Below are 461373 nucleotides of genomic sequence, written 5' to 3'. Positions count from 1 at the left end.
ATTTGAACAAGCAATACCAGCAATGAAACAAGGGTTTAAACCAAACTCAATTAGTACGGATCTGCATACAGGAAGTATGAATGGTGGAATGAAGGATATTGTAAACATAATGTCCAAATTTCTTAATATGAACATGCCTATTGATGAGGTAATTGCTTCGGTTACCTGGAATCCGGCCAATATTATTAAACGCCCAGATTTGGGTCATTTATCGGTTGGTGCTGTGGCCGATTTGACTGTTCTTAAATTAAGAAAAGGTGAATTTGGTTTTATTGATACTCGAGGGAAAAAGATGAAAGGTGACAAGAAATTGGAATGTGAGTTGACCATAAGAGAAGGGAAGGTCGTTTACGATTTAAATGGGATATCTGCCCCAGTGTGGAATGAATAACGATATTATACTTAGCAAACAAATAAAGATGAAATCTTATATTTTAAAAATATGAAAGGACCTTATAAAACATTGTTGATTGTTTCAGTAATTTGTCTTATAGCTGCAATTGCAATGTACTTAGTGGATTACGGAAGTCAAGTAGGCCCTCTACTTGTCTTCTTTTTTCTTTTTTTGGCGTTGGCTGTCAGGGGCCATAAAACATTTAAGGGATTCTCGTTTACAATATTGATTTTTGCCGCGGTAACGATAGCCATGTTTTACCCGTCTTATTTACAAAAGGTTGGAGACTTTCAATTAAAATCACTTATAGTTCCATTGCTCCAGATTATTATGTTTGGAATGGGAACAGCGATGAGTGCTAAAGACTTTCTTGGCGTGGTTAAAATGCCCAAGGGGGTATTGGTAGGATTAACTTGCCAGTTTACTATAATGCCGGTTTTAGGGTTTGCAATTGCCACTATGTTCAATTTTCCAGCAGAGATTGCGGCCGGAGTGGTTTTGATAGGCTCTTCACCAAGTGGATTAGCATCTAATGTTATGGCCTATTTGGCGAAGGCAAATTTGGCATTATCTGTTACTTTAACTGCTGTGTCAACTCTTTTAGCACCTCTGATGACTCCGTTGCTAATGGAGTTATTTGCTGGAGAGTTTGTGCCTATAGACTTCTTGGGAATGATGTTCAGCATTGTTAAAATCGTTATCTTACCTATAATAGTAGGGTTGGCATTCAATTATTTTTTTCATGGCAAAGCCAAATGGTTGGATAAAGCTATGCCCATAGTTTCAATGGCGGGTATAGCATTTATAATAATGATAATTACCGCAGCCGGAAGAGATAGTTTGCTTTCGATTGGTATATTTCTGATTATTGCCGCAATAATCCACAATGCAGCCGGCTATTTTTTGGGGTATTGGGGATGTAGGATATTAAAGATGAACGAACAGGATTGTAGGACTATAGCCTTGGAAGTTGGCATGCAAAATGGAGGACTGGCTTCAGGAATTGCCTTGGAAATGGGCAAAGTATCTACTATTGGATTGGCACCAGCAGTTTTTGGTCCTTGGATGAATATTTCAGGTTCTTCTTTAGCAACTTGGTGGAGAGACAGGGACCCAAATAAAAAAGCAAAATCTTCCCCAAAAGAAATTGAAAATAATAATTAAATGTAATTCAATGAAGATATTAAAACTTGTAATTATACTGATTTTAGCTTGTGACTTTGCTACCGCTCAAACCACACCAAAGGAACAGATAATATTTCTTACCTCACAATGGGAGGGTGAAAGATTTGCTGATGGGAGACCTAAGGTAGCCGACGATATTTTATTGAGAATGAAAGAAGTTTCTATTGAAGAAGCATGGGGAGTTTTACGAAATGAAGGATACCATAACCAGTTTGAAGGAGGTTGGAAGCCATTGCATGACGATGTCCCAGTAGTAGGACGAGCACTTACGGTTCAGTATATGCCCAATCGTCCTGATGTATCAGCGCAAATAAAGAAAAGGGGTATGCAAGAAGGTCAAATTGGGAACACCAATTCATGGCCAATAGATATGCTCCAAGAAAATGATGTTTATGTCGCTGATGGTTTTGGAAAAATAGTGGATGGTACATTAATAGGTGATAATTTGGGTAACTCTATTTACGCTAAATCAAAAACAGGTGTGGTGTTCAATGCTTCTAGTAGAGATATGGCCGGACTTTCCAAGATTAAGGGGTTCAATGCATTTGTAAGAGGGTGGCATCCATCTTTTTTAACTGAGGTTATGTTACTTAGCATAAATGACCCCATTCGCATTGGGGCGGCCACAGTTTTACCTGGAGATATTATCCTAGGAAAGAAAGAAGGGGTGGTTTTTATCCCTGCACATCTTGCAGAAAAAGTTGTTGTTACTTCCGAAGTGGTAAAACTGCGTGATTTATTCGGTATTGGAAGATTGAAGGAAGGTAAATACACTCCTGGGCAAATAGATAATAAATGGACAGACGAAATTGAGAAAGACTTCTCAAAATGGCTTACAAAACATATCGATGTATTACCAGTTCCGAAAGAACAGATACAGGAATTATTAAAAAAACGAACATGGTAAGAAAGTAAATATAAATCTGTTATTAAAATTTAAAGTAAATGGAAAGTACAACAACTAGAAGGGCAACCTTCAAAAAAATTGGAATGGGACTAGCTGCACTTTTTGGTGTTGGATCAGTAAATGGTATGAATACTAAATCTAAAGTCAAAAAAGAAGTAGTTGGCGAAATAACTAACGATCAAAACATACCTCTTTTTTCTGGTGCCGTAAAACATGGTAACACTCTTTATATTGCTGGAAAAGGTGCTCATGTTGAGCCTTATGAGATTAAGGCGCATACGGAGATAGTATTGCAGGAGCTACAAAAAGAACTTGAAAGAAATGGGTCATCTATGGAGCAGGTGTTAAAGGTAAATGTGTATTTGGCCGATTTAGCAGATTATCATGGAATGAACGAAGTCTTCAGAGGTCGTTTTGGTAAAAACCCACCTGTACGTACCACTGTTGCTACCTATGGTGGTGTGCCAGGAAAATCACTAGTTGAAATGGACTGTATTGCGGCAGTGGACTAATTAACTCAATAAAACAAAAATCATGAGCAGTAGAAGAAAAGCACTAAAAACATTATCGACACTCCCACTAGTTAGTGGAATTATGGCCCCAAGTTTGTTATCTGCGAAAGCCATTGAAAAATCTTCTTCAATACCTTTGGCAAGAGATTTTTTTAAGGAATTGGGATTACGAACATTTATTAATGCTGCAGGTACATATACTTCTATGACTGGGTCTCTGATGCATAAAGAAGTTACCTCTGCCATTACTTATGGTGCAACGGAATATGTAAATCTAGATGAACTTCATGACAAAGTGGGCGAGCGTATTGCGCAACTTTTAAATTGTGAATATGCAACGGTTTCCTCAGGGGCATTTGGAGCCATGACAATTGGATTAGCAGGAATAATGTGTGGTAAGGATGAGAAGAAAGTAGCTCAACTTCCGGATACCACGGGACTTAAAAATGAGGTCATCGTGCAAAAAGCACATGATATAGGATACACCCATGCTTTAACAAATACGGGAGCTAAGATTGTCCAGGTGACCACAGCAAAAGAATTAGAGAAGGCCATAAATAAGAAAACAGCGCTGCTTTGGTTTTTGAACGCCAACACTGAACAGGGTGAAATAAAATGGGAGGAATTTATAGCATTGGCTAAGAAACATGGTATACCTACATTTATTGATTGTGCTGCCGACGTTCCACCAGTTGAGAATCTATTCAAATTCACCAAATTGGGTTTTGACTTGGTAGCATTTTCAGGTGGCAAGGGTATTCGAGGACCACAAAGTGCAGGGTTGTTGTTGGGTAATCGCAATTTCATAGAGGCAGCTCGTTTACATACACCACCAAGAGGAACAACTATTGCGAGAGGAATGAAAGTTAATAAAGAGGAGGTATTGGGGATGATGGTGGCATTGGAGCTTTATTTAGCACGTGATCATGAAAAGGAATGGAAACTTTGGGAAAGCCAAATAAAATTGATTAGCGACAGTGCCCGTTCTGTCAAAGGCGTCGAGACTGAGATTCATGTACCCCCACATGCAAATCATGTTCCAAGTCTTCGAATTCGTTGGAATGAGGATATCGTTAAAATATCGAAAGATGACATGCGTAAAGAACTTCGCGAAGGTCACCCCTCAATTGAAACTGTGGGGAATAAAGAAACAGTAGGAATAACTACCTGGATGATGGAACCAGGTCAGGAAAGAATTGTAGCCCAAAGGGTTAAAGAGATTTTAGCCAGCGCATAATTAATACATAAATTAAGAATTCATGGGAAAGATATTTTTAGGATTTATTTTTTTGGTTTTAATGTCCTGTAACTTTGAACAAGAAAAGAAACATGACATTGATACGGAAGAAGACCTTATTGAAAGGGCAGAAGCAAGTTATAACCCGGAAGCTAAATTACAGGAATTGGGATTAGAATTAAGTACCCCCTCCGCTCCTGTGGCCAACTATGTAAATGCTGTACGAACAGGGAACCTTATTTTTTTGGCAGGGAAAGGACCCCGCAAAGTAGACGGGCAAAATATTACTGGAAAATTGGGAGCGGATTTAACCATAGAACAGGGATATGAAGCGGCTAGGTTAACTGGGGTAAATCAACTATCTGTACTTAAAGCTGAGCTCGGAAACCTTAACAAGGTCAAGCGTATTGTCAAAGTAAAAGGCATGGTAAATTCCATTCCTGATTTTAAAGATCACCCTAAAGTGGTCAATGGGTATTCTGATTTAATGGTAGAAGTTTTTGGTGAGCGAGGAAAACATGCACGTGCTGCTGTAGGTATGGGGTCTTTGCCCAGTAATATTGCGGTTGAAATAGAAATGATTGTTGAAATTTTTGAGGACTAATTTTTTATGAGAAATATTATTCTGATGTTGGTGTACGTTTTTTTAAGCGCAATACCTTCATTAGCACAAAGTGACTATCAATTTGACGAAAACTTAGCATACTACAGTCAAGAGGTTCAAGAGAAGGATGCTTATTTAAAAGACCGCTGTAAACTTGATGTGTATTTTCCTAAGGACACTTTAAATGTGTCTACAGTTGTTTGGTTTCATGGCGGAGGGTTAGAGTTTGGATCCAAAAATATTCCTGAAGGTCTGAAGGAGAAAGGAGTTATTGTAGTTTCTGTCAATTATAGATTACACCCCAAGGTAAAGAACCCTGTCTATATTGAAGACGCCGCCGCCGCCGTGGCATGGACGATTAATAATATTTCAAACTATAATGGCGACCCAAACAAAGTTTTTGTTAGTGGTCACTCAGCAGGAGGCTATTTGGCAAGTATGTTGACAATGGATAAAAGTTATTTGGGAAAATATGGCGTTGATGCCGATAGTATTGCTGGTTCTATTCCATTTAGTGGACACACTATTACTCATTTCACGGTGCGTAAAGAGCGTGGAATAGATGGAAAACAACCAATTATTGATGAATATGCCCCATTATTTCATGTTCGAAAAGATTCTCCACCTATGTTATTAATTACTGGTAATCGAAAAAAGGAACTTTTAGGCAGGTATGAGGAGAACGCCTATTTCTATAGAATGATGAAGGTAGTACAACACCCAGATATTGAACTAATGGAATTGGATGGGTATGGTCACAATATGGTATATCCGGCTATTCCACTTTTGTTGGATTTTATTAAGAGAAAATCCAATAAAATATAAGCTCACCATTTTTTCACATTGGCTAAAAAACCATATTTTTGTTTTCTTTTTATCGAAGGAAAATTGGCCCCGTAGTTCAATGGATAGAATAGAAGTTTCCTAAACTTTAGATGCAAGTTCGATTCTTGCCGGGGTCACAAACTATCTCTTTCGAAAATTACTTTTAGCGTTTTGTTTTCGGATTGATATTGCTTCAAAACGGAGTCGTTCACTTTTGTATTCCATAGGTAAATCGTCTTCAAGCGAGTCATTTTCGAAACAATGTCAAATACCTTTTCTGAAACTTGAGTATTATACAAGTTTAAGGATTCAAGGTTTATTAATTTGGAAAGGTGCTCAATTCCATTATCTGATATAGCATTTCTGCTGAGGTCAAGCTTTACAAGATTCTCAAGTTCCCCTATTTTTTGCAGGTGGGCATCTTTTAGATTTACATTACTTAAATTCAACCATACCAATTGATCCTTTAGTTGAAGAAGCGAATCAATAATTGAATTTGAAATTGCATTTTCACTTAGACTAAAGTTGGCCTCTAAATAGTGGTTGTCTCTCATGAGTCGATTAAAAACAAAACCACTTTGTTTTAGAGAATCCAACAATTCTTTTTTTGGAGGAAGAACCACTTTATTAAATATATTGTTCTTGTCTAGACCCAAATAACTATTAATGGTAGCTAAAGTTTCTTTTTCAGGGTTCAGTTGAGTCACTATGCCATTTGATAGTGCGCCATGCTCAATCCACCATTCCAAAAGCTCTACCTCGGTTTCTGATAATGGTCTTTTGCCTTCTGTAGGCATAAACTCTTTATGTTCTTCAGGCAATGTGATTCTTCTAAAAAGTTCGCTTGATTCTGTATTGCCAGGAATAACAATATCTCCATTTTCACCACCTTTTATAATTAATTGATGAGATGTTAATAGCAGGTCACCTTTCTTCTTACTATCATTATGACAGCTAACGCATTTTTTGTCTAGAATTGGTTGGACAATGTCAAGAAAAACATCTGCAGAATCTAATGTGGTAACCTTTTTTCGTGGTATTGCCTTTGGAGGGAGACCAGCCAATTCTCTTACAGGGTTTGGCGCATATTCAAGCAAATAGGTGGACCCATGTGTAAGATTACCACCTAAATGTCCCGTATAAGTCAACGTCCCAAATAGAAATACAACAAGCCCAGAAAGGATTATTTTATTAAAGTTTTCGTATTTCTTTGAAAGAAAGAACATCAATAACGAAGTTATTAGAACTACAACTCCACTCCATTTATGTAAAAACAAAGTTTCTTCATCGTAATCTCCACTAAGCGATAACATATAGCCAAAAACCACTGCTAGAAGAGCACTTAACGCTCCCAAACCCCATAAATGTGAAACAAAGGCTTTAAGAGGGCTGAACTTTGGCCATTTGGTAGAAAACTGAGCTAAAATCGCAAGTAGCAGAAAGCCAATGGGAAGATGAACTACAATTGGATGGAATCTGCCAAAAAAAGTGATAATATCAGGAAGATTTTCACCCATTCCGCTGTTTATAAGAAAACTCATTTTTGTACTAGTTTATTTCAACGGTTTTCCTTTAACAGGTTTTCCACTAGTAGTTAATATTTGAAAATGATGAGCATTGTTTCCCTCATATTTCCATATTACATTTTTTGTTCTATCAACCTCAATTAGTTTTATTCCATTTCTTGCGCCATAACTGGCAATCACAGTATTCCCATTTGGTAACCTTTGGGCTCCGCAGGGATCCACTAATGGGTTGCCTTTAAAATCTTCATTGGAAATTTTCCAAACTATATTTCCAGCGGCATCCATTTCTACAACTTTGTTTCCATGGGTCAATGTGATCAAGGTGTTTCCATTTTTTAGTCGAATTGCAGTAAAAGGCCAGTTTTCAGCTTCCCTGCCACCTAAACTAGAAACATCTGTTTTGAACTCTTGAATGACTTTTCCTTGTGGGGTATATTCTTTAACGGTAAAAGCCAATAAATGGGGAACAAGGTAATTTCCATTTTTAAGTTTACGAGCCATTCGTGTCTGCATATGAACATTATCTGTTTCTGGTAAGAGAGGCACTGTTTCAACTATAACACCTTTCTTATTTACTTCGATGATTCTTGGATTGTTCCCAGATTCCGTTATCATCGTATTGCCATTTCGAAGCCGGATAGCCGTGCCCAATTCCATTGATTCTTCTTTTCGATGATAGTTGAAGATTACTTTTTTATTTGAATCATATTCGCGGACTTCGTCGGCCCAACAAATTAGAACGTTACCATTTTTAAGTACATAGCCATCCCTAGCTCCGGGTTTTTGAGAATCCCATATTACTTGGTTCTCTTCACCTATGACACCGGTAAATTGTGGTCCTGCAATAAAAAAGGAATGTTTAGTGTCCTGTTGGCTTTTTTGACCGAAAAGCGCTAGTGGTAACATTAATAATAAAAGAGCTTTTGAAAATAGTTTCATAAAGTGCATGTGTTGAATTAAGCTAAAATATCTTTTATAATATGGCCGTGTACATCTGTCAAGCGCATATCCCTACCGCCAAATCGGAAGGTAAGTTGTTCGTGGTTTATACCCAATAAATGTAGTATTGTGGCATGAAGGTCGTGTACTGTCACTTCGTTTTCTATAACGCGATATCCATAATCATCTGTTCTTCCAAATATGGTTCCTCCTTTGATCCCGGCTCCTGCCAGCCACATGCTGAATGCTGAAGGGTTGTGGTCCCGACCGTCAGAACCTTGCGCAAAAGGTGTTCTTCCAAATTCGCCGGTCCATACCACCAGAGTTTCTTCTAACAAACCTCTAGATTTAAGATCTTTTAAAAGCCCTGCTATGGGTTGGTCAACAGCATGGGCATTTGCTTCATGGCCACTTTTAAGGTTACTATGCTGATCCCATCTATCTGCTCCAACATTGGGACAGGTAAGTTCTATAAACCGAACTCCACGCTCTACCAATCTTCTGGCAAGCAAACACTGCGCAGCATAACCTCTAGTGTGGGGGTCGTCAGAATCCATGCCGTATAATTTTTTTGTTGCTTTCGATTCTTCTTTAAACTCAGTTAATTCGGGAATTGAGGATTGCATTTTATAGGCGAGTTCATAGTTAGAAATTGCCGATTCTACGGCATCTACTTCTCCCATTTTGCCAATAAGGGTTTCATCCAATTGCTTAATGAACCCTAATTTTTCCTCTTGAAGATTTTGAATGGTCTCCCGAGGCTTAATATTGGCCACGGGTTCAGCACCTGCCTTTAAAATAGATGCTTGATAAGAAGCTGGTAAAAATCCATTTTTAAAGTTATCTAGCCCACCCGGTGGAATAAGCCCACCATCGAGCACTACATATCCGGGTATATTTTTGTTTTCACTTCCAAGACCATAGGTCAGCCAAGAACCCATACTTGGTCTTCCTTGAATTCCGCTTCCTGTGTGAAGAAAATAATTTGCATTCGTATGTTCTGGAAAATTTGACACCATTGATCTAATCAAGGCAATATCGTCTGCACACGAAGCAATATGCGGAAAGAGGTCACTAACCGGCATGCCACATTCTCCGTACTGCTCAAATTCCCATGGACTTTTCAAAATTTTGCCCACATTATCAAATTGTGTGGCATCAACTTTGAACTTGGCGCGGGGATCCTCACCATTCTCTTTTGCCAGTCTTGGTTTGGGGTCAAAAGAATCTACCTGCGAGACTCCACCATCCATATAAAGAAAGATGACGTTTTTTGCTTTTGGCAAATAATGTGGCCCTAAATATAGTGTTGAGTCAGATGCAAGGTTTTTAGGTCGCTCACAACCAAAGGGCAGAGCACCAAACAGACCCATAAATGCTAAAGAGCCAAACCCCCCTTTACATATTCCCAACATTTCGCGACGTGAAAGTGGTCGTCGCATAAAATTGTGATACTTGCTCATTATATCAGGTATATAAATTCTTTTAAATTGAATAGGCTATGACAAAATTCTTTCCAAATCAAAACTTCATCATCTAATTCGGTATCGGATTTTATTTGCCTTAAGGTTATTATAAACTCATTTGCCTTGGTTACTTCGGTCTTTGATGGTAATCTAGAAAATGTACGCATATAGATCCATTCAATTTTTTGTTCAAATGAGAAATCTTTTTGAGCAAGTAGTTTTGTTGCCAGGACTTCTGCCTGTTGAGCGACAAAAGGGTCGTTCATGATAATCAAAGATTGTGAAGGAACATTGGAAACATTGCGTTTTCCAAAAGTACTAAAGGGAATAGGGCGATCAAATGTTGTCATCATTGGTTCCAAAAAGTTTCGCCTAACTTCCATATATATACTTCTTCGGCCATTTCCATCTAAAGGTCCTGATGTTTTGGGTCTTCCTCTTCCCTGCATGAAATCTGTAAGATAAGTTGCCACGGGCGGGCCAAAATGTGTTGAATCCAGGCTTTGAGTAACTGCTAGCATTCCGTCACGAATTGCTTCAGCTTCAAGTCGCCGAATTGGAAATGACGCCAAATAAATATTTTCGGGATCTTGATCAATCAATAAATTATCTCGTTGTGTAGTTCTTTTAAAGGTTTCTGAAGTAACGATATAGCGTATTATGTTTTTGATCGACCAACCTTCGTTTTGAAATTTGACCGCCAAATGATCCAATAGTTTAGGGTGGGAAGGGAGCTTGCCTTGTAATCCAAAATTATCAACTGTCTCAACCAAACCTCGACCGAAAAGGTGATGCCAAATACGATTTACCATAACCCTAGAAGTAAGAGGGTTTTTATTGTTCGCAATGGCATCTGCTAGTTCTAACCTTCCACTTCCGCTGGATTTAAAGGCTTTGTCTCCAAAGGGTAAAGCAGATAAGAAACTTCTTGGAATACTATCTTCCGAAGGTTCTTGATAACTCCCTCGATTAAAAATAGGGGAGTTTACACCAATACCATCAACGACACCATAATAGAATGTACTGTCTTTTAATTTTTTTGTCAATAATTGAATACTATCTAAAGAGGAAATCAATTCAGGAAATAGTGACGTTAAACCCCCAGTTCTTAAAAGGGTATTTATGCCACTAATTTGTGTTTCTGGATTTTGATTTTTTATATCATTTGGCCATGTATCATTATAAGCAATAGCGTATTGTGCCTCGACAAAAGCACCTTTGGGAAGTTTATAATTATGAGAGCCATAACCTCCTGGTACAATTTCGATATAAGCCTTATGACCTTTCCAAGGCGAAATGTCAAATACGTAATTATCCCAATTGTTGTTGTTTATATTTTTTGATAGGTTCCCATAAATGGGGTTTTGGATCAATTGAAAATTGTCAATGATAATGCGAATTGTACTTTCCTTACCTTTCGCTCTAACCCCTATGAAATTTTGGTCTAGTATGAAATTTTTAGACCTAAGTATTCCGAAAATTTCTGTGTCATAGAATTTGCTGGAGGCTTTGCCTTCTTCAAGACCAATTAATTTTCCTGTTCTGTTAAGGGCAGGTTTTCCTAATGTTGATTTTCCCCCAAAGGCGACCCCGTTTGATATCCATTCATCTAAATCAGAGTTTCTGAAATCCCCAATTACATTGTACTCAAGAGATGTGGGCTCAGTTTTTGGAGACGTTTTTTTGGCTTCTTGAAAAACTGATTTTCCCCATTTGTCAGAAATGATATTTTGCATATATTTCTCAATGCCCTCAATTTCCTTAATAGTCTGAATTTTGTTTAAAGAGTGTTCCCCGGACAAAGGTGAAAACCTGGTACTTTCCATAATGCCATAAAGACCATAATAATCTTCTGCCAAAATGGGGTCGAACTTGTGATCATGGCATTTTGCGCAGGAGACAGTTAGCCCTTGAAAAGTTTTTGTCGTAACATCAATAATATTATCTATTCTATCTGCTTCATCCTGTTTTATATCTACAGGACTATGAGTACCTTCTCCCATTGTATAAAATACAGTGCCCAATTGTGATTCTGATATCCCTGTTTCTTTTTGATAACGTTGCGTTTTTAGTAAATCGCCAGCGAGATGTTCTTTTACCAATTGGTCATAAGGTAAATCATCATTAAAAGCCCTAATTAGGTAGTCACGGTATTTCCAGGCACCTGTGATGGTATAATCAAATTCATGCCCTTTGGTTTCTGCATAACGAACAAGATCCATCCAATGTCTGGCCCAGCGCTCACCAAATTCTGGGGAATTTAGGTAATGATCAACTAACTTCTCATAGGCATCTTCAGAATCGTCAGAAAGGAATTCCTCAATTTTTTTGGGAGTAGGAGGAAGTCCCGTAAGAAGAAATGAGGCTCTTCTTATAAGGGAATTCTTATTTGCCTCGGGTACCTTTTCAAGGCTTTTCTCGATAAGACGCTGATCGATCCAAGCATCTAAATTATTGTTTTCAGTATTGGGTTTTGATTCTATAGGGGTGATAAAAGCCCAGTGTTTTTTCCATTCTGCCCCTTGGTCAATCCATTTTTCTAAAAGTGCCTTTTCACGACCAGTAAGTTTATGATTGGTTTCTGGTGGAGGCATTATTTGGTCCTCCTCCTTATGGTTTACACGATAGATTAATTGACTTTTTGAGGGTTTTCCAGGTATTATTGCATAACCGCCATCTTTCAACTTTGCTGTAGCCCCTTCGTATGTATCAAGCCTTAATTCAGCTTTTCTACTGCTTGGATCTGGACCATGACATAAATAGCAATTCTGCACCAAAATAGGTCGAATGTGGAAATTGAAATCAACGGTTCTAGGAAGTGGTTCTGAGTATTGGTTAGAATCTCCACATGAAAGGAATGTAATTGATATAGCAAAAAATGCAATGTACACTATCCTTTTTTGGAAAAACGGCATGGACTTACTGTTAGGTTTTTCTAAATATAAGGTTTCTCTAAATAGTAAAGCTCTCTTTTTAGACCAATGACAATACTGAAATAATCAGGAATGACGGTTTAATTGTATTTTTTATTTGGAAGATCTTCGCATCCAAATCTCGTACATAGGCTCGCCCTTACTATTATTGCCTTGGTGATGCCAATCATTTTCTTTTACCTCAAAATCAAATTTAAGCTGAGCACCGACCCTTGAATTGTCACGAGAAAAATACTCTATGTTTTCTTGGTAAACACCATCTTTGGAAGTGAAGGAACCACCTCCCGTACCGGAGAATTTCATGGTTTCGGTATGATATGCTATCCATTGAAATTTTCCATTTTGAAGAAATTTCAAAGTCTTTCTAGGTTTGCTATCGCCTCTTCTTTCTTGGCCCTTGTCTGGTCCACGAGTACCGAACAACCATTGCCCGTCTAAATCTTGACTTCTTTCTTCTATGGGTTTGAACTCAAGTTTCGAATTCAATTCAAGAATCAAATTAGAACCGTTTATTTTGAAAGGTATTATCAATTGCCTCACAGAGTCCTTTGCAAAATTGGAATTAAACTCCAACTGAACATTTAAATGGTTTCCTTCAACTTTAAAAAATCCGCCAAGGGTTTTTATAAACTTTGCTGGATTTTCCTCATACATCGTATGAATTATATAATTACCAGTCAGTTTAAGCTCGTGCTTAATAACCCTCCCGTCTTTTTCTAGTTCAGAATGATAAACATTAGATGGTATCTGGGCGTAAGAAGTATAACCTGCCAAAAAAAGCAGAGCTAAATATAAATAACGAAATTGTAAAATTTTTTTCATTAGTGTTGTTTGTTGGTACAGAATATTAAAAAATAATCTGGAAACTTTATATTCTATTGGTCGTTTGATTCTTCCGAGACAAAACAACTTCGTCCTTTGGTACTACAATGTGAAGGGGATACCAAACCATTATCGGGACCCACACCACCTGAGGAAGTGATACACCAGCAAATAGTATTAGCATCGTCCAATAAAAGCCATGGGTGATCTCCTCCTTCCATCATCCCATAGGGATTTCGGGCACGAAGAAATTTGCAGATATTATTTTTGTCCGGTTTTTTTTGTCCCATCTCTATGAATTTTCTAAAATAGCTTGTTTAATAATTGACTTGAACATAGGCACTTTATAACCATTTTTGGAAAGTGGGCGTGCTATCGACATAGCTGCTTTAGCCGCAGATTGGGCATTCTCATTATTAATGGCCTTATTCTCAATTGCCTCTTGCGCCAGAATGGAACGATACGGTGTTGGAGCGGCAGCTCCTAGGACAATACTCGCCGACCGGCATGTATTCCCGGAAACTTCCATTACCACAGCGACATCTCCGAGGGACCAATCATGAGATTCACGGGCTACTTGTTTTATATAGGAACTTTTTGTGTTTTTTCTAGGTGCTGGAACAATGATTTCTGTTATGATCTCCTTGGATTGAAGAATGGTTTCTTTGGAAACATCCTTACCTGTTGTAACGAAGAAGTCATCCATCGGCACTTCTTTCTTTTCACCTTCATCATTTACTATAACAACACTGGCATTAAATGCCATAAGGGCAGTTGCTATTGAAGAAGCATGAATACTTACACAAGAGCCATTATCAATTATGGCATGATTTTCATTTTCACCGGTTTCAGAGTGCTGTGCAAAACATAGATAGCCTCCTTTACGGAAACAGTCATGATCGGTAGAACGAAAATACCAACAACGGTTTCGTTGGGCCAAATTGCCTCCCAAAGTCGACATATTCCGTAGCTGCGGAGTGGCGGCATGATGTACAGCTTCGTGAAGTGCTAAATAATGACTTTTGATTTCTGTATTTGAGCCTATTTCGGCCAGGCTAACATTGGATCCTATACTCAACCCTTTCTTTTTATCATAGGTAATCTTATCAAGGCCAGGTATATTCCTGATATTTATAATTTTTTCGGGTTTAAGTAAACCCTCTTTTATCCAATCAAAAACATCAATACCACCTGATTTGAATATCACTGGTTTATCGGTAGACTTATACAGGGCTTCGGATACTGTTGAATTCACTTGTTGAAGTGCATCTTCGACTGATTTGGCTTCGTGCCAACTAAATTTATTCATGTCTTTCGAATTTAGGGACTTTATTTAGTGCTTTAAGAATGCTTGATGGGGTAATGGGTATTTCATGGATCCGTACCCCAATGGCATTATAGACAGCATTGGCCACCGCTGCCGCAGTTGCAATATTCGCTGGTTCTCCGATACCATATGCATCCGTTGAGGATCGCGCTGAATATTCTTCAACGACTATGGTTTCGATTTCAGGGATTTCCATAGAAAACGGTGTCTTGTACTGATCGACGTTCGCATTTATCATATGTCCCGTTTTTTTATCCATCACTCTGTTTTCATATAGCGCATACGAAACACCTTGAATGACCCCTCCATTGATTTGACTTTCCAATTGACCGATGTTAAGTGGCCTACCGCAACTGTGCGCAGCTACTATTTTGTCTACTTTCACAAATCCGGTTTCGGTATTTACACTTACTTCGGCAAATTGCACAGATCCCAAATCCCCATAGGCCAAGCCCCAGGGTTGTTGAAAGCCACCATAATCGTCTGAACGACTTTCAGTTTTACTAATTTGACTTGTTCGCATCAATTTTGTCGCTTCCTTAAATGACATTTTCAACTTGGCATCCTTTTTACTACCAACCTGACCATCAGCTATAAATAATACTGATGAATCGGTTTCCCATTTTTTGGCAACCAATTTCAATAACGCTTTTTTGGCCTCAAAAGCCGCATTACGAGTTGGGGGGGTAATGGATCCTGTTACTACACTTCCCCCAGAACCTGGTCCGACAGGGAAAAAGGTATCTCCGATATTGACCTTAATATCTTTTACCTGTAGTCCCAGTTCCTCTGCAACTACTTGGGCAAGTATTGTTTTTGTACCTGTTCCTATATCCTGGACACTAGACCGTATCTCAACCCCGCCATCATTATGTATTTTGACTTCCACAGAGGAATCAAGGGTTACAAATCGTGGCCAAGTAGATTGACCCACACCTAACCCTTTCTTTACAATGCCTTTATCACTACCGGCAGGCTTACGCCTCGACCAATCGAAGAGTTTTGCTCCGCGCTGGCGTTCTACCTTTCTTACTTCACTTTCATCAATAAGATCTCTGTACTTTAATGGATCCTTATCTAATTTTTCCGCAAGTTCATCGATTGCTTGTTCCAATCCGAACGCTCCTTGAACATTTCCTGGTGCCCGCCAAGCGGCTCCAGGCCCGGCATTGGTCAAAACATCATATTGTTCGGTGGCAAAATTTGGACAAGGATAAAGTACTTGGGCAATTCGACCTACACCAGCACCTAGTCCAACTCCTGCTGTGCCATGGGAGCGCTGTTGTATACCTGTCAAAGTACCATCCTTCTTAGCCCCGATTTTTAGGTATTGTATTGAACTGGGTCTGTTCCCCTCGGCTATGTGTTCTTCTTGACGGTCTAACATTAGCCATACCGGACGTCCTGTTTTTTTAGCAAGATTTGCAGCCATAGGTCCAAAGCTCCCAGCGCTGTGTTTAGCGCCAAATCCACCACCCATGAAATCGCAAACAACCCTTACCTTACTTTTTGGTAACCCAAATATGCTTGCCATTTCATTTCTGACACCTGCAGTGTTTTGTGTAGATGCATAAACCATCATTACATCTGCTCGCCAATCGACCACGACACCATGCGTCTCTAATGGCATATGTGTATGAACTTGTGTGCGATACGTTTTTTCCACAACTACGTCCGCTTCTTCAAAACCTTTTGCAAGATCACCTCTAGGCCCACCAAAAAAACTACTTGTAGATGGCCCCCTTACATTGCCCTTTCCTTTACTACCGTCATGTACTTCGCCAACATCTCCACCATCTGCCTGTTGTTCAATGGGTACATCAAAAACAATGGGGGCATCAATTTCCATCGCCTTTTCAATATCAATAACAAAAGGTTTTCTTTCATAGTTCACATTGATTAAGGAGATAGCATCTTTTGCTATGGCCAAACTTTCTGCGGCAACACCCCCCAGAGGTTGGCCTACGTATTTTACCACGGGGTATTTACCCAAGCTACTTTCTTCCCCCTCTTTAGAGTTGTTTTGCAATAGATGAATAGCATGCACCCCAGGGAGTCTTTCTGCATTACTTATATCGATGGATTTGATAACCGCATGAGGGTAGTTTGACCGTAACATTTTGGCATACAGCATACCCGGCAATTTCATGTCTGAAGTATACTTGGCCTTTCCGGTAACTTTATCAAGGGCATCGATTCTCTTCACCCTTTTTCCAATTATTTTCAATTTATCGTTTATGGGCCATGCTGGTGGCTCTTCATTGGGAATCTCCCTTTCAATTTGGCTGAGATTATGCCCAGGAATACCATGCGGAAATTTTTCTTTTCTAGTATCCATATTATATCGTTTTTTTTGCTGCTGCTAAGGTGGCCTTAAAGACATGAGGTTGGGTTCCACATCGGCAAAGGTTACCCCGTGTGGCTTTTTTTACATCTTCCAAAGAAGGGTTGGCATTGTTTTCCAATAAATGCACACAGGACATGACCATTCCCGGTGTACAATAGCCACATTGTGTGGCATCATGCTCGATAAAAGCTTCCTGTACAGGATGTAATTCACCATTTTTTGCAATACCTTCTACGGTTGTGATTTCCTTGTCGCCAACATCGAAAACCGACATCATACAGGAATTTACAGGTTTTCCATCTAAATAAACGGTACAGGCAGAACAAGAGCCCCTATCACAAACCACTTTTGTTCCCGTGAGCTCCAAGTCATTCCTTAAGGCTTCTGCTAAAGTTGTTCTTGGTTCTGCACTAAGTGACATGGTCTTGCCGTTGACCTTTATTTGAATAGTGGTAGCCTCCGGTCCAAAGGCTTTGCCAGTGGTAACTTTTTCTTCAATTCCAAATGCAAGTGCATTGGTAGTTAGTAATACGCTTCCTGCGGTTGACAGTCCTGCGCCCCTTATAAAACTTCGTCGACTTATTCCTTTTGCAGGGTCGGATTCAGGCCCTTGTTTTTTTTCTTCCATACAATTATATTATGGGTTTAGGATATTTTAAAAAAAGCCTTAGGAAGTTACTAAAATGTTCGATAAAAAGCTAGTATAACATGTGCTAAAAAGAGGGAATAATGTTAAATATTATGATACTGGCATATTAGTTACCATATACCAATTGAGCGAACATTAAAAAAAGAAATATTGAGGTAATTCTTCTAAGCTTATCGCGATAGATTGTTCAACATCTCTATCGTGGTTTTTTCCAAATCAAATTCTGATTGCCAACCCCAGTCCTTTTTTGCTCTTGAATCATCAATGCTACTGGGCCATGAATCGGCAATATCCTGTCTAAAGTCAGAAGCATAACTAATCTTGAATTCCGGTATTTGTTTTTGAATTTTGGATGCAATTTCATTGGGTGTGAAACTCATTGCTGCTAAGTTGTATGAGGATCTTATCTTAACATTCCCTGAATCACTTTCCATTAACATGGTTGTGGCTTTAATCGCATCGTCCATAAACATCATGGGCAACCTAGTGTCTTTCTTTAGAAAACAGGTATAGGATTTATTTGAGAGTGCTTCATGATATATTTCTACGGCGTAATCAGTTGTTCCACCCCCGGGCATAGTTTTCCAGCTAATAAGCCCTGGGTAACGAATACTACGAACATCTACCCCAAATTTATTATGATAATAATCACACCAACGTTCACCCGATTGCTTGCTAATACCATAAACTGTTGAAGGCTCCATGATGGTGCTTTGTGGAGTGCTGTTCTTAGGAGTATTGGGGCCGAAAACCGCAATACTAGAAGGCCAAAAAATCTTATCTATTTTCTTATCCTTGGCCAAGTTCAATACATTGAAAAGCGAATTCATGTTCAAATCCCAAGCTCGCATTGGAAACTTTTCGGCTGTTGCACTTAGCATGGCGGCCATCAAATAAACCTCACTGATTTCATAGTAAGCGATGATTTCTTCCAGGGCGTTGTAATCGGTAGCATCCAAAAGCTCAAAAGGGCCAGAATCCATTAATTCATTATTACCCTCCCTGATGTCACTTGCAATGACCATATCATTGCCGTGTTTCATGCGCAGGGCATAGGTTAGTTCAGTACCTATTTGTCCGCATGCCCCAATTATCAATATCGATTTTTGCATTAAAATGAAGTTAAATGAATTAAGTGGTAAATATAGCTTTTATTAAAATTTGTACATTCGTCCTATGCGTAAATTATTAATTGCCGGAGTATTATTGTTTATGGCTGTTTCTTGTAACGAAAAGGTTCAGGAGCAGTCCACTGAAGACCCCTCTGGATACGAATTGTCTACTGAAAAGTGGCCAAATAAGCGTAATGTTAATTCCGAAGTAGAGGCTATATTGAATGAGTGGCCCGAGTATATTGCGATGGAAGTTAGTTTTGATGCCATCTACAATGCTGTGAATAGAGAAGACTTGAGTTTGACCGTTGAAAATATTATCGAAGAACAGAAACTTCTCGAAGCATCAAGTTACCCTAAAGAATTTGACAAGCCCCAAATTAAGAGTCGCCAGAAAGTATTCAAGACCTATGTGCTTAAAGTCAAGGGAGATCTAATTTATCGTTTGGATCCAGAAAAATCGGTGATTGAAATGATCGACGCTTATAACGCTCAACGAAAACAGTTCAGCATTGTTTTGAACAATGTATTGGATACTAAGTTGATTTTGGAAGAAGAATAATTTTTCAATTTGGACTTAGTTTTTCAATTTGCTATTCAAAAAATCATCAATACAGATTCTTTCATTTTATCTATTGGAGTATTTTGGGAATACAACATTAAAAATTATACCTTACCAGCTACAATTTCATCAAAATGCATTTTTGACTGCGAAAATTTGAGTAAATGGATATTATTAAAGAGAAGCAGATTTCATTTATTCATTTAGTCCTCCCTATTGTTTTTTTACTTTCTTTGATTGTATATGGATTGATTTTACAACCTCGAGTTTTTGGACAACCTGCTTTTCCTCTTGAAATTGTTTTTCTGTTAGCCACAGTTTTTTCAACCGCTCACCTATTACTCCTTGGTTTTAAATGGGTTGTGATTCAGAATGCCATTGTTGACAAGTTATCCAAAGGCTTTCCCGCAATTCTTATATTATTCGCAATTGGTCTAATTATCGGGACTTGGATTGTTAGCGGTACAATTCCATTACTTATCTATTATGGGATTAAGCTGATAAACCCTGACTATATGTATATTCTTGCCTTTGTGATTCCGATAATATTTTCAATGTTAACGGGGACTTCATGGGGCTCAGTAGGCACAATTGGGACCGTTATTATTGGTGTTGCAGCTTCTGTGAATGCCCATTTAGGAATTACTGCAGGGGCCATTATTGGGGGTGCTTATTTTGGCGATAAAATGTCTCCATTGTCAGATACAACAAACCTCGCGGCTTTAGCAGTTGATATAGATTTGTATGATCATATACGATCTATGATGTATACAACCTTTCCATCGGCTTTGATTGCATCAGTACTATTTTTCGTTTTGGGATTCGTTTATCCTCCTGTTGCCAATAATACGACCGGCACTCAAATCTCTGACACGCTTTTGGCTATAGAATCTATGTTTAATCTTAACGTCTTTCTATTGATTCCTCCTCTAATAGTATTATATGGTTCAATTAAGCGTATGGCAACTTTACCAACCTTATTGGCTTCATCTATAGTTGCTAGCATATTGGCCCTTATTTTTCAAGATTTTGGAATTACTGGTGTGATGACGACTTTAAAAAATGGTTTTGATACCTCAATGGCTGTTTGGGTTGCTGTGATTCCAGAAAATTTGAGCGTACTCTTCAATAGAGGTGGACTTTTTGAACTAAATGAGGTGATAGTTTTCAGTTTAATGGCTTTGACCTTTATAGGCACGCTTGATGTTACAAATGCAATGCCTAAGATAGTTAATAGAGTATTTTCGTTTACCAAAACTAGGGCAGCGGTGATATTGTCATCATTGATCGCTACAGCATTTACAAATTCGATGACTTCAAATCAAAGCGCAACAAGTTTTATCGTTGGTGATGCGTTCAAAAGTAGATATGACCAGTTTAAGATTTCAAGACGCGTATTATCCCGCTCAATAGAAGATTATGGAACAATGGTAGAGAGCATTATTCCATGGCATGCAACTTCATTGTTTATGGTAGCAACTTTGGGGGTGGCTTTCGAAGATTATTGGCATTGGCAGCTATTGTCATTAATTAATATAGCCATGGCACCTTTATTGGCCATATTGGGAATAGGATGTTTTTATAAAAAAGAGAAGAAAAATAAATAAAATAACATTTAGATAAAATGAGCAAGAAACGAAAACTGGATACTCTAATGATGCATCATGCAGAGGATAGGGCAGCCTATCATGGAGCAATCGTACCACCAATTTTTCAAAACTCATTATTTAGTTTTAAGGATTGGGAAGCTATAGACAAAGCATTTGATAATAGATCTGAACATTTTATTTATTCTAGAGGGAAAAACCCAACGGTTAAACTGGTTGAAGAAAAAATTGCTTTATTGGCCAATGGTGAAAAAGCTCAACTTTTTCCTTCAGGAATGGCCGCTATTACAGCCTCTTGTTTGCATTTTCTTCGGCCGAATGACCATGTTGTCGCCATTAAGAATTTATATGGTCCGGCGAGTAATTTGTTAAAGAGTTATTTATCAAAAAAGATGAATATTGAAACAACCTTTGTTTCTGGTGAGCATATTGAAGATTTTGAAGATGCAATAAGGGAGAATACTGCACTCATCTATCTTGAGAGTCCATCGACGGCCGTTTTTAGTCTACAGGACATTGAAGCAATTGCTAATTTGGCCAGATCAAAAGGGATAAAGACGATGATTGATAATACCTTGGCAACTCCAATTTTTCAGAAACCCTTGGATATGGGGATAGACTTAGAAGTACATTCCTTTACAAAATACCTTGGAGGTCATAGTGATTTAATTGGGGGTGTAGTAATAGGAGCGCAAAAAGAAGTTGATTCCATTTTTCACAATGAATACGAATTGTTAGGTGCGAAAACCGCTCCGATGGAAGCTTGGTTATTGTTACGTAGTTTAAGAACACTGACTATGCGTGTAAAAAGGCATCAATCAAATGCAATGGCAATTGCTGAATTCTTAGAAGGACATTCCCAGATTGAATTTGTTAGATACCCTGGACTTAACAGTTTTCCGCAAGGTGAGCTATACAAGAAACAAATGACTGGTAGCACTGGCCTAATGTCTTTCAATTTAAAAACTGAAAATCTTGTGGAGATAAAATCTTTCGTTAATAGATTAAGTGTTTTTCAAATTGGGGTTAGTTGGGGAGGACATGAAAGTCTGGTATTTGTTCCTGCTATTAGTTATTTGAAGGAATTAGATGAAAAACAATTCAAGAACATGGGGATTTCATTAGGTGATATAAGAATTTCAGTTGGATTAGAACATGTTGATGATTTAATTACTGACCTTAAAGATTCTTTGGATCTAATAAAGTGATTAATTGGATTTCATTTGATTGGTTCTGTTTTTTTAACGACCAATTGGCTATTTAAAATCAATTATTACGTTATGGCTAAATCCCTTTTGTTTATTCCTGACATTTCTGGCTTTACTGAGTTTGTACAGACCACCGAGGTTGAACATAGTCAGCATGTGATTGCAGAATTACTTGAGGTGTTAATAAGTGCTAATACCCAAGATTTACAGCTTGCTGAAGTTGAGGGTGATGCCCTATTCTTTTACAAAGAAGAAGAGCTTACCTCCCAAGAACGTTTATTGGCACAAATGGATGCGATGTTCACCGCCTTCTATGGGCATCTTAAGTTATTGGAAAAGAACCGAATCTGTCCTTGTAATGCGTGTGCTACTGCCCATAAATTGGATTTGAAGATTGTTGCGCATTCTGGCGAGTTACAGTTTATTCATGTTCAAGGAAATAGAAAACCATTTGGTCAGCAGGTCATAGAAGCACATAGATTGCTTAAAAATTCTATAGATAGTGATAATTACGCCTTAATAAGTAAAGAACTTGCCAAGGATATAGGGCTGCCAATTTATTATTATAGTAAGGCTTATAGGTTCAAAGAAGGTGAGGACACTTATGACGGGCGGAAAGTTGAATATATCTATTCGTTCATTGATAGTGAAAAATTGAATTTAAGTTCATTCACTCAAGCCAAAAAGGTAACTCTGGATAGTCCGCCCAAGATAGAAATGGAACGGAAATTTCCAATTTCGGCGGCTGGGTTATTGGAGTTTTTAACCAACTATAAATATCGACATTATTGGACCGAAGGGGTAGATGAATTTAAGTACAATGAAAATGAAGTTACACGTCTGGGTTCTGAACATGTATGTGTAATCAATGGGAAGCAACTTGATTTTGTTGCAGTTACAAAGGATGTCGAGCCCGGTAAATTGGTATATGGTGAATTAACTGGTAGTGCACCTCTGATAAAAGAAGTATATCAATTTTACAATATCACTCCATTATCCGGAAATGAATGTATGCTGAAAGTAGAAGTGTATTGGAACGCTAATTCTTGGTTCAAAGAACTGGTTTATACCTTGGTAATTAGCAAAATATTTAAAAAGAATACTTTAAAGGCAGTCAATGGCCTCTATAAGTTTGTCTCGGAAAAAAATAATTGAGATTATTCGTTTTTTTCTGCCTCAGGTTGTGCTTTCCTATTTTCCAGTGCCTGTCTGCTTAAACTTGCGAGATTAAAACTGGGGTCAATCTTCAAAGCTTCATTGATGAGTCCTATTGCATCATCGATTTTTGTCTTATCCTGATTAAAAATCGCCAGTGCCTTTAAATGCGTAAAAGCAGCCTTTAAAGCAGCCTGGTAAGGTTGTTGTCTTTCATAGAAGGCATACTTCATTTCATCAGTTGCGTTGGCAATGCCATATTCTATGTTTGTCATTGCTCCGGCATTGTCACCAGTCTGGATTTTTAAATCTGCTAGCTCGTAGGCCAAATATGCATTTGGAGTTCTTTTGTTCAATATTTCAAATTGTTCAATGGCTCTCTTTGGCTGGCTGATTGCTTTTAAAGAAATAGCCTTTACCTGTACCGCTAAATCAGAATCTGATTCGTTTTTGTCAACACCTATTGTGTTCAAGGCTTGCATATGCTTGTTGCTTTCAGCATAGATATAGGCAAGGGTATCTTTTCTAGCGTCTGAAGGTGAAAGAACATTTAAATGAGTTATTGCGTTGATCATTCCATCAACATCGGCCTGTAATCTCATTTGATTGTAAAAAGCTTCATAGTGCTTAATTAATTCAGCATTAGACTGCGCGCTTACTACATAACTAAGCGAAAAAAGGACTACAAATACAAACTTTCTCATTTTACTTTTTATTAATTACTATTTTGGTGCGCTAATCTATAAATTATATTTTTAGAAAGCTGTTAATGAAAACCTTAAATGCAAATAAAAAAAGGGCTGCCCATGGCAGCCCTTTTTTGATAGTAGTGGTATTGAACTTATGCCACTGTCAGTGTAACGTCTTTTTGTGTAAACGTTCTTAACAGACTTGCATAGAATCCAAGGCTTTTAGTATCCTTTTCGATACAGGATTTTAAGAAATCCTTTAAATTTTTGAAGATTAAATTGGCATGTAACGTTGGGATGTACGTATTTACCTTTTTTGGGTCATACTCAGTATCATCCATTACAATATCCATTTCAACTCTTTTCCTATGATAGTCTATTGAAACATCGGCTGCATTGTAGTACTTTTTCAAAAGTGCTACATGAAGGCTCTTAAATTTGTCGGTCGCTTGTTGGTTGGCACAACTCTTGGAAATTAAACTTTCAATTTCCGAGGTGATTTTCATTTTTAATGTTGAATTTTCCATGGCAATCGATTTTTAATGTTTAAATAAAGTTATGTATTTCATCGATAAGGTGTTTATAATCAAGGATATAATTAACAAAAATCAGGGGCTTTTGTTGTGAAAACTAAGGATGCTGTTGTGAAGTAACTTCAAATAGTAGTCTTAAAAACGTACTTTTTAACATGTATTAACCTATTTGATATGATTTCTTTTCCAAATTTTGTGACGTTTCGTTCAAATTCAGGGGAAATCAACCCTCTTTTGGAGCTCTCTTTTAAATAATAATCGATTTTTGAACTGTATAATGGGTAAACAGCATTGAAAAGTTCTCCCCACCAACCTTTTTTAATAGTGGAAACCATAATTTCAATGCAATCATCTAAATGGACTAAATTAACCGGATAATTCCCGTTTTTTAAACCTTTTCTGCCAGCAAGCGTATTAATGGGGTGCCTATTGGGGCCAATCAATCCTCCAAACCTGATAATAGTTGTTTTAAATCTAGTGCTTGATTTAAACAAATTTTCTGAAGCCAACAATTGTCTTCCAGATTCGGTAATCGGTTGCGGGACTGTATCTTCGGTAACTTCACCTGAAACTTCACCATAGACGGAAGTGCTACTCACAAAAATGACTTTGGTCACGGCCGACTTATAAAGAACTTCAAGAACCAATTCCATTTTTGACACATAATTTTCAACATGTTCTCCACGTAATTTTGGTGGTATATTGATTATTAGCACACCGACATTGGTTAGAAATTGACTTATAGGCCCTTTGATGATGTTTTCTGAAAGGTCTATTACAAAAGGTTTGATACCTGTTTTTGAAAGCTTGTCGATTTTACTCTCTGATGTAGTTGAACCATGTACCAAATAACCTTCATCAACCAACCGTTTGCCCAGGGGAAGTCCCAGCCAACCACAACCCATAACGGCTATGGCCTTATTCAAAAGTCAATGTTTTGGTGGTCAATATTGCATCGTTTAACACAAAAGGCATCGGTATATTGTCTTCAGGTCTTTCAGGAACAGAAAATTGTGGGTTGCTTAAAAGGTCATTGGAGGCCTCATAAATGGTCAACTTCAATTTAACATCTTTTGGGAAAACGAGATTTAATTCAGTGAAATCATTGTTGCTTACATAGTGGGTAATCAATTTACCTCTTCTTCTATTTTTAAGGTAGTGCTCTGAAAGTTGAATTCCATTTACGCTTGCTTTGCCCATCTTAATATCATTGGTAAACACCTCAAGTCTATTTACATTTCTTTGTGGACTAATGCAGATTTCCAAATGTCGCTGATTTCCAATAATAGTATCCCGAGAAGTATCAATTTTTGGAGGTAATATTTCTTTTAAAGGAGCTTTAGTGACATATGTAAACCCTGAAGAATATTTGCTGCTGATGGTTTTATCTGAAAGTCTTTGAGGTTTGGTACGGTCGGGACCAATATATTGAGCCGTCCAATTAGAAACTACGTGCTCATAAGTTGCCCATTGCGCTGTTTGCTCATTTACATCCAACACATAAAGCAAACTATTTGGTTTTGCATTTTCTTTGTCGAAGTCTGACTTAAAGTGGGCAGAAATCATAAACCCAAAAAATAGGGCAAACCCAAGAAAAGCCAATCTCTGTTTGTTTTTATAATACCCAAATATTGGGAGAAGTAATAAAAATGTTAATGATGTCAATAGGGTAGCGGCTACCATCATTTTTAAACCTAAGCCAATCGGGAACATTTTTATGAAAGGGGAATAAATCCATAGCGCCGGTATCGCCAATAGAAATAGTAAATACGCACTCGGTTCTTTCTGGTTAATAACCACCATGAATGAGGCGAGTAGGGCAAACACAGGAACAATGAAAAAACTTGCGCCTTGTAAATAGTATGATACCAAACCACAGATTACCAACCATAAAAAAATAGGAGCCACCAACAAATTGGGAGTATCTACTTTATTGAATTTATGATACGACCAAAAACAGGTGGCAACCGCAAACACAACAAATACCAATATATACATATGCCCATTATATGTAAAACCATGAAGAATATCTTTGTATTCGGGATAGACCCATTTTAAGACAGACCAACTATAATATCCTACAACTCCATTAATGACTAAGGCGATGAGCGGGGGAATAAACCCTTTAGCAATATCTTTTGACTTCAAAATGTTCTTTTTAAACCCAATCGCTATTAAAACAATGAAAAAGAGTACGGCAAGACCGAACATAGGCCAGATCCATTCAAAAGGATACGAGACTAGTTTAAAGAACGGCACATTGAAGTAGATAGAATCATCCAAGCTTTTTAAACTATTCAAGTCTGAATTGGCAAAATAGGATAGCGTAGACATCAAATAACTACCTTGATGTGCTAATGTATTTTGATTTAATCTTTCGTAACTATCCCGAACGGTATGATAATCATAATGGTCATCAATAAAGGCGAAATTAAACCCTTCTATATCACCGTCCTCCCTAAAAACCGTAAGATCGGTATCATTCGGGAGCATTTTGTAAATACTGTATACCAATGAATTGGCAACTGGGAATTCAGGATTTGCTTTTGTGAATTCCTCAATGAGCTTGCCATTACCGCGGTTCGTTTCAACCAGCATGTAACTTGGGCCACCGCTTCCGCGAGCTTCAAAGTTCAATGTGAGCCCAACTTCCTCTGCCCAAGGATGTTTGTTTACAAAAAGATCTGCTCCATTCAACCCAAGTTCCTCTGCATCGGTTATGAGGATAATAATATCGTTTTTGGGTTGTTTGTTTTCTGATAGAAATGCTCTTATGCCTTCCAAAATTGTGGCAACTCCACTCCCTGCATCACTGGCGCCTAAAGATGAATGTGGACTACTATCATAATGCGAAAGCAATAACAAGGCCTTACCTTTTTCAGAACCTTTTATTCGAGCAAGAATATTGATTACCTTACTCAAATTACCCCAATCACCCGCCGTATATCCTTCTTGAAGCGAGGTTTCCAACCCCATAGATTCTAATTGGGAAATAATGTATGACCTAACCTCAGCATGAGCAGGGAATCCTACGCCATGGGGTTTTTGAGACATGGTTTTTACATGACTTAAGGCCCTATCGGTAGAGAACTCATTCTCGGGACTGTTTTTACCTGATTCATAGGTTGGCATTGATGCCTGAAAACTCCAATAAATGGCAAGAATTATAAGAAGTAAAGTGGTGATTTTTGTAAATCGTTTCATAGAAATTGCTTGTGCCTTAAAAGTATAAAATTCTTATATGACATGGCGTTACATCGAGTATTTTATGAATTTCGATTAATTTTTCTATCTTTAGTAATCAACCTAAATTCAAATTATATGGGAATCAAAAGTTTTCAAGGTTTCAGAAAGGCAGCAAAGAAGGAGTTTGATGCGCCGATTTTAGTATCTGATTATATGAGCACCAAATTGGTGACTTTTGCCCCCGAACAATCAATTTTGGAGGTAATGGAGCAGTTTGCCAAGCATCATATTTCCGGTGGTCCGGTATTGGATGACAATGGGTTCTTGGTTGGAATTATTTCTGAGGCGGATTGTATGAAACAGATTTCTGAAAGCCGCTATTTCAATCAACCTATATTGGACAAAAGTGTTGAAAAATACATGACCAAAGGAGTTGAGACCATTCCCCATGATATTTCGATTTTTGATGCGGCCGGAATCTTTGACAAACATAACAGAAGAAGATTGCCTGTGATGAAAGATGGACTTTTAGTTGGCCAAATAAGTCGAAAAGATGTTGTTATTGCTGCGCTAAAACTCAGCGGGCAGAATTGGAAATAAAATGCCTTACTCGCGCTTTACAATCATATAATAATCATTGTCCAAAGGCAAATAACCTAAATCATAAACAAAATAATAGGTGGTTCCCTTTTTAGTGGTGTAGAGGTTGGTTATAAATTCAAAATCGAAACCTTTATTCATTAAACGTGTTCTCGTTGTTTTCGTTTTTCCTTCTTTTAGAGGAAAACTATCCAATACTCTATAATTCTTTCGTAAACGATTGTTGATGTTTCTTATTAGGTTTTTACTGTCTTTATTTACTTTGTTGTTATAAGCGTTTCTACAATGGTCTGAGCAGTATTTTTTATCAACACGCCCTCTTATTTCTGCACCACATTCCAGACACTTTCTTTCCATTTTACTCAACTCTTTTATAATTGAATTTCGCTTCTTCAGATGTCCCATCTTCATGGCCAATGACCACGTACATGTTAATTTCGTTGGCACTTATTTTTTCAACCGTAAAACCTTCAAAGTAAGCTCTATTGTCTTCTATTTTTACTAGTTTAAAATCGACTGTGTCATCTTTCTCTTCCCAACCCTTTAATGAACCATGAAAATGTTTTAGTTGTAATATTAAGGTTCGTTCTGTTTGTTGAATATGACCAATTTCATAGAATTGAACCTTGCCATCTGCTACTAACTTAAAAACAAACATCATAGAATCTCCCAGTGGCGGACTCCATATTTCTTCAGCTATTCCTCCAAAGGCTTCGCCTTTCCAATGGCCGGAAATCCATGAGACATCCTCCAAAGTAGCTTTTGGAGATTCCTCTCCCTTAGCAAGTTTTAAGGTGTTTTGGGCATTACAACTAATTGAAAAACAGAAAAGTAAAATAAAAATTGATTTCATATAAATGCGGATTGATGAAAGCAAGATACGAATTATCCGATTGTAAACGGTTAATGCTTTAGTTTGATATATTCAAATCATATTTACCCAAAAGACCCAAAATGTTGTCTTTTGAAAACTTGGCTTTTTTGAGCCTATTTTGTTCCGGGTCAATCTGAAAATTATATGAAGTCTCGAAATCAGTTTTTTCCAAGATTGAAAGATTAAATATGGCCTTGCCTAAATCACAGGAGTCAAATACGGCGTCAGTTAAATCAGATTCTGTAAAATCTACTTCAATGAGTTTACAATCAGAAAACCGAATGCCCTTCAATTTCAATTGATAAAATGACGAAAAGTTAAGCACACAATCTATAAAGCTGAAGGCCATTAGAAAATCATTGCATTCTTCAAATTTCAATCCCATTATTTTACAATGAGAGAAGGTTACCTCGTTAAAAATAGAGTGTGCAGTATTAGTATTGCTGAGGTTACAATCAACAAAGTCACACTCTATAAAATTTTGATTGTCAAGAAAGCCATTGGAAAAATCACAACCTTCAAAAATGCAATTTTCATACTCGCCTTTTTGGAGACGGTCTTTTGTGAAATCTTGACCTTTGAAGGTTTGATCCGCGATAAAGGGCTTGTTCATTTAATTAACTATTGTTTCCTTTTGTTACAACCATGATTTTTGGGTTTATCTTCTTTAATTCTTCAATAAATTCATGTTTTAATTTGGGTGAAATAATCACACTTCTTTTACTGTCGAGTTTTATTTCTAACCTATCCAATGAGGCAGCCGGGGCACTAATCGGGTTATTGGTTTCGGAAATTTTGATAATCCTATTTATTTCGAATGATTTGTTTACTATAAAACCACTTTTAACCTTAAGCGTTTTTCCATCAATGACATAATAAGTCTGTAGAAATAAATAGATTACAAAAAGGGCAACTAGTACATTTATAGCCAATCCGAGCCATAAACCATCTTTGAACATTTGGTAAGCTCCAAGGCCTAAAACAAGGCCTATGAAAATCGATATTCCGACACCAATTTTTGATTTGTATACTTTCATACTTCAATGTTCTTTTAAGACACCCTTTTCGGTTTATCCCTACTCGTCCAAAATTATTGCTGGCAACTCCAATTCTCTGAATAGTTGATTATAGTCGTTCATTTCTTTATCAACTATTGCATCTCTCTCTGTTTCGTAAACTCCCCAATCAGCCATTAAGTCTGCCAATCTTTCTTTAGCGCCTTTGGTGACTTTTGGTTCTGCGGCATCAACATAACTTTTGAGTTCCATGAATTCTGCATTCAATTGATTGTTGAAGTTGATTACATCTTGAAAAGTTTTTTGATTGGGTTGAATAAGGTTCTGTTCCCAAGTATCAATTCGTTTGGTAAGCTCTTTGCCTTGCTCTAATAACATCTTGGCCTTTTCATTGCCTTTAAGCAATTTGGCATAACCCTTTAATTGTGATTTTGCAGAACGCATAGCTGATACAGATTCATGAATACCCTTTATGGCCCCTTCAATCTGTCCCAAAATCTGTTGTTGTTCAGTATATTCGACTGAGTTACTTTCAACTTTTGGATTTGGCAACACGGTCGCTTCGGTTTCAGATGTCAGTCCGTCCAAAGTCAATCGTAATGTGTAGTTTCCAGGACCAACTCTTGAACCTGCATAGTTACCATAAACAAAAACCTTATCAACGGCCGGTAAAGTTTCTTTTCTAAAGTTCCATGTAAAACGGTTATATCCTTTTTTGGAAGGAAGAACCTGTGGTTTAGACGGTCCTCCGGGCCACGATTTAAAATCTTTAGGCTTTTCATTGGTAATGGTACGAATCAATTTACCATTATGCATAACCTCTAGTTCAAGGTCTAAACTATCGGCATCCTTATCTAAATAGTAATCAAAAGTCACCCCTGATTTCGGGTTTTGACCTAATCCCGGAACTGGCTTACTGCTGCTACCTCCAAAAATTAAATAAGTGTCTTTTGGTTTGAAAATTTTCACGGGCTGTTTAGGTGCTTTAATATTCTGAATGGCAGCCACATCATCCAATATCCAAAATGACCGACCAGCAGTTGCCGCTACGAGGTCATTATCTTGAATATATAGGTCATTGATTGGTACAACAGGCAAATTCAGTTGAAATGGTTGCCAGTTTTGCCCATCGTTTGTTGAGATGAACAAGCCGGTTTCGGTACCTGCGTACAATAATCCCTGTTGTTTTTTGTCTTCACGAACCACGCGGACAAAAGTGTGATCGCCAACAATACCATTGGTTATTTTAGACCACGTTTTTCCATAGTCCGATGTTTTGTAAACGTATGGCATCAAATCCATTGTTTTATATCGCATAACAGCAACATAGGCTGTTGCCGCCTCATGCGGAGAAACTTCTATACTATTAACTATGCCTTCTTGAAGGCTTGGGGGGGTAATGTTTTCCCAATTCTGACCACCATCTTTTGTAATGTGAATAAGCCCATCATCGCTACCCGCCCAGAGGACACCTTGTTCATGTGGGGATTCAACTAAGTACATTATGGTATTGTAGTTTTCACCACCTGCCGCTTCGTTGGTATATGGGCCAGCTCCAGGCCCTTGTTTCGATTTATCGTTGCGAGTAAGGTCCGGACTTACTACTTCCCAGCTATTTCCACTATCGGTTGATTTAAAGACCACATTACCTGCATGGTATATTGTATTTCTGTCGTGTGGCGAACTTATAATTGGAGCATTCCAATTAAAACGGAACTTAAAATCTTCAGGAGCATTTCCCAAGGCTAATTCTGGGTATTCTTTGATTGATTTACCTTCCCTTGAAGCACGTGCCCACTTTTCGATGATACCTTGGTAACAACCACCAAAAACCACCTCAGGGTTATCAGGGTCAAAAGCCAAGTATGCACTCTCACAGCCAGCCACAGAATACCAATCTTTCCAATCAATACCACCATCATTGGTTCTACTTACAATAGCAATTGCTGAATTATCCTGTTGACCGCCATAAACGTTATAAGGTACTAAGTTGTCTGTAATTACCCTATAAAATTGTGAGGTTGGTTGGTATTGTTGGGAACTCCAACTTTTTCCTCCGTTATTTGAAACATTGGCGCCACCATCATTGGAATTGATCATTTTGGAGTTGTCATTCGGATTTATCCAAAGGTCATGGTTGTCGCCATGTGGTGTAGGTAATGGTTTAAAGCTTTTACCACCATCTATTGATTTGGTTACAGGTGCGTTTAAAACATACACCAGATTTTCATCCTGTGGATCAGCGAATATTTCCATATAATACCAGGAACGGGCAATATTAATCCGGTCCTTGTTCACCTGTGTCCATTTTTTACCAGCATCATCGGAACGATAAACCCCTCCTTTTTTACCTTCTGCTTCAATCACGGCAAAAACCCGTTCTGGATTTGCCCGAGAAACTGAAATTCCTGCTTTACCAAATTCCTTTGGTAAACCTTCCTTCATTTTATCCCAAGTTGCACCACCATCGGTAGATTTATACAATGCAGATCCTTTACCGCCGGATTCCATTGTCCAGGGAAAACGCTGATGTTCCCACATAGCGGCGTAAAGAATCAATGGATTTTTCATATCCATTGATAGGGAAGAGGCTCCCGTTTTATTGTTTACAAACAACACCTTTTCCCAGTTTTCCCCTCCATTAATAGATTTATAAATACCCCGATCTGTTGAGGGGCCGTATTGTGCACCTTGTGCTGCTACAAATAGAATATCTGGATTGGTTGGATGTATAATTACATCTGAAATATGTCTAGTAAAATCCAACCCAATATGGTTCCATGTTTTTCCAGCATCCGTTGATTTGTATACACCATCTCCCATTGATGTCATTACCCCACGGGCAGCATGTTCACCCATACCCACAACAACAATGTTCGGGTTGCTTTCAGATACGGCAATATCACCAACTGTTCCTGTCTTCAAAAAACCATCAGAAATATTTTTCCAAGTAATACCGTCGTCTACGGTTTTCCAAATACCGCCACCGGTATTTCCCATATAGTATGTCATAGGTTGGCCCATAACACCGCTCGATGCGACACTTCGACCTCCTCTGAACGGACCGATATTCCGCCATTTTAAACCATGAAATATAGAATCTTGAATGACTTCTATTGTGGTTTTTGATTTCTTTTTTCGTTTTTGGGATTGCATTGAAAATGGTAGCACAAACAATGCGACTAGGAGAAGATGTAAAGGTTTCATATGGTTGGTTTTAATTTTGTTCTAAATATACTTTTTTGATCATGTTTACATGATGTAATTCGTGGCCAAGTATGTGATAGCCTAAGGCTCGAACACTGGTTTGGTTTGTATTGGCCAAACCTATACGCAATAAGGAATCTTTTGAGAACCCATTGAAGAGTGTAATGGTAGATTCGCGAACGGCAATGTATTCATTCATTATGTTGGTAATACTTCTTTCTGAGGCATTTGAATGGTTGGCATAATCATCTTGCTCAAAACCTGGCAGTTCTGTTTTGTCATTTCTTGCAAAGGCCAGTGCCCTGTACCCATAAATTCTTTCATCATCAATTATGTGCACCAACAATTCTTTGATAGACCATTTGTTGGGAGCATATCTAAGATTTAGTTGCTGCTCACTCAATGAATCGACCAGTCTAATGGTCTCTTTCATGGCTTCTTCAAGTTGATGCAGTAGCGTATTGTCTTTTTTGACCCATTGCATGTACATTTCGGCATATGCGGGGTATTCTTCTTTAGAAGGAAAATCTATTTTTTGGTACTTCACTTTCATTATTTGACAATCAAGAAATCCTGGTAAGAAAGATACTAAAGCTTTCAGAATACCCAATAAGAAAAGACCTTAAAACTAACAATGAAATAATAAAATGATGGCTGATGAATTAGTATTCCACTTTCTTAAATTTAGCGTTCTTAAGTTCAAATTGAGAACTGGGGAGGTCTGGATATTTTTTCCTTAGGCCTTCATATTCTGGGTTTACGGCATGTTTTCCCCAAATGCCCAACATTAATTTTAGGTTTTCCTCATCTTCTGGGTATTGCCCTTTGTCATCTGTTTTTGCAATCCAATCTTTTAAAACCCCGGAATACTCTTTCAATGTATTGGCATGGGCTTCACTAGTTGCAAGATTATTCAATTCGTAAGGGTCTTTTCTAAGGTCATAAAGTTCTTCAGAAGGTCTTTCATCAGATAAGAATCGACTTTGAATCGAATCCAGCTTTCCTTCTTCATACAATTGTTTCATGGTCTTGACAAATTCGACTTCACCAACATCCATATAAGTGGGTTGCAAATATGGGCGGTCGGTCATGAAATTCCGTATATATTTAAAATCTTTTGAGCGTACCGAGCGAATACGGTCAATTGTAAAATCACAGCGGTCCCTTGCAGAGATAACATATTCTCTTGGCTCTTTACTGCTGTCAAATATGTTCCTGCCTTCCATATAATCTGGAATAGGAATATTGGCTAAGGCTAATGAACTTGTGCCAAAATCCAATCCATTTATCAAATCATGGTTTTGGGAACCACCATCCTGTTTCCGATAATCTGCAATAATAAGGGGTACTTTTAATCCTCCATCATATAAAAATTGCTTATGTCGTGTTAAACGCATGCCATGATCTGAAAAGAAAAAAACAATGGTATTCTCCAACAATCCATTTTCATCAAGTTCTTTGATAATCTTTCCAACTTTTTCGTCTGTAATTTTAATGGCATCAATATGATTGGCATATTCTTCTATTATAATAGGGTGGTGAGGTAAATAAGGTGGGAGTTCAATTTTTGAACGATCAACGGGAGATTTGACTCTTTCCTTAAACGTAGAAGAAAAAATTTCTTTGCCCCCAGACATTTGAATTTGACCAAAGAAAGGGGCGTTGGTTTTTAATTCTTCGAGCGGAACGTTCACACCTTTCTTTCCATAGAGAGGGTGTTGCATGTATTCTTGGTCATAAAGATCTTTGCGGTTATAGATAAAATTGTAGTCATCCTTACCATTATTGAAAGTGAAATACCCAGCATTTTTAAATACCTCAGGAACTGTTTTATAACCCTCGGGAAGATGAATGGCCGACTCTGGAGTTCTTGAACTATGATGGTTATGTAAACCTAAAGTAGTTGACATTGAGCCAGTGATAATACTGGAACGTATGGCAGAACAAACCGGGGCTGGCATAATGGCGTTTGTGTATAACACACCCTTGTCAGCCAATTTATCAATATTTGGGGTACTAACCAATGTGCTACCATAACTACTTAGAATAGGGGAGGTGTCCTCAAGATAAATCCATAGAATGTTGGGTCTATCAATTTCTTCCTTGGTTTCTTGACATGAACTTAGCCATAAAAGGCCTATCATACTCAAAATTGAAATCAGAGCTTTTATATTTTTCATAGGAGTTGGTTTTATTTTATTAATTGGTCTACGTCTGCTGGGCTAATTGCTTTGTACAACAATTTATCACATATAGATTTATTTTTCCTTGTTATGGAAATATTTTTTTGAACCTCTTGGGAAATTCAGATTTTATTAGAAGTTTTTCATTGGTATAAGGGTGGTTAAATTCTATTGAATAGGCATGTAAGTACAATCCTTTTCCCTTTAGAATTAAATCTTTTGTTCCATAGTCTGAATCTCCCAAAATTGGATTTCCAATTCCGGACATATGAATTCGTAATTGATGTCTTCTACCTGTTATGGGAGTTAATTTCACCAAGTTCAGTTGGCCAAATCTTTCGGAGGGTACGGTTTCTTCTACGACATATTTTGATTGCGCATTTTTATTATCGATTTTCAAAGTGACTTCCCCTCGGATTTCCATTTTTCCCATGGTTATCGCATAGTAGGTTTTCTTGATTTCCTTACGTTCGAACATTCCATTTAATGCACGAATAACACTGCTGGTTTTACCAATCAATAGAATTCCTGTGGTTGCATAATCCAATCTATGTACAGGTTGGGGCAATGTCGAATCGGGAAGATTACTTGGCTCTAAATTTTGGGATAAAGCATGGGTAATGGTCTTAAAACTGTTCCCGCTTACCAAAATACCGGAAGGTTTATGAATCGCGGCCAAGTGCTCATCTTCATATAACATTTTTAAAGGAAAGAGAAGTGTTTTCTTAGAGCTGGTTTTCTTAGGAAAAGATAGCTTAATAGTTTCCCCACCGTGGATAAAAGTTGCTGTTGTGCCAATTACATTATTTACGGTAATGTACTGTTTCTTCAACGCTTTTTTTAAAGCCGATTTAGTTAGGGCCATATTAAAAATACCCACGCCATATTCTTGAAGCCGAATTGGTTTTGAAAGTTTTGGAACAATATGAATTTCGTTAGGGTTGATGATGTTTTCTAAGCCATTAATTAATATAGATGCCTCTACGTAAATTGGATTTGACATAAAGGTACTCATATATTTTAATTGTCAAATCTATATAATTACCTGATATAGAGCTTAAAAAAAGTTTACAAACGACAACAAACATTTACAAACGAAAGTAAGTGCTTTACAACCGAGTAAAATTTCAAAGGCGCAATATGTTTGCCCTGTCGAATCAAGGAGGTTCGGTAGTATTAACTGTTTAACACGTAAAACAAATAATTATGAACGCACTTAGAAACAAAGTACAGTTGATTGGAAACTTAGGGAATGACCCTGAAATAGTAAACTTGGATGGTGGAAATAAACTTGCCAAGTTTTCAATTGCCACAAATGAGTCTTACAAAAATGCCCAAGGCGAAAAAGTTACAGATACCCAATGGCATAATGTAGTTGCATGGGGTAAAACAGCTGAGATTGTAGAGAACTATTTAAACAAAGGAAATGAGGTTGCCATTGAAGGGAAATTAACCCATCGCTCTTATGAAACCAAAGAAGGTGAAAAAAGATATATAACTGAGGTTAGGTGCAATGAACTGCTCATGTTAGGGAAGTAATATGATGAAAAAGCCTCGATTTTTTATTCGAGGCTTTTTGTTTGCATTTATGTATTATAAAAAAGCAGTAATGATTTTAGATATAGAGGTGATACTGATTATGTTTTTCTACAAAGAAATTTAGCAGTTCTCAGGCCTAGTTCTTTATAGGCCGTCGTAATTTTTTCGAAAACGTCTCCATTGGTAAAACCATGAATTTCAAAAGATTCGGAGGCAAAAAGAATTGTCTTTGGGGTGCTATTTTCTATAATCTTAATTGAGGCTTCAAGTCTTGCAGCCTGATCCCAAAGGAGACGTTCATAACCTGGATTTATTGCACTGATTTTGACCACTATTGTATACTTGGTTTTTGAATAGTTTCTAGATACAGTTATATGCCTGCGCTTTAGTCTAAAATTATTAAAAGTAGTAATGAAAGTTGGTTCATATCTATTTGTTCTGTTCTCAACCCATAAATTTTGATATTCCCCACCTGAAACATGATTGGGAACTTCTAGATTTTTTGGATACTCAAAAACAACTTTGTATTGATTAATACCCGTCAAATTTTTGATATTCCCACGACTAATTTCAACCCTCTGACCAAATGAGCTAAGTGCGATGAAAAATACTAAACAATTGAAAAGGCGATTTGCCATTTTAATTTAAAATTGGGATACGAAATATAATCAATTATACTTTTATTCATAAGGTAATTTAGGTTAAAATTCAATCATCAACAGCGGCACCAACCATTTGTCTAAATTTCCATGCTGTTTGATCATCAACACGTCCTTGGGTTTGTTTCATAAGAACTCCAATGATTTTTTCTTTTGGATCGGCAAAATATTGGGTATTGAAATAACCACCCCAGTCAAAGGTTCCCTTACTGCCTTCTCCTCCAGCTGCCTGTCCAACTTTGGTAACAACGGCAAAGGCAAGGCCGTAATGTTTGTTGCCACCGGCCCAAATGTCCCCAATCTGATTACCCATTATGCTTTGCACCGTTGTTCGACTTAAAATACGTTTACCATTGAACTCGCCATTGTTCAAATACATTTGTAAAAAAGTGGCATAGTCTTTTGCCGTACTGGACAGTCCCGCTCCACCAGAGAAAAAACGCATTGCTCCAGTTTTAGGATAATCGGTATCATAAAAAGTGATTGGATATTTTTTCCATTTGCCCTCAACTTTTTGTTGAACGGATACGAGGCGATCATGTTTGTTTTTTGGTAGATAGAAGCAAGTATCTTTCATTTCCAAAGGGTCGAAAATCTTCGTTTTCAAGAATTTGTCAAAAGGCATTCCCGATACTACTTCAATAAAATACCCTAGAACATCCAAACCTTCACTATAAGTGAATTTCTCCCCCGGATTATGGTGCAAGGGCAATTTAGCAAGTTTTTTTACGCTCTCGGCAATACTAATATTCTCAGTGGTAAATAAGTCTGTAATGCCAGCCTTGGCATAGATTTTTTTGAAACGTGCATCACCGTCAATTACCCCATACCCTATTCCAGAAGTATGGGTAATCAGATCTCGAATCGTTATTTGATCTTCAGCAGGTTTGGTGGTATAGGTAGAGTCTTGTTCGCTGAAAGTGTCCAATATTTGAGCTTCCCCAAATTCAGGAACGTATTTTGAAATGGGATCGTCCAATCTAAACTTTCCTTCTTCCCATAGGATCATCACAGCAGTAGAGGTGATTGCTTTGGTCTGAGAGGCAATTCTGAAAATCGCATCTTTTTCCATTTTCGTTTTGGATGCATTATCTGCCATTCCGTATGAATTATGAAAAACGATTTTACCATTTCTGGCAACCAAGGCTACAATACCTGGTAGGTCTGAATTCGAAACTGCTTTGTTCAGCATATTATCAATCCGAGCTAAACGTTCGGAAGATATTCCAACACTTTCCGGTGTTGCTTCTGTAAGTGGGGGAGAGAATTTTACCGATGTGGTTTGTGCAAAAGTTGAACAATAGAATAGGAACCCAACTAAAAAAAGGAAATGTTTCATGATATTAAAGTATTACCACATTGCAACAACAATGTGATTTGCATATAGAAAGATAGTGATTTCTTAGCGCAATCTTTTTCCTAGAGTTAATTGATGTGCGGGCAAATAGTATTTATGCCCCTGAAGGTGGGGCAGCTGCACTATTGGCAGTAATTTGTTGCACATCCCTATCAAAAAGATATAACCCACCTTTGTCATTTCCGATGAGGTTAATTTTATCCAATATAGTGCGCGCCAATGCTTCTTCCTCGATTTGTTCAGCCACATACCACTGTAAGAAATTATGAGTGGCATAATCTTTTTCCTGAAGGGTAATATGTACCAATTCATTGATACTGTTGGAAACAAATATCTCATGCTCCAAAAGTTCCTGGAACATTTTTTGAAACGTCCCGAAATCGGATTTGGGAGCTTCCAAAGTAGCAACCTTTGCATGACCTCCGCGCTCGTTCACGAATTTTATCAATTTAAGCATATGCATACGTTCTTCATCTGATTGGTCGTACATGAAAGTAGCGATACCTTCCAATCCTTTGACTTCGGCCCAAGAGGCCATAGAAAGATATACTTGCGATGATTCCGCTTCAATTTGTATTTGTGTATTTAAGGCCTTTTCTAATTTCTTGGATAACATGATTTTTTCTTTATGGACTATAAATTTACATAAAACTAAGGCAAAAATGAAAGGGCGAATATGTTGTTTTTAAAAGGTGCCTATAATACCAAATCGACCAGGTCCAAGGCTTAGGCTCCATTGAACTTGTTTTGAACCTTGGTTGTATTTAGTATGGTACCTATTATCCAAATAACGATCAATAGCTTCTACTGTAAAAATACTGATGGCAATGCTAACGGCAACATCGCTCAGCCAATGTTGGCCATCCCAGACCCTCGATATACCTGGAACTAAACCAATTGTGTAGATACCTCCTTTTACCCAAGGGTTTTTAAATTGTTTACCAATGGCATACGCATTGGTAAAAGCCATCATAGCATGGCCCGATGGGAACGAATGGTAATTTCTACTTTTGTTGAAAGGATCAAAAGTGGCTTTGGAGTGGTCACTCAATGGGCGGGCCCTGCCCACTACAGATTTCATTATTTGTTGTAAGAACCCAGTTGCAGAAGCTGAAGAAACCAGTAGGACACCTGTTCTTCTTAATTTCTCATTTTTAGTGATCAAACCACTAAAATATACTCCAGCTGTCATAATATAATTATTCTCAGGATTACCTATAAATTCACCATATTCACGAATGAACTGTGGCACATTGTCTTTTCGCTCCCTTAAAAAATCAGAGGTTTCATAATCAACTAAAAATAAACCTCCGGCCCCTGCCGAAACTAGTGCAGCATTTCCCCATTGCTGACGTTTCCAATGAAAAGGGCGACTATATGCATAACCGACACCCTTGAACATATTACCAGTATCATATTTTAGCATTTTCCAAGTGGATGGGGTGTCAATGTTCAATGAATCTTGTCCTTGCAGGCCCGGGAATGAAAATAGAATAGAAAGAATAAGGATATTTCTCATACAATCTTATGAATGTCTTAAAAATATGAAAATTGAAACTAATCGAATGTTTCTAAGTATGAAGTTTTAGTTGGATGCGCTTTCTAGGCACATCAATGTCAAGTACTTTAACGATAATCTGTTGATGCAAGCTTACATGTTCGTTCACATCTTTCACAAAAGCATCAGCAAGGTTTGAAACGTGAATTAGTCCACTTTCTTTAATTCCTATGTCTACAAAACACCCAAAGTTGGTGATATTGTTCACGATTCCTGGGAGTAGTTGTCCTTCATGAAGGTCAGCAATCGATTTTATATTTTGATTAAAAGTAAAGACCTTAGCTTTCTCACGGGTGTCTAAACCGGGTTTTTCTAGTTCCTGAATAATATCTTTTAAGGTGAAAAGGCCAACATTTTCGGTACAATAGTTGTTCAAATCAATTCCTTGCAGCAGTTGTTTGTTCCCAATCAATTCTGAAACACCCTTGCCAAGGTCTTTGGCCATTTTTTCAACAATATTGTAACTTTCTGGATGAACCGCTGAATCATCTAAAGGATTCTTAGGTTGCTTAATTCGTAAAAATGCCGCTCCTTGCTCAAAAGCTTTCCCGCCCAAACGTGGAACTTTCGTAATATCTTTTCTATTTTCAAACGCCCCATTTTCATTTCTATAGGAAAGGATATTCTCAGCAAGCTTGGGGCCTATGCCCGAAACATAACTTAATAAAGGAACACTGGCTGTATTTATATTTACACCAACCGAATTAACACAACTTTCAACAACCGTATCCAAAGATGTTTTGAGTTTGTTCTGATCCACATCATGTTGGTATTGGCCTACCCCGATTGATTTTGGATCAATTTTAACTAGTTCTGCAAGGGGATCAGCCAACCTTCTGCCAATTGATACTGCCCCACGAACGGTGACATCGTAATTTGGAAACTCTTCGCGAGCTATTTTTGAGGCAGAATATATTGATGCACCAGCTTCACTTACGACAAAAACCTCAATGGGCTTTCTGAACTGAATTCGTTTTATAAGATGCTCAGTTTCTCGGGAAGCCGTACCATTACCAATGGCAATAGCCTCTATTTTATAGGAATCTGTAAGCGAGCTTATTTTTTTAATGGCACCTTTACTATCATTCTTTGGAGCATGCGGATATATGGTTTCATTATGTTCCAAATCGCCCTGAGCGCTTAAACAAACAACTTTGCAACCTGTTCTAAATCCTGGGTCAATGGCCAAGATCCGCTTTTCCCCTAAAGGAGATCCTAATAATAGTTGTTTTAAGTTTTTCGAGAATACTTGAATGGCCTGATCATCAGCCTTTTCTTTGGTCTTTTTTAGGTTTTCGTTGGAGAGGGATGGAAACAAAAGACGTTTATACGCATCCTGAACAGCAAGCTTTATTTGGGTAGAACAAGCATTGTTGCTTTTAATGATACGGTCTTCTATTTTCTGAATCGCTCGATCTTTATCAATTTCGATTTTAACACGAATGAAGCTTTCGTTTTCAGCCCTAAGAATAGCCAATAAACGATGTGATGGGCATCTACTCAACGATTCATTCCAGTCAAAATAGTCCCTATATTTTTGGGCTTTTTCCTCCTCTTTTTTTGTTGAGATTACTTTAGTCGTGAGTTGTGCAAACCGCTCCAATTGGTAACGTATTTGATTGCGAACATCAGCTCGTTCATTGATCCATTCGGCGATAATATGCCGGGCTCCTTCAAGGGCATCATCTTCATTAGGAACTGCATCGTTTAAATATTTTGAAGCCTCATATTCAATCTCATCATTACGTTGTGCCATAATGATTTTTGCCAAGGGCTCCAGTCCATTTTTTCGAGCGGTTTCAGCTTTCGTCTTTTTACTCTTTTTGTAAGGGAGATAAAGATCTTCAAGAACAGTCAAATCTCCTGTCCTATTTATCTTTTCACGAAGCTCATTGGTTATGACCTCTTGCTCTTCCAAAGCCTTGATTATGGCTTTTTTTCTTTTTTCGAGAGCTTCGAACTGATTCTTGAAGGTCACAATGCTTCCAATTTGAACTTCATCCAGATTACCAGTCCGCTCTTTACGATAACGGGAAATGAACGGTACTGTACAATCTTCGTTAAGAAGTTCCACCGTGTTTTTAACTCCTTTTTCGGGAAGTTGGGTGTGTTCTATTAAATAGGGGATGAGTTGCAATATCGACTAATTTATAGTGCCTCCATTATCAACACTCTCTTCATCAGGATTAACAAAGACTAATTTGCCTTCGGCATTCTCGGTCATTAGGATCATCCCTTCACTTTCAACACCACGCAGTGCCCTAGGCGCCAAATTTACAAGAACAGTCACTTTTTTACCCACGATTTCCTCTGGCGCAAAACTTTCGGCAATACCTGATACAATGGTTCGAGTATCAAGTCCTGTGTCTACTTTTAATACCAATAGCTTTTTGGCCTTTGCCATTTTTTCAGCTTCGACAATGGTACCTACGCGCATATCCAATTTGGAGAAATCGTCAAATGTAATGGTGTCTTTTTGTGGCTCAACGGCTTTGTTCATTTGTTCATTTGTTTTTTTGGTAGCTTCCAATTTATCTAATTGTGCCTGTATTTCTATATCCTCAACCTTTCTGAACAATAATTCTGCCTTACCAATTTGATGACCGGCTGGAAGTAGGGCTTCTTTTGAAGAAACATCCGTCCAACTGTTCTCGATACGATTCTCCGAAGTCGAATCACTCGAACTGACATTTAAGATGCGTTTCAGTTTGTCCGAAGTAAATGGTAAAAAAGGCTCACACAAAACAGAAAGCCCTGTTGCTATCTGAAGTGCCACGTACATAATAGTTTGTACCCTTTCAGCATCTTCCTTGATTACTTTCCAAGGTTCTTCATCAGCTAAATACTTATTACCCAAGCGAGCTAAATTCATCAATTCCTGACTGGCTTCACGAAAACGGTATCGTTCGATAGAACCTGAGATTATTTCTGGATATCTTTTTAGTTCTGCTAAAGTTTCTTCATCAACCTTACTAAAATTTGATGGTTCAGGAACCACCCCATCATAATACTTATTGGTCAAAACAACCACCCGGTTAATGAAGTTACCTAGTATAGCTACTAGTTCATTGTTGTTTCGTGCTTGAAAATCTTTCCAAGTAAAGTCGTTGTCTTTGGTTTCTGGCGCGTTTGCAGTCAATGTATACCGCAAAACATCCTGCATATCAGGAAATTCTTCCAAATACTCGTGTAACCAAACTGCCCAATTTTTTGAGGTTGATAACTTATTACCTTCTAAATTCAAAAATTCATTGGCGGGCACATTTTCAGGTAAAATATAATCGCCCTGTGCTTTTAAGATACTTGGGAAGATAATACAATGAAAAACAATGTTGTCCTTGCCAATAAAATGCAGCAATTTGGTATCCTTATCTTTCCAATAAGGTTCCCAATCTTTCCCTTCTCGTTCTGCCCATTCTTTAGTGGAAGAAATATAACCTATGGGAGCATCAAACCATACATAAAGTACTTTTCCTTCACCGCCTTTTACAGGAACAGGAATACCCCAATCTAAATCTCGCGTAACCGCTCTTGGTTTCAATCCGTCATCTATCCATGACTTACATTGGCCATAAACATTGGGTTTCCAGTCCTTTTTATGCCCTTTAAGAATCCATTCCTTTAAAAAATCTTCGTAGCGATCAAGTGGTAAAAACCAATGTTTGGTTTCTTTGAGCGTTGGGATAGCTCCCGTAATGGTTGACTTCGGATTTATTAAATCGGTTGCATTCAACGAAGATCCGCAATTCTCACATTGATCACCGTAAGCTTCTTCATTTCCACATTTTGGGCAAGTTCCTATAACAAAACGATCCGCTAAAAACTGTTGGGCTTCTTCATCATACAATTGTGCCGTGGTTTCTTCAATAAAATCACCTTGTTCATGTAGTTTAACAAAGAAATCAGAAGCGGTTTTATGATGTATTTTTGCCGAGGTTCTCGAATAATTATCAAATGTAATTCCAAAATCAACAAAAGATTTCTTGATGATTGCATGGTATTTATCAATTACATCTTTGGGAGTAATGCCTTCTTTTTTGGCCTTCATTGAAATAGCCACGCCATGTTCATCACTTCCGCAAACAAATGCAACGTCTTTACCTATTAATCTTTGGTATCTGGCATAAATATCTGCAGGTACATAAACCCCTGCTAAATGACCAATATGAATAGGGCCGTTCGTATAGGGTAATGCTGCGGTAATCGTATATCTAGCTGGGCTTTTTATTTCTGTTGCCATTCATTTTGAAATTAAGCTCCAAAAATACAGATTTTGCTTGGTGCAGCCTAGATTAACTCGATAATCGAGGTTTTAAATGCTCCTTGGCTTGCCCTTAGGTAGTTTGCTAAAAAAGGAGAGCCCTCGAACTATCATTGCTGATACTGTCGAGGGCTCTTCCAGAAAGTGGGGGTCGTTTAAGCAACCATTACTGATTTACTCATTTTCTGGTTCTGAACATTAATACGATAAATATATTTTCCGGTGGACAAGTGATTTGGCATTTGCTCACGGATGTTTATTTCGGTAGAACCTTCAAACATCATTTCGTTGAAGACCGTACCCACATTTTGCCCAAGAATATTGTACAGTTGAATATCTACGTGGGCGCTAAAAGGCATTTCCAAATAAATATGTGGCGTACTATCTGTAGGATAAAATGGTTTATGTACAACAGCATCCAACAATGCAGGGTCGAACGGCGTGGGTTCCGTTGGTCCGGTTGTTGGTAAAGTAGGTTCACCATCACTATAAACTATATCTGGAAAATCAACACCACTACAGTTGAATCCTAGGTTTACAGGTGCATAAGGGTGGTCTAATAAATGTTGTTCAACTAAAGGTATATCAACGCATAACCATTCGGCAAGAACGGTGGCGTATAAATCTCTAAAGTCCATCGTAAATTCTAGGTTTCCTCGGCCGTCAGGATTGTCCAATGTTGGGTGTTCCCCGACAAATGCACTTCCGTTAAGACCTGATCCAAAGAACAGAGTAGGCGCAGCTTTACCATGATCGGTACCGTTAGAACCATTTTCAAAAATTCTTCTTCCGAATTCTGAAAAGGTCATACTCAATACTTTATCATCTTGTTGGGTAAAGGCGATGTCTTCATAAAAATTGTTGACGGCAACCGAAAGATTTGTCATTAAGCGCTCATGGGCCAAGGGCTGATTACCATGTGTGTCAAACCCTCCCATAGAAATCATATATACCTTAGTGCCTAAGTTACCTTTTATCAATCTGGCCAATACTGCTAATTGTCTGGCAAAACTGTTGTCTTGGTATTCTACTTGGTTTGAACCTCTTTCGTAGGCCTCATGAATTGTTCCGGCATATTCGTTGGTTACGTTTGAAACACCTCTTAAAAACCTAAGTTGGTCACCATACATACAATTATCAAATAATGCCTGGTCAACGGAATACTGTAATCCTGTTTCCGCAATCTCTTCCAATTGGTCAATATTAGAGGTGACAAAAGCATAGTTGGTTTCTTCACCTTGGAAGACCAAGTTACCAAAGTTACCAACCTGTATTGCAGCAGGACCATCAACTGGTCTACTTCCTGGAAAATCGGAAAGATAATCAGGATACAAATGCTCAAAATGTCTTCCCATCCAACCCGTATTAAGACGTCTAAGTCCAGGAGGATTCAATTCGGTATTTGCATAAATATCAGAACCTGTAAAATGCGAAAGGCTTTGGTTTTGGTATCCAACGCCATGAACAGCTTTAAACTGCCCATCACCCCACATTGGTTCTAATGAACCCATATACGACGGAACGCCAAATTCATCAGTTAACTTTAGAACTTTACTTTCGGGAATGTATATGTTTGGACGCGCATTGGCATAGGAATCATATTGTTCCATAGGTATTACGGTACTAAGTCCGTCATTCCCTCCAGACAAGCGAATTAAAATCAAAATGTTATCAGTTTCCGCAGCAGCTATTGCCGCGTTCAATGGAGATGGAGCCGATGCAGTTAGCATATTGCTTCCCAGCATCATTGAGCCGGTACCGGCAATGCCCATGGCCTGTAAAAAGGAGCGTCTGCTCCAAGCTTTATGTTCGTGGTCGTGACCTTCATGTTCAAGACCTTTATATGGTGTTTTATCGTGAGTATCGCACATAATCGTAGGTTTTATTTTAGTTGAAATTCAGGTTCTCTTGCCAAATATTGAAGTAATATGTACACTTGAAAAGGTGCTTGGTTCCACATGGCCAATGTCCATGTTTCTTCATTTCCTCCTTCGTAATAGGTCTCTTCTACATCACTTCTGAAAATTGCAAAGGCCCTTTGATAATCTGACTCCGTAAGTAAACCTTTTGGAAGTACGTGGTCAATAATAGGTCTGGAAATGAGATCTGGATTATTGGTGGTCATACCAATTCCACCTACGATAGACATCGCAAAATCTCTAAATTGCTCATTATCGTCTTGATAGAATCCTTCAATAACTGATTCCATTGTCAGCCAACGGCCTATCATGAAATTGGTATTGATCCAACTTCTATCTCTTTGCCAACCAGCAACATCAAATGGATCGAACAATCGCTGAGAGAGAAGACCACTATAATTAATCAACTCACTCACATTAGTGTTGTTGTATGTGAATCCAGTTTCCTTGACAAAGTTGAAGTACATGTCAAAAGGACTTTTGATAATTACACCAATAGCCTCATCATCGAAAAAATGCTGACTCTTGAACAACTGCGACAGCACAGGTGCAATTTCAAAATTATTTGAAACAAAAGTAGCTGCTAAACCATCTATTATAGTCTGTGCGTTACCAGTTTCATCTTCAGAATCTGGATGCACAAAAAATTCATAAAGTCTTCTGCAGATGAATTCTGCAATCTCATTTGCACGTTCTTGGAAAAGAATATTGATAACATCATCATATCCCCAATTACCTGTTTGACCAAAAATCGTTTTACTCCCCGCATCGAAGTTTGATGCATCAAAAGTCACTGCTTCGCAACCTATTTCTCCTCGTTCCACATAACCTGTTAGGGCTTTAGCAGTTTCGATAATATCATCCTCAGTATATGCATTGCCTTCACCTAGGGTGAATAGTTCATATAGTTCACGAGCGTAATTCTCGTTGGGATTATTACCATTGTTATATACGCCATCCAGATAGTAAAGCATAGCACTGGTTAAACCTATTTCACTTACGAAGGTTCTGAAATTCCCAATCGAATTTCGTTGTAGACAGTTTATATAATAGTAAAGGAAAGAGTTACAATCGTATATATCTATTTCAGTAACAAAGTGGTTGCTCCAGAAAAAACTCAATCGATCCCTTAGGTTGTTATTGAGCATGCCGTTGGCATAGGTCAACCTCCATTCGTCCAATTGTGCCCGCCGTAGTTGGCCGGCTGCATCATCGTCCGCAGGGTAGTTGCTATTATTCCAATCTGCCCAAGTAGGTGCAGGTGTTGGGGCCATATTTACGGCCTGATTTATTAAATTATCGACTAAAGCACCGGCAGATAATCCGACTGCTTGGTCAATAGTCTCGACGGAGGCACTAAACCCCAATCTTCGGTACAAATGCGCTGCCCTGGTTCTATCCAAGGGAGTTGTGTACGGCGCTAATGTAGAGGTGTTACAATTAACGAAGTATTCCATAGTAATTTTAGGCTTTAAGAACGTTCATGTGCGTAGGGGGCAAATTCTTAACGTCTAAACAATTTGGATATTATGTAATTCCAAGTATTTTCGTTGACATGCCATCTAATTTACGTTCATCTGTTTGAATAAGACGTTTAAGCGCTTATTTTTTCGATGAAATACATGATTTTTGAAAAATTTATAAATAATGTATGGGGAAACATAACGAATTTGGAAAGGAAGGAGAGCAAATCGCGGTTGATTTTTTGATTAAAAATGGTTACCATATTCTGTGTAAAAATTACAGATACCTCAAAGCGGAAATTGATATCATAGCTCAAAACAATGACACGCTTGCCATAGTCGAAGTTCGCTCTAGAAGTACCGATTTTATCGAAAATATTGCAGAGACTATCACTAGAAAGAAAATAAGCCTGCTTACAATGGGTGCAGACCATTATGTTACTGAAAAGGACCTCGATGTTGAAGTTAGATTTGATGTGATTACCATTCTGAAAAATAAAAAAGTCTTTAAAATCGAACATTTGAAGGATGCATTTTATCATTTTTGAACAATAAATACAATTTGTTTTATTTATAACAGTTTGTTATATTTGCTTCAAATCAATCAGTTATGAAGACTATATCATCTGTTGTAGAGCAATACATCAAGAAAAAACCATTCTTGCAAAGTGCTTTGGCCCAGGGAATCATCAACCTTACTTCGCTTTCCAGAATTGTTAAGCCCGAGATAGAAGATCAATTGGGAAAGGACATTCGAAATGGTGCTATTGTAATGGCCTTAAAACGATTGTCCGATGATCTTGAATTTAGGGCCACTCACAAGATTATCAAAGTTTTAAAGAATATTGGCGAGATAACAGTACGTTCTTCATTGACTGATTATACTTTTTTGGCATCAGATACCATTCTTTCGCAACAAGCAAAACTACTAGAGGCCATTAATGCCAATCAAGATGTGTTTTATACCTCTTCAAGAGGGGTAAATGAGATAAATATTGTCATCAGTAATATCATGGATAGTACTGTAGAAGATTTGTTCAAAGCTGAAAGATCTACGCAAAAAGCAGAAAATCTATCTTCAATCACTGTTAAATTGCCGGCAGAAAACGTTTCTGTACCCGGAATCTATTATTTTATTTTTCAGCGTTTGGCCTGGGAAGGAATTGTGCTTTATGAGGTGATTTCAACCACGAACGAATTCACTATTATTGTAAACGATGACCAGGTAGATATTGCGTTCAAGACCATCAAAGATTTAAAAACATTATAATTTTTAGTTAGTTGTTGGCTATAAATTCAATAACATCCTTATTATCTTCAGGTTTGGCAATAATGCGTTTTTCACTATCCAATATGAAATAAGTAGGTGTTTGGTTAACGGCATATAGTGCGGCATACTCGCTATCCCATTTGCCAAGTGCTATTACATGTTCAAATTGATTGAGCTTTTTTATTTCTCTCTTCCAATTCAGTTCATCCTCCTCAAGACCAACGGCTATTACTTTCACCTTTTCATTTGAGGCAAACTCTTCATGTAAAGAAGGTAATTCGCGCAAACAATGACCACAAGTGCTACTCCAAAAAACCAAAACATAGTTATCTGCTCCATTAAGTTCGCTCAGTGTTTTTTTTTCGTTCTCTTTGTGCCATTCTAAGTTGGGGGCGATGGCACCAGGCCGTAAACGATTATGAACGTCAATATTTGAAATAATCTCTTCATTATTTTGGGATGATGCCAATTCTTTCAGATATTCTGTATAAATGAAATCAGAGACATTGTTTTTTCCACTTGCAGCTGCCTGAGACCACAATGAATAAAACAAGTGTAATTTGTATTTATCATCTACGGTTTGCAATTTGGAATCTACAGACCTGACATTTTCCATTATCACATCTTCTGTTTCCTGTGGGGTCATAGTTTTCAAAGGCAAGGCAGTAAAGACGTAATTGGCTAGCTTATTGGTTAAAAAACCTGAAGCCTGTAACATTGGATTGGTTACATCCATTCCATTAAAATAATTGTCTTTTTTACCCTTTACATAATCATAAACACTATCGTCTATCTGGGGAATAAATACATGATTTGAGGTTATGAATTTGTTGGCCATAAGCCCCATGGTTTTTTCCTCATAGGATTTTTGTACCTCATTGATTTTTAAGGAAGCATTTTTGAGATTATTCCTGTTCTGACTTCCCTGAGTATAGTAATCAACAATTTGTTGTTCAAGGTCGTTGATTTCCTTAAAGTACATATTGAAAAGAATGTTTTCTTTAGAGGTTAGGAATGAAACCCCGGTATGTTGGCTAAAAGCAACTTCTATATCTTCTTTGCCATTATAAATAACATCAAAATAAAACTCATCTTGCGGAACGGCATAAACAATCCTATATGTTCCAGGTTCTGAGTTTGCGGGAAGGTCCAATTTAAAAGCACCTTCTTTAACCTCGCTCTGGGCCACATAAACCTGTGTGCCCGGTTTTAACCGGTAAGCAATCAACCATTTATATTCATTGGCAGGCGATAACGAGCCTGAAATGCTATGCTGTCCGTATAGCGTTATTCCAATGAAAAGCGAAATAATAAAAAACAATTTTTTCATAGCTCATTTAAAATCAAAAACCAGACCAATAATCTATACTCACTGAAGGTTGAGTAAAACGTAGATTAATTCTTTATAATCTTTTCTTCAGTATTCAATAATGGTGGTTGACAACAATCATCCTCATTTCCTATTTGAATTGATGAAGAACCATGTATTTTAATTGTTGATTTAATGAAATCCTCTTCGTTCGCCTTGTAAATATTGTCAACATATTTTTGAGGGTTTCGGTCAATGTATGGGAACCAAGTACTATGAATTTGAATCATTATTCGATGACCTTTCTTAAAGGTGTGCAATACATCCTGCAATCTAAAATTGACGTTGGTTGGTTCTTCAGGGGTGAAGGGTTCCGGTTTTTCAAAGCCATTTCTAAACCTTCCCCTAAAAACCTCGGAACGTACTAATTGTTGATATCCACCCATTACAATATTTTCTGGATTATGCTCATAATTGGGATGATTATCAGGATAAACATCTATTAACTTAACAATAAAGTCGGCATCGCTCCCTGTCATAGAGACCTTTAATTTGGAAACTATTTCTCCGGCCAAAACAATATTATCAGCTAGTATTTCAGATTCGAAGGTCAAAACATCAGGTCTCCTTGATGCATGGCGTTGGTCATCTGACATGAAAAGTCTCGGTGTAAAAGTAAGTCCCTCGGTCTGCGATCTATAAGGCACAGGCTTGTTAGGATCACTTACATAGTCAAAAGTTGTTTTCTCATCAGTTGGTTCGTTTATTGCCAAACGGCCATTCTTACCAAAATGTAAGGTCACTGGTTCTATTTCTTTGGGTGGCCATTCGTCAAAGGTTTCCCATTTTTTAACACCAGTGTCGAACATATAGGCTTCTGGCAAAGGATTTGATTTTTTACCTTTTAAATGATGTGCGAAGAACTTTTGTTCTATTTCTTTCTGATAAAAAGTTGAAATACTATCACCAAAATAAATATGATTATGGGTGGTCTTGCCCTTTTCCCTAGCCCAGCCACCATGATCCCATGGTCCCATGACAATGGTATTTTGAGCCTTAGGGCTAGAGGCCTCAATTGCTTTATAAATCGATAAAGGACCGTAAAGATCTTCAGCATCGAACCAACCGCCAACGGTCATAACAGCATGGTTTACATCTTTCAAGTGGGGAAGAATACTTCGTATCTGCCAAAATTCATCATAGTTGGGATGGTCAACAATCTGTTTCCAGAAAAAATTGTCATGGTGATATTTTTCTGTAATATTCTTTAAAGGCCCTAAACGTAAATGAAAATCATAACCATCTGCTGCAGGAGCATCATAAAACCGCTTTATTTTATCTATGTACCAAGGGCTGCGCGTTAGGCTGTCTTTTTGGTAACCAAAAACCGCAAACGCTGCGGTATAACTTTGTAGATACGCACCTTGATGATGAAAATCATCAAAGAAAAAATCAGAAATAGGTGCCTGTGGAGATGATGCTTTTAGTGCAGGATGAGCATCAGGTAATGCCGCGGCTGTATAGAACCCAGGATAAGAAATACCGTACATTCCAACCTTGCCATTATTGTTTTTAATATTCTTGATCATCCAATCTATAGTGTCCCAAGTATCTGAACTTTCATCAATATCCTTTTTGTTTTTAGGGTTGTTTCCTGGAATATTGGGGCGCATATTGTCGAACGTGCCATCAGACATATATCTTCCTCGTACATCTTGAAACACGAGGATATAACCATCTCTCATGACGTATCTTGATGGGTACCTACTTACGTTGAAATCGGTATAATTAGAGGCATTGTAGCAAGTCCGATTCATAAGAATCGGAGCTTTTTTAGAAGTGTCTTTTGGAGTATATACGACTGTGAAAAGTTCAACACCATCGCGCATAGGAATACGGAACTCTTTGAGGTTGTAATTCTGGCGCATATAAAGTGAATCAGCATTTTGAGCCGATATGCCCATACTCAATGTCAGAAGTAAAAGAAGAAAGAATTTAGATTTTAACATGTTTTACGATTTTAGCAATCCAATTTGATTAGTTGTTTAAATGTTTTAAAAAGGTTAGGCTTTGAGGATAATGGTAATCATCTATTAAGAATCCCCATTCCTGTGCAGGTTTTAATAATAACTTCAACCTCTTTTTCATGGAGAAATCCGTCCGACATGGCCATTTCATCCAGTATTGAGGCCAAAGCCTTTTTTTTATCATCTGGCATTTCGTTAAGGATAAGTATAGCCTGATTGGTAGCGACGGCTCTTGCTTGCACAAGAAAATTACTATCAAAATCGAGCCGTTTCATTAAATCACTCAAAGTATTTAATTCATTTTTATGTACAATACCGTCTGCTATGATTACGGATTCCAGCACTCTAACTATGGCCAGTTTTTCTGCAAGATTAAACTCCATTCTTATGATTTATTCTTTTTTTGATTAATTGAAGAGGTGGTAAGGTAAACAAATATTGGTTATTGTCCTCCAAATCCTTTTTTTAAATTCAGCTTTTTTCAAGTGATTTTCCCAAAGGTTTTAATGCCTCTAAGGCACTATCTATCGAACCCACACTGTCAAAGGTTAAAAGTAAACGAAGTCCGTTACGGGTCTGTTTTTCTTTCATTTTGCATGCGGCAGGGTTCGCCTGTACAAATTGAAGTACTTTAGTGAATGCCTCACTCTGATAGAATTCAGATTCTTGGTCTGACACAAAATATCCAATGAGCTTGTTTTGTTTCATCACTACTTTTTCAAGACCTATGGTATTGGCAATCCATTTTATTCTAACCGAGTTCAATAAATCTACCACAGGGGTTGGTAGTTCTCCAAAACGATCAACTAACTCTAATTCAAATTTTTGTAACGCTTCTTCGTCTTTGATAGAATTGAGTTCCGTATATAGGCTCAATCTTTCAGAGATATTGTTCACATAATCATCGGGGAATAATAGCTCAAAATCAGTATCAATCTGGGTTTCTTTTACAAACACTTTCTCGTGATGCCCTTCAACTTCATCGTATAGCTCTTTAAACTCGTTTTCCTTTAATTCATCGATGGCTTCGGCCAATATTTTTTGATATGCGTCAAATCCAATCTCATTAATAAACCCGCTTTGCTCACCTCCCAAAAGGTCTCCTGCCCCACGAATTTCTAAATCTTTCATTGCTATATTGAAGCCACTTCCCAATTCTGTGAATTGTTCCAAGGCCTGAATTCTTTTTCTGGCCTCGTTGGTCATAACCTCATAAGGTGGAGTAATAAAATAACAGAAAGCCTTTTTATTGCTTCGGCCTACACGACCTCGCATTTGATGTAGGTCACTCAATCCAAAATTATTGGCATTATTAATGAAAATTGTATTGGCATTGGTAACATCAAGACCACTTTCAACGATTGTTGTCGAGACTAGTACATCAAATTCTCCATTCATAAAGGCCAACATCAGTGCTTCTAACTTTTTGCCATCCTTTTGTCCATGACCAATGCCGATTTTGGCATCAGGAACAAGTCTTTGAAGCATGCCTGCCACTTCTTTGATATTTTCAATTCGGTTATGGATAAAGAATATTTGTCCTCCTCTCTGGATTTCATATGAGACAGCATCTCTAATTATTTCTTCATTGAATCGTATCACATTACTCTCAATAGGATATCGATTTGGTGGTGGAGTGTTGATTACCGACAAGTCTCTCGCCGCCATTAAACTAAATTGCAGGGTTCTTGGAATTGGTGTTGCGGTTAAGGTCAAAACATCGACATTTTCTTTAATCGATTTGAGTTTGTCTTTGACGGAAACACCAAATTTTTGTTCTTCATCAACAATCAATAACCCTAGGTCCTTGAACTTTACATTTTTGTTGACCAGTTGATGAGTGCCGATGATGATATCTACTTTGCCGTTCTCAAGTCTTTCAAGGGTTTCACGCTTTTCTTTTGCTGTTCTAAATCTATTGAGATAGTCTACAGAAACCGGCAACTCTTTTAATCGTTCGGAGAAAGTTCTATGGTGCTGATATGCCAAAATTGTAGTGGGAACCAATATGGCAACCTGTTTTCCATTGTCCACGGCTTTGAATGCCGCACGGATAGCTACTTCGGTCTTTCCAAAACCTACATCACCACAAACGAGCCGGTCCATTGGTCGTTCACTTTCCATGTCTTTTTTGACATCTTCAGTTGCTTTTCCTTGGTCTGGGGTGTCTTCATAAATAAAAGAAGCCTCAAGTTCTAGCTGCAAATAACTGTCCGGGTCATATTGGAATCCTTTTTCCAATCTTCTTTTCGCGTAGACCTTGATAAGATCAAATGCAATTTGTTTGACTCGGGATTTTGTTTTTTGTTTTAGCTTTTTCCAAGCGGCTGAACCAAGTTTGTAAATTTTTGGGGCAGCACCATCTTTACCATTGAATTTTGATATTTTGTGTAGGGAGTGGATACTAACATATAGAATATCGCGATCGCCATACATTAATTTAATAGCCTCCTGTTTTTTGCCTTCAACATCTATTTTTTGAAGACCGCCAAATTTGCCGATTCCATGATCAATATGGGTGACATAATCCCCGACTTCCAACCTATTTAATTCCGTCAGTGTAATCGCCTGTTTTTTGGCATAACCATTTTTTAAATGGAATTTATGATAGCGGTCAAAAATCTGGTGATCTGTATAACAGGCTAGTTTTAAATCATCATCAATGAACCCTTGGAATATTGGAAAAACATGAGTCTTGTATTCAATGTCATGGTCAACTTCATCGAAAATATCATGTAGCCTTTTTGCCTGTTGGTCCGAAGCACAAAAAATGTAGTTTGTATATCCGTTTTTACAATTCTCATTCAAATTCGCCATCAACAAATCAAACTTTTTATTGAATGAAGGTTGAGGTTTTGTCTTGAATTGTATGTCTGATTGCTTTTCCCGTTGTGTCAAAATTTGACCTCCTGAAGATGATATTAGAGCAAAATCCTCAAGTTGTGATTTTAATGATTTTGAGTTTACGAATAATTCTGAAGGCTCTACATGTTTTATGTCTTCAGATAGTTTGGCGAATGACTCTTCAGCTTTTGTGAAGAATGAATCCAGTCGGTCAAATAGCATCTCCAAATTCTTGCCGTAAACCACTGTTTTGGGTGAAATGTAATTTAGAAAACTTTCCCTAGTCTCGTTCAATAGTTTGTTTTCAACATTTGGGATAATTGTAATTCGCGTTACTTTTTCGGTTGATAATTGGGTTTCAACATCAAAAGTTCTAATGCTGTCCACTTCATCACCAAAGAATTCAATTCGATAGGGTTCATCATGGGAAAAAGAAAACACATCTACTATGCCTCCACGTACTGAGAATTCACCAGGTTCGGTTACAAAATCAACCCTTTTGAATTGGTATTCGAAAAGAACTTCATTCAAAAAATCCAATGAAAGTGAATCATCTACTTTTATTTTCAAGGTGTTCTTGTCGAGTTCTTTTCTTGTTACAACCTTTTCAAACAAAGCATCTGGATAGGTGACAATTACCGCTGGTTTTTTTCTGGAGTTGATTCGGTTTAGAACTTCCGCTCTGAGAAGCACATTGGCGTTGTCGGTTTCCTCAATTTGGTAAGGCCTGCGATAACTACCAGGGTAAAAAAGCACATCTTTTTCACCAATCAAAAGTTCAAGGTCGTTCAAGTAGTAGGCTGCTTCTTCCTTGTCGTTGAAAATTAGAAGAAAAGGAAGGTCATTTTCTTTGAAAAGTGATGAAAACATAAAGGAAAGAGAGGACCCAATTAGCCCTTTTATAGCAATATTATTTTCGGTCTGGGCAATAGCATCCTGCAGTTTCCTAGTTTGGGGAGACTGTGTGAACAGTTGTTGAATTGTAGTCTGGATCAACCGTTTAATTTTTAGTAATCTTCTATTTTGATTTAACCTCGATTTTTCAGAGGTCTTTTCATTTTTTGAATTGCAAATATAAGTGCTACTCGGTCCTCGCCCAAGATATGAATTAACTTTCGCGAAAATTTGATTATTATCTTGTGACAAATAATCAATCGTAAACTAAAATATCACTTTTAAAAAAATTATATTTGTTTAAAATAAATTAAGTACATATGCCCATTTTAGATTTATACAATCATAGTGAGAAACGTAGGAATTTGGCACATTTTGCTTCGATAGCCACATTGGCTGCTGTAGATGGTGAAGTTAACCCACGGGAAATGCATCTTTTGGAAAGTTTTGCCCATAAATTGGATATTTCCGAAGCGGAGTTCAAGGAAGTAATGAAGAAAAAGAACAAATATCCTATTGACCCTCAGAATAGTTCAGAACAAAGATTGGAACGCCTTTTTGATCTTTTCAAAATTATTTTTGCTGATAATGAGGTCGAAGATGAAGAGATGGTATTATTGAAGAAATACGCAATAGGTTTAGGGTACACCAGTGAAAAAGCTGACAGAATTATTGAAAAGTCGATTGCGATTTTTACCGGAAGAATCGATTTTGAGGATTACCTTTATTTGATAAAGCGATAACGCATTTCTTAGAACATAAAAAGGCGACATGATTGGTGTCGCCCTTTTTTATGCTTGTTGGTCAATGAACTCTTCTAACTTCTCAACCATTTTATTACTTCCACAGAAAAAAGGCGCTCTTTCATGAAGCTCAGTAGGTTTTATTTCCATAATTCTTGTAGTACCATCACTTGCCCTGCCATTTGCCTGTTCAGCTAAAAAAGCCATGGGGTTACACTCATACAGTAACCGGAGTTTGCCATTTGAGGCAAGACTACTTTTGGGGTACATATAAATACCACCCTTAATCATATTCCTATGAAAATCGGAGACCAGAGAACCAATATATCTTGAGGTATAAGGTCTATCATCTTCTTCTTCCTGACAATACTTTATATAATCTTTTACGCCTTGCGGAAAATGGATGTAATTACCTTCGTTTACAGAGTAAATTTTTCCGGTTTCAGGAAACCTCATGTCTGGGTGTGAGAGGTAAAAGGTGCCTATTGCGGGGTTTAAGGTAAACCCGTTAACACCATGCCCAGTTGTATAAACCAGCATAGTAGAGGTTCCATAAACAATATATCCGGCGGCAACTTGATTTTTTCCAGGTTGAAGAAAATCTTTAAGTTTTACAGGGGTTCCCACAGGTGTCACTCTTCTATAGATTGAAAAAATAGTTCCTACTGAAACATTTACATCAATATTCGAGGAACCATCAAGAGGGTCTATCAAAACCACATACTTGTTTTGGTGTTGCTCATCATTACTGTTGATGGTAATGAAATCATCCTCTTCTTCAGAAGCGATTCCACAAACAATCTCTCTATTCTTCAAGGTCTGAATAAATATATCGTTTGCCATTACATCCAGCTTTTGTTGGTTTTCACCTTGGATATTTGTATCACCCGCAGCACCTAGAATATCAACAAGACCAGCTTTGTTTACTTCATGGTTGACAACTTTTGCGGCCAATCTTATGGCATTGATAAGTTTAGAAAGCTCTCCTGAGGAGTATTGAAAAGAAGTTTGGTTTTCAATGATAAATTCCCCCAGCGTTTTGTGTTTTTTACCAACCATTTAGATGTATGTAATTTGAGCACAAATATCGGTTAATTTGTGAAACTATAACGTTTTCGTTCTAAAATGATTTTTTAAATTTATAACTTTGTGTTTTATTTGTAACAATTATGAAAATGAATATTCGAGATGCTAAGGCTTCAGATATGAAATCTGTTCTAGAACTGATAAAGGAACTGGCCAGTTTTGAAAAAGAGCCTGGTGCAGTTGAGGTTACTGAGGACGATTTGGTACGTGACGGATTTGGAAGTAACAAATTATTTCATTGTTTCGTGGCTGAATCAGATTCAAAAATTGTGGGTATGGCGTTGGTTTATAATCGCTATTCTACATGGAAGGGTCCGATAATACACTTGGAGGATTTAGTTGTGGCCGAATCTATGCGAGGAAGTGGATTAGGGACCGCTTTATTGGATGAAGTTGTTAAATATGGTGCGGCACGAGGAGCAAAACGTATCAATTGGGAAGTGATAGATTGGAATGAACCTGCCATTGCTTTTTACGAAAAAAAAGGGGCAAAGGTATTACGCGATTGGGATGTTGTGCAGTTAGATGAGAATGGAATAAATAGTTATTTAAGGAGTATTTAGGATTAAAACTTCCCTATTTCGGGAATGACAATAAATTGAATTTATGAGAATATTCAAATTCGGAGGAGCATCTGTTAAGGATGCAGATGGCGTAAAGAACTTGGTGAAGGTTTTGACAGAGGTAGGTCATAAAAACACTTTGCTTGTGGTTTCTGCAATGGGCAAGACCACAAATGCCATGGAGAAGATCATTGATTGTTATTTTAATGATAAAGTAGGTCTAAAAGAAGCTTTTCAGGAAGTAATCGAATATCATAATGGTATTCTTTTGGATTTATTCAAGAATGACAAACATGAGGTATTTTCCAAGACCAAAACTTTGTTTGAAGAGGTAAAAGGCTTTTTGGCTTGGAACAAATCTCCTAAGTATAGTTTCGTTTATGATCAAGTTGTAGGATACGGTGAATTAGTTTCAACCACAATTTTAAGCGCCTATTTGAATGAAGTTGGAATTAAAAACAGCTGGCTCGATGTTCGTGATTTTATAAAAACTGATAATAATTATCGTGATGCCGTGGTAAATTGGGAAAAGACCCAAGAGAAAGTAACTAGTGGTATTGATGTAGACAAACTTTATATAACCCAAGGATTTTTAGGCAGCGATGATAATAATTTCACAACCACTTTAGGCCGTGAGGGATCTGATTATACCGCAGCCATTTTTGCGTATTGCCTAAACGCCAATTCCGTGACTATCTGGAAAGATGTTCCAGGGGTTTTAAATGCTGATCCACGTTATTTCGAAGAGGCACAATTGTTGAACAAAATTTCATATAGAGAGGCGATAGAGCTTGCATTTTATGGTGCTTCGGTCATACATCCAAAAACGCTGCAACCTTTGCAAAGAAAAGAAATTCCTTTGTTGGTGAAATCATTCATCAATCCCAAAGGAAAAGGTACAACCGTAGGCAAAGGGACCACATTGGAACCTAAAGTTCCTTGTTACATAATGAAAAAAGATCAAGTACTTATGCGATTGTCTTCTCTTGATTTTTCATTCATAGTTGAAAATAGCATTAGTGAACTGTTCAAAATGCTACATGACCATAAAATGAAAGTAGATTTGATCCAAAATTCCGCGATTAGTTTCTCTGTTTGTGTGGACAATAAGTTTGGGCAACTTCAGGAATTATTGAACTTATTGAAAAGTAGGTTCAATGTGGTCTGTCATGAGGGAGTATCGTTGTATACCATTCGTCATTTTGATTCGGATGCCATTTCTTCATTACAAAACGGCCATGAAATCTTGTTGGAACAGCGTGCCAATGAAACTGTTCAGTTAGTTGTAAAATAGAAATACAATTTCATTTCAACCCTGTTAAAATAACGCTTTCAACAGGGTATTTTACTATATTTACGCTTCCTAAATTATTAAGAATATGGGTTTAGTGACCGCTAAAGAGGTAGCCAAGGCAATCAACCTTCACAAATATGGTTTTTTGGGCACCTTTATGGGGTGGGTTTTAATGAAGGTCACACGAATTTCTGGAATAAATCGCTTTTATACCAAGCACAAACACCTTGAGGGGATTGAATTTCTTGATGCTATTTTGAGACACTATCAAATAGATTTTGAAATTCCAGATGAAGATTTTAAACGCTTGCCTAAAGATGGAGCCTACATTACAATTTCCAACCATCCACTAGGTGGGATTGATGGTGTTTTGCTACTAAAATTATTGGTTACGCATAGGTCCGATTTTAAGATTATTGCGAACTTTCTTCTCAATAGAATAGAACCGATGTCTCCCTATATTTTGCCCGTCAATCCTTTTGAAAACCATAAGGATGTAAAAAGTAGTATTGCTGGTTTCAAAAGTGCTATGTCTCATCTAGGAAATGGCCATCCCTTAGGAATTTTTCCGGCAGGTGAGGTCTCTACCTATAAAGACGACAGATTAATTGTTGATAAGCCCTGGGAAGAAGCGGCACTAAAACTTATTAGAAGGGCAAATGTGCCAGTAGTTCCCATATATTTCCATGCGAAGAATAGCAAATTCTTTTATCGTTTGTCAAAGATCAGCGATATTTTTAGAACTGCCAAGTTACCTTCAGAGGTATATTCGCAAAAGAATAGACCTATAAAGGTTAGAATAGGACAACCAATTTCTGTTCAAATGCAGAATGAGCAGGAAACTTTAGCAGATTTTACCGAGTTATTGCGTAAAAAAACATATTTACTTTCCAATGCCTATGAAAAGGAACGATTGATCGATCAAATACCAACTTCTTTAAAGCTTCCTAAAACGCCGAAAAAGATTGCTACTGCAGTGAGAACTGAGGTCATTGAAGGAGAAATTGAAAAATTGCGAGAGAAGGATTGCCGAATGCTTCAGAGTAAAAACTATGAGGTTTTCTTGGCAAAAGCGATAGATATGCCTTTTATTTTAAAGGAAATTGGGAGGCAGCGTGAAGTTACTTTTAGAGCCATTGGTGAGGGCACCAACAACTCAATTGATTTAGACAAGTTTGATGAGTACTATCATCATCTTTTTCTTTGGGATGACAAGGATAAAGAGATTGTAGGGGCATACAGAATGGGAATGGGTTCTGAGATTTTTAAGCACCATGGTATCGATGGGTTTTATCTCCAAGATCTTTTTAGGTTTGAACCGGAATTGTTTGGAATGATGAAGCAATCCATTGAAATGGGACGGGCGTATATCATTAAAAAATACCAACAAAAACCAATGCCGTTGTTTTTGCTTTGGAAAGGTATTGTTCATACTACCTTAAGGCACCCGGAACATAAGTATCTCATTGGGGGAGTGAGTATAAGTAACCAGTTTTCAAACTTTTCTAAATCTTTAATGATAGAGTTTATGAAAAGTAATTATTGGGACCCTTATGTGGCCCAATATATAAGCCCAAAGAAGGAGTTCAAGGTGAAATTAAAGGATGCCGATAAAGAGTTTATTTTTGATGAAACTGAAGCGGATTTGAATAAATTTGACCGAATGATCAATGAGGTTGAACCAGGGAACCTCCGGTTGCCCGTACTCATTAAAAAGTATATTAAACAAAATGCAAAGGTAGTGGCGTTTAATGTTGACCCACTCTTTAATAATTCAGTAGATGGTTTAATGTACATTAGAATAGCTGATTTACCGGAGAGCACAGTAAAACCGGTAATGGAAGAGTTTCAAGCAGAACTTGAACGTAAATTTGCTGAAAATCTGCAAAATGGTGACAAAGATTAGTTACTAAAGAATCCAAGTGAAACTATCAATTACTGTCTTTTAATCACATTGGCTAGCTTATACCTATAGTTTTGCTTCTTCGTTCAAAAAGTAGATTATCCTTCCAAACACCGTCTAATTGACCAACTTTTTCTCGCTTGCCAATATATCGAAAACCTGCTTTTTTATGTAAGGCAATACTAGCTTCGTTTTCAGGAAATATTCCTGATTGAAGGGTCCAAAAACCATCCTTTTCGCTCTGCGCTATTAAATGCATCATTAACAATTTTCCTGCACCTTTTCCGGAATGATCTTGGCCAACGTAAACGCTTACTTCGGCCACACCCCCATAAACACATCTGCTTGAAACAGTTGATAGGGCGGCCCAGCCTATGACTTTGTCATTTTCTTTGATAACTATTCTGCAAGAAGAAATATGCGCCTTGTCCCAATCCTCATATGAAGGAACTTTTTTTTCGAAGGTAGCACAGCCAGTGTTTATGCCTGCTTTATAAATTTTTGAAACCGATTCCCAATCTTTGGGAGCCATTGCGTAAATATGCATCTACCCTGGATTAACAGCAACCACCACTAGGGGTACAACAGGCCTCTTCTTGCGCTACTTTTTCTACTGGAACTCCACAAGTACTTTTTGCCTTACAATCGGTCTTTTCAAGACCCAGCTTCATAATTACCTTATCGTTTTCAATTGAAAAACCATTTACAAATAGTTGGGCTGTATGAAAATTGGGATTGCTATATTCGAACTTTACTTCGACATCTTTTTCCATGGGTTTCATGCTATCCACTTTGTTTAGAATAGATAGGGCCTTGTAGGCAGACATATAATCCCTTTTATCTTTTTCCTTTGGGCTCTCCCAAAGTTGGATTATGGTCTCTTTCCAGAAATCTGTATTGGCTCCGCAGTCTACGGCATCCACCGTAAGGTTCTTTACTTCAGTAATATGGTAATTGGCACCAACTAATTGGCCTGTTTTATATTCGAAGAGGAGGCTTTTGTTACTGTTCTCTTTTAACAGTGATAAGAATTCTTTTGTTTTCATAATATTGAATATTTAACAACAATTAAATTTAGTTTTATCAAAAAAGGAGTTCAAAAGGTCTTGAATTTCCTTCCATTTTTTAAGATTAATACAATAGCAGACTTTTTTACCACTGATTTCGCCTTCTATAAGGTTAATACTTTTGAGTTCTTTCAAATGCTGGGAAATCGTGGGTTGTGCCAAACCAATTTCCTCTACAATATCATTGCATATACATTCGCTTCGGGTGCTTATGTATTGGAGAATGGCTATCCTGGCCGGATTGGCCAAAGCTTTGAAAATGATTGCCAGCTCGTTCTGTTTTTTATCGAAAATCTGTGTTTTGGTTATCCCCATTACGTATCTATATATTGCAATATTACGATAATAAAACAAATAAAAAAAGCCAGACATAAAAATCTGGCTAATTATTGGTTAGAACCAAGGTTTTTGACCAACCTGATAAGTGTTGTAGAACTCCTCGTCAGATTTGGTTAAATACAATATGCCTTCTACTAGACCTAAAAGACCCATTAATGATGCACCGATACCACAGGTAAAAAAACCTAGCACTAGGGTTACGGCGAGCATGATTATTCCTTCTTTGGTATAGCCCAATATAAATTTATGTACTCCTAACGCACCGAGAACAATAGCTAAGATCCCTGCCAACATTTTTTTATTATCACCACCGGCACCACCAAAGGCTTCTTTGGCACTTTCGGTGAATTCTTTTGCGGTTTCTTTTGCATCATCGGCAAAATCACTTGCCTTTTCTTTAGCGTCCTCAGCAAATTCTTTGGTTGCTTCTTTTGCGTCATCGAATTTTTCACTGGCTTTTTCGCCTAAATCCTTTGCAGTTTCCTTTGCACTATCCAATGCATCTTCTGCCTTATCTCCTAAATCTTTATTTTCTTCTGACATTTTATTTGATTTTTGGTGGTTAATACGAATGTTAAATGTAGTAAATATTTTAACATCAAAGGAAGGCTTGGTCAATTGGTTCCCATAGCTCCAATTTATTGCCTTCAGGATCTAAAATCCAACCAAATTTGCCATACTCATATTCCTCAATCTCACCAACTACAGTAACACCTTCCTCCTTTAGCACTTTGAGCAATTCCACAAGGTTTTCAACCCTAAAATTCATCATGAATTGTTTTTCACTGGGGTCAAAGTATTTGGTGTCCTCATTCATGGGACTCCATTGTGTAGAACAATCATTCCCTTCTTTGTCTTTCCACCAGAATGTACAGCCGTATTGATTCGTGTTCAATCCTAAATGGTTTTTGTACCATTCCTTTACCTCGTTGGGATTCTTGGTCTTAAAGAAAAACCCTCCTAAGCCTGTTACTCTATTCTTCATAAGGTCTATGCTTTTTTGATGTTTTTCTCATATAGGGCTATCCAATCCTCAACATTCATTTTAGAACATAGCTCGCCAATAAGCTCATACGGAATGTTATTCATGTTTTTGAACCGCACGCAACTCTTGCCCATGTCTAATTTTGTTTTTACACGTTTAGGGTATTCATCTACAAACCAGTTCATTAATTCAGCACTTGCATAGATCCCGGAATGATAAAGAGAAACAAAGTGCTTTTGCGAAGCAAGATTCATAAAGGGTAGTGGTAGGTCTGGGTTACAATGGTAACCATCTGGATAAATACTATGTGGTACAACAAAACCCAACATGCCGTAACTCATCTGTTCCTCAAAACCCTTGGGTAAATTGTTAAGAATAGTCTGCCTTATCTTTGTAATGACCTTTTTACGGTCTTCTGGAAGTTCCTTGATGTATTGTTGGGGTGATGTTGCATTAGATTGCATGGTCAAAGAAATTTTAGCGTACTGCTTAAAGTTAACAAAATCTTTCTTTGATTTTATCAACAATGGTTTGTGCAAGCTTTTCTTTGCTTTCAACAGTCCAACCTGCTACGTGCGGTGTGAACAATACATTTTCTGATTTGGTCAAATATTTGAACGCCTCTGGAAGGGAATTATCATCGAACATATTTTCAAATGATGTTTTTTCATATTCGAGCACATCTAAACCTGCGCCCAATATATTCTTAGATTTAAGATTGGTTACTAAATCTTGGGTAACAACACATTTACCCCTAGCAGTGTTCAATAGCCAGAATGGTTTTTGAAAAGCCGTAATGAAATTGTTGTTAATCATACCAGTTGTTTCGGGCGTCTGGGGAACATGCAGACTTAAGACATCCGTTTTTTGTTGAAGCTCCATTATACCAACCTGTCGAGCGTTTTCATCACCAACGCCACCAACAATATCATAACACAGGACTTCTACATCAAATCCCCTTAATTTTTTGGCAAATGCCTTTCCCATATTCCCATAGCCGATGATACCCACGGTTTTGCCATCTAGTTCAACTCCTCGGTTTCCTTCCCTATCCCATTTACCATTTCTAACTTCCAAGTTTGCCTTGTTCAAATTGTTAAATAGGGATAATAACATACCCAGCGTGTGTTCGCCCACGGCATTTCGGTTTCCTTCAGGAGCAGCAGCTAAAAATATATTCTTCTTTTTGGCATAGGCGACGTCAATGTTCTCAAGTCCTGCACCCACTCGGCCAATAAACTTTAGATTTTTGGCCTTTTTGATAAATTCTTTGTCAATCGTGAACCTACTGCGTATAGTAATTCCGTCATATTCGCCTATTCTGTGTTCTATTTGTTCTTTGGATGATGAATAATCTTCATCATTTTTAAAACCAAGCACCTCAAATTGCTTTAGTAATAAAGGGTGGTTTGTATCTACATGCAATACTTTCATTGGATAAGGGGGATTAACTTGTAATTTTCCTTTGAACACATTATATTTTCGGGTATTCGGTCTTGGTTTTTTCATCTATCACTTTTCCCGTATGCGAAGTGCTTAGTTTTTCGAAAAGAAGCACATGAACTTCTTCGTTATTTTTGGTCATGGGATTATGTTCCACACCCTTGGGAACAACTATGATTTCACCTTCATTAACAACAACTGTCTTTTCTCTAAACTGCATATACAGGGTTCCTTTCAAAACCTGAAAAAGCTCGTCTTCATCTTCGTGCGAATGCCAAACAAATTCTCCTTTGATTTTAGCCAGGAGTACTTGCATATTATCCACAATAGCAATCTGATGTGGGTGCCAATGTGCTTTGAATTCGGCATGTTTTTCTTTAAGGTTGATGGGTTTCATAGAAAATTAATTTTATGGACAGGTACTAAATCCCCAATACCATTTTGGCAATCCAAAAGTAAATCAAGATACCGAAAATGTCGTTGCTCGTTGTAATAAATGGCCCAGTGGCAATTGCAGGATCTATTCCTCTTTTATCAAGAAATAATGGAATAAAGGTTCCAATAAGTCCGGCAACTATTATAACTACTATCAACGAAATTGATATTGCCAGAGCAGTTAAAAAATCTCCTTTATAGGCCCATGTAAAAAGCAAGAGTACTGCAGCTAAAATTAGACCATTCAGTGCTGCTAATAAGACTTCTTTTATTAGTCGATTGCTTACACTTCCTTTTAAATCATCATTGGCAAGACCCTGCACTATTATAGCACTTGACTGTACACCTACATTACCTGCCATGGCAGCAATTAATGGGGTAAAATAGAATAATATAGCATGTTGACTGATCAGTTCTTCAAAACGACCCATTATAGCCGCAGCCCCAACGCCACCTACCAAACCTAGGAACAACCATGGCAATCGAGCACGGGTTAAATCCCATATACTATCATCTGCTTCGACGTCTTGTGAGATACCAGCTGCCATCTGGTAATCTTTTTCAGCTTCTTCTTTAATAACATCAACAATGTCGTCAATCGTTATTCGGCCTACCAATCGCCCCATCGCATCTACTACGGGAATAGCCTCTAGATCATATTTAGACATGATTTTGGCAACTTCCTCTGAATCTTCATTTACATTTACCGAATCTACTTTGGGAATGTATATATCACTAATATGACTTTTTGTTGAAGTTGTTAGCAGGTCTTTTAAAGATAATCTACCTTTTAATTTATCCTCATCATCTACTACATAAATAGAATGAACGCGTGTAACATTTTCGGCCTGTGCGCGCATTTCCTTAACGCATGTCAGCACATTCCAGCTCTCACGTACTTTTACCAATTCTTTTGCCATAAGTCCACCAGCAGAATCCTCATCATAACGTAGGAGGTCCACAATATCCTTGGCATGCTCCTTATCCTCGATTTCGGAAATAACCTCTTGAACAATTTCATCGGGAAGTTCCCCAACAATATCAGCTGCGTCATCTGTATCTAATTCTTCGAGCTCTTCTGCAATCTCTTTAACAGAAAGATTATTTAGAATCACCTCTCTTACATCTTCATCTAGCTCAGTAAGTACATCAGAGGTTTTATCACTATCCAGTAGTTTAATGAGGTAAATGGATTCTTCCTCATTCAACTCATCTACAATTTCAGCGATATCGGCATAATGCACCTCTTCCAAAAGAGTTTCCAGCTTTGCGTTTTGCTGGTCCTCGATCAGTTGTTTAATCTCTTCAAGAAGCTCATCTGTGAGTTTAAATGGTGTCATCTGCTATCTTCTTTGCCAACTCTATAAATTCCGAAACGGTCAATTGTTCAGGGCGTTGGTCAAATATAGCATCTTCTTTGAGAATATTGGAAAGGTCAAAGCTTTTTAAACTATTTCGTAAAGTTTTTCTTCTTTGGTTGAATGCTGTTTTTACTACTCTAAAGAATAATCTTTCGTCGCATCCAAGTTCAAAATCATCCTTACGCACTAAACGCATTACTCCAGAATGTACTTTTGGCGGTGGGTCAAAGACTTCCGGTTCAACGGTGAAAAGATAATCGGCATTATAAAAGGCTTGAGTTAAAACCGAAAGAATACCGTAGGTTTTATTGCCCTCGCTTGCACAGATACGTTCTGCAACCTCTTTTTGGAACATTCCTGAAAATTCAGGCACCTGTGCTTTAAGCTCAAGCATTTTGAATACGATTTGGGTAGAAATGTTATAAGGGAAATTTCCAGTGATGGCGAAAGGTTCTGAATCAAACAATAGGCCTAAGTTGTACTTTAGGAAATCTGCTTCAACTACTTTTAAACTGCTTTTCTTGCCTAGGATTTCGGGGTGCTCGAGAGCAAAATTGTTATTGAGGTAAACTATTGATTCTGAGTCTAAATCCATCGCCACAAGGTCAATTTCGTTTTGAAGTAGATACTTTGTAAGCACTCCAGTACCTGGCCCAATTTCAATTACATTTTTATAGCCAACAAACGAAAGAGTTTCAGCTATCTGTTTGGCAATTGATTCATCTTTTAAGAAATGTTGTCCCAGATGTTTTTTAGCCTTTACCGGCCCTTTTTCGGAGTAGTGTTTTTTATTTTTCTTATAAGAACCTGAACTCTTCTTTTTTCTTTTTCCCATAAATTCAATGTTCACTAATGACTTCAAGTTCAGTTCGGAACGAAACAAATTTATTGGAAAACAATTGTTGAGCATCATTCCTCAATTTGGGGGCATCTTCTTTGTAGTATGCCAAAAGCGTTTCTTTGTCAACAGTGGTAAACTGTACTGAATATGTAACACCTCCCATATCTTCCTCAACCAAAACCTTGCACATTTTGGCCGACAGGAATTTACCGGTCGCCAATACATCTGGAATATGGGTTTCATTCATCCATTTTAACCATTGGTCGTGGGCCGATTCTTCAATATTGGTAGTAACGTTATATATGTACATGTTTTTTGGCTTCAATCTCTTTTTAGAATCTGATAATTGTTCTAACACTTAATTTATACTGTCTCCCCGCAACAACCTAAAATTCTTACGTGCTTGGGGAAAATAATAACTGTCCTGATAATTGTAGATGATTTTTTCATAGTGCTCCTTTGCCTTCTCTGGTTCATTCAAAACATTCCTGTACAACTCTCCCAAAGCAAAGTAGGCGTCATCGGCCAATATATCACTGGTATAGAATTCAATAATTTTTTGGTAATTGAATTTTGCTGCATCATAGTCTTTTATGCTAACGAGTAGCTCCCCTTGTTTGAGTAAAGCTTCATCTTCAATCTTCTCCCCCTTATGATTTTGAAGAATATCGTCCAATGCGGTGATTGCCTCTTTTGTCTTGTTTTGATACGCCAATAGGTCTGCACGGGCATATTTTTTTAATGCCGTTTGCGTTGAATCCTCCAATGAATTGTCTGAGATCAACAAACTCAATTGCATGGCATCATTGGCAATTAGCTGGGAGGTAGAACCTCGAAGAACTTTCAATTGCGTAAGTGACCAGTCAAAATCACCTTTATAAAAACTCGTTTGGGCGACTTTGAACCTGGCATTCTGACCAAGAACATCGTTTTTTAGTTTTTTTTGTATTTGCGAAAAATAAATCAAAGCCTGATTAAACTTTTTGTCGTAAACCAAAATATCTCCCAATGCTAGTTTAATGTAGGCGTTACCACGTGCATTCAAAGGCAATTCCAAACAGTTTTTAAGAATGTCAATTGCCGGCTGGGGAGTGTCTCGTCTAAAGGTTAAAAAATTGGCATAAGCAATCTGTAACTGTAAGGTCTGATTTTTATACCCATGGGTTTCGACTAAGGCCTTATATCGTTTTTCAACCTCGACCAACGTTTTTTCTTTGGCATCCATTAATTGAATATCAATCAAACTCAATTGTGCATTCAATCTTGTGACCTCATCGGCTGATTTTTCAGAGACGTACCCATAAATGGCTCTTGCGATTTCCTTTTCACTATCATCCAGGGCCAAATTCCCAAGACTAATCAAGCGCTGAATAGAACCTCCTTGCATTCTTCTAAAAATGGCTTTCTCTTGTCTAAAAGCACTATTATACTGTTTTTGTTGTACAAATAGCCAGCTTAGCAAATCGTTCCAAAGTACGTCGGGGTTTTGCTGGGCGTTTTGAAGCAATAGTTTTTTGAGTATTATATTGTTTTCGTTTTCGGGATCGGAAGAAATAAAATCATCAATACTTCTCAAAACATTTGATTTTGACGTTTTACCATTAACAAGTAAGTTCAAATACGAACCGTACATTTTATCAACATCCCCTTGTTCCCCATAGATACGGGCCAATTGATAGTTGAAATCCAGTTTCGGATTTAATTCCATGGCTCTTGAATAAGCCTTTAAAGCATATTTTAGAAGGGAATATTTCTGAAAGCGAAAGGCAATACTATAGCCGAAATTAGGATTTTCATCAATTTTGGTCAATGCTTTTTCATAATATTCGCTGGCTTTTTCAGTCTGGTTTTGAAGCGAATGGTTATGCCCAAGTTCAACAAGAAATATAGGATAAAAATTACTTTCATTTATCTTTTGAATTAAGTAATCCTCAGCTTCTTTATAACGTTCCAATTGCTGATAACAGGCAATCAAACCCTCTATATAATCAGTTCTTCTTGGGTTTGTTTCAACTAATTTTTCAAAAAACACAACTGCCTTTTCAAAATCCCCATCATTAAAATACTGTTTCGCTAAAAAATCATCTTGCGATAATACAATCTGCGAAAAGAATAAAACAAAAATGACCAAGGACAACCTCAAAAGCACGTTTTTACCAAAGATACGTAGAATGAGCAAAGCTCATGTTATGGTTTATGCAAAACCCTCTTAATTGATTATATCGAATCCACAATATGGAACCAGTACTTCCGGGATTTTTATGCCTTCTGGTGTTTGATAGTTCTCAAGGATACCAGCCAAAACCCTCGGTAATGCCAAAGAACTGCCGTTTAAAGTATGGGCCAAATTGTTTTTCCCATTTTCATCTTTGAACCTAAGTTTTAACCTATTGGCTTGGTAGGCCTCAAAATTGGAAACTGAACTAATCTCTAACCAGCGGTCTTGTGCGGTAGAGAATACTTCGAAATCATAGGTCAAGGCAGCCGTAAAACCAAGATCTCCGCCACAAAGACGCAAAATTCTGTATGGCAATTTCAACTCACGTAAAATGGTTTTGACGTGCTCAACCATTCCGTCTAAAGCTTCATAAGATTTTGAAGGATGTTCAACACGAACAATTTCTACTTTATCAAATTGATGTAAACGATTTAATCCACGAACGTGGGCGCCATAGCTACCTGCTTCTCTTCTGAAACAAGGTGTGTAACCCGTATAACAAATAGGAAAATCACTTTCATTTAAAATAACATCCCTAAAAATATTGGTTACAGGTACTTCTGCCGTAGGAATCAAGTAGAGGTCATCGGCGCCAACATGGTACATTTGACCTTCTTTGTCGGGCAATTGTCCTGTGCCATAACCTGAAGCCTCATTCACAAGAAGTGGTACTTGCATCTCAGTATAACCGGCTTCTGTGTTTTTATCTAAAAAATAAGCGATCAATGCACGTTGCAATCGCGCACCTTTACCTTTGTATACAGGAAAACCGGCACCAGTGATTTTTACACCAAGTTCAAAGTCAATAATGTCATATTTCTTTGCCAGCTCCCAATGTGGTATTGCCTCAGCCGACAAGGTAGGCACTGTCCCTTCTTTGAAAATCTCTTCATTATCATTTTCAGAGTTACCTGCAGGTACTAAATCGTGTGGAATGTTAGGTATTTGATAAAGTAAATTCTGTAACTCCTCAGCAGTAGTATTAAGTTCCTCTCCCAAACGTTTTGACTCTTCTTTTAATCCGCTGGTCTTTTCTTTAAGAACATTTGCATCTTGAGCTCTTCCGCTTTTGAAAAGTTCGCCAATTTCTTTAGACAGCCTATTGGATTCGGCTAAGGTGTTGTCTAGCTCGGATTGGGTGGCACGCCTTTTCTCATCTAATTGAACTACGTTCTCAAATATTTGGGTGGCGTCAATGTTTCTTTTTTTAAGAGCGATCTCTAATCTATCCCTATTCTCTCGAATTGCCTGTAATTGTAGCATTTGTTTTGACTTTAATCGTGCAAATTTAAGCTAATCTTGTGATTTTAGGTATATATTTATCTTAGATGTATTTAAAAGAGAATTCTCATGGTCTTCGAACATTTTGCTTTAAACGTAAATGATATCCATTTTGTAGTTAAATGGTATATTGATAATCTGGGTCTTGTAGTTGTAGACCAGCAAGAAAAACCTCCTTTTATGACCTTTCTTGCAGATTCTTCTGAGAGAGTGGTTTTGGAGCTTTATCATAGGCCCGATGAGCTTATTAGCAATTTCAAAGCCCAGCATCCATTGACATTCCACGTGGCTTTTGTTTCAGAAAAAGCTGAAGAAGATAAATGTCGTTTATTGGATAAAGGCGCTTCTTTTGTCGAAGAAGTAGTGAAAAATGATGGCAGTCTTCTAGTTATGTTGCGAGACCCTTGGGGAATGCCTTTACAACTATGTCAGCGTGCGGTGGCTTTCTAAAAAGGCCCTTTGTTCATTTCGTTTTATCAGAAGGTAAAATCCAATTATGATGTCCAAAATGACTCCATTTCTCACTAGCTAGATCTACTTTGGGGTCTATGAATGATTTGTAGGGTTTACCATTAATACTGACTTTTGAATTTAATGCGTAGACTGAGACCTCGTCTCCGTTGGTATTATGTTCATTCCTTAGGTATTGTGCAAATTGCCATATGAAATCGGGATAAGCACCAATTTTCCTCATTTGCTTTTTGGATAGATGATCTTCTAGTTTTACTATTTGGGATTCTCCAGTTATATTTTTGACCACCTTGAATTGGATTTTGCCAGTTCTACTCCTAAGCATCATACGCCAACTTAAACGATGCCCTTCTTCGGTCCATAAAACTTTATCTTCAATAAAATGGTGTCTGATGGGTAATAGCAACTGGACACAAAAATATAAACCACTAGCGTACAGAAGCAATTTCTTGTTGGAAGGAGCTTTGACATATGGTTTTGTTACGGCATTCTTCTTTTTGAAAAAAATATTCCGAATGGTGTCCGCTTCAAAAAAGAAAACTGTGAACGCAAGGGCCAAATAGGGAAAAATTCCAATTTGAAATACTATGGAGTTAAATAGGTGAAAGAAAATTGAAACCAAAAAGGCGGCTTTTCTGGTTGGTTTCCACAAAAGAGCTGGAACAATCAATGCATCGAAAGCTATTCCTGTTGTGGCGATGGTTTTATGCACCCAATTTTCTTGTAATAATTCCCCGATTATGGGATAATTTACTTTATCCTTCATAAGGAACTCTATAATGCGAAAATCTAACCAATCGCCATATAACTTTGCGACTGAGGCATAAGAGTAAACCAAAAACAATTGTAAAATCACAATCCATTTTATATATGATAACATTGTATTTTTTCGAGCTGAAGGGTTGTGTCTAGCATCAATCGAATAACCTGTATTTGCAGGAAAGAAACACATCAAAAAAGAAATCAATGCCAACAGATAGTAATGGTTGTTATAAGATGACTTTTGCATCAAATAGACTATCGCCCAAAGTATGGTGAAACTTATGACACTCAAACGATATTTGTAGCCCAGTGCAACGAATATTCCCAAGGTGCCCATTACAAAAAAGTAGTAATACATACCATAACCTGGTAACGGTTGTAGCCATTCAAAACCAATAAAGGTAAAAGTGAAATGTGGATCTATCAGGGTGTCTTTGACCCATCCAGTAACAATGGCTCCGTAACATTCCAAAGCAATCAGAATCCCAAAGAAGATTCTAAAAATCAATAATTGGGAGTTGTCAATTCTGGTAAAAAGTAAACGGTTCAGCATCTATTGGTTGAGTATTGCAAGCGAAGTGTCCTTATCTTTTGCCAATTGGTTTTTTAGGGCCTCAATAGATTCAAACTTATACTCATCGCGAATGCGGGTGATTAAATCAATTTGTAATTTTTGGCCATACAAATCTTTGTCGATATCAAAAAAGTGAATTTCAATGCTTTTTTTCTTGCCAGATACCGTAGGGTTGTATCCAATATTCATCATACCTGAGACTGTTGTGCCATCTATAACCGTTTGAACAACATAGACTCCATTTTTAGGGATGAGTTTATAGGATTCTTCAATATGTAAATTGGCGGTTGGAAATTGTATTTGACGTCCTAGTCCTTTTCCTTTTTTTACCGACCCAGTCAGCATATAAGGGTAACCCAAGTATTTATTTGCAGTTTCGATCTTTCCCTCTTCCAAAGATTTTCGGATCTTGGTTGAACTAACAGAAACTTCGTCAATTTCCTGTGCAGATATTTCATCAACTTTAAAATCCAAAGAACTTCCAAAGGCAATTAAATCATTGATATTTGCTTCTCTATTTCTTCCAAATCTATGATCATACCCAATGATAATTTTTTTGGCCTGCAAGGCATTCACCAAAATGTCGCGAACAAATTCTGTGGCGGACAAACGTGAAAATTCTTTGGTAAAGGGATGGATTATTAAGATGTCAAGGCCCAATCCCTCCAAAATTTTAATTTTCTCATCTAGGGTATTCAATAATTTTATATCAGAATCTTTTTGCAAAACCATTCGTGGATGTGGGAAGAAGGTAAGAACGGTTGACTTAAGTTTTTTGGAGTTAGCTTTCTTAATTAGTTTTTTCAGAATTTTTTGGTGGCCAATATGTACCCCATCAAAGGTGCCAATGGTTATGGCAGTAGGGTGCTTTTTGTCGTATTTGGCTATGCTTTGAACTGTTGTCACCTAAAATAAAAAATAAAAAGACCTATATTTGAAATTGAGCTAAAAACCCCTTAATGGTTTCAAAATTACGTCTAGTTTTTTCAATATCCATACTATTTCTTTCCTTTAACGGGTTTGCACAAAAGGATTATTGGAAGCAAAAATCCGCGCAACGAGGTTTAAAGAAATCTATTTCCAATCGTTTTGAGGTTGAAAAAGGAAGTATTTTTTCCTTTGAGGAGGATGTTTTTAAAAGCAAACTTAGAATTTCCTCCTTTTCCAAAAACAAGGTTTCAATTGTTCAATTTCCTGATGAAAATGGCCATTTGATATCCTTTTCTGTAAAAGAAACTCCAGTTTTATCAAAAAAATTGGCTGCTAAATATCCAGAAATAAAATCATACTCTGGCTACAGTCTTAAAAATGGAAAAGACAGAATTAGATTTAGCGTTTCGCACAAAGGTATACAGGCCACCATCATTTATGCCAATGATAAGAGTAATACTTATATTCAGAAAACTTCTGAACAGAGATATGTCATCTATAATCGGGATGACGAAACCTCAATGAATAAAGAATTTATTTGTGAAACAAAAAATTCGATTGTTGAACGAAGGTCAGGGCTTACGGCAAAACCAGTCGATGATCAACAATTAAGAAAATACAGACTTGCCGTATCGGCGACCGGGGAGTATACAAATTTTCATGGTGGTACTGTTGTAGATGCAATGGCCGCGATAAACGCCACAGTAACAAGAATTAATCAGGTATTCGAATCTGATTTGGGAGTTACATTGGAGATTGTTCCGGACAATGATAAAATCATTTATTTGGATGGAGCAACCGATCCTTATGGTTCAAATTTAAATTCCGAAGTACAAGGAATCATAACGGATAGTATAGGCGCTCAAAACTATGATGTAGGGCATTTGTTTCATAAAGTGGCCAATAGTAGTGAAAACGGTGGTAATGCCGGGTTTATTGGTGCCGTTTGCGTTGATAATAGAAAAGGAAGCGCATATTCTTCAAAAGAAAGCCCAATCGGGGATACCTTTGATTTAGATTATGTAGCCCATGAGATAGGACATCAGTTTGGGGCAAACCACACCTGGTCATTTGAATCAGAAGGGACATCGGTACAGGCTGAACCAGGTAGTGGCACAACAATTATGGGCTATGCAGGTATTACAGGTGTGAACAATGTGGCCGTAAATGGCGATGATTATTTTCACTATAATAGCATATTGCAGATTTCAGATTATTTGGAAACCACAAATTGTGCAGAAGTTATTGCTATGACCAATGTGCCGCCAGTAATTACCCCTTCTCCAGATTATATAATACCAAAATCTACAGCCTTTGCTTTGACTGGAGTAGCATCTGATAGTGATATTGATGATATATTGACTTATTCTTGGGAACAAGTTGATAACGGAATTGTTACACAGGCCACCTTTGGACCAACAAATCCAACAGGAGCAATGTTTAGGTCACAGAAACCTACCATAGATTCAATAAGATACTTTCCGAAACTTACCAGTGTTTTGTCTGGGAATCTAACAGAATCGAATCCTACCGTGAATTCTGAATGGGAAACAGTTTCTGATGTTGAACGCGAAATGAATTTTGCACTTACTGTTAGAGATAATGCGGTAGGTGGTGGTCAAGTCGTAGCAGATTTGATGAAAGTATCTGTTGTGAATAATGCGGGTCCTTTTATGGTTACTTCGCATAACACTAGCCAAGTGCATGTGGCAGGTGATGAGATGCTTATTTCGTGGGATGTTGCCAATACAAACAAAAGCCCTATTAATGCCTTGAATGTTGATATATTTCTGTCAATTGATGGAGGCCTGACCTTTCCGATAACCTTGGCTGAAGATATTATCAATGATGGGAGTCATAATATAATTGTTCCTGGAAACCCTACAAGTCAGGCCCGTTTAATGATAAAGGCCAGTGACAATGTTTTTTATGCTGTCAATGATACAAATTTCACTATTCAGGGATCCGAAATAATTTTGAACTTTGAGAATTTGGAATATGAGGTTTGCCAACCAGATGACGTAACGGTAAGTTTTGTCTATGAGACCTATGAAGGATTTAATGAAGAGACAACATTTAGTGCCACGGACGTTCCAATTGGAATGAACGTGATTTTTACACCCGCCTCAGCAACTTTGGACGGAACCATGGTCGATGCTGTTTTTTCAAATACATCAAGTGTAGCAGAAGATATTTATGAGATAGGTATCGTAGGTGCATCAGCAAGCTTGAGCAAAGCGATTACCTTGGATTTTGCTGTATATGATAACGTATTCCCTGAAGTTACCTTATTGGCCCCTGCCGATGATGTAGCTGATATGTCCACGGGACTTGAATTGGAATGGTTGCCAGATGAATCATATACCTCTTATCAAGTTCAAATAGCAACAGATGCTTCTTTTAACAATATAATTGAGGACGTAACAGTTTTGAACAATCTGTATTCTCCCCAAAATCTTTTGAATGAGGATGCATATTTTTGGAAGGTAAAACCAATCAACAGCTGCGGGGAAGGTCTATTTTCGGCCGCATATAGTTTTTCTACAATTGCGTTTAATTGTGAGAGCAATAGTGCTGAGAATTTGCCTTTGGCAATTTCTTCGATAGGTACACCTACGGTTATATCTAAGATTGCTTTCTATGAAGATTTAGCTTTGGCAGATGTAAATGTAAATATTGAATTAGACCACTCTTATTTATCCGATTTGGTGGTTAAGTTAATATCCCCTCAGGGAACTACGGTTGTTTTGTTATCTAGTTCCTGTGATGATCTACAGAATATAAATGCAACTTTTGACGATGACGCGCCTGACTTTACTTGTAATGGTGATCCGGGAATTAGTGGGATTGTAAAACCATTGGGTACTTTAGACTCGTTTAAGGGCGAATCCATTCTTGGGGAATGGACTTTGGAAGTCAATGACAATGCAGCAGCTGACGGAGGGTTTTTAAAAGCTTTCTCTTTGGATATTTGTATTGAAGGGGAATTCAGGCCAGACGAAGATAATGATGGTGTTTTTGACGACGGTGATGACCTTTGTCTAGGTACCCCAGCTGGGGCTGAGGTAGACCTTAGCGGTTGTCCCGTTTATAGGTTTGTCAATAACAACTTCTCGGTTTTACTAAATAGCGAAGCTTGCAGAGATAGCAATGATGGATCAATTAATATTACCGCACAGACATCCCTTGATTATGAAATAACCATAACAGGAAATGGTGTAAATGTATCTGACAACTTCTCAGATTCGTTCACCTTAGGCAATTTAATGTCCGGCACGTATAATGTTTGTATTGGAGGTACCGACGGCACTTTAGTGTATGAAGAGCATTGCTTTGATGTCATCATTTCTCAGCCAGATGTCCTAGGGGTGAGTTCAAAAACCTCATATGATGGAAAGTTGACGGTCTTAAATCTCCAGGGGTCCGATTTGTATAACATTGAAGTCAATGGTCAAGTAGTTCAAACAACAGAATCGGAAATAACAATCAATCTAAAAAACGGTAACAATTCGCTTAAGGTTTTTACCAATTTACCTTGTCAAGGAGTGTATGAGGAGCACATTTTTTTAAGTGATGAACCTGTTGTGTTTCCTAACCCCTTTGTATCAACTACAAATGTATTTTTGGGCGCAGATGTTGGTCAGGTGTTTGTTGAAATCTTCACTGCCGATGGTAGATTAGTATTGGCTAGAAATTTTGAAGTGAATGGTTTGGAATTGCCATTGGATATGTCAATATATCCTTCAGGGATTTATTATATAAAATTCAGCGGTGATAAAGTTAAAGGAACATCTAAAGTGATAAAGAAATGAGGACGGTAATACTATTGTTATTAGGGGTTCTTTTGATCGGGTGTAAAAAGAAAAGTAATCCCAAACCACCTGAAGCTACCAATTTGGTTTTCCCTGATAAAGATTCGGAATGTACTACAGGTCGTAATCTAAACCAGGGTACAAGCGAAATAGAGTTTAAATGGATGGTCTCTGATCATACCGAAAGTTATGAACTAAGGGTCACTAATTTAAATAGTAATATTACCCAAACTATTAATACGGCAGCACTTTCCGCTAAATTACCGATTGCTAGAGGGGAACCGTTTTCTTGGTTAGTACGTTCTAAAAACACAAAGGTAACCGAAACGGCAGTAAGTGAAACCTGGCGATTTTATAATGCCGGATTTCAATCTACATATGCTCCTTTCCCTGCAGAACCCATACAGCCAAAAAATGGGACTTCGGTTTTTAAGGATATTAATAATGAGGTAACCCTAGAGTGGTATGGTGCAGATATTGAAAATGACATTAATGAGTATGAACTATATTTTTCCACAACAACTCCGCCGGAAACATTGTTGACTTCGCTTTCATCGGGTGTAACTTTCCAAAAGGTTAGTGTTGTTCCAAATACAAGTTATTATTGGAGAGTTGTCACTAAAGATGAGGAAGGTAATAGTTCAGATTCTGGGATATTTGTATTTAAGGCACTTTGATTTTAGGTACCGTTGAATTGGTTCATGGTTATTTTTACACCTGCTAGAATAAAAGAGCTTATCAATTGGATAGATTTTTCAAGACGTTCTGTCATCGAATCTTTTTCTTTCTCATTCCACTCACCAAGTACATAGTCAACTTGTCTACCTTTTCCAAAATCGGCGCCCACGCCAAATCGAAATCTATTGTAGCTCGTCGAGTTCAAAAATAATTGAATGTCTTTTAAACCATTATGGCCTCCATCACTTCCTTTTGTCTTGAGCCGTATGGTGCCAAATTCAAGGTTTATATCATCGGTCACCACTAACAGATTTTCAATAGGAATTTTTTCCTTTTCCATCCAATACTTTAAGGCTTTTCCACTTCTGTTCATATAAGTCGAAGGCTTAAGGCAAAGAACAGTCCTACCTTTTATTTTAAAAGAACCAATAGCTCCCAATTTTGCTGTTTCAAAAACGAAGTCTTTCTCTTTTGCCAATTGATCCAATATCTTAAAACCGATATTGTGACGTGTTTCAGCATACTCACTTCCTATATTTCCCAGGCCTACTATCAAGAATTTCTTCATGGAATCGTTTTCTTCTAAAAGTGTTTTATTGTTACCAAAAAGGGACCTCAAAAATTTACACATTACAACCTAAGGATTTTCATAAAAATACAAAAGCATCCTGAATACTCAGGATGCTTTTTATCAAATGTTGGGTCCGATTTATTCGTTGCTTTCCGCAGCAGCTTCGCCAGCTGGGGCTTCCGCTCCTTCTGTTCCTTCCGCTCCTTCTTCTCCTTCAACTCCTTCTTCTTCCTCTTCCTCTTCTTCGACAGCAGCACGTGCAGTTTTCACTTGCACAACGACTGTACTATCTGGGTGTAGAATAGAAAAATCATTGCTCAATAAAGATTCTACAGAGATGTTGTCCCCAATTTTCAATGTAGAGATATCTACTTTAAAGAAATCGATAAGGTTTTCTGGAAATGCTTTTATAGTTAGCTTTCTCTTTCTAAACAATAAACGACCACCATTTCTAACTCCAGGGGAGTTTCCTTCCAATCTAACAGGAATGTTCATGGTAACCTCTTTGTCTTTGAACAACTGGTAAAAATCAATGTGAATGATTTTGTCCGTCACTGGGTGAAATTGTATGTCCTGCATTACTGCATTCACTTTATCACCATTTTCCAACTCAACCACAACTGTATGTGCGTTTGCAGTGTAAACCAAGTTTTTGAATGCTAATTCATTCGCTGAAAAGTGTAATGGCTTTTCCCCTCCGTATACCACGCAAGGAACCTTTCCAGCATTACGTAGGGCCTTCGTTGCCTTTTTGCCCACGCTTTCTCTTTCTGATCCTTTAATTGTAATTGACTTCATTGTTAAATTTAAAAATTAATAATATTCTAATTTTGACTACATCAAGAATTTTGAACTGATTGATGTATTGTGGTGAACCCTGTGCATAACGTCTGCAAATAAGGGTGCACAACTAACTACTCTAACTTTGTCACTTTTTATTTCCGCAGGAATAGAATCTGTTATGATCAATTCCTTTAATTGGGAATTCTCAATTTTTTCATAGGCGTTTCCAGATAACAAACCATGTGTGGTAATTGCCCTTACGCTTAATGCGCCTCTCTCCATCATTAAATCTGCAGCCTTGGTCAATGTTCCTGCCGTATCTACCATATCATCTACCAATACAACATTTTTTCCGCTCACATCACCAATCAACTCCATATGTGAAATAACGTTGGCCTTTGCTCTTTGCTTATAGCAAATAACTACATCGCTCCCAAGAGCTTTAGAGTATGCGTATGCTCTTTTGGAACCACCCATATCAGGTGATGCAATTGTCAAATTATCCAGATTCAACTCCTTTAAATAGGGTAAGAACAAAGTTGATGCAAATAAATGATCCACTGGTTTTTCGAAAAAGCCTTGAATTTGATCAGCATGCAAGTCCATTGTGATTATTCGCGTCGCGCCTGCAGTTTCCAACATTTTGGCAATCAATTTTGCGGCAATGGGAACTCTTGGTTTGTCTTTTCTGTCTTGTCTTGCCCATCCAAAATAAGGCATAACAGCTGTAATGTGTCTTGCAGATGCTCTCTTGGCCGCATCTAGCATCAACAACATTTCCATCAAATTTTCTGAACTTGGATTGGTTGATCCTATAATGAAAATACGTGCCCCGCGAACCGACTCTTCAAATGATGGTTGAAATTCACCATCGCTGTATCTTGAAAATTTTACTTTACCTAAATCTGTCCCATAAGCTTTAGCTATTTTTTCAGCTAATGCAGTACTCTGGGTACAGGCAAAAATCTTTGGTTCAGGAACTTGATAAGGCATGTTTAATGTATTGTTCTTCAAATTGTTAAAGTCCTTTTCGACAAAGGAGGTGCAAATTTAGAAATTTATTTGGGTTGCTAAAGGATAAATGTTGTTATTTTTTGGGAGTTAAACGAAAATATTTTATAGTTTTGCAGTCCTATTTTTAACTGCTCGAGTGGCGGAACTGGTAGACGCGCTGGATTCAAAATCCAGTTCCTTTGGAGTGCGGGTTCGATTCCCGCCTCGAGTACTGAAAGAGAAAGCTGAGATATATGTCTCAGCTTTTTTGTTTTGGGCACAACAGATAGTTTTTCCTCAATAATAATGCATCCATTTAAATGCATTCAATTATCGCTTTTTTGAATAATTTTAATTCCTATGAAGGGCCAATTAACGAAGCCACTATAAGAGACCAAAAATAGGATATCAAGACAATAAACTTTTTGATTTGTCAACATGTTTTTACAATTGGCAGGCACAAACCAAGTTAATTTAAATGCAAATAAACCTCAGAGAATTTTATATTATCTTAACATAACACGAACATAAAAGGCATTATATAATCGTGATTCTGCGCTTCTCACAATATTATACAGTTCTCAACTTAAAGCTAAGGTTCTTGATTCTTAAAGTTATGTATTCTTAATCTATATAAAAGAATTTAGCATCTCTTAAACATATTAAAATGAATGATGATATCATGAACGTTTTTTGGAATATATAATAATCAAGGCACAGATGATTACAAGGTTTTTCATTATATATTGTCCAATAATACTGAATCCAAAAGGAGGGTTGTTAAATGCTAAATCCGGAAAGAAGAAAAAGGGTAATAATGTACCTGCCATATGTAAGAACACTAAAGAAATGACTATCCTTGACCTTGATCTAAAGAGAAGGCTGATCCCAATGATCAGCTCCATGATGGCAAGACCCCATAATAATAATTGTTGGTCAATACTATGAAAAACAATGACTGAAAGTGTTTCACCGGCCAATTTTTCTGCCGGACTGAGTCCTGGGAAAAACTTTAGGGCGCCAAACCAAATATAAATTAAACCTATGGAAGACTCCAAAAGGAACATTCCATATTTATTGGTAATGTGTTGAAGCTTGTCATCAAAATGACTGGTCATTTCCTTAATGCTCATCATAATTTATTTATAGTATTATAAACACAGCATATATGCTTCCAATGCTTGCTTTTCTTCTTTGTCCAACTTGGTTTCAAGAACTAGGTTGAAAAACTCAATCGTATCGGCTAAAGTTGGTAATCTGCCATCGTGCAGATATGGTGGAGTATCTTTGATTCCTCGAAGGGGAAAAGTTTTAATTGGACCTTCAGGTCTGCCTTTATAAAATCGCTCTACCTGTAGGTCATGCATATAATCATCAACATATGCAGGACCGTAGTGGCACTGGAAACACTTTCCTTTTCCAAAGAATATTTTCTCGCCCAAAAGTTCCTGTTCGCTGGCTTTTGAGGTTATAAGTTTACCTAAAGGATTAAGTTTTGGAGCAGGAGGGTAATCTAAAATGGCATTAAAATCTCCCATTCTATTTGATACCTCCCGTTTTTGAGATCTCGGACCAATGGCTTGTTGCATACCAGGATCTCCATCAAAATACTCTTCTATTTCAGCAAAATGGTCCATACTTCGTACAGATCGTTTTGAAGCCAATTGCATTAAATTGTAATTTCCTCTCATGGTTGGAGTATCTACACGCAGTCTTGCAAGATTGGGTCTGGCGTCGGGAGCCAGCTCAAAAGCACCGTTGGTATGACCATTTACGTGGCAAGAAAAACATGATACACCAGCACTAGGTGCTTCGGTCACTCTATGTGGTGTATGGTTGAACCATGTGGTTGGAGTAGGCTTCAATAACTCTTTTAAACCTTCCATTTGTTCTGCTGTAATAAGGCCATTGAAAATTTCGAAATAATTACTTAGCGTTACTTCTCTTCCTTTGGTTATATCTCCCATTTCTTTATGGGTAGTCAAAAACATTGGAGGAGGAAATTCAGGCAGATAAGAATCTGGGAAATCATGATCAACATCTATGCGAAGATGTTCTGGGTGTGCCTTATTCCAACTATCTGGGAATACCATGTGAGCAACCGTTTGCAGTGGATGGGCCAAAGGCTTATACGGGAAAAGACCCTTTTCCTTAATTTCCTCAGGGGATATCTCAGACAGTTTTTCGTATGATCCTATACTTTTTGGCAATCTCGCTATGGGTCCGGACATAATTGGTTTTCTTCCGCCTGACATAAATGCACCAGAAATGGTTTTACCACTGAAATTGAACCTGCTGTCCATATATTTATGTACACTCTTCATAAGTTCAGGTTTCTGTTTCCTATGAAATGACAACCAATCATCAAATGGCATGGACAATTCGGGTGAACCAAAAGAACTTTTTCCTCTTCCTGCATATTCCCATATGTTAAAAGGTTGTCTTTCACCATCCTTTAAATCAGGATAAGTTTTTAAACTGTCCACATAGCCACTCCCCAACCCATAATCATTTTCTTGATAGTCATGGATAATTGCACCTGGACTTTGCAACATGTGCAATCTGCCATCGGCTAACTGAAAACCAACTATCCCAAAAAAGATAATTGAAACCAATGCCAATCCTATTTTCTTGCTTTTTTTACTCATTTTATTTAGCGATTACCTATTGATATTTATAGTAATTTTGGATGTAAAATACTAAGTTGGTAAACGTTGATTTAAGGGAAATGATGAACATGAGGTTTCGAGTGACGAAACCCAAAAACTAAATGATAAAAGCGAATGCGTTGTTTGATTGTTGATGATGATCCGTTAATATGTGACCTATTGGAACATTTTTGCTCCAAGGTGGATTTGATAACCGAGGTTACGATTTCCAACTCTGGTTTTGAATCGGTTAACCTAATTGATGGAGGCAACTTTGACTTGGTATTATTGGATTATGACCTGCCAGATATAACGGGAAGACAGATACTTTCTTTGATTAATAAAGAAACTGCTGTGATTATGATTACTTCCAACAAGGATTTTGGCCATGAATCGTATGATTACGATCAAGTTGTTGATTATTTATTGAAACCAATTGAATTTCCTCGTTTTTTTAAAGGGATACAAAAAACTTCGCAAAAAATGTCAGATAGGCCTAATCAAAACGGTCAAATATTTTTAAAAGAGGGGAATGCCATTAGAAAAGTGAAACTTAATCAAATATTATTTATAAAATCAGCGGGTAATTATCTTGAATTTGTATTTGAGGATAAAAAGATATTGACCATTATGACAATGAAGGAGATGGAAAATAAATTACCGTCAAATTTTCAGAGAATCCATCGCTCCTATATTGTAAATATCGAACGGATAGATCAAATTTTAAATGGAGAGGTCGAGATCGAGAATCATGTTATACCGATTAGTTCCACCTTTGAAAACCAGCTAATCCAGAAAATCAATCTACTGAGTTGATCAGGAGTTCATTCCTAAAATAACACTGCATAAATTTTATTTGATTCAATAGAAAATGTAGCATGTTTTGGTCCAATTCGTCAACAAGTTCCGGTAATTCATTTTTGAGTTGTGTTAATTCCAAAGCGTTGATATGGGTAGCGATTTTGTGTTTGATGGCCATCCATTCTTTCTGATTTCTTGAATTCGACACTGCTTTGAACCTTAAAAGGTATTGATCGAACTCACTAAGCAGAATTTCCAGATAGTTTATTATCTTTTGATTGTTATAATCGTATTGTTCGTAGACATTCTTAAGTTGAGGAACATCATATTCATTGGTTCCTATCACTGATATTATCTTATCTGCCAATTGGTCTAGATTTATGGGTTTTTGCAAATGGTCAATTTTCAAATCCCTATAATTTGAAGGGTCAAAAGCAGAGGTGATAATAATGGGAATGTTGTATTTTGAAAATTCATTCTTCACGTAGTCGGTGATAAGCTCGGCCTCCAACATAAGATCGGTGAGCAAGAGGTCAAAACGATTGTTGCTCAACAACTCCAATGCTTGTTTTGCCGAATTTGTCTGGACAACTGAAACGCCTATCGATTCCAGAACATTTCTTACCATGAGCTGTGATGGGGCGTCATCTTCCACATGTAAAACAACATACTTTTGATGGAACTTGGGATACGAAGCAGTGGCATCCAGTTCGGGAGTGGAAGGGGAAGGGGCATCTTTAATGGGCATGGTAAATTTAAAAATTGAACCTTTTTCCAATTCCGAAATCACACTGAGATTTCCGCCAAATAGATCGGATAGCTTTTTTACGATGGACAATCCCAATCCAAATCCATCTATTCTCAATGAATTATCATTTGCGACCCTAAAAAAACGTTCCTTGATTCGGAGCAGGTTTTCAGGGTCAATTCCCTGACCAGTATCTTGGACCTCTATTGTAAGATGTGTTCCTTTTTCTTGAAGCAGATTCGCCAGGATGTCAATTTGCCCCTTTGCAGTATATTTTATGGCATTGATAAGAAGGTTGGTTATTACTTGGTTTAATCGTAATGGATCAATAAGATAGTACCTTTCCATTAATTCATTGGAAACGTTCAAATTGAGTTTCAGCCCTTTCTGTATGGCCTCGTATCTGTAATTTAATACAGTGGCCTGTAATTGTTCGTATATGTTGGTAGGTGTTGAATTAAGGGTGATTTGTCCTTCCATAAGTTTTTGTTGTTCAAGAATATCATGCATCAATCCGTTTAGGTTATAAGTGCTCCTATGCAAAGAATTGATTATAGGAACTTGTGCCGATGACGGTTTGTTTTTTATTAGGAGTTGGGTCAATCCTAAAATAGCATTCAATGGAGTACGAAGCTCGTGACTCATGTTTTGCAAGAATTCATTCTTTTCTGCTACTGCCTTCTTTTCTCGCTTTAAGGATTCTTTGAGCTCAATAACACGGGAGTCTATTTCTTTTCTCATGCTCGAAAATGAACGCGCCAGTATGCCTATTTCATCTTTTCGCTTTTTTAGACTAAATAAACTGCTGTCCGAATCTTTTCCCCTTTCATAATCACTTATGGCCGAGGTTATATGGGTTAATCTCTTGGAAATGATATTGGTGTACATATATATTAAAACCAAAAGAAACAGGCAAAAGATTATTACGATCAAAAATGAATCACGATTGACTTTGGCGACATCAGTTAGTATGGCCTCTTTGCTGGCCGTAGTAATCAGATATATATTATGTATTCCATCAGAATAAGGGAGTTTGTCCAGATAATATAGATGTGGTACATTTTTATTGTCATGAAAGATGCCCTTGGTTTCAGTTTTATTTAAAAATTCACTGGGAATCACATCAAAATCTTTATCTAGAGTAAGATTGGTGCCAAGTTGGGTTCCGAAACTTTTATACCGTTCCTTGGAATATTTGTATTCTCCTACTTGGTTTACCAAAAGATTTTCAATGTCTTGTTTTCCGATTTGGTTCACTTCCTCAAAAAAAGCTGAAACGTCCACATTGATTACCAACAAGGCTTTAAGTAATCCTTTGTTGTTGAGTACTTTTCCAATGGCCCTTAGGGTAGGAATGTGTGGCTCACTTATTTTTCCAAATTCTTCATTTAAGTTGATTTCGGAAAAGTAAAAACCTTCTTCCGCTATTGCCATGGCCTCGCCATAGTACTTCTTGTCACCCTTGAATTGTAGGTTGTCGGATGTAACTTGTTTAATGCGGCCATTAATCTTTTCGTATTTAATGATTTCCTTGCCGTTGTTTTCCGCATCTAACAACCTAATTTGAAAATAATTGGGTTTTTCGCTCAGAACTATGGGAAAAGATTTTTCAAGTATGCCATAATTATCAGGATTGGGATCATTGACATATTCATTGATTGCCGGGTTTTTGGTGATTAGGGCAATATCATTGGAGACTTCGCTCAACATGGAATAAAATGATTTTTTGACCAGATTGGACGCATGAACGATTTGATTTTCGCTATAATTGTAAATGACCTTGGATGCTTTTTGGTTTATAAAATATCCTTGAAGAAATAGGACAAGGACAACTATAGTGGTTAAAATCAAGGCGGATTTTATGACAATCGAGTTCCAAAAAGTCACTTTTTCATTGGGCATAACCATTCTTTTAAATCATCTTCAAATATCGCTAAAAATAGCGACGTCCAATTATAAGAAGATTGGAGGAACAACTTTTTTTTGTGCAATGCTTATTTAGTGTTTCAATTATTAGACTTTTATGTTTTAGTTTTCAAACGACTTGAAATTGGGAAGGATTATAATATAATTGAGTTCCATTTCAAGTACTGAAAAAAGCTTTTCAAGCTAGAAGGCTTTTTGTTGAAAGGCTAGTTTTGTGCTATAAATAGTTAAGGATATTGTAATATTTCATTCTTTATTTGAGTATCTTAGAGTTATTAAAATGTGGGTTTCGATACCTGCAAAATCTAAACACTTTTAACCATTAAAAAATAAAATTATGGGATTATTTTCATTCATTAAAAACGCGGGAAAGAAGATTTTTGGCAAAAAAGAGGAAAAAACAGAAGTTGTTACCCCGATTAGTAAAACTGACTTGCTAAAAGCAGAAGTTGAAAAATTGGGCATCCCTGTTTCCGATTTAAATGTTGAAGTATCGGAAATGGTTACAGTTTCAGGTAGAACCGACACGAATGCCGATCGGGAAAAGATAATTTTGGCCATGGGAAATATTGATAATATTGGGGCCGTGGAGGATAATATAGCAGTAACTAACCCTGAACCAGAAGCAACTTTTCATGTGGTAAAATCAGGTGACACCTTATCCAAAATTTCAAAAGAAGTATATGGTGATCCAATGAAATACAACGTGATTTTTGAAGCAAATCGTCCTATGCTAAAACACCCAGATGAAATTTATCCAGGACAAACACTGAGAATACCTGCAATGTAGATTGCAACGGTATTTTTAAAAGTTTAAAGGCCATTCGTTAGAATGGCCTTTTTTTGGTTAAAATAATTAATAACGGTATTTTTAATATAAATCGAATGCATATGGGCTCAAGAAGGAATTTTATTAAACTTTCAACCTTAGCGGGTGCTGCTATGGTTCTACCTATCGAAGTTCTTGGTTCAAAAACTAGAGGGCTAACCATTGAAATTGGATTAATAGCGGACATTCACCAAGATGTAATGCACGATGGCGAACAACGTTTGCAAGCGTTTTTGGAAGAAGCCTATAAACGTAATCCAGATTTTATCGTTCAAATGGGCGATTTTGTTCTTCCACACGATACTAATAAGAATTTCATGTCTTTATGGGAGAATTATAATGGTGAAAAACATCATGTTTTAGGAAACCATGATATGGACCATGGGTTTACAAAAGAACAAACCATGGCCTTTTGGGGAATGCAAAAAAAATACTATTCATTCGATAAAGAAGGTTTTCACTTTATTGTGTTGGATGGTAATGATCAGAACCCACAACCTTGGTCGGGTTATAAACGTTACATTGGAAAAGAACAACAGAATTGGCTAAAAGCAGATTTGGCAAAAACCAATTTGCCAACCATAGTTTTCAGCCATCAAACATTGGAATTGGAAGATGGTGGGGTGGCCAATTTAAAAGATATTCAGAAAATTCTTGAAGAAGCCAATAAAGCTGCTGGATTTAAAAAGGTAATATGCTCGATAAGCGGGCATCATCACACCGACTTTATGACACAGATCAATGGTATTTATTATGTGCAAATCAATAGTGCCTCGTATAGATGGGTTGGAGGTGATTACAAACACCTGCGTTATAGTAAAGAGGTTGATAAGGCATACGAGTGGATAAAGTACACCATTCCTTATAAAGAGTCATTGTTCACATTTATGACCATAGAAAAAAATCAAATCACAATTGAACCAAGAAAAACAGAATTTGTAGGACCAGGTCCAGAAATGCTGGGTATGCCAACGCAGCATCCCCATGATCCAATTGTACCGACAATTTCTGAGTTTAAAATGAAAATTTAACTAACAAAAAATATAATCTATTTGCCACTTGACCCTAATAGCTTTCATGAATAATTGAAATGAGAAATCGCATGCAATGAAGTAAAGATTTTATTGTTGTTGAATGTAAAAGAAAAAAGTAGTCCACTTCAGAAATAAATCAAATGAATAAAAAACCAGATATTTTTAATGATGTCATAGGGCCTGTAATGCGAGGTCCTTCCAGCTCACATACAGCTGCTTCCTGGCGCATTGCCAATATTTGTTTGGCGTTGCTGAACGAACCACTAAAAAAGGCAATTGTTGATTTTGATAGGAATGGTGCTTGGGCTCCCAACTTTAGAGAACAAGGTACATGCCTTGGTATAGAAGGAGGTTTGTTAGGCCTGGATATGACCGACGACCGTATGAAAAATACGGCACAGATGTTAGTGGACTTGGGTGTTTCAGTTAATTATGAAATTAATTCATTCAAAACTGACCATGTAAACACAGTGCGGTTGAAATTAGAAGGAATACATGGAAATTCGATACGGGTTTTGGCAGTTTCATTAGGAGGAGGGTCTTTCGAAATTCGTAATATCGATGGATTTGATATAAGAATAAATGGAGGTTATTATGAATTACTTCTTTCCATAGAAGACAATAGCGCAAATCTTGAAAAAATTAAAGCATTGTTTTCTGAAAATTCTTTATTGTTTAAATCTACTCAAGAAAATCGCTTGTTGGTTAATTTAAAATTTTCTGATGAAATATCAGCTGATACCTTGAATAAGTTAAGGGGGTTGACAGGGTTTGAAAAACAGATTATCGTCAAGCCTGTTTTGCCTATTATTGAAGGTAATGATGTTGAGGTTCCATTTTCTTCCATTGATTCTTTATTAGAGTATGCTTCTAACGAAGATTATGATTTAGGCGAAATAGGGCTAATTTATGAAAAGTGCCTAAGTGGTCTGCCAGAAACTGATGTAATCGTCAAGATGAAGAATATTGTTGGCATCATTGAGAAAAGTATAGTAAAAGGATTAGCAGGCACTGAATATGAGGATCGCATTTTGCCCCAACAATCACATTTGGTTCAAAAGGCACAGAAAAAAGGCAAGATACTTCCAAATTCCATTATAAATCAAATTGTTGCCAATGTATCAGCGATCATGGAGTCGAAAAGTGCGATGGAAGTTGTTGTCGCCAACCCTACAGCTGGATCATGTGGTGCTGTAGGAGGTGTTTTGAGGGCTGTTGCAGATGAGATTAAGGCTTCTGATGGTGAATTGGTCAAAGCGTATTTTGCCTCTGGAATAATAGGTGCGTATTTTGCTATGGGCCCAGGGTTTTCTGCTGAAGAACATGGTTGTCAAGTAGAATGTGGAGCATCATCTGGTATGGCTGCTGCTGGAATTGTTCAGTTGTTTGGAGGTACGGCAAAACAGGCCATTGATGCAGCGTCCATGGCAATCCAAAATATGATTGGTTTAGTATGCGACCCCATAGCGGATCGTGTTGAAGCACCTTGTTTGGGAAAAAACATTAGTGCAGCTGTCAATGCACTTACTTCGGCTACGATGGCCTGTTCTGGATTTAATGCATTGATTCCTTTAAATGAGGTTATAGAAACAGTTTCGTCTGTTAGTAGCCAGATGCCAAGTTGTGTAAAGTGCACCGGAAAAGGAGGTCTTGCCATTACAAAAACTGCTTGTGATTTAAAAGAAAAACTTAAGTCAAAAAGTGCACCGGCGACTTCCTAAAACACAAATATTAATTACCCCACCTAACCTGGTTAAACTAGATATCAATCTTTACCTTTTAGAGCCGATTTGAACATCACTATAGAAGTGTAGATGACTACCACTATTACGACCCACCGGAGTGTGCCAAGTGGTAGAGACTTTACAAGAAATGCAGCAAGTAAGACCGCGATAATACCTGGAATTGCCATAGCCACGGCCGCTTTTCTATTGTAAGCTCCTACTTTTATAAATTTTGCCGATGCTGGAGGCATAAGAAAAGCACAGGAACCCATCATAATTGGAAATGCGACTATTGGGGACATACCCAAGGCATAGATAAGTGCCATGCAAGGTGCGTACAACCCTATCCCTACGGTCATGAATGCTCCAAGAATAAAATTGGCCCCGACTGCCACTGCTAATTTCCAACCACTTAGACCAATAGCCTCCCCGCCTCCCTGTATCCAGTCCATTTGTCCAGATAGCATAAAAAATGCTGTTACCAACAGAGCAAAGCCCATAGTCATCTGAATTTTCCTTACTGCTAATTTGGCAACTATTCCTGCACCAAGTACAGCACCTCCGGCCGCCGATAAAAGCATGGTCAATAAAGTAATGGGCTCTACCTCAACAATTCGAATGAATATTAGGGCCTGAATTAAAACAGGAATAGTATTGGCCACATTCAATGTTCCTGGCAATACCCTGTCTTCTGTCTGTTTTGTGAATTTTAGCATGGCAGTTTGAGGGGCGAAAGCACCAATTCCGAGTACGTCGAAAAAATTTACCACAAAACCGATCAATGCTGTTTTTACAACACTGACATTTTCTAAAACGTTAAGATGTTTGATAAAGTCCTTACCTAATACATAAATGAAAAACAAGGATAGAATAACAAGGGCAATCCAAATGGCTACGGTCATGATAGAAAGGTTTTATAAAAAACAGCTATTGACAAATTCAGTCTGCTTATTCTGAAAATATACTGTCATTCTATTGGCCCTGGGGGTAAATTCAGTTTTAAATAATTGAACATTGTCATTCGCAAATGAAGCGAAGTATTTTCTCCTTCGTTTATGCTGTGTGATCTCATGGGATAATCGATCATGGTAAAGTACTTATTTTGCTTAATCAGTTCGTTGACTAACATTTGACAGCTTTGATAGTGGCAATTATCATCTCCAGAGCCATGAATTAAAAGTAAATTTCCTTCGAGATTCTTAGCATGCGTTATAGGGCTGCCATCCCGATATCCCACCTCATTGTTTTTTGGTAGTCCCATGTAACGTTCCTGATAAATATTGTCGTATAGTTTTTGATCGCTAATGAAAGCTATTGCAATCCCTGTTTTATAGATTTCTGGATATCTGAACATACAATTTAAGGTATTTGAGCCTCCACCACTCCACCCCCAAATACCTATTCGCTCTTTGTCAACAAAATCCCACTCCATGATTTTTTGTGCGCAGGCGGCCTGGTCCTGAGGAGCAATAATCCCAATTTTTTTGTAGACACTTTTTCTCCATTCCCTACCACGAGGGGTTTTGGTTCCCCGATTATCTATACTAATCACAAGATATCCTTCTTGTGCCAATAATTCATGCCATAAATCTCCGCCCCAATTATCACGTACGGTCGCGCTGGCAGGTTCTCCATAAACATAGAACATGATCGGGTATTTTTTTTCAGGATTAAAATTGTTCGGTTTGATCATCCAAGCATCGAATTCGAGTCCTTCATCCGTTTTTATTTTAAAGAATTCTTTCTTGGAGATGGAGTATTTTGTCAACCTATCCTGTAGCTCTTTATTATCTTCCAATACCCTTAATGCCTTATGATCTGGAAGTGAGATTACCTCATAACGTCGCGGCGTCTTGTGGTTTGAAAAAGTGTGGATTGCATATTTGCTATCTGCTGAGATGATGTAAGAATGTTGCCCGGTTTGATTCTGCGGTGAAAGGCGTTCCGGTTTCCCTTTTCCACTCAACTTGCTTCTATATAAATAACGTTGTGTTGCATTTTCTGGGGACGCAATGTAGTAGGCGTACCCTTTTTTCCGATCAATGTTCAAAAGTTCTATTACTTCAAAATCTCCTGATGTAATTGGAGTCATTAGACCGTTGTCAGGAGACACCCGGTTAAGATGTAACCATCCGGTATTGTCGCTCAGCCAAGTAAATTCTTTTCCATTATTAAGCCAAGTAAGATTATCATAAACGTCAAGCCATGTTTCTACCTTCTCCGTATATACAACTTTTGATTCCCCATTGGCCGCATTGGAAAAAAATACTCTATTCGTATTCTGTTCTCGGTTAAGTTGTTGAATAATCAATTCATCCGAGGAATTCGCCCATTCCATCCGAGCTAGGTAATTATTCCTAGGATTACCTGGGATACTCATCCAAGTGATGTGCTTATCTTCCAATCGTATGGAGCCAATTTTGGCCGATGAATTGTCCGTACCTACTTTTGGGTAGGGTAGGGGGATTATTTTTGGATATATCGAATCGATATTATTGGCCAGATAAAAAGTACCCATTCCTTTCGTGTCCATTTGCCAAAAAGAGATTTGCGAGCTATCCGGACTCCATCTAAATCCATCACGGCAACTTAACTCTTCCTCATAGACCCAATCGAACGTGCCATTGATGATTTCTGTATTTCCATCAGTGGTTAGTTGGTCAACCTCTCCAGTTTCCAGAATTTGGGTATAAATATTGTTTTTGTAGACAAATCCCACCTTTTTGGCATTTGGCGAAAATTTGGCAAACATTAAACGAGCAGGTTCCATAGAATCTCCTATTTGGCTCAATTTTCCATTTTTTAAATCTAGTACCCAATAATCCCCTCTCGTATGATAACGCCAAACTTTACGAGTATTTGTAAAAATCAACAATTTGGTATTATCTTCAGACCATGAATAATCCTTAATAATAAGAGGAGCGGGTTTCCCTGAAGGAATTAATTTCCTGGCCGATACCAAAACATCTCTTTTGCCGGTTTTTGCATTATACATAACAATGTCGTTACCTCCTATGTCAGGATTAACTTCCAAAGCCGAATATCCATCATTGTTTTTTAGCCACCTTACCGTATTAATTCCCTTGGGACGAAATACATTATCTTTATATAGGTCTTCAAGTGTTAATTTCAATGGAGTCCCCTCTTGTGCTAAGTTTATACTAAAGATTCCAGATAATAGGGCAATCCCCAATGTGAGAACAAGTGACTTTTTCATATCAATAAATTCAATTGTTTAATACTAGTTAATCCAACGACGCTTTTTTCCATTTCTTGAAGGTATTTTATGGATAGTTTTAATTTAAGGGATTCACTCACAATGGTGAGTTTTGTTTTCTAATTGTACTGACATTGAGGTGACGACTCTTGTCTAAAAATAGGAAATAAAAAGAGCGAGACATTTGTATTGTCTTTATTTATTTTTATTAGTGCTTTTCGCGAGTTCTATTTTGAACAGGTGAAAGGCCAGTAGAGGGGTCAGAACGTAATTAGTACATACTGATTTGCAAAACAATTAAACCGTATTTTTAATACAAAATGAATTCATTATGGGCACACGAAGAAATTTTATTGAAAAACTTACGGTTTCAGCAGTTGGCATTCCAATATTATATGGTCCAACAAGTCTTTTTGCGGCTTGTGAAGAATCCTATGTAGGCCCAGTTTTAAGAGTGGCCATTATGGGGCTGGGCGGTTATGCCACTCGAGTGGCAAAAGCTATGATTGATTGTAATCGGGCCAAATTGGTAGGAGTAATCAGTGGAACCCCGTCAAAAGTGGTTGTTTGGCGTAAAAAGTATAATATTCCTCAAAAGAACTGTTACAATTATGAAGATTTCGATAATATAAAGAACAACTCCGATATAGATGCAGTTTATATAATTACACCAAATGGACTTCATTGCGAGCAAGCTGTGCGCATTGCCAAAGCTGGCAAACATGTAATTTGTGAAAAACCCATGGCCATCAATGCTGAGGAAGGCGAGCGCATGGTAAACGCCTGTAAAGAGGCCAATGTAAAGTTGTTTGTCGGTTACCGAATGCATTTTGAGCCAAAAACTGTTGAGGTTATCAAAATGCGGAAAGAAGGTAAATTTGGGCAACCCAAATTCTTTCAGGGGCAATCAGGTTTTGTAATTGGTAATCCTGGTCAATGGCGATTGAACAAAGAATTGGCAGGTGGTGGTGCTATGATGGATATTGGTATTTACTCCATCAATGGTGCACGTTATATACTTGGCGAAGAACCAGTTTGGGTCACTGCGCAGGAGACCAAAACTGATCCGGTCAAATTTAAAGAGGGCGTTGATGAGACCATACAGTTTCAAATGGGTTTTCCCAGTGGTGCAGTGGCATCTTGTTTGTCGACCTATGCGATGAACCATTTGGATCATTTTTATATGACGGGTACTGAAGGATGGGTAGAGATGCAACCATCAACTGGGTATGGGCCAATTAAAGGTCGAACCCATAAAGGGGAATTGAATCAACCTCATCTTACTCATCAGACATTACAAATGGATGGAATGGCTCAGCTCATTTTTGAGGGAAAAGAACCAATTGTTCCAGTGGATGGAAAAGAAGGCCTTAAAGACTTGAAAATAATCGATGCGATTTACTTGGCAGTAAAGACTGGTGAAAAAGTAATTTTATAACTAAAGCCTACTTCTTAACACTGATTAAAACTGCTTCGCAGCTTTTTAAATCAGAGTTTAGGATTATATTCTCAGAAGTTTTTCCATCAGAGATTTCAACGGAAACAGTGTTAGGGGCATATTCCCCTAAGTTATGGGCATAAAGAAAAAGGTCATTCTTTTTTGAAGGATCCAATGTTATTTCAATTGGTTTTTTTTGGTAGGTCAGTAGATGTTTTGAAATTACAGTAAGCCCATTAAGATAAATGGAAACGATATCGCCATCTTGTCTTCCATGATCCCAAATACTGACTTTTATTTTTTCCTTGTTAAATACCAACTCTTTTACATAAGTAATGTTACGACCGTCGAATTGCATTCTTTCTGGAGCTATTTCAACTTTTTTTGATGCTACTTCAACTTTATTGGGTACGGTTAGAATATTTTTGGATGTTTTTTTTACCCGTTTTGGTGTTTTGGTTTTTTTAGGCGCTTTAGTTTTGGCTGTATTGGAGTTAGTGGCATTCAATAATCTTGCTCTTTCCTTTCTAGCGTCTGACTCTTTATTTCGGATTGAAAAATATGGCGTTGCGAATTTGGCAATTTGAAATTTATCATCGGGGAACAATTCTATCCCAACAACTTGATAATTGTCGCCTGAACTAATATTCTTTGCCAAAAGAATTCCGCTGGCCCTCCCGGTATTCTTAAATGTCCCCAGTTCTTGTACTACCATGTCATCCTTGGCAAGAAAAAAACGTATTGATTTTGAATTGCCAATATTCATGGTATTCCATTCCAATTCGGCTGGATCAGGAATCGCCCAAATAGTTTTACTATCTGGTGATGTTATTCCAATAGATGATTTTAAGGGAGCCGATTCATTGAATTGTTCAATGCTTTTGAGATTACTCTTTTGAATTAGGGAATTATAGGAATTAACAAATTCATTATTTGATGATGCAAAATTAAATCCATAGGAGTGTCCTTGTGTCAATTGGCACAATATTACACAACAAAGAATAAAAATAGTTCTCATAATTAAATACAAATGCACTAACGATTGGCTCTTATTTGGTGGCAAGGACCATGCCAATCCCTATTATAACGATGATTCGAACTAAATATTTGGTAATACTCCGATTTGTTTAAGAGTTTAATATCCGTTGCTGATTTCTTTGTAAATTTAGTAATCGTAATTTTCAAAGAATAAGTGTTTATTAAAGAGGTTAAATAGTAATAAAACAACATGGCCCAAAAATTATTTTTTATTACTCTATTCCTGTCTATTATTATATTTTCCTGTAAAGAAAAGATTGCTGAAAAAGATACGAGAAGTATGATTAAACAGGTTGATTCAACACTTACATATACTTCGTACACGGAGAATCCCTATGATCGAGTTGTCTCTAGAGCAACTTATAAAAATAAATTATATGGCTTTTGGTTAGGACAATGTATTGCCAATTGGACAGGTTTGGTTACCGAGATGGATAAAATCGGAATCCCTACCAAAGATGGGAATGGAGCAGGATTTTACACACGCAAAGACTGGGGGCTGCCGGATCAACCCAATATATGGGGATCTAGTGATTTATCCCCAACGATAGATTTTTTATTTGCAGCTCAAGATAGTGTTTGGGGAGCCGATGATGATACTGATATTGAATACATCTATCAAAACCTATTATACAATAATAGAACCAGTATGCTGACAGGGGAACAAATTAGGGAAGGCTGGTTAAAACATATAAAAAAGGAGGAAGAGAATTTTCTTTGGGTTTCCAATCAAACCGCATTGAATCTTATGATTGATGGTATAGTACCACCGATGACTAGTGAACCTACAATGAATCCTGATTTTGAAATGATCGATGCGCAATTGACCACTGAAATTTTTGGTTTTTTTGCGCCTACTCGACCCGATGTGGCTTTGAAGATGGCACATTTGCCAATACAGACTGTTGCTAGGAAAAATGCAGAATGGATATCGGAATTCAATGTGATCATGTATTCCCTTGCGCCGTTGGCGGATGAGAATAAATCAACTAAGGATAATTTGTTGTGGATGGCTACTGAAGCACGTAAAAGACTTCCCAATGATTCGTATTCGGCAAAAATGTACGATTTTACCCTAGATAAATATCAGACAGGGGCAACTTGGGAAGAGGCTAGGGATGCACTCCATGAAAAATACCAAATCAATCAGGAAGATGGGTACCTGTGGGCCACCAAAGATAAAGTTTGTAACGGTTGCTTTGCAGCCGGCATCAATTTTGGGGCAAGTATCGTTAGTTTGTTATACGGTGAAGGCGATATTAAGGAAACAATTAAAATTGGAGCCTTGGCCGGTTGGGATTCTGATAATCCTACAGCAACATGGGGTGGACTTTTAGGCTTTATGCTTGGTAAAGAGGGTGTAGAAAAGGCTTTTGACAGGAAATTTGCAAATAAGTTCAACATTCATAGAACCCGTGTTAGTTTTCCTAATAATGGCATCGATACTTTCGAGAATATGGCAAAGATGGGTGTTTATGTGATTGACAGAGTGGTACAAGAACAAATGAACGGAGGGGTCAATCTTGAGAAAGATGTTTGGTATATACCCGATGTAGGTTATGATATAGTACCCGGCCAATAAGTTAATCATCCCTTTTTTTTCTTCAAAAAAATACCTTTCAACAGATTTTAATTCCCTTGAACTAATATTTGGCCCTATAACTAGGGGTTAGCATGGCCTTTGTTGTTTAAGTAATATAAAATATATTGATTATGAAGACAGCATTACTTATTAAGGAGATTTATTTAGAAGGATTTAAAAATTTAGGACATTTGATTATAAAAGGTTATTTCAAAGCTTTTGCTTGGTTCAGTTTTGTACTGTTCTTTGTTGTACTGTATGCCTTTATTTATAGGGTGTTTACTGGATTTGCTTTTGACTAAGCTAAAAAATGCTTAAAATATATATTTGGATATAATCCAAATAATAGGAAATATTCCATATATTAGCTATCCTTTTTTGGGTAGCAAATAGAATCAATAGCTATCCTAAAAGTGGGATAGCTATGAACAAAACCATACTTCATTTAGATTTAGATACTTTTTTTGTATCCGTAGAACGACTCTTGAATACAGAGCTGCAAAATCGTCCTTTGCTAGTAGGGGGCATTAGTGATCGCGGTGTGGTAGCTGCCTGTAGTTATGAGACCCGTGGTTTTGGGGTACATTCTGGTATGCCAATGAAAATGGCACGGGAATTATGCCCAGAAGCTGAGGTTATCAAAGGTAATGCGGGGACCTATAGTAAACACTCTGACCTGGTTACTGAGATCATCAAGGATCAGGTGCCACTTTTCGAAAAATCAAGTATCGATGAGTTCTATGCGGATCTTACAGGAATGGACCGTTTTTTTGGTTCCTATAAATATGCTTCAGAATTAAGGCAGCGGATAATAAAAGAGACCGGATTGCCTATTTCATTTGGACTTTCAGTCAATAAAGTGGTGTCTAAAGTAGCCACGAATGAAGCCAAGCCCAATAATCAATTAAAAATTGATTATGGTTTGGAAAAGCCTTTCTTGGCACCCTTGTCCATTAAAAAAATACCCATGGTGGGTGATAAGACCTACCAAACACTCCGTAATTTAGGTTTGCGACAGGTGCGTACAGTCCAAGAAATGCCTATGGGCGTTATGCAACGTGTACTTGGCAAGAACGGTATTGTTATCTGGAAACGGGCCAATGGAATGGATAATACCCCAGTGATTCCGTTTTGGGAACGCAAGTCCATTTCCACCGAACGTACTTTTGATAAGGATACTATTGATGTGGTAAAACTACGGGGCATTCTTTTGGCAATGACCGAGAATCTTGCCTTTCAATTACGAAAGGGCGAAAAATTGACAGCCTGTATCGCTGTTAAGATCCGGTATTCCGATTTCAATACCTATACCAAACAAATGCGCATTCCGTATACCAGCGCAGACCATATTTTGATTCCAAAAATCCTGGAACTGTTCAAAAAACTTTATAACAGGAGGCTATTGGTTCGGTTAATAGGCATTCGGTTCAGTCATTTGGTTTCCGGCAACTATCAGATTAATCTTTTTGAAGATACTGAAGAGGTGTTGAACTTATACGCGGCGATGGACCATATTAGAAATCGGTATGGTGACAAAAGCGTGGTACGGGCCTCCGCCATGGGAAAAAATACCATAGGCCGAATGCATAACCCGTTCAACGGGCAACCGCCAATTGTACTGGCGCATCGGAAACAGTAATATGGTTGTTGGGGGGTAGTTATTCGTTGTCGGTGAAGAACAAATTACTATCAACTGACAACTATCAACAAGCAACCATTTGTATTTAAACTGTCACACATATTATAGTCTTCGTTACGGAACCATTTCCGAAAATGAACTCTTGCGCTTGGCCAAGGAAAACCATGTGACCCAATTGGTGCTTACCGATATCAATAACACCTCTGCCGGGCTTAACTTTGTCAGAAGAGCTCCTGAATATGATGTGCGGCCAATATTGGGGATTGATTTTAGAAATGGCGTTGATCAATGTTATGTGGGTATTGCAAAAAACAATGAAGGGTATTTAGAGTTGAACAATTTTTTGTCAGAGCATCTTCACAAAGAAGAAGACCTGCCCGCTATTGCCCCACGGCTTCAACACACCTGTATTATTTATCCTTTTGAAAAAGTATTGCTCAATAATCAAGTCTCTTTTGCCGATAATGAATATATCGGCATTTCAATTTCCGACTTACGACGTTTGCCTTTTTCCAGATTATCAAAACTGGAGGATAAACTGGTTGTGCAACAGCCGGTCACTTTTCGTACTAAGGGCGATTTTAATGCCCATCGGTTATTGCGGGCCATTGATAAGAATATGTTGCTCAGTAAATTGGATAAGACTGAAGAGGCCAAGGAAGATGAAAAAATGTTCCCCATCCAAAATCTTGCAGCGGCTTTTTCGGAGTACTCCTTTATTTTAGAAAATACAGAGAAGTTGATGAATGCCTGTTCCATTCATTTTGATTTTTCAAAGGAGAGACAACCACAGAACCTCAAGACATATAATAAAACAAAAGAAGAAGATGAGACCATGTTGGAAGGACTTTGCCAAAAAGGCCTACCATACCGATATCCGAATGGTGGAGATGGTATAATCCAACGCTTGCAAAAAGAGTTGAAGCTCATTAAGGGGATGGGTTTTGTATCCTATTTTTTAATCAATTGGGATATTGTTTCTTATGCCCAGAAGCAGGGTTTTTTTTATGTAGGCCGGGGTAGTGGAGCCAATAGTATTGTAGCCTATCTGCTACGGATTACTGATGTGGATCCTATGGAACTGGACCTTTATTTTGAACGTTTTATAAATCTTTATCGTGCTAATCCACCCGATTTTGATATTGATTTTTCGCATAGAGATAGGCCTAAAATAACTCAATATATTTTTGATCGCTTTGAGCATGTGGCCCTTTTAGGCACTTATGTCACTTTTAAGGAAAAAGGGGTTGTGCGTGAATTGGGTAAAGTATTCGGACTTCCAAAAAGCGAGATTGATTTTTTATCAGGAGGGAGGTACGATATTTCAAGACTCGATGAGGTTTCACAACTTGTTGTGAAGTACGGCCGCCTGATCAAAAATATGCCCAATTATTTGAGCATACATGCAGGCGGAATCTTGATCAGTGAAAGACCATTGCATTATTTCTCGGCCACTCATCTACCCCCGAAAGGCTTTGCCACTACCATGTTCGATATGGTCATTGCTGAAGATGTTGGTCTCTATAAATTTGATATTCTAGGGCAAAGGGGTTTGGCAAAAATCAAAGAGACCATGGATATTTTGGAGCATACCCGCCCTGATGATTTTTCAAAAATCGACATTCATAATATCAATAAGTTCAAGGAAGACCCCAATGTCAATAACTTAATCAAGACGGCACAATGCATGGGTTGTTTTTATGTGGAATCCCCTGCCATGCGAATGTTGCTCAAAAAATTGGAGGTAGATAATTACCTTGGTCTGGTCGCGGCCAGTTCTATTATACGCCCAGGAGTTTCTAAAAGTGGAATGATGCGTGAATATATTCTTCGCCACCGAAATCCTGGTAGGGACAAAGAAAAAGGTCATCCCGTTATGCTGGATATCATGCCTGAAACCTATGGAGTAATGGTATATCAAGAAGATGTGATCAAAGTGGCTCACCATTTTGCAGGTCTTGATCTGGGTGAGGCCGATGTGCTGCGCCGTGGTATGAGCGGAAAATTTAGATCACGAGAAGAGTTTCAAAAAGTACGGGAAAAATTTATAGAGAACTGCAGAAAAAAAGGAGAGGATGATAAAATCATTTTTGAGGTATGGGGACAGATTGCCAGTTTTGCAGGTTATGCTTTTGCCAAGGGGCACTCCGCATCATATGCTGTAGAGAGTTATCAAACACTTTTTTTGCGCGCCTATTATCCGTTGGAATATATGGTGGCCGTACTTAACAATGGAGGCGGATTTTACCGTCCAGAATTTTATGTGCACGAGGCGCGTATGCTGGGGGCGACCATTCATTCACCTTGTGTCAATAGAAGCCTTAATCGCAATGTAATCTATGGGAAGGGTATTTTTCTGGGTTTTGGTTATTTAAGGGAATTGGAACATCGGGTCGCCGAACGAATTCTAAAAGATAGAAAGGTAAATGGGGCCTATGGATCTCTGGAAGATTTTCTCGATCGGGTATTTATTTCCATAGAACAAGCAAGTATTCTTATTCGAATCGATGCTTTTCGATTTACAGGAGTGAACAAGCACCAATTATTGTGGAAAGCCCATTTGTTCCTAAACAAGAACGTAAAAATTGACCACCCCAAACTGTTCCCGCCCAAGCATCAAGATTTTAAGATTCCCCAATTATATACCACAGACCTTGAAATGGCATTTACCCAGTTGGAATTGTTGGGATTTTGTCTATGCAGTCCGTTTGAGTTGTTGGTAGAACCCCCAAAAAACAATCGATGTGTTAAGGATTTAGAACGCCACCTGAATCGGCATATAGATATTTATGGTTATTTGGTCACGGTGAAGAAGACCAGTACCCATAATGGCAAGCAAATGTATTTTGCGACTTTTGTGGATCAGCAGGGCGAGGTGTTTGATACAGTGCTTTTTCCACCAGTGGCGGCCAAATATTATTTTAGGGGTAGGGGCGTGTACCGTTTCTATGGTAAGGTGGTGAGCGAGTTCGGTTTTTTGAGTATCGAGGTCATCAAAATGTTGAAACAGGATTATGTGCAAGACCCCCGCTATGCAGATATGAAGATGGCGAACAAGGTGTTTAAGGAGAAAGAAGCCAAAAAGACCAGTGCAAATTAGAGGTTAGCGAAGTATAGTTTAGTGGCTTCTTAAATAAGGTCGACCAACAGGGCGTAAATCATAGGCTTATACCAATTACTGTCTATACGGGACAGATGGTTCGAATAAAAAGCGAAAGACAGCTAATAAAGCAATAAAAGGAGATTATTTAGAGTTCAGTAATAACAAATTAGATAAAATGGGAACGAAAACTATTTTAATACTGTTACTCATATCAATATCGACAACATCTTGCTCAAAAGATAATGATGAAATCGGTGAGCAAATATCATATCCTTTGTTTGGTCCTGAAATAGATGTAAGTATTAATGGTTTAACACATGATGCCATGGAACCATTTATATCACCAGATGGCAATTATTTGTTTTTCAATAATATAAATGATGGGGTTGATACCAAATTGTTTTACGCAACCAAGATAAACGATTCAACTTTTACTTCGGTTACGGAATTGACAGGGACAACCCAAACAGCAGAATTTCATTTAGATGCGGTAGCTGATATAGATTCAAGCAGTAATTTTTATTGGACATCAACTAGAGATTATCCTGCGGAATTGGATAATCTTTTTAATGGAGTATTTGATTCAGGAAATGTTACCAATATTCAAAGGGTTCGAGGCGATTTTAATATGAATATTCCAGGTTGGTTGATTATGGATCACGGAATAAGTTTGGATGGGCAATTTCTATATTTTAACAATGCAAGATTTGATGATCAAAATTGCACAGGCCCTTGTGAAACCCAATTAGGGATTGCTAAAAAGGTCGATGCCACTACATTTAATACACTTCCAAATTCAACAACAATATTAGAGAATATAAATGATGACGACTTTGTTTATTATGCGCCCTGTATTAGTAGTGACAATTTAGAATTGTACTATACTAGATATTTAAATGGCCCTATTACTGCAAGCACGACTTTTGAGATTTGTGTTGCAGTGAGAAGTAATGCCACAGACACCTTTTCTATTCCTAAGGTTTTGTTTTCAGAAACCATTTCTGACTTAATAGAAGCCCCAACTTTAACGACTGATAAGAATATTATCTATTACCATAAAAAAATTCCTGGGTCACATAAAATAGTTATGAGATATCGCAAGTCGTGATTGCGCAATGGAAATATTGATAGCCTAAGATTACTATAACATTTTTCAACCCTAACGTGAAGTATTATACCCTATTTTTGAAGAACCAAAACCAATCAAAAATGAGTATTGAAACCAACCTTAAAAAACCAAGGATTGAAGTTGTCGATAGTCTTCGTGGCTTTGCCATTATGGCCATAATGCTAATACACAGTATTGAACATTTCAATTTTTATGTTTTTCCTGACCCTAGTACCCAACCAGCTTGGTTAAATTCCATAGATAAAGGGATTTGGGATACGCTGTTCTTACTTGTTGGCGGCAAGGGATACGCTATTTTTGCCCTATTGTTCGGTTTTACCTTTAGTCTCATGTATGCAAAACAACAGGCGAAAGAAGTAGATTTTGGACCTCGTTTTTTATGGCGGATGCTCCTATTGGTATGTTTTGCTTTGTTCAACGGCCTATTTTTTCCAGGAGAGGTATTGATGATGTACGCATTAGTGGGAGTAGTCCTGTTTTTGGTTCGAAAGTTTAACAATACATGGTTATTGGTTGCCGCTTTGTTACTCTTGTTGCAACCCATAGAATGGGCCAGGTATATTTATTACTTGTTCAACAATGATTATCTGGTGCAACCCTCTGGGCAGGGTCCCTATTGGAATCTTTTAAAAGAGGCCCAATTGGGGGATTCATTTATAAACCAAGTAAAGGCAAATACCCTATACGGGCATAAAGTGTCACTCATGTGGGCTTATGGTGTTGGTAGGTTGGTGCAAACAGCGGGCCTGTTTGTGATTGGTTATTGGTTGGGTAAAAAGAAGCTTTTTGTTGATAGTGAAAAGAGCAATAAGTTTTGGAAACGAACCTTAATTATAGGAGCCACGGTTTTTATTCCGTTGTTTCTGTTGGAGAAAAACTTTGCTGAGCTTACCGATGTCAAGATACATGCACAGACCCTGCTAAAAGTAGTTGATATGTATGGGAATTTAGCACTTACCGCGGTATTGGTGGCCTCCTTTATATTACTTTATAAAACCAATATTTTCAGAAAAATTGCAGGCGGGCTCCGTTATTGTGGACGCATGAGCCTTACTGCCTATGTGTTGCAATCAATAATCGGTGGTTTTGTGTTTTTTGGCTATGGTATGGGTCTTGGTCCTAAGTTGTTGCACACCAAAAGTCTGGCTATCGGCATTGTCTTATTCGCAGGATTATTTTATTTCTGTAAGTGGTGGATCAATACATACGGACAAGGGCCTTTGGAAAAATTGTGGCATAGACTCACATGGATTGATTTTTCAGGGAAGAACAAGGAATAGATAGGGATGTATTTATTCAGAACTGAGTCGTTCTCGTTCAATTTTATCAATATCACGTTGATTATCCTCTAGTCTGAAATTGCCAAAATTCAGGGTAAGACCAAGCCGTACATATTGCGTTTCTGGTCTTGCAAAATAATTGTTATCCTGGTTCAGGTATTTGGAGGTTATACGGCTATTGGCCTTGTTTAGAAGGTCATTTAATTGTAAACTCAATAGCGCTCTATTTTTCCAAAGAGTTTTCCTTAACCCCACGGTAAGGTTTGTGGTTTCTTCCATCTTATATGAACCTTCCAAAAAGCCTGATAAATAGGTAACCCCAAATTCTCCTTTGAAGGTACCGTCTTTGGATAGATTTAGATAATTGGTAAAATCTATATAACCACCATTAACCTTATTGGTCACATCTTGGTTATTACTTTCTAGGGCAACAAAGGTTTCGTCTTCATGAAAAATGGAAATATAACTATATAAATACCACCAATCGGTTACTGTTTTTCCATAATTGAAATCAAATCCATAGGAGGTGCTTTCCAAAACATTTTGGGTAATATCGCGCAATACAAGGTTTTCGTTATCTTGAAAGGCAAGTGTAGAAATGTAATTCCCGTTGTCCCTATAATACAGGTCAAATGACATTTCATTGTTTAGAGTATAATTTAAATTGAAGTTATGGCTAAAACTTGGAAGTAGGTTCGGGTTTCCCTCAGAAAAGTTATTCTCATTAATGTAAAACCTGAAAGGGTTAAGGTCCTCATACCTAGGTCTTGTCAATTTTCGCGAATAGTCGAATGATAGACTGTGGTTTTTATGCGGAGAATATAAAAGGTGTAAGGTCGGAAAGAGTTCAAAATAATTTAAATCGTTGATTTCTGAAAGTGAAGTGGAATAACCAGAACTTTTGGTGTGTTCAGCCCGAAGACCAGTTTTTAGGCTGAATTTTTCCCACTCCTTGGCCAAGCTAAAATAACCTGCGTATACTTCTTCATCATATAAATAATTATCGGACTGGTTAGGGATAAATATCTGTGTATTGGTTGTAGCGTCAAAATAGTCAATGCCACTATTTGATTTAATGAACGATCCCTTTAGCCCTGTTTCAAAATCAACGGTTCCAGCAGTAGAAATATCCAATTGGGCCGTATAGATATCTATATCCTGATTGGCATTTGTAAAGAACCCATAAGTTCTTAAAAATTGGGAATTACGATCGAAATAATTTGATCGTGCATCTTGGGTATTTTCAAAATCATATTTTGTGTAATGCCCATTTAATTGCAAGTTTCCTTTTGTTTTGAAATTATGTTTATAGGTAATATCTGCTGAAAAATTATTTTTATCCTCTATAAGATTACTTTGTGTAAGAAATGTAGAATCAAGAATGTATTGTGCATTTCGCATTTCAGTAAACTGCTCATTGTTAAAACTTTTATTTGGCGAAACCAATGCGGTTGTTGTCAAACTAATTTCGTTTCTACGGTCGATGATGTAGTCCATATTAAGCTGTGCCGTATGGGTTTTTGCTCGGGTTGTTTTGTTAAAATCTGTTTTCCATTTCGAAAAAATACCAGTAGAGTTAATAAAATTGGTTTCACTTGCTGTACTCTTAAAGTCTTTACGTGGACCATATGAATAAGAAGCAAAAAGATTCAATTTTTTGGTTTTGTAAAAGTGAGATGAACCTATAGTATATTTAGGAAAAACAGACTGGGTATAAGTACTGTTGATGTTGCCTTTGTAGCCCAGCGAAATATTTTTGGTTGTTACTATATTGAGGACTGGGCCTCCTTCAGCATCATACCTAGCGGGCGGGTTACCTATTACCTCGACCAATTTTATATGGTCTGCCGGATAATTTTCCAATAAATCATGTATTTCTTGTGAAGACAATTGAACCTTTCTGTCGTTTATATAAACTGTAGCAGATTGGTTTCGTACTTGAAGTTCTTCTCCTGTAGCAATTACCCCTGGGGTCCGTTTGAGCACATCCCATGAACTGCCCTGTGTAACCACTGTATTCTCAACATTGAACACCAAACGATCAGCTTTGCGTTCAATCAAAGGCTTAATGGAAGCTACTATTACCTCATCCAAACTTTCAACGTTGTGGCCAATGATGATAGTACCCATGACTATATCCTTAGAAACATCAATTGCGACAAACTTGGAGAATTTCCTTATATAACTTGCATTGATTAGATAAACCTTGGGTTCAAGATTTAGCATTGTGAAAAGACCATTTTCATCTGCTGAAACACCTTTTATCAATGTTGAGTCTGCGACTTGAAACAACGAAATAGTAGCAAAGGGAATAGGCTGGTTATCACCATCCTTAACGGTCCCAGACACCGTAAAACCTTGCGCGCTCAACGGTATTACATTGGCAAACGAAACTACCAAAAGAAGATAGACGTATTTCACTGAAAATTTGGGTTAGAGCTCTAATCTAACAAAAAAACACCGTTTTCTTAACAAACAGGATAAACTTTATTGATTCTGCAAACATGCCAAAGACCTTTATTTAGATTTTGTGCCTTAACTGGGTGTAGTTTTTCGGCCCTATATTTGCAACAATGCCTTACAAACTTAAAAACAAGAACTTAGAAATTCATATAGATCTTCCTGGAGAAGGTTATAGTTTTTCAAGATTCGATTGGACAGGAAAAATCACTCAGGTGAAGTTCCATAGTATTCCCTTATCGATTTCTGAAAGACTCGACAGGGTTAATGATACAGTTTTTGGCAAAGGCTTCTACAATGAATTCGGTATTGATTCGGCGTTGGGTTATAACGATATTGAAATAGGAGGTTGGTTTCACAAGATTGGTATTGGTTTATTACAAAAAGAAGAAGAGGGATATTTTTTCCATAAAAAGCATACAATCAAACCCGCTGCATTTGAAGTAATATCAACACGAAATACAATCAAGATCAGCTGCATATCAGAAAATGTAAATGGCTATGCGTATGTGCTAAAGAAAAATATTATACTTAATGAAAGCGGTTTTAAAATAAAATATCATTTAGAAAATAGGGGTGAAAAGGATATTCACACCAATGAATATGTCCACAATTTTATGGCCATTAACAATGAACCCATTGGGAGTGATTATAAATTGAAATTTCCTTTTCAATTAAAACCTGCACTTTTTGACGAAATGGTCAATAAAGAAAGGCAGGTTAGTCTTGGTTCTAATGATTTCAGTTTTAAGGGTACACCCAACGAACAATTCTTTTTTAAGTTTCTTTCTGGTAGTGAAGAAGTTGATGCATCATGGGAACTATTGAATCATAAGCATAAGATTGGAGTAAGTGAAAAAGGTAGTTTTAAAACCAACAAAGTGAATCTTTGGGGTTGGAAGCATGTTGTTAGTCCAGAGTTGTTTATTGATATTTTTATTAAGCCAGGCCAATCAAAAGAGTGGTCAAGAGTATTCGAAGTGTATAAACTAAATGAAGTTCATGGACTCCAATGATTATTTGTAGCAAAAAATGAGGTGAAAAAACGATGCGTGTTTTAAGAGGTTTGTCAAAAAATCATTCTCAAAAAAATAATTGAACAAACGACATGGTTTTATAACTTCTTCAAAAGAATATTACGGTACTCTACTTTCATAGGCGGCCCCACATGTAATTGTAAACCCAACAAGCCAGATTTTTTTCGGTTAATCAAGTCATTATCGGTTATGTCACTCATTAAAACACCATTGATATAATGTTGAAGTCGGTTGTTTTTGATAATAAGGTGACATTCGTTCCATTCGTAATTGATTTTTGTTCGCAATGAATCAATATTCCCTAAAGATGCTGTTACTTCACGATTTTGCCAAGCATTATTTTTCACATTGGCTCGTAAGGATTCTTCGGCATCGGTATTTTTTTGTGAGGTTATTAAGGCTTTCTCTCCACGATAAGCTAAGGTTGTGCGCTTACGTTCCTCATAATTTTGTCCTGTATATCGGTGCTTCCCATCAATATCAGCTTGGTATCCACGAAGTGCAAAGGGTATCGTGTCCACCTGTTCACTACGATAATTTATTCCACTGTTCCCACTTTCAGAAATTCGAAACTCTGTTTTCAACTCAAAATCATTCAGTTTGTTTTTGTAAATCAAAAATGTATTGGCCTTCAATAAGGTTTCCGGGGTGATTTCACCAATGATAGTGCCATTTTCGACTCGCCAGTAGGTGCGATTGCCTTCCCAATCCGATAATGAAGTGCCATTAAAAATGGCTCGGAAACCATCGGTGGTTTCTGAAACCACCTTTATTCCTTCCATTGTTTTTTCTTTTTTCTCTCTGCAAGCCTGTAGGCCAGAAATTAGTATGATAAAAAATAGGATGAGAAGGCTGTTTATTGTCGATATCGTCTTATAAATTCTCATGTTTTTTGAGTATGGTTTACAATAAAGGTTCTGATTTTAGCTAACAATTCCAAGTCAAATGTTTTAAATTTGAGAGTGACGACTTGAGATTGTCCTAGGCAAACAAGTTCACTGTCAAATAAACCAAATAAAGAAAATTATGAAAATAGCCATGTTGGGATCGGGTTTCATTGCTCGTTTTTATGCTGAATCATTGCATTCTCAGCGAAGAATGGATCGCGTAGTTACTGTGTATTCGAGAAATATGCTTAATGCCGAGCAATTTGCTGATGAATACGGCCTGTCGCATCACACCAACTCTATGGAGGAGGCGATTAATCTGCCAGATGTAGACGTGGTACTCATTTCTTTACCCAATCATCTACATGAAGCAGCAGTAATTGAATGTGTGAAGGCAAGAAAGCATGTTATTTGTACCAAGCCACTGGGCAGAACAGCTGAAGAAGCAAAACGAATGCTCGATATGGTGGAAGATGCTGGAATCTTTGGGGGGTATTTGGAAGACCTATGCTACACTCCTAAATTTTTGAAATCTCTAGAGAGTATTAAAAATGGTGACTTAGGTAGAATACTATGGGCTAAATCACGTGAAACACATCCTGGGCCCCACAGTGATTGGTTCTGGGATAAGGAAAAATCAGGAGGTGGAGCCATCATTGATTTGGGCTGTCATTGTGTTGAGATTAGTAGAAATTTTATAGGTAAAAATGTAAAACCCCTAGAAGTGATGTGCTGGGCAGATACGCAGGTACATCCTATCGAGGCAGAAGATCATGCTATTGGATTGGTCAGATATGCGAATGGCGCAATTGGACAATTTGAAGTGAGTTGGGCCTTTAGAGGAGGTATGGATCTTAGAGATGAAGTCATGGGTACTGAGGGTACCATTTGGATTAATAGTTTTTTAAGAACTGGTTTCGAAATGTTCACTACTGGCAAAGGCGATGGTTATGTTGCTGAAAAGGCTGAAGTGAATAATGGTTGGTTGTTTCCAGTAGGGGATGAGGCTCATGAACTGGGTTATTCCAATATGTTTACTGATATGTTCGCTGCAATTGAAGAAAAGCGAGAACCGCAGGAAACTTTTTATGATGGATATGTTGTGAATGCTATTCTTGATGCTGCCTATAAATCTGCCCATACCAAATTATGGGAGGCTGTAATTCTGGAAGATTGGAGAGGTGATGAGCCAGTAAGTGCTAAGAAAGAATGGGCTTCCTACGATAAAGATCATTATTTGATTAAAGAAGAGAAATTACCCACTGGGGATACTAAAGTCATCCTGAAACATAAGATTACAGGAGTATTGGTTCAAAAAACTAGAACTTAAGACTTGAGTTTTTCTATTGTTTGATCTTTGTTCGGGCCTACCCAATCAGAAGAGTTATGTTCGCCAAAGCCCAAAATGGGGGAATTCCTGATAGCCTCATTATCTACTTTTTCCAAAGGGGAATAACTTGCATGCTGTCCTTTTTTATAGGGATCATTACGCGCCGCGTTATAGCAACTAATCAATGACCATCTAGAATGATCGGAATGGTTTTGGTCCGAGCGATGAAGTATATTACAATCAAAGAACATGGCATCTCCAGGTTCCATTTCGCAATAGACCAGAGGAAATATTTTTTTGGCTGCTATAACACGCTCCATATCGGCACCAGCCTGATCTCCAGTTAAGGAATGATTTACCCTTCCTAAAGATTGTGACCCCTTTAGTACCTGCAGACAACCATTTTCTTTAGTAGCTTTGTCAACGGCAATGGTGACACTAGTCAACAAAGGTTGTAAGACCCCAAAATTATACCAATATCCATAGTCTTGGTGCCAAGTCCAGGCCCCTCCTACCTTAGCGTCTTTAAGAATCATTTTGGAATGGTAATGATAAACTTCCCCTTGCAATAGAGTTTCGGCAACATTTACTAGACGTTCGCTACGTGCGAATAGGCCATAAATATTATTGCCGGGATGGTTCCAAATGGATAAGCGTACTGTTCCTCCCTCTCCATCGTCTCGTCCGTAAGAACGCCGGTCCAATTCATTGTCTTCTTGTGCTGCTTTTTTGAGTAAACTTATTTCCTCTTGGTCAAATAGATTTTTAAGAATAAGGAAACCGTCCTTTTTATATGCTTGAATCTCAGCTGTGGTCAACATGGCAATATTATTTTATTAAATCTGTAGAAAGATGCGAATCCGCATTCCTAAAAGTAATGAATTTATGTTGGGTTTAATTGTTACTGGTTTTGTTTTTAAGCTTATTTAGAAGCACAATAAATATGTGCTCTTCGACTGTTTTGATTCGGAAGAACAATATCATAAAACCCTTTTTTATTAAATTCGTTTTATGGGAGAATCTAAAAACAAATCATGTACAGGAGCTGAAGTAAATTATGAAGAGGCATTGGCCTGTTTACATAAAGAACTGGTACACCTTCAGGAATGGGTAAGAACCCAAGGCCTGAAAGTTGTCATTATTTTTGAGGGTAGAGATGCCTCTGGTAAAGGTGGGACCATCAAAAGATTTACTGAGCCATTAAACCCTAGGGTGTGTAGGGTAGTTGCTTTAGGGGTGCCTACCGAGAAGGAAAAATCACAATGGTATTTTCAACGTTATGTGTCACACTTGCCCGCGGCTGGGGAGATTGTAATCTTTGACAGGAGCTGGTATAATAGAGCGGGTGTTGAAAAAGTAATGGGTTTCTGTACTGATGATGAGTACGACGAATTTTTACGTTCTTGCCCTGATTTTGAACGTATGCTTGTGCGTTCGGACATAATGCTCTTAAAGTATTGGTTTTCAGTGAGCGACGAGGAACAGGAGAAACGCTTTAAAAGCCGAATTAAAAACCCTTTGAAACGCTGGAAATTCAGCCCCATGGATTTGCAATCGCGCTCTCGTTGGTTGGAGTATTCCAAAGCGAAAGATGACATGTTCGCGCATACAGATACCAAACAAGTACCGTGGTATGTTGTAAATGCTGATAATAAGAAAAAGGCCAGACTTAATTGCATCAGTCATATTCTTAGTCAAATTCCATATCAAGAAATGAAATATGAGAACATAACTTTGCCTCCCTTGCCGCAACATGAAGGGTATGTTCGTCCTCCAATGCAATACCAAACTTTTGTGCCTGAGAAGTATTGAAAAACAGCTCTTTTTTAATATGTTTATTGTTTCAGAGAACTATTATTCATAGGTTTAATCCAAAAGGAATAGTTGTATTCTTTTTCTTTTAATAAGAACTCTTCCAGAAAATTGTACATAAAGGAAGAGCCTCCAAGTGCTGAGGTTTTATAATCCACGTTTAGGGTTACCAGGTCCGAATCTCTAATGTCTGATGTGTGGGCAGATTCAGTCAGATTTTCCAAACTATAATTGTGGGTTGAAATATTTAGATTGTCACCCTCAATCAATAACCCAACACCAGAATCATTACTCATTTGTACCCAATCTACATCACTCTTATTCCCGTTTTCCTGCGGGCGTATATAAGGCACATATTGGGCATTTACAGTGGACGAATATAGCCCTATTTTGGAACCTGTTTTACGATCAGGATAATTCTCAAAGGGACCTCTACCGTACCAATCTATATTTTGGGCTTCTTTAGGTAGGAGCAGTTGCATTCCCACTTTTGCCAAGGGCTTCATAGTAAAATAGTCCTTTATGCCATAACCAAAGGCTGCCAGAGAGATTAAAAGGACTAGGAATGGAATTACCATTAATAGAAACTTAACGAACTTTCGTTTCACTTTTTTGCGAATCAAAATCAATATAAGAAGCATGATTAAAATGCCAATTAGACCACCTATAAATGCCATTTTGGCCATACCTCCGAAAACTTTCGGTGGTATCAACCTGTGATTTATTTTGATAAAACCATTTCCAAATAAGGTATAGGTCGTTTCATATGCGAATGTTGTCGCGGAGCTTTTTAATTTTCCTTTTACCATAATATCAACCTCATTATCAGAAATATCTTCAATTATGTATTTGCCAACATGGGTTTGCATTTGATCCAATCCCATATTGATCCATTGGGTACCATTGGAAACCGAAAAGGGGATATTTGGATTACCCCTGTCATTATCGGTAGGAGCTCTCCATAAGTTGGGTTTAGGGCCTTGGGCAAAAATCTGTTTTCCTGATTTTTGATAGTTTTCTAACTGTCCATTTTCAGTATTGAACGTGAGACTAAAGGCATCATTTTCAAAAGCTATACCGTTATTTGATGCCGTTTGTTGAATTGGGTTGCCAACAGCTTTAAAAGCCTTTTCTTTTTTGCCTTCTGCCAACGTGAATTGCTCCCAAGCAACTTCATGACCTTTATTCGCCCAATTAAGATCATCTTTTAGGACAAGCTTGAACGTTAAATGGTAGTCCTTGTTTTTTTGGAAGGATTTGTAGTCAATAGGGATCTGTACTTGCTGTGATTCTTCGGGCTTTAAATTTGAAACAGCGATGTTTCCGGTATTTAAACTTTTACCGGAAGCCGTCAATTCCCATTTAAGTTCAGTAAAATCCAGATTTGTATGGTAATATTTGTTGGTGAGTTTAAAGGTTCCAGCCTCTAAATCCACAGGATCGAATTTTACAAACTGTTGAACCTTTTTTACTTCTTCAAGTGCTGGATGAGGCTCGCGGTTGGGAAAAATCAGTCCGTTTATACAAAAATTGGAATCTCCTATCTCGTCCCCGAAATCACCGCCATAAGCATAGTATTCATTTTCGTTTTCGTCTTTTTTTACCAACCCCTGATCCACCCAATCCCAAATAAAACCTCCCTGCATGGTTGGGTTTTTTTCAAAGATGTCCCAGAATTGTTTAAAATGACCAGTGCTATTTCCTTGGGCATGGGCGTATTCGCAAATTATATAAGGTCTAAGAGTATCGGCAAGCGCATTTTCTTGGGCCTTGTCAGGCATAGGATACATTGTAGATCCAATTTCTTGGTTTGCCGGAGCACTCATTTTCTCATAGAATTGCATACCTCCTTTGATTTTGCCTATCACATTGGCTTCTTGAAATTCATTAAGTCCAATACCAATATCCTTACTTTCATAGTGTATAGGCCTATTACTTAGGTCAAGAGCACGTATAGCCCTGCCCATAGCATCTAGGTTTGGGCCATAACCAGCCTCATTACCTAAGGACCACATCACTACAGAAGTAAAGTTTTTGTCACGTTCAGCCATAGCGATTCCTCGTGCAACAATTGCATTTTTCCATTCAGGGAATTTAACAGGACTTAGGTTGTAGTTCATCCAAAGATCATGACTTTCTAGATTCGCTTCATCCATTACATAAAGTCCGTATTCATCACAGAGTTCATACCAACGGGTTTGGTTTGGATAATGGGAGGTACGAACAGCATTGAAATTATACTGTTTCATTAATTTAATGTCCTGTATCATAGAGTTCTCATCCAAAGCACGTCCTTTGTGTGGATCAAATTCATGCCTATTGACACCTTTGAAAAGCGGGGCTACTCCATTTATCAGTACTTGCCCGTTTTTGATTTCCACTTCTCTAAATCCAATCTTTTTAGCAATGGATTCCAAAGATCCATCCTCAGCTTTCAGATTAAGGACCATGGTGTATAGATTGGGAGTTTCAGCTGTCCATTTCTTTGGGTTTGATACTGGGAAATTCAATTGAACTTCAGCTTGTTGGTATGCTGATTTTTCCTTGATTATTTCTTGACCAGCTTGATCCAACAGAATTAACCCGATTGTTCCTTTGAAAATTTTAGCGGGACTATCTAATTGAAGATGAATGGAGAGCGTTGCATTTTTATAGTCTGCATCCAAGTCAGTTACCACTTGAAAATCTTTTACATTGGTCTTGGGCTTTCTATATAAATATACATCTCTATAAATGCCGCTCAATCGCCAAAAATCCTGATTTTCCATATAACTACCATCAGACCAGCGTATAACCTGTATGGCCAAAAGGTTTTCACCTTCTTTTATAAATGAGGTAACATCAAATTCTGCTGTTGTCATACTCCCCTCACTATAACCTACTTTCATCCCGTTCACCCAGAGATAAAAAGCTGATTGTACACCGTCAAAGGCCAGAATGGTTTTGTCTTTTGACCAAGAGGAATCTAAATTGAATTTGTGTCTATAGAGTCCTGTTTCATTACCCTCATGTGGCACAGTGGGAGGATTGCTCTTAAAAGGCATGGAAATATTAGCATAAATAGGCATTCCGTGACCGTGAAGTTGCCAGTTGGAGGGTACGGGGATTGAATCCCAGGAGCTAATATCATATTCCGATGAATAAAATTCATTAGGTGTATCATCTGGATTATCTATAAAACTAAAATCCCAATAGCCATTTAAAAGTTGATATCTGTCTGACCTTGTAGCATCAAAAGAAAGAGCACTTTCCTGACTTTGAAAAGGAATAAAAAAAGCGTGAGGTTCTAATTTGTTTATTCCGAAAATTTCAGGATTTTCCCAGTCTGGTTTAATATCCTGACCAAAAATTGAACCTGATAGAGATAATATAGTCAATAATAGTCCAAGGAATTGCTTTTTCATTTAGGTTCTGTTTTGGTGATTTTCATTGAAGCTCGTGAGCTCCAATAAATTTAATGGTTTTTATGATGCTTTCAACCTTTTTAATTAGGATATATTAAATGGATTTTGTGATTTTATTGAATTCTGTTTTATCTTGGAATAACTATCTTCGAGAAGATTTAAATCAATTTAATTAAATATATGAAAATACGAATCAAAGAAAATTCAGTACGATTTAGATTAACACCCACTGAGGTGAAAAAATTCTGTGAAGAAGGTCAAATAGAAAAAATCACCAAGTTTAATTCTACTACCTTGGTATACGGTGTAAAACAAAAGGCGATTGAACATTTGCAGGTCGATTTTAATAATAATGCCATAACTCTTAATGTTCCTAAAACTTTTGCCAAGGACTGGAATAACAATGATGTTGTAGGTATTGATCATACTGAAGCACTTTCGGATGGAGATTCGTTTTTTCTTTTGCTGGAGAAGGACTTCGCTTGTTTGGATAATACCCATGAAGACCAAAACGATAAATATCCCAACCCTAAGGCTGGTCAGTGCTAGATATTTCTAAGTATAATCTTCAAAATTGTAAATGGATACTATTTTTAGGAGAAATGTTTCTGTTAGGGGCTCCGATAAGTTCACCAACATAAAACTAACAAAACCGTCACAGTATGCTGCAGGAACTTTAGGTATAAAGGTTGCATTGCAACATGGGTTTAAGGAAATGGGCATTTTTCGTTCAATGAGGGCAATGCTAAAAATGAACCAAAATGACGGATTTGAGTGTCCGAGCTGCGCCTGGCCCGATCCAGACAAACCTTCAAAAATTGGTGAATTCTGTGAGAATGGCGCCAAGGCATTGGCAGATGAATCCACTACTGAGAAAATAGGCCGCGAATTTTTTAAACAGCATTCAGTCGAGGAGATTTCGCAACTTACAGATTTTGAATTGAACAAATTTGGAAGATTAACCGAGCCTATGGTTCTTCGGCCGGGAAAAATACATTATGAGCCTATTTCTTGGCAAGAATCCTATAATCTAGTATCTGCTGAATTAAAAAAAATGGACTCTCCCAATGAGGCGATTTTTTATACCTCAGGCAGGTCTAGTAATGAGGCCGCATTCCTTTATGGTATGTTTGCTAGGGCTTTAGGCACTAACAATATGCCCGACTGTTCCAATATGTGTCACGAAAGCAGTGGCGTTGCATTGTTAGAAACATTGGGCATAGGAAAAGGTTCAATTAAATTAGAGGATTTACATGGAGCAGAGGTTGTGATTGTCGCAGGTCAAAACCCAGGAACCAATCATCCAAGAATGCTTTCTGCACTTGAAAAATGTAGAGAGAACGGTGGAAAGGTTATTAGTGTTAACCCTTTAGAGGAATCCGGTCTTGTGAACTTTAAGAATCCACAGAGCATAAAAGGAATGTTTGGTGGTGGTCAAGACTTAACGAATATTCATTTGCCGGTGCGCATTAATATGGATATTCCGTTAGTGAAGCTAATCCTTAAAAAAATGGCGGCCCTTGATTCAGTTACCGCTGATGTTTTTGATCATGACTTTTTAAATAAGTTTGTTGACGGCTATGATGATCTGATAAATGATATTGCCGGTTATGATACTCAAGAATTACTTCAAATGACCGGAGTAAATGAAGGATTGGTTGATGAGGTTGTTCAGCTTTTAGCATCCAAGTCGAAGGTTGTTGTGTGTTGGGCTATGGGGCTCACCCAACATAAAAATAGTGTTGCTACCATTCGGGAATATATTAATCTTTTGTTATTGAAGGGTGCATTGGGCAAGCCCAACGCGGGCACCTGTCCTGTTCGAGGACACAGTAATGTGCAAGGAGATCGTAGTGTGGGAATTATGCACCATGTTAATAGAGGGTTGAATGCCAAAATAGAGAAACATTTAGGGTTTACACCTCCAGATAAAGAAGGGCTTGATACTGTCGGCTCAATGAAAGCCATGTACGATGGTTTGGCCAAGGTGTTCATCTGTTTAGGTGGAAATTTTTTAATGGCCGCTTCTGATACTGAATATACTGCCGAAGCAATTATGCGTTGCGAATTGACTGTTCAAATAAGTACGAAATTGAACCGCTCACATTTGGTAACAGGAAAAACAGGACTAATACTTCCGACTTTTGGTCGCTCGGAAAAGGATATGAAAAATGGTCAATTGCGATATATTACCCTAGAGAATAGTATGGGGCGGGTAAGGCAATCTAGAGGTCTATTGAAACCTATTTCCAATCAAATAAAAAGTGAGCCAGAGCTAATTGCAGAGTTGGCAGATACGTATTTCGAAGGAGATCATACTATGGATTGGAAATCCATGGCAACGGATTATGAGCTTATCCGTCAAAAAATAGATGTGGTTATCAGCGGATTTGAAAAAACGGCCGAGAAATCAAAAGGTTCAGGGTATTATTTACCCAACAATGTTCGAGACCTTGATTTTAGTATGTTGCCAAATGGGAAAGCCCAACTGACAATTAACCAATTGCCCAATCATGTTTCGGAAGAGGATGAATTTCTTTTGATGACCATTCGTTCCCATGATCAATTCAATACGACTATTTATGGACTGGATGACCGTTATCGAGGGGTTTATAATGAAAGAAGGGTGCTTTTCATGAATGAGGAGGATATGAATGCTTTGGGATTAAAAAAGATGGACGTAGTTGATATAACAAGTAACTATGACCAAACCTTGCGGACAGCCCATAAATTTCTGATTATTCCATATAAAATCCCAAAAGGAAATTTAGCCGCATATTTTCCTGAAACTAATGTACTGATCCCTTATAACCAATATGCTGATAAGAGTAAAACACCTATTAGCAAATCGGTTAAAGTAAAGATTCAAAAAGTCCAATCTTAATTAAACTAAAAAGAGTCCGATCATTTAAGACCAGACTCTTTTACGAGAACACTATATGAAAATGAAAAAATTTATTTCGTTTTTATTACATAGTAAATGTACATAACTACCTACTACAATGAAAAGAAATGATGCGTAGCTAGGAAAAGTTGTGGTGTGTGTAGGTAATTATGATTTATGGGCAGCTCTGGGGTTTATGGCTATTCCATAAAGGGGCATTCACAGAAGTAACATACAGGTATACAAATGTCACATTTTAAAGCAGCGTTCTTTTTCATTAAATTTTTTATTTAATTTAGGAATGTATGGAAGATATAATCGGACACTGGGTATTTCAGTTTTTAGGGCGATTACATCCATTGGTAGTACATTTTCCTATAGGGTTGTTGGTTGTGGCACTTTTTATGGAATTTTTGACCGTAGGAGGTAAACGAAAGGGACTTCGGGAAGGAATTCATTGGATGGTGTATATAGGGGGGGCACTTGCCATTGTCTCGGCGATCTTAGGGTGGTTGCTTCGTACACAGGATGATTATACTGGTGAACTTGTCCAGGATCATCAAAATTTGGGAATTGCCACGGCATTCTTAGCAGGTATTACAGTAATTGTCTTGCTAAATACGCTTTCAGGAAAGCTCTCCAATTTTATTTTCTATAGATCAAGCCTATTGATTACGGTTTTGTTGTTGACCTTAACGGGACATTTAGGCGCTAATCTGACTCATGGGGAAGATTATTTCGGCGAAGTTTTACGGGGGAATAAGGATGTTTATGATAGTGGGAAAGCCTCTGAATTATTGGCTCGGCTTCAGTCAGTGGATTCATTATCTGAATTGCAGCTCGATAGCTTAAATCTTGAGGTAAGGGCCATTATGGCTCATAATTGTTACCAATGCCATAGTGAGAACAAACATAAAGGTGAATTGATTTTAGATAATAAGAGGGGCGTATTTAAAGGTGGGGATTCGGGTTCAATTCTTGTCTCCGGTAAGCCTGAGGAAAGCGAGATGTATAAAAGAATTTCACTTTCACCAAATGAGGATGGGGTTATGCCTAAAAAAGGAAAGGTGTTGAAAGACGATGAAATAGAATTGATTAAATTATGGATTAAGAAAGGGGCGCACTGGTCCGATCGAGCTTTAAAGGTTTTTCCAGAGGCCGAATTGGCTCTTTCAAAACCATCTTTGCCAGAATCCAGTACCGAAAGTCATCCTGTGGATCAATTGGTTGGCGCCTATTTTGAATCCCATAATGAAAATTGGACTGAGGTGGTCGATGATCGAACCTTCGTTAGACGAGTTTATTTGGATATCATAGGGTTGCTTCCGAAACCAGAACAAATAGCGGCATTTATACTGGACCAACAACCGAATAAGAGGGAAGTACTTATTGATGGTTTATTGGCCAATAATCATGGATATACTCAACATTGGTTGAGTTTTTGGAATGATTTACTACGTAATGACTATAGCGGCACCGGATTTATTACAGGCGGAAGAAAGCAAATTACAGGTTGGCTTTATAAAGCGCTTGAAGAAAACAAACCTTATCATGTAATGATTAAGGAACTGGTGAATCCAGTAGATGGGTCAGAGGGATTCATTAAAGGAATTCAATGGCGTGGTGTTGTCAATGCAAGTCAGCGTACTGAGATGCAAGCGGCTCAGAATATTGGGCAATCCTTAATGGGCATGAATGTAAAATGTGCCTCCTGCCACAACAGTTTCGTGAGTAATCTCACTTTAGAACAATCATATGGATTTGCTTCGATCTTCGCAGATTCCCTATTAGAATTGAATCGCTGTGACAAACCTATAGGAAAAATTGCACAGACGAATTTTCTATATCCTGAACTGGGTTCTGTTGATGCAGAAACTCTGGAAGATAGACTGGCATTACTTGCCGAAGTGATGGTGAAACCTGAAAACGGAAGAATATATCGAACCCTGACAAACCGTATCTGGAAACGTTTAATGGGTAGGGGCATTGTTGAACCTGTTGATGAAATGGATAACTCACCTTGGGATTCATCATTATTAGATTGGTTAGCGGCTGATTTTATAGAATCTGGTTATAATCTAAAACATTTGATTAAACAGATATTATCGTCAAAGGCATATCAGCTACCCACAGCTGGCTATAAGAAACAAGAAGATCTTAAGGCGAAGTACGTTTTTAAGGGGCCAGTACCTAGGCGAATGACGGCAGAACAGTTTTCTGATGCTGTAAGTCAGATCATCGCCCCGATGTATCATTCTGTGGCCTATGACCCAATCGACAAAGGGCTTAATACAAGACGCATATGGCATCGGGAGATGAAATTCGATAGAGATGTTTTGCCCAATCCTGGCAAGCGGTATTTTCGTCGACATTTGATCTTGCCCAACACCGAAATTGAAATGGCCAAAGTCTTGATTTCTGTGGACCATTCATATACACTTTATATAAATGGGAAAAGGGTATCAGAAGGAGTAGATTGGAGAAAAGTTGACAAACTGAATGTAAAGAAGATGTTGAGTGTAGGGCATAATGTAATCGCGATTGAGGGAATGAATGAAGGAAGCATCGCCAATCCTGCAGGAATCTTGTTCGCCTTACAGATTGATTTTAAGGATGGACAACAAAACATTATAAATTCTGATAAGTTATGGAAAAGCACTGCTGAAACTCCTAAAGATGAATGGGCCCAATTGGATTTTGATGACACCAGTTGGAATGTGGTACGAGACTATGGCTCGGCGCATTGGGGTAAATTAGTTGACTTCGTCTTTGGTGATGAAGGTCGAAAATTTGCTAGGGCAAGCTTAGTAAAGCAACATCCTTTTATGAAGGCCATGGGTAGACCCAGCAGGGAAAACGTTGCAACTACAAGAGATGATCAAGCCACATTGCTTCAAGCATTGGAGTTAACTAACGGGACATATTTCAATAACGTTTTGGAAGAAGGCGCAAGTCAATGGCTCGATAAGTATGGTGCTGAGAATGAGAAAATTGTTGAGACTCTTTATTCTCGTTCTTTTGGGCGAAAGCCAAGCCCTCAAGAAAGAAAGGTAATGCTTGCGGCATTGGGCGATGTACCGCAAAAGGAGGCCTTACAGGATTTATTTTGGTCTACTTTGATATTACCTGAATTTCAATTTATATACTAGAAAGAATGGAAAAGGATATGTTACATGGGGAATCACGCAGGGACTTTATAAAAAAAATGACGGCTGCCAGCTTGTCCGCGGCATCAACTTCCATTCCTCTGAGCAGTTTTTTGAGTTCTTGTAGTGTTACGCCTCAAATGGTTTCAAAAGCCGATACTGTAATATTACTTTGGATGGCTGGGGGTATGGCCCATACCGAAACTTTCGACCCTAAGGCATATGTCCCCTATGAAAAAGGTGTTGAAAGCAAAAGGGTATTGAGTACATTTCCAAAGATCCCAACTATTATTGACGGACTTGATTTCTCCAAAGGGTTGGAATCCATCGGAAGTGTTATGGACAAAGGGGCTATTATCCGCTCTTATAAATCGGCAGATTTAGGTCATATTTTGCATACACGACATCAATATCATTGGCATACCTGTTATGAGCCACCACAATCTGTACAGGCTCCACATATTGGAGCATGGATTGCTAAAGAGATGGGTCCGGTAAATCCAGTGATCCCACCTTTTATAGCCATGGGACAACGTTTTACGGTAGGAGAGGCAGAAGAGCTCAAGGCCTTTCATTCAGCAGGATTTTTGGGATCTGAATATGGCCCTTTCCTTATACCAGATCCATCCAGCGGATTGGATAGTGTTCGTCCACCGCAGGGGATGTCAATGAAACGGTTCGAGGCCCGTTATAAACTTTATAAAGAACTGGCCAATAAAAGCAAGGTCATGGAATCGGGAAGTGATTATCAACGTGAATCCTTGATGCGATCTATGGAGCAATCGTACCGTCTGTTAAATTCGCCAGAGGCCAAGGTATTTGATTTGTCAGAAGAACCCAAGGAAGTGTATGATACTTATAATACGGGTCGTTTTGGGCTAGGATGTTTATTGGCCAAAAGATTGGCCATGAACGGCGGTAGATTTATTAGTGTTTCTACAGAGTATGAACCCTTTTTAGGGTGGGACACCCATGAAAATGGTCATTTACGCGCTAAGAATATGAAAGATTTGATTGATAGACCAATAGCCCAGTTAATCAAGGATTTGGACGAATCTGGGCATTTGGATAGGACATTAATTATATTGGCCAGTGAGTTTAGTCGTGATGCCATTATGGAAGGAAGACCTGGTGCGAAAGTAAAAGACCAAGTCAACCAGCCTGATATTATTGAAGATGAAAAATTCTACGGAATGCATCGGCACTTTACAGATGGTAGCTCAGTCCTGCTATGGGGAGGAGGTATTAAAAAGGGATTGGTATATGGCAAGACTGCAGACCAACGACCCTGTTCTTCTATTGAAAATCCAGTAGTAATCGATCAAGTGCATCAATCAATCTACCATGCTTTGGGCATGCATCCAGAAACGAATTACACGATTGAGGGAAGACCGTTTTATACCACCCCAGACGGACAGGGAAAACCTATATTGGATTTGTTTGCATAAACAATGGTTTATTGAAACTCGACTTAATTTTGGGTCAATACGGATTAATTAAATTTTCTGTATTGTACTTATTTAAGGCTACCGTAGTTTAGCACTAAGCAACCAATTTCTATTTCTTCATCTTAAAATAAAAACGTTGTCATGAAAAGAGTGTTTTTGATATTGACGATTTCAGTTTTGTTTTTGTCCTGTACAAACGATAATGATGACAATCTAGACACTTCTTTAGAGGGCAAATGGACACTTACAAATGTTTCATGTTTTTGTTTTTTTGGGGATAACCCAGATTTTAGCAGACATAAAATAACCTTCGAAAAGAATAATCTAAATATTGAGAATACTGGACAGTTTGAGTTTCTTACAGATGCGGCAGGAACTTATTCCATAATGGGAAATGTAATTACCTTCAGTAATGGAAGGCAATATACTTACGTTGTGAAAACCGATATCTTGGAACTCACTTATGTAGATAACCCCCAAATTGCTGACGACGAAATCTTTTTAGAATACAAAAGGGGGTGATTACAATTTTTGAACGGATTATATCTTATTGAAATGCCGGCATTCCTGTTATATCGGCTCCAGTTATCAATAAATGAATGTCATGGGTGCCTTCATAAGTAATAACACTTTCGAGGTTCATCATGTGACGCATAATACTATAATCACCGGTGATACCCATTCCGCCTAATACTTGTCTGGCCTCTCTTGCTATTTTAATGGCCATATCAACATTGTTGCGTTTGGCCATGGATATTTGAGCGGTTGTGGCTTTGCCTTCATTCTTTAATTGGCCTAAACGGAATGCCAATAACTGGGCCTTTGTAATCTCTGTGATCATTTCAGCCAATTTCTTTTGTTGTAGTTGGGTTGCAGCAATTGGTTTACCAAATTGAATACGCTCTTTCGCATACCTAAGGGCAGTATCATAACAGTCCATTGCGGCACCAATTGCACCCCAGGCAATTCCATATCGGGCCGAGTCCAAACATCCAAGTGGTGCTCCCAATCCATTCTTTCCGGGCAATAAGTTTTCTTTTGGAACTTTTACATTGTCAAAAATGAGCTCACCTGTGGCTGATGCCCTTAGTGACCATTTTCCATGTGTTTCAGGAGTGGAAAAACCTTCCATTCCACGCTCTACTATCAAACCGTGAATACGGCCTTCTTCATTTTTGGCCCAAACAACTGCGATATCTGCGAAAGGAGAATTTGAAATCCAAAGTTTGGCGCCATTTAGTAAATAGTGGTCGCCCATATCTTTGAATTTTGTTTCCATCCCGCTTGGGTTGGACCCATGATTTGGCTCAGTAAGACCAAAGCATCCCATGAACTCTCCGGTGGCCAATTTGGGTAAATATTTTTGTTTTTGCTCTTCAGTTCCGTAAGCAAATATGGGATACATTACCAAAGAAGATTGAACAGAGGCTGTAGATCGAACACCGCTATCACCGCGTTCAATTTCCTGCATTATGAGCCCGTAACTTATTTGGTCTAGGCCTGCTCCACCGTATTCTTCGGGTATATAAGGGCCAAAGGCGCCTATTTCTGCCAATCCATTAATAATCTGTTTTGGAAATTCAGCTTTTTGCGCGTATTCCTCAATGATTGGTGAAATGTCTCTTTTTACCCATTGGCGTGCTGCATCACGGACCAAAAGATGTTCCTCCGAAAATAAATCGTCAAGGTTGTAATAATCGGGAGCTTCAAATAAGTCTGGCTTCATTCGTATGAATTTTGTTCAAAGGTAAATAAAGAAATATAACATTTCAAACCACTATTGTTATATTTTTAAACGTTCAAAAATTGAGCTAATAGTCTGTGAAAATGATGAACACCTTGTTCACGAGTTGGAGAGAATCTTCCGGCTTCATAAAATTGGGAGCGCACCCCTTTTTGTACCCCTTCAACGACCTCTTCATCTTCCATTTCGACCTTATCCAGAATGGACCCTGCGCCAACATTTAATTTGGACGAATCATAAACATAACTATAGAATGACACCTTTGTGCGATTAATTCCCAAAGGTTGCACAACATTTACTGAAAGTCCCCACGGGTAAAAGTTAAACATCATATTTGGGAAGACCCAATAATAGTAGGCGGCGATTTTTTTTCCATAATCTACATGTCCCTCCGGTAAATCGAAAATTGCATCAGTACCTTCTGCATACCCAATTTGCAAGTTAAGATGCTCATGAATAATTGTATCATAAGTACCATAATCTAATACGGCATTCAAATCATCGTGCACAAATGGAATATGAAAACCTTCCAAGAAGTTGTCACAGTAAAGCGCCCAGTGGGCATTTACTTGATAATCTTTTGACCTACTTTCATCAAGTTTAAAATCATTTAAAGGCAAGAATCCGACCCTTTGGTTCAAAGTATCGATTACTTTTTGAAACTCAAAAGAAGGATTAAGTCCTGCAAACAAAAATGGCCCCCAATGTCTTAGTTCAAATTTGTGCATATTGTCACAGTCCCTTGGAAACCCTTTGGCATTTTTAAATTCTGGCATATGTTCAAATGCACCATCAAGTTTAAAGCGTCTACCATGATAACCACAAACCAATTTTTTGGCTTTGCCCGAAGTGTTTACCACAAGGTTGCCCCTATGGGTACAGACATTACTTAAACAATGGATTTTATCTTCATCATCCCTGGTCAAAACCAAGGGTTCAGTCATGAAATTATCCAATAAAACTATTGGATGTGCATTCAGGGGATTAGCCACCAAATCCTGATGGCCTAACCAATGCCATGATCTATAAAAGATTTTGTTTTTGATTGCTTCGAAGACTTTAGAATCCCTATAAAATGAAGCAGGCAATGTTTCAGCCTTTGTTATATCTGGGTCAATAAAGAATTTAGTTGCCATAGATTATTAATTGTATATTGGGGATACTTCTAAATTACGTAATAAATTATACTCCTGTAAACATTTTTAATGAATTCAAAACCCCAAAAAATCGGATTGATTACAGCTACTTCGCTAGTAATTGGAAATATGATTGGAGCTGGGATATTCCTTGTCCCCTCATCATTGGCAGGTTTTGGTAGTATAAGTCTTGTAGCTTGGGTTTTCACAGCAATCGGTGCCTTGATTCTGGCAAAAATATTTAGCAATATGAGCAAAATATTTGTTAACCAAAATGGTGGGCCATATATCTATTCGAAAGCTGGTTTTGGTGATTTCGTTGGGTTTCTGGTGGCCTGGGGTTATTGGATATCCGTTTGGGTTAGTAACGCCGCTGTTGTTATTGCTATTATTGGTGCGTTGAGTCATTTTTTTCCTCTATTGACCACGAAACCAATTTTAGGTGTTTTTATTGGGCTGGCAATGATTTGGTTATTGACCTGGGTGAATTCGAGAGGTGTTAAGTCATCAGGAAAGATTCAAGTGATCACGACCATTTTAAAATTGGTGCCGTTGATTTTTGTCATCTTGATTGGGATTTTCTTCTTTGATATAAATAATTTCCCAGCGTTTAATTTGACCGGAGAATCAAATTGGACAGCGATTTCCAGTGCTGCCGCTATTACCTTGTATGCTTTTTTGGGCGTTGAAAGCGCATCTATACCTGCAGGAAATGTAGAAAACCCTGAAAAAACAGTTCCAAGAGCTACCATGATGGGAACTATAATAACCACCATGGTTTATTTATTGAGTTCCATAGTTTTATTCGGCATTATACCTGTAGATGAGTTAGCAAATTCTCCCAAACCTTTTGCAGATGCAGGGAAAATTATTGGAGGCGATTTTATGGGTTATTTTGTTGCTGCTGGGGCGGCCATTGCAGGTATTGGAAGCTTAAATGGTTGGATTCTTCTCTCTGGGCAGTTACCTATGGCCACTGCCCAAGATAATATGTTCCCAAAGATTTTTAAAATGGAAAACCGCTCTGGGGCACCATATGTTGGGCTGTTCATCGGAAGTGGTTTAACATCACTATTGGTGTTGATGAATCTTTCCTCTGGACTGGTGGAGACTTTTACATTTTTATTGAATATTACCGTTTTTACAGTTCTGGTCCCATATTTATTTGTTGCTGCTGCCTATATAATTGTGGTGATCCACAAGAAATTACATTTTAACAATGCGATTAAAACCTTTTTATTGGGAACATTAGGAGCAACATATTCTATATGGGCAATTTTTGGCACAGGGTCAGATACTGTTTTCTATGGATTTCTATTGTTAATGGCAGGAATTCCATTCTATGTATTGATGCAATGGAACAAACGTGAAAAATAATGGCGCATACTTCTCATTCAGAATTTTTAAAATTAAAAACTGTTTTTTTGAAATCTGTCCGTGACGGATTTATTTCGGATGAAGTCCTCATCGAACAATGGCAAGAATTAAACTATTTATCCAAACCAAAGTTTGATGAAAGCGTGAAAGAATATCAGGATTTCAAAGCGCTGCTTAAAAACAACGAAGTAGAGTTGCAATACTTTCCTGAAAATTCGAACACAAAAATTGATTCTATATATTGTCGGGATGCTTCAATAGCCACTGATTTTGGAATGATTATCTGTTCTATGGGGAAAGAAGGAAGGCGTGTAGAACCTGAAGCCCAGCACAAAATTTTCAAAAGTAACGGCATATCTGTTTTAGGCACAATTGAATCACCTGGAACGCTTGAAGGAGGAGATGTGGCATGGTTGAACCAAAAAACCTTGGCAGTAGGACACACCTATAGGACAAACATGGAGGGCATTAGGCAATTAACGGCATTGCTTTCGCCAAAAGGTATTGAGGTGATAGTCGCCGATTTACCACATTATAGAGGTGTTGAAGATGTATTTCATTTAATGTCAATTTTAAGTCCGGTCGATAAAGATTTGGCTGTGGTTTATTCGCCATTAATGCCAATTCGATTTAGAAATACTTTATTGGATATGGGCTTTGAGTTTATAGAAGTGCCCGATAATGAATTTGATAGTATGGGATGCAATGTCCTGGCTATTGGACCTCGAAGATGCGTTATGGTAGAAGGTAACCCCAAAACCAAGACAACTTTGGAAAAAGCAGGATGTGAAGTTCTTACTTATCGTGGAAATGAAATAAGTGTTAAGGGCGGAGGAGGTCCTACATGTTTGACTCGGCCATTTAAAAGAGTTGAATAAAATTACATTTTTAAATAAAACTCCTTGGTCAGTTCCATATATTCTTGGGTGTAATTATGCCTTCCAATCTCTATGGTCAATTCGTCTTCTGCACACTTTCCTTGATTGAATGAAAATTGAAGCAAACTTCTTTTGATATTTGAATTTGGATTGCCTTTTACCCTAGTGATTTTCTTAGGATAAAGACCAGAATTATTTGCTAATGCAAGAAAGAAATGCTCTTCTTTATATGGAACGATTACCGTAAATACTCCGTTTTGCGAAAGGAGTTTGGAAACACCATCAATAAGTTCATCAAATGGTAATGACTGATTCTGTCGGGCTTTGTCCCTAGCATTATTCCCGCTAGTCACATCTTCAGCGTAAAAAGGTGGATTTGATACAATCAAATCATACTTGTCCTCAATTTCATCAACAAACTCATCTAGACCTGCATGATAACAAAAGAGTCGATCTCCCCAAGGGGAGGCTTCAAAATTATCTACGCATTGTTCATATGCGCCTTCCTCAACTTCAATGGCATCAATGGTTTCCGCCTCACTTCTTTGAGCTGCCATCAAAGCAATTAATCCAGTACCCGTTCCTATATCAAGTATGCTTTCGGGTTCGTTTTGCAAAGATGTCCATGCGCCTAAAAGAACACCATCAGTACCTATCTTCATTGCGCAACGATCCTGATGAATGCTGAAATGTTTAAATTTAAATGGTTCGGGCATATTATTCTTCCATTCTTCCTGGTTCTCTGGTTTCAGAACCTTCCAATTCCAATAAAGAATCACCTAGTTTAAAGCGCATATCATTGGCAAGGACTTTTATTTCAGCCACCACCTCTGGGTTTTCTTCAGCAATATTTTTGGTTTCACTAATATCGTTCACAACATCGTATAATTCTATTTCTTCCATATCAATCATCCTATATTCCCCGGGTTGCCCATCTTTGCCAGGTTCTTGTCCGTTCATGGTACGATATCTATGTGGAAAGTACATTTTCCATTTTCCATAACGAACCCCAAAAAGTTCATTCACTCGGTAATAAAAGAAATAGGCTTTTTGCGGACTTTCAATTGATTCTCCTGAAATAATATTCCATACATTTTTACCATCTATGCTCAATTCTGGAAGTTTGGAATTAGTGAGCGAGGCTAAGGTAGGTAACAAATCTATTGCCATCATGGGAACGTCAATTACTTCTCCTGCCTTTAATTTGTTCGGATATTTCATGATAAAGGGTTCGCGTTGGCCGCCCTCCCATGCAGTTCCCTTGCCTTCTCTGAATGGAAGTGCGCTGCCTGCATGGTTGCCATAAGACAACCAAGGACCATTGTCTGATGTGAAGATTACAATTGTATTTTCTTCAAGACCGTTCTTTTTTAATGCTTCTATAATTTGACCTACAGACCAGTCAATTTCCATAATTACGTCTCCATAAAGTCCTCTATCTGATTTTCCTTTGAACTTTTCTGATACAAACAAAGGTACATGAGGTTGGGGATGAGGAACATATAAAAAGAAAGGATTATCCTTGTTTCTGTTTATAAAATCAACACTACGTTCGGTAATTTGAGTAGTTAAATTTGATTGTTCGGTTAAAGTATCAATGACAGTTTCATTTTCATAAAGTGGTAAATCTGGAAAATTGAATATTGGTCCTTGCTGCGGATGATAAGGCCACATATCATTGGAGTATGGTATACCAAAAAATTCATCAAACCCATGTTTATTGGGCATGAATTCTGGGTGATGCCCTAAATGCCATTTTCCGAAAATTGCAGTTTTATAACCATTGTTCTTCAGCATTTCTGCCATGGTGGTTTCTGAACTATTTATTCCATGGGTATTTCCTGGACCTAGAGCATTATGAATACCAATTCGATTTGGATAGCAACCTGTCAATAAACCTGCTCTCGAAGCAGAGCATACCGCTTGTGCAGAATAGTAACTTGTCAATTTAACTCCTTCTGATGCCATCCGGTCTAAATGGGGTGTTTTAATATTCGGAGACCCAAAAACACCTACATCTTGATACCCTTGGTCATCTGTAAAGATTAAAACTACATTAGGTGGAGGTGACTTTTTGGTGACTTTTTGGTCGTTGTCCTTACAGGAAAGCAGAATAAATAAAAAGCTTATAACGAATAAGAACTGAAATCTTAACTTATGAGAGAACATGTTAAATCTGTTGGTCATAGAAGTGCTTGTTAATTGGTATGAAAATACTTAATTTCATTTAAAGATTGACTAAAAGCAAAAGGCTAAATCTGTAATTTATACAAATGACCAAAGTGGATTGGTCATGAATATAGGTTTACCATTGAAAATAATCTTGTAATAATTTATTAATGCAATTATGAAAATTGAAGATAAACCAGGCAGAAGAAAATTTTTGACAAGTACGCTGACCTTGGCAGCTGGCTCCACCTTGATTGGTTCTAAGCTTTTTGGGGCACCAGCAATTCTTAAATATTATAATAAGCCAAATTCGGTTTTCAATGGCGTACAGCTTGGTGTGATAACTTATTCCTTTAGAAGTATGGAAGATCAGTCCGCAGAAGCTACCCTTAAGTATGTTTTGGATTGTGGAGTAAATGCTATTGAATTGATGGGAGATCCTGCAGAGAACTTTGCAGGTAAACCTGCAAACAGTTTGGATAGAACTGCTTTTTATAAATTGAGGCGAAAACAACGTGATGGAGAGATTACAGCAGATGAATTGAAAGAATTGATGGATTTTCAGGAACAGATAAAGGCGTACGATTTAGAAGTTGCTAAATGGCGTCAAACTGTGGATTTAGAAAAGTTTATCAATTTTAGAAAAATGTACAATGATGCAGGAGTATCAATTTATGCATTCAAGCCTAGAAACACTTTCGGAAAAGATAATTTAGATTCCGATATAGATTGGGGAATGAAAACAGCAAAGATTCTGGGGGCTAATCATGTGACTGTTGAGCACCCAAGTGATGATGCCCATACTTTGCGATTGGGGTCTTTTGCTAAAAAGCATGGAATCTATGTTGGATATCACGGCCACGAACAGCAAACGCCTACTTTATGGGATACTGCACTTGAGCAGTCAGAATACAATGCCTTAAACCTTGACCTTGGACACTATGTTGCTGCGGGAAATGAAAAACCACTTGATATCTTAAAGGCTAAAAATGACCGAATAAAAAGTATGCATTTGAAAGACCGGCAAACACCCGAGAATGGAAAGCATAATTTAAGCTGGGGAAATGGGGACACCCCAATTGCTGATGCATTACAATTAATACGTGACAATAAATATACTTTTCCAGGAACTATCGAATTGGAATATAAGATACCTGAGGGTTCCAATGCTGTTGAAGAAGTAAAAAAGTGCTTGGATTATTGTAAAAGTGCATTAACCTAAATATAAATCTATTAAGCCTTCAGGTGTGGTGACATTAATAATTTTATTGTCTCTATCTACCATGGTTATGATTTCATCATTGATTGGAATCAAGAGTTCCTTATCATCCTTTTCAATTTCAAAAAGTGATTGTGAAGTACTGTCATTAATACTTACTATGGTGCCGATATCCCCGTGTTTACTATCAATTACAGTAAAATCAATGACTTCGTGAAAATAGAATTTATTGCCCGTAAGTTTTGGAAGAAAAGAGAGAGGTAAGTATAGTTCAGATCCCATGATGCGATCTGCATCATTTTCTGTCTTTACCTCTTCAAAATCTATTCGAAGTAGATTTGATTTATGGAGCCTACATTTATCAATAAAAAATGGAACCAGATTATTTCCTAATGAAACAAATACTGATTCCATGTTTTCGTAAATCTCCGGTTCATCGGTATCAAGTTTTACAAGTACCTCCCCTTTGAAACTATATTTTGAAACGATTTTACCTAAGTAAAAACAAGATGACTTATCCATCGTTTCGAGTAAATTTTATTCTTCTTCCTTAGAAGCTTCTGGCGCAGCTTCTTTTTTAGGGGCTTCTTCAACAACTTCCGTTGGAGCAGCAACTTCTCCTTTTGCTTCCGCTACGGCAGCATCAAGAGCGGAAACCGGAGCTTCCTCAGCAGCTTCAGTAACTTCAATTTCTCCTTCAACAACTTCCGGTGCTTCAGGTAATGCAGCAGCGGCCGCCTCAGCAGCACGTTTTTCATTTATTTCTTTTTCAGCGGCAAGAGCTACAGCTTTAGCGTCAGCCTTGGCTTTGTCAAGTCCACTAACTTTCGAGGCAACGGCTTTTTCTTTCTCCACCATCCAAGCATTGAATTTTTCTTCAGCTTGTTCTTCAGTCAATGCTCCTTTACGAACACCTCCCATTAAGTGGTGCTTTAATAAAACACCTTTATATGAAAGAATAGCTCTGGCTGTATCAGTAGGTTGTGCACCATTGTTCAACCACTCTACAGAGTTGTCAACTTTAACTTCGATTGTTGCAGGATTGGTATTAGGGTTGTAGATACCTAATTTTTCCAAGAATTTACCGTCTCTTTTTGCACGTGAATCAGCGGCTACGATCCAATAGAAAGGTTTACCTTTTTTTCCGTGTCTTTGTAATCTAATCTTTACTGGCATATCACATTAATTTTGTAGGGTGCCCGACCCTCTGTTATTAATTCTTTTTAATTGTCCCTTAAAACGGGGTGCAAATATACTTCAATTCTTTAAATGCGCAATAGGTTACATAAATTACTTTATTCCCTCTCAACTAATTGATCCTTACCCCTTACTAGGTTGGAATTATGTTCCTTGACCAACCTATTTATTTGAGTAATAATTTCTGGATTGTCCTTTGCAATATCAAATTTCTCAGAGGGGTCATTATTCAGATTATATAGTATTGGAGTGTCATGTTCTTGGCGTTCACCAAATTCACCGTAAACACCTTGTGTAATATAATGGGCTTTGTATTCCCCAAGTCGAGCCGCATAAAGTTCTGTACCACGATAATATAGAATATGCTGCCGCGGACTAGCATCCCCATTTCGTAATGTTTTGCTTAGGTCATGTCCGTCAATAATTCGGTCATTAGGAATTTCAACTCCGGCCATGGTGCTAAAAGTTGTGAATAGGTCCATTGTTGATCCCATGTCAGTGACCAAGCCTTTTTTGACCAATCCAGGCCCCCAAAAAATTCCAGGTTCGCGCATTCCGCCTTCCCAGGTACTTCCTTTTCCTGCACGCAGAAGTCCGGCACTGCCACCATGGGTTTTAAAGGGTAGCCATGGTCCATTGTCCGAAGTAAAAACCACAATAGTATTTTGATCCAAACCTTCTTCCTCAAGTGCATTTAGTATTTCTCCCACTCCATGGTCTATTTCTTCCACTACATCACCATAAATCCCATTCTTACTATGCCCTTCAAATTCCTTGGATGTGAATAGTGGAATGTGGGGTAAACTATGGGCCAAATACACAAAAAACGGCTCTCTTTTATTCTCTTTTATGAACTTTATTGTTTCTTGAGTATACCTTTTTGTAATGGTGTTTTGATTAGTCGGACGTTCAATAATCTTGGTGTTTTGTAGTAATGGGACATTGTAGTTCTCTATTTTTATATCTGATGGATTATTTTGGGCAAGATTTTTATAATTGGCTTTTCCAATATAATCCATGTCATTGGAATAGGGTATGCCAAAATAGTAATCGAAACCATTGTTGGTTGGCAAGTATTGTTCTTTATGACCCAAATGCCATTTTCCGATTGCCGCTGTGCTGTATCCCGCAGTTTTTAATTGTTCTGCCAGAGTGATTTCATTGGCGGGCAGACCATTTTTAGAATTGGGAAAGAGTACCCTTGTTTTACTGCTAGCCATACCACTGCGAACGGGTAACCTTCCGGTCAATAAGGCAGCCCTGCTTGGTGTGCAAACACTTGCCCCTACATAAAAGTTGGTCCATTTTTGACCCTCATGTGCCATTCGGTCAAGATTTGGAGTGTGAATGGTTGGGTTTCCGTAGGTGCTTAAATCACCATAACCTAAATCATCTGCAAAAATGATAATGAAATTAGGAGTTTGCTGATTGGCTTTTTGTCCAAATATGTCAACATTGAAACTCAATAGAAGTAATAATGTAATTAAGATGGCTTTATTTCTTTTCATAGGTAAAGAGTTATGTTCATTGTTAGAGCTTTTGAAGATAGTGATTATTGTCTATTTATGTATATTCAACTCTTTATCATTCCACGTTGATAACTAGTGACAACTACCTTTTTAGAGCGATTGGTTTTTGGTTATTTTTATCCACTGCTTTTTAGCGAAACTCTATTTATATGTACCTGATTTTTGATACCGAAACCACGGGTCTGCCCAAACGTTGGAATGCACCCATCACCGATACTGATAATTGGCCACGCTGTATTCAGATTGCTTGGCAATTACATGATGAAATGGGGAACTTGGTTGAAAGTCAAGATTATTTGGTACAACCAGATGGGTTCAATATACCTTACGATGCAGAGCAGATACATGGAATATCAACTGAGTTGGCAGCGCAAGAAGGTGTGCCTTTGGCTGAGGTTTTGGAGAAATTCAACGTTGCTATGTCCAAAACTAAATTCATTGTTGGGCAAAATGTAGGCTTCGATGTAAATATTATGGGAGCTGAGTTTCATAGAATGGGAGTTGAAAATCCATTGCAAGAGCTTCCCGTTTTGGATACCTGTACAGAAGAGTCTGCCTTACTTTGTCAGATTCCCGGTGGCCGGGGAGGTAAATTCAAACTACCTACTTTAACAGAATTGCATGAGTACTTGTTCAATGCGCCTTTTGCCGAAGCTCATAATGCAACAGCGGATGTAGAGGCAACTACACGCTGTTTTTTAGAACTGGTTCGAAGAGGACATTATACAATTGAACAACTTGATGTTCAACCTGATTATTTCAAGAATTTCTCAGAAGTTCATCCACAGACCATTGAACTGATTGGATTAAAGCATATCAACCTTAAAAAAGCTTCCAAGAAAATTGCCGACGCACTTTGGGAAAAAGATACGGGTGGAGCTTCCCATGAGGAAATGCAAGAAAATCTGGCTTCATTGGAGTTGGCAGAATTTGCCCATCTTCACAATCATACCCAGTTTTCTATTTTACAATCCACCATAAGTGTGGCGGATCTGGTACAGGCTACTGTTAAGAACAATATGCCTGCGGTGGCCATGACCGATCATGCGAACATGATGGGGGCCTTTCATTTTGTAAATGGAGTGATAAACCATAACAAAGGTGTGATTTCTAGAAATGAGGAGAAGCAGAAGCGATACGAGGCAACTCAGAATGGTACTTTAGAGGAAGGGCAAGAACCTTTAGAAGAATTGCCTACCCTAGAGAAAGAAATAACTCCGATTGTGGGGTGTGAATTTCAGGTCTGTGAAGACCATACCGATAAAACCCAAAAAGACAACGGATATCAAATCGTGATGCTCGCCAAGAACAAGAATGGCTACCATAATTTGGCAAAAATGTCTTCTATTGCTTTTGTTGATGGTAAATATTATGTACCTAGAATTGACAAAAGAATTATTGAACAGTATAAGGAAGATGTAATTGTACTTACAGGAAACCTTTATGGCGAAGTGCCTAGCAAAGTTTTAAATGTTGGTGAAAAACAAGCGGAGGATGCGCTTATTTGGTGGAAAGAGACTTTTGGTGATGACCTATACATTGAATTAATGCGTCATAATCAAGAAGATGAAACACGGGTTAACCAAGTATTGATCCAATTTGCGAAGAAGTACAACATTAAATTAATAGCATCCAATAACACCTATTATACTGAAAAGGAAAATGCTAATGCCCACGATATTCTACTGTGCGTAAAAGATGGTGAAAAACAGGCTACCCCTATTGGTCGAGGTCGAGGTTATAGATACGGGTTGCCAAATCAAGAGTATTACTTCAAATCCTCCGAGGAGATGAAAGAACTCTTTAAGGATATTCCTGAAGCAATCACCAATATTCAAGAGGTCATAGACAAGGTTGAGACTTACACTCTGGCTCGTGATGTATTATTACCTGCTTTTGATATTCCAAAAGAATTTCAGTTTGAAGAGGATAGAGCGGATGGAGGAAAACGAGGTGAGAACAAATACCTACGTCATATCACCTATGAAGGGGCAAAAAAGCGTTACGAGGAAATAACCCCAGAGATTGATGAGCGACTTGATTTTGAGCTTAAGGTCATTGAGAATACAGGATACCCGGGGTATTTTTTGATTGTAGAGGATTTTATTCGTGCTGCACGTGATATGAATGTCTCGGTTGGCCCTGGTCGTGGTTCTGCCGCAGGTTCAGCGGTTGCATATTGCTTATGGATCACCAATTTAGACCCGATTAAGTACGACTTGCTTTTTGAGCGTTTCTTGAATCCGGATAGAATATCAATGCCAGATATTGATATTGATTTTGATGATGAGGGCCGAGGTCGAGTTATGGATTATGTGATTGACAAGTACGGATCAAATCAAGTTGCACAGATTATCACTTATGGCACCATGGCGGCAAAATCTTCGATTCGTGACACGGCAAGAGCTTTAGATCTTCCGTTGGGTGATGCTGATCGTATGGCGAAGCTGATTCCGAACATGTCAAAGCTCAAGAAGATTATTGGGGTTGATGATGCTGTTCTAAAGAGTAAATTCAACAGCGAGGAATTGCTGAAAGTCAATGAGCTTTTGAATATTGCTGAAGGGGAAGGGTTGGAATCTGAAACATTGAACCAAGCCTATGTTTTAGAAGGTTCGGTTCGTAATACGGGAATCCATGCCTGCGGGGTGATTATTACCCCAGATGATATTACAAAGTTCGTTCCAGTGGCACTGGCAAAGGATTCAGAAATGTACTGTACTCAGTTCGATAACTCGGTGGTGGAAAGTGCAGGACTTTTGAAAATGGATTTCTTGGGGCTAAAGACCTTGACCCTGATCAAGGATACAGTTAAGATTGTAAAAGCCAAACATGGTATAGAATTGGATCCGGAGAATTTCCCACTGGATGATGAGAAAACGTATGAACTTTTCCAACGTGGAGAAACCGTAGGGGTATTTCAATATGAATCTCCTGGAATGCAAAAACACATGAGGTCATTAAAGCCTACGGTATTCGCAGACTTAATTGCCATGAATGCTTTGTATCGTCCTGGGCCAATGGAATATATTCCAAGTTTCATTGCGCGTAAACACGGTACCGAGGAAATAGTTTATGACCTTGATGCCTGCGAAGAGTATTTGGCAGAAACCTATGGTATTACGGTTTACCAAGAGCAGGTGATGCTACTGTCCCAAAAATTAGCTGATTTTACCAAGGGTGAAGCCGATGTTTTGCGTAAGGCCATGGGTAAAAAGCAAAAGCATGTCCTTGATAAAATGAAGCCTAAGTTCATTGAAAAGGCTTCGGCAAAAGGTCATGCGGTAGATAAACTTGAAAAAATTTGGAAGGACTGGGAGGCATTTGCAGCTTATGCTTTTAACAAGAGTCACTCAACTTGCTACGCCTGGATTGCCTACCAAACAGCTTATTGTAAAGCTCATTACCCAGCCGAATATATGGCCGCTGTGCTTTCCAATAACATGAACGATATAAAGCAGGTTACATTCTTCATGGAGGAATGTAAGCGAATGGGCCTCGAGGTTCTTGGTCCAGACGTGAATGAATCTTACTACAAATTTGCCGTAAACCAGAATAATGCTGTTCGTTTTGGGATGGGTGCCATAAAAGGTGTTGGCCGCGGCGCTGTAGAAACTATTGTTGAGAACAGAAAAGAAGAAGGTCCTTATAAATCGGTTTTTGATATGGCCAAAAGAATAGATTTGCGCGCGTCTAACAAAAAGGCATTTGAAAGTTTGGCGGTTGCCGGTGGTTTTGATTCATTTGGAGCTACGCATAGGGCACAGTATTTCCATACCGAAGGTGACGGCGTTACTTTTTTGGAAAAAGTGATTAAATCCGGATCTAAATATCAGGAAAACAAAAATTCCTCTCAAATGGATATGTTTGGAGGAATGAGTGAAGCCCAGATTCCAGAACCCGTTGTACCACCTTGTGAGGAATGGGGAACAATGGAAAAATTGCGAAGGGAAAAAGAAGTTGTGGGCATCTATATTTCTGGGCATCCTTTGGATGATTTTAAATCAGAAATCAATGCTTTTACCAACGGAACCATCTCTTGTTTCACAGATCTTCCAAAATATGTGAATAGAGAAATATCATTTGCTGGGGTCATAACCGATGTGCAACATAGAATTGCGAAAAATGGCAAAGGATGGGCACTCTTCACACTTGAAGATTATATGGATACTTTTGAGTTTCGCATTTTTGGCGAAGAGTATTTAAAATTTCGTCATTTTTTAATGATCAATTCATTCATTTACTTAAAGGTTTTTGTGAGAGAAGGCTGGGTGAATCGTGAAACTGGAAAAAAAGGCGACCCTAGAATGCAATACAATAGCTTTATTTTACTTCAGGAAGTGATGGAGAGTTTTGCAAAAAAACTGACCATAAAGCTGAATATAGATGAGCTCAAAGAAGATAATATTGATGAATTAAAAAGTACGCTGGTGGATCACAAAGGAAGTCATCCTTTACATTTCGTGGTATATGAAATGGAAGAAGAAATAAAGGTGAATTTATCTAGTAGAAAACAAAAGGTACAGATCACAAGTGAATTGTTGCATCAATTGGAAGAAAAAGAAGTGCATTATAAACTGAACTGACCATAAATAATCTCAATATTACAATAGGTAAAACGAATCTTACGTTAGTAAGGAAACAGAAGAATAATTGACTAAATTTGCATAATATTTAAATAAACAAACATGGCATTAGAAATAACAGATGCTACTTTTGATGAAGTAGTTTTAAAAAGCGATAAACCAGTAGTAGTTGACTTTTGGGCAGCTTGGTGTGGGCCTTGTAGAATGGTAGGTCCTATCATTGATGAGGTAAGCACAGAATATGACGGTAAAGCCGTTGTAGGAAAGGTAGATGTAGATGCTAACCAAGAGTTCGCAGCAAAATATGGAGTGCGAAACATTCCTACAGTTTTGGTTTTCAAAGGTGGCGAAATCGTGAATAGACAGGTTGGGGTTTCTCCTAAGAAAGTCTATACGGATGCAATTGATGCACTATTGTAAAAAGAAAATTCTTTAGATTAAAAAAGGTTCGGCATTTGCCGAACCTTTTTGTTTTATATTAGTTGTATAGTTAAAAAATATGAACCTTCGGTCAGAATTAGATAAGGCATCCCTTTTCCAAAATTTGGAACTTTTAGCCCAACAAGTGGTCGAGGGTTTTATCAGCGGAATTCATAAAAGTCCCTTTCATGGGTTTTCCGCAGAATTTGCAGAACATAAAATCTATAACAGCGGTGAAAGTACCAAGCATATCGATTGGAAACTATTTGCAAAGACAGATAAACTTTATACCAAACGTTATGAGGAGGAAACCAATTTAAGGTGTCATATGATTTTGGATAATTCAGCATCGATGTATTATCCAGAGGTAAAGAATTTGGGAATTGATGACTTGAACAAAATTGGTTTTGGAGTTTTGGCTATTGCGGCACTTATGAATATCCTCAAAAGACAACGCGATGCGGTGGGCTTAAGTGTGTTTTCAGACTCATATAATTTTTATTCACCAGAAAAGGGGAGTGAAAGGCATCATCAAATGCTATTGTCCAAATTGAGTGAGATCAGTTTGGAAAGCAAGCCTGCAAAACAGACAGAATTATACACCTATCTACACTTAATCGCAGAAAAAATAAAACGCAGAAGCTTGGTTGTTCTGTTTACGGATATGTTCCAGACCACCAAAGAGGATGATAGAATATTTGATGCACTACGTCATTTGAAATATAATAAACATGAGGTGGTCTTATTTCATTTGTTGGATGCTGAAAAGGAATTCGATTTTGACTTTGAGAACACACCTAAACGTTTTTTAGATGTTGAGACGGGTGAACATATCGATATTTTTTCGGATACGGTAAAGGAAGGTTATCAAAACGCCGTCAAGAATTATTTTGATGAGCTCAAAATGAAATGCGCACAATACAAAATAAAATATGTTGATGTTGATGTACGAGGTGATTTTTCAAAAGTCCTGAATACTTTTATGGTTGAGCGTCAAAAATTCTTATAAGCAGCTGAATATTTTGAAGAAATTGTTTGTGGATTTCATTTAGCAATGTATATTTGCACCGCTCTAAGCACGGTCTGGTAGTTCAGTTGGTTAGAATACCTGCCTGTCACGCAGGGGGTCGCGGGTTCGAGTCCCGTCCAGACCGCAAAAGCCTTCAACGAATGTTGAGGGCTTTTTTTATGTTGTTTTTAGACTTTTATTAGGTGTAGTTCTTTAATTGGTTGGGCAAACTAGAATATTTTCTGTCCATATATTTAATGGAGATTTCTACGATAATAATTGTAAAAGGTTTTAATATATTCTAATATTATATGTTATTCAGTTAATCAGACTATAATAACTCCCAACGAGCATATGAATATAAAAAATCTTGTAGCAGCCACATATACCCCAATGCACAAAGACACTTCTTTGAATTTGGATATTATCAAGACATACGGCGATTTTCTTAAAAGAAACAAAGTGTCTGGTGCCTTTATAAATGGTACTACTGGAGATTTTGCATCATTGACCATTCAAGAGCGAAAATTGATTGTTGAAGCATGGTCTGCAAATAGGGCAGATGATTTTTTACTCATTAATCATGTGGGCCATACAAGTTTAAAAGTAGCAATGGACCTTACCTCGCATTCTGCGGACAAGGTTGATGCTATTGGGGCATTGGCACCATTTTATTTTAAGGTGAACTCGGTTGATAAGCTTGTAGAATATTGTAAAAATATTGCGTCTTGCGCTCCTGGTCTACCTTTCTATTATTACCATATACCAGATTTGTCTGGAGCACAAATCAAAATGATCGATTTTGTTAAAATCGCATCAAAGCAAATTCCAAACTTTGCCGGTTTGAAATTTACAAAAAATGATTTGATCGATTATAAATATTGCTTTGATTACGACAGTAACAAGTATAATATACTATTTGGAGTAGATGAAATGTTTATTGCCAGTTTACCACTAGGAACAAAAGGTTGGGTGGGCAGCACTTATAATCATTTGGCTCCTCTTTATTATAAAGTAAAAGAAGCCTTTGAGAATGATGATTACCAGATGGCAGCAGATTTACAGACCAAGGCCATGTTATTTGTAGATACTTTAAATAACAAGGGTGGTTACAACGGGGTGGCTAAGGGTTTTATGAAAACATTGGGCATAGATTGCGGGCCAAGTAGATTTCCTCATACAACATTAAAAGATGGTGATTATGTTGAAATAACAAAAGAACTGGATGCAATTGGTCTTACTCCTTATTTTGGTAAATAAATTGTTGTTTTTCAAATAACCCTACTTTATAGGAATGTTATTATGGTTCTTAACCTATTACAGTATAATATAGAATTCAATATTATGCATTAAATGTTAATTTAAAGCACGTTTAGCTTTTTGAAAATGATGAACGCAGAATTTTATAAGGAAGCACTATTGAATGATATTATTCCCTTTTGGGAAAAGCATTCTCTAGACTACGAAAACGGGGGGTATTTTACTTGCTTGGGTACAAAAGGAGATGTTTATGACACCGATAAATTCATTTGGTTACAAGGTAGGCAGGCATGGACTTTTTCGATGCTCTACAATAAAGTTGAAAAAAATAAAAAATGGTTGGACATCGCAAAGTCAGGTGTAGATTTTCTTGTAAACCACGGAATGGACGAAAGCGGGAATTTCTATTTTTCAACCACGAAAGAAGGAAAACCATTAATACAACCTTATAACATTTTTTCAGACTGTTTTGCTGCCATGGCTTTTAGTCAATATGCCCAGGCCTCGGGCGATGAAAAAATCAAGGAGCTGTCCAAAAGGACCTATTTCAACATTCTTGAAAGAAAGGATAACCCAAAAGGTATATATACCAAAAATACTGGGGCTAGACCTTTAAAAGGTTTTTCGTTACCAATGATACTCTCAAATTTGGTTTTGGAACTTGAAGATGTTCTAGAGCCTGAAGAAGTTGAAAGAACTGTTGATTTTAGTATCAACGAGGTTATGAATGTTTTTCTTGATCAGGACTCAGGATTAATATATGAAAATGTATTGCCCGATGGTAGTCATGATGATAGTTTTGAGGGGCGCCTTTTAAACCCCGGGCATGGGATAGAAGCCATGTGGTTTATGATCGATATTGGCGTGAGAAGAAAAGATAATAATTTAATACAAAAAGCAACTGAAACCATACTCAACATTTTAGAATACAGTTGGGATAAAGAATATGGGGGCATCTATTATTTCTTAGATGCCAAAGGCCATCCTCCCCAACAATTGGAATGGGACCAAAAACTATGGTGGGTGCATTTAGAAGCCTTAGTGGCTTTAGCAAAGGCATATCAACATAGCCGGGATGAAAGAATTGAAAATTGGTATAATAAGGTCCACGTGTATTCTTGGAATCATTTTTCGGACCCTGAACATGGGGAATGGTTTGGCTACCTAAATAGACAGGGAGAGGTTTTACTCAATCTAAAAGGGGGTAAATGGAAAGGGTGTTTTCATGTGCCAAGGGCTATGTATCAATGTTGGAAATCATTTAAAAAAATCGAATCTGAATAAACACATAAATTATGGCAAATAGAATTGCAGTATTGATTGTCCTCTTTGTATTCTCTTCGTGTGCTGCCCAAAAAGAGACTTATCACATTCCGAAAGGAGTAAGTCAAATTCATGATCTGTTCAATGCAAGTTCTAATGACAGTATAGCATGTTACCGTATACCAGCAATTGTCACAGCACCCAATGGAGATCTTGTTGCCACCATAGATGAAAGAGTGCCCTCTTGCGGAGATTTAAAATGGAGTAAGGACATCAACATAGTAATGCGACGAAGTGAGGATAATGGAAAGACATGGTCGAAGATTGAGACTATAGTGGATTTTCCTTTTGGCAAATCTGCCTCTGATCCATCAATGATCGTTGATAGGGTGACCAAAGAAATCTTTCTGTTTTATAATTATATGAATTTGGATACAGAAAAGGACATTTATTATCTACATGTAATGAAGAGTACAGATAATGGTAAAACTTGGAGCGAGCCCAAAGATATAACAGCTCAAATAGTCAAACCCGAATGGCATAAGGATTTTAAGTTCATTACTTCTGGCAGGGGAATTCAAACAAGTACGGGGAAACTTCTACATTGTATGGTGAATTTGGATAGTGGAATGCATTTATTTGGCAGTGATGATCATGGGGAAACTTGGTATTTCATTGACAATCCAGTATCACCAGCCAATGAGTCAAAAGTAGTAGAGCTGGTCGACGGTTCTTGGATGGTGAATGCAAGGTCTAATGATAAAAAAGGGGTGCGGTATGTACATACATCTTCTGATGAAGGGAAAACATGGGTCACCAAGGCAGAGCATCAATTGACAGATCCAGGTTGTAATGCTAGTATTGTGCGATACACGTCAATAAAAAATGGACACGATAAGAACCGATTGCTATTTTCGAACGCCAATTCAGATAAAGGACGCACAAATATGACGGTACGAGTGAGCTATGACGAAGGCAAAACATGGTCTGAAGGCAAAACTGTGTATGAAGGACCTTCGGCCTATTCATCATTAACAATTTTAGAAAATGGTGATATTGGCTTATTATTTGAAAAAGACAAGCACAAAGAAAATTTATTCGTCAGCTTTTCCTTAAAATGGCTTACCAATAAAAAAGACAAGTATCAAAAGCCTAAGAAAAAGAACTAGAGAACCTGTCTGGGAATAGGGTGTTGAAGACCACAGTGAAGTGTTTATCTAAGAATAGAACTGAATATTAGAAAAAATGAATCGAGCGAGAATTATAGCAACCTTTGCATTACTTTTTCTGATGGTTCCGTTCAGTTTCTCGCAGGAAACTTCCAAATTTAGGGTAACCAATTTGCCCGATTTACCAGCCTTGAAAGAAGGTGCTGCACCCTTAGGATATGCGGGTATGATGGGTGGCGCGCACGACAAAGTTATCATCGCAGCGGGTGGCGCTAATTTCCCTGAAGCTCTACCATGGAAAGGAGGAAAAAAGGTTTACCACAATAACATCTATTTACTGGAAGAAAACAAATGGAGATTGCTGAATAGGACACTGCCTTTTCCCATTGCTTATGGAGCTTCAGTAGCCACCCCTGAAGGAATCTTGATTATCGGTGGTGAAAATGCGGAAGAAACCACTGATAAAGTCCACCTCCTAAAGCATGTTTCATCGACAAATGATGTGGAAATAATAGAATACCCTTCTTTACCAGAACCCTTGGCATATACAGCTGCTGTAATTGAAGAAGAATACCTATATGTTGTTGGTGGAAAGAATAATCAAAAAAGTACGAATGCTTTTTATCGTTTCAATCTCGACAAAAATTATGAATGGGAAAAGCTAGAAGATTTTACGGGTCCTCCAAGAGCCGTACATACTATTGCTGTTCAAGAGTCAAAAGATTCAAGAAAGCTCTTTGTAATCGGTGGACGTAACCAAACGGCTGGAAAAAGATCAGTACCATTGACTGATTTTCTTTCCTATGACTTAAAAAAAGGTGAGTGGAAAAACGAGGGTGAACTTTTGATTCATGGCAAACCAAGGGTCCTTATGGGACCTTCCGCTGAAAGCAAGGGATCAATGCACATTATGGTCTACGGGGGTTCTGATGAGGTATTGTTCAATGAACTAGAAAGTATAGCCTTACAACTTGGACAGGAACAAAACGATTCTTTGATTTCGGGTTTAATAGAAAGAAGAGATGGAATTCTAAATACACACCCAGGATTTTCCAAAGAAATCCTTGGGTATAATACCATTACAAACAAATGGTTTGTTTACGATAGCGTTGAAACCCAAATTCCAGTAACGGCATTGCCATTTCAAGAGGAGGATAATTTTTATGTGGTTTCGGGTGAGATTTCTCCTGGTATCCGAACTCCAAAAGTTCAAAAATTTGAAATAGCGGAAGCCGTAGAACCTTTTGGTACGATAAACTATACGGTTTTGGCGCTCTACCTTTTGATTTCGCTGGGTATCGGCATTTATTTTATACGCAAACAAAAATCTACTGAAGATTACTTTGTTGGTGGTGGACGTATACCATGGTGGGCCTCAGGGCTAAGTGTTTTTGGAACCTTGTTGAGCGCAATTACTTTTATGGCGATTCCTGCCAAAGCCTTTGTTACAGATTGGTCCTTCTTTTTTCTGAATATTACCGCTATTCTGATAACACCGGTAATTGCCTTTATTTTCATTCCGTTTTTTAATAGGCTCAAAATACGTACTGCCTATGAATATCTGGAAGATCGCTTCAATTACCTGGCGCGGGCCTTTGGTAGTCTTTCATTCATTTTGTTCCAATTGGGGAGAATAGGCATTGTCTTGTTATTGCCATCCCTGGCCATTTCTATAGTAACGGGTATTCCTGTAGAAACCAGTATTTTGATTATGGGAGTGTTATGTATTCTTTATACCACTTTTGGAGGAATTGAAGCTGTAATTTGGACAGATGTTATGCAAGTCATCGTGCTATTAGGCGGCAGCGTATTGGCCATTGTCTGGATTATGATGCACACCGAAACTTCTTTTGGTGAGATGATTTCGTATGCCTCTGAACGTGATAAGTTCAACATTATGAATATGGACTTTGATTTTACTGAGTCCACTTTTTGGGTAGTGTTCATTGGTGGTCTTGCCTCTGCCATGGTAACCCAAGGTACCGACCAGACCATTGTACAGCGCTTTTTAACGAGTACCAATGTCAAGGATTCCCAAAAAACGTTGTACACCAATGCAGTGCTTACACTTCCTGCAACCATTATCTTTTTTGGCATAGGTACATTATTGTTCATTTTCTATTCTGAAATGCCTACCGCTTTATCTCCTGCCATTTCTAACAACGATTCCATATTTCCTTGGTATATAGTTCGTGAGCTGCCAGTTGGGGTTTCTGGTTTGCTCGTGGCGGGCATTTTTTCTGCAGCAATGTCTAGTATTAGCAGTAGTCTTAATTCTGTTTCAACTGCTTATTGTAATGATTTTTACGCGCATTTTCGACCGGAAGTAAAAGACAAAAGGTTATTGCGAATCGCTAGAATTGCTACCATAGTAACAGGTGTTTTGGGAGTGTTATTGGCTCTTTGGATGGCGAGTTCCAATATCAAATCACTTTGGGACCAGTTTTATCGATTCTTAGGCCTTTTTACTGGAGGTTTAGGAGGAATGTTCCTTCTCGGAATGTTAACCAAAAAGGCAAATGCCACAGGAACCTTAATGGGGTTGGTGGCAAGTGCTTTATTGATATGGTACATAAGTGTTTTTACAGATATAAGTTTTTTAATGTACGCTTTCTTTGGTGTGGCTTCCTGTTTTGTTTTTGGATATGTTTTCAGTCTTATTTTCAAAGATAAAAGCTAAACTCATGAAGAATTTTTTGACACTCTTTTTGATTTTTTTTGTTAGTGTAAATTCTGCTAGTGCTCAGTTAAGTTTGCCTGATACTTTCACCAATAACATGGTTCTTCAAAGGGGTGAGCCCATCCACATCTGGGGTAATGGTATACCAAATAAATCTTTGAAAATAGAATTTGGAAGAGATACTATAGCAACTGCAGTTCGCCAAGATTCTACATGGAGTGTCTATTTCAAGAAAAGTAAGTCCAATTCGTCACCCCAATCTATTTACATATCAAGTGGTCTAGAAAGAATAGTGTTATCGAATATCCTGATAGGGGATGTATGGCTTTGTGCTGGGCAATCAAACATGGAGTGGTCTATGGAAAGGGAAATGCATTTTGACAAAGAGAAAAAGAATGTTAATCTACCTTCACTTCGTTTTTATAATACCACATATGCCGGAAAAAACATTTATAATAAAAGTTTTAATGATTCTCTATTATCGTTATTGAACGAAAACGACTTTTATGATGGAAGATGGGCGGTAAGCGATAGTATTTCCATAAAGCGGATGAGTGCAGTGGGCTATTATTTCGGAAAGGAAATTCTGGAGCAAGTGGATGTTCCTATTGGGTTAATAAATATGGCAATCGGTGGAGCCCCTATAGAAGCTTTTATTGGCCGTAATGTTATGGAAGGGAATTCCTTGTTTTCATCCAAAGTAAAGGGTAATTGGCTAGATAACAATGTCTTGCCCGAGTGGATAAGAGAAAGAGGTCATCAAAATGTAGGTGACATACAAGTTCTTGATGGAGACGAACTAGGTCCAAACCATGCTTTTAAACCAGGATTTGCTTATTCAGCGGGAATTAAACCGCTATTCAAGTTACCAATAAAAGGAATTATATGGTACCAAGGTGAAAGTAATGCCCAAGAGATTGAAAGGGTAAACGAATATGGAGAATTACAAAAACTTTTGATTGAAGACTATCGTCAGAAATGGAAGCAACCTGAAATGCCTTTTTACTGGGTGCAACTTTCTTCCATTGATACGACACATTACAATTCTAAATATTGGCCCAAATTTAGGGACGAACAACGAGAATTATTAAATGAAATAGAAAATGGAGGAATGGCCGTTTCGAGTGATATAGGATTCATAAATGATGTGCATCCAACAAATAAAAAGGATGTGGGGTATCGATTGGCACGTTGGGCTTTAAATAAGACTTATGGAAAACAAATAGTGCCCTCAGGACCCCTCCCAATAACAGCCAAATATATAGAGGGTAAGATCATTATAGATTTTGCATATACGGCTAATGGGCTAAAAACTTCTGACAATCAAGTTTTGCGAGGTTTTTCAATTGATGGGATTGAATTAGTTCCAGCGAAGTTATGCAAGCATATCGTTGAGGTGACATCGCAGTACAAACCAGAATATGTGTATTATGGTTGGCAACCTTTTACCGATGCTAATCTTGTCAATTCTGAAAATTTACCAGCATCAACATTTAAATTGAAAGTGAACTAAGGAATAACTGGGCTATTTGGAAAAGTTCAATTTTCTTGGACTCTTATTTTAGGGGATATCTTGACAATTGTTTTTTATTTGAACAGTTTGGTTGTACATTTGAGATTGAACTAAACCGATTTAGTTAGTTTTGAAAAAAATATTTTTAAAAGATATTGCCGAAGAGTTGAAGTTGTCGAAGACTGCGGTATCCTTGGTGCTTAATAATAGGGGTGATGAAAATAAAATAAGCAAGGAAACGCAAAAACGAATTTTAGATTTTGCCAAGGAAAACAACTACCGACCAAATCAAATGGCCAGAGGATTGAGTTTGGGAAAAAGTGAGACCATCGGATTGATTTTACCCAATATTTCTGATATTTTTTATGCCAAGATTGCGCATTATGTTGAGATTAGGGCAAAAGAATATGGATACAATGTTGTTTTCAGTAGTTCGAATGAGGACGCGGAAACAGAAAAGGAATTGATCTACTCCATGCTTAATAGACAGGTTGATGGTTTAATAATCGCATCGACCCAGGAGAATGAAGAGGATATCCTAAAATTAAGAAAGACCAAAGTTCCCTTTGTATTGATAGACAGGCATTATCCTGACATTCGTAGTAATTACGTGATTGTGGATAACCAGGGCGGAACAAGGGATATGACCGAACATCTTTTGAATAACGGGCGAAATAAAATTGGATTGGTGACAATAGAAAGCGAGTTGGAGGCAATGATGCAAAGGCAGTTGGGATACGAAATGGCGCTTAATGATAATGGACTAGAAGTAATAGCAGGGCATATAAAAAAAATTGACCGTTTCAATTTTCATAATGAAATGGGCAAAGCATTAAAAACCATTGTACAAGGGGAAAATAAGGTTGATGCATTAGTTTTCACCACACATTATTTGGCGGCTTCGGGACTTCGTGAGCTAAAACTATTAGATATAGAAGTGCCAGAAAGTGTGGCAATAATCAGTTTTGATGAATTAGGCGCGTTTGACTTAGTGGATCCACCAATTACAGCGAGCAAACAGCCAGTTGAAGCCATGGGTAACGAAGCCGTGGAAATTTTGGTAAATGAAATTGAAAAGAAAAATTTAGAGATTGATAATGAACGGGTTTTGAGAACGAAACTCTTAATTAGGAAATCCTGTGGAGCATAAAATTTGGCAATAAACTAAACCGCTTTAGTAAGAGTAGAATTATGAAAAATGAATGTAAATCTCATGCATTAAAGGCAATAATAGTCTTTTGTCTCGCAATGCTGGCATATGGTAATTCATATGCCGATAAAAGGAATTTGTTCACAGAAAAAAGGGAACTTGTTCCTTTTCATGAAGGCAATGGTAATGGTCATATTCAAGAATTGAATACCAACTATGGTCTGTACAGTGTTTGTAAGGATGACATTGAAGGTTATAAAGAAATGCTTTCTGGTTCAGAGTTTTTTCTATACCCTTCATTGCGTGAAGATGTCAATGTATCAATGATAGCAAGGGCGACCACGGGTGAAATGGGTTTTGAATTCCTTACTGGAGAGGTGCCGTCAGACTATGCTTCGGACACAGTGACTTTTTTCATGTTGAGTGATATTGATTTTAACTTAAGGGAATCGTTTGATATTCATGTGAATGACAAACATTTACTGACTTTCAATTCCAATGAAGATGGAACCCTTTCTGTAACCGATAACCCTGGAAAAGGAAACGCACAATATATATTAGTTAACAGAGATGGAAATGGAGATGGTATTGGTGCTTTCCGTTTGACGGTACCTATTTCATTACTTGAAAAAGGAAAAAGTGCTAAAATAAAATTCAACGGCCATAAAAAGAACTCAAACTGCTGGGTTATGATTTTTAAGGCTACGGATGCGGTTGAACGCATAAAAATGTCCATATCAGATGAAGCTGCATTCATGATCAAGCAAAAAAATGAAATGTTGTATGTTGATGCACCAACTCATTTTAATGACAAAAAGGTTTATTTAATCAGTGATGGAAAGAAAAGTAAGGTAAGGAAGTTTAAGGCGCAAGGGGAAATATCAAAAGCTTCTTTCAGTATCGCTCCGCCAAAAAAAAGTTTTTCAATTGTATATGAGGGTAGAGAAATCGTACTTGATTTTGAAAAAGGTGATGGTGTTTTATCAAAGACCGATATCGATGGTAAATACCTATATCATCATCGTACAAATTATGTCAACGGGTGGGTAGCATACTTAACTAAATTGTACAAGCCGGAGTTTTTAGAGACTTACAATGATTTTTTTGACAAAAAATATGATAATGGCCTGGTGTCAATCATGAATTCTAGCCATCAAGATATTGCCTGGGTCGATCGTCCTGAGATATGCATCATTCTTAGAGATACGCTTTTGTTGAAACCTGTACTCAAAGATGCTTTTATAAGGGATGATTACGGATTTGATATTGAGGACGGCCTAATGTTACGAGAGTATATTGAAAGACATCCTGAGTCTGTTGAAAAGTTGACCACATTACTGAATAAAAAACTAATTTCAGTAGGAGCCACCTATAACTGTCCGTATGAAGATATGTATGATGCTGAGGACCAAGTACGTCAATTGTATTTGGGTAAAAAATGGGTAAAAAAGACTTTCGGGGGTTATGACTCCAAAGTGTACTGGAATGTTGATGTACCAGGTAAATCGTTGCAAACTCCTCAGATTCTTAAAAAAGCAGGGGTTGATTATATGATTATAAGTAGACATGCCAAAGGTTTGTTTCATTGGGCGAGCCCCGATGGTAGTTCTGTGTTTACATACTCCCCAGGTCATTATGGTAATGACTTGCTTTACCTTTCAAGAGACTTGAATAATAAGATGAAGTATGGTGCCGAACAGGTATTGTACTGGGAAAAGAATTTTGAGGGTAGTGAAATACAAACCCCATTACTTTCAAGTCAGGATATGCTACCTGCTATAGATTACTCAGAGTTTATAGAATCATGGAATTCTTTCGATTCCCTAAAAGATGAAAAGGGTACTGAGAAAAATGTTCATTTGCCAAAAATGGAACTCATGACCGTTGATGAATTTCTGCCTTTGGCAGAAAAAAAAGCCACCAAGATAGATACGATTATGGGCGAGAGACCTAATGTATGGGTGTATATTCATGGGCCTGGGCATCACGATGCTTTGACAGCAAGTAGAGAAGCTTCTAAGTTGCTACCCGCCGCTGAGAAATTCTTAACTGTTGCAAATATCATCGACCCCAAAAAAATGCAATATCCATTTAAGGAATTTGATGAAGCATGGCAAGCTAAAATCTATCCAGATCATGGTTGGGGAGGTCACGATGGTGATATTACCGATAATTTATTCAAGGAGAATTTGGTAAAATCAAGAACCATGGGACAAAATTTATTGAATAAAGGTTTGGATTTCCTATCTACTAGAATAAAGAAAAATGAAAAATTAGGAACTCCAATAGTGTTATTCAATAGTTTGTCATGGGAGCGTACTGATCCTGTAACAACAACAGTTCAGATTCCTCAAGGAGAAACAAAGAATGTTGGTGTGTTGAATGCTAAAAAGAAAATTGTGGCGTCACAAATTTCCAATGCAGCTTATTACAAAGATGGTAGTTTGAAAAGTGCAGACATCACCTTTATTGCTGAGAATATACCTTCGATTGGTTATGCCACTTATTACTTAGCTAATAAGAAGAATACTGTTGAAGATAAAGCCAATAATGTATCGACTTCCGCATATGAGAATCCTTTTTACAAAATCACTTTTGAGAAAGGTGGAATTGAACAAGTGTATGATAAAGAGTTCAAGAAAGAATTACTGGAAGCTGATAATCTAAGGGGAGGTGAAATTTTCACTTTACAGTCGGTTGGTAATGGTGCTGGTGAGTTTGGAGACGTACAACAGGTAAGTATGGTCGACTTTGATAAAATGAGCCTTCATAACCCTGAGTGGGAAGTACTTGAAAACGGGCCAGTATTTACAAAATATAGATTAGAGCAAGAAATAAAACATGCTATTGTAAGACAGGATGTTATACTATACCATAACCTGAAACGTATTTATTTTAATACGGAATTGCGAAACTGGTCAGGCGAATTATACCGTGAATTCAGAACAGCTTTTCCTATTAATATGGATAGCCCTGAAATCGCACATGAAGTACCTTTCGGCAGTGTTCGTGTTGGTAAGGATGAAATAAAGACGGCCGGTGAGCGCTACACGCCTTTATGTAAAGATGTGCACCCAAGAGCTATAATTGACTGGATTTCAGCCACTGATGATGAAGTTTCAGTTACCTTGAGTTCTTCGGTAGCAGCTGCAGATTGGATAGACCCAACTTCCCATGATGATAGTAAGGTCGTTTTACAACATATATTGTTAGCCAGTAGAACCTCTTGCCATTGGGAGGGAAATGAATACTCGCAGGCCGGTAACCACAAATTCCATAATGTCTTCACTTCCAACAAAGCAGGAAGCATAAACGGACAACGTATTGCAAAACAGGAAAACGAACCAATTAATGTGGTGGTTTATCCGGATTCATCAACAAAATCATTCTTACCTGAATCATTAAGTTTCTTTTCCATAGATACTGATAATGTGATGATTTCAACGATTAAAAAGGCAGAGGATTCAGAGGAAATAATAGCAAGAATGTATAATGTTTGGGAAGACAATGAGAAAGTGAATGTTTCCTCTTATTTCGATATCAATTCATATAAACATACCAACATAATTGAGGAGAACCCAACACCTGTTGCGCCTGAATTAAAGGTTGGAAAATACGCCATTGAAACGTTTAGTCTTGACGCGAATAAAAAATAAAACACTCATAAAATTGATGTAATGACAACACTTTGGAAAAATGATAAAGAGCTTTTTGAAATAGCGAAGAAGGAACTTTTTGTAGCATTGGTTGGTGATATCTTGGATAAAATGGGATACCTACATCAGTTTCTTCCCCCGAACATAAAACCCTTGAATAATGATTTTGTTGTTATTGGAAGGGCAATGCCGGTTTTGGAGGCCGATGTATTTGAAGAGGTTGTAGAAAATACCAATAATCCCTTAATGCAAAAGCCATTTGGAATTATGTTCGAAGCGTTGGATAGTCTAAAGGAAGGCGAGGTTTATATCTGTTCGGGCTCCTCACCCAATTATGCGCTTTGGGGAGGACTAATGAGCACAAGAGCAATGAAACTAGGGGCGGCTGGTGCAGTAGTTAATGGGTATTCTAGGGATACCAAAGAAATTCTCAGTTTAGAATATCCTACTTTTTCGTTTGGAGGTTATGCACAGGATCAAGGACCACGAGGCAAGGTAATCGATTATAGAGTTCCTATAGAAATTGCTGGGATTCGTATTCATCCCGGTGATGTTGTATATGGCGATGTTGATGGCGTTTTGATCGTGCCTAAAGCAGCAGTTAAGGAAGCTTTTACAGGAGCAATTGAAAAGGCACGAGGTGAACAATTGGTTAAAAAGGCGTTGCAAGCTGGAATGAGTACCGTCGACGCTTTTGAGAAATTTGGAATTATGTAGAATGAGCGGTTCTTTAAACCTCATATTATGAACAAAAAATCTTCTTTTTACCTTCTTGCCATAAGTTTTGTCTCGACAATTGGGGGGTTTCTATTCGGTTATGATACGGCAATCATATCTGGTTGTAATTCTTTTTTGGAAAGTCAATACAATCTATCGGCAAGTATGTTGGGATGGGTAGTCTCCTCTGCATTGTTAGGTACTATTTTGGGGTGTTTAATTTCAGGAAAAGTAACAGATAAATATGGACGCAAAAAAACCTTGCTGTTGGCTGCAACTTGTTTAACCATTTCAGCTTTTGGTTCGATGTTGCCACCTCAATTTTTAGGTAATCTAGATTCCACATTTTGGATAACTTCAAGTTTGGATTCATCTTTTCTAACACTAATCGTAGTTAGAATAATTGGAGGTATAGGTGTGGGTATAACCTCAGTGGTAGCTCCTATTTATATTTCAGAATTAACCATGCCAGAGAAAAGAGGAAAAATGGTTTCCCTATATCAATTGTCAATTACATTGGGTATTCTTCTGGCATTTCTTGTTGATTGGATTGTACTTAATCAAGCTGGTGATAAGGCAGGGATTATTAGTGGCGCTGAAGTCGGTCTTTGGGACTGGCTATTTGTTGAAGAGCTTTGGAGAGGCATGTTCGGTACCGAAATACCGATTGCCATTCTATTTTTGGTGTTGTTGATGTTCGTTCCTGAAAGTCCAAGATGGCAGGTGGTCAATGGTAAAGAGGAAGAAGCTTTTGTAACTATGACAAGGTTGGGTAATGCGGACATGGCAAAAACCCAAATGGCAGAAATGAAAGAAGCCACTGTACAAGAAACCCAAGGATATAAGGAATTATTCAAACCCTATTTGCGCAGACCTTTATTAATAGGGATACTGCTACCGATGTTCGCACATTTGAGTGGTATTGCCGCCATTATGTATTTTGCTCCTAATATCTTGAATGAATCAATCAAGAGTGTTGAAAGCTCTTTTCTTGGTGCAGTTTTGGTAGGCCTGGTCAATTCAATTTTCACCTTTATCGCGATAATGAACATAGAACGTTATGGTAGACGAAAACTATTATTGATTGGTGTTGTGGGCGCCGCCATTTCACTTATGGGAGTTGGTGTATTGTTTGCTATTGGATCCAACTTGGTGATAATTCCACTATTGATTTATGTAGCATGCTTCGCATTTTCTTATGGACCTATTGTTTGGGTTATTATCAGCGAGATATTTCCAACTAAAATAAGAGGGCTTGCTGTAAGCATTGGAAGCCTTTCCTTAATGGTTACGGGTTTTTTTATAACCTTGACGAATCCTGTTTTTATAGAGACCATAAAGCCTTCTGGCACATTCTTTCTTTATGGGGCATTGACGATTCCAGCCATTTGGTTCATTTGGAAATATGTCCCAGAAACAAAGGGTAAAACATTAGAAGAAATTGAATTGTCCTGGAAAAGGATAAATGACAAACAACAGAAGGGGATAAATGAAACTGATTGAACAATATCAAATAACGGATAATGGATATCATCCTTTCTTGATCCGGGATGGGTGGCAAGTGGCCCAATTGAACTATATGCCCGAACAGGAAATCGGCAATATTGATAAATTGGACATCCATCATCTGACCGATGAGGTTTTTATTCTTTTGAAAGGGAAAGCTGTCTTGATAAGTGCGGAAATTAATAGGATTGATGTACAGTTTGAGGTAGAAGTAATGAGGCCTAATATCATCTATAATATTCCCGTGAATACTTGGCACAATATTGCGATGAGTACGGATTGTGAGATTATCATCGTTGAAAAGTCCAATACCCATGAAGGGGATTTTGAGTTTTTCCCATTAAGTGATGAAAAAAAGGAGGAAATGGAAGCATTGGTCCGAGAGGTCTGTAATCTATAGTAATAGTAAGCGAATATCAAAGAACTAGGTTATGATAGAAATTGATTTAAAAGGCAAAAGAGTTTTGGTCACAGGAGGCAGTAGAGGAATAGGGGCTGAAATATGTAGAAAATTGGCTGCTTGTGGGGCGGAGGTTTTTATCAATTATAATAGCAATGAACAAAGTGCACAAGATCTAGCAAATGAAATAAGCAATTCTTATGGGGTTAGAACAGGCATTGCTTGTGCAGATGTGTCCAAGGCTGAACAGGTAAAGCAAATGTTCTTGAAAATGGATGGGGTAATGGGAGGTATAGATATTTTGGTAAACAATGCAGGCACCGAATCAATTCATCATGTATTGGATTTGGTCGAAGAGGAATGGGACCGAGTAATCAATGTGAATTTAAAAGGACCTTTTTTATGTTCCAAAGAAGCTGGAGATAGAATGGAAAAAAATGGAGGAGGAGTCATCATAAATATTTCTTCCATTCATGATGTAGTACCAAGAAAAGGATTGATTCATTATTGTTCCGCGAAAGCCGGTCTTAAAATGCTGTCAAAATGCCTTTCACTAGAATTGGCCGAAAATAATATAAGGGTGGTGTCCGTTGCCCCGGGTGCAATTTCCACTGAAATGAACCGTGATGAAATTGCAAAGTTCGGGAAGAAGAAATTTGAAAACTGGATTCCTCAGGGCAGAATAGGTGATGTAGACGATGTAGCCCATACAGTCGCGTTTATGGCAAGTGATTTAGGTGGTTATATCAATGGGTCTGACATCTATATTGATGGGGCCTATATGAACAATACCATTCAATATGACCCACGACCACCAAGATTGAATGAGTCCGAATAAATGTTGAGAATTTAACATAAATACAATGGCGTTTTTGACTTTCTTTATAGGCAGTTACACCCAATTTCTTTCACCTGAAATTGTAGGTTCCGGGAATGGGATATCTACCGTTCAATTGAACGAGGATACCGGCAAACTTTCAGTATTGCATACTCAAAATACAATCAGTCCGAGTTACCTGGCTTTAAGCGAGGACAACAATTATTTGTATTGTAACACTGAGGTAATTGAGGAGGAGAATCCCATGGTTCAGGCCTATAGGATCAACGATGATTATTCATTGGAATTTTTAAATGAACAACCAATTAAAGGGGGATGCCCATGTCATAACGAAGTCTTTGATAATAGAGTTTTAGTGGCATGCTATATTTCAGGTAATATGCTTGAATACCCTTTGGATGATTCCGGGGAATTGATGAAATGTGTCAATAACCATCAGCATTCCGGGTCGAGTATTAATTTGGTACGGCAGGAAGCCCCACACGCACATCATATTACTGTCCATCCAAATAGAAAAGATGTGTATGTCTGCGATTTAGGTATCGATACAGTTAAAGCTTACAAGTTTAATGATGACAGATTAGGACCTAACTCACTTGGTGACATAGATATTGTTAAAGGTGGAGGCCCACGTCATTTGGTGCTCAACAAAGAGGGTAGTTTAGGGTACGTAATCAATGAACTGACTAGTGTGGTTTCAGTTTTAAAGAAGGATGAAGCGAAATTCAAACAAATTGACTTCTATGAGTCTTTGCCAGATTCTTATCAAGGTGCTCGAAGTGCCTCGGCCATAAGAATTCACCCCAATAACAAGTTTTTGTATGTAGGCAATAGGCAATTTGATGGGATTACGATTTTCAAGACAGAAGGTGAGGAATTGAAATTGGTAGGGTATCAGAAAACAGAAGGCAAAGAACTAAGAGAATTTAATATTTCACCAAGTGGCAAATGGCTGATTGCTTGTCATCAAAATTCAAATGACACTGTAGTATATAAAATACAGGCCGATGGAAATTTGAATGAAACGTACCGAACAAAGGAGATAAAAACTCCAGTTTGTGTGGTATTTTTTAAGTGAATTATTATCCAAAACAAGATATTAAAATGAAATTAGGATTCGGATTATACAAGCATATGTTGAATGAGGACCATTATAAATTTGCCAAACAATGTGGCGCCACGCATTTGGTAGTGCATATGGTAGATTATTTTGGACACGAAAAGAATGATAAGAATAACGCAAATCAACCAGTTGGGGAAGAGGAAGGCTGGGGAAAGGCCGGTGACCCTAATCATATTTGGACTTTGGAGGAGCTAATGGCTATTAAGAAGGAAATCAATGCACATGGATTAGTATGGGAAGCAATAGAAAATTTTGATCCTGCTCACTGGCACGATATTTTGTTAGACGGTCCCAAGAAAGAGGAACAGATGAACAACATAAAGCAATTGATTCGCAATGTTGGTGCCGCAGGGATTCCCATTTTTGGGTATAATTTCTCCTTGGCTGGAGTAGCTGCAAGAACACAAGGCGAATATGCTAGAGGAGAAGCAGTATCAGTAGGAATGGAAGGTGGGGATGATACACCAATACCCAACGGCATGGTATGGAACATGGTATACGATGAAAAAGCTCCAGAAGGTTCAATACCAAAAATTGAACATGAGGAACTATGGAACCGATTGCAATATTTTCTAGATGAAATATTACCAATAGCTGAAGAAGCTGGAGTTAAAATGGCAGCGCATCCCGATGACCCACCATTGCCTTATGTGAGGAATACGCCCAGATTGGTGTTTCAACCGGATTTATATCAAAAATTGATTGACATGAACCCAAGCTCGGCCAATAATTTGGAATTCTGTTTAGGCTCCATTGCCGAGATGACCGAGGGGAATGTGTATGATGCTACCGAAAGCTATAGTCAGCAAGGTAAAATTGGGTATATCCATTTTAGAAATATCAAAGGCAAGGTGCCTAATTATAAAGAAGTATTTGTGGACGAGGGAGATATAGACATGTTCAAAATCTTGAAGATTTTAAAGAAAAACAATTTTGACGGAGTTTTGATTCCCGACCATACGCCGCAAATGACATGTGATGCTCCATGGTATGCAGGAATGGCTTATGCTATGGGATATATGAAAGCTGCTATGTCGCTTTTATAACCATAAAGCTTTTAACAATAATTGGGCCATTATATACCATATCATTTCAATAACAATATAAAAACAGAAAGGAAATGAAAAGAAGAAAATTTATTGAAGTTACAGGGGCTTCCAGTATGGCGCTTACAAGTATATCACCTCTATTATCATGGTCTTGCGTTACATCCAGATCCAGTAATGAACTGAAGAAACAGGCCTTACTAGCTTTTGTACGTTTTGAACAAGTTTGGAATTTCAACGATTTCTGGAAGAGGGGCAATACATTTGATGCCTGCCTTACTTTTGTGGATGCTTTGCAACAGCGCTGGCCAGATGATTCAGAAGTAGATGATATTCAAAAAAGAGTTGGTGAAATGTTGGAAGAAAACCTTGTTTTTTTCAACAACTTTGACCCGGGTGACCTTTGGGCAGATGATTTTGGTTGGTGGGGTATTATGGCACTCAATGCGAGAAAGCATCTTTTGAGAATAGGGGATAAGAAACTTGCCAATAAATACCTTAAACTTTCAACTGACTTATGCTGGGAATACAAAAAGAGAACAGCATATGACTCATCAGATATGGCTAAACCTGTCCCTCATGGCTGTCGAAATGGCGACGCAAATGGTATTAGCAAAGGGGTTAAAAATACAGTGACCAATGTGCTGCTATTTTTACTTTCAACACGAATATATAGACTATCACTAACAGAAAATATTGCTGATAATGATAAATATTTAGATATGGCCTACCAACAATGGCTCTGGTTTGAAGAATGGTTTAAGTTAGATGAATATCAATATCTAAAAGAGTTAACCAGTTCAGGGGCATTGGTACAAGAACGTCCGATAGCATTTTTTGAAGGTTCTAACTATCAAGAAAAAATACATCCACCATGGGCAGAAGGTTGGGTTTGGACGGGCGATCAAGGAATGTTAGTAGCGGTTTTGACCGATATGTTAGCGATTAGAAATGAATTGGCAACATATCTGTCCACTAATAGCATAGACCCCCAATTTGATGTAGAATCATATGAAACTAAACTAAGAGCTTTACTGGAATTAATCGGTAAGGGCGTAAAAAATGGAATGGTTGCAAATGTTGACGGAATTATTCGCGAGGCTCCCTGTTTATCAAGTTTTGGCCCAGAACATGGTAGAGACTATCTTGCTGGTCGTGGAATTATGATGCGTTATTTAGGGAGTGAAGAAGAAAGAGCACTTATAGATGTTGATTTGTCTGATTGCATAGAGAAAACAATAAATGCCATGTGGAGTACCCGTGATGTAGCAACTAATCAGTTTCAACCAGAATTTACCAGTCAAGAGAATGATAAGCTTTATGTGGAACAATTCCGAGAATTATGGGGACTAGCAGATGATGTTCATAAATGGGATATAAAAACAATGAAAGAGAAAAATAGAGATGGGGTTTGCCAATCTATTGGCCTCGATTTGCTAGGGGCTGCAATCAAAACATTGATATAGAGCAAGTATAAAACTATGTTTTTATAAGCTTAATACTTGTTTCTTCATTGTTGTTACTCATTTTATAAATATGGAGTAAGCGTTATTTTAAAGGAGTATCTCCCATCGTAATCACAAGTGTACTTCCTGCCTTAATATCTTCATGATTAAAAGTTAAATGTGGAAGCTCCATATCGTTTAAAGTTACATGTTGTACATATTTGTTTTTAGCGCTATTATTTTTGGTGAGTATAGTAAATACTTTGTTGTTAGTCAGCGGTATTTCTACTTTATCAAATAATGGTCTCGCAATCGTGTAAGTTGGGTCTCCAGGAGCTATTTGGTAGAAGCCCATAGCGTTAAGAATGTACCACGCAGACATTTGCCCACAATCTTCATTTCCAATAATACCATCTGGTTCATTGGAATAAAATTCTGTTAAGATTTTATCCGCCAATTCTTGTGTTTTCCAGGGTTGCCCAACATGAGTGTATAAATAAATAATATGGTGACTAGGTTCATTGCCATGAGCGTATTGTCCTATTAACCCTGTTATATCTCCACTGGCATTTTCACCTTCAATGACCGAACTTGTTGTAAAAAGGGTGTCGAGTTTAGAGGTAAACATTTTTTTGTTTTCATATAATTTGGCAAGGCCATCAATGTCGTGTGGTACAAACCATGACCATTGCCATGCATTACCTTCAACATAGTCGGCATTTTCGTGATCTGAAAATTTTGGGTTAAATGGAGAAACCCAAGATCCATCTTCATTTTTTCCACGCATAAAACCAGTTTCTTTATCAAAATAGCGCTTATAGTTTTGTGCTCGTTTACTAAATTTTTCGGCAATGGAATCACTGTTGTTAAGTTCAGCAATTTTAGAAATACACCAGTCGTAATACGAATTTTCCAAACCAAAAGAGACCGATTTCTCAATTTTATCTGATGGGATATGCCTGCCTTCGTTTATATATTTGTTGTATAATGGCATTAATCGTTGTTTGCGCGGTTCCTCACTAGAACTAATTAATTGAGGATTATAAGAGGCACTAGTCAATGCAGATTGCAATGCCTTTTGTTTGTCGATACCCACAATGTTTTTACTAAGTGCATCCGCAAGGTTTGCTACCGCAGGATAACCAACCATAGTGCCAGTATAATTAGATGCCAATGGCCACATAGGCAGTATGCCGCCCTGTTCATGTTTTAAAATAAGGTTATTGGCCCAATCTTTAGTTCTTGGTTCATCTAGAATGGTCATTAATGGGTGAAGCGCCCTAAAGGTGTCCCATAGAGAATAAACAGTGTAATTGGTTTGTCCAACTTCTGATTGGTGTATTTTTTTATCTATTCCTCTATATCTTCCATCAACATCTTGATACACCATTGGAGCAATCATACTATGATATAATGCTGTATAAAAAGTGGTTAATGTTTTTTTGTCTTTTGAGGTTACCAAAACCCGTTCTAATTCTTTTTGCCAAGTCGTTGCTACCTTTTCTTTAACTTCTTCGAAATTCCAATGTGGAAGTTCGGTCGTCATATTTTTTTTAGCCCCTTCTTGATCAACCGAGGAAATGCTAACCTTTATCAACAAAGGTTCGTCCTCTTCAAGGTTAGTAAAACTTAAATAACTAAATATGTTCTTGCCATTATATATTTTTTGATTAATATCAGACTCAAGCGAATCCACTACTACTGCGTCAATATTGAAAGGAGTTGAAAATTCAGCATAGAAATACACTTGGTGATCATAAGCCCAGCCTTCAGAGTTTTTTAGCCCCCTTATAGTATGGTCATTTACAAATTCTAATTCATTTAAACGGTTACTATGACCCCATGTGCGTTGTAAAATATGGCCAATATCGAACAAAAGCCTTTGTTTGGATCCTTTGTCATAAGAATACCTGTGAATACCCACTCGTTCTGTTACAGATAGATCTGCGCTTACATCGTAATTTTTGAATTTAACGGAGTACTTACCAACTTCAGCTAGTTCATCTTCTTTGTTGAAAGTTGCAATTGGTTTTTCTTCAATTTCACCAGTAAAAGGTAATAATAGAATATCTCCCATATCCCCAATTCCTGTTCCGCTTAAATGGGTATGGGAAAACCCATATATAGTGCTGTCGTTATAGTGATAGCCACTTGATGCATCCCAGCCATTTAATTTTGTGTCTGGACTTAATTGAACCATGCCATGAGGCATTACCGGACCAGGAAACGTATGTCCATGGAACCCTGTTCCTATAAATGGGTCAACATATTGTAATGCATTAATCTTTTCTGTTGTAATTACTGCTTCTTCTTTTTCCTTACAAGAATTTAATAGGAGAACAGAGATTGATGATGCCAGTAAAAATTGAATCGAAAATAGAAATTTGTACTTCATACAGTTATTTTACTTTATTCACTATGTTCAAAAATAGTCTAGTAATTTGAAATCCTTAAAAAAATCACCGGTTGCAATATTAAAGAATCCTTTCTCTGTAGAGAAGTACATGCCTTGATTTATTACTTCCGGGTTCTTTGAAATATAAAATTGAATAGAAATGAATTTTCTATAATTTTTTAGATAAAACAGTTAAAAAAATAAATGAAAGATGACTATAAGCAGTGGAAATCCTTTTTTAAAGAGTCCATAAATTAATGAACAATCAATCTAAGAAACAGGGATTATTTGTCACGAATTTTTCTAATCATAAATCGTTTTAATCTTTAACTTGTAACGTAATTTTTGAATGACTAAATTTAAACGGTTTTCATAGTAATTAATGTAGTTTCCATGTATTACCTAGGATTGGATATTGGTAGTTCTTCAATTAAAGCGGCATTGGTTGAGATTTCCTCCGGCAAAAGTATCGGCGTTGTTCAAGAACCGGAAGCCGAAATGGAAATGCTGGCAATTAAAAATGGTTGGGCTGAACAGGATCCTAATGAATGGTGGCGACATTCGTGTAAAGCCATTTCAAAACTCAAAACAAAATATAATATTCAAAGTTCAGAAATTAAAGGGATTGGCATTTCTTATCAAATGCATGGTCTTGTTTTAGTTGATAAAGATGGAATTCCATTACGAAAATCTATTATTTGGTGTGATAGTCGTGCTGTAGAAACGGGAAATGAAGCTTTTAAAGAATTGGGTGAAGCTATATGTAATACTCAATTATTGAATTCTCCGTCAAATTTTACAGCATCTAAATTAAAATGGGTTAAAGAGAATGAACCCGATATATTCAATAAAGTTCATAAGTTCATGTTGCCAGGTGATTATATTGCATTTAGGTTTTCAGATGTAATTAACACAACAATTTCTGGACTTTCTGAAGGAATATTTTGGGATTTTAAAAACGACAATATAGCCGATTTTCTGTTGAATTATTATGGTATTGAAAAATCGTTGGTGCCAGATATCGTCGAGACCTTTGGTTTACAATCAACAGTAGATGAAAAAGGAGAAGCAGAAAGTGGTATTGATGCAGGAACCCCGATTTTTTACAGAGCAGGTGACCAGCCTAATAATGCACTTTCGTTAAATGTTTTCAATCCAGGAGAAGTTGCTGCGACGGGTGGCACATCTGGGGTGGTTTATGCCGTGACGGAAAGTTTATCGGTAAAAGAGAGTTCTAGGGTTAATAATTTTGCCCACGTTAATTATAAAAAAGGTATAGCTCCGCGAATAGGAAAATTACTGTGCATCAATGGTGCAGGTATACAATATAGATGGTTATTGAATAATTTGTCGGTTACTTCATATGAAGAAATGAATAACCTAGCATCTGATATTCCGGTTGGTTCAGACGGTGTGGTAACGCTTCCTTTTGGTAATGGAGCAGAACGCATGTTGAACAATCAGGATATTGGTTCTAGATTCGTAAATATCAACCTTAATAATCATAACAAAGCTCATATTTGCAGATCTACATTAGAGGGAATAGCCTTTTCTTTTGTTTATGGAATAGAAATCCTGAAGTCAGACGGTATTGAAATCAAGGTGCTGCGAGTAGGGAACGATAATTTATTTCGAGCTGAGATATTTGCTAATACAATTGCTACTTTGATCGGACACAAAATTGAAATTTATAATACTACCGGCGCCATTGGGGCGGCAAGAGCTGCTGGATTAAATGATGGTGATTTTGAAAGATTTGGATCATATATCATGGACAATGATTATGTAATGACTTATGCGCCTGGTAAAGACAAAGAACCATATCAAAAAGCATATTTTAATTGGAAAAAAGAATTGGAATTAATACTAAACAAATAAGAATAGTATCATGGCATTAATAGGAGATAAGGAATATTTTAAAGGAATTGGGGAAATTAAATTTGAAGGAAAGGAATCAAATAACCCCTTGGCATTCAAGTTCTATAATCCTGAACAAATAGTTGCTGGTAAAACAATGCGTGAGCATTTCAAATTTGCCATTGCGTATTGGCATACCTTCTGCGGCCAGGGTTCCGATCCTTTTGGTCCAGGCACACAAGATTTTGCTTGGGACAAATCATCAGACCCAATTCAGGCTGCGAAAGATAAGGCGGATGCTGCTTTTGAGTTTATCACAAAAATGGGTTTTGACTACTTCTGTTTTCATGATTTTGACTTGATTCAAGAGGGCGGGTCTTTTTTAGAGTCCGAGAGTAGATTGGCTGCTATTACTGAGTATATAAAAGAAAAGAAGGCGGCTTCAGGGGTTAAACTTCTATGGGGTACCGCTAACTGTTTTTCCAATCCTAGATATATGAATGGGGCTGCGACTAACCCAGAATTTGATGTTGTTGCTAGAGCTGGCGGACAGATTAAACTGGCATTGGATGCAACAATGGCTCTTGACGGCGAAAATTATGTTTTTTGGGGAGGTAGAGAAGGATACATGTCTTTATTGAATACCGATATGGGTCGAGAATTGGATCATATGGGGCGGTTTTTGACAATGGCGAGAGATTATGCTAGAGGGCAAGGTTTTAAGGGGAATTTCTTTATTGAACCCAAGCCTATGGAGCCAATGAAACATCAATACGACTTTGATACAGCCACAGCTATAGGTTTTCTTAAAGAGTATGGATTAGAGAATGATTTTAAAATTAATATTGAAGTAAACCATGCCACACTTGCGCAACATACGTTTCAACATGAAATAGCCGTTGCAGGCAAAGCGGGAATGTTAGGTAGTTTAGATGCCAATCGTGGAGATTACCAAAATGGTTGGGATACGGATCAGTTTCCTAACAATATTCAAGAAACGACCGAGGCGATGTTAGTTTTCCTGGCTGCAGGGGGTTTACAAGGCGGAGGTATAAATTTTGATGCCAAAATCAGAAGAAATTCCACTGATATCGATGATGTTTTTCATGCACATATTGGTGGGGCAGATACTTTTGCTCGAGCATTGTTGACAGCTGAAAAAATTATTTCTTCCTCAGATTATGAAAAATTAAGACAGAATAGATACAGTTCTTTTGACTCAGGGAAAGGTAAGGACTTTGAGAATGGTAAATTAAACTTTGAAGATCTTTACCAATTGGCAAAAAATAATGGCGAGTTAGAGCTGAAAAGTGGAAAACAAGAACTGCTTGAAAATATCATCAACCAGTATTTATAGCTATCCAAAGGATTTGGGAATATGGATTCGATATTAGAGAAAGCCGATTGGTTGGTTCTTGGGGTTTATTTTGCTGCATTGATAGTAGTTGCAATTTGGGTCATCTTACAGAAAAATAAAGATACTGCGGATTATTTTTTGGCAGGGCGTAATGTAGGTTGGTTTGTGATTGGGGCTTCAATATTCGCATCTAATATTGGTTCTGAACATGTCGTGGGTTTAGCAGGAACTGGAGCCGAATCTGGTATGCCAATGGCGCACTATGAATTACATGCCTGGATAGTATTACTTTTGGGCTGGCTTTTTTTGCCTTTCTACTTTCGGAGTAACGCCTTTACCATGCCGGAATTTTTAGAAAAACGGTTCGATAGTCGTTCCCGATGGTTTCTGTCTGTTTTTTCTTTGGCTGGTTATGTAATAACAAAAGTTTCCGTTACAATATATGCCGGAGGAATTGTAGTATCGGAATTATTGGGAATACCCTTCTGGTATGGTGCAATTGGCATTGTGTTGTTTACGGGGGCTTATACCGTAATTGGAGGTATGAAAGCCGTTATTTATACTGAAACCTTACAAACTGTTGTACTCATTTTTGGGTCGGTTACAATTACATTTTTAGGACTTAGAGAAGTAGGAGGATGGGATATGCTTAAAGAGACCGTTGGAACCGAGCATTTTAATATGTGGAGACCTATGACAGACCCCGATTTTCCATGGACGGGAATGCTCTTTGGTGGAACTATTGTTGGACTTTGGTATTGGTGTACTGATCAGTATATAGTACAGCGAACTTTGGCTGCAAACAATATTAAAATAGGTAGACGTGGAGCCATTTTTGGTGCATATTTAAAGATCTTACCAATTTTTATTTTCCTTATTCCTGGTATTATTGCTTTTGCACTTGCAAAACAAGGTGTTTTATCTTATGATAAAGCCGATGAGGTTTTTCCTGTACTGGTAAAGACTTTGTTGCCAGTAGGTCTAAAAGGATTAGTGGCAGGAGGTTTGATGGCAGCGCTCATGAGTTCTTTGGCTTCAGTTTTTAATTCTTGTTCCACTATTTTCACAATAGATATTTATAAAAAATTAAAGCCTAACACACCAGAACGATTATTGGTCAATATCGGAAAGTTTGCAACTACTATTGTTGTTATATTGGGTATAATTTGGATTCCGATTATGGAAAAAATTGGCGGAGGAACATTATATCAATACCTACAGAGCGTTCAGTCCTATATAGCTCCACCTATTGTAGCAGTGTTCTTACTGGGAATATTATGGAAAAGAGTGAATTCAAAAGCTGCCATCGTAACGCTTTTTTCAGGATTGATAGTGGCAACTTTAAGGATATTGGCAGAAATTTACAAGGATAGTTTATCCGGAGTATTGCTGGAATTTGCAACTATTAATTTTGCCCATATGGCGATATTCATGTTTATTCTTTCCGTGATGATTTGTATAAGTATCAGTCTTGCAACAGATCCACCAAATTATGCGGCAATTGCTGGCCTTTCTTTTGGGACTTTGTCAGACGAAGACAAAAGAATCAACAAACAAAGTATAGCAGCTATAGACATTGTACTTTCGTTGGTTTTGGTTGCTATTGTGATTTTTACATTATCTTATTTTGTAGGATGATTACAAATACTAATAAGGTGTGCGTTAGATACTGAACGGTTGCGAACATATGTCCGGTTGTTAAGAATACCAACAAAATAAGTTCAATGTTCTAGCCTAATTTCTCCAAAATGGTCCGCTCCATAAAATCGACCTCATTCAAAGCTTTATGTGTAAAATCAAAAAGGCTTAAACAGCGATCAAAATTCTGATTTTCATAAGCTACTTTGTAGTAGATATTGTTGTTAAGGTAGTCGGTAAGTGCTCTTAGCCCGTGAATAAAAGGCATAAAAACAGTACCAAGGGATAAGGTTCTTATTTCTTCTTGCGATAAAAATGCTCCATTAGCCGCAATACCATCAACAAAGGCATTGAACAGATCTCTTTCAAAGGTTATTTTATGCAATTCTTTTTCATCCTCAGCAGCAGTGTTCACTATTGTTCGAACGGCATCGCCAAAATCATAATAAAAATACCCCTTCATTATTGTATCAAGATCTATAAGACAAAGAGCCCTATCCGAACTTTTTGAGAACAGAATATTGTTCAGTTTGGTGTCGTTATGACATATTCTTGGCGGTAAACTAGATTCCCCAAGTACATGTAATTTGAGTAGTGTTTCTTGGGCAAAAGAAATTGCGTTTTTTGCAATCATTAATTTCTCCGAATCTGCTTTGATTTTAGAAGAATTAAACTGCTTTTCCCGTAATTCCAAATTATGAAAATCTGGAATGGTATCCACATAGTTGTCAATATTGGTATGTTCTAAAATCTGATGAAACCGACCTATTATCCTACCTGCTTCAAATGCTATTTTTTGATTTTTAGTAATGTTATAGGTAGTGCTGTTGTCTATAAAAGACATGAGTCTCCAGTAACCATTTTCATCATCATAATAGGATTTATCAGATAAGGATTTAATTAAATCAATCTTTCTATAGTCGTCACTGTCCAATTCTTTAAGCGCATGAAAGATGTTAGACATTAAGCCATCAATATCCTTAAAAACATTATGGTTTATTCGTTGTAATATGTACTGAGGCTTACCATCGTCAAAGACCATATAAGTGTCATTGATGTAGCCATTGTTTATAGAGGTAAACTGAAATGTTTCTCCCTTCAAAGAAAAACATCTCAATATTGAATTTAAATAAGTCTTGGCAAATTTTCCCATTCAAAGTTTAATTCCAGAGAGGTGTTTTATAATCTCCGCGATCTGCCATGCCTTTTAACTTAACCATTGCCTTTTCTTTATCGCTGGCATAAGTGATGCCAAACCACTCTCCGCCCGAAGGTAATACTTTAACACCGATTTTGTTGTTTTCCAACATTTCCTGAATAACAAAAGGCAAATAGATTTCACCACTTGTGATGTTGGTGTCATCCTTAAGGAAAGCCTTAAAGTCTTCCTCGAAACTTTCGAAAATTGATGGATTGCACACCCAGAAATTCATACTGGCAATTTCATCTCCTGAAAACTCCAATCCAGAGTCCTGATCTTTTACACTATTTGGTAGCTGTTCAATCTTTGTTCTTTCGTTCACCGAAAGTAGATTGAATTCTTCATCCATTTTACAAACCCCTCTAGACACAGAGCCATGTTCAGATAAGGTGTCTTTGAGTGTATAGCCAACAAGGGCATAATCCTTAGAATTGTTTTTAATGAATTCCGCTGCCTTTTTATAGGCCGATCTGCCGTAATAATCATCGGCGTTAATAACAACAAACGAATTATTGATTACTTTCCTTGCAGACCATACAGCATGTGCAGTTCCCCATGGTTTTTCACGTTCACCATTGAACGTGATTCCTTCTGGTAAATCTGTTATTTCTTGAGCTACAACATCAAGTTTGACTCCTTCTGGCAATTTTTTTGATAAGTACTCACTCAGGAACTCAACATTGGTTTTTTGTGTAATTACCACGATATGGTCGAAGCCACTCTCGATGGCATCATACATACTAAATTCCATTAAAAACTCCTCATTGGGTCCTAGGGAATCAAATTGTTTTAATTTTCCATATCTGCTTCCACGGCCAGCGGCCATTAATAGTAATGTCATGTGTTTGTGTTTTAAAGGGGCAAAAATAGTTCATTTGACAGGAAATGGGATGTATATTTCGTTGTATATCGAATTTTATAGTTGAAAAAAGAGGCACATTTCATCCAAGACTTCTAGCTGTGTTCTGTTATTATTTAAAGATTTAGTTCATGAAACCTGAATCCTTTTGATAATGGGCGTTGCGAGGCTAAACTGACAATTGTCATATTATTCAAGGCTTAGCCGTCGTATGTTTGTGACGATTGTAAATGTGCCTATGAGCAACCTAGTGCAAAAATATAATATACCAGGTCCTAGATATACTAGTTACCCTACTGTGCCCTATTGGAATTTGGAAACATTTTCTGGCGCAAAATGGAAGACCTCTCTCAAAAAGAGTTTTGATGAAAGCAATGAAAAAGAGGGGATAAGTATTTATATACATCTACCATTTTGTGAGAGTTTGTGTACATTTTGTGGCTGCCACAAACGAATTACCAAACAGCATACAGTAGAAACCCCATATATAGATTCACTGCTGAAAGAGTGGAAATTATACTGCAATCTTTTTGGCTCAAAGCCCATAATAAAAGAGTTGCACTTAGGTGGGGGTACTCCCACTTTTTTCTCTCCTGAAAACCTAAAGATGCTCATTGACGGAATTTTTAGATTGGCTGAGAGGTCAAGGGAATATGAATTTAGTTTTGAGGGCCACCCTAACAATACGACAAAAGAACATCTACAGACATTATACGATGTAGGGTTTAGAAGAGTAAGTTATGGGGTGCAGGATTATAATGAAAAAGTGCAAAAATCAATTCACCGAGTTCAGCCTTTTGAAAATGTGAAAAAAGTAACTCAGGCCGCTCGAGAAATTGGATATGAATCAATAGGCCACGATATAATCTTTGGACTGCCACATCAAACTTTGGAACATGTTGAAGAAACAATTTTAAAGACAAAAGCATTAATGCCAGATCGTCTGGCTTTTTATAGTTATGCCCATGTACCATGGTTAAAAGGTAATGGACAGCGTGGTTTTAAAGATGAAGATTTGCCTTCTGCCGATGAGAAAAGAATCCAGTATGAGAAAGGAAAAGAACTTTTATCAAAAGTGGGCTATGAGGAAATAGGCATGGATCATTTTGCGCTGGAAAGTGACAGTTTGTACCAGTCAATGATTTCTGGGGAGTTACACCGGAACTTTATGGGGTATACAGCCTCTAAAACAAAATTGATGGTAGGTTTGGGCGCATCAAGTATTAGTGACAGCTGGTACAGTTTTGCCCAAAATGTAAAAAGCATTGAGGAGTATAAGCATTTAGTTGATAATGGTGTTATTCCTATTTATAGAGGACATATTTTAACTAAGGAGGATCAAAAAATTCGCCAGCATATATTGAATTTGATGTGCCGCTTCAGGACTTCTTGGGAAAAAGAAGGTGAACGTTTTCCAGAACTACCAATTGTAATGGGCAAATTACATGAAATGGAGTTGGACGGACTAGTAGATATAGGACTTAATGAATTGAAGGTCACACCAAAAGGCCAACCTTTTATACGTAATATTTGTATGGCTTTTGACGTTCTATTACATCGAAAAGAACCAGAAACAAGGTTGTTCTCGATGACGATTTGAATTTTTGGACTAATTTTTAAAACTAAACATTATGAAAAAAATAGTTGTACCAGTTGATTTTTCGGAGCAATCGGATTATGCCTTGCAGGTTGCAGCTTCATTGGCAAAAAAGCATAATGCTGAAATTTTGGTTCTACATATGTTGGAATTGAACCAGGCGATGATTACTTCTTCAGAAGGTTTTCATCCTGAACAAACAGTTTTCTTGATAAAGTTGGCCGAGAAAAGATTTAATAAGTTTTTGAAAAAGACCTATTTAGAGGGAATAAATATTACTCCTGTAGTAAAGCATTTTAAAGTTTTTAGCGAAGTAAACGATGTTGCTAAAAAGAACAATGCAGATATGATAGTCATGGGTTCTCATGGCACCGACGGTTTAAAGGAAATTTTTGTTGGTTCAAATGCTGAAAGAGTTGTTCGCAATGCCGAGATACCGGTATTGGTAATAAAGAAAGAACATGTTGATTTCAAAGTTGATACCTTCTTATTTGCTTGTGGATTCAAGGATGAAAGTCTTGAAGCTTTCCAGAAGGCAAAGCAGTTTGCAGAAATGTTGTCCGCCGAACTGAAATTGGTTTATATAAACACTCCGGGTGATGATTTTCTCAGCACAAAGGATGCATATGAAAGAATTTCAAAATTCTTGGGTAAGGCCGGAGCAGGAATATCTGTTGAGATTTTTAACGATTACAATATAGAGAAAGGTATACTTAATTATGGTGAAAATATAAGTGCCGATATTATTGGAATACCTACGCATGGCCGAAAAGGCTTGTCTCACTTTTTCATGGGCAGTATAGGTGAAGATATTGCGAACCACTCCAATGTGCCAGTGGTAACATTCAGGATTTAGTTGTCAATTATTTATGTTAAATTGATGTTTAGTAGGGAAGCCAGTTATTGGCTTCCCTTTTTTTGTCATTTATCTAGTCCTTTTTTAAGAGCATAGGAAATAATTCATGTATCTCATCTTCTGTTGGTTGGGACCCATATTCACATATTTCAAATATTTCTGCATACTTGGTCATTGATGCTTTTTTTTCACCATACCATTTTTTCAAACATTCTTTGGTTGTTTCACTCAAAGGTTTATAACGCCATTTGGCAAGCATTTTTAAGCGGTCTTTTTCGTCTTTAGGTACATTCTTCATATTGCCCGAAAGCCAAGGTAACCATTCAAAAAATTGCGATTCATGTGCAGACATGGCATATATTTTTTGGTTAAAAACACTATCAATGTTTATTGCAATATCCGGTTTAAATGAATTTGGCCTTTGAAATTTATCCTCTGAGTATAAGAAAACAGGGTTTTTTTTAAGAGCAGGAACCTCAGGGGCTATGTTAGGAACTATGACCATAAAGGCCGCATCTTGCACCAAAATACCAGTGTATCTGTGGTCGGGGTGGTAGTCATTTGGTCTTGGGGCAATAACAATATCGGCTTTCCATTTTCTTATTTCTCGAATGACTTTTAATCGATTTTCCAAAGTTGGCATTAATTCACCATCATGATTGTCAAGAACAACATATTCAACGCCAAATCGTTTTCCGGCTTCTTTCGCTTCGGCAATCCGCACCTTGGCAAGTTCGCCGCCACCCATGGCATAGTGACCTGCATCACCATTTGTAAGTGAAACAAATTTAACCCTATGGCCCATTTTTGAGAACAATATTGCTGTACCTCCAGCGTCGATATCACAATCATCAGGATGTGCTCCGATGACCACAATATTAAGGGGGTTCGACTGGGAGTAGTTGATAAAAGATAAAAGTAGAAGACAAAGGAAAAAGACTGTTCTTTTCATAATTAGGGTTTACAATAATTTCATAGTAGTAGGGTTCCAACCTATTGCCTTGCTTTGATAATAACTCTCATTGGCCAACAATGCTGCTCCCGCAGCTCTTAATCCAAATGTTGGATCTTGTCTAACTGTTTTTTTAGCACGTATGCTTTGGAAGAAATTATAAAAATGGTCGTAGTGACCACCTTTATAATCTTTTGGTGCTTCCCAAGTAGTCTCGCCTATATTAAGTGCCGAAGACCTTGTTTCCAAATTTTGTGCTGCATAATTGCGTTTGATTTGTTCCTGTGTATCCTCAGTATATGCGATCATAGAATATCCTCCGGGTACCATTCCCAATTTAGAACGCACCAATTTCACAGAATTCTGACCCACATGCATTTCGCCCTCTGTGCCAATTAACTTAAATCCACCACCACCACCACTTCCAGCGATAAAATTTATGCGAAAAACAGCATTGAAAGCCGCGTGCGTATCGGTCTTGGGATAATCATATAGGGTTATGCTCACATCGGGCACATCGCGCCCATCTTTCCAATAACGCAGACCTCCTGTTGCCATTGCCCTGTTTGGTCCATGAGAACTAATAACATGATTCAGTGTTGAAAAAGCGTGCACAAAGAGGTCTCCAGCTACGCCCGTACCATAATCTTTATAATTCCTCCACCTAAAGAATCGGGTCATATCAAAAGGTGTTTTTGGTGCTCTTCCTAAAAAAGTATCGTAATCAACTGTTTCAGGATTAGCATCGGGTGGAATAGGGTACTGCCATGCTCCTTCTGCTGAATAACGGTCATTGAACATATCAAGCATGACTAGGTCACCTATGGCACCGTCTTGATATAATTGTTTGGCCTTCTCATTACCCAATGAAGACATTCCTTGGCTACCTACTTGACAAAGCATCCCAGTTTGCTTCTGTATTTTTATTATATCATGGCCTTCGGTAAAATTCTGAACCATTGGCTTTTCACAATAAACGGCTTTACCCGCTTTCATTGTATCAATTGTTATTTTCTTGTGCCAGTGATCTGGTGTTGCCACTATAACCGCATCAATATCTTTTCTGTTTAAAAGTTGTCTATAGTCTCTTGTGGTCCATATATCATTGCCCCAGAGTTCTTTGGCTCGATCTAGTCGCCCCAGGTATAAATCACATACCGCAACCAATTTAACACCATTTACTTTCAGGGCTGCAGTCGTATCATAAATACCCTGAATGCCTGACCCAATCAACCCTAAATTTATTTGGTCATTTTGCGAATAATCGTCTAAATCATACTTTTTTTTCAGAAGAATTTTCTGTTCATAAGACGATCCAAAAATATATGGTGCAGACGTTAATGCAGCGGTGCTTAATGTTGCCTTTTTTAAAAAGGACCTTCTAGTTTTATTTTGACCCATAACTCGTCGAATTATGTATAATAATATTATAACAGAAAGTTACGCATTTTAGCTAAAGAATAAGATTTTATAAGGGAAGAAATGAATTGCCTTTTTTGACACTTAAGGCCAAATCCTCGATGGAGCTGTTCTCAAGGTTTTTCAAAAGATCAGTTCTAAAAGGTGCGGCAAATTCATGAAGTGGGCAGGGTTTTTCATTATCACAATTTTGTAAGCTCAATAAACAGGAGTTTAGTCTGTTATCGCCGTCAATTACATTTACAATCTCAATTAATGTGGTTTTCTTATTCTGGCCGCTAAGGTAAAACCCGCCATTTGGGCCTCTAGTTGACGAGACGATATTGTATCTTGAAAGTTCTTGCAACAGTTTTGCCAAATACGCTTGAGGTACATTAATAGGTTCACTAATGTTTTTTGCTAATATTTTGTTCGATTCGCTTGAATTGACGGCTAAATACAATACGGCCTTTAAGGCATATTTAGAGGAGTTCGAGAACATTTAATGATTATTTTTTGAAAAAATAAAATTAAAAAGACATTTTTATCCTAAATATGACTTATATCATATTTTAGGCAAATTGCCGCCCATATTTTTGCCCTATAATTCAATAAATATACCAGAATGAAACTATTATTTAAAAGTGTTGTGCTCCTTTTCTCTCTGCTCCTCGTAAGTTGTGGTGGTAAAGAAGAAAAGAAAAAGGAGGGTTTTAGTGTAAAACGAAAAGCAACTACAGAGAAAAAAGTAGAAACTTCGGCAGCTACTGAGACTAAAGCTTCTGAGCGAGTTGATTTAACTACAAAGGGAGTTGGTCCTGTAACATCTTTAACATTGGAAGATGCCATTGATGATGCCATGGCAGCTAAAGGAAAAGAAGTCTATGATCAAATGTGCCTAGCTTGTCATAGAATTGGAAAAAAATTCATTGGGCCTGCGCCTGATGGTATTTTGGAAAGAAGAACTCCTGAGTGGGTAATGAACATGATTCTTAATCCTGATAAAATGGTGCAAGAAGATCCCCTTGCTAAAGAATTGTTAATGGAGTTCAATGGTTCGCCAATGGCCAATCAAGGACTTTCGGAAGAAGATGCAAGGGCTGTACTTGAGTATTTTAGAACCTTATAATTAACAATAATATGAAAACAACAACCAAATTAAGAATGATTTTAAGTTCATTTTTTATGCTGATATTATTTGTCGGTTGTAAAAATGAGAATAAGTCAGAAACGACAGCAGCTACTTCTGAGGCAGCAACCAAAGAAGTAAAAAAACAAGGTCAAGCCTTTATTGAAGATGATGGTTCTACCCCTAATATTTTAAACATTGCAATAGGTTCTCCTGATCACACTACTCTGGTAGCAGCAGTACAAGCAGCTGAGCTTGAAAATGCTTTGGTGAATGCAGGACCTTTAATGGTTTTTGCACCGACAAATGCAGCTTTTGACGCTCTTCCAGAGGGTACAGTTGCCACTTTATTAAAGCCTGAGAACAAAGGCGATCTTGCAAATATTTTGAAATATCATGTTACCCCAGGAAACTATAGTAAAGACTTTTTGAAGAAATTCAAAAAATTAGGTCAGGCCAATAACCAAAATGTTATGGTTGAGGTAAAAGGTGACGATGTATATGTTGGTGGTGCTAAGATATTAGGTAGTGTGAAAGCTGGAAATGGAATCGTACATGTTATCGATAAAGTAATGTTGCCTCCTTCAGAATAATAACAACTAGATAAATAAGTAAATTAAATAAAATGAAAAAAATCAAATATTCAATACTTGCCTTTTTAGGACTGGCGATGGTGTTAACTAGCTGCCAACCTAAAGCCAAGACTACCAACGGTGCTTTATCTTCAGGAGCAGCAGAGAAAGTGTATGTTGCACCCGGAGAACACGATGAGTACTATGCTTTCATCTCTGGTGGATTTAGTGGACAGTTATCTGTTTATGGACTTCCATCTGGTCGTTTATTTAAGGTGATTCCTGTATTTTCACAGGATGCTGAAAAAGCTTATGGCTATAATGAGGAAACAAAGCCAATGTTGAATACATCGCATGGTTTTGTACCTTGGGATGATTCTCACCACCCTGATATTTCTCAAACAAATGGTGAATTAGATGGTCGTTACGTGTTTATCAATGGTAACAATACTCCTCGTATTGCAAAAATTGATTTAACTACTTTTGAAACAACAGAAATCATTGAAGTGCCTAATAGTGCAGGTAATCACAGTTCTTCTTTTGTGACTGAAAACACTGAATATGTTGTGGCTGGTACTCGTTTCTCAGTTCCTGTTCCTCAAAGAGATATGTCTATCAAAGATTATAAAGGAAACTTTAAAGGAGCTTTATCTTTCATTAGTGTAGATCCAGAAGATGGCGGCATGGATATTAAATTCCAGCTGTTGATGCCTGGTTTTGATTATGATCTTTCTCACCCTGGTAGAGGAGCATCTCACGGATGGTTCTTCTTTACAACATATAATACTGAGGAAGCAAATACTTTGTTAGAAGTTAATGCCTCTCAGAATGATAAAGATTTTATCGCTGCTGTTAACTGGAAGAAAATCGAAGAATATGTGAACAATGGTGGAGGTAAAAAAATGCCTTCAAATTATGCACATAACGTATATGACGAGCATACACATACTGCTACTTCTACTATGAAAAAAGAGGTATTGGTTGTTGATCCCTCCGAAGTTCCTGGAGCAGTTTATTTCTTGCCTACTCCTAAATCCCCTCACGGTTGTGATGTTGATCCATCTGGTGAGTACATTGTGGGTAATGGTAAATTATCTGCCGATTTAACTGTTCATTCATTTACTAAAATGATATCTGCCATAGAAAATGAAAAATTCGATGGAGAAGCATACGGAATTCCAATTTTGAAGTTCGAAGATGTTCTTGCTGGTACAGTAAGTCAACCAGGTCTTGGGCCTTTACATACAGAATTTGACGGACAGGGGAATGCGTATACCACATTCTTTATTTCTTCTGAAGTTGTTAAGTGGAAATTAGGTACATGGGAAGTTATTGATAGAAAGCCAACATATTACTCAGTAGGTCACTTAATGATTCCTGGAGGTAACTCCAGAAAGCCTTTTGGTAAATACGTTTTGGCTATGAACAAGATAACTAAAGACCGTTATTTACCTACAGGTCCTGAAGTAACTCAATCAGCCCAACTTTATGATATCACTGGTGAGAAGATGGAGTTGTTGTTAGATTTCCCAACCATAGGTGAACCTCACTATGCAGCTGGTATAGCGGCTGATATTGTGAAGGCTAATTCAAAGAAGATCTTCAATCTTGAAGATAATAAGCATGAATATGCCACTACCAATGATAATGATGTTAAGGTAGTACGTAATGGTAAAGAAGTGCATATTTATATGACAATGATTCGTAGCCACTTTAACCCAGATAATATTGAAGGAGTAAAAGTTGGTGACAAGGTCTACTTTCACGTTACGAACTTAGAACAAGATTATGATGTTCCCCATGGTGTAAGTGTTATTGGGGCCAATACATCTGAACTTTTGATTATGCCTGGACAAACTGAGTCTTTTGTTTGGGAACCTAAACAAGTTGGTGTATGGCCGTTCTATTGTACAGATTTTTGTTCAGCATTACACCAAGAAATGCAGGGTTATATAAGGGTGTCTCCTGCTAATTCAAATATTGACCTTTCTTGGTCATTAGGTGAATAAAAACACCTTTGTAGATTATTTTATTTCAAACTTAAAAGCGGGTTGGCTTTGTAACAGCCCGCTTTTTATAAGCATAATTCCCAATTCAAAATGAAAAAATCGCGCATTTTAATGTTTTTGGGTGTTTTACTCCCATTAATGCTTTTCGTGTTTCCCCTTTGGAACATTACTTTAGAAGCTCCTCAATATCCTACACCTTTGGGCATGGATATTTACATAAATGATTTTGCTGATGCCAACCCTCATGACATCAAGAATATCAATTTAATGAACCACTATGTGGGAATGAAATATATTCCAGACGCTATTCCAGAATTCAAAATTTTCCCGATTGGAATTATTACAACCACAATCATAGGTTTATTAATTGCATTTAAGGCAAATTATAAATGGTATTTGTATTGGTTCATATTAATGGCCGTTTTAAGTGCCGCAGGTTTGTATGATTTTTATTTATGGGAACATGATTATGGTCATGACTTAGATCCGAAAGCAATAATGAAATTCACCAATCCCGATGGTTCTGTAATGGGCTTTCAACCACCATTGTTTGGTTCAAAGGATATTCTTAATTTCAGGGCTCATTCATACCCACAATTAGGTGCATATTTTATGGGTGTTGGTATGTTATTATCATTCATTGCATTCTTTGTAGGGAAAAAAGGAAAATAACTCAACAGTATGAAAATGAAATCATTCATTAATATTTTGGTGCTGTCAATTGGTTTTGTATTCATGGGCTGTTCAATTAAACCTGATCCTATAGTATATGGTTCAGATGGTTGTCACTTTTGTTCAATGACCATTGTTGATAGACAGCATGCAGCTGAAATTGTGACAAAAAAAGGGAAGGCCTTTAAATTTGATGCGATTGAGTGTATGGTGAACCATTTAAAAGATATTGATGTGTCTTCGGTCGAGCTTTTCTTGGCGAATGACTTTCAGGTTCCTGGGGAATTAATAGATGCTAAAAAGGCAACCTTTTTAATAAGTAAGGATATCCCTAGTCCTATGGGTGAGTACTTATCAGCTTTTACAACTAGAACAGAGGCTGAAAGTATTGAAGCAGAAAATAAAGGGAAGTTGTATTCTTGGAATGAGTTGTTGACTAAGTTCAAGGTGCAATAAAATATTGTATTTTAATGGTTAATGGTTTACAGGCAAATTATGCTTTGTTATTTCTGTTAACCATTTTTATTTAAACAAATTGGAATATGTACGAAACAAACAATAAAATTGCAGTTCAGAAACATGAAGGGCTTCAAGTTGAGAAAGTTGTAAAAAATGATGTCTTTGAAATACTAAGTATAAGTTTGGAAAAAGGAGCTAACTTTCCAGAGCATACTTCTCCTACCAATGCACAATTAGTTGTTTTGGATGGTGATATTCAGTTTAATATCAACGGTAAATCCTTTCAATTAACAAGCGAACAACTATTTGATTTTCCAAAGGAGGTTCCCCATTCGGTAAAGGCGAATGAAAATTCTAAGTTCTTGATTATTAGATAATGATTAAGTCAAAACAATTAATAACCGTATTTGTTTTCTTCATTGGCATTACCTTATGGGGTAAAACCATTGAAGTTTGTATTGATTGTGAAGTTAAAACAATTAAAAACGGGGTGGCCTTAGCTGCTGATTTTGACACAATATTAGTTAAAAAGGGAACGTACAAAGAATTTAATATTGTCATAGACAAACCATTGACTGTTATAGGAGTTAATTACCCTATAATTGATGGTGAAGACCAAGGTGAAATCATTACAATTGTTTCTGATAATGTAACGATTGATGGGCTTTTTATCATTAATGTAGGTACAAGTTATACCAGTGATTATGCGGCTATACGGGTGGTTAAAAGCAAAAATTTCCTTATACAAAATGTGGTCTTGGAGAAATTATTCTTTGGTATTTATCTTGAGAAATCAAAGGATGGCAGAGTCTTTCACAATAACATTATAGGTGATGCGGTCGAGGAGTACAATTCTGGCAATGGTATTCAATTATGGTATTGTCAAAACATTGAAGTAGAGCAGAACATTGTTCAGCATGTTCGTGATGGTATTTATCTTGAATTTTCCGATGATATCACAATCAAGAATAATACCAGCTCAAACAATGTTCGTTATGGGCTGCATTTCATGTTTTCAAATGATGATGTATATGAGAACAATTTATTTGAAAACAATGGGGCAGGAGTGGCAGTAATGTTCTCAAAGAAGATAAAAATGCTCAATAATGTATTCAAGAAAAATTGGGGAACAGCTTCTTTTGGTTTGCTGTTAAAAGAAATCAATGATGCTGAGATTAGGGGCAATACATTTGAAGAGAACACAATAGGCATCAATATAGAAGGTTCTAATAGGATAGTTTATGAAAACAATGGTTTTGTTAGAAATGGTTGGGCGGTAAAAGTCCGTGGAGCTTGTTATACCAATTCTTTTAAGAATAATAACTTCCTATATAATTCTTTTGATATTTCCTATAATAGCAAATTGAATGATAATGTCTTCGAAAAAAATTATTGGAGCAACTATACGGGATATGACCTGGACAAGGATGGGATTGGTGATGTGCCCTACCGTCCTGTAAAATTGTTTTCATACATTGTAAACCGTACTCCAGAGACAATTGTCCTGTTGCGTAGTTTGTTTATGGACATAATTGATTTCTCAGAAAAAGTATCACCAGTTTTTACGCCAGATAACTTATTGGATGCCATGCCGTTAATGAAAACATCAGAATGATAAGAATAGAAGATCTACATAAAAAATTTGGTAAAAACCAAGTATTGTCCAATTTGGACCTAGATATAACAGGAGGTGGCATTTTTGCCGTTCTTGGCCCTAATGGCTCAGGAAAGACCACATTGATAAAAAGTATTTTAGGAATGGTTGTACCCAACAAAGGGAATATTTCTGTTCTTGCAGAATCAATAAAAAAGAATTGGAAGTACCGCCAAGAAATTGATTATTTGCCTCAAATAGCCAATTTTCCTGGAAACCTTAAGGTTAAGGAATTGATACGCATGATCAAAGACTTGCGCGAAAAGAATAGTAATGAAACTGAGTTGATAGCTCTTTTTGGTTTAGAGCCTTTTTTGGACAAAAAATTGGGAACTCTTTCTGGGGGTACGAAGCAAAAGGTGAATATTGTTTTAACCTTTATGTTCGATAGCCCTTTAATTATTCTGGATGAGCCAACAACCGGTTTGGATCCAGCATCACTTATTAAATTAAAAGAACTGATTCTTAAAGAAAAGAATAACGACAAGACTATCTTAATTACCACTCATATTATGCAATTTGTAGAAGAAATGGCTGATGAGATTGTATACCTATTAGAAGGTAATATTTATTTTAAAGGTAGTATTGAAGATTTGATGACAAAGACCAAGCAAACCGATTTTGAACATGCCATAGCGGCCATATCAACCCAGACTGCAAATGCTTAAGATTCTTAAATATAGTTTTTACGATTTAATGCGTAGTCGCTGGAGTTATGTGTATTTTTTATTCTATTTGGCACTGGGCTTTGTCCTTTTGTTTTTGAATAATGACCTTGCTAAAGCTGTAATTACCTTGATGAATGTTATCATTGTACTGGTGCCCTTGATAAGTACCATTTTTGGTGTAATGTATTTCTACAATTCCAAAGAATTTACAGAATTACTTCTGGCACAGCCATTGAAACGTACTTCAATCTTTTTAGGGCAGTACCTTGGTGTTGCCGGTTCATTAATGATGAGCTTGGTATTGGGATTGGGAATACCATTTATTCTTTACGGATTGTTCCGAAGCGATGCTATTTGGGATTTTTCACTCTTATTGATAACTGGTGCGTTTTTGACCTTAATTTTTACGGCCTTGGCTTTTAATATAGCCTTGTCTAATGAAAACAAAATTAAGGGATTTGGATACGCAGTTTTATTATGGTTATTTCTTGCTGTTATCTATGATGGACTCTTTTTATTATCACTTATCATATTTGAGGAGTACCCTTTAGATTCTTTCTCTTTGGTTGCGACAATGCTCAACCCAATAGATTTGTCTCGTACACTTATTTTGTTAAAGCTTGATATTTCTGCTCTTTTGGGCTATACAGGAGCTGTATTTAAATCGTTTTTTGGAACCAATTTGGGTTTAATGATTTCAATTGTCATGTTGTTGTTTTGGACTGTACTTCCTATTTGGAGATTAGCCTATAAATCTAAGAGGAAGGACTTTTAGATTTTATTCTTATAATTGTCGTTTTAAGAATGATGAATCTAAAAAGCCATATCAATCTATCCTTGGGCTATTTTATTATAGCTGCTGTTCTTGGTGTGGTGCTAAGATCCTTTCATTCAATTGAAATACCCGCCACCTATAAGTTTATTGTTCATACACATTCGCATATCGCGCTTTTGGGATGGGTGTATATGGGCTTGACCACATTGTTATATAAGTTATTTCTAGAAAAGCAAGAACTTGACGGGAAATACAAACTTATCTTTTGGTTTACACAACTTACCCTTGTAGGAATGTTGCTTACTTTTCCTTTTCAGGGATATGCCCTTTACTCTATCATTTTCTCCACACTGTTTCTATTTGCTTCTTATTGGTTTACTTGGTTTTTCATGAAATACGCACCTTCTTTATTTAAGAAAACCAATTCGTACAAGTGTATAAAGTTAGCCTTGTGGTATATGGTTTTATCAAGCTTGGGCCCATGGATTTTGGGCGTTATAATGAACACTTTGGGTGCAGAATCTATTTGGTATCGACTATCCATTTATTTCTACCTTCATTTTCAATATAATGGTTGGATGATTTTTGCGCTTTTTGGTATTTTGGTATATGTTTTCGAAAAGAATGAAATTGAGATTCCGAAAGTAACTTTTAATCGTTTTTTTCTTTGGACTAATCTAGGTATTCTGCTTTCATTTTTTCTTTCAACTTTATGGATAGAACCTCATATGGCCTTTTATTATATCGGAGGCTTTGGTGCAACGTTTCAAATAGTTGGGTTTGCCGTTCTGTTACTCTTTGTAAAAAGGATAAGGAAAAGGCTATTTAAGATCCTTTCTTCGTTCCAGAGAAACTTACTGTTGACAATTGGTGTTTTATTTACCATAAAGATTATGCTACAGCTTATAACAGCGTTCCCTTATTTTGCCAATTTAGCTGCGACAATTACAGATTTTACCATTGGATATTTGCATTGGACTTTTTTAGGCGTGGTTACAATTGGCCTGCTATTGTTTCTTAACTATTTTAAATTGCTTAAAATATCAAGAAGGGCTTACTACCTTTACCTGGCAGGTTTTTTGTTGACTGAATTCTTGATTTTCGCCAAGGGAATAATGGCATGGCAAAGAGAATCACTTTTTGGAGGTTATTTTGAAGTCCTGGCCCTAGGAAGCTTGGCCATTTTTTTTGGGATGACATTCATACTACAACACAGTTTGAAAATAAAAAAGTAGTATGATTTTCCTTAAAGAGAACAATATTTTACTGAATTAAACTGTTCCAACAGAATCTATTGTTTTTAATCCGAACTATACTTTTGCCCCTATAATCATTGCTGTACTACTTAGATTGATTCTATATTTCAATAATAAAGTAAAATGTTTAAAAACTAGCTGTATTATCTTTTCAGTTCTAATCAACTTAAAGTTAATAAGTTATGTAACATTTGTTACACAAGACACTGTTTCTTCTCAAACTTGCTGTTCTTCTTAAATTTGATTTATGACAAATGTCATGATTCCAATTTGGATAAAAAGATATTTTTATCTTTTTTGTATCTATAGAAAACTATAATATGCCCATAATAAGCTATTTAGCACATCCACAAGAGGGAAAAAAAAGCGAACTTTATGACAAGTTATCTTTAATGGAGAACTGTGAAGTTATTCCTGCTGAAAATGAAAATCTCCTCATTGTGATTACGGATACAGAAACTGACATAGAAGAAAATATTTTAAAGGAAAAAATCGAGACCATTCAAAGCTTAAAACTACTAGCAATGGTTTCAGGATTTGATACACCAAATAAAGATTAACATTATGTATACCTCTCTTACTAATAGACGAAGTTTTATTAAAAAAATGGCTACTGCTGCTGCGATGACGGCTGCAGCTACTATGTTTCCGGGGATTATTTTCGCTTCTGAGCAGGAAGTGAATATTCCAAAAGGAGGTAATCTAGACTGGAAAAAAGGACCTTGTCGTTTTTGTGGGGTTGGTTGTGGAATTTTGGTCGGCGTTGAGCATGGAAAAGCCGTGGCGGTTAAAGGGGATCCTAATAGTGCCGTTAACAAAGGTTTACTTTGTGTTAAAGGGTATCACCAGACCATGTGTATTCAGGCAAAAGACAGGTTAACACATGCCTTGGTAAAGAAAAACGGGACATATGTCAAAACACCAATTGGGGAAGCTTTGGATATTGTAGCTGATAAAATGAAGGAGACCATTGAAAATCATGGTAAAGATTCTGTCGCCATGTATACCTCTGGACAGTCAACAATTCCGGAAGGTTATGTCGCATCAAAGCTTATGAAGGGTGCTATAGGAACCAATAACTTGGATTGTAATGCTCGTTTATGCATGGCCAGTGCAGTGACCGGTTTTTTAACCACTTTTGGTGCTGATGAGCCCATGGGCTGTTACGAGGATATAGAATATGCTGACTATTTTATTACATGGGGTAATAACATGGCCGAAATGCATCCTGTACTATTCTCTAGAATGTTAGAGCAAAAAAATCGAAGAGGGGCCAAAATCATTGATTTTGCTACAAGAACAACTCGATCAAGTACAGTTTCGAATAGGTCTATTTTATTTGAGCCTCAAACAGATTTGGCTGTTGCCAATGCTATTTGCTATGAAATCATTAATAATGGATGGGTAAATAAATCGTTTGTAGAAAAGCACTGTAATTTTAGCAAAGGACTTACTAATATAGGGTATGGCCTTGAAGACAAATTCAAATTTAATGACAAGCCCGAAAAAATAGATTTTGAAGCGTATAAGAATTTTTTAGAAGACTACACGCCAGAAAAAGTCGCGAAGTATTCGAAAGTTTCCGTAAAGGACATAAAATATTTAGCTGCTATATATGGTGACCCAAATAAGAAAGTGGTTTCTTATTGGTGCATGGGAATGAATCAACACACTAGAGGTACGTGGATGAATAATTTAGTATATAATATTCATTTACTTACCGGTAAAATTTCACAACCGGGTAATGGCCCATTTTCATTGACCGGTCAGCCTTCTGCATGTGGTACGGCAAGGGAAGTAGGGACTTTTACACATAAATTACCTAAAGGAGTGGTGATGAACGAGAAGCATCGTCGTTTGGCAGCCAAAATATGGAAAGTACCCTACGAACGTATTCCTTCAAAACCGACCTACCATACAACAGAAATGTTTAGGGCGGTAGACCGTGGTGAAATTAAATTTATATGGACCCAGGTCACAAACCCTTTGGTTTCTTTACCCAAGACGAGTAGATATCGCCCCGCGATGGAAAAAGAATCCTGTTTTGTTGTGGTTTCTGATGTGTTTCCAACGCCAACATCGGATGTAGCGGATGTAATCTTACCAGCTTCTTGGCATATTGAAAAAGATGGATTATACGGAAATTCTGAGCGCAGAACCCAACATTGGAATAAAATGGTGGAAGGCCCCGGAGAAACTACTCCAGATGCCTGGATGACTATTGAAGTTGCTAAAAGAATGGGTTATGGGGATTTGTTTCCTTATAGTGAAGAGAACCATGTTGAAGAAATTTATAATGAATACCGTCAGTTCCACGAAGGGGCAAAACATGGTATGGCTCCGTTAGAAGTACTTAAAAAGGAATCAGGTGTAATTTGGCCTTATGTAGAGGGCAAATCCACCCAATGGCGTTTCAACGCCAAATACGATCCTGCATGTAAAAATGGTGAAGATTTTGAATTTTACGGTAAACCAGATGGTAAGGCCATTATTTGGCAGCGTCCATATGAACCTGCACCCGAAATCCCTGATGAAGAATACCCATTCTGGTTAAATACTGGACGAGTAATTGAACATTGGCATACCGGATCAATGACTCGTAGAATTCCCGTGCTGCACAAGGCAATGCCAAGCGCCTATGCTGAATTCCACCCCGATGATGCTCGAGCAATGGGCATTAGAAATGGAGAAAAAATAAAGGTAGTTTCTCGAAGGGGTTCTTGTGTATTACCTGCTTCAATAAACGAAAGAGGATTACCAACCAAAGGGCAAGTTTTTGTTCCATTTTTTGATGAGAATATGATGATCAACGATGTCACTTTAGACTCTTTTTGTCCAATCTCAAAAGAGCCCGATTTTAAAAAGTGTGCTGTTAAAATTGAAAAAGCATAGCTATGAAGAGATTAGCTGTCATTTCATTGTTCGTAATTCTTTTCATTGCATTTATTGCCATATGGAACTATAGTTATCAATCAGGGCTGGAGGAAGCCTATATCCCTATTGAGAACAATAACCCCACTTCGATAATCCCATCGGAAACTGGTGTTTTTCAACGTTCCGAGTACGCCTTGGATTACGCCAATATGCCAATGGATAAAGATCATCAAAGAACATTGACCACATATTATGACAATAGGGCATATCATGGAGCACCACCAAGCATTCCCCATGCCGTAATTGATGAGCTAAATGTGGGTGGAAATGCTTGTTTGAAATGTCATCAGAACGGTGGATTTACTGAAAAATTCAATGCTTACGCTCCAGTTGTTCCCCATCCCGAAATGGTCAATTGTAGACAATGTCACGTAGTCCAGAATACACAAACATTATTCAAAAGTGGATTCTATGCGCAGGTTTCGGCACCTGAAGTTGGGATTAACAATGCTTTGGTTGGGAGCCCTCCAGTGATTCCTCATCAGATACAAATGCATGAGAATTGTTTATCATGTCATGCAGGACCAAGTGCTCCGAAAGAAATTCGGGTTACTCACCCTGAACGAATAAATTGTAGGCAATGTCATGTACTTAATAATAAAAAGAACACGGACGTCGGTGTATTTTTAAGAGCTAAAAAATAATGAAGAACACGTATCAAATACTATACATTTTAAGTTGCCTATTCCTTTTCAGCGGTGCTTTTTCTTCATGCAAACATAAAGAAGGAGAGTATCATAGCATTACGGATAAGATAGAGGCTGAAAGTAAAGATTATGACGGAACCTCAATTTCTTCTGAGGATTATATTATGGATATAAAAACTATCGAAGTTACTAAAGATGACCATACATTCCTGATACCAGAACATAAGAGCCAAATAAAATCCTATGCATGCACCGAGTGCCATTCTAAACCTTTGGAACAAATGCAAAGCGGAACAGCAAAGAAGGCACATTGGGACATTGATTTGTCACATGCCGATTCGAATACCATGAATTGCATAACGTGTCATGATGGAAAAAATATGGATGAGCTAGCAAGTCTTACGGGAGCATCCATTGATTTTAATAGAAGTTACCAAACATGTATGCAATGCCATACCAAACAATTTGATGATTGGATAGGGGGCGGACATGGTAAAAAAGTTGGAGGATGGGCACCACCAAGGGTTTCGATGACCTGCGTGAATTGCCATAACCCTCATAAACCACATTTTGAGTCTAGATGGCCTGCACGATTCAACACTCAAAAAATTAAAGAAAGAAAGTAGTTAAAAGGCCAAAGTGGTTATCATACTAATGTAAAGATATGAACGATAATAATAAAAAATGGTTTTCACTAAACCTCGGTGGCACAAAAAAGGAATCACCAGGTTCTTGTGGATGTGGAAAAACCTCAGGTACTTGTAATAGCCATCAAGAGCCAATGAACGAAGAAAAATTCTTGCAAGCGGCGGTTGATGCTTCTATTGGGGAAGAGAGAACTAAAGATGGTTTTGAGCAAGTCTTTGATGTAAAAATGGATAGAAGGTCGGCTTTTAAAAAACTTACGGCTAGTTTAATGATAGGTGCTGGAGCGGTTTCTACATCATGTAGTATGATTGCAGGGGAGGAAACCAAGGAAAAAGCTCAAATAGATTGGGAAGAACAATTTAAGGGCAACTATAAATTAATGTCCGATGAGGAGAAGGGATCAACGGTTGAGAGATTGGTTCGTTCGTACCAGTTGCGCACAGGAAAAACAATAAGTATGTCCTCCCAGAATGCAGAAGAAGATGTGCTTTTTGGGTATGCTTTCAACATCTCTAAATGCCAGGGGTATATGGATTGTGTGAGTGCCTGTGTTGAAGAAAACAACCAAGATAGAAGCTCACAAATGGAATACATCCGTATTCATGAAATGAAAGATGGAAAGGGCTTTAATTTTAATGAAGCGGATGATAATTATTATCATGAGGTTCCTGCAGAAGGCCATTTTTATATGGGCACACAATGTTTTCATTGTGACAACCCTCCCTGTGTAGATGTTTGCCCCGTACAAGCAACTTGGCGAGAGGACGACGGCTTGGTGGTTATTGATTATGATTGGTGTGTAGGTTGTCGCTACTGTATGGCAGCTTGTCCCTATGATGGTCGGCGTTTTAATTGGAGCAGACCGGAAGTGCCTGAGGAAGAAGTGAACAAGAACCAGCATTACTTAGGTAATCGGATGCGTAAAAAAGGGGTGATGGAAAAATGTACTTTTTGTGTCCAGCGTTCCAGAGCAGGTCAAAATCCAGCCTGTGTAGATGCATGTCCTACCGGAGCACGTATTTTTGGAAATCTGTTAGACCCAAATAGTACAATAAGATGGGTACTTGAGAATAAAAAAGTATTTAGGCTTAAAGAAGATTTGGGAACAGAACCAAAGTTCTGGTATTTCATGGATTAAAAGCGATTAAACAGTAAGAGGTAACAAAATATAGAATGAGTCGACTTAGAGTTTTTGGTAGTTTAGTTAAAGACAGTTTGGATGTCATTACCCATGGTTCTAAAAAATACCATATCTGGATGGCTTTTTTAACTTTTGTTATGTTGGTCGGAATGTATTGTTATTCCGTTCAATTGGATCAGGGTTTAAGTGTTACTGGGATGACCGATAGAGTTAGTTGGGGTCTCTATATTTCTAATTTTACATTTTTGGTTGGAGTGGCCGCTGCGGCCGTTATGTTGGTAATGCCTACCTATGTCTTAAAAGATATTGATTTTAAGCAGGCCGTACTTATAGGAGAAGGAATAGCGGTTGCCGCACTCATTATGTGTTTGGCCTTTGTGGTTGCAGATATGGGAGGACCTTCCGTATTGTGGCATATGATACCTGGGATAGGAGTCTTTAATTTTCCTAACTCAATGCTCACCTGGGATGTGCTGGTACTAAATGGTTATCTATTTTTGAATATCAGTATTCCATTTTACATATTGTTCAAACATTACCAAGGGAAAAAGTCAAATTCAAAAGTTTATATTCCCGGAGCTCTTTTATCTGTTTTTTGGGCGGTGGCAATTCATTTGGTGACGGCATTCCTTTATCAGGGATTACAGGCTCGCCCATTTTGGAACAATGCACTTCTTGGACCACGTTTTTTGGCTTCTGCATTCGCAGCCGGCCCAGCTCTGATAATTTTAGTGTTGGCTGTTATACGAACTTTTACTGCGTTCAAAATCAAGAACAAAACCTTGAGAAAAATTGCCATGGTAGTTACGGTGGCGGCCCAAATAAATTTAATAATGTTGATTTCTGAACTTTTCAAAGAATTTTATGCACCAACACATCATAGTGAAAGTGCCTATTATCTTTTCTTTGGATTGGATGGTAAAACAGCTTTATTGCCTTGGATATGGACATCCATTTCCTTAAATGTTCTGGCAACCGTAATCCTGACATTCCATAAACTTCGCAATAACTCGAAAATACTATATTTTGCTTGCTTTATTTTATTTGTGGCCATATGGATTGAAAAAGGGTTTGGTTTGATTGTTCCTGGTTTTATTCCAGGACCTTATGGAAAAATTGCAGAATATACACCCACGGGAATTGAGATTGGCGTAACATTGGGTATTTGGGCTCTAGGAGCTTTTGTGTTCACAATGCTTGCAAAAACAGCGATTAAAATTGAAACAGGAGCACTTAGATTTCGGAAAAAAGAATCTTGATGTTTAGGAATTTTGAGTTCTGTTTTCGTACATCTTCATGTAAAGCATTGTCGACATTTTCTGAGCACGATTTTTTGCTACCCAGACTGTCTCTCCTTCGAATAGTTCATCCAAGGTCTCAAACCATAGGTTTAGCCATAAACCAAAATGTTCCGGGTTAATTTCATGGCTCATTTTCTCATCGACCTCCTGATGGGCAAGAATTGGGTTTCCATGATATTTTCGAATCAACAAAAGTTGTGTTTCCCAAAAATCGATGAGTAGAGTCAAGTGACTACCCCAGTCTTTTATAATGCCATTAAAAATAGGACCCAAAACTTCATCGGCCCTAATCTTTGTGTAGAAGGTTTCTACCAACAATGTGATATCAGCCCTATTTCCAATGTCATGTTTTTTCTTCATATTATGGTCTTCCGAACCTTTCATACGCTGCTTTTTCCAAGGCCTCTCGGTGGTCGGGATGTGCTATAGAAATTAATGCTTTTGCCCGTTGGTGGAGGTTTTTACCAAACAGACTCACCACTCCATACTCAGTTGCAATATAGTTAACGTGAGCCCTTGTGGTTGTAACACCTGCACCTTCCCGCAAATGAGAGGTTATTTTCGAAACTCCCCTACCGGTTTGCGAAGATAGTGCAAAGATTGGTTTACCTCCTTCAGAAAGCCTTGCGCCTCTAATAAAGTCCATTTGACCACCTACACCGGAAAAATGTCTGTAGCCGATGCTATCGGCACAAATTTGTCCTGTAAGGTCTATTTCTATTGCACTGTTAATGGCGGTTACTTTAGGGTTTCTTCTGATTACCGCGGTATCATTTGTATAGGCAGCTTCTTTAAACTGTACCAGTGGATTGTCATTGATAAAATCATATAAATCTTGGGACCCAGCTGCGAAAGAAGTTACAATCTTTCTTACATTCATAATTTTATCCTCTCCCGTAACGATACCTTTTTCTACCAATGGTAAAAGTCCGTCCGAAAACATTTCAGTATGTACACCCAATCGCTTATGATTACCCAAATTGTTCAATACAGCATTTGGGATATTACCAATTCCCAATTGTAAAGTAGCCCCATCTTCAATCAATTCTGCAACATGTCTACCTATTAGTTCATCTGTTTCTGTGAGTTCTGTTGGGTTATACGTATGTATGGGGTCGTCTACATCTATCGCGAAGTCAATATTACGTACATGAATAATACCATCTCCATGTGTTCTTGGAACATGAGGGTTAACCTGGGCAATAACTTTTTTGGCCGTTTGAATCGCTGGTAGAACAACGTCCACTGAAACTCCCAAAGAACAAAATCCGTGACGGTCCGGTGGGGAAACTTGTACAATTGCAACATCAAGGGGAAGAACATTTCTTCGGAACAAAAGGCCTATTTCGCTTAAAAAGATTGGAATATAATCTCCTTGGTTCGTGTTAACCGCTTTTCTAACGTTTCCTCCTACAAAACAACTGTTGATTTTAAATGCCTGGCTGTATGGGGGGATTGCATATTTAACTTCTCCATCGGTGTGGATTGATACCACTTCAACATCCTCGAGTTCTTTATATCTTTGTTCACATAATGCATTTACCAGGGTATTTGGAGTCATCGCTGCTCCTTGAACAAAAATGCGATCACCAGATTTTACAATTGAGATTGCTTCTTCAATTGAAACTTTTTTGAATGAATTGTCCATGCTATTTTATTATAAATTTAAAAATCCTTTTTTTATTTATTTGATTTTTATCCATGGCCAAGTAAGAATACCAATCAAGCATTCTTGATAAATGAACAAAAACCAAGCATTACAAAATTTCAAGGATGGCACTCCATAGTACTTGACGCCATCTCTATTACTGGTTTTGGAGAAATGTAAGGAATACCCAGTCCCATTCCTCGAAGAATGAAAAGTACTCCTATTACCACTACAAAAACTGGAATTAATTGTTGAATTCTTCTTTTTGCCGAACTTTTCAAAAAACCACTCATATAAATTGCCGTGGTCATTAAAGGAATGGTGCCGAGCCCAAAAAGAATCATATATAAACTACCTTCCGCTGCATTCCCCATGGCTACAGCTCCAAAAAGAGCCATATACACTAAACCACATGGGAGAAAACCGTTTAGGAAACCTATGGTGAGGAACGTATCTGGAGTTTTCTTTTGGAGCTCCTTGCCTAACTTACTTTTTAGTTTTGATATAATCCTGAAAACCGGTTTAGAGAGATTGTATTTGCCAAAGGTTTTATAAGGCACAAGTGCAATAACAATCATTAAAACACCAATGATGATTGAGAGCTTTTGTTGTATGCCAAAAACATACAGCCCTTTACCTAAAAGCCCAAAAAGCAGTCCGATAATTCCGTAGGCCATCAGACGCCCAAAATGGTAAGTAAGTATCTGAAATAATTTTTTGAAATTATTGGTTCTATCAACAGGAAGCATAAAGGCGATGGGTCCACACATGCCAACGCAGTGTAAACTTCCCATTAGGCCTAAAGCTATTGCTGATAGTAACATGTGTTAATAGGTTATGCTTTTTTTAAATAAATAGGGTTTTTCAAGATATTCCCATTCAATTTTAATGTCCCAGCGACCATCCAACAAACGTTTGTCAGGTATGAGCAAATGTGAATTGGATAAACTTATGGGTAAGTCAAAATCCAAGTGTTTATTGGATGGCCTGTAAAGGGACACTTTACCTTTTATTTTTTCTGGATTGATATTATCCGGGAATTGAACCATTAATCCTCCCAGACTTTTTTGAATCTTAAGGTTGGAGGATAATTTTTTGGCATTGTTTTCTGCATCTATCTCTTTTTGGTAGGCTAATTCTTCTTTGTAATACTCCTCAGTGACTAAATCGTGATTTGCTTTGGTGTCAATACTCATTTTTACCACAAAGAATAGAATAAACCCAATGAAGGCGATAAATGCCAAAACTATACCTGTTCCCCAATTGATCTTCATAATACTGTTTTTTAACTAGAAATATTTCTAATTATAATTTCTTGGCGCCAAAAATCTTGCCGTGGTGGTTTCGATTAATTTTTCACCGCTATATACTCCGATCTTTAACTTGTCTTTATCGCCATTTAAGACTGAGTTGTTTATTTCTATAAACAAGGTGCCTTCTGCCAAATTTTGAGCTGGGACGATAAAGTTCTCATGGGTTACCAATTCAATGGTGCCTTCATGTGAGATAAGTTTAAAGCTTACATCGGGAATTTCCTTTGTTGTTTTATTAATCAATTTATAAGTGTATACATTACTGATTATGTTACCTTCTTTGCGTTCGTAAAGCTGACCTGGCAGCCTAAGAATATTGGCCTCCAAATCATTACGTAAGAAAAGCATGCCGATAAGAATACCTGTTAAGATGACCAATACGGCAGTGTATCCTTTTAGACGAGGCGTGAATTTAAACTTCTCTTTCTTGGTAATCTCATCCTCACTGGCATAACGGATCAAACCTTTAGGTTTGTCTATTTTCTCCATTATCGCATCACACTCATCTATACAGGCGGTACAATTAATACATTCCAATTGAGTTCCGTTACGAATATCAATATTAGTAGGGCAAACATGAACACATTGTTTACAATCTATGCAATCGCCATGTCCTAGTGCATCGCGATCCTCATTTTTACGGATTTTCTTCCTGCCGCTTTCTCCTTCTCCTCGCTTGTGATCATAGGCTACGATAATTGATTTGTTGTCCAATAAAACGCCCTGCATCCTTCCATAAGGACAAGCTATGATACATACTTGTTCTCTGAACCAAGCAAAAACAAAATAGAAAACAGCGGTAAAAATCAATAGCGAGACCAATGTACTTACATGTTGCAATGGGCCATCGGTAATATATTGAATTAGTCTGTCGCTTCCGATTAAGTAAGCAAGAAACACATTGGCTATTATAAATGATATCAAAAAGAAAACAAACCATTTCAGCAGTCTTTTTCTAATTTTCTCGGCGTTCCATTCTTGCTTATCCAACCGTCTTTGTGCTCCACGGTCACCATCAATCCAAAATTCGATTCTTCGGAAGACCATTTCCATAAAAATGGTTTGAGGGCACATCCATCCACAGAATATACGGCCAAATGCCACTGTAAATAACGCAATGAAAATGACCCCAATAATCATTGAAACAACGAACAGGTGAAAATCCTGTGGCCAAAATGGAAAACCGAATATATTGAAACGACGTTCCAAAACATTGAACATTAAAAACTGGTTGCCATTGATTTTTATAAAAGGGGAAAGAATCAGAAAAGCCAATAAAAAATAGCTGACATACTTTCTGTATTTATAAAATTTACCACTGGGTTTTTTTGGGAAAACCCAGGCACGTTTACCTTCTTCGCTAATCGTGCCTATTGAATCCCTGAAATTATCACTGTCTTGTGCCATTGCTTAATCTCTTTTAAAGAAAAAGATTGGTGTTCATAAAATGCAACCTTGACAAAATCGGTTGCTTTTCAAAAGGTTAGTTCTCTTCTGCCCAAACATCACCTTCCGGTGCTTTTGGATTGGCAGGAGTTGTTCCTTGGAATGTTAGCAAATAACTTGACACTTGAGCAATTTCAATTGGTTTAAGTGTTTGTTTCCAGGCTACCATACCTTTTCCATCTCGACCACCTTCCGCAACTGTGTTAAAAACATTTTTGATGCCACCACCTAATATCCAGTTTTCATCTGTAAGGTTTGGTCCAATGCCACCACCACCGTCAGCCATGTGACAAGCCACGCAGGTTGTTTCGTATATAGTTTTACCAGCACTGAGGTCAGCGGCATCGGTCAATATTTCAACTGTATTGACGTCAACAAGATCTTTGGCTGTTTTTTTGTATTCCTCTATGGCAAGGGTGGCCGCAGCAACTTCTTGCTCATACTCCAAGGCTTGATCATAATCCCCTGCAATATGAAAACGAACCAAGTAAACCACACCAAATATAATTGTGGCGTAGAACATCCAAACCCACCATGGCGGTAATTCGTTATCAAGTTCTTTAATGCCATCATAATTGTGATCCAAAATAATCTCACCTTCTTTTTCAATAGGTTTGTTGCCCGTAAGTTTATTCCAAACTTTATTGCCCCACGCCCATTCATTCGAAGATTTTGCTTCAAGATAACGCTCTTTTGCATCTTCACTAAGGGTTTGGAACATGATATTCTCTATGGATTTTAATACTAATTCTATAGCAATTAGAATTAATAAGACCATCAGCATAAAGAACTGTGTAATCGGGTATTCGATAATAGCTGGTTTTTCACCAGAGTCTATAAAGTACTCCATCAATCCGAATACGATGAAGAAGATTACGGGGATTCTTATCCACCAGGGTGATAAATTTTTCATAATTCTTGTTTAATATTTTGGTTGTTATCTTCTAAGGGAATATTACTTACTTCTTTGATATATTCTTTTTTAGCAGTGAAAACCCACCAAAAAAGTAGTGCGAAAAAGACAAAGAATATAAGCAACGAAATCATGGGATAGGTGGCGATGCCCTCTATACTTTCCATATGGTTTTTTACGAATTTCAACATGATATTTACTTATTTTCTGATAAAAGTTCTCCTGTTTCCTTCACCTTTATGTCGGTGCCCAATCGTTGAAGATATGCTATCATGGCAACAATTTCACGGTCTTTCATTGGAACATAATTTGCGCCAACCGTTGATTCATTTTCTTCAAAAGATCTTTTTAAATCTGGATCTTCCTTTAGTCTTTCAACAATGCTTGCTGCTTGTTCTTCAATAGAAGTATTGGCATTAGAGATATCCTCATCGGTATAAGGAACACCTAAACTAACCATAGCTTGCATTTTGCCTTGTATATTGCTGCGATCATGTTCGTCAAGAATCAACCATTGATATGCAGGCATAATTGATCCTGAAGAAGTACTCTGTGGGTCATACATATGGTTAAAATGCCAGCTGTCTGAATATTTGCCTCCAACGCGTAACAAGTCTGGACCAGTACGTTTACTACCCCATAGGAATGGATGGTCATAAACGAATTCTCCCGCTTTGGCATATTCACCATAACGTTCTACCTCACTTCTAAACGGACGTACCATTTGAGAATGGCAACCTACACAACCTTCGCGAATGTACAAGTCTCGACCTTCCAATTCTAATGGTGTATATGGTTTAACACTTGTAATAGTAGGTATGTTTGATTTAACCAAAATTGTAGGTACAATCTGTACAATACCACCAATTAGGATGGCAATAGTTGCTAAAATCGTTAATTGGATAGGCTTACGTTCAAGCCAGGTATGGAAAGTTTCTCCGGCCGTTCTGCTTTTTGAAACTCTGGTCAAAGCTGCTGCTTCTGCCAATTCGTCCTCAACTTTACTTCCATTTTTAATCGTAACCACAATGTTGTAGACCATTACAAGGGCACCTATGATGTATAGACTACCACCAATGGCACGCATCCAGAACATTGGAATAATTTCATTGACTGTTTCCAAGAAGTTACCATAAGCCAATGTTCCATCAGGATTAAATTCTTTCCACATCAGGGCCTGTGTGAAACCGGCCACGTACATCGGCAGAGCATAAAGTATTATACCCAAAGTCCCTATCCAGAAATGGAAGTTTGCCATTGGTGTAGAAAACAACCTTGTTTTAAACATTTTTGGCACCAACCAATAAATCATACCAAAGGTTAAGAAACCGTTCCAGGCTAAGGCACCAACGTGAACGTGTGCTATAATCCAGTCACTAAAATGTGCAATTGCGTTTACGTTTTTAAGGGAAAGCATTGGGCCTTCAAATGTTGCCATGCCATAACCGGTAATTGCAACAACCATGAATTTCAATGTTGGGTCTGTTCTAACCTTATCCCATGCACCACGAAGTGTTAACAATCCGTTGATCATACCACCCCAAGAAGGCGCAATTAACATTACTGAAAAGGCAACACCTAAATTTTGGGCCCAGTCTGGTAATGAAGAATACAATAAATGGTGAGGTCCTGCCCAGATATAGATGAATATTAATGACCAGAAGTGAACAATGGACAATCTGTAGGAGTAAACAGGTCTATTGGCAGCCTTAGGAACGTAGTAATACATTAAGCCTAAGAAAGGTGTAGTCAAGAAAAATGCCACTGCATTATGCCCATACCACCACTGTACAAGGGCATCTTGTACACCTGCATACACAGAGTAACTTTTCAAAGCACTAACCGGTAACTCTAAACTATTAAATATGTGAAGTACTGCAACAGTGACGATAGTCGCAAGGTAGAACCAAATGGCAACGTACAAATGACGTTGTCTTCTCTTTAATAAAGTTCCGATAAAGTTCCACGCAAATACTACCCAAATGAGTGTTATGGCGATATCAATCGGCCATTCCAGCTCAGCGTATTCCTTGGAAGTAGTGTACCCTAAGGGAAGTGTAAGCGCTGCGGCAACTATAATCAATTGCCATCCCCAGAAATTAATGTTGCTCAATGTATCATTGAACATTCTGGCTTTTAATAATCGCTGTGTCGAATAGTAAACACCGGCAAACATGGCGTTACCTACGAAAGCGAAGATAACCGCATTAGTGTGCAAGGGTCTTAAACGACCAAAACTTAACCAAGATATGCCATCGGTCATGTTCGGAAAAAGAAACATGAAGGCCAATATTAGACCCACGGACATACCAACAATACCCCAAAGCATTGTAGCGTAAATGAATTTTTTTACGATTTTATTATCGTAATAAAACTGTTGTACTTCCATAATTACAATTTTTGACTTTTATTTAGTTGGATTGATTTATTTTCAAATTTCTCAGTTGTACTATCATTGTCTAAAGAACTGCTGGGTTTTACCAACTCATCTTCAAACAGCATGCGCACAGAAGGGGTATACGAATCATCGTACTGCCCACTCCTGACAGAAATAATAAACGCAGTGAAAAAGATTATAGCAACAATGATGCTAATAGTCAATAACACATATATGACACTCATACCTTACCTGAATTTCGCCGTAAAACTACATTGCTGAAAAAGTACATAAAATGACTTTTGTCAGTTTTTAAAACTATTTTAATTTTTTCCCCAATAGGTTTGTTGCAAAAGTAGTGAACCCAACCACACTTATAGAACTTAAGGGCATTAAAATTGCTGCAATTACAGGCTCTAACTGTCCCGTAACCGCAAAATACAAACCAATTACATTATATAAAAATGATAGTAAAAAACTTAACTTAATAATTTTCATCGCCTTTTTGGAAGCATTGATGTAATCGTATAATTGTTTAAACTTTGATGCATCGAGAATGCCATCACAGGCGGGTGAAAAGACATTCACGTTTTCTGATATGGCTATGCCTACATTACTTTGTGCCAATGCTCCTGCGTCATTTAACCCATCACCTACCATCATCACTTTTTTACCCTGTTCTTGTAACGTTTTTATGAAACTCAGCTTATCATCGGGTTTTTGATTGAAATACATGGGGGTGAGCTTCGGTATTATTTTTTCCAATCGGTTTTTTTCACCTTCATTATCCCCGGATAATATGGCTAAATGAAATTCGGTATCCAATTTACTAAATACTTCCTTTAGGCCTTTACGGTAGTGATTGTGGAATACGAAACGGCCTTTGTAGTTATCATTGTTACTTATGTGGACAGATGTCTTTTGAGAATCAATATCAGTTTTGTTGCCTACAAATTCGGCGGAACCTACCTTAATATGATCGTCATCTTTTTTACCTTCCAAGCCCTTTCCCAAATGTTCATGATAATCATCAAGGGGTACTATATTATGGGTCGCCAACATATCGTATAGAGTACGACTTAATGGATGGTTCGAGGCTCTTAATGTGTTTTTTAATAAGGATTCTTCCTCTAACGTAAGTCGCATCCCTTCATAAGTTGCACTGCTTTTTTGGGTTGTGGTAATGGTGCCGGTTTTGTCAAAAATAGCAGTATCAATTTGGGCCAGTTGTTCAATAGTCTGGGTATCTTTTAAGTAGAATTTTTTACATCCGAAAATCCGTAACATGTTGCCTAATGTAAAAGGTGCTGCCAGAGCAATGGCACAAGGGCATGCAATAATCAATACCGCAGTAAATACATTCATTGCCATGCTACTGTCAATGTAAAGCCAAAGTGCTGTTGAAACAAAAGCAATGGTTAAAACGGCCAATGTGAATCTTTTGCCAATACTGTCGGTTAGTGTTTGAAATCTACTTGATCTATCGTCTTCAAAAACCGTATTACTCCATAATTGGGTTAGATAACTTTGTGAAACTGTTTTGAGGACATCCATTTCAATCGCACCATCAAGTTGTTTGCCGCCAGCATATATTTTGTCTCCAGATTCCTTAAAAACAGGCTCAGATTCACCCGTAACAAAACTATAATCGATTTGAGCTCTGCCATTGATCAATATGCCATCTACAGGAATCAACTCTTCATTGCGAATCAGTAATCTATCCCCTTTTTTAATGTCATAGACCTGGGCAGTTTCTTCGTTATGCTCCGTATTTATGCGAGTAATGGCAATTGGAAAGTATGACTTGTAATCACGTTCGAATGATAAAAATGAATATGTTTTTTGCTGGAAGAATTTTCCCAGCAAAAGAAAAAATATTAACCCCGTTAGGCTATCGAAAAAACCAGTGCCCCAATCAAAGATAATTTCAAGGGTGCTCCTGATAAACAATACCAAGATGCCTAAAGAAATGGGTACATCAATATTTAAAATTCCAGTCCTTACGCTTTTATATGCAGAAATAAGATAATCTTGACCTGCATAGAATACAACAGGTAAAGAGAAAATGAACATTAGCCATCTAAAAACCCCTTTATATTGTTCTAACCAGAATTCATTTACCTCGAAATACTCAGGAAATGATAAGAACATGACATTTCCGAAAGCAAATCCTGCAACACCTAATTTATAGATTAAACTGCGATTTACTTCTTTAGCACCCTTGTCATAATCGTCAAGGGAAATGTAAGGTTCATAACCGATTCTTGCCAAAAGAATCACCAACCCTTTCAAGTCTAATACTTCGGGATTAAATACGATACGAACTGTCTTTTTAGGAAAATCTACTTGTGAACTGCTTATCGCGGCATTTAATTTGTTCAGGTTTTCCAAAATCCAAATACAAGAACTACAATGAATATGAGGTATGTACAGATTTACAATATTTAGTTTATCCTCCTTAAACTCTAATAGCCTCTCAACAATAGTATTTTCTTTCAGGAAGTCATACTTACCCTCAACGGCGGTCGGGGTAGCTCCTGCGAAAGACTGTAAATCATAGTAATAGGAAAGGTCATTTGATGAAAAAATATCATAAACTGTTTTGCAGCCATTGCAACAGAAATTTCGCCCATCATGTTCAATAGGTCTATTGCCACAATCGTCACCACAATGATAACAGTTGACTTTATCCATTTACATTTACTTATACCTGCCGCAAATATTTGTAACTTTGCCAAAGATATATATGATATTTGTCATCTTTTCGATATTTTTATTGAATTATTCAGTGAGCATTAATTAAATACCATATGGAGCAGGGAGAACAATCTAGATGTGAGAATTGTATTATTCGACAATTCAATTCTTTGCGAGCAATGAGTAAAACGGAATTGAAAAAAGTATCAGATTCTAAAATTACCAAAAAAGTAAAAAAAGGAGAAGCCCTATTTGAAGAAGGCGACAAACTTGATGGTGTGTTCTGTGTTCGGGACGGGGTGTCAAAACTCTCTAAATTGAGTGCAAATGGGAAAGATCAGATTGTTAAACTGGCCAGTAAAGGTGAGGTAATGGGGCAACGCTCCGTAATTGCTGAGGAGTCTACCAATCTAAGTGCAGTTGCAGTAAGTGACATGGAGGTTTGTTTTATTCCAAAGGATAGTATTGTTCATACCTTAAATCAAAATCCTGATTTTGCGGTGGAAGTATTGCGTCATATGGCGCATGATCTTAAAGAAGCTGATGATGTTATTGTGAACATGTCACAAAAAACCGTGAAGCAACGAATTGCTGAAGCTTTTCTTTATTTAAGGAGCAATTATGGAGAGGATAATCAAGGATTTTTGAATTTAACCCTTTCCCGAGAGGATATTGCCAATGTTGTTGGTACTGCTACTGAGTCTGCTATTCGCATAATTTCTGAATTCAAGAAAAAAGGCATGATTAAAACCTCTGGTAAAAAAATTGGTGTGATCGATGAAAAAATGCTCCAAGATCTTATAGAAGGTTTTTAAACTACTAACTTTCGTATTGCAACTTAGTCTGACTTTATTCTCAATTACCATATATTATAGCGTTTTACTAAAATTCAAAAACTGATATAAGTCATAGTTTCCGTGAAAGCGTTCCAATAATTTTATCCCGTTAAAAATAAAATTGGAATGAAGAATATATTGTTGCCTACGGACTTTTCAGAGAATGCATGGAATGCAACCAGGTATGCCATTGAATTGTTCAAGGATGAAGAATGTATTTTTCATTTATTGAATACCTATACGCCGGCAATTGCGAATAGTAGGTTTATGGCAACTTCTTTGAGTAATGGAAATCTTGAAGAAGGCGCAAAAAACAATTCAGAACGCGGGTTAAAAAATCTGCTAAGTAAAATAAAAAAGGAGTATAATTTCAATGGTCATGAATTTAAGACCATTTCATCTTTCAGTTTGTTGGTTGATGAGATTAAGGATATTGTTGAGCGTATTGGTATAGATTTGATTATTACTGGAACCAAAGGGGCATCTGGTCTCGATGAGGTTTTTATGGGCAGCAATACGGTTCGGATTATTAAGTCAGTAAAAAATTGTCCTGTATTGGCAATTCCCCATAATTTCATCTACAGGAGTCCTTCAGAAATTGCATTTGCGACCGACTTTAATAGGTTTTATTCACTTTCAGAACTTCAGCCAATGATTGATTTGGCCAAATCGTTCAAAGCAGCAATTCGTATTGTACATGTACAGTATGAAATCAAGGCCTTGACTGAGATCCAAATGTTCAATCTAAATATGCTTCGAAAGTATCTTGATGGAGTAGAGCATTATGTTCATACGGTATCCGAATTGACTTCTGTGTCCAAAACTTTGGAGGTGTTTACCCAGGAACTTGATATTCATCTTTTGGCCATGTTAAATTTCCAACATAGTTATATGGAAAAGATGACCCGTGAACCAGTGGTCAAGCGTATGGCTTTTCATACCCAGATTCCTTTGCTGGTAATTCCTGAATTGGGAATGAGTAAACCCACAAGATCAACTAAGGTCACCAAAAATGTTGTGGCCGACTAGTATGCCTTATGTAAGATTTCAAAAGGATTTAGAAAATTCAATAGTTTAATTGATACTTGTTTCGGCAATCCAGAATTTTTCTGCTGAAGGAATTTCCTTCTCTTCATTTAGACCTAATGGATTAAATCCCTTTTTGGCAAATATGTACCATGCTGTTGCTGAAAGGGTGGGAGCTAAATCCGCATGGTTCCAGAGCATCTCTGAACCAAAGTTGGTTCCATTATTTGTAGTATACGGTATACCTTTGGCATTTGATATTAAAGCACTGTTTATAAAGGATTTTTCGAGTTCTATCAATAATTCCTCTGCAATTGAGTTGTTGTTCAAAAACTTGTGGGCTGTTGCCATTTGAGCAGTACCCTCTAACCATACTACGTCTTTATCTTCGTCAAAACAGTAGCCTGAAATTTCTAATCCATTAACTGTTGATATTTGTGTATTTAAAAACCGCTCAGCTTGCATTAGGTTTTCGGGTGAATACCCTTTTAGGATTAACCCACCCAATGAATGTAAATCCAGGGCATGATTATATTCAGGGTTTTCTGGCCATGCGACAAGAAATTTGTTTGTTGTATCCCAACGATTGTTCTCTAAGAAGACCAAGATGTTCTTATGAAAATCATCATATCCTTTAACCGCGTTGAATGCTGTTATCATCCCTTCAGTAACTTTTGGTATAACAGTACCGTTTTCATTATAACCTCCCCAAAGTCCGCCATCCGAATCTTGTAAACTTCTTAACCATTCGTCAAGCTCATATGCCATCTGTTGGTATTTGTTGTTTTCTGTGATTTCGTGATATTTGTTCAGTGCTATTAACAGCCATGCATTATCACCCATCCAGGTACGACTTCCGTTTTCTCCTAAAGAATTTCTAAATTGGTAAAACCCACCATTATTATTTAGCAATTCGCTATTAATTTTGCCTTGAAAAAAATCAAATATTCGTTCGGCTCGATCAAGTTGTTTTAGTTCTATAAATACTAGAGCAGCCAATGAGTTATCATATAAAGAAACAAAATCGGTGTTTTCAGAACTTTCCAATAAACCATTGTTTGATTGCATATTTTCAATCCAAAGAATAGATTTTTCAAAATCTGAAGTTGGAACAGTCTTATTTGAATCGGATAAAGGGGGTTGTTGAACATTAATGATCATATCTGGGCCTTCAATTAATTCAATATCATCTTTGGTACATGCTAGTATGACTGACATGAAGACTAGGGCAGAAATCGATTTTAAACTAATTCTTAGCATAGTTGTTATTGATGGTTGGGTGTAATAAAAGTAAAAACCAAGTAAGAAACTTTGTGTGTTTCACGACTAATTGTAAGATAATTCGTTAAAAGTGGATCCGATGAACGGCTTGTCCTAATTATGTGTTTTTGAACTTTTTAAAGATTCGTTGTGATAACCGTCTAAATGTATCATAGAACCGTTATATATGAATTAATTTTACAAAAACGATCATATGAATATACCCCAGACCAATAAAAAGAGGATTGTAATTATCGGTGGTGGTTTTGCTGGGATATCCCTAGCAAAAAAACTGAAGAATCTTGATGTTCAACTTGTATTGATAGATAAACATAACTACCATACATTTCAACCTTTGTTATATCAAGTTTCTACAAGTGGTCTTGACCCGGACTCGATTGCTTACCCATTAAGAAAGGTTTTAAAAAATTTGGACAACTTCCATTTTCGATGGTCTACGGTGGAGCAAATAAATCCTTCGAAACAATTAATAGAAACTTCTATTGGGAGTTTGTCATATGATTACCTAGTCATGGCTACCGGTACAAAAACCAATTTCTTCGGTAACAATAATATTGAGAAATACGCAATGTCCATGAAGAATGTGCCCCAAGCATTGAATATTAGAAGTTTAATGCTCCAGAATTTTGAAAAAGCTGATGATTGCGAAGATGAGAATGAGCGGAGGTCTCTTTTGAATTTTTGTATTATTGGAGCAGGACCAACGGGAGTTGAGCTTGCAGGGGCTTTCGCCGAACTCAAGAACAATGTTTTTCCTAAAGATTATAAGCATCTGAATATTTCTGAAATGCAGATTCATTTATTCGAAGGGGCGGCAAGAGTATTACCTCCTATGAGTGAGACAGCTTCTAGAAAAGCGATTAAGTTTTTAGATAGGCTAGGGGTAAATGTTCATTTGAATACCATAGTTCAGGATTATGACGGAGAAACCATGGTTTTGAAAAATAAGGAAACCATTAGAACAAAGAATTTTATTTGGACAGCGGGGGTTACTGGTGCAGCAATAGATGGATTTAATGGTGAAGTACTGGAGAATCGATTAAATAGATTTAAAGTGAATGCGTTTAGTCAGGTTGAAGGTTATAAAAATGTTTTCGCCATTGGGGATATTGCCTATATGGAAACTGAAACCTACCCTAAAGGACATCCTCAAGTTGCTCAACCAGCAATTCAACAGGGAGAACATTTGGCAAAAAACCTAAAGAATCTGGTAAAGGATAAAAATATGGTGCCTTTTAAATACTATGATAAAGGTACTATGGCAACCGTCGGCAGAAATAAGGCGGTTGTGGATTTAAAAAACGCAAAATTTGGAGGATTCTTCGCTTGGTTTATTTGGATGTTTGTTCATTTAATGGCTTTAGTGGGATTTAGGAACAGGGTAATTGTCTTTTTTAACTGGGCATATAATTACATAAATTTTGATAAGGCGGCCAGATTGATTGTTCGTCCATATAGGGGTAAAGAATAGTTATTAGAATTGACCAAAGAACTAATTCAAATAACAAAAACCTTTGTATATTTGTAGTGTTGTGTTGGGCTTCAATCTTGTGTTGGGGTCATGGTGAAAATGTCCTTCGGGCATATACCAATGAAAGGCTTTCCAAAACTGGGAGGCTTTTTTTTATGCGCCAATTTGCAATCGTGAATATTGATAGATTATCATTGCAGCCTATTTATACTTGATTTAATTTTATTGAAAAGGGGCTTTATCGTATTTTTATTGATGATAATGTAAAAATACGAGTATGCCATTATACCATAAACTAGGGAAGCTTCCACAGAAAAGACATACAGTTTTTAAAAAGGAAGATGGATCTTTACACCACGAACAATTGTTTGGTACCATCGGGTTTGATGGTATGTCGTCTTTAATGTACCATCTACAAAGACCAACCATGGTAAAGGAGGTTGCAGATAGCATAGATGTTTCTCCAAAAGCTGCTGTGCCGCACAATATAAAGTCTAGATTGTTAATAGGCTTTCAGGTTCAGCCGGAAGACGATTATTTGGAAAGCCGAAAAATTGTTCTTTTTAATTCTGATGTTAATGTGGCACTCGCAGCACCGAGAAAATCATTGACCTCATATTTTTATAAAAATGCCGACGCTGATGAATTACTTTTTATACATAGAGGATCAGGAACATTAAAGACTATGTTGGGTGAAATTCCATTTGAATATGGTGATTATCTTTTGATTCCTCGTGGAATGATTTATCAGATTGAATTTGATACAGAAGATAATCGACTTTTAATCACCGAATCATACAGCCCTATATATACTCCCAAACGTTATCGAAATTGGTTTGGGCAACATTTGGAACATTCTCCTTTTTGTGAACGGGATTTTAAGTTGCCTCAGAATTTGCAAACCCACGATGAAGTTGGAGAATTCGTTATGAAAGTAAAAAAGCAGGGGCAGTTACACCATATGGTTTATGCTTCGCACCCTTTTGATATTGTTGGTTGGGACGGATATAATTTCCCCTATGGATTTTCAATCCACAATTTTGAACCAATAACAGGGCGGGTTCATCAGCCACCACCAGTGCACCAAACTTTTGAAACAAACACTTTTGTCGTCTGCTCGTTCGTGCCTCGAATGTATGATTATCACCCAGAGGCTATCCCTGCGCCGTATAACCACTCAAATATTGATTCTGATGAGGTGTTGTATTATGTTGACGGGGATTTCATGAGTAGGAATAATATAGACAAAGGGTATATATCACTCCATCCTGCCGGTATACCGCATGGTCCTCATCCCGGAACATATGAAGCGAGTATAGGTAAAGCCAAAACTGAGGAATTAGCTGTAATGGTCGATACCTTTAAACCGTTGCAATTGACCCAGTTAGCTTTGGATATTGATGATGGCTCGTATTATCAATCTTGGTTGTAATCTTTTTAATTACAATGGAAGAATGAGGCTTTTGAAATAGTACAAAGGATAGAATTATTTGACAGTTCTAATAATATCATTGATTCTGTTAATGGTTTGTAGTGCCAATTTAATATCACAATCTTTTAGAGAATATTTTTGAGGCTTGCCTTGATAATTGAATCTTAAGACATCCCTTTCTTTATAAACATTGCCACTACTATTTAATAAAAATTCAGTGATAAAACTTAGAACAGTTACTAACCAATTGATTCGTTTAGAAACCCTCAGGGAATCCACAAAAGCATATTCAAATATTTGGTTTTCATTTCCGTTTTCATGAATTTCAAAAGAATCATTGTGTAATTCAATTAGAAAGGAAGGTTTCGTGCCAAGTATTATCTGTTCCATATCAAAATTTGCTGTGCATCACATAATGAATAAGTGAAGCACCTAGTTTGGCTGTTTGATTGTCAATGTCGTATTTCGGATTCATTTCAGCAATATCCATAGAAATCAATTTATCTGATTTCAAGATTAATTCAAGTGATTCGAGTACTATTTTTGGTGAGAATCCCATAGGTGATGGGGCACTTACTCCCGGCGCATAGGCCGATGAAAACCCATCTAAATCAATAGTTACATACACATGGTCTACCTTTCCTAGAAAATCCAGTAACTCGTCTGCGATGCTTTTAGCATTATCCATCGAAAATTTCTTGTTTTCAATAAAACCAACACCAAGTTTTTTTGCAGTTCTGAATAAATTCTTGTCATTCGCATCTTTTCGTATACCTAAACAGAGATAATTGAAAGAGGTGTTTGATTTTTGACAATCCTCAGCGATCTGAAAAAAAGGAGTTCCCGAATTATTGCCATTCTTGTTGGATCGTAAATCAAAATGGGCATCAAAATTTATGATTCCGATAGACTTTTGGATGCCAAGATATTCTCTAATCCCGTTATAATGACCATAGGCAATATCGTGCCCGCCTCCGAGTAAAATCGGTAGTGCCTTATACTTTAATAATTCAGTAACTTTTTGTGCCAATACTGCTTGGCTTTCTTCCATATTTCCATCAATGCAAGTGATATCTCCATAATCAATTAAGCTGGCGTTTTTTTCTAAATGATTTGGCATTTTTGCAAGCTGAGCTCTAATGGCATCTGCCCCAGCAACAGCGCCTTCCCTGCCTTGGTTCCGTTTTACACCTTCATCACATAGGTATCCTAATAGGGCTGTAATTCCCTCTTTTTTGGTAATAGAATCAGAAAATTCAACTTTTTCATGTAGATACAATTCCTCTTCAGATTTTCTACCTGTCCAAAACTCAATCTTAGGGGCTTTATTGTAGCTCATGTGTTGTTGTTCAATTTAATTGTTTTGTTATTGCAATATATGATTTTGGCGTAATACCCGTATACTTTTTAAAAGAGGTGGAAAAATATTGAGATGAGCCATAACCAAGGTCAAAAGCAACTTGGGTGATTGAGGGTTTAATTAAAAGATCCGCTTTAGCTCTTTCTATTTTCAAACGGTTAATATATTCTTTGGGAGGTAAACCTTGCTGCTTTTTGAACCAAGCCTTAAAATAAGGAACCGATAAGTTAATCAAGGATGCTAATTCATCTACAAATATTGGTCTTTCCATTTGGTCATTTATAAAACTGTCGATTTGCTGTAGTCGATATTTGGGGGCGGGTTCCTGTTTGTTTTCTGAAGCGGCTTGGGTTTCGAGCAATAATTGAAGAATAAGCTGATTCGTATTCAATTCTGTCATTATATCTTTGGGTTTGAACAGCTCCTTTTCCAATCGCATTAATATTGACTTTAGTTTAAAGGACCCTTTGAATATAGAATGGGCACTACCGCTTAGTTTTTGAAGTAAAAAGTCTGATTGGTTCTCAGGCAGATAACAAAGTGCTCCCTTTTTTTGTTCTAATGACACCTGAATCCAATATAGCTCACCCTTATCTTCAGGATACATTCCTGTGCTGTGTAAGGTGTCTGGTGCGATTATTAAAATGTCATTGCCTTTTAGTTCGAAGATTTTCTGACCAATTTGGTAGCATTGAACACCTTTAAGAAAATAACAAATTTCAATGATTTTAGGATGAACATGGTTTTTTAAGGCAGGCTTCACATGGTTATATTTATAATGCCCAAATTGAAGACACCTAGGAATACCAAGTTCATCCAGTTTAAAAACTATTCGCTCATTTGTTTGCTTATGCATTGTATTTGTATAAAAAAGTAAGGTACAACAAATTTGAAAGATTTTGGAGTTGAAATGGTCTTATACTTGTGAAACAAAAAATGAAATCCATGAAAAATAAGTTTGTAAGAGATGGTTTTGCATATTTAGAGCAACTGATTCCAGTTACAGAAGTTGAAAGGTTAAGAACAATATATGATATGTTGTTAGGAGACAAGGAACGTACCACTGGTTTGAGGAGTGATTTATCAGGCGGTAATACGCAAGGAGCGACGGTTGAAAAAATCACTCAGATAATGAGGCCGAGTATTTTAGAGCCAGATTTGTTGAATAGTAAGGCTTATGAGGTGGCCACTAAATATGCAAAAGAGTTATTAGGGCAAGACATGGAATTGGATTTTGATATGTTGATCAATAAAGCGCCATTTACAGATACACAAACTCCATGGCATCAAGATGCGGCCTATTGGATTGAATTGCCGGATAAAAGATCTGTTAGTTGTTGGATTGCTTTAGATGATGTTTGCGAGGAGAATGGTTGTATGTGGTTTGTACCTAAAGAAAAGGATTTAACCATCTTGCCACATAAGGCATTACCAAATGGTGGTGCATTGTATTGTGAGCCTTCAGAAAATAATGCAATTTGCGTCCCTTTAAATATGGGTGGATGTTCATTTCATGATGGATTTACATTGCATTTCAGTAAAGGGAATACAACTAAGAATCAAAGAAGAGCTTTAATCCTTAATTTTAGGCCTGAAGAAATGATTGCTTTGGAGCGCAAGCAAGGAATCGACCATACAGGAGCGAGAAAAGTTAGACAGAAATAAAGAAATAAGTGCAAATAAAATTTATATACCCTCGTTGGGGAAGTACAGATATCGAATGGCCCATTTTTTTAGATTTGGTGAAAAAGAATGGTTATGATGGTATTGAAATAGATTTGCCCTTGGAGAAAAAGGCAAGAAATAAAATACTAGACCTACTCAAGGACTTTGATTTAAAATTCATTGGACAACATTGGGAAACTAAGGAAATAGGCTTTAAAGCCCATAAAGAAAAGTACCGAACACATTTATATAATTTGGCCGAAGCAAGTCCACTTCTTATTAATTCGCACACAGGAATGGATTTTTTCTCCTTTGAACAGAATAAGGAACTGCTTATTATAGCAGGGAAAATAGAAGACGAAGTTGGAGTGAAAATAACCCATGAAACACATCGCTCAAGGTTTTCTTTTGCAGCCCATTCTTGCCATGCTTATTTAAAGGAGTTGCCGTTTCTTAAACTCACTGCTGATTTTTCGCATTGGTGCTGCGTAGCTGAAACGTTATTGGAAAATCAAGAAGAAGCGGTCAAAAAAGCTATTGCCCATACACATCATATTCATGCTAGGGTAGGGTCTTCGCAGAGTGCACAGGTAATAGATCCAAGGGATAGTAATTATACTCTTGAACTTGATCAGTTCAAAAAGTGGTGGGTTGCAATGCTTCAAAATGCTAAAAACAATAGAAGTTCATCTATTACCATAACACCGGAATATGGTCCACACCCATATAGTTTATATCACAAAGACACTACAATTCCTTTAGAAAATCAATGGGAGATTAATCAATTCATAAAAAAGGAAATTCTTGAAGCCTGGGAGGCAAAAGAACGGGAGTCTATTTAGAACAAATCTTCTAGCAGTCCATCTTCAACTATATTAGGTAATGTAACCGATAATTCAGGAGTTCGTTCCATTTCGCGTTTTATGGCAAATATTGACTCATTGTTTCTTGCCCAACTTCTTCGTGAAATGCCATTGTTCACATCATAAAAAAGCATATTTTTCAATCGCTTTGAAGCCTCTGCTGAGCCATCTAGAACCATACCAAATCCGCCATTTATGACTTCTCCCCAGCCAACACCTCCGCCATTGTGAATGGATACCCATGTGGCACCGCGAAAACTATCACCTATCACATTGTGTATGGCCATATCGGCAGTGAACTTGCTGCCATCATATATATTACTGGTCTCCCTAAAGGGTGAGTCAGTGCCACTAACATCATGATGGTCGCGCCCAAGAACTACCGGAGCCGTAATTCCACCCTTTTTGACTGCTTGATTAAAGGCTTCCGCTATTTTAGATCTTCCTTCGGCATCTGCGTATAATATTCTTGCTTGCGACCCAACGACTAATTTATTTTGTTCTGCTTCCTGAATCCAGGTGATGTTGTCCTGCATTTGTTGTTGAATTTCTTCTGGGGCTTCCTTCTTTATCTCCTTCATTACTTCGAGAGCAATAGCATCGGTCTTTTGTAAATCCTCTGACTTCCCCGATGTGCACACCCAACGAAAAGGTCCGAAACCATAGTCGAAACACATTGGCCCTAAAATATCTTGAACGTAAGAAGGGTATTTAAAGTCGATATTATTCTTTGCCATTACATCAGCCCCCGCCCTTGATGATTCTAAAAGAAAGGCATTACCGTAATCAAAAAAATATGTTCCTTTGGCAGTGTGCTTGTTAATGGAATTTACTTGTCTGCGCAATGATTCTTGAACCTTTTCCTTGAAAGCTTTGGGGTCATTGCCCATTAAATCATTTGATTCTTCAAAATCCAATCCAACAGGATAATATCCACCTGCCCAAGGATTGTGTAATGACGTTTGATCAGAGCCCAGATGAATGAATATATTTTCAGTATCAAAGCGTTCCCAGACCTCCACAATATTACCCACATAAGCTAAAGAAACAACTTCATTGTTTTGAACAGCTCGGTTGGTTCTCGATACTAATTCATCAATGCTGGTGATTAATTCATCGACCCATCCTTGTTCATGTCTTTTTTTTGCTGCAACTAGATTCACTTCTGCGCAAATAGTAATGCAACCAGCAATGTTTCCAGCCTTGGGTTGTGCACCGCTCATTCCTCCCAATCCTGAGGTTAGGAATATTTTACCTTTCGGTGTTTCATCCTGCTTCAATACTTTTCTGAAAGCATTCATGGCTGTTATGGTTGTGCCATGAACAATACCTTGTGGTCCAATATACATATAGGAACCTGCAGTCATTTGACCGTATTGGGTGACTCCTAAGGCATTGTATTTTTCCCAATCATCAGGTTGTGAATAATTAGGAATCATCATCCCATTAGTGACTACAACTCTTGGAGCTTCTTTTGAAGAAGGAAAAAGTCCCATTGGATGACCAGAATAAATATGCAAGGTCTGCTCCTCGGTCATAGTTCCCAAATATTTCATGGTCAACAGGTACTGGGCCCAGTTCTGGAAAACCGCTCCGTTACCTCCATAGGTAATCAATTCCTCGGGATGTTGTGCAACTGCCGGGTCCAAATTATTTTGGATCATCAACATGATACTTGACGCTTGAGGAGTTTTCGCAGGATACGCATCAATAGGCCTGGCATATATATCATATTCGGGATTGAATCTGTACATATAAATTCGGCCGTAATCTTTAAGTTCTTGTGCAAACTCTTTAGCTAGCTCTGAATGCCATTGTTTTGGGAAATATCTTAAGGCATTGCGAATGGCCAATTTTTTTTCTTCCAAAGAAAGAATGTCCTTTCGGTTGGGGGCATGGCTAACAGATACGGAACGCTCCCTTTTTGGAGGAAGTTCATTTGGAATACCTTGAAGAATTTGGGATTTGAAATTCATTTCACTATTTGTTTGCATCTGGATTTAGTGCTTATGTTTGTTATATACCAGTTCTCCTTTTTTCCAAACCATGCACGGTTTAAAATTACCCTGATTGTATAATATTTCTTTATAGTCGTTTGTGTGGAAAATACTTAGATCGGCTAAAAAACCAGGGTTCAATTGCCCTCTTTCCTTTAGATTTAAGACTGCTGCCGCCCGAAAAGTTATTCCAGCTAATACCTCTGCATTACTCAATTTTTGGAACGTTCCTAAAATTGCAGCTTGGGTCAATAAGTCTCCCATTGGTGCAGAACCAGGGTTGTGGTCACTTGCAATGGCCAATGCTCCACCTTGATCAAGTATTTTTCGGGCAGGAGTAAAAGCACAGCCAAGGCCTAAAGATGCACCAGGTAAGGCTATTGAAATGACATCACTTTTTGCCAATAATGAAATTTCAGCATTCGTACTTGCTTCCAAGTGGTCGGCACTTATTGCCATGAAATTTACCGCAACTTTACTCCCTCCAGTAGAAAATTGATCAGCATGAACCGTAATATCAAACCCTAATTCATGTGCTTTTTTAAAATAGGGCTCAATTAATTCAGCAGTGAAGGCTCCTTCTTCGATAAAAGCATCTACTCTAGTGGCTAAATTTTCAGTCTTTAATTTTGGAAGTAGTTCAGAAGCCATTTCTGCTAAATAGTCCGATGGACTTCCTTCGTAATCCTTGGGGAACATATGAGCCGCTAAACACGTACTGATCAAATCTGTAGAAAGTGATGCATTGGCTTCTTTAATCGCGTAAAGCATTTTTAGCTCTTCGGGAATGGAAAGTCCGTAACCGCTCTTAACTTCAATAGTTGTCACTCCGTTAGATAAGTGTCTTTTGGCTCTCTTAACTATGCCCTTAATTAATTCTTCCTTTGTAGCCTTTCTTGTTTGGGTAACTGTATCCCAAATTCCGCCACCAGCTTTTGATATTTCTAGATAAGTTTTACCTGAATTTCGCATGGCATAATCATTGGCCCTAGATCCGCCAAAACAAATATGGGTATGTGCATCTACAAAACCAGGTAAGCAGGTGTGGTCTCCATTAAGTTTATGTATTTCAACATTATGTAATTCAGCTGATCGCAGCAATTCTTCATAGGTGCCAATTGAATGTATATGACCGTCTTGGACTAAAATCCCACCATCTTTTATAATTGTTAATTGTGAATCTTTGATTGCACCTTTCAGTGAAAGGCCGGTCATGGGAATTATTTGTTTAAAAGGACCTATTAGTTTCATGCTAATTGACTTAATTATGAGATGATTTTCCTCTTAGGAGAAAATAGCGAAAAAATTTAGTTTTAAAATACTTCAAATTCGTTTGAGTAGGGCGTTTTGAATGATATCTTTTTTTCTTTCTTGGTTTTATTGATGACATTGATAATGGTTCTGTTGCGAATCATTTCTATGCCAATCTCGATATCATTAGCGAATACCCTGTCTTTATCGGCAAAAGCGACTTTTGTTCTAACTACTTTATGAACTTCATCTAAAAGAAGTCCCGATTTCATGGGTTTTCTGAACTCAAATGCCTGAGAAGCGGTTAACAATTCAATAGCCAGTATTTTCTCTACATTTTCAATTACCTGCAAAGCTTTGCGACCTCCAATAGAACCCATACTCACATGGTCTTCCTGACCCAAAGAAGTGGGAATGCTGTCAGCACTTGACGGAAAACAAAGCCCTTTGTTCTCACTGGCTAATGCCGCCGTCGTATATTGAAGAATCATATAGCCGGAATTGATTCCGGTATCTTCCATCAGGAGTTTAGGTACACCAGGGCTATTCCCCTCTAGTGCCAAATAAATTCTTCGGTCAGAAATATTGCCGACTTCAGAAGCGGCCAAACAAGCATAATCCAATGCCATTGCCAAGGGTTGTCCATGAAAACTGCCACCACTAATGGTCAAATCTTCATCAATGATAATTGGATTGTCGGTTACTGAATTCAGTTCAACTTCCAACAATTCTTTCAAATGTAGCCATGCATTACGTGAAGCTCCATGCACTTGGGGCATACAGCGCAGGGAATAAGGGTCTTGAACACGTTCACAATCGGCATGATCTTCCATTATTTGTGAACCTTTCAATAGTCTTTTAATCCGTTTGGCAACGTGTATATTTCCTTTAAAGGGTCGTAAGGCATGCAGTTCATTGTAAAATGGCTTAATTGATCCTTGCAGTCCTTCAATCATCATTGCGCCTATAATATCTGCTTGTGAAAGGCAATAGTGTAATTTCTCTACCACTTTTACTGCGTGGGCTGCAATAAACTGAGTACCGTTTATAAGCGCCAAACCTTCTTTAGGACCTAGTTCAAGAGGCGTGAGTCCAGTTTTTTTGAATAATTCGGCAGCATTGATTATTTCTCCCTGAAATTCTACTTTCCCCAGTCCAATTAAAGGTAAAAACAAATGTGATAAAGGAGCCAAATCACCGGAGGCTCCAACAGAACCTTGAGATGGCACCACAGGTATCGCGTTATTCTCAATATGCCAAATAATGCGGTCTAAGGTTGCTTCAGAAATACCAGAAAAGCCTTTTGCCAAAGAGTGTAATTTCAAGATGAGCATTAGTTTGGCGATTTCCTTGGCAATAGGTTTTCCTACCCCCACACTATGGCTTTGTAAAATATTAGACTGGAGTATTTGTGTCTCTTCTTTTGAAATCTTGGTTGTACAGAGTGGCCCAAAACCTGTGTTTATTCCATAAACCGGATGCCCCTGCTCAACAATGTTGTGTACAACTTGGCAGCTTGCCCTAACTTTTTTTCTTGAAGATTCGGAAAGTTCAATGCTGGTTTTGCCATTTGCTAAGGCAACCGCCGTACTTGAGGTAAGCCAATCTTCACCGAACTTGAATGTTTTAGGCACTGAAATCATTGAAAATGTTTTTGTGAAATAAATTTAATGCATAAGTTTGATAATTACCAATACCAATTAAATCAACAATCAATAACCATGGGTTATCAATTGGAATTACGACATTTTAATTATTTTTTGGCAGTAGCTGAAGAATTGCATTTCAGAAAGGCGGCAGAGAAGCTCTTTATTTCACAGCCAGGATTGAGTAGGCAGATTAAACAAATGGAAGAGATTTTAGATACCAATCTGTTTGTCAGGAATAAAAAAAAGGTTTCGCTTACTCCGGCTGGGGAATACTTAAAATCGGAGCTAGAATTCATTTTAAACCATTTGGAAGTGACCAAAAAGCAATTAAAACTTATTGGCGAAGGAAGTCTTGGTGAAATACGAATTGGTTTTTTGGGTTCTGCCATGCAAAATGTAATTCCAGACCTTTTGGTCGAATTGAAGAAGAACTTTGATGGCATACAAACGAACTTGGAAGAATTATCGAACAGCGCCCAAGTAAATGCAGTATTAAAAGACAAATTGGATGTTGGTTTTGTGCGTTTGGCAAGAGTACCAAAAGGGTTGGAATTACAACCCGTTTTTAAAGATACTTTTTCCGTGGTATTGCCAAAAAATCACCTACTCACCAATAAATCATTTAAGGGGATTCATCAACTTTCAGATGAAAGTTTCATCCTTTTCTCACAGGACTATAGTCCATTGTATTATGATACGGTAATGAGTATTTGTGAAGATGCGGGTTTTACCCCAAAGATTTCTCATAAATCTGTACACGCACAAACGATTTTTAAGCTGGTTGAAAACAAAATGGGAATCGCAATAGTGCCAACTTCTTTACAATATGGATTTCAGTTAGATGTTAAGTTTATTGAACTTAAGCGAATTCCACAGTGGGCTGTATTGTCGGTTATTTGGAAAACAGATAATCGAAACCCCGCCTTGCAACATTGTATAGATTTGCTTTTGCCTGGAAAATAACGCAGACCTGTTAGTTAAAATAAGGGAACAATACTCCCTTATAATCCCAGGCCTTGGAGATAAACAGGCCTAAAAAGACTATGGTCACCATAAATTTTAGAAACGTTCCTGTTAAGAACCCAATAAAAGAACCAAATGCCGCTTTAGTAGCTGTTTTTTTGTCGGCCTTATTCATTAATTCACCAACCAATGCCCCAACAAAAGGCCAAATAATGATTCCAAAAGGCCCTAGAATAGGAAAAAATAGTGCCACCAATAATCCAATTGTTGTACCTAACATTCCGGCCTTAGTGCCACCAAATTTTTTAGTGCCCACTGCGGGAATAATATAATCCAACGCGAAGACCGTCAGTGCGATTGCCAAGGTGATTCCCAGAAACACCCAATCATCAGGAACTGCTTTTGTCAAATACAAGAGCAAAAGCCCAATCCAACTAACAGTCGGGCCTGGTAAAACAGGCAGAAAACTACCCAATATTCCTATTAACATTAATATGAACCCAAAAATGAGCAAAGCAATATCCATGAAACCTATTTAATCCCCTTTAGGGGTCTTTATTGTTTGACGAAGATAGCTGGTTAATGTTACATATGGACTCATAATTATGTTCGCTGCAAATTATTCAACTAAAAGATTAGTTTAAACTAATTATATAGTTATATTTGTTATATGATTCAACTAAAAAGTTAGTTACAAGATGAAACAATTGACTAAAGCCGAGGAAGAGGTAATGCAGATTTTATGGCAATTACAACGATGCAATGTGGCATCAATTATCAATGAATTACCTGAGCCCAAACCGGCGTATAATACAGTTTCAACCATTGTTAGAATTTTGGAAAGCAAGGGGTTTGTGGATCACGAACAAGAAGGGAAAGGGTATTTGTACTTTCCGTTGGTGCAAAAATCGGATTATAGCAATCAATCAATAAATAAATTGGTTGATGGGTATTTTCAAGGGTCATTCAAGAGTATGGTTTCTTTTTTTATGAAAAAGAACGATATGAATCTTTCTGAATTGGAGTCTATTATGAAAGAAATCGAAAAAGACGAAATATGATACAGTATATAATAGAGTTTATTGGTTTCCAATTGGTTTTTCTGATTGTCTATGATTTTTTTCTTAGAAGAGAGACATTTTTTCAATGGAATAGGCTGTACTTGATCGGCACACATGTGCTGTCTTTGTTTTTGCCGTGGTTGAAGATAGAGGCTTTCAGAACAGAGATTCCCATTGAATATTATTTGTATCCAGAGTTTCTTTGGAATATCCAGAATGAGCCAATTTCTTTGGGTACAGATAGTAAATCCGTTATTTCCCTATCATGGCAAGAGAGTGTTTTTGTGTTGGGTGTTTTAATTGGATTGGGTTTATTCATATATAAAATGGCGAAGCTATATCAACTTCGCAAAAACGGAGAGATCCAGTTTTTTTCTGAGTATACACAAATAGTTGTGGCGAACAGTAATTTGGCATTTTCATTTTTCAAATCCATTTTTCTGGGAGATCAGGTAATCAAAGATGAGCATGATAAAATAATTCAACACGAGCTTGTACATATAAGGCAAAAGCATTCTTTGGATTTAGTGTTCTTCGAATTATTGCGGATTATTTGCTGGTTCAATCCCTTGGTGTATATCTATCAAAGTCGTGTTTCCGAATTGCACGAATTCATTGCTGATGCGCAGGTGGCAAAAGGCAACAAAAAGGAACAATATCAAATGATGCTTTCGCAGGTATTTCAAACCCAACATATATCATTTGTCAATCAATTTTTTAAAACTTCATTAATCAAAAAACGAATAATCATGTTACAAAAAACAAAATCAAAAAAAGTCTGGCAGTTAAAGTACTTATTGTTAATTCCGTTAATGTCAGGAATGTTATTGTATACTTCTTGTAACTATGAAGATAAGAAAGAAGTTGCTGAAAGTGAAGTCACATTATCTGAAAAAATTTCCAAATTAAAGGAAGAAATTGAAGCAAAAGGTTCTTTGACGGATGAGGAAAAAGGACAATTGGCACTTTTGATATATAAAACATACCCCAAAGATATTGGTGGAATTTCTGGTGAGGAAGGAAGTATTGAATATAGTGGAGTTCCATTTGCAATAGTCGATGAAGTTCCTGTATTTCCAGGATGTGAAGACGCAAATGATAAAATTGAATGTTTCAATACCAATTTAGTTAACCATATTAAGAAGCATTTTAGTTATCCAATAAAAGCGCAGGAACTCGGTATTCAAGGCAGAGTAAATATCTTGTTTTCTATTGCTTCAAATGGAATGATAAACAACATTAAAACTAAAGGACCAAATGAACTGTTAGAAGAAGAAGCCAAACGAATTATTGGCAAATTACCTAGAATGACACCTGGTAAACATAAAGGTAAAGTGGTCCATGTCCCATTTTCGATACCTATCTCATTTAAACTACAATAATTTAAGATATTGAAGAAAGCACTGATTTTATTGCTCCTTATCATTACTAAGACCGAAGCCCAAACTCCGGAAATGGCTGTTGCAGATAGTTTATATGCTACAGCCAACTATACAAAAGCTATCAACCATTATGCTCAGGCTGGTACTCCAAAATCCAGTTTGCAAATTGCTAGGGCCTATAATGCCATTGGTAATAGCGAAAAAGCCATTGCACAATATCGGGATGTATTGGAAAAGAACCCATCAATGCAAATTGCCCAGTTTGAATTTGGAAAACTATTAGTGAAGACACAAGAGTTTGACGAGGCAAGAAAATTGTTTTCCAACTTGGTAGGCGCTGAGAAAGAGAACCCGGAATATTACTATTACCTAGGTGAGATTTATAGCGAATTAGATCAACCGGCAAGTAGTATTAACGCTTACAAGAATGCGGTTGATAAGGACAGTACACATTTGCGGAGTCTTTTCAGATTGGGAAAAACTTTTGTCGTAAAGCAAGAAAAGAAACAGGCTCTCTTTTATATAGATAAAGGATTGGAGTTTTATCCTGATGATGTGGCGTTGATCAACCTTAAGGCATTGGTCCTGTTTAATGATGCAGCCTACGAAAAAGCCATACCATGGTTTGAACGTGTTCTTGAACTGGGAGAGACAAAAAAGTATGTTTATGAAAAGCTGGCTTATTGTCATTATAAAAACTGGGATTTTGAAAAGGCTAAAACAGCACATCGAATTTTAATTGAGATGAATCCCGAAAATCCTGAAGTTTATTATAATATGGCAGAGACACTGCGCAAAAACAAACAGTTGGATAGTGCCGAGGTTTTTATCAAAAAAGGTATGGATGTCCAAAAACCCATTTTTGCGAAAGGGTATAGTTACTTGGCAGGTTTGGCAAGAGAAAGAAACGATTTAAAGTTGGCTTTTGAATATTATAGACTTGCGCATAAAGAGTATCCCCATAGCGCAATGGGGTATTTTCAAGTTTGCACTGCTGCAGATCGTTATTTTAAAGACCCAAAAGTTAAATTAAAATACTACGAAAGGTATTTTGAATTATATGAAGAAGATAAATCATATTTTTCAGTAGTGGTTTCAAAACGTATAACCGAGTTAAAAGAAAAAATTCATTTTAATACGGATTGATTATACCACAAAAGCAAAATAAAAATAATGAAATCTGTAACGCTCATATTGTTAGTATTAATTGGCTCAACCGTTCATGGACAAATAGTAAATAGGTATAATCTGGATTTTGAACAGTTTGATTCGAAAGAAGGGATGTCTGAAGGTTGGTTCAAGTGGTCGGACTATGAAGTGTTTACCGATACAGTAAGTCATTCAGGAAGGTTTGCGGGAAAAATCATATCTGATAATAAAGGAGTTGAGGGTAGATTAGTATATGTTATACCAGGAAATTATATTGGTAAAACCATTCAACTTGAGGGCTACATGAAAATTAAGAATGTTGAGGGAGGGTTTGCAGGATTATTGATGCGAATCGATGTTGAAAAATTTGGGCTTCATGGTATGAACGGAGGGTTTGAAAACATGCAATATCAAAATATCAAAGGCACAAAAGATTGGAAAAAATATACAATTACACTTCCATATCCCGAAGGGGCTGAACAGATTTATGTTGGGGGAATATTATCAGGTCAAGGCGAAGCCTGGTTTGATGATTTTTCACTTAAAATGGACGGCCAAAATATGCAGATTATGAAAGAGAAAGAGGAAATGATTGCAACAGGGTATTTGGACAATGAATTTGACTTAGGTTCTAAAGTGCAATTTCCTATGCTCAATGAATCTAAATTGACTAATCTCCAGTTATTGGGTAAGATTTGGGGGTTTTTAAAGTACTATCACCCAGAAGTGGGTAAAGGAAACTATAATTGGGATTATGAATTATTTAGAGTATTACCGGAATATTTTGAAGTAAAAACAACTTTGGAAAGGAATCAATTACTATTAAAATGGATTAACAATTATGGTGAATTTCCTCAACATCAAGACAGTAAGAGGGCCTCATCTAATGTTTTACAAAAACCAGATTTAACTTGGATAGATAGCAATGGATTGAATTCAGAATTACAAATACTGCTCAAAGAGATTTATCAGAATAGATTCCAAGGTGAACATTTCTATGTTGGAACATTTCCGAGGATTGGTAATCCTGAATTCAAAAATGAAAAACCGTACTATGAAATGCCTTATCCTGATGAGGGGTTTCGACTTTTAACACTTTTCAAATATTGGAATATTGTTAACTACTTCTCTCCAAATAAGCATTTGACAGACAAGAATTGGGATGAAGTATTAACAGAGTACATTCCAAAATTTATCGATTCCAAAAATGAGTTGGAATACGAGTTGACAACACTAAAGTTGATAGGGGAAATTAGTGATTCTCATGCTAGAATCGGATTAGGAGGTCAAAAAATCAATGACCTAAGAGGAAATTATTATCCACCATTTGAGGTTCGGTTTATTCAAGGTAAATTGGTTGTCACGAATTATCACAATCCTGAGTTGATAAAAGAATCCGGATTGGAAATTGGAGATGTAATAACACATATTCAGGAAAGGGCGGTGGAGAGTGTTATTGATAGTTTGAAACCATACTATCCGGCATCCAATGATGCTGCAAGAATGAGGGATATTTCTCTTGATATTCTGCGTTCCAGAGAAAAAAATCTTTCTATTGGGTACATTTCGGAAGATAAAAAAATACAAGAAGTGATAAAGCTTTTTCCTAAGGATAGCCTTGACATAGTTAGATGGGATGTAAGTGATGGAAAACCAAGTCATAAATTCATTGATGACAATATTGGTTACATTACTTTGAGGTCTTTAGAAAAAAAGGATATTGAAAATATTAAAACCAAGTTTAGAAACACAAAAGGTATAATTATAGACATTCGCAATTACCCAAATACTTTTGTCCCTTATTCATTAGGGCCCTATTTTGTCTCTTCTACAAGACCTTTTGTTAAACTTACCGCTGCAAATATTGATAACCCCGGGGAAATATGTTTTGTTAAAGAACTGGAAGTTCCTAAATCCAATGATGCATATTCTGGTAAGTTAATTGTATTGGTTAATGAATATTCCCAAAGTCAGTCAGAATTCACGTGTATGGCCTTGCGAGTTGGAGACAATACAACAATTGTAGGAAGCACTACTGCGGGTGCTGATGGGAATGTTTCCAGTATAAGTTTGCCCGGAGGAATATCAACGCGTATTAGTGGGATGGGAATCTATTATCCAGATGGTACCGAAACACAAAGAGTCGGAATTGAACCTGATGTTGAGAGTAAGCCAACAATACAAGGTATTAAAAATGGAAGGGATGAGGTGTTGGAAAAGGCGATAGAACTTATAAATGAATAATTATCAAGTTTGTTATCAAGTCTCAAAGATAATCGACCATATTATGTTGTTCCTACTCCCTAAAAAATCGTAATTTCCCCAATAGAAATGGGGTTCATGCGAAAGTTTATTGCCATATTGGTTTTGTGTTCATGCTTTTCCTGTGATTTGTTTGAATCCAAGGAGAAAAAGACCCAAAAATTGGTCAATCAAGAGATGCTTTCTATTGACTGGAATGATGTTGATAATTATCCTCTATTTGATACCTGTGACGAATCGACCACTAAAACAAGTCAAAGGGTTTGTTTTGAGACCGAATTACTCAAGTATTTTTCAGCCACATTAAGTGAATTTGAGTTTGTAATAGATCCAGATATTGACAACACAGTATTTGTTGATTTTCTAATTGATCAAGAAGGAAGAATTTCGGTTACAAATATTGAAAAGGATAAGGCCATTAATAAGGAAATGCCCGAATTCGATGGCATAATATCACAGAGCATAAAAAATTTACCACCTTTGGCTCCGGCTTTGAAAAGAGGGATTCCGGTCAATGCTAAATTTAGAATTCCAATAGTACTTAATTCAAAATAGAAGAAACTTGTCCAACGAGAAAATAATATTGGGAATTGATCCGGGAACTACCATCATGGGTTTTGGTATCATTAAAGTGGTGAATAAGCAGATGAAATTTGTTCAGATGAACGAACTTTTACTTCAAAAATATAAAGACCCCTATACCAAACTGAAACTTATTTTTGAACGTACCATTGAATTGATCGATACGTATCACCCAGATGAAATAGCCATTGAAGCACCCTTTTTCGGTAAAAATGTACAGTCAATGTTAAAATTGGGAAGAGCCCAAGGTGTTGCCATGGCGGCCGGACTCTCTCGGGAAATACCAATAACTGAATATCTTCCTAAAAAAATTAAAATGGCGATTACAGGTAATGGAAACGCCAGCAAGGAGCAAGTGGCAAAAATGCTGCAAAGCACACTTGGTTTAAAATCTTTGCCCAAAAACCTTGATAGTACAGATGGTTTAGCTGCTGCGGTATGTCATTTTTATAATCAGGGAAGAGTGGAAGTTGGTAAGAACTATTCTGGTTGGGATGCTTTTGTAAAACAGAACCAAGCAAGAGTTAAGAAGTAAATTAGTTCTTCATCTTTATAATTGAACTCATGTCCGGAATTTATATTCACATTCCATTTTGCAAGCAAGCATGTCACTACTGTGATTTTCATTTTTCGACCAGTTTGAAGAAGAAAGCACAGATGGTCGCTGCGTTGAAAAAAGAACTGATGCTGCGACAGGAAAAGTTAGCGGGTGAAATCATAGAGACTATTTATTTTGGGGGTGGAACCCCATCTGTTTTAGATATAAATGAAATAAATGATTTGATTAAAACAGTGTATTCAAATTATGAAGTTGTTGAAAATCCAGAAATAACCTTAGAGGCCAATCCAGACGATTTGTCAATGAACAAAATCATTGAATTGTCCCAAAGCCCCATTAACCGATTGAGTATAGGCATTCAATCTTTTTTTGAAGAGGATTTGCTACTAATGAACCGTGCCCATAATGCTAAAGAAGCAGAGGAGTGCATAACGGAAGCCACTAAGTATTTTGATAATATTTCCATAGATCTTATTTATGGAATTCCTAATATGACCAATGAAAGGTGGTTGCAAAATATTGAAAAAGCCCTGTCATATAATATTCCCCATATATCAAGCTATGCACTGACAGTTGAACCTAAAACCGCGTTGGCCAATTTTATACAAAAGGGGAAAATGTCACCATTGGATGAAGAACTTGCCCAAGAACATTTTCAGATGCTTTACGAGGTTTTGACCATTAATGGCTATGATTGCTATGAAATTTCCAATTTTGGAAAGCCAGGGTATTATTCGAAAAACAATACAGCATATTGGCTTGGTAAAACATATTTGGGGATTGGCCCTTCTGCTCATTCTTATGATGGAAGAAGAAGAAGCTGGAATGTAAGTAACAATCCTAAGTACCTGAAATCTATTGAGTCTGGACAGTTGCCTTCAGAAGTTGAAGAGCTTTCCCTGAATGACAAATACAATGAATATATAATGACAGGTTTGCGTACCAGTTGGGGTGTTTCACTTCAGCGAATCAGTCAGGAATTTGGTAAAGAGCGTTTAAATTATCTAACGAGGCAATCAGAGCAATATTTGGATCAGCAATTGTTAGTACTCAAAGAAGATCAATTAATAGCAACAAAAAAAGGAAAGTTTTTAGTTGATGGGATTGCTTCAGATCTTTTTGTGGTAAATTTAGATTAAAATAAAGCTGTTTTCCCTAAGGAAGAAAGAATTCATAATTTTTTAGTTTTTGCCTGTTCGAGCCCAGTTGAGAACTAATAACGCTTTAAACAAAACGTCTCGACTGCGCTCGACGAGACAATTTTTATGAAAGCTACGATTAAAGTAAACAACCGAAACCATACTATAGATTTGTCAAGGGCATTGGATATTTCAATACCAATGAAAGGCGGAGAATCTGATGTTAATGCTTGGTATATTGATCATTCGAAAATTGAGCCCCATACCGAGGGTGAATTTGTTGGAGCTGTTTCAAAAGGTGCAGTTGTCAATTTCAATGATATTTGGTTCAATCCTCATTCCCATGGTACTCATACCGAATGCGTAGGCCATATAACAGAAGAGTTCCATTCTGTGAACAAGAACTTAAAAAACTATTTCTTTTTGGCTGAGGTGATTACAATTGCCCCGGAGAAATTTCATGATGATTTCGTAATATCAAAGAAACAGTTGCAGTATGCCTTCGGTAATAAAAAGCGAGATGCAGTAATCATTAGGACACTGCCCAATCTTAGGGATAAAACGTCAAAACAATACTCAAATACAAATCCGCCGTATTTATTGGAAGAGGCTGCACAGTTTTTAGTCAATAAGGGTGTTGAACATTTGTTAGTTGATTTGCCTTCAGTTGATAGGGAGAAAGATAATGGTGAACTTTTGGCACATAGGGCATTTTGGAATGTTGGTGGGAAAATGCGTAAAAATGCCACGATCACTGAATTCATATACGTATCGAACAAAATAGATGATGGCACCTATTTTTTGAATTTGCAGATGGCCCCATTTGAAAATGATGCATCGCCCAGTAGGCCTGTTCTATACGAAATTGAAAAATAATGAAGTTATTGATAAAGTTGGAGGAGGTAATGATGTTGGTTCTTGGAATCTTCATGTTTGGTCTATTGGGATATCAATGGTGGTGGTTTTTAGTGCTAATACTGGCCCCTGATATAGGTATGGTCGGTTATCTGTTCGGAAATAAAGTTGGTGCTATATCCTATAATTTATTTCATCATAAAGGGTTGGCCATTCTCATTTATTTTATTGGAATGTATTTTTCCATGCCGATATGCCAATTAGCTGGAATTATATTATTTTCACATGCTTCATTGGACAGGGCTCTTGGTTATGGTTTAAAATTTGAAAAGGGTTTCAAATTCACCCACTTGGGCGAAATAGGAAAAAAGCATGGATAGTATTGTTGAGATTTTTTTGGGATTGGTTCTTGGTGCCATACTTATGTATTGGCTTTTTTCCTTATTCGGTAAAAAGAAAAGTAAGGAACTTACAGAGCATCAATCAACAGTGCTTTTAGAAAAAATAAAAAGTGTCTGTAAATTGATTTCTGTCGAAGGGGATTTTGCTGAAATTTATAAATATGAGAACACCAAAGAACATTTTATGAGTTTGGTGAGCAGTAAAAAGAAAGCGCTGATTGTTATCAATGCAAAGGCTCAAATAGGGTATGATCTTCAAAAAATATTCATGCACGCAGACAACGAAAAAAAGAAGATTATTCTATCTAATTTCCCTGAACCAGAAGTAATATCCATTGAGCCAGAATTGGAGTTCTATGATATTCAGAACGGGTTATTCAATACGTTTACACCCAATGACCTTACCTCTTTGAATAAAGAGGCGAAGAAGCATATCTTGGAAAAAATTCCTGAAAGCGGATTAATGGATACAGCAAGGCGAGAGGCTTTGGAAGCGGTTTTACTTATTGAGAAAATCGTTGAGACCATTGGATGGAGATTGGATTATTCGGCCTTGGAAATAGACGAAAAACAAAAGAAACTATTGGATTTATGAAAAAGATATTTTGCGCAGTATTAATTTTAACTTTTACCATTGCCGGTTACGGCCAAACAGAAAATACCATGAAAGAATTTGATGCCAATTTTGCACATACCGTTTATTTTTGGTTGGAAAATCCAGATAAGAAGGAGGACCGTGTAGCCTTCGAAACTTCCCTCAAGAAGTTTTTAAACAATTCGGGTTACGCAAAAACAAAGTTTATCGGATATCCTCCGAAAGCTAGTAGAGATGTTGTTGATGGATCCTTCACCTATTCATTGATTGTTACTTTCGAATCGGCTGAGGCTCAAAAGAATTATCAAGATGAGGCACCTCATAAATTGTTTATTGAGGAATCTAGCCATTTATGGACAAAGGTTATTGTTTATGATTCAACAACAATCTAAATTCTAGACCATGCATATTGAGGAATTCAGGGATTATTGTATATCTAAAAAAGGAATAACTGAGGAGTTTCCTTTTGATGAGCATACCTTGGTCTTTAAAGTTATGGGTAAAATGTTCGCGTTGGTTGGCTTGGAACGCCTTCCTGCACAGGTCAATTTAAAATGTGACCCGGAAAGGGCGATTACATTAAGAGAGGAATATGATGGAGAAATAATACCAGGGTATCATATGAGCAAAGTCCACTGGAATACCATTATGCTGGGTAATCTTCCGCCAAAACTGATTATAGAACTTGTTGATCATTCCTACGACTTGGTTGTGTCTAAATTCACTAAAAAACTAAGGTCAGAGTTTGACGCTCTGGATTAAACTATGCGAGACAAACTGGAATACATAATAAATGATTTAACGGAGAGTTTTGATGGTAAACCGTGGTATGGCGATTCAGTTATGAAAAAACTGAGAACCGTAAACTGGAAATCTGTAAATGAAAAGGTTTATGGTAACAAGACCACTGCGGTTCTTTTACAACACATTATTAATTGGAGGATTTTTGTAATCAAGAAGTTACAGGGCGATGAAGTTTATGATATAATTATTGATGAACTCAATGACTGGACACCTCGTATTATTAATAACGAAAGAGAGTGGGAACAAATGTTGCAGGAAATTAGTAACACTCAAAGCAAAATTTTGGAGCAGTTAGGTAGTTTTGACGACGATTTGCTTGATAAATTGGTGCCAGGGAAGAAGTACACTTTTGGCCCAATTTTACGAAGCGTTTCCCAACATGATATTTACCATCTTGGACAGATCGCTATGCTAAACACCAACGCTAAAACTTAGGGTGGTTTAGTTATCTTTATAGGTTTTAAAACCAATTCCCGAATGCAGGATTTTAAAAGTTTCTATACCAAGCAAATCACGGCTTATAAAAGCGATTTGTCTAAAATCAAAAAGCAGCTCTATGCGTCAAGTATGCTTAGGCTTCTTGCTTTTTGTTTCACAATCCTTGGGGTGTATTTTGCTTTTGGAAATACAAGGATTGTTTGGGCAATTATTGTCGTGGCCATTGTGCTTTTTGTGTTTTTGGTCTCAAGACATTCAGATTTACAGTATAAAAGAGACCGGTTAAAAGCACTCTTAAAAATTAATCAGACTGAGATTGATGTAATTGACCGAAAATTTCATCATTTATCTAATGGAGAGGAATACAAAAATCCCAATCATTTTTATTGTCAAGATATAGATTTGTTTGGTCGGGGCTCATTCTACCAGTATGCAAATAGGACAGCTTTAAAACAGGGGAGTGAGGTATTTTCATTGGTATTACTTGAGAATTCTATTGAGAATATTCTGGGAAAGCAAGAAGCAATCCAAGAGTTGGGAAAGATGCCCAAATGGCGACAGGAATTTTCGGCAGTTGCCTCCTTGACCAAGACAGAGACATCCACGAAATCAATAACGAAATGGTTAGGTGCCTATACGCCATTTATCCCAGGTTCAATGAAGTATGTGCCAGCTGTTTTTTCGGTTGCTTCATTGGCAGTCATTACACTTTATTTTCTCAATTTATTGCCAGAATTAGCACTGATTTTATGGCTTGTCATAGGATTGGGAATTGTAGGGATTTTCACAAAGAAAATCACAAAGTTGGCCTCGGATACGTCTAAAATCCAGAGCACTTTTGAGCAGTACAATAAGCTATTGACCATTCTTGAAGAAACAGAATTCAAGTCTCAAATTTTAAGAAAAAAGAGAGAACGGGTCATTACTAATGATCAGAAAACATCAAAAGTCCTTAAAGAGTTTTCAGGACTCTTAAGCAGCCTTGATCAAAACAATAATGTCATTTATCTCGTTTTTGGCAACGGCTTTTTTCTCAGAAGTCTTTACACTTGTTTTCAAATAGAGAAATGGATAAAAGCACATTCGAGTGCAGTTGAAGAATGGTTTAATGTAATAGCATTTTTTGATGCGTATAATAGCTTAGGAAATTTTGCCTTCAACCATCCTAAATATTCATTTCCTGAAATATCGGACAACAATATCACATTAAAATCTTCTGATGCTGGGCATCCACTATTAGATCCAAAGAAAAGTGTTGTGAATGATTTTGAAATAGATGCTGAACAATTTTTGATTATTACGGGAGCCAACATGGCGGGTAAAAGCACGTTTTTACGAACGGTGTCATTGCAAATTGTAATGGCAAATGTGGGATTGCCGGTATGCGCATCCAAAGCAGAATATGCTCCCATAAAATTAATTACAAGTATGCGAACTGCTGATTCTTTGACTGACGATGAGTCGTATTTCTTTTCGGAGTTAAAGCGCTTGAAATTCATCGTAGATGAAATTCAAAAAGACCGCTATTTCATTGTTTTGGATGAAATCCTAAAGGGCACTAATAGTACTGATAAAGCCAAAGGTTCGAGAAAGTTCGTAGAAAAATTAGTTGTCTCAAAATCTACGGGAATCATTGCAACGCATGACCTTAGTTTATGTGAAGCGGCCGATGAGTTACCTCAAGTGAAGAACTACTTTTTTGATGCTGAGATTATAGATGATGAGCTGCATTTTGATTATAAATTCAAAAAAGGAATCTGTCAAAATATGAATGCCTCTTTCTTATTGAAAAAAATGGATATAGTCTAGCTCTCAAATTCAACTAACAATGAAAAACAATTTTATTTTTTGGTCTGCAAGTGTTGGGGTCTTCTTATTCATAATTGCCGCAATTATAGGAGGTTTGCAAATTGAAGGTTATAGCCATATAAGCCAGTATATAAGTGAAAGTTATGCAAACGGTTTGCCTGATAGTCAATATTTGCGATATGCGTTTATTTTAAGCGGAATTTGTTTTGCCATCTTTGGGTTTTTGATGCCTTTTGTTTTGCCCAAGTCAAGGCCAATAAAAGTTCTTTTTTTACTGTTTGCCATTTTTTATGGATTGGGCACAATAGTCACTGGAGTTTTTCCTTGTGATATTGGTTGTGTAATGGATCCGAATACATTCAGTCTTTCACAATTCATTCATAATCTAACTGGTTTTTTAACTTACTTGATCGTCCCTTTCAGTGTAATTCTACTTGGGGTTTATTGTAGAAAACAGCAGGATACCAAAAAATTTGCTAGAACATCATTTGTTTCCGGAACAATAGCTTTGGTTTTTGTACTGGTATTGTTCTCAAATCCTGAAAGCAAGTTCATTGGACTGTTTCAAAGAATTATAGAAGCCAGCATTCTTTTTTGGATTATGACAGTAGCTTTTTACGTAAAAAAAGGAAGTTCAAGATAGTTTTAGCTCATAACTTAACGGTACTCTTTAAGCATATTAATACTATGTTTCTTATAAGTGTAAACATGTTTTGCATTGTTTTGTTGGAAATTATTCATCTATAGGAATGTTCCATTCGTCTACACTTTTTTTTAATTCATCTAACCTTATCCTTAAATTGACTAGGAATTTGTAATATTTGAAGTTAACCAGATACTCACTCCTATGAACATTCTATTTATTGAAGATGATAATATTGAAACGATGAAGCTTCAAAGAACGGTTTCAAAATTGCAATTAAAACATAATATAATTGAAGCAAAAAATGGCGAGGAGGCCTTGGGGATTTTGAAATCAGATGCCGAATTGCCTGACTTTATTTTGTTGGATTTGAATATGCCAAGAATGAGTGGTATAGAATTTCTTCGAATTCTTAAGGAAGATGACAGGCTAAAATACCTTCCAACCATTATCCTAACTACATCGGAAAACAGAACCGATTTATTGGAATGCTATAGAATCGGGATAGCAGGTTATGTCATCAAGCCACTTAAATATGAAGATTATGAGTCCAAATTACAAAAGGTCTTAGCCTATTGGGACATCAACGAACTGGTGAAAGCCTAACAAAAAAGTGCATTTCACAACAAACTTTGCAAGTTGCGTATTACTTTTCTTACTTTTAATTCATAATCTTATAACATATGAAAGGAATTGTATTTACGGAGTTCTTGGAGATGGTTGAGACCAAGTTTGGTTTGGAGACCGTCGATAACATCATAGAAAAAGGAAATTTACAATCTAATGGTATTTATACATCTGTGGGAACGTACGATTTCAATGAAATGGTTAGTTTAATTACTGGGCTTAGTGGAGAGGTGAATATACCAGTTGATGATTTAATCTACACCTTCGGACTTTATCTTTTTACTAGTTTAGGAAAGGCTCATCCTGAGGTAATAAAGAGCTATGATTCACCTTTAGACCTTTTGTATTCTATTGAAGATCATATTCATGTGCATGTAAAAAAGCTATATCCAGATGCTGAATTACCCACTTTCAAAATTTTGGATAAGACCAATACTTCAATCTCAATGATCTATTCATCTTCTCGGGGATTATATAGATTGGCCCATGGGTTAATGGAGAAAGCCTTTGAGCATTTTAATGGGAGTGCCAATATTACCTATGAATTGATTAAGGAAGACGGTACAGAAGTTAAATTTGATATCACCCAGAATGGATAGCAAGGAAGTCATACTTCTTAAAAAGGCACTAGACAGACAAAAGAAGGCGCGAATACAGGCAGAGAAGATTTTGGAAAATAAATCCAAGGAGCTTTATGATGTTACGCATCACCTTAAATTAACCAATAGTAAATTGGAGAACCTGTTGAGCGAGAAAACTTCGGAGCTGGATGGGGTTTTTATAAATATTATAGATCCGTATGTTGTAATGGATCTAAAGTTCAACGTAATTAATATGAACATTTCGGCCAAAGATTTTTTGGGCTATGATCATACGAAAGAACATATAAACTTGGCCAATTTGGTGCACAAGGATTACTTACAATATACGACCACCTCCTTTAAATCATTGTTGGAGGTTGGTATTCTAAAGAATTACAAGGCCAAAATTATAGTTAAGGACGGTTCCGAAAAATATGTGCAGATAAATAGTAGTTTAATATATAATAAAGAACGAAAGCCAATTGCTGCGCAGGGAATCATAAGAGACGTAACCCATGAAATGGAGATTAACCATTTACTTGCCGAACAAAAAAGACAGCTCAATATAATTATTGAAAACTCGCCATTGAGTGTTGTGCTAACCGTAGACGGCAAAGTAATAAAAGCCAATAAAACCTTTACAGATCTTTTAGGATATTCTGAGGCTGAACTTAAAAATATAAGTGTAAAGGACATTTCTACTCCTGAGGAGAATGAGAAATCCATTAGGTTGATGGAGTTGATGAATTCGGGTGAACTTGACAATTTCTCAATTATAAAGGGTTACGTACGAAAAGACGGTACCCGATTGCTTGCAAAAACTTCGGTGAATGCCGTTAAAGATGACGATGGGGAAGTAGAATATCAAGTGGCAATGATAGAGGATATTACCGAGCAACGAAACCTAGAGCTGCAGAAAGAACGTTTGATGAAAGAGTTAGAGGCCAGTAATCAAGGTTTACAGGAATATGCGCATATTGTTTCCCATGATTTAAAGTCACCTTTAAGAAGTATAAGTGCTTTGGCGACCTGGTTGTCTGAAGATTATGAAGAAGTGTTGGATGAAAATGGAGTCTTCAATCTACAGCAGATTCAGGAGAAAATAGCAGGAATGGATAAACTTATTGATGGAATATTAAAATACTCCAGCATAGATCAGGATAGCTTGGAAAATATACCTGTTGATATTAACACGGTCATTAATGAAATACGGGAAATTATTTTTATACCGGAAAATGTTGATGTAGTAATTATGAACACCTTGCCAGTTATCAATGCCGATAAAACAAAAATTCATCAATTATTTCAAAATCTAATGGCAAACGCGGTGGTCAATATCGAAAGAGAAGATGGACTCGTGCAGATAAGTTCCAAAGAATACGATGACCATTGGCAGTTTAGCATAAAGGACAACGGGGTAGGTATACCAAAAGAGTATCATGAAAAGATTTTCAAAATATTTCAATCAATTGGTAGTGGTGGACGTTCGACGGGTATTGGCCTTTCCATCGTAAAAAAAATCATTGACTTATATGAAGGCCGAATTTGGCTGGAAAGTAGTGTAGGAGAAGGAACCACATTTTATTTTACCATAAAAAAATAGAATGAAAGAACAACCGAACTTAAATTACATAAAAGAACTGGCTGGCGATGATATCGACTTTGAGAATAGGTTCATTGCCATTGTTAAGGAAGAATTTCCTGTTGAAAAAGATACATATGTAGGTTATATTGAGCAAGAGCTACCTAGGGCGGCCTCTGAAATTGTACATAAGCTAAAACACAAATTCAATATATTGAGTATGGAAGGTGCCTATAAGTTTGCCGTCACCTATGAAGAGCGATTGCGTGAGGGAAACACTGAAATGGATATGGACTTCAGAAAGATACTGGAAACAATAGAAACCTACCTAAAAACCATTTAACATGAACTGTATTATCGTAGATGACGAAACTGCCGCTAGGGCTATCGTAAAGCAATTATGTTCCAAAGTTCCGGAGTTGGATGTTATCGAAGAATTCGATAATGCCATTGATGCCATGAAATTTCTAAATCAACATATAATAGATATTGTTTTTCTTGATATTCACATGCCAGGTTTTAGTGGAGTGGATTTTGTGCAGACGCTAAAAGAATCCCCGAGAATAGTATTGACCACTTCCGATACAAATTTTGCCATTGAAGCCTATCAATATGAGTCTATTGTTGATTATTTGGTGAAACCCATAACCTTGGAACGTTTTGAAATTTCGATGCAAAAAATAAGAAAAGCCATGGCAAAGAGGACGCAGACTTTGGAGACAGCGGGTGGCTCTTCAACCGGTGAAGATCTTTACATTAACATAGACAGACGCCTGATAAAGCTTAAATTCAATGAAATACTATGTATTGAGGCAAAGGGTGATTATATAGATATCAAGACAGAAAAAGAACTGTACCACGTTCACACTACCCTAAAGAAAATCAAGGAGAAATTACCAGACAAAACTTTCCTGCAGATTCACCGTTCATACATCATCAATTTTACAAAAATTATTGATATTGAGGATAATAGTGTGTTGATTGAGAAAAATGTAATCCCCATTAGCCGCTCCAATAGACCAGAACTTATGCGAAGATTGAATCTTTTGTAATCTGTTTCCGCGATACAAATAAACTGCCGGTCTACAGGAAAGAACCATCTGCCCAAACAAAAGCTTTGATACCCTAAAGAATATATACTTTTGAGCTAAAACTCGAACGGGTAAAAAAGAATTTGAGAATATGCAAGGCACAGTTATTCCATTAAACTTTTGGAACAATACCAATGATTTTCTTGAGAATGCGATTGGCTTCAGCACTTATTATGAGAATGAATTAGCGTGTACAGCTTACGCATCGTGCATATTGGATCAATTTTTGGAACTTGGTATGGAAACCGTACCAAAGTTTCGCGGAAAAGGACTTGCAAGGTATACTTGTAGTAAACTTATTGACTACTGTTTAGAGAATAGCTATGAGCCCATTTGGGCTTGTCGATTGGAAAATATAGGTTCGTATAAATTGGCTCAAAAACTAGGATTTGAAGATGTTCTTCAAATTCCATATTACCGATTGTGTAACTAAAAAAACTGCGTACAACAATACCTATAAGTAATCCGGACTAAAGATTTAAAACGGGTAGGTTTGCGTATTTTTTAAATACTCAAAATAGATTATTACGCGATTGCAGGGGAGATTTAAAGATATAATTAAGCTTAGTCAAAATCATTTTTTTCCAAGTTTTGAATCGAACAATGGTTTCTTGGTCAGCAACCATCTTAATTTTATTCCAAGTTCGGTAAACTCGAATCCTGCGGCAGTGGCTGAAGCAATATTACTATACTTCCCATAAATACTTCCGCTTAATCGCTTCAGAAATTGATGTTGTAAACTTGCTTCCCCTCTAAAAATTGTGGTTTGAGGACCTTGTTCTACTTGCTGAAGGCCCGTTGCTACACTGGTGATGAAATTTGTTTTTTCTGTAAAATTCCCGCGTATGTCCATAAAAACTTCAACCACTTTATAGTGTTCCGGACTAAAGTAAATGGTAGGCAACTGTTCTTTAAAGCTTATGTATTGAAAATTGATACCCGCTTTTAATGCTGGTTTCGGCAGTAGGTTATAGTATAAAGAAGTAAATAGAAGATTTCGTGTATTAGAATCAGTCTGTTGGGTGTGCATCAATTGCGTGTACCAACCCAAATTAATATTTGTGCCCAAGTTGTAATCCAGACTATAATGATTCATAACAATTTCACGTTCGATTAAATCGGCATTAAAGTTTTGTACTTCGCGCTGATAGCCAAAGTTCAAATCTTGAAGCTTAAAAGGCTTCATTTGTAACTTGACATCAAGTACCGGTTGGGTATAGGCTTCCATCATAAATCTGGAGTTGTTGAATCCTAATACCGTCTTTAGGTTGGTTTTTGGAAATAATTTGTATTCCAACCCAGCCAAAAATACATGTGAATTTGCTTTGTTCTTGGTAATGGTGTTTTCTGTGGTACGGTACAAATATGAAAATGAGGTCTTAAATTTTGTGGAAAAAGGGATTGTTGTACGTGTATTGGTATAAAAGGCAACGTTGTTACCATTGTCAAAAGTATAAGCTACTTGTTCTTCAATTGATGGTGTGTGTTGTGTATTTAACTTTTCAATAAATCCCAAGACATCTTTTTGGTTCTTATAGATTTTCAATGTTTCGAATGCTGCGGTATATGCATCATCTATTTGGTCCGCAGCGAATAGTGCATTGGCCATGCCTAGGTTACCATCAAATGAAGTACGGTCTTGGATTAAAATAGCGTCATAATTTTTGATGCTCATTTTTGCATCTCCAGTGTACAATCCTAAAGTGGCCTTTAGGGCAAGTATCCATTTACGATTAGAGTTCGTTTTCTCCAAACTGTCGATCTGTTGCTTTGCAATCTTGAACTTTCGGTTCCAAATTAGGGCCTGGACATAGCGATCATAGGCGCGTTCGGTGAGTTCGGTGTTCTTAAACTGTATGACTTGGTTTTTTGCAATTGTTGCTACTTCGAGTGCTTTTTTGTCCTTTTCATCAATATGTTCAGCTAAAGAAATTCCAATAAGCGCTGTTATAGAGTCTTTTGGGCTAGTTGCATATCTTGAGTAGGTTGTTTTGGCACTATCTACTTCTTTGGTGATCAAGTATAAATTGGCTAGATTCAACAAGGCGTCTTTATCCTCTGGGAAATCTAAAAATATTTCTTCCAAAAATTGTTTCCCTTGACCATACAATTGTTGATTTACATATTGGTTGGCATACCCCAATCTCATATATTTCCTGGAGACCTTGGCGCTTTTGCTTTCTGGTTGTATTTCCAATGCTTTTTGAACCCATTTTAGTGCTTCCTTATATTCCATAAGGTTGCTCAAAGTATTGGCATAGCCTAAAACTGCTCCAAAATTCTTGGGGTATTTAGTCACTAAATCCGCATATAGTGGTTTTGCGGTTTCATATTCTTTATTCCATAGGAAAGACTCGTTATAATTGATCTGTATTTCAAAATCATTGGGATACACTTTCAATAGCTCGGCAAAAAGAGTGGTCGCCTTTTTGGGTTTTCCGTTCAATCCCACGGCTCTCCCATAGCAGATTTGAGCGGTCTTGTTCTTGGGGTCATTGCCCAAATAGGATTCAAAAAATAGTTCAGCATCTGCGAATTGTCCGGATTCCAAAAGTTGAAACCCTTTTTCCATAGGGTTTTGGGCCCAAGTGGCGAAGAAGCAAAGAAAAAATAACAATAAGTAGTAAAAACGGTTAGGTGTCATTATTTAGTAAGATTAATACTACAAATACATAACGATGTTATCATGTATTTATTAGTATGGTTAAGCTTAAGTAAAGGTAAAGCAGGTCTTTCTGTCTCGGAAGTGCGATTAACGCCATTCGTCTACAGTAAACTTCCATCCACCTGAAAACACAATTTTAAAATGCAGGTTTGAAGGATATTTGAAGTGTAAATAGAATAAACCTTAACCTAAAATATTTTTAACCATGACTACTTTTAGAATAACATTAAAGAGAATTTCTCCGGAACAGCTGTTTATGGGTAGTGTGCTTCTGGTAAATGCGGGCAACTACCTGTACAACTTGATTTTAGGAAGATTGTTAGGGCCTGAAGCTTTTGCAGATGCTGCGCTGTTGGTAACCTTGTTGTTGGTTTTATCTTTTTTGGGAATGACATTTCAGTTGGCCACAGCAAAATTCGCTGTGCTCTTTTCAGAGGGACAATGGGAAGCTTTCCAAAGTTTAATGTACCGTTATGCCGGTTTATTCGGTTTTTTGGTCGGTATTATACTCATATACTTTTCTTCAAGTCTTCAAGAAATATTCAATACAGAATCCCCATGGATGTTCATTGCTTTTGGGGCAGCCATTCCCCTTTACTTTTTTATGTCTGTCAACCGAGGTAAATATCAAGGAAGGCTGGAATTTGCAAAACTATCAACCACCTATCAAACAGAAATGTGGAGTAGGCTGTTGATTACTTTTGGGTTGCTTTTGTTCGTACCTATGGAACCAGCCTTTTTGGTTGCATTGGGTATAGCATTGTCGTTTGTTTTTGGTCTGATTCCATCCAATTTTCAAGGCGTCTCAATCTTTAAACCTAAGATGCTGAACATAAAGAATAAGAGAAGTGTTTCCAATTTCATTGTATTGACCGCTTCTTATGAATTGACACAAATTATTATCAACAATAGCGATGTACTTTTGGTGAAACATTATTTTGACTCTTTGGATGCTGGGCTTTATGCCTCATTGGCCTTGATTGGTCGTGTGGTATACTTTATAGCTTGGATGTTTGTTATGTTGCTGTTGCCCATAGTTGTACAAAAACAGAAAGATGGTGAAGCTACTTCACCAATACTTTTTAAGTATGTGGGATATATTGGTTTATTGTCCCTTATGATTGTAACCTCATGCTATTTATTTCCGGAGTTGATCATAAAGCTAATGTTTGGAGAGGCATACATTGCAATGGCCCATTTGCTATGGCAATACGCTTTGGCGACATCTCTTTTTGCAATTTCAAATATCTTTGCCTACTACTTTTTGTCCTTGGACCATTATTTACCAGTGGTATTGTCAGGAACTCTTGGGCTGTTGCAAGTCGCATTAATTGTGTTTTTTCATGGTAGTTTGGCAATGGTAGTGCAAGTACAGATAATAACCATGATCGCTTTGTTAATTGCTCAACTACTTTATTTCGCCCAAAAACAGATGAAATAACGACTGGATATACTCTTATTCACTTATTCAAGAACCCCAAAGATCTGACCTAGGATTTTCGGGGTTTTTGCTTTGTCGAAATACTTTTTCCATTCGTCTACACTAATGCTCCATCCAACATAGATCATAGATAAAATAGGGTTTTTCAAAGGATATTTGTATCAGAATATTAACCTATAACAGTTTAAAACTTAACCTTATGAGATTAGCAATTGTAACGGCATACCCGCCCAGTAAAGTAACCTTGACCGAGTACGGATATCACTTGGTGAAGCATTTTAGACTTCAGGAAGAAGTAACTGAAATTATTTTGATAACCGATAGGACCAAAGAGGAAAAAGACCTTTCATTTGAAGAGGAAGGATGTAAAATAACTGTAAAGGAATGTTGGAGTTTCAATGATTACACCAATATTTTTAAAATCAATGGTGTTATTTCTGAAACCAAACCTGATGCAGTACTGTTCAATTTACAGTTCTTAAAGTTTGGGGACAAAAAGATACCCGCTGCTTTAGGACTGGTACTTCCTCTAATATGCAAATTCAGAGGTATTCCAACGATATCCTTATTACATAATATCCTGGAACAGGTAGACTTGGAAAATGCCGGAATTACCAAAAACAAAATATTGCAACGGGCATACAACTTAATAGGGTCGACCCTAACACGATTTGTTCTAGCCTCGGACGTATTGGCAGTGACCATAAGTAAATACAGAACTATTCTTGAAAAGAAATATAAAGCCCGAAATGTTGCTTTGGTACCCCATGGCTCGTTTGAAATTCCATCAGAACCGGATTATTGTTTACAGGAAGGCCCAAAACAGGTTATGGCTTTTGGGAAGTTCGGAACCTATAAAAAAGTGGAGATATTAATTGAGGCTGTAGAATTGATTCGCAAACGAACAAAAGAAGACATTGAAATTGTGATTGCAGGGACAGATAGCCCTAATACACCAGGTTATTTAGACGGAGTTAAGGAAAAATACGACCACGTGGAGAGGTTACGTTTTACTGGCTATGTGGCTGAAGATGACGTGCCGGTAATCTTTGGAGAGAGTGCTGTGGTCGTTTTTCCTTATACATCAACTACAGGAAGTTCTGGAGTATTGCACCAGGCTGGTAGTTATGGTAAGGCGGTTGCCCTGCCAGATTTGGGTGACCTAAGTATATTGGTAAAAGAAGAAGGTTACAAGGGAGAGTTTTTTAATCCTGAAAGTGCAGCTTCTTTGGCAGATGCCATAGAGCGTATTTTAACCCAGGATGCGTATAGAATTGATTTGGGAAAGGCGAATTACAAAGCGGCTTGTTCGCTTCCAATGTCTAGTATAACCCAAATGTACATTGATTTTTTCAAGGCGATTCAACAATCAAAATCAACTGGCTTTACTTTGGATATCCCCGAATTGGAAAAAGAGATGCTACAATAAATTTTAGGTTAGGTTAGGTAGAGAGGGGAGCAGATTGGTTAACTGTTCCCTTTTCTTTTTTAATGTCGTGTGATAATGACAGGGTAAACAGTTTTTTGTTTTCCATCAAAATCAAAAATACCGAAATGTTTTTGTCTTGCCTTACGCCAAGGTAACTTACCTACTACAGAACTTGGTATTTCTTCAAAGTCGTATAAGGTCCAGAATAGAAAAGGTATATTATTTTCTTCTAGGGTTTTCTGTATTTCCGTATGATATTTTGCTTGATTTTCTTGGGAGCCTAGAAATGCATTCCAAATACCATCATAAGAGGAGTAACCGAATTCTTGCAACACCAGATTCTTACTAGGAACCTTGTTTTTTAATTCTTCGTAAGCCTTTGGGAAACTGGGGGCATCCCTATAGTAATGAAAAGAAACAAAATCTACTTCTTGGGATAGGTTGAATGCTACCTCTGGGCTAGACCATCCGATTGTAACAGGATGTAATTTATCCCATTCGTTTACGCTGGAAATCATTTGCTCTAACCAAGCCAGAACCTTTTCTTTTCCTCTAGATTTAAAATCCAGATCTGGTTCATTTTTTATGTCCCAAGCCAATAAAGCCTTATGGTTCTTTAGTTCGGTAACAATTTGTTCAGCATGTCTATGCGAAATTGTCCAATCTTGTATGCCATAATCCCCGTAAAAATCAAATAGGGTGACCATAACCTTTAAGTCATTTCTTGTTGCGAGGTCTAAAGTGCGTTTTAGTTGTTCCAATTTTTCAAAATCAACTTCTGCCTTGCCAAAAGCGTCGTAGGGGACAAAAATTCTAACGGTATTTAACCCCAAGGTTTTGATTTTCGAAAAATCCCTGTCGATAATACTATCTTGAAACTGCTTCCCGAACATATTCCATGGAGTTTTTTTTGGATAGTAGTTAATACCTCTAATTTTAGAAATGGAAACATCAAAGGAGGTATTCTTTTTTTGGGGTATTGTTTTTGTTTTTGAAGATGGTATTTCTACAAAATGGCGTATCCTCCAAAATCCATCTTCCAGAAGGAGCATGATCTGATAAGATGAGGTACTTTTCTGTTTAAGAATCAAATTATCATTTAAATAGATTTCTTCATAGCGTTCTACATTAGTATCGGTAAGGACAATAATCTTACCATCTGTACTATAGAATTCCAGTTTCGGACGGTGCCTTAGAGTAGCACTTTTCACAGTAGTATTTTTGGTTCTATTAAGATCTAGGATACTAAACAATTTTACCCGTGCACTATCCGTATAATAATCAGCCACACCATATTCGCTATTGTTTTCTAAAGCGATATTTCGTATTTGCCATGCTTTTAAGTAGTCGCGCTCTATTTCATCCAAGGTCTGTTTTTCCATGGGCCTACCATCGTTTTCTAAGGGTTCCCATTCAATTTTTGGCAGGTAGTTGGCTGAAAGTTCTTGTGGTAAATGTAGCATTTTGGAACGGTCGGCTCCAGTATTTAAATATGACCAAACGGAGCTTAGCCCAAACAAGATCAACCCATTTAACGCCAGGAATGACAATATCAAAAGCACGCGATATATGGTACGGTTCATTTTCATTGGAGTATCACGTTTTTTGATTTCAGGATTCCTGCTGCTCTAATATGCAATTGATATTTCCCGTTGGGATAAAAATCAACAGCCAAGGTAAATTCACCTTTTCCAAACTTGGAAGTAGTACGCTTGGTATCAATTAAAATACCTTGTTCATCCTTTATTTCCATTGTAATGGGAATACCATCCGGAACCCATTGCCCCATAAAACTTACTATGGCGTCAACTTTTACTATCCTTCCGTCTTGTGAAAAAGAAAGGTCATAATTTTTAATGGCAGATTCGAAATTCACTTTAATGGTGTCACTTTTAGCTGCTCCGTTAATATAGGCCGTGACCTCCCAATCTTCTTCTTTTGTAGGATGTAATAAATTGGCTTTGGCCACTCCATTTATGGTAGTTCCTGTGGTTTGAAGAAGCATTCCATCTCTGTTAGTAACAGCGAAGGTTACTAATGTCCCATCACTTATTATATTTCTGAATTTGTCTTTTATCACATTCGTAGAAAAACTAATTATTTGATTGCCATCGGCAAATTGATGATTGCGGGTATACGCAATTCCAAAATCAATGGCATTGGCAGGGTAAACGATTGTTGTCAATTCTTTGCTTTTGGCCTTGTTACATGAAGCAGTCACCAAAATTCTACCTGAATTTTCTGCGCTTTGGATGTTTTTCCAACCTATTAGGTTTTTTAGTTGTACCGATGTTTTTTTAATACTATTTTCAAATTGAATTGAGTTGACAATTTCTGTACTATCAGCCAAAGGATTATCATAAACATCTGTAGGAGAAACGACAAACATTGAAAAATCATTACTGCCGGCTGATATACTTCTAGGCCCTAAATAAGATTCTATTGTAGTCCCTTTTTTGGGATTTGGGTAAATTGAAATTGCTCCTTTTTCCTGTATTTCCTGATTATACACCAGGGTCCATTGACATAAACCTGATTTTTGGGTAATTTCCTTTGGAAATGAAAACGTTGCTATTTCCTCTTCCAATGTTGGCTTTACCAAGATATTACCAAAAGGATTGGTAATTATTAAAAATAAATTGGCTGAAGCGCTTGTTTTAAATCGAATCTCAATGGCGTCACCAGCAACAACTTCAGTATTTAAAGGCAGTATTTCAAAAGAATATTTTTCAGTCGCAACATAGGTAGCACTTTCCCTGCACCCGATAAGGAAAGTTAAAATCAAGACTATGTAGGTACAATATTTCAAACTATCTTGGATTGCCAATATAACCGTTAACTTCAAACTTTAAAAACCTATAACCTTTTCCTTCAAAAGGTTGCAATTGTTCCAATGCGTGTGAATGTACCCTATTTGGGAAAATAATCTCTGAAATCGATGTATTGGGTAATCCGTTTACGAAACAATTTTCCAAACTGCTACTGATAATTTGAAGGTTACTCAAATCCAAAGGTTTATAATCAAAAAACTGCTTACGTTGAATGCGAACACCTTCCTGCAAAAAGTGATGATCTACCCAAAGCAATTCTTTTTCTTCATTGTAGTAGGATAGTAAGAGTTGTGGTATGGTTACCTCTTGAATACCAGAATTGAAAAGCGTTCCTTTAATACTAGCTTCTGTAAGCTCTAAATCCTGTAAAGCAATTTGTTTGTATAAATCCGTTATTGCCGTATTACCGGCACATTGTAAATTGAATTTGGTAGGCTGTTCCTCTAAAGTCACTGGCGTAAACTCGTCTGGATTAAAAGTGGGGGGTAGGGTATCTTTTGTCGATGACCATGCAATACCTTCAAAATCTATCCGAAATGCCGTGGTTTCTTTAGGCATTAGTTTGTGTTTCATTTGAAATTTTGCATTGTAATTCGCCAATTCTTTATTGGTATCGTTATATAAGGTGGCCTTAATGACCACATCTGCTGGAATATTATCAATATTCTGTAATTCGCCAACAATGCTATAACGGCCTTGATACTTAACCAATTTTGCTTTGAGTACCTCTAAAACGGGTTGTTTCAAAACATCCTCGTGGTGTGTTTGCTGTGTGGTGATTCTGCGCCTCCCATGATTATAGAACGTACTTCCGTTTGCTGATAATAATTGGTCGGGAGGTAGGTCATTATCAAATTTAGAAGGCTCAAGATACCATTTGCCGTCCTTTTTTACTAAGGTGTGATAGAAGTGTTTGTTCACTTTTTCTAAAGGAGTAATCCATTGGGTAGATACCTTTGCCCTGGCACTGGTTGCAGTTTCATCCATAAGTTCAATTCCTATAGAATCTAGCTTGGCGTAAGAGCTTAAAATACCATCAGTAACCGAAACTTCCAGCATATATTGTGAAAGGTCTACCTCATCATCTGGATTAAGATAGGAATGTGCCCGCTGAAACTCCTTAAAATCAAGTGCATCGTAATAAGCCATCAACACATTTTTTGGAGCTATTTGTGTAGCATTGCTGATATAGAAATGATATGCCCCATAACCCAAAACACAGATTATCAGTAAAGCCCAAAATTGGTTTAATGTCACTAATTTTCGTGGAAATTTTTTATACGGTAAGGCATAGTTCATAAACTTCCCATCCGGTAACTGTTTTGATTTCAAAATTCTATACCACACCCATTGAATATTGATTATCAAGGCCAAGATAACCGTAAGCAGTGGAATGATTCCCCACATAACTTTAAGCCATGTAGCTACATCTTCTTTTGATATGATTGTTGGAATGGGAGGTACGTTCAATTTTTCCCAAACCATAATACCATTTTCCAATTGCTGAAGGCGTTGCCATCCACAGAAGTATAGAATGGGGTCATAGAACTTGTCATTGGAAAATATATATTTCAAATTATATTTTTCCGGTACGGTCAAAAATTGTTGCAATGAACCAATGCCCTCAACGCCCCTAAACTTGGAATTCTCTAAACGCTCAATCGCTCTTGTTGTAAGTTCTGGAAGACGGCGTGCCGAATGATAGTTTCCATCTACGGTCATAGCATTGGTCTGTGCGGAAAGCCAAGCCATTTGGTCGCCAAAACCTAAAGGAAGATATCGCCATTTGTCGTGATCATCCTGACTTAAGAAATTTACAATGGGGAGCATTTTTATATTCTGAGGTTGGGATGGCCTAAAATAGTTTAGGCTCATGGTAAAAATGACCATTACTAGTATGCCTCCAGCAATACTACCACCAATAATACGGTGGTATACAGGACCAAAGCGTTGTTGTATATATACCTTTAAATCGCCTTCGGTCATTCGATACATAAATTCCCCAAAAATTGGTAGGGCCATAATTGTGGCCCAAAGGGTAAAGCGGTCCAAGGTTAGGATGTTAAAAGCGGTTTCCCCCAACAATTTAATCGGAATTGGAGTAGTTCCTCCGGTTCCTAATAGGGTCAACATGGCAAAAGACAATCCAAAAAATAGATATCTTTTACTGAAATAGCGATAGAAAATATACGGTAAGATGAATAACAGAACTCCCCACGGAATTAAAAAGAAGACTAATCCTGATGATGTTACTTCCAAAAAATTATCCCGGGAACCATGCGGAATTGGTACTTGGGTAATAGGGTTTTTCTTGGAGTTTATCCAGTAAGGTAAAATACAAACTACAATCAGTACCAACGAAGAGAAACCAAAACCCACAATACGCCAAAACAGTTTTTTAAACTGAACTAAAAATACTTTAAATGTGATGGCCTTATTATTTGCAACTTGGTCTCTGGCAGCATCCATTACAACCATACCAAGCAAGGGAAAAATAAAGAAAACCATACCAAAAATAGGCGTCACATGATGTGAGGTTACCGTTACGGCAATGAGTGATAGGCTGGTTGCTAAATACCTTGATTTACCAGTTTTGATCCATGAATAAATTTCAGGTAAAGCATGTAAAAGTACTGAAAGCCCTACAATACTGGGTAACTGCCCGAAAATATGCAATGTCTCAATAAACGTTGAAGAAAATACTGCGAGTAGAGCTGTATATCCGGCCACTTTTCGGTTTCCGGTCATCAATAACCCAAAGCGATAAGCCCCTGTAATAAAAAGAATAATACCTATCAAGGCTACCGAAAACAGACCAAATTTCAATCCACCTATATAGGATAAAACAGCAATGGTTTGATGAACGAGCGGGGGATAGGCTTGCACCGTAAAACCGGTATACCAACGATAATCCCATGGTTCAAACCAACTTTGGGCATAATGGTCGGCAAAGAACAAATGGATCAGTGCGTCATAAGTGCTCTCTAGTGTAAAAAAAATGCTAGAGCCATGAAATGCCACCCCTATGAAGAGCGCTAAAATAAGCAAGATGTTTGTTCGCTGCATCATGGTTATTAAGTAGGAAAATATAACAATATAAAGATAGATATATTGTAACATTCCTTCATATTCAATCATCGAAGCCAAAAAACCACTCGACTATAGAAAAGGCCCATTGACCTTTTGATGCCTAAAATGGGCGTCAGTTGTTCATAGATTTGCTTCAGAAATTATTCAAACCAAAATGATTTTGTAAACCTTTATTAAGAAACATTAAATCTTAACCTATGAAAATTTTAGCCATTGATGATCAACAATTAATATTGTTATCTGTAGAAAAAAAATTGACCCAATTAGGGTACGAAGTAAAAACCGCTAGCTCAACTGAGGATGGCATTATGCTATATAATTCTTTTGAACCGGATTTGGTTCTGTTGGATATGAATATGCCAGAAATGTCTGGACATGAACTTGTTCACTGCACTGGTATAGAGGTTGTGAAGTACATACGTGTTTTCATGGATAAGGATACCCCTATACTTGTCATGTCGGGTAATACCAATGAATCCGTTATTTTGGAGAACTTTGATCTAGGGATAAATGATTACATGAAAAAGCCTGTGAGTTTAGATGAAATGGCAGTACGGATTAAGCGCATAATTGGTGCGCCTAAAGTGAACAAAGCCGTGAAAAATGAAAGTAATAGTACTCGTATGGTACAAAAACATTGTGTAGGCGTGGTAATACCTTGTTACAATGAGGAAGAAAGATTGCTTACTTCTGAATTTAAGGATTTCGCCCATAAGAATTTGGGATACCACTTATGTTTTGTTAATGATGGAAGTACAGACAATACCTTGTCAGTTTTGCAGGGTCTGAGAAAGGGTAATGAAGATACCATCAGTATTTTCAATTGTAAAAAAAATGGAGGAAAGGCTGAAGCGGTTCGTCAAGGGGTGCTGCACTTATCAAAGGACCATCAGTTAGATTATATAGGATATCTTGACGCTGACCTTTCGACAGATTTTAGAGATTTTGATGAGTTGGTTCAGACTTTGGAGAATTCAGATTTCAAGATTGTAAGTGGTTCTAGAATAAGTAGGATGGGCGCTGATATTACAAAAGAATCTGCCAGAAAAATCATTAGTATGACCATTAATTTTATTATTCAAAAAATCTTGGGAATGCCTTTTAAGGATACGCAATGTGGTGCCAAAATTATGGATAGGGAGATTGCATCCTCGATGTTCAATAAAAAGTTCATTACACGGTGGTTGTTCGATGTTGAGATTTTTATGCGTATGCGTAAGCATTACGGTAAGGAAAAGGTACAACGTTTGATTTGTGAAAAACCCCTAAAAAGATGGATACATGCCGACGGTTCCAAATTATCTATGAAAGACTCTATTACGATAGTTGGGCAGTTGGCAAAGATTGCCGTACGGTACAACGCTTAAAAGGATTGTTATTTGGAGTGCAGTACTCTGTTATTGTAAAAACCGACCAGGATTCCTGGTTGGTTTTTTGTTTTTTGAAAAATAATTCGTTTATAAACTCTTTGCTTGCAGGTTGTGAAAAGCATCTGCCTGGAGTTTCAATAATTCCTCTGCTTTTTTCTTTTTGTAAGCATAGACTGCTTCCTCTTCTTCAATTTCGCTATATATTTTGTCATTGAGAACTCGGTCAGTGGCAAGTATTTTATTACGTTCCTCAACCTTTTGTGTCACCCATGTTTTTAAGACACTTTCCTCTTCTTCAAGTTTAATGTCGTATTCACCTTTTGGGGCCAAAATCTTAGCTATAATGGGTGAAGTCTCAATAGCTAGGAACAATAGGAAAATAAAGAATGACGGAAACCATGGTAAAGCACCCAATGCATTTATTCGAGCCATAAGTCCGTCAAAGCCATCAATGATAGGCTGGGAATCCTTTACTGATGTAGTGTATTCAGCCTGTAACCCAACAATTTGTGTTTCAATACCCGCAATTTTATCGGCATTGGTAGTTTTTAGTTGTTGAAGCTCTGCGAGTGCGGCATCGTGCTTTTCCCTTTTTTCCGCATATACAGGTCCTTTACCCAAAAGCATGGTGCCGGCTGTTCCTTCAGCTTCATTTATATATACATCATAAAGCGCATTGGTTTCGGCTTCCTGAGTATCAATTTCAGTTTTCAAAGCAGTAATATCTTGATTCAATTTCTCAATTACAGGGGTATATTGCAAAGCAATTTGATCCTTGTTTGCCAAGGTCAATTCATTCTTTTGTTCAAGTAATACTTGATTTATTTCTTTCTCAAATATTTTCATTTCCAACGGTTTGGAAATAACGACGGCAATAATCACAGCAAGGATTATCCGCGGGGTTGCCTGTAGAAGTTCATTTCCAAAACTATCTCTTTTCTTAATGGTTGAAACGATAAAACGGTCGAGATTGAAAATCAATAATCCCCAAATAAGCCCAAAAAAGATTGCGGCATAAATAGTGTCAAAAACAGTATAAAGGGCATAAGCACTGGCTAAAAAGGCCATAACGGCTGTAAAAAAAACAGTTGCGCCAATTCCAGCATATTTATTTTGTTCGCCTTCTGAGCAAGTTTTAAGCAATGAAGCGTCTGCCCCTGAACAGAGGATAAAGAAGTTCTGTAACATAGTGTTCTGATTTTGATTGATGGTTCATATAGACTATTAGAACGCCATCCGTGTGGATTTGTTACACAAAAGCCTCGAAAATCGAGGCTTTTACAATGAATTTATGTTTTTGTTCACTTTTTAATGATGATGGGTTTTGTGGATATTTCCACAAGAGGATTTTTAAGCCCGGCATGTTTGGTCCTAATATTTATTTTGTTATTCTTTTTTAGAATGGCTATTGCCTTATCTGATGAAATTTCCTTGCCTTCAAAGAAGAATGTCGCATCTTTTTTTGCCATTTCAATAACATGGTCTAATGGGGATTTAGGAGGAGTCGGTGGTTTTACCAGGTCTCTTTCTAACTCATCTCTAATGGGTTTAACACTTTGTGATTTTTCCCTAATTTCTTTTACAGTCTTTAGTTCAACAGGAGAAGTTGGTGGAATAGTGCCCGCCTCTCCTTTTGAAATAAATTGATGCACTGAACCACCTACAACATCATAAGGGTCCTGGTGTGCAATAACATCGTCAATAACGCTATCCGCGTATTCAACATCGCTAACGTTAGAAGCAGATGGAGGTGGCGGAGGAAGATTACTTTTCGTTCCTTTCTTCACTTTTGGCCCTTTCGCAGCTTTTGGGGGCGGGGGAATATCACTTTTTTCACCTTTACGTACCATGGGCGCTGGTGGCGGTGGAGGAATGTTACTAGGTTGTCCTAATTTTATTTTTGGAGATGATTTTACATTTGGCTTCATTAGATTTTCTTTTACTGCCAAGGCATGAAATTTGTCATATAAAATCATCACTTTTTTATATTTCTCGTGTAAGCTAGAAATTTTGCCTTTTCCATTTTTCAAGTAACTTGTAACAGCTTTGCCATATCTCTCACCTTCTTCATTGAATTTATCATATGCCTTTATAAGTTCTTCAGAATAATTCCCATCTTTTGACGGAACTTTAAATGGAGGTGGAGGTGGTGGAATGTTGCTAACTTCTCCCACTTTAACTATTGGGGCTTCGGGAGCTGGTGGGGGCTCTGGGAAGTCAGGAAAGGGTTCCGCGCTTTCTTTCTGCTCATGGGTCATAATCCCATGTAGGTATTTCAAACGTTCTACATCTGATTTAAAAATTTGAATGGATTTCTTATTGCTCAATTGGCGATTGTACTTTTTGGCCAGTGCGTTGTATTCTTTAATCTCTGATTTTGTTGCGCCCTCTTGGGTTTCTTCATTTGACTTTGGTAATGTCCATGGTTGTTTGTCTGTAACCTTTGTTATCAAAGAGCCGTATGTACTTAAAATGCCTTGGCTACCTACAATCAATTTCTTTGGAGCCAATTCATTTACTATTAGTTCAACATCCGTCTGGCTTTGATTATCCCTTTCGTGAAATTTATCCATTCTCGTCTTTAACTGTTCTATTTGCACCCATTTACCATGAACTAATAATTCTCCACTATCATGTAAATAGATGATTATTCTGTATTTCGATGGGGTCTGGGCAATGAATTTTTTTGCTGGTGCATTATAATCTTTAACCTGTGAACCAGTGGCGACTTTTTTTCTAAAATTTTCAGTTGATTCAATACTAACTTGTTTTTGTTCTTTTTGAATCAATTTCTTTTCACTAAATCCATATAGTATTATAGCTAACAATGGTAGTAGTAAAACACTCTTTAGTACAATTGCTTTTTTTGATGTTCGTGTTTTCATGACTGTAAATCGTTTTTTGATTGATGAATAATTAATGGCGTTGGCCAATTGCAGCTGATGCGGGTTTGATGAAAAATTCAATAATATGTTTTGATATAATGATGGTTTTATTCCACCATCTAAAACTTTACGATCTGCCAAAAACTCATGGTTCAGTTTAATGGCTTTTTGCATAAAATATATGACTGGATTAAACCAAAACAATACTTGGAGAAACTCTATTAACAAAACGTCAATACTATGTTTTTGTAGGGCATGGGTTTCCTCATGTAAAAGAACCTCTGCTGGAATTTCCTTTGCTACGTATTTCTGCTTGTTAAGAAATATGTAATTAAAAAATGTATGGGGAATTGTACTTTCAAGTAATAGTACATTCGTAATTTGTTTGATTCTATATTTGGGGTTCTTCCGGATTTTTTGAATTATATCGAACAGATTTCTGGCAAATTTGTATCCAAAAAACAAACCCCCTATCGCATAAATACTCCAGAGTGAATAAGGAATGTATTCCATTAATCCTACTTCTTGATGAACAATAGGCGTGGTAGTATAAGAAGTCATGGGTAAAGGTGTCTGTGATATTCTGGGCGCATCAACATATTCCACAAATGTGATAAAAGGGATAATGATTGCCATGGTCAAAGAACCCAGTAGATAAAACCTTTTGAAAGTGTGTATACTTTCTTTTTCAAGAAGTAATTTGTAGAAAAGGAGTAATACTGCAAGAATCGCTGATGACTTTAGAATATAGAGTAACATACTTACTTCTTTTTAATTTCTTGATCTATTAGTTTTTTTAAATCTTCCAATTCAGATTTACTAAGGTCGGTTTCCGTAGTAAAGAATGAGGCAAATTGTGTTGCACTGTCATTAAAGAAGTTCTTTATTAGTCCGTTCACATGCTTTGAGAAATAATCCTTCTTTTTGACGGTAGGGTAGTATTCACGAGAGCGACCATAACTATTGTAAGCAACGAACCCTTTGTCGGTCATACGTTTAAGTAAAGTTGCAATGGTTGTGGTTGCAGGCTTTGGTTCGGGATAGGCATCCAACAAATCTTTTAGGAAAGCTTTTTGTTGTTTCCATAGAATATTCATCAACTCCTCTTCTGTTTTTGATAACTGCACGTTCTACGTTTTTAGAATTACTTCTACAAACATAGAACAAATGTTTTGATTCTACAAATGTAGAGGTGGATAATTGTAGTTTGTCAATAGAACTGTTGCGATAATTAATGTAGCTTTGGCCGTAATATAAAATGCGATATGGGTTTATTAGAAGATTTGCAATCACGTAGTGGGAATAAATGTGAACTATGTACGGCTACCAATGATTTAATAGTATATGAGGTTCCACCAAAATCAACAGGCGGGCCTGATGGAAGTCTTTTGGGTTGTGAAACTTGTATTAGTCAAATTGAAAACCCTGATACTGTTGATGTCAATCATTGGCGATGTTTAAATGATAGTATGTGGAGCGAACATACCGCTGTTCAAGTGATAGCTTGGCGCATGCTTTCAAGATTGAAAGCGGAAGGATGGCCTCAAGATTTGTTAGACATGATGTATTTAGATGATGAAACTCTCAACTGGGCAAAGGCTACTGGGGAAGGAATGGAAGAGGAGGAAAAAGTGATTCATCGCGATGTCAATGGTGTTATTTTACAAAACGGCGATAATGTAGTATTGGTAAAGGATCTTAAAGTTAAAGGTTCTAGTATGGTTGCCAAACAAGGAACTGCAGTTCGTAGAATTTCAGTGGACCGTGAAAATGCCGAATTTATTGAAGGTAAGGTAGGACCAACACAAATCGTGATTATAACTAAATACGTAAAGAAAATCTAATATAGATTTTGCCTTAAGCCATCATTTCAGCAAAGTATTTATAGAAATAAGGTATGGTCTCAATACCCTTAAGATAGTTCCACATACCAAAATGTTCGTTAGGTGAATGAATAGCATCACTATCCAAACCAAAGCCCATTAAAATAGTCTTGCTTCCTAACTCTTTTTCGAATAAAGAAACGATTGGGATACTGCCACCACTACGTTGTGGAATAGGTGTCTTACCAAATGTTGATTCATAGGCCTTTGAAGCAGCTTGGTAAGCAATAGTATCAATCGGGGTAACATAGCCTTGACCACCGTGGTGGGGTGTTACTTTTACTGTGGTTCCTTTTGGTGCGATACCCTCGAAATGTGTTGTAAAAAGCGTTGTAATCTCTTCCCAATCTTGATGGGGAACAAGACGCATCGAAATTTTTGCATAGGCTTTACTGGCAATCACGGTTTTTGCCCCTTCGCCGATATAACCTCCCCAAATGCCATTCACATCTAATGTGGGGCGTATTGAATTGCGTTCGTTTGTAGTAAACCCTTTTTCACCATAAATGCTATCAATGTCCAATGCTTTTTGATAAGCATCTAGATCAAAAGGTGCTTTGGCCATTTCAGCCCGTTCTTCTGTAGATAGTTCCTCTACTTTGTCATAAAACCCTGGAATGGTAATATGGTTATTCTCATCATGTAATGAGGCAATCATCTTTGAAAGAATATTGATGGGATTGGCAACTGCACCTCCATATAATCCAGAATGCAGGTCTCTATTGGGCCCGGTTACTTCTACTTCGACATAACTAAGACCGCGAAGTCCAGTTGTAATTGAAGGATGTTCCCTGCTTATCATTCCGGTATCCGAAATCAGGATTATATCATTCTTTAACTTCTCCCTGTTTTCAGCCACATATTTGGCTAGATTAACGCTACCTACTTCTTCTTCCCCTTCGATCATGAATTTCACATTGCAAGGAAGTTGGTTGGTTTTAACCATAAATTCCAATGCTTTCACGTGCATGTACATTTGACCTTTGTCATCACTGGATCCTCTAGCAAAAATAGCCCCTTCTGGATGTTTGTCGGTCTCTTTGATAACTGGTTCAAATGGTGGCGAATCCCAAAGGTCAAGTGGATCCGGTGGTTGTACGTCGTAATGACCATATACCAAAACAGTAGGTAAATTTGGATTGATTATTTTTTCGCCATAAACAATAGGATAACCATCGGTCTCACATACCTCTACCGAATCACAACCGGCTTCAGTCATTGCTTTTTCAACACTGTTGGCAGTGGTTATCACATCCTCAGAAAACGCAGAATCTGCACTGATTGATGGTATTTTTAACAACTCAATAAGTTCGTTTAAAAATCTGTCTTTGTGTTGGTTGATGTAATCTGAACTGCTTTGCATTTATATGGCTTTGAAGTATGCTCAAAATTACGAAAAGAACTTTTTAATGGTAGTGTATTCTAAATTGAAATTTTGCTTTATATTTGCAACCCGATAATCCTAACGGATTTGGAAATAATGATGCGGGCGTGGTGGAATTGGTAGACACGCTAGACTTAGGATCTAGTGCCGCGAGGTGTGAGAGTTCGAGTCTCTCCGCCCGTACTAATAAAAAGCTCTTCAGAAATGAAGGGCTTTTTATTTGAGGTTAAATTGCGTTTGTTGTTTTTATGCGGTAGATTTTCAATATTGGCGTCTCTATTTAATCCATATATTTATAGAGATTAGAATTTTCTTTTGGCTCTTATTTCTTTGAAAAAATCTCAATAAGATAAGATTCAAAAAGCCAATAAATTTAATAATGATACTAATATGATTAATATTGATGAAACCATTTTCAATGATCCTCGGAGAATGAACGCTTTGGTCAGGTTCTTGTCAAAGCATCACGAACAATTTATAGAAGATGAGCTTTTTAAAATTTATTACGCACGTATAAAGAACAATATTTTAGAGGGCGAAGAACTAAGAAAGGCCAAGGAAGAAGCACTAAATAGGAATGGCACCCTTTAGTTTATATTTGAATTAAACCTAAGATTTTGATTTCTTCACTGGTCAAAGGTCTATTCTCTTTTATTTTAGCTCTTATTTCTTTTGCTTTGATATAAGAGATTTCTGAGGCCTTGTACTCTTCAAGCAATTCATCCAAAGTCTCTGTGTAGATATCATCAAAGATATCATTGAAATCTTGGGAAACCGTCTCTTGTGGTTGCCAAAAAAAAATACCTGCCCAGGTCTTAGTCAATAAGTTCTTCAGCTTTAACACGTAGTCGTTTGTCAAATTCTTTAGTTTCCATTTTTATTTCCTCTTGATAGGCTTCATCGTATAAGCCCTGAATCATAGCTTTCTTCAACATAGGCTTGTAGTGTTTGTTTCTTATTTCGACGAGAAAGTTGAGGAATGACCCTTTTATCTTTACTATTTTTATGAGGTTAGATTCGTAGTATCTAAATGAATAAGTTGTAAACGCACCAGCCAGAATACAAAAAGCTATCATTGCAGACCAATACACTTCCAAGGGGTAATCCTGAACATACCAAAAGCACCAGATAACCACGTAAAAAGAAATTGCGTAACAAGCCGTTTGGAGAATAAAAAATGCCTTCTTAAGATTTTTATCGCGGGATTGGTCACGTGCTATCAACATGCTTATAATTATAGAAAATATCAAAAAAGGTAATCTGATGCCCAGCCCTATGATGAACTTTCTTGTGGTGGTCCAACCAAACACCCTAGCCTGATCCACCTTTGTTTTTATCAAAGCTTTATTCTCAGCTTGTAATGCAGTAACCTCTTTGTTCAATTGGTCACTTTGTTCTATGTATTGCGAAGCCGTAATTCTACCATTATCATAATCAGCTCTTATATTGGTTGCCATAAGATTCAAAGCTTCGACCGGTTCTGCTAATTGCGCTCTATAGGCTTCGACATCCGGATTTTTTTTCTCTAGCCCAATATGCAATAAGGGTGCGATCAAAATAATGAGCGCACCCAGTAAAATTCCAATAAATAGAACAAATTTGCTTTTATTTATCGTCCCCTCTGTCCGGCTCTTCGTCTTTGTCGCTTGCTTGCTCATAGAGGTTATCATCTGATGCTGTTTCTGGCTCACAACCTACAAATCCGATTGTGAAAATCGCTACTGCTAATACTAATAATACTTTTTTCATTTTGATAATATTTTTTAGGTTAATAATACCTTAAAAATATTATCAAATATCTGGCGTTAGGGGGGTTGCCAAATTATTTGTTAAAAAGTTTTCAATACAAGGGGCATACAATATACTAGGTTTTAATTGAACATTAAAAGAAGGGGGCCATATAATTCAATAATGAATTGAAATTTTTAATGAATAATCAATCCAAGACCTAGATAAATGATATTGTGTCTTTGGACAGTAATTGTACTGCTTCGTCCAAATTGACTCGATTTTGGAATCTAAAAGTCCTTGCTTTATTTCTCACAGAGTTATTAACCGTAAATATTATAGTCATGAAAATGTTAGTTAATGTAGCCTTCCCGATCGAGCCTTTCAATTCAATGGTAAAAAATGGTACCGCAGGAGAAATCATCGGCCGTGTGCTTGATGATGTCAAGCCAGAGGCCATATATTTTACTGAATTAGACGGGAATCGTGCAGCTGTTATGGTGGTCGATGTTCCCAATGCCTCAGCCGTACCTATAATTGCCGAGCCCTGGTATCTAAATTTTGAAGCAGAGTGCGAGTTTAGAATTGCCATGACCCCTAATGATTTAATGCAAGCCGATTTGGGCAATTTAGGTAAAAAATGGAGCTAATTGCTTGTTAGGTGTTTAGGAGAGAGTCAAATTGATTAATGAAAAGTGTTAATTGCTAGGATTATCCTTATATAGTATTTAAAAAAGTTGTGTTGAGCGAAAAATTTTTGATTAATACCCAATCGGGTGTTTGTTGAAAAGAACATTGCGCTTTATCCATAAAATGTAGGCCTTAACGCAAAATATTAATTTACCGTTTATCGATTATAAGTAGTTTTCACTGTTATTCTGTAATCAGAATGTAATTCGTCCATTTATTCTAACTATTTATGGAAAATACCAGAAGGGTTCTAATATTTGACAAAGCTTTGTACAACACATAAACCCCGAAATATGAAAACAATTTTACTTTTAAAAGAAATTTATCTTGAAGGATTCAGAAATATTCAGAACTATGTAGTGAAGCATTATTTTAGAGCGTTTGCTTGGTTTACCTTGGCAATGTTTGTAATTGTTTTATATGCTTTTCTATTCAGATTGTCTACTGGATTCGCATTTTCTAATTTATAATCATGAATAACCAAAGTAGAAGTGAGAAAGCACTTTATATTGCTTTGGCATTTTTTCTAGGAGCCATATTATTATTAATAATAATTATGACCTTTGGGGCATAATCGTTTTTGTTAGTTCTAAAGACCGGCACTGGATAAACCAAGTTCTATGTAAATTATATGAATATTACATATTGGGAGATAAGATAAGCGTGATTTACAAAAGCCATATGTATGGTTGTGGTAAATCACGTAAATGCCAGTAATACATTCACTTTTCTCCCTGAGGACTTTTTATTTCCATCTTCATATTACATGTATGTGAAGAACCATTTTATTTTATTGTTCTTTATCAAAGTCAAATCATTTAGATGCTTGTTAAGCCTTTTACTTTGAATTAATGGGCTGAACCTTTAGTTTACTTCACTATTCAGCATCACATTTATTACATATATTTATAGACAGTAATGTTCCCTTTTTTAGCCTATCTTTTGGGAAACTAAATGAATTGTCGCGATGAGATTCTTATTATCTTTTTTTGTTCTTTTGATGTTGTATTTGCCAGTAAATGCACAAGATGTCTTAATTGAGGCAGAGAGCTTTGATGATCCTGGAGGGTGGACCATAGATCCGCAATTTGAGCAGCAAATGGGTTCGCCCTATCTATTGGCACATGGCATGGGCGTACCTGTCAAAAATGCGCGAACTAAGGTAAAATTCAATTCTAATGAAAAATATCATGTTTGGGTAAGAACTAAGAACTGGGTGCCTGGTAATTGGGAGGCTCCGGGAAGATTTCAATTAAAAGTAAACAATACCCTAATTTCAAAAGAGCTAGGCTTACGTTCTGGTTGGGGTTGGGAATATGTTGATTTCATTTCTGTTGACAATGATACAACTGAATTGCAATTAGTGGATTTAACTGGGTTCGATGGTAGAGTTGATGCTATCTATTTTTCAACTAAAAAGCAAGAACCGCCATCCGATCCAAAGAATTTGGCAATCTGGAGAAGAAATGTGAAATCAGAACCAAATTTACCAACCATAACGAAAAAATTTGATCTAGTAGTAGTGGGAGGTGGTTTGGCCGGTTGCGCAGCGTCTATTGCTGCAGCCGAGGAGGGGCTTAAAGTTGCCCTAATTCATGACCGACCAGTACTTGGTGGAAACGCAAGCGAGGAAATCAGGGTACATACCTTAGGTATTTATGGCAATTTCGAGCGCATACTTAAAAAAATTGATACCGAACATTACCCAAACGGAAGTGCTGATGCCAAATTAGACCAGAAGAAAAGAGATGACAATGTAAAGAGTTATGCGAATATTTCGTTATTTCTGAACCATAGAGCCTACAACGCAAAAGCTGAAAACAGTAGTATCGAATATGTAGATGCCAGGCACACCTCAACGGGAGAACGAATTAGGTTTGTAGCACCTTACTTTGTAGATTCTACGGGCGATGGTTGGATAGGTTTTTGGGCTGGAGCTATGTTTAATTATGGTCGTGAAAGCTCTGATGTCTATGGTGAGATTTGGGAGGAACATGGTGAATTATGGACTCCGAAAGAGGCAGATAATGCAGTTATGGGCTCATCAGTTTTGTGGGGTTCCAAGGAAATGATATCTGAGCAATTCTTCCCAGAAGTTCCTTGGGCAATGCCAGTAGCCAGGACATATGCAAAGGTTGCCGGAGAATGGCAATGGGAGTTCAGTAGACCAGATTTAAACCAAATTGAAGATTCGGAAGAAATCCGAGATCATATGCTGCGTGCCATATATGGTTCTTTTGCCAATGCAAAAAAGAAGACCGAGAATGCTAATCGGAAACTGGAATGGGTGTCATCATTAGTGGGTAAAAGAGAATCTAGAAGATTGGTCGGGGACCATATTTTTACTTTCAATGATGCAAAAGAGGGCCGAAAATTCGTTGATGGAGTGGTTATCGAAACAAGAGAGGTAGATGTGCATTACCAAACCATTTTAGAGGATGAGGAAAATCCAGATTTTATCTCTGAAGCCTTATTCTATAGAACACCAGAGTATTATATTCCTTATAGAAGTTTGTATTCTAAAAACATAAATAATTTGTTTATGGCAGGAAGGAATTTTAGTTGTTCCCATGCAGGTTTAGGTGGGCCTAGAGTAATGCGCACTACGGGACAAATGGGTGCAGCCGTAGGTTTTGCTGCTGTACTATGTAAAAAATATGATGTAAATCCTAGAGATATTTACACAGGATATCTTGATGAATATTTGGCTTTGATTGAAGAACAGAAATATCAAAAAATACCTGAGTCCAAAAAATGAAAACCATTCTTTCCATTATTTTGTTGATTTTGACTTCTGGAAAAGAATATAAGGATGTTGTATGTATTTCAGTCAGTGAGTTAAATAACGAGGTATTGGAAAAAGCTCCTGAATTTTTCTTGCTAGATTGGGAAAAAGGGACTGTTTTGACCTATCAAAAGACTGGTTTGACCATTGATATGGACTCAAAAGGCAAACATGTAATAACTGCCTTGGTTAATAAAGAGAATACCCCCGTATTATATACCTCAGAAATTATTACCCCCGTTTGCGCAGATGGTGAATGTAAATTAATGAATATCAAAGTTTATTGGTCCCTCTTAGGTGAATATGCTGGGTTTGATAGGTACGAAGAATTTCCCTTGACAAAACACGACCATGACGAGTTTGCATTTGAAGATTACAATAAATTACATCAATTATTAAAGGACAATAAGAGTATCCTTGCTAGAAGAAGTATAAGCGAGTTGGTTGAAAAGCCTAAGATGAGAAATGTGAATGGCATTGATGCTATTTCAGGTGCAACTATAACTGAGGTAAAAGAGTCTGTTGTGTCAGGAGCACTATATTCTTGCTATACTGCTTGGCATATTGTACATGGTGAAGTCCGTCAATTATTAAGAATGAATACGATGTCAGTCTTAAATGAGAATATGTTGCTTGAGATGCTTTATAGTAGCAATACAAAATATCAAATGTTTGCGCTCAAAAAACTTGATCAAGCACGGTTTAAGGAACATTATATAAGAATTTCAGAAGTATTCACTGAAGGAGTCCCGTTGGTTAGAAGTTTCATTGTCAAAAAAATACCAGTGAACATTTGGAATTCACCCAAGCTTAGTCAAGTGTTTTGGGATGCTCTACCCAAGATTGATGTTGGTAGTCGAAGTTTGTTACTTGATCATTTAGAATATGCAACACCAAAAGTAATAGAACAAATTTCTGGGCAACTTGAAATTCTCACGAAGAATCAAATAAAGTATTTTTTAAAAATCTTGTCCGAAAAAGAAACTACTCAAGTTATTTTAGAAAAGCTCACATATTTTGTCAATACAAATGAGATATATGGTTATTTGGTAAAAGAGTATTTGGATGGTCTATAGTTTATCGCCTTAACTTACTTTTACCCTGAATGTCCAAGCTAAAAATTCTCTAATTGCTCAATGGCATCACTTACATTATCAACAGGAAGCTTACATGTATTATCCCGGCAGACGTAAATATAAGTACCTTCCTCGACGTACCTATCTTCAAAAAGCGGTAGGTTGCTTTCTTTTTTACTGCCGACGATTAATGTATTTGGGATGTGTTTTTGATGCAGCTCTTTTCGCATTTTGTCTGCATTATTACCGACAACCGCTATTTCAAAAAAGGGATAAACATTTTTCAATTGCAAAGCGGCCCACTGCGTATAACTGGTTAAACTTTCTTGCAATAAGGGCTGAATAGAAATCAGCATATTTTTTGAGTGTGCGGCGTAATCTTTGTTGTATTCAATGTGCCCAAGAGTCAGCAGGTTATGGGCCATTACGGCATTGGGGGAAGGAATCACCCCATCATCATTTTTAATGATTTTCGCAATTAAAGAATTACTACTGTTGAATTTATAAAAATCGGAGTCATCATCTTTGAATCGCTTCTGGGTGGTCTTAATTAGCTGTTGGGCAAAATTCAGATAGTCGGGGTTCATCGAGGCACTATAAAGATTCAATGAGGCATTCGCCAAAAACGAATAATCTTCAAGGAATCCTTCTGTGCGATTACTACCTTTTTTAAACGAATGTACAAGTTGGTTATCTGAGTAAGCATTTTCATGAATAGTAGTAAAAATCGATTCTGCTTCAACTAAAAATCGTGTCTCCCCAAAGGCTTTAAACGCATCGACATAACCATTTATCAATAAAGCGTTCCAGGAAACTATGATTTTATCATCAATTCTTGGTTTTACCCTATCGGCCCTAACTTCGACCAGTTTTTTCTTCCACTCCTTATTGAGCTCCTGAAGTTTTTCGATACTGATTTCGTTTTCGGAAGCGAAAACTTCATCATTCTGATTTTTTCGAAGTACGATTTTATCACCTTCCATTTTAGTGCTAATCTCAGTGGAATAATATTTGGAGAACAATTCCTGATTATTGTTGATGGTACTTCTTAATTCTTCGTTGGTCCATACATAATATTTGCCTTCTTCTCCTTCGCTGTCAGCATCCAAGGCAGCAAAATATCCTCCTGTCGTGTTTTTCATTTCCTTTTGCAAAAACGCAACGGTTTCCAAAACAATTTGCTTGTAAACGGGATCTTTGAAAATAGTATAGGCTTTTGAATATAGACTAATCAATTGAGCATTGTCATAAAGCATTTTTTCGAAATGTGGAATATTCCAATTTGGATCTGTGCTATAGCGATAAAATCCTCCAGCAATATGATCATAGATGCCTCCTTTTGCCATTTGATCCAGGGTGGTTTTTATATAAGAACGAACGGATTCATCATTTGATAATTCAGCATAATCCAATAAAAAATCAAGACTGCCGGGTAACATAAACTTTTCAGGCCCCATATTACCTCCCCTTTCCAGGTCCCAGTTTGGTTTCCATTGGGTGACCCCTTCTTTTAGAATATCCAGAGAGATTTCGCTGTTTTCTTCTGAAGGTTCAATTAGGTTTACATCTTGGATGCCTTTGGAGACCATATCTGCATATTCGTTAGCCTTTGTGGGGTCATCTTTATAAAGGTTGTTTATTTTTTCCAAGACCTGACTCCACTGTGCATTTGTATGGTAAGTTCCTCCGTATAATGGTTTGCCGTTAGGGAGAACAATAACATTAAGCGGCCATCCTGCATTGCCAGACATCAATTGAACTGCTGTCATGTAAACCTGATCAACATCAGGTCGCTCTTCACGATCTACCTTAACACTTATAAAATCATTGTTCATTATTTCGGCCACTTTTTCGTCTTCAAAGGTTTCTTCCTCCATGACATGGCACCAATGACAAGAAGAATATCCAATACTGATGATGACCAACTTATCTTCTTTTGTTGCTTCTTCAAAAATCTCATCACTCCACGGCTTCCAGTTTACAGGATTATGAGCGTGTTGTAACAAATACGGGCTGGTTTCTTTGACTAGATCGTTGGTAAAGGCGTGATTTTCATTTTGGGCTTTGTTGTCTTTGCACGACACTATTAAAGCAAAGAAAAAAAGCATATAACCAAACGAAAGAGTATGTGTTCTTAACTTTTTTATCATAATATAACATGTAAATAGCTGCCAAAATACAACATGGTATTGAATGTTTTAGTTAAATTGGAACTTAATACTTAAATGCCCTGAATATTGCTTTGTTTTGACCTTTGAATTCTATAGTTAAAAAAGAAGGAAGTAATATTTCATATTCTATCACATCAATTTAAACCAATGACAAAATTCTTCAATTTATTTCTAATACTGCTAGTTGCCTTAGGGTGTAATACTGAATCAAAAACCCATTCTAAAAAACCTAATATAGTCCTCATTTTTGCAGATGACATGACGTATACGGCAATCAATGCTTTAGGGAACAAAGAAATACAAACCCCTAATTTAGATCGTTTGGTTAAAGGTGGGACTACGTTTAAAAACGCTTATAATATGGGTGCTTGGAATGGCGCTGTTTGTGTCGCATCTAGAGCTATGATGATTTCAGGAAGAAGTGTTTGGAATGCCAATAACTTTAGACAAAATTGGCTTGAAGGAAAAGAGTTTGATAAAACCTGGGGTAAGTTAATGGAAAGTGCCGGTTATGATACTTATATGACTGGAAAATGGCATGTTGATGCTCCCGCAGATTCTGTTTTTCAGAATGTGACACATGTTCGAAGGGGAATGCCTTGGGATTCTTGGGGCCATGGAGGCAAGATTCCTGCTATCAATGAAATGATAAAGGAGGGTAAATCAAAAAAAGAGATTAGAGCCATTGGGTACAATCGTCCATTAAATGAAAATGATACCACATGGAATCCTGTTGACAAAAAGTTTGGAGGTTTTTGGGTCGGAGGCAAGCATTGGAGTGAAGTCTTAAAAGATGACGCAGTTGGTTTTATCGATCAGGCAAAAGTGAAGGATAACCCTTTTTTCATGTATTTAGCGTTCAATGCTCCCCATGATCCAAGACAGGCACCTCAAGAATATGTTGATATGTATTCTTTGGATAAAATAAGCTTGCCAAAAAGTTGGATGCCAATGTACCCCTATAAAGATAGTATTGGTAATGGTCCAGGACTTAGAGATGAGGCGTTAGCACCTTTCCCGAGGACAGAGTACGCCACCAAAAAACATATTCAAGAGTATTATGCTTTGATTTCACATATGGATAATCAAATAGGTGAGATTTTGGATGCTTTGGAAAATAGCGGGAAAATGGAGAATACATATGTCATATTTACTGCCGATCACGGCTTGGCAATTGGGAAACATGGTCTTTTAGGAAAACAATCCCAATTTGACCATAGTATTAGACCTCCGTTTATGATTGTAGGCCCAGATATCCCAAAAGATGCTAGTATAGATAAAGACATTTATTTACAAGATGCCATGGCGACCAGTTTAGATTTGGCGGGTATTGAAAAACCGGACTATGTTTTTTTTAACAGTATAAAAGATTTGGCAAAAGGCGAACGAAAAGAAAGCCATTATAAAGAAATATATGGAGGGTATACGACGACTCAAAGAATGATACGTAAAGATGGTTATAAACTCATAGTTTATCCCAAATTAAAGAAGGTATTATTGTTCAATATGGAAACCGACCCAGAGGAAATAAATGATCTCTCCGAAAATCCAGAATACCAAGGAAAAATCAACACCCTGTTTAAAGAGTTATTGGTGCTTCAAGATGAGTTAAATGATGAACTAGATATTAGTTATGTCTTGACACAAAATGATAACTAATCGGAATTATGAACCTTAATAGTTCTATACCCATATACAGCTACAACCAAAAAGCAAATCAATGGAAGTGCAAAGGAAAAATTCACTTCTGGAACTCCAAAAATATCAACGTCAGTATAACCTGAACCTCCAATATCCAAAATTGCCCCTTGCAAGACAGGCATAATGGCACCGCCAACGATTGCCATAACCAAGAAAGCAGCCCCAAATTTAGCATCTTCCCCAACCCCTTCTAAAGCTATACCATAAATGGTCGGAAACATAAGGGACATACAAAAGGAAATGCCCACTAAGGAATAAAGACCTATCATGCCCTGGATAAAAATTGCTCCTAATGTAAAGGCCATTGCACCAATTGCAAAATACATGAGTAACTTTCCAGAGCTGACAAATTTCAATAAATAGGTGCCTATCCATCTTCCGACTAAAAAAATACCTAAGGCCCAGTAGGCGTATGTAACTGCGCTTCTATTGTCGATGCCCAAAGTTTCTGCGTATTGATAAATATAGGTCCAGCACATGATTTGCGCACCTACATAGAACATTTGTGCATTTACACCCTCAACAAATTTCTTATTTTTAAAAAGACGTTTAACAGCACTGGCTACGGACCCACCACCCACTTCTTTCTTTTCCGGCATTTTGACCAAAGCAATTAATACCAACATGAATAGAACAAACAGTCCTAAAAGCACATAAGGGTTGCGAATGACCATAAGATCAGACGTCCGAACCGCAGTTTTTGCGGTTTCTGATAGCGTATCGTAAATCACATTTCCTTGTGTATCGAGGTCGTCAGATTGTAAAGAACCTAAAATAAAAGTTTGCGCAATGAACAGTCCGGTCAATGCACCAATTGGATTAAATGCCTGGGCTAGGTTTAATCTTCTGGTTGCTGTCTTTTTGTGTCCCATGGACAAAACAAAAGGATTGGCTGTGGTTTCCAAAAAGGCCAATCCAAATGTTAGAATATAAAGGGCAGCCAAGAAAAAACCGAATTCTTCGTAGGCGGCGGCAGGGTAAAATAATAAGGCTCCTAAAGCATATAGTATTAAACCTAGTATAATCCCCTTTTTGTATGTATATTTTTTGATAAAGATGGCTGCAGGAAAGGCCATGGTAAAGTAACCCCCGTAAAATGCCATTTGTACCCATGAAGCCTGCGTATTATTCAATTCCAGAATCTTTTTGAATGCGGATACCATTGGGTTTGTAATATCGTTTGCAAAACCCCATAAGGCAAATAACGAAGTAATTAATATAAACGGCAGTAGTAACTCTTTTGAAACTACTGGTATTTTGTTGCTGTTTTCCATATTAGAATATTGGTTGGTTGTTTAGAATTTTATTCGGTCAATAAAGATCGGTCAAGATGAACATAACCACCATCTACGGTTATGAACTGCCCGGTTGTATGGGAGGATCGTTCAGAAATTGTAAATAAGCAAGTGTTGGCGATTTCTTGAGTTGTTGTCATTCGATTTTCAAGGGGGATTTTTTTGATTATGGATTTTAGCTTTTCTTCTCCATCTACCAAGGTTTTAATCCACGTGTCATAAGCAGGGGTCCAACTTTCTGCAATTATAATCGCGTTGGATCTAATACCATATTTTATGAGATCAACCGCCCACTCTCTGGTCAAGCCTAGAACCCCTCCTTTAGATGCGGCATAACCTGAGGTTCTTCCCTGTCCCGTCAGTGCTACTTTGGACCCAATGTTCAAAATGTTTCCTTTGGACTTTTTTAGAAATGGTAAGGCATGCTTTACGATAAGAAAGTAACTAACCATATTTAATTTTAACGAATTCATGAATTCTTCATAAGAGGCATCAAGTCCAACCCCATCATTAACTCCAACATTATTTATTACAGCATCTATTCTACCATATTTGCCTGCGATAGTATCTAAAGCCTTTTTAATCTGATCTGGGTCTGTGACGTCTGTTTTGCAAAAAATGGCATCAACACCCTTTTCTTGTATTTCGCTGATGTAACCAAAGCCTCTGTCATTTCTATCAATTACGGCAGGTATGGCACCTTCATTCACCAAATTCTGTAGAATGGTCTCTCCAATACTACCTTTCATTCCCGCTGCCCCAGATATTACTACTACTTTGTCTTTTAAACCTAAATCCATTTATTTTTATTTTAGATTATAAAATTGCATTGCGTTCTCGCCCATTATTTTTGCTTGTTCGATCAGACTGAGTTTTGATATGAAATCGGTTGTCAAAAGTTTAACCTGGTCATATGTGCCAGCAACAAGGCAAACAGGCCAATCGGACCCGAACATAATCCTGTCTGGTCCAAAAGAAGATAATACCAAATCCAAATATGGTTTAACCTGATTCGGTGTCCAAGAATTGAATTCGGCTTCGGTAATCATTCCTGATAATTTACAATGTACATTTTCATGTTTGGCTATCTCATTCATCAATACTGCCCAACCGTCAAAAAAACCATCCTTAATATAAGGTTTGGCAATATGGTCAATAACAAATTTCTGATTTGGAAATTTTTTCACAAACTCAAGAGTTGCACCCAATTGATGTGGAAAAACTAATATGTCATAAGTGTAATTGTACTTTTTCAAAGCTCCAATTCCTCTTGTAAAATCGGGACGTAACAAGAAATTATGATCTGATTCACCTTGCACAATATGTCTGAACCCTTTTAACTTTTCAAAGGATGAATACTTCTCTAGATAACTGTTGATTCTGGAAGAGCGAAGGTCTACCCAGCCAACCACACCTTTTATGAAAGAATGATCTTTGGAAAGTTCAAGTAAAAAATATGTTTCGGACAGTGTTTGGTCAGCTTGTACTGCAACACAACCATCAACACCATTTTCGGCATATGTTTTTTCTAAATCGACAGGCATAAAATCCTGACGGATAACTGACATGGAGTCATCTATCCATGCGTGTTTATGGGTGTCATATTTCCAAAAATGTTGATGGGCATCTATCGTCATAACTACTGTGAAATTTCTACTTTAATAACCGTGGCCATATTGTCGATTGAAGTTGAAGGTGCCTTTAAAGATAAGCCGTTTTCTTCATTATATGTCCATTCGATTTTTTCATCGCTCCCCAAAAAGGTTACATTTTCAATACTAGGGGCATCATGGATTTTTTCTTTCGCAAAAGATTCCAGCAAGATTTCTTTATTTGGTTCTACAGCCCCTAAGACAATGCCATAAATAGTGTAATCTTTAGTAGTATAGCGAATATCCTTATTGGAATATTTTAGTTTCATAAACGCCTTATGATTTTTAAAATGACCTTCTGGTTCTTTAGTAGGCCCTTCGCCAAAAGTGTACCATGCTTCGGTTCCGTAAATGGCTTCGCCATATTTTTTTAACCATGCACCCATTTTTAATATTCCCTCTTTTTGATTGTTGGGAATGGTACCATCTGCCTTGGGCGAAACGTTCAAAAGAAGAACTCCATTTTTACTTACAATGTCAATAAGCATATGTAATACATCCTCTGCAGGTTTAACTCCTAAATCCTCTGTATAACACCAACTTCCGTCACTAATAGTAGCATCGGTCATCCAGGTTTTGGTGCCAATATTGTTCTTTCTGGCTTGTTCCAAATCTTCGACACTCATATTGAGAGGCATGTCATGTTGCTTCCTGACAATCACTGCTTCTTGATCTATCTTAGAAGCTTCGTTAAGATAATAAGCGGCAAATTCTTTACGGTATTTTGCTGGAATATCACCCAAAACGTAATCAAACCAAATAATATCGGGATGGTATTTGTCTATTACTTCCTTTATTTTGCCGAACCATACTTCTTTATACCATTTTTCGGGTTCCATATTCCCATACATCAACTGCAAATCTGGGTCGTTTGAGGTAGGTGGCATACCTTCAAAATTGGGATAATGGCTATTGGGAACCTCTTTTCCAATTTCAGTACTTCGTTGTAGATTCTTTGCATGGTGAAAGGCAGTTATAAATTTCATTCCTTTGCCTTTAATAGCCTTTTCCAATTCCCCGGTAATATCACGTTTCGGTCCTGTATCCATCGTGTTCCACGGTGTGATTTCACTATCCCACATGGCATAACCATCATGGTGTTCTGCAACTGGGCCAGCAAATTGTGCGCCGGCATCTTTGAAAAGTTGCGCCCATTCATCTGGATTGAATTTTTCGGCATTGAACATAGGAGCGAAATCATGGTAGCCAAACTCGGATGGCTTCCCGTATTTTTCTACATGGTGTTTGTACACTTTATGGTCTTTAAAGTGCATCCATCTTGGATACCACTCACTGCTGTACGCTGGTACAGAATACAAGCCCCAGTGAAAGTATATTCCCAGCTTTGAATTTTTAAACCATTCTGGAGACTCATTATGGTTTCCCAAAGAAGCCCAATCTTTAGTATATTCTTGAGATGCAGCGGCTGTCACTTCTTTTAAGTTTGTGACCTCATTTCTTTCACCGCACGTAATAAATAATAATAAAATTGAAATACTCAATAATTCTAATCTAAACTTTTTCATAATTGAAAATTAAATATTGCTATGATTTAAGAGAACATTTTTAATGCTTCCTTCATTCCTTTGTCCATGATATTTGCTAAACATATGGTTACAAAATCTTCCAATCCATCATATTTGGTAAGGTCTGTGTTCCAAAACTCAGTATTTGAAAGTACGTTGTTAACTATAGTTTCGTAATTGTTATTTGACCATAGTTTATGGTAAAAATCCAATACTTCTTGGGTATCTTTTAAAGGTATGGGTTCAGTGTTTCTTTCACCTTTGTAAAAGGCGATTAGAGCTGCTAATGAAAACAAAAGTCTTTTTGGCAGCGCGTTTTTTCTTTTGATATAGTCCAATACAGAAGGTAAAATCCTTGTCTTATATTTTGAGATTGAATTTAAAGAGATACTCAACAAGGCATGTTCCAAATACGGATTTCTAAATCTATCTAAGACATCTCTGGAGAATTGATCTAATTCTTGCTCAGATTGATTCAAAGTTGGGCAAATCTCTTTGAATACAGCATCTTTAAGAAAGGATCCAACTATTGGATCTTCCAAAGACTCTCGAACATTATCAATACCATATAAATAACCCACTGGAACCAATGTAGTATGTGCGCCATTTAATATACGAACTTTTCTGGTTCGGTATGGTTCCAAGTTATCTGTAAAAACGACATTCAAACCACATTTTTCTGTGGGTAATTCATTTCGTAAAACAGGTGGCCCCTGTATTATTAACAAATGAAATTGTTCCCCAACGACCATTAATTTATCACTATAGCCCAGTTCAGTGGTGATTTCAACTTCTTCTGTTTTAGGAAAGCCAGGAACAATCCGATCAACAAGGGTATCACAGAAAAAGTTATGCTCAATAATCCAATTTATAAAATCTTTACCCAAGCGCCAATCTTTGGCATGTTGTAGGATGATTTTTCTTAGAGTTTGCCCATTTTTCTCAATGAGTTCGAAAGGGATGATTATTAAACCTCTCTTGGTTTTTTCACCCATAAAGTGTTGAAATCTATGATATAGAAAGGCAGTTAATTTACCTGGAAAACTACTTTGAGGGGTGTCACTTAATTTATCGTTCTTTTCATAAATAATTCCTGCTTCCGTGGTATTTGAAAATACAAATCTTAAATCTGGATTTTTGGCACATGACAAATATTCGACATGATTTTTATATGGATTAACTACGCGTTGTATGCAATCAATAATGGAGTATTCACTCTGGGGTTTTCCATTCTTTATACCTTTTAAAAAAAGGGTATATGCTCCTTCCTGGGATTTCAACTCATCATAATTGCCTCTATTAGTTGGTTTTACTGCTATTACACCGCTGTTAAAATCTGTCTTCTGGTTTAGTTCTTGAACAATCCAGTCAATAAAGCCACGCATAAAATTACCTGCACCAAATTGCAAGATTCGCTCTGGGAATACGTTTGCAGCTGTTTTTCTTTTAAGTGATTTCATTCTTTTTTTAAAGTGAAATTCCTCTTTTCCAAGGGATAAAATCATTTTGTCCGTTCATATTTGCCTTTGTCTCTTGTTCACCTCCTGCCACTTGGATAATAAATTCCAGAATCTTTTCACCCATGCTTCCAATACTATCTTCACCACTGATTATTGAGCCTGCATTTAAGTCCATCAAGTTTCCCATTTTCTGGAATAAATGGGTATTGCTGGACAGTTTAATTACAGGGGCGATAGGATTGCCAGTTGGTGTTCCCAACCCAGTTGTGAAGACAATGACAGTGCATCCAGAGCCAGCCAAGCCTGTAGTACTTTCAACATCATTACCAGGGGTGCATAAAAGATTTAGACCGGGTTTTGTGATTTGTTCTGTATAATCCAATACATCGGTAACAGGGGAAGTACCACCCTTTTTTGCGGCTCCTGCAGATTTTATCGCGTCAGTAATCAAACCGTCTTTGATATTTCCGGGGGATGGATTGTTTTCAAACCCCGATCCAACGGCAATTGCAGCATCTGAATAGGAACGCATAATACTTTCAAATTTGCTGGCCGCCTCCAGTGTCTCACACCTATTGATTAGTTCTTGTTCCACGCCATTGAGTTCTGGAAATTCAGAAAGAGCAGGAGAACCTCCTAAGGCAACCAATAAATCTGAGGCGTAACCAAGGGCTGGGTTTGCAGAAATCCCTGAGAATCCGTCAGAAGCACCGCACTCCAATCCAAGTACAAGTTTACTTAAGGGAGCGGGACTTCTTTTGATATTATTTGCTTTGGTAAGACCAACAAAAGTGTGTTTCACGGCTTCTTCAATCAACTGTTTTTCACTACTGATATTTTGCTGCTCCAAATAGTAGACAGGTTTTGCGAATTCAGGGTCGTTCGTTGCGATTGCTTCTTGTAGTATTGGTATTTGAGCATGTTGACAACCTAAACTTAAAACTGTTGCTCCAGCCACATTTGGGTTGGTGATATAACCTGCCAATAATCTACAGAGTGCATCCGAGTCTTGTCTGGTTCCACCACAACCTCCATCATGTCTCAAAAACTTAATACCATCAACGTTGGGGAAAACCCTGTTTTTCTTTATTTCTTCTTTGGTTGTGATTATTGGCGTATCGTAAATGTCTTCCTCGGAAGCTCCTTCTTTAAATTTGCTAATCAGTGCTTGGGTATTGATCTCAAAATCCTTTTGGGTTTGGTAACCCAAAGATTCTATAAATATTTCTTCGAGTACATCAACATTCTTGTTTTCGCAAAAAACCAACGGAATAACCAACCAATAATTGGCTGTGCCAACGGTTCCATTTGCTCGATGGTATCCATTAAAGGTTCTGTTCTTGAATTTTTCAATGTTTGGAGCCTCCCAATGATATTTTTGTTCAACTGTTTTATAATCTTCAGAGGCATGTTTTACATTATTGACGGTAATTGCAGTACCACTTTTTATTGTTGTTGTGGCTTTGCCTATCAAAACGCCGTACATATAAAGTTCATCACCGATTTCGAAGTCGTTCATGGTGAATTTATGTTTGGCTTTAACATCCTCTTTTAGAATAATCTCGCTATCATTTATGGAGACTTTGAAACCTTCATCTAAATTGGCCAAAGCCACCATTAGGTTATCCCTAGAATCTATTTGTAGATATTTAATCGGCATATTAAAATTGAAATATATGTTGGTTATTTTTTAAAGCATTATCTCACCAATCCTTATTACTTTTTTCATATTTGTTCAATCAATTTAAAAGTCCACAGTAGCTTTAATGACACCCGTGGCTGGATCCAGCCAATTATCAAAATTGTGGATCATATTGGTGAAATCTACATTATGGGTTATGAAAGATGAAACTGGAAATTGTTTCTTTTTGAGCACGGTCATAACATGTTTAAAATCATCCAAAGTGGCATTTCTACTACACAAAATTGTAGATTCTTTGGCATGAATTTCAGGGTGAACAAAATTTAGGTTCCCTTTGGATAATCCTACTAAGATGTATCGTCCACCATGTGACATATAATGGATTCCTGATTCCAAAGCCAGTTTATTTCCAGAAGCATCAAAAACAGTGGTCGCCAGGTCTCCCTTAGTTATTTTCATCACTTCGTTAACAGTATCATTATTGGCAATTATTGTATGATCAATGCCCATAATCTCTTTGGCAAAACTCAATCGTTCACTATTGTTATCTATTGCGATTATCTGTACACCTTCAAGTTGAGCCAATTTCATAATACCCAGTCCTATCGGCCCGCAACCGACCACGACTGCAGTCTCATCCTTTGAAAGTCCTGATCTACTAATAGCATGTGCCCCAATAGCCAAAGGCTCTACAATAGCTATTTCATCATCCGTAAGTTCATTGGCTTTAAGCAACAATTCTATTGGAACGTTAATTTTTTCTTGCATACCTCCATCGGTGTGTATGCCCAATACTTGCATGTTCGTACAACAATTATTTTTGCCATTTCTACAGGCAATACATGTATTGCAACTAACATAAGGCATTATTACGACCTTATCACCGGCTTTTAGACCTTTTTGGTTAGTGGGGATAGAGATTATTTCTGCAGCTAATTCATGACCTAATATACGAGGGTAAGTGAAAAATGCCTGATTCCCAGCATAAGCATGTAGGTCTGTGCCGCAAATACCAACCTTGTTTATTTTCAACAAAGCATGGCCTTTTACGCCTAACGGCGCTTTTTTCTCTTTTAAGAGGAATTTTCCAGGTTTTTCGCAAACTATATATTTCATGTTTTTAGAACGAATATTATGATTTTGTTCTTAGACCTACTAAGTCAAAAGTACTCGGATAAAAAGGAAAAACCCACTACTTTTAAAACCATAAGCAATACTTTTTTTGCCTATTATGGGTATTTGATGTAATTTTTGTAATTTAAATGTTGGTTTATTTCTTAAATTATTAGTGCCAAAATGAGACTCCATCTACTAAATAGGGAAACTCCGGAAAACAATTCTTTTATGGTTACAAAACATCGTGTGCCATACTTCTTGAAGATTTGGCATTATCATCCAGAGTTGGAATTAGTGTTAACTATTAAAAGCGCCGGAACCAGATTTGTTGGTGATAGTATTGAAAAGTTTGATGAAGGAGAAGTTGTGTTAATAGGCAAAAATCTGCCACATATGTGGTTGAATGATGAAGTGTACTTTGATGAAAAATCTGATTTGATTGCTGAGGATATAGTTATCCATTTTAAAAAACAATTTCTAGGCATAGATTTTCTCTCTTTAAATGAAATGGAACCAATAGCCAATTTACTGCAAGAAGCAAGATATGGGATTAAATTTAATGGCCTTGATCATAGCGTCATTCGATTGATAAAGCAAATTGCCGAAATGAAGGTCGGATTTGGAAGGACAATAGAATTTATTAAGCTTTTGCAAATTCTAGCAGAACACCCTGAAAGTAAACTACTATGTAGTGAGGTCTTTGTAAATTCATTCAAAAAGAATCAAAACGAAAGTTTGGATAGGACTTATGAGTTTGTTTTTGAAAATTTTATGCGGTCTATTAACCTAGAACAGGTTGCAAAGGTAGCCAACATGAATCCTTCAGCATTTAGTAGGTTCTTTAAACGTGTAAATCGAAAAACCTTTTCCAGATATCTAAATGAAGTTCGAATAGGATATGCCTGTAGGTTAATACTCGAGCGTGAAAGTAACATTACGGCGATTTGTTATGAATCCGGTTTCAACAATATTTCTAATTTTAATAGACAATTTAGGTCAATAATGAATATGTCTCCTACTGAATATAGAGCAGGATTCACTAAGTTGGATAAGGGCCATCTGTCAAAAGTTGAAATAAAAAAGAAGAACTATGCGAACAGTTAAAGATTTGTCCAAGGTTCATGGATTGGCCTCTGATTTATTTAAATGGCCACAATCACATAAAGAATGGGAACCCTATAAACTCTCAGATGAACAGGTTGCTTTTTTTCATGAGAACGGTTATTTGTCCAATATAAAGTTGCTTGACGACTGGCAAGTGGATAGATTAATTAATGAGCTCGTCGAAATCCAAGATCCTAATCATCCGGCAAATGATCTTTTCTATGAGTTTCATTCCAATGAATCGGTTGATCCGAACAAAGCAATATTTCATTCCTTAGGTCACTGGCGAATTACCCCCGGTTTTCACGACGTAAATTGGAACCCTGCTTTTTTAATGGCCGCCAGTCAATTGTTGGGTGACAGGTCAGTGCGTTTTTGGCACGATCAGTTGTTTTGTAAGCCTGCAAAGCATGGTGGAGTAGTCGCTTGGCACCAGGATTATTCTTATTGGACCCGGACTATTGAAATGCAGCACTTAACTTGCTGGACAGGATTAGATGATTCAACAAAAGAAAACGGTTGTTTACATTATATTCCAAAGAGTCATAAATGGGGTTTATTGGATAAACCAGTTTTAACCGGACCAATGGATGATTTTAAGGAGTGTTTAAATGAAAAACAAAAAGAAGAATTCAAAAGTAGTGTTGCAATTGAGTTGAAGAAAGGGTATGGAACTTTCCATCATCCTCTAATGGTGCATGGGTCTTATGCTAATACTTCTGAATTTTCACGAAGGGCTTTTGTGTTGAACGTTTTTGCAGATGGTACGGTTTCCAATACGAATGAACCTCTATTGAGTGGAGTGCCTGTAATTGAGAAAGGTCATAAAATGAAAGGTCAATTTTTTCCATTGTTATTGGATAGAAACTTATATGCAAAATAGGATGGTTCATTTTTGGCTTAGTTGAAATTAAAATTTGTAAGGTGTTATGAGAGATTTTTTAAACGTTTGGACCAACATATTACTTTTTATTTTGGGATTTTTTTGTATCCAAACAATACAATCTCAAGGCCAAGATGAAAAACCTAATATTGTTTGGTTGGTAACTGAAGATAATTCCAAACATTTTTTAAAACTTTATGACAAGGATGGAGCCTCAATGCCACAAATAGAAACGCTCGCGGATAAGGGCATTGTTTTTAACAATGCATTTTCAAATGCTCCTGTCTGTTCTGTGGCTCGTAGTACAATTATCTCTGGATGTTATGCCCCCAGGGTTGGGTCGCAATATCATCGCAAAATGAAATTGTCACCAATGCCCCAAGGGTTAAGGATGTTTCCCGAGTATCTTAGGGAAGTGGGTTATTATACCACGAACAATTCTAAAGAAGACTACAATTTTGTTAAGTCAGGAAAAGTATGGGACGAATCTTCACGCGGAGCTTCTTATCAAAATCGTAAACCAGACCAGCCATTTTTCCATGTGCAAAATTTTGGCACAACACATGAAGGTCAATTGCATTTCAGCGAAAACCAAATGCAACGAAATATTACGAAGACCTCGGTGCAGAACGTTACCGTCTTCCCTTATCATCCCAATACGGCTATCTACCGCTATACCAATGCCATATATCATGATTTGCATCAAAAAGCTGATATTCAAATCGGGAATTTTATAAAACAACTAGAGGATGATAATCTTATGGAAAACACCATTATTTTTTATTATGGAGATCATGGTGGTGTACTTCCCAGAAGTAAAGGATACGTTTATGAAAGCGGACTAAATGTACCAATGTTAGTCTATATTCCTGAAAAATGGAAGCATTTATCACCGCTGCAGATGGGGAATAGAACTGATGCATTTGTTGAGTTTATTGACTTAGCACCCACTATTTTAAACTTAGCTGGAATTTCCGTCCCGGAGCAAATGGACGGAACTCCTTTTCTGGGAAAGGGAGTTACTCAAGAGGATTTGAATGATATGGACACGACTTTTGGCTATGCAGATAGGTTTGATGAGAAATATGACTTGGTAAGGTCGATAAGGAAAGGAAAATACAAGTACATTCGTAATTACCAACCTTTTATTATAGACGGTCTTTACAATTTTTATCGGTATAAAATGTTGGCCTATAAAGAATGGTACGAACTCTTTCAAGAAGGTAAATTAAATGAGGCTCAACAGCAGTTTTTCAGGCCAAGAGCGGCAGAAGCCCTGTACAACATAGAAAAAGACCCACATGAAATTCATAATTTAGCGGCTAATCCAGCTAACAGAGAAATTTTGGAGGACCTGCGGCAAGATTTGCAGAAGCAAGTAAAATCAATGCCTGATTTGAGTTTTTATCCTGAACCACACTTTATAGAAAATGGTCTTTTGAATCCTGTGGATTTTGGAAAACGGAACAAAACGGAGATAGCAGAGCTAATTACAATTGCCGACATGAGTTTAAAAACTTTTGATGATGTTAAGGATAGATTAAGGGTCACTCTTGAATCTGATAATCCATGGAAGAAATATTGGAGTTTAATTGTTTGTAGTTCTTTTGGTGAACAGGCTTCTTCTTTCTATAAAACAGCAGAAAAAATGATTGAAAGTGAAGAAGAAAACTTGGTGCGTATTAGGGCTGCTGAATTTTTGGTTCTAAACAATCAAAAGGTTACAAATGACAACCTACTCGAGATTGTGAAAAATGCCAAATCGGAGACAGAGGCCAATTTGATATTGAATAGTATTGCCCTTTTAAAAATGGTGCAACCTGATTTTGAAATTCACATAACAAATTCAATATTTCCAACAGATTGGCTAGCGAAAGATGGCGACTTGGTAAAAAGGCGTATTGAATTTATAAATTCCAAATAATAAGCAAAATATAATATTGTACATATGAGCAAGACAATTCAATTCAACTTTCTATGCGTATTAACATCACTAATTTTTTTCTCTTGCAAGGAAAATAAAGATGTTTCAAAAGAAACTGCTGAGACATTAACCGACAAGCCTAATATCATTGTTATTTATGCAGATGATTTGGGATATGGGGAATTAGGGGCTTATGGCGCGACTGAATTAAAAACTCCAAATTTGGATAAATTGGCAAATGGGGGATTGCGTTTTACAAATGGGTATGCCTCTTCTGCGACTTGTACCCCTAGCAGGTATGCATTGCTGACAGGTATTTATCCCTGGAGAAATAAAAAAGCCAAAATTCTTCCTGGAACGGCTCCCTTAATTATTGACACTGCTCAGACAACCATTCCTAAAATGCTTAAGAAAGAGGGATATTATACTGGTATAGTTGGTAAATGGCACTTAGGTTTGGGTAGCGGAAATGTAGATTGGAACCAGCGTATCTCTCCTGGTCCCAATGAAGTAGGGTTTGACTACAGTAATATTTTGGCAGCCACACAGGATAGGGTGCCAACAGTATATATAGAAAATGGGAATGTAGTAAACTTAGACCCAAGTGATCCGATTGAGGTCGATTATAACAAAAATTTTGAAGGCGAGCCTACAGGATTGAAAAACCCTGAAATGTTAAAGATGAAATGGCATCATGGGCATAATAATAGTATAGTGAACGGTATTCCACGAATAGGTTTCATGAAGGGTGGTGAAGCAGCCAAATGGGTCGACGAAGATATGGCAGATTATTTTTTGGAGGAGGCTCAACAGTATGTAAAAGACCATAAGAACTCCCCTTTTTTCCTGTATTATGCGTTACAGCAACCTCATGTGCCACGTACGCCACACGCCCGTTTTGTCGGTAAATCTGGTATGGGGCCAAGAGGAGATGTTATTGTGGAAGCAGACTGGATGATTGGAGAATTCATGAAAACTTTGAAATCAGAAGGGTTGCTAGAAAATACACTTATCATATTTTCAAGTGATAATGGTCCTGTGGTTAACGATGGGTATTATGATGATTCCGTAAAAAAACTAGGTAAGCACAAACCTGCAGGGGTTTTGCGGGGGGGCAAATATAGTTTGTTTGAAGCTGGCACTCGTGTGCCTTTTATTGCTTACTGGAAAGGAAAAATTATTCCAGGAACTTCTGAGGCCATGGTATCTCAGTTGGATTTATTTTCATCTCTCGCTTTTCTGGTAAACAGTAAGGAAAATACCAGTGATAGTGAAAATATGTTAGATGTGTTAATGGGTAAAAGCAATGCGGGTAGAGAAACTTTAATACTTGAAGCTTCAACAAGAACTGCCTTGCGCAAAGGGGATTGGGTAATGATTCCTCCATATCAAGGACAAGCCAAGAACAAATATGTAAATATTGAATTGGGCAATGACAAAGAATATCAATTGTACAATTTAAAATCGGATATTGGACAGCAAAATAATCTGGCTGTGTCCCATTCGGAAAAGTTGAAAGAAATGATAGGGGTTTTTGAAGATATTAGAGGAAAAAATCTTAACAATACTGAGAGATTGGAACTGAAATAACTTTTACTATTGGAACGGATGACTGTACTTATTAGAGGTGTATATTGAGCTAGGGCCTGGATAGCAATTGTACTATTAAACAGAAAGCCCATCAACAAGGATGGGCTTTGTAATTTTATAAATAAATAGGGAGATAATATTTGGGGAAATCTCTGGTTTGATTGGCCTAAATGATACCAAACGCGGCTAACAAAAGACCGCCAACAACCGCTAGCAAAATAGCAACCAATATCACTACCATAATGCTTAAAAAGCCGTTGAGCATCTTAGTGCCAAATGTAATTTCCTGCTCCATGATTTTATTTATTTATTCCAATGTAGGGAATTGTGATCTAAAATCCTCGAATTTTAAAGAATAATTCGACTAAATGCCTGTTGTTTAGTATGTTTCAGCGATGTATTTCCAAATAATTCGTTAAAGTGAAAATGTCTTTTTTAAGATTTTGATTTTTTACCACTTAATCTGTCGCTTAATTCCTCTAGGGAAATTCCTTTGGTTTCTGGCATCATAAATAAGACGAACAGTAACTGTAGAACCATCATTCCAGCAAAAAATATAAAAATTGGCCAAGGGTTGTCCTTGAAAATACCTTTCTCGCTATCTAGAAAAATTGGGGTTATCAAGGTAATAATGGCTGCGAATATCCAATGGGTGCCAGTGCCCCATGATTGACCAAATGCCCTAATTTTATTTGGAAAAATCTCAGAAATAAACACCCATATAACGGCTCCCTGTCCAATGGCGTGTGAGGCGATGAAAACACAGATAAATGTCAAAAGTAGAACTGAACTGGCACCTGTATAAAAACACCAACCTACCATACCAAGGCTAATAATATAACCTATAGATCCGATTTTCATTAATTGTTTTCTTCCTAATCTATCTATCAACCAAACCCCCACAAATGTGAATATTAGATTTACAATTCCAATTGATATTGAACTGAACAAGGATTCTTGAGCTGCAAGACCTGCTCGTTCAAGAATTTCAGGAGCATAGTACAGGACAAAATTAATGCCTGATAATTGATTGAAAAAAGCTATAAGAAAGGCCAAAATCAAGGGGGTTTTGTAATTGCCCGAAAACAAGCTTTCTTTTGCTTGACCTGCGGGATTGTGGGCTTTTATATCATCTAGCTTATTATGGGCCTCCTCATCGGTATAAATCAATTTTAAAGTGTTTAGTGCACCTTCATCATCACCTTTGTTAAGAACCAACCATCTCGGGCTATTGGGGATACTGATTACCATAATAGTGTACAAAATTGCTGGGATGGCTTCTACTCCAAGCATCCATCTCCAGTCATTATCGCCACCAATTCCTTGAAGTAGATAATTTGAGATAAAAGCAATTAGTATACCCAATACCAGATTGAATTGATATAGAGCGCCAAGTTTTCCACGATTTTCTGGAGATGAGATTTCTGAAATATAAATGGGAGCGGCAACTGAAGAAGCCCCGACACCTAAACCTCCAATGAATCTAAAAAATGAAAACATATATGGATCCGTGGCAAGTCCAGAACCCAAGGCCGAAACAGCATACAAAATACCAATCCAAAATAAAGTTTTCTTTCGACCGAATCGGTCACATGGAATGCCTCCAAACAAAGAACCTATTACCGTACCCCATAATGCCATAGACATGATGAAAGTTCCATGAAACCAGGGAGAAGTGTCCCAAAGTTCTTTAATAGGAAGGTTTGCTCCACTGATTACAACAGTATCAAAGCCGAATAAAAATCCAGATAAGGCGGCGGTCAAAGAAATTCGGAAGAGTTTGGAATTCATAGGTATATTTTTGGTTTTGGTAAAGCTAGCAAAAATTACCAGACCAGAAATATCTATAATGTCAACTAGGCCACCTTAGGTTTTAAAGTGTCCAAATCCTTAGATTTTTTTTGCTTTCGCAAAATACTGTCCCTTGATTGAATAGACCGCTTAGGGTCGTTTTTTGGAGTTGACTTAAATTTATGATGCTTCTCTGCAGATGGAATGTTTTTTTCTTCCTTTGGTGCGTGCTTGTCTTTTACACTGGCCTCTTTACAGGATAACGCAGCGAAAAAGCATAACAAGGCCAAAAGCTTGAAAATTTGGGGAAATTTCATAATGGCTAAATATTCGTGTTATAGTAATCTACGAATATGAGCCATGATTTGGATGCTTGCTCCCATATTTTCTTTAACAAAACTAGAGTTAATAAGCCCAGTTCTTTTCGAGAATTCCTGATTTTCACACAGATTGTTTAAAACTGAAGTGAATTCCTCGAGGGTTTTTATCACCAATAATCCTTTTTTGGTGACAAGATTCTCTGCTTCGTTAAAACCCTTGTAGTTTGGGCCAATAATTATGGGTGCTCCAAAAACGGCTGGTTCTAAAGTATTATGGAGGCCAGTTGCAAAGGCGCCACCGACATATGTAAAATCGGCATAACTGTAGATTTTTGTCAAAAGGCCAATGGTGTCAATAATAATCACTTCATAAAGCGACGGGTCTTTTTTCTCAATTTCAGAATAAAGAAGTACTTTTTTGGAAATAGATTTTTTAAGTGATTGTATGTGGTCTGTTTTGATATTGTGTGGTGCGATTACGTATTTGATTGATTTTGAGGATTCATTAACAAACGCTACTATAATTTCCTCATCTTCTGGCCATGTACTACCCGCGACAAAACAAGGTTCGGTTGCTTTGAATTGCTCCATGAATTTTAGGCTATTGTCCCTTTTCAATATTTCAGAAACCCTATCGAATCTAGTATCGCCACTTAGGGTGACGTTTTTTAAATTTATATTTTGAATAAGGGTCACCGAATTTTCATCCTGTACAAAGAAATGGTCAAAGGTCTTTAGCGCCTTTTTCATAATAGCGCCGTACCATTTAAAGAAAACCTGGTTCTTTCTAAAAATTGCTGAAATCAATAACGTTGGAGTTTCATTTTCTTTAAGCACATTCAGTATGTTCGGCCAAATTTCATATTTCACGAAAATTGCCAAAATAGGGTTGATGGTGGAAATAAATTCTTTTGCATTTGCCTTTGTATCCATCGGAAGATAAACCACACAATCTGCGGCATTGGTATTTTTTTTGACCTCGTAGCCCGATGGTGAAAAGAAAGTAATCAATATTTTATGGGAAGGATATTCGGTTTTAAGTTTTTCGATTATAGGCAACCCTTGTTCAAATTCACCTAAAGATGCAACATGAATCCATATGACTTTGTCATCTCTGTTGATTTTATTTTTTAAAACTGAAAAAGTCTCTTTTCTGCCATCAACGAAAAGTTTGATTTTAGGATGAAAAAGAGCCACTATTTTCAAGTGGAACCATGTGATTTGTACGATAAGATTATAAATAAAATGCACTTGGTTATCGTTTGCGGCTAAAATACACTTCTTTACAGAATTGTTCCTTATTTTTGCAATTATACTATTCTAATTCTTACAGATGCGTAAAATACAAATGGTAGACCTTAACGGTCAATACCAAACCATCAAGGAGCAAGTTAATTCATCAATTTCAAATATTCTGGAAACCTCGGCTTTTATTAATGGCCCCGAGGTGCATGCCTTTCAAAAGGAATTAGAAGATTATTTGGAGGTTAAACATGTAATTCCTTGTGCCAATGGTACAGATGCTTTGCAGATTGCAATGATGGGTTTAGGATTAAAACCTGGAGATGAGGTTATTACTGCAGATTTTACGTTTGCAGCCACTGTTGAAGTAATCGCTTTGTTACAACTCACCCCTGTTTTGGTTGATGTTGATAGAGATACTTTTAATATAAGTATTGCCGCTATAGAGAAGTCTATTACACCAAAAACAAAAGCAATAGTACCAGTACACCTTTTTGGGCAATGTGCTAATATGGATGCTATTATGGCTTTGGCGGAAAAGCACGATTTATTTGTAATAGAGGATAATGCCCAAGCTATTGGTGCGGATTACAAGAATGGGAAAGGGATGAAGCAAAAAGCGGGCACTATTGGCCGCATTGGTTCTACGTCATTCTTTCCATCAAAAAACCTCGGATGCTATGGAGATGGAGGAGCTATTTTCACCAATGATGATGATTTAGCCCATACGATTAGAGGCATTGTTAATCATGGAATGTATGAAAGGTATCATCATGATGTGGTTGGTGTCAATTCAAGATTGGATTCTATTCAGGCAACCGTTCTAAGGGCCAAGCTTCCGTTATTGGATGGTTATTGTGATGCTAGGAGAGAAGCGGCCAGAAAATATTCAAAGGCATTTGAAGGGCAAGAGAATATTGTGGTTCCAGTAACTGTGAACAATTGTGGTGAGATTTGTGAAAGTTGTGACTGCCATGTTTTTCATCAGTATACCTTAAGAATAACCAATGGCAAGAGAGATGCCTTGGTTCAGCATTTAAATGATAGTCAAATTCCATGCGGGGTCTATTATCCCATACCATTACATAGCCAAAAAGCATATGAAGATGATAGATATAATGAAGATGATTTTCCTGTTACCAATCAATTGGTAAAGGAAGTCATTTCACTTCCTATGCATACCGAGCTTGACCATGAGCAAATAGACTATATAACAGATACGGTCATCGGTTTTGTCAATGGTTAATGTATTGTTGTTCTAGATTTGATGTTTTAACACTAAACAAACTAAATGAAAATATTAGTAACTGGCGGATTGGGATTTATAGGTTCGCATACTGTTGTAGAACTTCAGAATGAAGGTTTTGAGGTGGTCATTATCGATGATTGTTCAAATTCTTCGGAAAAAGTACTTGAAGGTATCGTTTCCATTACGGGTAAGCAGCCATTATTTGAAAAACTGGACTTAAAAGAAAAATCCAAAATCGAAGACTTTTTCAAAAGACATCATGACATTGAAGGGGTAATTCATTTTGCAGCTTCAAAGGCGGTGGGTGAGAGTGTTGAGAAGCCTTTATTGTATTACGAAAACAATATTGGCACCTTGGTTTATTTACTAAAGGAGCTTTCCAAGAAAAACAAATCAAGTTTTATTTTTAGTTCGTCCTGTACTGTTTATGGTCAGGCAGATACAATGCCTATTACCGAAGTTGCTCCTGTGAAGGAGGCAGAATCCCCATATGGTAATACCAAACAAATGGGTGAAGAGATTATTCGTGATACATGTAAAGTTACACCTACTCTTAATGCAATTGCTTTAAGATATTTTAACCCTATGGGTGCACACCCTAGTTCGGAGATTGGTGAATTACCTATAGGTGTTCCGCAAAACTTGGTGCCGTTTATCACTCAAACAGGAGCAGGGCTTAGAGAGGAATTGTCCGTATTTGGCGATGATTATCCAACACAAGATGGTACTTGTGTTCGAGATTATATTTATGTTGTTGATTTGGCAAAAGCCCATGTAATTGCTTTGCAAAGATTGTTGGCAGGGAAGAATAAAAACAATTATGAGGTGTTCAATGTAGGTACAGGAAAGGGAAGTACAGTTCTTGAAGTGATTAAAAGTTTCGAAAAGGTATCGGGCAAAAAGCTAAATTATAAGATTGTAGACAGGAGACCAGGAGATATCACTTCTGCCTATGCGGATACAACTTATGCCAATGAAGAATTAGGATGGAAATCAAAATACACCTTAGACGAGGCAATGAAATCTGCTTGGGATTGGGAGCAGAAAATAAGAAGCTGATTTAGGGGATAAAAGTTTAACTGGATGAGAGGAATTATATGTATATTTCCTCTCATTTTATTTATATACATACCTTATCATGAAAAAATCACTACTCTTCTTTGCACTTATTTCAATGTTACTTTCCAGTGCGCAAGACACTTATTTACAATGTGGAAGCATAATAGACGTTGCAAATGGGAAAACAATCTCTGGAAAAACAATAGTTGTTTCAGGCAATAAGATAAAAAGTATTAAGAACGGATTTGTAAATGGTTCTGCAAATGACAAGATTATAGATCTGAAGAACATGACAGTTATGCCAGGTTTTATTGATATGCATGTTCATATTGAGAGCGAATCTGGACCACAAGCCTACATTAACAGATATACCAAGAATGAAGCCGATGTAGCTTTTCAGTCCACACTATATGCAAAACGTACTTTAATGGCTGGTTTTACCACTGTTCGGGATTTGGGAGGTTCTGGAGTGAATATTGCCTTACGAAAAGCTATTAATAAAGGATTGGTCACTGGACCTCGAATTTTTACTGCAGGCAAGGCAATCGGGACTACAGGTGGTCACGCAGATCCAACAAATGGTTCACGAAAAGATTTAATGGGTAATCCAGGTCCGAAGGAAGGTGTTGTGAATTCTCCGGAGGATGGAAAAAAAGCGGTCAGACAGCGATATAAGAATGGGGCCGATGTTATTAAGATTACAGCAACAGGGGGAGTGCTTAGTGTGGCGAAAAGTGGAAAAAATCCACAGTTTACGATTGAGGAAATAAAAGCAATTACAGAAACTGCAAAAGATTATGGCATGCTTACGGCTGCCCACGCCCACGGCGATGAAGGAATGCAAAGAGCTATTAAAGGCGGTATTAAAACAATTGAGCACGGTACCTATATGAGCGATGAGACTATGGAATTAATGAAGAAGCACAACACGTTTTTGGTGCCGACGATAACTGCCGGTAAGCAAGTGGAGGAAAAAGCCAAAATAAAGGGTTTCTTTCCTGAAGTTGTAGCAAAGAAAGCTGCAGAAATTGGGCCATTGATTCAAGATATGTTCAAAAAAGCATATAAAAAAGGAGTTCCCATTGCATTTGGTACGGATGCCGGTGTTTTCCCACATGGCCTAAATGCCAAGGAATTTGGGTATATGGTTGAAGTGGGAATGCCACTTATGGAAGCTCTGAAATCGGCAACAGTGACCAATGCTGGATTATTGGGAATGGGCGCTGAACTTGGACAATTGAAAGAAAATTATATTGCCGATATAATTGCTGTTGAAGAGAATCCTGAAAAGAATGTGGCTACTTTGGAAAGTGTGGTATTTGTTATGAAAGAAGGTGTTGTTTATAAAGATTAATAAAGGAAATAATCTTGCAAATCGTATGTAGAGTATGAACTTTGATTTCCAAAATAGCTCGGTACTTTTACAAGAGGTTCAAGAAGAACATTTGTATGAAAAATTGGTAATTCAAATCAAAAAGGATTTTGGTTTGGCCAATATTTTTGTTGATTTCCCCAATGACGTTTTACCTGAAAATCTGCGGTCTTTTCTTCATGAGAAAATCTATTACTTGATACTAGAAAAGTTCAGTGATTATTTGAATTTGCTTTATGTTATTGATGTGCCTGAAAAGGCATTTAAGCGAATCAAAGTTACCGATGTTGTCGAGGTTGCAGAACAGGTTTCTTTTTTGATTTTGAAAAGAGAACTTCAGAAAGTGTGGCTAAAAAGGAAGTATTCTTCTTAAAAATAAAAACGTACAAATGGCATCAAAGCGTTAATGTAGATGCTTTTGTCTTCATCATACAAGACATCATACCTAAGCCCAAAAGTCGCATTGCGATTGCTATATCCTACCCCTAAAAATAAAGCAGGTGACCAATAGTCGTCTTCCAAATTCCCACCGTCAAGAGCGTAAGTCCTGTTGATTCGCAACTGCTCATACTCAGCAGAAAATTGAATATATGGGAGTGGGTTATATAATGACAAAACGCTTCCGCCATATGCTAAAAACTTGTCTTCATTGAACTTGGCATAGCTAAAGTTTAGGCTTGCACCGGTTGCAAACTGATCATTTATTTGATAAATGGCACTTGGGGATATGGATCCATTAAAGCTTCCATTGGAAAACCCTAAACCTAGAGCGCCGCCAAAACGAACATTGTCCCAGAAATCCCTATTTGAATTTTGACCTAAAACTGAAAATCCAGCAAGAAGGGAGAACAATAATATATAACGTTTCATTTTGTGATGATTTAAGGATAAAGCCAAGTGCTTTATATTTTTATATCAATATTACTATTTAAGATACGCCTAGAAATGGGAATTATTGTATTTTTGGTCAAATTTTGTGGTTAAGATAGAGAACCTCTTATGGATAAGTATTCCTTTTTAAACACTGCGCACACTTCTTTCTTCGCAGAGTTATATGACAAGTATTTAACGAATCCCGATAGTGTAGAGCCAAGTTGGAGAGCTTTTTTCCAAGGTTTTGATTTTGGAGTGGAAAGTTCTTTGGATGGACTTGATTTACCATCTGAGAATGGAGCTTCTATTGAAGGAGCGGTTGTGAATGGTGAAGTGCCCGAAAAACTTCATAAAGAGTTTCAGGTGATTCAGTTGATCAATGGTTATCGAAGTCGAGGTCACCTTTTTACCAAGACAAATCCAGTACGGGAACGTAGAAAGTATATCCCGACCCTGGAAATTGAGAACTTTGGACTTACTAAAGAGGATTTAGAAACGGTTTTCACCGCTGGTGAAATTATTGGAATTGGACCAAAAACACTAGCTCAGATAATAGAGCATTTGCAACGGATCTATTGCGATGCCATTGGGGTCGAATACATGTATATTCGTAAGCCAGAACTTAGGGAATGGATTCAAAACTGGATAAATGTTAATGATAATCATCCCGAATTTGACAATAACCGTAAAAAGCATATCTTAAAGAAGCTTAACCAAGCGGTTTCTTTTGAAGGTTTTCTCCATACAAAATATGTTGGCCAAAAGCGGTTTTCCCTAGAAGGAAATGAATCTTTGATTCCTGCTTTGGATGCTATTGTTGAAAAAGCCGCAGAGCTCGGTGTTGAGCAGTTTGTGATGGGGATGGCCCACAGAGGTAGATTGAATGTTTTGACCAATATTTTTGGAAAATCGGCCAAAGATATTTTTAGCGAATTCGATGGTAAGGATTACGAAGAGGAGATTTTTGATGGTGATGTGAAGTATCATTTAGGATGGACATCAGATAGAAAATCTGACTATGGAAACAATATAAAGATGAACATTGCACCCAATCCATCTCATTTGGAAACTGTTGGGGCAGTGGTTGAAGGTATTTCTAGGGCAAAACAGGATGCACAGTATAAAGATGATTTTTCCAAAGTGCTTCCGATTGTTGTTCATGGTGATGCGGCAATCGCCGGTCAGGGGATAGCCTATGAAATGGTGCAAATGGCAACGCTTGATGGGTATAGGACAAATGGAACAATCCATATGGTTGTGAATAACCAAATTGGTTTTACAACAAATTATTTAGACGCAAGGTCGTCCACTTATTGTACAGATGTGGGTAAGGTGACTTTGAGTCCGGTTTTACATGTCAATGCAGATGACGCGGAAGCGGTTTGTCACGCAGCGCTATTTGCGTTGGAGTATCGCATGCGTTTTAAGACTGATGTTTTTATTGATTTATTGGGGTACAGAAAATATGGTCATAATGAAGGTGATGAGCCAAGATTTACCCAACCCAAATTATATAAGGTAATTGCTAAACATAAAAACCCAAGGGATATTTATGCTGAAAAACTGCTGGCAGAAGGGGTGATTGAAGAAGGCTTTGTTAAGCAACTAGAGCTTGATTACAAGGCTACTTTGGAAGAGGAACTTGAAGATTCAAGAAAGGAAGATAAGACGATTATCACTCCTTTTATGGCTGACGAATGGAAGGGGTTTAAACAAGTTCGCGAATGGGCGATGTTGGATCCAGTTGAAACCGCTTACGATAAGAAAAAGTTAACCCAAATTGCCAGAGTGCTTACAGAACTTCCTGAAGACAAGAAATTTTTAAGGAAAGTGGTGAGGCTTGTGAATGATCGTAAGAAGATGTTCTTTGAAACTAATAAACTTGATTGGGCCATGGGAGAATTATTGGCCTATGGTACACTTTTAGAAGAAGGTTTTGGTGTACGTATGTCTGGTCAGGATGTAGAAAGGGGAACTTTTTCGCATAGACATGCGGTTATGAAAGTGGAGGAAAGTGAAGAAGAGGTTATGTTATTGAACCATATTTCTGATAAGCAAGGAGAGTTCCAGATTTATAATTCTCTATTATCAGAATATGCCGTAGTCGGATTTGATTATGGGTATGCGATGGCTAGCCCGAATACCTTGACCATCTGGGAGGCACAATTTGGGGATTTCAGTAACGGGGCTCAAATTATGATTGATCAATATATTTCGGCGGCTGAAGATAAATGGAAGTTGCAGAACGGTCTGGTCATGTTACTACCACATGGTTATGAGGGTCAGGGTGCCGAGCATTCATCGGCTCGTATGGAAAGATATTTACAATTATGTGCTAGGGATAATATGTATATAGCGGATGTTACGACCCCGGCGCAGATGTTTCATATATTGAGACGTCAGATGAAAGTAAATTTTAGAAAGCCATTGGTTGTTTTCACTCCAAAAAGCTTGCTTAGACATCCTAAAGCGGTTTCTTCCGTTGATGAATTTACATCAGGCAGGTTTGAAGAGGTCTTGGATGATGTTTCTGCAAATGCTGAAAAAGTAAAAACTTTGGTTTTTAGTACAGGAAAGTTCTATTATGATTTATTGGATGAAAAAGAGAAAACAAATAGAGACGATGTTGCCTTGGTACGTATAGAGCAATTGTTCCCAATTCCGACCGAACAAATGAATGCAATTTTGAAAAAATACAATAATGCTGATGATTTGGTTTGGGCTCAGGAAGAACCAAGAAATATGGGGGCTTGGAGTCATATAATGATGCATTATAGTGAGGCCAAGAAATTCCGGGTAGCATCGAGAAGATATTATGCATCGCCTGCTGCAGGTAGTGCAGTGCGCTCAAAGAACAGGCACCAACAAGTTATAGATTATGTCTTTGACAAGAGAAAAGACAATATGACTAGAAAAAAAGAATATCAACAAATTATCAAACGTTTAGAAGAATGATTTTAGAAATGAAAGTCCCTTCACCGGGCGAGTCGATTACCGAAGTTGAAATTGCGGAATGGTTGGTTGAAGATGGTGATTATGTTGAAAAAGACCAGGCAATTGCTGAGGTTGATTCCGACAAGGCAACATTAGAACTTCCTGCTGAGGAAAGTGGTACTATTACTTTAAAAGCTGAAGAGGGTGATGCCGTGGCCGTGGGGGCTATAGTTTGTTTGATAGATACTTCTGCGCCAAAGCCTGAAGGTGAATCCTCAGATAAAATTGTAACAGTTGAAACTAAAACCATAGAAGCTACTTCTAAGGTGGTCGCAGAAACGAAAGAGACTTATGCAACAGGTGCCGCCTCTCCTGCAGCAAAGAAAATATTAGCGGAAAAAAATATTGATGGCGCTACCATAAAAGGTACAGGTAAGGATGGTAGAATCACCAAGGAGGATGCAGTAAAAGCGGTACCATCAATGGGTACACCTTTATCTGGTGGTAATCGCGGGGAAACCCGTTCAAAGCTTTCTATGTTGCGAAGAAAAGTAGCAGAAAGATTGGTTTCGGCTAAGAACGAAACTGCGATGTTAACCACTTTTAATGAAGTGGATATGTCACCGATTTTTGCCCTTCGAAAAAAATATAAAGAGAATTTTAAAGAGAAACACGGAGTTAGTTTAGGTTTCATGTCATTTTTTACAAAGGCAGTTGTGAGGGCATTGGAAATGTATCCTGCTGTTAATTCAATGATTGATGGTAAGGAAATGATCTCTTACGATTTTGCTGATATAAGTATTGCCGTCTCAGGACCAAAAGGATTAATGGTGCCGGTTATTCGAAATGCTGAAAAGTTGACCTTTAGGGGTGTTGAAGCTGAGGTAAAACGATTGGCTATTCGAGCACGGGATGGTGAAATTACAGTCGATGAAATGACCGGAGGTACATTCACGATTACAAATGGAGGTGTTTTTGGGTCCATGTTGTCTACGCCAATAATAAACCCACCTCAAAGCGCGATATTGGGAATGCACAATATTGTGGAAAGACCTATCGCTAAAAACGGAGAAGTTGTAATTGCGCCTATTATGTATGTAGCATTGTCATATGATCACAGGATCATTGACGGAAAAGAATCTGTAGGATTTTTGGTTGCTGTAAAAGAGGCATTGGAAAGTCCAGAAGAACTGTTGATGGATAACGATGTGAAGAAGGCGCTTGAAATGTAAGTTGCCAAAAACGTTAATTTATAAGGCTCGAATTTATTTCGAGCCTTTTTGTTTTAGATATACAAAAGAGTTTTTGTAGTCAATTATGGCTTTCGACTTCTTTAGTATGTCGGCTCCGATAATACCATCTACAGGTAGTGCGTTATGGGTTGTGAGGGCTTCGTTTACATGATTAAGATCAAAGAGTACTATTTTTTGTTTTGGTTTGCTCCATTTGCCAATCTTAATAAAATTTTTTGTTGATATCAATGTTTCCATATTAGTGGCTCCGGCTCCGGCGGCCTTTACTTCTGATTCTTTTGAAATGAGTTTGAAGAATTCAATTTTATCCATTCCGATACAAGTGTTGGAGGCACCGGTATCTAAAATGAATCGACCAGAAATTCCATTGATTTTGGCGACAACTTCAAAATGATTGGTTGCAGTAAACACTAAGGGAACTCTAATGTACTTTTTCTTTTTCAAGAACTTTTTGAGGCTCAACATCTATTTTTTTCTCAAAGATAAGGCTATTTTTGTCCATGAAATGAGCCTTTATTAGGTTAGCTCTGGCCAGATTGTACACTGGTGGAAAGTATTTAATTAGAAGAAACAAATTAATTAATTGTAAATGATTTTGACTGACACGCATACCCATCTTTATAGTGAGGCCTTTGATGAGGACAGGGATGAGATGATAAAAAAAGCTATGGATTTGGGCGTTGAACGTTTTTTTATCCCGGCAATCGATTCAAGTTATACTGAGGCTATGCTGGCTTTGGAAAAAGCTTATCCTGAAAACATGTTTTTAATGACCGGATTGCATCCCACACATGTGAAAGAAAACTATAAAGATGAATTGGCACATGTTGAAGAAATGTTGGCGAAAAGAAGTTTTTATGCGGTTGGAGAAATTGGTATTGATTTGTATTGGGATAAAAGTTTTTTGAAAGAACAACAAACAGCTTTCCGCTTTCAAATACAGTTGGCAAAAAAATATAAGCTACCTATAGTGATTCACTGTAGAGAGTCTTTTGATGAAATATTTGAGATTCTTGAAATGGAGAAAGGTGATGATTTATTCGGAATTTTCCATTGTTTTACTGGAACAATTGAACAGGCTAGAAGAGCAATATCTTATGGTATGAAATTAGGCATTGGGGGAGTGGTGACTTTTAAGAACGGAAAAATTGATAAATTTTTAAAAGAAATTGATTTAGAATATATTGTACTTGAGACAGATGCGCCATATTTGGCGCCAACCCCTTATCGTGGTAAGCGAAATGAAAGTGCCTACATTCTTAATGTTTTGGAAAAGCTTTCTGGGATTTATGGCGTAAGTAAACAAGAGATTGCTGATATTACAACAGCGAATTCTAAGAAAATATTTGGAATTTGATTATTATGAATGAAAAACCAAACATACTTCTTATTTATACTGGTGGTACCATAGGTATGGTGAAAGATTATGAATCTGGAGTACTTAAAGCTTTTGATTTCAATACTTTGTTAAAAAGTATACCTGAACTTAATCAGCTGGATTGTAATATTGAAAGTGTCTCTTTTGATGAACCTTTGGATTCTTCGAATATGAACCCTAAGCATTGGACGGATATTGCTGAATTGATTGAGGTCAATTATTCTTTGTACGATGGTTTTGTGGTGTTGCACGGTAGTGATACCATGAGTTATACGGCTTCAGCTTTGAGTTTTATGCTGGAGAATTTGGGCAAACCAGTTATTTTTACGGGTTCTCAATTACCCATTGGGGATTTACGTACTGATGCAAAAGAAAATCTTATTACCTCTATTCAGATAGCGGCGTTAAGAGAAAAAGGCAAGTCGGTTATTCAAGAAGTGGGACTTTATTTTGAGTACAAACTGTATAGGGCAAATAGAACTACGAAAATCAATGCTGAACATTTTCAAGCCTTTAGTTCATTAAATTATCCGCCATTGGCTGAATCTGGAGTTCACTTAAAGGTGTATCCTGAATACATAGAAAAAAAGAAAAGAGGTAAAAAGTTCAAGGTCCATCATAAAATGGATACGAATGTTGCAGTTTTAAAAATATTTCCAGGAATCAACGAATCAGTTTTTGAGAGTGTTTTGAATATTCCAAATTTAAAGGCTCTAGTCCTTGAGACTTATGGGGCTGGAAACGCACCTACGGAAAAATGGCTACTTAATTGTTTGAAAAATGCAATTGACCGTGGATTGCATATTGTGAATGTTACGCAATGTTCGGGAGGTAGTGTTATTATGGGTCAATATGAAACAAGTAAGGACCTAAGGAAAATGCAAGTCATTAATGGTAAGGACATTACGACTGAAGCTGCAATTACCAAGCTCATGTACTTGTTGGGAAACAAGGTTTCACCCAAGTTGTTCAAAACCATTTTTGAAACTTCCTTACGAGGAGAAATGCAATAAAAAAAAGGCTTTAAATTTTATTTCTTAATTATTTTTTTGTTAATTGGCCAACCTTTAAGGCTTATCTAGAGAGGTGGCCGAGTGGTCGAAGGCGCACGCCTGGAAAGTGTGTATACACCAAAAGTGTATCGAGGGTTCGAATCCCTTCCTCTCTGCTCAATATTTTACTTTTTTTATTGCAATTTTTTTTTATCTTTAACCCTATTAACTAACTAATTTTAAGTTTGAAAAAAATGAAAAGATCATTCTCTATCCTAGCAATGGCTGGGTTATTTGTGGCAGGTACAAATACAGTAAGTGCAAACATTGCTTCAGCGATAGTATTGCAGGATGCAGCTCCAGAAGCTAGCAAAGGATTTACTCAGGTTTTAAAAGAAATGTTCATAACAGGTGGTGCCGGATTTATGGGTATCGTATTATTGTGTTTGATTCTTGGTTTGGCTGTTGCCATTGAAAGAATCATTTACTTGAATATGGCTACAACAAACACGACTAAATTAAAACAACAAGTTGAAGATGCTTTGGCATCTGGTGGTGTTGAGGCTGCGAAGGAAGTTTGTAGAAATACAAAAGGCCCTGTTGCATCAATCTACTATCAAGGTTTGGATAGAGCAGGGGAAAGCGTTGAATCAGCAGAAAAATCAGTTGTGGCATACGGTGGTGTTCAAATGGGACAATTAGAGAAGAATGTTTCTTGGTTGTCATTGTTCATCGCAATTGCGCCAATGCTTGGTTTCATGGGAACGGTAATCGGTATGATTCAGGCCTTCCAGAAAATTAGTGCAGTGGGTAACCTTAGTGCATCGCTTATTGCCGGCGATATTCAGGTAGCATTATTAACAACTGTATTTGGTCTTATTACGGCTATCATACTTCAAATCTTCTATAACTACATCATTGCAAAAATCGATAGTATTGTTAATGATATGGAAGATTCATCAATCTCATTGATTGATATGTTGGTAGACCATAAAAAATAAGTCGGACTTAATACAAAATGTATCATGCATAAAATTTTAAAAATATTTTTGTTAGTAATTGGCGTTATCTCCGCTATACTTTGGTATATGTTGCCAGAGAAGGATATGCCAACGGCTGAAGCTGCCCAGAGTGGGGCAATGAACACAATGTTTATGATTACATACCTATTATTGGGAATTGCAGTAGTCGCAAGTTTGGTGTTCACTTTAATGAATCTTTTCGCAAACCCAAAAGGGCTTAAAAAAACCTTATTTGTCGTTGTTGGTTTTCTTTTGGTTGTTGCTATAGCGTATGTAATGTCTAGTGGAACAGACGTGGCAGCTGATTATGCAGCCATGACCACAGAGAGTACTGTTAAGAAAATAGGAATGGGATTGAATGTGTTCTTTATCCTTACAATAGTTGCAATAGGAGCAATAGTATTGCCAGGGATTAAAAAACTATTCAGTAAATAAAAAATAAACTATGGCTAGAAGAGCAGGAGCACCAGAAGTAAATGCTGGTTCTATGGCAGACATAGCTTTCTTACTATTAATCTTTTTCTTGGTTACTACGACCATTGAGACAGATGCTGGTTTAGATCGTATGTTACCGCCTATGGACCCACCTGATGACATTGATGTTGTTATTAAGCAAAAGAACATCTTTCAGGTTAACATCAATAAGAATGGGCAGTTGTTAGCTGATGAAGAATTGGTGAATTTGAAAGATTTGAGAACTAAAGCGATGGCCTTTTTAGATAATGGAGGTGATGGTACTTGTACTTATTGTAAGGGAAGAAAAAATTCTGAATCATCAGATAACCCGACAAAGGCGATAATATCCTTAAAGAATGATAGGGAGACCAAGTATGGGACCTATATTACTGTTCAAAACGAATTGGTAGGGGCTTATAACGATTTACGTAACAGGGAAGCTGAGCGGTTATTTGGCCGTAAATTTACTGATATGGAAGCGGAGTACTTAAATCCTGAAACGGCTCAGAGTACTAAAGATGATCTTAAGGAGAAGGTAAAACAAATACAGGATTTGTTTCCACAAAAACTGTCTGAAGCTGAAACATCTTCCTCTAACTAATAATTTCTAAATACAAGCTATGTCTAAATTTAGTAAGAAAAAGAGTGGTGAACTGCCACCAGTATCTACGGCGTCCTTACCTGATATCGTTTTTATGTTGCTGTTCTTTTTTATGACGGTTACGGTTATGAAGGATAGTTCACTTAAGGTAGAAAACGTGCTTCCTAATGCTAACGAAATTAAGAAGTTAGAAAAAAAGGACCGTGTTATATACATTTATGTTGGTAAGCCAACCCAAGAATATCAAAAAGTTTTTGGTACTGAGTCAAAGATTCAGTTAAATGATAAATTTGCGAACCCATCTGATGTAGGTGATTATATCCTAGCAGAAAGAGCAAAGAAGTCGCAAGAACTGCAGAACGTTTTGACAACTGCTTTAAAAGTTGATAAAAATGCCAATATGGGATTAATATCGGACATTAAACAAGAGTTGAGAAAAGTTAATGCCCTTAAGGTAAATTATACGACCTATGAAGGCGATGCCTTTAGAAACTTGCAGTAAATACAAATTTTCAAACTTATAAAAACGCCCCGATAAATTTATCGGGGCGTTTTTTATTTGATTAAATTTATCTTCATGAAACAAACAATTCTTGGTCTTCTGTTATTTTTTACATATAGTGGGTTATTTGGTCAATCATTAAATGAACGGGAGGCAGCTGATTCAAAATATCTTGAGGATCAATTCTATTTGGGGGTTACTTATAATTTTTTGCTTAATAAGCCGGATGATTTTAAACAGACCAATCTTTCATATGGATTGCAGGGTGGGTTTATTAAGGATATACCTCTTAATCCTGATAGAACTTTTGCCATTGGGTTGGGTCTTGGCTATGCAGTTAATTCATACTATTCTAATTTATGGGCGTCAAAATCGGCTGCAGGTATAGACTACTCATTTATAGAAGAAGATGTAATTGTTTTGAGCGAAGACGAATTATCGGTGAAAAGAAATAAAATTGAAACTCATTTAGTAGAATTGCCGCTCGAGTTTAGGTGGCGAAATTCTTCGGCTACTGAGTATAAATTTTGGAGGGTTTATTCAGGGATAAAACTAGGATACATATTTGGGTCACGTTCTAAATTAGTGACATCTGAGGAGAAGACTTCATTTGTAAACTCTGATGTTAGAAAACTTCAATATGGGCTAATGTTCAATTTTGGCTATAATACGTTCAATGTTCACATCTACTATGCTTTGAATAATCTTTTTGAAGATGATGTTTTATTAGAGAATGAGAATTTAAAATTAAAACCATTACGTGTAGGTTTAATTTTTTACATTTTATAACCAATATTTAACTGTAAGCAATTGTGAAATTAGCCCTATACCAAAGCCAAGAATCAATTCTGCCTTTGTGTGGGCCTTAAGATATAATCTGGAAGTGGATACAAGGCCAATTGCCAGTATAAATAGACTTAAAGCCAAGGTAATGTTGATTTCAAAATGTATGCTCAAATTCACTAAAAACATAAATAAGCTGCCCATGCCAAGTAGATGCATACTGCTTTTCACTTTAAAGAACAGTAATATAATTGTTGCGAAAGTAGCGGCAATTAACCCAACAAAATAGAAATAAAGCTCGATGATATAATTATTTGGAATCACCTTGTAGACTATCATTAATAATATCACAAGATTAATGTACAAAGGATATTTACGCTCTTGGATTGTAGGTAGTTGTATTGAATTAACATAACCTATATTTCTAAGGATCAAAAAAGTAATTATAGGTATGATAACCGTTAGAATAAAGATTGGCAAAATGTTCCCGCTTTGCAATTCTAACGGACTATATTTTGGAGTAATAAGAAAGTAGGCAAGGGTCCCGGCAATGGGAATAAATAGTGGATGAAAGATATATGAAATTGCTTTTTGAAAAAATTTCATTAGATCTCTTTTCGTAGCCTTGCCACAGGTATTCCTAACTGTTCTCTATATTTTGCTACTGTTCTACGAGCTATTGGATATCCTTTTTCTTTTAAGATGGCAGCGAGTTTGTCATCTGTAAGTGGTTTTTTCTTAGCTTCTTCAGCTATAACTGTTTCAAGTATTTTTTTTATTTCTTTTGTTGAAACATCCTCACCTTGCTCATTTTTCATTGACTCGGAAAAGTATTCTTTAATCAATTTAGTGCCGTAAGGAGTGTCAACATATTTACTATTTGCGACTCGAGATACTGTTGATACATCCATATTGATTTTGTCCGCTATATCTTTAAGGATCATCGGTCTCAAATTGCGCTCATCACCCGTTAAGAAATACTCTTTTTGATATTCCATAATAGCACTCATGGTGATGAACAAAGTTTGTTGACGCTGTTTTATGGCATCAATAAACCATTTTGCTGCATCCAATTTTTGCTTAATGAACATCACGGTATCTTTTTGGGACTTAGATTTCTTCTTAGCGTCTTTGAATCCCTTGAGCATGTTGTTATATTCCTTCGAGACATGCAATTCAGGTGCATTTCGTCCATTGAGGGTGAGTTCTAAAACCCCGTCCACAATTTTGATGGAAAAATCAGGAACTACATGTTCAACAATTCTATTGTTTCCGGCATATGAACCACCGGGTTTAGGGTTTAACTTTTCAATTTCCCCTATTGCGTCTTTAAGTTCTTCTTCTGAAATATTGTGTTTTTGCAGTAACTTCTTATAGTGCTTTTTCGTAAACTGTTCAAATGACTTTTCTAAAATTGAAATGGCCCTTTCAATGTCCTGATTGGTCTCTTTTCTTTTTAACTGGATAATCAAACATTCTTCAAGTGACCGAGCAGCAACACCTGCAGGATCCAAAGCTTGTACCGTTTTTAGAACAGATTCTATGGTTTTTTCGTCAGTATAAATATTTTGGGTAAATGCCAGATCATCCATAATGTCGGTCATCGGGCGTCTAATATATCCGCTTTCATCAACACTGCCAACAAGAAATTCCGCTATGCTCCATTCTTCATCACTTAAATAGGTGGTATTTAGTTGTGTTATTAGGTATTGGTTAAAAGAAGTACCTGCAGCATACGGTACACTCTTTTCATCGTCATCTGCGCTATAGTTATTTGCCTTCGTACGGTAGTCGGGAATTTCATCATCACTGAGATAATCATCTATGTTAATGTCATCAGTATTAATGTTCTCACCTTCTATTTCACTTTCATAGAGGTCATCATATTCATCCTCAATACTTTCACTTTCTTCTTTACCACCTTCCAAAGCAGGATTTTCCTCTAACTCTTGTTTTAAACGTTGTTCAAATGCCTGTGTAGGCAATTGTATCAACTTCATCAACTGAATCTGTTGAGGAGAAAGCTTTTGTGATAATTTAAACTGTAAGTGTTGTTTGAGCATTTAGGTTTGTTATCTGCCTTATAAAGTTAACGATTTCAGATTAGAACTCCGCATTTTGGGGTGTTCGGGGAAACGGAATTACATCGCGAATATTACCCATGCCTGTGGCAAAAAGTACCAAACGTTCAAACCCTAAACCAAATCCGCTGTGTTCGGCGGTACCAAACTTTCTAAGATCAAGGTACCACCACAATTCTTCTTCATCAATTCCTAGGTCAGCTATTTTTTCTTTTAGAACATCCAAGCGTTCTTCACGTTGTGATCCGCCAACGATTTCCCCAATACCAGGAAAAAGAATGTCCATGGCGCGTACCGTTTTGCCATCTTCGTTCAATCGCATATAAAACGCCTTTATTTTTGCCGGATAATCGAACAATATAACAGGGCATTTAAAATGCTTCTCAACTAGAAAACGCTCATGTTCACTTTGCAGGTCGGCTCCCCATTCGTTGATCGGATACTTAAATTTCTTCTTTTTGTTGGGTTTGCTGTTTCTTAAAATGTCTATTGCTTCGGTATAGGTCACCCGCTTAAATTCATTATCACAAATGAACTTAAGTTTTTCAATTAGTGGCATATCACTCCGTTCTGCCTGTGGTTTTGATTTTTCTTCATCCAGTAATCTTTTTTCCAGGAATTGCAGGTCTTCATTACAATGCTCCAAAATATAAGCAATGACATTTTTTATGAAGTCTTCAGCTAAATCCATATTGGCATCCAAATCATAGAATGCCATTTCTGGTTCTACCATCCAAAACTCAGCAAGATGTCTGGATGTATTTGAATTTTCCGCCCTGAAAGTAGGTCCGAAAGTATATACTTTACCCAAGCCCATGGCATAGGCTTCTGCCTCTAACTGCCCGGAAACGGTTAAGTTGGTTTCTTTTCCAAAGAAATCTTCTTTGTAATTAACCTCTCCTTCTTCATTCAGGGGAGGGTTTTTACTATCCAAAGTGGTTACTCTGAACATTTCTCCGGCTCCTTCTGCATCAGAACCCGTTACTATTGGCGCATGAAAGTAGTAGAAATCATTCTGTCTAAAATACTGATGTATAGCAAACGCCAAAGCGGAACGTACTCTCATGACAGCCGCAAAGGTGTTTGTTCTTACCCTTAAATGAGCTTTTTCACGTAAGAACTCCAAAGAATGCTTTTTGGGTTGTATAGGATAAGCTTCAGGATCTGCACCACCATGAACTTGGATATCGTTGACTTGAATTTCCACACTTTGTCCTCTGCCTTGACTTTCAACCAAGATTCCACTGATTTTTAATGCCGCACCTGTATTTATTTGCTTTAAAACTTCTTCCTCTAGATTTTCAAAGTCAACAACACATTGAATATTATTTATTGTAGACCCATCATTCAGAGCAATAAACCTATTGCTTCTAAAAGTCTTGACCCAACCATTTACTACAACTTCCTGCTGTTCTGGAGCATTGGAAAGCAGTTCTTTTACATTTGAAGATTTCATTTTAAATCGAATAAAAATTAAAAGGGCAAAGATAGCCTTTTGAGCAAAAAGAAGCGAGCTCTAAAATGTATAAAAACCTAAGAAAGATGTTTTATGTCTACTGGTCTTTGATATTGTCTTCTTCTTTTGGTAGAATATTGATTTGAGGTTCACGTAAAACCTCTTTATTCGCAATACTACGTTCAAGTGAAAGTAATAATGAAGGTAGCAGAATAAGATTGGCCAGCATAGCAAACATCAATGTGGCGGATACTAAGGCGCCAAGGGCAACTGTGCCGCCAAAATTTGAGATGACAAAAACTGAAAATCCAAAGAATAGTACTATGGAAGTATAAAACATACTTACTCCAGTTTCCCTTAAAGCGGCATAAACTGATTTTTTAATCTGCCAACGATTGGCTGTTAATTCCTGTCTATACTTGGCCAAGAAATGAATGGTGTCATCGACTGAGATACCAAAAGCAATACTAAAGACCAATATCGTAGAAGGTTTTATGGGTACACCAACGAAGCCCATTACTCCGGCCGTAATTACCAATGGCAGTAAGTTGGGGATAAGTGAAATGATTATCATTCTAAATGACCTGAACAAAAAGGCCATAAACAAGGCAATCAAGAAAATGGCAAATGCAAGTGACATTATCAGGTTCTTTACCAAATATTTTGTGCCTTTCAAGAAAAGAAGAGCACTTCCTGTCATGTATACCGTATATCTTTCAGATGGAAATATCTTCGCAACATTTTCTAAAAGGCGAGCTTCAATATCTTCCATGCGCTCTGTTTTCAGGTCTTTCATGAAAGTTGTTATTCTGGCGGTTTGACCAGTACTATCAACGAAACTTTTTAATAGATTGCCATTGTCCGAGGATTTTCTGGCCACATCTATAATGAAATTGTTCTCCTGTGTTGTTGGTAGTTGGTAGTATTTTGGAATGCCATTATAAAATGCTTGCTTGGAATATTTTACCAGATTCACCACCGACACAGGTTTTGATAGTTCTGGTATTTCTTCAATAACGGTGCCCAATTGATCCATTCTTCTTAGCGTTGCTGGTTTCATGACACCTTTGGGCTTCTTGGTGTCGACAACTATTTCTACCGGCATTATTCCATCAAATTCTTTTTCAAAAAATCGAATATCCTTAAAAAAATCTGCCTTTTTGGGCATGTCTTCAATAGGGCTTCCAGAAATTTCTATTTGATAGATTCCGATAATACTAACCACCAATAGGATTATAGATGTTATATATACTGCAATGCGTTTTTCACGGACAATATGCTCCATCTTGTTAACAAAACCATCGATCCACTTCTTATTGAGATGTTTTAAGTGTTTTGTTTTTGGCAAAGACATGAAACTATATACAATCGGAATAATCAAAAGGGATATAATGAATATGCCAATAATGTTAATTGAAGCTACGATGCCAAATTCCTTCAGAAGTTTACTATCTGTTATTATAAAAGTAGCAAAACCCGAAGCAGTGGTCATATTTGTCATCAAAGTAGCATTTCCAATTTTGGAGATAACACGCTGAAGTGACAATGCTTGATTGCCATGCTTTTTGACTTCTTGTTGATATTTGTTAATTAAAAAAATACAGTTGGGGATTCCAATGACGATAATCAATGGAGGAATCAATGCCGTAAGCACCGTTATTTCATATTGCAGTAACCCTAAAACACCAAAGGCCCACATAACACCGATAATTACAATGAACATGGATATAAGGGTCGCCCTGACACTTCTGAAAAAGAAGAAGAAAATAAGTGATGTAACCCCAAGTGCAGCAAGAATGAATTTCCCTATTTCATCAATAATGTTTTGGGAGTTCATTGTTCTTATGTACGGCATCCCGGAAACCCGTACATCGAGACCTGTTTCATCCTCGAAGTTTTCGACTAAACTAGTAAGGTCTTCAAGAATGAAGTCTTTTCGTACCGAGGTATTAACAATGTCCTTGTCCAAATACATTACGGTGCGTATAGTTCTGCTTTCTTTATTGAAAAGCAAGTTGTCGTAAAACGGTATGTCGTTGAAAAGATGGTTTACGAGCGTATCAACATCTTTTTGTGTTTTGATTTCCGATTTAATCAAAGGTTCTAAAACAAATTCTTGTTTCTCTTTGTCCTTGATTAATTCTTGTAGATTATCTGTGGAGAGAACAAAATCAACCTCAGGGAATGCACCGAGTTGCTTACTTAGTTTATTCCATCTGTTAAAATTCGTCGGTGAATAAAGAGCGCTATCGTTTACTGCAAAAACGACGGCATTGCCTTCTTCTCCAAACTGGTTCAGAAAATTTTGGTATTCAAGATTAATAGGGTGGTCGTCGGGCAACAAATTCGCCTGTGAGTTGCTAAATCGCATATTCTCCCACTGCATGGCCAAAAAGAAAGTGAAGGCAGCAATAAGGAATAATATTAGAATTCTATTCCTAAGAATTATATTAGCGACTTTTGCCCAAAAGCCTTGTGTAAGTTTAGCAACCATCCAAATTTTTTACGAGCGCAAAGGTAAAGAATGATAGGTTGTCTTCCTAAATTGATGGGCCTAAATAAAATGGAATGACTTACGAAATAAAAAAAGCGACCTGTTAGGGTCGCTTTTTTTATTTTTGGTAATGCTATACCTTCATGATTTCGGCCTCCTTGGCAGCTAGGAAATCATCTATTTTTTTACTGTATTTGTCCGTTAAGTCTTGAACGTCCATTTCTGCATTCTTCTTCATATCCTCTGAAGCGTCATCCAGGTCTTTAATTTCTTTGTTGGCCTCCTGTCTGGCATTACGAGCTCCTACTTTGGCATGCTCTGCTTCAGCTTTAGCCTGTTTGGCCAATTGGATTCTTCTTTCCTCGGTTAGAGGGGGTACGTTTATGATGACAAAATCCCCATTGTTCATTGGGTTAAATCCAAGATTGGCATGCATAATAGCAGTTTCAATTTCTTGGAGCATATTCTTTTCCCAAGGCTGTACGGATAATGTTCGACCATCAGGCGTATTTATATTTGCCACTTGTGATAATGGTGTTTGAGATCCGTAATAATCTACCATAACGGAAGACAACATGGCTGGGTTTGCTTTTCCAGCGCGGATTTTTACAAATTCTTTTTCAAGATGTGTGATAGCCGCGTCCATACTTTCTTTGGTGGCGTCTAAAATAAATTTAATTTCTTCGTTCATAACTTAAGCTTTAAAATCAAACTAACATAAATTATACCAAACTATAGATTTACTTTGGTGCCCACATTTTCTCCATCAAGAACCCTCAATAGATTACCTTTCTTGTTCATATCAAAAACAATGATAGGGAGTTCATTTTCTTGACTCAGAGTAAATGCAGTTGTATCCATAACCTTTAATCCTTTTCTTAGCACATCGTTGAATGAAATGGAGTCAAACTTTGTAGCGTCTTTATTCTTTTCTGGATCAGAAGTATAAATGCCATCAACACGGGTTCCTTTTAATATAACATCAGCCTCAATTTCAATAGCTCGTAAAACGGCTGCGGAATCTGTTGTAAAGTACGGGTTTCCAGTTCCTCCTCCAAATATAACCACTCTTCCCTTTTCTAAATGTCTCATTGCACGTCTCCTGATAAAAGGTTCGGCAACCTCATTTATCTTAATTGCAGATTGTAACCTGGTTTCAACGCCTTCAATCTCTAAAGCACTTTGGAGTGCCAAACCGTTTATTACAGTGGCTAACATACCCATGTGATCGCCTTGAACACGATCCATACCGTTACTTGCTCCGGCAAGTCCCCTGAAAATATTGCCACCGCCAATAACTATTGCTACTTGCATGCCTTTATCCACAACTTCTTTTATTTCTTGAGCATATTCAGCAAGCCTTTTTGGGTCGATACCATATTGTTTTTCACCCATGAGGGCCTCGCCGCTCAGTTTTAATAATATTCTGTTATAGTGCATGCTTTGTGATTCTTTACGGCAAAAATAATCAAAAAATCTGACGAGCGGGTTTAGTTTTAAAGGTTAAAGCGAGGCTTTTTTCTATTCTACCAATTAGGGCTACAAACAAAAAACCGCCATACTTTTGGTATGGCGGTCAACTGAATTAGTTTGGTGCTGAAATTACCCTAGGGCAACTCTTGCAAATCCTGTAACAGTTAAATCAGCATCAACAGATTTTACATACTGTGCTACACTTTGTTTACTGTCTTTAATGAATGCTTGGTTCACCAAGGTGTTATCCTTGAAGAAACGTTTAAGTTTTCCTTTGGCAATATTTTCCAACATTGCTTCTGGCTTACCTTCTTGGCGTAATTGGTCTTTTGCAATCTCAATTTCCTTATCGATTACAGATTGATCAACACCTTCTTCATTTAAGGCAACCGGATTCATAGCGGCAGCTTGCATAGCAACATCCTTAGCAGCGACAGCAGCGCCTTCAATCGAAGCAGAAAGTCCGACCAAAGTGGCTATCTTGTTTCCAGCGTGAATATATGATCCTACAAACGGTGCGTTAAGCTTGTTGAAACCGCCAATTTCTATTTTTTCGCCAATAACTCCTGTTTGCTCAGTTAATTTTTCCTGAACACTCAATCCGTTAAAATCAGCTGCAAGAAATGTCTCTTTACTTTCATGTCCAAGAGCAACATCGGCTAGGTCATTTGCCAATGAAACAAAGCTGTCGTTTTTTGCAACGAAATCCGTTTCACAATTCAATGAAATGATTACACCAGTAGTGTTGTCAGCATTTACTTTAGCAATAGCGGCACCTTCAGAGGACTCTCGATCAGCTCTTTTAGCGGCTACCTTTTGCCCTTTTTTCCGTAGAATCTCGATTGCTTTTTCAAAATCCCCTTCTGCTTCGACCAATGCATTTTTGCAGTCCATCATACCTGCTCCAGTGGTCTTTCTTAATTTGTTTACTTCTGCGGCGGTAATTTTTGCCATATCTGAATTATTTATTGTTGTTCCCGTTTAAAAGGAAATCTCTATAGTTATTTTTTATCCTTGAAATTATTCAACACCACCTTTGGTGTTGTCTTGCCATTCCTTAAGCTCGTCCCATTTTCCATCTGCAGCCATTTTGGCTTGCTTTGGCCATGAGGTTGGATCTAAATGGGCCATTCTTGAACTAGCCTCGGTCAAAATCTCTTTGATTTTATCAGCCTTTGCTTTTGCAAGTTTAGCATAAGTCTCGATGCCAGCATTTACAATAGCTTCAGCGGCTTTAGGTCCTATACCTTCAATTTTGGTAAGGTCATCTGCCTTAGGGGCCTTTGCCTTTGTCTCTTTTTTAGGAGTCTCTTTTTTCGGTGCTTCAGCTTTAGCCTTCTCTACTTTTTTAGCAGGCTTCTCTTCAGTAGCAGCTGGAGCAGGGGCGGCTTTAACCTTTGGGGCTTCCTTTTTAGGGGCCTCGGTTTTGGCTTTAGGAGCATCACCTTGTTTTTCAGCTTTGCGTTCAGCCAAACCTTCCGCTACAGCATCGGTAACTTGTGTCATTATGATTTCGATAGACTTTGAGGCATCATCATTTGATGGTACTACAAAATCAACATCTCTAGGATCACAATTGGTATCTACCATTGCGAAAATAGGAATGTTCAATTTTTGCGCTTCTTTGACAGCAATGTGTTCTCTCATTGTATCAACAATAAAAAGTGCACCAGGAAGACGTGTCATTTCAGAAATAGAACCTAAGTTCTTTTCTAATTTTGCTCTTAAACGATCTACTTGAAGACGTTCTTTTTTAGATAATGTAAGAAATGTGCCATCTTTTTTCATTCTATCGATAGAAGCCATTTTCTTAACAGCTTTACGTATTGTAACGAAGTTGGTCAACATTCCACCAGGCCATCTTTCAGTAATGTATGGCATGTTTACATTTGCCACTTTATCGGCAACTATATCTTTTGCTTGTTTTTTGGTAGCAACGAAAAGTATTTTTCGGCCAGAAGCAGCTATTTTTTTGAGCGCCTCATTGGCCTCATCTAATTTTGCTACTGTTTTGTAAAGGTTGATAACGTGGATTCCGTTGCGCTCCATGTAGATGTAGGGCGCCATGTTGGGATTCCATTTTCTTGTTAGGTGACCAAAATGTACACCTGCTTCCAATAATTCTTTTACTTCGACTTTCGCCATTTTAAATTTAGTTTACGTTCTTATGAATTAGCAATGTTCGAGTGGTATCTGATCAATTCAGAAGCCTCGCACATTTAGATGCTAAACTAACTTACCCTTAAATCAATTCATTTTGTTGAATTGATAATTTCCATTGGAAATGGAAAAGGGATTTTTTAATTGTCTCTTAAAGAGACTTTCAATGAACTAGTTATAAAATATAATAAAGGTGTTCTTAAAAAAAGAACACCTGATAATTCTGATATTAACGCTTAGAGAACTGGAATTTCTTACGGGCTTTCTTCTGTCCGAATTTCTTACGTTCAACCATTCTTGGGTCTCTGGTCAATAAGCCTTCTGGTTTAAGTGTTGTTCTGTTTTCCTCATCAATTTCGCACAATGCTCTTGAAAGGGCCAATCTAATAGCTTCTGCTTGACCGGTTATACCTCCACCATAAACATTGACCTTAACGTCATAATTGTCCTCGGTGCTTGTCAATGCAAATGCTTGCTTTACTTTATATTGAAGTGTGGCAGTCGGGAAATAGGTGTTTAGTTCTTTTTCGTTAACAGTGATGTTCCCTTTACCTTCTGAAAGGTAAACACGGGCCACAGCTGTTTTTCTTCTACCAATTTTATGAATTACTTCCATTATTTAAAGTCGTTTAGATTTATTGCAGTTGGTTTTTGAGCTTCTTGATTATGGTCTGGCCCTACATAAACCTTAAGGTTTCTGAAAAGATCTGCCCCTAATCTATTTTTAGGAAGCATACCCTTAACTGCTTTTTCAACAATTCTACCTGGATTCTTATCCAACATTTGCTTTACGGTTGTCGTACGTTGACCACCTGGGTAACCAGTATAACGACTGTAAGATTTGCTATCCCACTTATTCCCTGAAAGGGTTATTTTTTCGGCATTGATTATAACAACGTTATCTCCACAATCAACATGGGGAGTAAAACTAGGTTTGTGTTTGCCTCTAAGTAATTTAGCAACTTTAGAAGCTAAACGTCCTAATGTCTCTCCTTCGGCATCAACCAACAACCACTGCTTGTTTACAGTAGCCTTATTGGCAGAAATAGTCTTGTAGCTTAATGTGTCCACACTAATAATTTTATTGATTAAATACTTCAATCCCGTTAAACGGGGTGCAAATGTACAATTATTATGTAGAAATACAAATGCTTAGTTCTGATTATTTTTTTCCGATAAAAAACGTAGCAAGGTAGCATTTTATTTTTCTTTATTCTCCTTGATTCAAGGCTGAAAAATTGTGTTAAATAAACCTTAAAAAAGTTAGTGAGCTGTAACGTTTCTATTGAGGTTTAGTCTTTAATAGAACATCAATCATACAACTAACACAAATGAGAGTCAATCTTCTATTGTTTTGTTCAATTGTTATTGTTCAAATGTCTGTGCTTGCCCAAGATTCAACTATCGTAGTGCCCAAAAGAATTTATTCGACCAATGCCATATCACAAGGTGAACAGCTTGTGATAGATGGTTTTATGGATGAATCCGCATGGAATGGTGTGGAATGGGAAAATGATTTTATTGAATCGAGACCCGATGAGAACACAGAACCAAGTAATCAAACTAGATTTAAAATTACATATGACCAAAAGTTCATATATATAGGTATACAATGTTTGGACAATGAACCTGATAAAATAGTAAAGCGTCTTTCAAGAAGAGATAGTTTTGATGGGGACTGGGTTGGCGTTTTTATAGATAGCTTTTATGACAAGCGAACAGCATTTGGTTTTATTGTAAGTGCTGCTGGTGTTAAGGGAGATGTTTTTGAGTCTAATAATGGTGGAAATGAAGATGATAGTTGGAACCCCATTTGGTATACTAAAACCAGCATTGATAATGAAGGGTGGACGGCTGAGATGAAAATACCATTGAGCCAATTGAAGTTCGGGAAATCAAATGAACAGAAATGGGGATTAGAGGTTATGCGGAGACATTTCAGGGAAGAAGAACGATCGGTATGGCAACGGCTACCTGTAGATACCCCCGGTTTTGTAAGTGAATTTGGTGAGCTTCACGGCTTACTAAATATTGAACCACAAAAGCTAATGGAAATTCAGCCTTACACAGTGGCAAGCATAAAAACATATGAAGCAGAGGATGGAAACCCTTTTAGGGACGGAAATGATGGAGTGCTCACTGGAGGGCTTGATGCCAAAATAGGGGTTACAAATGATTTGACCCTCGATTTGACTATTAACCCGGACTTTGGTCAAGTAGAGGCGGATCCTTCCGCCATTGCGTTAGACGGGTTTCAAATATTCTTCCGAGAGCAAAGACCCTTTTTTGTTGAAAACAAAAACATTTTTGACTACCGGGTTTCATCTTCTGAGGCCGGAAATACGTTTGGTTCCGACAATTTGTTTTATTCAAGACGAATAGGTAGAAGCCCTCATGGTTATCCTGATACAGTTGACGGAGAATATGTGGATCAACCTGAAAACACTAACATAATCGGTGCGGCAAAGTTTAGTGGAAAAACTAAAGATGGTTGGTCTATTGGGGTTTTGGAAAGCGTAACGGCAAAAAAATATGCAACAGTTGATAATAACGGGCAAAGAAGAAAAGAAGTTGTTGAACCTTTGACCAACTATTTTGTGGGTAGATTACAAAAAGATTTCAATAATCGAAACTCTTATATTGGAGGCATATTTACTGCGACCAATAGGAACAACCTTACTGAAGGACTTGATTTTCTTCATAAATCGGCGTTTACTGGCGGACTTGATTTCAAGCATCAATGGAATGAACGTGATTGGTACATTGGTGGTAATGTGATTTGGAGCCATGTAAAAGGTAGCGAAGAAGCTATTCAGAACACACAAGAATCCATATCGCACTTGTTCCAAAGGGTAGGGGCGGATCATGTAGCTTTAGATCCTACTAAAACTTCACTTTCAGGTACTGGCGGGAATCTTCAATTAGGTAAAATAGGAAACGGACATTGGAAATTTGAAACCGGCGCTACCTGGCGTTCACCAGGTTTGGAAATCAACGATATTGGTTTTCAAAGACGGGCTGATGATATTCGTCATTACACTTGGATTGGGTACCAGACCTTAAAGCCAGATAATACTTTTAGAAAAGTTGGGATAAATTATAATCACTGGAGTGTTTGGGATTTTGGAGGAAACCACAACAGTCTAATGTTCAACACCAACACTTGGCAGAACTGGAAGAATAATTGGTTCTCCAATATTGGTCTTAATTTTGAGCCCATTCGGTATTCAAATTTCGCTTTAAGAGGTGGTCCAAGACTTAGGGAGTCTTCCCAATTTCGTTTTTGGAACGGTATTAATATGGACCGGAGAAAAAAATTAAGGTTTAACTTGTTCCATAACGGGAATAAGGCCGTAGATGGTTCTTATAGCTCATATAATGTGGAATTCGGAATAACTTATCAACCTATAAATTCGTTGCGGTTTTCTGCATCACCTGAATATGGGATAAATAGGAATAAGTTACAATACATTGACAATTTAGATGTAAACGGAGAAACCAGATACCTTAACGGTACTGTAGATCAGAGGACCTTGAGTATGTCGTTACGACTTAATTATACCATAAATCCCAATTTAACAATTCAATATTGGGGACAACCTTTTATCTCTAGGGGTCGTTATTCTCATTTTAAGGAAGTTACAGACCCAATGGCCAAAGAATTTAATGCGAGAATATCACCTTTTGCTGGCAATCAAGTTTCTTTTGTTGATGATGTCTATAACGTTGATGATAACTTAGATGGTACTATTGATTTTAGTTTTGATAATCCTGACTTTTCTTTTGTTCAGTTTCGTTCAAATCTAGTAGTTCGTTGGGAGTATACGCCCGGTTCAGAAATTTTTCTGGTTTGGTCACAGGACATTTCCCAATCAGGTAATTCAGAAGATGGTCTTTTTGATGACCTCAAGACTAATATCTTTAACGATGAAAAACCACAAAACATTTTTTTAATCAAGGCCACTTATCGTTTTATACTTTGAAAAATAGAATTTAACAGAAAATCCTGTTAAAGATTGTATAAAATTGAAATTAACAATTATTGCCTATTTAATTTTGTGGCTGCTCACTATTTTAAACCAGCCTGGACCAAAGCAATGAGGATCAACTTTCTATTCACAATCATATTTTTCACTTCTTCTTTTTTAATAGCCCAAGATTCACTCGATGTAACACCAAAGCGTAACTATACAACTATGTCCGTTCTCGAGGAGAATGCTCCTAAAATAGATGGAGTTTTAGATGATAAGAGTTGGGAGAATTCTGAATGGTCTGGGGATTTTATTGAATGGGAACCAGATGAAAACACACCGCCAAGTCAAAAAACCAAATTTAAGATCATTTATGATAAGAAACACCTTTACGTAGCCATTCGTTGCTATGATGATGAACCAGAAAAGATAGAAAAAAGATTATCTAGAAGAGATGGTTTTGTAGGGGATGGGGTTGCAATACTTATAGATAGTTATAATGATAAACGTAATGCATTTGTGTTTCTTGTTACTGCGGCCGGTGTAAAAAGTGATGAGTTTGCCACTGAAAATGGTGACAATTTTGATGATAGTTGGAACCCAATTTGGTATACCGCTACTAATTTGGACAATGAAGGATGGACTGCAGAAATGAAAATCCCTTTCAGTCAATTAAAATTTGGTAAATCAAAAGAACAAATATGGGGGTTGGAATGTTCGCGAATGATTTTTAGGGAAGATGAATGGTCTGTCTGGCAGCGAATTCCACAAGATGCTGCAGGGATGATCAGTGAATTTGGGCAACTTCGCGGTTTGGTAAATATTCAGCCTCAAAAACAGCTGGAAATACAACCTTTTATTGTAAATCAAATGGATACTTATCCCAAAGAGGAGGGTAACCCTTTTAGGGATGGTTCAGATTTTATGCTCAATGGAGGGTTAGATGCCAAAATTGGTATAACCAACGATTTAACATTGGATCTCACCGTGAATCCTGATTTTGGTCAGGTAGATGCAGACCCTGGGGCAATTGCACTTGATGGGTTTCAGATATTTTTTGAGGAAAGACGACCGTTCTTTGTGGAAAACAAGAACATCTTCGATTATGAATTCGCTGATCGTAACGATAACCTTTTTTATAGCCGAAGAATTGGTAGAAGCCCACAGGGTGCGGCGGATCTTGCGGATGGGGAATTTGCAGATCAACCAACGAATACAACAATTTTAGGCGCGGCAAAATTTTCAGGAAAAACAAAGTCTGGATGGTCTTTGGGTATATTGGAGAGTGTTACGGGGAAAATGTTTGCTGAGGTAGATTCCAATGGAAATACAAGAGAAGAACTGGTAGAGCCCTTAACGAATTACTTGGTGGGTAGGGTTCAGAAAGATTTCAATGACCGCAACAGTTATGTTGGCGGAATTTTCACAGCTACGAACAGGAAACTTGAATCTAACTTGGATTTTTTGCGCAAAGCTGCATATTCAGGAGGACTTGATTTTAAACACAATTGGAAAGGACGAAATTATTATTTAGAAGGTAATATTGTTGCAAGTCATATTACTGGTACTGAGGAAGCGATAACGAACACCCAGGAAAGTATAACTCATTTATTTCAACGTGTGGATGCGGGTCATTTAGAAGTTGACCCTGACCGCACTTCTATGACGGGTACAGGAGGTAAACTTGAGGTTGGTAAAGCTGGCGGAGGTAATTGGCGTTATGAGGGTGGAGTGATTTGGCGTTCACCTGAATTGGAATTGAACGATGTTGGTTTCTTAAGACAGGCCGATGAAATAAAACAATTTGCAGAGGTTAGTCGATTGTTTTTGAAGCCAACAAATTTTTACAGACGTATCCGGTTGGAATTGGAGCAATTCTCAACTTATGATTTTGAAGGGAATTACAATCGAATTCAATACCAATTTGAAGGTATGATCAACTATAAAAATAATTGGTGGACTGAAATAGGTGGAGCCCATAAGCCTCGAATATATTCAAATACGGTTTTAAGGGGAGGTCCAAGATGGCGATGGTCAGATGAGAATTTTGGCTACTTGTTTTTTGGTTCCGATCAGCGAAAGAAATTTAATTTTACCGCTGGCTATATCAATAGTCAAGCAGCAGAAAATAATTTTTCTTTAGAGCGTTATGTGATGATTTTAAGATATCAACCTTTTGATGCTTTTAGCCTTTCGCTTTCTACAAATTATGAAGAAAACCCAAACAAAACACAATATGTTGACCAAGTGGATTATAACGGTTCTCTTAGATATATTACTGGGAATATCGACCAAAGAACCCTTAGTTCATCCTTTCGTTTTAACTATAGCTTAAACCCTAATTTGTCCATTCAGTTTTATGGTCAACCATTCATTTCAAGAGGTACGTATACCAATTTCAATTTTGTGAACAATCCGGTTGCAAAAGAGTTAAGTGATAGGGTTACCCATTTTAATGAAAATCAAATATCAAGACTCAACGCGCAAGGATTGTATCGAGTTGACGAAAATTTGGATGGAAATGTTGATTATACCATAGAGGATCCAGATTTCTCTTTCGTTCAGTTTCGTTCCAATTTGGTGCTAAGATGGGAGTATATAGCTGGCTCGGAAGTATTTTTGGTATGGTCTCAAGGTGTAACAGGATTTGGGGATCCGTTGGATACTTTGGGCAGGAGTTTAAATACGCAGGTACTTGATCAGAAAAAAGACAATACATTCTTAATAAAGGCTACTTATCGCTTTATTCTTTAGAGTTGGCCATCTTTTCGGTATAATAAATCGCGGAATTATACGTTTTTGCCTTGATATACAAACAAAACTATAATTATGATGAAAAGATTTGCTATAATAGCTTCAATGGCGATTTTATTGGGTTATTCCTGTTCTTCTGATAAGGAAGCGGATTTAGATGATCCAAGTGCGATAGAAGGCACATGGGATGCAACGGAATTGGTGATAGATGATAACACTGCAAGTGATGATGCCAAAAATGGTAGAGATATTTTAAATTTTCTTACGGCACGAGATTGCTATATTCTTTCTTTTACTTTTAGAAGTGATTTAAGTGTTACTGCGGAAGATTCAGCCAATTATATCGAAATTAATGTTAACTCTTCTGGGACCGGTTTGGATATTCCTTGTCCAACACAAAGTGATAACGAATCTAGCACTTATACTTATGATGGTTCTGTGTTGACAGTTGTTGATCAAGATGGTGAAACTGTAATGGTTGATGTGACAATAGATGGTGATACAATGACCGTGGATGCTACTGATTTGGATATACCAAACTTTAATGATAGCGGAGAGTTGATTTTTATTCGAAGATAAGATCCATATAAGATTTATATAAAAAAACCCTGATGAATTTCATCAGGGTTTTTTTGTCCTCTACCACTTTATTTTTTATAAAATTTAGTCTGTAATTTTTGTTCTTTGGAATGAATACTTACAACATATATACCTGGCTCAAGTGTTGAAATGGGAATATTGAGAGCGTTGTTTTTTATCCTCCATTGATGGTGTAGCACTACATTTCCGTAAACATCTGAAATCAAAATATTGGAATTCTCACTGTTTTTAAGGCCAAGGATATTTACCACATTTGTGGCAGGATTGGGAAATACTTTTATTTTTTGTGATTTAACAGCCACTTGGGTTACAGCTTCGCTCTCATTCTCTTGCGCAAATACAAGAGTCGAAAAAACCAAGAAAATGAAAAAAGGTAAAACTTTCTTTATCATGACCTAACCAGCTGTTCTTTAAGCAACGTAATTGAACGGTTAATTAGTATGAAGTTAAACCAGTAAATCACCAATTTGGCGAAGTTTTAACTAAATAGACCTAAGGTATGTTTAATGCGCCTCCAGCCAATTATCGCCAAGCCCTAATTCAACATCAAGGGGTACGGCCAATTTATAGGCGTTTTCCATTTCAGATTGTATCAGCGATTTTAGTTCTTCCAATTCGGCCTTATGAACATCAAAGACCAATTCATCATGCACCTGTAATAGCATTTTCGTTTTGTAGTTTCCTTCTGAGAGCTTTTTATGGATATTGATCATGGCAATTTTAATGATATCTGCGGCACTACCTTGAATGGGTGCGTTAACTGCATTTCGCTCTGCGGCACCACGAACAATAGCATTACTTCCATTAATATCCTTTAAATACCGTCTTCTGCCTAAAACGGTTTGCACATATCCATTATCACGGGCAAAATCTATTTGCTCGCTCATATAATTTCGGAGTTTGGGATAGGTCTTGTAATACGTTTCAATAAGTTCTTTTGCCTCGGTTCTAGATAAATCTGTTTGATTGCTTAATCCAAAGGCAGATACACCATAAATGATTCCGAAATTCACGGTTTTGGCATTACTACGCTGTTCTCGAGTAACTTCATCCAAAGGAACATCGAAAACTTTTGATGCTGTTGAAGCATGAATGTCTTCACCATTCTTAAAAGCTTCAATCATTGTATCTTCTTCACTTAAAGCAGCGATTATTCTAAGTTCTATTTGTGAATAATCCGCAGCCAATAGAGTGTAATCCTCATCTCTTGGAACGAATGCCTTTCTAACTTGTCGCCCACGTTCGGTTCTGATTGGGATATTCTGTAGATTAGGGTTGTTGCTGCTCAATCTACCTGTTGCCGCCACGGTTTGCATATAATCGGTATGAACACGTCCAGTGCGTTCTTCAACTTGTAAAGGAAGAGCGTCTACATATGTGCTTTTGAGTTTACTTAGCCCCCTATATTCCAAAACATTTCGAATAATTTCGTGGTCTTTCGCCAAATAGGAAAGCACATCTTCAGCGGTGGAATATTGTCCTGTTTTTGTCTTTTTGGGTTTATCGACCAATTTCAATTTGTCAAAAAGAATTTCTCCCAATTGTTTTGGTGAGGCAATGTTAAACTCCTGATCCGCTTCTTTATATATCTTAGATTGTAGCTCTTTAATGTCATTGTTTAAATCTTCCGATAGTGAACCCAAAAATTCCTTATCAAGATTAATACCTTCCAATTCCATATCAGCAAGGACATGCAGTAAGGGGATTTCTATGGTATTAAACAGTTCTTCGGTTGAGGCTTCTGCCAATTCTGGTCTAAAGTGTTGCGCCAATTGATAGGTGATATCTGCATCTTCAACTGCATATTCAGTTTGTTTTTCTAAAGGTACATCTCGCATAGAAAGTTGGTTCTTTCCTTTTTTGCCAATAAGTTCGGTGATTGAAACTGGGGTGTAATTCAAATAGGTTTCAGACAAGACATCCATGTTATGGCGCATATCAGGGTTAATGAGATAATGTGCCAACATGCTATCAAAAAACTTTCCTTTTACCTGAATGTTGTATTTGTGCAATACCTTGATGTCATACTTTAAATTCTGTCCTATTTTTTCAATCATTTCCGATTCAAAAAATGGTCGTAGCGTCTCAATGATTTCCTGGGCTTGATTTTTATCCTCAGGAAACGGAATATAAAAGCCCTTACCGGCTTCCCATGAAAATGCGATACCCACCAACTCCGCGGTCAAGGGGTTCAATCCGGTTGTTTCAGTATCAAAACAAACGGAGTTTTGCTTCATTAAGTTCTGCATGAACAGTTTCATGGCCATTCCACTAGCTACACTTTGATATACATGTGGAATATCTTGAATTGTTTTTCTGCCCGATGATTCTTTAAAAGTGGCAGGTGCATTTCCATCGCTACCAAAGAGTGAAAATTGACCACCACCTGCTTCGGCCACCACTTTTTTAACTGCTGGCGTTTCATTGCTTTGCGCATTATTTTCATTCTTGTCCTCTGAGAAAATCTTAACGAATTGATCTTTGAGTCTTCTAAATTCCAACTCATTGAAAATCTCCTGTACTTTTTCATTGTCAGGAACAGACATTTCATAATCCTTGGCATCAAACTGTACATCTACTGTTGTGCAAATTGTCGCCAGTTTTTTTGAAAGAATACCAAGTTCACCGTTTTCTTCGACTTTCTCTTTCATCTTACCTTTCAGCTTATCTGTATTTGCCAAAAGACCTTCCATAGAGCCATATTCGTTAATGAACTTTTTTGCAGTCTTGTCACCAACTCCAGGTAGCCCTGGAATATTATCACTTGCATCGCCCATCATTCCCAAGTAATCTATTACTTGCTCAGGTCTTTCAACACCAAAACGTTTTTGTATCTCGGGAATGCCCCAAATTTCTATCCCATTTCCCATTCGAGCGGGACGATACATGAAAATATTCTCGGATACCAATTGTCCAAAATCCTTATCCGGTGTAACCATATAGACTTTGTAATCCTCTTTTTCTGCTTGTTTGGCAAGTGTTCCGATGATATCATCTGCTTCCCAACCTTCTTGTACAACTACGGGAATATGCATTGCTTTCAATATCTCCTGAATAAAAGGGACAGCAATTTTTATGGCATCAGGGGTCTCAAGGCGATTGGCCTTGTACTCTGGAAACATTTCAGTTCTTTCGACACTTCCTCCCTTATCAAAACACACGGCAAGATGGTCTGGTTTTTCACGTTTTATTACATCAAAAAGTGAATTAGTGAACCCCATTATGGCTGAGGTGTCCATTCCTTTGGAATTTATTCTTGGGTTTTTGATCAATGCGTAATACCCGCGAAAAATCAATGCAAATGCATCTAGAAGAAAAAGTCTTTTTTGTTCGGCCATTTTTTTGGTGTTCTTGAAAGGTTTTAATGTTGGCTAGTAAATGTTATCAGCAATTAAATTATGATTGAATGAAGGAATCAGATGGATTGTTCACATGCCCTTCTTCTGAATATTGTCTATATGTAAAACCAGGTTGTATACAATAACTGCCCGTTTCACCTTTTTTGTTCATAGCAATAAAACCAATTTGAAAATCTGTGTTATCCTTGTTTTTTGCGATGATTCGTTTTACTCCTTCTTCACAGGCTTCTTGGGGTGATTTTCCTTGACGCATCAATTCCACAATCAAAAAACTACCTACGGTACGAACTACCTCTTCACCAACACCGGTTGCCGTTGCGCCTCCAATTTCGTTGTCAACAAAAAGCCCCGCTCCAATGATTGGAGAATCTCCAACTCGGCCGCCAAATTTGTATGCCATTCCACTAGTGGTGCACGCTCCTGAGAGGTCACCGTTTTTATCAATGGCCAACATGCCTATGGTGTCATGATTTTCAATATTGATGATTGGTTTATACTCCGAAGTCTTTTTCCACTCTAGCCATTCTTGTTTTGATTTCTCAGTAAGAAGATCAACCTTTTCAAATCCTTTTTCATAGGCAAATTGTTCCGCTCCTTTACCCGCCAACATTACATGGGGGGTTTCTTCCATGACCTTGCGCGCCACTGAAATCGGATGGGCGATATTTTGCATGCAGAGAACAGCACCACAATTACCATCTTTGTCCATAATACACGCGTCCAGAGTAACATTTCCGTTTCGGTCAGGACGACCGCCTTTGCCAACAGTTTGGTTTTCAACATCCGCTTCCTCAATCATTACGCCTTGTTCAACAGCATCTAAAGCATTACCTCCTTCTTTGAGCACTTCCCAGGCTTTGGCAGTTGCATTGTGAAAGTTCCAAGTGCAAATCGCAATAGGTCTTGTTTTGGAAATTTCACCTTCAATAGCAGAATCAACAGTCTTTGTTTCTTGGCATGAGGCCAATATTGGTGCTGAAATAATCCCAGCTGTAATTGTACTTGAATTTTTTAAGAACTTTCTTCGTTTCATCTGATTGCGTTGCTTAATTTTAGAGAGCTAAATATAAGCAATATGTTAGTAGAAGTTTGTTCCAACTCTTTAGAATCTGCCCTCAATGCCCAAAAGGCTGGTGCTGACCGTATTGAACTTTGTTCTGAACTTTCGGTCGGAGGTATTACGCCATCGTACGGCCTACTGAAAAGTGTAAAAGAACACATAGAAATACCCGTTCACGTACTTATTCGTCCACGTAGTGGTGACTTTACTTTTTCTGATTTAGAATTTAATTTAATGAAGAAAAACATTGAACTATGTGTGGATTTAGGTTTCGACGGAATTGTTTCTGGAATTCTTCATGCTGATTTCACATTGGATGTTGAGCGAACAAAAATATTGATTGACATGGCCAGAGACTTAAAATTCACCTTTCATCGTGCGTTTGACTGGGTAGCAGATCCTATGTTGACTATGGAACAACTTCAAACCTTGGGAGTGGACTATATCCTCACCTCTGGACAACAAAATTCTGCTTTGACCGGTCTTGAATTGCTCACAGAGATTAATAAAGTTGGAACTACCTGTTCCATTATGCCTGGAGGTGGAATAAAGGAGGAAAATGTCCATCACTTTAAGAATAAAGGTTTTAATGTGATTCATCTTACAGGAGGTAAATATGAGCAAAAACTGGCCAAAGAAGTGAAGGTGACAATGAATTCCCCTTCTTTATTATATGATCAAGGAGTTTATGTCTCCAATACCCAAACACTTGAGAATGTGTTGAGAGAAGTTAAATAAACTGTAAATGCAGTTATTGAAATTCTTTTAAGAAATATATTTGTTAAAAATCGGAATATGTTGCGTTGGATAATTTTTGTTGCCATTTATTTGGCTCTTGGGTTCTATGTATTGCAGGCCCTAAAATCTGTTACTAGGTACCCTTGGGTTTACTTTACTTATATAGGTATTTCGCTTCTGGTGTTATTGAATTTTATTTATCAATTCACTTGGGGTGAAGAGGCAGGTAGGGTATTAAGCAGGCCAAAGAGTTATGCTTTTGGCTTTTTGCTGACAATGATAACATTTAAGATAATTACTATTGTTTTTCTGTTTTCAGAGGATTTGTTTCGTTTGGTAACGGCGGCCTATCATAAATTCTTTGGAGGAGCAAAAGAGTTTTCTTTACCTGAACGTAGAAGGTTTTTAAGCATGATTGCCATGGGTATCGCGGCTATACCCTTTGGAGCTCTGTTATATGGAATGTATCGTGGTAAATATAATTTCCAGGTTCTGAAGTATAATCTGGAATTTGATGACCTCCCAGATGCTTTTGATGGTTTTCAAATAACCCAAATATCCGATGTACATAGTGGGAGTTTTGATAATAGAAAAAAGATTGAATATGCCATAGATCTTGTCAATGAGCAAAAGAGCGATGTGATTTTATTTACTGGTGATATGGTAAATAACAAGGCCGAGGAGATGGTACCTTGGAAAGATACATTTTCAAGATTGGAGGCTAAAGACGGTAAGTTCTCGGTTTTGGGAAATCATGATTATGGAGATTACGTAGAATGGGATACCGAAGAGTTGAAGAATGAAAACCTTGAAGATCTTAAGGCGCTGCAAAAAGAAATTGGGTTTGATCTTTTGTTGAATGAAAGTAGATATCTACACAAGGGTGGTGATAAGATTGCTTTGGTAGGTGTTGAGAACTGGGGTAGAGGAGGATTTAAAAAGGCTGGAGATTTAAAAAAGTCAATTGAAAGTATCAATAAAGATGACTTTAAAATATTAATGAGCCATGATCCATCTCATTGGGAGGATGTTGTTGTTAATGATGAGGATCATTACCACCTTACTTTAAGTGGTCATACCCATGGCATGCAGTTCGGAATTGAAATTCCAGGATGGGTAAAATGGAGCCCTGTTAAATGGCGATATAAGTATTGGGCAGGTATCTACAAAGAAATGGGTCAGTATATTAATGTTAATCGCGGATTTGGTTTTTTGGGCTATCCAGGTAGGGTTGGAATTTGGCCAGAAATTACAGTTATTACCCTCAAGAAAAAATCGTTAACATGATTTTAACTTGATGAAAAAGCTACAAAAAGGTAGTAAACACTGGTTTTTTAACATTTTTTCTTACATTTGATTCGTAACCCAAAGAAGTACATATGTCTAAGTTTGGTGAACTAATAGATTTGCATGTTCCAGTACTGTTGGATTTTTATGCAGAATGGAATGAACAATCAACGTCAATGCATCCTGTTCTTAGGGATGTTGCTGCTGCCCTTGGTGATAAAGGGAAAGTCATTAAGATTGATGTTGATAAAAACAAGGAGCTTTCCCAGGCTCTTAGAGTAAAAGGCCTCCCTACCCTTATGATTTATAAAAAAGGTGAAATGGTCTGGCGTCAAAGTGGTGAGCAAGATGCCAATACACTCATAGGTATTCTAAACGAGTACGTTTAATCCAGCTTTTTGTTGAAATTGCTTATTGACCTTGAGGTCCTTAGATTCGTTACGTTTTTTTTTAAAAACATAGCTCGTAACAAATGTCAAGCTCCTAATCTTTAATTTGGATTTGCTATCGAATCCTGTGCTGTGCTGTCAATTTGAACAGTGTCAGACATATCTGGGTTACTTCCTATAACCGGTTCTTCCTCAAGAATTTCGTCTTTATAGAAATGACTGAATTTATCTATATATTCATTAAAAATCAATGTTTCTTTTTCCGCCATTTCCCTATCGTTGTTGTCGATTAGGACATCAATTACCCTACGATATGATTCCATATCGGTGATGATATCGTCAATTTTATCATATTGTTGATCTAATGGAATGCCATTATAGTATTCTAACCTTTCCTGATAAATTTTCTTCATCGTATTATAGAGGTCATGAGCTTGGTTTGTCTCGCCAACTTTATAATAACCATCAATAAATGGTAATACAAAATGGTAATAAGCAAAGTTTTTCACTGGCATATTCTCCATTGCAATTTTGATAATATCTTTGGCCTTGTCAATTTTGTTTTCCTCAATCAATTGGGTCATTAATCTAGCTAAGTTGCTCCTGTAGGAAATTCCCTGAACCCTTGTCTGGGGATCATGGTAAATATCTGGGCTGCCAGAATTACCCCAATCCCAGTTAGATACGATATCATACATAAGGTCAGAATCTATTCTACCCATATCAAAAGAGTTGCTTCTTTCAGTTTTTATTGGAACCAATTTATAAGCCATCCCGTCCAGCTGTAGGTAATCTTTCATCCATATAAATTCGGCATCATCAAAACTGCCTCCGGAAAAGTACAGGGGTCGTTTCCAATCATTATTGGCAACAATATCCAGCATCATCATACTCTTCTTGGTAATGGCGCCAGGTAAGTCAATATCAATATAATCTACTATTAATGCGGAATCTTTTTCTTTGACCAAGCCACTCTCAATCGCATTCTTTTTGTTTACCGGGATGCGAATTTTCTGGGTTGGATAATATACAAGGTTTTGGGTGTTCTCAGGATATTCATCAACATCGACTTCTTGATTCTCTAGAAAAAATTTGAATTTTGTCTGAGGTTTGTCACTATCAATCCAATCAATAAAATCTTTTATATCCCACCGGCTTTTAGAAACCTCTCTGTTAAAAAGAGGGTCTACATTTTGGAAGTACAATACATCTCGCGAACCCCATCGATATTTGTCATGGGTTATTTGTGAGGGTATAGGGCCACTTGAGTAGGCCTTTCTTTTCATTTGGTCAACGTACCAGTCTGTTTCGAAAAGACTTGTACAAACAATCCGTACATCCGTCCTGTATTTTTCAATCTCCTGTGCATACCAAAGTGGAAAAGTGTCATTATCCCCAATGGTAAAAAGAATAGCGCCCACATCTTTTTGACAGGAATCCAGATACGATTTTGCCGATGATTTTGCTGTGAAACGGTTTGATCTGTCATGGTCGTCCCAATTCTGTACGGCCATGACGGTAGGTACGGCCAACAGGCATATAACAGTAACGAGAGGTGCCAAAATTTTGGGGGAGAGCCATTTTTGGAACTCATCAAAGAGACCGTAAACACCAAGCCCTATCCATAATGCAAAAATATAGAACGAGCCTACCAAGGAATAATCGCGTTCCCGTGGTTGAAATATATACGGATTTGTATAAAACTGGATTGCTATTCCGGTAAACAGGAAAAACACGAACAATACCCAAAACTGTTTTGGGTTTTTCGAGATTTGAAACAAGATACCAATGATTCCCAAAATCAGGGGTAAAAAGAAATAGGTGTTCCTGGCTTTGTTATTTTTTATGTCACTGGGTAAATTGTCTTGACTTCCCAGTCGCATTTCATCAATAAAACCAATACCGCTCAACCAATTTCCATTTTCGTCGTAGCGGCCTTGAACATCATTGTTCTTTCCAACAAAATTCCACATAAAGTACCTCCAGTACATATACCCGAACTGGAACTCTAGCATATATTTTACATTGTCCCAAACAGTGGGAGGCTGAACTTCAATGTACTCATCAAATCTTTTCAAGAAACTTATATATTGTTCAGTATCAATTTCGCCATTCGCATAACCAGTTTTTACCTGATTCACCGCCTGTCTAAGCTCGTCGTTGGATTGGGTCATTTTAAAATCCAATGGGCCAAAATAACGCATGTAGTTTTCCGCATGCTGACCACTCCACATCCGTGGTAAAATACCCTTGTGTTTTTCATGAGAATCTTGAAGCGCATTTTTGTAATAATTGACAACTATGTATTTTCCTGAGGCCTCATCTTTTTCATACTTTGGTTTGTCGTCCATTTCCTTTCCTGCAGGAGCGAATAAATCGGAATAATAAGCACCATAAACCGGGCTGTCAACCCCAGGGTATTGTTCTCGATTATAATAGGCCAATAAGGATCTAGCATCTGACGGATTGTTTTCATTGATAACCACATTGGCATTCGCACGTATTGGGAGCATTAACCAAGAAGAAAAGCCAAAAAATAAAAACATTAAGCAAAGAACAATGGTATTGGCAATACGAAAATCATTTTTACGGGTATATCTCAATCCAAAATAAAAGGCTGCAATAAAAAGGAGCCCCATAATCAATGAGCCTGAGTTAAATGGCAAACCAATGTTATTGATAAAAAAGACCTCGGCCCAACCAAACAATTTAAGGACATAAGTTAATGAGAACTTATATACCAACATTAGTATTGCAATTACCGATAGGTTGGCCAAAAGAAAGTTTTTTACCGTAGTGGTCTTATATTTCTTAAAGTAGTACAGGAGTCCTATCGATGGTATGGCCAAAAAGCCCATAAATTGTATGCCGAAGGTTAGTCCAACTACGAACGAAATCAAGATAAGCCAACGATTTCCTCGTGGATTATCAAGATTGTCTGTCCACTTTAATCCCATCCAAAGTAGAAGGGCCATGATAAAACTTGCCATTGAATAAACTTCGGTTTCAACGGCATTGAACCAAAAACTGTCTGAATAGGTGAAGGCCAGCGCTCCGACAAGACCGCTGCCAAGTATTGCGATTGCTTTGCTATTTGTAAGCTGTTCACCTTTGGCCATCAATTTTCTTGCTAAATTGGTAATGGTCCAAAACATAAATAAGATTGTGAATGCACTGGATGCGCCAGATACAAAATTCACCATTCTTGCTACTTGGTCATCACCGAATGCAAACATGGCGAAAAATGCGCCTATCATTTGTAATAGTGGTGCTCCAGGTGGGTGGCCCACTTGTAATTTGGCTGATGTTGCGATGTACTCGCCGGCATCCCAAAAACTGCTAGTGGGTTCTACGGTAATAAAGTATGTGATAAGTGCTATAAAGAAGACTACCCATCCGAGTATGGTGTCCCATTTTTCGAAGTTCTTTGAAAACATGCAGTACGTGGTTTTACCTGATGGGCGAATTTAGCAATTAATATAGATATGCTCATACATTTTTGATAAACCTTTAACAGGTATAAACAGACTTTTTTGAATTAATGTATTTAAAAATGTTTGTGCAAACCAAACTTTGTTTTAAATTTGCACGCTCTTTAGAGGTAATGGCCCATGGTGTAATGGTAACACTCCGGTTTTTGGTACCGGCATTCAAGGTTCGAGTCCTTGTGGGCCAACAAAAAATCCCAATACTTTATGTGTTGGGATTTTTCATTTTCACAGAATTATGATTTATATGTTGGGTGATTCATCTTCAGAATCTAGATTATCCAAAGTTTTCCCATCATTTTCAATTCGTTTTTCAATAGTTAAGTCAATATCGATGGCCTTGGTTTCTTTGGTCTCAATATCCATAATATTGTCGTCCACTAAATCCTCATCTAACAGGGTGCCCATTTTTTTGCCTTCCTTGATCATTGCCCAAGTCATGATCAAACTTGTGCCGATAATAACGAACAATAATATACCTGATTCAAAAGTAGCTACTTGTGCCTCTTTTGGAATTGCATAAAACAAGAGTACGGTAATCAATCCTCGAGGGGCAATGAATAACTGTGGCATTATATCGCTACCGAAAAAAGTCCTAAGAATCACAAATCTTATAGCATAAATTGAAATGATAATCAATACGCTAACAAGAGCAACGCTTAAACTAAACAATGATGATATTACTATCGTAATCCCGAATATCACGAAGAAGAAAGTGCGGACAATGAAAGCAGTTTCCAGTGTGATAATATGTAGTTCGTGGTAAATTTGATTTACTTTTTCGTTTTCTAAAAAAGTGGCTAGTTTTCCTGGAAAGAATAATCTAACGTTGGCGATTACAAGCCCAAATATCAGAATGATGATCAATGATGAAAGGTGGAATTTTTTACCTATTGCATAAAGTAGTAAAAGCACGGCAATCAATAAAAACAATTTCGCGGGACTTTTAATTCGTTGAAATATTAAGATAATGGCATAACTGGCGGCCAAGGCAATTACTACAGTAATTAAAAGATTTATGGCAAAACCGGAAACTCCAGAATCTTCAGCAGGGTTTAAACCGCCTATTAAAAAGTAGAACATCATGATTCCCATGATGTCAGAAAAGGTGCTTTCGTAAATATGGAATTCTTTTTTCTTTTCTGAAAGGCCACTTACACTGGGAATGATAATTGCACTTGAAAGTATTGATAAGGGTGTTGCATACAACCATGCCGATTGCATGGTCATTTCTGGAATGAATTGATATATTATCAATGCGGCAACCCAAGCAGAACCTATTAGTCCAATCAAAGCTATCGCCATGGCTTTTAGAATGGGAATTATTTTTTCTTTTTTTAGTTCAAGCTCCAATGCGGCTTCAAGCACGATCATAATCAAACCAACAATACCCAAAATTTCGAGGGCACCATCAAATTCAGGCATATTGGGCACAAAATAATCCAGGGCATATTGCAAGATGATGCCCAATACTATTAGCATCAATACCGATGGGATATTTGTTTTTTTAGAAACCCCATTGAACCAAAAAGAGAGAATTACAATAATAGAGGCTCCTATAATTAGGTTGTATGATGATAATATTTCCATTGTATTTTTAATTGTTGTCCTGAGAATAAAAATAGCATTAAAATACCACTTTTTACAGGTGTGACAATTTATACATCATATCTTGTAAATAAGCTTGTTGAAGATTATAAAAATGTTGTATATTTGCATCACTGAAAGGATATTACGGTATTCATGAGGGGACAATTTGTCCCCTCTTTTGTTACTAAAAGTTATGTTGAAAGACAAAGTCAAGTCGCTTTTAAACGAGGCACTCAGCCAAGATGAATCACTTTTTTTGATAGATTTTACCATGGGTGCTGACAATAGCATCAATGTTGTCTTGGATGGTGATAATGGTGTAAGTGTTCAAGATTGTATGAAGGTAAGTCGGGGCATAGAGCATAATTTAGATAGAGAGGAAGAAGATTTTTCCTTGACCGTAACATCTGCTGGTGCAGCATCGCCGATGGTGAATCCAAGACAGTATCAAAAGAATATCGGCAGAAAAGTAAAAGTGCAAACATTGGAAAATGTTTATGAAGGTAATCTTACGGCTGCCAGCACAAATGGTATTGTTTTGGAATGGAAAGCCAGAGAACCTAAGCCCATTGGAAAAGGGAAGACCACTGTTCAGAAAAAAAAGGAAATCACCTTTTCTGACATTAAGGAAGCAAAAGTTATATTAAAATTTTAATAGTAGTATACAGATGGAAAATATTGCGCTGATTGAATCTTTCTCAGAATTTAAAGACGATAAATTCATAGACAGGGTAACGCTAATGGCGATTTTGGAAGATGTTTTTAGGAACGCGCTTAAAAAGAAATTCGGTTCTGATGAGAATTTCGATATCATTATAAACCCGGACAAGGGGGATTTGGAAATTTGGAGGAACCGTATTGTTGTTGAAGATGGTGAGGTAGAAGAGCCAAATGAGGAAATTTCGCTTTCTGAGGCACAGAAAATTGAACCTGATTTTGAGGTTGGCGAGGATGTTTCTGAAGAGGTTAAGTTGATAGATTTGGGAAGAAGAGCAATTTTGGCATTACGTCAAAACCTTATTTCCAAAATCCATGAGCATGACAACACAACTATTTACAAGCAATTTAAAGACCTGGAGGGTGAAATTTATACTGCTGAGGTGCACCATATAAGACACAAGGCAGTTATTTTGTTGGATGATGAGGGGAATGAGATTATTTTGCCAAAAGATAGGCAGATTCCTTCTGACTTTTTTAGAAAAGGCGATAATGTACGTGGTATTATTGAAAGTGTTGAGCTCAAAGGCAACAAGCCTTCAATAATTATGTCCAGAAGCTCCCCGCGCTTTTTGGAGCAACTTTTCTTTCAGGAAATTCCTGAGGTTTTCGATGGTTTGATCACTATAAAGAAAGCGGTGCGTATTCCGGGCGAAAAGGCCAAGGTAGCTGTTGATTCCTATGATGATCGTATTGATCCGGTTGGTGCCTGTGTAGGTATGAAAGGTTCGCGAATTCATGGAATAGTTCGGGAATTGGGCAACGAAAATATTGATGTAATCAATTGGACGAACAATCCGCAACTATTGGTTACAAGGGCTTTGAGTCCGGCTAGGGTTTCATCTGTTAAGTTAAACGATGAGAAAATGACAGCACAGGTTTATTTGAGACCTGAGGAAGTTTCCAAGGCAATTGGTCGAGGAGGACATAATATTAGATTGGCGGGTCAACTTACTGGATACGAGATAGATGTGTTTCGGGAAGGTGTGGAAGAGGATGTAGAATTGACTGAGTTTTCAGATGAGATTGATGCTTGGATCATTGAAGAGTTCAAGAAAATTGGAATGGATACCGCAAGAAGTGTATTGGAGCAAGATGTAGATGATCTTGTAAAGAGAACAGATTTGGAAGAGGAAACAATTTCCGAAGTTGTGCGTATACTAAAAGAAGAATTAGAAGATTAGCTATATATTAGCAGCAGTTTATAGAATTAGGAATTAGTATTTATGGCAGATAATGCAACAATAAGGCTCAATAAAGTTCTAAGGGAACTCAATATCTCTTTGGACAGGGCGGTTGATTTTCTCAAGTCAAAAGGACATGATGTTGAGGCAAGACCCACCACGAAAATATCTGAGGAAGTACATCAAGTACTCTTGGATGAGTTTCAGACTGATATGAGCAAGAAAGTTGCTTCTCAGGAAGTTGGTGAGGAAAAGCGAAAAGAGAAAGAAGCCATTAGATTGCAGTTGGAGCAAGAACAGGAAGAACGTAGATTGGCTAGAGAAAGAAGAGCTGAATCTGCTGGTAGAGTGATAAAGGCGAAAGCTGAACTTGCGGGGCCAAAAACTGTTGGTAAAATAGACTTAGAGCCGAAGAAAAAGGCAAAACCGGTTGTAGAAGAGAAGAAGGAAGAGGTTGCACCAGTAAAAGAAGTTGAAAAACAAGTAAAGGAAAAGGCTGTTGAAGAAAAAACTGTTGAGGAGGTAAAAGAGGCAAAGGTAGAAGAGCCTACATCAGCTCCAGCTGCTGAGGAAGCCACTCCAGTTGATGAAAAAATAACAACGCAATATCAAAAACTTTCAGGACCAAAGATACTAGGGGATAAAATTGACCTTAGTAAGTTTAATAAGCCAAAGAAAAAGAAAGAAGAGCCAAAAACCACTTCTGACAATACAGATAGAAAGAAGAGAAGAAAGAGAATTGTTAGTAATCAAGGAAGTGGTCCCGGAAAAGGTGGGCCTTCTAGAAGTGGTGGTCCGGGAGCTAGAAAAGGCGGAAAGCGTTTTGCAACTGTAAATAAGGTTGAGCCATCTGAAGAAGATGTTCAAAAACAGGTAAGGGAAACTCTTGAGAAACTTCAAGGGAAATCCAAAAAGGGTAAAGGTGCCAAATATCGTAGAGATAAAAGAGATCAACATCGCCAACAGACAGAAGCTGATCTTGAGTTACAAGAAATTGAAAGTAAAACGCTTAAGGTTACTGAGTTTGTAACTGCGAATGAGGTTGCTACGATGATGAGTGTTAGTACTACTGAAATCATATCGGCTTGTATGTCATTGGGTATTATGGTTACCATGAACCAGCGATTAGATGCAGAAACATTATCCATAGTTGCCGAAGAGTTTGGGTATGAAGTGGAATTTGTTACTGCTGATATTGAAGAAAGTATAATAGAAGAGGTTGATGCGCCAGAGGATTTATTGCCTAGAGCGCCGATAGTTACCGTTATGGGACATGTTGATCACGGTAAGACTTCTTTGTTGGATTATATTCGTGAAGAAAATGTTATTGCAGGGGAAAGTGGAGGAATAACACAGCATATTGGGGCATACGGTGTAACCTTGGCAGATGGTCAAAAAATCTCTTTCTTGGATACTCCCGGTCACGAAGCTTTTACAGCGATGCGTGCACGTGGTGCACAAGTTACCGATATAGCGATTATTGTGGTTGCTGCCGACGATGATATTATGCCTCAGACCAAGGAGGCTATCAGTCATGCTCAGGCTGCAGGTGTACCTATTGTATTTGCTATAAACAAAATAGATAGACCAACGGCAAATCCTGATAAGATTAAGGAAGGGCTTGCTCAAATGAATTTATTAGTTGAAGATTGGGGTGGTAAAATACAGTCACATGATATATCAGCTAAAACAGGTGAGGGTATTAAAGAGTTGCTTGAAAAGGTACTGCTTGAAGCTGAGCTTTTGGAGCTAAAGGCGAACCCAGATAAGTTGGCTAACGGTACTGTTGTTGAGGCGTTCTTAGATAAAGGAAAGGGTTACGTATCAACTATTTTGGTGCAAGCTGGTACTTTAAAAATAGGTGATTACGTATTGGCAGGAACATGCAGTGGTAAAGTTAAGGCCATGCATGATGAACGAGGAAAGGAAATAAGTGAAGTTGGTCCTTCAACCCCGATTTCGATTCTTGGTTTGGACGGAGCTCCACAGGCTGGGGATAAATTCAATGTATTGGAAGATGAGCGTGAAGCTAAGCAGATTGCTACCAGGAGGTCTCAACTTCAAAGAGAGCAGTCGGTTAGAACACAGCGTCATATTACGTTGGATGAAATCGGAAGACGTATTGCTTTAGGGGACTTTAAGGAATTGAACATTATCCTCAAAGGTGATGTTGATGGTTCTGTTGAGGCATTGACGGATTCGTTCCAGAAATTGTCTACAGAAGAGATACAGGTAAATATAATTCATAAAGGAGTTGGGCCAATTACTGAGTCCGATGTTCTTTTGGCTTCTGCCTCAGATGCAGTTATTATTGGCTTTAATGTAAGGCCAATGGGTAATGCGAGAGCCGTTGCTGATAAGGAAGAAATAGATATCAGAATGTATTCTATTATCTATGATGCAATTAATGATCTTAAGGACGCAATGGAAGGTATGCTTTCTCCAGAAATGAAGGAAGAGATTACGGGTACTGCTGAAATTCGTGAGACTTTTAAAATATCCAAGATTGGTACAATAGCTGGTTGTATGGTTACAATTGGTAAAATATTCCGAAACTCCAATATTCGATTAATACGTGATGGTGTTGTAATCTATACAGGCGAGCTGGCATCTTTAAAGCGATTTAAAGATGATGTGAAAGAGGTTTCCAAAGGCTATGATTGCGGTCTACAGATTAAAAACTACAATGATATTAAAGAACTTGATATTGTTGAGGCCTTTGAAGAGGTGGCAGTCAAGAAGAAACTAAAATCAAAATAATAGGTTCTTTACAGAATAAAAAAAATCGACTTTTTCAAGTCGATTTTTTTGGTTTTAATAACATCGCATCAGGATATTTTTCTCTTATTTCCTTGAATTTTCGTTCCGCTTCGAGCTTTGACTTGAATCTACCTAAACGAACTCTGTATGTAGGTGAGTCAAAATCTATTTTTGAAAACAAATCGGGAAAATCTATTTCAACATTTTCTTTTATTGTTTGAGCTTTGGCAAAAGAACCAAAACCCACTTGTATTCTGTAGTATTCATGATCTTTATTGGCTGCCTTATAAATTTCCAGTAAATCACTTATTTGGTCATCCTGTTGAATGTTAACCTGTCCTTGTTGGGCTAGGCCAAAGGTTGTTGAGAAAGTTATAAGGGCAATAATAGCTAACGATTTCATGGTGTTATTGTTATGATATATTTTCATCTTTACAAAAGTAAATTTTTAATGACTATTGAAAACTTTTCCCATTTATTTAGAACAATTATAAATTATAATTATCAATACCTTAACATTTTGCAAATAAAGTCTAATCCGTATTTTTGCCAACAATTCAGGTACGGTTAAAAGAATGATTTTACCCTTATTATAGTAATAACCGTGCCAAAAATTCGATTGAAATATTCTATATATGAAAAAGGTAATATACCGCAATCAAATTTCTAAAGTTTTAGGTATCAGTCTAGTAGTTTTCCTACTTTTTTCCATTTCTCTTACTGCACAGGATGATGCAGCTGTAGTCGCAGAGGTTGAAGCTGTATCTGGTGATGCTGTAAAGGGAAAGACACTTTTTAACCAAAATTGTGCTGCTTGTCACTCATTGACTCGAAAAATGACGGGTCCGTCTTTGGCGAATGTTGAATCCCGCCTTAGTGAAGATGAAGGTTTGGATCGTGAGTGGTTAAATACTTGGATAAAGAATAGTCCAGGTATGATAAAGGATGGTGATGCTTATGCGAATAAGATTTACAATGAATATTCGCAAGCACCAATGACGGCATTTCCTACGTTGTCGAACACTGATATAGATGATATTTTGGCCTACACGGCAGCACCGCCTCCAGCTCCAGTAGTTGTTGCGGATACTGCTGTTGGTGAGGCTGATTCGGCTAAATCTTCAGGAATTTCAAATGAGTTGATTCTAGGGGCACTAGGTATTGTCTTGGCCTTATTGATAATGATGCTCATTTTGGTGCAACGAACGTTGAAACGCATTGCTGAGGCCAATGGACTTGATTTGGAAAAGGCTAAATCTGAAAGAAGTTTACCATTGTGGAAAGCATTTGCAAAGAATCAGTTCTTGGTATTGGTTTCTGCGATTTTACTTTTACTGGCAGGGGCGTATTTCGCCTACGGTTGGATGATGCAGATAGGTATTGATCAAGGTTATGCGCCAATTCAACCAATTCATTATTCCCATAAAATACATGCTGGGGATAATAAGATTGAGTGTAAGTATTGTCACTCATCGGCAAGAGTATCAAAACATTCAGGGATACCTTCTTTGAATGTGTGTATGAATTGTCATAAATCTATTTATGAATATCAAGGAAACCCTGAAGGTCCTTCAAAAGAGGATTTGGCTAACGGGTACACTAATGAGTTCTATACTGGTGAAATAAAGAAATTATATAAAGCCGTTGGATGGGACGAAGAAAACCAGGAGTATACCGGTGATACTCAGCCGGTGGAATGGGTGCAGGTACATAACTTACCTGACTTGGTTTATTTCAACCACTCACAACACGTTTCGGTGGCTGGAATAGAGTGTCAGACTTGTCACGGTCCTGTTGAGGAGATGGAGATTGTAGAGCAGTATTCTCCATTGACAATGGGGTGGTGTATAAACTGTCATAAAGAAACTAATGTGAAGGTTGAGGGTAATGAATATTATGCCAAGATTCACGAGGAGCTTTCAAAGAAATATGGAGTTGACCAATTGACAGCGGCCCAGATGGGTGGTTTGGAATGTGGAAAATGTCATTATTAATAAAAATAAAGTAGCTAATTACAGATATATCGTATGGCATCAAACAAAAAATATTGGAAGAACGAAGCGGAGTTAAATCCAAACGATTCCATTGTTGAGACGCTAAAGCAGAATGAATTTGTTCAAGAAATTCCTGTTGACGAGTTTTTGGGTGACAAAGAAAATTTGTCATCTTCAAATACAAACAGAAGGGATTTTCTTAAATATGTTGGTTTTAGCACTGCTGCTGCAGCTATGGCGGCCTGTGAGGGTCCTGTGAGAAAATCTATTCCTTATGTGGTTCAGCCAGAAAGTATTGTTCCTGGTGTGGCCAATTACTATGCAACAACTATTGCAAATGGTTTTGATTTTGCCAGTGTTTTGGTAAAAACTAGAGAGGGTAGACCAATCAAGATTGAAAACAATACAGCTACCAAGATTAATGGTGGCGCTAATGCTCGTGTTCAAGGTTCTGTATTGTCATTATATGACAGTACTAGACTGCAAGGTCCTCTTAAAGATGGCGAACCTGTTGAATGGAGCGCTATAGATGCCGATGTAAAAGCGAAGTTGGCAAGCCTGAATACAGCGGGAAAACAAATTGCTTTATTGACTCAAACATATGCAAGTCCTTCAACCTCAAAGTTGATTTCTGAATTTAAGGAAATGTACAGTACGGTCAATCATGTTACATATGATGCCATTTCTGAGGATGCTGCAATTAATGCTTTCGAGGCAAGATATGGGGAAAGGGCTTTGGCTGATTATGATTTTGAGAAAGCCGAGGTTATAATTTCTTTTGGTGCTGATTTCCTTGCTGACTGGCAAGGTGGTGGTTACGATAGTGGATATTCGAAAGGCCGGGTTCCAAAAAATGGAAAGATGTCCAAGCATGTACAGTTTGAAGCTAATATGTCTTTGACCGGAGCTAATGCTGATCAAAGAGTGCCTCTTACTCCAATGCAACAAAAAGTTGCGCTAGCACAATTATTTGCAAAATTGAATGGAACCACCACGAGTGGTGAAATTCCAGAATATGCGCAAAGGGCAGTTGAAAGTGCTGCTAAGGCAATAAGTAATAATAAGGGAGCAGCCGTTGTTGTGACGGGATTGCAAGATGAGAATGCTCAAGCCGTTGTTTTGGCAATAAATGAAATGTTAGGCAGTTCTGCTTTTGATGCGAAGGCTCCTAAATATGTTCGTCAAGGAAATGCGAAAAGCGTAGATACATTGATTGCTGATATGAAAGCGGGTCGCGTTGGAGCGTTGATCATTGATGGTGTTAACCCAATGTATACTTTGCCAAATGCTGTTGATTTTGCGGAAGGAATCGAGAAAGTTGATCTTTCGATTGCTTTTACTACCAATTGGACAGAAACAACAGAAATGACCAATTATGCTGCCGCTTCAAACCACTATTTGGAATCTTGGGGTGATACACAAATCAAGAAAGGTCATTATGGTTTAATGCAACCTACTATTAAAGAGCTTTTTGATACAAGACAGGTACAATCTGCTTTATTGCAGTGGATGGGTAGTGATAAAAGTTATTACGATTATATAAAAGAAGCTTGGAGCACAGATGTTCTTAATGGAGGTGATTGGAATAAAGCCTTGCATGATGGTGTCTTTGTAGCTGGTTCCAGCGCAGTTGATGAGTTGGTGGAATCAGTAGCAACTGTTGTTGGTGTTGAGGAGGAAGCTACATCGGTAGATGTAACTTCTGCGGTTCGAAGTTTAGCCAGTGCCACTAGTGGCGGCGGAATGGAGCTTACTTTATATTCGAAGGTGGGTATGGGTGATGGCCAACAAGCTGGCAACCCTTGGTTGCAAGAATTTCCAGATCCTATTTCACGGGTTTCTTGGGATAACTATGTTACTGTATCTAAAGCAGATGCTGAAAACTTAGGTTTAATAAATGAAAACGTTGCCAACGGTGGTTTAGACGGTAGTTATGCCAAATTAACTGTTAATGGAGTGACTATTGACAATGTGCCTGTGTTGATTCAACCCGGACAAGCTGCAGGTTCAATTGGTTTGGCTCTTGGTTATGGTAGGCAAGTAGGGATGAAATCAGAAATGCAAACCGGTGTTAATGCCTATCCTTTATATCAAGGCTTTAATAATGTGCAATCTGCTACGATTGAAAAATCAGTGGGGATGCATGAGTTCGCCTGTATGCAATTGCATAATACCTTAATGGGTAGAGGTGATATTATCAAAGAAACTACTTTAGAAATATTCAATACAAAGAATCATTCAGAATGGAATGAGGTTCCTGTTGTCTCTTTGGATCACCAAGAGGTTCCTGCAACTTCAGTAGATCTTTGGGATGAATTTGATCGTTCGATAGGGCATCATTTTAATATGTCCATTGACTTGAACGCCTGTACTGGATGTGGGGCTTGTGTCATTGCCTGTGGAACAGAGAATAACGTTCCTGTGGTTGGCAAGGAAGAGGTGAGAAAATCTAGAGATATGCACTGGCTGCGTATAGATAGGTATTATTCTTCTGAAGATACATTTGAAGAGGATAATGTTAAAAAGGATGAGTTTAATGGCTTGTCTGGTGATAAGGGCTCTTTGGGTGGTTTTGGTGAGTTGGAAGATCCAGCAACCAATCCTCAGGTAGCATTTCAGCCAATAATGTGTCAGCACTGTAACCATGCGCCTTGTGAGACTGTTTGTCCTGTTGCGGCAACTTCACATGGTCGTCAAGGGCAGAATCAAATGGCCTATAATAGATGTGTTGGTACAAGATATTGTGCGAATAACTGTCCTTACAAAGTACGTAGGTTCAATTGGTTCCTTTATAACAACAATGATGAGTTTGATTACCATATGAACAATGATTTGGGTAAAATGGTACTTAATCCAGATGTTAATGTTCGGTCTAGAGGGGTAATAGAAAAATGTTCGATGTGTATTCAAAAAACACAGAAAACTATTCTTGATGCCAAAAGGGATGGTCGCATGATTAAGGATGGCGAGTTCCAAACCGCTTGTTCAATGGCTTGTAGTAATGGGGCTATTGTATTTGGCGATGTAAATGATGAGAAAAGTGAGATAGCGGAGTTGAAGGAAAGTGATCGTACATACCATTTGCTGGAGCATGTAGGGACTAAACCAAATGTTTTTTATCACGTAAAAGTGAGAAATAGCAACGAAGCATAAAAATAATATTTAGCAAAGTAACTTAATAAAAATTATGGCGTCGCATTACGAAGCACCTATACGAAAACCCCTAGTTCTTGGAGATAAAGGCTACCACGACGTAACTGTGGATATTGCCGCTCCTGTTGAGGGAAGAGCCAACAAGCATTGGTGGATTGTTTTTTCCATTGCTTTGGCAGCATTCCTGTGGGGTATTGGTTGTATTATTTACACAATCTCTACTGGTATTGGTACCTGGGGTTTGAACAAAACAGTTAACTGGGCTTGGGATATCACAAACTTTGTTTGGTGGGTAGGAATTGGACATGCAGGTACATTGATTTCTGCTGTACTTTTACTTTTTAGACAAAAATGGAGAATGGCAATTAACCGATCTGCGGAGGCTATGACCATTTTTTCGGTTGTACAAGCTGGTTTGTTTCCGATTATACACATGGGCCGCCCGTGGTTGGCTTATTGGGTGTTGCCTATTCCAAACCAATTTGGTTCGTTGTGGGTGAACTTTAATTCTCCGTTATTGTGGGATGTATTCGCGATTTCGACGTATTTGTCTGTTTCATTGGTATTCTGGTGGACAGGTTTGTTGCCTGATTTTGCAATGATCCGGGATAGGGCCGTACTTCCTTTTCAAAAGAAAATATACAGCTTATTAAGTTTTGGTTGGACAGGTCGTGCCAAGGATTGGCAACGTTTTGAAGAAGTTTCATTGGTTTTGGCAGGTTTGGCCACGCCATTGGTACTTTCGGTACATACTATTGTATCTTTTGACTTTGCTACATCGGTCATTCCTGGATGGCATACTACCATATTTCCTCCATACTTTGTTGCTGGGGCTGTATTCTCAGGATTCGCGATGGTGAACACACTACTGATTATCATGAGAAAGGTATGTAGGTTAGAGGCTTATATTACTGTGCAGCATATTGAGCTTATGAACATTGTAATCATGATTACGGGAACAATAGTTGGTTGTGCATATATCACTGAGCTGTTTATGGCATGGTATTCTGGAGTTGAGTACGAGCAATATGCATTTTTGAACAGAGCTACAGGGCCTTACTGGTGGGCGTATTGGGCGATGATGAGCTGTAATGTATTCTCGCCTCAGTTCATGTGGTTCAAAAAATTACGAACCAGTATTATGTTCTCATTCTTTATTTCAATTATTGTGAACATAGGAATGTGGTTTGAGCGTTTCGTGATTATTGTTACTTCGCTGCATAGAGATTATTTACCTTCTTCTTGGAGTATGTTCTCCCCAACATTTGTTGATGTAGGTACGTTTATAGGTACCATTGGTTTCTTCTTTGTTCTGTTTCTATTATATGCAAGAACATTCCCTGTAATAGCACAGGCAGAGGTTAAGACTATATTAAAATCTTCTGGTGAAAAGTATAAGAAGTTAAGAGAGGCTGGTAAGCCATTGTATCAAATCAGTGGTAATACAAAGGTTGGTGAAACTGTTGAAGAAGTAGTCGAGGAGGTAAATGAAGAAGTAAATGATTCTGCTAAAGATGTATCTAGTTTGTTGGATTCTATTGGGGTTTTCGATGCATCTAAAGACAAGGCGGATGACCTCAAGAAAGTGAAGGGTATTGGTCCTCAAATGGAAAAAACTTTGAATCAAATCGGTATTTTCACTTTTGCTCAGGTAAGTCGTATGACAGAGAAAGAATATAACTTGTTGGATTCAATCACAGAATCGTTCCCAGGAAGAGCACAACGTGATGATTGGGCCGGACAAGCAAAAAAGTTAAATAACAATCAATAGCATATGGCATCTAAAGTTATACATGCATATTATAATGATGACGACGTGTTAATGAACGCAGTCAAAAAGGTGAAGGGCGCCAAACATCATATTGAAGAAGTGTATTGTCCTTTTCCAGTACATGGACTGGATAAAGCTATGGGTCTGGCACCTACAAGAATAGCCATTACATCTTTTATTTACGGTTGTGTTGGTCTAATAGTATCAATTGTTATGATGGATTATATCATGATTCAAGATTGGCCCCAAGACATTGGTGGTAAGCCAAGTTTTAGCTATTTGGAGAACATGCCGGCATTTGTACCAATCATGTTTGAGTTAACAGTATTTTTTGCGGCTCATTTAATGGTGATCACATTTTACTTGAGAAGTAGACTATGGCCATTTAAAAAGGCAGAAAACCCTGATGTTAGAACAACTGATGACCATTTTGTAATGGAGTTGGCAATTCATGATAACGAAAAAGAATTAAAGAATTTATTGATGGACACCGGTGCGGTTGAAATTAATGTTTCAGAAAAGTAGTCATAAGATGATGAAAAGTATTATAAAGTTAGGAATGGCATTTGGATTGGTACTCTTTGTTGCTGCTTGTGCAGAAAAAGAAAGTCCCAATTATCAATATATGCCGAACATGTATGAACCAGTAAGCTACGAAGCTTATCAAAAGGTTGATTTCCTACCTAGTGGTTCTGAGGCAATGTTGCCTGCAGAGAATACAGTTCCAAGAGGTTTTATGCCATATGATATAGAAAATACTATGGAAGGGAAAGAACTTTCTAAGTTAAGGACCAGTCCATTGGATTCATTGATGAGTGAGGCTAATTTGGCAAAAGGAAAAGAGTTGTACGATATATATTGTGCAATTTGTCACGGTAGCAAAGGTGATGGTCAAGGAACATTGGTGAAAAGGGAAAAAATTCTTGGGGTTCCCAGTTATGCCGATGTTGCGCGTAATATTTCTGTCGGTGGTGTAAACCATGTTATATATTATGGTTTAAATGCAATGGGTTCTCACGCATCTCAATTGAATTCTGAAGAGCGTTGGCAGGTATCCGAGTACGTAATGAAATTGAAACAAGATTTATAAAATAATACATAGATTAAAGATATGTACACGTTTTCAAACAAACTAAGAATTGCTTCAATCATATTAATGATTGTTGGTGCTTTAGGGATTGGTATAGGGTTTATATCAGCTCCGAGTACAGTTGAAGAGGCCAAGGCCATGGTTGCTAGTCATGATGATAGTCATGGTGATTCACATGCTGATGAAACTTCTCATGCTGTAAGCGAAGGTCACGAAGAAGAAGCTCATGCTGAAGGGCATGATGCTGCGCACGATGTGCATGTCTTACATCAATTACAGAATAAGCCGTGGGCTGCTTTGTACGTAGCTGCATTTTTCTTCTTTATGATAGCTCTTGGAGCATTGGCTTTTTATGCAATACAGAGAGCTTCACAGGCTGGTTGGGCCCCTCTGCTTTTTAGAGTAATGGAAGGTATTACAGCCTATTTGGTGCCAGGAGGAATTATAGTATTTGTTATCTTGGTTTTATCGGTAATGCATATGAATCACCTGTTCGTTTGGATGGATGCCGATGTAGTGGCACATGATAAATTGTTACAAGGTAAAGCAGGTTTTTTGAACCCAACATTCTTTTTGGTTAGGGCAGTAATATTTTTAGGCGGTTGGATACTTTATAGGGAGTATTCAAGAAAACTTTCTTTAAAGCAAGACGAATCTGATGATAACTCCAATTTTAAATTGAATTTTAAAATATCAGCAGCATTCTTGGTATTTTACTTGATATCAGAATCAATGATGTCTTGGGATTGGATTATGAGTGTGGATCCACACTGGTTCAGTACTTTGTTTGGCTGGTATGTATTTGCAAGTATGTTCGTTTGTGGTATAACAGTTATCGCCATGGTAACCATTTATTTAAAATCTAAGGATTATTTACCTGAGGTTAACGATAGCCATATTCATGATTTGGCTAAGTTCATGTTTGGTATTAGTGTATTCTGGACTTACTTATGGTTTTCACAGTTCATGCTGATTTGGTATTCTAATATCCCTGAAGAGGTAACATACTATGTGACTCGAATAAATGATTTTAAATTACCATTTTTTGGTATGGTAGTTATGAACTTTGTTTTACCGTTATTACTGTTGATGAATAGTGATTACAAGAGAATCAATTGGTTTGTTATAATGACAGGTATAATTATATTAGCAGGTCATTATTTGGATATTTTCAATATGATTATGCCATCAACCGTTGGTAAACAATGGTCCATTGGAATACCCGAAATAGGTTCTGTTTTATTCTTTGCAGGATTGTTCATTTTCTGGATTTTTAGAGCATTGACCAAAGCACCTCTTCAACCTAAACGTAATCCGTTTATCGAAGAGAGTAAACATTTTCATTATTAGTCTCTGAGCTTATTCCTGTCCTTCCCGGTGGTTATTGGGAAGAGGGGGTTTTATGCGCCATTGCGACAAGGTAAACCTTATACTCTAGGGAATAAGGGTTTAAGAATATTTTTAGTAAGTTTAAAGCGAAATTTTAAATAATACAATGACGACATTATTGATTTTAGGAGTTCTGGTATTAGTAGCCATAGCGATATGGCAAATGACCAAGATATTTGAATTATCGCAAATTAGTGCAGATGATTCGCAAGTGGCTAATGATAGGGACAATAAATACAATGGGTATTTATTAATGGTGTTTTTAGTGTTTATTTACGCTATCACCATTTTTAGTTTTTGGAAATACACTAAAATACTGTTACCGGAAGCAGCTTCTGAACATGGGGGAGAGTATGATTATTTAATGTTGGTTTCCTTTATAATAATATTTATTGTTCAAACAATTACCCAGGCTTTATTACATTATTTTGGGTTTAAGTATAAAGGAGAAAAAGGAAAAAAAGCACTTTATTTCGCTGATAATAATATGTTGGAGGCGATCTGGACTATTATCCCTGTTATTGTTTTGGCAGGATTAATTCTTTGGGGATTATACACTTGGACCAGCATCATGGATTTTAATGATGAGGATGATCCATTAGTTGTAGAGCTTTATGCGCAACAGTTTAATTGGACCGCCAGATACGCAGGTAATGATAATGTTTTGGGAAGTGCAAATGTTAGAATGATTGACATTGATAAAGCCAATATCTTAGGCATAGATGAGTCTGATTTAAACGCTTCTGATGATATAATCGTGAAGGAATTACATTTACCAGTTGGTAGAAAAGTTAATTTTAAAATGCGCTCGCAGGATGTTCTGCATTCAGCGTATATGCCACATTTTAGAGCACAAATGAACTGTGTTCCCGGGATGACTACTCAATTTTCATTTACACCAACTATCACTACTGCCGATATGAGGAATAACCCTGATGTCGTTGACAAAGTAAAAAGAACAAACGCAATCCGGGCCGAACGGGCAGCAGCCGGTAAGGATAATTCCGATCCATGGGAATTTGATTATGTATTGCTTTGTAATAAAATATGCGGAAAATCTCATTACAATATGCAAATGAAGATTATCGTGGAAGAAGAAGCGGAATATAACAAATGGCTTGCTTCTCAGCAGACCTTTTCGCAAACCATGGCATCAGTTCAATAATTAGGGAATTAAAAAAATAAAAAACAAAGATTTATGTCGGCCACAGCAAATGCACATTTAGAAGACCACGGAGATGATCACGGGCATCATCACAAGGAGACTTTTGTGACCAAATACATTTTTAGCCAAGACCATAAAATGATAGCTAAACAGTATCTTATTACTGGTGTTTTGATTATGGGGTTTCTTGGTATAGCTATGTCCTTAATGTTTCGAATGCAACTGGCATGGCCTGGGGAGTCTTTCCCAATTTTCGAAGCTTTACTGGGAGATTGGGCACCAAATGGTGTAATGGATGCTGATATCTATTTGTCCTTGGTAACCATTCATGGCACCATCATGGTATTTTTTGTACTTACTGCCGGGTTAAGTGGAACGTTTAGTAACCTACTTATTCCTTTACAGATTGGGGCACGTGATATGGCTTCTGGTTTCTTGAATATGGTTTCCTACTGGTTGTTCTTTTTGTCCTGTGTGATTATGCTTTCTTCATTGTTCGTTGAGGCTGGCCCTGCGAATGCGGGATGGACAATATATCCACCATTAAGTGCATTGCCAATGGCACAGTCAGGCTCAGGAATGGGTATGACTTTATGGTTGGTATCTATGGCGATATTTATTGCCTCTTCTTTATTGGGGTCTTTGAATTATATCGTAACTGTTATCAATCTTAGAACTAAAGGAATGTCAATGACTAGATTGCCTTTGACAATCTGGGCGTTCTTTGTAACTGCCATAATTGGAGTTGTTTCTTTCCCAGTTTTATTGTCTGCAGCTTTACTGTTAATAATGGACAGAAGCTTTGGAACTTCCTTTTTTCTTTCAGATATTTTTATACAAGGGGAGGTTTTACATTACCAAGGGGGTTCACCAGTATTGTTTGAACATTTATTTTGGTTCTTAGGACACCCTGAGGTGTATATTGTTATTTTACCGGCAATGGGTATTGTTTCTGAAATTATGGCAAACAATGCTCGTAAACCAATTTTTGGGTATCGTGCAATGATTGCGTCTATTATTGCAATTGCCTTTTTATCTACAATCGTATGGGGACACCATATGTTTATATCAGGAATGAATCCATTCCTTGGTTCAGTTTTTACTTTTACAACTCTTTTGATTGCAATACCATCAGCTGTAAAATCTTTCAACTGGATTACAACACTTTGGAAAGGTAACTTGCAGCTTAACCCTGCTATGTTATTTTCAATAGGCTTGGTGTCAACATTTATTACAGGAGGTCTTACAGGAATTATCCTTGGGGATAGTACCTTGGATATCAATGTACATGATACCTATTTCGTGGTTGCCCACTTTCACTTGGTAATGGGAATTTCAGCCCTTTATGGGGTGTTTGCTGGTATTTACCACTGGTTCCCAAAAATGTTTGAAGGTAAAATGATGAACAAAAACTTGGGGTACATACATTTTTGGATAACTGCAGTCTGTGCTTATGGGGTTTTCTTCCCGATGCACTTTGTGGGTATGGCCGGGGTGCCAAGACGTTATTATGAGAATACCGCGTTTCCGATGTTCGATGAATTGACGGATGTTCAAGTATTAATGACTGTGTTTGCATTAGTTGCAGGTCTAGCCCAATTAGTTTTCTTGTTCAACTTTATTTATAGTATGTTTTATGGTAAAAAAGGGGCACAGAACCCTTGGAAAGCCAATACATTGGAATGGACGGCTCCTCAAGAGCATATACACGGTAACTGGCCAGGTGCTATTCCACATGTTCATCGTTGGGCATATGACTATAGCAAAACCGATGAGAATGGGGAGTATATAATTCCAGGACAGGATTTTGTTCCGCAAAATGTCCCGATGAAGGATGATGAGGAGGAGCTTCATCATTAAATAAATATTATTTTATAAGAAAAATGCCCAACTAGTATAGTTGGGCATTTTTTTTGATATACCCATAAATGTTGATTAATCTTTTTTGTAATATATTTAGTCAAATTAAAGATGAAGAATTTATAAACTATCGTCTTAGAACACATACCATTAAAATGAAAAATATTATCACCTTACTTGTTTTGCTAGTTTGTTTTCAGACTTACTCACAACGAAAACCAAAAATAAAAGGAAACAAAAGTGTCATTGAGGTTAGGGAGGATCTTCCTCCTTTTAATGCCATCGAATTGATAGATGATTTGGAAATAGTACTCCAGAAAGGTTCCGATGAGGGGTACACAATCAATGCGGATGACAATTTAATTGATGTGCTGAAATTCAAAGTTGAGGACAGTACCTTATTTATCAGTTCATTTTATAGGATAACTTCAAAAAAGAAGTTGGAGATTACAGTTAATTATTTTGAATTGCAATCTATTACCATGCGAGATGGTAAAATAAACATGAAAGATGTTATTACTTCCGATGAGTTGGTTGTCAATACATTCGGTCCTTCGAGATTGGAGCTTAATGCCACAGCCGCAGTATTGGATATTAATATGGAAGGGATGAGTTCTGGTGATTTTAATCTGGCTAGCGACTCTTTGAATATAACCTTAAAAGATAGGATAGATGTTCGTATTTATTCAGTAGGAGCTAGTAGTTCATTAGAAATGGATAAGAATGCCAGTGCAAAGGTAGAGGGGTCTACAGATATGTTCAAGTTGAATCTTTTTGGGAATTCAAATTTAAAAGCTGCAAAGTTTGAAGCCGGAATTATCAATGCGAATCTGGAGGAATCTCCCAATGCAAGACTTAACGCATATGAAAGTATAGCGCTTTCTTCTAGAGGCTCTTCCAAAACGCACTTGTATGGTAACGGAAAGATTACTATTCTTGAATTCTTGGATACCTCACAACTTCACAAAGAGAAGTAGTTAATAACTAAACATAACATTAAAAGAAAACCCCATTGCCAAAAGCAATGGGGTTTTAAATTCAAAAATATGGTTTTGGTTAGGATTGTAAAGCTCCAGCTTTAGGGCCTGCCTCAATTATCTCCGAATTTACATTTGCTTCAAATTTTTTGAAGTTCTCAGTAAATAAATTAACAAGCTTCAATTTAGTAGCTTCAAATTTAGCTTTGTCTTCCCAAGTGTTTCTAGGAATCAATACTTCAGAAGGAACGTTAGGACAAGTTGTTGGTATTTGGAATCCAAATTCCTCATCTTGTACAAATTCAGCATTGTCGAAATCGTGATTATGAATCGCATCTACCATAGCTCTAGTATGCTTCAACTTCATTCTAGAACCACTACCTGTCCAACCTGTATTGATCAACCATGCTTTTGCTTTATGGTTTTTGATTTTCTCAGCTAATAATTCAGCATATTTGTTAGGGTGCCACATCATAAAGGCAGCTCCATAACATGCACTGAAGTTAGGGGTTGGTTCTGTTACTCCCATCTCAGTACCTGCCATCTTTGCAGTGTATCCTGAAATAAAGTGATAACTTGCTTGCTCAGGGGTTAATTTACTAACTGGAGGCAAGACACCAAAAGCATCACAAGTAAGGAATATGATATTTTCAGGATGTCCGGCAACACAAGGTATCTGAACATTGTCGATAAAGTTGATTGGATATGAAGCTCTAGTATTTTCGGTTATAGAAACATCTGTATAATCTACTTTTCTTGAGCCTTTGTCATAAACCACATTTTCCAATACAGTACCAAAACGTATGGCGTTGAAAATATCGGGTTCATTCTCTGGAGTTAGGTCAATCGCTTTAGCATAACATCCACCTTCAATATTGAAAGTTCCTTGTTCGGTCCAGCAATGCTCATCGTCACCGATCAATCTACGTTTTGGATCAGCACTCAAGGTGGTTTTTCCAGTTCCAGAAAGACCAAAAAGAATGGTTACATCATCTTTCTCACCTACATTGGCAGAACAGTGCATAGGTAGTACTCCTTGCAAAGGCATTAGGTAATTCATTACACCAAAGATTCCTTTTTTCATTTCCCCTGCATATTCAGAACCTAAGATTACAATCTCTTTGCGCTCTAGGTTAACATCGATACTAGTCTTAGAGGTCATTTCTGAAGTGTAGCGGTTAGCTGGGAACTGACCGGCATTGAGGATTACATAATCAGGCTCACCAAAATCGGCCAATTCCTCTTTCGTCGGCATGATGAGCATGTTCTGCATGAACAACGCATGATAAGCACGAGTACAAACAATCCTTGTTTTAATTCTATAATTAGGATCCCATCCAGCATATGCGTCAACAACAAATAAGTGATCACAAACGTTAAGATAATCCAAAGCACGTTCATGGTTGACCATATAGGTATGTTCGTCCAAACCTATATTTATATTACCCCAATCAATGTTTTTTTCTGAATCAGGATGACGAACTATTCTCTTGTCTTTAGGGCTACGTCCTGTTTTTTCACCAGAATAGGTCATAAGCGCACCTACATCAGAAATTGCAGTTCCTTTTTCTAAACGAAGACCTAGTTCATAAAGAACGGGTACACTACTGTTCCTATAAATTACTTCGGTGTCAATTCCGTATTGTTTTAAATTAAAAGTTTCAGACATTGTTTCTTGCTTTTAAATGGTTGTTATAATACTTGTTTTAAATTCTATGCAAAGTATGGAAATATTGATTTGAAAAAAGATGACAAATGTCATGTTGTTGAAAGTTAACCAACTACAACGTTATATATAGTAGGCTTTCTATAAATTTTAACATTTGAATTTCACTATCTTTGTTTTGATATGAACGAACACTTAGATCCTGCCTCAGAAAATCTTACTCCTGAGGAAATAGATATAGAAAGAGCATTACGCCCCATAACCTTTGATGATTTTACAGGCCAAGAACAAGTACTTGAAAATTTAAAAGTATTTGTTGAAGCTGCCAATCAAAGAGATGAGGCTTTGGATCACACTTTGTTCCATGGCCCACCAGGTTTGGGTAAAACCACATTGGCCCATATTTTGGCCAATGAACTAGGTGTTGGTATAAAAATAACATCAGGTCCTGTACTTGATAAGCCAGGGGATTTAGCTGGATTGTTGACAAACCTGCAAGAGCGGGATGTGTTGTTTATTGATGAAATACATCGATTAAGTCCTATTGTTGAAGAGTATTTGTACTCAGCAATGGAGGATTACAAGATTGATATAATGATAGAGACCGGTCCAAACGCAAGATCAGTTCAGATAAACTTGAACCCCTTCACCTTAATAGGGGCAACTACAAGGTCAGGATTACTAACTGCGCCAATGCGTGCACGTTTTGGTATTCAAAGTAGATTGCAGTACTACTCAACCGAATTATTATCCACAATCGTTGAGCGAAGTGCGGAAATACTTAAAGTGCCCATAGCTATTGATGCTGCAATTGAAATTGCAGGTCGCAGTAGGGGAACCCCAAGAATTTGCAACTCACTTTTAAGAAGAGTTAGGGATTTTGCACAGATTAAGGGCAATGGAAACATAGATATGGAAATTTCAAAATATAGTCTTAAAGCCTTGAATGTTGATGCCCACGGTTTGGATGAGATGGACAATAAGATTCTAACCACGATAATTGATAAATTCAAAGGTGGTCCTGTTGGAATAACAACGCTGGCAACGGCTGTTTCTGAAAGTGCAGAAACTATTGAAGAAGTATACGAACCTTTCCTTATTCAACAAGGATTTATTATGCGAACTCCTAGAGGTAGAGAGGTAACTGAATTGGCATACAAACATTTAGGTAGAATCAAAGGGGGTAACCAACCAGATCTTTTTTGAGAAATAAAACAAACCATACTAGTCTTATTAAAACCGAAGCAAACCGCCTCGGTTTTTTGTCTTGTGGCATATCAAAAGCAACGTTTCTCGAGGAAGAAGCTCCACGATTGGAAAAATGGTTAAAAAATGACATGCATGGTGAAATGCTGTACATGGAAAATCATTTTGATAAACGTTTGGATCCAACCAGATTGGTAGAAGGTTCTAAATCTGTGATTTCCCTTTTATTGAATTACTACCCAAAAGAAGAACAAAATAAAAACAGTTTTAAGCTGTCTAAATATGCGTATGGCCAAGATTATCATCACATCATTAAATCCAAATTAAGACTACTTCAAGAATTTATCTCTGAAGAAATCGGTGAGGTAAATGGCCGTGCATTTGTAGATTCAGCACCGGTTCTTGATAAGGTTTGGGCCGCAAAAAGTGGCTTGGGATGGATTGGTAAACACAGTAACTTACTGACTCAACAAACGGGTTCATTTTACTTTATTGCAGAGTTGATTATTGATTTGAAATTGGATTATGATGCTCCGGTTACTGACCATTGCGGTAGTTGCACGGCATGTATTGATGCTTGCCCCACAGATGCCATTGTTGAGCCATATGTAGTTGATGGAAGTAAATGTATTTCTTATTTCACCATAGAATTGAAAAATGAAATTCCAGCAGCATTCAAAGGAAAATTTGATGATTGGATGTTTGGTTGTGATATTTGCCAAGATGTGTGCCCTTGGAATCGTTTTTCAAAACCTCATAATGAACCACTTTTTGACCCTCATCCAGAATTGTTGTCCATGACCAAAAAAGATTGGGAGGAGATTACCGAGGATGTTTTCAGAAAAGTGTTTCAAAAGTCCCCCGTAAAACGAACCAAATTTAATGGCTTGAATCGTAATATAGATTATTTAAAAAAGATCAAATAGAAAGAATTGAGATTTTATTTACCATTACAATAGTATACTTAATAATCAATTCCTTCCTGTTTATTAAAATGCAACACCATTATATGTAGAATACCATTAAATTTGTTTTTCTAAAGAACATTTGATGAGTAAAAAGAAGTTAAGACGTGAAGCATTGATTTATCATGCCAAACCACAGCCGGGTAAGATTAAGATTGTACCATCAAAACATTATTCTACACAACGCGATTTAGCATTGGCATATTCTCCTGGGGTGGCTGAACCATGTCTAGAAATAGCAAAAGATAAGGATACCGTATATAAATATACCTCAAAAGGCAATCTAGTTGCCATCATTTCCAATGGTACGGCAGTATTGGGTTTAGGTAATATAGGTCCAGAAGCCTCGAAACCGGTAATGGAGGGTAAGAGCCTTCTGTTTAAGATTTTTGCTGATATAGATGGAATGGATATTGAGTTGGATGCGACCGACGTTGATAAATTTGTAGAAACGGTCAAAGCTATTGCTCCGACTTTTGGGGGAATAAACTTAGAAGATATTAAAGCACCAGAGGCTTTTGAGATTGAGAGACGTTTGAAAGAAGAACTGGATATTCCGGTTATGCACGATGACCAACACGGAACAGCGATAATATCAGCAGCCGCTCTTTTAAATGCTTTGGTAGTAACCAATAAAAAGATTGAGGAAGTAAGTATCGTGATTAGTGGTGCTGGGGCAGCAGCCATATCTTGTACAAGGTTGTATAAAGCCTTTGGAGCCAAAGCAGAGAATATTGTGATGTTAGATAGTAAAGGTGTAATCCGTAAAGATCGTGAAAATCTTTCGAAAGAGAAATTGGAATTCGCTTCAGACAGAACGATAGACACTTTGGAAGAGGCTATGGAAGATGCCGATGTTTTTATAGGACTTTCAATTGCCGACATTGTCTCTCCCGAAATGTTGAAATCAATGGCAAAATATCCCATTGTATTCGCAATGGCGAATCCAAATCCGGAAATAGCGTATGATTTGGCGTGCAGAACTAGGGAAGATATTATTATGGCAACGGGCCGTTCTGATCATCCCAATCAAGTGAACAATGTTTTGGGTTTTCCGTTCATCTTTAGAGGGGCGTTAGATGTAAGAGCTACTAAGATCAATGAGGAAATGAAAATGGCAGCCGTAGTTGCATTGGCCGAATTGACCAAAGAACCTGTCCCAGAACAAGTGAACATTGCATATTCAGAAACTCGACTGACATTTGGTAAAGATTATATTATCCCCAAACCTTTTGACCCAAGACTAATTGCTGAAATTCCACCAGCAGTGGCAAAAGCCGCAATGGATAGTGGGGTGGCGAAAGAACCGATAGCAGATTGGGATAAATATAGAGAGCAGTTGTTGCGTCGCTCAGGTAGTGACAATAAACTTGTTAGGTTATTGCACGATAGGGCAAAGGTGAACCCAAAAAAAATAGTTTTTGCTGAAGCTAACCATTTTGATGTCTTGAAAACTGCCCAGATTGTTTATGAAGAAGGAATAGCTGTTCCCATTTTATTGGGAAACAAAGAGGTTATAAAAGAGCTGATGAAGGAGTTGGAATTTGATGCTGATGTCGAAATCATTGACCCAAAGGATGATTCTTCCTTGGAAAAGCGAAATCAATATGCGAAAAGATATTGGCAGGGCACCAAAAGAAATGGAGTTACGCTATATGGGGCTAAGACAAAAATGCGTGAGCGAAATTATTATGCGGCAATGATGGTTTTTGCGGATGACGCTGATGGTATGATTTCAGGATATTCCAGGGCTTTTCCAACAGTTATAAAACCAGTGTTTGAGGTAATAGGTAGGGCCAAAGGTGTTAAACGTGCAGCTACAGTGAATATTATGAATACAGAACGTGGGCCATTACTTTTGGCCGATACTTCAATCAATATTGACCCATCGGCTGAGGAATTGGCCGAAATAGCGGTTATGACAGGGAATTTGGCCGAAGCTTTTGGTTTTGAACCCGTTATGGCAATGCTTTCTTATGCGAATTTTGGCTCATCGGCTCATCCTAATGCTAAGAAAGTGACCAGGGCGGTTGAGATTCTTCATGAAACTCATCCAGACTTAATTGTAGATGGAGAAATTCAAACAGATTTTGCATTGAATATGGAATTACATCAAAGCAATTTCCCTTTTTCAAAATTAGCCGGAAAAAAGGTAAACACATTCATTTTTCCAAATTTAGAATCGGCGAATATTACGTACAAGTTATTGAAAGAGCTTAATAAGTCTGATTCTATTGGTCCTATTATGTTGGGGCTTCGGAAACCCGTGCATATACTTCAATTAGGGGCTGATGTCGATGAAATGGTAAATATGACGGCAGTTGCGGTTATCGATGCACAAGTAAGGGAAAAAAGAAAAAAGGAAAAAAATAAATAATCAATTAACAGTATTGCAATATGATTACGCATCTCAAAGGTAAACTTGTAGAAAAAAACCCTACGCATGTTATAATAGAATGTGCTGGCGTTGGGTATTTTGTGAATATTTCACTGCATACTTTTTCCAATCTCAAGGATGTTGAGAACATAAGCCTCTATACACATTTACAGGTCAAGGAAGATTCACACACCTTGTTTGGTTTTGCGGAAAAATCTGAGAGGGAGATTTTTCGCTTATTGCTTTCTGTTTCAGGTATTGGTTCAAGTACGGCCAGAACAATGCTTTCTTCGTTGTCACCAGCTCAAATTCGTGATGCAATTGCAAATGGTGACGTCGCTACAATTCAGGGGATTAAAGGCATTGGCGCTAAAACCGCACAGCGCGTTATTCTGGACTTAAGGGACAAAATCTTGAAAGTCTATGATATTGATGAAGTTTCCCTTAGTTCGAACAATACAAATAAAGAAGAAGCGTTATCTGCATTAGAGGTTCTTGGATTCGCTCGTAGACAAGCCGAAAAGGTGGTTGACAAAGTTTTAAGCCAAGATTCTTCGCTAAGCGTTGAGAACATTATTAAACACGCGCTTAAAAATTTGTAACAAGTTTGAAAAGAGGGGCAAAACAATTTCTTAAATATTCATTTAAGCTTATAATCCTATTCGCTTTTTTTCTTGGATCCGTAGAATATTCCTACGCTCAGGAAACCGAGGGTGAAGGTTTTAATGAGCAGGGTCAGGACTCGGTTAAAACTGGTTTTTCCTTAGGTAAATTGAAGTTTGACAATCCAGAGAGTATTACTTCCAAATATATTTATGATCCAAACCTTGACAGGTATATTTATTCCGAGAAAGTTGGTGACTTTGATATAGGATATCCAATTATTCTAACTCCTGCACAGTACATGGAACTTGTTCGTAAGGAGGGGATGAAAGATTATTTTAAGGAAAAGTTAGATGCTTATTCTGGAAAAAAGGAGGGTAGTGAAGATGCACGAAAAAATCTATTGCCCAATTTCTATATCAATAACAATTTCTTTCAATCTGTTTTTGGTGGGAATACTATAGAGGTGATTCCGCAAGGTTCTGTTGCCATGGATTTGGGGGTTATCTGGCAGAAAAATGATAATCCATCTCTTTCGCCCAGAAATCGTACAAACCTATCATTTGATTTTGATCAGCGAATTAGTTTAAGTATGTTGGGTAAAATTGGGGAAAGGCTACAGGTCACAGCCAATTATGATACAGAAGCAACTTTCGATTTCCAGAATATCGTAAAACTGGATTATACACCTACCGAAGATGATATTCTTCAGAAAATAGAAGTGGGTAATGTAAATATGCCTCTTAATAGCTCGTTGATTACTGGAGCGCAAAGTTTATTTGGGGTAAAAACCCAATTGCAGTTTGGCAAGACAAAGGTTACAGCTGTTTTCTCAGAACAACGCTCGCAAAACAATACCGTTGTAGCTCAAGGTGGAGGAACTATAAATGAATTTACACGTACTGCATTGGATTATGATGAGGATAGACACTTTTTCCTTGCCCAATATTTTAGGGATAACTATGATGTAGCTTTGGCAAATTACCCTTATATCCAAAGTCAAGTACAGATTACTAGATTAGAAGTTTGGGTGACCAATAGAAGCCAGCAAACCTTGAATGTAAGGAATGTTGTCGCTATTCAGGATTTAGGGGAGTCGGCAGAAGATAAAACGAGAATAGGTATTAGTAATGGTGATCCGGCAGGGTTTTTTAATAATCCTAGTAATGCTTTGCCAAGAAATAATGCCAATGATTTTGATCCTGCAACAATTGGGACTGGCGCTTTAACTGAGTCAATTCGAGATATAGCTACGGTTGAGGCGGGTTTTAATGTTCCAGGTTATCAAGTAAACCAAGGTTTTGACTATGCTATATTGGAAAATGCAAGAAAACTTGAACTGACAAGGGATTATCAATTTAATACCCAATTGGGATATGTTTCATTGAATCAACGTCTGAGTAATGATGAGGTCTTGGCAGTTGCTTTCCAATATACATATAACGGTGAGGTTTACCAGGTAGGTGAATTTGCTAATGGAGGTTTAGATGCTACAACAGTTACAGGTGGTATTAATGGTGCGAATCCTGTTATTAACAACAATACTCTGGTTCTTAAATTACTTAAGAGTAATATCACCAATATCACTGATCCTATTTGGGATTTGATGATGAAAAATATATATGCCACAGGAGCATTTAGATTAAGTCAAGAGGATTTTAAGTTGAATATTCTTTATTCTGATCCAACACCACGAAATTATATAACACCTGTAGAAGAAGGTGCTGGCTCAGGTTGGCCAGATTCACCAAAACCCTTACAGGAAAGAATTCTATTGGACGTTTTTAATTTGGACAGATTGAATGCTTACAATGATGTGCAACCTGGTGGTGATGGTTTCTTTGATTTTATTCCGGGCCTTACAGTAGATACTCAAGGCGGGAAAATCATATTCACTAAAGTGGAGCCTTTTGGTGAATATATGTTTGAATTGTTGGGAAGTGGAACCTATGATGTAACGAATGATCAAGGGTACAATGCGAATCAAAAGAAATATGTCTTCAGGGATATGTATACCCAAACAAAAGCAGCGGCTTTACAAGACCCCGTAAAGAATAAGTTTTTATTAAAGGGTAAATACAAGTCTGAAGGAAGCAACGGTATTCCAATAGGTGCCTTTAATGTACCACGTGGTTCCGTTAGGGTTACCGCTGGGGGTAGAACTTTACAAGAAGGAATAGATTACACTGTAAATTATCAGGCAGGTACGGTACAGATTTTGGACCCAAGCCTTGAAGCTTCAAATACACCAATTAATATTTCAGTCGAAAATAATGCGGTTTTCGGTCAGCAAACAAGAAGGTTTACAGGGGTGAATGTAGAGCATCAAGTGAACAAGAATTTTATCTTGGGCGCTACCTTGTTGAACTTAAACGAACGACCACTGACACAAAAATCGAACTTTGGTGTTGAACCGGTCAACAATACAATCTTTGGATTGAATGGTAATTTCTCGACTGAGATTCCCTTTCTAACACGAATGGTTAATAAGCTCCCAAATATTGATACAGATGTTCCATCAAATTTATCTGTTCGCGGTGAGGTTGCTTGGTTAAAACCAAATTCTCCCAAGAATGCAGATTTCCAAGGGGAGACAACTACTTATTTAGATGATTTTGAAGGCGCGCAAGCCTTGATAGATATTCGTTCTTCTTTGGGTTGGTCACTGGCCAGTACACCTTTGGAGTTTGCTCCAGGCGGTGTTCTTTCTGGAAGTTCACCAGAGGATCCGGCGAATTTGATAAATGGTCATGGTAGGGCAAAAATGGCTTGGTACACTATTGATCCAATTTTCTATACAAACCAGAGGCCCTCGGGAATAAGTGACAGCGATGTTTCTACCAATGCAACAAGAAGGGTTTTTATTGATGAGGTTTTTCCCCAGGTTGATATTGCCCAAGGTCAGACCACGGTCCAGGGAACATTGGATTTGGCATATTATCCCAATGCAAAAGGACCTTATAATACTAATCCTGATTTTGATACAGAGCCGTCCCAAGATAAATGGGCCGGTATCATGCGTTCTTTAAGTAGTACCGACTTTGAACAATCCAATGTGGAGTTCGTTCAGTTTTGGGTATTGGATCCCTATGTTGATGGTTTGGCAACAAGTCCTGGCGAGCTGGTTTTCAACCTTGGTAATATTTCGGAAGACGTATTGAAAGATGGTAGAAAACAATATGAAAATGGGTTGCCCGTAGATGCCGATGCCTTAATTCACCAACCATCATGGGGTATAGTGCCCGCTACACAGGCTTTGGTATATGCCTTTGATGCAAATGAAGACAATAGAGTTCTACAAGATGTTGGTTTTGATGGTCTGAATGATGCTGGCGAGGTTGACATTTATGGTCCTGGCGAGGATCCAGCTTTAGATAACTATCAATATTACTTGAACCGTGAAGGTGGGGTTTTGGAGCGTTATCTGGATTTTAATAATCCTGATGGGAACTCTCCAGTTCAGGTAACCAATACGAATCGTGGGTCGACGACTCTGCCGGATGTTGAGGACATTGACCGTGATTTAACCATGAACACGGTGAATAGCTATTATGAGTATAGAATTCCTATTAGACCTACCACGAGCATCAATGACAAATATGTTACTGATATTAAAGATGGTGTTACCCCAGATTTGCCTAATGGCTCACAACTGAACCGTAGATGGATACAATATAAAATACCTTTAAGTGATTTTACAGATGCTGTTGGTGGTATTACGGATTTTAGATCCATTAGTTTTATGAGAATGTACCTCACAGGTTTTAGTAGTGACGTGGTTCTTCGTTTTGCTACTATGGACTTGGTTCGTGGTGATTGGCGTACTTATACTAAGACTTTACAGGATGAATTAATCGATAATGACCCAACTGACGATGGAACTGTTGTAGATGTAAACACGGTAAACATTGAAGAGAATAATACCAGAACTCCAGTACCCTATGTCTTGCCTCCAGGAGTAGTTCGTGAGCAATTGAATAACAACAATACGATTATTCGTCAGAATGAGCAGTCCTTGTCTTTTAAAGTAGATAATTTGGAATCGGAAGATTCAAGAGGGGTGTTCAAAAGTTTAAACATTGATATTCGCCAGTACAAGAAACTGAAAATGTTTATCCACGCTGAGAAAGTCAATAATAGTGATTATGCTGATGATGCAAACCCGTTGGTGGGTTTCTTACGATTGGGAACTGATTTGTCACAGAATTTCTATCAAGTAGAATTGCCTTTGCAGTTTACTTCACACGGGGCAGCTTCGGAAAGTGAAATATGGCCAGATGTTAATGAAATGGAGATTCTGCTGAGTGATTTAAATAAGGTTAAATCGTTAAGAATTGCCAATAGAACAGATATACCATTAAACGAACTACAGTTTTTTGAAGTCGAGAATGGTGAAGTAATACCAGTTCCTGAATTTGCACCGCGTACATTGGGGAGGTTGCGAATTGGTATCAGGGGTAATCCGTCATTGGGCAGTGTACGCAGTATGATGGTGGGTATTAAGAATATTGATGTACTACCTGCAAGAGGAGAAGTTTGGTTCAATGAACTTCGTTTGGCAGGTTTGGACAATAATGGAGGTTGGGCCGCAGTTGCTTCCATCGATGCCAATATTGCTGATTTTGCAAATATTACAGCTACAGGAAGTAAAAGCACATCGGGTTTTGGAGCAATTGATCAAATGCCTAATGAAAGAGCTAGAGAAGATGCCATTTCATATGATTTAGTCACCAATGTGAACGTAGGGCAGTTATTACCTAAGAAATGGGGAATTCAAATTCCGTTCAATTATGGTATATCTGAGCAAATGATAACACCAGAATTTGATCCTGTTTACGATGATTTAAAGTTGGAAGATTTGATAGCTTCCGCACCAACGCAAGAAGAAGCGGACCAGACATTGGAGCAAGCAGAGGACTACACTAAAAGAACAAGTATAAATTTAATTGGGGTTCGTAAAGATAGGGGAGAAGATGCCGAAGCTAATTTTTATGATGTTGAAAATTTTACGTTCAATTACTCTTACAATGAAACGGATCATCGTGATTTTGAAATTGCAAAACTCAGGGATCAGAGTGTAAATACAGGTTTTGTTTATAATCATAATTTCAAGCCAATAGAAGTTGCGCCTTTTGCAAAGAAAGACTCATTGTTCACGGGTAAATATTGGCAATGGTTAAAAGATTTGAATTTTAACTTATTGCCGGCAAGTGTTTCTGTGAACTCTAACATAAACAGGCAGTTTAATCAGCAAAGGTTCAGAGAGGTTTTTGAGCCTGGAGTTGAGTCTTTGGATTTGCCTTTTTTACAACAGCGTAATTATTTGTTCAACTGGCAATATGCCATAAACTACAGTTTGAGCAAATCTTTGAGTTTGAACCTAACAGCTAGTAATAACAACATAGTTAGAAATTATTTTAATGAGGATGGCAATCCAGATTCTGATATAAATCAGGCTTTAGGCCTATGGGATGGCTTTTGGGATTTAGGTGAGCCAAATAGGCATGCCCAACAAATGCAATTGAACTACGAGTTGCCTTTTAATAAGATTCCGGCATTGGATTTTATTAGTGCACAGTATTCTTATACCAGTAATTTTGATTGGCAAAGGGGAGGTGATGCCTTGGCTGAAGTAGCTAGTGATGCATTGGGTTATCAAGTCGCTATCAACACAGTGCAGAATGCCAATACCCATAATTTAACTGCGGCATTGAGCATGCAAAAGTTCTATGATCTAATTGGTCTTAAGAAAAGAGACGGCAAAGTGTCAAAAGGCATCCCTGTCCGAAGGGACAAGGGGGGTAATCCGGCTTCTGTTAAAGAGGCCCCGAAACAGAAGACCAGTGCTTTGTTCAATACGGCCGTTGATGTATTGACCATGGTTAAAAGGTTGAATATAAACTATAGTGAAAATAATGGTACTGTGCTTCCAGGATATACACAATCCATTGGTTTTATTGGTACAGCAAGACCAACTTTGGGTTTTGTGTTTGGAAGTCAGGCCGATGTTCGTTATGAAGCTGCTAGAAATGGTTGGTTGACCGGTTTTACAGATTTTAATGAGCAACATATTAAAAGAACAAACAAAATATTGAATATTACGGCAACTGCCCAGCCCATAAGAGATTTGACCATTGACCTTTCAGCCGACAGGCAATACTCAGATAGCTATCAGGAAAACTATGACTTGCAGTCTTGGTTGCAGGAAGAAAGTGGTCTTGTAAATGAGTTTGGGAATTTTAGTATTTCCACCATGATGATAGGTACGGCATTAAGTAAAAGCGATGAATTCAGTTCTGAGTTGTTTGAAACATTCAAGGAGAACAGAATTACTATTGCAAATAGATTGGTTTCTGATCGTGGTGAGTCGTTAGGAACTTTGGATGAAGATGGTTTCCCTGAGCGATATGGTAAAACACAACAAGACGTGTTGCTTCCTGCCTTTTTTGCTGCTTATACTGGACAAGATGCGAATAGGGTTAATTTGGACGCTTTTAGGCAAATACCAATTCCTAATTGGAATATAAAATACACTGGGTTAATGCGTAATAAGTGGTTCAAAAAGAAATTTAAACGTTTCTCATTGAGTCATGGATATCGTTCTTCATATAGTATTAATTCGTTTCAAACGAATCTTGAAAAACAAAACACCTTGTTTGATTCTGAAACGGGAGATTGGTTGCCAGACCTTATATTGAATAATGTAGTGTTGAATGATCAGTTTAATCCGCTCATGCGTGTTGATTTTGAAATGAAGAATTCTGTTAGTGTATTGGCCGAGGTAAGAACAGAAAGGGCATTGTCCATGAGTTTTGATAATAACCTTATGACCGAGATCAATGGTAAGGAGTATACACTTGGTTTGGGTTATCGTTTTAAGGATGTGAAATTCGTTACGAATATAGGAGGTAATAAAACACGGTTAAAAGGTGATTTAAACCTAAAGGCAGATGTAACTCTAAGGGATAATATCACTATTATCAGAAACTTGGATATAGATAACAACCAGATAACGTCAGGACAAAATTTGTTCTCTCTTAAGTTTACTGCCGACTATGCCCTTAGCAAGAATATGAATGCCTTATTCTTTTATGATCATTCATTTTCCAAATTTGCTGTTTCTACGGCGTTCCCGCAGACTACTATAAATACTGGGTTTACTTTAAAATATAATTTTGGTAACTAAGACTTATAGGGTTCAGTAGCTCCGAATCACCTCTTCTTTAAAAGTAAAGTATTTAAGGTGTTTTTTGAGGCTTAAGTTTATTTGATTTCCTCAAAGAATCGTTTACATTTGTTTCGTTAACAAAAAAAACGAAAATGAATATACCATCAGATTTACAGTATACCAAAGACCATGAATGGGTAAAGGTAGAAGGCGATATAGCCACAGTAGGAATTACCGATTTTGCCCAAGGTGAACTTGGTGATATTGTTTATGTTGAAGTTGAGACTGTTGATGAAACCATGGATAAAGATGAGGTTTTTGGTTCAGTTGAAGCAGTAAAGACAGTTTCAGACCTATTCTTGCCCTTAAGCGGGGAGATAATTGAATTCAACGAAAGTTTGGAGGATGAACCTGAAAAGGTTAACACTGACCCTTATGGAGAAGGTTGGATGGTGAAAATAAAAATAAGTGATACTTCAGAATTAGAAGGCTTATTAAGTGATGAGGATTATAAAGAATTAATAGGTGCTTAAAAAGCATTTATACGGGTTTGCATTTGTAAGCTGGATGGTGTTTGTAACATTTTCCAGCTTATCTTCTTTTGAAGATGATGGGCTAAGTTCTTTCAATATCCCAAATGGTGATAAAATAGTTCATTTTGTATTTTATTTTGTAGCGACAATTCTTGGTTCGCTTTATCTTGTTCATCGAGATTTCAAAAAGCAAAATACCAGAAAATCAAGAACAATATTAGCTTTTTCGCTTATAATATTTGGTATAATTATTGAGGTTATTCAGGAGAAAATGACTGCCAATAGGTCCGGTGAATTATTGGATGCCCTTGCAAACAGTGCGGGTGTTATTTTAGGTTTCTTGTTCATTTTAGCTCGATTTCATGGGCAAAGAGGGTTAAAATAAAGTATTACTTGTTTTTTTATTAATTATTTAGTTAAATTAGCGAACATTAAAAAAATTAAATATGGAACTAAAAAAGAATCCAAAAGCAGATTTGAGAAGAAATAGCGGCACTTATTTTGTTATAGGGCTTGCTGTGGTAATGTTTTTGGTTTGGCGAGGTTTGGAATGGAAAACGTATGACAAAACGGATGAGTACGATATTTCAATGAACGTTGAAGACATGTTGGACGAAGAAGTTCCGATGACAGAACAAATCAAAACACCACCACCACCACCACCACCAGCTGCACCTGAGATTATAGAGGTAGTTGAGGATGAGGAAGAAGTTGAGGAAACTGTAATTGAATCTACAGAAACTAGCCAGGAAGAGGAGATAATCGAAGTTGAAGACGTTGAGGTTGAGGAGGTTTTTGAGGATGTAGATGTTCCTTTTGCGGTTATTGAGGATGTTCCAATTTTCCCTGGTTGTGAAAGTGAAAAAGGAAAAGGAGCAAAAGCAATGCGTATTTGTTTCCAATCAAAAATGCAAAAACATATCAGTAAGAACTTCCGCTATCCGGAAATCGCTCAAGAAATGGGTGTTCAAGGTAGGGTTAACGTTATGTTCGTTATTCAAAAAGACGGAAGTATCGGAGGCGTTAGAATGCGTGGACCAGATAAGAACCTCGAAAAAGAAGCTGCCAGGATTATTGGTAAGCTTCCTAAAATGACTCCTGGTAAGCAAAGGGGTAGAGCTGTAAGGGTTCCTTTCAGTATCCCTATTACATTTAAGCTACAGTAAAAAGTATTCCATATAAATGAAAATCCCGAGTGTAAGCTCGGGATTTTTTTGTTTAATCGTTCTTTAAACTATTGTAAAAAATCTCTCGAATACGTTCGGGACCAATATATCCTCCACCATGGGTGGCATCATAAGCAGATAATAAGTTTGTGTTTTTCTTGACTTCTTCCAGAGTTCTGCCTCTTTGGATTTCTTTAAGAATTTTTAACTTGATGTCTTCTAGAATAATGACGTAGGATTCTAGCTCTTTTTTATTCGAAGATTTTCCGTGGCCAGGTATGATTTTGGTTTCTTCATTAATTAGGAGTAGCGCTTTTTTGTGGGCTTTTATATATCCATCCACAGTACCACCACTTTTTAAGTCAATATAAGGATATCTTCCTGAGAAATATGTATCTCCCATATGTAGAACATTGTTCTTTAGAAAATAAACCATGGCATCGCCATCTGTATGGGCATCATGAACATGAAAGGCCATAATTGTCTCATCACCATCATAAAAGGTAATATCATCTGAAAAAGAAACCTCGGGTAAGATTTTTTTATTCAATTTTTGATTCTTTGCCAAACGGTCTTCCAAACTTTTTCTCACATTATCGTGCGCAACCACAGTGGTTTGTTTTGAATTAAATTCCGCGTTGCCACCAGTGTGGTCACCATGCATATGCGTATTGAATAAAAATGAAATTGGTTGATCAGTAAGGGTTGCTATTGCACTTTTTATCTTATTGCTTAAACGGGCAAATTGGTCATCAATCATAAAGACATTACTCTCACCAACATAGATTCCTATATTTCCACCTTGCCCTGTTAACATATAAACATCCTGGGATAAGGTGTCAATCTTGATGACTACTTCTTTTTCCTGAGCGTTGGCCAGTGTTATAAAACCCATGCAGATTACCATTACAGATAAATGTTTCATCTTCTTCATAACTAAGAGTTTAAGAGGTTAGAAAGGTCGCAATTTCAAAGATATGATAAACCTTGATAATTCGTTGCACAAATAGCATACTCCGACTATATTTGCGTTTTTATAAAAAATGATAATGAAGACCGTTATTGAACCAGCAAAAAAGACAACTTTGTCTATGGCATTTGCTGATTTTAAGGAGATTACCAAGGCTAGACTTGCGGTCAGCGTGGTCTTTTCTTCGATTGCGGGGTATTTGCTTGGAGCTTACGAGATTAGTGTTATATCGCTGTTATTGCTTGCCTTTGGTGGTTATTGTATGGTTGGTGCATCAAATGCGTATAATCAGATTATTGAAAAGGACTTGGATGCGTTGATGAAACGTACAAAGAACAGGCCTATCCCCTCTGGAAGAATGTCGGTCAATATGGCTCTTTTAATTGCCGTGGTTCTAACTGTTTTAGGGGTGATTTCATTGTATTTTTTAAACCCGAAAACGGCTATGTTTGGGGCCATTTCAATATTTTTGTATACGAGTGTTTATACACCTTTGAAGACCATTACTTCACTCTCGGTTTTTGTGGGTGCATTTCCAGGGGCAATACCTTTTATGCTGGGTTGGGTGGCCGCAACCAATGAATTTGGAATAGAGCCAGGAACCTTGTTCATGATTCAGTTTTTTTGGCAGTTCCCGCACTTCTGGGCTTTAGCTTGGATGTTGGATGAAGATTACAAAAAGGGAGGGTTTAAAATGCTTCCTACAGGAAAAAAAGATAATGGTACGGCGCTACAAATAATAATGTACACCATTTGGATGATCGTGATTTCTGTAATACCAGTTTTTGGTATTACCGGACGATTGCAATTGTCTGTTCCTGCTGCAGTAATTGTTTTTATAATGGGTGGGGCTATGCTGTTTTATGCTTTTAGATTGTACGAAAAGAAAGATAATATTTCTGCAAGAAAATTAATGTTGGCCAGTGTGAGCTACATCACTTTGATGCAAGTGGTTTATGTGCTGGATAAATTCATATAAATAAATGGACTTAACTCAAGGAACTCCAAAAGAAAAAAATGATAGATCAAAAAAAATGATGCTCTGGTTTGGCATTGTGAGTCTACTAATGGCATTTGCAGGTTGGACCAGTGCCTATATTGTAAGTAGTAAAAGAGAAGATTGGTTGAGTGATATTGTGCTACCGTCATCTTTTTATATTAGCACAGCAATAATTATTCTGAGCAGCATTACCTATTTTTTAGCCAAGAAAGCAATCCAGAAAGATGCTAAAAAAGTTTGCACAAGTTGGTTGTTGATTACGTTGGGGCTGGGAGTCATTTTTATAGGATTGCAATTCAATGGATTTTCTCAATTGGTGTCCCAAGGCTATTATTTTACAGGACCAACCAGTAGTATAAAAATGTCATATATTTTTCTCATAGCAGCGGTACATATTGTTCATGTGGTTGCGGGTATTATTTCCTTGTTGGTAGTTTTGTTCAACCAAATAAAAGGAAAGTACAATGCTGGAGAGTATTTGGGATTGTCATTAGGTGCAACCTTTTGGCATTTTTTAGACCTCCTATGGGTTTATTTAATCCTGTTTATGGTGTTGGTCGGCTAAAAATTCAATAAAGTTTTGATTTCTTGGCATTTGACTTTTGTATCCTCTAAAAAAATGTAAATTTGTGAAAATTCTAATTATACGATAATTTATTTATGGATTCTACGGTAACAACGGGCACGGGAGAAAACGTATGGGGAGGTGGTAACCGACCCCTGGGAGCAAGCTACGGCAAATTAATGATGTGGTTTTTCTTGGTGTCAGATGCTTTGACATTTTCTGGTTTTTTAGCGGCATATGGTTTTTCAAGATTTAAGTTCATTGAGACCTGGCCAATTGCAGACGAAGTATTTACCCACGTACCATTCTTCCACGGTAATTACCCGATGTACTATGTGGCATTCATGACATTTATCCTTATTATGTCTTCTGTTACCATGGTACTTGCAGTTGATGCAGGGCATAAAATGAAAAAGAACAGTGTTATTTGGTATATGTTCTTGACCATTATTGGTGGAGCAATATTTGTTGGTTCCCAGGCTTGGGAATGGGCGACGTTCATTAACGGTGATTATGGTGCAGTAGAAACCAAAGGGGGAAGGATTTTACAATTTGTAAAAGCCGATTCTGGCGATAGGGCAGCCTTGGCAGATTTTGCTAAGACAATTCCTGGTGATAGGGTAGCTCATGAGAATAAAAATGGGGTTTGGTTCTATGATGAAGGTTACCAACCTAGTTATTCATTGAATGAGGTATTAGAAGGTTTTAAGGCAAATCCAAATATTCTTGTAAGAACTGAAACTATAAATGAAGAAGGTGAAAAAACCTTGCTTTCAAGGCAAGAATCTTTGACAAAACTACAGAATGCTACCCAGGTGGTTGAAGGTGCTAACTTGGTTCATAATGAATATGGGAGCAGGTTGTTTGCCGATTTCTTTTTCTTTATTACTGGTTTTCACGGTTTTCACGTATTTTCAGGAGTACTCATTAATCTGATAATTTTCTTTAATGTTGCTTTGGGCACGTATGAGAAAAGGGGTCATTATGAAATGGTTGAGAAAGTCGGGCTTTACTGGCACTTTGTGGATTTGGTTTGGGTATTTGTATTTACATTCTTTTATTTGGTATAAACGTTTTATTGTTTGGTTTTAGAGCAAACATATATTAATATTTTTTAGCATGGCAGACGCACACAAGTTGGAGATTTTCAGAGGACTTTTAAAATTTAAGTCCAACACCCAAAAGATATGGGGTGTTCTTGTCTTTTTGACTATTGTTACGGCAATTGAAGTTGCTTTGGGTATAACAAAGCCTGATGCATTGGTGGGCACCTCATTCCTAGGTATGAAATTGTTGAATTGGATATTCATCATTTTAACCTTGGTAAAAGCCTATTATATTGCATGGGATTTCATGCACTTAAGAGATGAAAAAAGTTCTTTACGCAGAGCGATTGTTTGGACACCAATTTTCCTTGTCCTCTATTTGGTATTTATATTATTGGTAGAAGCTGATTATATCTACGAGGTCTTCAGGGATGGGTTTGTCACTTGGAACTTCTAAAATAGAATTAACAGAAAAAAGAGACGGTTTAAACACCGTCTTTTTTATTTTTGTTTGTTGAAGACAAATAAGGATTTTTTGAACTAATCTAGCTATAAGACAGAATTCGACTATAACCAGTTTGCACTTCTTACTATGAAAAAGAAATTAGTTTTAGCCATACTTTTTATACTGCCAATTGTTGTTTATCTGTTCTTTGCTTCAGGTGTGAATAATTTTGGTAAATTACCCACATTGACTGAAAATATACTTGATGTTTCAACAGTTGACAAAAGAAATACATTTAAGGGCAAAATTACTATTCTTGGTTTTTTAGGAAATGATGTTGAAAATAGAAAAGGCAATGCTTTTAATTTGAACCAGAAAATTTACAAGCGTTTTTATGAATTCAAGGACTTTCAATTTGTAATGTTGGTTTTGAATGGGAATGAAGATAAAGTGGCTGAGCTTAAGGCCGAATTAGGGAATTTGACGGATATTCGTAAATGGAACTTTGTCTACACCACCGAAGAACAGATTAAAGATGTTTTCAAAGGATTGAAAACAGATCTATCCTTAAATGAAAATCTATCCACATCTTATGTTTTTATAATAGATAAAGAAGGAAACTTACGAGGACGTGACAAGGATGAGGATGAGGGCACTAAGTTTGGATTTAATACTACGTCGGTAGCTGATTTGAATAATAAAATGGAAGATGATGTGAAAATCATTTTGGCAGAATATCGACTAGCTTTAAAAAGGAACAATGCCAATAGGAAAAATTGATGAAGAAATATACATATGTTTGGGTTTCGCTAGTAATTTTAGTTTTTGGAATAATCTTTATTCCAAAGATAGTAGACCGTATAAAATCCGATAGTGTTGTCGAGAATGATCGCGTCAATCTCAAGAGCAATGAAGATGGGTTGGCCTATTTGTATTTGAATGGTAAAAAGAAAAGAGTGCCTTCTTTTCAATTTGTGAATCAAGATAGTTTGGTGATTACCGATAAGGATTATCTCGGAAAGGTTTATGTAGTCGAGTTCTTCTTTACATCCTGCCCTTCTATTTGCCCAATTATGACCAAAAACCTTGTTGATTTACAGGAAGAGTTTAAAATTTCAAATGACTTTGGAGTGGCCTCTTTTACAATTACTCCTGAGTATGATACACCAAGGGTTTTAAAGGAGTATGCTGAAGAACATGGAATTACAAATTTGGATTGGCATTTAATGACGGGTAGTCAAGAATCAATTTATGAATTGGCAAACAAAGGCTTTAATATTTTTGTCTCAGAAATGCCGGATGCCCCAGGTGGTTTTGAGCATGCCGGACTTTTTGCTTTAATAGATAAGAAAGGATTCCTGCGTTCTAGGGTTGATGAGTTTGGTAACCCGATTATTTATTATCGGGGAACTATAACCGAAAGTCAAGGTGAGAATTCTGAGGGTGAGAAAGAACAGATTTCAATTTTGAAAGAGGATATTGACAAATTGCTAAAGGAATAATGGGTCATGGATTCAATTGAGTTAAAGGAAAAGAGATTCAATAAGATAATTACGGTTATCTCCATTTTGGTGCCAATAGTAGTAGCAGCCTTATTCGGGGTCAAAATCCCGAATGTTGAACCATTATCTTTTTTACCTCCAATTTATGCTTCAGTAAATGGTATTACGGCCGTTGTTTTGATAATTGCCGTTTGGGCGATTAAAACTGGAAAAAGAGGATTGCATCAAAAATTAATGACTTTATGTATTTGTCTTTCGGTACTTTTTCTTTTAATGTATATAGCATACCATATGACCTCGGATTCAACAACGTTTGGTGGTGAAGGAGTTATTAAATACGTGTATTATTTTATTTTGATTACCCATATTGTGTTTTCAATAGGTATAATCCCATTGGTTTTAAGAACATATGCGCGTGCTTATTTAAAAAAATATGATGCGCACAGGGCTTTGGCAAAATTAACATTTCCGATTTGGCTATATGTCGCCGTTACTGGTGTTGTAGTCTATTTAATGATATCACCCTATTATATAAGCTGAATGAAATATAAATACATTATTCCATTAATTGTTTTTGTCTTGTTGATTCCTCAGGTAAGTGAGGGGCAATGTGCAATGTGTAGGGCTGTATTGGAAAGCGAAGGGAATACCTCTGCTGCTGAAGGAATCAATAATGGTATTGTTTACTTGATGGCAGTACCATATATTTTGGTTGCTGGGCTATTTTATTTTATCTACAAAAAAATGAGAGCTTAGGCCATATTTTAATTTTAACATTTATTTAGTGGTTTTGGTGTAACAAAAATCTGGTATGCTAGTCTTATTGTTGTACAATAATCATTGTTGTATTCATCAATCAAAACCAACCCTATGTTCGACATCGAAAGATGGCAGGAGATATTTGATACAATCCGTAAAAATAAATTACGGACTTTCCTTACTGGTCTCTCAGTAGCTTCCGGGATTTTTATACTTGTTATTTTATTGGGCTTTGGCCAAGGAATGCAGAATGGTATTGCCCAAGAATTTGAAGAAGATGCTTCAAATAGAATTGCTGTGTGGACCCAGGTAACAACTAAAGAACATAAAGGTCTTAATCCAGGTCGGCCCATTCAAATTCGCAATGAGAATTATGATCATATAGAATCAAGATTTTCAGACAAATTAAAAGATAAATCAGCTTATTTCATGGTTCGTAATGCCATGGTAAATTATAAAACGGAATCTGTTGGCTATAGTGTGCGTGGAATAAACGGTGGTTTTCAATTTATTGAAAACCAATACATTTCAGAAGGTCGATATATAAATTATAAAGACCAAAGGAACGTGGCCAAAGTCGCGGTAATAAGCAACACAATAAAGAAGGAGATTTTTAAGGATGGTCAAAGTCCATTGAATGAGTACATTGATATTTCTGGTATTCAATTCAAAGTTATTGGTGTTTATGGCGATATGGGTGGTGAACGAGAAGAAGAGCGCATATTTATTCCTATGTCTACTGCTCAAAGAGTGTTTAATGGCGCTGATAGAATAAACAACCTATATTATACACTGCAACCTGTTGAGAATTTTGATCAAGCCGTGGCCGAATCTACCAAGTTCTCCAATGAGATGAAAAGATACCTGCAAGAAGCGCATACAGTTGCACCAGATGATCCTAGCGCAATTAATGTATTCAATACTCTTGAAGAGGTAAAACGTTTTTTTACATTAATGAGTGGTATCAAATTGTTTTTTTGGTTTGTGGGTATTTGTACCATAATAGCTGGTGTTGTTGGAGTTAGTAACATTATGTTGATTGTTGTAAAGGAAAGAACACGTGAGATTGGGGTACGTAAAGCTTTAGGGGCTAAACCCTGGTCGATAGTAGGGATGATTTTACATGAATCAATTTTTGTAACGGCTATTTCTGGCTTTGCAGGGCTCATTTTTAGTATGGGATTACTGGAGATTTTTGGTCCCTATATTGAGGTTGATTATATATTGAATCCTTCGGTCAATTTCAATGTGGCCATATCAACAGTATTTGTGTTGATTTTTGCTGGTGCGGCAGCTGGATTTTTTCCTGCTTGGCGAGCAGCGAATATTCATGTGATAGATGCTTTAAGAGACGAATAATAACTATAGAGATGTTCGATAGAGATCGTTGGAAAGAGATAATAGAGGTGTTGACCGGTAATTGGTTCAGGACGGTTCTTACAGCCTTTGGGGTTTTTTGGGGCATTTTGATTTTGATTATCCTTTTGGCTGCAGGCAAAGGTTTTCAGAATGGTGTTATGGCCGATTTTGGTGATATAGCCACTAACACAATGTTCATGTGGTCTAGAAGCACGACCAAGGAATACCTAGGGCTACCCAAAGGCCGACGATATAATTTTAAATTGGATGATGTACAGGCAATAAAAGATAATGTTCCAAATCTTCGTTATGTTTCTCCACGAAACCAATTGGGAGGTTTTCAAGGGGCCAATAATGTGACAAGAGGTATAAGAACAGGAGCATTTGGTGTTTATGGTGATTATCCAGAAATAATTAATCAAGATCCAATGACTATAACTTCTGGTCGTTTTATCAATCACTCGGACATAAATGAGAAAAGAAAAATAGCAATTATTGGTGAGGGTGTTAGGGCCAGTTTGTACGATAAAGGCGAGCAGGTTATAGGTACTTATATAAAGATTCAAGGGGTTAATTTCATGGTTATTGGCACTTACAAAAAGAAGGCCAACAATGGCGATGGTGAAGAGGGGCAAAAGGAAATTTTCATTCCCTTCACTACTTTTTCACAAGCATTCAATAGGGCCGATAATGTGGGTTGGATGGCCATTACCGCTCAAGATGGTAGTTCTATTACCTCTTTGAAAGAAAGAATAATTTCCCTTGTGAAACAGAACAGGAAAATTCATCCAGATGATAAACGTGCCGTAGGCAATTTTGACCTTTATGAGCAGTTCAACAGAGTCCAGAGCCTATTTGGTGCCATGAGCTTCATTGCCTATTTTGTTGGGATACTGGTATTAATTTCAGGGGTAATAGGTGTTAGTAATATAATGCTCATAGTAGTAAAAGAGCGAACCAAAGAAATAGGGATTCGTCGCGCCTTGGGAGAAGACCCTTGGTCTATTAAACTACAAATTTTGATGGAGTCTATTTTTCTGACCATTATTTCAGGCATGGCGGGAATTACTTTTGGGGCGCTACTTATTTATGCCATTAATGCCTTGCTGGATGCCAATGGGCCAGTAGATATGTTTTTGAATCCAAGTGTTAGCTTGGGCGTGGTCGTGGCAGCTTTGGTTATTTTAATTATTTCAGGTTTACTCGCAGGTTACATACCTGCACAAAGTGCCATCAAAGTAAAACCAATAGACGCGTTAAGAACAGAATAATAACATCAATCAATCATAAAACAAAGTGTAAAATGAAAAAGTCGGTAACCATAATTATTTTATTGATCATAGTTGTTGCCTTTGGTGGCTCAATGTATTATCTCTATCAAAAAAATGCTGAGGATCCTATAGTCTATGAGACTGAACAACCCAGTAAGCAAACAATAATCAAAAAGACAGTTGCTACAGGTAGTATTTTGCCTTTGGAAGAAGTTTTGATAAAGCCTAATATTTCTGGGGTTATTGAAGAAGTTTTTGTAGAGGGGGGAGATTATGTAAAATCAGGGGATTTATTGGCGAAAATCAAGGTAGTGCCAAATTTGAACGCATTGAATGATGCCAAGAACAATATAGATGAGGCGCGAATCGCTCTTGAGGATCAAAAGCGAAATTTGGACCGGCAAAAAAGTCTTTTTGAAAAAGGAGTTGTATCAAAAGTTGATTTAGAAAGAGCGCAAGTTAGCTTTGACCAAGCAAGACAGTCTTATGGGGCTGCAAACAAGAAGTATGATATTGTTAAGACGGGTACGACAAGTGGCTTTGGAAATGCCGCCAATACTATGATTCGTGCAACGGTCAGTGGTATGGTATTGGATGTGCCGGTTGAAGTTGGAAATCAAGTGATTGAAAGCAATAATTTTAATGAAGGAACAACGATTGCAGCCATTGCCGACGTTGAAAAAATGATTTTTGAAGGTAAAGTAGATGAGTCTGAGGTTGGTAAAATATCAGAGGAGCTTCCTTTGGAAATTACTGTTGGTGCAATAGAAAATCAGGTTTTTGATGCTGTTTTGGACTATATAGCACCTAAAGGTGAAGAGGAGAACGGAGCAATTCAGTTTGAAATAAAGGGAACCTTAAAAAAGCAGGACACGGTATTCATTCGTGCAGGTCTTAGTGCTAATGCATCGATAATTCTTGGTAGGGCAGATAGTGTACTGGCTGTGAAGGAAGCTCTGGTACAATTTGATGACAAAACAAAACTGCCTTATGTAGAAATAGAAAAAAGTGATCAAGAGTTTGAACGAAAGGACATTGAATTGGGCATAAGCGACGGAATCTTTGTAGAGATCAAATCTGGGATTTCAGATGAGGATAAAATCAAGGTTTGGAATGAAGTAAAACCGGACGAATTCGCTAATTAATTATTTAACATAAAATTTGGAGCAAATCTTGTAACATTTTAACAACTTAGATGTCTTATTGTCGAGTTCTATTGTAGATTCATCCAAAAACTAATACAACCAACATGATTGAAATCAAAGATCTTCACAAATCCTATAAAATGGGGAGTAATTCCCTTCATGTACTAAAAGGTATTAATTTTAAAGCAGAGGCTGGTGAGTTAGTAGCGATCATGGGTTCTTCAGGTTCTGGTAAATCAACTTTGCTAAATATTCTGGGAATGCTTGATGAGGCTGATTCAGGGGAGTACACATTGGATGGCGTTCCTATTAAAAATTTAAACGAAACAAAAGCAGCCAAGTATCGAAACAAGTTCTTGGGTTTTGTATTCCAATCATTCAATCTTATCAATTATAAAAGTGCCATGGAAAATGTGGCTCTTCCTTTGTACTACCAGAAAATAGGTAGAAAAGAACGCCAGGAAAGGGCAATGAAATATTTAGATCAAGTAGGTTTAACAGAATGGGCAACCCATTTACCGAATGAGCTTTCAGGTGGTCAAAAACAGCGTGTTGCAATTGCAAGGGCGATGGCCGCTGAACCAAAAGTATTATTGGCCGATGAGCCAACTGGAGCGTTGGATAGTACAACCTCTTATGAGGTTATGGATTTGATTCAAAATATAAACGATCAAGGGAATACTATTTTGGTCGTAACCCATGAAGATGACATAGCACATATGTGCAAGAGAATCATACATTTAAAGGACGGTGTTATCGAAAAGGATGAAAAAGTTAAGCAAGTAAGGGCATCGGAATATGTTTAGTAGAGACAGTTGGAAAGAAATATTCGAGACTATTCAAAAGAACAAATTGCGTACGTTCTTATCGGGTTTTACCGTTGCATTGGGGATTCTCATATTCGTTTCCTTGGTTGGATTGACAAACGGACTTCAAAATACATTTGATGAGTTCTTCAATGATGATTCAACAAATACTTTCTTTATTTATCCAGGGCGTACATCAATGCCTTATAAGGGGTATAAATCCAATCGTCAAATTGAGTTTGATAATAGTGATTTAGCTGATATCAAGAAAAATTTTCCCATGTTTCTTCAGTATGTTTCACCTCGAATTGACAGGGGTGCACTGGTTAAATACAACAATGAGTCTAACAATTACACGACTAGGGCGGTGAGCGAATCCTATCAATTCGCCGAAAAGACCATAATTATGAAAGGCCGCTATTTAAACCTTGAAGATATCAAAAAAAAGGCAAAATATGCGGTTGTGGGAAGGTTGGTTGAACAGGATTTATTTGGTAATAAAGATGCCATAGGGGAATACATTGATGTATCGGGAAGTATGTTCAAGGTAATTGGTGTTTTTCAGGACGATGCTGGTGATGATGAGGAACGTAGAATGTATATTCCTTATACCACAAGACAGTTGATCGAAAAGAATACGGATAAAATTGGACATATTGTGGTTGGTTTTAAGCCTGAAATTGGTTATGCAGGAGCGATGGCATTTGATAAAAGTCTTGATAGTTTTATTAGGGAAAAGAAATATATAAGTCCTAACGATCAGAATGGTATTTATGTTCGGAATGTTATGGATCAATATGAGCAAAATCAGCAATTTGCGGGTGTTTTGGCGATTATTGGTGGTGCAATAGCATTTGGGACCATATTGGCTGGAATAATTGGAATTAGCAATATCATGGTTTTCGTAGTAAAGGAGAGGACTAAGGAATTGGGCATTCGGAAAGCCTTAGGGGCAACCCCCAGGGCGGTAGTTAGTTCAATACTTTTGGAATCAACATTCATAACCACTATATCTGGGATTTTGGGAATGGTTCTGGGGATGGCAATATTGAGTACTATGGGTGAGAAGTTAAAGGACTATTTTATAACAAATCCATATATAAATTTAGGTTTGGCAATTTTTGCAACAATCTTATTAATTGTATGTGGGGCAATTGCGGGATATTTACCTGCGAGAAGAGCAGCGAGAATTAAACCAATAGTGGCATTAAGAGACGATTAGTATGGGATTCTTATTTGATAAAAATACTTGGCAAGAAATTTTTGGTTCTATAGGAAAAAATAAGACCAGAACAATTATTACTATGATTGGTGTTCTTTGGGGGATTTTTGTTTACATAGCATTATCAGGAGCGGCCAAGGGAATGGACAATGGTTTTGAAAAGGTTTTCAAAACAGTGTCTATGAACAGTATGTTCGTTTGGGGACAGAGTACAAGCAAACCATATGACGGCTTTAAAACAGGTAGACAAATGCAATTAAAGTTGGGCAATGTAACTGAATTGCAAAACAAGATTCCCGAAATACAATACATTGCTCCTCGAATCACATTAGGCAATTTTGGTTCTGATCCAGTTTATACCGTTAGAGGTCAAAAATCAGGAACTTATACAATAAACGGTGATTATCCAGTATATACCAAAATCGCCACTAAGAAAATCTTTGATGGCGGCAGGTTTATTAATGACGAGGATATTGATCAGGCGCGAAAGGTCTGCGTTATTGGTGAAAGAAACCTTCAAGAATTGTTTGAAGAAGATGAAAATCCCGTTGGTCAATATATTAGAATAGGCAGTGTCTATTTTCAGGTCATAGGTGTCCATAAAATGGCACAGGGGGTTAGTTTTGATAACGACAGCGATATTTTTATTCCGTTTTCAACATATAGGAAGCTTTATAATTCTGGCGAAAATATTGGCTATATGTGTATAGCAGCATATGATGATGTAGATGTTGTTCAAGTTGAAAAAGATGTGAAGTCGATTCTAAAAGGTATACATAGAGTAGATCCAGAGGATGAACGAGCATTCGGATCATTTAATTTGGGTGAGATGTTTACAAAAATATCAGGTTTTGCCAAGGGGTTGACTTTTGTTTCACTAATTGTTGGAATAGCAACCATTTTGGCTGGGGTAATTGGTATTGGCAATATTCTCTTGATATCAGTAAAGGAAAGAACCAAAGAATTGGGTGTGAGAAGAGCGCTGGGTGCTACCCCAAGTGAGGTTAGGTCACAAATAATTTTGGAATCAGTATTCTTGACCGTTTTGGCAGGTATAATTGGTGTAATTCTCGGAGCTGGTGTATTGAGCCTAATAAATAACTTGACGCAAGATGTTGATTTTCCATACACCAATCCAACTGTTCCCATTCCTTATGTTTTAGGGGCTTTGGCCATTATGGTTGTTTTGGGCACCTTAATAGGTTTAATCCCAGCACAAAGGGCAGTAAGTATAAAACCAATTGACGCATTAAGAGAAGAATAAACAAACAACAAACCAGTATTTACATAAACACATATTAAAATGAACAAAATTTTAAAATATTCATTGATTGGCCTTTTGATTCTTGGAGCACTTTGGGCAGCATTGTTCTTTATTAAATCTAACAGTAAGTCGGCTGTTACATACGAAGTTTCAAAACCTTTCATTTCTAATATTGAAAAGAAAACGGTCGCAACGGGAAAAGTAATACCAGAAGACGAAATTGAAATAAAGCCCCAAATTTCAGGAATTATTGAAAAAATCTTTATGGAAGAGGGGGAAATGGTTAAAGCAGGTGATTTAATTGCCAGAATAAAAGTAGTGCCAAATGAGCAGTCTTTGAATCAATCTAGAGGTAGGGTTAAAAATGCAGAGTTAGCGTTGAATAATGTAAAAATTGAATTCAATAGAAATAAGGCATTATTTGATAAAGGTGTTATTTCAAGTCAAGACTTTAATAGTCTGCAATTACAGTACAACCAGGCGCAGCAAGAGTTGTCAAATGCTCGATCTGATTATCAGATTATCCGAAGAGGTTCGGCCGGAGGTTCAGCTACCGCAAATACCAATATCAGGGCAACTGTAAATGGTACAATTTTGGAAATCCCAGTAGAGGAAGGTGATCAAGTAATCCAGAGTAATAACTTTAATGATGGTACTACAATTGCTTCGATTGCTGATTTGACCAAAATGATATTTGAAGGTAAAGTTGACGAAGGTGAAGTTGGAAAGTTACAAGTTGGCACAGCTTTAAAAATTAGCCTAGGGGCGGTTGAAGGAAAGGAATTGGACGCAAAACTAAGGTTTATTGCACCAAAAGGAGTTGAAGAAACGGGAGCTGTACAATTTAAGATTGAAGGTGATGTTGAGGTGAGTGATGATGTTTTTATCCGAGCTGGTTATAGCGCAAATGCATCGATGATTTTGGAAAAGAAAGATAGTGTATTGGTGATTCCCGAAGCTCTATTACAGTTTGATAAAAAGACCGACAAGCCTTTCGTAGAAGTTTCAGTTGGTAGTGCAGAGGATCAAAAATTTGAGAGAAAGGATATAGAGATAGGAATTTCCGATGGAGTAAATGTTGAAATCGTATCTGGGATTACAGAAGAAGATGAAGTGAAGCAGTGGAACAAAACCGAGCCAATAAAGAAAGGCGATGAAGAAGAGGGTGAGGGAGAAGACTCAGAAGAAGCAGAAGAATAAGTAAGCATCAATCAAAAATCATAATCAAAAAAAACACTAGAAATGAGGATTAAACTGACAGCGATACTTTTAGTATTGTCAATAGGGATATCTACGGCCCAGCAAAAGAAATGGACACTTGAGGAGTGTGTCACCTATGCTGTAGAAAATAACTTGACCATAGAACAATTTGAATTGGATCTTGAAAATATAAAGATTGACGAAAAAGATGCTTTAGGTGATTTATTGCCTAATTTGAATGCATCGACTACTCTGTCAAAGAACGTTGGATTTACCATTGTAAGTACTTCGAATGTTCCAACAACGGGCAATCAATCTACCTTTAATGCAAATGGAGGATTTAGTTCTAATTTGACCTTATTCGATGGCCTTAGAAATATTAAGCGATTGAACAGGGCTAAATTAGCCGCTATATCAAGTCAATATCGCTTGGATGACTTAAAGGATGATATCCGCCTAAGGGTTGCCAATGCCTATCTACAAATATTATCAAATAAAGAAGCGCTGAAGGTTTCAAAAGCGCAATATGCGTTTACTGAGCAGGATATGAAGCGTACTAAAGAATTGGTTGATTCAGGGGTTGTGCCAAAAGGCGATTTGCTTGAAATAGAGGCTACGGCTGCCAACCAAGAACAGCAAATTGTGAACAATGAAAGTCTAGTGCTTATATCAACGATAAACCTTGCCCAGTTGTTGCAAATAACAGACTATGAAAACTTTGGGATTGCGGATGAATCTTTTGACATTCCGTTCTCCGATGTATTAAACAATTCGCCAAAGTCGATTTTTGCAAAGGCACTTGAGTTTAGAAATGATATTAAATTAGCAAAGTCTAATGTAGAACTTGCGGAAAAGGATTTAGAAATTGCAAAAGGAGCTTATCTACCAACTTTGACAGGCTTTTTCCAATACGGGACTAGATATTCGGATGCAACAGGTCCGGTTCCTGATGGGAGTGGAGGCGTTTTCACGCCTGGGTTTAAGGATCAATTATGGATTTTTGATGGTATATCCTATGGTGCGCAATTGAATATTCCTCTTTTCAACGGTTGGAGCACAAAAAATTCTGTAAGTCGTTCTAAAATCAGTTTAGAGAAATCTAAATTACAATTTGAACAGGATAAGCTTGATCTTGAATCTGATATTCAAAATGCTTATGTAGATGTGACTACCTTTTATAAATCTTATGAGGCTGCCGAAAAAACATTGGAGGCAAGAAGGTTGGCGTATCAATATTCTAAAGACCGTTTTGATGTGGGGCTTATGAATTCTTTTGATTTTAGTCAAGCTCAGTCCAGGGTTGACAATGCAGAGGCAGATGTAATAAGAACCAAATACAATTACATCTTCAGATTGAAGATTTTGGAATTCTATTTTGGAATCCCAATCTCATTGAATTAAGGTAAAATTTTAAAGAATATAGACCTATCTCTTATATAAGCGGTAGGTCTTTTTATTTATATCTTTGCCGACTATGGCTTTAATTCTGAATTTAGAAACCGCAACGACGAATTGCTCTGTTTCTGTTGCTAAGGAAGGAGAGGTACTAGCTCTCAAAGAGCATAACACCCCTAACTATTCGCATTCTGAACAATTGCATGTTTTTGTTCAACAGGTTTTAAAAGAGGCTTCCTTATCATTAAGTGATTTGGACGCCGTCGCAGTTAGTAAAGGACCGGGGTCTTACACTGGATTACGAATAGGTGTTTCTGCTGCCAAGGGCCTTTGTTTTGCACTAGGCGTGCCTTTAATTGCGTTACCTACATTAAAGAACATGGCGGAGCAGGCCCGAAAATTAAAGGTCGATTATTTCATCCCTTTGTTGGATGCCCGTAGAATGGAAGTTTATTCAACTGTTTTTGATAATACTTTAACTGAAATCAGGGAAACCCGAGCTGAAATTATAGATGCTCATTCATTTCAAGAATATATTGAAAAAGGAAAAGTTTTATTGTTAGGCAGTGGAGCTGAAAAATGCAAAGAACTTCTAAATGGTGAAAATATCTCTTTTAATTCTTCTCTGGTTCCATCGGCAAAGGAAATGGGAGCACTGTCATTTGAAAAATATAAAGAGAAAGATTTTGAAGATGTGGCCTATTTTGAACCATATTATTTAAAGGATTTCATTCTTCAGGGAAAGAAATAAATCCTAACCAAGAATCCTGTTTTATAAGGAGTTTACGAAAATAAAAAAGCACCCATAACGGGTGCTTTTTTGTTCTTTTTTAAAAGATAACTATTTCACTTCGAAGGTGATTTTCACATTAACTCTATAGTTATCCATTTTACCGTCTTTTACAGTTGCACTTTGCTCGTTGATATATACAGAGCGTATATTTTTAACGGACTTTGATGCTTGTTCTACTGCTGTTTGAGCGGCATCTTCCCAACTTTTATCGGAATTTGCCAATACTTCGATTACTTTTAAAACTGACATAATTAGTGTATTTTATAGTTCCCCTAAAATTAATGATTAAAAAGATGAAAGGCTAGTAAAAAGCCTAAAATCAGCCGTTCAAAGCAACAACTTCATTGACCTTATCACCCATCATATTCTTGAGCATTGTTTCAATACCATTTTTTAATGTAAAAGTTGAAGATGGGCAGCCACTACATGCCCCTTGTAAAATAACATTCACCGTTTTGGTATCTTTTTCATAGGATTGAAAAAGAATGTTTCCGCCATCACTTGCAACAGCGGGTTTAACATATTCTTCAAGAATATCGACAATTTGTTTAGAGGTGTCATCCAAGGATTCATTGTTCAATTGAGATTTTGGAGCTTCAGCACTCTTAAGGGTGATGGCGGACACTGTAACAACTTCATTGCCTTCTGCTAGAAAATCCCTTACCATTTCGCGAAGAGGCATTGTTATGTCTTCCCATTCGGCAACATCGAATTTGTTAACAGAAACATAGTTTTCATCAAAGAAAACCTCTTTCACAAAAGGTAATTGAAATAATTGTTGGGCCAATGCAGAATCCTTTGCTTCGTCAATATTCTTAAATTCAAAAGCTGTTGGCACAATACGTTTGTTTGACACAAACTTCATAACGGAAGGATTTGGTGTAACTTCCGCATAGACAGTGATAGGTACTTTTTTCCCTTGTTCTTCTTCAATGACTATTGGTTCTCCTGAATTTAAGTATTCAACCAATTGCTGTGCCACTTCATCTTTTACATCTGCCCACTCTACAATATCAAATCGCTCAAGACCTATAAAATTTCCTGAAAAATATACTGTTTTGATGAATGGAAGGTAGAACAGTTGCTGTGCCAAAGGTGAATTCTTTGCCTCATCAATGTTCTTAAACTCATAATTATTGTTTTTAGTAATAAAATGGTTTGTTTCAAATTTTAAAACCGCCGGGTTATTGGTTTGTTTCACTGTTATCGTGTACTCTTTCATTCAAAATGTTTTATGCAAAAATACAAAGTTATTACTAGTTAGTTGTCATATAATAATGTTGCGTTTAAGCCGTTATACTTTATATTTAGTCGATATTAAGTAGAAATTCCCAACATCTATATGAAACTTCAGTTATTGCTATGTTTTGCTTTAATGGCTTTTGGCTTTAAGTCAATGGGACAAGAAGGTGTTCCTGTTTACTTTGATTATTTATCAGATAATTATTATTTAGTGCACCCTTCAATGGCTGGTATCAGCGAAGGGGGTAAAATTAGGGCCACAATAAGAAAGCAGTGGTTTTCTGTTGATGAGGCCCCAAATTTACAAACCCTCAACGCTCATTTTAGGCTAGGGGACAGTCCTAGTGGGGTAGGAGCAATTTTCTTTAATGACGCTAACGGTTATCATTCACAAACTGGCTTAAAATTGACCTATGCACACCATTTAAAACTTGGTGGTGATATTAGATACTTAAATCAACTCTCATTTGGACTTAGTGGCGGTATTTTACAAAGTAATTTGGATGAATCTGAGTTCCGCTCTGTTATTCCTGATCCTATAATAACAGGTGCGAACAACAGTGTTAGTTATTTTAATGTTGATTTTGGAATGTCTTATAATCTTATGGAATTTTATGCCCATTTCTCAATCTTGAACGCTTTAGGTAGTGGGAGGGATTTGTATACGGCTATAGAATTTGATAACCTTAGACGATACTTAATATCAGCAGGTTATATTTTTGGTAAGAATGAATGGCAATATGAACCTTCGGTTATGTTCCAACTTACTGAGTTCACCGAAGAAAAGTCAGTTGATATAAATGCCAAGGTTTATAAAGATGTGGATTTCGGGAGAATCTGGGGGGGAGTTTCGTATCGAAGAAGTTTTGATGGCGCTCAATTTTTGGTAGATGGCTCTTTCGGGGAGCAACGTTTGCAATTGATTACCCCAATAGTTGGTGCTAATTTCAAAAACTTCATGGTTTCTTATAATTACTCATATCAAATGGGGGACATTCGTTTTGATAATGGTGGTTTTCATCAAATTACATTAGGTTACGATTTTGGGCAATCAGAGCGTAGATATGATTGTTATTGCCCCGCAGCTCAATAAAAAGGGCCCGTCTATGTGAAGACCGGACCCCTTTCCCAAACACCAACTAAACATGTTCAACAATATGCTAGGTGTCTATTCCCATTTGTAGTTTTTCTTCTCTGCTTGTTTTTTTATGGCCTCCAACATGGCATTTTCTAGTTCGCCAGTTGTATTTTCACTTTGACTTTTTTTAATGAACACCTCACGTTTCTTGTTCAATTCTTGAATTTCATTTTGAATTTTCTTCCGTTCCGTTTTTTGTTGGCTTATGTATAATTCAAGTTCGGCTTTGGATTTGTTTCTAAGCTCTTTTGGCAACTCATCCTTATTGACTTTAGATACATCAAAATCCTTATCATCACTGGCGTCCACCAAATCCCAGCTCGAGTTTCCATAAAGCCTTGAGCTTTTGCTTACAGTTCTCTTTACTGCAATGGCTTCTTCCATTTCCATGGCATTTGCGTCTTGAACTCGTTGCATTTTCATTTTCGAAGCTCCTTTGGTACCATATCCAATATAGGTGTGATTTAATTTGCCATTCAATTTGATGATGATATCGTCATATGGGGTTTCAATATGAACCACTTTTCTATTGTGGTCAATGGCCATGTACTCGCCACCAGTTAATCTGGCACCGTTTTTCCAATCAGTATTTATGCCTTGTTCATAGTCCCCACAGAAAATTGTATTCACAATAACATCTTTCTCTTTAGCATTTGAAATGGCGTCTTTATAGTTTAATTTGCCTTGTGTGAAGGGTTCGTTCCCAGCAATGAAAATCATCTTCAGATTATCAGGGTTATTACCCCAATTAAGTTGTTTTAATGAGGTGTGAATTACTTGACCACAATATTCTTCACCGCCGTTTGTGGTCAGTGAAAATAGTTTTTCTGATATTTCGTCCAAGTCACCACTAAAATCAAGAACTTGCTGAATGTATCCTTCACGTGAGGATAAATCGTCATTACCATATTGGTAAAGAGCTATTTGTAATTTGGGCCTTGCATCATTTCCGCATTTGGCATACGTAAATTTGTTCACTATGTCCCAGAGTTGGGATTTGGCCTGATTTATTAAACCATCCATACTGTTACTTGTATCTAATAGTAGGGCAATCTTTACGGTGTTGTTCGTTTCTTTTTCATCTGCTATTATGGTTTGTGCAATAATGGGATCATTGATGATTCTTTTTGCTTTTGTTTCACAACCGAAAACGGTGGTAATTGTCGTTGTCAAAAGGCAAATACTCAATATGAGTTCTGATTTTTTCATAGTTTATTTGTTTTTATATTATTGTTTTTTGTTACGAATTTTATCCAAGGTTACTAGGCTCAAATACGAGAAACCTAACATTAATGAAAGAGCGAGAAGTAGTTTAAGATATGTAGAAATTGTCCACTCTAGTGCCACTTTTACTCTGTGTAAAAGGCTTATATGCTTAGTCAGGGTTTCTGATAGTGAGAACTTAACCGTACAAAATTCGTTCTCCTCATCAAAATTGCCTAAACTCACGCCTAATTCCTGTAATTGTTGTTCAACTTCGAGAATACGGTTTTCAAGCTGCATGTATTCCTCGATTCTGCCACCCTCAGATTTCAAATTAATTAATGAGGTCCTTATTTTTTCAAGAGAGTGTTTCCTTGCGTTTAATTCTTTGTACTCGTTGGTCTTATCTTTTTTGGTAATTTGTTTGGCTTGTATTGTTCCAATTTTAATAAGCTGTTGGTATATTGAGTCAAAATTCTCTGGTGGAACACCAATAACCAAACTAAGATTGCGATAACCCTTGTTGCCATTCTTATTTTCAAATTGTATTAATCCATTGTAATCATTTATCTGTTTTCGAATTGTGCTTTCGGCTTGATCAAAGGAGTTTGAATTACTATTTATATCTGCTATTTTTTCATATTTCTGGTCAATTCTTACTAGTGGTTGTCCAGCGATTGCTTTGTGTTTTTTGGAAGCATAGTTTTTTCTTAGGTCAAGTATTTCCTGGAATACCTCTGGTTGATTAAAGACCTGTATTTGAGATGAGGTAGAGTTATATCCATATACTAACCTAAAGATGAACAACAGGAAAAATCCTAACATTAAATAAAGAATCACTTTTTTGATTTGAGATTTAATTGAGGTCTTCATTGTTGTTTTTTAAAATTTATGGAGTAAAAGTAATTTCATCTTTTTTTGAAAAAAACATGTAATGAGTATAAGCAGGTTTTGAATGAGTGAGTGGTACTATTGGTTTCGTGACAACGGAAAATTGATAATATTTTAGACCGATTTGGGGAGTTGTCCGTTTTTTAGTGTTGTATAAATCCGCTAAGTTTACGTTGTTATTACCAAGCAATGCAAGACATTTTCAACATATTTTTTTTCGTTCTCTTAGGTACCTTGATGACTTTTTCGCAGATCAATGATGGTAGCCACAAATTTAGAATCAAAGGAAAGGTCTTGGGAAAAGAGAAACGAACACCTATTTCACAGGTTGAAATATCCTCTAGTAGTGGGGAGTATACCTTGACAGATAGTTTAGGTGAATTTAAAATTCTAACCGCAATAGGCGAAGAACTGGTTATTGAAAGTCATGAATTCATTACCGTGCGTTATAGAGTTAGAAGCAAAGAAGATATTGAAGTCCTGGTAGAAGACTTTTCTGAACAAGAATATAAAAGCAGTAAAAGTAAATCAATTAGAAAAGAAGTATCCTTCCATAAGCAGTATTTAGATTCGGCGAATTTTTACAAAAAAGACAATATTGAAAAAAGTATTGATTTCATTGCAAAATCTATTGCTCAATTAGGTAAGAGGGGTAATAATACTGAGCTTTCCAAATCATTGACCATGCTTGGAGAGGTTTATGAGTATCATCAACAATATGATTTGGCGATAACAAACTTTCTAGATGCTCTTGAAGCTCGTAAATCTAGTAGAACCACTTTGTTGCTAGGTAAGGCTTACTTGTTGAACAAGGACTATCAAAATGCTGAGCGTACCTTAAAACCAATAGTAAGAGTAAAGTCAATAGTGCCTTATCAAAGAGTTGAGGTACATGAGTTTTTAGGTGATTCTTACCTCGGGTTGAGCAATTTTGATGAGGCTGTCGCTTTTTATGAGGAGGGGTTGAAAATAGCCGAAAAGAACCAAGTAACCCCAAAAATTACTGATCTAAACTCGAAGATTGCCGATGCTTATGCTAAGGGTAATCGCAGTATCGAGGCAGAAGGTTATTACACTAATTCTCTGCAATTGGCAGAAAGCCAGTCCCCGCAAAGGTCAATACAAGAGAAAAATAAAGTGGCCGATTTTTACAACAAAGAGAGTAACTATGACAAAGAAATTCAATTGCGCAAGCAAAGTGTCGATGAACTTTTAGAACTTCCGTCTGATTCTAAAAAAGACAATTCTCCAGTTTCTTCAGATTCAATAACTTCTCAACGTATTAATTATAAAATTGCCAATGCTTATATCGCTCAGGATAATTTTGAGGAAGCTATACCTTATCTTCAAAAAAGTATTGTAGAGGCCGATAGCGATGATGACCTGATTGTACAAAAAGATGCTACAAGAAAGCTTTCAGAGGTTTATGAGCGAAAAGGGGAATTCAACAAAGCACTGGAGACATATCAAGAATATGTAGCGGTTGTAGATACGTTGTATGTAAGAAAAGAACAAGAAATATCCCGAGCAGCCCGTTTTAATCGTGAAATAGCGTCAAAACAGAGTAGGATTTCTGGATTAGAACAAGAAAGGGAACTTTCCCAGAGTAAGTATGATTTGGCCCTCACAAGTCAGCAATTGGTGATTGAAAATAACAAACGGCAAAAGTGGGTGATCTATTCTTTGATTTTTGGGCTACTGTTGACTGCCTTGGCTGCTTTCTTTTTTTATCGCAGTAACCAACAGCAGAAATTGGCAAATAACCTTTTGGCCTTAAAATCCTTAAGGTCGCAAATGAACCCACATTTTATATTTAATGCTTTGAATTCGGTCAATAATTATATTGCGAAAAGTGATGAGCGTAGTGCAAATAGATATCTAAGTGAGTTTTCAACTTTAATGCGGGCTGTTTTGGAAAATTCTGAAGAGGATTTTATTCCGCTTTCCAAAGAACTGGAGCTGTTGAGGCTTTATGTGAAATTGGAACACTCTCGTTTTCCTGACAAGTTTGATTATAATATCAATATTGATGAAACTATTGATGTTGATAGCTATCAAATTCCCCCAATGTTATTGCAGCCTTATATTGAAAATGCAATTTGGCATGGTTTAAGATACAAAGAAGAAAAAGGTCATTTGAATATCAATATAGAATATCAGGACAAAAATTCGATAAAAATAAGTATTGAAGATGACGGTATCGGAAGAGAAAAATCCGCCGCTCTAAAAACCCAGAACCAGAAGAAGCAAAAATCAAAAGGGATGGGGAATATCAGTAAAAGAATTTCTATTTTAAATGATATGTACAAAGACAAAGTTGATGTGCACATTTCTGATTTAAGTGAAGACGGTAAAGGAACCAGGGTATTGTTTACATTAAATAAGGATCAATGAAGTTAAAAGCGCTTATTGTTGAGGACGAAGCAGGGAGTAGAGAGATACTTAGGAACTATTTGTCGAAATATTGTACAAATGTGATGGTGCAAGGTGAAGCGGCATCGATTAAAGAGGCGCTTGAATTTATTGACAAAAATGAATTGGATCTTGTTTTTTTAGATGTTGAAATGCCCTATGGTAATGCTTTTGACCTTTTGGATCAGGTTAAAGAACGAACATTTGAGACTGTATTTGTTACCGCTTATAACCAATATGCGATGGATGCTTTGAACAATCATGCGGCATATTATCTAATGAAACCAATAAATATTGATGAATTGATCAAGGCGGTTGAATATGTTGTCGAGATCAAAGCGAAAGAAGATGCTCTAGAGGATAAGGTATTACAGCCTAAGCTTAAGAGTGTTGAAGGGAAAATAACGTTGCCGCAACAAGATGGTTTCCAAGTGCTGAATGTTGCTGATATTTTATATTGTAAGGCTGATGATAATTACACAGAGATTCATCTCGAAAACAAAAAAATATTGGTCAGTAAAACCCTTAAATATTTTGAGGAAGCTCTATCTCAATTCTCTTTTGCACGCATTCATAAGTCTTTTTTGGTAAATGTGAATGAAGTGATTAAATATAGAAAGGGCAAGGGCGGTAGTGTAATAGTTTCGAATGGTAAAGAACTTTTGGTTTCAGCCTCTAAAAAGAAGGAGTTATTGTCTTATTTTTGACTTATCTTTTTAAGAACAGAAAATGATAATAAAACCAGTAAAAGGAAAATCACCACAAATAGGAGAAGATTGTTTTATAGCAGAAAATGCTACGATCGTGGGTGAAGTCACAATGGGAACTCAGTGCAGTATTTGGTTCAATGCTGTAGTTCGAGGGGATGTGCATTTCATTAAAATGGGTAACAAAGTAAATGTGCAAGATGGTGCCGTGATACATTGCACATATCAAAAGTCTCCAACGACAATAGGTGATAATGTTTCAATTGGTCATAATGCTCTTGTGCATGGGTGCACTATAAAGGATAATGTTTTAATAGGCATGGGTAGTATAATCATGGATGATTGCATTATTGAAAGCAATAGTATCATTGCTGCTGGTGCAGTAGTGACCAAAGGAACACATGTTCCTTCTGGAACTGTTTTTGCAGGTATGCCAGCAAAAAAAATCAAAGATATTAGTCCTGAACTTAGCTCAGGTGAGATAGACAGGATAGCCAATAATTATGTGAAGTATTCAGGTTGGTTTAAAGAAGATTAAACTAGAAATAGTTTCTGTTTACAAAAAATTTGTTTAGAAAGAATAATACTTATTTTTGCAGTCCAAAATTCAATAAGATGAATGCATATATATTCCCAGGTCAAGGAGCTCAATTCGTAGGAATGGGACTCGACCTTTATGAAAAGTATCCTTTGGCGCAAGAATTATTTGAAAAAGCCAATGAAATTCTTGGTTTCTCTATTACAGATATAATGTTCGAGGGTACTCCCGAAGATTTAAAGCAAACTAAAGTTACGCAACCTGCAATATTTCTTCATTCAGTAATACTTAGCAAAGTAATGGGCGATGGTTTTAAGCCAGACATGGTTGCAGGACATTCCCTTGGGGAATTTTCGGCCTTAGTGGCCAATGGCTCTTTGAATTTTGAGGATGGGCTTCGATTGGTTTCCCAAAGAGCTCAGGCAATGCAAAAGGCATGTGAATTACAGCCGAGTACAATGGCAGCTGTTCTGGGACTTGCCGATGAAGTTGTTGAGAATATATGTAAGAAAACTTCGGGAATTGTGGTGGCAGCGAACTACAATTGCCCTGGGCAATTGGTTATTTCTGGAGAAGTTGAGGCCATTGACACTGCTTGTGAAAATTTAAAAAAAGCTGGTGCTCGTAGGGCATTGGTTTTGCCGGTGGGAGGAGCATTTCACTCACCATTGATGGAGCCTGCACGAGAAGAATTAGCATCAGCTATAGAAAGCACCGAGTTTGCCATGCCTCAATGTCCCATTTATCAAAATGTGACCACTACTGCGGTAATTGATTCAGATGAGATTAAGAAGAATTTGATTTCACAATTGACAGCACCAGTCAGGTGGACACAAAGTGTACAAAATATGGTTAAAGACGGAGCCATATTGTTTACAGAAGTTGGTCCGGGCAAAGTATTACAAGGCTTGGTTCGAAAAATTGAACGAGTGTCTCAAACAACCTCTGCAATTATCGATTAGATAAGACATAAGCGTAAAATCAGTATTTCATCCAAGAAACCTATCTTTAGGCCTTAATTTAAGGTTGTAGGTGTTTTTTTTAGTAATATTGAGTCCCATTTTTTTAAATATACCTACTAGCTGTGCTGTACATTGAACCTAATTAAGATTCAAAGAACAGTCTATGAAATTGAAAAAGAAAAAAATTGCCCCATCTTACAGAAGTTTTTGTGTGCCTAAGTTTTTGATTTTAAACTTTGCATTCCTGTTCGGTTTTATTGGATATGGCCAATCAATATTTAGCATAAATGACCCCATTCCCATTGCTGAAGGTAATGCGGGTATATCTACATTATCATTTGATGTAAGTATAGATGCATCTAGTCCTTTTTCGGATGTTTCGGTTGATTATACTATAAGCGGAGGTAATGAAGATGGCCTTTCCGGGATTCTTACCTTTCCCGTAAACACCTTGGTTCTCACACAGACAATAGAAGTAACTACAAATGGTGATAGTTTGGTTGAATTGGATGAGACGATTTCTGTAACCTTAAGCAATGCGACTCCACTTTTTTCAGATTTAAGTCCAACTGATAGTGTTGGGGGTAGTAGTTTTACAAACGATGATATAGGAACGGTATCCTTAAACCTGACAACTCCTCCTTTTGATCCCGATGCTTCAGAGGCAGGCCTGGATCCAGGATTGTTTAGATTAACTTCGACCAATCCCAATGCTACAGGTGCCATAATCACCGTTGATTATACATTAACAGGCAGTGCCACAGATGGTACTGACTTCAATTTAACAGGTGTTTTTACCTTTCCTAGTAACGGAACTACCGTGAACAGAAATATCAATGTTAGTCCCTTAGAAGATTTTATTGTTGATCCTAACGAAACCGTTATTCTTACTTTAAACAATACTACGAATCCAATATTGTTTCCAATAGGAACTCCTAATTCGGCCACAGTTACCATTGCCGATGACGATGTCGCTGGTGTTAATGTAGCACCGCTTTCAGGTACTACAAATGAATCGGGAACGACTGCCGATTTTCTTTTTACATTAACAAGTGAACCAACTGCTGATGTTACCATTGCTTTGACCAGTAGTGATATTACTGAAGGGACTGTTCCAGCAAATGTTATTGTTCCTGTTGCAAGTTGGAATACAGGGGTCACCGTAACGGTGACTGGAGTTAATGACAATATTGTTGATGGTGATATCAACTATACGGTAAATACGGGGAATGTTACATCTACAGATAGTTCATATGCTGCACTTACAGGAGCTCAGGTAGCTGATGTTTCCATGGTTAATGTAGATGATGATTCAGTAGGGGTTAATGTTACACCGACCTCAGGAACAACCAATGAAGGAGGAAGCACTGCTAATTTCTTATTCACGTTGGATAGTGAACCGTCGGCTAACGTAACAATTGCTATATCTGGATACGATACAACCGAGCATTTAGGTGCAGCCAACGTAGTATTGACGACGGCAAATTGGGATACCGGAGCTAGTTTAATCGTAACCGGGATTAATGATACAGCATTGGATGGCGATGTGACCTATGTTTTGGATTCGGGAGATGTCACTTCCGCCGATTTAAACTATAATGCATTGACAGGTTCAGATGTGCCTCAACTAAATCTCACCAATGAAGATGATGATACCGCAAGCATCTCAATTTCAGATGCAAGTGCCAACGAAGATGTTCCCGGTGGGAATCTTGTTTTTGATGTGGTGTTGGATAATGATGTCGTTGGGGGGTTAACTGTAGATTATTCTTTTTCAAGTGGCTCTGCTTCAGCCAATGGTGCAAATGCAGATTTTGATAACACGCCAGGCTCAATCGTATTCAGTGGGATAGCAGGTGAAACGGTACAGATTCAAGTTCCCATAGTGGATGATGCTATTTTAGAAAATTCTGAAGAATTTACGGTAGAATTGGCAACACCATCCAACGGAGTCACTATTGCTGGGGGTAATACGGCCACAGGCACGATTAACGATGATGATAATTGTGCTCCTGCACCAATTTTGGACAGTTCTATTTCGACTTTCTTTTGTGACATTATTGATCGTAGCCTAAATGACTATACAAGTTCAACTCCACCAAACGGGACAGTTTTAACTTGGAGTTTGGTTTCAGATCCATTGAAAACAGGGTCCCATTTACTTCCTTCGGAAGTAGAGAGTCCTCCTCAGAGAAATGGTTCGTACTTTGGGTTTTTCTATGATGTTGATAACGAGTGCGCGAGTGGAGTTATTGAGGTTCAGTTAACACTTAATGAGTCACCAACCCTTACCGGTGCAACAGGTGATGAACGATGTGGTTCTGGCGAACTTACCTTAACGGCAACCGGAGAAATAGATGGGAGCATCCAACCTCCTACGTTTAATTGGTATGATAGTCCTACAGGTGGTAACTTAGTTGGTACTGGACCTTCCTTGACTTTGAATGTTTTATCCACTACAAACTATTATGTTGAAGCTACGGCCAATGGTTGCCCAACCGCAAGAATGGAGGTCACTGCAGCCATTCGCCCATTACCTTCAGCGGGTACTCCGAGCAATGCATCAGCCTGTAGCGTTGCCGCTAATGGACCTACAATTATTGATTTGGATGATTTGATTCTTGGTGAAAGCATTGGTGAATGGACGGTAACGACTGATCCTTCTAATTCGATTATTCTTAATAGTGAAAATGAGGTTGATTTTGAAGACCTAGCAGATGGCGATTATATATTTACTTTTACTACTACTGATGCCACTCCTCCTATTTGTGAAAATGTGTCATCTGAGGTGACCATTTCAGTGAATGATTGTGATGTTGATTCAGATTTGGACGGTTTGTTCGATGGTGATGAGGCCTTATTGGGTACCGACCCAGCAGATCCAGATACAGATGGTGACGGCATCAACGATGGGGAAGAAGTTGGCGTTGATCCTTTAAACCCAATAGATGGTGATTCAGACGGAATAATTGATGCCTTGGATTCAAATATTGAGGATACGGATCAAGATGGAGTAGTTGATCAATTGGATCCTGCCAATGCCAATCCTTGTATTCCTGATAATTCCATAGGACTTTGTGATACCGATGGGGACGGAATTTCTGATGGTGATGAAATAACCAATGGATCAGATCCACTAGATCCATGCGATCCCAACCTAACACCAGATTGCCAACCTGACCCTATAGATTTGGAGATATTGAAAGAAGTTGATAAGCCTAATGCCATTTTGGGTGAAAATGTTGTGTTCACAATAACCGTGAACAATTTATCGGATAGTAAAGTATTGGGAATTGAAATCGGAGATTTGTTGGAAACAGGATTTGAATATATTTCTCATTCTCCCTCCACAGAAAGCTATTCTGCTGATACTGGAATTTGGGATATTTTTGAGATGCAGTCTTTAGGAACTATGACCTTGGAGATTACCGCAAATGTACTTGATGGCGGAAATTATACAAATACGGCTGAATTATTGGAATCTTTCCCAGTAGATGATAATTTGGACAATAACACTTCAACCGTGACACTGAATATAGATCTGCCTGAAGGCGTTGATTTATTGGTGGAAAAAAGTGCGTTAAGTTCGCGTCCACTAGTTGGCGACGAAGTTGTGTTCACCATAAAGGTTACAAATCAATCTGAAGAAGACACGGTCTCTCAAATACGTATTGGGGATTTAATTGATGATGATAGTGGATTTGTTTACGTATCACATTCATCAGTCATTGGTAGTTATGACACCTTATCAGGAGAATGGTTTATTCCTGAGTTGATAAAGGACCAAGAAGCGGTATTGTTGATAACGGTTCAGGTACCGGTTGAAGGAACGTTTACCAATACGGCACACTTGATAGCATCCTCACCTGGTGATGGTAACTTGGACAATAATTCGGCAACTGCCGAGGTGAAAGTAAGTTTACCTTCAAATGATGAATGCGGCTTTCTTTTTAATCAATTCTCACCAAATGGAGATGGAACAAATGATTATTTGACCGTAAACTGTATCGAATTATATCCTGACAACATAATTGAAGTATATGACAGATACGGTAATTTGGTATATAGAAAGAAAAGCTACGATAATTCATGGGATGGAACGGGTGAGAATGGTGATTTGGCTAACGGAACCTATTTCTATCTTTTGAATTTAAGTGATGGTTCTCAAACAAGAAAAGGTTGGATTCAGTTGTTAAGATAAGGAACACTATGAAAAGTACTAATATCAAATTTCAAAGTAGGTCCGTCCTGTGTTTATTGTTTTTATGTTTTTGTTCCATTCATTTGACAAGGGCACAAAAAGAACCACAGTATACACAGTATATGTATAATATAGGGAGCTTTAATCCGGCATACGTAGGTACTGTAGGTAAACCGGAAATTTCAGGTTTATACAGAACCCAATGGATTGATGTTCCAGGTGCACCAAAAACAATTAGGTTTGGCTTGAATCTTCCTTTTGCCAAAGAAAAAAACGGATTGGGAATTAATATCGTAAATGACCAACTAGGTCCAGTGTCACAAAACTATTTTGATTTGGCCTATTCGTTTCAGGTCAATGTTTCGGATAATACCAAATTGTCTTTTGGTGTAGATGGGGGAGGAGCACTATTGAACGTTGATTTCAGTAAAGGTACTTTTGAGAATCCAGGGGAGCCTATATTGGGCCGCGAAACAATAAATAAGTTTTATCCAACGGTAGGGGCAGGCACGTTTTTATATTCAGACGATTGGTATTTGGGAGTCTCTGTTCCAAATTTTTTAACAGAAGGTGTGTATAATGACGATGTTGCTACCATAGTTGATGATAAAATGCAGTTTAACTTTATTGGTGGGGTGGTTTTCAATTTATCTGATGGGTTAAAGTTCAAACCAGCATTTTTGATTAATTATCTGAAGGGGTCGCCGGTAAATATGAATTTTTCATCTAATTTTTTAATTAGCGATGTTTTTACTGCTGGGGTTTCATATCGCGTTGATAATGCCTTTAGTGGCTTGGTTGGGTTACAGATATCGAGTGGAACATTTGTTGGTTATTCCTACGACTATAACACAAATCCGTTAGGAGAGTTCAATAATGGGTCTCATGAGGTTATCTTAAAATTCTATTTAGGACCTGGCGGAGGAAACTCAAAATCAAAATCGAAAGTGAAGAATGCTAAGGGTAAACCTAAGCAGATTGATACACCACGGTTTTTTTAATAAGATTCAAGTATGAAAGCAAAGAGTTTGGTTGTATTGTTTTTTGTCGTTTTTACGGCCTCTTTTGCCCAAGAAAAGATGTCAAAAGCGGATAAGTATTTTTATGGTTATTCCTATAGGGCCGCCATTGCTGAATACAAAAAAGAATTGGCCGTAGCTCCTTTAAAGAATAGTCAATTACTCAATCTGGCGGACTCCTATTACAAGATGGGTGATTTTAAAAATGCGTCAAAATATTACTTGGATGTAAACAAAAGAGACACAACAATTTCAGTACATCGCTACAATAAAATGTTACAGAGTTTGGCAAAAACATCCAATTTGGACAGGGTAAAAACTTTTCTTAACTCTAAACGGACCTCCTTTTCAAATGAGTTATTGGAGAATGCACAGTTTAATTACGAATTATTACAAAAACCTACAGGTTTAAATGATTTAAATATATTTAGTTTAAGTGAGAACAGCTCTCAAGATGATTTTGCACCAGCTTTTTATAAAGATAGATTGTTGTTTAGCAGTGGTAGGGTCCAAAAGAACAAAAAAACATACGAACCTTCTGGAGAATCCTATTTGGATATTTATGTGAGCAGAATTGGCTCTGATGGAAATATTCTGAATTCTAATCCTTTTTCAGGCATCCCTGAAAATAGTTTTCATGAAGCAACTCCAAATTATTCAGAGGAGTTGGGCAGATTGTTTTATGTGTTATCCAATTCTGAAAACGGACAACTTCTTTTTGATGAAAACGGGAAAAACACTTTGGCCATAGGAATGGTAAATAGTAATGGTAAATTTGATTACCTTCTAAAGGATTTAAGCACTTCTTTCTACTATCCTTTTTATGATGCACAAAAGGAACGTTTGTATTTTGCAGCAAATTTTAACGATAGTTACGGAGGTACAGACATTTATTATGTTTATGCAAATAATGGGCAAATAATGTCTAGGCCTACAAACTTGGGACCAAGGGTAAATTCTCCAGGCAACGAAATTGCACCTTATGTGCTGAATGATAATCTATACTTCTCTTCTGATGTTTTTTATGGGCTTGGTGGAATGGATATCTATAAAACAAATATTTTAGTTGATGGATCCTTTGGTATTCCTGTTAATTTAGGTGAAGGACTTAATTCTGAGGCTGATGATTTTGGGTTTATCATTAAAGACAATGGAGCTGATGGTTTTTTTAGCTATTTTTCCTCAAATAGAAAAGGTGGAAAAGGAGGTGATGACCTTTATGGAGTTAAATTCAATGATACGCCAGGACTAAAGACTTTTTCTCTTAGAGGTAGTGTAGTTAATCTTAAATCAAGAAAGGGTATATCCAAGGCTCAAGTCAGAATATTGGGTGATGACGGTAGCATACTCAAAGAAGTATATGCAAACGAGGATGGTGAATTTAGTATTGAAATTCCTTGGCATGACCACATTACTTTACAAGCTACAAAAGGCCGTTATTCTATTTTCTCTGCAACTTACAGCGATGGGGAGTATGAGGGTATTGAAAAAGTAGATTATAATATGGGCCTGGCATTTATAGATGATTTACTAACTGATAAGGAAGAAAAAAAGGTTGTTAAAATCCAAAAATTCTATTTTGATAGGGGTAAATCAAATATAACACTAAAAATAAAAACAGAATTGGATAAAGTTGTTGATGCTGTTCAACGTTTTCCGCAGTTAAAACTTACAATAGAGTCGCATACTAATAGTAAAGGAAGTAAAAGGAGCAATCAACAATTATCCCAGAGACGTTCAGAAGCCATCAAAACTTATCTTACCACAAATGGTCTTTCCTCCGCAAATATTAAGGCCGTAGGATATGGTGAAGAAAAATTGGTGAACAATTGTGCTGATGGGGTCTATTGTTTGCAGTTTTTGCACAATCAAAATGAACGCTCATATATTGTAATTTCTAATTTTGATGAACTTTGACTTTAAACTGCCCCTTAAAATATAACTATCCAAAAATAATATACCGAGAAACAAGCAAGGAAAACTATACCTAAATATGTAAGAAGCTGTAAGCTTTTTTTTGGCCGCAGATTATCGGGTATCTCTGAACTCATCACGTTTTTCAGGTTCATATAACCAATGATTGGTGCTACTACAAATGAAACAAATGTTGCTAGAGCCACCAATTCGCCCATATTGGCACCGAAAATGGCAATAACTACAAAGTTGATGATGGCAAGAAGAACTACCCCTAGCGCGAAATACCCTTTTTTTCCAGTTAATTTGGTTTTCGGATTTAATAGGTCAACAATGTCAAGACCAACTCGCGTCACCGCGTCATGTGCGGTCATGCAAGTACTGAACATTGTTGCAAAGGCGGAAACAGCAATAAAAATAGTCGCCCAAGGACCTATGTTTGTAGTAAACAAGCTCACCACTTGATCGGCAAATGTCACGGCATTTCCGCTAAGCTCGGTATTTGTTCCATAGAGCGTCATGCAGCCAATAGTCAAAAAGAAAATGGCTAAAACCGCGGTCATAAGATAACCAACATTAAATTCTTGAAGCGATTCCTTTAGGGATGGTTTTTTCTTTTGCGCTTTCCATTTTTCAATACTCCAAAGACTTACCCAACTAGAAGCTTCTACCGTTGTAGGCATCCAACCCATAAGGCTTATAAGAAATAGAATACCGGCATCATTGAATATTGTTGGGGGAGCAAAGTTTTCTGCCTCTTCCACTTGACCTTTAAATACCACAAGCAAGGTTGTAACAATCAATGCGATGAATAATATTGAAATAACAAGTTTCAACGAAACTTCTAGGAATTTATATCTACCAATAATCAATAAAGAGCTAATAAATAGGAATAAACCAAGCGCTACAATACTTATGGAGACGTCTGAAATCTTAAAAAGATTGATAAAAAGTCCAGCGGTTACAGTATACAAAGCGGCTAAGATGGTAAAAGTAGTAATCAAAGTTATGAAAGCATAAAACCATAAATAACCTTTGCCTCGATTCAAATAACCTTCAATCAAAGTCTTATTAGTAATACTGGTATAGCGTACACCAAATTCAAAGAAAGGGTACTTGAATATATTGGCCAGCACAATCGGGATTATCATTAACCACCCATATTGGGCCCCAGCTTTAGTGGATAGGACTAAGTGCGATGTGCCAATGGCCATACTTGCAAATAAAAGGCCAGGACCAAGGTTTTTAAGGAGCGTTTTAAATTTCGACATATTGAACTAATGTACTGTCTAAAATAAACTATTTAATTAAAAAGAATTGAACTGCTATTCTATTTCAATTTTATTACCGTAGAATTTGGGTTCTGTGTTTAATAAGAGGTCAATAAACACTTTGACACGTGCAAAGTATTCTCGAAACTGTACTTTAAATCCCTGCTGACCTTTAATATCCTGGGCATTATAACCAATGGCGTTCAATCCCTTTTTGTTCGCAATGTAAATTGCCCGTTCGTTATGGAATTTTTGTGAAATCACAGTAACACTGTCCAAACCAAATACCACGTTGGCTCGTACCATGGAATCTAATGTTCTAAAGCCAGCATAATCCAAAAAGATCTTTTCCTCTGGTATACCTTTTGCCACAAGGTCTTTTTTTATGGTTGTAGGTTCATTGTAGTATATACTGCCATTGTCGCCACTAACAAGAACAAAGTCTATTTTGTTGGACATAAAAAGCTCTACAGTGGCCTTTATGCGATTAGAATAATAGGGGTTCGGTTGTCCTGTTGCAATTTTTTTTGAAGTACCTAGAACCAGTCCTACACGATTTTTTGGTATTTCTTCTATAGAAGAAAAAGACTTCCCCTTTGCGGCCGATTCAATAATCAGATTACTCACCAAAATAAGTAGAACAGGAATGATAATGATAAACCCAAAAATCTTGAATAATCTTTTTTTCATTGGACAAGGCAAATACATGATAAAGGTAGCTAAATATGGGAACTAACATTTTGATACAAACAAAAAAGCTTCACAAATAATGAAATTTTTTGTACACCATATGTAAGCTGCCCTTAAAACCGAACTGTTTCAAAATCTAGGTAATATTTTCAGAATAAAAAGAATTTTGAATGGAACTGGGACCAAAGTCGCTAAGAAGACTGCAATTTATCGGCCTAATGATGCCTAACGACCATTTAATAGAACTATTAAGCAGGTTGGAGGGGGGTAATAAATATCTTGTTTTTAAATTACATTGTCCCATGTAACGTTCTTATTATTAGACTTTTACAAATAAGGAATCAGAAATCCCCTTATTTATTTTATTAATCAATATTTCATCAAAAATCAAAAATATTCGGGAGTACAAAGTTGTTCAAATCAGTTAATATATGTCTGCAATTAATTATTACATAAAACTACTTATTGTCAACTACCAACTAGATACCTACTGTAATTTGGAAATGTTCTTTTTATAAATATAGTAGTAATTAAGGAAAGAGAAAATACAAGTAAAGTAATCAAGAGATAAATTGTAAATGAATTTGAGGTAAACGAAAAATCTAACATCACTTTTATCTGAGCAATGATTGTAATAAAAATACCATGTAAAAAATAGATTCCAAAACTATTTGTAGCTATTATGTCGAGCAAATTATTTTTTGAATTTTCAAAACGATATAAGAAAATCATAAAAAATAGACAAAGTAGAATTTTCTGAACTAACATTAAATCAACTCCGTTAAAGAAAAACGGGTCTTTTTCATAGTTCCCAAATCTACCAATATAGGCTTGGAATAAAGCAATGCAGATAATAAGAATTAAAAGATGAATATCCTTTCCTTTAAATTTAAAATATACTATATCTTTTTTTTCTGATAATATCATTCCTAGTAAATAAACTGGAGTAAAAAATAAAACGTTTTGAAAAACTGAATATATATTTTCTTCAATCCCTCTATGCATAAAAGCAGAACAAATAAGCATAAAAAACACTATTAATAGCTTGATTCTTATATTGAGTTTTATGAAACGAATAAAAAAAGGAGACATTACAAAAACAATCATGATGAAGGGAATGTACCAATAACCAACGAAATTAGGTGTCCCTGTTAGATAAAGCCTAAAAATTGAAATAGAGGATAATTTCTCGTAAAAAGGGGAAGTAGTATTTAATGATAAAAGACCATCGATAGTAATTCTGAGAAGTAAATATAATATTGAAAAAGTTGACAAGATGAGATAGGGAAATAAAACGTACTTAATCTTTTTAACCATAAATCTCTTAAATTCAAAATTTACGTAAAAAATATGATGAAATAAAAAACCTGAAATAAAAACAAATAGTGATGTCCCTCCTAAAGTTAAATTAAAGATAGTATTTCCAATTATTGTGCTATAAGAGAAATTTGCTATTCCCAAACTATGTCCAAATACTATAAATATAATGGCTATTCCTCTAAAATAGTTAATAGAGTTTATGTACATAATTTAATCATATTACAATTTTCAAACACAAATAGAATAGGAATAAGTTTATTCGGACTATATCCTTTAAGTGCCGAAGATAAGACTTCTGTTTTCATAGTAGAGAATTAATATTATCAAGGTCTTAAAATCTAATTACATAACCTCTTTGTAATACATATAAATATTCTGTTATTTAAAGGCTTTTTTGCAAATGGTTGGTATAAAAAAACCTCAACTGTCTAGAAATTAAGATGTTGAGGCTTTAAATGTACTCGAGATGGGACTTGAACCCATACGGACTAATGTCCATTGGATTTTAAGTCCAACGTGTCTACCAATTCCACCACTCGAGCATAACTGCAAAAAGCAGAATGTGGATAATCCAGAGCGAAAAACGGGATTCGAACCCGCGACCCCCACCTTGGCAAGGTGGTGCTCTACCACTGAGCTATTTTCGCAATTTAAAAGAACTGCGCATCATCAAAGATGCGGGTGCAAATTTAATACAATTCTATAAAAGGCAAAGAAATTTATCGAAAAAGCAGTTAAAATTTTAAGAACTCGCTTTCTTGTTTTTGGTAAGCAATCTCTTAATCTCGTTGAGCTTCATAAGTGCTTCAACCGGAGTAAGGGTATTTATGTCTAGATGTGTGATTTCTTCTTTGATTTCCTCCAATAATGGGTCGTCTAGATTAAAGAAACTAAGTTGCATTTCATTCTGAATGGAATTCAGTTTGTCCGTTAATTCTTCGCTGGAGTGCGACTTTTCAAGTTTTTTAAGAATTTTATTTGCTTTATGGATAACCTGCTGCGGCATACCGGCCATTTTTGCCACATGAATTCCAAAACTATGCTCACTGCCTCCTGGAGTTAATTTTCTTAAGAATAAAACTTTGTCTTTTAGTTCTTTGATAGAAACATTGTAGTTTTTAATTCGTTCAAAGGTAGTGGCCATTTCGTTGAGCTCATGATAGTGGGTTGCGAAAAGGGTTTTAGATCTAGACGGATGTTCGTGTAAATATTCTGAAATAGCCCAAGCAATTGAAATACCATCATAGGTACTAGTGCCCCGACCAATCTCGTCCAAAAGAATAAGGCTTCGTTCTGATAAGTTGTTCAAAATTGAAGCTGTTTCATTCATTTCTACCATAAAAGTTGATTCCCCCATAGAGATGTTGTCACTTGCACCAACTCTCGTGAAAATTTTATCAACATAACCTATTTTGGCCGATCTCGCGGGAACAAAACTGCCCATTTGGGCCAATAAAACGATTAGAGCGGTTTGTCTTAAAATGGCCGATTTACCACTCATATTCGGCCCAGTGATCATAATTAACTGCTGGTTTTCTCTATTTAAGATTAAATCATTTGCTATATATGCTTCACCTAAAGGTAATTGCTTCTCTATTACAGGATGACGGCCTTCAATTATTTCTAATGAAGTTGAATCATTTAACTGTGGTTTATTATAGTCGTTTTCTTTCGCTAGTTGTGTAAATCCACAAAGGCAATCCAAAGTGGCGATTTGTTGGGCGTTGTTCTGAACAGGAACAATGTATTCTTGCATCCAAACCACTAGCTGAGCAAACAATTGTTGTTCCAGTTGTAAAATGCGTTCTTCTGCACCTAGGATTTTCGCTTCGTATTCTTTTAGTTCTTCAGTGATATAACGTTCTGCATTGACCAAGGTCTGCTTACGAATCCATTCTTCGGGGACCTTATCCTTGTGTGCGTTTCTCACTTCAATATAATAACCAAAGACATTGTTTGAAGCAATTTTAAGAGAGGTGATGCCTGTACGTTCTGTTTCTCGTTTCAGCATTTTGTCTAAATACTCCTTGCCGGAATAGGCCAGTCCACGAAGTTCATCCAATTCTTCAGAGTAGCTTTGGGCTATGGCATTACCTTTCAGTATGTTTATTGGCGCTTCCTCATTTATCATGTCCTTGATTTTTGCCCTTAGCAAATCACAAGTATGAATTTGGTCACCTATTAAATTCATGGCTTCATTCTCACTGTTGGTTGCCAATTGCTTTACAGGAATTACAGCCTCCAATGAATTTTTAAGTTGTACTACCTCTTTTGGGTTTATTTTTCCAGTCGCAACTTTTGAAATCAAGCGTTCTAGGTCGCCCATTTTCTTAATGTTGTTTTGTAACTTTTGCAAAACAGTTTCCTCAGAAGTTAAATAGGATATTACCTGATGTCTTCTACGTATTTTTTCAATATTTTTTAATGGAAGTGCCAACCATCTTTTTAGCATTCGCCCACCCATTGGCGATATTGTCTTATCAATGACGTCTAAAAGAGTTACAGCATTGACATTGGTAGAGTTGTATAGTTCAAGGTTTTTGATGGTAAACCTATCCATCCAAATATATTCCTCTTCGGCTATACGCTTTATGGTATTGATATGTTGTAATTGTCTGTGTTGTGTTTCAGATAAATAGTGAAGTACAACACCTGACGCAATAATACCTTGGGTTATTTGATCTACCCCAAACCCTTTTAATGTTGAAGTTTTAAAGTGGTTGGTCAATGTCTCAAGCGCATAATCTTCTTGGAACAACCAATCTTCGGTAAAAAATGTGTGGAATTGTTGCCCAAAAATATCAAGAAAATCTTTTTTATGGGCTTTGGAAACCAATATTTCATTTGGGCCGAGATTCTGAAGTAATTTTGCTATCTGTTCTTCATTACCTTCAGCTGTTAGGAATTCTCCAGTGGAAATATCCAAGAAAGAGACACCCAACAATTTTCTTCCAAAATGAACAGCACATAAAAAATTATTGGTCTTTGCATTTAGAATATCATCATTTAAAGCAACACCAGGTGTTACCAGTTCGGTCACACCTCTTTTAACAATACTCTTTGTGAGCTTAGGGTCTTCCAATTGGTCGCAAATAGCGACGCGTTGACCTGCTTTGACAAGTTTAGGAAGATATGTGTTGAGCGAATGATGGGGAAAACCTGCTAGTTCGGTGCGGTCCCCGCCGTTGTTTCTATGGGTTAGAATAATACCCAATATTTTGGAGGCCTTCACGGCATCTTTTCCGAAAGTCTCATAAAAATCACCCACTCTAAAAAGCAATAAAGCATCAGGATATTTTGTCTTGATGGTGTTATATTGCTGCATTAAAGGGGTAACCTTCTTTGTTTTTTGAGTCTTTTTCAAAGCAATTTGAATAACTTATTTTTGTACTGGATTATATAAAACGAAAATACCAATTTTGACCTGTAATTGTCATCATTGTTAATATGTTTGAAAAAGTTTATCCCGCAAAAGATTAAAGGCCCCTGGTCCTGTTTTTAAGATATTTATTAGAAGAATATAATGCGCAAACTAAAAAATGAGGAATTAAATCGTTTGGATGTCGACAGTTTTAAGAAGACAGAAAAGACACCAATAATTTTGGTTCTAGATAACATTCGTAGCTTGAACAATATTGGTTCGGTATTTAGAACAGCTGATGCTTTTTTAATCGAAAAGATTTATCTCTGTGGAATTACAGCAATACCACCGCACAAAGATATTCGGAAGACGGCGCTTGGAGCAACAGAAAGTGTATCATGGGAGTATAGAAAAGATACTCTGGAGCTCATTAAAGAATTACAAGCGGATGACTGTGAAATAGCCGCTGTAGAGCAGGCGGACAATAGTCAAATGCTTAATGAATTTTTAATTCAAAAAACTTCTAAATACGCACTTGTGTTTGGCAACGAGGTAAAAGGAGTGTCCCAAGAAGTAGTAAGCGCAAGTGATGTGGTTTTAGAAATACCGCAGTTTGGAACCAAACATTCTTTAAATATATCAGTGAGTGCCGGAATAGTGATCTGGGATTTTTGGACAATGCTAAACAAATAAAAACCCTGACAGTTAAATCAGGGCCTTTCAATATAGTTTGAGTTAGTTAGTTGCTTTTTTAGCAGCTGCTAATTAAGGAAAACCTTGGATTCTACGCAAGAAATATGTGAAAAATTTCTTAAATAGACAATCCTATGGCAAAATTCTTGATTTTGTCAATAATCGAACTATAATCTTCGGAGCGTGCAACAAAATCTAATTCCCCAACATCGATAATCAATGTGTTTTGTTCTGGATAACTCTTGAAAAAATCAAAATATCCTTTATTTATTTTGTCTAAGTATATTGGTTCAATGCTTTGTTCATAAACCCTACCGCGATTTTTAATGTTCTCTAATAAACGGTCGGTAGATTGGTATAAATAAACATAGATGCGAGGTTTTTTGACCTCTTTGTACATAAGATTGAACAACTTCCTATAGAGGTTAAATTCATCTTTTTGTAGAGTCACTTGGGCAAATATTAGTGATTTGTAGATATCATAATCACTGACCATAAAGTTTTTAAATAAGTCAAATTGTGATGTATCATCGGTAAATTGTTGATAGCGATCGGCGAGAAAAGACATTTCTAGGGGAAATGCATACCTCCCTTGGTCCTCATAAAATTTGGGCAAAAAGGGATTGTCGGCAAAACGCTCCAACACCAATTTTCCATTATAATCCTGAGCTATTTTATTGGCGAGCGTTGTTTTTCCAGCTCCGATATTTCCTTCAATCGCAATAAAGCTTAAACCAGAAAAAAGCTCTTCCTCTGTTTTGTACAACTTAAGCGTGGTTCTCTCAGGGCGGCTTTTATCCTTACATTCCTGAATAAGGTTTCTGGTGTCCTTTTTAAAAATGGGATGGTAAAATTGAGGAGCTATATCGCCAAGAGGTAAAAGTACAAATTTACGTTCATGAAGTTTTGGATGCGGAATGGTCAAGTAATCTGATTTTACTATTTCAGAGTCATAATATAGGATATCAATATCTATGATTCTAGCTTCATATCCGTTATCTTGGGTTCGCTCCCTGCCCATGGTTTTTTCTATGCCGATTATTTTTTCCATTAATGTCTTTGGAGTTAAAATGGTCTTAATCTCCAGACAGGCATTTAAAAAATCAGATGAGTCAAACCCCCAAGAAGCACTTTCGTAAACCTTTGATACGGTAATTGTTTCCCCAACTTCAGACCCTAGTAGAAATATGGATTTCTGTAGGTTTTGTAGGCGATTCCCAAGGTTACTCCCAATAGAGATAAGTGCTTTTTTGGATTCATTCATAATATCGAAACAAAGTAAACAAAACAAATTCACTTTGGTTATCTTTGACCGGTAATAATAATAGGAATAGAATGAATTTTTTACGAAATCTTTTGGCAGCGATTATCGGTTGTTTAATTGCCTTTGGAATTATGTTTGTAATGTTTTTACTTTTTATAAGCTTAATCGGTGGGGCGGAAGACAGTGTTGTTATTAAGGATAATTCTATTCTCGAGTTACAGCTTAAGCAACCCATAAATGACTATGTGGGTAATAATGAAGCAGACCCATTTACTGGTTTTTTTGGTCAAGCACAAGGTTTGGATGAGGTTCTTCACGCAATTAAAGTGGCCAAAGATGATTCTGATATTAAGGGAATTAGTATTAGTAATAACTTCATCATGGCCGGGCTTGCACAGACCCAAGCCATAAGAAAGGCACTAAAGGATTTTAAAGAAAGTGGAAAGTTCATTTATACATACAGTGATTTTTATATGCAGAAAGATTACTATTTGGCGAGTGTCTCAGATTCCATTTTTTTAAACCCCGTAGGCGGGCTGGATTTTAAAGGGCTGTCAACAGAAGTTCTATTTTATAAAGATTTACAGGATAAGACCGGTGTTAAAATGGAGGTTATACGTCATGGGAAGTATAAAAGTGCTGTGGAGCCTTTTTTGGCAAATGAGATGAGTGATGCCAATAGAACGCAAATCAAAGAATTAATTTCTTCATTGTGGGATACTATGGTTGCTGATATTTCGGAAGGAAGAAATTTAAGTGTGGAAAATGTAAATATTATTGCTGACACTTTGGGAGGTAGATTGCCAAAATACGCAGTTGCCTCGGGCTTGATAGACGGTGTGGTTTTCTTTGATGAATATGAAGCAAAGCTTCGTTTAGCTACATCCTTAAGTGCGGAAGATGAAATTAATTATGTGACTCTTTCTGATTATACCAGACGATCAAACAAAAAATCTTTAAACAAGGGCGATGACAAAGTTGCCGTTGTTTTTGCGCAAGGAGAAATATTATATGGCGAGGGCGGTCCAGATATTATAGGGCAAGGTATTATTTCAAGGGCGCTGGTGAAGGCTAGGGATGATGACAGGGTAAAGGCCATTGTTTTGAGAGTGGATTCCCCTGGTGGTAGCGCTTTGACATCAGATATCATTTGGAGAGAAGTGGAGCTTGCTAAAGCCAAGAAACCTGTAGTTGTTTCAATGGGCAATGTTGCCGCTTCAGGAGGATATTATATAGCAGCTGGAGCTGATAAGATATTTGCTGAGCCAACTACTATTACTGGCTCTATTGGGGTTTTTGGGACTATTCCGAACGTAAATGAACTTGCGGCCGATATTGGCATCAATGCAGAACAAGTTGGTACAAATAAGAATTCTGTTGATTATTCATTGTTTGAGCCAATGACAGAAAATTTTCGAAAAGTTGTGCAAGAAGGTATAGAAGAGACCTATGAAACATTTCTTGATCGCGTGTCTAAAGGCAGGAATATTAGTATTGCCGAAGCCGACAGTATGGCTCAAGGTAGGGTATGGAGTGGTGTAGATGCAAAGAAGCTTGGCTTGATTGATGAATTGGGTAATATGGACGATGCCATAGCTGCAGCTGCGCAATTGGCAGAAATAGAATCTTATGGAATTAAGAAGTATCCTAAGTATAAAACAGGTTTTGAAAAGTTCATGGAAGACATGAGCGGCGCAAAATCAAAAATAGGACAAAGTTTTGTCAAAGATGAAATTGGTGAGGAAACCTATGGTATCTTAAAACAAATGAAATCAGCTTTAGAGCAAAAAGGTGTGCAGGCGAGAATGCCTTTTGTACTTGATATACAGTAGGCTATGAACCAGAGAGATAAAAAACTTGCTTATAAGATTTATCTTTATCTGGGGGCAATGTTCATAACCTCGTTGGTTGTATCTAATTTGATCTTTCAAAAATTCTTTTATTGGAATCCTTTTGGTGATATCCAGATTTTTGGTGCGCCTCTTTTTGAAGTGTCAGTAGGTATTTTGCCATACCCCATTACTTTTTTGATTACCGATTTAATTTCAGAGATTTTTGGAAAAAAGAAGGCCAACCAAATAGTGACCGCGGGTATTTTCGCTTCTTTTTTTTCAATGGGAATAGTGCTATTGGCCGATTTTTCCCCGGCAATAGAAAATTCACCTGTAAACGACGAGTTGTTTAGTAAGGTTTTTGCGCTGTCACCTATAGCTGTATTGGCCTCAATGTTGGCTTACCTATTCGCTCAATACGTAGATATTGCCATTTATCATTTTTGGAAAAAGTTGACAGATGGTAAACACCTTTGGTTGCGTAATAATTTTTCAACCTTTTTGTCCCAATTCATAGATACGTTTACGGTCGTTAGTCTTCTTTGCCTTTTTAAAGTATTACCGTGGAGTATGTTTTATGGCTTAGTGATCAGTGGTTTCATGTTCAAGGTTCTAATTGCATTTCTCGACACCCCTTTTCTTTATTTTTTCGTATATATTCTTAGAAAGCGCTTTGGACTGAAAATAGGGGAAGAAATAAACCTAGAAGCATAAAATATTCCAACTTTCCTAGAGTTATAATCCTAGATAAACTATTGTTATCCTATGAAGAAGAAAATTCTAAAAATAATAGGGGTTGTATTATTGATTTTTGTTGTATTGGTAGTAGCAGCACCGTTTGTTTTGGAGGCCAAAATTGGTGATATCCTTAAGAAAAATGTAAACAACAACGTAAATGCGGCCTTCGATTTTTCGGAGGCGAACCTAAGCTTAATTAAGAGTTTTCCAAATGCGAAGGTTGAATTAAAGGATGTGACAGTGATCAACAAAGCCCCTTTTGAAGGTGACACCCTCTTTGCTGCTGGTCGAGTTGATTTAAGAATGGGAATTGGCGAGTTGTTCAAAGGTGAAGGAGAGCCCATTGGTATCAAAAACCTAATTGTTGATAAGGCCAAAATTAGCGTGAACGTCAATGAAGAGGAAATCGCCAATTATGAGATAGCTAATGAGGATGGCAATGAAGAATTGGAATCTTCAGAAGGATTTACATTGAATTTACAATCTTATGAAATAACAAATTCAGAAGTTATTTATGATGATAAAGCAGCCAAAGTGTATTTAGTAGTTTCTGATATTATGCACAGAGGTTCGGGAGACCTTTCTGCTGTTACTTCAGAATTAGATACTAAAACCGAAGCTTTGGTCACTTTTGAATTGGATAGCACCAATTATCTTAATAGAAATAAAGTAAAGCTGGATGCCCTTGTTGGTGTTGACTTGGCAGCGGATAAATATACTTTTCTGAAAAACGAAGCGATGATAAATCAATTGCCTTTGGTGTTTGATGGGTATGTGAAAGTGAACGAGGAGAATCAAGAGGTAGATATAAGTTTTAACACTCCATCTTCAGACTTTAAGAATTTCCTTGCTTTAATTCCCCAAGCATATTCCAAGGATATTAAAAATGTAAAAACTACAGGAGAGTGTTTGGTGAAAGGTGAGTTCAAAGGCATTGTTGATGAGGAACATATTCCTAAATTCAAGATTGATATACAATCAGAAAATGCATCTTTTAAGTATCCAGATTTGCCTAAAACCGTACAAAATATTAATATAAATATGGCTCTTCATAATTCTACGGGAATAGTTGAGGATACTTATGTTGAAATAAACAAGGCCTCATTTATTATAGATGAGGACCGATTCAATTTATCCTCTAAAATCACTGATTTTTTGGGCAATACGAAAGTAAATGCCCATTTGAATGGTGTTTTGAACTTAACTAAACTATCCAAAGCGTATCCTTTATCTGATGATATGAAGTTATCGGGAAGAATGAAAGCAGATATATCAACGGCCTTTGATATGGCTTCCGTAGAGAATGAGCACTATGAAAATACGAAAACATCAGGTAAATTATTGCTGAGTGATTTTGAATACAAATCCTCAGAAATTCGCAATCCGGTGAAAATCGAGACCGCTGAAATGACTTTCAACCCTTCAACAGTGACTCTTAATCAACTACAAGTGATTACTGGACAGAGCGATTTCAATGCAACAGGTACAATTGATAATCTGTTGGGCTTTATGTTCAATGAAGAAAAAATTGAAGGTGATTTCAATTTAAAATCGAGCACTTTTGATGTGAATGATTTTATGAATGAAGAAGAAGCTGTCGATTCGAATGAAGTCCCTACTACTGAAGGGCAATTGAAGATACCATCGTTTTTAGATTGTAATATTAGTGCAACCGCTGGTACGGTGATCTATGACAATCTCAACTTGAAAAATGTAAGGGGCAATCTTAGAATTGTTGATGAAAAGGCCGTTCTGACTGATGTGACTTCTTCACTTTTTAATGGCAATGTGTCTTTTGATGGTGAGGTTTCTACCAAAAATCAGCTTCCGAATTTTAGAATGAAATTGAACATGGATCAATTGGGAATCGGCGAAAGTTTCAAATCATTGGAGTTGTTCAAGTTCTTGGCGCCTGTGGCAAGTGCTTTACAGGGAAGGATGAATTCAGACATTGAATTATCGGGAAGCCTAAAAGATGACTTTACGCCTGACCTAAAAACCATTACAGGTAAAGTATTGGCAGAATTATTGTCTCCAGAAATAAACACAAGCCAATCTAAGGTACTTTCAGCGATTGGCGATAAGCTCAATTTTATTAATCTAAATAAACTTGATTTAAAAGGATTGAAAACAGCATTGTCTTTTGAAGATGGTGCCGTAAAAGTTAAACCCTTTACGATTGCCTATGAAGATATTTCAATCAATGTAAATGGAAGTCACACTTTCGATAAAAAATTGAATTATAAGGCAACATTAGATGTTCCTGCAAAATATTTGGGAGCAGAGGTAAATGGTCTTATTGAAAAAATTGGAGAAAAAGAACTTGATGACCTCACAATCCCCGTTATAGCCAATATTGGGGGGAATTATACGAGCCCAGAGGTCACTACGGATTTAACATTAGGAGTTAAAAACTTGACCTCAAAATTGATTGACATTCAAAAGCAAAAGATAATCAATAAAGGAAAGGATAAGGCCGGTGAACTAATAGGAGATATCCTATCGGGCAATTCAACCGAAAAAGATTCAACATCTCAGGAGAACCAAACAAAAGACGTTGTAAGTGATGTTTTGGGAGGAATTTTAGGTGGGTCGGAACAGAAGAATGATTCAAATGCAAAACAAAAGGACACCTTGCCAGAAACCCAAAATAATCAGGTAAAGGAAGCAGCAAAGAATATTTTAGGTGGCCTTTTGGGCGGTAAAAAGAAAAAAGATACCGTTAAGGTTTCAAAAGAAAAAGATACGGTCAACTAATACCTAACGAAATATAAAACCCTTCATTACCACGAACATTAAAAACCGTATTGTCTTCAAAAATAAGATACTGCCCTTTTATACCTTTTAATACACCCTTATATTCTTGTGCTTTATAGATATTAAGACTTTTTACCTTTTCTGGATATCTCAGAACGGGAAAATCGATTTGGGTTTCTTTATTACTATCTATAAAATACTCTTGGGCCTCAGCAGGGATATACTTTTTAAGTTTATTGCGCCATTCGACCAAATCTTCGTCTTTTACATTATTGGTTAACATTTTGCGCCAATTGGTCTTATCACCTACATGGTCTTTTAAGGCAACTTCTGTAATACCAGCTAAATACCTATTCGGGACTTCAACTATTTCTATGGCCTCATGAGCTCCTTGGTCTATCCATCTTGTTGGCACTTGGGTCTTACGGGTTACTCCGACCTTTATATTACTTGAATTCGCCAGGTAAACTATATGAGGTTGTAACTGCACCTTTTTTTCATATTCTAAATCACGATCTTTCTTCCCTAAATGGGCAGTACTCAATTCTGGACGCATTATCCAATCACCGGCAGAAGGTGTTTCATAAAAACAGGTTTTGCAAAACCCTTGTCTAAAGATTGGCCTATTTTCGCCGCAGTTCAAGCATTGGAATTTTATAAAATCCATTTGTAACTGCTTACCAAGGACTTGGTTTACATTTAAAAAATTGTTTTCAAAAAGCATATAGTACTGAATGGGTTTCCCTATTTCAGTTTGCATCTTTCTTAATACTCCTTCGTATTGCATATAAGAAATTCTTATCGGATAATCTATTTGAAAATGATAACTATAAAAGTTATTTTTAGCATGCTAAAGATACCTAAAATGCCAATACCATTATTTAATTCTATTGCATCTTGGTTGCTTAAAAAACGCTATCATCAAATAGAGCTTTTTTTAAAATACCCAGAGGAAGTACAGGAAGAGGTATTGCATCAATTGTTGGAAATAGCCGAGGATACAGAAATTGGAAAAAAATACGGTTTTGAGTCAATTTCAAACTATGATACTTTTAGGGAAAGGGTTCCGATTACTTCCTATGAGGAGATAGAGCCTTTGATAGAGCGTACTAGAAAAGGAGAACAGAATATTTTTTGGCCTACTTCAATCAAATGGTTTGCTAAGAGTAGTGGCACCACCAATGCGAAAAGCAAATTTATACCAGTAAGTTCTGAAGCCTTGGAAGATTGCCATTATAAATCAGGTAAGGATTTATTATGTTTATACTTAAACAATAATGAAAATTCACAGCTTTTTACAGGTAGAAGTCTTAGACTTGGCGGGAGTAAGGAACTCTACCAGGATAACGGTTCTTTTTTTGGAGACCTATCTGCCATTTTAATTGATAATATGCCTTTATGGGCAGAATTTAGTAGTACACCTAGTAATAAGGTATCTCTAATGAGTGAATGGGAGAGTAAGCTTAAAGCAATTGTACAGGAAAGTACTAAGGAGAATGTGACCAGCTTGGCAGGGGTACCATCTTGGATGCTTGTTCTGTTAAACAATGTATTACAGGAAACTGGTAAAGACCATCTTTTTCAGGTTTGGGAAAATCTAGAGGTGTATTTTCATGGAGGAGTAAGTTTTATTCCATATAAAGAGCAGTACCAAAATCTGTTACCGAGGAAGAGTTTTAAGTATTATGAAATCTATAATGCTTCAGAAGGTTTTTTTGCCATTCAAGACAGGAATAATGCCGATGATTTGTTGTTAATGCTGGATTATGGCATTTTCTATGAGTTCATTCCTATGGATTCTTATGGTACAGCCGAAGAAATGGCCATACCCTTATGGCAGGTTGAGATTGGGAAGAATTACGCCATTATTATTACGACCAATGCGGGTCTTTGGCGTTACAAAATAGGTGATACCATTAGGTTTACATCTAAAAACCCATATAGAATAAGGGTTACCGGCAGGACCAAGCACCATATAAATGTATTTGGTGAGGAGTTGATTATTGAAAATGCTGAAGAAGCTCTTAGATTAATTTGTAAAAAAACCGAGGCCGAAATAAAAGATTATACGGTTGCACCAGTATTTATGTCTGGAAACGAAAAAGGGGCGCATGAATGGATCATAGAATTCAGGAAAGCTCCCAATGATTTGGATTATTTTACAGAGTTTCTGGACAATGCCTTAAAGTCGCTCAATTCTGATTATGAGGCCAAACGCTACAACAACATAACCTTGAAAATGCCAAAGGTACACTTGGCTAGGGAAAACTTATTTTATGATTGGCTAAAATCAAAAGATAAATTAGGTGGCCAGCATAAAATCCCCAGATTATCTAATAAAAGGGACTATGTCGATGAATTGCTCCAGATAAACAAATAAATGATGGGATTTGTAGTTAAATGGTGAATTTGTGCTTGCAAACTAACCTAAGAACTAAAACATCTTGACATCATGGCTGAAAAACTTGTTATATTATCGGACATGTGGGGCGCGAAGAAAGGTCTTTGGATAACTTCCTATCTTGGCTACCTTCAACAGTACTTTGACATAACTTATTATGATAGTCAGCAACTGGCGAATATAGATTTAGATGTTAATTCTGAGAAAAATATACATGAGGCTTTTGTAAATGGTGGCATAGATACCGCTGTTACACATTTGATGAAAAAAGAAAAAGAGGCTTGCCACTATTTGGCTTTTAGCACAGGTGGTACTATTGCTTGGAAGGCAAACTTAGAAGGTCTTCCAATGAAATCATTATATAATGTCTCAGCAACACGAGTTCGTTTAGAGGGCAAAAAGCCAAACGTACCCACTACACTGTTGTATGGTGATTTGGATGCTAATAGGCCTTCAAATGATTTGTCAAAGAAAATCGGGTTAGAAAAAGAAGTAATCAAAAGTTTTGGACATGAACTTTATTCAGATGAGAAAATCATAAAAAAAGTTTGTCTTGATTTACTTTCTATGGTAACAGCAAAATTGGATTTGACAAAAAAAGCCGTTTAGAATTAAGATACTGCCTTTAATTTTTTTATTGTCTCGTGAGATATTTTGTTCTCCGCATAAGGTTTCGACACCTTGAACTCTGTTTCTCCAGTACTGGGCATTTCAAACATGGCATCGGTAAAAATGGCCTCGCATAAAGAGCGTAAACCTCTTGCTCCCAATTTATATTCAATTGCCTTTTTTACAATATAGTCCAATGCCTGGTCAGTAATTGTAAATGAAATCCCATCCATTGCGAATAATTTTTCATATTGTTTGATAATGGCATTTTTGGGCTCGGTAAGTATGGCCCTCAAAGTTTTTGCATCCAATGGATTCATATGAGTCAAAACAGGAAGTCTTCCTATTATCTCAGGAATGAGCCCAAATTCTTTTAGATCTTTAGGGATTATGTATTGTAGAATATTATCCTCATCAAGACTTTCATCCGCTTTTGAAGCACTGTAACCTACGGCTTGCATATTCAAGCGTTTGGTTATCGCGCGCTCAATTCCGTCAAAGGCACCACCAGCAACGAATAAAATATTTTCAGTATTTACTTCTATGAATTTCTGGTCCGGATGTTTTCTCCCACCTTTTGGTGGAACATTTACGACCGTGCCTTCCAACAATTTGAGGAGGCCTTGTTGTACACCTTCACCAGAAACATCTCTGGTTATTGAAGGGTTGTCACTTTTGCGGGCAATCTTATCTATCTCATCAATAAATACAATGCCACGCTCAGCTTTCTCGAGGTTATAGTCTGCAGCCTGTAGCAAACGCGTGAGAATACTTTCAACATCTTCACCTACATAACCAGCTTCAGTAAGTACCGTCGCATCAACGATGGCAAGAGGCACATTAAGCATTCTGGCAATGGTCTTTGCCATTAGGGTTTTACCTGTACCGGTCTGGCCGACCATTATTATATTACTTTTTTGGATTTCTACATCATCTTCCTTGGAATGGGGTTGTAGCAATCTTTTATAATGATTGTAAACGGCAACAGACATTACCTTTTTAGTTCGCTCTTGGCCAATAATGAAGGTATCAAGGAATTCTTTAATCTCTAATGGTTTTTTAAGCACTAACTCAGAAGAGAGGTCATTGGTCTTAGACTGGTTGGATTCTTCTGCAACTATTCCATGCGCCTGCTCTATACAGCGATCACATATATGCGCGTCTAAACCAGCAATCAAAAGATTGGTCTCTGGTTTTTTTCGTCCACAAAAAGAACATTCTAAATTTTCCTTTGCCATATTATTTCCTGTCTATCAACTATACTAACGATAGAATTTACATTTTGGTTTGTTACTAAGGGTGACAAATGCCATAAATCACTCTATTTCGTCGAATTTAGTCTTTGTCCCTTACCAGAATTTCATCGATCATACCATATTTCTTGGCCTCATCAGCTTTCATCCAGTAATCCCTATCACTATCTTCATGAACTTTATCCAGCTTTTGACCTGAGTGTTTAGATATTATTTGATAAAGCTCTTCTTTTAATTTTAAAATTTCTCTCGCAGTAATCTCAATATCACTTGCCTGACCTTGTGCACCTCCCATTGGTTGGTGAATCATTACTCTTGAATGGGTGAGACCACTTCTTTTACCTTTTTCGCCAGCACATAATAAAACAGCACCCATTGAAGCTGCCATTCCTGTACAAATGGTTGCTACATCAGGTTTAATAAATTGCATGGTATCATAAATTCCTAACCCGGCATATACACTACCACCTGGTGAGTTGATGTAAATTTGGATGTCTTTAGAGGCATCAGCACTTTCTAAAAACAGAAGCTGTGCTTGTACAATATTTGCCACTTGATCATTGATGCCAGTTCCAAGGAAAATTATTCTATCCATCATCAAACGTGAGAAAACATCCATTGCAATGGCGTTTAACTGCCTTTCCTCAATGATATTTGGAGTCATATTTGTTGGATACATGCTACTCATGATTTTGTCATAGTACATGCTATTTATTCCTTGATGGTTAATTGCGTAATTTTTGAATTCTTTTCCGTAATCCATGTGGTTCGTATTCAATATTTTAGATAAAAAAGGTGCCGAAAACAAAATCCTCGGCACCGTAAAGATACTTATTTTTAATGAGACATTTTGAGCATAAGATAATGCTAAATTGTCATTTAGTTAACCGTAAACCTCTTTTACAAAGTTTTCGTAGGTTACTTCTTTAGCCTTAAGGTTGACCTTTTCTTTGTAAAGATTGATTAATTTTTGACTCATTAATTGTTCAGATAGCCTTTTAACTTCATCTTGGTTGCCTAAAACTCTTGTTGCGATATTTTCCAATTCCTCTTCTTGCGGATTCAATTGTCCAAATTGCGCCATTTGGGATTTAATGAAACCTTTAGCGAACTCTTTCAATTCATCAAATTGAATTTGAATATCGTTGTCCTTAATAATTTTACCTTCGATCAATTGATAACGAAGTCCTTTTTCTGATTTTTCATATTCCTCATTGGCCTGTTCATCAGACAACGATTTTTCGCCCGTGGTTTGTATCCATTTGGTCAAAAACTCAGATGGTAGTTCGAATTTGGTGTTTTCAATGAAATATTCGGTAATATCATTCAAAAGCTTCTGGTCAGATTGCTGCTCAAATTGTTTTTCAGAATCTTCCTTGATGCGATCCTTCAATTCTTTTTCAGAAGTAACAGTATCTTTACCGAATAGCTTATCGAATAACTCTTGGTCAAGTTTAGCAGGTTCCCTATCATTGATTTCTTCAATACTAAATGAAACCTCGATATTAATGTCTTTGGCTTTTTCCTGAGAAATACCTAAAACACTTGAAACCAAATAATCTTCTTTGAAAAGGCCTTTTGTCTTTAATGATACAATATCACCAACTTTTTTACCCAACAGAATATCCAAGGCTTTCTTGCTTTTAATTTGGTCAAGCTCTAGAGTAGTTTTGTTTTCAATTTCCTCGGCTTCATTTGCGAAAGTTCCTAAGACTTCAAAATCTTTGCCTATTTCTTTTTTGCTGACCAATTTTCCATATTGCTTCTGAATTCGCAATACTTGATCATTAACCATTTTTTTGTCGGCAACTATTTTGTAATGGGTAAGTGATTTTTTGGTTTTTAATGAAACTTCGAAACTTGGGGCTAAACCAAGCTCAAACTCAAAATCCAATTGGTCATTGTCCCAGTCAAAATTATCCTGTTGCTTAGGCAATGGATTTCCAAGAACATCCAATTTTTCTTCTGTTAAATACTTATTGAGGTTGTCCTGGAGTAGTTTGTTCACCTCATCTACCAATACTGCTTTGCCATATTGCTTTTTAATAAGCCCCATAGGTACATGCCCTTTCCTAAAACCAGGAATATTGGCTTGCTTTCTATAATCGCTGAGTATGTTGTCAACCTTATCCTGATAGTCATCTTTGGTAATGGCAACTTTTACAACTGCATTTAAATCGTCAATCTGCTCTTTCGTGATATTCATTTGCGTATCTAATTTTGCATAAATAAAATGGGATGCAAAAGTAGTATAATTTAAATACCCTAGCAAGTTTTTAAATGACTGGATTTCAATCCTTAAATCAACATTATTTGTCTTCCTTCAACAAGGAAAAAAGGATTGATTGTAAAAAGGATAGAAGAAGACTGAAAAGCAGCGCCCACCATATGCTGTTTACCATAAACCCGGCGATAAGATTATCTGCCAATAGAATGATAATGGCATTGATAATCAATAAGAAAAGGCCAAAGGTGACAATGGTGACCGGTAAGGTTAATATAACCAAGATTGGTTTCACTATAAAATTCAATATACTTAAGACTACTGCAACAATTAACGCCGTGGTATAGGTGTCAACTCCAACCCCGGGCAAAACCTTTGCTAAAACAACTACTGCCAAGGCACTTAAAAGAATACGTAGAATGAATTTCATGAAGTTCGTTTTTAATCTAAATTAAAAAGGTGTCGAAACAATTCGACACCTTTAAAAGTATAAAATATTTTTCGATTAGTTGATATAAAGACCTGTGAATTCAAGAGGGTTTACACCTGGTAAATCAGATCCGTATTTGGCATTGATAGATTCTATGAAAAGGTTTGCCAACAATGCATAACCTCTTGGTGAAGGATGTACTCCATCTAAAGAAAAACCACCACCAGTGCCATAAGTTGCAGTGACCATACTTCCGTCGGCTAAAGGGAAACCGGATTCGGCAAATGTAGCCATGAATGCATTGGCATCTACAAATGCTAGGTTGTATTGTGCTGCTAGGGCTTCAATGGTCTGGTTATATGCTGCATGAGCCGTTGTAACGGCCTCCTGCTCAGAAGGTGTAAGCACCCATTTATCCTCCATAGGGTAAGTAATACCATTTATAGATAGTTGACCAGCGTCTGCCGCAGGTAATCCTAACCCTTGTAGTGTTGCAAAAGCATCTTGATTGAGTTGCGCTATTTCAGTTTGGCTAGGGAAAACAACTAAATCATCGGCCGTTGCTTGACGAGCCTGTCCATACAAAAATCCAATTACAGTGGCTTGCCCAGGATCAACTTGAAAAGCTATTAAGGTGCTTGTTATTTCAGCAGATAAATTAACTAAAGAATCGTCGTTGATAACCAATGCGCTAGCTGCCGTTGTAGAAAACTCTATAGCTCTTTCGGGTACCCCTAAAAATGCAAAAACCTGATTCAATTGCGCAAAGGTTGCATTGAGTGTTGGTATCTGTGGTCCAAAATCTGGATTTGTAGGGTCTAATGGATTATGTGGGACAGTCGTGAAATAAGGTATCGTAGTCACGTCAGGAATGTTAGCGACAACTCCACCAGCACCTTGAGCTGTTAAACCTTGTAGCAATCCATCATAAACACTCGCGAAAACATTTGGGTCAGAAATATCAGATCCGCCGTAAGTCGAAGGATCTAAATTCCCTGTTTGATCTTCACCATCACCACCGGCAGTGGCGTAACCTAAAATATCATTATTCCCTATCCAAAGCGAAAAGAAGCTTGGATTTTGGGCTAAAGCGTCGCCAATTACCGTTGACGTAGGGCCTGAAGCAAATCGCGCGTAATAAGGATTGGCCAAACCAGCTTCTACACCAGCCACATTTCCATAGCCTGGAGCAGCCAAATGGTAGCTTTTGGCTCCGGGAACACCCATATTATTAAATGAGCCAGAAAGTGCATTTGTGATTTCCGTCGATCCAGTACCCGAGACAGGAGTTGGAGTTGGTGAGCCCGATGAGAACGACAGGATTAATCGATTACCTAAAATAGGGGTGCCACCTAAAGTAGCTCCACCAAGATTATCTGCCATGAATGGAATATTGAATGCCCCACCACCAACTAATTCAAAATTAGTTGCAAGCATATTAGGGTAAGAGTTTGTTTGTCCGTCTACGAACAGCGCAGCATCAGAATAACCTGCAGTTAACGAATTACCAATCGAAACATAATTGGAAAAGTCAGCGGAGCCACTGGTGTATGTTATCGGGTCTGGTTCTGGTGCAAGGTCAATTACGGGGTCATCGTCGCTACAAGAGACTAAAAAAAGACCTAGAATCGCGAGTATTGAGAGAAACTTTTTCATTGTGTTATTTTGAAAGGATTAGTTTAAATACGGTAAATCCAAAATTAATTAAAATTATGAGACTCGCAATGTATACATAAAAAATTATGCATGCATAATAAATTAAAGCTTTTATTGTTGATTTATGAAATCCATCGTTTTGTTGAAAAATTGAACCGGGTTTTCAGAATGCAACCAATGCCCAGCGTTGTCAATAGTTTCAATTTCGGCAAGCGGAAAGTTTCTTTTAATATTGTCGGAATCAGAAGGTGTAATATATTCAGATTTATCTCCTCTTAAGAAGAGGGTAGGACCTTTGTATATTTCAGAAGCGCTTATACCTTCGCCAATCTCCTCCATTTTATTGCTCAAAACAGTTAAATTAAAACGAAATCCTAATTGTCCTTTTTCAACCCAATGAAGATTTTTCAAAAGAAACATTCTTATGCCAATTTCGTTGATATGTTTTGCCAATGCCTTTTCGGCTTCGTTTCTAGATTTAATATGTGAGAAATCCATTTGATTTAGGGCATCAATTATATATTGATGGTGTGGGGGGTAATATTTTGGGGCAATATCAGCGACTATTAAGCCTTGCAGTAAATCTGGATTACTAGTGGCGAATTGCATGGCGGTTTTGCCACCCATTGAATGCCCAAGAACAATTGGTTTTTTTAGTTTATACTCTTCTAAGTACAATTTAAGGTCATTGGAAAGAAAATCATAGTCAAAATCTTCAGAATGAAAACTTTTGCCATGATTGCGTTGATCTATTAAATGTACCTCCAAACCTTGTTTGGCATATTGCGTCCCTAAGGTTTTCCAATTATCAGACATGCCTAAAAAGCCATGAAGAATCAATAAAGGTTTTCCTTGCCCTATTATTTTAGAATGTAGGGATTGGTTCATTTCAATTTGTCCAAATACATTTTTACAACATTATCCAATCCAAAATACAATGACTCACATATTAGTGCGTGTCCAATGGAAACTTCCAGCAGATTAGGAATATGCTCTTTAAAATACTTTATGTTGTCTAAATTAAGATCGTGCCCCGCATTAATGCCCAAGCCTAGTTTGGCAGCTATTTTAGCAGCCTCTTTAAAAGGCTTTATGCTTTCTGATTTTTCTTGCCCAAAGTTTTCGGCAAAACTCTCGGTGTAGAGCTCGATACGATCAGTTCCCGTTTTGGCTGCGCCTTCTATCATTTTAACATCTGGGTCTACAAAAATTGAAGTTCGTATACCATTTTGTTTAAATGTGTTGATTACCTCTTTTAAAAAATCCTTGTGTTTAACTGTGTTCCATCCAGCATTCGATGTTATCGCATCTTCTGCGTCCGGCACGAGGGTAACTTGGGTTGGTCGTACCTCAAGTACCAAATCAATGAATTTTTGAATAGGATTGCCTTCAATATTATATTCGGTGGCGACTATTTTTTTTAAATCTCGGGCATCTTGGTATTTAATATGCCTTTCATCAGGTCTAGGATGTACGGTTATTCCTTGTGCACCAAAAGATTCTATATCCTGTGCCACTTTTGTCAAATTAGGAATATTGCCTCCTCTAGAGTTCCGTAATGTTGCAATTTTATTAATGTTTACACTTAGTTTTGTCATAAGATGAAATCAATTCAAAAGAAGGTAAAAATACAAAATAGGCATGCCTTTTGATATATTAAATTAGTATTTTGCGTTATATTTTGAGTTATGCAGATTCAGACACATATCATTAAAGGCATTCCTGTCTTTGAATTAAGCGAACCATTGGAGAATTTGGTTCAGTTTTTTATGGAGAATACTTTCTCGCATGTCGCCATAGTTGACGATAGCAGATTTTTAGGTGTTTTCAATGAAAATGATTTGGAGCATTTTGAAGTTGACAAGAAGATTGATGACTATCGATATAATTTAGAATCTTTTTTTGTTAGAGAAGATACAAGTTGGTTGGATGTTCTAGAAACATTCGCAAGGAATGAAGCAAATTTGTTACCCGTTTTAGGAGATAAAGAGGAAGTGCTGGGGTACTACGATATTACAGATGTTGTAAGTGTTTTTATAGAAACTCCATTTTTTACAGAACCAGGTGGAATTTTAGTTGTTGCAAAGGGAATAAAAGATTACTCCTTTAGTGAGATCACTCAGATTGTTGAAAGTAATAACGCTAAGTTCATTGGTGGGTTCATTTCTGAGATGAGAGATGAATTGGTTCAGGTCACAATCAAAATAAGTAGTGATAATATGAATGAGGTAGTGCAGACCTTTAGACGGTATAACTACAATATCTTATTTGGTAATATTGATGACCAATTCATTGATGATCTAAAACAAAGGTCAGATTATCTTGATAAATATCTAAACGTATAGTATAGTGGGTATGAAAGTTGCCATTTATGGACAAACGTATCAAGATAATACGTTTGATTACGTTCTTGAGCTTCTTGATGAGCTCGAAAAAGAATCTGCCACAATTTTCATCGAGGAAAACCTTAACACTCATTTATCCCATAAACATAGTAGTAGTTCTTATGAGACTTTCAATGAATTGATTGGATTGGACGACTCTTTTGATATGTTCATAAGTTTTGGGGGTGATGGGACTATTTTAAGGGCAACCACTTATGTTAGGGATTTGAACATTCCAATTGTAGGTGTCAATACTGGGCGACTAGGATTTTTATCGACTTTTAAAAAGGAAGATGTTAGGAAAGTGGTTCAGGAGTTCGTTGAAGGTGCTTATACAATTGTAGAACGAAGTTTGGTCGAATTAAACGCTGGTCCGCAGGCCGAAGAATTTGGTGAGCTCAACTTTGCTTTGAATGAAATTACTGTTAGCAGAAAGGATACTACCTCTATGATCACTGTAGAAACGCACTTAAATGGGGAGTATTTGACATCTTATTGGGCAGACGGGCTCATAGTTTCTACACCTACTGGGTCTACAGGATATTCTTTAAGTTGTGGTGGTCCAGTAATTGTTCCAACTGCAAAATCTTTGGTTCTCACACCCATTGCACCACATAATCTTAATGCCCGGCCGTTGGTTATTTCAGATGATACCGTGATTAGGTTGAAGGTTTCGGGTAGAGAAGATAATCATTTGGTTTCTTTGGATTCAAGAATTGCAACACTTGAAAATGGTAAAGAGATTGAGATCAAAAAGGCTGACTTTACCATAAAGATGATAGAATATAATTCTGAAAGTTTTTTAAAGACCCTTCGCAATAAATTATTGTGGGGAGAAGATAAGCGCAATTGAAGCTCAAAATAGACAATAATTATCCCCAAAGACTGTTTATCATGTGAGAACATGCTTATTTTCCGCCAAGTTGTTCAGGCGATGATTGGTTGATATATTTAAACTTTTATAATTTATGAAGAATTACCTTTTTATAATTCTTGTTTTTGTAAGTGTTACTATGAGTGCACAGACATATGAAATAGGTGCATTTGCTGGAGGAGCCAATAATATAGGTGATGTGGGGAGAACAAACTTTATTTTACCTTCTGACATTGCATATGGTGGATTGTTCAAATGGAATAAAAGTAAAAGATATGCTTGGCGTGCTAGTGTAATTTATGGTAAATTTACAGCCGATGATTCAAAATCGAACATAGCTTCTCGTCAGCAGAGGGGGTATGTCGTTAAAAATTCCATATTTGAGGCTTCGGCCGGTCTAGAGTTTAATTTTGTGGAGTATAATTTACATAAATTGGGTCCTGCATTTACACCATATTTATATACAGGAGTAACCTATTTTAGATATGATTACGATTATGTTGATGCCGGGAGACAAATTAATTTTGGTCAAAAAGACGGTTCGTTTGCAATTCCTATGGTTGTAGGGGTAAAAAAGAGATTAAATCAGTTTTTGATTATTGGTGCAGAAGTCGGTGCTAGATATACCTTTACAGATAATTTGGACGCCAGTAATCCTGAAAAATCGAATATTAATCAACAGCTGGATGTTGATTTTGGAAATATTTTTAGTGATGATTGGTACGTGTTCTCTGGGGTTACATTAACCTATACTTTTGGCAGAAAACCTTGTACTGATTGTTTTGAGTAAAATTACATGAACACAATTGAAGATATTAATGGTCAAAAATTACCCAAACACTTAGCCATTATTATGGATGGCAATGGTCGTTGGGCCAAACAAAAAGGTAAATTCCGGGTGTTTGGTCATGAGAACGGGGTTAAGACTGTTCGTAGTACTGTTGAAAGTTGTGTTAGAATAGGATTGGAGTATCTCACACTTTATACATTCTCTACTGAAAACTGGAACAGACCCAAGATAGAAGTTGATACCTTAATGAGGCTTCTTGTTTCTTCCTTAAAAAAAGAACTTAAAACTTTTAACAAAAACAACGTAAGACTTAATACTATTGGTGATATCAAATCTTTGCCAAACAGAGCTTACATTGAGCTTGTTGAGGTTATGGAGAAAACCAAGGGAAATACAGGTATGACCCTCACATTGGCCTTGAGCTATGGAGCTAGGGAAGAGTTGAAAAATGCCGTTCAGCAAATTGCGGTCAAAGTTAAAAATAATATAATTTCTCCTGAAAGTATTGATGAAACCATTATTAATAACCATCTTTACACGCAAAATTTGCCAGACGTTGATTTGCTCATCCGTACCAGTGGGGAACACAGGATAAGCAATTTTTTATTATGGCAAATTGCTTATGCTGAATTGTATTTTATTGATGTATTTTGGCCAGATTTTAAAGAACAACATTTAGTTGAGGCCATAATAAATTATCAGAACAGAGAACGAAGATTTGGAAAAACTAGCGAACAACTCAACTAGCGATATGAAAAAGTTCATATCCCTTGAACTTTTTATTACCTTCTTACTACTTTTAATTACCACCGTTGCCACAGCACAAGATGTTTCCTATGAAGATGGGAAAAAGTACATTTTAGGCGGTCTTGAGGTAACCGGACTTCAAAGTTATAATGAGCAAACGGTAAAGACCTATACTGGCCTTAGGGTTGGTCAGCCTATTACATTGCCAGGAGAGCAGATCAGTGCCATCATAAATAAATTATGGGGTCTTGAGCTTTTCACTGACATTGATTTTTACATTACAGATATTCAAGGTGACAATGTTTTTCTTGAATTGAATATTCTTGAAAGACCAACTTTGTCCAAAGTGAAGATGAATGGGATAAAAGAGAGAAAGGTTGATGAAATATTGAAAGATACCGACCTAAAGAAAGGAAAGAAGATTACAGAAAGTTTAATTGCCAATAGCAAGAACTATATTCAGAATAAATTCAAGAAAAAGGGTTATTTAAATGCAAAGGTAAATATCCTTACTGCAAAAGATACTTCACAGACCAATGCAAGAAGCATGGTTGTGAATGTAGACAAAGGCGATAAGGTGAAAATCAAGGATATTGTATTTGAGGGGAATAACCAACTGGCTGCAAAAAAACTAAGAAAGGCTCTAAAAAAGACCAAGAAAAAGAAATTGGGCCGTTTTTGGAAAAAATCTAAGTATATAGATGATGATTATCAAAATGATCTATCCTTATTGGTGGATAAATACGCTGAAAACGGATATAGGGATGCACGGGTTCTTTCAGATACTATCCTAGATGTAGATGAGAACAACATTCAAATAAAAATCAAGGTAGAGGAAGGAAATAAATATTATTTTGGAGATATAGATTTTGTGGGTAACAGTGTTTATTCTGATCAGGTTTTAGACCGTGTTCTTGGAATAAAAAAAGGTGCTACTTATAATGGTGTTTTATTGCGTGAACGAATTGCTGATGACTCAAAACCTGATGCCAATGATATCACAAACCTCTATCAAAATCACGGTTATCTTTTTTCCAGCATCAATCCAGTGGAAGTTTCCGCTGAAAATGATACTATAAATTTTGAGATTCGTATTGTTGAAGGTAAAGAGACATTTTTAGACCATGTAACAGTAAATGGAAATGACAAGACCAACGATCATGTAATTTTCAGGGAGCTAAGAACTAGACCTGGTCAAAAATACAATAAGTCAGATATTATTAGGAGTATTAGGGAGCTGGGACAACTTGGGTTCTTTGATGCAGAGCAAATTAAACCGGATATTATCAACCCTAAACCAAATGAAGGTACTGTGGATTTGGCATATAGCTTAGTTGAATCAGGTTCTAGTCAAATAGAGCTTCAGGGTGGATATGGCGGTGGAGGGTTCATAGGTACACTGGGTCTGTCATTCAGTAACTTTTCACTTAAAAATATTTTAAACGGTGAGGCGTACAAACCGGTTCCTATGGGCGATGGTCAAAGCTTTGCACTTCGTTTGCAAGCCAGTAGAACCTACCGAGTGTATAGTTTGAATTTCGCAGAACCATGGTTGGGAGGCAAAAAGCCAGTGAGATTTAACCTTTCATTATCCAGGACCCAGCAATTTGGGGCAAATTATTCCCGTTCTGGTAGAGTTGAGGTTAACAAAGACAGAAGTTTTTCTATAACAGGACTTTCGGCAGGTTTGGCGAAAAGAGTACAATGGCCTGATGACTTTTTTACGATATCACATTCATTAGGGTATCAACTATATGATTTTAACAATTACAATTTAGGACTGTTCAATTTTGGAAATGGAAAATCTAATTCTATCTCCTATACCTTCGGAATTTCAAGAAATGCCTTGGACGGTGGTAGAATATATCCAAGAAGGGGTTCAAATTTTGCAATTACCGCGAAGATGACCCCACCTTTTTCATTGCTTGGAAATAAGGACTTTAAGGGAATAACTGAAGAAAGTACTGAATTGCTTGATGAGATAAGAGAGATTAGTGCTGTAGATCCAAATGATTCAAGATTACAGGAATTAAGCTCGCAGAGAGAGTCGTTGGAAGAAGAACGTTTTAAATGGCTGGAATACTATAAACTTAACTTCAAAGGTGATTGGTATACAACTATCGTAGGTGATTTGGTGCTTAGGACCAATGCGGAATTTGGATTCTTAGGTAGCTACAACCATGATATTGGAAATGTGCCTTTTGAACGTTTTTATGTAGGTGGCGATGGTATGGGTAATTTCACCTTGGATGGTAGAGATGTGATTCAATTAAGAGGTTATGAAAACAATTCCATTACTCCAGTTGAGCCTGGTGCTAGTTCACCTGATGGGGCTTTAATTTATAATAAATTCTCTTTGGAGCTTAGATATCCTTTGACTTTAAAACCATCTGCTTCTATTTATGGTCTGACTTTTTTAGAAGGAGGGAACGCTTTCAACAATTTTCAGGACTTTAATCCGTTTCAAATAAAACGATCGGCTGGAGTGGGGCTTAGAATATTTATGCCAGCATTCGGACTATTGGGAATTGACTTTGGGTATGGTTTTGATCAAGACTATAGAACAAACTCTACAGGACCCAGTGGATGGCAAACACACTTCATTATTGGCCAACAGTTTTAATTTAAGAATCGTGACATAAGCTAAACTCTTCATTTTAAAAGTTTTAGTAATTTTGGCACGATATTTTCTATATGTTAAAACGGAATCAAAAATGAAACCAAAAACAAAAGTTCTTTTAGTAGTGTCCTTGATACTTTGCTCCGCTTATTCCTTAGCACAACGAGGAGTTAGAATAGCATATGTAGATATGGAGTACATCTTGGAAAATGTTGAAGAATATCGAGATGCAAGTGAGCAGCTGGAAACCAAAGTCCAAAAATGGAAGGTTGAAATTGAGCAAAAGCAAAGTGCTGTTGAGCAAATGAAAAAGGATTTGATGGCAGAAAAGGTGCTATTGACCAGCGAATTGATTGAAGAACGAGAGGAGGAAATTCAGATTCTTGAAAAGGAGATGATAGAATATCAGCAAGATCGTTTTGGGCCACAAGGAGATTTGGTATTGCAAAAACGTCAGCTAATTCAGCCTATTCAAGATCAAGTTTTTAATGAGGTCCAGAAAATTGGGGCCAATAAAAAGTATGATTTTATTTTCGATAAATCTGCGGATGTCGTAATGTTGTATTCCGAGAAAAGGCACGATATAAGTGAGTTGATATTAAGGGGTATTGCTAGGACAAGAAAAATTAGTAAGCCCAAGAAAAAAGCTGCTAGAAACAGACTTGACAATTTTGAAGGGGAAGAACCCGTTGAGGAAATGAGCGAGGCACTTAAAGAAAGGAAAACCTTGGCTAAACAAGCGGAGGAGGCAAGAACTAAAACTGCTGAAGAGAAGCGAGCAGAACAGTTGAAGATAAGGGATGAAAGGAAAAAGGCTTACGATGCAAGAAGAAAAAAGCTTTTAGAAGAGAGAGAAGCAAAAAAGAAAGCAAAAACAGAAGAACGTAAAAAGGAGTCTGAAACAGATAAGGACACCAAAGATTAATAATCATTAACTTAAATTAATACTCAAATATTTTAATTAGAAATCATGAAAGAAGTAAAGAAAATAGTAGTTGCCTTAGTTTTATTCGTTGCAGCGACAAGTTTTGTAAATGCACAGAGTAAAGTAGCTCACATTGATGTAACGCAACTTTTATCTGAGATGCCGGAAATGAAAGCAGCAGAAGCTGAATTAAAAAAATTACAAGAGACCTATAGGGCCGATATTGAAAGCTCTATGACTGAGTTGAAAAACAAATACACTCAATATTCAAATGAGTCTGCTTCAAAATCTGAAGAAGAAAATCAAAAAAGAGCTCAAGAATTGCAGGGCTTTGAAAAAAATATTGGTGAAGCACAGCAAAACGCTCAGCAAGAACTTCAGAAAAAACAAGCAGAGTTGTTTGCACCAATTTCTGAAAAAGCAAAAGCAGCTATTGAAAAAGTTGCAGCGGCACAAGGCTATGACTATGTGTTGGATGCACAACAGGGCGCAGGTGTTTTGGTAGCCAAAGGAAAAGATTTACTGGTAGAAGTAAAACAAGAGTTAGGCTTCTAGTACAATTACTTTATAACAAAAAAACCACCCAATTTGGGTGGTTTTTTTGTTTAAGGAGTTAGTTTGTTTTTTATTCCCTTCCATCTTAGTTTTCGAATAAATCTTCCTTCTTCCTTTGATACTATTTTAGGTAATCGTTCCCTGCGGGCATGTAAAAAACCTTTTATGTTATGATATAGTGCTATTGGTTTATTTTGTTTTATGGCCATTTTCAAAGAGGCTACTGAGGTTAACAAGAAACCATAGTCCATGGTGTACATGGCTTCACCTTGTAAAAGTTTTGCCTTTGGGTTATATGCTTTTCCAGTTGGTCGCAAATGTTTTACATGAAGACTATCCAATGTCTCTATTTTAAAGCCATTGAACTGCACCAATAATTCGTCAACGGTATCCCATCCCATTCTGTTTTTTAGCCCACCTATAGTAATAAAACACTTCTTAGAATATGCTTTGAACGCGCCTCGAACATGTTTTTTGTTCATTGGATGGTTTAGTTCCCAAATACCACTTGGCGTTTTCTCATATACAAAACCACCGGCAAGACCTACATTTGGTCTTTTTTTGAAAATAGCTGCTATTTTCTCAAAGTAATCAACAGGGAGAATTAGGTCTGCGTCTAATTTTACAATAAAGTCGTAATGATGGTCCAATAACTCAAAACCTTTGTTAAATGCATTGATTACTTTACTTCCTGGTAAATGTTCACTTGATGAAATAGAATTCAATTTTTTAAAAACGCTATTCTTGTTAGCAAAGTCATCAATGATTTTTTCAGTATTGTCAGTTGAATTATCATTAACGATAACAACCGCTTTGGGTTGTAATGTTTGTTGCTCTATTGAGAATAAAGTTTTCGACAGGAAAGCTTCTTCATTATGCGCGGGTATGACAATGTAATAGTTCAAATTAGAAATCTATTCAGATGAGTTTTTATTCTGCGTTCTCTCGGCATAAACAATGTAATATCTGGGGGTAAAGGTTCTTAATAACGGTCTAATTCCAATTTTTTTAACAGGATTTGCCCATTTGGTCGAATCTTTTATTTCCCATCCGGCTTTTTCCAAAAGCCAATTAAATTGCCAATCTTCGAATTCATGGTAATGACGATCCCAGGGGTCAGTTTTACTTTGATAGGCAGGGGAAAACCATAATTTTAAAGGAATGCTGGCAACGAGTTTATTAGCCTTTATTTCGCGCAAGACGTTATAAGGGGCAAGTAGATGTTCAAATATTTCAAAAGCTGTTGCGACTTTGGCAGAACTATTTACTATAGTAGAAAAATCATTGTCCAAGTCTTCCCCTTTAGTATTCGAAACCACATAGCCACTTTCCTTCATAATCTTGGAAAACGGGTTTTCTACACCTAAATCCAAAATGGACTGATCTGTTGATATATGTTTTTGAAGAAAGGATAAAGTATTCTTAAAACGTTTATTGGGAAATGTTTTCTCGTACATCTAAAACTTGTAGTATGAATTGTCCTATTTAAGAATATTCATAATTAATGTGGTACGAAGTTAAAAAAATATGCCGTGGAAAGTCTTCCCACTTTGATTTCTTTGAACTAGGGTGATGGGTAATCAGACTTGATATACTATGGCATTTATATTCATGCCAGCCCCAACACTGGCAAAAATAATCACATCATCCTTTTTGATATTGTGATCTCCCAATCGACCATGTTTTACCATATCGTATAATGTAGGTATTGTGGCAACTGAGCTATTACCTAATTCCCCTATGTTCATCGGCATAATTTCTTTGGGCATTTTTAGGCCATGCAATCTGTAAAATCGTTTAACAATGGCCTCATCCATTTTTTCGTTCGCCTGATGAATGAAGATTTTTTTTACTTCGGAAATGGTTTTTCCACTTTCATCCAAACAATCCTTCATTGCTTGGGGCACATGCGAAATTGCAAACTCATAAATTTTTCTACCATACATTTTAATAAAGCGTCGGTCTTCATTGTTCTCCTTTTTGTAGGAATCTCCAAAAAATAGATAATAAGCCTCGCCATTGGCATGTGTTGCCGAAGAGTGAGAAAGAATACCTCCATTATCTGGCTTTTCTTCGATTATTGTTGCTCCAGCCCCATCGGAATAAATCATAGAATCTCGATCATAATCATCTACCACCCGTGATAGTGTTTCTGCCCCTATCACTAAACATTTTTTGGCCATTCCGCTCTTAATAAAGGCCTTTGCCTGTATTACTCCTTCAACCCAGCCGGGACAACCGAATAACATATCGTAGGCTACACATTTTGGATTTTTGATACCAAGTCTGTGCTTCACTCTGGTAGCTAAACTAGGTAAGGTATCGCCTTGGGATTGCCCATGTGACACATCTCCAAAATTATGGGCGAAAATAATATAATCCAATGTTTCTTTATCCAATCCTGCATCTTCAATTGCTTTTAAAGATGCGAAATAACCCAAATCAGAAGTGTTCAATTCATTTTCGGCATAACGTCTCTCTCCAATACCGGTAATCGATTTAAATTTTTCAATAATTATGTCGTTGGGAGCATCGATAGAAGAACCATCGCTGTTTAAAAAAGTATGGTCCTCAAAGTTTGAATTTTCTATTTTCACTGAAGGAAGAAAAGATCCTGTTCCAGTAATTGTTATTCCCATCGTTGAATTTACATTTTCGTTAAATTACCATTAAATGAAAAAATAGGTCCAATAAAGTTTAATTCACTACGATGTTCAATACTGCATGATGGTATAGATAAAACAATAAAAAAGCCTTTCAAATCATTTGAAAGGCTTTTGTTTGTGGGGATTTAAAAAACTATTCAGTTTCGGCATAGGCTTCTATCGGAGCACAATTGCAGATTAAATTACGATCTCCATACGCATCATCAACTCTTCTCACGGCAGGCCAAAATTTGTTATCTGAAATATAAGGTAAAGGAAAAGCTGCCTTTTGCCTACTATAAGGAAATTCCCATTCATCACCTGTTACCATTTCCAACGTATGTGGAGCATTTTTTAACACATTATTTTCAGGGCTTTTAGCCGCTATATCAATTTCATCGCGAATAGCATTCATTGCATCACAGAACCTGTCCAATTCTGCTAGACTTTCACTTTCGGTTGGTTCTATCATAACTGTGCCCGCAACTGGAAAAGAAACCGTTGGAGCATGAAAGCCATAATCCATTAGACGTTTGGCGATATCGGTTACTTCGACTCCATGCTGTTTAAAAGATCTACAATCTATTATCATCTCATGTGCAGCCCTGCCATTTTCACCAGTATATAGCACATTATATTTTCCGCTCAATCTTTCTTTGATATAATTAGCGTTGAGTATGGCAATTTTTGTCGAGTTTGTAAGTCCTTTTTCCCCTAACATTTTAATGTAGGCATACGAAATAAGGCATACCAAAGAACTTCCCCATGGGGCTGCTGAAATGGCTGAAATAGCTTTATTGCCACCAGTTTCAATAACAGGGTTTCCCGGAAGAAAAGGAGCCAATTGTTTAGCAACACAAATTGGTCCTACTCCGGGGCCTCCGCCACCATGTGGTATGGCAAATGTTTTATGTAGATTCAAGTGGCAAACATCTGCACCAATAGTTGCCGGATTGGTCAACCCAACTTGGGCGTTCATATTGGCACCATCCATATAGACTTGACCACCATTGTCGTGAATTACCTTGGTTATGTATTTTATAGAAGATTCAAAAACGCCATGGGTAGATGGATAGGTAACCATTAATGCCGCTAAATTATTAGCGTGTAATGTGGCTTTTTCCTCTAAATCAACAACATCAATATTTCCGTGTTCATCAGTTTTTGTTACAACAACTTTCATTCCTGCCATCACGGCGGAAGCAGGATTAGTACCATGTGCAGAAGCTGGAATAAGGCAAATATTGCGATGCCCTTCATTTCTAGAATCGTGATAGGCACGAATCAACATAAGTCCTGCAAATTCACCTTGAGCTCCAGAATTGGGCTGTAATGAAGTGCCTGCAAAGCCCGTAATTGTGGTAAGGTCATTTTCAAGTTCTTTAAGAACTGTTTGATATCCTTCAGCCTGATCAATGGGAACAAAAGGGTGCATATTTCCCCAATGGGCCGAACTTAATGGTAGCATTTGTGTAGCGGCATTCAACTTCATGGTACATGAACCCAACGAAATCATGGAGTGGTTCAATGCCAAATCCTTTCGTTCTAATTTCTTGATGTAACGCATCAATTCTGTCTCAGAATGAAACGAGCTGAAAACTTCATTCTCCATAAAGGAGGAGGTTCTTTTTAGTTTGTGATCAATTTCATTTAAACCAGACAAACCTTGGACTTCTACCGAATTAACATCCAATGATTCTGCAAAAATATTTATGATAAGTTGAATATCAGACTTAGAGACGGTCTCATTTAGGGATATTGAAACTGTGTTTCCATCGATATATAAAAGATTGATTTCTTTGTCCTCAGCTAAGGGTCGAACTTTAGAGGAATTTGCTTTTACGGTTATTGTATCGAAAAAAGAAGAATTTATCTGTTCTATCCCTATTTTTTTCAACGCATTTGAAAGAGCTACAGTTGATGAATGCACTTTCTCAGCAATATATTTTAATCCTTTTGGACCGTGATAAACGGCGTACATACCGGCCATTACGGCCAACAATACTTGTGCAGTACATATATTGGAAGTTGCTTTATCTCTTTTAATATGTTGCTCTCTTGTTTGAAGAGCCATTCGTAGAGCAGACTTACCATCCGTATCTTTGGTAACTCCAATAATGCGTCCGGGAATATTCCTTTTGTAGGCTTCTTTTGTGGCGAAATAAGCAGCATGAGGCCCACCGTAACCAAGTGGAATACCAAATCGTTGCGTGGTGCCTACAACCACATCTGCTCCCATTTCTCCAGGAGGAGTCAACACAACTAAACTTAAGATATCTGCCGCAACGGCAACTTTTATATCATTATCTTTTGCTTTCGCTATAAAAGTACCGTAATCATAAACTTGACCGTGTTTGCCAGGGTACTGAAGTAATGCCCCAAAGAATGTGTTGTCAAAATCAAATTCCTCATGGTTTCCTATGACCAATTCAATTCCTATCGGATTTGATCTGGTTTGTAATAATGATAATGTTTGTGGCAGTATTTCTTCCGACACAAAGAATTTTACCACGTTGTTTTTTTTCTGGGTTCTGCTTCTTACTTCATAAAGCATTGACATGGCCTCCGCGGCGGCAGTACTTTCGTCCAACAACGAGGCATTTGCCAATTCCATTCCGGTAAGGTCGGTAACCATGGTTTGAAAATTCAATAATGCTTCTAAACGTCCTTGTGCAATTTCTGCCTGATAGGGCGTGTAGGCTGTATACCATCCTGGATTTTCCAGAATATTCCTCTTTATTACCGATGGTGTTATACTCTCATGATAACCTAGGCCGATATAGGTCTTGAACAATTTGTTCTTCTTTGAGAGAGCTTCAATATGACTTAGAAATTCATGCTCACTCATGGCATCAGTAAGCTGTAAAGGCTCGGTCAACCTAATATCTGCGGGAATGGTTTCTCCAATTATTTGATCAAGGCTTTTTGCATTGACCGTATCAAGCATATGCTCAAGGTCTTCATCTCTGATACCAATATGTCTTGACGCAAACAAATCTGTTCTCATATTCGAAAATTTTGATGGGCAAACTTAGGAATTAATTCCATTAAAATAGTGAGATTATTGATGTGTGCCAGTGAAAGTTTTTAACCAAAATCAAAGGTTATAAACAGTTTGGTTACATTTACTTGGTGAAGCTACTAAAACAGCTATTTGATTTTTATCTCAACGCCAGTGTACATGTTGCTTTGGGGGTGTATTGTTTATTAAAGATTACCGCACTGTTGAATGATGTTAAATTGGATGTTCACCTTAGTTTTTTTGTCTTTTTCGGAACTATTTCCTGCTATAATTTTGTAAAATACGGCGTGGAGGCAAAGAAGTATATTTTAACAAGTAACACGTACCATCAGTTGATTCAAGTTTTTAGCCTGATTTCCTTGGCAATTAGTTTGTACCATTTGTTCTTTTTGACACTAGACTCTTTGTACATCTTGAGTATTTTGCTTTTACTTGCGGGGTTTTATGCTTTACCAATACTACCAAGGGCCAAGAACCTTCGTAGTTTAGGAGGATTAAAGATATTTATGGTGGCTCTGATTTGGGGTGGTATGACTGTGCTACTACCAACAATAGAGGCAGGGTATGACCTTAGATGGGATGAGTGGATATTATTGATCCAACGAATTATTTTAGTACTTATACTGCTATTGCCATTTGAAATTCGTGATTTGGCTTACGACAGTCCTGAATTAAGGACAATACCCCAGAGAATAGGTGTCGCTAGGACAAAACTATTTGGTTATTGCTTAATCCCGTTAATGTTTTTATTGATTTTTATGCAAGACTTCCTGACATTAATTGATGTGGCGTCTAATGCAGTTTTATGTTTTATTTTGGGAACTATGATTTTTTTTACGAAAAGGAATCAATCCAAGTACTTTTCTTCTTTTTGGGTCGAAGGTATACCGCTGTTATGGCTATTAGTGGTATTAGCTTTAAAAAACTTTATTTAAAGCTTTTTTGCAAGTTCTTTTTTCATTTCTACCTTTTCTTTTTCGGGTATACTATGTAGAGGGGCTTTATCGCATAGTGAGGTAAGTTCGGAATTCTTTTTGGAAAACTTAGAACAGGTTTTACAAATTAAAATGTGAAACATTAATTTAATCTTCTCTATAAAGGTAGCCTCTTTATACTGCTTTTTATTACAGATTATTGCAGCTTCGTCACAAGAAATCATATTTTAAACCAATTTTGATTCAGGCATCCCATTAAAGCCGCCCTGGCTCTATGGATCATCACCCAAAGATTAGACGGATTTATGCCAAGTTCTTTACAAATATCTTCTGTGCTCATACCCTGAACAGTTTTCATTGAAAAGACAAGCGATTGCTTTTTCGGTAATTTAGAAATGCATTCTTGAATCGCTAACCCCAATTCTTCATTTTCAATTTTATCATTTTCCAAAATACTTAGCGGGTCGGCTACCTGCTCCTCTAACCAGTCTCCATCAGATTCACTGTGCGAACTGTATTTCATTCGCACTTCTGCTTTTCCTTTTTTGGAATTGATTTTTCTATAATGATCAATTACCTTTCTTTTAAGAATAGCTATTAACCAAGTTCTTTCCGCCGCCGTACCTTTATAGTTCTTTGCCGATTTTAGTCCTGCAAAAAATGTTTCTTGCACCAGGTCCTTAGCAAGTTCAGCATCGCTTACGCGAGCAACTGCAAAGTTGAAAAGGTAATCTGCATATTGATCTACCCAAGTTTCCGGATGTAATTGATGCGTTTCCATGTATTTCGTAACTCCTTTCAAAAGTAATGGATTTTTTTATTACTGATATTGTTTATTTTTGAGACAAATAATCTAAGGATGAGAAAATATATAATACTCCCGTTACTCTTGTTATTCGCTGTTGGATGTTCCCAAATTAAGGAAAAACATATCACAGAAGTCTCACAAGAGGAACTTGATAAGGTTGTTTTAGTTGATGTTAGAACACCAAAGGAATATAGCCAAGGGCATTTGGAAAATTCAATACTTATAGATTGGATGGGTGATAGTTTTGTTGAAGAATTTGAAAAAATAGATAAAGAAAAGACTGTTTATTTATATTGCCGAAGTGGTCGACGCAGCGCCGATGCTACAAAATATTTAGATTCAATGGGTTATAAGAATGTATTTAACCTCACGGGCGGTTATATTGCTTGGGCTGAAAAAAGCAAATGAAACTTTAGTCCACTTCTGAAATCAATCCTGCCCTTTCCAATAAATACTCAACTTTGGGTTCTTCTCCACGAAAACGTTTATAAAGAACCATTGGTTTTTCTGTACCTCCTTTTGACAGCACATTTTCTTTGAATTTAGTGGCAACTTCCTTGTTGAAAATTCCTTTTTTCTTGAAATAAGCAAAGGCATCAGCATCTAAGACTTCGGCCCATTTGTAACTATAATATCCTGAGGAATATCCCCCTTGAAAAATATGGGAAAAAGCAACACTCATACAAGTTTCTTTGGTCTTTGGGTATAGATTTGTTCCTTCAAAAGCTTTTGTTTCATGTTCTTTTACATTGGTTATTTTTGATGGATCTGCTCCGTGCCAACTCATGTCCAAAAGTCCAAAACTCAATTGTCGTAAAGTGGCCATTCCCTCCTGAAAAGTGGCCGATTCTTTTATTTTTTGCACCAATTCCATCGGAATTACCGCACCAGTTTCGTAGTGGGTGGCAAAAAGTTCAAGTGCTTCTTTTTCGTAGCACCAGTTTTCCATTACTTGACTGGGTAATTCCACAAAATCCCAAAATACAGAAGTACCAGATAGACTTGGGTAGGTGGTATTCGCCAAAATACCGTGCAATCCGTGTCCAAATTCATGGAAAAGAGTAGTCACTTCGTTGAAAGTCAGTAATGATGGTTTGCTTGATGTTGAGGGTGTAAAATTGCATACATTGGAAATATGCGGTCTAACATTCACTCCATTTTCAATGTATTGGGATTTAAATGATGTCATCCATGCACCTCCACGCTTGCCTGCTCTAGGGTGAAAATCGGCATAAAAAAGAGAAATGAAGTTTTCATCTTTATCGGTAACTCTGTAAGTCATTACCTCTTTATGATATTTGTCAATATCAAAAACCTCCTCGAATTTAAGTCCGAATAGCTTTTCTGCTACTTCGAAAACGCCTGAAATTACATTTTCAAGTTTAAAATATGGTTTTAACTTTTCATCATCAAGATTGAACAACTTTTGTTTAAGTTTTTCAGAATAGTAAGCACCGTCCCATTTTTGTAGTTGATCGATTCCATCCAATTCTTTTGCAAAATCTTCCAATTGTTTAAATTCTTGTTCTGCAGCTGGTTTAGCTTTCCCCAGTAATTCATTCAAGAATTCATGTACCTTTTCGGGGGTTTCCGCCATACGTTCCTCTAAAACAAAATGGGCATGGGTGTCATAGCCTAACAACGTTGCTCTTTCATGTCGAAAGTTGGCTATTTTGAGTACATTTCCTTGATTGTCCAATTCATCGTTATGGAATCCTTTACTGCCAAAAGCCAAAGAAAGTTTTTTACGCAAATCCCTGTTTTTGGCATATTTCATAAAGGGTATATAGCTGGGGTAATCCAAAGTAACCAACCAACCTTCTTTGTTTTTTGATTTTGCCAATTGGGCAGCAGCCTCAATCTCACCATTTGGCAAACCTTTTAGCTGTGATTTATCGGTAAGGTGCATTTCGTATTTATTGGTCTCGGCTAGAACATTCTCTCCAAATTTTAATTTTAACTTAGAAAGTTCAGCATCTATTTCACGTAAACGCTTCTTTTTGACCTCAGATAAATTTGCCCCGTTTCTGCTAAAACTCTTGTATTTTTTATCAAGTAAGGTGCCCTGTTCAACCGTAAGTTTAAGCTCACTTTTCTGGTCGTATACAGCTTTGACCTTATTGAATAAATCTTCATTTAGCGTAATATCGTTGCTGAATTCTGATAACAATGGCGAAACCTCCTGAGCGATTTTTTGAATTTGCTCGTTGGTTTCAGCGGAATTTAAGTTGAAGAAAACACTGGATATTCGGTCTAACTGTTGTCCTGTAAATTCAAGGGCCTCAATAGTATTTTCAAAAGTAGGGACGGATGAATTATTTACAATAGCATCAATTTCTGCTCGAGCATCTTCCATAGCTTGAAGAAAGGCAGGTTTAAAATGCTCATTTTTTATTTTGGAAAAAGGTGCGGCGTCGAAAGGTTGAAGAAGTGGGTTCATTTTGTTGTTGATATGTTTGTTTGCAGGTTAGTTTTTCCGAGGTAATTAACAGAAAAACTAATTGCTATTTCTTATTGTTTACAGATTTCGCACCATCAATTACCTTCTGTTTTAAGCCCTCTTTATAAAGAATAATCTTATCTAGCACACATTTATCAGCACTTCCAATAATTTGAGCGGCAAGAATACCTGCATTTTTCGCTCCGTCTAGGGCAACAGTGGCTACAGGAACTCCACCGGGCATTTGAAGTATAGATAGTACAGAATCCCAACCATCTATTGAGTTGCTACTTTTAACGGGCACCCCAATTACGGGGAGAGGGGACATTGAAGCTACCATGCCAGGAAGATGTGCGGCACCACCAGCACCAGCAATAATAACCGAGTAACCACTTGTATGTGCATTCTTACTAAAGTCAAAAAGTTTTTCAGGTGTTCGATGGGCAGATACAATATCTACATCCACTTCAATATCAAACCCTTTAAGAATGTCTATAGCTTCCTGCATTACTGGCAGGTCGCTGGTGCTTCCCATTACTACGGCTACTTTGCTCATATTTTTTATTTGCTGATTACTTTGATCGTTTCCTTCACTTGTTGGGCAACTTTTCTTGCTTCTTCAATGTTTTCATTCACAATGGTGACATGTCCCATTTTTCTATAAGGCCTCGTTTGTTTCTTTCCATAAATGTGTGGAGTAACACCGTCCATCTTTAAAATTGCCTCCATATTTTCATAGACCACATCACCGGTATGATTTTCTGCGCCCACCAAATTCACCATGATTCCTGCAACTTTACTGTCGGTTTTTCCTAGCGGTAAATCTAAAATGGAACGAATATGCTGTTCAAATTGGTTGGTATAACTTGCCTCAATACTATAATGTCCACTATTGTGAGGTCTTGGAGCTACCTCATTTACCAAAATTTCATCTTCTTCGGTTTGGAACATCTCAACTGCTAACAGACCAACATGTTTTATTTGGTTTGATACTTCCAATGCTATTTTTCTAGCTTTTTGGGCTACTTTATCATCGATTCTAGCGGGACAGATAACGTATTCTACTTGATTGGCCTCAGGATGAAATTCCATTTCAACAACAGGATAGGTAACAATATCACCACTTACATTACGGGCAACAATTACGGCCAGTTCATTTTTAAATGGAATCATATCCTCGGTAATACATTCGCCTTGTGGCAAACCTTCTAAATCCTCAATTTTCCGTATTATTTTAACCCCTTGCCCGTCATACCCAAATTGAGCACTTTTCCATACAAAGGGAAATTCCAAACTACCATGTTCAATACTATCCTTTATCTCACTTGCATAGGCGAACCTAGAGAAAGGTGCTGTAGGAATATTGTTGTCAACATAAAACAACTTCTGTTTGGCTTTGTTTTGAATTATTCGAAGGGCAGAAGTAGGTGGGTACACTTTGATACCCTCACTTTCCAGCTTTTCAAGCGCTTCGGTATTTACATTTTCAATTTCAATGGTAAGAACATCCATTTTTCTTCCAAAATTGTAGACCGCATCAAAATCCAACAAATCCCCAATAACGAATTCGTTACAGGCAATTTTACAGGGAGCTTCTTTAGAAGCGTCCATTACGCAGGTGTGAATGTCGAATTTACGGGTTTCGTACAACATCATTTTACCTAATTGACCACCACCTAAAATCCCTAATTTAAATTCAGAAGAAAAGTAATCCATGTGCTTTTTATGCCGTTATTCGTAATTGTTTCTTGGATAATTTCAACAAAAATACACCGAATTCTTAAAACTCATGGACTGTCATTTAAAAAGAGAAATCAAAATGGTATCTTTGCCGTCTTATTAAGATTTGACCATTGATAAAACTTCACGATAAATATTTTAAGCCGTTCATAAGCGAGGAACAGATTCTTGCCGCAGTCAAATCGATTGCAGCGAAAATTGCAGCCGATTATAAGGACGAGATTCCCGTATTTGTTGGAGTTTTGAATGGCTCTTTTATGTTCGTTGCTGATTTTCTGAAAGAATATGAACACCCATGTGAGGTTTCATTTGTAAAACTTAGTTCGTACCAAGGGCTTACTTCCACAGGAATTGTTGAGACCTTGTTAGATCCGCCTGATAATATAGAAGGTAGGAGTGTTATTATTTTAGAAGATATTATTGATTCTGGGCGTACCCTAAAAGAATTGATACATCTTTTCAACAATACCAATGTTAAAGAGTACAAAATCGCGAGCTTATTTTATAAATCTGAGGTTTACAACGGCGAGTATACAATAGATTATGTGGGCATTGATATACCTGATAAGTTTATTGTCGGATATGGACTTGATTACAATGAATTGGGCCGCAACCTAAGAGAAGTTTACCAATTAAACCAAAAACATATGATTAATCTAGTTCTTTTCGGCAAACCAGGTGCTGGAAAAGGTACACAGGCAGAATTTTTAAAGGACAAATACAACTTAAAACACATTTCTACCGGTGATGTTTTTAGATATAACATTAAAAACGGAACTGAGCTGGGAGTTTTGGCCAAATCATATATGGACCAAGGGGATTTGGTACCTGATGAAGTAACGATTAAAATGTTACAGGATGAGGTTGAAAAGAATCCTGATGCAAGTGGTTTTATTTTTGATGGATTTCCTAGAACCGTGGCGCAGGCTGAAGCCCTGGACAGGTTTCTTGTATCAAAAGAAATGAAGATTGATGCTACCTTGGCACTTGATGCCGATGATGAAGTATTGATTCAGCGCTTGTTGGAAAGAGGTAAGGTCAGTGGTCGTTCCGATGATCAGGATGAATCTAAAATCAGGAATCGTTTTGAGGAATACAACCAAAAGACAGCACCTTTACAGGTTTACTATGAAGCGCAGGGTAAATATCATGCCGTAAATGGTATAGGTGCCATAGAGGACATTACCCGTCGTCTGGGCAAAGTGATTGAGGAGCTTTAAATCATTATAGTTCCTAAATAGTCGGAGTTTAAACTTCCAAACACAATGTATTCCTGCATTCACGGGAATGTCAAACAGTTAATTTATGACCGAAGGCAACTTTGTAGATTATGTGAAAATTCATGCCAGCTCTGGAAATGGAGGTAAAGGGTCTGTTCATTTACATAGAGAAAAGTACATAACCAAAGGTGGGCCAGATGGTGGTGATGGTGGTCGTGGAGGCCACGTAATTGTTCGTGGGAATAAAAACTTATGGACTTTGGTTAGCTACAAGTTCAAAAGACATTTTAAAGCTGGGCATGGTGGACATGGTAGTAAGAACAGAAGTTCAGGAGCCGATGGTGAGGATGTTTATATGGATGTTCCTTTAGGAACCGTTTTTAAAGATTCTGAAACCAACGAAGTTCTTTTTGAGATTACAGAAGTGGGTGAGGAAATTATTTTGGTTGAAGGAGGAATGGGAGGCCGAGGAAATTGGCATTTTAAAACCTCTACAAACCAAACACCTAGATATGCCCAACCTGGTGTTGAGGGAAAAGAGATAGATGTTGTCCTTGAACTTAAGGTATTGGCCGATGTGGGTCTTGTTGGCTTCCCCAATGCTGGTAAATCAACATTATTGTCAGTGATTACTTCAGCAAAACCTAAAATTGCCGACTACGAATTCACTACTCTAAAGCCTAATTTGGGAATTGTTCAACATCGTGATTTTCAAAGTTTTGTGATGGCCGATATTCCTGGAATCATTGAAGGGGCGGCAGAGGGCAAAGGCTTGGGACACTATTTCTTAAGGCATATAGAACGCAACGCAAGCCTGTTGTTTTTGATTCCTGCCGATAGTAACGACATCAGTAAGGAATATGAAATTCTATTGGATGAACTTCGTAGATACAATCCAGAACTTTTGGACAAGGAGCGATTGGTGGCCATTTCAAAAAGTGATATGCTCGATGAAGAGTTGATGGATGAAATGAGAATTGAATTGGACAAAGACCTTAAGGATGTACCTTATATGTTTATTTCCTCAGTTTCGCAGTATGGTATCCAAGAATTAAAGGACAAACTCTGGGCGCAGTTGAACGATTAACACACTTCATTTAATAAATTCGTGCTATTTTTCTTTAAATTTATGTAAATCGTTGTGTATGAAAAGCATAGGTTACATAATTATAGCGCTATTATTCATGTCCTGCCACGTAGTTCGGGTACAAACTGATTATGAAAAGAAGACCGATTTTTCAAACTATTCCACATACAATTACTACGATGACCTAGAAACTGGCCTAAGTGTACTAGATGAAAAAAGATTGATTAAGGTGTTGGATGCTGCAATGCAGGTTCATGGTCTGCTACTCTCCGAAGAACCTGATTTTTTGATTAATATACAAAGCGGAGTTTTTCAAACAGCTAGAAACAATACTGTAGGGCTCGGAGTAGGAGGTTCTGGAAGAAATGTTGGGGGAGGTGTTTCGGTAGGAATACCAATTGGTGCTTCAAAAGTTCAACGAGAAATCCAATTTGATTTTGTTGATAGTCAAAAAGAAATGTTATTTTGGCAAGCTATAAGTAATAGCAGTTTTAATGAAAACAGTACTCCTGTAGAGCGAGAAAGAAAATTGCAGGAAATTGTTGAAAAGGTATTGTCGAAGTATCCTCCTAAATCTAGAAAATAAAAATGTGGTTTCAATCTTAAAATCAAAACCACATTCTAATTCAATTCTCTGAATTATCCGTTAAGTAGACTTTTGTATTTGTCTTTATAACCGAATAATACTACAATGTTCAGTATTATTAGTATTGCAGCACCCATAATATTGGAAGGGTCTAGAGTTGCGTGAAATAAAAACGCGTTAATAGATACACTCATTAAGATTATAGCCATTAAAGCACCATATTTGTTAAACAGTAAAGCCAAGCCGGCCAAAACCTCTACTGCGCCTACTAAAATTGTTGTTTTGGCATTTGCTAGGCCACCCATATAGCCCATTGCAGCTTCGCTCATGCCACTGTGATCCATAGGAACAAAGTGGAAAAACTTATCAAGCCCAAAAACCAGTACGAAAAGGCCAAGAAGTATTCTCAGCACCATAAAAACTTTTGCATTCATATTACATTGGTTTAGTTGTTAATATTCTAAATATAAGAATTTATAAACTTTTTGTCGAAATGCAATTATTTTACTTTCAGTTGGTTATATGTTTTGTTATTCGATTTCTATTCTGATTCCCTCACTATGGCTACTAAATTCAGGAGCGTACATACTTTGAATTGTGGTAATACCATTACTAAAATCACCAGCATTATTCACGCGTAAGTCGTATTCAAAAACAAATACACCTTTGGGTAAATAGTCAAAAAAGAAATTGGTGCTGGCGTCTTTAGTGCTTTCATAATAACCAAGTCCGTCTTGCCATTTGTACCTTGAAAGTACATTGACTGGTTCAAGCCCAGAAGCACGCATATCTTTCATATGAACAAACTCCATAGGTCTATCTGCTCTTAACTCTATACGAATACGAATCAAATCACCAACCTTAAGTTTTGTTTCATCATTGATTTCCTTGATTTCTTCCCCTGTGTCTGTGTACTGTTTTAAGAACAACTTTTTCTTTAGTTTCAGAGGTGTTTCGGCAGAAGTTATTTTGTCCAGATCCTCAAAATATTGCCAATACATTGCTCCCCAGGCGATTCCGTTTCCTTTTTTGGTTAACTGCACTTCGGCTTGTTGAGGTTCGATTTCTTTTTTGCTCCAAGAAGTTTTATAATAGCCCGTTCCGGCTTCAACCTTTACATCTTCTAATTTGGACGGTTCAATCTTTTCTCCACCAACCAAGACATCGACAGCATCAGTGACTGAAAGCCAATCATTGCCTTGTAAGAGCAAAGCATAGATTGCCTCTGTGGTGGCTTTAGTAGTTTTCCACTGATTGGTCTGTTTGTTCTTTAACAGCCATATTTTGAGGTTGTCTATTGTCGTATTATCATTTTCGATTTCAGCGAACGCCTCAATCATCAATGCCTGTGTTTCGATGGGTGCCTGGTGCCAAAACCAGGAGTTTGTATTTGCTTTCCAGTACATGCCCATTTCCTCTGAAACAATACTATTTTCTTTGAGTGAGCGAAGTATCTTTTTTGAGGTTTTTTCATCTTTAGCTCTGTGTAATACCAGGGCAAGTACTCCCTTGGCATATAAACTTCTCTTGGTCCAGTACTTTTTAGTCTGTCCCTCATAATATGCTGTAATTTCATTGACTTTTTTAGACTTTTTGATTTCCTGAAAGAAACTACGCATATACAGATAATGCATCTGTGTATAGCTTAAATGATCATCATTAAGGTTTGTTGCATGTTTTTTCATGTGATTGTATTCCTCAACAAATTCCTTATCCAAATAGGCTATTGCCTTGATAATCATTTCGTTGTGACCTTTGTGATTAGCCGATTCTACATTAAGCTTATTCAAGTGCCCAACTCCGGTAACAATATGTTGAGTTATAAAGCGGTTGGCACGTCCCCCTTTAAACCAAGCCCAAGCCCCAGAAGACATTTGGTTCTGGTTCAATTTGTTCAGTGCGTTGGCCTGCTCATTCTTCATTTTATTCAGGTTGAATAATAAAGCAATGCGTTTTTTCTGTTCGGTTTCAGATTGTGCATCCCGTAACCAAGGTGTTTCCTGTATAAGAAGTGATTTTAGTTCTTGATTCTTTTCCAGATTGCTCAATAGGGCGTCTGAATTTGCCCATTGGTTAAATACTTCCTGAATTCTCGGATTACTGTTTGCAATATGACTCGCCAAAGTGTTTGCATAATATCTTGAGAATATCTGTTCATTGCAATCATGGGGATACTCCATTAGATAGGGCAACGCTTGAACAGCATACCATACAGGATTGGAGGTGATTTCCAAGGTAAGTTTATGGTGCTTCAAAGTTGTTGAAGTGTTGTCTTTCAATTTATCCAAAACAAAAGTTTTGGTTTGGTTGCTGCGAACCCACATGGGCAATGTTTCGGTCACCAACATTCGATTTGTTAAAACGGGTAGAACGTTTTGTTCACCATCACTAAAATCACCCGCTTTAGCAATTACCTTGTATTGTACAGCCTGAATATCAGCTGGTACTTTCAATTGCCATGATACCTGTGTATTGCCAAGTGAATCTACTTGGAATGACTGCCGTCCGGATGAAGCCATTCCATCTTTTGGGTCTTTGGTGTCAGCAATCAAAAGATTTTGTGAAATGATTTTGCCAGTTACGACATTGGTCAACTCCAACTGAGCAATCCCTGAAAGGGATTTATCAGTTAAGTTTGCAATTTTGGTGCTGATAACGATTTTATCACCTTCCCTTAAAAAACGTGGAGCATTTGGTGTGACCATCAATTCTTTTTGGGTAACGGTTTCCAAAGTGGTCATTGCACTTTGCAATGTTTTGGTATGCGCCAAAAGCTGTAATTTCCATTTGGTCAATGCTTCTGGTGTTGTAAAACTGAAAGATACATTACCTTCTTTATCAGTTTGCAGTTGTGGAAAGAAAAAGGCTGTTTCCTGCAAGTTTTTTCGTATTTGTACATCGCCTAAATCTTCCTCTTTTTGACTTTCTTCTTTTGCTTTTTCAAGGACATTGACTCCGGCCACATTGCCTTCCATATCGGTTTCGGTAATCACTACTTCATCTAAGTTGGCACTGTCTTCCATTACCTCCATAGCCATTGGTGCAGCACTTTTCATCATTCTTCTTTCTTTATAGAGTCCATAGCCATATCCAAAATGCAATCCAAACCAATCAAACGAATCAAAATACTGCGGTTTATAAATGCTTAGGTAGGTATAATCAATATGTACTCTAAAAGAAGTATTACCAAAACTTTGGCTGGCGTTACTATAGAAATTAGAGTAGTACGTTTGTCTTTGTATTGGATAAAAATTCCAATAATGACCTCTGAATGTATCTAAAGAAGCGTCATACATGCTCGCCAAAAGCTCAGCGGCAACCTTATCTCCCTTGGTACCTTTTATTTTGAAGTTCCAAGTTTCGTCAGCTCCCGGCTTTAATTTATCCCTAAAAGTGAGTGTCTCTATTTCCAAGTCGGTATATGGATAGGGAACTGCAATTGGTAATGAGTTGGATCTAAATGAATTATATGCAGAAAAAGTATAGTTGACTGCGAAGCCACCCAAATCATCAATAGTAACAGGAATTGTGAGGTTCTTTGAATTATTGTTCAAGTGAACTACTTGTGTGTCAATGATTTTACGGTCTTTCTCGATGCTTAAGGTGACATTTAAATTTTCAGCACTGGAAAGTAAAGTTAGTTCAACTTTATCACCTGTATTGTAGCTGTTCTTATTGGTTTTGATATCGAATAATTGATTGTCCGCCAAAGTTTTGTCCTTTTCACTATACAAGGTCATAGGTGCCATATCTTTCACTGGTTGACCAAATTTATCTTTCGATTCAAGTTCAATGATGTATTTACCTGAAGTCCACTTTTTAATGTTTTCAAGTATTATTTCCGTTGAGGAGGCAGTATCAAAAGATTTTTTCAAAACCATTTGCCCCTTTTGCCATTTGGAAGAATTGTGTTCATTCTTAAAGGCGTCATGAGGAAATAGTTTTTTAAACTCAGTTTTGGTGAACCCCTCGTAATCTGGTGCTTCCCAAGGTCGTTTTCTCAATACGTTCTGAGGAGCTACGGATTTATAAATTTTAACCGTTCCTTTGGCAGGAACAAATTGGCCGTTTAGGTTTTGGGTATTAATGGTAACCTTGTTGTCTTTTTTGTTTTTTTCCAAAGAACCATTTACAGAAATATTTGCCGTCAAGGCATGGTAACCAACTCTAACGGTTGTAGTTGTGCTATGGGTTTCCCCATTTAAATCGGTAACATCAGCGGTTACTTCATAATTGAAAATAGGGAGATTTTCCCTTTTGGTTGAATTATCAGGAATTGCCTTGAATTTAATCTCATATTTGCCTGAACCATCGGTTAAAGTTTCCCCATGGGCAATCTCCTGTGGCGTTTCATTGAAATAGGGACGATACCAAAAAAACCATCTTGGGTAGTTTACTATTCGCTTAACCCTATACGTAACTTTTGCATCTGTAATGGCGCTGCCAGCATAGGCCGTAGCTTTTCCATCGACAAGAATCGAATCATTGACCTTAAACGTTTCGGTTATTGGGTCGAATGAGGTCTCAAATTTTGGTCGTTTGTATTCCTCAACTGAAAAATCAACGGTTCCATTGAGATTAATTTCTTTTGAACTGACGCTTAGGGAATAATTACCTGTTATCCCATTGTTTGGTAGAATGAATTCTCCTGTGAACGAACCAAATTCATTGGTGGTTAATTCCTGTTGCTTAACCTCTTGATAGTTTGCGTCCCTTAGTTCAACCCTTACTTTTGTTCCTGCTTGTACTGAGGTGTTTTCATTTTCAGTTTTGACCACTATGCCTTTAAAGTATAAGGATTGACCGGGCCTATAAATACTTCGGTCTGTAAACAAAAAGGGATTGTAGGTTATCTTATGAAGAATTCTGTTATTTCTTTTTTTGTTTATGTAATAGGCGCCAAAATAAGCGGTATCATCTTTTGCCGTAATGGTGGTAGTGACACTTGTCCATCTTTTATTGGATAGCGGGATTTTTACCAAACCGTTCGCATCGGTTGTAAAGGATTTACTTAAGAAATCCCGATCATAATCTTCTTTGAACGAAATTTTTAATTTCGCATTTTTTTTAGGCGCACCATTGTTTCTGTCAATCACCTGGAAAATATGGTGGGTTCGCGAATTGGTCTCGACCAATGCCAAATTGGTTATCTGAATGTTGGTGTAGGCAAACGAGTTACTTTTTGCTTTGGGAGTAGCAAGAATAATATATTGTCCATTTTCCAATTCTGGAAGCAGTACTTCGGTACTATGATTTTGATAATCGCTCTCATTTTTTAGATTGGCCTCCCAAGTTTTAGCCACTTTTAGTTTGTTGATAAATGCCAGCTTTTTGGATTCGGGATAAAGCCTGTCTAATTTTTGTAGATCTTCTTTTACAAGGTGGTAAGCGGTCAAAATCAAGTTACTATGGTTTTTATAATTGACCAGTAGACGGGAAGGTTTGTTGATTGGAATAAACTGTTCAGCCCTTAGCTGTAAAGACTTTTCAAGAATATTTGAAGTAAGATCTTTTGATTTTTGAGCTGCTTTACTTTTAGGATACTCCTTTATAATTGCTGAACAAAGTTCAAGTGCTTCTTTTTGATACCATTGATTTTCGGTGTTGGTCTTTGGATTAAATCCCATTCCCAATTGATTCTTGAGAGAAGCAATTTCATAATGGTAAAGGGCGTATGTTTTATTTTTTGATGCAGCCTGTTCTGAATTTTTAAGGACTTCTGTGAAGAGCATATCCTTGTTGTTGAAAACAGCATTTAGGTGTACAAACTTCAACCTCTCAATATCAACTTCCACCAAGGCTTCAATGTTGTTATTTTTTATATGGAAATCTGTAAGCTTATGAAATAGTTCGAGTGCTTTTGCCTGTAAAGATGTAGTGTCAGATAAATCAATTTTCTGTTCAATAAAATCGCCGTATTCACATATTAAATCAGGGTCCGATATTTCAAATTTATTAGCAGGGCGTGTAATGTTGTTTTCACTGGTCTTATAAAAGTCCAATGCTGTATGTGCCAATAAATCATAAAGTGTGGGTCTGTACAATTTAGAACCCTTTTGACGTTGCAATACCACCCTAATATCATCAACCTTTATTTCCTGTAGCTTTTTTGGGTTGGACAATGAGTTTTGAAAATGAAGATTTGTTTCCTCAAAAAGCGTAGTTAAGTCCCAGGTTCTAAAATCAACACTGTCAACCTTTGCCTCGGTTTTAGTGCGATTGTAAAATTTGTATCTGTTTTGTTGAAAATATTGCCAATAAAGATTGGCCAAATAACTCTCCAATACATTTTTGGTGGGTACTTCGGCTTTGGCTATTTCATCCTTAAAATCGCTTATGATATTCAGTTGGGCATTTTCCTCTAAAGTCAAGGCATATTTTGATGTATATAAGAGAGACTTGACTATTTGAACAGAATTATTCTCCTTTTTTGCTTTTACTGAGATTTTCCCAACAGCCTCCAAGGCCGATTTGGTCAACGCCTCTTTCTCTAATTTTTCAACATTTTTCCATAGAGCATCATAAGAATCGTTGTTTTTTTGGGAATGTGCCATATTGGAAAATAGAATTATAGTGAGTATGAGTGTTAAGTGTTTCATAGTTATAAAATTACGTAACAAAGATTTACAAAACCTATGCCATAGGCAACAATAATGGAGTGAAAGGAACGATTGACTTAGAGAACTCTCGTTTAGAAGTTTGGATTAACCCTCTGTCGGGAAAAGTGTTTACAATGATTTTAGCAATCCACCATCTATCGGTATTTGGGTTCCAGTAATATAGGAAGCCTGTTCAGAGGCCAAAAAAGTTGCCAAATAACCATACTCCTTAGGGTCACCGATTCGCTTCATTGGAACCTGTTTTTCCATTGATTTTCTTACCTCATCTACCGAAATCTCCAATTGTTTGGCTTTAATGGTGTTTAGGTCATTGATTCGTTCTGTATCGAAATAACCAGTTAATACGCTATTGACCGTAATATTGTGTTGAGCAACATCTGTGGCCAAAGTTTTTGCCCATGTAACCAAGGCGGCCCTTATAGAATTAGACAAAGCTAAGTAAGACAAAGGTTCTTTTACTGAAATAGAGGCAACATTAATGATTCTTCCCCATTGATTCTGAGTCATTTGTTGAAGTGCTAGTTGCGTGGTAAATACAATACTTTTGAATAAAAGATCGAACGCTTCTTGATAGTCGTGAACTTTTATATCCATTGCTCCTCCAGCTTTGGGACCTTGGGTATTATTGATTAAAATATCAACGTGATTAGTATCAAAAAAACTAGAAATCGTTTTTTTATAGGCTTCAAGGTCATTGAAATCAACCAATAGATAACTATGTTTTTGATCCTCCGAGGTTGGCAAGTTTGAGATAATCGTTTTAAGCTTTTCTTCGTTTCTCGCCATTAGAATAACACTGGCACCACTTTTTGCCAATTGCTCGGCAATGGCTTTGCCTATACCCTTGCTACTTCCGCCTATTAGGGCTTTTTTCCCTTTGAGTGATATGTTCATTTCTTATTCGTTGAAATCTATTCGATGATGGTTTTTTGCCAGCCCTTTAATGAACGGACAAAGCATTTATTTATACTCCTCTCTTGTGGGGCTAAAAACATCCATGAGTTTGCATGGCGTCAGGGCCTTTCCACTATGTGGAACCTCCGGGTCAATTACCACAAGATCTCCAGGAGTATAAACCTTGGTGATTCCGTTTAAAGTGAATTCAAATTGCCCCTCCAGAACTTGCATAACCTGTTCGTTCATATGGAAGTGTTCAGGGACTTTAGCTCCTTGCTCAACTTCCCAAAAAGCTAAACTCATATACTTGGTATGAATGAGTTTCCCATGATAACCAGGCATTATTTCCTTCGTGGCGATTTCCTCTAATTTCAAATGCATTTGTTGTAATTTAAAATACTAAGATAAAAATATTCAGTCGGGGAATAAATGGTTTGACAAGCAATATCCAATACCTATCTTTACAATCTAATTGGAATCTTCATGCATATACATTTTATTGCTATAGGAGGGAGTGCAATGCACAATCTTGCTTTAGCGCTTCACCACAAAGGATACAACATAACAGGTAGTGATGATGTCATATTTGAACCCTCGAGAGGGCGTTTGGAGGATAAAGGATTGCTACCAAAAGAGTTTGGCTGGTATCCAGAGAAAATTCATAAAGAATTGGATGCCGTTATTCTTGGGATGCATGCGAAACCCGATAATCCAGAGTTGTTAAAGGCTCAAGAATTGGGTGTGACAATTTATTCATACCCTGAATTCCTTTACGAGCAATCAAAAGATAAAACGCGTGTCGTAATTGGGGGGAGCCATGGTAAGACTACTATTACTTCGATGATTTTGCATGTATTGAACTATCATGATATAGCGGTAGATTATATGGTTGGTGCACAGTTAGAAGGTTTTGACCGTATGGTACATTTGACCAAAGAGAATGATTTTATTGTCTTGGAAGGTGACGAGTATTTATCTTCCCCGATTGACAGAAGGCCAAAATTCCATTTGTACAAGCCCAATATTGCTTTGCTGAGTGGAATAGCTTGGGATCACATAAACGTATTTCCAACTTTTGAATATTATGTGGAGCAATTCCGGATTTTTGTGGATTCAATTGTCAAAGGCGGAAGTATCACTTACAATGAAGAGGATGCAGAAGTGGTTAAGGTCGTTGAGGCTTCTGAGAATACCATTCGCAAATTACCTTATGCAACACCGGAATATACCGTTGAAGATGGGCAAACACTATTGGAAACTCCTGAAGGACCAATGCCAATTGAAGTTTTTGGAAAACACAATCTTAATAATTTGGCGGGTGCCAAATGGGTTTGTCAGAATATGGGAGTTGATGAGGATGATTTTTATGAGGCAATTTCGACCTTCACAGGTGCTTCTAAGCGCTTGGAAAAAATCGCCGAGAGTAAAAATACCGTAGTGTACAAGGATTTTGCCCACTCGCCCAGCAAAGTTGCTGCAACTACAAAGGCAGTAAAAGAACAATACCCAGATAGAAATGTGATTGCCTGTTTAGAATTACATACCTATAGTAGTTTTAATCCTGATTTTTTAAAAGAATACAGAGGTGCACTTGATGCTGCCGATGAAGCGATTATATTCTTTCTGCCTGAATCAGTGAAAATCAAGAAATTGAAGGAAGTAACTCCCGAGCAGATTTCCAGTGCCTTTGAAAGAAACGATTTAAAGATTTATACTGAATCCTCGGCATTCAAGGATTTCGTATTTAATAAAGAGTATGAAAATTCCGTGCTGCTTTTAATGAGTTCAGGAAATTATGGAGGGCTGGATTTAGGAGCGGTAAAGGCGTTGATTGGCAATAGGTAAAAATAGGTAAACCAATTAACTGCTTATTTGTCACATTTGGTATAATGGTATGCTCTTTGGGTTAAACATGATACAAATTGGATAGTATGATTCGTTGCCACAAAAATTTGATATATTTTCTTAGACAGAAAGCTTCGATGTTAATGATAGCTTTTATGTTAGGGATGTCAAATGTGATTTTGGAGGAAACAAGAATGGTAAATGATACCAGAATCAAAACAGAGCAATTGGAAGTGCTACCTGATGAGGATGTTATGGATGAAGTAGCTTTCTTGGATGTCTAGAGTTCTATTCCAATACTTCTTTAGTTTATAAATTAAATCTTCGTTGTTTATAAAAACATTTCTTGTTTATCTTTAACCAATGCAAGAAAAACCAACATCTTTTTCCATAAAGCATTGGTCTAACGATGACAAACCCAGAGAAAAACTGTTGCATAAGGGCAAATCTGTCCTGTCAGATGCAGAACTTATCGCTATTCTCATAGGTTCTGGTAGTAGAAATGAAAGTGCGGTTGAACTTTCAAAACGAATATTGGCCTCAGTTGATAATAATCTAAATGATTTAGGAAGACTTTCGATAAAGCAGTTGATGCAGTTTAAAGGTATTGGGGAGGCAAAAGCCATTACCATAGTTGCAGCATTGGAAATTGGACGAAGAAGAAGAGGGGAAGAAGGGCAGAAAATTGCAAAAATATCTAGTAGTAGGGATGTTTTTGAATTATTGCAACCATCTATGGGTGAATTACCCCATGAAGAATTTTGGATTGTTTACCTGAATAACTCAAACAAAGTAATTCATACCTCACAGTTAAGCAAAGGGGGAATTACCGGTACTTTGGTTGATGTTAGATTGGTTATGAAGAAGGCCTTGGAGTTAGGGGCTATTGGCCTGGTTTTAGCACATAATCACCCTTCTGGAGGTTTAAAACCGAGTAATGCCGATAAACAGATTACAAGTAAACTAAAGAATGCCGCTTTGGCATTGGATTTAAAAGTTTTGGATCATTTGATCATTACCCAAAATGATTACTTTAGTTTTGCAGATGAATCCATTTTATAATTAATATCCTTTCAATAAATGTTACTTATTTACACCCATAAAATAACACCTAGGTTAAGTTATATTATGCGGCAGGTATTTACCAGGATTTTAGGAATAGAAGTTACGTTTACCACTAAGGTAGAGGATTTTATAAAGCATTCAGGCGCAAAGATTACGTATACCAAGCAACCATTGCAAAATGAGTTTTTTGTAAGAAGCAACGACCTGTTGTTTGAACAGGGAATAAACGATTTGCAAATCAATGTGTTGGATTGGGAGGGTGTTCCTTGTTTTTTTACTTCTAGCGAGAATAGTTCGATTCCTTTTGATATTTTTTCGGCCAGTTTTTACCTGCTGTCCCGTTACGAAGAGTATTTGCCACATGTGAAGGATATGCACGGCAGATTTTCACCAAAAGATAGTTTGGCCTTTAGGAATAATTTCTTGAGGACTCCAGTTGTGGATATATGGGCAAATAAACTATTGGATAGATTATTGGAACGTTTTCCTGATCTTGAGATTATAAAGAAGCGATACAAGTATACTTCGATAATAGATGTTTCAACATCTCATTGTTATGCACATAGAGGGTTTACCAGAAGTTTGGCGGGTTTTTTAATGGATTTGGGTAATTTTAGACTAAGACGTTTATTCAAAAGGGTAGGAGTGTGGTTCAATCCAAAAAAGGATCCTTATAATAATTTTGAGTTTTTGATTAATATTAAGAAGCAATTCAAGATTGAATGTATGTTCTTTTTTCAGTTCGCATCATATTCAACCTATGACAAGAATGTATCACCAAACAATAATAGTTTTAAGTTTCTTATTAAATCGATTGCTGATTATTGTAAGGTTTCTTTGGCAACATCATATAGTTCTTTTAATGATTCAGATTTGCTTAAAAAAGAAAAAAAGAATTTGTCAGGTGTTATAAATAGGCCAGTTGAATACTCGAGAATGCGATATAATAGGGTAGATGTACCTCAAACGTACAGAAATTTGGTAGAAGCTGAATTCACCGATGACTATACAATGGGTTATACCCATGAGATTGGATTTCGGGCGGGCACTTCATTCCCTTTTTATTTATATGATATTAATATGGAGGTACAACAACCCATAAGGGTACATTCTTTTGCTTTTCATGATTATGCCCTTCATGAAGATAATTCTATAAATGATATTTTAGAAAAAGTTAAGCCCCTTTATAAAGAAGTGAAAATGGTAAATGGTGAGTTTATTTCTGTATTCTCAAATGAGCTGTTGGGTACGGATCATAATGTGAATTGGAAAGATATTTACAAAACTATTATTAAGAATTACCATGTATAAAGACAAAGTTTCAGATGTTTTCTTTGATTTGGACCATACCCTGTGGGATTTTGAAAAAAACTCTGCTCTTACATTTGAAAGAATACTTGGGAATCATGGTATTACAATCGATTTATCCGATTTTTTAGAAGTTTATATACCAATAAACCTAGCTTTCTGGAAACTTTATAGAGAAGAGAAAATATCAAAATCAGACCTAAGATACCAACGTTTAAAAACAGTTTTTGATGAATTAAAATACCCAGTTAAAGATGCTACAATAGATCAGTTGGCCATTGATTACATCAAATACTTGTCATCTTACAATCATCTTTTCCCCAATACCATTGAGATACTGGAATATTTGAAGCCCAATTACAAGCTGCATATAATTACCAATGGTTTTCAGGAAATTCAAGAAAAGAAGATGGTTAATGCTAAAATACGAGACTATTTTGGTCAGATTATAAATTCTGAAATGGCGGGCGTAAAAAAACCAAACCCGATCATATTTCAACTAGCATTGAATAGTGCCAATACCATTTCTGAAAATTCCATAATGATTGGCGATAGTATCGAGGCAGATATTCTTGGTGCAAAAGCCGTGGGTATGCGTGCATTGCATTTTAATGCCCATAATGATCCTAACCATGAAATTTGCCATATGATTCATGATTTAAGTGAAATAAAAAGCTTTTTGTAGAGTTATACTTTGTATAACATTATCTCGAACCTTAGTTAATAAGGTAGAAATAGGGTCATGTAAGATGAAAAAGAATAGAACCTATTTATTGGCTGTATTTGTTTCAATGTTACTGTTTTCATGTATTGAAGAACAAGACTTTAATCAATACGATGATTTAAGTGTCACCCCTACTTTTGAGGCCAGTATTCTTTATATGGAAGTTCCTGAAAGAACTATCAATTTAGTTACAGGATTAAATACTTATTCCCAAAATTTCAATTTTGATGCGTTTGCCGAGGATATTTTCTCTGAGAGGGTTCTAGAAGGTGTTTTAACCTATGAGGTGGCTAACACTACTAGTAAACCTCTCGAAATCGAAATTCAATTTTTGGATGAGGCTGGGGCGGTTTTGGATACTGAACGCTTTATGATGGATGCCGAACCCACCGCTACTTTGCAAAGAGAGATTGCCTATGGTCCCGCTGGCCGTAGCATAGATATAATTAGAAATACCTCTAGTATTTTCTTAACAGCCACCAATCTTGGTGATAATTCGAGTACATCTTCACAGTCCAATCCACTCATTAGCTTGAAAAGTAGTGGAAAATTCACGGTGCGAATAAAATGATGGTTAGGAAATACTTATGTATAGCCATTTTATGGGCAGGATTTCTTGTGCATGGTCAAAACAAGCAATTGTTATATGACTTTACCGAGATACCACAAGCTCTGTTGATCAATCCTGGTATGGAGACTGATTTTAAATGGTATGCTGGGGTTCCTTTACTTTCAGGAATCTCTGCACAAGCAGGATCCAACGGAATATCGGTAAATGATTTATTCGCAAATGACGGAATTGATTTTAATACGAAAGTAAGGGAGAAGGTCATTAACGGAATGTCAATACGGGATGAATTGAGTGGCACTTATCAAATAGATATTTTAAATGGGGGGTTTAGAGGGCAGGATCCTAGTGTTTTTTATTCCTTTGGAGTTTATAATGAAGGTGATTTCATAAGTTATTGGCCAAAGGATTATGCCATATTAGCCTTTGAAGGTAATGCAGATAGGTTGAATGAAAGATTTGACCTAGGTCATTTAAAGACAAGGGGAGGGGTGCTCAATGTTTTTCATTTTGGTTTCAATAAAAAAATGAACAACAATCTGGTTCTAGGAGCTAGAGGGAAAATATACTCTAGTATTTTCGACTTTGGCTCTTCCAAAAATACTGGCTACTTTGTTACAACCGAAGGTCAGAACAACATTTTTGCAAGCACTTTAAGTGCAGATCTACAATTAAGAACCTCAGGTATAAATGCTATTGAAACTGCAAGTGACAATGATAATGTGCCAGCTACTTTGGTGAAAAGGGGTCTCTTTGGCGGAAATTTAGGTTTGGGATTGGATTTGGGTTTTACGTATTATTTAAATCCCCAAACTGTTTTAACCGGAAGCTTACTTGACTTGGGATTTATTTATCATACCAATGAAATTGAGAATTTTACCTTAAATGGAAATTCGACAATAGAGGGCGTTGAGATTATTTTACCAGATGCATTATTAGATCCAACCCAGGATTTTTGGCAGGATCTAGTAGATGAAGTGGAGGCTTTGGTGCCATTTGAGGAAACAACCAAGAGTTACATAAATTTTAGGCCTACCAAACTGTATGCCTCATTGCGATATAATTTTGGAGAACCAAAAGAAGGTGCAGTGGATTGCAATTGTGATTATTTGAATTCAGGTGGCGGTAGTAATGTTACCAAGTACAGGAACAGTTTGGGAGGCCAACTCTATGTTATAAATAGACCTCGAGGCCCGCAAATGGCGATTACTGCATTTTATCAAAGAAGATTAGGGAATTTTATGGCCCTGAAAACTACGTATACAGCTGATAAGTTTACCTTCACAAATGTTGGATTAGGTGCAAGTTTTCAAGCGGGCCCAATAAACTTTTATTTGATGGCCGATAATTTATTGGCATATAGGAACATAGCTGCAAGTAATTATGCTTCTTTACAATTTGGATTAAATATCATATCTTGGGAAAAGAAATGACATTATAATCTATGAAAAAACTACCATTAGTTCTACTTGTACTCACTATGTTTGTTGGGTTTTCACAAGACAACTTAAACGAATACAAATACATTATTGTACCTAAGAAATTTGATGCCTTTAAAAGAATAAACCAGTATAAATCTAGTACTCTGGTCAAGTTTTTATTTTCGCAGGAGGGTTTCAATGCGGTTTATGATGATGCTTTACCAGAAGATTTGGGCAATAATCGCTGTCTGGGCTTGACAGTTGGCATAAACGATGAATCTTCCTTATTCACAACAAAAATGTCCATATCGCTAAAGGACTGTTCTTCAAACCATATTTTGACTACTATTACAGGTAGTAGTAAGGAAAAAGACTATGAAGATGCTTATAAGGAGGCTTTAACAGAGGCATTTGAAACAATAAGAGTTTTGGATTATAAATACGTTCCGTCAAATAAGGAAAAAGTTGTGGCGAATCCTGACAACAATCAAGAAGCAAAAAACAGGGTAAAGGAAAAGGTTGTTGAACAAGTTGCGACGCCTGAAAGACAAGTCTACAAGAATAATGAGCCTGTTGCTTCGACAATTGAAAAGGCCGTTCCAGTTTCAGAGACTACAGTTGTTGAGGAAAAAAAGAATGAGAACATCCTTTATGCCCAGGAAATAAACGATGGATATCAACTTGTAGATAGTACACCTAAAATTCGCTTAAAAATATTAAGAACTTCGGTTAAAGATGTTTATACGGTAAAGCATGAGCAGGATAACGGGCTGGTATATAAGAAAGATGGTAAATGGTATTTAGAGTATTACTCGAATGACAAGTTAAATATCGAAGAATTGAATATTAAGTTCTAAAGATTATACTTTCCTTTCCAACGTTTTTTTAAAAAGTCATGAATGGCATTTTCTCGTTGGTTTTTACCAGGCTTGTAAAAGCTTGTCCCAGTGATGCTTTTGGGTAAAAACTCTTCATCTGCAAAATTGTCCTTGTATTCATGGGCGTATTTGTAATCCTTGCCATAACCTAGGTCTTTCATCAATTTGGTCGGGGCATTTCTTAGAGGTAGTGGAACAGATAAATCACCAGTTTGTTTAACCGTTTGTTGAGCATTGTTTATGGCCATATAGCTGGCATTGCTCTTTGCTGAAGTAGCAAGGTAAATAGCACATTGGCTAAGTATAATCCGCGCTTCGGGATAACCGATTGTGGTCACAGCTTGAAAAGTGTTATTGGCTATCACAAGAGCGGTAGGATTCGCCATGCCAATGTCCTCAGAAGCTGATATTAGCATTCTTCTGGCAATGAATTTTACATCTTCACCACCTTCAATCATTCTAGCCAACCAATATACAGCTCCATTTGGATCACTTCCACGAATAGATTTTATGAAGGCTGAAATAATATCGTAATGCTGCTCGCCGGCTTTATCATAAAGAACAGTGTTTTGTTGAACCCTCGCCATTACCAATTCATTGGTAACGGTTATAGCGTCAGATTCTTCCGAATTTATTACCAATTCAAAAATGTTCAACAATTTTCTACCGTCACCCCCAGATAAACGTAATAAAGCTTCAGTTTCTTTAAGTTTTATTTTTTTTGACTTTAGATATGTGTCCTGTTTTAATGCGCGTGAAAGGAGAGACTCTAGATCTTCTTTCCCAAAAGGATTCAAAACGTAGACCTGGCATCTTGACAAAAGGGCCGGAATAACTTCAAAACTTGGATTTTCTGTAGTAGCACCGATTAGGGTTACCCATCCTTTTTCTACAGCTCCTAAAAGCGAATCTTGTTGTGACTTGCTGAACCTGTGAATTTCATCTATGAATAAAATAGGGTTTTTAGCGGTGAAAAGCCCTCCGGTTTGTTTTGCCTTGTCAATAACTTCACGAATGTCTTTGACACCGCTATTTATTGCGCTAAGAATATAGAATGGTCTTTGGCTTTCATTGGCGATAATATTGGCCAAAGTTGTTTTTCCAGTCCCAGGAGGTCCCCAAAGAATTATAGAAGGAATTATTCCTTTTTTGATTTGGTGGGTCAATGATCCGGCTTCGCCCACCAAATGGTTTTGGCTAATATATTCTTTTAAACTCTTTGGGCGTACTCTTTCTGCCAATGGCTCATTCATGTTATAAATTTAAAACAAAGTTGGCTTTTATACTTTTAAAGGATTAGAATAAACTAAGATAAATGACAATTTATCATGTTTTACTCTTATGGTAGGTTTTTTGACTATAATACCATTATTTTTAAGATATGTCTGAAAGTAAGTATTTTAGGTTTACCAATTCGGTCATTGTTGCCCCGCTATTGGGTGTTATTTTGATTTGGGCGGTTTTTTGGATGGAATTAAGGTTTCATTTAAACCTAAACGAATATGGAGTTTACCCTAGAACCTTAAAGGGATTAAAAGGAGTCATTTTTAGTCCATTTATCCATGGGTCGGTCGAGCATTTATATAATAACACCCTACCTCTTGCGATTCTAACAGCTTCTTTGTTCTATTTCTATAGAAAAATATCGCTGAAGGTGATTTTTTACGGTGTTTTATTATCAGGAATCTTAACCTGGGCTATTGGAAGGCCATCATACCACATTGGTGCCAGCGGGTTGATCTATGTTTTGGCCAGTTTTGTTTTTTTTAAAGGTGTTTTTTCTAAATACTATCGATTAGTCGCGTTGTCCTTAATAGTAGTTTTTATATACGGAGGACTACTATGGTACATATTCCCAATTAAGGATGGTATTTCTTGGGAAGGACATTTAGGTGGTTTCTTAACAGGTCTGTTGTTGGCCATATTGATTAAGACAGAAACCCCCACTGCTAAGAAGTTCGATTGGGAACATGAAGATTACAATGAAGAGGCTGATGAATTTCTTAAGCATTTTGACGAGGAAGGGAATTTTATTGAAACCAAGCCTCAGGAACTTAAGGGTGATGAAAACTCTATAAAAATCACATATCAATATCAGCTAAAAGCAAAAGGCGATAATTCCAAAGACTAAGTTCTTCTCTGGCGAACAACTTCATATAAGAACACAGCGCAGGCGACAGAAACGTTAAGAGATTCAATTTCTCCTAATAGGGGTAATTTGGCCAGCTGGTCAGCTGCCTTGATGACAGAAGGTGATACACCTCTGTCCTCAGAGCCCATGACAATTGCACAGGGTTCTTTGAAAGGCACATCATAAATCGTATTATTTGTTTTTTCAGTAGCTACAGTAACTGAAATTCCTGATGCCTGAAGATAGAAAACCGCATCTTTTATATGATCAACTTTTGCAATTGGCACTTTGAATGCTGCTCCGGCGGAAGTTTTAATAGTATCGGCCGTTACTGGTGCGGCACCTTTTTTTGGGATAATTATACCATCTACCCCTGTGCATTCTGCAGTTCTTATTATTGCGCCAAAATTACGTACATCAGAAAGCTGGTCCAAAAGGAGAAATAATGGGGTATTATTTGAAGCAAGAACTTTTTCTACAAGGCTTTCGATTGTATAGAAAGCAATTGGTGAGATGTTGGCAATTACGCCTTGGTGGTTATTTTTACTTAGACGATTTAGTTTCTCAATTGGAACGTAGGCTGCTGCAATCCCTTTTTTACGTAATAAACCTTCTAATTCTCTAAATAAGTCCCCTTTAAGACCTTTTTGAACAAAAACCTTATCTATGGTTTCATTTGAATTAATGGCTTCGATAACGGCTCTTATGCCATAAATCTGGGTGATTTTTTCCATTGGATAAAGGTAAATAAAAAACCATCCCATAATTAAGGGATGGTCATCAGATGATTAATAATTGTAATTCTATTGGTTCAAATGCTTAAAGGTCTTTATTAAATCAGATTCTTCTTTTGCATTTAATTTATTTTCTTTCAAATACTCTTTTAGGGCAGCACGTTTATCATTATCAATCAATTTCAAGAATTGACGATTGTTCGGTAAAATCTCATCAATTCGATTAACACCCTCTTTTTGAAAATAATATTCGGTAAAGTTGGTGAATCTATTTGGGACAGCCTTTACAAACGAATTTGTAGAAACACGTCCAGGAGAAAAAATAACATATTCTCTCTTGTACAAATCATAATCTTTACCATCCAATAACATAATGAGATAACCATTAAGTGTCTTCTTCTTAGAAGTGACAAAGGTTTTAAAGCTCATTTTATTATTATTCACAAGGATGGCGATTTTTTTGTCCTTGTTTAAAGAGGCAACATTTAATGAAGTTGGAGTGGAATTTTGCTTTACTTCAATTTCTCCATTATAGGCATTGAACCTATAATAGATATTCTTCATGAATTCACCATCGTAATATAGCTTTGAAGGCAGGAAGAAGTCAGTCAAATAAGCAGATCCCGTAATATTTTCAAAACTAGGATTTACTGTTCCTGGTTTAACAGATCTAACGGTATTAGTCATTACTGATGATGAGGCTAATGTACTATTTCCAATGCCCATTCCTACTACGGCTTCCGCAGAGGCATCGGCTTGTGCCATGCCAAAATAGGCAAAAAAGCATAAAAGAATTACTAGAATATTTTTCATATGTGCAATATTTATTTTTAATTAACGAAACAAAATGTCTATAAAGATAGTAAATGTTGTTGAATTAAAGGTTTAAACTGATAATGGCCTGTGATGTTTTATCATAGGAATAGGCTCTCCAATAAAACCCTGGGTTACTGAATTTCCATACAATATCACCTTCTGGGGTTACCTCCCAAAGGCCAAAATCTCCTTCTGTAATAAGTGTGTTTCCATTTGACAATCTGACTGCTCCAGATACTTTTGGTGAGAACAAGTCGGGATCGGTGAAACTCCATATAATTTCGGGTTCATTATTTTGATTTGTTTCAATAGAATAGTCTCTAGGCAGTTTTAGCTCATATACTGTTGATTGATCTTTGCCTTGACCATTTGAAAAGACCAATATATTACCTTGATCTTGCCCCGTTAGAAGGTTTGGAAAATGATTATTGAAGAAAAGACGCTCTCCATGGGTATTGTTATAAGCTGTGGGATTTCCAAATCTGTATATAAGGTCGCCGCCCTTTCCATAATTTCCTCCCAAGCTAGTTGCTGCTTCAGCAGAAGTAGTGCTATGGTCGATAACCCAAATCTCACTGTAGAAATTGGCACTTAAAAAAATTACGTCATTAATGGCGTCATAGGCAATTCCATTTGCATGCATAATATCTCCCTCCTGATCAAGTACGTGATTAAGGTTTATTTTTTGAGGACTGGTTGAGATATTTCCATAATTATTTTTAGTGTCATCATATTCCTGAATCAAATGATCCCATGCGTGCCATTCCCAGACTATTTCCTCGGTACTTGTGTCAATCTCAATTATTGCATCAGGGAAAAGGTCTAAGTCCAATTCAGAGCCTGCATCTTTAGCTTCTTGAGTAGTTTTTCTTTCCCATACCTGAACTATAATATTACCATTCGGAAGCATTTCAGCATCATGGTGTAATATGTGATCATCAGAAGAATATTCAAAATTCCATTGTACGGTTCCGTCAGCATCTAGGATTTGTATTATTCCACCCTGACCTCCCAGCCCTATTTTCTGTTCGTCTGACTCCAAGTTTGCCAGTAATTGCCCATTGTCCATTAAAAAAACGTCATTACCTATTTTTTTGTCATTCAATGGAAAATCATGGATTAATTCAGCATCTTTATCCATTAGGTATGCTCTATCTCCATTGGCATTATTGACCAAGATATAGCCGTCAGCAACTTTACTACGATGAAAATACTCAACTTTTCCCAGAGACCCTTCAAAAACTTCGTATTTAGGTTCATCTATTGGTGTTTCGTCTTTCGAATCACTGGAACATGATATAAAGATGGCTTGGAAAGCAATAAGGTAATATTTGAATTTAGTCGAGTTCATGGTTTTTGTAAGAAAAGTACAACAATTTAAAAATCCCATTTTAACCAATATAGTATTTAACAGTAGATGCTTTCTAACTTCTATAATAGTGTATAAAAAAACCGCCCAATTGTAATTGGGCGGTTTCTAATAGTACAATATTTATTGTATATCTTTTAAGAAACTCTTATGGAGCACAGAAATCTACTGTTAATGAAATTGGGCCTACTGAGGGAGTTGGTCCATGATCAGCAACTACATTTCCTAACGGATCTGTAATCTGATAAGTGATTTCACTATCCCAAGCACCAGAATTGAATGTAAAAGTGAACAATTCACCTGCTGGGGCATTTACGGTAGCCGTGCCAGAAGAACCACCTGTAATCGTATAGTCGGTGGCAACACCTGCAGCACTAACCGTAATTGAAGCTCCATTCCAACCATCACCGTAAGAATCCTGCATATCAATAATCCAATCTCCAGCTAAATTAGCTGGTGGAGGACATGCAACTGCCGCAGAATATCTGAATGGTGATCTAAATGCAGAACTAGTCTGAATTTTAGTACCAACATTAGTTGATGTGAATGTTTGTCCCTCTGTAGTATGAAGAGCTAATCTTAATAAAAAGACATCTCCACCATACAATACAGATTGATCAATACCTAAAGTTCCTAATGCATCACCGATGTTCGCGGTAATAGTAGTTGACAACTTACCATCTTGCATTGTAAAAGCACTACCAGGTACAGTAGCGATTTGAGCCTCAGGAAAAGTCAAAACGGCATTGTTCACAGGAGTTGCATCTATGAATTCCAAGAAAACATCTACTGACTCTAAAGTGTCATCATTCAAGAAATCATCAAATTCAACTGTAGCACTCATATTTGAGTTACTTGGAAAAGCTGAGTTAATTGGAGGTGTGTCTGAGGACAAAGTCCTTAAGATGGCCCCTCCAGTTATTTGATTTACGTCTAATCTGTCCTTGTCCTCATCTTCACAAGAAAAAGTTGAGAAGATAAGTGCGGACACTGTTAATAAAGAAATAATTTTTTTCATAGTTATATTTTTAGTAAATGAAACCTGTGTCAGGATTAGTATCCCAGAAGACTTTTTGAAAAACATCTGGTTTTTGGCTCGCATTCAAGTTTTGGTTAACGTAAGTGTCAGGATACCAAAAAGATCGCATAAAGTTATCAGAAGGTTCTCTTACCAATTGTCCAAGATTGTCTGGCTTACCAGTTCTTCTATAAGTATTGTAAGATTCTATACCATTACCCCAAAGAGCTAACCAATATTCCGTTGCGATGATGTTCATTTTTTCATCAGCATCAGCTGCTGCAAAGTTAGCCAATACTTCATTAACATAAGTATCAACTTCAGCTGGAGTAGGAGCATAGCTAGCATCTACCAAATCTTCTCTAAAAGACATGACCGTACCAATACTTTCTCTCATTCCGTTTTCTAAATAGACCGCTGGATCACCATCAACACCAATAGTTAGAGCAGCTTCAGCTAACATGAAGTCAACAAAACTTGACATCATGATGGGCTCAAATCCAGAACCTTTGGTGGAAATGGTTCTATCAGCAATGGCAGTAAAAGAACTGTCATCAAAATTACCCCCTACAGGATAAAGTCCCCAAGTAGATCTTGCACCAGTATCAGGTGGAATACCGAAATCATATCCATGATCTCTACCCCAATAACCTGGGTTGTCAACTAGGTTACAGAATACAGCTGAAAATCCTATGTGTGCAGGTGGTAAGCCACCGAAACATGATTGTTCTACAGTATTTTGAGCATTTGTATTACGTTGTCTGTAGATATAGTATCTTACTCTAGGATCCTCAACAGATTTACCATTAAGAAGCATATCCATATAAGTGTTAGACATATAGTCTGTAACACCAGTACCTTCAACGAAGTTTCGGGCAAATATAGGATGCCTACTGTCTGGGTTGTTGTCAGTAGTTCCATATGGGAATTTGAAATCTCCACTAGCGGATTGTATATAATTACCACTTGTAAGTATAGCATTTATGCCTGAAGTAGACTCACTTTCGGTAACCAATCTAGATTGTACATACAATTTCAATTTAAGTGTATTTGCTAAATTAATCCATTTAGACTTATTACCCCCATAAAAGAAATCGTTTGCTGGCTTTGAAAATTCATCTTTGTTGAAATTGGCAATTGCCTCATCTAAAAGAGCATGCACCGCTTGATAAGTCTGTAGACCAGGGTCGGCTACAGGATTAAAAGAAACGCCATCATTACTTTCAGAATAAGGAACATCTCCGAAGAAATCAACCAATGTGGCCACAGCATATGCCTCAGCTACTTGAGCAATACCTAAATGCATAAACAGTTCTTGCTCCAAAGCTAATGGTTCCAAACTAGCTACATCGGCCAAAATTCCAGAATATGCTGTTCGCCATGCAAAATCATGATTACCAGGTGAATAGGCATTATCATATAAAGGACCGAACATATGAAGAATTCGAGTAGCTTCTGCACCTCTCTCTGAGAGACTGGAAAAACTATGATCACCTCCAAAAAACTCTCTCAAGTCAATTTGTATAGAATTTACATAAAAATCCGGAGATGCTGTAGTGGCATTTAGAGCATTTGGATCGTCCAATATCTCTAATTCCAAAGTTTCACAACTGCCAGCACCCAGTAATAGGATCAAAGCAGCGAAACCTAAATTTATTTTTTTACTTAATCTTTTCATTTTTATTTCTTTTTTTAGAATGTTGCTTTAATACTAAATCCATAGCGTTTTGAACTTGGACCTGAGAAGTATTCCAATCCAATGTTGTTACCTACACCATTAGACAACGTATTGGTGTCGAAGTTAACTCCTTCTGGGAAGTTAACAGCTTTATACCATAAGTTAGAACCAGATAGCGTGAAGGATAAACTTGCGAATGGTGTTTTCTCTAACATTTTACTAGATAAAGAATAACCCAATCTTACGTCACGAAGTCGAATAGTAGTACCATCCCAAACTTCCAATTCATCTTGACCTAACCAGTTTGAGAAGGCGATATCAGTTGCACCAATCTGTGTAGTGTTAACATTGCCATCAGGATTTACTCCAGGTAAAACATATGTTCCTAAACGATCGAAAGGGAAGTCTATAACACCTCTACTTAATAAAGTTACAGCTGTTTTGGAAAAGATATCTCCACCATGTCTGTAACCTAATGTTGCACCAATACTGAATCCTTTATAGGTGAAAGTATTGTCTAAAGAAGCA

Annotated in this window: 388 protein-coding genes and 8 tRNA genes (2 of these 396 cut by a window edge); 221 read left to right on the top strand and 175 right to left on the bottom strand. The window is 37.2% G+C overall.

Annotated elements, in window-relative coordinates:
* The 8 genes from FB2170_RS05785 to FB2170_RS05750 all read left to right on the top strand — a co-directional run.
* Nucleotides 1-391 carry the end of an amidohydrolase/deacetylase family metallohydrolase gene (locus tag FB2170_RS05785; RefSeq protein WP_041632690.1) on the top strand. The gene continues 851 nt to the left of window position 1, outside the view, so only the last 391 of its 1242 coding nucleotides appear in the window; the start codon falls outside the window, past its left edge; its stop codon occupies nt 389-391.
* A gap of 51 nt (nt 392-442) precedes the next feature.
* A complete protein-coding gene (locus FB2170_RS05780) occupies nt 443-1558 on the top strand; it encodes a bile acid:sodium symporter family protein (protein WP_013305590.1) in 1116 nt (371 codons plus the stop codon).
* 10 nt (nt 1559-1568) lie between these two features.
* A complete protein-coding gene (locus FB2170_RS05775) occupies nt 1569-2486 on the top strand; it encodes an RraA family protein (RefSeq protein ID WP_049782639.1) in 918 nt (305 codons plus the stop codon).
* Nucleotides 2487-2524: 38 nt separating this feature from the next.
* Complete coding sequence (locus FB2170_RS05770) at nt 2525-2998, top strand: RidA family protein (RefSeq protein WP_013305588.1); 474 nt, start codon at nt 2525-2527, stop codon at nt 2996-2998.
* Between the two features lie 22 nt (nt 2999-3020).
* On the top strand, nt 3021-4235 hold the full coding sequence (locus FB2170_RS05765) for an aminotransferase class V-fold PLP-dependent enzyme (RefSeq protein ID WP_041632689.1): 1215 nt from the start codon (nt 3021-3023) through the stop codon (nt 4233-4235).
* A 22-nt stretch (nt 4236-4257) separates the two neighbouring features.
* Nucleotides 4258-4839, top strand: a complete 582-nt coding sequence (locus tag FB2170_RS05760) for a RidA family protein (protein WP_013305586.1) — start codon at nt 4258-4260, stop codon at nt 4837-4839.
* A 6-nt stretch (nt 4840-4845) separates the two neighbouring features.
* Nucleotides 4846-5664 (top strand): alpha/beta hydrolase, encoded by an 819-nt coding sequence (locus tag FB2170_RS05755; RefSeq protein ID WP_041632688.1) that lies wholly within the window; start codon nt 4846-4848, stop codon nt 5662-5664.
* Between the two features lie 65 nt (nt 5665-5729).
* Nucleotides 5730-5801: transfer RNA gene (locus FB2170_RS05750), tRNA-Arg, on the top strand.
* Here FB2170_RS05750 and FB2170_RS17165 read toward each other — a convergent pair.
* From FB2170_RS17165 to FB2170_RS05700, 10 genes are all read right to left on the bottom strand, one after another.
* A complete protein-coding gene (locus FB2170_RS17165; protein ID WP_013305584.1) occupies nt 5799-7205 on the bottom strand; it encodes a c-type cytochrome domain-containing protein in 1407 nt (468 codons plus the stop codon). The genes FB2170_RS05750 and FB2170_RS17165 overlap by 3 nt on opposite strands.
* A gap of 12 nt (nt 7206-7217) precedes the next feature.
* Nucleotides 7218-8129, bottom strand: a complete 912-nt coding sequence (locus tag FB2170_RS05740; RefSeq protein WP_013305583.1) for a hypothetical protein — start codon at nt 8127-8129, stop codon at nt 7218-7220.
* A 17-nt stretch (nt 8130-8146) separates the two neighbouring features.
* Nucleotides 8147-9592 carry a DUF1501 domain-containing protein gene (locus FB2170_RS05735; RefSeq protein ID WP_049782638.1) on the bottom strand — a complete coding sequence of 482 codons (1446 nt, stop codon included), beginning with the start codon at nt 9590-9592 and terminating at the stop codon, nt 8147-8149.
* Nucleotides 9592-12486, bottom strand: coding sequence for a PSD1 and planctomycete cytochrome C domain-containing protein (locus FB2170_RS05730; RefSeq protein ID WP_237701162.1), 2895 nt, complete (start codon nt 12484-12486; stop codon nt 9592-9594). The genes FB2170_RS05735 and FB2170_RS05730 overlap by 1 nt, the downstream gene beginning before the upstream one ends.
* A gap of 135 nt (nt 12487-12621) precedes the next feature.
* A complete protein-coding gene (locus FB2170_RS05725; protein WP_013305579.1) occupies nt 12622-13350 on the bottom strand; it encodes a hypothetical protein in 729 nt (242 codons plus the stop codon).
* A gap of 53 nt (nt 13351-13403) precedes the next feature.
* Nucleotides 13404-13640 carry a hypothetical protein gene (locus FB2170_RS05720; protein WP_013305578.1) on the bottom strand — a complete coding sequence of 79 codons (237 nt, stop codon included), beginning with the start codon at nt 13638-13640 and terminating at the stop codon, nt 13404-13406.
* Nucleotides 13641-13642: 2 nt separating this feature from the next.
* On the bottom strand, nt 13643-14659 hold the full coding sequence (locus FB2170_RS05715; protein WP_013305577.1) for an FAD binding domain-containing protein: 1017 nt from the start codon (nt 14657-14659) through the stop codon (nt 13643-13645).
* The gene (locus FB2170_RS05710) at nt 14652-17015 is read right to left on the bottom strand and encodes a xanthine dehydrogenase family protein molybdopterin-binding subunit (protein ID WP_013305576.1); all 2364 of its coding nucleotides are present in this window, start codon (nt 17013-17015) and stop codon (nt 14652-14654) included. The genes FB2170_RS05715 and FB2170_RS05710 overlap by 8 nt, the downstream gene beginning before the upstream one ends.
* A gap of 1 nt (nt 17016) precedes the next feature.
* Nucleotides 17017-17652, bottom strand: a complete 636-nt coding sequence (locus FB2170_RS05705; RefSeq protein WP_013305575.1) for a (2Fe-2S)-binding protein — start codon at nt 17650-17652, stop codon at nt 17017-17019.
* Nucleotides 17653-17843: 191 nt separating this feature from the next.
* A complete protein-coding gene (locus FB2170_RS05700; protein WP_013305574.1) occupies nt 17844-18785 on the bottom strand; it encodes an NAD-dependent epimerase/dehydratase family protein in 942 nt (313 codons plus the stop codon).
* 64 nt (nt 18786-18849) lie between these two features.
* Here FB2170_RS05700 and FB2170_RS05695 point away from each other — a divergent pair, with 64 nt between their 5' ends.
* From FB2170_RS05695 to FB2170_RS05680, 4 genes are all read left to right on the top strand, one after another.
* Entirely contained in the window at nt 18850-19347 is a 498-nt protein-coding gene (locus FB2170_RS05695; protein ID WP_013305573.1) for a hypothetical protein, read from the top strand.
* A 164-nt stretch (nt 19348-19511) separates the two neighbouring features.
* A complete protein-coding gene (nhaC, locus tag FB2170_RS05690; protein ID WP_013305572.1) occupies nt 19512-20954 on the top strand; it encodes a Na+/H+ antiporter NhaC in 1443 nt (480 codons plus the stop codon).
* 17 nt (nt 20955-20971) lie between these two features.
* Nucleotides 20972-22162, top strand: a complete 1191-nt coding sequence (locus tag FB2170_RS05685; protein WP_013305571.1) for a trans-sulfuration enzyme family protein — start codon at nt 20972-20974, stop codon at nt 22160-22162.
* A gap of 72 nt (nt 22163-22234) precedes the next feature.
* A complete protein-coding gene (locus tag FB2170_RS05680; RefSeq protein ID WP_013305570.1) occupies nt 22235-23317 on the top strand; it encodes a DUF2652 domain-containing protein in 1083 nt (360 codons plus the stop codon).
* Nucleotides 23318-23319: 2 nt separating this feature from the next.
* On the opposite strand, the gene FB2170_RS05675 is transcribed toward FB2170_RS05680, so the two are convergent.
* From FB2170_RS05675 to FB2170_RS05660, 4 genes are all read right to left on the bottom strand, one after another.
* Nucleotides 23320-24021 (bottom strand): hypothetical protein, encoded by a 702-nt coding sequence (locus FB2170_RS05675; protein ID WP_013305569.1) that lies wholly within the window; start codon nt 24019-24021, stop codon nt 23320-23322.
* Nucleotides 24022-24158: 137 nt separating this feature from the next.
* Nucleotides 24159-24533: a hypothetical protein gene (locus FB2170_RS05670; RefSeq protein ID WP_013305568.1), complete on the bottom strand. Its 375-nt coding sequence runs from the start codon at nt 24531-24533 to the stop codon at nt 24159-24161.
* A 128-nt stretch (nt 24534-24661) separates the two neighbouring features.
* Nucleotides 24662-25465 (bottom strand): NAD-dependent epimerase/dehydratase family protein, encoded by an 804-nt coding sequence (locus FB2170_RS05665; RefSeq protein WP_013305567.1) that lies wholly within the window; start codon nt 25463-25465, stop codon nt 24662-24664.
* Nucleotides 25458-27743, bottom strand: coding sequence for a M28 family peptidase (locus tag FB2170_RS05660; RefSeq protein WP_013305566.1), 2286 nt, complete (start codon nt 27741-27743; stop codon nt 25458-25460). Before FB2170_RS05660 ends, FB2170_RS05665 begins: the two co-directional genes overlap by 8 nt.
* Nucleotides 27744-27860: 117 nt before the next feature.
* On the opposite strand from FB2170_RS05660, the gene FB2170_RS05655 reads away from it, so the two are divergent.
* Nucleotides 27861-28325, top strand: a complete 465-nt coding sequence (locus FB2170_RS05655) for a CBS domain-containing protein (RefSeq protein WP_013305565.1) — start codon at nt 27861-27863, stop codon at nt 28323-28325.
* Between the two features lie 6 nt (nt 28326-28331).
* On the opposite strand, the gene FB2170_RS05650 is transcribed toward FB2170_RS05655, so the two are convergent.
* The 8 genes from FB2170_RS05650 to FB2170_RS05615 all read right to left on the bottom strand — a co-directional run bounded on the left by FB2170_RS05650 (nt 28332) and on the right by FB2170_RS05615 (nt 36608).
* The gene (locus FB2170_RS05650) at nt 28332-28682 is read right to left on the bottom strand and encodes a hypothetical protein (protein ID WP_013305564.1); all 351 of its coding nucleotides are present in this window, start codon (nt 28680-28682) and stop codon (nt 28332-28334) included.
* Nucleotide 28683: 1 nt separating this feature from the next.
* Nucleotides 28684-29178 (bottom strand): DUF6265 family protein, encoded by a 495-nt coding sequence (locus FB2170_RS05645; protein WP_013305563.1) that lies wholly within the window; start codon nt 29176-29178, stop codon nt 28684-28686.
* Nucleotides 29179-29236: 58 nt separating this feature from the next.
* Nucleotides 29237-29812, bottom strand: a complete 576-nt coding sequence (locus FB2170_RS05640; protein ID WP_013305562.1) for a pentapeptide repeat-containing protein — start codon at nt 29810-29812, stop codon at nt 29237-29239.
* 4 nt (nt 29813-29816) lie between these two features.
* Complete coding sequence (locus FB2170_RS05635; RefSeq protein ID WP_013305561.1) at nt 29817-30236, bottom strand: PH domain-containing protein; 420 nt, start codon at nt 30234-30236, stop codon at nt 29817-29819.
* Nucleotides 30237-30275: 39 nt separating this feature from the next.
* On the bottom strand, nt 30276-33422 hold the full coding sequence (locus FB2170_RS05630; protein ID WP_041632686.1) for a WD40/YVTN/BNR-like repeat-containing protein: 3147 nt from the start codon (nt 33420-33422) through the stop codon (nt 30276-30278).
* A gap of 10 nt (nt 33423-33432) precedes the next feature.
* Nucleotides 33433-33975, bottom strand: a complete 543-nt coding sequence (locus FB2170_RS05625) for a DinB family protein (RefSeq protein ID WP_013305559.1) — start codon at nt 33973-33975, stop codon at nt 33433-33435.
* A 109-nt stretch (nt 33976-34084) separates the two neighbouring features.
* Complete coding sequence (locus FB2170_RS05620; RefSeq protein ID WP_013305558.1) at nt 34085-35602, bottom strand: sulfatase; 1518 nt, start codon at nt 35600-35602, stop codon at nt 34085-34087.
* Between the two features lie 91 nt (nt 35603-35693).
* Complete coding sequence (locus FB2170_RS05615) at nt 35694-36608, bottom strand: RluA family pseudouridine synthase (RefSeq protein ID WP_148232067.1); 915 nt, start codon at nt 36606-36608, stop codon at nt 35694-35696.
* A 203-nt stretch (nt 36609-36811) separates the two neighbouring features.
* Between FB2170_RS05615 and FB2170_RS05610 the strand changes: the two genes are divergently transcribed.
* Nucleotides 36812-37144, top strand: a complete 333-nt coding sequence (locus FB2170_RS05610; protein ID WP_013305556.1) for a single-stranded DNA-binding protein — start codon at nt 36812-36814, stop codon at nt 37142-37144.
* A 98-nt stretch (nt 37145-37242) separates the two neighbouring features.
* Here the strand turns inward: FB2170_RS05610 and FB2170_RS05605 are convergent, their stop codons facing one another.
* The 8 genes from FB2170_RS05605 to FB2170_RS05570 form a co-directional block, all read right to left on the bottom strand.
* Nucleotides 37243-37782: a hypothetical protein gene (locus FB2170_RS05605; protein ID WP_013305555.1), complete on the bottom strand. Its 540-nt coding sequence runs from the start codon at nt 37780-37782 to the stop codon at nt 37243-37245.
* Between the two features lie 70 nt (nt 37783-37852).
* On the bottom strand, nt 37853-39142 hold the full coding sequence (locus FB2170_RS05600; RefSeq protein ID WP_013305554.1) for a serine hydrolase domain-containing protein: 1290 nt from the start codon (nt 39140-39142) through the stop codon (nt 37853-37855).
* A gap of 112 nt (nt 39143-39254) precedes the next feature.
* Nucleotides 39255-39776: a ferritin gene (locus tag FB2170_RS05595; protein WP_013305553.1), complete on the bottom strand. Its 522-nt coding sequence runs from the start codon at nt 39774-39776 to the stop codon at nt 39255-39257.
* A 69-nt stretch (nt 39777-39845) separates the two neighbouring features.
* The gene (locus tag FB2170_RS05590; RefSeq protein ID WP_013305552.1) at nt 39846-40679 is read right to left on the bottom strand and encodes a phosphatase PAP2 family protein; all 834 of its coding nucleotides are present in this window, start codon (nt 40677-40679) and stop codon (nt 39846-39848) included.
* 52 nt (nt 40680-40731) lie between these two features.
* Nucleotides 40732-42855, bottom strand: coding sequence for a Tex family protein (locus FB2170_RS05585; protein ID WP_013305551.1), 2124 nt, complete (start codon nt 42853-42855; stop codon nt 40732-40734).
* Nucleotides 42856-42861: 6 nt separating this feature from the next.
* The gene (gene metG / locus FB2170_RS05580) at nt 42862-44958 is read right to left on the bottom strand and encodes a methionine--tRNA ligase (protein WP_013305550.1); all 2097 of its coding nucleotides are present in this window, start codon (nt 44956-44958) and stop codon (nt 42862-42864) included.
* Between the two features lie 176 nt (nt 44959-45134).
* Complete coding sequence (locus FB2170_RS05575) at nt 45135-46850, bottom strand: DUF1501 domain-containing protein (protein ID WP_013305549.1); 1716 nt, start codon at nt 46848-46850, stop codon at nt 45135-45137.
* 11 nt (nt 46851-46861) lie between these two features.
* Nucleotides 46862-48355: a DUF1800 family protein gene (locus tag FB2170_RS05570; RefSeq protein WP_013305548.1), complete on the bottom strand. Its 1494-nt coding sequence runs from the start codon at nt 48353-48355 to the stop codon at nt 46862-46864.
* 194 nt (nt 48356-48549) lie between these two features.
* Here FB2170_RS05570 and FB2170_RS05565 point away from each other — a divergent pair, with 194 nt between their 5' ends.
* Both FB2170_RS05565 and FB2170_RS05560 read left to right on the top strand, forming a co-directional pair.
* Nucleotides 48550-48909 (top strand): YraN family protein, encoded by a 360-nt coding sequence (locus tag FB2170_RS05565; protein ID WP_013305547.1) that lies wholly within the window; start codon nt 48550-48552, stop codon nt 48907-48909.
* 62 nt (nt 48910-48971) lie between these two features.
* Entirely contained in the window at nt 48972-49631 is a 660-nt protein-coding gene (locus FB2170_RS05560; RefSeq protein ID WP_013305546.1) for a hypothetical protein, read from the top strand.
* 7 nt (nt 49632-49638) lie between these two features.
* Here FB2170_RS05560 and FB2170_RS05555 read toward each other — a convergent pair whose 3' ends face one another.
* From FB2170_RS05555 to mfd, 4 genes are all read right to left on the bottom strand, one after another.
* Complete coding sequence (locus FB2170_RS05555) at nt 49639-50961, bottom strand: TlpA family protein disulfide reductase (protein WP_013305545.1); 1323 nt, start codon at nt 50959-50961, stop codon at nt 49639-49641.
* A gap of 65 nt (nt 50962-51026) precedes the next feature.
* Nucleotides 51027-52949, bottom strand: a complete 1923-nt coding sequence (locus tag FB2170_RS05550; RefSeq protein ID WP_148232066.1) for a CocE/NonD family hydrolase — start codon at nt 52947-52949, stop codon at nt 51027-51029.
* A 77-nt stretch (nt 52950-53026) separates the two neighbouring features.
* Entirely contained in the window at nt 53027-53350 is a 324-nt protein-coding gene (locus tag FB2170_RS05545; RefSeq protein ID WP_013305543.1) for a hypothetical protein, read from the bottom strand.
* Nucleotides 53351-53438: 88 nt separating this feature from the next.
* Complete coding sequence (gene mfd, locus FB2170_RS05540) at nt 53439-56807, bottom strand: transcription-repair coupling factor (RefSeq protein WP_041633068.1); 3369 nt, start codon at nt 56805-56807, stop codon at nt 53439-53441.
* Between the two features lie 218 nt (nt 56808-57025).
* Here mfd and FB2170_RS05535 point away from each other — a divergent pair, with 218 nt between their 5' ends.
* Complete coding sequence (locus FB2170_RS05535) at nt 57026-57448, top strand: TerB family tellurite resistance protein (protein WP_013305541.1); 423 nt, start codon at nt 57026-57028, stop codon at nt 57446-57448.
* A gap of 48 nt (nt 57449-57496) precedes the next feature.
* Here the strand turns inward: FB2170_RS05535 and fbp are convergent, their stop codons facing one another.
* Complete coding sequence (gene fbp, locus FB2170_RS05530) at nt 57497-58507, bottom strand: class 1 fructose-bisphosphatase (RefSeq protein ID WP_013305540.1); 1011 nt, start codon at nt 58505-58507, stop codon at nt 57497-57499.
* Between the two features lie 110 nt (nt 58508-58617).
* On the opposite strand from fbp, the gene FB2170_RS05525 reads away from it, so the two are divergent.
* The 3 genes from FB2170_RS05525 (at nt 58618) to FB2170_RS05515 (ending at nt 62297) form a co-directional block, all read left to right on the top strand.
* Complete coding sequence (locus tag FB2170_RS05525; RefSeq protein WP_013305539.1) at nt 58618-59097, top strand: GNAT family N-acetyltransferase; 480 nt, start codon at nt 58618-58620, stop codon at nt 59095-59097.
* A gap of 43 nt (nt 59098-59140) precedes the next feature.
* Nucleotides 59141-60391, top strand: coding sequence for an aspartate kinase (locus tag FB2170_RS05520; RefSeq protein ID WP_013305538.1), 1251 nt, complete (start codon nt 59141-59143; stop codon nt 60389-60391).
* An 85-nt stretch (nt 60392-60476) separates the two neighbouring features.
* Entirely contained in the window at nt 60477-62297 is a 1821-nt protein-coding gene (locus tag FB2170_RS05515) for a GNAT family N-acyltransferase (protein ID WP_013305537.1), read from the top strand.
* 52 nt (nt 62298-62349) lie between these two features.
* On the opposite strand, the gene FB2170_RS05510 is transcribed toward FB2170_RS05515, so the two are convergent.
* The 13 genes from FB2170_RS05510 to serS form a co-directional block, all read right to left on the bottom strand.
* Nucleotides 62350-62841 (bottom strand): GNAT family N-acetyltransferase, encoded by a 492-nt coding sequence (locus FB2170_RS05510; RefSeq protein WP_013305536.1) that lies wholly within the window; start codon nt 62839-62841, stop codon nt 62350-62352.
* 10 nt (nt 62842-62851) lie between these two features.
* Nucleotides 62852-63340: a DUF6428 family protein gene (locus FB2170_RS05505; protein ID WP_013305535.1), complete on the bottom strand. Its 489-nt coding sequence runs from the start codon at nt 63338-63340 to the stop codon at nt 62852-62854.
* 12 nt (nt 63341-63352) lie between these two features.
* A complete protein-coding gene (locus tag FB2170_RS05500; protein WP_041633067.1) occupies nt 63353-63676 on the bottom strand; it encodes an ArsR/SmtB family transcription factor in 324 nt (107 codons plus the stop codon).
* A gap of 78 nt (nt 63677-63754) precedes the next feature.
* The gene (locus tag FB2170_RS05495) at nt 63755-64243 is read right to left on the bottom strand and encodes a TM2 domain-containing protein (protein ID WP_013305533.1); all 489 of its coding nucleotides are present in this window, start codon (nt 64241-64243) and stop codon (nt 63755-63757) included.
* 55 nt (nt 64244-64298) lie between these two features.
* Nucleotides 64299-64685, bottom strand: a complete 387-nt coding sequence (locus FB2170_RS05490) for a VOC family protein (protein WP_013305532.1) — start codon at nt 64683-64685, stop codon at nt 64299-64301.
* 5 nt (nt 64686-64690) lie between these two features.
* The gene (locus FB2170_RS05485) at nt 64691-65149 is read right to left on the bottom strand and encodes a DUF1801 domain-containing protein (protein WP_041633066.1); all 459 of its coding nucleotides are present in this window, start codon (nt 65147-65149) and stop codon (nt 64691-64693) included.
* A 31-nt stretch (nt 65150-65180) separates the two neighbouring features.
* Complete coding sequence (locus FB2170_RS05480; protein WP_041633065.1) at nt 65181-66119, bottom strand: 2-hydroxyacid dehydrogenase; 939 nt, start codon at nt 66117-66119, stop codon at nt 65181-65183.
* Between the two features lie 40 nt (nt 66120-66159).
* Nucleotides 66160-66525 (bottom strand): cupin domain-containing protein, encoded by a 366-nt coding sequence (locus FB2170_RS05475; RefSeq protein ID WP_013305529.1) that lies wholly within the window; start codon nt 66523-66525, stop codon nt 66160-66162.
* A gap of 25 nt (nt 66526-66550) precedes the next feature.
* Nucleotides 66551-67903 carry a magnesium transporter gene (mgtE, locus tag FB2170_RS05470; protein ID WP_013305528.1) on the bottom strand — a complete coding sequence of 451 codons (1353 nt, stop codon included), beginning with the start codon at nt 67901-67903 and terminating at the stop codon, nt 66551-66553.
* A complete protein-coding gene (gene rsmA, locus FB2170_RS05465; protein ID WP_013305527.1) occupies nt 67890-68759 on the bottom strand; it encodes a 16S rRNA (adenine(1518)-N(6)/adenine(1519)-N(6))-dimethyltransferase RsmA in 870 nt (289 codons plus the stop codon). The genes mgtE and rsmA overlap by 14 nt, the downstream gene beginning before the upstream one ends.
* A 4-nt stretch (nt 68760-68763) precedes the next feature.
* Complete coding sequence (locus FB2170_RS05460; protein ID WP_041633064.1) at nt 68764-69075, bottom strand: DUF4286 family protein; 312 nt, start codon at nt 69073-69075, stop codon at nt 68764-68766.
* Between the two features lie 48 nt (nt 69076-69123).
* Entirely contained in the window at nt 69124-70902 is a 1779-nt protein-coding gene (locus FB2170_RS05455; RefSeq protein ID WP_013305525.1) for a tetratricopeptide repeat protein, read from the bottom strand.
* A 72-nt stretch (nt 70903-70974) separates the two neighbouring features.
* Complete coding sequence (serS, locus tag FB2170_RS05450) at nt 70975-72246, bottom strand: serine--tRNA ligase (protein WP_013305524.1); 1272 nt, start codon at nt 72244-72246, stop codon at nt 70975-70977.
* Nucleotides 72247-72333: 87 nt separating this feature from the next.
* On the opposite strand from serS, the gene FB2170_RS05445 reads away from it, so the two are divergent.
* The gene (locus tag FB2170_RS05445) at nt 72334-72714 is read left to right on the top strand and encodes a VOC family protein (RefSeq protein ID WP_013305523.1); all 381 of its coding nucleotides are present in this window, start codon (nt 72334-72336) and stop codon (nt 72712-72714) included.
* 13 nt (nt 72715-72727) lie between these two features.
* Here FB2170_RS05445 and FB2170_RS05440 read toward each other — a convergent pair whose 3' ends face one another.
* A complete protein-coding gene (locus FB2170_RS05440) occupies nt 72728-74050 on the bottom strand; it encodes an HTTM domain-containing protein (RefSeq protein WP_013305522.1) in 1323 nt (440 codons plus the stop codon).
* Nucleotides 74051-74977 (bottom strand): bifunctional riboflavin kinase/FAD synthetase, encoded by a 927-nt coding sequence (locus FB2170_RS05435; RefSeq protein ID WP_013305521.1) that lies wholly within the window; start codon nt 74975-74977, stop codon nt 74051-74053. It abuts the gene before it with no gap.
* 53 nt (nt 74978-75030) lie between these two features.
* Here FB2170_RS05435 and FB2170_RS05430 point away from each other — a divergent pair, with 53 nt between their 5' ends.
* A complete protein-coding gene (locus FB2170_RS05430; RefSeq protein ID WP_013305520.1) occupies nt 75031-78813 on the top strand; it encodes a reprolysin-like metallopeptidase in 3783 nt (1260 codons plus the stop codon).
* On the top strand, nt 78810-79490 hold the full coding sequence (locus FB2170_RS05425) for a hypothetical protein (RefSeq protein ID WP_013305519.1): 681 nt from the start codon (nt 78810-78812) through the stop codon (nt 79488-79490). Before FB2170_RS05430 ends, FB2170_RS05425 begins: the two co-directional genes overlap by 4 nt.
* Nucleotides 79491-79492: 2 nt before the next feature.
* On the opposite strand, the gene pth is transcribed toward FB2170_RS05425, so the two are convergent.
* The 3 genes from pth to FB2170_RS05410 form a co-directional block, all read right to left on the bottom strand.
* A complete protein-coding gene (gene pth / locus FB2170_RS05420) occupies nt 79493-80122 on the bottom strand; it encodes an aminoacyl-tRNA hydrolase (RefSeq protein ID WP_013305518.1) in 630 nt (209 codons plus the stop codon).
* A 78-nt stretch (nt 80123-80200) separates the two neighbouring features.
* Nucleotides 80201-80860 (bottom strand): 50S ribosomal protein L25/general stress protein Ctc, encoded by a 660-nt coding sequence (locus FB2170_RS05415; RefSeq protein WP_013305517.1) that lies wholly within the window; start codon nt 80858-80860, stop codon nt 80201-80203.
* A gap of 36 nt (nt 80861-80896) precedes the next feature.
* Nucleotides 80897-81838, bottom strand: coding sequence for a ribose-phosphate pyrophosphokinase (locus tag FB2170_RS05410; RefSeq protein WP_013305516.1), 942 nt, complete (start codon nt 81836-81838; stop codon nt 80897-80899).
* 151 nt (nt 81839-81989) lie between these two features.
* Between FB2170_RS05410 and FB2170_RS05405 the strand changes: the two genes are divergently transcribed.
* Nucleotides 81990-82070, top strand: a tRNA-Leu gene (locus FB2170_RS05405).
* 448 nt (nt 82071-82518) lie between these two features.
* Here the strand turns inward: FB2170_RS05405 and FB2170_RS05400 are convergent.
* Entirely contained in the window at nt 82519-82971 is a 453-nt protein-coding gene (locus tag FB2170_RS05400; RefSeq protein ID WP_148232065.1) for a doxx family protein, read from the bottom strand.
* 18 nt (nt 82972-82989) lie between these two features.
* Nucleotides 82990-84486: a hypothetical protein gene (locus FB2170_RS05395; protein ID WP_013305513.1), complete on the bottom strand. Its 1497-nt coding sequence runs from the start codon at nt 84484-84486 to the stop codon at nt 82990-82992.
* A gap of 135 nt (nt 84487-84621) precedes the next feature.
* Here FB2170_RS05395 and FB2170_RS05390 point away from each other — a divergent pair, with 135 nt between their 5' ends.
* On the top strand, nt 84622-85302 hold the full coding sequence (locus FB2170_RS05390) for a LytR/AlgR family response regulator transcription factor (protein ID WP_013305512.1): 681 nt from the start codon (nt 84622-84624) through the stop codon (nt 85300-85302).
* On the opposite strand, the gene FB2170_RS05385 is transcribed toward FB2170_RS05390, so the two are convergent.
* Nucleotides 85286-87937: a hybrid sensor histidine kinase/response regulator gene (locus tag FB2170_RS05385; protein WP_158306082.1), complete on the bottom strand. Its 2652-nt coding sequence runs from the start codon at nt 87935-87937 to the stop codon at nt 85286-85288. The two genes, FB2170_RS05390 and FB2170_RS05385, sit on opposite strands and share 17 nt — an antisense overlap.
* 361 nt (nt 87938-88298) lie before the next feature.
* On the opposite strand from FB2170_RS05385, the gene lysM reads away from it, so the two are divergent.
* The 3 genes from lysM to FB2170_RS05370 all read left to right on the top strand — a co-directional run bounded on the left by lysM (nt 88299) and on the right by FB2170_RS05370 (nt 91545).
* Entirely contained in the window at nt 88299-88751 is a 453-nt protein-coding gene (gene lysM / locus FB2170_RS05380; protein ID WP_013305510.1) for a peptidoglycan-binding protein LysM, read from the top strand.
* A gap of 101 nt (nt 88752-88852) precedes the next feature.
* Nucleotides 88853-89821, top strand: a complete 969-nt coding sequence (locus FB2170_RS05375) for a metallophosphoesterase family protein (RefSeq protein WP_013305509.1) — start codon at nt 88853-88855, stop codon at nt 89819-89821.
* 143 nt (nt 89822-89964) lie between these two features.
* Complete coding sequence (locus FB2170_RS05370; RefSeq protein WP_013305508.1) at nt 89965-91545, top strand: L-serine ammonia-lyase, iron-sulfur-dependent, subunit alpha; 1581 nt, start codon at nt 89965-89967, stop codon at nt 91543-91545.
* 44 nt (nt 91546-91589) lie between these two features.
* Here the strand turns inward: FB2170_RS05370 and FB2170_RS05365 are convergent, their stop codons facing one another.
* Both FB2170_RS05365 and FB2170_RS05360 read right to left on the bottom strand, forming a co-directional pair.
* Nucleotides 91590-92450, bottom strand: a complete 861-nt coding sequence (locus FB2170_RS05365; RefSeq protein ID WP_013305507.1) for a sulfite exporter TauE/SafE family protein — start codon at nt 92448-92450, stop codon at nt 91590-91592.
* Between the two features lie 65 nt (nt 92451-92515).
* Nucleotides 92516-94765 carry a S9 family peptidase gene (locus FB2170_RS05360; protein WP_013305506.1) on the bottom strand — a complete coding sequence of 750 codons (2250 nt, stop codon included), beginning with the start codon at nt 94763-94765 and terminating at the stop codon, nt 92516-92518.
* Between the two features lie 331 nt (nt 94766-95096).
* Between FB2170_RS05360 and FB2170_RS05355 the strand changes: the two genes are divergently transcribed.
* Entirely contained in the window at nt 95097-96203 is a 1107-nt protein-coding gene (locus tag FB2170_RS05355) for a Gfo/Idh/MocA family protein (RefSeq protein ID WP_013305505.1), read from the top strand.
* A 7-nt stretch (nt 96204-96210) separates the two neighbouring features.
* Here the strand turns inward: FB2170_RS05355 and FB2170_RS05350 are convergent, their stop codons facing one another.
* Entirely contained in the window at nt 96211-97221 is a 1011-nt protein-coding gene (locus FB2170_RS05350; RefSeq protein ID WP_013305504.1) for a hypothetical protein, read from the bottom strand.
* 300 nt (nt 97222-97521) lie between these two features.
* Between FB2170_RS05350 and FB2170_RS05345 the strand changes: the two genes are divergently transcribed.
* The 6 genes from FB2170_RS05345 to FB2170_RS05325 all read left to right on the top strand — a co-directional run bounded on the left by FB2170_RS05345 (nt 97522) and on the right by FB2170_RS05325 (nt 105974).
* Nucleotides 97522-98823, top strand: a complete 1302-nt coding sequence (locus tag FB2170_RS05345; protein WP_202795954.1) for an ADP-ribosylglycohydrolase family protein — start codon at nt 97522-97524, stop codon at nt 98821-98823.
* 131 nt (nt 98824-98954) lie between these two features.
* Complete coding sequence (locus FB2170_RS17415) at nt 98955-99125, top strand: DUF6747 family protein (protein WP_013305502.1); 171 nt, start codon at nt 98955-98957, stop codon at nt 99123-99125.
* 122 nt (nt 99126-99247) lie between these two features.
* The gene (gene dinB, locus FB2170_RS05340; RefSeq protein ID WP_013305501.1) at nt 99248-100462 is read left to right on the top strand and encodes a DNA polymerase IV; all 1215 of its coding nucleotides are present in this window, start codon (nt 99248-99250) and stop codon (nt 100460-100462) included.
* A 79-nt stretch (nt 100463-100541) separates the two neighbouring features.
* Nucleotides 100542-103562 carry a DNA polymerase III subunit alpha gene (locus FB2170_RS05335; RefSeq protein WP_041632685.1) on the top strand — a complete coding sequence of 1007 codons (3021 nt, stop codon included), beginning with the start codon at nt 100542-100544 and terminating at the stop codon, nt 103560-103562.
* A gap of 178 nt (nt 103563-103740) precedes the next feature.
* A complete protein-coding gene (locus tag FB2170_RS05330; RefSeq protein WP_013305499.1) occupies nt 103741-104673 on the top strand; it encodes a PD40 domain-containing protein in 933 nt (310 codons plus the stop codon).
* A 101-nt stretch (nt 104674-104774) separates the two neighbouring features.
* Complete coding sequence (locus FB2170_RS05325) at nt 104775-105974, top strand: DUF418 domain-containing protein (RefSeq protein WP_013305498.1); 1200 nt, start codon at nt 104775-104777, stop codon at nt 105972-105974.
* A 12-nt stretch (nt 105975-105986) separates the two neighbouring features.
* Here FB2170_RS05325 and FB2170_RS05320 read toward each other — a convergent pair whose 3' ends face one another.
* Nucleotides 105987-108395: an outer membrane beta-barrel family protein gene (locus tag FB2170_RS05320; RefSeq protein WP_013305497.1), complete on the bottom strand. Its 2409-nt coding sequence runs from the start codon at nt 108393-108395 to the stop codon at nt 105987-105989.
* Between the two features lie 152 nt (nt 108396-108547).
* Between FB2170_RS05320 and FB2170_RS05315 the strand changes: the two genes are divergently transcribed.
* The gene (locus FB2170_RS05315; protein WP_013305496.1) at nt 108548-109450 is read left to right on the top strand and encodes a hypothetical protein; all 903 of its coding nucleotides are present in this window, start codon (nt 108548-108550) and stop codon (nt 109448-109450) included.
* Nucleotides 109451-109548: 98 nt separating this feature from the next.
* On the opposite strand, the gene FB2170_RS05310 is transcribed toward FB2170_RS05315, so the two are convergent.
* Nucleotides 109549-110253 carry a DUF1080 domain-containing protein gene (locus tag FB2170_RS05310; protein ID WP_013305495.1) on the bottom strand — a complete coding sequence of 235 codons (705 nt, stop codon included), beginning with the start codon at nt 110251-110253 and terminating at the stop codon, nt 109549-109551.
* A 244-nt stretch (nt 110254-110497) separates the two neighbouring features.
* On the opposite strand from FB2170_RS05310, the gene FB2170_RS05305 reads away from it, so the two are divergent.
* Complete coding sequence (locus FB2170_RS05305) at nt 110498-111688, top strand: Gfo/Idh/MocA family protein (protein WP_013305494.1); 1191 nt, start codon at nt 110498-110500, stop codon at nt 111686-111688.
* On the opposite strand, the gene FB2170_RS05300 is transcribed toward FB2170_RS05305, so the two are convergent.
* Nucleotides 111685-112509, bottom strand: coding sequence for a phytanoyl-CoA dioxygenase family protein (locus FB2170_RS05300; protein WP_013305493.1), 825 nt, complete (start codon nt 112507-112509; stop codon nt 111685-111687). The two genes, FB2170_RS05305 and FB2170_RS05300, sit on opposite strands and share 4 nt — an antisense overlap.
* A 190-nt stretch (nt 112510-112699) precedes the next feature.
* On the opposite strand from FB2170_RS05300, the gene ppk2 reads away from it, so the two are divergent.
* A complete protein-coding gene (gene ppk2, locus FB2170_RS05295) occupies nt 112700-113500 on the top strand; it encodes a polyphosphate kinase 2 (protein WP_013305492.1) in 801 nt (266 codons plus the stop codon).
* A 23-nt stretch (nt 113501-113523) separates the two neighbouring features.
* Here ppk2 and FB2170_RS05290 read toward each other — a convergent pair whose 3' ends face one another.
* Nucleotides 113524-116904: a glycoside hydrolase family 2 TIM barrel-domain containing protein gene (locus FB2170_RS05290; RefSeq protein WP_013305491.1), complete on the bottom strand. Its 3381-nt coding sequence runs from the start codon at nt 116902-116904 to the stop codon at nt 113524-113526.
* Nucleotides 116905-117084: 180 nt separating this feature from the next.
* Between FB2170_RS05290 and FB2170_RS05285 the strand changes: the two genes are divergently transcribed.
* From FB2170_RS05285 to FB2170_RS05265, 5 genes are all read left to right on the top strand, one after another.
* Nucleotides 117085-117453, top strand: a complete 369-nt coding sequence (locus tag FB2170_RS05285; protein ID WP_013305490.1) for a DUF7009 family protein — start codon at nt 117085-117087, stop codon at nt 117451-117453.
* A 31-nt stretch (nt 117454-117484) separates the two neighbouring features.
* Entirely contained in the window at nt 117485-119788 is a 2304-nt protein-coding gene (locus tag FB2170_RS05280; RefSeq protein ID WP_013305489.1) for an FdhF/YdeP family oxidoreductase, read from the top strand.
* Nucleotides 119789-120093: 305 nt separating this feature from the next.
* Complete coding sequence (locus FB2170_RS05275; RefSeq protein WP_013305488.1) at nt 120094-122937, top strand: DUF1549 domain-containing protein; 2844 nt, start codon at nt 120094-120096, stop codon at nt 122935-122937.
* Between the two features lie 5 nt (nt 122938-122942).
* Nucleotides 122943-124382: a DUF1501 domain-containing protein gene (locus tag FB2170_RS05270; protein ID WP_013305487.1), complete on the top strand. Its 1440-nt coding sequence runs from the start codon at nt 122943-122945 to the stop codon at nt 124380-124382.
* Nucleotides 124383-124523: 141 nt separating this feature from the next.
* Nucleotides 124524-124904, top strand: a complete 381-nt coding sequence (locus FB2170_RS05265; RefSeq protein ID WP_013305486.1) for a lipocalin family protein — start codon at nt 124524-124526, stop codon at nt 124902-124904.
* A gap of 25 nt (nt 124905-124929) precedes the next feature.
* Here FB2170_RS05265 and FB2170_RS05260 read toward each other — a convergent pair whose 3' ends face one another.
* Together FB2170_RS05260 and FB2170_RS05255 are read right to left on the bottom strand one after the other, a co-directional pair.
* Nucleotides 124930-126108 (bottom strand): acyl-CoA dehydrogenase family protein, encoded by a 1179-nt coding sequence (locus tag FB2170_RS05260; RefSeq protein WP_013305485.1) that lies wholly within the window; start codon nt 126106-126108, stop codon nt 124930-124932.
* A gap of 65 nt (nt 126109-126173) precedes the next feature.
* Complete coding sequence (locus FB2170_RS05255) at nt 126174-127262, bottom strand: aromatic ring-hydroxylating oxygenase subunit alpha (RefSeq protein ID WP_013305484.1); 1089 nt, start codon at nt 127260-127262, stop codon at nt 126174-126176.
* Between the two features lie 69 nt (nt 127263-127331).
* Here FB2170_RS05255 and FB2170_RS05250 point away from each other — a divergent pair, with 69 nt between their 5' ends.
* Nucleotides 127332-128639 carry an amino acid permease gene (locus tag FB2170_RS05250; protein ID WP_013305483.1) on the top strand — a complete coding sequence of 436 codons (1308 nt, stop codon included), beginning with the start codon at nt 127332-127334 and terminating at the stop codon, nt 128637-128639.
* A 47-nt stretch (nt 128640-128686) separates the two neighbouring features.
* Entirely contained in the window at nt 128687-129517 is an 831-nt protein-coding gene (locus FB2170_RS05245; protein WP_237701161.1) for a dimethylarginine dimethylaminohydrolase family protein, read from the top strand.
* Nucleotides 129518-129519: 2 nt separating this feature from the next.
* Here the strand turns inward: FB2170_RS05245 and FB2170_RS05240 are convergent, their stop codons facing one another.
* Together FB2170_RS05240 and FB2170_RS05235 are read right to left on the bottom strand one after the other, a co-directional pair.
* Nucleotides 129520-130233, bottom strand: a complete 714-nt coding sequence (locus tag FB2170_RS05240) for a tRNA1(Val) (adenine(37)-N6)-methyltransferase (protein ID WP_013305481.1) — start codon at nt 130231-130233, stop codon at nt 129520-129522.
* 1 nt (nt 130234) lies between these two features.
* Nucleotides 130235-131704: a sulfatase gene (locus tag FB2170_RS05235; protein ID WP_013305480.1), complete on the bottom strand. Its 1470-nt coding sequence runs from the start codon at nt 131702-131704 to the stop codon at nt 130235-130237.
* Between the two features lie 160 nt (nt 131705-131864).
* Here FB2170_RS05235 and FB2170_RS05230 point away from each other — a divergent pair, with 160 nt between their 5' ends.
* On the top strand, nt 131865-132908 hold the full coding sequence (locus FB2170_RS05230; RefSeq protein ID WP_013305479.1) for a sugar phosphate isomerase/epimerase family protein: 1044 nt from the start codon (nt 131865-131867) through the stop codon (nt 132906-132908).
* On the opposite strand, the gene rimM is transcribed toward FB2170_RS05230, so the two are convergent.
* The 3 genes from rimM to FB2170_RS05215 all read right to left on the bottom strand — a co-directional run bounded on the left by rimM (nt 132900) and on the right by FB2170_RS05215 (nt 135610).
* Nucleotides 132900-133427 (bottom strand): ribosome maturation factor RimM, encoded by a 528-nt coding sequence (gene rimM, locus FB2170_RS05225; protein ID WP_013305478.1) that lies wholly within the window; start codon nt 133425-133427, stop codon nt 132900-132902. The genes FB2170_RS05230 and rimM overlap by 9 nt on opposite strands.
* Before the next feature lie 15 nt (nt 133428-133442).
* Nucleotides 133443-134081 (bottom strand): 30S ribosomal protein S16, encoded by a 639-nt coding sequence (locus tag FB2170_RS05220; RefSeq protein ID WP_013305477.1) that lies wholly within the window; start codon nt 134079-134081, stop codon nt 133443-133445.
* Nucleotides 134082-134200: 119 nt separating this feature from the next.
* Nucleotides 134201-135610 (bottom strand): sulfatase, encoded by a 1410-nt coding sequence (locus tag FB2170_RS05215; protein ID WP_013305476.1) that lies wholly within the window; start codon nt 135608-135610, stop codon nt 134201-134203.
* 170 nt (nt 135611-135780) lie between these two features.
* Between FB2170_RS05215 and dnaE the strand changes: the two genes are divergently transcribed.
* From dnaE to FB2170_RS05125, 18 genes are all read left to right on the top strand, one after another.
* Entirely contained in the window at nt 135781-140217 is a 4437-nt protein-coding gene (dnaE, locus tag FB2170_RS05210) for a DNA polymerase III subunit alpha (protein WP_013305475.1), read from the top strand.
* Nucleotides 140218-140319: 102 nt separating this feature from the next.
* Nucleotides 140320-140637, top strand: a complete 318-nt coding sequence (gene trxA / locus FB2170_RS05205) for a thioredoxin (protein WP_013305474.1) — start codon at nt 140320-140322, stop codon at nt 140635-140637.
* A gap of 79 nt (nt 140638-140716) precedes the next feature.
* Entirely contained in the window at nt 140717-141646 is a 930-nt protein-coding gene (locus FB2170_RS05200; RefSeq protein ID WP_013305473.1) for a DUF58 domain-containing protein, read from the top strand.
* 71 nt (nt 141647-141717) lie between these two features.
* Nucleotides 141718-141791 (top strand) — tRNA-Asp (locus tag FB2170_RS05195).
* 209 nt (nt 141792-142000) lie between these two features.
* Nucleotides 142001-142906, top strand: coding sequence for a dihydrodipicolinate synthase family protein (locus FB2170_RS05190; protein WP_013305472.1), 906 nt, complete (start codon nt 142001-142003; stop codon nt 142904-142906).
* A 126-nt stretch (nt 142907-143032) separates the two neighbouring features.
* The gene (locus FB2170_RS05185; RefSeq protein WP_013305471.1) at nt 143033-144190 is read left to right on the top strand and encodes an AGE family epimerase/isomerase; all 1158 of its coding nucleotides are present in this window, start codon (nt 143033-143035) and stop codon (nt 144188-144190) included.
* An 11-nt stretch (nt 144191-144201) separates the two neighbouring features.
* Entirely contained in the window at nt 144202-145338 is a 1137-nt protein-coding gene (locus tag FB2170_RS05180; RefSeq protein WP_013305470.1) for a sialidase family protein, read from the top strand.
* 76 nt (nt 145339-145414) lie between these two features.
* Complete coding sequence (locus FB2170_RS05175) at nt 145415-148018, top strand: sodium:solute symporter family transporter (RefSeq protein ID WP_013305469.1); 2604 nt, start codon at nt 145415-145417, stop codon at nt 148016-148018.
* Between the two features lie 4 nt (nt 148019-148022).
* Entirely contained in the window at nt 148023-149531 is a 1509-nt protein-coding gene (locus tag FB2170_RS05170) for a sialate O-acetylesterase (RefSeq protein WP_148232064.1), read from the top strand.
* 130 nt (nt 149532-149661) lie between these two features.
* Nucleotides 149662-150681, top strand: a complete 1020-nt coding sequence (locus FB2170_RS05165) for a LacI family DNA-binding transcriptional regulator (RefSeq protein ID WP_013305467.1) — start codon at nt 149662-149664, stop codon at nt 150679-150681.
* A gap of 41 nt (nt 150682-150722) precedes the next feature.
* Entirely contained in the window at nt 150723-154337 is a 3615-nt protein-coding gene (locus FB2170_RS05160; protein ID WP_049782636.1) for a glycosyl hydrolase-related protein, read from the top strand.
* A gap of 21 nt (nt 154338-154358) precedes the next feature.
* The gene (locus tag FB2170_RS05155; RefSeq protein WP_013305465.1) at nt 154359-155054 is read left to right on the top strand and encodes an RraA family protein; all 696 of its coding nucleotides are present in this window, start codon (nt 154359-154361) and stop codon (nt 155052-155054) included.
* Between the two features lie 27 nt (nt 155055-155081).
* The gene (locus FB2170_RS05150) at nt 155082-156557 is read left to right on the top strand and encodes a sugar porter family MFS transporter (protein ID WP_013305464.1); all 1476 of its coding nucleotides are present in this window, start codon (nt 155082-155084) and stop codon (nt 156555-156557) included.
* Nucleotides 156544-156960, top strand: coding sequence for a hypothetical protein (locus FB2170_RS05145; protein WP_013305463.1), 417 nt, complete (start codon nt 156544-156546; stop codon nt 156958-156960). Before FB2170_RS05150 ends, FB2170_RS05145 begins: the two co-directional genes overlap by 14 nt.
* A 31-nt stretch (nt 156961-156991) precedes the next feature.
* Nucleotides 156992-157798, top strand: a complete 807-nt coding sequence (locus FB2170_RS05140; RefSeq protein ID WP_013305462.1) for an SDR family NAD(P)-dependent oxidoreductase — start codon at nt 156992-156994, stop codon at nt 157796-157798.
* A 25-nt stretch (nt 157799-157823) separates the two neighbouring features.
* The gene (locus FB2170_RS05135; protein WP_013305461.1) at nt 157824-158876 is read left to right on the top strand and encodes a lactonase family protein; all 1053 of its coding nucleotides are present in this window, start codon (nt 157824-157826) and stop codon (nt 158874-158876) included.
* A 26-nt stretch (nt 158877-158902) separates the two neighbouring features.
* A complete protein-coding gene (locus FB2170_RS05130) occupies nt 158903-159967 on the top strand; it encodes a mannonate dehydratase (protein WP_041633052.1) in 1065 nt (354 codons plus the stop codon).
* Nucleotides 159968-160041: 74 nt separating this feature from the next.
* The gene (locus FB2170_RS05125) at nt 160042-161433 is read left to right on the top strand and encodes a hypothetical protein (protein WP_013305459.1); all 1392 of its coding nucleotides are present in this window, start codon (nt 160042-160044) and stop codon (nt 161431-161433) included.
* 82 nt (nt 161434-161515) lie between these two features.
* Here the strand turns inward: FB2170_RS05125 and FB2170_RS05120 are convergent, their stop codons facing one another.
* Nucleotides 161516-163807: a GH92 family glycosyl hydrolase gene (locus tag FB2170_RS05120; RefSeq protein ID WP_013305458.1), complete on the bottom strand. Its 2292-nt coding sequence runs from the start codon at nt 163805-163807 to the stop codon at nt 161516-161518.
* 393 nt (nt 163808-164200) lie between these two features.
* On the opposite strand from FB2170_RS05120, the gene FB2170_RS05115 reads away from it, so the two are divergent.
* The 3 genes from FB2170_RS05115 to FB2170_RS05105 are packed head-to-tail and all read left to right on the top strand — an operon-like array spanning nt 164201 to nt 168659.
* Nucleotides 164201-165685 carry a xylulokinase gene (locus tag FB2170_RS05115; protein ID WP_013305457.1) on the top strand — a complete coding sequence of 495 codons (1485 nt, stop codon included), beginning with the start codon at nt 164201-164203 and terminating at the stop codon, nt 165683-165685.
* 10 nt (nt 165686-165695) lie between these two features.
* Nucleotides 165696-167021, top strand: a complete 1326-nt coding sequence (gene xylA, locus FB2170_RS05110; protein ID WP_013305456.1) for a xylose isomerase — start codon at nt 165696-165698, stop codon at nt 167019-167021.
* Between the two features lie 21 nt (nt 167022-167042).
* Nucleotides 167043-168659 (top strand): sodium:solute symporter, encoded by a 1617-nt coding sequence (locus FB2170_RS05105; RefSeq protein ID WP_013305455.1) that lies wholly within the window; start codon nt 167043-167045, stop codon nt 168657-168659.
* Nucleotides 168660-168750: 91 nt separating this feature from the next.
* Here the strand turns inward: FB2170_RS05105 and FB2170_RS05100 are convergent, their stop codons facing one another.
* On the bottom strand, nt 168751-169761 hold the full coding sequence (locus tag FB2170_RS05100) for a phosphotransferase enzyme family protein (RefSeq protein ID WP_237701159.1): 1011 nt from the start codon (nt 169759-169761) through the stop codon (nt 168751-168753).
* A 58-nt stretch (nt 169762-169819) separates the two neighbouring features.
* Nucleotides 169820-170701 carry an NDP-sugar synthase gene (locus tag FB2170_RS05095; protein WP_041632684.1) on the bottom strand — a complete coding sequence of 294 codons (882 nt, stop codon included), beginning with the start codon at nt 170699-170701 and terminating at the stop codon, nt 169820-169822.
* Between the two features lie 256 nt (nt 170702-170957).
* Between FB2170_RS05095 and hemN the strand changes: the two genes are divergently transcribed.
* Both hemN and FB2170_RS05085 read left to right on the top strand, forming a co-directional pair.
* The gene (gene hemN, locus FB2170_RS05090; RefSeq protein WP_041632683.1) at nt 170958-172319 is read left to right on the top strand and encodes an oxygen-independent coproporphyrinogen III oxidase; all 1362 of its coding nucleotides are present in this window, start codon (nt 170958-170960) and stop codon (nt 172317-172319) included.
* 31 nt (nt 172320-172350) lie between these two features.
* Nucleotides 172351-173172 carry a universal stress protein gene (locus FB2170_RS05085; RefSeq protein WP_013305451.1) on the top strand — a complete coding sequence of 274 codons (822 nt, stop codon included), beginning with the start codon at nt 172351-172353 and terminating at the stop codon, nt 173170-173172.
* A 73-nt stretch (nt 173173-173245) separates the two neighbouring features.
* Here FB2170_RS05085 and FB2170_RS05080 read toward each other — a convergent pair whose 3' ends face one another.
* From FB2170_RS05080 to FB2170_RS05070, 3 genes are all read right to left on the bottom strand, one after another.
* Nucleotides 173246-174124 (bottom strand): PIG-L deacetylase family protein, encoded by an 879-nt coding sequence (locus FB2170_RS05080; RefSeq protein ID WP_041632682.1) that lies wholly within the window; start codon nt 174122-174124, stop codon nt 173246-173248.
* 9 nt (nt 174125-174133) lie between these two features.
* The gene (locus FB2170_RS05075) at nt 174134-175525 is read right to left on the bottom strand and encodes a Gfo/Idh/MocA family protein (RefSeq protein ID WP_013305449.1); all 1392 of its coding nucleotides are present in this window, start codon (nt 175523-175525) and stop codon (nt 174134-174136) included.
* A gap of 67 nt (nt 175526-175592) precedes the next feature.
* Nucleotides 175593-176024, bottom strand: coding sequence for an RrF2 family transcriptional regulator (locus FB2170_RS05070; protein WP_013305448.1), 432 nt, complete (start codon nt 176022-176024; stop codon nt 175593-175595).
* Between the two features lie 123 nt (nt 176025-176147).
* On the opposite strand from FB2170_RS05070, the gene FB2170_RS05065 reads away from it, so the two are divergent.
* The 16 genes from FB2170_RS05065 to dsrP all read left to right on the top strand — a co-directional run bounded on the left by FB2170_RS05065 (nt 176148) and on the right by dsrP (nt 191345).
* Nucleotides 176148-176651, top strand: a complete 504-nt coding sequence (locus FB2170_RS05065; protein ID WP_013305447.1) for a c-type cytochrome — start codon at nt 176148-176150, stop codon at nt 176649-176651.
* An 11-nt stretch (nt 176652-176662) separates the two neighbouring features.
* A complete protein-coding gene (locus FB2170_RS05060; RefSeq protein ID WP_013305446.1) occupies nt 176663-177244 on the top strand; it encodes a fasciclin domain-containing protein in 582 nt (193 codons plus the stop codon).
* 32 nt (nt 177245-177276) lie between these two features.
* On the top strand, nt 177277-179232 hold the full coding sequence (nosZ, locus tag FB2170_RS05055; protein WP_013305445.1) for a Sec-dependent nitrous-oxide reductase: 1956 nt from the start codon (nt 177277-177279) through the stop codon (nt 179230-179232).
* A 90-nt stretch (nt 179233-179322) separates the two neighbouring features.
* A complete protein-coding gene (locus FB2170_RS05050; RefSeq protein ID WP_013305444.1) occupies nt 179323-179904 on the top strand; it encodes a hypothetical protein in 582 nt (193 codons plus the stop codon).
* Between the two features lie 15 nt (nt 179905-179919).
* Nucleotides 179920-180360, top strand: a complete 441-nt coding sequence (locus FB2170_RS05045; protein ID WP_041633051.1) for a nitrous oxide reductase accessory protein NosL — start codon at nt 179920-179922, stop codon at nt 180358-180360.
* A gap of 86 nt (nt 180361-180446) precedes the next feature.
* Entirely contained in the window at nt 180447-180740 is a 294-nt protein-coding gene (locus FB2170_RS05040; RefSeq protein ID WP_013305442.1) for a cupin domain-containing protein, read from the top strand.
* Complete coding sequence (locus FB2170_RS05035) at nt 180740-181978, top strand: nitrous oxide reductase family maturation protein NosD (RefSeq protein ID WP_013305441.1); 1239 nt, start codon at nt 180740-180742, stop codon at nt 181976-181978. Before FB2170_RS05040 ends, FB2170_RS05035 begins: the two co-directional genes overlap by 1 nt.
* Nucleotides 181975-182685, top strand: coding sequence for an ABC transporter ATP-binding protein (locus FB2170_RS05030; protein WP_013305440.1), 711 nt, complete (start codon nt 181975-181977; stop codon nt 182683-182685). The genes FB2170_RS05035 and FB2170_RS05030 overlap by 4 nt, the downstream gene beginning before the upstream one ends.
* Nucleotides 182678-183460, top strand: coding sequence for an ABC transporter permease (locus FB2170_RS05025; RefSeq protein WP_013305439.1), 783 nt, complete (start codon nt 182678-182680; stop codon nt 183458-183460). The genes FB2170_RS05030 and FB2170_RS05025 overlap by 8 nt, the downstream gene beginning before the upstream one ends.
* A gap of 29 nt (nt 183461-183489) precedes the next feature.
* Nucleotides 183490-184695, top strand: coding sequence for a hypothetical protein (locus tag FB2170_RS05020; protein ID WP_013305438.1), 1206 nt, complete (start codon nt 183490-183492; stop codon nt 184693-184695).
* A 341-nt stretch (nt 184696-185036) separates the two neighbouring features.
* Nucleotides 185037-185276, top strand: coding sequence for a hypothetical protein (locus FB2170_RS05015; protein WP_013305437.1), 240 nt, complete (start codon nt 185037-185039; stop codon nt 185274-185276).
* Nucleotides 185277-185280: 4 nt separating this feature from the next.
* Nucleotides 185281-187608 carry a molybdopterin-dependent oxidoreductase gene (locus FB2170_RS05010; protein ID WP_013305436.1) on the top strand — a complete coding sequence of 776 codons (2328 nt, stop codon included), beginning with the start codon at nt 185281-185283 and terminating at the stop codon, nt 187606-187608.
* A 2-nt stretch (nt 187609-187610) separates the two neighbouring features.
* A complete protein-coding gene (locus FB2170_RS05005) occupies nt 187611-188294 on the top strand; it encodes a nitrate reductase cytochrome c-type subunit (RefSeq protein WP_013305435.1) in 684 nt (227 codons plus the stop codon).
* Complete coding sequence (locus FB2170_RS05000; protein ID WP_013305434.1) at nt 188294-188923, top strand: cytochrome c3 family protein; 630 nt, start codon at nt 188294-188296, stop codon at nt 188921-188923. The genes FB2170_RS05005 and FB2170_RS05000 overlap by 1 nt, the downstream gene beginning before the upstream one ends.
* Nucleotides 188924-188961: 38 nt before the next feature.
* Nucleotides 188962-190083 carry a 4Fe-4S dicluster domain-containing protein gene (locus FB2170_RS04995; protein ID WP_013305433.1) on the top strand — a complete coding sequence of 374 codons (1122 nt, stop codon included), beginning with the start codon at nt 188962-188964 and terminating at the stop codon, nt 190081-190083.
* A gap of 35 nt (nt 190084-190118) precedes the next feature.
* On the top strand, nt 190119-191345 hold the full coding sequence (gene dsrP, locus FB2170_RS04990) for a sulfate reduction electron transfer complex DsrMKJOP subunit DsrP (protein WP_013305432.1): 1227 nt from the start codon (nt 190119-190121) through the stop codon (nt 191343-191345).
* 3 nt (nt 191346-191348) lie between these two features.
* On the opposite strand, the gene FB2170_RS04985 is transcribed toward dsrP, so the two are convergent.
* The 10 genes from FB2170_RS04985 to FB2170_RS04940 all read right to left on the bottom strand — a co-directional run bounded on the left by FB2170_RS04985 (nt 191349) and on the right by FB2170_RS04940 (nt 201778).
* Nucleotides 191349-191771 (bottom strand): group III truncated hemoglobin, encoded by a 423-nt coding sequence (locus FB2170_RS04985; RefSeq protein WP_013305431.1) that lies wholly within the window; start codon nt 191769-191771, stop codon nt 191349-191351.
* Nucleotides 191749-193035 (bottom strand): acetyl-CoA hydrolase/transferase family protein, encoded by a 1287-nt coding sequence (locus FB2170_RS04980; RefSeq protein WP_013305430.1) that lies wholly within the window; start codon nt 193033-193035, stop codon nt 191749-191751. Before FB2170_RS04980 ends, FB2170_RS04985 begins: the two co-directional genes overlap by 23 nt.
* Before the next feature lie 119 nt (nt 193036-193154).
* Entirely contained in the window at nt 193155-193859 is a 705-nt protein-coding gene (locus FB2170_RS04975; protein WP_013305429.1) for a sulfite exporter TauE/SafE family protein, read from the bottom strand.
* 3 nt (nt 193860-193862) lie between these two features.
* Nucleotides 193863-194309: a FixH family protein gene (locus FB2170_RS04970; protein ID WP_013305428.1), complete on the bottom strand. Its 447-nt coding sequence runs from the start codon at nt 194307-194309 to the stop codon at nt 193863-193865.
* 27 nt (nt 194310-194336) lie between these two features.
* Nucleotides 194337-195755 carry a cytochrome c oxidase accessory protein CcoG gene (ccoG, locus tag FB2170_RS04965; protein WP_013305427.1) on the bottom strand — a complete coding sequence of 473 codons (1419 nt, stop codon included), beginning with the start codon at nt 195753-195755 and terminating at the stop codon, nt 194337-194339.
* A gap of 76 nt (nt 195756-195831) precedes the next feature.
* Entirely contained in the window at nt 195832-196707 is an 876-nt protein-coding gene (locus FB2170_RS04960; RefSeq protein WP_013305426.1) for a cbb3-type cytochrome c oxidase N-terminal domain-containing protein, read from the bottom strand.
* The gene (locus FB2170_RS04955; protein WP_013305425.1) at nt 196704-196898 is read right to left on the bottom strand and encodes a CcoQ/FixQ family Cbb3-type cytochrome c oxidase assembly chaperone; all 195 of its coding nucleotides are present in this window, start codon (nt 196896-196898) and stop codon (nt 196704-196706) included. Before FB2170_RS04955 ends, FB2170_RS04960 begins: the two co-directional genes overlap by 4 nt.
* Before the next feature lie 5 nt (nt 196899-196903).
* Nucleotides 196904-199096, bottom strand: coding sequence for a cytochrome-c oxidase, cbb3-type subunit I (gene ccoN, locus FB2170_RS04950; RefSeq protein WP_013305424.1), 2193 nt, complete (start codon nt 199094-199096; stop codon nt 196904-196906).
* Nucleotides 199097-199098: 2 nt separating this feature from the next.
* Nucleotides 199099-199329, bottom strand: coding sequence for a cbb3-type cytochrome oxidase assembly protein CcoS (ccoS, locus tag FB2170_RS04945; RefSeq protein ID WP_013305423.1), 231 nt, complete (start codon nt 199327-199329; stop codon nt 199099-199101).
* Between the two features lie 73 nt (nt 199330-199402).
* Nucleotides 199403-201778, bottom strand: coding sequence for a heavy metal translocating P-type ATPase (locus FB2170_RS04940; protein ID WP_013305422.1), 2376 nt, complete (start codon nt 201776-201778; stop codon nt 199403-199405).
* A gap of 116 nt (nt 201779-201894) precedes the next feature.
* Between FB2170_RS04940 and FB2170_RS04935 the strand changes: the two genes are divergently transcribed.
* Nucleotides 201895-202596 (top strand): Crp/Fnr family transcriptional regulator, encoded by a 702-nt coding sequence (locus FB2170_RS04935; protein ID WP_013305421.1) that lies wholly within the window; start codon nt 201895-201897, stop codon nt 202594-202596.
* Between the two features lie 147 nt (nt 202597-202743).
* Nucleotides 202744-203646 carry a universal stress protein gene (locus FB2170_RS04930; protein ID WP_013305420.1) on the top strand — a complete coding sequence of 301 codons (903 nt, stop codon included), beginning with the start codon at nt 202744-202746 and terminating at the stop codon, nt 203644-203646.
* Nucleotides 203647-203691: 45 nt separating this feature from the next.
* Here the strand turns inward: FB2170_RS04930 and FB2170_RS04925 are convergent, their stop codons facing one another.
* Nucleotides 203692-204903, bottom strand: a complete 1212-nt coding sequence (locus FB2170_RS04925) for a hypothetical protein (RefSeq protein ID WP_148232062.1) — start codon at nt 204901-204903, stop codon at nt 203692-203694.
* A 214-nt stretch (nt 204904-205117) separates the two neighbouring features.
* On the opposite strand from FB2170_RS04925, the gene FB2170_RS04920 reads away from it, so the two are divergent.
* Nucleotides 205118-206395: an NAD(P)/FAD-dependent oxidoreductase gene (locus FB2170_RS04920; RefSeq protein ID WP_013305418.1), complete on the top strand. Its 1278-nt coding sequence runs from the start codon at nt 205118-205120 to the stop codon at nt 206393-206395.
* 277 nt (nt 206396-206672) lie between these two features.
* Entirely contained in the window at nt 206673-207827 is a 1155-nt protein-coding gene (locus FB2170_RS04915) for a homogentisate 1,2-dioxygenase (protein WP_013305417.1), read from the top strand.
* A 54-nt stretch (nt 207828-207881) separates the two neighbouring features.
* On the opposite strand, the gene FB2170_RS04910 is transcribed toward FB2170_RS04915, so the two are convergent.
* From FB2170_RS04910 to FB2170_RS04900, 3 genes are read right to left on the bottom strand one after another with little or no spacing between them, the layout of a single operon-like run.
* On the bottom strand, nt 207882-208217 hold the full coding sequence (locus FB2170_RS04910; RefSeq protein WP_013305416.1) for a hypothetical protein: 336 nt from the start codon (nt 208215-208217) through the stop codon (nt 207882-207884).
* 1 nt (nt 208218) lies between these two features.
* Entirely contained in the window at nt 208219-209166 is a 948-nt protein-coding gene (gene hutG / locus FB2170_RS04905; RefSeq protein ID WP_013305415.1) for a formimidoylglutamase, read from the bottom strand.
* A gap of 10 nt (nt 209167-209176) precedes the next feature.
* Nucleotides 209177-210043, bottom strand: a complete 867-nt coding sequence (locus FB2170_RS04900; RefSeq protein WP_013305414.1) for an AraC family transcriptional regulator — start codon at nt 210041-210043, stop codon at nt 209177-209179.
* Between the two features lie 89 nt (nt 210044-210132).
* Here FB2170_RS04900 and FB2170_RS04895 point away from each other — a divergent pair, with 89 nt between their 5' ends.
* Nucleotides 210133-210852 carry a phytanoyl-CoA dioxygenase family protein gene (locus FB2170_RS04895; protein ID WP_148232061.1) on the top strand — a complete coding sequence of 240 codons (720 nt, stop codon included), beginning with the start codon at nt 210133-210135 and terminating at the stop codon, nt 210850-210852.
* 8 nt (nt 210853-210860) lie between these two features.
* Nucleotides 210861-211694: a sugar phosphate isomerase/epimerase family protein gene (locus tag FB2170_RS04890; protein WP_013305412.1), complete on the top strand. Its 834-nt coding sequence runs from the start codon at nt 210861-210863 to the stop codon at nt 211692-211694.
* On the opposite strand, the gene FB2170_RS04885 is transcribed toward FB2170_RS04890, so the two are convergent.
* The 3 genes from FB2170_RS04885 to hutH all read right to left on the bottom strand — a co-directional run bounded on the left by FB2170_RS04885 (nt 211691) and on the right by hutH (nt 216606).
* Complete coding sequence (locus FB2170_RS04885; protein ID WP_041633048.1) at nt 211691-213691, bottom strand: urocanate hydratase; 2001 nt, start codon at nt 213689-213691, stop codon at nt 211691-211693. The genes FB2170_RS04890 and FB2170_RS04885 overlap by 4 nt on opposite strands.
* A gap of 24 nt (nt 213692-213715) precedes the next feature.
* A complete protein-coding gene (gene hutI / locus FB2170_RS04880) occupies nt 213716-214963 on the bottom strand; it encodes an imidazolonepropionase (RefSeq protein ID WP_013305410.1) in 1248 nt (415 codons plus the stop codon).
* Between the two features lie 62 nt (nt 214964-215025).
* Nucleotides 215026-216606, bottom strand: coding sequence for a histidine ammonia-lyase (gene hutH / locus FB2170_RS04875; RefSeq protein WP_013305409.1), 1581 nt, complete (start codon nt 216604-216606; stop codon nt 215026-215028).
* Nucleotides 216607-216684: 78 nt separating this feature from the next.
* On the opposite strand from hutH, the gene FB2170_RS04870 reads away from it, so the two are divergent.
* Nucleotides 216685-217575: a LysR family transcriptional regulator gene (locus tag FB2170_RS04870; protein WP_041633047.1), complete on the top strand. Its 891-nt coding sequence runs from the start codon at nt 216685-216687 to the stop codon at nt 217573-217575.
* Nucleotides 217576-217585: 10 nt separating this feature from the next.
* Here FB2170_RS04870 and FB2170_RS04865 read toward each other — a convergent pair whose 3' ends face one another.
* Entirely contained in the window at nt 217586-218101 is a 516-nt protein-coding gene (locus FB2170_RS04865; RefSeq protein WP_013305407.1) for a DUF456 domain-containing protein, read from the bottom strand.
* Between the two features lie 172 nt (nt 218102-218273).
* Between FB2170_RS04865 and FB2170_RS04860 the strand changes: the two genes are divergently transcribed.
* From FB2170_RS04860 to FB2170_RS04760, 21 genes are all read left to right on the top strand, one after another.
* Nucleotides 218274-218636 (top strand): BlaI/MecI/CopY family transcriptional regulator, encoded by a 363-nt coding sequence (locus FB2170_RS04860; RefSeq protein ID WP_013305406.1) that lies wholly within the window; start codon nt 218274-218276, stop codon nt 218634-218636.
* Entirely contained in the window at nt 218633-220018 is a 1386-nt protein-coding gene (locus FB2170_RS04855) for a M56 family metallopeptidase (RefSeq protein ID WP_013305405.1), read from the top strand. Before FB2170_RS04860 ends, FB2170_RS04855 begins: the two co-directional genes overlap by 4 nt.
* A gap of 9 nt (nt 220019-220027) precedes the next feature.
* The gene (locus FB2170_RS04850) at nt 220028-221164 is read left to right on the top strand and encodes a tetratricopeptide repeat protein (protein ID WP_013305404.1); all 1137 of its coding nucleotides are present in this window, start codon (nt 220028-220030) and stop codon (nt 221162-221164) included.
* A 27-nt stretch (nt 221165-221191) separates the two neighbouring features.
* Nucleotides 221192-223411 (top strand): S41 family peptidase, encoded by a 2220-nt coding sequence (locus tag FB2170_RS04845; protein WP_013305403.1) that lies wholly within the window; start codon nt 221192-221194, stop codon nt 223409-223411.
* Between the two features lie 96 nt (nt 223412-223507).
* A complete protein-coding gene (locus FB2170_RS04840; RefSeq protein WP_041633046.1) occupies nt 223508-223984 on the top strand; it encodes a hypothetical protein in 477 nt (158 codons plus the stop codon).
* Nucleotides 223985-223991: 7 nt separating this feature from the next.
* Nucleotides 223992-224546, top strand: a complete 555-nt coding sequence (gene ruvC / locus FB2170_RS04835) for a crossover junction endodeoxyribonuclease RuvC (RefSeq protein ID WP_013305401.1) — start codon at nt 223992-223994, stop codon at nt 224544-224546.
* A gap of 29 nt (nt 224547-224575) precedes the next feature.
* Nucleotides 224576-225709 carry a radical SAM family heme chaperone HemW gene (gene hemW / locus FB2170_RS04830; protein WP_041632681.1) on the top strand — a complete coding sequence of 378 codons (1134 nt, stop codon included), beginning with the start codon at nt 224576-224578 and terminating at the stop codon, nt 225707-225709.
* 126 nt (nt 225710-225835) lie between these two features.
* The gene (locus FB2170_RS04825) at nt 225836-226585 is read left to right on the top strand and encodes a cyclase family protein (RefSeq protein WP_013305399.1); all 750 of its coding nucleotides are present in this window, start codon (nt 225836-225838) and stop codon (nt 226583-226585) included.
* A complete protein-coding gene (locus tag FB2170_RS04820) occupies nt 226585-226944 on the top strand; it encodes a DUF4260 domain-containing protein (RefSeq protein ID WP_013305397.1) in 360 nt (119 codons plus the stop codon). The genes FB2170_RS04825 and FB2170_RS04820 overlap by 1 nt, the downstream gene beginning before the upstream one ends.
* Nucleotides 226937-227560: a DUF4230 domain-containing protein gene (locus FB2170_RS04815; RefSeq protein ID WP_013305396.1), complete on the top strand. Its 624-nt coding sequence runs from the start codon at nt 226937-226939 to the stop codon at nt 227558-227560. Before FB2170_RS04820 ends, FB2170_RS04815 begins: the two co-directional genes overlap by 8 nt.
* Nucleotides 227557-227952: a Dabb family protein gene (locus FB2170_RS04810; RefSeq protein ID WP_013305395.1), complete on the top strand. Its 396-nt coding sequence runs from the start codon at nt 227557-227559 to the stop codon at nt 227950-227952. The genes FB2170_RS04815 and FB2170_RS04810 overlap by 4 nt, the downstream gene beginning before the upstream one ends.
* 10 nt (nt 227953-227962) lie before the next feature.
* Entirely contained in the window at nt 227963-228322 is a 360-nt protein-coding gene (locus tag FB2170_RS04805) for an MmcQ/YjbR family DNA-binding protein (RefSeq protein ID WP_013305394.1), read from the top strand.
* Between the two features lie 3 nt (nt 228323-228325).
* On the top strand, nt 228326-228799 hold the full coding sequence (locus FB2170_RS04800; protein ID WP_013305393.1) for a DinB family protein: 474 nt from the start codon (nt 228326-228328) through the stop codon (nt 228797-228799).
* Between the two features lie 42 nt (nt 228800-228841).
* Nucleotides 228842-230611 (top strand): MutS-related protein, encoded by a 1770-nt coding sequence (locus FB2170_RS04795; RefSeq protein ID WP_013305392.1) that lies wholly within the window; start codon nt 228842-228844, stop codon nt 230609-230611.
* Nucleotides 230612-230630: 19 nt separating this feature from the next.
* A complete protein-coding gene (locus tag FB2170_RS04790; RefSeq protein ID WP_013305391.1) occupies nt 230631-231254 on the top strand; it encodes a DUF998 domain-containing protein in 624 nt (207 codons plus the stop codon).
* A gap of 204 nt (nt 231255-231458) precedes the next feature.
* Nucleotides 231459-231860, top strand: a complete 402-nt coding sequence (locus tag FB2170_RS04785; protein ID WP_013305390.1) for a response regulator — start codon at nt 231459-231461, stop codon at nt 231858-231860.
* Between the two features lie 77 nt (nt 231861-231937).
* On the top strand, nt 231938-232480 hold the full coding sequence (locus FB2170_RS04780; protein ID WP_013305389.1) for a heme NO-binding domain-containing protein: 543 nt from the start codon (nt 231938-231940) through the stop codon (nt 232478-232480).
* A complete protein-coding gene (locus FB2170_RS04775) occupies nt 232473-234065 on the top strand; it encodes a PAS domain S-box protein (protein ID WP_013305388.1) in 1593 nt (530 codons plus the stop codon). The genes FB2170_RS04780 and FB2170_RS04775 overlap by 8 nt, the downstream gene beginning before the upstream one ends.
* Before the next feature lies 1 nt (nt 234066).
* Entirely contained in the window at nt 234067-234387 is a 321-nt protein-coding gene (locus FB2170_RS04770; protein WP_013305387.1) for a hypothetical protein, read from the top strand.
* Between the two features lies 1 nt (nt 234388).
* Nucleotides 234389-235096, top strand: a complete 708-nt coding sequence (locus FB2170_RS04765; protein WP_013305386.1) for a LytR/AlgR family response regulator transcription factor — start codon at nt 234389-234391, stop codon at nt 235094-235096.
* 130 nt (nt 235097-235226) lie between these two features.
* Complete coding sequence (locus FB2170_RS04760; RefSeq protein ID WP_013305385.1) at nt 235227-235568, top strand: GNAT family N-acetyltransferase; 342 nt, start codon at nt 235227-235229, stop codon at nt 235566-235568.
* A 141-nt stretch (nt 235569-235709) separates the two neighbouring features.
* Here the strand turns inward: FB2170_RS04760 and FB2170_RS04755 are convergent, their stop codons facing one another.
* Nucleotides 235710-237707 carry a tetratricopeptide repeat protein gene (locus FB2170_RS04755; RefSeq protein ID WP_237701158.1) on the bottom strand — a complete coding sequence of 666 codons (1998 nt, stop codon included), beginning with the start codon at nt 237705-237707 and terminating at the stop codon, nt 235710-235712.
* A gap of 298 nt (nt 237708-238005) precedes the next feature.
* Here FB2170_RS04755 and FB2170_RS04750 point away from each other — a divergent pair, with 298 nt between their 5' ends.
* Nucleotides 238006-239241, top strand: a complete 1236-nt coding sequence (locus tag FB2170_RS04750) for a sugar isomerase (protein ID WP_041632679.1) — start codon at nt 238006-238008, stop codon at nt 239239-239241.
* Between the two features lie 199 nt (nt 239242-239440).
* Entirely contained in the window at nt 239441-240670 is a 1230-nt protein-coding gene (locus tag FB2170_RS04745) for a glycosyltransferase (RefSeq protein WP_013305381.1), read from the top strand.
* Between the two features lie 59 nt (nt 240671-240729).
* Here FB2170_RS04745 and FB2170_RS04740 read toward each other — a convergent pair whose 3' ends face one another.
* The 3 genes from FB2170_RS04740 to FB2170_RS04730 are packed head-to-tail and all read right to left on the bottom strand — an operon-like array spanning nt 240730 to nt 246570.
* Nucleotides 240730-242253, bottom strand: coding sequence for a cellulase family glycosylhydrolase (locus FB2170_RS04740; protein ID WP_316927699.1), 1524 nt, complete (start codon nt 242251-242253; stop codon nt 240730-240732).
* Between the two features lie 2 nt (nt 242254-242255).
* Nucleotides 242256-243455, bottom strand: a complete 1200-nt coding sequence (locus FB2170_RS04735) for a hypothetical protein (RefSeq protein WP_148232060.1) — start codon at nt 243453-243455, stop codon at nt 242256-242258.
* A gap of 25 nt (nt 243456-243480) precedes the next feature.
* Entirely contained in the window at nt 243481-246570 is a 3090-nt protein-coding gene (locus FB2170_RS04730) for a membrane protein (protein ID WP_041633043.1), read from the bottom strand.
* 218 nt (nt 246571-246788) lie between these two features.
* Here FB2170_RS04730 and FB2170_RS04725 point away from each other — a divergent pair, with 218 nt between their 5' ends.
* A complete protein-coding gene (locus FB2170_RS04725) occupies nt 246789-247958 on the top strand; it encodes a glycosyltransferase (protein ID WP_013305377.1) in 1170 nt (389 codons plus the stop codon).
* Nucleotides 247959-248048: 90 nt separating this feature from the next.
* Here the strand turns inward: FB2170_RS04725 and FB2170_RS04720 are convergent, their stop codons facing one another.
* From FB2170_RS04720 to FB2170_RS04710, 3 genes are all read right to left on the bottom strand, one after another.
* Entirely contained in the window at nt 248049-249149 is a 1101-nt protein-coding gene (locus FB2170_RS04720; protein WP_013305376.1) for a DUF4407 domain-containing protein, read from the bottom strand.
* A 113-nt stretch (nt 249150-249262) separates the two neighbouring features.
* Nucleotides 249263-251605, bottom strand: coding sequence for a M56 family metallopeptidase (locus tag FB2170_RS17005; RefSeq protein WP_013305375.1), 2343 nt, complete (start codon nt 251603-251605; stop codon nt 249263-249265).
* 2 nt (nt 251606-251607) lie between these two features.
* Nucleotides 251608-251973, bottom strand: coding sequence for a BlaI/MecI/CopY family transcriptional regulator (locus tag FB2170_RS04710; protein WP_041632678.1), 366 nt, complete (start codon nt 251971-251973; stop codon nt 251608-251610).
* A gap of 138 nt (nt 251974-252111) precedes the next feature.
* Between FB2170_RS04710 and FB2170_RS04705 the strand changes: the two genes are divergently transcribed.
* Nucleotides 252112-252690, top strand: coding sequence for a PhnA domain-containing protein (locus FB2170_RS04705; protein WP_013305373.1), 579 nt, complete (start codon nt 252112-252114; stop codon nt 252688-252690).
* Nucleotides 252691-252703: 13 nt separating this feature from the next.
* Here FB2170_RS04705 and FB2170_RS04700 read toward each other — a convergent pair whose 3' ends face one another.
* Nucleotides 252704-254092, bottom strand: coding sequence for a dipeptidase (locus tag FB2170_RS04700; RefSeq protein WP_013305372.1), 1389 nt, complete (start codon nt 254090-254092; stop codon nt 252704-252706).
* 122 nt (nt 254093-254214) lie between these two features.
* Here FB2170_RS04700 and FB2170_RS04695 point away from each other — a divergent pair.
* Nucleotides 254215-254296 (top strand) — tRNA-Leu (locus tag FB2170_RS04695).
* Between the two features lie 207 nt (nt 254297-254503).
* On the top strand, nt 254504-254704 hold the full coding sequence (locus FB2170_RS04690) for a hypothetical protein (RefSeq protein WP_013305371.1): 201 nt from the start codon (nt 254504-254506) through the stop codon (nt 254702-254704).
* Between the two features lies 1 nt (nt 254705).
* Here FB2170_RS04690 and FB2170_RS04685 read toward each other — a convergent pair whose 3' ends face one another.
* Genes FB2170_RS04685 through FB2170_RS17335 form a run of 3 tightly spaced genes read right to left on the bottom strand, consistent with a single transcriptional unit; the run spans nt 254706 to nt 255862 of the window.
* On the bottom strand, nt 254706-254936 hold the full coding sequence (locus FB2170_RS04685) for a hypothetical protein (RefSeq protein WP_013305370.1): 231 nt from the start codon (nt 254934-254936) through the stop codon (nt 254706-254708).
* Nucleotides 254929-255771: a hypothetical protein gene (locus FB2170_RS04680; protein ID WP_013305369.1), complete on the bottom strand. Its 843-nt coding sequence runs from the start codon at nt 255769-255771 to the stop codon at nt 254929-254931. The genes FB2170_RS04685 and FB2170_RS04680 overlap by 8 nt, the downstream gene beginning before the upstream one ends.
* Nucleotides 255719-255862 carry a hypothetical protein gene (locus FB2170_RS17335; RefSeq protein WP_158306080.1) on the bottom strand — a complete coding sequence of 48 codons (144 nt, stop codon included), beginning with the start codon at nt 255860-255862 and terminating at the stop codon, nt 255719-255721. The genes FB2170_RS04680 and FB2170_RS17335 overlap by 53 nt, the downstream gene beginning before the upstream one ends.
* A gap of 323 nt (nt 255863-256185) precedes the next feature.
* Here FB2170_RS17335 and FB2170_RS04675 point away from each other — a divergent pair, with 323 nt between their 5' ends.
* The 4 genes from FB2170_RS04675 (at nt 256186) to FB2170_RS17000 (ending at nt 260392) form a co-directional block, all read left to right on the top strand.
* The gene (locus FB2170_RS04675) at nt 256186-256491 is read left to right on the top strand and encodes a hypothetical protein (RefSeq protein WP_013305368.1); all 306 of its coding nucleotides are present in this window, start codon (nt 256186-256188) and stop codon (nt 256489-256491) included.
* 333 nt (nt 256492-256824) lie between these two features.
* Nucleotides 256825-257001 (top strand): DUF6747 family protein, encoded by a 177-nt coding sequence (locus tag FB2170_RS17410; RefSeq protein WP_013305367.1) that lies wholly within the window; start codon nt 256825-256827, stop codon nt 256999-257001.
* Between the two features lie 497 nt (nt 257002-257498).
* On the top strand, nt 257499-259289 hold the full coding sequence (locus FB2170_RS04670; protein WP_013305365.1) for an FAD-dependent oxidoreductase: 1791 nt from the start codon (nt 257499-257501) through the stop codon (nt 259287-259289).
* On the top strand, nt 259286-260392 hold the full coding sequence (locus tag FB2170_RS17000) for a hypothetical protein (RefSeq protein WP_013305364.1): 1107 nt from the start codon (nt 259286-259288) through the stop codon (nt 260390-260392). Before FB2170_RS04670 ends, FB2170_RS17000 begins: the two co-directional genes overlap by 4 nt.
* Before the next feature lie 38 nt (nt 260393-260430).
* Here FB2170_RS17000 and FB2170_RS04660 read toward each other — a convergent pair whose 3' ends face one another.
* Complete coding sequence (locus tag FB2170_RS04660) at nt 260431-262542, bottom strand: thioredoxin domain-containing protein (protein WP_013305363.1); 2112 nt, start codon at nt 262540-262542, stop codon at nt 260431-260433.
* 168 nt (nt 262543-262710) lie between these two features.
* Here FB2170_RS04660 and FB2170_RS04655 point away from each other — a divergent pair, with 168 nt between their 5' ends.
* Complete coding sequence (locus tag FB2170_RS04655) at nt 262711-264222, top strand: sulfatase-like hydrolase/transferase (RefSeq protein WP_013305362.1); 1512 nt, start codon at nt 262711-262713, stop codon at nt 264220-264222.
* Here FB2170_RS04655 and fucP read toward each other — a convergent pair.
* The 7 genes from fucP to FB2170_RS04620 all read right to left on the bottom strand — a co-directional run bounded on the left by fucP (nt 264219) and on the right by FB2170_RS04620 (nt 272955).
* Nucleotides 264219-265538, bottom strand: coding sequence for an L-fucose:H+ symporter permease (gene fucP, locus FB2170_RS04650; protein WP_013305361.1), 1320 nt, complete (start codon nt 265536-265538; stop codon nt 264219-264221). The genes FB2170_RS04655 and fucP overlap by 4 nt on opposite strands.
* Nucleotides 265539-265567: 29 nt before the next feature.
* The gene (locus FB2170_RS04645) at nt 265568-266359 is read right to left on the bottom strand and encodes an SDR family oxidoreductase (protein ID WP_013305360.1); all 792 of its coding nucleotides are present in this window, start codon (nt 266357-266359) and stop codon (nt 265568-265570) included.
* Nucleotides 266360-266365: 6 nt separating this feature from the next.
* A complete protein-coding gene (locus tag FB2170_RS04640; protein ID WP_013305359.1) occupies nt 266366-267196 on the bottom strand; it encodes an amidohydrolase family protein in 831 nt (276 codons plus the stop codon).
* Between the two features lie 2 nt (nt 267197-267198).
* The gene (locus FB2170_RS04635) at nt 267199-268737 is read right to left on the bottom strand and encodes an alpha-L-fucosidase (RefSeq protein ID WP_013305358.1); all 1539 of its coding nucleotides are present in this window, start codon (nt 268735-268737) and stop codon (nt 267199-267201) included.
* Between the two features lie 26 nt (nt 268738-268763).
* Nucleotides 268764-270197, bottom strand: a complete 1434-nt coding sequence (locus FB2170_RS04630; protein ID WP_041632676.1) for a tagaturonate reductase — start codon at nt 270195-270197, stop codon at nt 268764-268766.
* A 7-nt stretch (nt 270198-270204) separates the two neighbouring features.
* Nucleotides 270205-271857: a UxaA family hydrolase gene (locus FB2170_RS04625; protein WP_013305356.1), complete on the bottom strand. Its 1653-nt coding sequence runs from the start codon at nt 271855-271857 to the stop codon at nt 270205-270207.
* 84 nt (nt 271858-271941) lie between these two features.
* Nucleotides 271942-272955, bottom strand: a complete 1014-nt coding sequence (locus FB2170_RS04620; protein ID WP_013305355.1) for a zinc-binding alcohol dehydrogenase family protein — start codon at nt 272953-272955, stop codon at nt 271942-271944.
* A 228-nt stretch (nt 272956-273183) separates the two neighbouring features.
* Between FB2170_RS04620 and FB2170_RS04615 the strand changes: the two genes are divergently transcribed.
* Genes FB2170_RS04615 through FB2170_RS04600 form a run of 4 tightly spaced genes read left to right on the top strand, consistent with a single transcriptional unit; the run spans nt 273184 to nt 278456 of the window.
* Nucleotides 273184-274059, top strand: coding sequence for an AraC family transcriptional regulator (locus tag FB2170_RS04615; protein ID WP_013305353.1), 876 nt, complete (start codon nt 273184-273186; stop codon nt 274057-274059).
* The gene (locus FB2170_RS04610; RefSeq protein WP_013305352.1) at nt 274046-274942 is read left to right on the top strand and encodes a phytanoyl-CoA dioxygenase family protein; all 897 of its coding nucleotides are present in this window, start codon (nt 274046-274048) and stop codon (nt 274940-274942) included. Before FB2170_RS04615 ends, FB2170_RS04610 begins: the two co-directional genes overlap by 14 nt.
* A 46-nt stretch (nt 274943-274988) precedes the next feature.
* Nucleotides 274989-276866 (top strand): sulfatase, encoded by a 1878-nt coding sequence (locus tag FB2170_RS04605; protein WP_013305351.1) that lies wholly within the window; start codon nt 274989-274991, stop codon nt 276864-276866.
* 24 nt (nt 276867-276890) lie between these two features.
* Entirely contained in the window at nt 276891-278456 is a 1566-nt protein-coding gene (locus tag FB2170_RS04600) for a sulfatase family protein (RefSeq protein WP_013305350.1), read from the top strand.
* Between the two features lie 166 nt (nt 278457-278622).
* Here FB2170_RS04600 and FB2170_RS17610 read toward each other — a convergent pair whose 3' ends face one another.
* The 4 genes from FB2170_RS17610 to FB2170_RS04585 form a co-directional block, all read right to left on the bottom strand.
* A complete protein-coding gene (locus tag FB2170_RS17610; protein WP_013305349.1) occupies nt 278623-278751 on the bottom strand; it encodes a hypothetical protein in 129 nt (42 codons plus the stop codon).
* Between the two features lie 140 nt (nt 278752-278891).
* On the bottom strand, nt 278892-280247 hold the full coding sequence (locus FB2170_RS04595) for a sugar porter family MFS transporter (protein ID WP_013305348.1): 1356 nt from the start codon (nt 280245-280247) through the stop codon (nt 278892-278894).
* Between the two features lie 65 nt (nt 280248-280312).
* Nucleotides 280313-280564, bottom strand: coding sequence for a hypothetical protein (locus tag FB2170_RS04590; RefSeq protein WP_013305347.1), 252 nt, complete (start codon nt 280562-280564; stop codon nt 280313-280315).
* Nucleotides 280565-280582: 18 nt separating this feature from the next.
* The gene (locus FB2170_RS04585) at nt 280583-281773 is read right to left on the bottom strand and encodes a 3-deoxy-D-manno-octulosonic acid transferase (protein ID WP_013305346.1); all 1191 of its coding nucleotides are present in this window, start codon (nt 281771-281773) and stop codon (nt 280583-280585) included.
* A 127-nt stretch (nt 281774-281900) separates the two neighbouring features.
* Between FB2170_RS04585 and FB2170_RS04580 the strand changes: the two genes are divergently transcribed.
* The 4 genes from FB2170_RS04580 to FB2170_RS04565 all read left to right on the top strand — a co-directional run bounded on the left by FB2170_RS04580 (nt 281901) and on the right by FB2170_RS04565 (nt 285862).
* A complete protein-coding gene (locus FB2170_RS04580) occupies nt 281901-283055 on the top strand; it encodes a DegT/DnrJ/EryC1/StrS family aminotransferase (RefSeq protein WP_013305345.1) in 1155 nt (384 codons plus the stop codon).
* 45 nt (nt 283056-283100) lie between these two features.
* Nucleotides 283101-284117, top strand: coding sequence for a UDP-glucose 4-epimerase GalE (gene galE, locus FB2170_RS04575; RefSeq protein ID WP_013305344.1), 1017 nt, complete (start codon nt 283101-283103; stop codon nt 284115-284117).
* A 79-nt stretch (nt 284118-284196) separates the two neighbouring features.
* Entirely contained in the window at nt 284197-285471 is a 1275-nt protein-coding gene (locus FB2170_RS04570; protein ID WP_013305343.1) for a metal-dependent hydrolase family protein, read from the top strand.
* A gap of 34 nt (nt 285472-285505) precedes the next feature.
* The gene (locus tag FB2170_RS04565) at nt 285506-285862 is read left to right on the top strand and encodes a hypothetical protein (RefSeq protein ID WP_013305342.1); all 357 of its coding nucleotides are present in this window, start codon (nt 285506-285508) and stop codon (nt 285860-285862) included.
* Here the strand turns inward: FB2170_RS04565 and FB2170_RS04560 are convergent.
* The gene (locus FB2170_RS04560; RefSeq protein ID WP_013305341.1) at nt 285859-286359 is read right to left on the bottom strand and encodes a hypothetical protein; all 501 of its coding nucleotides are present in this window, start codon (nt 286357-286359) and stop codon (nt 285859-285861) included. The two genes, FB2170_RS04565 and FB2170_RS04560, sit on opposite strands and share 4 nt — an antisense overlap.
* A 129-nt stretch (nt 286360-286488) precedes the next feature.
* Between FB2170_RS04560 and FB2170_RS04555 the strand changes: the two genes are divergently transcribed.
* Together FB2170_RS04555 and odhB are read left to right on the top strand one after the other, a co-directional pair.
* On the top strand, nt 286489-289317 hold the full coding sequence (locus tag FB2170_RS04555; protein ID WP_013305340.1) for a 2-oxoglutarate dehydrogenase E1 component: 2829 nt from the start codon (nt 286489-286491) through the stop codon (nt 289315-289317).
* Nucleotides 289314-290528 carry a 2-oxoglutarate dehydrogenase complex dihydrolipoyllysine-residue succinyltransferase gene (odhB, locus tag FB2170_RS04550; protein ID WP_013305339.1) on the top strand — a complete coding sequence of 405 codons (1215 nt, stop codon included), beginning with the start codon at nt 289314-289316 and terminating at the stop codon, nt 290526-290528. The genes FB2170_RS04555 and odhB overlap by 4 nt, the downstream gene beginning before the upstream one ends.
* A gap of 33 nt (nt 290529-290561) precedes the next feature.
* Here the strand turns inward: odhB and FB2170_RS04545 are convergent, their stop codons facing one another.
* On the bottom strand, nt 290562-291014 hold the full coding sequence (locus FB2170_RS04545) for a retropepsin-like aspartic protease (protein ID WP_013305338.1): 453 nt from the start codon (nt 291012-291014) through the stop codon (nt 290562-290564).
* A 124-nt stretch (nt 291015-291138) separates the two neighbouring features.
* On the opposite strand from FB2170_RS04545, the gene FB2170_RS04540 reads away from it, so the two are divergent.
* The 8 genes from FB2170_RS04540 (at nt 291139) to FB2170_RS04505 (ending at nt 296289) form a co-directional block, all read left to right on the top strand.
* On the top strand, nt 291139-291906 hold the full coding sequence (locus FB2170_RS04540) for a TatD family hydrolase (RefSeq protein ID WP_013305337.1): 768 nt from the start codon (nt 291139-291141) through the stop codon (nt 291904-291906).
* 5 nt (nt 291907-291911) lie between these two features.
* The gene (locus FB2170_RS04535; RefSeq protein ID WP_013305336.1) at nt 291912-292940 is read left to right on the top strand and encodes an asparaginase; all 1029 of its coding nucleotides are present in this window, start codon (nt 291912-291914) and stop codon (nt 292938-292940) included.
* A 67-nt stretch (nt 292941-293007) separates the two neighbouring features.
* Nucleotides 293008-293095, top strand: a tRNA-Ser gene (locus FB2170_RS04530).
* Nucleotides 293096-293173: 78 nt separating this feature from the next.
* Entirely contained in the window at nt 293174-293920 is a 747-nt protein-coding gene (locus FB2170_RS04525) for a MotA/TolQ/ExbB proton channel family protein (protein ID WP_041632674.1), read from the top strand.
* A gap of 24 nt (nt 293921-293944) precedes the next feature.
* Nucleotides 293945-294376: a hypothetical protein gene (locus FB2170_RS04520; RefSeq protein ID WP_013305334.1), complete on the top strand. Its 432-nt coding sequence runs from the start codon at nt 293945-293947 to the stop codon at nt 294374-294376.
* 10 nt (nt 294377-294386) lie between these two features.
* On the top strand, nt 294387-294998 hold the full coding sequence (locus FB2170_RS04515; RefSeq protein WP_013305333.1) for an ExbD/TolR family protein: 612 nt from the start codon (nt 294387-294389) through the stop codon (nt 294996-294998).
* A gap of 19 nt (nt 294999-295017) precedes the next feature.
* Entirely contained in the window at nt 295018-295500 is a 483-nt protein-coding gene (locus FB2170_RS04510; RefSeq protein WP_013305332.1) for an ExbD/TolR family protein, read from the top strand.
* Nucleotides 295501-295575: 75 nt separating this feature from the next.
* Complete coding sequence (locus FB2170_RS04505; RefSeq protein ID WP_013305331.1) at nt 295576-296289, top strand: porin family protein; 714 nt, start codon at nt 295576-295578, stop codon at nt 296287-296289.
* Here FB2170_RS04505 and FB2170_RS04500 read toward each other — a convergent pair.
* From FB2170_RS04500 to rplM, 10 genes are all read right to left on the bottom strand, one after another.
* Nucleotides 296284-296889 (bottom strand): hypothetical protein, encoded by a 606-nt coding sequence (locus FB2170_RS04500; RefSeq protein WP_013305330.1) that lies wholly within the window; start codon nt 296887-296889, stop codon nt 296284-296286. The two genes, FB2170_RS04505 and FB2170_RS04500, sit on opposite strands and share 6 nt — an antisense overlap.
* Nucleotides 296889-298346, bottom strand: coding sequence for an RNA polymerase factor sigma-54 (gene rpoN / locus FB2170_RS04495; RefSeq protein WP_041632673.1), 1458 nt, complete (start codon nt 298344-298346; stop codon nt 296889-296891). Before rpoN ends, FB2170_RS04500 begins: the two co-directional genes overlap by 1 nt.
* A gap of 40 nt (nt 298347-298386) precedes the next feature.
* A complete protein-coding gene (asnS, locus tag FB2170_RS04490; RefSeq protein WP_013305328.1) occupies nt 298387-299820 on the bottom strand; it encodes an asparagine--tRNA ligase in 1434 nt (477 codons plus the stop codon).
* 97 nt (nt 299821-299917) lie between these two features.
* Nucleotides 299918-302314: an efflux RND transporter permease subunit gene (locus FB2170_RS04485; protein ID WP_041632672.1), complete on the bottom strand. Its 2397-nt coding sequence runs from the start codon at nt 302312-302314 to the stop codon at nt 299918-299920.
* Nucleotides 302315-302447: 133 nt separating this feature from the next.
* Nucleotides 302448-303005: a ribosome recycling factor gene (frr, locus tag FB2170_RS04480; protein ID WP_013305326.1), complete on the bottom strand. Its 558-nt coding sequence runs from the start codon at nt 303003-303005 to the stop codon at nt 302448-302450.
* Nucleotides 303006-303046: 41 nt separating this feature from the next.
* A complete protein-coding gene (gene pyrH / locus FB2170_RS04475; protein ID WP_013305325.1) occupies nt 303047-303754 on the bottom strand; it encodes a UMP kinase in 708 nt (235 codons plus the stop codon).
* Nucleotides 303755-303916: 162 nt separating this feature from the next.
* Nucleotides 303917-304741: a translation elongation factor Ts gene (tsf, locus tag FB2170_RS04470; RefSeq protein ID WP_013305324.1), complete on the bottom strand. Its 825-nt coding sequence runs from the start codon at nt 304739-304741 to the stop codon at nt 303917-303919.
* 66 nt (nt 304742-304807) lie between these two features.
* On the bottom strand, nt 304808-305932 hold the full coding sequence (rpsB, locus tag FB2170_RS04465; RefSeq protein WP_013305323.1) for a 30S ribosomal protein S2: 1125 nt from the start codon (nt 305930-305932) through the stop codon (nt 304808-304810).
* 244 nt (nt 305933-306176) lie between these two features.
* Nucleotides 306177-306563 carry a 30S ribosomal protein S9 gene (gene rpsI / locus FB2170_RS04460; RefSeq protein WP_013305322.1) on the bottom strand — a complete coding sequence of 129 codons (387 nt, stop codon included), beginning with the start codon at nt 306561-306563 and terminating at the stop codon, nt 306177-306179.
* The gene (gene rplM, locus FB2170_RS04455; RefSeq protein ID WP_041633038.1) at nt 306563-307018 is read right to left on the bottom strand and encodes a 50S ribosomal protein L13; all 456 of its coding nucleotides are present in this window, start codon (nt 307016-307018) and stop codon (nt 306563-306565) included. The genes rpsI and rplM overlap by 1 nt, the downstream gene beginning before the upstream one ends.
* Nucleotides 307019-307278: 260 nt before the next feature.
* Here rplM and FB2170_RS04450 point away from each other — a divergent pair, with 260 nt between their 5' ends.
* The 3 genes from FB2170_RS04450 (at nt 307279) to FB2170_RS04440 (ending at nt 313251) form a co-directional block, all read left to right on the top strand.
* Nucleotides 307279-309930 carry a DUF5916 domain-containing protein gene (locus tag FB2170_RS04450; RefSeq protein ID WP_041632671.1) on the top strand — a complete coding sequence of 884 codons (2652 nt, stop codon included), beginning with the start codon at nt 307279-307281 and terminating at the stop codon, nt 309928-309930.
* Nucleotides 309931-310044: 114 nt separating this feature from the next.
* Entirely contained in the window at nt 310045-312672 is a 2628-nt protein-coding gene (locus FB2170_RS04445) for a DUF5916 domain-containing protein (RefSeq protein WP_041633037.1), read from the top strand.
* A 75-nt stretch (nt 312673-312747) separates the two neighbouring features.
* Nucleotides 312748-313251, top strand: a complete 504-nt coding sequence (locus FB2170_RS04440) for a lipocalin family protein (protein WP_013305318.1) — start codon at nt 312748-312750, stop codon at nt 313249-313251.
* A 68-nt stretch (nt 313252-313319) separates the two neighbouring features.
* Here FB2170_RS04440 and FB2170_RS04435 read toward each other — a convergent pair whose 3' ends face one another.
* From FB2170_RS04435 to FB2170_RS04425, 3 genes are all read right to left on the bottom strand, one after another.
* Nucleotides 313320-313664, bottom strand: a complete 345-nt coding sequence (locus FB2170_RS04435; protein ID WP_013305317.1) for a T9SS type A sorting domain-containing protein — start codon at nt 313662-313664, stop codon at nt 313320-313322.
* Between the two features lie 111 nt (nt 313665-313775).
* The gene (gene polA / locus FB2170_RS04430) at nt 313776-316610 is read right to left on the bottom strand and encodes a DNA polymerase I (protein WP_013305316.1); all 2835 of its coding nucleotides are present in this window, start codon (nt 316608-316610) and stop codon (nt 313776-313778) included.
* A 58-nt stretch (nt 316611-316668) separates the two neighbouring features.
* Nucleotides 316669-317664, bottom strand: coding sequence for an isoaspartyl peptidase/L-asparaginase family protein (locus FB2170_RS04425; RefSeq protein ID WP_013305315.1), 996 nt, complete (start codon nt 317662-317664; stop codon nt 316669-316671).
* A 42-nt stretch (nt 317665-317706) separates the two neighbouring features.
* Between FB2170_RS04425 and FB2170_RS04420 the strand changes: the two genes are divergently transcribed.
* The 3 genes from FB2170_RS04420 (at nt 317707) to FB2170_RS04410 (ending at nt 320105) form a co-directional block, all read left to right on the top strand.
* Nucleotides 317707-318429, top strand: a complete 723-nt coding sequence (locus FB2170_RS04420) for a copper homeostasis protein CutC (protein WP_013305314.1) — start codon at nt 317707-317709, stop codon at nt 318427-318429.
* A 57-nt stretch (nt 318430-318486) separates the two neighbouring features.
* Nucleotides 318487-319716 carry a metallophosphoesterase gene (locus FB2170_RS04415; protein ID WP_013305313.1) on the top strand — a complete coding sequence of 410 codons (1230 nt, stop codon included), beginning with the start codon at nt 318487-318489 and terminating at the stop codon, nt 319714-319716.
* A 92-nt stretch (nt 319717-319808) separates the two neighbouring features.
* On the top strand, nt 319809-320105 hold the full coding sequence (locus FB2170_RS04410) for a thioredoxin family protein (protein ID WP_013305312.1): 297 nt from the start codon (nt 319809-319811) through the stop codon (nt 320103-320105).
* Nucleotides 320106-320206: 101 nt separating this feature from the next.
* On the opposite strand, the gene FB2170_RS04405 is transcribed toward FB2170_RS04410, so the two are convergent.
* Nucleotides 320207-323542, bottom strand: coding sequence for a DUF2723 domain-containing protein (locus tag FB2170_RS04405; protein ID WP_013305311.1), 3336 nt, complete (start codon nt 323540-323542; stop codon nt 320207-320209).
* Between the two features lie 168 nt (nt 323543-323710).
* Between FB2170_RS04405 and FB2170_RS04400 the strand changes: the two genes are divergently transcribed.
* Nucleotides 323711-323781 (top strand) — tRNA-Gln (locus FB2170_RS04400).
* 55 nt (nt 323782-323836) lie between these two features.
* Here the strand turns inward: FB2170_RS04400 and FB2170_RS04395 are convergent.
* On the bottom strand, nt 323837-325183 hold the full coding sequence (locus FB2170_RS04395) for a cation:proton antiporter (protein WP_013305310.1): 1347 nt from the start codon (nt 325181-325183) through the stop codon (nt 323837-323839).
* Nucleotides 325184-325376: 193 nt separating this feature from the next.
* On the opposite strand from FB2170_RS04395, the gene rimP reads away from it, so the two are divergent.
* Genes rimP through infB form a run of 3 tightly spaced genes read left to right on the top strand, consistent with a single transcriptional unit; the run spans nt 325377 to nt 329844 of the window.
* Entirely contained in the window at nt 325377-325838 is a 462-nt protein-coding gene (gene rimP, locus FB2170_RS04390) for a ribosome assembly cofactor RimP (RefSeq protein WP_013305309.1), read from the top strand.
* Between the two features lie 13 nt (nt 325839-325851).
* On the top strand, nt 325852-327084 hold the full coding sequence (gene nusA / locus FB2170_RS04385) for a transcription termination factor NusA (protein ID WP_013305308.1): 1233 nt from the start codon (nt 325852-325854) through the stop codon (nt 327082-327084).
* A gap of 42 nt (nt 327085-327126) precedes the next feature.
* Complete coding sequence (gene infB / locus FB2170_RS04380) at nt 327127-329844, top strand: translation initiation factor IF-2 (RefSeq protein ID WP_013305307.1); 2718 nt, start codon at nt 327127-327129, stop codon at nt 329842-329844.
* Between the two features lie 34 nt (nt 329845-329878).
* Here the strand turns inward: infB and FB2170_RS04375 are convergent, their stop codons facing one another.
* Nucleotides 329879-330247, bottom strand: a complete 369-nt coding sequence (locus tag FB2170_RS04375; protein WP_148232058.1) for an SPOR domain-containing protein — start codon at nt 330245-330247, stop codon at nt 329879-329881.
* Nucleotides 330248-330479: 232 nt separating this feature from the next.
* Here FB2170_RS04375 and FB2170_RS04370 point away from each other — a divergent pair, with 232 nt between their 5' ends.
* The 9 genes from FB2170_RS04370 (at nt 330480) to FB2170_RS04330 (ending at nt 343243) form a co-directional block, all read left to right on the top strand.
* Nucleotides 330480-331838 carry a cytochrome c3 family protein gene (locus tag FB2170_RS04370; protein ID WP_013305305.1) on the top strand — a complete coding sequence of 453 codons (1359 nt, stop codon included), beginning with the start codon at nt 330480-330482 and terminating at the stop codon, nt 331836-331838.
* Between the two features lie 33 nt (nt 331839-331871).
* Nucleotides 331872-334991, top strand: a complete 3120-nt coding sequence (locus FB2170_RS04365; protein ID WP_013305304.1) for a TAT-variant-translocated molybdopterin oxidoreductase — start codon at nt 331872-331874, stop codon at nt 334989-334991.
* Between the two features lie 34 nt (nt 334992-335025).
* Nucleotides 335026-336762 carry an NrfD/PsrC family molybdoenzyme membrane anchor subunit gene (gene nrfD, locus FB2170_RS04360; RefSeq protein ID WP_013305303.1) on the top strand — a complete coding sequence of 579 codons (1737 nt, stop codon included), beginning with the start codon at nt 335026-335028 and terminating at the stop codon, nt 336760-336762.
* Nucleotides 336763-336765: 3 nt separating this feature from the next.
* A complete protein-coding gene (locus tag FB2170_RS04355) occupies nt 336766-337287 on the top strand; it encodes a DUF3341 domain-containing protein (RefSeq protein ID WP_013305302.1) in 522 nt (173 codons plus the stop codon).
* A gap of 10 nt (nt 337288-337297) precedes the next feature.
* Complete coding sequence (locus tag FB2170_RS04350; RefSeq protein ID WP_041633035.1) at nt 337298-337852, top strand: c-type cytochrome; 555 nt, start codon at nt 337298-337300, stop codon at nt 337850-337852.
* Nucleotides 337853-337873: 21 nt separating this feature from the next.
* The gene (locus FB2170_RS04345; RefSeq protein ID WP_013305300.1) at nt 337874-339202 is read left to right on the top strand and encodes a hypothetical protein; all 1329 of its coding nucleotides are present in this window, start codon (nt 337874-337876) and stop codon (nt 339200-339202) included.
* A gap of 145 nt (nt 339203-339347) precedes the next feature.
* Nucleotides 339348-340406: a cytochrome c oxidase subunit II gene (locus FB2170_RS04340; RefSeq protein ID WP_013305299.1), complete on the top strand. Its 1059-nt coding sequence runs from the start codon at nt 339348-339350 to the stop codon at nt 340404-340406.
* 33 nt (nt 340407-340439) lie between these two features.
* A complete protein-coding gene (locus FB2170_RS04335) occupies nt 340440-342266 on the top strand; it encodes a cbb3-type cytochrome c oxidase subunit I (protein ID WP_013305298.1) in 1827 nt (608 codons plus the stop codon).
* A gap of 155 nt (nt 342267-342421) precedes the next feature.
* Nucleotides 342422-343243, top strand: coding sequence for a GIN domain-containing protein (locus FB2170_RS04330; RefSeq protein WP_148232057.1), 822 nt, complete (start codon nt 342422-342424; stop codon nt 343241-343243).
* Between the two features lie 79 nt (nt 343244-343322).
* Here FB2170_RS04330 and pckA read toward each other — a convergent pair whose 3' ends face one another.
* A complete protein-coding gene (gene pckA, locus FB2170_RS04325) occupies nt 343323-344912 on the bottom strand; it encodes a phosphoenolpyruvate carboxykinase (ATP) (protein ID WP_013305296.1) in 1590 nt (529 codons plus the stop codon).
* A 180-nt stretch (nt 344913-345092) separates the two neighbouring features.
* Between pckA and ruvB the strand changes: the two genes are divergently transcribed.
* The 8 genes from ruvB (at nt 345093) to FB2170_RS04285 (ending at nt 358927) form a co-directional block, all read left to right on the top strand.
* Complete coding sequence (gene ruvB / locus FB2170_RS04320; RefSeq protein ID WP_013305295.1) at nt 345093-346115, top strand: Holliday junction branch migration DNA helicase RuvB; 1023 nt, start codon at nt 345093-345095, stop codon at nt 346113-346115.
* Nucleotides 346112-347041: a tRNA epoxyqueuosine(34) reductase QueG gene (queG, locus tag FB2170_RS04315; RefSeq protein WP_013305294.1), complete on the top strand. Its 930-nt coding sequence runs from the start codon at nt 346112-346114 to the stop codon at nt 347039-347041. Before ruvB ends, queG begins: the two co-directional genes overlap by 4 nt.
* A gap of 124 nt (nt 347042-347165) precedes the next feature.
* Nucleotides 347166-349457 carry an NADP-dependent malic enzyme gene (locus FB2170_RS04310; protein ID WP_013305293.1) on the top strand — a complete coding sequence of 764 codons (2292 nt, stop codon included), beginning with the start codon at nt 347166-347168 and terminating at the stop codon, nt 349455-349457.
* Nucleotides 349458-349477: 20 nt separating this feature from the next.
* Nucleotides 349478-350059, top strand: coding sequence for a Holliday junction branch migration protein RuvA (ruvA, locus tag FB2170_RS04305; protein ID WP_013305292.1), 582 nt, complete (start codon nt 349478-349480; stop codon nt 350057-350059).
* A 5-nt stretch (nt 350060-350064) separates the two neighbouring features.
* Complete coding sequence (gene sprA / locus FB2170_RS04300) at nt 350065-357246, top strand: cell surface protein SprA (RefSeq protein WP_013305291.1); 7182 nt, start codon at nt 350065-350067, stop codon at nt 357244-357246.
* A 134-nt stretch (nt 357247-357380) separates the two neighbouring features.
* Nucleotides 357381-357761: a glycine cleavage system protein GcvH gene (gene gcvH, locus FB2170_RS04295; protein WP_013305290.1), complete on the top strand. Its 381-nt coding sequence runs from the start codon at nt 357381-357383 to the stop codon at nt 357759-357761.
* Nucleotides 357754-358146: a VanZ family protein gene (locus tag FB2170_RS04290; RefSeq protein WP_148232056.1), complete on the top strand. Its 393-nt coding sequence runs from the start codon at nt 357754-357756 to the stop codon at nt 358144-358146. Before gcvH ends, FB2170_RS04290 begins: the two co-directional genes overlap by 8 nt.
* A 61-nt stretch (nt 358147-358207) precedes the next feature.
* The gene (locus tag FB2170_RS04285) at nt 358208-358927 is read left to right on the top strand and encodes an energy transducer TonB (protein WP_013305288.1); all 720 of its coding nucleotides are present in this window, start codon (nt 358208-358210) and stop codon (nt 358925-358927) included.
* Nucleotides 358928-358979: 52 nt separating this feature from the next.
* Here FB2170_RS04285 and FB2170_RS04280 read toward each other — a convergent pair whose 3' ends face one another.
* Complete coding sequence (locus tag FB2170_RS04280; RefSeq protein ID WP_237701157.1) at nt 358980-359861, bottom strand: MBL fold metallo-hydrolase; 882 nt, start codon at nt 359859-359861, stop codon at nt 358980-358982.
* Nucleotides 359862-359970: 109 nt separating this feature from the next.
* On the opposite strand from FB2170_RS04280, the gene cyoE reads away from it, so the two are divergent.
* The 17 genes from cyoE (at nt 359971) to tsaB (ending at nt 375627) form a co-directional block, all read left to right on the top strand.
* Nucleotides 359971-360876: a heme o synthase gene (cyoE, locus tag FB2170_RS04275; protein ID WP_013305286.1), complete on the top strand. Its 906-nt coding sequence runs from the start codon at nt 359971-359973 to the stop codon at nt 360874-360876.
* A gap of 4 nt (nt 360877-360880) precedes the next feature.
* Nucleotides 360881-361462, top strand: coding sequence for a heme-copper oxidase subunit III (locus FB2170_RS04270; RefSeq protein ID WP_013305285.1), 582 nt, complete (start codon nt 360881-360883; stop codon nt 361460-361462).
* A gap of 95 nt (nt 361463-361557) precedes the next feature.
* Nucleotides 361558-362532: a cytochrome c oxidase subunit 3 gene (locus FB2170_RS04265; protein ID WP_013305284.1), complete on the top strand. Its 975-nt coding sequence runs from the start codon at nt 361558-361560 to the stop codon at nt 362530-362532.
* Between the two features lie 49 nt (nt 362533-362581).
* Nucleotides 362582-362965, top strand: coding sequence for a cytochrome C oxidase subunit IV family protein (locus FB2170_RS04260; RefSeq protein WP_013305283.1), 384 nt, complete (start codon nt 362582-362584; stop codon nt 362963-362965).
* Nucleotides 362966-363100: 135 nt separating this feature from the next.
* A complete protein-coding gene (locus FB2170_RS04255) occupies nt 363101-363733 on the top strand; it encodes a hypothetical protein (protein WP_013305282.1) in 633 nt (210 codons plus the stop codon).
* A complete protein-coding gene (locus FB2170_RS04250; RefSeq protein WP_013305281.1) occupies nt 363733-364455 on the top strand; it encodes an SCO family protein in 723 nt (240 codons plus the stop codon). Before FB2170_RS04255 ends, FB2170_RS04250 begins: the two co-directional genes overlap by 1 nt.
* Nucleotides 364456-364461: 6 nt before the next feature.
* Nucleotides 364462-364995, top strand: coding sequence for a DUF420 domain-containing protein (locus FB2170_RS04245; RefSeq protein WP_013305280.1), 534 nt, complete (start codon nt 364462-364464; stop codon nt 364993-364995).
* Nucleotides 364996-365211 (top strand): hypothetical protein, encoded by a 216-nt coding sequence (locus FB2170_RS04240; RefSeq protein ID WP_013305279.1) that lies wholly within the window; start codon nt 364996-364998, stop codon nt 365209-365211.
* A gap of 114 nt (nt 365212-365325) precedes the next feature.
* Nucleotides 365326-366573, top strand: a complete 1248-nt coding sequence (locus tag FB2170_RS04235; protein WP_013305278.1) for an ABC transporter permease — start codon at nt 365326-365328, stop codon at nt 366571-366573.
* 11 nt (nt 366574-366584) lie between these two features.
* Nucleotides 366585-367844: an ABC transporter permease gene (locus FB2170_RS04230; protein WP_013305277.1), complete on the top strand. Its 1260-nt coding sequence runs from the start codon at nt 366585-366587 to the stop codon at nt 367842-367844.
* Nucleotides 367845-367876: 32 nt separating this feature from the next.
* Complete coding sequence (locus FB2170_RS04225; protein ID WP_013305276.1) at nt 367877-368989, top strand: efflux RND transporter periplasmic adaptor subunit; 1113 nt, start codon at nt 367877-367879, stop codon at nt 368987-368989.
* A 104-nt stretch (nt 368990-369093) separates the two neighbouring features.
* Nucleotides 369094-369795 (top strand): ABC transporter ATP-binding protein, encoded by a 702-nt coding sequence (locus FB2170_RS04220; RefSeq protein WP_013305275.1) that lies wholly within the window; start codon nt 369094-369096, stop codon nt 369793-369795.
* Nucleotides 369788-371017: an ABC transporter permease gene (locus FB2170_RS04215; RefSeq protein ID WP_013305274.1), complete on the top strand. Its 1230-nt coding sequence runs from the start codon at nt 369788-369790 to the stop codon at nt 371015-371017. The genes FB2170_RS04220 and FB2170_RS04215 overlap by 8 nt, the downstream gene beginning before the upstream one ends.
* A 1-nt stretch (nt 371018) precedes the next feature.
* Nucleotides 371019-372281: an ABC transporter permease gene (locus tag FB2170_RS04210; protein ID WP_013305273.1), complete on the top strand. Its 1263-nt coding sequence runs from the start codon at nt 371019-371021 to the stop codon at nt 372279-372281.
* A 39-nt stretch (nt 372282-372320) separates the two neighbouring features.
* Nucleotides 372321-373481 (top strand): efflux RND transporter periplasmic adaptor subunit, encoded by a 1161-nt coding sequence (locus FB2170_RS04205; protein WP_013305272.1) that lies wholly within the window; start codon nt 372321-372323, stop codon nt 373479-373481.
* 42 nt (nt 373482-373523) lie between these two features.
* Nucleotides 373524-374882: a TolC family protein gene (locus tag FB2170_RS04200; protein WP_013305271.1), complete on the top strand. Its 1359-nt coding sequence runs from the start codon at nt 373524-373526 to the stop codon at nt 374880-374882.
* A 73-nt stretch (nt 374883-374955) separates the two neighbouring features.
* Nucleotides 374956-375627, top strand: coding sequence for a tRNA (adenosine(37)-N6)-threonylcarbamoyltransferase complex dimerization subunit type 1 TsaB (gene tsaB, locus FB2170_RS04195; RefSeq protein ID WP_013305270.1), 672 nt, complete (start codon nt 374956-374958; stop codon nt 375625-375627).
* A 90-nt stretch (nt 375628-375717) separates the two neighbouring features.
* On the opposite strand, the gene FB2170_RS04190 is transcribed toward tsaB, so the two are convergent.
* Both FB2170_RS04190 and FB2170_RS04185 read right to left on the bottom strand, forming a co-directional pair.
* The gene (locus FB2170_RS04190) at nt 375718-375918 is read right to left on the bottom strand and encodes a dodecin family protein (protein ID WP_013305269.1); all 201 of its coding nucleotides are present in this window, start codon (nt 375916-375918) and stop codon (nt 375718-375720) included.
* Between the two features lie 70 nt (nt 375919-375988).
* Nucleotides 375989-376891, bottom strand: a complete 903-nt coding sequence (locus FB2170_RS04185) for a NifU family protein (protein ID WP_013305268.1) — start codon at nt 376889-376891, stop codon at nt 375989-375991.
* 120 nt (nt 376892-377011) lie between these two features.
* Between FB2170_RS04185 and FB2170_RS04180 the strand changes: the two genes are divergently transcribed.
* The gene (locus FB2170_RS04180) at nt 377012-378004 is read left to right on the top strand and encodes a type IX secretion system membrane protein PorP/SprF (protein ID WP_013305267.1); all 993 of its coding nucleotides are present in this window, start codon (nt 377012-377014) and stop codon (nt 378002-378004) included.
* A gap of 75 nt (nt 378005-378079) precedes the next feature.
* Here FB2170_RS04180 and FB2170_RS04175 read toward each other — a convergent pair whose 3' ends face one another.
* Together FB2170_RS04175 and FB2170_RS04170 are read right to left on the bottom strand one after the other, a co-directional pair.
* The gene (locus tag FB2170_RS04175; RefSeq protein ID WP_013305266.1) at nt 378080-379258 is read right to left on the bottom strand and encodes a vWA domain-containing protein; all 1179 of its coding nucleotides are present in this window, start codon (nt 379256-379258) and stop codon (nt 378080-378082) included.
* Nucleotides 379259-379276: 18 nt separating this feature from the next.
* On the bottom strand, nt 379277-380125 hold the full coding sequence (locus tag FB2170_RS04170; protein ID WP_013305265.1) for a DUF4349 domain-containing protein: 849 nt from the start codon (nt 380123-380125) through the stop codon (nt 379277-379279).
* Between the two features lie 207 nt (nt 380126-380332).
* Between FB2170_RS04170 and FB2170_RS04165 the strand changes: the two genes are divergently transcribed.
* The 7 genes from FB2170_RS04165 to FB2170_RS04135 all read left to right on the top strand — a co-directional run bounded on the left by FB2170_RS04165 (nt 380333) and on the right by FB2170_RS04135 (nt 391899).
* On the top strand, nt 380333-382537 hold the full coding sequence (locus FB2170_RS04165) for a histidine kinase (protein WP_013305264.1): 2205 nt from the start codon (nt 380333-380335) through the stop codon (nt 382535-382537).
* Nucleotides 382534-383262, top strand: a complete 729-nt coding sequence (locus tag FB2170_RS04160) for a LytR/AlgR family response regulator transcription factor (RefSeq protein WP_013305263.1) — start codon at nt 382534-382536, stop codon at nt 383260-383262. The genes FB2170_RS04165 and FB2170_RS04160 overlap by 4 nt, the downstream gene beginning before the upstream one ends.
* A 22-nt stretch (nt 383263-383284) precedes the next feature.
* Nucleotides 383285-383800: a gamma carbonic anhydrase family protein gene (locus FB2170_RS04155; RefSeq protein ID WP_013305262.1), complete on the top strand. Its 516-nt coding sequence runs from the start codon at nt 383285-383287 to the stop codon at nt 383798-383800.
* 77 nt (nt 383801-383877) lie between these two features.
* On the top strand, nt 383878-384762 hold the full coding sequence (gene fabD, locus FB2170_RS04150) for an ACP S-malonyltransferase (protein WP_013305261.1): 885 nt from the start codon (nt 383878-383880) through the stop codon (nt 384760-384762).
* 163 nt (nt 384763-384925) lie between these two features.
* Complete coding sequence (locus FB2170_RS16995) at nt 384926-388963, top strand: T9SS C-terminal target domain-containing protein (protein WP_013305260.1); 4038 nt, start codon at nt 384926-384928, stop codon at nt 388961-388963.
* A gap of 8 nt (nt 388964-388971) precedes the next feature.
* Nucleotides 388972-389964: a type IX secretion system membrane protein PorP/SprF gene (locus FB2170_RS04140; RefSeq protein ID WP_041633030.1), complete on the top strand. Its 993-nt coding sequence runs from the start codon at nt 388972-388974 to the stop codon at nt 389962-389964.
* 12 nt (nt 389965-389976) lie between these two features.
* The gene (locus FB2170_RS04135) at nt 389977-391899 is read left to right on the top strand and encodes an OmpA family protein (protein ID WP_013305258.1); all 1923 of its coding nucleotides are present in this window, start codon (nt 389977-389979) and stop codon (nt 391897-391899) included.
* A gap of 14 nt (nt 391900-391913) precedes the next feature.
* Here FB2170_RS04135 and FB2170_RS04130 read toward each other — a convergent pair whose 3' ends face one another.
* The 6 genes from FB2170_RS04130 to mutS form a co-directional block, all read right to left on the bottom strand.
* Complete coding sequence (locus FB2170_RS04130; protein ID WP_013305257.1) at nt 391914-393167, bottom strand: NRAMP family divalent metal transporter; 1254 nt, start codon at nt 393165-393167, stop codon at nt 391914-391916.
* A 54-nt stretch (nt 393168-393221) separates the two neighbouring features.
* The gene (locus FB2170_RS04125) at nt 393222-393857 is read right to left on the bottom strand and encodes a vancomycin high temperature exclusion protein (protein ID WP_041632669.1); all 636 of its coding nucleotides are present in this window, start codon (nt 393855-393857) and stop codon (nt 393222-393224) included.
* A gap of 468 nt (nt 393858-394325) precedes the next feature.
* Entirely contained in the window at nt 394326-395384 is a 1059-nt protein-coding gene (locus tag FB2170_RS04120) for an acyltransferase family protein (protein WP_013305255.1), read from the bottom strand.
* 251 nt (nt 395385-395635) lie between these two features.
* Nucleotides 395636-395719 (bottom strand) — tRNA-Leu (locus FB2170_RS04115).
* A gap of 33 nt (nt 395720-395752) precedes the next feature.
* Nucleotides 395753-395824 (bottom strand) — tRNA-Gly (locus FB2170_RS04110).
* Between the two features lie 95 nt (nt 395825-395919).
* Nucleotides 395920-398502 (bottom strand): DNA mismatch repair protein MutS, encoded by a 2583-nt coding sequence (gene mutS, locus FB2170_RS04105; RefSeq protein ID WP_013305254.1) that lies wholly within the window; start codon nt 398500-398502, stop codon nt 395920-395922.
* A gap of 198 nt (nt 398503-398700) precedes the next feature.
* Between mutS and FB2170_RS04100 the strand changes: the two genes are divergently transcribed.
* Nucleotides 398701-399231 (top strand): RNA methyltransferase, encoded by a 531-nt coding sequence (locus FB2170_RS04100; RefSeq protein WP_013305253.1) that lies wholly within the window; start codon nt 398701-398703, stop codon nt 399229-399231.
* Between the two features lie 118 nt (nt 399232-399349).
* On the opposite strand, the gene folK is transcribed toward FB2170_RS04100, so the two are convergent.
* Nucleotides 399350-400495: a 2-amino-4-hydroxy-6-hydroxymethyldihydropteridine diphosphokinase gene (folK, locus tag FB2170_RS04095; protein ID WP_013305252.1), complete on the bottom strand. Its 1146-nt coding sequence runs from the start codon at nt 400493-400495 to the stop codon at nt 399350-399352.
* Nucleotides 400496-400566: 71 nt separating this feature from the next.
* On the opposite strand from folK, the gene sppA reads away from it, so the two are divergent.
* From sppA to FB2170_RS04080, 3 genes are read left to right on the top strand one after another with little or no spacing between them, the layout of a single operon-like run.
* Complete coding sequence (gene sppA, locus FB2170_RS04090) at nt 400567-402327, top strand: signal peptide peptidase SppA (RefSeq protein ID WP_013305251.1); 1761 nt, start codon at nt 400567-400569, stop codon at nt 402325-402327.
* Between the two features lie 3 nt (nt 402328-402330).
* Nucleotides 402331-403041, top strand: coding sequence for a queuosine precursor transporter (locus FB2170_RS04085; RefSeq protein ID WP_013305250.1), 711 nt, complete (start codon nt 402331-402333; stop codon nt 403039-403041).
* Between the two features lie 51 nt (nt 403042-403092).
* Entirely contained in the window at nt 403093-405822 is a 2730-nt protein-coding gene (locus FB2170_RS04080) for an AsmA-like C-terminal region-containing protein (RefSeq protein WP_013305249.1), read from the top strand.
* On the opposite strand, the gene FB2170_RS04075 is transcribed toward FB2170_RS04080, so the two are convergent.
* Nucleotides 405815-406609 (bottom strand): DUF2797 domain-containing protein, encoded by a 795-nt coding sequence (locus tag FB2170_RS04075; RefSeq protein WP_013305248.1) that lies wholly within the window; start codon nt 406607-406609, stop codon nt 405815-405817. The two genes, FB2170_RS04080 and FB2170_RS04075, sit on opposite strands and share 8 nt — an antisense overlap.
* 78 nt (nt 406610-406687) lie before the next feature.
* On the opposite strand from FB2170_RS04075, the gene FB2170_RS04070 reads away from it, so the two are divergent.
* Complete coding sequence (locus FB2170_RS04070; protein WP_041633029.1) at nt 406688-408202, top strand: GH3 auxin-responsive promoter family protein; 1515 nt, start codon at nt 406688-406690, stop codon at nt 408200-408202.
* 72 nt (nt 408203-408274) lie between these two features.
* Nucleotides 408275-408832 (top strand): hypothetical protein, encoded by a 558-nt coding sequence (locus tag FB2170_RS04065; protein ID WP_013305246.1) that lies wholly within the window; start codon nt 408275-408277, stop codon nt 408830-408832.
* Between the two features lie 2 nt (nt 408833-408834).
* Here FB2170_RS04065 and clpX read toward each other — a convergent pair whose 3' ends face one another.
* The 7 genes from clpX to FB2170_RS04030 all read right to left on the bottom strand — a co-directional run bounded on the left by clpX (nt 408835) and on the right by FB2170_RS04030 (nt 415993).
* The gene (gene clpX / locus FB2170_RS04060; RefSeq protein ID WP_013305245.1) at nt 408835-410070 is read right to left on the bottom strand and encodes an ATP-dependent Clp protease ATP-binding subunit ClpX; all 1236 of its coding nucleotides are present in this window, start codon (nt 410068-410070) and stop codon (nt 408835-408837) included.
* A gap of 97 nt (nt 410071-410167) precedes the next feature.
* Nucleotides 410168-410848, bottom strand: coding sequence for an ATP-dependent Clp endopeptidase proteolytic subunit ClpP (gene clpP, locus FB2170_RS04055; RefSeq protein WP_013305244.1), 681 nt, complete (start codon nt 410846-410848; stop codon nt 410168-410170).
* A gap of 120 nt (nt 410849-410968) precedes the next feature.
* A complete protein-coding gene (gene tig / locus FB2170_RS04050; RefSeq protein ID WP_041632668.1) occupies nt 410969-412291 on the bottom strand; it encodes a trigger factor in 1323 nt (440 codons plus the stop codon).
* Nucleotides 412292-412394: 103 nt separating this feature from the next.
* The gene (locus FB2170_RS04045; protein ID WP_013305241.1) at nt 412395-412739 is read right to left on the bottom strand and encodes a phage holin family protein; all 345 of its coding nucleotides are present in this window, start codon (nt 412737-412739) and stop codon (nt 412395-412397) included.
* Between the two features lie 75 nt (nt 412740-412814).
* Nucleotides 412815-414395, bottom strand: a complete 1581-nt coding sequence (locus tag FB2170_RS04040) for an SGNH/GDSL hydrolase family protein (protein WP_013305240.1) — start codon at nt 414393-414395, stop codon at nt 412815-412817.
* Nucleotides 414396-414506: 111 nt separating this feature from the next.
* Nucleotides 414507-415283, bottom strand: coding sequence for an alpha/beta fold hydrolase (locus FB2170_RS04035; RefSeq protein WP_013305239.1), 777 nt, complete (start codon nt 415281-415283; stop codon nt 414507-414509).
* Nucleotides 415280-415993 carry a pyridoxine 5'-phosphate synthase gene (locus FB2170_RS04030; protein WP_013305238.1) on the bottom strand — a complete coding sequence of 238 codons (714 nt, stop codon included), beginning with the start codon at nt 415991-415993 and terminating at the stop codon, nt 415280-415282. The genes FB2170_RS04035 and FB2170_RS04030 overlap by 4 nt, the downstream gene beginning before the upstream one ends.
* A 90-nt stretch (nt 415994-416083) precedes the next feature.
* On the opposite strand from FB2170_RS04030, the gene FB2170_RS04025 reads away from it, so the two are divergent.
* The 7 genes from FB2170_RS04025 to FB2170_RS03995 all read left to right on the top strand — a co-directional run bounded on the left by FB2170_RS04025 (nt 416084) and on the right by FB2170_RS03995 (nt 423290).
* Entirely contained in the window at nt 416084-416740 is a 657-nt protein-coding gene (locus FB2170_RS04025; RefSeq protein ID WP_013305237.1) for a CBS domain-containing protein, read from the top strand.
* A gap of 10 nt (nt 416741-416750) precedes the next feature.
* Nucleotides 416751-417632, top strand: coding sequence for an NAD kinase (locus tag FB2170_RS04020; RefSeq protein ID WP_013305236.1), 882 nt, complete (start codon nt 416751-416753; stop codon nt 417630-417632).
* A gap of 115 nt (nt 417633-417747) precedes the next feature.
* A complete protein-coding gene (locus tag FB2170_RS04015; protein ID WP_013305235.1) occupies nt 417748-418443 on the top strand; it encodes a DUF6089 family protein in 696 nt (231 codons plus the stop codon).
* 6 nt (nt 418444-418449) lie between these two features.
* The gene (locus FB2170_RS04010) at nt 418450-419190 is read left to right on the top strand and encodes an isoprenyl transferase (protein ID WP_013305234.1); all 741 of its coding nucleotides are present in this window, start codon (nt 418450-418452) and stop codon (nt 419188-419190) included.
* Between the two features lie 4 nt (nt 419191-419194).
* Nucleotides 419195-421813 (top strand): outer membrane protein assembly factor, encoded by a 2619-nt coding sequence (locus FB2170_RS04005; protein WP_013305233.1) that lies wholly within the window; start codon nt 419195-419197, stop codon nt 421811-421813.
* Between the two features lie 91 nt (nt 421814-421904).
* Nucleotides 421905-422735, top strand: coding sequence for an OmpH family outer membrane protein (locus tag FB2170_RS04000; protein WP_013305232.1), 831 nt, complete (start codon nt 421905-421907; stop codon nt 422733-422735).
* 45 nt (nt 422736-422780) lie between these two features.
* Nucleotides 422781-423290: an OmpH family outer membrane protein gene (locus FB2170_RS03995; RefSeq protein ID WP_013305231.1), complete on the top strand. Its 510-nt coding sequence runs from the start codon at nt 422781-422783 to the stop codon at nt 423288-423290.
* A 50-nt stretch (nt 423291-423340) separates the two neighbouring features.
* Here FB2170_RS03995 and FB2170_RS03990 read toward each other — a convergent pair whose 3' ends face one another.
* The 4 genes from FB2170_RS03990 to gcvP all read right to left on the bottom strand — a co-directional run bounded on the left by FB2170_RS03990 (nt 423341) and on the right by gcvP (nt 428942).
* A complete protein-coding gene (locus tag FB2170_RS03990) occupies nt 423341-424195 on the bottom strand; it encodes a glycosyltransferase family 2 protein (RefSeq protein WP_013305230.1) in 855 nt (284 codons plus the stop codon).
* Nucleotides 424196-424204: 9 nt separating this feature from the next.
* Complete coding sequence (locus tag FB2170_RS03985; protein WP_013305229.1) at nt 424205-424747, bottom strand: methyltransferase; 543 nt, start codon at nt 424745-424747, stop codon at nt 424205-424207.
* A gap of 123 nt (nt 424748-424870) precedes the next feature.
* Nucleotides 424871-425929, bottom strand: a complete 1059-nt coding sequence (locus FB2170_RS03980) for a 3-oxoacyl-ACP synthase III family protein (protein WP_013305228.1) — start codon at nt 425927-425929, stop codon at nt 424871-424873.
* 160 nt (nt 425930-426089) lie between these two features.
* Entirely contained in the window at nt 426090-428942 is a 2853-nt protein-coding gene (gcvP, locus tag FB2170_RS03975) for an aminomethyl-transferring glycine dehydrogenase (RefSeq protein ID WP_013305227.1), read from the bottom strand.
* A gap of 125 nt (nt 428943-429067) precedes the next feature.
* Between gcvP and FB2170_RS03970 the strand changes: the two genes are divergently transcribed.
* Entirely contained in the window at nt 429068-429892 is an 825-nt protein-coding gene (locus FB2170_RS03970) for a hypothetical protein (protein WP_041633028.1), read from the top strand.
* 220 nt (nt 429893-430112) lie between these two features.
* On the opposite strand, the gene FB2170_RS03960 is transcribed toward FB2170_RS03970, so the two are convergent.
* Entirely contained in the window at nt 430113-430673 is a 561-nt protein-coding gene (locus tag FB2170_RS03960; protein ID WP_013305224.1) for a sigma-70 family RNA polymerase sigma factor, read from the bottom strand.
* A 78-nt stretch (nt 430674-430751) separates the two neighbouring features.
* Here FB2170_RS03960 and FB2170_RS03955 point away from each other — a divergent pair, with 78 nt between their 5' ends.
* Nucleotides 430752-431108, top strand: a complete 357-nt coding sequence (locus FB2170_RS03955; RefSeq protein ID WP_013305223.1) for a rhodanese-like domain-containing protein — start codon at nt 430752-430754, stop codon at nt 431106-431108.
* A gap of 4 nt (nt 431109-431112) precedes the next feature.
* Here FB2170_RS03955 and FB2170_RS03950 read toward each other — a convergent pair whose 3' ends face one another.
* From FB2170_RS03950 to FB2170_RS03940, 3 genes are all read right to left on the bottom strand, one after another.
* Nucleotides 431113-433140, bottom strand: a complete 2028-nt coding sequence (locus FB2170_RS03950; RefSeq protein WP_013305222.1) for a M3 family metallopeptidase — start codon at nt 433138-433140, stop codon at nt 431113-431115.
* A 64-nt stretch (nt 433141-433204) separates the two neighbouring features.
* Nucleotides 433205-433696: a 5-(carboxyamino)imidazole ribonucleotide mutase gene (gene purE / locus FB2170_RS03945; RefSeq protein WP_013305221.1), complete on the bottom strand. Its 492-nt coding sequence runs from the start codon at nt 433694-433696 to the stop codon at nt 433205-433207.
* Nucleotides 433697-433701: 5 nt separating this feature from the next.
* Nucleotides 433702-434856 carry a 5-(carboxyamino)imidazole ribonucleotide synthase gene (locus tag FB2170_RS03940; protein WP_013305220.1) on the bottom strand — a complete coding sequence of 385 codons (1155 nt, stop codon included), beginning with the start codon at nt 434854-434856 and terminating at the stop codon, nt 433702-433704.
* Nucleotides 434857-434993: 137 nt separating this feature from the next.
* Between FB2170_RS03940 and FB2170_RS17160 the strand changes: the two genes are divergently transcribed.
* The 3 genes from FB2170_RS17160 to FB2170_RS03925 all read left to right on the top strand — a co-directional run bounded on the left by FB2170_RS17160 (nt 434994) and on the right by FB2170_RS03925 (nt 437773).
* Nucleotides 434994-436100 carry an adenylate kinase gene (locus tag FB2170_RS17160; protein ID WP_013305219.1) on the top strand — a complete coding sequence of 369 codons (1107 nt, stop codon included), beginning with the start codon at nt 434994-434996 and terminating at the stop codon, nt 436098-436100.
* An 85-nt stretch (nt 436101-436185) separates the two neighbouring features.
* A complete protein-coding gene (gene obgE / locus FB2170_RS03930; protein ID WP_013305218.1) occupies nt 436186-437187 on the top strand; it encodes a GTPase ObgE in 1002 nt (333 codons plus the stop codon).
* A gap of 58 nt (nt 437188-437245) precedes the next feature.
* Nucleotides 437246-437773, top strand: coding sequence for a DUF4136 domain-containing protein (locus tag FB2170_RS03925; RefSeq protein ID WP_041632667.1), 528 nt, complete (start codon nt 437246-437248; stop codon nt 437771-437773).
* Between the two features lie 53 nt (nt 437774-437826).
* Here the strand turns inward: FB2170_RS03925 and FB2170_RS03920 are convergent, their stop codons facing one another.
* The 4 genes from FB2170_RS03920 to FB2170_RS03905 form a co-directional block, all read right to left on the bottom strand.
* A complete protein-coding gene (locus FB2170_RS03920) occupies nt 437827-438207 on the bottom strand; it encodes a DoxX family membrane protein (RefSeq protein ID WP_013305216.1) in 381 nt (126 codons plus the stop codon).
* Between the two features lie 96 nt (nt 438208-438303).
* Complete coding sequence (locus FB2170_RS03915; protein ID WP_041632666.1) at nt 438304-444372, bottom strand: alpha-2-macroglobulin family protein; 6069 nt, start codon at nt 444370-444372, stop codon at nt 438304-438306.
* A gap of 129 nt (nt 444373-444501) precedes the next feature.
* Nucleotides 444502-445287: an SDR family oxidoreductase gene (locus FB2170_RS03910; RefSeq protein ID WP_013305214.1), complete on the bottom strand. Its 786-nt coding sequence runs from the start codon at nt 445285-445287 to the stop codon at nt 444502-444504.
* A gap of 66 nt (nt 445288-445353) precedes the next feature.
* Nucleotides 445354-445671, bottom strand: coding sequence for a cupin domain-containing protein (locus tag FB2170_RS03905; RefSeq protein ID WP_013305213.1), 318 nt, complete (start codon nt 445669-445671; stop codon nt 445354-445356).
* A gap of 102 nt (nt 445672-445773) precedes the next feature.
* On the opposite strand from FB2170_RS03905, the gene FB2170_RS03900 reads away from it, so the two are divergent.
* The 8 genes from FB2170_RS03900 to FB2170_RS03865 all read left to right on the top strand — a co-directional run bounded on the left by FB2170_RS03900 (nt 445774) and on the right by FB2170_RS03865 (nt 453078).
* Nucleotides 445774-447135, top strand: a complete 1362-nt coding sequence (locus tag FB2170_RS03900; protein WP_013305212.1) for a UDP-N-acetylmuramate--L-alanine ligase — start codon at nt 445774-445776, stop codon at nt 447133-447135.
* Between the two features lie 86 nt (nt 447136-447221).
* Nucleotides 447222-447419, top strand: coding sequence for a hypothetical protein (locus FB2170_RS17330; protein ID WP_041632665.1), 198 nt, complete (start codon nt 447222-447224; stop codon nt 447417-447419).
* A gap of 79 nt (nt 447420-447498) precedes the next feature.
* Nucleotides 447499-448197: a RadC family protein gene (radC, locus tag FB2170_RS03890; protein WP_013305210.1), complete on the top strand. Its 699-nt coding sequence runs from the start codon at nt 447499-447501 to the stop codon at nt 448195-448197.
* Nucleotides 448198-448263: 66 nt separating this feature from the next.
* The gene (locus FB2170_RS03885; RefSeq protein ID WP_013305209.1) at nt 448264-449511 is read left to right on the top strand and encodes a polysaccharide deacetylase family protein; all 1248 of its coding nucleotides are present in this window, start codon (nt 448264-448266) and stop codon (nt 449509-449511) included.
* A complete protein-coding gene (locus FB2170_RS03880; protein ID WP_013305208.1) occupies nt 449504-450193 on the top strand; it encodes a YjjG family noncanonical pyrimidine nucleotidase in 690 nt (229 codons plus the stop codon). The genes FB2170_RS03885 and FB2170_RS03880 overlap by 8 nt, the downstream gene beginning before the upstream one ends.
* Before the next feature lie 64 nt (nt 450194-450257).
* On the top strand, nt 450258-450803 hold the full coding sequence (locus FB2170_RS03875; RefSeq protein ID WP_013305207.1) for a hypothetical protein: 546 nt from the start codon (nt 450258-450260) through the stop codon (nt 450801-450803).
* Complete coding sequence (locus FB2170_RS03870) at nt 450800-452233, top strand: DUF5723 family protein (protein WP_013305206.1); 1434 nt, start codon at nt 450800-450802, stop codon at nt 452231-452233. Before FB2170_RS03875 ends, FB2170_RS03870 begins: the two co-directional genes overlap by 4 nt.
* 11 nt (nt 452234-452244) lie before the next feature.
* Nucleotides 452245-453078 (top strand): hypothetical protein, encoded by an 834-nt coding sequence (locus tag FB2170_RS03865; protein WP_041632663.1) that lies wholly within the window; start codon nt 452245-452247, stop codon nt 453076-453078.
* Here FB2170_RS03865 and FB2170_RS03860 read toward each other — a convergent pair.
* Nucleotides 453075-454352, bottom strand: a complete 1278-nt coding sequence (locus tag FB2170_RS03860) for a replication-associated recombination protein A (RefSeq protein ID WP_013305204.1) — start codon at nt 454350-454352, stop codon at nt 453075-453077. The two genes, FB2170_RS03865 and FB2170_RS03860, sit on opposite strands and share 4 nt — an antisense overlap.
* Nucleotides 454353-454480: 128 nt before the next feature.
* Between FB2170_RS03860 and FB2170_RS03855 the strand changes: the two genes are divergently transcribed.
* A complete protein-coding gene (locus tag FB2170_RS03855) occupies nt 454481-455230 on the top strand; it encodes a rhomboid family intramembrane serine protease (RefSeq protein WP_013305203.1) in 750 nt (249 codons plus the stop codon).
* On the opposite strand, the gene rlmB is transcribed toward FB2170_RS03855, so the two are convergent.
* The 6 genes from rlmB to FB2170_RS03825 form a co-directional block, all read right to left on the bottom strand.
* On the bottom strand, nt 455227-455964 hold the full coding sequence (gene rlmB / locus FB2170_RS03850; protein ID WP_041633026.1) for a 23S rRNA (guanosine(2251)-2'-O)-methyltransferase RlmB: 738 nt from the start codon (nt 455962-455964) through the stop codon (nt 455227-455229). The genes FB2170_RS03855 and rlmB overlap by 4 nt on opposite strands.
* A 69-nt stretch (nt 455965-456033) precedes the next feature.
* Nucleotides 456034-456777, bottom strand: a complete 744-nt coding sequence (locus tag FB2170_RS03845) for a hypothetical protein (protein ID WP_013305201.1) — start codon at nt 456775-456777, stop codon at nt 456034-456036.
* A 64-nt stretch (nt 456778-456841) separates the two neighbouring features.
* On the bottom strand, nt 456842-458131 hold the full coding sequence (locus tag FB2170_RS03840; protein ID WP_041632662.1) for an aryl-sulfate sulfotransferase: 1290 nt from the start codon (nt 458129-458131) through the stop codon (nt 456842-456844).
* A gap of 166 nt (nt 458132-458297) precedes the next feature.
* Nucleotides 458298-459167: a hypothetical protein gene (locus FB2170_RS03835; protein WP_013305199.1), complete on the bottom strand. Its 870-nt coding sequence runs from the start codon at nt 459165-459167 to the stop codon at nt 458298-458300.
* Between the two features lie 10 nt (nt 459168-459177).
* Complete coding sequence (locus FB2170_RS03830; protein WP_013305198.1) at nt 459178-460845, bottom strand: SusD/RagB family nutrient-binding outer membrane lipoprotein; 1668 nt, start codon at nt 460843-460845, stop codon at nt 459178-459180.
* A gap of 14 nt (nt 460846-460859) precedes the next feature.
* Nucleotides 460860-461373, bottom strand: the 3' portion of a protein-coding gene (locus FB2170_RS03825) for a SusC/RagA family TonB-linked outer membrane protein (RefSeq protein WP_013305197.1). Its footprint extends 2717 nt past the window's final position; only the last 514 of its 3231 coding nucleotides appear in the window; the start codon falls outside the window, past its right edge; its stop codon occupies nt 460860-460862.

It is taken from the genome of Maribacter sp. HTCC2170, assembly GCF_000153165.2.
Classification (GTDB): domain Bacteria; phylum Bacteroidota; class Bacteroidia; order Flavobacteriales; family Flavobacteriaceae; genus Maribacter_A.
This window is presented reverse-complemented; position numbering and strand designations above follow the sequence as displayed.

Excerpts from the sequence above, each read along its gene's own strand:
- FB2170_RS05780 (WP_013305590.1), top strand. The coding sequence starts at position 443 with ATGAAAGGACCTTATAAAACATTGTTGATTGTTTCAGTAATTTGTCTT.
- FB2170_RS05775 (WP_049782639.1), top strand. The coding sequence starts at position 1,569 with ATGAAGATATTAAAACTTGTAATTATACTGATTTTAGCTTGTGACTTT.
- FB2170_RS05770 (WP_013305588.1), top strand. The coding sequence starts at position 2,525 with ATGGAAAGTACAACAACTAGAAGGGCAACCTTCAAAAAAATTGGAATG.
- FB2170_RS05765 (WP_041632689.1), top strand. The coding sequence starts at position 3,021 with ATGAGCAGTAGAAGAAAAGCACTAAAAACATTATCGACACTCCCACTA.
- FB2170_RS05760 (WP_013305586.1), top strand. The coding sequence starts at position 4,258 with ATGGGAAAGATATTTTTAGGATTTATTTTTTTGGTTTTAATGTCCTGT.
- FB2170_RS05755 (WP_041632688.1), top strand. The coding sequence starts at position 4,846 with ATGAGAAATATTATTCTGATGTTGGTGTACGTTTTTTTAAGCGCAATA.
- FB2170_RS17165 (WP_013305584.1), bottom strand. The coding sequence starts at position 7,205 with ATGAGTTTTCTTATAAACAGCGGAATGGGTGAAAATCTTCCTGATATT.
- FB2170_RS05740 (WP_013305583.1), bottom strand. The coding sequence starts at position 8,129 with ATGAAACTATTTTCAAAAGCTCTTTTATTATTAATGTTACCACTAGCG.
- FB2170_RS05735 (WP_049782638.1), bottom strand. The coding sequence starts at position 9,592 with ATGAGCAAGTATCACAATTTTATGCGACGACCACTTTCACGTCGCGAA.
- FB2170_RS05725 (WP_013305579.1), bottom strand. The coding sequence starts at position 13,350 with ATGAAAAAAATTTTACAATTTCGTTATTTATATTTAGCTCTGCTTTTT.
- FB2170_RS05720 (WP_013305578.1), bottom strand. The coding sequence starts at position 13,640 with ATGGGACAAAAAAAACCGGACAAAAATAATATCTGCAAATTTCTTCGT.
- FB2170_RS05715 (WP_013305577.1), bottom strand. The coding sequence starts at position 14,659 with ATGAATAAATTTAGTTGGCACGAAGCCAAATCAGTCGAAGATGCACTT.
- FB2170_RS05710 (WP_013305576.1), bottom strand. The coding sequence starts at position 17,015 with ATGGATACTAGAAAAGAAAAATTTCCGCATGGTATTCCTGGGCATAAT.
- FB2170_RS05705 (WP_013305575.1), bottom strand. The coding sequence starts at position 17,652 with ATGGAAGAAAAAAAACAAGGGCCTGAATCCGACCCTGCAAAAGGAATA.
- FB2170_RS05700 (WP_013305574.1), bottom strand. The coding sequence starts at position 18,785 with ATGCAAAAATCGATATTGATAATTGGGGCATGCGGACAAATAGGTACT.
- FB2170_RS05695 (WP_013305573.1), top strand. The coding sequence starts at position 18,850 with ATGCGTAAATTATTAATTGCCGGAGTATTATTGTTTATGGCTGTTTCT.
- nhaC (WP_013305572.1), top strand. The coding sequence starts at position 19,512 with ATGGATATTATTAAAGAGAAGCAGATTTCATTTATTCATTTAGTCCTC.
- FB2170_RS05685 (WP_013305571.1), top strand. The coding sequence starts at position 20,972 with ATGAGCAAGAAACGAAAACTGGATACTCTAATGATGCATCATGCAGAG.
- FB2170_RS05680 (WP_013305570.1), top strand. The coding sequence starts at position 22,235 with ATGGCTAAATCCCTTTTGTTTATTCCTGACATTTCTGGCTTTACTGAG.
- FB2170_RS05675 (WP_013305569.1), bottom strand. The coding sequence starts at position 24,021 with ATGAGAAAGTTTGTATTTGTAGTCCTTTTTTCGCTTAGTTATGTAGTA.
- FB2170_RS05670 (WP_013305568.1), bottom strand. The coding sequence starts at position 24,533 with ATGGAAAATTCAACATTAAAAATGAAAATCACCTCGGAAATTGAAAGT.
- FB2170_RS05660 (WP_013305566.1), bottom strand. The coding sequence starts at position 27,743 with ATGAAACGATTTACAAAAATCACCACTTTACTTCTTATAATTCTTGCC.
- FB2170_RS05655 (WP_013305565.1), top strand. The coding sequence starts at position 27,861 with ATGGGAATCAAAAGTTTTCAAGGTTTCAGAAAGGCAGCAAAGAAGGAG.
- FB2170_RS05650 (WP_013305564.1), bottom strand. The coding sequence starts at position 28,682 with ATGGAAAGAAAGTGTCTGGAATGTGGTGCAGAAATAAGAGGGCGTGTT.
- FB2170_RS05645 (WP_013305563.1), bottom strand. The coding sequence starts at position 29,178 with ATGAAATCAATTTTTATTTTACTTTTCTGTTTTTCAATTAGTTGTAAT.
- FB2170_RS05640 (WP_013305562.1), bottom strand. The coding sequence starts at position 29,812 with ATGAACAAGCCCTTTATCGCGGATCAAACCTTCAAAGGTCAAGATTTC.
- FB2170_RS05635 (WP_013305561.1), bottom strand. The coding sequence starts at position 30,236 with ATGAAAGTATACAAATCAAAAATTGGTGTCGGAATATCGATTTTCATA.
- FB2170_RS05630 (WP_041632686.1), bottom strand. The coding sequence starts at position 33,422 with ATGAAACCTTTACATCTTCTCCTAGTCGCATTGTTTGTGCTACCATTT.
- FB2170_RS05625 (WP_013305559.1), bottom strand. The coding sequence starts at position 33,975 with ATGAAAGTGAAGTACCAAAAAATAGATTTTCCTTCTAAAGAAGAATAC.
- FB2170_RS05620 (WP_013305558.1), bottom strand. The coding sequence starts at position 35,602 with ATGAAAAATATAAAAGCTCTGATTTCAATTTTGAGTATGATAGGCCTT.
- FB2170_RS05615 (WP_148232067.1), bottom strand. The coding sequence starts at position 36,608 with ATGTCAAATCCAATTTACGTAGAGGCATCTATATTAATTAATGGCTTA.
- FB2170_RS05610 (WP_013305556.1), top strand. The coding sequence starts at position 36,812 with ATGAACGCACTTAGAAACAAAGTACAGTTGATTGGAAACTTAGGGAAT.
- FB2170_RS05605 (WP_013305555.1), bottom strand. The coding sequence starts at position 37,782 with ATGGCAAATCGCCTTTTCAATTGTTTAGTATTTTTCATCGCACTTAGC.
- FB2170_RS05600 (WP_013305554.1), bottom strand. The coding sequence starts at position 39,142 with ATGAAACATTTCCTTTTTTTAGTTGGGTTCCTATTCTATTGTTCAACT.
- FB2170_RS05595 (WP_013305553.1), bottom strand. The coding sequence starts at position 39,776 with ATGTTATCCAAGAAATTAGAAAAGGCCTTAAATACACAAATACAAATT.
- FB2170_RS05590 (WP_013305552.1), bottom strand. The coding sequence starts at position 40,679 with ATGAGAAATATCCTTATTCTTTCTATTCTATTTTCATTCCCGGGCCTG.
- metG (WP_013305550.1), bottom strand. The coding sequence starts at position 44,958 with ATGGCAACAGAAATAAAAAGCCCAGCTAGATATACGATTACCGCAGCA.
- FB2170_RS05575 (WP_013305549.1), bottom strand. The coding sequence starts at position 46,850 with ATGTGCGATACTCACGATAAAACACCATATAAAGGTCTTGAACATGAA.
- FB2170_RS05570 (WP_013305548.1), bottom strand. The coding sequence starts at position 48,355 with ATGGAATACTTCGTTAATTGTAACACCTCTACATTAGCGCCGTACACA.
- FB2170_RS05565 (WP_013305547.1), top strand. The coding sequence starts at position 48,550 with ATGGGGAAACATAACGAATTTGGAAAGGAAGGAGAGCAAATCGCGGTT.
- FB2170_RS05560 (WP_013305546.1), top strand. The coding sequence starts at position 48,972 with ATGAAGACTATATCATCTGTTGTAGAGCAATACATCAAGAAAAAACCA.
- FB2170_RS05555 (WP_013305545.1), bottom strand. The coding sequence starts at position 50,961 with ATGAAAAAATTGTTTTTTATTATTTCGCTTTTCATTGGAATAACGCTA.
- FB2170_RS05550 (WP_148232066.1), bottom strand. The coding sequence starts at position 52,949 with ATGTTAAAATCTAAATTCTTTCTTCTTTTACTTCTGACATTGAGTATG.
- FB2170_RS05545 (WP_013305543.1), bottom strand. The coding sequence starts at position 53,350 with ATGGAGTTTAATCTTGCAGAAAAACTGGCCATAGTTAGAGTGCTGGAA.
- FB2170_RS05535 (WP_013305541.1), top strand. The coding sequence starts at position 57,026 with ATGCCCATTTTAGATTTATACAATCATAGTGAGAAACGTAGGAATTTG.
- fbp (WP_013305540.1), bottom strand. The coding sequence starts at position 58,507 with ATGGTTGGTAAAAAACACAAAACGCTGGGGGAATTTATCATTGAAAAC.
- FB2170_RS05525 (WP_013305539.1), top strand. The coding sequence starts at position 58,618 with ATGAAAATGAATATTCGAGATGCTAAGGCTTCAGATATGAAATCTGTT.
- FB2170_RS05520 (WP_013305538.1), top strand. The coding sequence starts at position 59,141 with ATGAGAATATTCAAATTCGGAGGAGCATCTGTTAAGGATGCAGATGGC.
- FB2170_RS05515 (WP_013305537.1), top strand. The coding sequence starts at position 60,477 with ATGGGTTTAGTGACCGCTAAAGAGGTAGCCAAGGCAATCAACCTTCAC.
- FB2170_RS05510 (WP_013305536.1), bottom strand. The coding sequence starts at position 62,841 with ATGCATATTTACGCAATGGCTCCCAAAGATTGGGAATCGGTTTCAAAA.
- FB2170_RS05505 (WP_013305535.1), bottom strand. The coding sequence starts at position 63,340 with ATGAAAACAAAAGAATTCTTATCACTGTTAAAAGAGAACAGTAACAAA.
- FB2170_RS05500 (WP_041633067.1), bottom strand. The coding sequence starts at position 63,676 with ATGGGGATAACCAAAACACAGATTTTCGATAAAAAACAGAACGAGCTG.
- FB2170_RS05495 (WP_013305533.1), bottom strand. The coding sequence starts at position 64,243 with ATGTCAGAAGAAAATAAAGATTTAGGAGATAAGGCAGAAGATGCATTG.
- FB2170_RS05490 (WP_013305532.1), bottom strand. The coding sequence starts at position 64,685 with ATGAAGAATAGAGTAACAGGCTTAGGAGGGTTTTTCTTTAAGACCAAG.
- FB2170_RS05485 (WP_041633066.1), bottom strand. The coding sequence starts at position 65,149 with ATGCAATCTAATGCAACATCACCCCAACAATACATCAAGGAACTTCCA.
- FB2170_RS05480 (WP_041633065.1), bottom strand. The coding sequence starts at position 66,119 with ATGAAAGTATTGCATGTAGATACAAACCACCCTTTATTACTAAAGCAA.
- FB2170_RS05475 (WP_013305529.1), bottom strand. The coding sequence starts at position 66,525 with ATGAAACCCATCAACCTTAAAGAAAAACATGCCGAATTCAAAGCACAT.
- mgtE (WP_013305528.1), bottom strand. The coding sequence starts at position 67,903 with ATGACACCATTTAAACTCACAGATGAGCTTCTTGAAGAGATTAAACAA.
- rsmA (WP_013305527.1), bottom strand. The coding sequence starts at position 68,759 with ATGGGAAAAAGAAAAAAGAAGAGTTCAGGTTCTTATAAGAAAAATAAA.
- FB2170_RS05460 (WP_041633064.1), bottom strand. The coding sequence starts at position 69,075 with ATGTACATATATAACGTTACTACCAATATTGAAGAATCGGCCCACGAC.
- serS (WP_013305524.1), bottom strand. The coding sequence starts at position 72,246 with ATGCTACAATTACAGGCAATTCGAGAGAATAGGGATAGATTAGAGATC.
- FB2170_RS05445 (WP_013305523.1), top strand. The coding sequence starts at position 72,334 with ATGGTCTTCGAACATTTTGCTTTAAACGTAAATGATATCCATTTTGTA.
- FB2170_RS05440 (WP_013305522.1), bottom strand. The coding sequence starts at position 74,050 with ATGCTGAACCGTTTACTTTTTACCAGAATTGACAACTCCCAATTATTG.
- FB2170_RS05430 (WP_013305520.1), top strand. The coding sequence starts at position 75,031 with ATGGTTTCAAAATTACGTCTAGTTTTTTCAATATCCATACTATTTCTT.
- FB2170_RS05425 (WP_013305519.1), top strand. The coding sequence starts at position 78,810 with ATGAGGACGGTAATACTATTGTTATTAGGGGTTCTTTTGATCGGGTGT.
- pth (WP_013305518.1), bottom strand. The coding sequence starts at position 80,122 with ATGTGTAAATTTTTGAGGTCCCTTTTTGGTAACAATAAAACACTTTTA.
- FB2170_RS05415 (WP_013305517.1), bottom strand. The coding sequence starts at position 80,860 with ATGAAGTCAATTACAATTAAAGGATCAGAAAGAGAAAGCGTGGGCAAA.
- FB2170_RS05410 (WP_013305516.1), bottom strand. The coding sequence starts at position 81,838 with ATGCCTTATCAAGTTCCTGAACCAAAGATTTTTGCCTGTACCCAGAGT.
- FB2170_RS05400 (WP_148232065.1), bottom strand. The coding sequence starts at position 82,971 with ATGAGCATTAAGGAAATGACCAGTCATTTTGATGACAAGCTTCAACAC.
- FB2170_RS05395 (WP_013305513.1), bottom strand. The coding sequence starts at position 84,486 with ATGAGTAAAAAAAGCAAGAAAATAGGATTGGCATTGGTTTCAATTATC.
- FB2170_RS05390 (WP_013305512.1), top strand. The coding sequence starts at position 84,622 with ATGCGTTGTTTGATTGTTGATGATGATCCGTTAATATGTGACCTATTG.
- FB2170_RS05385 (WP_158306082.1), bottom strand. The coding sequence starts at position 87,937 with ATGCCCAATGAAAAAGTGACTTTTTGGAACTCGATTGTCATAAAATCC.
- lysM (WP_013305510.1), top strand. The coding sequence starts at position 88,299 with ATGGGATTATTTTCATTCATTAAAAACGCGGGAAAGAAGATTTTTGGC.
- FB2170_RS05375 (WP_013305509.1), top strand. The coding sequence starts at position 88,853 with ATGGGCTCAAGAAGGAATTTTATTAAACTTTCAACCTTAGCGGGTGCT.
- FB2170_RS05370 (WP_013305508.1), top strand. The coding sequence starts at position 89,965 with ATGAATAAAAAACCAGATATTTTTAATGATGTCATAGGGCCTGTAATG.
- FB2170_RS05365 (WP_013305507.1), bottom strand. The coding sequence starts at position 92,450 with ATGACCGTAGCCATTTGGATTGCCCTTGTTATTCTATCCTTGTTTTTC.
- FB2170_RS05360 (WP_013305506.1), bottom strand. The coding sequence starts at position 94,765 with ATGAAAAAGTCACTTGTTCTCACATTGGGGATTGCCCTATTATCTGGA.
- FB2170_RS05355 (WP_013305505.1), top strand. The coding sequence starts at position 95,097 with ATGGGCACACGAAGAAATTTTATTGAAAAACTTACGGTTTCAGCAGTT.
- FB2170_RS05350 (WP_013305504.1), bottom strand. The coding sequence starts at position 97,221 with ATGAGAACTATTTTTATTCTTTGTTGTGTAATATTGTGCCAATTGACA.
- FB2170_RS05345 (WP_202795954.1), top strand. The coding sequence starts at position 97,522 with ATGATTAAACAGGTTGATTCAACACTTACATATACTTCGTACACGGAG.
- FB2170_RS17415 (WP_013305502.1), top strand. The coding sequence starts at position 98,955 with ATGAAGACAGCATTACTTATTAAGGAGATTTATTTAGAAGGATTTAAA.
- dinB (WP_013305501.1), top strand. The coding sequence starts at position 99,248 with ATGAACAAAACCATACTTCATTTAGATTTAGATACTTTTTTTGTATCC.
- FB2170_RS05330 (WP_013305499.1), top strand. The coding sequence starts at position 103,741 with ATGGGAACGAAAACTATTTTAATACTGTTACTCATATCAATATCGACA.
- FB2170_RS05325 (WP_013305498.1), top strand. The coding sequence starts at position 104,775 with ATGAGTATTGAAACCAACCTTAAAAAACCAAGGATTGAAGTTGTCGAT.
- FB2170_RS05315 (WP_013305496.1), top strand. The coding sequence starts at position 108,548 with ATGCCTTACAAACTTAAAAACAAGAACTTAGAAATTCATATAGATCTT.
- FB2170_RS05310 (WP_013305495.1), bottom strand. The coding sequence starts at position 110,253 with ATGGAAGGAATAAAGGTGGTTTCAGAAACCACCGATGGTTTCCGAGCC.
- FB2170_RS05305 (WP_013305494.1), top strand. The coding sequence starts at position 110,498 with ATGAAAATAGCCATGTTGGGATCGGGTTTCATTGCTCGTTTTTATGCT.
- FB2170_RS05300 (WP_013305493.1), bottom strand. The coding sequence starts at position 112,509 with ATGTTGACCACAGCTGAGATTCAAGCATATAAAAAGGACGGTTTCCTT.
- ppk2 (WP_013305492.1), top strand. The coding sequence starts at position 112,700 with ATGGGAGAATCTAAAAACAAATCATGTACAGGAGCTGAAGTAAATTAT.
- FB2170_RS05290 (WP_013305491.1), bottom strand. The coding sequence starts at position 116,904 with ATGAAAAAGCAATTCCTTGGACTATTATTGACTATATTATCTCTATCA.
- FB2170_RS05285 (WP_013305490.1), top strand. The coding sequence starts at position 117,085 with ATGAAAATACGAATCAAAGAAAATTCAGTACGATTTAGATTAACACCC.
- FB2170_RS05280 (WP_013305489.1), top strand. The coding sequence starts at position 117,485 with ATGGATACTATTTTTAGGAGAAATGTTTCTGTTAGGGGCTCCGATAAG.
- FB2170_RS05275 (WP_013305488.1), top strand. The coding sequence starts at position 120,094 with ATGGAAGATATAATCGGACACTGGGTATTTCAGTTTTTAGGGCGATTA.
- FB2170_RS05270 (WP_013305487.1), top strand. The coding sequence starts at position 122,943 with ATGGAAAAGGATATGTTACATGGGGAATCACGCAGGGACTTTATAAAA.
- FB2170_RS05265 (WP_013305486.1), top strand. The coding sequence starts at position 124,524 with ATGAAAAGAGTGTTTTTGATATTGACGATTTCAGTTTTGTTTTTGTCC.
- FB2170_RS05260 (WP_013305485.1), bottom strand. The coding sequence starts at position 126,108 with ATGAAGCCAGACTTATTTGAAGCTCCCGATTATTACAACCTTGACGAT.
- FB2170_RS05255 (WP_013305484.1), bottom strand. The coding sequence starts at position 127,262 with ATGGCAACTAAATTCTTTATTGACCCAGATATAACAAAGGCTGAAACA.
- FB2170_RS05250 (WP_013305483.1), top strand. The coding sequence starts at position 127,332 with ATGAATTCAAAACCCCAAAAAATCGGATTGATTACAGCTACTTCGCTA.
- FB2170_RS05240 (WP_013305481.1), bottom strand. The coding sequence starts at position 130,233 with ATGCCCGAACCATTTAAATTTAAACATTTCAGCATTCATCAGGATCGT.
- FB2170_RS05235 (WP_013305480.1), bottom strand. The coding sequence starts at position 131,704 with ATGACCAACAGATTTAACATGTTCTCTCATAAGTTAAGATTTCAGTTC.
- FB2170_RS05230 (WP_013305479.1), top strand. The coding sequence starts at position 131,865 with ATGAAAATTGAAGATAAACCAGGCAGAAGAAAATTTTTGACAAGTACG.
- rimM (WP_013305478.1), bottom strand. The coding sequence starts at position 133,427 with ATGGATAAGTCATCTTGTTTTTACTTAGGTAAAATCGTTTCAAAATAT.
- FB2170_RS05220 (WP_013305477.1), bottom strand. The coding sequence starts at position 134,081 with ATGCCAGTAAAGATTAGATTACAAAGACACGGAAAAAAAGGTAAACCT.
- FB2170_RS05215 (WP_013305476.1), bottom strand. The coding sequence starts at position 135,610 with ATGAAAAGAAATAAAGCCATCTTAATTACATTATTACTTCTATTGAGT.
- dnaE (WP_013305475.1), top strand. The coding sequence starts at position 135,781 with ATGTACCTGATTTTTGATACCGAAACCACGGGTCTGCCCAAACGTTGG.
- trxA (WP_013305474.1), top strand. The coding sequence starts at position 140,320 with ATGGCATTAGAAATAACAGATGCTACTTTTGATGAAGTAGTTTTAAAA.
- FB2170_RS05200 (WP_013305473.1), top strand. The coding sequence starts at position 140,717 with ATGAACCTTCGGTCAGAATTAGATAAGGCATCCCTTTTCCAAAATTTG.
- FB2170_RS05190 (WP_013305472.1), top strand. The coding sequence starts at position 142,001 with ATGAATATAAAAAATCTTGTAGCAGCCACATATACCCCAATGCACAAA.
- FB2170_RS05185 (WP_013305471.1), top strand. The coding sequence starts at position 143,033 with ATGATGAACGCAGAATTTTATAAGGAAGCACTATTGAATGATATTATT.
- FB2170_RS05180 (WP_013305470.1), top strand. The coding sequence starts at position 144,202 with ATGGCAAATAGAATTGCAGTATTGATTGTCCTCTTTGTATTCTCTTCG.
- FB2170_RS05175 (WP_013305469.1), top strand. The coding sequence starts at position 145,415 with ATGAATCGAGCGAGAATTATAGCAACCTTTGCATTACTTTTTCTGATG.
- FB2170_RS05170 (WP_148232064.1), top strand. The coding sequence starts at position 148,023 with ATGAAGAATTTTTTGACACTCTTTTTGATTTTTTTTGTTAGTGTAAAT.
- FB2170_RS05160 (WP_049782636.1), top strand. The coding sequence starts at position 150,723 with ATGAAAAATGAATGTAAATCTCATGCATTAAAGGCAATAATAGTCTTT.
- FB2170_RS05155 (WP_013305465.1), top strand. The coding sequence starts at position 154,359 with ATGACAACACTTTGGAAAAATGATAAAGAGCTTTTTGAAATAGCGAAG.
- FB2170_RS05150 (WP_013305464.1), top strand. The coding sequence starts at position 155,082 with ATGAACAAAAAATCTTCTTTTTACCTTCTTGCCATAAGTTTTGTCTCG.
- FB2170_RS05145 (WP_013305463.1), top strand. The coding sequence starts at position 156,544 with ATGAAACTGATTGAACAATATCAAATAACGGATAATGGATATCATCCT.
- FB2170_RS05140 (WP_013305462.1), top strand. The coding sequence starts at position 156,992 with ATGATAGAAATTGATTTAAAAGGCAAAAGAGTTTTGGTCACAGGAGGC.
- FB2170_RS05135 (WP_013305461.1), top strand. The coding sequence starts at position 157,824 with ATGGCGTTTTTGACTTTCTTTATAGGCAGTTACACCCAATTTCTTTCA.
- FB2170_RS05130 (WP_041633052.1), top strand. The coding sequence starts at position 158,903 with ATGAAATTAGGATTCGGATTATACAAGCATATGTTGAATGAGGACCAT.
- FB2170_RS05125 (WP_013305459.1), top strand. The coding sequence starts at position 160,042 with ATGAAAAGAAGAAAATTTATTGAAGTTACAGGGGCTTCCAGTATGGCG.
- FB2170_RS05120 (WP_013305458.1), bottom strand. The coding sequence starts at position 163,807 with ATGAAGTACAAATTTCTATTTTCGATTCAATTTTTACTGGCATCATCA.
- FB2170_RS05115 (WP_013305457.1), top strand. The coding sequence starts at position 164,201 with ATGTATTACCTAGGATTGGATATTGGTAGTTCTTCAATTAAAGCGGCA.
- xylA (WP_013305456.1), top strand. The coding sequence starts at position 165,696 with ATGGCATTAATAGGAGATAAGGAATATTTTAAAGGAATTGGGGAAATT.
- FB2170_RS05105 (WP_013305455.1), top strand. The coding sequence starts at position 167,043 with ATGGATTCGATATTAGAGAAAGCCGATTGGTTGGTTCTTGGGGTTTAT.
- FB2170_RS05095 (WP_041632684.1), bottom strand. The coding sequence starts at position 170,701 with ATGACATTACTATTAATGGCCGCTGGCCGTGGAAGCAGATATGGAAAA.
- hemN (WP_041632683.1), top strand. The coding sequence starts at position 170,958 with ATGAGCAACCTAGTGCAAAAATATAATATACCAGGTCCTAGATATACT.
- FB2170_RS05085 (WP_013305451.1), top strand. The coding sequence starts at position 172,351 with ATGAAAAAAATAGTTGTACCAGTTGATTTTTCGGAGCAATCGGATTAT.
- FB2170_RS05080 (WP_041632682.1), bottom strand. The coding sequence starts at position 174,124 with ATGAAAAGAACAGTCTTTTTCCTTTGTCTTCTACTTTTATCTTTTATC.
- FB2170_RS05075 (WP_013305449.1), bottom strand. The coding sequence starts at position 175,525 with ATGGGTCAAAATAAAACTAGAAGGTCCTTTTTAAAAAAGGCAACATTA.
- FB2170_RS05070 (WP_013305448.1), bottom strand. The coding sequence starts at position 176,024 with ATGTTCTCGAACTCCTCTAAATATGCCTTAAAGGCCGTATTGTATTTA.
- FB2170_RS05065 (WP_013305447.1), top strand. The coding sequence starts at position 176,148 with ATGAAACTATTATTTAAAAGTGTTGTGCTCCTTTTCTCTCTGCTCCTC.
- FB2170_RS05060 (WP_013305446.1), top strand. The coding sequence starts at position 176,663 with ATGAAAACAACAACCAAATTAAGAATGATTTTAAGTTCATTTTTTATG.
- nosZ (WP_013305445.1), top strand. The coding sequence starts at position 177,277 with ATGAAAAAAATCAAATATTCAATACTTGCCTTTTTAGGACTGGCGATG.
- FB2170_RS05050 (WP_013305444.1), top strand. The coding sequence starts at position 179,323 with ATGAAAAAATCGCGCATTTTAATGTTTTTGGGTGTTTTACTCCCATTA.
- FB2170_RS05045 (WP_041633051.1), top strand. The coding sequence starts at position 179,920 with ATGAAATCATTCATTAATATTTTGGTGCTGTCAATTGGTTTTGTATTC.
- FB2170_RS05040 (WP_013305442.1), top strand. The coding sequence starts at position 180,447 with ATGTACGAAACAAACAATAAAATTGCAGTTCAGAAACATGAAGGGCTT.
- FB2170_RS05035 (WP_013305441.1), top strand. The coding sequence starts at position 180,740 with ATGATTAAGTCAAAACAATTAATAACCGTATTTGTTTTCTTCATTGGC.
- FB2170_RS05030 (WP_013305440.1), top strand. The coding sequence starts at position 181,975 with ATGATAAGAATAGAAGATCTACATAAAAAATTTGGTAAAAACCAAGTA.
- FB2170_RS05025 (WP_013305439.1), top strand. The coding sequence starts at position 182,678 with ATGCTTAAGATTCTTAAATATAGTTTTTACGATTTAATGCGTAGTCGC.
- FB2170_RS05020 (WP_013305438.1), top strand. The coding sequence starts at position 183,490 with ATGATGAATCTAAAAAGCCATATCAATCTATCCTTGGGCTATTTTATT.
- FB2170_RS05015 (WP_013305437.1), top strand. The coding sequence starts at position 185,037 with ATGCCCATAATAAGCTATTTAGCACATCCACAAGAGGGAAAAAAAAGC.
- FB2170_RS05010 (WP_013305436.1), top strand. The coding sequence starts at position 185,281 with ATGTATACCTCTCTTACTAATAGACGAAGTTTTATTAAAAAAATGGCT.
- FB2170_RS05005 (WP_013305435.1), top strand. The coding sequence starts at position 187,611 with ATGAAGAGATTAGCTGTCATTTCATTGTTCGTAATTCTTTTCATTGCA.
- FB2170_RS05000 (WP_013305434.1), top strand. The coding sequence starts at position 188,294 with ATGAAGAACACGTATCAAATACTATACATTTTAAGTTGCCTATTCCTT.
- FB2170_RS04995 (WP_013305433.1), top strand. The coding sequence starts at position 188,962 with ATGAACGATAATAATAAAAAATGGTTTTCACTAAACCTCGGTGGCACA.
- dsrP (WP_013305432.1), top strand. The coding sequence starts at position 190,119 with ATGAGTCGACTTAGAGTTTTTGGTAGTTTAGTTAAAGACAGTTTGGAT.
- FB2170_RS04985 (WP_013305431.1), bottom strand. The coding sequence starts at position 191,771 with ATGAAAGGTTCGGAAGACCATAATATGAAGAAAAAACATGACATTGGA.
- FB2170_RS04980 (WP_013305430.1), bottom strand. The coding sequence starts at position 193,035 with ATGGACAATTCATTCAAAAAAGTTTCAATTGAAGAAGCAATCTCAATT.
- FB2170_RS04975 (WP_013305429.1), bottom strand. The coding sequence starts at position 193,859 with ATGTTACTATCAGCAATAGCTTTAGGCCTAATGGGAAGTTTACACTGC.
- FB2170_RS04970 (WP_013305428.1), bottom strand. The coding sequence starts at position 194,309 with ATGAAGATCAATTGGGGAACAGGTATAGTTTTGGCATTTATCGCCTTC.
- ccoG (WP_013305427.1), bottom strand. The coding sequence starts at position 195,755 with ATGGCACAAGACAGTGATAATTTCAGGGATTCAATAGGCACGATTAGC.
- FB2170_RS04960 (WP_013305426.1), bottom strand. The coding sequence starts at position 196,707 with ATGAAAAATTTATCACCCTGGTGGATAAGAATCCCCGTAATCTTCTTC.
- FB2170_RS04955 (WP_013305425.1), bottom strand. The coding sequence starts at position 196,898 with ATGTTGAAATTCGTAAAAAACCATATGGAAAGTATAGAGGGCATCGCC.
- ccoN (WP_013305424.1), bottom strand. The coding sequence starts at position 199,096 with ATGGAAGTACAACAGTTTTATTACGATAATAAAATCGTAAAAAAATTC.
- ccoS (WP_013305423.1), bottom strand. The coding sequence starts at position 199,329 with ATGAGTGTCATATATGTGTTATTGACTATTAGCATCATTGTTGCTATA.
- FB2170_RS04940 (WP_013305422.1), bottom strand. The coding sequence starts at position 201,778 with ATGGATAAAGTCAACTGTTATCATTGTGGTGACGATTGTGGCAATAGA.
- FB2170_RS04935 (WP_013305421.1), top strand. The coding sequence starts at position 201,895 with ATGGAGCAGGGAGAACAATCTAGATGTGAGAATTGTATTATTCGACAA.
- FB2170_RS04930 (WP_013305420.1), top strand. The coding sequence starts at position 202,744 with ATGAAGAATATATTGTTGCCTACGGACTTTTCAGAGAATGCATGGAAT.
- FB2170_RS04925 (WP_148232062.1), bottom strand. The coding sequence starts at position 204,903 with ATGCTAAGAATTAGTTTAAAATCGATTTCTGCCCTAGTCTTCATGTCA.
- FB2170_RS04920 (WP_013305418.1), top strand. The coding sequence starts at position 205,118 with ATGAATATACCCCAGACCAATAAAAAGAGGATTGTAATTATCGGTGGT.
- FB2170_RS04915 (WP_013305417.1), top strand. The coding sequence starts at position 206,673 with ATGCCATTATACCATAAACTAGGGAAGCTTCCACAGAAAAGACATACA.
- FB2170_RS04910 (WP_013305416.1), bottom strand. The coding sequence starts at position 208,217 with ATGGAACAGATAATACTTGGCACGAAACCTTCCTTTCTAATTGAATTA.
- hutG (WP_013305415.1), bottom strand. The coding sequence starts at position 209,166 with ATGAGCTACAATAAAGCCCCTAAGATTGAGTTTTGGACAGGTAGAAAA.
- FB2170_RS04900 (WP_013305414.1), bottom strand. The coding sequence starts at position 210,043 with ATGCATAAGCAAACAAATGAGCGAATAGTTTTTAAACTGGATGAACTT.
- FB2170_RS04895 (WP_148232061.1), top strand. The coding sequence starts at position 210,133 with ATGAAAAATAAGTTTGTAAGAGATGGTTTTGCATATTTAGAGCAACTG.
- FB2170_RS04885 (WP_041633048.1), bottom strand. The coding sequence starts at position 213,691 with ATGAATTTCAAATCCCAAATTCTTCAAGGTATTCCAAATGAACTTCCT.
- hutI (WP_013305410.1), bottom strand. The coding sequence starts at position 214,963 with ATGAAACTAATAGGTCCTTTTAAACAAATAATTCCCATGACCGGCCTT.
- hutH (WP_013305409.1), bottom strand. The coding sequence starts at position 216,606 with ATGATTTCAGTGCCTAAAACATTCAAGTTCGGTGAAGATTGGCTTACC.
- FB2170_RS04870 (WP_041633047.1), top strand. The coding sequence starts at position 216,685 with ATGGGTTATCAATTGGAATTACGACATTTTAATTATTTTTTGGCAGTA.
- FB2170_RS04865 (WP_013305407.1), bottom strand. The coding sequence starts at position 218,101 with ATGGATATTGCTTTGCTCATTTTTGGGTTCATATTAATGTTAATAGGA.
- FB2170_RS04860 (WP_013305406.1), top strand. The coding sequence starts at position 218,274 with ATGAAACAATTGACTAAAGCCGAGGAAGAGGTAATGCAGATTTTATGG.
- FB2170_RS04855 (WP_013305405.1), top strand. The coding sequence starts at position 218,633 with ATGATACAGTATATAATAGAGTTTATTGGTTTCCAATTGGTTTTTCTG.
- FB2170_RS04845 (WP_013305403.1), top strand. The coding sequence starts at position 221,192 with ATGAAATCTGTAACGCTCATATTGTTAGTATTAATTGGCTCAACCGTT.
- FB2170_RS04840 (WP_041633046.1), top strand. The coding sequence starts at position 223,508 with ATGCGAAAGTTTATTGCCATATTGGTTTTGTGTTCATGCTTTTCCTGT.
- hemW (WP_041632681.1), top strand. The coding sequence starts at position 224,576 with ATGTCCGGAATTTATATTCACATTCCATTTTGCAAGCAAGCATGTCAC.
- FB2170_RS04825 (WP_013305399.1), top strand. The coding sequence starts at position 225,836 with ATGAAAGCTACGATTAAAGTAAACAACCGAAACCATACTATAGATTTG.
- FB2170_RS04820 (WP_013305397.1), top strand. The coding sequence starts at position 226,585 with ATGAAGTTATTGATAAAGTTGGAGGAGGTAATGATGTTGGTTCTTGGA.
- FB2170_RS04815 (WP_013305396.1), top strand. The coding sequence starts at position 226,937 with ATGGATAGTATTGTTGAGATTTTTTTGGGATTGGTTCTTGGTGCCATA.
- FB2170_RS04810 (WP_013305395.1), top strand. The coding sequence starts at position 227,557 with ATGAAAAAGATATTTTGCGCAGTATTAATTTTAACTTTTACCATTGCC.
- FB2170_RS04805 (WP_013305394.1), top strand. The coding sequence starts at position 227,963 with ATGCATATTGAGGAATTCAGGGATTATTGTATATCTAAAAAAGGAATA.
- FB2170_RS04800 (WP_013305393.1), top strand. The coding sequence starts at position 228,326 with ATGCGAGACAAACTGGAATACATAATAAATGATTTAACGGAGAGTTTT.
- FB2170_RS04795 (WP_013305392.1), top strand. The coding sequence starts at position 228,842 with ATGCAGGATTTTAAAAGTTTCTATACCAAGCAAATCACGGCTTATAAA.
- FB2170_RS04790 (WP_013305391.1), top strand. The coding sequence starts at position 230,631 with ATGAAAAACAATTTTATTTTTTGGTCTGCAAGTGTTGGGGTCTTCTTA.
- FB2170_RS04785 (WP_013305390.1), top strand. The coding sequence starts at position 231,459 with ATGAACATTCTATTTATTGAAGATGATAATATTGAAACGATGAAGCTT.
- FB2170_RS04780 (WP_013305389.1), top strand. The coding sequence starts at position 231,938 with ATGAAAGGAATTGTATTTACGGAGTTCTTGGAGATGGTTGAGACCAAG.
- FB2170_RS04775 (WP_013305388.1), top strand. The coding sequence starts at position 232,473 with ATGGATAGCAAGGAAGTCATACTTCTTAAAAAGGCACTAGACAGACAA.
- FB2170_RS04770 (WP_013305387.1), top strand. The coding sequence starts at position 234,067 with ATGAAAGAACAACCGAACTTAAATTACATAAAAGAACTGGCTGGCGAT.
- FB2170_RS04765 (WP_013305386.1), top strand. The coding sequence starts at position 234,389 with ATGAACTGTATTATCGTAGATGACGAAACTGCCGCTAGGGCTATCGTA.
- FB2170_RS04760 (WP_013305385.1), top strand. The coding sequence starts at position 235,227 with ATGCAAGGCACAGTTATTCCATTAAACTTTTGGAACAATACCAATGAT.
- FB2170_RS04755 (WP_237701158.1), bottom strand. The coding sequence starts at position 237,707 with ATGGAAAAAGGGTTTCAACTTTTGGAATCCGGACAATTCGCAGATGCT.
- FB2170_RS04750 (WP_041632679.1), top strand. The coding sequence starts at position 238,006 with ATGACTACTTTTAGAATAACATTAAAGAGAATTTCTCCGGAACAGCTG.
- FB2170_RS04745 (WP_013305381.1), top strand. The coding sequence starts at position 239,441 with ATGAGATTAGCAATTGTAACGGCATACCCGCCCAGTAAAGTAACCTTG.
- FB2170_RS04740 (WP_316927699.1), bottom strand. The coding sequence starts at position 242,253 with ATGAACCGTACCATATATCGCGTGCTTTTGATATTGTCATTCCTGGCG.
- FB2170_RS04730 (WP_041633043.1), bottom strand. The coding sequence starts at position 246,570 with ATGATGCAGCGAACAAACATCTTGCTTATTTTAGCGCTCTTCATAGGG.
- FB2170_RS04725 (WP_013305377.1), top strand. The coding sequence starts at position 246,789 with ATGAAAATTTTAGCCATTGATGATCAACAATTAATATTGTTATCTGTA.
- FB2170_RS04720 (WP_013305376.1), bottom strand. The coding sequence starts at position 249,149 with ATGTTACAGAACTTCTTTATCCTCTGTTCAGGGGCAGACGCTTCATTG.
- FB2170_RS17005 (WP_013305375.1), bottom strand. The coding sequence starts at position 251,605 with ATGTTACTCTATATTCTAAAGTCATCAGCGATTCTTGCAGTATTACTC.
- FB2170_RS04705 (WP_013305373.1), top strand. The coding sequence starts at position 252,112 with ATGGGTTTATTAGAAGATTTGCAATCACGTAGTGGGAATAAATGTGAA.
- FB2170_RS04700 (WP_013305372.1), bottom strand. The coding sequence starts at position 254,092 with ATGCAAAGCAGTTCAGATTACATCAACCAACACAAAGACAGATTTTTA.
- FB2170_RS04690 (WP_013305371.1), top strand. The coding sequence starts at position 254,504 with ATGATTAATATTGATGAAACCATTTTCAATGATCCTCGGAGAATGAAC.
- FB2170_RS04680 (WP_013305369.1), bottom strand. The coding sequence starts at position 255,771 with ATGAGCAAGCAAGCGACAAAGACGAAGAGCCGGACAGAGGGGACGATA.
- FB2170_RS17335 (WP_158306080.1), bottom strand. The coding sequence starts at position 255,862 with ATGAAAAAAGTATTATTAGTATTAGCAGTAGCGATTTTCACAATCGGA.
- FB2170_RS04675 (WP_013305368.1), top strand. The coding sequence starts at position 256,186 with ATGAAAATGTTAGTTAATGTAGCCTTCCCGATCGAGCCTTTCAATTCA.
- FB2170_RS17410 (WP_013305367.1), top strand. The coding sequence starts at position 256,825 with ATGAAAACAATTTTACTTTTAAAAGAAATTTATCTTGAAGGATTCAGA.
- FB2170_RS04670 (WP_013305365.1), top strand. The coding sequence starts at position 257,499 with ATGAGATTCTTATTATCTTTTTTTGTTCTTTTGATGTTGTATTTGCCA.
- FB2170_RS17000 (WP_013305364.1), top strand. The coding sequence starts at position 259,286 with ATGAAAACCATTCTTTCCATTATTTTGTTGATTTTGACTTCTGGAAAA.
- FB2170_RS04660 (WP_013305363.1), bottom strand. The coding sequence starts at position 262,542 with ATGATAAAAAAGTTAAGAACACATACTCTTTCGTTTGGTTATATGCTT.
- FB2170_RS04655 (WP_013305362.1), top strand. The coding sequence starts at position 262,711 with ATGACAAAATTCTTCAATTTATTTCTAATACTGCTAGTTGCCTTAGGG.
- fucP (WP_013305361.1), bottom strand. The coding sequence starts at position 265,538 with ATGGAAAACAGCAACAAAATACCAGTAGTTTCAAAAGAGTTACTACTG.
- FB2170_RS04645 (WP_013305360.1), bottom strand. The coding sequence starts at position 266,359 with ATGGATTTAGGTTTAAAAGACAAAGTAGTAGTAATATCTGGGGCAGCG.
- FB2170_RS04640 (WP_013305359.1), bottom strand. The coding sequence starts at position 267,196 with ATGACGATAGATGCCCATCAACATTTTTGGAAATATGACACCCATAAA.
- FB2170_RS04635 (WP_013305358.1), bottom strand. The coding sequence starts at position 268,737 with ATGAAAAAGTTTAGATTAGAATTATTGAGTATTTCAATTTTATTATTA.
- FB2170_RS04630 (WP_041632676.1), bottom strand. The coding sequence starts at position 270,197 with ATGAAATCACTTAAAAGAAAAACAGCTGCAAACGTATTCCCAGAGCGA.
- FB2170_RS04625 (WP_013305356.1), bottom strand. The coding sequence starts at position 271,857 with ATGCCGATTAAATATCTACAAATAGATTCTAGGGATAACCTAATGGTG.
- FB2170_RS04620 (WP_013305355.1), bottom strand. The coding sequence starts at position 272,955 with ATGAAATATATAGTTTGCGAAAAACCTGGAAAATTCCTCTTAAAAGAG.
- FB2170_RS04615 (WP_013305353.1), top strand. The coding sequence starts at position 273,184 with ATGGTTACAAAACATCGTGTGCCATACTTCTTGAAGATTTGGCATTAT.
- FB2170_RS04610 (WP_013305352.1), top strand. The coding sequence starts at position 274,046 with ATGCGAACAGTTAAAGATTTGTCCAAGGTTCATGGATTGGCCTCTGAT.
- FB2170_RS04605 (WP_013305351.1), top strand. The coding sequence starts at position 274,989 with ATGAGAGATTTTTTAAACGTTTGGACCAACATATTACTTTTTATTTTG.
- FB2170_RS04600 (WP_013305350.1), top strand. The coding sequence starts at position 276,891 with ATGAGCAAGACAATTCAATTCAACTTTCTATGCGTATTAACATCACTA.
- FB2170_RS17610 (WP_013305349.1), bottom strand. The coding sequence starts at position 278,751 with ATGGAGCAGGAAATTACATTTGGCACTAAGATGCTCAACGGCTTTTTA.
- FB2170_RS04595 (WP_013305348.1), bottom strand. The coding sequence starts at position 280,247 with ATGAATTCCAAACTCTTCCGAATTTCTTTGACCGCCGCCTTATCTGGA.
- FB2170_RS04590 (WP_013305347.1), bottom strand. The coding sequence starts at position 280,564 with ATGAAATTTCCCCAAATTTTCAAGCTTTTGGCCTTGTTATGCTTTTTC.
- FB2170_RS04580 (WP_013305345.1), top strand. The coding sequence starts at position 281,901 with ATGCGTAAAATACAAATGGTAGACCTTAACGGTCAATACCAAACCATC.
- galE (WP_013305344.1), top strand. The coding sequence starts at position 283,101 with ATGAAAATATTAGTAACTGGCGGATTGGGATTTATAGGTTCGCATACT.
- FB2170_RS04570 (WP_013305343.1), top strand. The coding sequence starts at position 284,197 with ATGAAAAAATCACTACTCTTCTTTGCACTTATTTCAATGTTACTTTCC.
- FB2170_RS04565 (WP_013305342.1), top strand. The coding sequence starts at position 285,506 with ATGAACTTTGATTTCCAAAATAGCTCGGTACTTTTACAAGAGGTTCAA.
- FB2170_RS04560 (WP_013305341.1), bottom strand. The coding sequence starts at position 286,359 with ATGAAACGTTATATATTATTGTTCTCCCTTCTTGCTGGATTTTCAGTT.
- FB2170_RS04555 (WP_013305340.1), top strand. The coding sequence starts at position 286,489 with ATGGATAAGTATTCCTTTTTAAACACTGCGCACACTTCTTTCTTCGCA.
- odhB (WP_013305339.1), top strand. The coding sequence starts at position 289,314 with ATGATTTTAGAAATGAAAGTCCCTTCACCGGGCGAGTCGATTACCGAA.
- FB2170_RS04545 (WP_013305338.1), bottom strand. The coding sequence starts at position 291,014 with ATGTTGAGCCTCAAAAAGTTCTTGAAAAAGAAAAAGTACATTAGAGTT.
- FB2170_RS04540 (WP_013305337.1), top strand. The coding sequence starts at position 291,139 with ATGATTTTGACTGACACGCATACCCATCTTTATAGTGAGGCCTTTGAT.
- FB2170_RS04535 (WP_013305336.1), top strand. The coding sequence starts at position 291,912 with ATGAATGAAAAACCAAACATACTTCTTATTTATACTGGTGGTACCATA.
- FB2170_RS04525 (WP_041632674.1), top strand. The coding sequence starts at position 293,174 with ATGAAAAGATCATTCTCTATCCTAGCAATGGCTGGGTTATTTGTGGCA.
- FB2170_RS04520 (WP_013305334.1), top strand. The coding sequence starts at position 293,945 with ATGCATAAAATTTTAAAAATATTTTTGTTAGTAATTGGCGTTATCTCC.
- FB2170_RS04515 (WP_013305333.1), top strand. The coding sequence starts at position 294,387 with ATGGCTAGAAGAGCAGGAGCACCAGAAGTAAATGCTGGTTCTATGGCA.
- FB2170_RS04510 (WP_013305332.1), top strand. The coding sequence starts at position 295,018 with ATGTCTAAATTTAGTAAGAAAAAGAGTGGTGAACTGCCACCAGTATCT.
- FB2170_RS04505 (WP_013305331.1), top strand. The coding sequence starts at position 295,576 with ATGAAACAAACAATTCTTGGTCTTCTGTTATTTTTTACATATAGTGGG.
- FB2170_RS04500 (WP_013305330.1), bottom strand. The coding sequence starts at position 296,889 with ATGAAATTTTTTCAAAAAGCAATTTCATATATCTTTCATCCACTATTT.
- rpoN (WP_041632673.1), bottom strand. The coding sequence starts at position 298,346 with ATGCTCAAACAACACTTACAGTTTAAATTATCACAAAAGCTTTCTCCT.
- asnS (WP_013305328.1), bottom strand. The coding sequence starts at position 299,820 with ATGAAATCTTCAAATGTAAAAGAACTGCTTTCCAATGCTCCAGAACAG.
- FB2170_RS04485 (WP_041632672.1), bottom strand. The coding sequence starts at position 302,314 with ATGGTTGCTAAACTTACACAAGGCTTTTGGGCAAAAGTCGCTAATATA.
- frr (WP_013305326.1), bottom strand. The coding sequence starts at position 303,005 with ATGAACGAAGAAATTAAATTTATTTTAGACGCCACCAAAGAAAGTATG.
- pyrH (WP_013305325.1), bottom strand. The coding sequence starts at position 303,754 with ATGCACTATAACAGAATATTATTAAAACTGAGCGGCGAGGCCCTCATG.
- tsf (WP_013305324.1), bottom strand. The coding sequence starts at position 304,741 with ATGGCAAAAATTACCGCCGCAGAAGTAAACAAATTAAGAAAGACCACT.
- rpsB (WP_013305323.1), bottom strand. The coding sequence starts at position 305,932 with ATGGCGAAAGTCGAAGTAAAAGAATTATTGGAAGCAGGTGTACATTTT.
- rpsI (WP_013305322.1), bottom strand. The coding sequence starts at position 306,563 with ATGGAAGTAATTCATAAAATTGGTAGAAGAAAAACAGCTGTGGCCCGT.
- FB2170_RS04450 (WP_041632671.1), top strand. The coding sequence starts at position 307,279 with ATGAGAGTCAATCTTCTATTGTTTTGTTCAATTGTTATTGTTCAAATG.
- FB2170_RS04445 (WP_041633037.1), top strand. The coding sequence starts at position 310,045 with ATGAGGATCAACTTTCTATTCACAATCATATTTTTCACTTCTTCTTTT.
- FB2170_RS04440 (WP_013305318.1), top strand. The coding sequence starts at position 312,748 with ATGATGAAAAGATTTGCTATAATAGCTTCAATGGCGATTTTATTGGGT.
- FB2170_RS04435 (WP_013305317.1), bottom strand. The coding sequence starts at position 313,664 with ATGATAAAGAAAGTTTTACCTTTTTTCATTTTCTTGGTTTTTTCGACT.
- polA (WP_013305316.1), bottom strand. The coding sequence starts at position 316,610 with ATGGCCGAACAAAAAAGACTTTTTCTTCTAGATGCATTTGCATTGATT.
- FB2170_RS04425 (WP_013305315.1), bottom strand. The coding sequence starts at position 317,664 with ATGAAACGAAGAAAGTTCTTAAAAAATTCAAGTACAATTACAGCTGGG.
- FB2170_RS04420 (WP_013305314.1), top strand. The coding sequence starts at position 317,707 with ATGTTAGTAGAAGTTTGTTCCAACTCTTTAGAATCTGCCCTCAATGCC.
- FB2170_RS04415 (WP_013305313.1), top strand. The coding sequence starts at position 318,487 with ATGTTGCGTTGGATAATTTTTGTTGCCATTTATTTGGCTCTTGGGTTC.
- FB2170_RS04410 (WP_013305312.1), top strand. The coding sequence starts at position 319,809 with ATGTCTAAGTTTGGTGAACTAATAGATTTGCATGTTCCAGTACTGTTG.
- FB2170_RS04405 (WP_013305311.1), bottom strand. The coding sequence starts at position 323,542 with ATGTTTTCAAAGAACTTCGAAAAATGGGACACCATACTCGGATGGGTA.
- FB2170_RS04395 (WP_013305310.1), bottom strand. The coding sequence starts at position 325,183 with ATGGAAATATTATCATCATACAACCTAATTATAGGAGCCTCTATTATT.
- rimP (WP_013305309.1), top strand. The coding sequence starts at position 325,377 with ATGTTGAAAGACAAAGTCAAGTCGCTTTTAAACGAGGCACTCAGCCAA.
- nusA (WP_013305308.1), top strand. The coding sequence starts at position 325,852 with ATGGAAAATATTGCGCTGATTGAATCTTTCTCAGAATTTAAAGACGAT.
- infB (WP_013305307.1), top strand. The coding sequence starts at position 327,127 with ATGGCAGATAATGCAACAATAAGGCTCAATAAAGTTCTAAGGGAACTC.
- FB2170_RS04375 (WP_148232058.1), bottom strand. The coding sequence starts at position 330,247 with ATGAAATCGTTAGCTATTATTGCCCTTATAACTTTCTCAACAACCTTT.
- FB2170_RS04370 (WP_013305305.1), top strand. The coding sequence starts at position 330,480 with ATGAAAAAGGTAATATACCGCAATCAAATTTCTAAAGTTTTAGGTATC.
- FB2170_RS04365 (WP_013305304.1), top strand. The coding sequence starts at position 331,872 with ATGGCATCAAACAAAAAATATTGGAAGAACGAAGCGGAGTTAAATCCA.
- nrfD (WP_013305303.1), top strand. The coding sequence starts at position 335,026 with ATGGCGTCGCATTACGAAGCACCTATACGAAAACCCCTAGTTCTTGGA.
- FB2170_RS04355 (WP_013305302.1), top strand. The coding sequence starts at position 336,766 with ATGGCATCTAAAGTTATACATGCATATTATAATGATGACGACGTGTTA.
- FB2170_RS04350 (WP_041633035.1), top strand. The coding sequence starts at position 337,298 with ATGAAAAGTATTATAAAGTTAGGAATGGCATTTGGATTGGTACTCTTT.
- FB2170_RS04345 (WP_013305300.1), top strand. The coding sequence starts at position 337,874 with ATGTACACGTTTTCAAACAAACTAAGAATTGCTTCAATCATATTAATG.
- FB2170_RS04340 (WP_013305299.1), top strand. The coding sequence starts at position 339,348 with ATGACGACATTATTGATTTTAGGAGTTCTGGTATTAGTAGCCATAGCG.
- FB2170_RS04335 (WP_013305298.1), top strand. The coding sequence starts at position 340,440 with ATGTCGGCCACAGCAAATGCACATTTAGAAGACCACGGAGATGATCAC.
- FB2170_RS04330 (WP_148232057.1), top strand. The coding sequence starts at position 342,422 with ATGAAAAATATTATCACCTTACTTGTTTTGCTAGTTTGTTTTCAGACT.
- pckA (WP_013305296.1), bottom strand. The coding sequence starts at position 344,912 with ATGTCTGAAACTTTTAATTTAAAACAATACGGAATTGACACCGAAGTA.
- ruvB (WP_013305295.1), top strand. The coding sequence starts at position 345,093 with ATGAACGAACACTTAGATCCTGCCTCAGAAAATCTTACTCCTGAGGAA.
- FB2170_RS04310 (WP_013305293.1), top strand. The coding sequence starts at position 347,166 with ATGAGTAAAAAGAAGTTAAGACGTGAAGCATTGATTTATCATGCCAAA.
- ruvA (WP_013305292.1), top strand. The coding sequence starts at position 349,478 with ATGATTACGCATCTCAAAGGTAAACTTGTAGAAAAAAACCCTACGCAT.
- gcvH (WP_013305290.1), top strand. The coding sequence starts at position 357,381 with ATGAATATACCATCAGATTTACAGTATACCAAAGACCATGAATGGGTA.
- FB2170_RS04285 (WP_013305288.1), top strand. The coding sequence starts at position 358,208 with ATGGAACTAAAAAAGAATCCAAAAGCAGATTTGAGAAGAAATAGCGGC.
- FB2170_RS04280 (WP_237701157.1), bottom strand. The coding sequence starts at position 359,861 with ATGAAGAAGATGAAACATTTATCTGTAATGGTAATCTGCATGGGTTTT.
- cyoE (WP_013305286.1), top strand. The coding sequence starts at position 359,971 with ATGATAATGAAGACCGTTATTGAACCAGCAAAAAAGACAACTTTGTCT.
- FB2170_RS04270 (WP_013305285.1), top strand. The coding sequence starts at position 360,881 with ATGGACTTAACTCAAGGAACTCCAAAAGAAAAAAATGATAGATCAAAA.
- FB2170_RS04265 (WP_013305284.1), top strand. The coding sequence starts at position 361,558 with ATGGATTCTACGGTAACAACGGGCACGGGAGAAAACGTATGGGGAGGT.
- FB2170_RS04260 (WP_013305283.1), top strand. The coding sequence starts at position 362,582 with ATGGCAGACGCACACAAGTTGGAGATTTTCAGAGGACTTTTAAAATTT.
- FB2170_RS04255 (WP_013305282.1), top strand. The coding sequence starts at position 363,101 with ATGAAAAAGAAATTAGTTTTAGCCATACTTTTTATACTGCCAATTGTT.
- FB2170_RS04250 (WP_013305281.1), top strand. The coding sequence starts at position 363,733 with ATGAAGAAATATACATATGTTTGGGTTTCGCTAGTAATTTTAGTTTTT.
- FB2170_RS04245 (WP_013305280.1), top strand. The coding sequence starts at position 364,462 with ATGGATTCAATTGAGTTAAAGGAAAAGAGATTCAATAAGATAATTACG.
- FB2170_RS04240 (WP_013305279.1), top strand. The coding sequence starts at position 364,996 with ATGAAATATAAATACATTATTCCATTAATTGTTTTTGTCTTGTTGATT.
- FB2170_RS04235 (WP_013305278.1), top strand. The coding sequence starts at position 365,326 with ATGTTCGACATCGAAAGATGGCAGGAGATATTTGATACAATCCGTAAA.
- FB2170_RS04230 (WP_013305277.1), top strand. The coding sequence starts at position 366,585 with ATGTTCGATAGAGATCGTTGGAAAGAGATAATAGAGGTGTTGACCGGT.
- FB2170_RS04225 (WP_013305276.1), top strand. The coding sequence starts at position 367,877 with ATGAAAAAGTCGGTAACCATAATTATTTTATTGATCATAGTTGTTGCC.
- FB2170_RS04220 (WP_013305275.1), top strand. The coding sequence starts at position 369,094 with ATGATTGAAATCAAAGATCTTCACAAATCCTATAAAATGGGGAGTAAT.
- FB2170_RS04215 (WP_013305274.1), top strand. The coding sequence starts at position 369,788 with ATGTTTAGTAGAGACAGTTGGAAAGAAATATTCGAGACTATTCAAAAG.
- FB2170_RS04210 (WP_013305273.1), top strand. The coding sequence starts at position 371,019 with ATGGGATTCTTATTTGATAAAAATACTTGGCAAGAAATTTTTGGTTCT.
- FB2170_RS04205 (WP_013305272.1), top strand. The coding sequence starts at position 372,321 with ATGAACAAAATTTTAAAATATTCATTGATTGGCCTTTTGATTCTTGGA.
- FB2170_RS04200 (WP_013305271.1), top strand. The coding sequence starts at position 373,524 with ATGAGGATTAAACTGACAGCGATACTTTTAGTATTGTCAATAGGGATA.
- tsaB (WP_013305270.1), top strand. The coding sequence starts at position 374,956 with ATGGCTTTAATTCTGAATTTAGAAACCGCAACGACGAATTGCTCTGTT.
- FB2170_RS04190 (WP_013305269.1), bottom strand. The coding sequence starts at position 375,918 with ATGTCAGTTTTAAAAGTAATCGAAGTATTGGCAAATTCCGATAAAAGT.
- FB2170_RS04185 (WP_013305268.1), bottom strand. The coding sequence starts at position 376,891 with ATGAAAGAGTACACGATAACAGTGAAACAAACCAATAACCCGGCGGTT.
- FB2170_RS04180 (WP_013305267.1), top strand. The coding sequence starts at position 377,012 with ATGAAACTTCAGTTATTGCTATGTTTTGCTTTAATGGCTTTTGGCTTT.
- FB2170_RS04175 (WP_013305266.1), bottom strand. The coding sequence starts at position 379,258 with ATGAAAAAATCAGAACTCATATTGAGTATTTGCCTTTTGACAACGACA.
- FB2170_RS04170 (WP_013305265.1), bottom strand. The coding sequence starts at position 380,125 with ATGAAGACCTCAATTAAATCTCAAATCAAAAAAGTGATTCTTTATTTA.
- FB2170_RS04165 (WP_013305264.1), top strand. The coding sequence starts at position 380,333 with ATGCAAGACATTTTCAACATATTTTTTTTCGTTCTCTTAGGTACCTTG.
- FB2170_RS04160 (WP_013305263.1), top strand. The coding sequence starts at position 382,534 with ATGAAGTTAAAAGCGCTTATTGTTGAGGACGAAGCAGGGAGTAGAGAG.
- FB2170_RS04155 (WP_013305262.1), top strand. The coding sequence starts at position 383,285 with ATGATAATAAAACCAGTAAAAGGAAAATCACCACAAATAGGAGAAGAT.
- fabD (WP_013305261.1), top strand. The coding sequence starts at position 383,878 with ATGAATGCATATATATTCCCAGGTCAAGGAGCTCAATTCGTAGGAATG.
- FB2170_RS16995 (WP_013305260.1), top strand. The coding sequence starts at position 384,926 with ATGAAATTGAAAAAGAAAAAAATTGCCCCATCTTACAGAAGTTTTTGT.
- FB2170_RS04140 (WP_041633030.1), top strand. The coding sequence starts at position 388,972 with ATGAAAAGTACTAATATCAAATTTCAAAGTAGGTCCGTCCTGTGTTTA.
- FB2170_RS04135 (WP_013305258.1), top strand. The coding sequence starts at position 389,977 with ATGAAAGCAAAGAGTTTGGTTGTATTGTTTTTTGTCGTTTTTACGGCC.
- FB2170_RS04130 (WP_013305257.1), bottom strand. The coding sequence starts at position 393,167 with ATGTCGAAATTTAAAACGCTCCTTAAAAACCTTGGTCCTGGCCTTTTA.
- FB2170_RS04125 (WP_041632669.1), bottom strand. The coding sequence starts at position 393,857 with ATGAAAAAAAGATTATTCAAGATTTTTGGGTTTATCATTATCATTCCT.
- FB2170_RS04120 (WP_013305255.1), bottom strand. The coding sequence starts at position 395,384 with ATGTACATAAACTCTATTAACTATTTTAGAGGAATAGCCATTATATTT.
- mutS (WP_013305254.1), bottom strand. The coding sequence starts at position 398,502 with ATGCAGCAATATAACACCATCAAGACAAAATATCCTGATGCTTTATTG.
- FB2170_RS04100 (WP_013305253.1), top strand. The coding sequence starts at position 398,701 with ATGCGCAAACTAAAAAATGAGGAATTAAATCGTTTGGATGTCGACAGT.
- folK (WP_013305252.1), bottom strand. The coding sequence starts at position 400,495 with ATGAATGAATCCAAAAAAGCACTTATCTCTATTGGGAGTAACCTTGGG.
- sppA (WP_013305251.1), top strand. The coding sequence starts at position 400,567 with ATGAATTTTTTACGAAATCTTTTGGCAGCGATTATCGGTTGTTTAATT.
- FB2170_RS04085 (WP_013305250.1), top strand. The coding sequence starts at position 402,331 with ATGAACCAGAGAGATAAAAAACTTGCTTATAAGATTTATCTTTATCTG.
- FB2170_RS04080 (WP_013305249.1), top strand. The coding sequence starts at position 403,093 with ATGAAGAAGAAAATTCTAAAAATAATAGGGGTTGTATTATTGATTTTT.
- FB2170_RS04075 (WP_013305248.1), bottom strand. The coding sequence starts at position 406,609 with ATGCAATACGAAGGAGTATTAAGAAAGATGCAAACTGAAATAGGGAAA.
- FB2170_RS04070 (WP_041633029.1), top strand. The coding sequence starts at position 406,688 with ATGCCAATACCATTATTTAATTCTATTGCATCTTGGTTGCTTAAAAAA.
- FB2170_RS04065 (WP_013305246.1), top strand. The coding sequence starts at position 408,275 with ATGGCTGAAAAACTTGTTATATTATCGGACATGTGGGGCGCGAAGAAA.
- clpX (WP_013305245.1), bottom strand. The coding sequence starts at position 410,070 with ATGGCAAAGGAAAATTTAGAATGTTCTTTTTGTGGACGAAAAAAACCA.
- clpP (WP_013305244.1), bottom strand. The coding sequence starts at position 410,848 with ATGGATTACGGAAAAGAATTCAAAAATTACGCAATTAACCATCAAGGA.
- tig (WP_041632668.1), bottom strand. The coding sequence starts at position 412,291 with ATGAATATCACGAAAGAGCAGATTGACGATTTAAATGCAGTTGTAAAA.
- FB2170_RS04045 (WP_013305241.1), bottom strand. The coding sequence starts at position 412,739 with ATGAAATTCATTCTACGTATTCTTTTAAGTGCCTTGGCAGTAGTTGTT.
- FB2170_RS04040 (WP_013305240.1), bottom strand. The coding sequence starts at position 414,395 with ATGAAAAAGTTTCTCTCAATACTCGCGATTCTAGGTCTTTTTTTAGTC.
- FB2170_RS04035 (WP_013305239.1), bottom strand. The coding sequence starts at position 415,283 with ATGAACCAATCCCTACATTCTAAAATAATAGGGCAAGGAAAACCTTTA.
- FB2170_RS04030 (WP_013305238.1), bottom strand. The coding sequence starts at position 415,993 with ATGACAAAACTAAGTGTAAACATTAATAAAATTGCAACATTACGGAAC.
- FB2170_RS04025 (WP_013305237.1), top strand. The coding sequence starts at position 416,084 with ATGCAGATTCAGACACATATCATTAAAGGCATTCCTGTCTTTGAATTA.
- FB2170_RS04020 (WP_013305236.1), top strand. The coding sequence starts at position 416,751 with ATGAAAGTTGCCATTTATGGACAAACGTATCAAGATAATACGTTTGAT.
- FB2170_RS04015 (WP_013305235.1), top strand. The coding sequence starts at position 417,748 with ATGAAGAATTACCTTTTTATAATTCTTGTTTTTGTAAGTGTTACTATG.
- FB2170_RS04010 (WP_013305234.1), top strand. The coding sequence starts at position 418,450 with ATGAACACAATTGAAGATATTAATGGTCAAAAATTACCCAAACACTTA.
- FB2170_RS04005 (WP_013305233.1), top strand. The coding sequence starts at position 419,195 with ATGAAAAAGTTCATATCCCTTGAACTTTTTATTACCTTCTTACTACTT.
- FB2170_RS04000 (WP_013305232.1), top strand. The coding sequence starts at position 421,905 with ATGAAACCAAAAACAAAAGTTCTTTTAGTAGTGTCCTTGATACTTTGC.
- FB2170_RS03995 (WP_013305231.1), top strand. The coding sequence starts at position 422,781 with ATGAAAGAAGTAAAGAAAATAGTAGTTGCCTTAGTTTTATTCGTTGCA.
- FB2170_RS03985 (WP_013305229.1), bottom strand. The coding sequence starts at position 424,747 with ATGTACGAGAAAACATTTCCCAATAAACGTTTTAAGAATACTTTATCC.
- FB2170_RS03980 (WP_013305228.1), bottom strand. The coding sequence starts at position 425,929 with ATGGGAATAACAATTACTGGAACAGGATCTTTTCTTCCTTCAGTGAAA.
- gcvP (WP_013305227.1), bottom strand. The coding sequence starts at position 428,942 with ATGAGAACAGATTTGTTTGCGTCAAGACATATTGGTATCAGAGATGAA.
- FB2170_RS03960 (WP_013305224.1), bottom strand. The coding sequence starts at position 430,673 with ATGGAAACGCATCAATTACATCCGGAAACTTGGGTAGATCAATATGCA.
- FB2170_RS03955 (WP_013305223.1), top strand. The coding sequence starts at position 430,752 with ATGAGAAAATATATAATACTCCCGTTACTCTTGTTATTCGCTGTTGGA.
- FB2170_RS03950 (WP_013305222.1), bottom strand. The coding sequence starts at position 433,140 with ATGAACCCACTTCTTCAACCTTTCGACGCCGCACCTTTTTCCAAAATA.
- purE (WP_013305221.1), bottom strand. The coding sequence starts at position 433,696 with ATGAGCAAAGTAGCCGTAGTAATGGGAAGCACCAGCGACCTGCCAGTA.
- FB2170_RS03940 (WP_013305220.1), bottom strand. The coding sequence starts at position 434,856 with ATGGATTACTTTTCTTCTGAATTTAAATTAGGGATTTTAGGTGGTGGT.
- obgE (WP_013305218.1), top strand. The coding sequence starts at position 436,186 with ATGACCGAAGGCAACTTTGTAGATTATGTGAAAATTCATGCCAGCTCT.
- FB2170_RS03925 (WP_041632667.1), top strand. The coding sequence starts at position 437,246 with ATGAAAAGCATAGGTTACATAATTATAGCGCTATTATTCATGTCCTGC.
- FB2170_RS03920 (WP_013305216.1), bottom strand. The coding sequence starts at position 438,207 with ATGAATGCAAAAGTTTTTATGGTGCTGAGAATACTTCTTGGCCTTTTC.
- FB2170_RS03915 (WP_041632666.1), bottom strand. The coding sequence starts at position 444,372 with ATGAAACACTTAACACTCATACTCACTATAATTCTATTTTCCAATATG.
- FB2170_RS03910 (WP_013305214.1), bottom strand. The coding sequence starts at position 445,287 with ATGAACATATCACTCAAAGGGAAAAAAGCCCTAATAGGCGGAAGTAGC.
- FB2170_RS03905 (WP_013305213.1), bottom strand. The coding sequence starts at position 445,671 with ATGCATTTGAAATTAGAGGAAATCGCCACGAAGGAAATAATGCCTGGT.
- FB2170_RS03900 (WP_013305212.1), top strand. The coding sequence starts at position 445,774 with ATGCATATACATTTTATTGCTATAGGAGGGAGTGCAATGCACAATCTT.
- FB2170_RS17330 (WP_041632665.1), top strand. The coding sequence starts at position 447,222 with ATGATTCGTTGCCACAAAAATTTGATATATTTTCTTAGACAGAAAGCT.
- radC (WP_013305210.1), top strand. The coding sequence starts at position 447,499 with ATGCAAGAAAAACCAACATCTTTTTCCATAAAGCATTGGTCTAACGAT.
- FB2170_RS03885 (WP_013305209.1), top strand. The coding sequence starts at position 448,264 with ATGCGGCAGGTATTTACCAGGATTTTAGGAATAGAAGTTACGTTTACC.
- FB2170_RS03880 (WP_013305208.1), top strand. The coding sequence starts at position 449,504 with ATGTATAAAGACAAAGTTTCAGATGTTTTCTTTGATTTGGACCATACC.
- FB2170_RS03875 (WP_013305207.1), top strand. The coding sequence starts at position 450,258 with ATGAAAAAGAATAGAACCTATTTATTGGCTGTATTTGTTTCAATGTTA.
- FB2170_RS03870 (WP_013305206.1), top strand. The coding sequence starts at position 450,800 with ATGATGGTTAGGAAATACTTATGTATAGCCATTTTATGGGCAGGATTT.
- FB2170_RS03865 (WP_041632663.1), top strand. The coding sequence starts at position 452,245 with ATGAAAAAACTACCATTAGTTCTACTTGTACTCACTATGTTTGTTGGG.
- FB2170_RS03860 (WP_013305204.1), bottom strand. The coding sequence starts at position 454,352 with ATGAATGAGCCATTGGCAGAAAGAGTACGCCCAAAGAGTTTAAAAGAA.
- FB2170_RS03855 (WP_013305203.1), top strand. The coding sequence starts at position 454,481 with ATGTCTGAAAGTAAGTATTTTAGGTTTACCAATTCGGTCATTGTTGCC.
- rlmB (WP_041633026.1), bottom strand. The coding sequence starts at position 455,964 with ATGGAAAAAATCACCCAGATTTATGGCATAAGAGCCGTTATCGAAGCC.
- FB2170_RS03845 (WP_013305201.1), bottom strand. The coding sequence starts at position 456,777 with ATGAAAAATATTCTAGTAATTCTTTTATGCTTTTTTGCCTATTTTGGC.
- FB2170_RS03840 (WP_041632662.1), bottom strand. The coding sequence starts at position 458,131 with ATGAACTCGACTAAATTCAAATATTACCTTATTGCTTTCCAAGCCATC.
- FB2170_RS03835 (WP_013305199.1), bottom strand. The coding sequence starts at position 459,167 with ATGAAAAAAATTATTTCTTTATTAACAGTGTCCGCACTTATCTTCTCA.
- FB2170_RS03830 (WP_013305198.1), bottom strand. The coding sequence starts at position 460,845 with ATGAAAAGATTAAGTAAAAAAATAAATTTAGGTTTCGCTGCTTTGATC.